At 68.2% G+C, this 434,198-nt stretch carries 467 protein-coding genes, 6 tRNA genes and 1 pseudogene (2 of these 474 running past the window's edge); 217 read left to right on the forward strand and 257 right to left on the reverse strand.

Features of this window, described 5'->3' with window-relative positions:
- Positions 1 to 425, reverse strand: the 5' portion of a protein-coding gene (gene coxB / locus LT965_RS13355; protein WP_232701323.1) for a cytochrome c oxidase subunit II. 343 nt of this gene lie to the left of the window's left edge; the window shows 425 of its 768 coding nt (coding positions 1–425); it begins with the start codon at positions 423 to 425; its stop codon lies off the left edge, out of view.
- Between the two features lie 160 nt (positions 426 to 585).
- On the opposite strand from coxB, the gene cyoE reads away from it, so the two are divergent.
- The 5 genes from cyoE (at position 586) to LT965_RS13380 (ending at position 5,826) form a co-directional block, all read left to right on the forward strand.
- Complete coding sequence (gene cyoE / locus LT965_RS13360; protein WP_232703589.1) at positions 586 to 1,929, forward strand: heme o synthase; 1,344 nt, start codon at positions 586 to 588, stop codon at positions 1,927 to 1,929.
- Position 1,930: 1 nt separating this feature from the next.
- Entirely contained in the window at positions 1,931 to 2,584 is a 654-nt protein-coding gene (locus tag LT965_RS13365; RefSeq protein WP_232701324.1) for a DUF7546 family protein, read from the forward strand.
- Positions 2,585 to 2,737: 153 nt separating this feature from the next.
- Positions 2,738 to 4,105 carry a M14 family metallopeptidase gene (locus tag LT965_RS13370; RefSeq protein ID WP_232701325.1) on the forward strand — a complete coding sequence of 456 codons (1,368 nt, stop codon included), beginning with the start codon at positions 2,738 to 2,740 and terminating at the stop codon, positions 4,103 to 4,105.
- A gap of 69 nt (positions 4,106 to 4,174) precedes the next feature.
- Entirely contained in the window at positions 4,175 to 5,086 is a 912-nt protein-coding gene (locus tag LT965_RS13375) for an ABC transporter ATP-binding protein (protein WP_232701326.1), read from the forward strand.
- Positions 5,083 to 5,826 carry an ABC transporter permease gene (locus tag LT965_RS13380; protein WP_232701327.1) on the forward strand — a complete coding sequence of 248 codons (744 nt, stop codon included), beginning with the start codon at positions 5,083 to 5,085 and terminating at the stop codon, positions 5,824 to 5,826. Before LT965_RS13375 ends, LT965_RS13380 begins: the two co-directional genes overlap by 4 nt.
- An 18-nt stretch (positions 5,827 to 5,844) precedes the next feature.
- Here LT965_RS13380 and LT965_RS13385 read toward each other — a convergent pair whose 3' ends face one another.
- The 3 genes from LT965_RS13385 to LT965_RS13395 all read right to left on the reverse strand — a co-directional run bounded on the left by LT965_RS13385 (position 5,845) and on the right by LT965_RS13395 (position 8,774).
- Positions 5,845 to 7,623 carry a PH domain-containing protein gene (locus LT965_RS13385; protein WP_232701328.1) on the reverse strand — a complete coding sequence of 593 codons (1,779 nt, stop codon included), beginning with the start codon at positions 7,621 to 7,623 and terminating at the stop codon, positions 5,845 to 5,847.
- Between the two features lie 75 nt (positions 7,624 to 7,698).
- Positions 7,699 to 8,118, reverse strand: coding sequence for a hypothetical protein (locus LT965_RS13390; RefSeq protein ID WP_232701329.1), 420 nt, complete (start codon positions 8,116 to 8,118; stop codon positions 7,699 to 7,701).
- 47 nt (positions 8,119 to 8,165) lie between these two features.
- Positions 8,166 to 8,774 (reverse strand): DUF420 domain-containing protein, encoded by a 609-nt coding sequence (locus tag LT965_RS13395; protein ID WP_232701330.1) that lies wholly within the window; start codon positions 8,772 to 8,774, stop codon positions 8,166 to 8,168.
- Between the two features lie 120 nt (positions 8,775 to 8,894).
- Here LT965_RS13395 and LT965_RS13400 point away from each other — a divergent pair, with 120 nt between their 5' ends.
- The 3 genes from LT965_RS13400 (at position 8,895) to LT965_RS13410 (ending at position 11,310) form a co-directional block, all read left to right on the forward strand.
- On the forward strand, positions 8,895 to 9,311 hold the full coding sequence (locus LT965_RS13400) for a cobalamin B12-binding domain-containing protein (protein ID WP_232701331.1): 417 nt from the start codon (positions 8,895 to 8,897) through the stop codon (positions 9,309 to 9,311).
- Position 9,312: 1 nt separating this feature from the next.
- Positions 9,313 to 10,293, forward strand: a complete 981-nt coding sequence (gene meaB / locus LT965_RS13405) for a methylmalonyl Co-A mutase-associated GTPase MeaB (protein ID WP_232703590.1) — start codon at positions 9,313 to 9,315, stop codon at positions 10,291 to 10,293.
- An 81-nt stretch (positions 10,294 to 10,374) separates the two neighbouring features.
- Complete coding sequence (locus tag LT965_RS13410) at positions 10,375 to 11,310, forward strand: alpha/beta fold hydrolase (RefSeq protein WP_232701333.1); 936 nt, start codon at positions 10,375 to 10,377, stop codon at positions 11,308 to 11,310.
- On the opposite strand, the gene LT965_RS13415 is transcribed toward LT965_RS13410, so the two are convergent.
- From LT965_RS13415 to LT965_RS13425, 3 genes are all read right to left on the reverse strand, one after another.
- Positions 11,287 to 11,673 carry a Zn-ribbon domain-containing OB-fold protein gene (locus tag LT965_RS13415; protein WP_232701335.1) on the reverse strand — a complete coding sequence of 129 codons (387 nt, stop codon included), beginning with the start codon at positions 11,671 to 11,673 and terminating at the stop codon, positions 11,287 to 11,289. The genes LT965_RS13410 and LT965_RS13415 overlap by 24 nt on opposite strands.
- Complete coding sequence (locus LT965_RS13420; protein ID WP_232701336.1) at positions 11,670 to 12,836, reverse strand: thiolase domain-containing protein; 1,167 nt, start codon at positions 12,834 to 12,836, stop codon at positions 11,670 to 11,672. Before LT965_RS13420 ends, LT965_RS13415 begins: the two co-directional genes overlap by 4 nt.
- Before the next feature lie 68 nt (positions 12,837 to 12,904).
- Entirely contained in the window at positions 12,905 to 13,180 is a 276-nt protein-coding gene (locus LT965_RS13425; RefSeq protein ID WP_232701337.1) for a DUF7111 family protein, read from the reverse strand.
- Between the two features lie 103 nt (positions 13,181 to 13,283).
- On the opposite strand from LT965_RS13425, the gene LT965_RS13430 reads away from it, so the two are divergent.
- The 4 genes from LT965_RS13430 to LT965_RS13445 all read left to right on the forward strand — a co-directional run bounded on the left by LT965_RS13430 (position 13,284) and on the right by LT965_RS13445 (position 15,027).
- Positions 13,284 to 13,601 carry a winged helix-turn-helix domain-containing protein gene (locus tag LT965_RS13430; protein WP_232701338.1) on the forward strand — a complete coding sequence of 106 codons (318 nt, stop codon included), beginning with the start codon at positions 13,284 to 13,286 and terminating at the stop codon, positions 13,599 to 13,601.
- Between the two features lie 82 nt (positions 13,602 to 13,683).
- Entirely contained in the window at positions 13,684 to 14,418 is a 735-nt protein-coding gene (locus LT965_RS13435; protein WP_232701340.1) for an AzlC family ABC transporter permease, read from the forward strand.
- Positions 14,411 to 14,725, forward strand: coding sequence for an AzlD domain-containing protein (locus LT965_RS13440; RefSeq protein ID WP_232701341.1), 315 nt, complete (start codon positions 14,411 to 14,413; stop codon positions 14,723 to 14,725). Before LT965_RS13435 ends, LT965_RS13440 begins: the two co-directional genes overlap by 8 nt.
- 140 nt (positions 14,726 to 14,865) lie before the next feature.
- Positions 14,866 to 15,027, forward strand: a complete 162-nt coding sequence (locus tag LT965_RS13445) for a hypothetical protein (RefSeq protein ID WP_232701343.1) — start codon at positions 14,866 to 14,868, stop codon at positions 15,025 to 15,027.
- A 33-nt stretch (positions 15,028 to 15,060) separates the two neighbouring features.
- Here the strand turns inward: LT965_RS13445 and LT965_RS13450 are convergent, their stop codons facing one another.
- Positions 15,061 to 16,203 carry an acyl-CoA dehydrogenase gene (locus LT965_RS13450; protein ID WP_232701344.1) on the reverse strand — a complete coding sequence of 381 codons (1,143 nt, stop codon included), beginning with the start codon at positions 16,201 to 16,203 and terminating at the stop codon, positions 15,061 to 15,063.
- A gap of 91 nt (positions 16,204 to 16,294) precedes the next feature.
- Between LT965_RS13450 and LT965_RS13455 the strand changes: the two genes are divergently transcribed.
- A complete protein-coding gene (locus LT965_RS13455) occupies positions 16,295 to 17,338 on the forward strand; it encodes a phytoene/squalene synthase family protein (protein ID WP_232701346.1) in 1,044 nt (347 codons plus the stop codon).
- A 142-nt stretch (positions 17,339 to 17,480) separates the two neighbouring features.
- On the opposite strand, the gene LT965_RS13460 is transcribed toward LT965_RS13455, so the two are convergent.
- Complete coding sequence (locus LT965_RS13460) at positions 17,481 to 18,341, reverse strand: 3-hydroxyacyl-CoA dehydrogenase family protein (RefSeq protein WP_232701348.1); 861 nt, start codon at positions 18,339 to 18,341, stop codon at positions 17,481 to 17,483.
- Positions 18,342 to 18,425: 84 nt separating this feature from the next.
- Between LT965_RS13460 and LT965_RS13465 the strand changes: the two genes are divergently transcribed.
- The 11 genes from LT965_RS13465 (at position 18,426) to LT965_RS13515 (ending at position 29,108) form a co-directional block, all read left to right on the forward strand.
- Positions 18,426 to 19,100 carry a DUF7409 domain-containing protein gene (locus LT965_RS13465; RefSeq protein ID WP_232701349.1) on the forward strand — a complete coding sequence of 225 codons (675 nt, stop codon included), beginning with the start codon at positions 18,426 to 18,428 and terminating at the stop codon, positions 19,098 to 19,100.
- A gap of 74 nt (positions 19,101 to 19,174) precedes the next feature.
- Positions 19,175 to 19,966, forward strand: a complete 792-nt coding sequence (locus LT965_RS13470; RefSeq protein ID WP_232701350.1) for a class I fructose-bisphosphate aldolase — start codon at positions 19,175 to 19,177, stop codon at positions 19,964 to 19,966.
- Positions 19,967 to 20,812, forward strand: a complete 846-nt coding sequence (locus tag LT965_RS13475; protein WP_232701351.1) for a class 1 fructose-bisphosphatase — start codon at positions 19,967 to 19,969, stop codon at positions 20,810 to 20,812.
- A gap of 28 nt (positions 20,813 to 20,840) precedes the next feature.
- Positions 20,841 to 21,530: an SOS response-associated peptidase gene (locus LT965_RS13480; RefSeq protein WP_232701353.1), complete on the forward strand. Its 690-nt coding sequence runs from the start codon at positions 20,841 to 20,843 to the stop codon at positions 21,528 to 21,530.
- A 111-nt stretch (positions 21,531 to 21,641) separates the two neighbouring features.
- The gene (gene rbcL / locus LT965_RS13485; protein ID WP_232701355.1) at positions 21,642 to 22,889 is read left to right on the forward strand and encodes a type III ribulose-bisphosphate carboxylase; all 1,248 of its coding nucleotides are present in this window, start codon (positions 21,642 to 21,644) and stop codon (positions 22,887 to 22,889) included.
- Between the two features lie 214 nt (positions 22,890 to 23,103).
- Positions 23,104 to 23,874: a helix-turn-helix transcriptional regulator gene (locus LT965_RS13490; protein WP_232701357.1), complete on the forward strand. Its 771-nt coding sequence runs from the start codon at positions 23,104 to 23,106 to the stop codon at positions 23,872 to 23,874.
- Between the two features lie 51 nt (positions 23,875 to 23,925).
- Positions 23,926 to 24,789: an ABC transporter ATP-binding protein gene (locus LT965_RS13495; RefSeq protein WP_232701358.1), complete on the forward strand. Its 864-nt coding sequence runs from the start codon at positions 23,926 to 23,928 to the stop codon at positions 24,787 to 24,789.
- Positions 24,786 to 26,585, forward strand: coding sequence for an ABC transporter permease subunit (locus LT965_RS13500; protein WP_232701359.1), 1,800 nt, complete (start codon positions 24,786 to 24,788; stop codon positions 26,583 to 26,585). Before LT965_RS13495 ends, LT965_RS13500 begins: the two co-directional genes overlap by 4 nt.
- Positions 26,578 to 27,618 carry an ABC transporter permease gene (locus tag LT965_RS13505; RefSeq protein ID WP_232701360.1) on the forward strand — a complete coding sequence of 347 codons (1,041 nt, stop codon included), beginning with the start codon at positions 26,578 to 26,580 and terminating at the stop codon, positions 27,616 to 27,618. The genes LT965_RS13500 and LT965_RS13505 overlap by 8 nt, the downstream gene beginning before the upstream one ends.
- 89 nt (positions 27,619 to 27,707) lie before the next feature.
- Positions 27,708 to 28,685 carry an aldo/keto reductase gene (locus tag LT965_RS13510; RefSeq protein WP_232701361.1) on the forward strand — a complete coding sequence of 326 codons (978 nt, stop codon included), beginning with the start codon at positions 27,708 to 27,710 and terminating at the stop codon, positions 28,683 to 28,685.
- Between the two features lie 3 nt (positions 28,686 to 28,688).
- Positions 28,689 to 29,108 carry a GIY-YIG nuclease family protein gene (locus tag LT965_RS13515; protein ID WP_232701362.1) on the forward strand — a complete coding sequence of 140 codons (420 nt, stop codon included), beginning with the start codon at positions 28,689 to 28,691 and terminating at the stop codon, positions 29,106 to 29,108.
- A 3-nt stretch (positions 29,109 to 29,111) separates the two neighbouring features.
- Here LT965_RS13515 and LT965_RS13520 read toward each other — a convergent pair whose 3' ends face one another.
- The 3 genes from LT965_RS13520 to LT965_RS13530 form a co-directional block, all read right to left on the reverse strand.
- The gene (locus LT965_RS13520) at positions 29,112 to 29,462 is read right to left on the reverse strand and encodes a VOC family protein (protein ID WP_232701363.1); all 351 of its coding nucleotides are present in this window, start codon (positions 29,460 to 29,462) and stop codon (positions 29,112 to 29,114) included.
- The gene (locus LT965_RS13525) at positions 29,459 to 30,115 is read right to left on the reverse strand and encodes an RAD55 family ATPase (RefSeq protein WP_232701364.1); all 657 of its coding nucleotides are present in this window, start codon (positions 30,113 to 30,115) and stop codon (positions 29,459 to 29,461) included. The genes LT965_RS13520 and LT965_RS13525 overlap by 4 nt, the downstream gene beginning before the upstream one ends.
- Before the next feature lie 124 nt (positions 30,116 to 30,239).
- A complete protein-coding gene (locus tag LT965_RS13530) occupies positions 30,240 to 31,877 on the reverse strand; it encodes a potassium channel family protein (RefSeq protein WP_232701365.1) in 1,638 nt (545 codons plus the stop codon).
- A 45-nt stretch (positions 31,878 to 31,922) separates the two neighbouring features.
- Between LT965_RS13530 and LT965_RS13535 the strand changes: the two are divergent.
- Positions 31,923 to 32,084: pseudogene (locus tag LT965_RS13535) on the forward strand (HAD family hydrolase); the annotation flags it as partial.
- A gap of 144 nt (positions 32,085 to 32,228) precedes the next feature.
- A complete protein-coding gene (locus tag LT965_RS13540) occupies positions 32,229 to 32,504 on the forward strand; it encodes a MarR family transcriptional regulator (RefSeq protein WP_232701367.1) in 276 nt (91 codons plus the stop codon).
- On the opposite strand, the gene LT965_RS13545 is transcribed toward LT965_RS13540, so the two are convergent.
- Positions 32,501 to 32,872, reverse strand: a complete 372-nt coding sequence (locus LT965_RS13545; protein WP_232701369.1) for a winged helix-turn-helix transcriptional regulator — start codon at positions 32,870 to 32,872, stop codon at positions 32,501 to 32,503. The two genes, LT965_RS13540 and LT965_RS13545, sit on opposite strands and share 4 nt — an antisense overlap.
- 140 nt (positions 32,873 to 33,012) lie before the next feature.
- Between LT965_RS13545 and LT965_RS13550 the strand changes: the two genes are divergently transcribed.
- The 7 genes from LT965_RS13550 to LT965_RS13580 all read left to right on the forward strand — a co-directional run bounded on the left by LT965_RS13550 (position 33,013) and on the right by LT965_RS13580 (position 38,472).
- On the forward strand, positions 33,013 to 33,777 hold the full coding sequence (locus tag LT965_RS13550) for a hypothetical protein (RefSeq protein WP_232701370.1): 765 nt from the start codon (positions 33,013 to 33,015) through the stop codon (positions 33,775 to 33,777).
- Positions 33,778 to 33,802: 25 nt separating this feature from the next.
- Positions 33,803 to 34,420 (forward strand): uracil-DNA glycosylase family protein, encoded by a 618-nt coding sequence (locus LT965_RS13555; RefSeq protein WP_232701371.1) that lies wholly within the window; start codon positions 33,803 to 33,805, stop codon positions 34,418 to 34,420.
- A gap of 31 nt (positions 34,421 to 34,451) precedes the next feature.
- On the forward strand, positions 34,452 to 35,399 hold the full coding sequence (locus LT965_RS13560; protein ID WP_232701372.1) for an MBL fold metallo-hydrolase: 948 nt from the start codon (positions 34,452 to 34,454) through the stop codon (positions 35,397 to 35,399).
- A 62-nt stretch (positions 35,400 to 35,461) separates the two neighbouring features.
- Positions 35,462 to 36,031: a thioredoxin family protein gene (locus LT965_RS13565; protein WP_232701374.1), complete on the forward strand. Its 570-nt coding sequence runs from the start codon at positions 35,462 to 35,464 to the stop codon at positions 36,029 to 36,031.
- A gap of 127 nt (positions 36,032 to 36,158) precedes the next feature.
- A complete protein-coding gene (locus LT965_RS13570; protein ID WP_232701375.1) occupies positions 36,159 to 36,737 on the forward strand; it encodes a hypothetical protein in 579 nt (192 codons plus the stop codon).
- 84 nt (positions 36,738 to 36,821) lie between these two features.
- On the forward strand, positions 36,822 to 37,769 hold the full coding sequence (locus LT965_RS13575; RefSeq protein WP_232701376.1) for a mechanosensitive ion channel family protein: 948 nt from the start codon (positions 36,822 to 36,824) through the stop codon (positions 37,767 to 37,769).
- 40 nt (positions 37,770 to 37,809) lie between these two features.
- Complete coding sequence (locus LT965_RS13580; RefSeq protein ID WP_232701377.1) at positions 37,810 to 38,472, forward strand: O-methyltransferase; 663 nt, start codon at positions 37,810 to 37,812, stop codon at positions 38,470 to 38,472.
- A gap of 3 nt (positions 38,473 to 38,475) precedes the next feature.
- Here the strand turns inward: LT965_RS13580 and LT965_RS13585 are convergent, their stop codons facing one another.
- Positions 38,476 to 38,709, reverse strand: a complete 234-nt coding sequence (locus LT965_RS13585) for a DUF7543 family protein (protein ID WP_232701378.1) — start codon at positions 38,707 to 38,709, stop codon at positions 38,476 to 38,478.
- Between the two features lie 159 nt (positions 38,710 to 38,868).
- Here LT965_RS13585 and LT965_RS13590 point away from each other — a divergent pair, with 159 nt between their 5' ends.
- Together LT965_RS13590 and LT965_RS13595 are read left to right on the forward strand one after the other, a co-directional pair.
- Positions 38,869 to 39,264 (forward strand): DUF5788 family protein, encoded by a 396-nt coding sequence (locus LT965_RS13590; protein WP_232701379.1) that lies wholly within the window; start codon positions 38,869 to 38,871, stop codon positions 39,262 to 39,264.
- Positions 39,265 to 39,384: 120 nt separating this feature from the next.
- A complete protein-coding gene (locus LT965_RS13595; RefSeq protein WP_232701380.1) occupies positions 39,385 to 40,662 on the forward strand; it encodes a cation:proton antiporter in 1,278 nt (425 codons plus the stop codon).
- A 14-nt stretch (positions 40,663 to 40,676) separates the two neighbouring features.
- Here the strand turns inward: LT965_RS13595 and LT965_RS13600 are convergent, their stop codons facing one another.
- From LT965_RS13600 to LT965_RS13615, 4 genes are read right to left on the reverse strand one after another with little or no spacing between them, the layout of a single operon-like run.
- The gene (locus LT965_RS13600) at positions 40,677 to 40,991 is read right to left on the reverse strand and encodes a nucleoside triphosphate pyrophosphohydrolase (RefSeq protein WP_232701381.1); all 315 of its coding nucleotides are present in this window, start codon (positions 40,989 to 40,991) and stop codon (positions 40,677 to 40,679) included.
- Positions 40,992 to 41,028: 37 nt separating this feature from the next.
- Positions 41,029 to 41,484 carry a thioredoxin-dependent thiol peroxidase gene (bcp, locus tag LT965_RS13605; RefSeq protein WP_232701382.1) on the reverse strand — a complete coding sequence of 152 codons (456 nt, stop codon included), beginning with the start codon at positions 41,482 to 41,484 and terminating at the stop codon, positions 41,029 to 41,031.
- Between the two features lie 31 nt (positions 41,485 to 41,515).
- Positions 41,516 to 41,833, reverse strand: a complete 318-nt coding sequence (locus LT965_RS13610) for an AzlD domain-containing protein (protein WP_232701383.1) — start codon at positions 41,831 to 41,833, stop codon at positions 41,516 to 41,518.
- Positions 41,830 to 42,516, reverse strand: coding sequence for an AzlC family ABC transporter permease (locus LT965_RS13615; protein ID WP_232701384.1), 687 nt, complete (start codon positions 42,514 to 42,516; stop codon positions 41,830 to 41,832). The genes LT965_RS13610 and LT965_RS13615 overlap by 4 nt, the downstream gene beginning before the upstream one ends.
- Positions 42,517 to 42,668: 152 nt before the next feature.
- Here LT965_RS13615 and LT965_RS13620 point away from each other — a divergent pair, with 152 nt between their 5' ends.
- From LT965_RS13620 to LT965_RS13645, 6 genes are all read left to right on the forward strand, one after another.
- Entirely contained in the window at positions 42,669 to 43,382 is a 714-nt protein-coding gene (locus tag LT965_RS13620; RefSeq protein ID WP_232701385.1) for a helix-turn-helix domain-containing protein, read from the forward strand.
- A 109-nt stretch (positions 43,383 to 43,491) separates the two neighbouring features.
- Complete coding sequence (locus LT965_RS13625) at positions 43,492 to 44,781, forward strand: ABC transporter substrate-binding protein (protein WP_232701386.1); 1,290 nt, start codon at positions 43,492 to 43,494, stop codon at positions 44,779 to 44,781.
- Between the two features lie 3 nt (positions 44,782 to 44,784).
- A complete protein-coding gene (locus tag LT965_RS13630; RefSeq protein WP_232701388.1) occupies positions 44,785 to 45,693 on the forward strand; it encodes a branched-chain amino acid ABC transporter permease in 909 nt (302 codons plus the stop codon).
- Positions 45,690 to 46,733, forward strand: a complete 1,044-nt coding sequence (locus LT965_RS13635) for a branched-chain amino acid ABC transporter permease (protein ID WP_232701390.1) — start codon at positions 45,690 to 45,692, stop codon at positions 46,731 to 46,733. The genes LT965_RS13630 and LT965_RS13635 overlap by 4 nt, the downstream gene beginning before the upstream one ends.
- Positions 46,730 to 47,485 (forward strand): ABC transporter ATP-binding protein, encoded by a 756-nt coding sequence (locus LT965_RS13640; protein WP_232701391.1) that lies wholly within the window; start codon positions 46,730 to 46,732, stop codon positions 47,483 to 47,485. Before LT965_RS13635 ends, LT965_RS13640 begins: the two co-directional genes overlap by 4 nt.
- Positions 47,486 to 47,567: 82 nt before the next feature.
- Entirely contained in the window at positions 47,568 to 48,272 is a 705-nt protein-coding gene (locus LT965_RS13645) for an ABC transporter ATP-binding protein (RefSeq protein ID WP_232701392.1), read from the forward strand.
- A 30-nt stretch (positions 48,273 to 48,302) separates the two neighbouring features.
- Here LT965_RS13645 and LT965_RS13650 read toward each other — a convergent pair whose 3' ends face one another.
- A complete protein-coding gene (locus LT965_RS13650) occupies positions 48,303 to 49,274 on the reverse strand; it encodes an ornithine cyclodeaminase family protein (protein WP_232701393.1) in 972 nt (323 codons plus the stop codon).
- Positions 49,275 to 49,471: 197 nt separating this feature from the next.
- Here LT965_RS13650 and LT965_RS13655 point away from each other — a divergent pair, with 197 nt between their 5' ends.
- Positions 49,472 to 50,623 (forward strand): NAD(P)/FAD-dependent oxidoreductase, encoded by a 1,152-nt coding sequence (locus LT965_RS13655; protein ID WP_232701394.1) that lies wholly within the window; start codon positions 49,472 to 49,474, stop codon positions 50,621 to 50,623.
- 32 nt (positions 50,624 to 50,655) lie between these two features.
- Here the strand turns inward: LT965_RS13655 and LT965_RS13660 are convergent, their stop codons facing one another.
- Entirely contained in the window at positions 50,656 to 52,029 is a 1,374-nt protein-coding gene (locus LT965_RS13660; protein WP_232701395.1) for an NAD(P)/FAD-dependent oxidoreductase, read from the reverse strand.
- Between the two features lie 85 nt (positions 52,030 to 52,114).
- Here LT965_RS13660 and LT965_RS13665 point away from each other — a divergent pair, with 85 nt between their 5' ends.
- On the forward strand, positions 52,115 to 53,401 hold the full coding sequence (locus tag LT965_RS13665) for an oxidoreductase (RefSeq protein ID WP_232701396.1): 1,287 nt from the start codon (positions 52,115 to 52,117) through the stop codon (positions 53,399 to 53,401).
- Here the strand turns inward: LT965_RS13665 and LT965_RS13670 are convergent.
- From LT965_RS13670 to LT965_RS13710, 9 genes are all read right to left on the reverse strand, one after another.
- Positions 53,386 to 54,045: a class I SAM-dependent methyltransferase gene (locus LT965_RS13670; RefSeq protein ID WP_232701397.1), complete on the reverse strand. Its 660-nt coding sequence runs from the start codon at positions 54,043 to 54,045 to the stop codon at positions 53,386 to 53,388. The genes LT965_RS13665 and LT965_RS13670 overlap by 16 nt on opposite strands.
- 48 nt (positions 54,046 to 54,093) lie before the next feature.
- The gene (locus LT965_RS13675) at positions 54,094 to 54,408 is read right to left on the reverse strand and encodes a hypothetical protein (protein WP_232701399.1); all 315 of its coding nucleotides are present in this window, start codon (positions 54,406 to 54,408) and stop codon (positions 54,094 to 54,096) included.
- Positions 54,408 to 56,774, reverse strand: a complete 2,367-nt coding sequence (locus LT965_RS13680) for a penicillin acylase family protein (RefSeq protein WP_232701400.1) — start codon at positions 56,772 to 56,774, stop codon at positions 54,408 to 54,410. The genes LT965_RS13675 and LT965_RS13680 overlap by 1 nt, the downstream gene beginning before the upstream one ends.
- A gap of 74 nt (positions 56,775 to 56,848) precedes the next feature.
- Positions 56,849 to 57,475, reverse strand: a complete 627-nt coding sequence (locus tag LT965_RS13685) for a ribulose-1-phosphate aldolase (RefSeq protein WP_232701401.1) — start codon at positions 57,473 to 57,475, stop codon at positions 56,849 to 56,851.
- On the reverse strand, positions 57,475 to 58,173 hold the full coding sequence (locus LT965_RS13690) for a ribulose-1,5-bisphosphate 5-phosphatase (protein WP_232701402.1): 699 nt from the start codon (positions 58,171 to 58,173) through the stop codon (positions 57,475 to 57,477). The genes LT965_RS13685 and LT965_RS13690 overlap by 1 nt, the downstream gene beginning before the upstream one ends.
- A gap of 55 nt (positions 58,174 to 58,228) precedes the next feature.
- On the reverse strand, positions 58,229 to 59,479 hold the full coding sequence (locus LT965_RS13695) for a Glu/Leu/Phe/Val family dehydrogenase (protein WP_232701404.1): 1,251 nt from the start codon (positions 59,477 to 59,479) through the stop codon (positions 58,229 to 58,231).
- Between the two features lie 77 nt (positions 59,480 to 59,556).
- Positions 59,557 to 60,672 (reverse strand): helix-turn-helix transcriptional regulator, encoded by a 1,116-nt coding sequence (locus LT965_RS13700; RefSeq protein ID WP_232701405.1) that lies wholly within the window; start codon positions 60,670 to 60,672, stop codon positions 59,557 to 59,559.
- Positions 60,673 to 60,706: 34 nt separating this feature from the next.
- Positions 60,707 to 61,516: an enoyl-CoA hydratase/isomerase family protein gene (locus LT965_RS13705; RefSeq protein ID WP_232701406.1), complete on the reverse strand. Its 810-nt coding sequence runs from the start codon at positions 61,514 to 61,516 to the stop codon at positions 60,707 to 60,709.
- On the reverse strand, positions 61,513 to 62,436 hold the full coding sequence (locus tag LT965_RS13710) for a 3-hydroxyacyl-CoA dehydrogenase family protein (protein WP_232701407.1): 924 nt from the start codon (positions 62,434 to 62,436) through the stop codon (positions 61,513 to 61,515). The genes LT965_RS13705 and LT965_RS13710 overlap by 4 nt, the downstream gene beginning before the upstream one ends.
- Positions 62,437 to 62,597: 161 nt before the next feature.
- Between LT965_RS13710 and LT965_RS13715 the strand changes: the two genes are divergently transcribed.
- Complete coding sequence (locus LT965_RS13715) at positions 62,598 to 62,795, forward strand: hypothetical protein (protein WP_232701408.1); 198 nt, start codon at positions 62,598 to 62,600, stop codon at positions 62,793 to 62,795.
- 2 nt (positions 62,796 to 62,797) lie between these two features.
- Here the strand turns inward: LT965_RS13715 and LT965_RS13720 are convergent, their stop codons facing one another.
- Entirely contained in the window at positions 62,798 to 64,093 is a 1,296-nt protein-coding gene (locus LT965_RS13720; RefSeq protein WP_232701409.1) for a 5'-deoxyadenosine deaminase, read from the reverse strand.
- A gap of 116 nt (positions 64,094 to 64,209) precedes the next feature.
- On the opposite strand from LT965_RS13720, the gene LT965_RS13725 reads away from it, so the two are divergent.
- Both LT965_RS13725 and LT965_RS13730 read left to right on the forward strand, forming a co-directional pair.
- Entirely contained in the window at positions 64,210 to 65,583 is a 1,374-nt protein-coding gene (locus LT965_RS13725) for an FAD-binding oxidoreductase (protein ID WP_232701410.1), read from the forward strand.
- Positions 65,583 to 66,764, forward strand: coding sequence for an MFS transporter (locus LT965_RS13730; RefSeq protein WP_232701411.1), 1,182 nt, complete (start codon positions 65,583 to 65,585; stop codon positions 66,762 to 66,764). The genes LT965_RS13725 and LT965_RS13730 overlap by 1 nt, the downstream gene beginning before the upstream one ends.
- Here LT965_RS13730 and LT965_RS13735 read toward each other — a convergent pair.
- Complete coding sequence (locus tag LT965_RS13735) at positions 66,736 to 68,166, reverse strand: zinc ribbon domain-containing protein (protein ID WP_232701412.1); 1,431 nt, start codon at positions 68,164 to 68,166, stop codon at positions 66,736 to 66,738. The genes LT965_RS13730 and LT965_RS13735 overlap by 29 nt on opposite strands.
- Positions 68,163 to 69,320 carry a thiolase C-terminal domain-containing protein gene (locus LT965_RS13740; RefSeq protein WP_232701414.1) on the reverse strand — a complete coding sequence of 386 codons (1,158 nt, stop codon included), beginning with the start codon at positions 69,318 to 69,320 and terminating at the stop codon, positions 68,163 to 68,165. Before LT965_RS13740 ends, LT965_RS13735 begins: the two co-directional genes overlap by 4 nt.
- An 85-nt stretch (positions 69,321 to 69,405) precedes the next feature.
- Between LT965_RS13740 and LT965_RS13745 the strand changes: the two genes are divergently transcribed.
- The 3 genes from LT965_RS13745 to LT965_RS13755 are packed head-to-tail and all read left to right on the forward strand — an operon-like array spanning position 69,406 to position 71,156.
- Positions 69,406 to 69,792, forward strand: a complete 387-nt coding sequence (locus LT965_RS13745; protein WP_232701415.1) for a hypothetical protein — start codon at positions 69,406 to 69,408, stop codon at positions 69,790 to 69,792.
- A 30-nt stretch (positions 69,793 to 69,822) separates the two neighbouring features.
- Positions 69,823 to 70,284, forward strand: a complete 462-nt coding sequence (locus LT965_RS13750; protein WP_232701417.1) for a MaoC/PaaZ C-terminal domain-containing protein — start codon at positions 69,823 to 69,825, stop codon at positions 70,282 to 70,284.
- The gene (locus LT965_RS13755; RefSeq protein ID WP_232701418.1) at positions 70,281 to 71,156 is read left to right on the forward strand and encodes an amidohydrolase family protein; all 876 of its coding nucleotides are present in this window, start codon (positions 70,281 to 70,283) and stop codon (positions 71,154 to 71,156) included. The genes LT965_RS13750 and LT965_RS13755 overlap by 4 nt, the downstream gene beginning before the upstream one ends.
- A 28-nt stretch (positions 71,157 to 71,184) precedes the next feature.
- Here LT965_RS13755 and LT965_RS13760 read toward each other — a convergent pair whose 3' ends face one another.
- Together LT965_RS13760 and LT965_RS13765 are read right to left on the reverse strand one after the other, a co-directional pair.
- Positions 71,185 to 72,408, reverse strand: coding sequence for an MFS transporter (locus tag LT965_RS13760; RefSeq protein ID WP_232701419.1), 1,224 nt, complete (start codon positions 72,406 to 72,408; stop codon positions 71,185 to 71,187).
- Positions 72,409 to 72,510: 102 nt separating this feature from the next.
- Positions 72,511 to 72,939, reverse strand: coding sequence for a hypothetical protein (locus LT965_RS13765; RefSeq protein WP_232701420.1), 429 nt, complete (start codon positions 72,937 to 72,939; stop codon positions 72,511 to 72,513).
- Between the two features lie 139 nt (positions 72,940 to 73,078).
- Here LT965_RS13765 and LT965_RS13770 point away from each other — a divergent pair, with 139 nt between their 5' ends.
- Both LT965_RS13770 and LT965_RS13775 read left to right on the forward strand, forming a co-directional pair.
- Entirely contained in the window at positions 73,079 to 74,533 is a 1,455-nt protein-coding gene (locus LT965_RS13770) for an ATPase domain-containing protein (protein WP_232701421.1), read from the forward strand.
- Positions 74,530 to 75,576 (forward strand): sensor histidine kinase, encoded by a 1,047-nt coding sequence (locus tag LT965_RS13775; protein WP_232701431.1) that lies wholly within the window; start codon positions 74,530 to 74,532, stop codon positions 75,574 to 75,576. Before LT965_RS13770 ends, LT965_RS13775 begins: the two co-directional genes overlap by 4 nt.
- A gap of 12 nt (positions 75,577 to 75,588) precedes the next feature.
- Here LT965_RS13775 and LT965_RS13780 read toward each other — a convergent pair whose 3' ends face one another.
- Entirely contained in the window at positions 75,589 to 76,218 is a 630-nt protein-coding gene (locus tag LT965_RS13780) for a helix-turn-helix domain-containing protein (protein ID WP_232701432.1), read from the reverse strand.
- 83 nt (positions 76,219 to 76,301) lie between these two features.
- On the opposite strand from LT965_RS13780, the gene hutU reads away from it, so the two are divergent.
- The 7 genes from hutU to LT965_RS13815 all read left to right on the forward strand — a co-directional run bounded on the left by hutU (position 76,302) and on the right by LT965_RS13815 (position 83,597).
- Positions 76,302 to 78,089, forward strand: a complete 1,788-nt coding sequence (gene hutU, locus LT965_RS13785; RefSeq protein ID WP_232701433.1) for a urocanate hydratase — start codon at positions 76,302 to 76,304, stop codon at positions 78,087 to 78,089.
- Entirely contained in the window at positions 78,086 to 78,997 is a 912-nt protein-coding gene (hutG, locus tag LT965_RS13790) for a formimidoylglutamase (RefSeq protein ID WP_232701434.1), read from the forward strand. Before hutU ends, hutG begins: the two co-directional genes overlap by 4 nt.
- Positions 78,990 to 80,228 (forward strand): imidazolonepropionase, encoded by a 1,239-nt coding sequence (gene hutI, locus LT965_RS13795; RefSeq protein WP_232701435.1) that lies wholly within the window; start codon positions 78,990 to 78,992, stop codon positions 80,226 to 80,228. Before hutG ends, hutI begins: the two co-directional genes overlap by 8 nt.
- Positions 80,225 to 81,796 carry a histidine ammonia-lyase gene (gene hutH / locus LT965_RS13800; RefSeq protein ID WP_232701436.1) on the forward strand — a complete coding sequence of 524 codons (1,572 nt, stop codon included), beginning with the start codon at positions 80,225 to 80,227 and terminating at the stop codon, positions 81,794 to 81,796. The genes hutI and hutH overlap by 4 nt, the downstream gene beginning before the upstream one ends.
- Positions 81,797 to 81,856: 60 nt before the next feature.
- Positions 81,857 to 82,423, forward strand: coding sequence for a GNAT family N-acetyltransferase (locus LT965_RS13805; protein ID WP_232701437.1), 567 nt, complete (start codon positions 81,857 to 81,859; stop codon positions 82,421 to 82,423).
- A 125-nt stretch (positions 82,424 to 82,548) separates the two neighbouring features.
- On the forward strand, positions 82,549 to 83,064 hold the full coding sequence (locus LT965_RS13810; RefSeq protein WP_232701438.1) for an Lrp/AsnC family transcriptional regulator: 516 nt from the start codon (positions 82,549 to 82,551) through the stop codon (positions 83,062 to 83,064).
- 176 nt (positions 83,065 to 83,240) lie between these two features.
- Positions 83,241 to 83,597 (forward strand): DUF7344 domain-containing protein, encoded by a 357-nt coding sequence (locus LT965_RS13815; protein WP_232701439.1) that lies wholly within the window; start codon positions 83,241 to 83,243, stop codon positions 83,595 to 83,597.
- 140 nt (positions 83,598 to 83,737) lie between these two features.
- Here LT965_RS13815 and LT965_RS13820 read toward each other — a convergent pair whose 3' ends face one another.
- Positions 83,738 to 84,505, reverse strand: a complete 768-nt coding sequence (locus LT965_RS13820; protein ID WP_232701440.1) for an enoyl-CoA hydratase/isomerase family protein — start codon at positions 84,503 to 84,505, stop codon at positions 83,738 to 83,740.
- A gap of 56 nt (positions 84,506 to 84,561) precedes the next feature.
- Positions 84,562 to 85,218, reverse strand: a complete 657-nt coding sequence (locus LT965_RS13825) for a helix-turn-helix domain-containing protein (protein WP_232701441.1) — start codon at positions 85,216 to 85,218, stop codon at positions 84,562 to 84,564.
- Positions 85,219 to 85,303: 85 nt separating this feature from the next.
- On the opposite strand from LT965_RS13825, the gene LT965_RS13830 reads away from it, so the two are divergent.
- Positions 85,304 to 86,479, forward strand: a complete 1,176-nt coding sequence (locus LT965_RS13830) for an FAD-dependent oxidoreductase (protein WP_232701442.1) — start codon at positions 85,304 to 85,306, stop codon at positions 86,477 to 86,479.
- Positions 86,480 to 86,560: 81 nt separating this feature from the next.
- Here the strand turns inward: LT965_RS13830 and LT965_RS13835 are convergent, their stop codons facing one another.
- Both LT965_RS13835 and LT965_RS13840 read right to left on the reverse strand, forming a co-directional pair.
- A complete protein-coding gene (locus LT965_RS13835) occupies positions 86,561 to 87,289 on the reverse strand; it encodes a flavodoxin domain-containing protein (protein WP_232701443.1) in 729 nt (242 codons plus the stop codon).
- A 106-nt stretch (positions 87,290 to 87,395) separates the two neighbouring features.
- Positions 87,396 to 88,031: a helix-turn-helix domain-containing protein gene (locus tag LT965_RS13840; RefSeq protein ID WP_232701444.1), complete on the reverse strand. Its 636-nt coding sequence runs from the start codon at positions 88,029 to 88,031 to the stop codon at positions 87,396 to 87,398.
- 83 nt (positions 88,032 to 88,114) lie between these two features.
- Here LT965_RS13840 and LT965_RS13845 point away from each other — a divergent pair, with 83 nt between their 5' ends.
- The 6 genes from LT965_RS13845 to LT965_RS16595 all read left to right on the forward strand — a co-directional run bounded on the left by LT965_RS13845 (position 88,115) and on the right by LT965_RS16595 (position 91,604).
- Positions 88,115 to 89,053 (forward strand): Phenylacetic acid catabolic protein, encoded by a 939-nt coding sequence (locus tag LT965_RS13845; RefSeq protein ID WP_232701445.1) that lies wholly within the window; start codon positions 88,115 to 88,117, stop codon positions 89,051 to 89,053.
- Between the two features lie 2 nt (positions 89,054 to 89,055).
- Positions 89,056 to 89,376: a 1,2-phenylacetyl-CoA epoxidase subunit PaaB gene (gene paaB / locus LT965_RS13850; RefSeq protein ID WP_232701446.1), complete on the forward strand. Its 321-nt coding sequence runs from the start codon at positions 89,056 to 89,058 to the stop codon at positions 89,374 to 89,376.
- Positions 89,376 to 90,158, forward strand: a complete 783-nt coding sequence (gene paaC / locus LT965_RS13855; protein ID WP_232701447.1) for a 1,2-phenylacetyl-CoA epoxidase subunit PaaC — start codon at positions 89,376 to 89,378, stop codon at positions 90,156 to 90,158. The genes paaB and paaC overlap by 1 nt, the downstream gene beginning before the upstream one ends.
- A complete protein-coding gene (gene paaD, locus LT965_RS13860; RefSeq protein WP_232701448.1) occupies positions 90,155 to 90,556 on the forward strand; it encodes a 1,2-phenylacetyl-CoA epoxidase subunit PaaD in 402 nt (133 codons plus the stop codon). The genes paaC and paaD overlap by 4 nt, the downstream gene beginning before the upstream one ends.
- A complete protein-coding gene (paaE, locus tag LT965_RS13865) occupies positions 90,553 to 90,717 on the forward strand; it encodes a 1,2-phenylacetyl-CoA epoxidase subunit PaaE (protein WP_232701449.1) in 165 nt (54 codons plus the stop codon). Before paaD ends, paaE begins: the two co-directional genes overlap by 4 nt.
- Before the next feature lie 242 nt (positions 90,718 to 90,959).
- Positions 90,960 to 91,604, forward strand: coding sequence for a helix-turn-helix domain-containing protein (locus LT965_RS16595; protein ID WP_269782693.1), 645 nt, complete (start codon positions 90,960 to 90,962; stop codon positions 91,602 to 91,604).
- On the opposite strand, the gene LT965_RS13880 is transcribed toward LT965_RS16595, so the two are convergent.
- A complete protein-coding gene (locus LT965_RS13880; protein ID WP_232701450.1) occupies positions 91,601 to 91,918 on the reverse strand; it encodes an EthD family reductase in 318 nt (105 codons plus the stop codon). The two genes, LT965_RS16595 and LT965_RS13880, sit on opposite strands and share 4 nt — an antisense overlap.
- Positions 91,919 to 91,998: 80 nt before the next feature.
- Between LT965_RS13880 and LT965_RS13885 the strand changes: the two genes are divergently transcribed.
- On the forward strand, positions 91,999 to 92,745 hold the full coding sequence (locus tag LT965_RS13885) for a ribonuclease H-like domain-containing protein (protein WP_232701451.1): 747 nt from the start codon (positions 91,999 to 92,001) through the stop codon (positions 92,743 to 92,745).
- A 48-nt stretch (positions 92,746 to 92,793) separates the two neighbouring features.
- Here LT965_RS13885 and LT965_RS13890 read toward each other — a convergent pair whose 3' ends face one another.
- A complete protein-coding gene (locus LT965_RS13890) occupies positions 92,794 to 93,999 on the reverse strand; it encodes a plastocyanin/azurin family copper-binding protein (protein ID WP_232701452.1) in 1,206 nt (401 codons plus the stop codon).
- 134 nt (positions 94,000 to 94,133) lie between these two features.
- Between LT965_RS13890 and LT965_RS13895 the strand changes: the two genes are divergently transcribed.
- Positions 94,134 to 94,454 (forward strand): DUF5789 family protein, encoded by a 321-nt coding sequence (locus tag LT965_RS13895; protein WP_232701453.1) that lies wholly within the window; start codon positions 94,134 to 94,136, stop codon positions 94,452 to 94,454.
- 3 nt (positions 94,455 to 94,457) lie between these two features.
- Here the strand turns inward: LT965_RS13895 and LT965_RS13900 are convergent, their stop codons facing one another.
- From LT965_RS13900 to LT965_RS13910, 3 genes are all read right to left on the reverse strand, one after another.
- A complete protein-coding gene (locus LT965_RS13900) occupies positions 94,458 to 95,135 on the reverse strand; it encodes a phosphoglycolate phosphatase (protein WP_232701454.1) in 678 nt (225 codons plus the stop codon).
- Positions 95,136 to 95,208: 73 nt separating this feature from the next.
- Entirely contained in the window at positions 95,209 to 96,588 is a 1,380-nt protein-coding gene (locus LT965_RS13905) for an MATE family efflux transporter (RefSeq protein WP_232703591.1), read from the reverse strand.
- Between the two features lie 175 nt (positions 96,589 to 96,763).
- Positions 96,764 to 97,999 carry an MFS transporter gene (locus LT965_RS13910; RefSeq protein ID WP_232701455.1) on the reverse strand — a complete coding sequence of 412 codons (1,236 nt, stop codon included), beginning with the start codon at positions 97,997 to 97,999 and terminating at the stop codon, positions 96,764 to 96,766.
- A gap of 213 nt (positions 98,000 to 98,212) precedes the next feature.
- Here LT965_RS13910 and LT965_RS13915 point away from each other — a divergent pair, with 213 nt between their 5' ends.
- A complete protein-coding gene (locus LT965_RS13915; protein ID WP_232701456.1) occupies positions 98,213 to 99,640 on the forward strand; it encodes a short-chain fatty acid transporter in 1,428 nt (475 codons plus the stop codon).
- 73 nt (positions 99,641 to 99,713) lie between these two features.
- Positions 99,714 to 101,006, forward strand: a complete 1,293-nt coding sequence (locus tag LT965_RS13920; protein WP_232701457.1) for an amidase — start codon at positions 99,714 to 99,716, stop codon at positions 101,004 to 101,006.
- Between the two features lie 53 nt (positions 101,007 to 101,059).
- Here the strand turns inward: LT965_RS13920 and LT965_RS13925 are convergent, their stop codons facing one another.
- The 3 genes from LT965_RS13925 to LT965_RS13935 all read right to left on the reverse strand — a co-directional run bounded on the left by LT965_RS13925 (position 101,060) and on the right by LT965_RS13935 (position 104,801).
- On the reverse strand, positions 101,060 to 101,785 hold the full coding sequence (locus tag LT965_RS13925) for a zinc ribbon domain-containing protein (protein ID WP_232701458.1): 726 nt from the start codon (positions 101,783 to 101,785) through the stop codon (positions 101,060 to 101,062).
- Between the two features lie 87 nt (positions 101,786 to 101,872).
- Positions 101,873 to 102,979, reverse strand: a complete 1,107-nt coding sequence (locus LT965_RS13930; protein WP_232701459.1) for a M24 family metallopeptidase — start codon at positions 102,977 to 102,979, stop codon at positions 101,873 to 101,875.
- Positions 102,980 to 103,004: 25 nt separating this feature from the next.
- A complete protein-coding gene (locus LT965_RS13935; RefSeq protein WP_232701460.1) occupies positions 103,005 to 104,801 on the reverse strand; it encodes a right-handed parallel beta-helix repeat-containing protein in 1,797 nt (598 codons plus the stop codon).
- 198 nt (positions 104,802 to 104,999) lie between these two features.
- Between LT965_RS13935 and LT965_RS13940 the strand changes: the two genes are divergently transcribed.
- The 3 genes from LT965_RS13940 (at position 105,000) to LT965_RS13950 (ending at position 106,846) form a co-directional block, all read left to right on the forward strand.
- Positions 105,000 to 105,485: a metal-dependent hydrolase gene (locus LT965_RS13940; protein WP_232701461.1), complete on the forward strand. Its 486-nt coding sequence runs from the start codon at positions 105,000 to 105,002 to the stop codon at positions 105,483 to 105,485.
- A gap of 56 nt (positions 105,486 to 105,541) precedes the next feature.
- Positions 105,542 to 106,486, forward strand: coding sequence for a winged helix-turn-helix domain-containing protein (locus tag LT965_RS13945; protein WP_232701462.1), 945 nt, complete (start codon positions 105,542 to 105,544; stop codon positions 106,484 to 106,486).
- 111 nt (positions 106,487 to 106,597) lie between these two features.
- Positions 106,598 to 106,846 (forward strand): hypothetical protein, encoded by a 249-nt coding sequence (locus tag LT965_RS13950; RefSeq protein WP_232701463.1) that lies wholly within the window; start codon positions 106,598 to 106,600, stop codon positions 106,844 to 106,846.
- A 56-nt stretch (positions 106,847 to 106,902) separates the two neighbouring features.
- On the opposite strand, the gene LT965_RS13955 is transcribed toward LT965_RS13950, so the two are convergent.
- A complete protein-coding gene (locus LT965_RS13955; protein WP_232701464.1) occupies positions 106,903 to 107,682 on the reverse strand; it encodes a helix-turn-helix transcriptional regulator in 780 nt (259 codons plus the stop codon).
- Positions 107,683 to 107,841: 159 nt separating this feature from the next.
- On the opposite strand from LT965_RS13955, the gene LT965_RS13960 reads away from it, so the two are divergent.
- Positions 107,842 to 108,792 carry a DMT family transporter gene (locus LT965_RS13960; RefSeq protein ID WP_232701465.1) on the forward strand — a complete coding sequence of 317 codons (951 nt, stop codon included), beginning with the start codon at positions 107,842 to 107,844 and terminating at the stop codon, positions 108,790 to 108,792.
- 95 nt (positions 108,793 to 108,887) lie between these two features.
- Here LT965_RS13960 and lhgO read toward each other — a convergent pair whose 3' ends face one another.
- Positions 108,888 to 110,084, reverse strand: coding sequence for an L-2-hydroxyglutarate oxidase (lhgO, locus tag LT965_RS13965; RefSeq protein WP_232701466.1), 1,197 nt, complete (start codon positions 110,082 to 110,084; stop codon positions 108,888 to 108,890).
- Positions 110,085 to 110,287: 203 nt separating this feature from the next.
- On the opposite strand from lhgO, the gene LT965_RS13970 reads away from it, so the two are divergent.
- A complete protein-coding gene (locus LT965_RS13970) occupies positions 110,288 to 110,896 on the forward strand; it encodes a DUF6663 family protein (protein WP_232701467.1) in 609 nt (202 codons plus the stop codon).
- 3 nt (positions 110,897 to 110,899) lie between these two features.
- Here LT965_RS13970 and LT965_RS13975 read toward each other — a convergent pair whose 3' ends face one another.
- Positions 110,900 to 111,823 carry a ketopantoate reductase family protein gene (locus tag LT965_RS13975; RefSeq protein ID WP_232701468.1) on the reverse strand — a complete coding sequence of 308 codons (924 nt, stop codon included), beginning with the start codon at positions 111,821 to 111,823 and terminating at the stop codon, positions 110,900 to 110,902.
- A gap of 79 nt (positions 111,824 to 111,902) precedes the next feature.
- On the opposite strand from LT965_RS13975, the gene LT965_RS13980 reads away from it, so the two are divergent.
- Genes LT965_RS13980 through LT965_RS14000 form a run of 5 tightly spaced genes read left to right on the forward strand, consistent with a single transcriptional unit; the run spans position 111,903 to position 116,709 of the window.
- Positions 111,903 to 112,781 carry a DMT family transporter gene (locus LT965_RS13980; protein ID WP_232701469.1) on the forward strand — a complete coding sequence of 293 codons (879 nt, stop codon included), beginning with the start codon at positions 111,903 to 111,905 and terminating at the stop codon, positions 112,779 to 112,781.
- 34 nt (positions 112,782 to 112,815) lie between these two features.
- Positions 112,816 to 113,751, forward strand: coding sequence for a DUF7261 family protein (locus tag LT965_RS13985; RefSeq protein WP_232701470.1), 936 nt, complete (start codon positions 112,816 to 112,818; stop codon positions 113,749 to 113,751).
- A gap of 55 nt (positions 113,752 to 113,806) precedes the next feature.
- Positions 113,807 to 114,946, forward strand: coding sequence for a methyltransferase (locus LT965_RS13990; RefSeq protein WP_232701471.1), 1,140 nt, complete (start codon positions 113,807 to 113,809; stop codon positions 114,944 to 114,946).
- A gap of 45 nt (positions 114,947 to 114,991) precedes the next feature.
- Positions 114,992 to 115,948 (forward strand): ABC transporter ATP-binding protein, encoded by a 957-nt coding sequence (locus tag LT965_RS13995; protein WP_232701472.1) that lies wholly within the window; start codon positions 114,992 to 114,994, stop codon positions 115,946 to 115,948.
- Positions 115,945 to 116,709: an ABC transporter permease gene (locus LT965_RS14000; RefSeq protein WP_232701473.1), complete on the forward strand. Its 765-nt coding sequence runs from the start codon at positions 115,945 to 115,947 to the stop codon at positions 116,707 to 116,709. The genes LT965_RS13995 and LT965_RS14000 overlap by 4 nt, the downstream gene beginning before the upstream one ends.
- A gap of 21 nt (positions 116,710 to 116,730) precedes the next feature.
- Here LT965_RS14000 and LT965_RS14005 read toward each other — a convergent pair whose 3' ends face one another.
- Positions 116,731 to 117,117: a hypothetical protein gene (locus tag LT965_RS14005; RefSeq protein WP_232701474.1), complete on the reverse strand. Its 387-nt coding sequence runs from the start codon at positions 117,115 to 117,117 to the stop codon at positions 116,731 to 116,733.
- A gap of 83 nt (positions 117,118 to 117,200) precedes the next feature.
- Here LT965_RS14005 and LT965_RS14010 point away from each other — a divergent pair, with 83 nt between their 5' ends.
- Both LT965_RS14010 and LT965_RS14015 read left to right on the forward strand, forming a co-directional pair.
- Positions 117,201 to 117,677 carry a carotenoid biosynthesis protein gene (locus tag LT965_RS14010; RefSeq protein ID WP_232701475.1) on the forward strand — a complete coding sequence of 159 codons (477 nt, stop codon included), beginning with the start codon at positions 117,201 to 117,203 and terminating at the stop codon, positions 117,675 to 117,677.
- Positions 117,678 to 117,716: 39 nt separating this feature from the next.
- Complete coding sequence (locus tag LT965_RS14015) at positions 117,717 to 118,160, forward strand: NUDIX domain-containing protein (protein WP_232701476.1); 444 nt, start codon at positions 117,717 to 117,719, stop codon at positions 118,158 to 118,160.
- 1 nt (position 118,161) lies between these two features.
- Here the strand turns inward: LT965_RS14015 and rtcA are convergent, their stop codons facing one another.
- A complete protein-coding gene (gene rtcA / locus LT965_RS14020; RefSeq protein ID WP_232701477.1) occupies positions 118,162 to 119,172 on the reverse strand; it encodes an RNA 3'-terminal phosphate cyclase in 1,011 nt (336 codons plus the stop codon).
- A gap of 87 nt (positions 119,173 to 119,259) precedes the next feature.
- Here rtcA and LT965_RS14025 point away from each other — a divergent pair, with 87 nt between their 5' ends.
- Entirely contained in the window at positions 119,260 to 119,805 is a 546-nt protein-coding gene (locus tag LT965_RS14025) for a DUF1684 domain-containing protein (protein ID WP_232701478.1), read from the forward strand.
- Between the two features lie 61 nt (positions 119,806 to 119,866).
- Here LT965_RS14025 and LT965_RS14030 read toward each other — a convergent pair whose 3' ends face one another.
- The gene (locus LT965_RS14030; RefSeq protein WP_232701479.1) at positions 119,867 to 120,844 is read right to left on the reverse strand and encodes a transcription initiation factor IIB; all 978 of its coding nucleotides are present in this window, start codon (positions 120,842 to 120,844) and stop codon (positions 119,867 to 119,869) included.
- Positions 120,845 to 121,171: 327 nt separating this feature from the next.
- Here LT965_RS14030 and LT965_RS14035 point away from each other — a divergent pair, with 327 nt between their 5' ends.
- Together LT965_RS14035 and LT965_RS14040 are read left to right on the forward strand one after the other, a co-directional pair.
- Positions 121,172 to 121,756 carry a HalX domain-containing protein gene (locus tag LT965_RS14035; protein ID WP_232701480.1) on the forward strand — a complete coding sequence of 195 codons (585 nt, stop codon included), beginning with the start codon at positions 121,172 to 121,174 and terminating at the stop codon, positions 121,754 to 121,756.
- Positions 121,757 to 121,786: 30 nt separating this feature from the next.
- The gene (locus LT965_RS14040) at positions 121,787 to 123,634 is read left to right on the forward strand and encodes a PAS domain S-box protein (RefSeq protein WP_232701481.1); all 1,848 of its coding nucleotides are present in this window, start codon (positions 121,787 to 121,789) and stop codon (positions 123,632 to 123,634) included.
- 9 nt (positions 123,635 to 123,643) lie between these two features.
- Here the strand turns inward: LT965_RS14040 and LT965_RS14045 are convergent, their stop codons facing one another.
- Positions 123,644 to 124,078 (reverse strand): DUF7112 family protein, encoded by a 435-nt coding sequence (locus tag LT965_RS14045; RefSeq protein WP_232701482.1) that lies wholly within the window; start codon positions 124,076 to 124,078, stop codon positions 123,644 to 123,646.
- 46 nt (positions 124,079 to 124,124) lie between these two features.
- A complete protein-coding gene (locus LT965_RS14050; RefSeq protein WP_232701483.1) occupies positions 124,125 to 124,418 on the reverse strand; it encodes an FxsA family protein in 294 nt (97 codons plus the stop codon).
- A 198-nt stretch (positions 124,419 to 124,616) separates the two neighbouring features.
- Between LT965_RS14050 and LT965_RS14055 the strand changes: the two genes are divergently transcribed.
- Positions 124,617 to 124,850, forward strand: coding sequence for a DUF8142 family protein (locus LT965_RS14055; RefSeq protein ID WP_232701484.1), 234 nt, complete (start codon positions 124,617 to 124,619; stop codon positions 124,848 to 124,850).
- Between the two features lie 3 nt (positions 124,851 to 124,853).
- Here LT965_RS14055 and LT965_RS14060 read toward each other — a convergent pair whose 3' ends face one another.
- Positions 124,854 to 125,489 carry a cyclase family protein gene (locus LT965_RS14060; RefSeq protein ID WP_232701485.1) on the reverse strand — a complete coding sequence of 212 codons (636 nt, stop codon included), beginning with the start codon at positions 125,487 to 125,489 and terminating at the stop codon, positions 124,854 to 124,856.
- Positions 125,490 to 125,578: 89 nt separating this feature from the next.
- On the opposite strand from LT965_RS14060, the gene LT965_RS14065 reads away from it, so the two are divergent.
- Entirely contained in the window at positions 125,579 to 125,881 is a 303-nt protein-coding gene (locus LT965_RS14065) for a hypothetical protein (protein WP_232701486.1), read from the forward strand.
- Here LT965_RS14065 and LT965_RS14070 read toward each other — a convergent pair whose 3' ends face one another.
- Entirely contained in the window at positions 125,882 to 127,102 is a 1,221-nt protein-coding gene (locus LT965_RS14070; protein ID WP_232701487.1) for a metal-dependent hydrolase family protein, read from the reverse strand.
- Between the two features lie 37 nt (positions 127,103 to 127,139).
- On the reverse strand, positions 127,140 to 127,847 hold the full coding sequence (locus tag LT965_RS14075) for a DICT sensory domain-containing protein (protein ID WP_232701488.1): 708 nt from the start codon (positions 127,845 to 127,847) through the stop codon (positions 127,140 to 127,142).
- Positions 127,848 to 127,954: 107 nt separating this feature from the next.
- On the opposite strand from LT965_RS14075, the gene LT965_RS14080 reads away from it, so the two are divergent.
- Positions 127,955 to 128,401 carry a universal stress protein gene (locus LT965_RS14080; RefSeq protein WP_232701489.1) on the forward strand — a complete coding sequence of 149 codons (447 nt, stop codon included), beginning with the start codon at positions 127,955 to 127,957 and terminating at the stop codon, positions 128,399 to 128,401.
- Between the two features lie 33 nt (positions 128,402 to 128,434).
- On the opposite strand, the gene LT965_RS14085 is transcribed toward LT965_RS14080, so the two are convergent.
- From LT965_RS14085 to LT965_RS14105, 5 genes are all read right to left on the reverse strand, one after another.
- Positions 128,435 to 130,411 (reverse strand): SpoVR family protein, encoded by a 1,977-nt coding sequence (locus LT965_RS14085; protein ID WP_232701490.1) that lies wholly within the window; start codon positions 130,409 to 130,411, stop codon positions 128,435 to 128,437.
- A complete protein-coding gene (locus LT965_RS14090) occupies positions 130,404 to 131,696 on the reverse strand; it encodes a YeaH/YhbH family protein (RefSeq protein WP_232701491.1) in 1,293 nt (430 codons plus the stop codon). The genes LT965_RS14085 and LT965_RS14090 overlap by 8 nt, the downstream gene beginning before the upstream one ends.
- A complete protein-coding gene (locus tag LT965_RS14095) occupies positions 131,687 to 133,897 on the reverse strand; it encodes a PrkA family serine protein kinase (RefSeq protein ID WP_232703592.1) in 2,211 nt (736 codons plus the stop codon). The genes LT965_RS14090 and LT965_RS14095 overlap by 10 nt, the downstream gene beginning before the upstream one ends.
- A 53-nt stretch (positions 133,898 to 133,950) precedes the next feature.
- On the reverse strand, positions 133,951 to 136,008 hold the full coding sequence (locus LT965_RS14100; RefSeq protein WP_232701492.1) for a PrkA family serine protein kinase: 2,058 nt from the start codon (positions 136,006 to 136,008) through the stop codon (positions 133,951 to 133,953).
- A 283-nt stretch (positions 136,009 to 136,291) separates the two neighbouring features.
- Positions 136,292 to 136,567: a DUF7967 family protein gene (locus LT965_RS14105; protein WP_232701493.1), complete on the reverse strand. Its 276-nt coding sequence runs from the start codon at positions 136,565 to 136,567 to the stop codon at positions 136,292 to 136,294.
- A gap of 83 nt (positions 136,568 to 136,650) precedes the next feature.
- Here LT965_RS14105 and LT965_RS14110 point away from each other — a divergent pair, with 83 nt between their 5' ends.
- The 5 genes from LT965_RS14110 to LT965_RS14130 all read left to right on the forward strand — a co-directional run bounded on the left by LT965_RS14110 (position 136,651) and on the right by LT965_RS14130 (position 139,073).
- A complete protein-coding gene (locus LT965_RS14110) occupies positions 136,651 to 137,028 on the forward strand; it encodes a helix-turn-helix domain-containing protein (RefSeq protein WP_232701494.1) in 378 nt (125 codons plus the stop codon).
- A 79-nt stretch (positions 137,029 to 137,107) separates the two neighbouring features.
- Entirely contained in the window at positions 137,108 to 137,362 is a 255-nt protein-coding gene (locus LT965_RS14115) for a DUF2250 domain-containing protein (protein WP_232701495.1), read from the forward strand.
- Between the two features lie 35 nt (positions 137,363 to 137,397).
- Complete coding sequence (locus LT965_RS14120; protein WP_232701496.1) at positions 137,398 to 138,114, forward strand: GAF domain-containing protein; 717 nt, start codon at positions 137,398 to 137,400, stop codon at positions 138,112 to 138,114.
- Between the two features lie 173 nt (positions 138,115 to 138,287).
- Positions 138,288 to 138,593, forward strand: coding sequence for a PadR family transcriptional regulator (locus LT965_RS14125; RefSeq protein ID WP_232701497.1), 306 nt, complete (start codon positions 138,288 to 138,290; stop codon positions 138,591 to 138,593).
- Positions 138,594 to 138,653: 60 nt separating this feature from the next.
- Positions 138,654 to 139,073: a DUF7522 family protein gene (locus LT965_RS14130; protein WP_232701498.1), complete on the forward strand. Its 420-nt coding sequence runs from the start codon at positions 138,654 to 138,656 to the stop codon at positions 139,071 to 139,073.
- On the opposite strand, the gene LT965_RS14135 is transcribed toward LT965_RS14130, so the two are convergent.
- The 5 genes from LT965_RS14135 to LT965_RS14155 all read right to left on the reverse strand — a co-directional run bounded on the left by LT965_RS14135 (position 139,067) and on the right by LT965_RS14155 (position 143,682).
- A complete protein-coding gene (locus LT965_RS14135; RefSeq protein WP_232701499.1) occupies positions 139,067 to 139,708 on the reverse strand; it encodes an RAD55 family ATPase in 642 nt (213 codons plus the stop codon). The two genes, LT965_RS14130 and LT965_RS14135, sit on opposite strands and share 7 nt — an antisense overlap.
- Positions 139,709 to 139,764: 56 nt before the next feature.
- The gene (locus tag LT965_RS14140; protein WP_232701500.1) at positions 139,765 to 140,703 is read right to left on the reverse strand and encodes an NAD-dependent epimerase/dehydratase family protein; all 939 of its coding nucleotides are present in this window, start codon (positions 140,701 to 140,703) and stop codon (positions 139,765 to 139,767) included.
- Between the two features lie 48 nt (positions 140,704 to 140,751).
- Positions 140,752 to 141,639: an SDR family NAD(P)-dependent oxidoreductase gene (locus LT965_RS14145; protein WP_232701501.1), complete on the reverse strand. Its 888-nt coding sequence runs from the start codon at positions 141,637 to 141,639 to the stop codon at positions 140,752 to 140,754.
- A 41-nt stretch (positions 141,640 to 141,680) separates the two neighbouring features.
- Positions 141,681 to 142,859, reverse strand: a complete 1,179-nt coding sequence (locus LT965_RS14150; RefSeq protein WP_232701502.1) for an inorganic phosphate transporter — start codon at positions 142,857 to 142,859, stop codon at positions 141,681 to 141,683.
- 67 nt (positions 142,860 to 142,926) lie between these two features.
- Entirely contained in the window at positions 142,927 to 143,682 is a 756-nt protein-coding gene (locus tag LT965_RS14155) for a hypothetical protein (protein WP_232701503.1), read from the reverse strand.
- 189 nt (positions 143,683 to 143,871) lie between these two features.
- Between LT965_RS14155 and LT965_RS14160 the strand changes: the two genes are divergently transcribed.
- From LT965_RS14160 to LT965_RS14180, 5 genes are all read left to right on the forward strand, one after another.
- Positions 143,872 to 144,408 carry a tRNA (cytidine(56)-2'-O)-methyltransferase gene (locus tag LT965_RS14160; protein WP_232701504.1) on the forward strand — a complete coding sequence of 179 codons (537 nt, stop codon included), beginning with the start codon at positions 143,872 to 143,874 and terminating at the stop codon, positions 144,406 to 144,408.
- A gap of 225 nt (positions 144,409 to 144,633) precedes the next feature.
- Complete coding sequence (locus LT965_RS14165; RefSeq protein WP_232701505.1) at positions 144,634 to 145,152, forward strand: transcription factor; 519 nt, start codon at positions 144,634 to 144,636, stop codon at positions 145,150 to 145,152.
- Positions 145,152 to 145,817, forward strand: a complete 666-nt coding sequence (locus LT965_RS14170; RefSeq protein ID WP_232701506.1) for a DUF2110 family protein — start codon at positions 145,152 to 145,154, stop codon at positions 145,815 to 145,817. Before LT965_RS14165 ends, LT965_RS14170 begins: the two co-directional genes overlap by 1 nt.
- Entirely contained in the window at positions 145,814 to 146,521 is a 708-nt protein-coding gene (locus LT965_RS14175) for a DUF5803 family protein (protein ID WP_232701507.1), read from the forward strand. Before LT965_RS14170 ends, LT965_RS14175 begins: the two co-directional genes overlap by 4 nt.
- A gap of 37 nt (positions 146,522 to 146,558) precedes the next feature.
- Entirely contained in the window at positions 146,559 to 147,242 is a 684-nt protein-coding gene (locus tag LT965_RS14180) for a competence/damage-inducible protein A (RefSeq protein ID WP_232701508.1), read from the forward strand.
- 168 nt (positions 147,243 to 147,410) lie between these two features.
- Here LT965_RS14180 and LT965_RS14185 read toward each other — a convergent pair whose 3' ends face one another.
- Complete coding sequence (locus tag LT965_RS14185) at positions 147,411 to 147,779, reverse strand: DUF7522 family protein (RefSeq protein ID WP_232701509.1); 369 nt, start codon at positions 147,777 to 147,779, stop codon at positions 147,411 to 147,413.
- Positions 147,780 to 147,864: 85 nt separating this feature from the next.
- Here LT965_RS14185 and LT965_RS14190 point away from each other — a divergent pair, with 85 nt between their 5' ends.
- Positions 147,865 to 148,935: an ATP-NAD kinase family protein gene (locus LT965_RS14190; protein WP_232701510.1), complete on the forward strand. Its 1,071-nt coding sequence runs from the start codon at positions 147,865 to 147,867 to the stop codon at positions 148,933 to 148,935.
- On the opposite strand, the gene LT965_RS14195 is transcribed toward LT965_RS14190, so the two are convergent.
- Entirely contained in the window at positions 148,932 to 149,108 is a 177-nt protein-coding gene (locus tag LT965_RS14195; RefSeq protein ID WP_232701511.1) for a DUF5786 family protein, read from the reverse strand. The two genes, LT965_RS14190 and LT965_RS14195, sit on opposite strands and share 4 nt — an antisense overlap.
- A gap of 125 nt (positions 149,109 to 149,233) precedes the next feature.
- Here LT965_RS14195 and LT965_RS14200 point away from each other — a divergent pair, with 125 nt between their 5' ends.
- Positions 149,234 to 150,262, forward strand: coding sequence for a phosphate signaling complex PhoU family protein (locus LT965_RS14200; protein ID WP_232701512.1), 1,029 nt, complete (start codon positions 149,234 to 149,236; stop codon positions 150,260 to 150,262).
- On the opposite strand, the gene LT965_RS14205 is transcribed toward LT965_RS14200, so the two are convergent.
- On the reverse strand, positions 150,255 to 150,656 hold the full coding sequence (locus tag LT965_RS14205) for a DUF7528 family protein (RefSeq protein WP_432419319.1): 402 nt from the start codon (positions 150,654 to 150,656) through the stop codon (positions 150,255 to 150,257). The two genes, LT965_RS14200 and LT965_RS14205, sit on opposite strands and share 8 nt — an antisense overlap.
- An 87-nt stretch (positions 150,657 to 150,743) precedes the next feature.
- A complete protein-coding gene (locus LT965_RS14210) occupies positions 150,744 to 151,916 on the reverse strand; it encodes an LEA/WHy family protein (RefSeq protein WP_232701514.1) in 1,173 nt (390 codons plus the stop codon).
- A 93-nt stretch (positions 151,917 to 152,009) separates the two neighbouring features.
- Here LT965_RS14210 and LT965_RS14215 point away from each other — a divergent pair, with 93 nt between their 5' ends.
- The 4 genes from LT965_RS14215 to LT965_RS14230 are packed head-to-tail and all read left to right on the forward strand — an operon-like array spanning position 152,010 to position 153,727.
- Positions 152,010 to 152,195, forward strand: coding sequence for a DUF7525 family protein (locus tag LT965_RS14215; protein ID WP_232701515.1), 186 nt, complete (start codon positions 152,010 to 152,012; stop codon positions 152,193 to 152,195).
- A 45-nt stretch (positions 152,196 to 152,240) separates the two neighbouring features.
- Complete coding sequence (locus LT965_RS14220) at positions 152,241 to 152,468, forward strand: DUF7123 family protein (protein ID WP_232701516.1); 228 nt, start codon at positions 152,241 to 152,243, stop codon at positions 152,466 to 152,468.
- Between the two features lie 46 nt (positions 152,469 to 152,514).
- A complete protein-coding gene (locus LT965_RS14225) occupies positions 152,515 to 152,928 on the forward strand; it encodes an SRPBCC family protein (RefSeq protein ID WP_232701517.1) in 414 nt (137 codons plus the stop codon).
- A gap of 1 nt (position 152,929) precedes the next feature.
- Entirely contained in the window at positions 152,930 to 153,727 is a 798-nt protein-coding gene (locus LT965_RS14230; protein WP_232701518.1) for a carbon-nitrogen family hydrolase, read from the forward strand.
- A gap of 276 nt (positions 153,728 to 154,003) precedes the next feature.
- Here the strand turns inward: LT965_RS14230 and LT965_RS14235 are convergent, their stop codons facing one another.
- The 5 genes from LT965_RS14235 to LT965_RS14255 all read right to left on the reverse strand — a co-directional run bounded on the left by LT965_RS14235 (position 154,004) and on the right by LT965_RS14255 (position 159,822).
- Complete coding sequence (locus LT965_RS14235) at positions 154,004 to 154,876, reverse strand: EamA family transporter (protein WP_232701519.1); 873 nt, start codon at positions 154,874 to 154,876, stop codon at positions 154,004 to 154,006.
- Positions 154,877 to 154,916: 40 nt separating this feature from the next.
- Positions 154,917 to 155,876: an ROK family protein gene (locus LT965_RS14240; protein WP_232701520.1), complete on the reverse strand. Its 960-nt coding sequence runs from the start codon at positions 155,874 to 155,876 to the stop codon at positions 154,917 to 154,919.
- A 59-nt stretch (positions 155,877 to 155,935) separates the two neighbouring features.
- The gene (locus LT965_RS14245; RefSeq protein ID WP_232701521.1) at positions 155,936 to 157,450 is read right to left on the reverse strand and encodes an aldehyde dehydrogenase family protein; all 1,515 of its coding nucleotides are present in this window, start codon (positions 157,448 to 157,450) and stop codon (positions 155,936 to 155,938) included.
- Between the two features lie 187 nt (positions 157,451 to 157,637).
- Positions 157,638 to 158,555: a DUF4397 domain-containing protein gene (locus LT965_RS14250; RefSeq protein ID WP_232701522.1), complete on the reverse strand. Its 918-nt coding sequence runs from the start codon at positions 158,553 to 158,555 to the stop codon at positions 157,638 to 157,640.
- A 418-nt stretch (positions 158,556 to 158,973) separates the two neighbouring features.
- Entirely contained in the window at positions 158,974 to 159,822 is an 849-nt protein-coding gene (locus tag LT965_RS14255; RefSeq protein ID WP_232701523.1) for an RIO1 family regulatory kinase/ATPase domain-containing protein, read from the reverse strand.
- Between the two features lie 130 nt (positions 159,823 to 159,952).
- Here LT965_RS14255 and LT965_RS14260 point away from each other — a divergent pair, with 130 nt between their 5' ends.
- Entirely contained in the window at positions 159,953 to 161,143 is a 1,191-nt protein-coding gene (locus LT965_RS14260; RefSeq protein WP_232701524.1) for an acyl-CoA dehydrogenase family protein, read from the forward strand.
- Between the two features lie 110 nt (positions 161,144 to 161,253).
- On the opposite strand, the gene LT965_RS14265 is transcribed toward LT965_RS14260, so the two are convergent.
- The 3 genes from LT965_RS14265 to LT965_RS14275 form a co-directional block, all read right to left on the reverse strand.
- The gene (locus LT965_RS14265; protein ID WP_232701525.1) at positions 161,254 to 161,520 is read right to left on the reverse strand and encodes a YgaP family membrane protein; all 267 of its coding nucleotides are present in this window, start codon (positions 161,518 to 161,520) and stop codon (positions 161,254 to 161,256) included.
- A gap of 152 nt (positions 161,521 to 161,672) precedes the next feature.
- Positions 161,673 to 162,101, reverse strand: coding sequence for an FAD synthase family protein (locus LT965_RS14270; protein WP_232701526.1), 429 nt, complete (start codon positions 162,099 to 162,101; stop codon positions 161,673 to 161,675).
- Positions 162,098 to 162,580 (reverse strand): JAB/MPN domain protein-containing protein, encoded by a 483-nt coding sequence (locus LT965_RS14275; protein WP_232701527.1) that lies wholly within the window; start codon positions 162,578 to 162,580, stop codon positions 162,098 to 162,100. Before LT965_RS14275 ends, LT965_RS14270 begins: the two co-directional genes overlap by 4 nt.
- A gap of 99 nt (positions 162,581 to 162,679) precedes the next feature.
- Between LT965_RS14275 and han the strand changes: the two genes are divergently transcribed.
- On the forward strand, positions 162,680 to 164,572 hold the full coding sequence (han, locus tag LT965_RS14280) for a Hef-associated nuclease (RefSeq protein WP_232701528.1): 1,893 nt from the start codon (positions 162,680 to 162,682) through the stop codon (positions 164,570 to 164,572).
- Here han and LT965_RS14285 read toward each other — a convergent pair whose 3' ends face one another.
- The 3 genes from LT965_RS14285 to LT965_RS14295 all read right to left on the reverse strand — a co-directional run bounded on the left by LT965_RS14285 (position 164,573) and on the right by LT965_RS14295 (position 168,204).
- Positions 164,573 to 166,117, reverse strand: a complete 1,545-nt coding sequence (locus LT965_RS14285; RefSeq protein ID WP_232701529.1) for a phospholipase D-like domain-containing protein — start codon at positions 166,115 to 166,117, stop codon at positions 164,573 to 164,575.
- 75 nt (positions 166,118 to 166,192) lie between these two features.
- Positions 166,193 to 167,491 (reverse strand): HEAT repeat domain-containing protein, encoded by a 1,299-nt coding sequence (locus LT965_RS14290; protein ID WP_232701530.1) that lies wholly within the window; start codon positions 167,489 to 167,491, stop codon positions 166,193 to 166,195.
- 23 nt (positions 167,492 to 167,514) lie between these two features.
- Positions 167,515 to 168,204 carry a protein sorting system archaetidylserine synthase gene (locus LT965_RS14295; protein WP_232701531.1) on the reverse strand — a complete coding sequence of 230 codons (690 nt, stop codon included), beginning with the start codon at positions 168,202 to 168,204 and terminating at the stop codon, positions 167,515 to 167,517.
- A 107-nt stretch (positions 168,205 to 168,311) separates the two neighbouring features.
- On the opposite strand from LT965_RS14295, the gene LT965_RS14300 reads away from it, so the two are divergent.
- A complete protein-coding gene (locus LT965_RS14300) occupies positions 168,312 to 168,761 on the forward strand; it encodes a plastocyanin/azurin family copper-binding protein (RefSeq protein WP_232701532.1) in 450 nt (149 codons plus the stop codon).
- Between the two features lie 24 nt (positions 168,762 to 168,785).
- Here the strand turns inward: LT965_RS14300 and LT965_RS14305 are convergent, their stop codons facing one another.
- The 4 genes from LT965_RS14305 to LT965_RS14320 are packed head-to-tail and all read right to left on the reverse strand — an operon-like array spanning position 168,786 to position 171,195.
- Positions 168,786 to 169,418, reverse strand: coding sequence for a 30S ribosomal protein S3ae (locus tag LT965_RS14305; RefSeq protein ID WP_232701533.1), 633 nt, complete (start codon positions 169,416 to 169,418; stop codon positions 168,786 to 168,788).
- Entirely contained in the window at positions 169,415 to 169,669 is a 255-nt protein-coding gene (locus LT965_RS14310) for a KEOPS complex subunit Pcc1 (RefSeq protein WP_232701534.1), read from the reverse strand. The genes LT965_RS14305 and LT965_RS14310 overlap by 4 nt, the downstream gene beginning before the upstream one ends.
- Complete coding sequence (locus LT965_RS14315; RefSeq protein ID WP_232701535.1) at positions 169,666 to 170,730, reverse strand: hypothetical protein; 1,065 nt, start codon at positions 170,728 to 170,730, stop codon at positions 169,666 to 169,668. Before LT965_RS14315 ends, LT965_RS14310 begins: the two co-directional genes overlap by 4 nt.
- Positions 170,731 to 171,195, reverse strand: coding sequence for a 30S ribosomal protein S15 (locus LT965_RS14320; RefSeq protein WP_232701536.1), 465 nt, complete (start codon positions 171,193 to 171,195; stop codon positions 170,731 to 170,733).
- Positions 171,196 to 171,465: 270 nt separating this feature from the next.
- Between LT965_RS14320 and LT965_RS14325 the strand changes: the two genes are divergently transcribed.
- Positions 171,466 to 171,537, forward strand: a tRNA-Ala gene (locus LT965_RS14325).
- A gap of 181 nt (positions 171,538 to 171,718) precedes the next feature.
- On the opposite strand, the gene LT965_RS14330 is transcribed toward LT965_RS14325, so the two are convergent.
- Complete coding sequence (locus tag LT965_RS14330) at positions 171,719 to 172,159, reverse strand: type IV pilin domain-containing protein (protein ID WP_232701537.1); 441 nt, start codon at positions 172,157 to 172,159, stop codon at positions 171,719 to 171,721.
- Positions 172,160 to 172,676: 517 nt separating this feature from the next.
- On the opposite strand from LT965_RS14330, the gene LT965_RS14335 reads away from it, so the two are divergent.
- Both LT965_RS14335 and LT965_RS14340 read left to right on the forward strand, forming a co-directional pair.
- Positions 172,677 to 173,201, forward strand: a complete 525-nt coding sequence (locus tag LT965_RS14335) for a hypothetical protein (protein ID WP_232701538.1) — start codon at positions 172,677 to 172,679, stop codon at positions 173,199 to 173,201.
- A 105-nt stretch (positions 173,202 to 173,306) separates the two neighbouring features.
- Positions 173,307 to 174,629: a DUF7289 family protein gene (locus LT965_RS14340; RefSeq protein WP_232701539.1), complete on the forward strand. Its 1,323-nt coding sequence runs from the start codon at positions 173,307 to 173,309 to the stop codon at positions 174,627 to 174,629.
- On the opposite strand, the gene LT965_RS14345 is transcribed toward LT965_RS14340, so the two are convergent.
- The 12 genes from LT965_RS14345 to LT965_RS14400 form a co-directional block, all read right to left on the reverse strand.
- The gene (locus tag LT965_RS14345; protein WP_232701540.1) at positions 174,622 to 175,347 is read right to left on the reverse strand and encodes a DUF7289 family protein; all 726 of its coding nucleotides are present in this window, start codon (positions 175,345 to 175,347) and stop codon (positions 174,622 to 174,624) included. The genes LT965_RS14340 and LT965_RS14345 overlap by 8 nt on opposite strands.
- Complete coding sequence (locus tag LT965_RS14350; protein WP_232701541.1) at positions 175,340 to 175,777, reverse strand: DUF7266 family protein; 438 nt, start codon at positions 175,775 to 175,777, stop codon at positions 175,340 to 175,342. Before LT965_RS14350 ends, LT965_RS14345 begins: the two co-directional genes overlap by 8 nt.
- Positions 175,774 to 176,343, reverse strand: coding sequence for a DUF7288 family protein (locus tag LT965_RS14355; protein WP_232701542.1), 570 nt, complete (start codon positions 176,341 to 176,343; stop codon positions 175,774 to 175,776). The genes LT965_RS14350 and LT965_RS14355 overlap by 4 nt, the downstream gene beginning before the upstream one ends.
- A 1-nt stretch (position 176,344) precedes the next feature.
- Positions 176,345 to 176,782 (reverse strand): DUF7287 family protein, encoded by a 438-nt coding sequence (locus LT965_RS14360; protein ID WP_232701543.1) that lies wholly within the window; start codon positions 176,780 to 176,782, stop codon positions 176,345 to 176,347.
- A 1-nt stretch (position 176,783) separates the two neighbouring features.
- A complete protein-coding gene (locus tag LT965_RS14365; protein WP_232701544.1) occupies positions 176,784 to 178,796 on the reverse strand; it encodes a type II secretion system F family protein in 2,013 nt (670 codons plus the stop codon).
- On the reverse strand, positions 178,793 to 181,948 hold the full coding sequence (locus tag LT965_RS14370) for an ATPase, T2SS/T4P/T4SS family (RefSeq protein ID WP_349292033.1): 3,156 nt from the start codon (positions 181,946 to 181,948) through the stop codon (positions 178,793 to 178,795). Before LT965_RS14370 ends, LT965_RS14365 begins: the two co-directional genes overlap by 4 nt.
- 69 nt (positions 181,949 to 182,017) lie before the next feature.
- Positions 182,018 to 183,259, reverse strand: coding sequence for an ABC transporter permease (locus tag LT965_RS14375; protein WP_232701545.1), 1,242 nt, complete (start codon positions 183,257 to 183,259; stop codon positions 182,018 to 182,020).
- Positions 183,256 to 183,984 (reverse strand): ABC transporter ATP-binding protein, encoded by a 729-nt coding sequence (locus LT965_RS14380; RefSeq protein ID WP_232701546.1) that lies wholly within the window; start codon positions 183,982 to 183,984, stop codon positions 183,256 to 183,258. Before LT965_RS14380 ends, LT965_RS14375 begins: the two co-directional genes overlap by 4 nt.
- A gap of 123 nt (positions 183,985 to 184,107) precedes the next feature.
- Complete coding sequence (gene hpt / locus LT965_RS14385) at positions 184,108 to 184,674, reverse strand: hypoxanthine/guanine phosphoribosyltransferase (protein ID WP_232701547.1); 567 nt, start codon at positions 184,672 to 184,674, stop codon at positions 184,108 to 184,110.
- A 48-nt stretch (positions 184,675 to 184,722) separates the two neighbouring features.
- On the reverse strand, positions 184,723 to 185,499 hold the full coding sequence (locus tag LT965_RS14390; RefSeq protein WP_232701548.1) for a YihY/virulence factor BrkB family protein: 777 nt from the start codon (positions 185,497 to 185,499) through the stop codon (positions 184,723 to 184,725).
- 144 nt (positions 185,500 to 185,643) lie between these two features.
- Positions 185,644 to 186,702 carry a DUF7350 domain-containing protein gene (locus tag LT965_RS14395; RefSeq protein ID WP_232701549.1) on the reverse strand — a complete coding sequence of 353 codons (1,059 nt, stop codon included), beginning with the start codon at positions 186,700 to 186,702 and terminating at the stop codon, positions 185,644 to 185,646.
- Entirely contained in the window at positions 186,695 to 187,969 is a 1,275-nt protein-coding gene (locus LT965_RS14400; protein ID WP_232701550.1) for a DUF7405 family protein, read from the reverse strand. The genes LT965_RS14395 and LT965_RS14400 overlap by 8 nt, the downstream gene beginning before the upstream one ends.
- Before the next feature lie 102 nt (positions 187,970 to 188,071).
- Here LT965_RS14400 and LT965_RS14405 point away from each other — a divergent pair, with 102 nt between their 5' ends.
- On the forward strand, positions 188,072 to 189,181 hold the full coding sequence (locus tag LT965_RS14405) for a hypothetical protein (protein ID WP_232701551.1): 1,110 nt from the start codon (positions 188,072 to 188,074) through the stop codon (positions 189,179 to 189,181).
- Here the strand turns inward: LT965_RS14405 and LT965_RS14410 are convergent.
- The 3 genes from LT965_RS14410 to LT965_RS14420 are packed head-to-tail and all read right to left on the reverse strand — an operon-like array spanning position 189,170 to position 191,275.
- Positions 189,170 to 189,679: a winged helix-turn-helix transcriptional regulator gene (locus LT965_RS14410; RefSeq protein ID WP_232701552.1), complete on the reverse strand. Its 510-nt coding sequence runs from the start codon at positions 189,677 to 189,679 to the stop codon at positions 189,170 to 189,172. The two genes, LT965_RS14405 and LT965_RS14410, sit on opposite strands and share 12 nt — an antisense overlap.
- Positions 189,676 to 190,008 carry a DUF7471 family protein gene (locus tag LT965_RS14415; RefSeq protein WP_232701553.1) on the reverse strand — a complete coding sequence of 111 codons (333 nt, stop codon included), beginning with the start codon at positions 190,006 to 190,008 and terminating at the stop codon, positions 189,676 to 189,678. Before LT965_RS14415 ends, LT965_RS14410 begins: the two co-directional genes overlap by 4 nt.
- A 49-nt stretch (positions 190,009 to 190,057) precedes the next feature.
- Positions 190,058 to 191,275 (reverse strand): trans-sulfuration enzyme family protein, encoded by a 1,218-nt coding sequence (locus LT965_RS14420; protein ID WP_232701554.1) that lies wholly within the window; start codon positions 191,273 to 191,275, stop codon positions 190,058 to 190,060.
- 154 nt (positions 191,276 to 191,429) lie between these two features.
- Here LT965_RS14420 and LT965_RS14425 point away from each other — a divergent pair, with 154 nt between their 5' ends.
- Positions 191,430 to 191,831 carry a CBS domain-containing protein gene (locus tag LT965_RS14425; RefSeq protein ID WP_232701555.1) on the forward strand — a complete coding sequence of 134 codons (402 nt, stop codon included), beginning with the start codon at positions 191,430 to 191,432 and terminating at the stop codon, positions 191,829 to 191,831.
- Positions 191,832 to 191,891: 60 nt separating this feature from the next.
- Here the strand turns inward: LT965_RS14425 and LT965_RS14430 are convergent, their stop codons facing one another.
- From LT965_RS14430 to tatA, 4 genes are all read right to left on the reverse strand, one after another.
- On the reverse strand, positions 191,892 to 192,191 hold the full coding sequence (locus LT965_RS14430) for a hypothetical protein (protein ID WP_232701556.1): 300 nt from the start codon (positions 192,189 to 192,191) through the stop codon (positions 191,892 to 191,894).
- Positions 192,098 to 193,198 carry an alpha/beta hydrolase gene (locus tag LT965_RS14435; protein ID WP_232701557.1) on the reverse strand — a complete coding sequence of 367 codons (1,101 nt, stop codon included), beginning with the start codon at positions 193,196 to 193,198 and terminating at the stop codon, positions 192,098 to 192,100. Before LT965_RS14435 ends, LT965_RS14430 begins: the two co-directional genes overlap by 94 nt.
- A gap of 287 nt (positions 193,199 to 193,485) precedes the next feature.
- Positions 193,486 to 193,559: transfer RNA gene (locus LT965_RS14440), tRNA-Arg, on the reverse strand.
- Positions 193,560 to 193,598: 39 nt separating this feature from the next.
- Positions 193,599 to 193,880 carry a twin-arginine translocase TatA/TatE family subunit gene (tatA, locus tag LT965_RS14445; protein WP_232701558.1) on the reverse strand — a complete coding sequence of 94 codons (282 nt, stop codon included), beginning with the start codon at positions 193,878 to 193,880 and terminating at the stop codon, positions 193,599 to 193,601.
- Positions 193,881 to 194,070: 190 nt separating this feature from the next.
- Between tatA and LT965_RS14450 the strand changes: the two genes are divergently transcribed.
- A complete protein-coding gene (locus LT965_RS14450) occupies positions 194,071 to 194,883 on the forward strand; it encodes an HD domain-containing protein (RefSeq protein ID WP_232701559.1) in 813 nt (270 codons plus the stop codon).
- A gap of 256 nt (positions 194,884 to 195,139) precedes the next feature.
- Here the strand turns inward: LT965_RS14450 and LT965_RS14455 are convergent, their stop codons facing one another.
- Complete coding sequence (locus tag LT965_RS14455) at positions 195,140 to 196,231, reverse strand: aminopeptidase (RefSeq protein ID WP_232701560.1); 1,092 nt, start codon at positions 196,229 to 196,231, stop codon at positions 195,140 to 195,142.
- Between the two features lie 69 nt (positions 196,232 to 196,300).
- Positions 196,301 to 198,691, reverse strand: a complete 2,391-nt coding sequence (locus LT965_RS14460) for a methyl-accepting chemotaxis protein (RefSeq protein ID WP_232701561.1) — start codon at positions 198,689 to 198,691, stop codon at positions 196,301 to 196,303.
- Between the two features lie 139 nt (positions 198,692 to 198,830).
- Here LT965_RS14460 and LT965_RS14465 point away from each other — a divergent pair, with 139 nt between their 5' ends.
- Positions 198,831 to 199,025, forward strand: coding sequence for a hypothetical protein (locus tag LT965_RS14465; RefSeq protein ID WP_232701562.1), 195 nt, complete (start codon positions 198,831 to 198,833; stop codon positions 199,023 to 199,025).
- A gap of 53 nt (positions 199,026 to 199,078) precedes the next feature.
- Here LT965_RS14465 and LT965_RS14470 read toward each other — a convergent pair.
- From LT965_RS14470 to LT965_RS14490, 5 genes are all read right to left on the reverse strand, one after another.
- Positions 199,079 to 199,149, reverse strand: a tRNA-Gly gene (locus tag LT965_RS14470).
- 25 nt (positions 199,150 to 199,174) lie between these two features.
- Positions 199,175 to 199,813, reverse strand: a complete 639-nt coding sequence (locus LT965_RS14475; protein ID WP_232701563.1) for a class I SAM-dependent methyltransferase — start codon at positions 199,811 to 199,813, stop codon at positions 199,175 to 199,177.
- Positions 199,810 to 201,957, reverse strand: a complete 2,148-nt coding sequence (locus tag LT965_RS14480) for a type II secretion system F family protein (RefSeq protein ID WP_232701564.1) — start codon at positions 201,955 to 201,957, stop codon at positions 199,810 to 199,812. Before LT965_RS14480 ends, LT965_RS14475 begins: the two co-directional genes overlap by 4 nt.
- Position 201,958: 1 nt before the next feature.
- Positions 201,959 to 203,608 (reverse strand): type II/IV secretion system ATPase subunit, encoded by a 1,650-nt coding sequence (locus LT965_RS14485; protein ID WP_349292034.1) that lies wholly within the window; start codon positions 203,606 to 203,608, stop codon positions 201,959 to 201,961.
- A 91-nt stretch (positions 203,609 to 203,699) separates the two neighbouring features.
- Complete coding sequence (locus LT965_RS14490; RefSeq protein ID WP_232701565.1) at positions 203,700 to 204,476, reverse strand: TrmB family transcriptional regulator; 777 nt, start codon at positions 204,474 to 204,476, stop codon at positions 203,700 to 203,702.
- Between the two features lie 132 nt (positions 204,477 to 204,608).
- On the opposite strand from LT965_RS14490, the gene LT965_RS14495 reads away from it, so the two are divergent.
- The 9 genes from LT965_RS14495 to cdd all read left to right on the forward strand — a co-directional run bounded on the left by LT965_RS14495 (position 204,609) and on the right by cdd (position 215,393).
- Positions 204,609 to 207,140: an efflux RND transporter permease subunit gene (locus LT965_RS14495; RefSeq protein ID WP_232701566.1), complete on the forward strand. Its 2,532-nt coding sequence runs from the start codon at positions 204,609 to 204,611 to the stop codon at positions 207,138 to 207,140.
- A gap of 101 nt (positions 207,141 to 207,241) precedes the next feature.
- Positions 207,242 to 207,715: a DUF5793 family protein gene (locus LT965_RS14500; protein ID WP_232701567.1), complete on the forward strand. Its 474-nt coding sequence runs from the start codon at positions 207,242 to 207,244 to the stop codon at positions 207,713 to 207,715.
- Positions 207,716 to 207,779: 64 nt separating this feature from the next.
- Positions 207,780 to 209,141 carry a phosphohexomutase domain-containing protein gene (locus LT965_RS14505; RefSeq protein WP_232701568.1) on the forward strand — a complete coding sequence of 454 codons (1,362 nt, stop codon included), beginning with the start codon at positions 207,780 to 207,782 and terminating at the stop codon, positions 209,139 to 209,141.
- A gap of 78 nt (positions 209,142 to 209,219) precedes the next feature.
- The gene (locus LT965_RS14510; RefSeq protein ID WP_232701569.1) at positions 209,220 to 210,368 is read left to right on the forward strand and encodes a BMP family lipoprotein; all 1,149 of its coding nucleotides are present in this window, start codon (positions 209,220 to 209,222) and stop codon (positions 210,366 to 210,368) included.
- A 35-nt stretch (positions 210,369 to 210,403) separates the two neighbouring features.
- Positions 210,404 to 211,972, forward strand: coding sequence for an ABC transporter ATP-binding protein (locus tag LT965_RS14515; protein ID WP_232701570.1), 1,569 nt, complete (start codon positions 210,404 to 210,406; stop codon positions 211,970 to 211,972).
- A complete protein-coding gene (locus LT965_RS14520; RefSeq protein ID WP_232701571.1) occupies positions 211,969 to 213,246 on the forward strand; it encodes an ABC transporter permease in 1,278 nt (425 codons plus the stop codon). Before LT965_RS14515 ends, LT965_RS14520 begins: the two co-directional genes overlap by 4 nt.
- Positions 213,239 to 214,432 carry an ABC transporter permease gene (locus LT965_RS14525; protein ID WP_232701572.1) on the forward strand — a complete coding sequence of 398 codons (1,194 nt, stop codon included), beginning with the start codon at positions 213,239 to 213,241 and terminating at the stop codon, positions 214,430 to 214,432. Before LT965_RS14520 ends, LT965_RS14525 begins: the two co-directional genes overlap by 8 nt.
- 138 nt (positions 214,433 to 214,570) lie before the next feature.
- Positions 214,571 to 214,909, forward strand: coding sequence for a hypothetical protein (locus tag LT965_RS14530; protein ID WP_232701573.1), 339 nt, complete (start codon positions 214,571 to 214,573; stop codon positions 214,907 to 214,909).
- Positions 214,910 to 214,997: 88 nt separating this feature from the next.
- Complete coding sequence (gene cdd, locus LT965_RS14535; protein WP_232701574.1) at positions 214,998 to 215,393, forward strand: cytidine deaminase; 396 nt, start codon at positions 214,998 to 215,000, stop codon at positions 215,391 to 215,393.
- On the opposite strand, the gene LT965_RS14540 is transcribed toward cdd, so the two are convergent.
- Positions 215,368 to 216,276: a DMT family transporter gene (locus LT965_RS14540; protein WP_232701575.1), complete on the reverse strand. Its 909-nt coding sequence runs from the start codon at positions 216,274 to 216,276 to the stop codon at positions 215,368 to 215,370. The genes cdd and LT965_RS14540 overlap by 26 nt on opposite strands.
- Positions 216,277 to 216,390: 114 nt before the next feature.
- Between LT965_RS14540 and LT965_RS14545 the strand changes: the two genes are divergently transcribed.
- Positions 216,391 to 217,212, forward strand: a complete 822-nt coding sequence (locus tag LT965_RS14545) for a nucleoside phosphorylase (RefSeq protein WP_232701576.1) — start codon at positions 216,391 to 216,393, stop codon at positions 217,210 to 217,212.
- A gap of 25 nt (positions 217,213 to 217,237) precedes the next feature.
- Here LT965_RS14545 and LT965_RS14550 read toward each other — a convergent pair whose 3' ends face one another.
- The gene (locus LT965_RS14550; protein ID WP_232701577.1) at positions 217,238 to 217,399 is read right to left on the reverse strand and encodes a hypothetical protein; all 162 of its coding nucleotides are present in this window, start codon (positions 217,397 to 217,399) and stop codon (positions 217,238 to 217,240) included.
- Positions 217,400 to 217,495: 96 nt separating this feature from the next.
- Here LT965_RS14550 and LT965_RS14555 point away from each other — a divergent pair, with 96 nt between their 5' ends.
- Complete coding sequence (locus tag LT965_RS14555) at positions 217,496 to 217,849, forward strand: hypothetical protein (protein ID WP_232701578.1); 354 nt, start codon at positions 217,496 to 217,498, stop codon at positions 217,847 to 217,849.
- Between the two features lie 24 nt (positions 217,850 to 217,873).
- Here LT965_RS14555 and LT965_RS14560 read toward each other — a convergent pair whose 3' ends face one another.
- Positions 217,874 to 219,043, reverse strand: a complete 1,170-nt coding sequence (locus LT965_RS14560; protein ID WP_232701579.1) for an NAD(P)/FAD-dependent oxidoreductase — start codon at positions 219,041 to 219,043, stop codon at positions 217,874 to 217,876.
- 60 nt (positions 219,044 to 219,103) lie between these two features.
- A complete protein-coding gene (locus LT965_RS14565) occupies positions 219,104 to 219,637 on the reverse strand; it encodes an Rrf2 family transcriptional regulator (protein ID WP_232701580.1) in 534 nt (177 codons plus the stop codon).
- Positions 219,638 to 219,725: 88 nt separating this feature from the next.
- Between LT965_RS14565 and LT965_RS14570 the strand changes: the two genes are divergently transcribed.
- Positions 219,726 to 220,649: an NAD-dependent epimerase/dehydratase family protein gene (locus tag LT965_RS14570; protein ID WP_232701581.1), complete on the forward strand. Its 924-nt coding sequence runs from the start codon at positions 219,726 to 219,728 to the stop codon at positions 220,647 to 220,649.
- Here the strand turns inward: LT965_RS14570 and LT965_RS16600 are convergent.
- The gene (locus LT965_RS16600; RefSeq protein ID WP_269782699.1) at positions 220,631 to 220,762 is read right to left on the reverse strand and encodes a hypothetical protein; all 132 of its coding nucleotides are present in this window, start codon (positions 220,760 to 220,762) and stop codon (positions 220,631 to 220,633) included. The genes LT965_RS14570 and LT965_RS16600 overlap by 19 nt on opposite strands.
- A 259-nt stretch (positions 220,763 to 221,021) precedes the next feature.
- Positions 221,022 to 221,342 (reverse strand): hypothetical protein, encoded by a 321-nt coding sequence (locus LT965_RS14575; RefSeq protein WP_232701582.1) that lies wholly within the window; start codon positions 221,340 to 221,342, stop codon positions 221,022 to 221,024.
- A gap of 89 nt (positions 221,343 to 221,431) precedes the next feature.
- Here LT965_RS14575 and rocF point away from each other — a divergent pair, with 89 nt between their 5' ends.
- Positions 221,432 to 222,382 (forward strand): arginase, encoded by a 951-nt coding sequence (rocF, locus tag LT965_RS14580; RefSeq protein ID WP_269782700.1) that lies wholly within the window; start codon positions 221,432 to 221,434, stop codon positions 222,380 to 222,382.
- A 45-nt stretch (positions 222,383 to 222,427) separates the two neighbouring features.
- On the opposite strand, the gene gyrA is transcribed toward rocF, so the two are convergent.
- The 3 genes from gyrA to LT965_RS14595 form a co-directional block, all read right to left on the reverse strand.
- Positions 222,428 to 224,914 (reverse strand): DNA gyrase subunit A, encoded by a 2,487-nt coding sequence (gyrA, locus tag LT965_RS14585; protein WP_232701583.1) that lies wholly within the window; start codon positions 224,912 to 224,914, stop codon positions 222,428 to 222,430.
- Position 224,915: 1 nt separating this feature from the next.
- On the reverse strand, positions 224,916 to 226,829 hold the full coding sequence (gyrB, locus tag LT965_RS14590; RefSeq protein ID WP_232701584.1) for a DNA topoisomerase (ATP-hydrolyzing) subunit B: 1,914 nt from the start codon (positions 226,827 to 226,829) through the stop codon (positions 224,916 to 224,918).
- Positions 226,830 to 226,969: 140 nt separating this feature from the next.
- Positions 226,970 to 227,512: a DUF7978 family protein gene (locus LT965_RS14595; RefSeq protein ID WP_232701585.1), complete on the reverse strand. Its 543-nt coding sequence runs from the start codon at positions 227,510 to 227,512 to the stop codon at positions 226,970 to 226,972.
- 154 nt (positions 227,513 to 227,666) lie between these two features.
- On the opposite strand from LT965_RS14595, the gene LT965_RS14600 reads away from it, so the two are divergent.
- The 3 genes from LT965_RS14600 (at position 227,667) to LT965_RS14610 (ending at position 232,436) form a co-directional block, all read left to right on the forward strand.
- Positions 227,667 to 230,069, forward strand: a complete 2,403-nt coding sequence (locus LT965_RS14600; protein ID WP_232701586.1) for a DNA topoisomerase VI subunit B — start codon at positions 227,667 to 227,669, stop codon at positions 230,067 to 230,069.
- Positions 230,066 to 231,160: a DNA topoisomerase IV subunit A gene (locus tag LT965_RS14605; protein WP_232701587.1), complete on the forward strand. Its 1,095-nt coding sequence runs from the start codon at positions 230,066 to 230,068 to the stop codon at positions 231,158 to 231,160. Before LT965_RS14600 ends, LT965_RS14605 begins: the two co-directional genes overlap by 4 nt.
- A 91-nt stretch (positions 231,161 to 231,251) precedes the next feature.
- Positions 231,252 to 232,436 carry an MFS transporter gene (locus LT965_RS14610; protein WP_232701588.1) on the forward strand — a complete coding sequence of 395 codons (1,185 nt, stop codon included), beginning with the start codon at positions 231,252 to 231,254 and terminating at the stop codon, positions 232,434 to 232,436.
- Between the two features lie 37 nt (positions 232,437 to 232,473).
- Here LT965_RS14610 and ligA read toward each other — a convergent pair whose 3' ends face one another.
- Positions 232,474 to 234,141: an ATP-dependent DNA ligase LigA gene (gene ligA / locus LT965_RS14615; protein WP_232701589.1), complete on the reverse strand. Its 1,668-nt coding sequence runs from the start codon at positions 234,139 to 234,141 to the stop codon at positions 232,474 to 232,476.
- A gap of 106 nt (positions 234,142 to 234,247) precedes the next feature.
- Here ligA and LT965_RS14620 point away from each other — a divergent pair, with 106 nt between their 5' ends.
- Positions 234,248 to 235,777 carry a glutamate-cysteine ligase family protein gene (locus tag LT965_RS14620; protein ID WP_232701590.1) on the forward strand — a complete coding sequence of 510 codons (1,530 nt, stop codon included), beginning with the start codon at positions 234,248 to 234,250 and terminating at the stop codon, positions 235,775 to 235,777.
- Positions 235,778 to 235,802: 25 nt separating this feature from the next.
- Here the strand turns inward: LT965_RS14620 and psmB are convergent, their stop codons facing one another.
- Entirely contained in the window at positions 235,803 to 236,534 is a 732-nt protein-coding gene (psmB, locus tag LT965_RS14625; RefSeq protein WP_232701591.1) for an archaeal proteasome endopeptidase complex subunit beta, read from the reverse strand.
- Between the two features lie 99 nt (positions 236,535 to 236,633).
- The gene (locus tag LT965_RS14630) at positions 236,634 to 236,801 is read right to left on the reverse strand and encodes a hypothetical protein (RefSeq protein WP_232701592.1); all 168 of its coding nucleotides are present in this window, start codon (positions 236,799 to 236,801) and stop codon (positions 236,634 to 236,636) included.
- Positions 236,802 to 237,051: 250 nt separating this feature from the next.
- Between LT965_RS14630 and LT965_RS14635 the strand changes: the two genes are divergently transcribed.
- Positions 237,052 to 237,414, forward strand: coding sequence for a DUF555 domain-containing protein (locus tag LT965_RS14635; RefSeq protein ID WP_009761595.1), 363 nt, complete (start codon positions 237,052 to 237,054; stop codon positions 237,412 to 237,414).
- 41 nt (positions 237,415 to 237,455) lie between these two features.
- Positions 237,456 to 237,995, forward strand: a complete 540-nt coding sequence (locus LT965_RS14640) for a CBS domain-containing protein (protein WP_232701593.1) — start codon at positions 237,456 to 237,458, stop codon at positions 237,993 to 237,995.
- On the opposite strand, the gene purM is transcribed toward LT965_RS14640, so the two are convergent.
- Genes purM through LT965_RS14655 form a run of 3 tightly spaced genes read right to left on the reverse strand, consistent with a single transcriptional unit; the run spans position 237,996 to position 241,120 of the window.
- The gene (purM, locus tag LT965_RS14645) at positions 237,996 to 238,985 is read right to left on the reverse strand and encodes a phosphoribosylformylglycinamidine cyclo-ligase (protein WP_232701594.1); all 990 of its coding nucleotides are present in this window, start codon (positions 238,983 to 238,985) and stop codon (positions 237,996 to 237,998) included. It abuts the gene before it with no gap.
- A 39-nt stretch (positions 238,986 to 239,024) separates the two neighbouring features.
- Positions 239,025 to 239,618 carry a zinc metalloprotease gene (locus LT965_RS14650; protein WP_232701595.1) on the reverse strand — a complete coding sequence of 198 codons (594 nt, stop codon included), beginning with the start codon at positions 239,616 to 239,618 and terminating at the stop codon, positions 239,025 to 239,027.
- Positions 239,615 to 241,120, reverse strand: a complete 1,506-nt coding sequence (locus tag LT965_RS14655) for a TraB/GumN family protein (RefSeq protein ID WP_232701596.1) — start codon at positions 241,118 to 241,120, stop codon at positions 239,615 to 239,617. Before LT965_RS14655 ends, LT965_RS14650 begins: the two co-directional genes overlap by 4 nt.
- A 139-nt stretch (positions 241,121 to 241,259) precedes the next feature.
- Between LT965_RS14655 and LT965_RS14660 the strand changes: the two genes are divergently transcribed.
- Together LT965_RS14660 and LT965_RS14665 are read left to right on the forward strand one after the other, a co-directional pair.
- Positions 241,260 to 241,724, forward strand: coding sequence for an acyl-CoA thioesterase (locus LT965_RS14660; protein WP_232701597.1), 465 nt, complete (start codon positions 241,260 to 241,262; stop codon positions 241,722 to 241,724).
- Positions 241,725 to 241,755: 31 nt separating this feature from the next.
- Positions 241,756 to 242,205 carry a DUF7992 family protein gene (locus LT965_RS14665; protein WP_232701598.1) on the forward strand — a complete coding sequence of 150 codons (450 nt, stop codon included), beginning with the start codon at positions 241,756 to 241,758 and terminating at the stop codon, positions 242,203 to 242,205.
- 67 nt (positions 242,206 to 242,272) lie between these two features.
- Here LT965_RS14665 and LT965_RS14670 read toward each other — a convergent pair whose 3' ends face one another.
- From LT965_RS14670 to gatC, 3 genes are all read right to left on the reverse strand, one after another.
- Positions 242,273 to 244,267, reverse strand: a complete 1,995-nt coding sequence (locus LT965_RS14670; RefSeq protein WP_232701599.1) for a bifunctional metallophosphatase/5'-nucleotidase — start codon at positions 244,265 to 244,267, stop codon at positions 242,273 to 242,275.
- A gap of 139 nt (positions 244,268 to 244,406) precedes the next feature.
- Entirely contained in the window at positions 244,407 to 245,687 is a 1,281-nt protein-coding gene (gene gatA, locus LT965_RS14675) for an Asp-tRNA(Asn)/Glu-tRNA(Gln) amidotransferase subunit GatA (protein WP_232701600.1), read from the reverse strand.
- The gene (gatC, locus tag LT965_RS14680) at positions 245,688 to 245,963 is read right to left on the reverse strand and encodes an Asp-tRNA(Asn)/Glu-tRNA(Gln) amidotransferase subunit GatC (RefSeq protein WP_232701601.1); all 276 of its coding nucleotides are present in this window, start codon (positions 245,961 to 245,963) and stop codon (positions 245,688 to 245,690) included.
- 220 nt (positions 245,964 to 246,183) lie between these two features.
- Here gatC and LT965_RS14685 point away from each other — a divergent pair, with 220 nt between their 5' ends.
- Complete coding sequence (locus LT965_RS14685; RefSeq protein ID WP_232701602.1) at positions 246,184 to 247,176, forward strand: transcription initiation factor IIB; 993 nt, start codon at positions 246,184 to 246,186, stop codon at positions 247,174 to 247,176.
- 85 nt (positions 247,177 to 247,261) lie between these two features.
- Here LT965_RS14685 and LT965_RS14690 read toward each other — a convergent pair whose 3' ends face one another.
- Positions 247,262 to 247,486, reverse strand: coding sequence for a heavy-metal-associated domain-containing protein (locus tag LT965_RS14690; protein ID WP_232701603.1), 225 nt, complete (start codon positions 247,484 to 247,486; stop codon positions 247,262 to 247,264).
- Between the two features lie 219 nt (positions 247,487 to 247,705).
- On the opposite strand from LT965_RS14690, the gene pdhA reads away from it, so the two are divergent.
- The 3 genes from pdhA to LT965_RS14705 all read left to right on the forward strand — a co-directional run bounded on the left by pdhA (position 247,706) and on the right by LT965_RS14705 (position 250,321).
- Positions 247,706 to 248,797 (forward strand): pyruvate dehydrogenase (acetyl-transferring) E1 component subunit alpha, encoded by a 1,092-nt coding sequence (gene pdhA, locus LT965_RS14695; protein ID WP_232701604.1) that lies wholly within the window; start codon positions 247,706 to 247,708, stop codon positions 248,795 to 248,797.
- The gene (locus LT965_RS14700) at positions 248,790 to 249,755 is read left to right on the forward strand and encodes an alpha-ketoacid dehydrogenase subunit beta (protein ID WP_232701605.1); all 966 of its coding nucleotides are present in this window, start codon (positions 248,790 to 248,792) and stop codon (positions 249,753 to 249,755) included. The genes pdhA and LT965_RS14700 overlap by 8 nt, the downstream gene beginning before the upstream one ends.
- Positions 249,756 to 249,850: 95 nt before the next feature.
- Positions 249,851 to 250,321 (forward strand): NUDIX domain-containing protein, encoded by a 471-nt coding sequence (locus tag LT965_RS14705; RefSeq protein WP_232701606.1) that lies wholly within the window; start codon positions 249,851 to 249,853, stop codon positions 250,319 to 250,321.
- On the opposite strand, the gene LT965_RS14710 is transcribed toward LT965_RS14705, so the two are convergent.
- The 3 genes from LT965_RS14710 to LT965_RS14720 are packed head-to-tail and all read right to left on the reverse strand — an operon-like array spanning position 250,322 to position 252,899.
- On the reverse strand, positions 250,322 to 251,101 hold the full coding sequence (locus tag LT965_RS14710; protein ID WP_232701607.1) for an SDR family oxidoreductase: 780 nt from the start codon (positions 251,099 to 251,101) through the stop codon (positions 250,322 to 250,324).
- 50 nt (positions 251,102 to 251,151) lie between these two features.
- A complete protein-coding gene (locus LT965_RS14715) occupies positions 251,152 to 252,216 on the reverse strand; it encodes an asparagine synthase C-terminal domain-containing protein (protein ID WP_232701608.1) in 1,065 nt (354 codons plus the stop codon).
- A complete protein-coding gene (locus LT965_RS14720) occupies positions 252,216 to 252,899 on the reverse strand; it encodes a PHP domain-containing protein (protein WP_232701609.1) in 684 nt (227 codons plus the stop codon). Before LT965_RS14720 ends, LT965_RS14715 begins: the two co-directional genes overlap by 1 nt.
- Positions 252,900 to 253,027: 128 nt before the next feature.
- On the opposite strand from LT965_RS14720, the gene purL reads away from it, so the two are divergent.
- Complete coding sequence (gene purL / locus LT965_RS14725) at positions 253,028 to 255,127, forward strand: phosphoribosylformylglycinamidine synthase subunit PurL (protein ID WP_232701610.1); 2,100 nt, start codon at positions 253,028 to 253,030, stop codon at positions 255,125 to 255,127.
- Here the strand turns inward: purL and LT965_RS14730 are convergent.
- A complete protein-coding gene (locus LT965_RS14730; RefSeq protein WP_232701611.1) occupies positions 255,124 to 255,324 on the reverse strand; it encodes a DUF7550 family protein in 201 nt (66 codons plus the stop codon). The two genes, purL and LT965_RS14730, sit on opposite strands and share 4 nt — an antisense overlap.
- A gap of 116 nt (positions 255,325 to 255,440) precedes the next feature.
- Between LT965_RS14730 and hisF the strand changes: the two genes are divergently transcribed.
- Together hisF and LT965_RS14740 are read left to right on the forward strand one after the other, a co-directional pair.
- Complete coding sequence (gene hisF / locus LT965_RS14735) at positions 255,441 to 256,250, forward strand: imidazole glycerol phosphate synthase subunit HisF (protein ID WP_232701612.1); 810 nt, start codon at positions 255,441 to 255,443, stop codon at positions 256,248 to 256,250.
- Positions 256,251 to 256,296: 46 nt separating this feature from the next.
- Positions 256,297 to 256,698, forward strand: a complete 402-nt coding sequence (locus LT965_RS14740; RefSeq protein ID WP_232701613.1) for a hypothetical protein — start codon at positions 256,297 to 256,299, stop codon at positions 256,696 to 256,698.
- Here LT965_RS14740 and LT965_RS14745 read toward each other — a convergent pair.
- A complete protein-coding gene (locus LT965_RS14745) occupies positions 256,695 to 256,979 on the reverse strand; it encodes a DNA-directed RNA polymerase subunit L (RefSeq protein ID WP_232701614.1) in 285 nt (94 codons plus the stop codon). The two genes, LT965_RS14740 and LT965_RS14745, sit on opposite strands and share 4 nt — an antisense overlap.
- A 147-nt stretch (positions 256,980 to 257,126) precedes the next feature.
- Here LT965_RS14745 and LT965_RS14750 point away from each other — a divergent pair, with 147 nt between their 5' ends.
- Entirely contained in the window at positions 257,127 to 258,902 is a 1,776-nt protein-coding gene (locus LT965_RS14750; RefSeq protein ID WP_232701615.1) for a rhomboid family intramembrane serine protease, read from the forward strand.
- Here the strand turns inward: LT965_RS14750 and LT965_RS14755 are convergent.
- On the reverse strand, positions 258,880 to 259,509 hold the full coding sequence (locus tag LT965_RS14755) for an METTL5 family protein (RefSeq protein ID WP_232701616.1): 630 nt from the start codon (positions 259,507 to 259,509) through the stop codon (positions 258,880 to 258,882). The two genes, LT965_RS14750 and LT965_RS14755, sit on opposite strands and share 23 nt — an antisense overlap.
- Positions 259,510 to 259,560: 51 nt before the next feature.
- Positions 259,561 to 259,947, reverse strand: a complete 387-nt coding sequence (locus LT965_RS14760; protein WP_232701617.1) for a DUF7961 family protein — start codon at positions 259,945 to 259,947, stop codon at positions 259,561 to 259,563.
- A 107-nt stretch (positions 259,948 to 260,054) separates the two neighbouring features.
- Between LT965_RS14760 and LT965_RS14765 the strand changes: the two genes are divergently transcribed.
- Positions 260,055 to 261,221: a PAS domain-containing response regulator gene (locus tag LT965_RS14765; RefSeq protein WP_232701618.1), complete on the forward strand. Its 1,167-nt coding sequence runs from the start codon at positions 260,055 to 260,057 to the stop codon at positions 261,219 to 261,221.
- 46 nt (positions 261,222 to 261,267) lie between these two features.
- Here the strand turns inward: LT965_RS14765 and dph2 are convergent, their stop codons facing one another.
- Positions 261,268 to 262,305 (reverse strand): diphthamide biosynthesis enzyme Dph2, encoded by a 1,038-nt coding sequence (gene dph2 / locus LT965_RS14770; protein WP_232701619.1) that lies wholly within the window; start codon positions 262,303 to 262,305, stop codon positions 261,268 to 261,270.
- 150 nt (positions 262,306 to 262,455) lie between these two features.
- On the opposite strand from dph2, the gene LT965_RS14775 reads away from it, so the two are divergent.
- Complete coding sequence (locus LT965_RS14775; RefSeq protein ID WP_232701620.1) at positions 262,456 to 262,998, forward strand: nitroreductase family deazaflavin-dependent oxidoreductase; 543 nt, start codon at positions 262,456 to 262,458, stop codon at positions 262,996 to 262,998.
- A 122-nt stretch (positions 262,999 to 263,120) separates the two neighbouring features.
- Entirely contained in the window at positions 263,121 to 263,519 is a 399-nt protein-coding gene (locus LT965_RS14780) for a YlbF/YmcA family competence regulator (RefSeq protein ID WP_232701621.1), read from the forward strand.
- Between the two features lie 4 nt (positions 263,520 to 263,523).
- Here the strand turns inward: LT965_RS14780 and LT965_RS14785 are convergent, their stop codons facing one another.
- Positions 263,524 to 264,171 (reverse strand): helix-turn-helix domain-containing protein, encoded by a 648-nt coding sequence (locus LT965_RS14785; protein ID WP_232701622.1) that lies wholly within the window; start codon positions 264,169 to 264,171, stop codon positions 263,524 to 263,526.
- An 81-nt stretch (positions 264,172 to 264,252) separates the two neighbouring features.
- On the opposite strand from LT965_RS14785, the gene LT965_RS14790 reads away from it, so the two are divergent.
- The 3 genes from LT965_RS14790 to LT965_RS14800 all read left to right on the forward strand — a co-directional run bounded on the left by LT965_RS14790 (position 264,253) and on the right by LT965_RS14800 (position 267,439).
- The gene (locus LT965_RS14790) at positions 264,253 to 265,098 is read left to right on the forward strand and encodes an MBL fold metallo-hydrolase (protein WP_232701623.1); all 846 of its coding nucleotides are present in this window, start codon (positions 264,253 to 264,255) and stop codon (positions 265,096 to 265,098) included.
- Between the two features lie 88 nt (positions 265,099 to 265,186).
- Positions 265,187 to 266,470, forward strand: a complete 1,284-nt coding sequence (locus LT965_RS14795) for a hypothetical protein (protein ID WP_232701624.1) — start codon at positions 265,187 to 265,189, stop codon at positions 266,468 to 266,470.
- Between the two features lie 60 nt (positions 266,471 to 266,530).
- Positions 266,531 to 267,439 (forward strand): phosphoribosyltransferase HisG-related protein, encoded by a 909-nt coding sequence (locus LT965_RS14800; RefSeq protein ID WP_232701625.1) that lies wholly within the window; start codon positions 266,531 to 266,533, stop codon positions 267,437 to 267,439.
- 62 nt (positions 267,440 to 267,501) lie between these two features.
- Here the strand turns inward: LT965_RS14800 and LT965_RS14805 are convergent, their stop codons facing one another.
- Both LT965_RS14805 and LT965_RS14810 read right to left on the reverse strand, forming a co-directional pair.
- Positions 267,502 to 268,668 carry an AI-2E family transporter gene (locus tag LT965_RS14805; RefSeq protein ID WP_232701626.1) on the reverse strand — a complete coding sequence of 389 codons (1,167 nt, stop codon included), beginning with the start codon at positions 268,666 to 268,668 and terminating at the stop codon, positions 267,502 to 267,504.
- 83 nt (positions 268,669 to 268,751) lie between these two features.
- Positions 268,752 to 270,206: an HTTM domain-containing protein gene (locus LT965_RS14810; protein ID WP_232701627.1), complete on the reverse strand. Its 1,455-nt coding sequence runs from the start codon at positions 270,204 to 270,206 to the stop codon at positions 268,752 to 268,754.
- Between the two features lie 103 nt (positions 270,207 to 270,309).
- On the opposite strand from LT965_RS14810, the gene LT965_RS14815 reads away from it, so the two are divergent.
- Positions 270,310 to 271,134, forward strand: a complete 825-nt coding sequence (locus LT965_RS14815; RefSeq protein WP_232701628.1) for a class I SAM-dependent methyltransferase — start codon at positions 270,310 to 270,312, stop codon at positions 271,132 to 271,134.
- A gap of 116 nt (positions 271,135 to 271,250) precedes the next feature.
- Positions 271,251 to 271,676 (forward strand): helix-turn-helix domain-containing protein, encoded by a 426-nt coding sequence (locus LT965_RS14820; RefSeq protein ID WP_232701629.1) that lies wholly within the window; start codon positions 271,251 to 271,253, stop codon positions 271,674 to 271,676.
- 229 nt (positions 271,677 to 271,905) lie between these two features.
- Here LT965_RS14820 and LT965_RS14825 read toward each other — a convergent pair whose 3' ends face one another.
- Positions 271,906 to 273,843, reverse strand: coding sequence for an archaea-specific SMC-related protein (locus LT965_RS14825; protein WP_232701630.1), 1,938 nt, complete (start codon positions 273,841 to 273,843; stop codon positions 271,906 to 271,908).
- A gap of 179 nt (positions 273,844 to 274,022) precedes the next feature.
- Here LT965_RS14825 and rdfA (LT965_RS14830) point away from each other — a divergent pair, with 179 nt between their 5' ends.
- Together rdfA (LT965_RS14830) and LT965_RS14835 are read left to right on the forward strand one after the other, a co-directional pair.
- Complete coding sequence (gene rdfA, locus LT965_RS14830; RefSeq protein ID WP_232701631.1) at positions 274,023 to 274,604, forward strand: rod-determining factor RdfA; 582 nt, start codon at positions 274,023 to 274,025, stop codon at positions 274,602 to 274,604.
- 272 nt (positions 274,605 to 274,876) lie between these two features.
- Positions 274,877 to 275,668: an SDR family oxidoreductase gene (locus LT965_RS14835; protein WP_232701632.1), complete on the forward strand. Its 792-nt coding sequence runs from the start codon at positions 274,877 to 274,879 to the stop codon at positions 275,666 to 275,668.
- A gap of 799 nt (positions 275,669 to 276,467) precedes the next feature.
- Here LT965_RS14835 and LT965_RS14840 read toward each other — a convergent pair.
- Complete coding sequence (locus LT965_RS14840) at positions 276,468 to 277,700, reverse strand: FAD-dependent monooxygenase (protein WP_232701633.1); 1,233 nt, start codon at positions 277,698 to 277,700, stop codon at positions 276,468 to 276,470.
- Between the two features lie 97 nt (positions 277,701 to 277,797).
- On the opposite strand from LT965_RS14840, the gene LT965_RS14845 reads away from it, so the two are divergent.
- Positions 277,798 to 278,307 carry a pyridoxamine 5'-phosphate oxidase family protein gene (locus LT965_RS14845; protein ID WP_232701634.1) on the forward strand — a complete coding sequence of 170 codons (510 nt, stop codon included), beginning with the start codon at positions 277,798 to 277,800 and terminating at the stop codon, positions 278,305 to 278,307.
- Between the two features lie 41 nt (positions 278,308 to 278,348).
- On the opposite strand, the gene LT965_RS14850 is transcribed toward LT965_RS14845, so the two are convergent.
- Positions 278,349 to 279,710, reverse strand: coding sequence for a methyl-accepting chemotaxis protein (locus tag LT965_RS14850; RefSeq protein ID WP_232701635.1), 1,362 nt, complete (start codon positions 279,708 to 279,710; stop codon positions 278,349 to 278,351).
- Positions 279,711 to 279,857: 147 nt separating this feature from the next.
- Here LT965_RS14850 and LT965_RS14855 point away from each other — a divergent pair, with 147 nt between their 5' ends.
- The 3 genes from LT965_RS14855 (at position 279,858) to LT965_RS14865 (ending at position 282,993) form a co-directional block, all read left to right on the forward strand.
- Positions 279,858 to 280,733 carry a fumarylacetoacetate hydrolase family protein gene (locus LT965_RS14855; RefSeq protein WP_232701636.1) on the forward strand — a complete coding sequence of 292 codons (876 nt, stop codon included), beginning with the start codon at positions 279,858 to 279,860 and terminating at the stop codon, positions 280,731 to 280,733.
- A 78-nt stretch (positions 280,734 to 280,811) separates the two neighbouring features.
- Complete coding sequence (locus LT965_RS14860; protein ID WP_232701637.1) at positions 280,812 to 282,209, forward strand: DUF3179 domain-containing (seleno)protein; 1,398 nt, start codon at positions 280,812 to 280,814, stop codon at positions 282,207 to 282,209.
- 85 nt (positions 282,210 to 282,294) lie between these two features.
- Positions 282,295 to 282,993, forward strand: coding sequence for an ABC transporter ATP-binding protein (locus tag LT965_RS14865; RefSeq protein WP_349292076.1), 699 nt, complete (start codon positions 282,295 to 282,297; stop codon positions 282,991 to 282,993).
- A gap of 62 nt (positions 282,994 to 283,055) precedes the next feature.
- On the opposite strand, the gene LT965_RS14870 is transcribed toward LT965_RS14865, so the two are convergent.
- From LT965_RS14870 to LT965_RS14910, 9 genes are all read right to left on the reverse strand, one after another.
- The gene (locus LT965_RS14870; RefSeq protein ID WP_232701639.1) at positions 283,056 to 284,087 is read right to left on the reverse strand and encodes a branched-chain amino acid ABC transporter permease; all 1,032 of its coding nucleotides are present in this window, start codon (positions 284,085 to 284,087) and stop codon (positions 283,056 to 283,058) included.
- Positions 284,087 to 284,968, reverse strand: coding sequence for a branched-chain amino acid ABC transporter permease (locus tag LT965_RS14875; protein WP_232701640.1), 882 nt, complete (start codon positions 284,966 to 284,968; stop codon positions 284,087 to 284,089). Before LT965_RS14875 ends, LT965_RS14870 begins: the two co-directional genes overlap by 1 nt.
- A gap of 42 nt (positions 284,969 to 285,010) precedes the next feature.
- Positions 285,011 to 286,264: an ABC transporter substrate-binding protein gene (locus LT965_RS14880; RefSeq protein WP_232701641.1), complete on the reverse strand. Its 1,254-nt coding sequence runs from the start codon at positions 286,262 to 286,264 to the stop codon at positions 285,011 to 285,013.
- Positions 286,265 to 286,446: 182 nt separating this feature from the next.
- Positions 286,447 to 287,532 (reverse strand): cupin domain-containing protein, encoded by a 1,086-nt coding sequence (locus LT965_RS14885; RefSeq protein WP_232701642.1) that lies wholly within the window; start codon positions 287,530 to 287,532, stop codon positions 286,447 to 286,449.
- Between the two features lie 65 nt (positions 287,533 to 287,597).
- Positions 287,598 to 287,768, reverse strand: coding sequence for a hypothetical protein (locus LT965_RS14890; RefSeq protein WP_232701643.1), 171 nt, complete (start codon positions 287,766 to 287,768; stop codon positions 287,598 to 287,600).
- Between the two features lie 77 nt (positions 287,769 to 287,845).
- Positions 287,846 to 288,253 carry an acyl-CoA thioesterase gene (locus LT965_RS14895; RefSeq protein ID WP_232701644.1) on the reverse strand — a complete coding sequence of 136 codons (408 nt, stop codon included), beginning with the start codon at positions 288,251 to 288,253 and terminating at the stop codon, positions 287,846 to 287,848.
- Positions 288,250 to 288,951 (reverse strand): acetate--CoA ligase family protein, encoded by a 702-nt coding sequence (locus LT965_RS14900; protein ID WP_232701645.1) that lies wholly within the window; start codon positions 288,949 to 288,951, stop codon positions 288,250 to 288,252. Before LT965_RS14900 ends, LT965_RS14895 begins: the two co-directional genes overlap by 4 nt.
- Positions 288,944 to 290,320, reverse strand: a complete 1,377-nt coding sequence (locus LT965_RS14905; protein WP_232701646.1) for a CoA-binding protein — start codon at positions 290,318 to 290,320, stop codon at positions 288,944 to 288,946. The genes LT965_RS14900 and LT965_RS14905 overlap by 8 nt, the downstream gene beginning before the upstream one ends.
- Before the next feature lie 106 nt (positions 290,321 to 290,426).
- Positions 290,427 to 290,948 carry a gamma carbonic anhydrase family protein gene (locus LT965_RS14910; RefSeq protein WP_232701647.1) on the reverse strand — a complete coding sequence of 174 codons (522 nt, stop codon included), beginning with the start codon at positions 290,946 to 290,948 and terminating at the stop codon, positions 290,427 to 290,429.
- A gap of 102 nt (positions 290,949 to 291,050) precedes the next feature.
- Here LT965_RS14910 and LT965_RS14915 point away from each other — a divergent pair, with 102 nt between their 5' ends.
- Positions 291,051 to 291,803, forward strand: coding sequence for an ABC transporter ATP-binding protein (locus tag LT965_RS14915; protein WP_232701648.1), 753 nt, complete (start codon positions 291,051 to 291,053; stop codon positions 291,801 to 291,803).
- A gap of 8 nt (positions 291,804 to 291,811) precedes the next feature.
- Here LT965_RS14915 and LT965_RS14920 read toward each other — a convergent pair whose 3' ends face one another.
- The gene (locus tag LT965_RS14920) at positions 291,812 to 292,438 is read right to left on the reverse strand and encodes an MBL fold metallo-hydrolase (RefSeq protein WP_232701649.1); all 627 of its coding nucleotides are present in this window, start codon (positions 292,436 to 292,438) and stop codon (positions 291,812 to 291,814) included.
- 106 nt (positions 292,439 to 292,544) lie between these two features.
- On the opposite strand from LT965_RS14920, the gene LT965_RS14925 reads away from it, so the two are divergent.
- A complete protein-coding gene (locus LT965_RS14925) occupies positions 292,545 to 293,957 on the forward strand; it encodes an SLC13 family permease (RefSeq protein WP_232701650.1) in 1,413 nt (470 codons plus the stop codon).
- Between the two features lie 45 nt (positions 293,958 to 294,002).
- On the opposite strand, the gene LT965_RS14930 is transcribed toward LT965_RS14925, so the two are convergent.
- A complete protein-coding gene (locus tag LT965_RS14930) occupies positions 294,003 to 295,550 on the reverse strand; it encodes a class I adenylate-forming enzyme family protein (protein WP_232701651.1) in 1,548 nt (515 codons plus the stop codon).
- Positions 295,551 to 295,697: 147 nt separating this feature from the next.
- Between LT965_RS14930 and LT965_RS14935 the strand changes: the two genes are divergently transcribed.
- Positions 295,698 to 296,573: a UbiA family prenyltransferase gene (locus LT965_RS14935; RefSeq protein ID WP_232701652.1), complete on the forward strand. Its 876-nt coding sequence runs from the start codon at positions 295,698 to 295,700 to the stop codon at positions 296,571 to 296,573.
- Positions 296,574 to 296,621: 48 nt separating this feature from the next.
- Here LT965_RS14935 and LT965_RS14940 read toward each other — a convergent pair whose 3' ends face one another.
- From LT965_RS14940 to LT965_RS14950, 3 genes are all read right to left on the reverse strand, one after another.
- A complete protein-coding gene (locus LT965_RS14940) occupies positions 296,622 to 297,389 on the reverse strand; it encodes an IclR family transcriptional regulator (protein ID WP_232701653.1) in 768 nt (255 codons plus the stop codon).
- A 70-nt stretch (positions 297,390 to 297,459) separates the two neighbouring features.
- Positions 297,460 to 298,419: a VOC family protein gene (locus LT965_RS14945; protein WP_232701654.1), complete on the reverse strand. Its 960-nt coding sequence runs from the start codon at positions 298,417 to 298,419 to the stop codon at positions 297,460 to 297,462.
- Between the two features lie 137 nt (positions 298,420 to 298,556).
- Positions 298,557 to 299,522: an amidohydrolase family protein gene (locus LT965_RS14950; protein WP_232701655.1), complete on the reverse strand. Its 966-nt coding sequence runs from the start codon at positions 299,520 to 299,522 to the stop codon at positions 298,557 to 298,559.
- Between the two features lie 156 nt (positions 299,523 to 299,678).
- Between LT965_RS14950 and LT965_RS14955 the strand changes: the two genes are divergently transcribed.
- Positions 299,679 to 302,720 (forward strand): FAD-binding and (Fe-S)-binding domain-containing protein, encoded by a 3,042-nt coding sequence (locus LT965_RS14955; protein ID WP_232701656.1) that lies wholly within the window; start codon positions 299,679 to 299,681, stop codon positions 302,718 to 302,720.
- 14 nt (positions 302,721 to 302,734) lie between these two features.
- Here LT965_RS14955 and LT965_RS14960 read toward each other — a convergent pair whose 3' ends face one another.
- Complete coding sequence (locus LT965_RS14960) at positions 302,735 to 303,289, reverse strand: helix-turn-helix domain-containing protein (protein WP_232701657.1); 555 nt, start codon at positions 303,287 to 303,289, stop codon at positions 302,735 to 302,737.
- 152 nt (positions 303,290 to 303,441) lie between these two features.
- Here LT965_RS14960 and LT965_RS14965 point away from each other — a divergent pair, with 152 nt between their 5' ends.
- Entirely contained in the window at positions 303,442 to 304,575 is a 1,134-nt protein-coding gene (locus LT965_RS14965) for a mandelate racemase/muconate lactonizing enzyme family protein (protein WP_232701658.1), read from the forward strand.
- A gap of 88 nt (positions 304,576 to 304,663) precedes the next feature.
- Here the strand turns inward: LT965_RS14965 and LT965_RS14970 are convergent, their stop codons facing one another.
- The 8 genes from LT965_RS14970 to LT965_RS15005 form a co-directional block, all read right to left on the reverse strand.
- Positions 304,664 to 305,716 carry a tyrosine-type recombinase/integrase gene (locus tag LT965_RS14970; protein ID WP_232701659.1) on the reverse strand — a complete coding sequence of 351 codons (1,053 nt, stop codon included), beginning with the start codon at positions 305,714 to 305,716 and terminating at the stop codon, positions 304,664 to 304,666.
- The gene (locus LT965_RS14975) at positions 305,713 to 306,090 is read right to left on the reverse strand and encodes a DUF5805 domain-containing protein (RefSeq protein WP_232701660.1); all 378 of its coding nucleotides are present in this window, start codon (positions 306,088 to 306,090) and stop codon (positions 305,713 to 305,715) included. Before LT965_RS14975 ends, LT965_RS14970 begins: the two co-directional genes overlap by 4 nt.
- A 104-nt stretch (positions 306,091 to 306,194) precedes the next feature.
- Complete coding sequence (locus tag LT965_RS14980) at positions 306,195 to 306,545, reverse strand: hypothetical protein (protein ID WP_232701661.1); 351 nt, start codon at positions 306,543 to 306,545, stop codon at positions 306,195 to 306,197.
- A gap of 500 nt (positions 306,546 to 307,045) precedes the next feature.
- Positions 307,046 to 308,086 carry an ABC transporter ATP-binding protein gene (locus LT965_RS14985; protein WP_232701662.1) on the reverse strand — a complete coding sequence of 347 codons (1,041 nt, stop codon included), beginning with the start codon at positions 308,084 to 308,086 and terminating at the stop codon, positions 307,046 to 307,048.
- 4 nt (positions 308,087 to 308,090) lie between these two features.
- Complete coding sequence (locus LT965_RS14990) at positions 308,091 to 308,900, reverse strand: ABC transporter permease (protein WP_232701663.1); 810 nt, start codon at positions 308,898 to 308,900, stop codon at positions 308,091 to 308,093.
- A complete protein-coding gene (locus LT965_RS14995) occupies positions 308,875 to 309,777 on the reverse strand; it encodes an extracellular solute-binding protein (protein WP_232701664.1) in 903 nt (300 codons plus the stop codon). Before LT965_RS14995 ends, LT965_RS14990 begins: the two co-directional genes overlap by 26 nt.
- An 83-nt stretch (positions 309,778 to 309,860) precedes the next feature.
- A complete protein-coding gene (locus tag LT965_RS15000) occupies positions 309,861 to 310,739 on the reverse strand; it encodes an ABC transporter permease (protein WP_232701665.1) in 879 nt (292 codons plus the stop codon).
- Complete coding sequence (locus LT965_RS15005) at positions 310,736 to 311,773, reverse strand: ABC transporter ATP-binding protein (protein ID WP_232701666.1); 1,038 nt, start codon at positions 311,771 to 311,773, stop codon at positions 310,736 to 310,738. The genes LT965_RS15000 and LT965_RS15005 overlap by 4 nt, the downstream gene beginning before the upstream one ends.
- A gap of 165 nt (positions 311,774 to 311,938) precedes the next feature.
- On the opposite strand from LT965_RS15005, the gene LT965_RS15010 reads away from it, so the two are divergent.
- On the forward strand, positions 311,939 to 312,613 hold the full coding sequence (locus LT965_RS15010) for a DUF502 domain-containing protein (RefSeq protein WP_232701667.1): 675 nt from the start codon (positions 311,939 to 311,941) through the stop codon (positions 312,611 to 312,613).
- A 24-nt stretch (positions 312,614 to 312,637) separates the two neighbouring features.
- Here LT965_RS15010 and LT965_RS15015 read toward each other — a convergent pair whose 3' ends face one another.
- Complete coding sequence (locus tag LT965_RS15015) at positions 312,638 to 313,567, reverse strand: alpha/beta hydrolase (RefSeq protein WP_232701668.1); 930 nt, start codon at positions 313,565 to 313,567, stop codon at positions 312,638 to 312,640.
- Positions 313,568 to 313,636: 69 nt separating this feature from the next.
- Between LT965_RS15015 and kynU the strand changes: the two genes are divergently transcribed.
- Complete coding sequence (kynU, locus tag LT965_RS15020) at positions 313,637 to 314,908, forward strand: kynureninase (RefSeq protein ID WP_232701669.1); 1,272 nt, start codon at positions 313,637 to 313,639, stop codon at positions 314,906 to 314,908.
- 6 nt (positions 314,909 to 314,914) lie between these two features.
- On the opposite strand, the gene LT965_RS15025 is transcribed toward kynU, so the two are convergent.
- Entirely contained in the window at positions 314,915 to 317,227 is a 2,313-nt protein-coding gene (locus tag LT965_RS15025) for a PAS domain S-box protein (RefSeq protein ID WP_232701670.1), read from the reverse strand.
- Complete coding sequence (locus LT965_RS15030; RefSeq protein WP_232701671.1) at positions 317,220 to 317,822, reverse strand: response regulator transcription factor; 603 nt, start codon at positions 317,820 to 317,822, stop codon at positions 317,220 to 317,222. The genes LT965_RS15025 and LT965_RS15030 overlap by 8 nt, the downstream gene beginning before the upstream one ends.
- Positions 317,823 to 317,936: 114 nt before the next feature.
- Here LT965_RS15030 and LT965_RS15035 point away from each other — a divergent pair, with 114 nt between their 5' ends.
- The gene (locus LT965_RS15035; protein ID WP_232701672.1) at positions 317,937 to 318,632 is read left to right on the forward strand and encodes a dolichyl-phosphate hexose transferase; all 696 of its coding nucleotides are present in this window, start codon (positions 317,937 to 317,939) and stop codon (positions 318,630 to 318,632) included.
- Between the two features lie 52 nt (positions 318,633 to 318,684).
- On the opposite strand, the gene LT965_RS15040 is transcribed toward LT965_RS15035, so the two are convergent.
- From LT965_RS15040 to LT965_RS15050, 3 genes are all read right to left on the reverse strand, one after another.
- Positions 318,685 to 318,897, reverse strand: coding sequence for a hypothetical protein (locus LT965_RS15040; protein WP_232701673.1), 213 nt, complete (start codon positions 318,895 to 318,897; stop codon positions 318,685 to 318,687).
- A 153-nt stretch (positions 318,898 to 319,050) separates the two neighbouring features.
- Positions 319,051 to 319,329, reverse strand: a complete 279-nt coding sequence (locus LT965_RS15045) for a HalOD1 output domain-containing protein (protein ID WP_232701674.1) — start codon at positions 319,327 to 319,329, stop codon at positions 319,051 to 319,053.
- Positions 319,330 to 319,483: 154 nt separating this feature from the next.
- Positions 319,484 to 319,960: an Lrp/AsnC family transcriptional regulator gene (locus tag LT965_RS15050; protein ID WP_232701675.1), complete on the reverse strand. Its 477-nt coding sequence runs from the start codon at positions 319,958 to 319,960 to the stop codon at positions 319,484 to 319,486.
- Positions 319,961 to 320,214: 254 nt separating this feature from the next.
- On the opposite strand from LT965_RS15050, the gene LT965_RS15055 reads away from it, so the two are divergent.
- Complete coding sequence (locus LT965_RS15055; protein WP_232701676.1) at positions 320,215 to 320,532, forward strand: hypothetical protein; 318 nt, start codon at positions 320,215 to 320,217, stop codon at positions 320,530 to 320,532.
- A gap of 19 nt (positions 320,533 to 320,551) precedes the next feature.
- On the opposite strand, the gene LT965_RS15060 is transcribed toward LT965_RS15055, so the two are convergent.
- From LT965_RS15060 to LT965_RS15090, 7 genes are read right to left on the reverse strand one after another with little or no spacing between them, the layout of a single operon-like run.
- A complete protein-coding gene (locus tag LT965_RS15060; RefSeq protein ID WP_232701677.1) occupies positions 320,552 to 322,594 on the reverse strand; it encodes a DUF7846 domain-containing protein in 2,043 nt (680 codons plus the stop codon).
- Entirely contained in the window at positions 322,594 to 323,730 is a 1,137-nt protein-coding gene (locus tag LT965_RS15065) for an ABC transporter ATP-binding protein (RefSeq protein ID WP_232701678.1), read from the reverse strand. Before LT965_RS15065 ends, LT965_RS15060 begins: the two co-directional genes overlap by 1 nt.
- Positions 323,723 to 325,336 (reverse strand): ABC transporter permease, encoded by a 1,614-nt coding sequence (locus LT965_RS15070; protein ID WP_232701679.1) that lies wholly within the window; start codon positions 325,334 to 325,336, stop codon positions 323,723 to 323,725. The genes LT965_RS15065 and LT965_RS15070 overlap by 8 nt, the downstream gene beginning before the upstream one ends.
- Positions 325,337 to 326,482: an extracellular solute-binding protein gene (locus tag LT965_RS15075; protein ID WP_232701680.1), complete on the reverse strand. Its 1,146-nt coding sequence runs from the start codon at positions 326,480 to 326,482 to the stop codon at positions 325,337 to 325,339.
- A 46-nt stretch (positions 326,483 to 326,528) separates the two neighbouring features.
- Positions 326,529 to 327,677, reverse strand: coding sequence for an alpha-1 4-glucan-protein synthase (locus LT965_RS15080; protein WP_232701681.1), 1,149 nt, complete (start codon positions 327,675 to 327,677; stop codon positions 326,529 to 326,531).
- A gap of 50 nt (positions 327,678 to 327,727) precedes the next feature.
- A complete protein-coding gene (locus tag LT965_RS15085) occupies positions 327,728 to 328,438 on the reverse strand; it encodes a hypothetical protein (protein WP_232701682.1) in 711 nt (236 codons plus the stop codon).
- Positions 328,438 to 329,952 (reverse strand): serine/threonine-protein kinase, encoded by a 1,515-nt coding sequence (locus tag LT965_RS15090; protein WP_232701683.1) that lies wholly within the window; start codon positions 329,950 to 329,952, stop codon positions 328,438 to 328,440. The genes LT965_RS15085 and LT965_RS15090 overlap by 1 nt, the downstream gene beginning before the upstream one ends.
- A 105-nt stretch (positions 329,953 to 330,057) precedes the next feature.
- Between LT965_RS15090 and LT965_RS15095 the strand changes: the two genes are divergently transcribed.
- Positions 330,058 to 331,209, forward strand: a complete 1,152-nt coding sequence (locus tag LT965_RS15095) for a thiolase family protein (RefSeq protein WP_232701684.1) — start codon at positions 330,058 to 330,060, stop codon at positions 331,207 to 331,209.
- Complete coding sequence (locus LT965_RS15100) at positions 331,206 to 331,592, forward strand: Zn-ribbon domain-containing OB-fold protein (protein ID WP_232701685.1); 387 nt, start codon at positions 331,206 to 331,208, stop codon at positions 331,590 to 331,592. The genes LT965_RS15095 and LT965_RS15100 overlap by 4 nt, the downstream gene beginning before the upstream one ends.
- Here LT965_RS15100 and LT965_RS15105 read toward each other — a convergent pair.
- The 3 genes from LT965_RS15105 to LT965_RS15115 form a co-directional block, all read right to left on the reverse strand.
- Positions 331,571 to 331,939, reverse strand: a complete 369-nt coding sequence (locus tag LT965_RS15105; RefSeq protein WP_232701686.1) for a hypothetical protein — start codon at positions 331,937 to 331,939, stop codon at positions 331,571 to 331,573. The genes LT965_RS15100 and LT965_RS15105 overlap by 22 nt on opposite strands.
- Positions 331,940 to 331,981: 42 nt before the next feature.
- Complete coding sequence (locus LT965_RS15110) at positions 331,982 to 333,181, reverse strand: GNAT family N-acetyltransferase (RefSeq protein WP_232701687.1); 1,200 nt, start codon at positions 333,179 to 333,181, stop codon at positions 331,982 to 331,984.
- Positions 333,182 to 333,250: 69 nt separating this feature from the next.
- On the reverse strand, positions 333,251 to 334,348 hold the full coding sequence (locus tag LT965_RS15115; protein WP_232701688.1) for an NADH:flavin oxidoreductase/NADH oxidase: 1,098 nt from the start codon (positions 334,346 to 334,348) through the stop codon (positions 333,251 to 333,253).
- Between the two features lie 136 nt (positions 334,349 to 334,484).
- Between LT965_RS15115 and LT965_RS15120 the strand changes: the two genes are divergently transcribed.
- The gene (locus LT965_RS15120; RefSeq protein ID WP_232701689.1) at positions 334,485 to 335,168 is read left to right on the forward strand and encodes a DUF7504 family protein; all 684 of its coding nucleotides are present in this window, start codon (positions 334,485 to 334,487) and stop codon (positions 335,166 to 335,168) included.
- Between the two features lie 4 nt (positions 335,169 to 335,172).
- Here the strand turns inward: LT965_RS15120 and LT965_RS15125 are convergent, their stop codons facing one another.
- Positions 335,173 to 335,406, reverse strand: coding sequence for a hypothetical protein (locus tag LT965_RS15125; RefSeq protein ID WP_232701690.1), 234 nt, complete (start codon positions 335,404 to 335,406; stop codon positions 335,173 to 335,175).
- Positions 335,407 to 335,535: 129 nt separating this feature from the next.
- On the opposite strand from LT965_RS15125, the gene LT965_RS15130 reads away from it, so the two are divergent.
- Positions 335,536 to 336,405, forward strand: a complete 870-nt coding sequence (locus tag LT965_RS15130) for a transcription initiation factor IIB family protein (protein WP_232701691.1) — start codon at positions 335,536 to 335,538, stop codon at positions 336,403 to 336,405.
- Between the two features lie 30 nt (positions 336,406 to 336,435).
- Here the strand turns inward: LT965_RS15130 and LT965_RS15135 are convergent, their stop codons facing one another.
- From LT965_RS15135 to LT965_RS15145, 3 genes are read right to left on the reverse strand one after another with little or no spacing between them, the layout of a single operon-like run.
- A complete protein-coding gene (locus LT965_RS15135; protein ID WP_232701692.1) occupies positions 336,436 to 337,371 on the reverse strand; it encodes a C40 family peptidase in 936 nt (311 codons plus the stop codon).
- Positions 337,372 to 337,394: 23 nt separating this feature from the next.
- Positions 337,395 to 338,171, reverse strand: a complete 777-nt coding sequence (locus LT965_RS15140; RefSeq protein ID WP_232701693.1) for a carbon-nitrogen hydrolase family protein — start codon at positions 338,169 to 338,171, stop codon at positions 337,395 to 337,397.
- Between the two features lie 48 nt (positions 338,172 to 338,219).
- Positions 338,220 to 339,020, reverse strand: coding sequence for a ZIP family metal transporter (locus tag LT965_RS15145; protein WP_232701694.1), 801 nt, complete (start codon positions 339,018 to 339,020; stop codon positions 338,220 to 338,222).
- A 107-nt stretch (positions 339,021 to 339,127) separates the two neighbouring features.
- Between LT965_RS15145 and LT965_RS15150 the strand changes: the two genes are divergently transcribed.
- The 3 genes from LT965_RS15150 (at position 339,128) to LT965_RS15160 (ending at position 342,649) form a co-directional block, all read left to right on the forward strand.
- Positions 339,128 to 339,430 carry a MazG nucleotide pyrophosphohydrolase domain-containing protein gene (locus LT965_RS15150; protein ID WP_232701695.1) on the forward strand — a complete coding sequence of 101 codons (303 nt, stop codon included), beginning with the start codon at positions 339,128 to 339,130 and terminating at the stop codon, positions 339,428 to 339,430.
- A 61-nt stretch (positions 339,431 to 339,491) separates the two neighbouring features.
- A complete protein-coding gene (locus LT965_RS15155) occupies positions 339,492 to 341,594 on the forward strand; it encodes an acetate--CoA ligase family protein (protein WP_232701696.1) in 2,103 nt (700 codons plus the stop codon).
- Entirely contained in the window at positions 341,591 to 342,649 is a 1,059-nt protein-coding gene (locus LT965_RS15160) for a phosphotransacetylase family protein (RefSeq protein ID WP_232701697.1), read from the forward strand. Before LT965_RS15155 ends, LT965_RS15160 begins: the two co-directional genes overlap by 4 nt.
- Here LT965_RS15160 and LT965_RS15165 read toward each other — a convergent pair.
- A complete protein-coding gene (locus LT965_RS15165) occupies positions 342,641 to 343,039 on the reverse strand; it encodes a chemotaxis protein CheW (RefSeq protein WP_232701698.1) in 399 nt (132 codons plus the stop codon). The genes LT965_RS15160 and LT965_RS15165 overlap by 9 nt on opposite strands.
- Before the next feature lie 88 nt (positions 343,040 to 343,127).
- Here LT965_RS15165 and LT965_RS15170 point away from each other — a divergent pair, with 88 nt between their 5' ends.
- A complete protein-coding gene (locus LT965_RS15170; protein WP_232701699.1) occupies positions 343,128 to 343,469 on the forward strand; it encodes an ArsR/SmtB family transcription factor in 342 nt (113 codons plus the stop codon).
- Positions 343,470 to 343,538: 69 nt separating this feature from the next.
- Positions 343,539 to 343,820: a DUF7521 family protein gene (locus LT965_RS15175; protein ID WP_232701700.1), complete on the forward strand. Its 282-nt coding sequence runs from the start codon at positions 343,539 to 343,541 to the stop codon at positions 343,818 to 343,820.
- A gap of 15 nt (positions 343,821 to 343,835) precedes the next feature.
- Here the strand turns inward: LT965_RS15175 and minD are convergent, their stop codons facing one another.
- The 10 genes from minD to LT965_RS15225 all read right to left on the reverse strand — a co-directional run bounded on the left by minD (position 343,836) and on the right by LT965_RS15225 (position 354,184).
- A complete protein-coding gene (gene minD, locus LT965_RS15180; RefSeq protein ID WP_232701701.1) occupies positions 343,836 to 344,774 on the reverse strand; it encodes a MinD/ParA family ATP-binding protein in 939 nt (312 codons plus the stop codon).
- A 45-nt stretch (positions 344,775 to 344,819) separates the two neighbouring features.
- Complete coding sequence (gene arlJ, locus LT965_RS15185; protein ID WP_232701702.1) at positions 344,820 to 346,553, reverse strand: archaellar assembly protein ArlJ/FlaJ; 1,734 nt, start codon at positions 346,551 to 346,553, stop codon at positions 344,820 to 344,822.
- A 1-nt stretch (position 346,554) separates the two neighbouring features.
- A complete protein-coding gene (flaI, locus tag LT965_RS16770; RefSeq protein ID WP_232701703.1) occupies positions 346,555 to 348,444 on the reverse strand; it encodes an archaellum flagellar ATPase motor FlaI in 1,890 nt (629 codons plus the stop codon).
- Between the two features lie 9 nt (positions 348,445 to 348,453).
- The gene (gene arlH, locus LT965_RS15195; RefSeq protein WP_232701704.1) at positions 348,454 to 349,227 is read right to left on the reverse strand and encodes an archaellum protein ArlH; all 774 of its coding nucleotides are present in this window, start codon (positions 349,225 to 349,227) and stop codon (positions 348,454 to 348,456) included.
- The gene (gene arlG / locus LT965_RS15200) at positions 349,224 to 349,676 is read right to left on the reverse strand and encodes an archaellum stator protein ArlG (protein ID WP_232701705.1); all 453 of its coding nucleotides are present in this window, start codon (positions 349,674 to 349,676) and stop codon (positions 349,224 to 349,226) included. Before arlG ends, arlH begins: the two co-directional genes overlap by 4 nt.
- Complete coding sequence (gene arlF / locus LT965_RS15205; protein WP_232701706.1) at positions 349,677 to 350,114, reverse strand: archaellum stator protein ArlF; 438 nt, start codon at positions 350,112 to 350,114, stop codon at positions 349,677 to 349,679. It lies immediately after the preceding gene.
- Positions 350,098 to 351,414, reverse strand: a complete 1,317-nt coding sequence (locus tag LT965_RS15210) for a FlaD/FlaE family flagellar protein (RefSeq protein ID WP_232701707.1) — start codon at positions 351,412 to 351,414, stop codon at positions 350,098 to 350,100. Before LT965_RS15210 ends, arlF begins: the two co-directional genes overlap by 17 nt.
- Before the next feature lie 95 nt (positions 351,415 to 351,509).
- Positions 351,510 to 351,980 (reverse strand): FlaD/FlaE family flagellar protein, encoded by a 471-nt coding sequence (locus LT965_RS15215; RefSeq protein WP_232701708.1) that lies wholly within the window; start codon positions 351,978 to 351,980, stop codon positions 351,510 to 351,512.
- Positions 351,980 to 353,866 carry a methyl-accepting chemotaxis protein gene (locus LT965_RS15220; RefSeq protein WP_232701709.1) on the reverse strand — a complete coding sequence of 629 codons (1,887 nt, stop codon included), beginning with the start codon at positions 353,864 to 353,866 and terminating at the stop codon, positions 351,980 to 351,982. Before LT965_RS15220 ends, LT965_RS15215 begins: the two co-directional genes overlap by 1 nt.
- Before the next feature lie 66 nt (positions 353,867 to 353,932).
- Positions 353,933 to 354,184 carry a DUF7385 family protein gene (locus LT965_RS15225; protein WP_232701710.1) on the reverse strand — a complete coding sequence of 84 codons (252 nt, stop codon included), beginning with the start codon at positions 354,182 to 354,184 and terminating at the stop codon, positions 353,933 to 353,935.
- Positions 354,185 to 354,341: 157 nt separating this feature from the next.
- Here LT965_RS15225 and LT965_RS15230 point away from each other — a divergent pair, with 157 nt between their 5' ends.
- From LT965_RS15230 to cheF1, 5 genes are all read left to right on the forward strand, one after another.
- Entirely contained in the window at positions 354,342 to 354,917 is a 576-nt protein-coding gene (locus LT965_RS15230; protein WP_232701711.1) for a flagellin, read from the forward strand.
- A gap of 2 nt (positions 354,918 to 354,919) precedes the next feature.
- Complete coding sequence (locus LT965_RS15235) at positions 354,920 to 355,510, forward strand: flagellin (protein WP_232701712.1); 591 nt, start codon at positions 354,920 to 354,922, stop codon at positions 355,508 to 355,510.
- Positions 355,511 to 355,512: 2 nt separating this feature from the next.
- Positions 355,513 to 356,169, forward strand: a complete 657-nt coding sequence (locus LT965_RS15240; protein ID WP_232701713.1) for a flagellin — start codon at positions 355,513 to 355,515, stop codon at positions 356,167 to 356,169.
- 70 nt (positions 356,170 to 356,239) lie between these two features.
- The gene (locus LT965_RS15245; protein ID WP_232701714.1) at positions 356,240 to 357,460 is read left to right on the forward strand and encodes a HEAT repeat domain-containing protein; all 1,221 of its coding nucleotides are present in this window, start codon (positions 356,240 to 356,242) and stop codon (positions 357,458 to 357,460) included.
- 173 nt (positions 357,461 to 357,633) lie between these two features.
- Positions 357,634 to 358,503 (forward strand): chemotaxis protein CheF1, encoded by an 870-nt coding sequence (gene cheF1 / locus LT965_RS15250; RefSeq protein ID WP_232701715.1) that lies wholly within the window; start codon positions 357,634 to 357,636, stop codon positions 358,501 to 358,503.
- 33 nt (positions 358,504 to 358,536) lie between these two features.
- On the opposite strand, the gene LT965_RS15255 is transcribed toward cheF1, so the two are convergent.
- The 10 genes from LT965_RS15255 to LT965_RS15300 are packed head-to-tail and all read right to left on the reverse strand — an operon-like array spanning position 358,537 to position 367,101.
- Positions 358,537 to 359,400, reverse strand: a complete 864-nt coding sequence (locus tag LT965_RS15255; RefSeq protein ID WP_232701716.1) for a CheF family chemotaxis protein — start codon at positions 359,398 to 359,400, stop codon at positions 358,537 to 358,539.
- 46 nt (positions 359,401 to 359,446) lie between these two features.
- Positions 359,447 to 360,253: a CheR family methyltransferase gene (locus tag LT965_RS15260; protein ID WP_232701717.1), complete on the reverse strand. Its 807-nt coding sequence runs from the start codon at positions 360,251 to 360,253 to the stop codon at positions 359,447 to 359,449.
- Positions 360,250 to 360,714, reverse strand: coding sequence for a chemotaxis protein CheD (locus LT965_RS15265; RefSeq protein ID WP_232701718.1), 465 nt, complete (start codon positions 360,712 to 360,714; stop codon positions 360,250 to 360,252). The genes LT965_RS15260 and LT965_RS15265 overlap by 4 nt, the downstream gene beginning before the upstream one ends.
- Positions 360,711 to 361,850 (reverse strand): chemotaxis protein CheC, encoded by a 1,140-nt coding sequence (locus LT965_RS15270; protein WP_232701719.1) that lies wholly within the window; start codon positions 361,848 to 361,850, stop codon positions 360,711 to 360,713. Before LT965_RS15270 ends, LT965_RS15265 begins: the two co-directional genes overlap by 4 nt.
- A 1-nt stretch (position 361,851) precedes the next feature.
- Positions 361,852 to 362,439 (reverse strand): chemotaxis protein CheC, encoded by a 588-nt coding sequence (locus LT965_RS15275; RefSeq protein WP_232701720.1) that lies wholly within the window; start codon positions 362,437 to 362,439, stop codon positions 361,852 to 361,854.
- Between the two features lie 3 nt (positions 362,440 to 362,442).
- Positions 362,443 to 364,452: a chemotaxis protein CheA gene (gene cheA / locus LT965_RS15280; RefSeq protein ID WP_232701721.1), complete on the reverse strand. Its 2,010-nt coding sequence runs from the start codon at positions 364,450 to 364,452 to the stop codon at positions 362,443 to 362,445.
- Entirely contained in the window at positions 364,452 to 365,492 is a 1,041-nt protein-coding gene (gene cheB / locus LT965_RS15285) for a chemotaxis-specific protein-glutamate methyltransferase CheB (RefSeq protein WP_232701722.1), read from the reverse strand. The genes cheA and cheB overlap by 1 nt, the downstream gene beginning before the upstream one ends.
- On the reverse strand, positions 365,489 to 365,851 hold the full coding sequence (gene cheY / locus LT965_RS15290) for a chemotaxis protein CheY (RefSeq protein WP_232701723.1): 363 nt from the start codon (positions 365,849 to 365,851) through the stop codon (positions 365,489 to 365,491). Before cheY ends, cheB begins: the two co-directional genes overlap by 4 nt.
- A gap of 47 nt (positions 365,852 to 365,898) precedes the next feature.
- Positions 365,899 to 366,435: a chemotaxis protein CheW gene (locus LT965_RS15295; RefSeq protein WP_232701724.1), complete on the reverse strand. Its 537-nt coding sequence runs from the start codon at positions 366,433 to 366,435 to the stop codon at positions 365,899 to 365,901.
- A gap of 42 nt (positions 366,436 to 366,477) precedes the next feature.
- On the reverse strand, positions 366,478 to 367,101 hold the full coding sequence (locus tag LT965_RS15300) for a DUF7500 family protein (protein WP_232701725.1): 624 nt from the start codon (positions 367,099 to 367,101) through the stop codon (positions 366,478 to 366,480).
- Positions 367,102 to 367,390: 289 nt separating this feature from the next.
- Here LT965_RS15300 and LT965_RS15305 point away from each other — a divergent pair, with 289 nt between their 5' ends.
- On the forward strand, positions 367,391 to 368,293 hold the full coding sequence (locus LT965_RS15305; RefSeq protein ID WP_232701726.1) for a DUF7544 domain-containing protein: 903 nt from the start codon (positions 367,391 to 367,393) through the stop codon (positions 368,291 to 368,293).
- Here the strand turns inward: LT965_RS15305 and LT965_RS15310 are convergent.
- On the reverse strand, positions 368,280 to 370,577 hold the full coding sequence (locus LT965_RS15310) for a DEAD/DEAH box helicase (RefSeq protein ID WP_232701727.1): 2,298 nt from the start codon (positions 370,575 to 370,577) through the stop codon (positions 368,280 to 368,282). The two genes, LT965_RS15305 and LT965_RS15310, sit on opposite strands and share 14 nt — an antisense overlap.
- Positions 370,578 to 370,655: 78 nt before the next feature.
- Here LT965_RS15310 and LT965_RS15315 point away from each other — a divergent pair, with 78 nt between their 5' ends.
- The 6 genes from LT965_RS15315 (at position 370,656) to LT965_RS15340 (ending at position 374,046) form a co-directional block, all read left to right on the forward strand.
- The gene (locus tag LT965_RS15315; RefSeq protein WP_232701728.1) at positions 370,656 to 371,090 is read left to right on the forward strand and encodes a thiol-disulfide oxidoreductase DCC family protein; all 435 of its coding nucleotides are present in this window, start codon (positions 370,656 to 370,658) and stop codon (positions 371,088 to 371,090) included.
- A 90-nt stretch (positions 371,091 to 371,180) separates the two neighbouring features.
- On the forward strand, positions 371,181 to 371,807 hold the full coding sequence (dps, locus tag LT965_RS15320; protein ID WP_232701729.1) for a DNA protection during starvation protein: 627 nt from the start codon (positions 371,181 to 371,183) through the stop codon (positions 371,805 to 371,807).
- Positions 371,808 to 371,850: 43 nt separating this feature from the next.
- Positions 371,851 to 372,210: a 2Fe-2S iron-sulfur cluster-binding protein gene (locus LT965_RS15325; RefSeq protein WP_232701730.1), complete on the forward strand. Its 360-nt coding sequence runs from the start codon at positions 371,851 to 371,853 to the stop codon at positions 372,208 to 372,210.
- Positions 372,211 to 372,241: 31 nt separating this feature from the next.
- Positions 372,242 to 373,345, forward strand: a complete 1,104-nt coding sequence (locus LT965_RS15330; protein WP_232701731.1) for a pyridoxal phosphate-dependent aminotransferase — start codon at positions 372,242 to 372,244, stop codon at positions 373,343 to 373,345.
- Positions 373,346 to 373,443: 98 nt separating this feature from the next.
- A complete protein-coding gene (locus LT965_RS15335; RefSeq protein WP_232701732.1) occupies positions 373,444 to 373,734 on the forward strand; it encodes a PRC-barrel domain-containing protein in 291 nt (96 codons plus the stop codon).
- Between the two features lie 126 nt (positions 373,735 to 373,860).
- Entirely contained in the window at positions 373,861 to 374,046 is a 186-nt protein-coding gene (locus tag LT965_RS15340; RefSeq protein WP_232701733.1) for a hypothetical protein, read from the forward strand.
- A 48-nt stretch (positions 374,047 to 374,094) separates the two neighbouring features.
- Here the strand turns inward: LT965_RS15340 and LT965_RS15345 are convergent, their stop codons facing one another.
- The 3 genes from LT965_RS15345 to LT965_RS15355 all read right to left on the reverse strand — a co-directional run bounded on the left by LT965_RS15345 (position 374,095) and on the right by LT965_RS15355 (position 376,974).
- Positions 374,095 to 374,565 carry a protein-tyrosine phosphatase family protein gene (locus LT965_RS15345; RefSeq protein ID WP_232701734.1) on the reverse strand — a complete coding sequence of 157 codons (471 nt, stop codon included), beginning with the start codon at positions 374,563 to 374,565 and terminating at the stop codon, positions 374,095 to 374,097.
- 40 nt (positions 374,566 to 374,605) lie between these two features.
- Positions 374,606 to 376,057, reverse strand: a complete 1,452-nt coding sequence (locus LT965_RS15350; protein WP_232701735.1) for a DHH family phosphoesterase — start codon at positions 376,055 to 376,057, stop codon at positions 374,606 to 374,608.
- 74 nt (positions 376,058 to 376,131) lie between these two features.
- A complete protein-coding gene (locus LT965_RS15355; RefSeq protein ID WP_232701736.1) occupies positions 376,132 to 376,974 on the reverse strand; it encodes an SDR family NAD(P)-dependent oxidoreductase in 843 nt (280 codons plus the stop codon).
- 98 nt (positions 376,975 to 377,072) lie between these two features.
- Between LT965_RS15355 and LT965_RS15360 the strand changes: the two genes are divergently transcribed.
- The 3 genes from LT965_RS15360 (at position 377,073) to LT965_RS15370 (ending at position 378,550) form a co-directional block, all read left to right on the forward strand.
- Positions 377,073 to 377,146: transfer RNA gene (locus LT965_RS15360), tRNA-Lys, on the forward strand.
- Positions 377,147 to 377,358: 212 nt separating this feature from the next.
- On the forward strand, positions 377,359 to 377,778 hold the full coding sequence (locus LT965_RS15365) for a universal stress protein (RefSeq protein ID WP_232701737.1): 420 nt from the start codon (positions 377,359 to 377,361) through the stop codon (positions 377,776 to 377,778).
- Positions 377,779 to 378,160: 382 nt separating this feature from the next.
- Positions 378,161 to 378,550 (forward strand): DUF5820 family protein, encoded by a 390-nt coding sequence (locus LT965_RS15370; protein ID WP_232701738.1) that lies wholly within the window; start codon positions 378,161 to 378,163, stop codon positions 378,548 to 378,550.
- 70 nt (positions 378,551 to 378,620) lie between these two features.
- On the opposite strand, the gene LT965_RS15375 is transcribed toward LT965_RS15370, so the two are convergent.
- Positions 378,621 to 379,037 carry a hypothetical protein gene (locus tag LT965_RS15375; protein WP_232701739.1) on the reverse strand — a complete coding sequence of 139 codons (417 nt, stop codon included), beginning with the start codon at positions 379,035 to 379,037 and terminating at the stop codon, positions 378,621 to 378,623.
- Between the two features lie 132 nt (positions 379,038 to 379,169).
- Between LT965_RS15375 and LT965_RS15380 the strand changes: the two genes are divergently transcribed.
- The gene (locus tag LT965_RS15380; RefSeq protein WP_232701740.1) at positions 379,170 to 379,616 is read left to right on the forward strand and encodes a UPF0179 family protein; all 447 of its coding nucleotides are present in this window, start codon (positions 379,170 to 379,172) and stop codon (positions 379,614 to 379,616) included.
- On the opposite strand, the gene LT965_RS15385 is transcribed toward LT965_RS15380, so the two are convergent.
- Positions 379,559 to 380,395, reverse strand: coding sequence for a M14 family metallopeptidase (locus LT965_RS15385; RefSeq protein ID WP_232701741.1), 837 nt, complete (start codon positions 380,393 to 380,395; stop codon positions 379,559 to 379,561). The two genes, LT965_RS15380 and LT965_RS15385, sit on opposite strands and share 58 nt — an antisense overlap.
- 101 nt (positions 380,396 to 380,496) lie before the next feature.
- On the opposite strand from LT965_RS15385, the gene LT965_RS15390 reads away from it, so the two are divergent.
- The 5 genes from LT965_RS15390 to LT965_RS15410 all read left to right on the forward strand — a co-directional run bounded on the left by LT965_RS15390 (position 380,497) and on the right by LT965_RS15410 (position 387,011).
- The gene (locus LT965_RS15390) at positions 380,497 to 380,979 is read left to right on the forward strand and encodes a DUF309 domain-containing protein (RefSeq protein WP_232701742.1); all 483 of its coding nucleotides are present in this window, start codon (positions 380,497 to 380,499) and stop codon (positions 380,977 to 380,979) included.
- Positions 380,980 to 381,091: 112 nt separating this feature from the next.
- Positions 381,092 to 384,640, forward strand: a complete 3,549-nt coding sequence (locus tag LT965_RS15395) for an MMPL family transporter (RefSeq protein ID WP_232701743.1) — start codon at positions 381,092 to 381,094, stop codon at positions 384,638 to 384,640.
- Complete coding sequence (locus tag LT965_RS15400; RefSeq protein WP_232701744.1) at positions 384,637 to 385,392, forward strand: TrmB family transcriptional regulator; 756 nt, start codon at positions 384,637 to 384,639, stop codon at positions 385,390 to 385,392. The genes LT965_RS15395 and LT965_RS15400 overlap by 4 nt, the downstream gene beginning before the upstream one ends.
- Positions 385,393 to 385,424: 32 nt before the next feature.
- A complete protein-coding gene (locus LT965_RS15405) occupies positions 385,425 to 385,853 on the forward strand; it encodes a GNAT family N-acetyltransferase (protein WP_232701745.1) in 429 nt (142 codons plus the stop codon).
- A gap of 207 nt (positions 385,854 to 386,060) precedes the next feature.
- Entirely contained in the window at positions 386,061 to 387,011 is a 951-nt protein-coding gene (locus tag LT965_RS15410) for an AAA family ATPase (RefSeq protein ID WP_232701746.1), read from the forward strand.
- A gap of 120 nt (positions 387,012 to 387,131) precedes the next feature.
- Here LT965_RS15410 and LT965_RS15415 read toward each other — a convergent pair whose 3' ends face one another.
- The 8 genes from LT965_RS15415 to LT965_RS15445 all read right to left on the reverse strand — a co-directional run bounded on the left by LT965_RS15415 (position 387,132) and on the right by LT965_RS15445 (position 394,269).
- Entirely contained in the window at positions 387,132 to 387,374 is a 243-nt protein-coding gene (locus LT965_RS15415; RefSeq protein WP_232701747.1) for a glutathione S-transferase N-terminal domain-containing protein, read from the reverse strand.
- A gap of 39 nt (positions 387,375 to 387,413) precedes the next feature.
- Complete coding sequence (locus tag LT965_RS15420) at positions 387,414 to 388,922, reverse strand: DUF7519 family protein (protein WP_232701748.1); 1,509 nt, start codon at positions 388,920 to 388,922, stop codon at positions 387,414 to 387,416.
- Entirely contained in the window at positions 388,919 to 390,310 is a 1,392-nt protein-coding gene (locus tag LT965_RS15425; protein WP_232701749.1) for a DUF58 domain-containing protein, read from the reverse strand. Before LT965_RS15425 ends, LT965_RS15420 begins: the two co-directional genes overlap by 4 nt.
- Positions 390,307 to 390,900, reverse strand: coding sequence for a DUF7269 family protein (locus LT965_RS15430; protein ID WP_232701750.1), 594 nt, complete (start codon positions 390,898 to 390,900; stop codon positions 390,307 to 390,309). Before LT965_RS15430 ends, LT965_RS15425 begins: the two co-directional genes overlap by 4 nt.
- Positions 390,897 to 393,464, reverse strand: coding sequence for a transglutaminase domain-containing protein (locus tag LT965_RS15435; protein ID WP_232701751.1), 2,568 nt, complete (start codon positions 393,462 to 393,464; stop codon positions 390,897 to 390,899). The genes LT965_RS15430 and LT965_RS15435 overlap by 4 nt, the downstream gene beginning before the upstream one ends.
- 67 nt (positions 393,465 to 393,531) lie before the next feature.
- Positions 393,532 to 393,741: a hypothetical protein gene (locus LT965_RS15440; RefSeq protein ID WP_232701752.1), complete on the reverse strand. Its 210-nt coding sequence runs from the start codon at positions 393,739 to 393,741 to the stop codon at positions 393,532 to 393,534.
- A 43-nt stretch (positions 393,742 to 393,784) separates the two neighbouring features.
- Positions 393,785 to 393,940 carry a hypothetical protein gene (locus LT965_RS16735; protein WP_432419299.1) on the reverse strand — a complete coding sequence of 52 codons (156 nt, stop codon included), beginning with the start codon at positions 393,938 to 393,940 and terminating at the stop codon, positions 393,785 to 393,787.
- Positions 393,937 to 394,269, reverse strand: a complete 333-nt coding sequence (locus LT965_RS15445; protein WP_232701753.1) for a DUF7344 domain-containing protein — start codon at positions 394,267 to 394,269, stop codon at positions 393,937 to 393,939. Before LT965_RS15445 ends, LT965_RS16735 begins: the two co-directional genes overlap by 4 nt.
- A gap of 202 nt (positions 394,270 to 394,471) precedes the next feature.
- Between LT965_RS15445 and msrA the strand changes: the two genes are divergently transcribed.
- Both msrA and LT965_RS15455 read left to right on the forward strand, forming a co-directional pair.
- The gene (gene msrA / locus LT965_RS15450; protein ID WP_232701754.1) at positions 394,472 to 395,005 is read left to right on the forward strand and encodes a peptide-methionine (S)-S-oxide reductase MsrA; all 534 of its coding nucleotides are present in this window, start codon (positions 394,472 to 394,474) and stop codon (positions 395,003 to 395,005) included.
- A 138-nt stretch (positions 395,006 to 395,143) separates the two neighbouring features.
- Complete coding sequence (locus tag LT965_RS15455) at positions 395,144 to 395,734, forward strand: flagellin (protein WP_232701755.1); 591 nt, start codon at positions 395,144 to 395,146, stop codon at positions 395,732 to 395,734.
- 94 nt (positions 395,735 to 395,828) lie between these two features.
- Here the strand turns inward: LT965_RS15455 and LT965_RS15460 are convergent, their stop codons facing one another.
- Complete coding sequence (locus tag LT965_RS15460) at positions 395,829 to 398,126, reverse strand: heavy metal translocating P-type ATPase (RefSeq protein WP_232701756.1); 2,298 nt, start codon at positions 398,124 to 398,126, stop codon at positions 395,829 to 395,831.
- 197 nt (positions 398,127 to 398,323) lie between these two features.
- On the opposite strand from LT965_RS15460, the gene LT965_RS15465 reads away from it, so the two are divergent.
- The 3 genes from LT965_RS15465 (at position 398,324) to LT965_RS15475 (ending at position 399,398) form a co-directional block, all read left to right on the forward strand.
- A complete protein-coding gene (locus LT965_RS15465; RefSeq protein WP_232701757.1) occupies positions 398,324 to 398,779 on the forward strand; it encodes a pyridoxamine 5'-phosphate oxidase family protein in 456 nt (151 codons plus the stop codon).
- A 92-nt stretch (positions 398,780 to 398,871) separates the two neighbouring features.
- Positions 398,872 to 399,099: a DUF2249 domain-containing protein gene (locus tag LT965_RS15470; protein WP_232701758.1), complete on the forward strand. Its 228-nt coding sequence runs from the start codon at positions 398,872 to 398,874 to the stop codon at positions 399,097 to 399,099.
- Entirely contained in the window at positions 399,096 to 399,398 is a 303-nt protein-coding gene (locus LT965_RS15475; protein ID WP_232701759.1) for a cupin domain-containing protein, read from the forward strand. Before LT965_RS15470 ends, LT965_RS15475 begins: the two co-directional genes overlap by 4 nt.
- Position 399,399: 1 nt before the next feature.
- Here LT965_RS15475 and LT965_RS15480 read toward each other — a convergent pair whose 3' ends face one another.
- Entirely contained in the window at positions 399,400 to 399,678 is a 279-nt protein-coding gene (locus LT965_RS15480) for a DUF2249 domain-containing protein (protein WP_232701760.1), read from the reverse strand.
- Between the two features lie 109 nt (positions 399,679 to 399,787).
- Here LT965_RS15480 and LT965_RS15485 point away from each other — a divergent pair, with 109 nt between their 5' ends.
- Genes LT965_RS15485 through LT965_RS15495 form a run of 3 tightly spaced genes read left to right on the forward strand, consistent with a single transcriptional unit; the run spans position 399,788 to position 402,061 of the window.
- Positions 399,788 to 400,441: a helix-turn-helix domain-containing protein gene (locus LT965_RS15485; RefSeq protein ID WP_232701761.1), complete on the forward strand. Its 654-nt coding sequence runs from the start codon at positions 399,788 to 399,790 to the stop codon at positions 400,439 to 400,441.
- A gap of 52 nt (positions 400,442 to 400,493) precedes the next feature.
- Positions 400,494 to 401,816, forward strand: coding sequence for a heme-copper oxidase family protein (locus LT965_RS15490; protein ID WP_232701762.1), 1,323 nt, complete (start codon positions 400,494 to 400,496; stop codon positions 401,814 to 401,816).
- A gap of 50 nt (positions 401,817 to 401,866) precedes the next feature.
- Positions 401,867 to 402,061, forward strand: a complete 195-nt coding sequence (locus LT965_RS15495; RefSeq protein ID WP_232701763.1) for a hypothetical protein — start codon at positions 401,867 to 401,869, stop codon at positions 402,059 to 402,061.
- A 15-nt stretch (positions 402,062 to 402,076) separates the two neighbouring features.
- Here LT965_RS15495 and LT965_RS15500 read toward each other — a convergent pair whose 3' ends face one another.
- Positions 402,077 to 402,382, reverse strand: coding sequence for a CGCGG family putative rSAM-modified RiPP protein (locus LT965_RS15500; protein ID WP_232701764.1), 306 nt, complete (start codon positions 402,380 to 402,382; stop codon positions 402,077 to 402,079).
- Positions 402,383 to 402,496: 114 nt separating this feature from the next.
- Between LT965_RS15500 and LT965_RS15505 the strand changes: the two genes are divergently transcribed.
- From LT965_RS15505 to LT965_RS15515, 3 genes are all read left to right on the forward strand, one after another.
- A complete protein-coding gene (locus LT965_RS15505; protein ID WP_232701765.1) occupies positions 402,497 to 403,087 on the forward strand; it encodes an NUDIX domain-containing protein in 591 nt (196 codons plus the stop codon).
- A 144-nt stretch (positions 403,088 to 403,231) separates the two neighbouring features.
- Positions 403,232 to 403,417 carry a hypothetical protein gene (locus tag LT965_RS15510; RefSeq protein WP_232701766.1) on the forward strand — a complete coding sequence of 62 codons (186 nt, stop codon included), beginning with the start codon at positions 403,232 to 403,234 and terminating at the stop codon, positions 403,415 to 403,417.
- A 52-nt stretch (positions 403,418 to 403,469) separates the two neighbouring features.
- Positions 403,470 to 403,700: a DUF2249 domain-containing protein gene (locus tag LT965_RS15515; protein ID WP_232701767.1), complete on the forward strand. Its 231-nt coding sequence runs from the start codon at positions 403,470 to 403,472 to the stop codon at positions 403,698 to 403,700.
- 39 nt (positions 403,701 to 403,739) lie between these two features.
- Here the strand turns inward: LT965_RS15515 and LT965_RS15520 are convergent, their stop codons facing one another.
- The 4 genes from LT965_RS15520 to LT965_RS15535 all read right to left on the reverse strand — a co-directional run bounded on the left by LT965_RS15520 (position 403,740) and on the right by LT965_RS15535 (position 406,510).
- Positions 403,740 to 404,345: a helix-turn-helix domain-containing protein gene (locus tag LT965_RS15520; RefSeq protein WP_232701768.1), complete on the reverse strand. Its 606-nt coding sequence runs from the start codon at positions 404,343 to 404,345 to the stop codon at positions 403,740 to 403,742.
- A 97-nt stretch (positions 404,346 to 404,442) separates the two neighbouring features.
- Entirely contained in the window at positions 404,443 to 404,919 is a 477-nt protein-coding gene (locus LT965_RS15525) for a hypothetical protein (protein ID WP_232701769.1), read from the reverse strand.
- Positions 404,920 to 405,050: 131 nt separating this feature from the next.
- Positions 405,051 to 406,259, reverse strand: coding sequence for a TIGR04347 family pseudo-SAM/SPASM protein (locus LT965_RS15530; RefSeq protein ID WP_232701770.1), 1,209 nt, complete (start codon positions 406,257 to 406,259; stop codon positions 405,051 to 405,053).
- Entirely contained in the window at positions 406,256 to 406,510 is a 255-nt protein-coding gene (locus tag LT965_RS15535) for an Htur_1727 family rSAM-partnered candidate RiPP (RefSeq protein WP_232701771.1), read from the reverse strand. The genes LT965_RS15530 and LT965_RS15535 overlap by 4 nt, the downstream gene beginning before the upstream one ends.
- Positions 406,511 to 406,671: 161 nt before the next feature.
- Here LT965_RS15535 and LT965_RS15540 point away from each other — a divergent pair, with 161 nt between their 5' ends.
- The 3 genes from LT965_RS15540 (at position 406,672) to LT965_RS15550 (ending at position 410,156) form a co-directional block, all read left to right on the forward strand.
- Positions 406,672 to 407,742: a radical SAM protein gene (locus LT965_RS15540; RefSeq protein WP_232701772.1), complete on the forward strand. Its 1,071-nt coding sequence runs from the start codon at positions 406,672 to 406,674 to the stop codon at positions 407,740 to 407,742.
- A 202-nt stretch (positions 407,743 to 407,944) separates the two neighbouring features.
- Entirely contained in the window at positions 407,945 to 409,096 is a 1,152-nt protein-coding gene (locus LT965_RS15545) for a multicopper oxidase domain-containing protein (RefSeq protein WP_232701773.1), read from the forward strand.
- Between the two features lie 22 nt (positions 409,097 to 409,118).
- Positions 409,119 to 410,156 (forward strand): halocyanin domain-containing protein, encoded by a 1,038-nt coding sequence (locus LT965_RS15550; protein ID WP_432419300.1) that lies wholly within the window; start codon positions 409,119 to 409,121, stop codon positions 410,154 to 410,156.
- Between the two features lie 3 nt (positions 410,157 to 410,159).
- Here the strand turns inward: LT965_RS15550 and LT965_RS15555 are convergent, their stop codons facing one another.
- From LT965_RS15555 to LT965_RS15605, 11 genes are all read right to left on the reverse strand, one after another.
- Positions 410,160 to 410,426: a hypothetical protein gene (locus LT965_RS15555; RefSeq protein ID WP_232701775.1), complete on the reverse strand. Its 267-nt coding sequence runs from the start codon at positions 410,424 to 410,426 to the stop codon at positions 410,160 to 410,162.
- Between the two features lie 58 nt (positions 410,427 to 410,484).
- Entirely contained in the window at positions 410,485 to 410,898 is a 414-nt protein-coding gene (locus tag LT965_RS15560) for a hypothetical protein (RefSeq protein WP_232701776.1), read from the reverse strand.
- A gap of 54 nt (positions 410,899 to 410,952) precedes the next feature.
- Positions 410,953 to 411,978 carry an NAD(P)/FAD-dependent oxidoreductase gene (locus tag LT965_RS15565; RefSeq protein ID WP_232701777.1) on the reverse strand — a complete coding sequence of 342 codons (1,026 nt, stop codon included), beginning with the start codon at positions 411,976 to 411,978 and terminating at the stop codon, positions 410,953 to 410,955.
- Complete coding sequence (trxA, locus tag LT965_RS15570; RefSeq protein WP_232701778.1) at positions 411,979 to 412,335, reverse strand: thioredoxin; 357 nt, start codon at positions 412,333 to 412,335, stop codon at positions 411,979 to 411,981.
- A 248-nt stretch (positions 412,336 to 412,583) separates the two neighbouring features.
- Positions 412,584 to 412,985, reverse strand: coding sequence for a helix-turn-helix domain-containing protein (locus LT965_RS15575; protein ID WP_232701779.1), 402 nt, complete (start codon positions 412,983 to 412,985; stop codon positions 412,584 to 412,586).
- A gap of 88 nt (positions 412,986 to 413,073) precedes the next feature.
- Positions 413,074 to 414,117: a sulfite exporter TauE/SafE family protein gene (locus LT965_RS15580; RefSeq protein ID WP_349292035.1), complete on the reverse strand. Its 1,044-nt coding sequence runs from the start codon at positions 414,115 to 414,117 to the stop codon at positions 413,074 to 413,076.
- Entirely contained in the window at positions 414,114 to 414,263 is a 150-nt protein-coding gene (locus LT965_RS15585; protein WP_232701780.1) for a DUF7512 family protein, read from the reverse strand. The genes LT965_RS15580 and LT965_RS15585 overlap by 4 nt, the downstream gene beginning before the upstream one ends.
- 174 nt (positions 414,264 to 414,437) lie before the next feature.
- A complete protein-coding gene (locus LT965_RS15590; protein ID WP_232701781.1) occupies positions 414,438 to 415,616 on the reverse strand; it encodes an inorganic phosphate transporter in 1,179 nt (392 codons plus the stop codon).
- A 27-nt stretch (positions 415,617 to 415,643) separates the two neighbouring features.
- The gene (locus tag LT965_RS15595) at positions 415,644 to 416,102 is read right to left on the reverse strand and encodes a YeeE/YedE family protein (protein ID WP_232701782.1); all 459 of its coding nucleotides are present in this window, start codon (positions 416,100 to 416,102) and stop codon (positions 415,644 to 415,646) included.
- Position 416,103: 1 nt separating this feature from the next.
- Positions 416,104 to 416,595, reverse strand: a complete 492-nt coding sequence (locus LT965_RS15600; protein ID WP_232703597.1) for a YeeE/YedE family protein — start codon at positions 416,593 to 416,595, stop codon at positions 416,104 to 416,106.
- An 8-nt stretch (positions 416,596 to 416,603) separates the two neighbouring features.
- Positions 416,604 to 417,797, reverse strand: coding sequence for an MBL fold metallo-hydrolase (locus LT965_RS15605; protein WP_232701783.1), 1,194 nt, complete (start codon positions 417,795 to 417,797; stop codon positions 416,604 to 416,606).
- 260 nt (positions 417,798 to 418,057) lie between these two features.
- On the opposite strand from LT965_RS15605, the gene LT965_RS15610 reads away from it, so the two are divergent.
- Genes LT965_RS15610 through LT965_RS15620 form a run of 3 tightly spaced genes read left to right on the forward strand, consistent with a single transcriptional unit; the run spans position 418,058 to position 419,131 of the window.
- Complete coding sequence (locus LT965_RS15610; RefSeq protein WP_232701784.1) at positions 418,058 to 418,303, forward strand: sulfurtransferase TusA family protein; 246 nt, start codon at positions 418,058 to 418,060, stop codon at positions 418,301 to 418,303.
- A 1-nt stretch (position 418,304) separates the two neighbouring features.
- On the forward strand, positions 418,305 to 418,886 hold the full coding sequence (locus tag LT965_RS15615; protein WP_232701785.1) for a DsrE/DsrF/DrsH-like family protein: 582 nt from the start codon (positions 418,305 to 418,307) through the stop codon (positions 418,884 to 418,886).
- A 2-nt stretch (positions 418,887 to 418,888) separates the two neighbouring features.
- Positions 418,889 to 419,131, forward strand: coding sequence for a HalOD1 output domain-containing protein (locus LT965_RS15620; RefSeq protein WP_232701786.1), 243 nt, complete (start codon positions 418,889 to 418,891; stop codon positions 419,129 to 419,131).
- Positions 419,132 to 419,181: 50 nt separating this feature from the next.
- On the opposite strand, the gene LT965_RS15625 is transcribed toward LT965_RS15620, so the two are convergent.
- The gene (locus LT965_RS15625; RefSeq protein ID WP_232701787.1) at positions 419,182 to 420,300 is read right to left on the reverse strand and encodes an aminotransferase class V-fold PLP-dependent enzyme; all 1,119 of its coding nucleotides are present in this window, start codon (positions 420,298 to 420,300) and stop codon (positions 419,182 to 419,184) included.
- Between the two features lie 185 nt (positions 420,301 to 420,485).
- Positions 420,486 to 421,733, reverse strand: coding sequence for a M20 family metallopeptidase (locus tag LT965_RS15630; RefSeq protein ID WP_232701788.1), 1,248 nt, complete (start codon positions 421,731 to 421,733; stop codon positions 420,486 to 420,488).
- 444 nt (positions 421,734 to 422,177) lie between these two features.
- Between LT965_RS15630 and LT965_RS15635 the strand changes: the two genes are divergently transcribed.
- Positions 422,178 to 422,618 (forward strand): DUF302 domain-containing protein, encoded by a 441-nt coding sequence (locus LT965_RS15635; protein WP_232701789.1) that lies wholly within the window; start codon positions 422,178 to 422,180, stop codon positions 422,616 to 422,618.
- A gap of 2 nt (positions 422,619 to 422,620) precedes the next feature.
- Positions 422,621 to 423,181 carry a class I SAM-dependent methyltransferase gene (locus LT965_RS15640; protein ID WP_232701790.1) on the forward strand — a complete coding sequence of 187 codons (561 nt, stop codon included), beginning with the start codon at positions 422,621 to 422,623 and terminating at the stop codon, positions 423,179 to 423,181.
- A 13-nt stretch (positions 423,182 to 423,194) separates the two neighbouring features.
- Here the strand turns inward: LT965_RS15640 and LT965_RS15645 are convergent, their stop codons facing one another.
- Complete coding sequence (locus LT965_RS15645; RefSeq protein WP_232701791.1) at positions 423,195 to 423,818, reverse strand: DUF7509 family protein; 624 nt, start codon at positions 423,816 to 423,818, stop codon at positions 423,195 to 423,197.
- Positions 423,819 to 423,916: 98 nt separating this feature from the next.
- Between LT965_RS15645 and LT965_RS15650 the strand changes: the two genes are divergently transcribed.
- Entirely contained in the window at positions 423,917 to 424,312 is a 396-nt protein-coding gene (locus LT965_RS15650; RefSeq protein WP_232701792.1) for a helix-turn-helix domain-containing protein, read from the forward strand.
- Positions 424,313 to 424,333: 21 nt separating this feature from the next.
- Here LT965_RS15650 and sod read toward each other — a convergent pair whose 3' ends face one another.
- Positions 424,334 to 424,936: a superoxide dismutase [Mn] gene (gene sod / locus LT965_RS15655; RefSeq protein WP_232701793.1), complete on the reverse strand. Its 603-nt coding sequence runs from the start codon at positions 424,934 to 424,936 to the stop codon at positions 424,334 to 424,336.
- A gap of 147 nt (positions 424,937 to 425,083) precedes the next feature.
- Between sod and LT965_RS15660 the strand changes: the two genes are divergently transcribed.
- The gene (locus LT965_RS15660) at positions 425,084 to 426,229 is read left to right on the forward strand and encodes an acyl-CoA dehydrogenase family protein (RefSeq protein WP_232701794.1); all 1,146 of its coding nucleotides are present in this window, start codon (positions 425,084 to 425,086) and stop codon (positions 426,227 to 426,229) included.
- Between the two features lie 29 nt (positions 426,230 to 426,258).
- Here LT965_RS15660 and LT965_RS15665 read toward each other — a convergent pair whose 3' ends face one another.
- From LT965_RS15665 to LT965_RS15695, 7 genes are all read right to left on the reverse strand, one after another.
- Positions 426,259 to 428,208 carry an archaea-specific SMC-related protein gene (locus LT965_RS15665; protein WP_232701795.1) on the reverse strand — a complete coding sequence of 650 codons (1,950 nt, stop codon included), beginning with the start codon at positions 428,206 to 428,208 and terminating at the stop codon, positions 426,259 to 426,261.
- 47 nt (positions 428,209 to 428,255) lie between these two features.
- A complete protein-coding gene (gene rdfA / locus LT965_RS15670) occupies positions 428,256 to 428,867 on the reverse strand; it encodes a rod-determining factor RdfA (protein WP_232701796.1) in 612 nt (203 codons plus the stop codon).
- A 153-nt stretch (positions 428,868 to 429,020) separates the two neighbouring features.
- Positions 429,021 to 429,896, reverse strand: coding sequence for a sulfatase-like hydrolase/transferase (locus LT965_RS15675; RefSeq protein WP_232701797.1), 876 nt, complete (start codon positions 429,894 to 429,896; stop codon positions 429,021 to 429,023).
- Positions 429,897 to 430,145: 249 nt separating this feature from the next.
- Positions 430,146 to 430,219: transfer RNA gene (locus LT965_RS15680), tRNA-Thr, on the reverse strand.
- Between the two features lie 11 nt (positions 430,220 to 430,230).
- A complete protein-coding gene (locus tag LT965_RS15685) occupies positions 430,231 to 430,713 on the reverse strand; it encodes a GNAT family N-acetyltransferase (RefSeq protein ID WP_232701798.1) in 483 nt (160 codons plus the stop codon).
- Entirely contained in the window at positions 430,713 to 431,909 is a 1,197-nt protein-coding gene (locus LT965_RS15690; protein ID WP_232701799.1) for a phosphoglycerate kinase, read from the reverse strand. The genes LT965_RS15685 and LT965_RS15690 overlap by 1 nt, the downstream gene beginning before the upstream one ends.
- A 102-nt stretch (positions 431,910 to 432,011) precedes the next feature.
- Positions 432,012 to 432,596 (reverse strand): CBS domain-containing protein, encoded by a 585-nt coding sequence (locus LT965_RS15695; protein ID WP_232701800.1) that lies wholly within the window; start codon positions 432,594 to 432,596, stop codon positions 432,012 to 432,014.
- A gap of 181 nt (positions 432,597 to 432,777) precedes the next feature.
- On the opposite strand from LT965_RS15695, the gene udk reads away from it, so the two are divergent.
- Positions 432,778 to 433,470, forward strand: coding sequence for a uridine kinase (udk, locus tag LT965_RS15700; protein WP_232701801.1), 693 nt, complete (start codon positions 432,778 to 432,780; stop codon positions 433,468 to 433,470).
- Here udk and LT965_RS15705 read toward each other — a convergent pair whose 3' ends face one another.
- From LT965_RS15705 to LT965_RS15715, 3 genes are all read right to left on the reverse strand, one after another.
- Positions 433,471 to 433,794: a DUF5785 family protein gene (locus tag LT965_RS15705; protein ID WP_232701802.1), complete on the reverse strand. Its 324-nt coding sequence runs from the start codon at positions 433,792 to 433,794 to the stop codon at positions 433,471 to 433,473.
- Between the two features lie 243 nt (positions 433,795 to 434,037).
- A tRNA-Ser gene (locus LT965_RS15710) sits at positions 434,038 to 434,119 on the reverse strand.
- A 55-nt stretch (positions 434,120 to 434,174) separates the two neighbouring features.
- Positions 434,175 to 434,198, reverse strand: partial view of a hypothetical protein gene (locus LT965_RS15715; RefSeq protein WP_232701803.1) — the 3' portion only. 741 nt of this gene lie beyond the right edge of the window; only the last 24 of its 765 coding nucleotides appear in the window; its start codon lies off the right edge, out of view; it ends in the stop codon at positions 434,175 to 434,177.

The raw sequence follows: 434,198 nt of genomic DNA on the forward strand, positions 1-434,198 counted from the left end.
GGGTACTCGTAGTTCCAGAACCACTGGACGCCGGTGACGTCGACGACGACCGTGTCGTCCTCGGCTATCGCCGCCTGCGCGTCGGACTGCGTGGCGGTGACGGCGGTCTGTCCCATCACGCCGTAGGCGGCGACGCCGACGAACAGCAAGACGACTGCCGTGGCGACGGTCCAGGTGATCTCGAGTCGGCGGTTCTCCTTCGTCGGCTTCGCCTCCCCCGAGTTGCGGAACTTCCAGACAGTGTAGATGAGGATCCCCTCGACGAGGAGGGTGATCGGGAGCGCGGCCGCGAGCATCATGCTGTTGAGGTCGCGGATGAGTCCCTCGGTCACCGACTGGTACTGCGAGGCGGCAACCGGGTCTACGAAGGCGACGAGGAAGCCGACGGCGGCGACGAGAACGGGTGCGAGCCGCTTTCCTCTCATGCTGTCCGGTAGTTCGGAGTGGGTCCATAAATAGGTGCTGAATCGACCCGTCCGCGAGTCGGACAGGCTAAGTGCACCCAACCGTAACCCACCGAAGAGAGGGACGTTCGTGACTCAGGACACACCAGACCGATTCACCGCGCTGCTCGCCGCGGCCGCGATGGGCGTGTACACGCTGCTCGTCGTCGGTGCGACGACTGCGCTGACGGGTGCGGCGGAGTCGTGCCGCTCGTGGCCCACCTGCGGCGGGCGCTGGTTCGCGCTGGATTCGCTGTCGCTGGCCATCGTCTGGGGCCACCGCACCGCCGCCCTCGTCACCGGCGTGCTCGTCGTCACCGTCGCCGTACTCGCGTGGTACCGCGGCGAATCGCGCCGCGTTCGAGCGGCCGCGACGACGGCCGTCGTCGCGTACCCCGTGCAGGTCGCGGTCGGCGCGTTCACCGCGACGAACGGCGCGTCCGCCGCGCTCGCCGGCGCCCACCTGGCGCTGGGAGTCGGCATCTTCGCCGCGCTCGTGCTCGCACTCGCGTGGACGCTGGAGGCCCAGACCGGCCACCTGCCGTCCGCGGAGTGGGAGGGCGAACCCCGCAACGACGACGAGAGTGCGCCACCGGTCTCCGGACCACTCGCGACGCCGTACGCCTACTTCCGGCTGATGAAGCCGCGGCTGATGTGGCTGCTCTGTCTCGTCGCGTCCGCGGGGATGGCGCTGGCCGCCAGCGCTGCGCCGTCTGCCACCGGTCCCGCGCTCCGGACGACGACGATTCTCGGGACGCTCGGCGGCGGTGTGCTCGCCATCGGCGCGTCGGGGACGTTCAACCACGTCCTCGAACGCGAGAAGGACAAGAAGATGGCGCGCACGGACGACCGCCCCATCGCCACCGACCGCATCCCAATCCGGAACGCGATCGCCTTCGGCCTCCTCCTCGCGGCGGCGTCGCTGGTCGCGTTCTACTCGGTGAACGCGCTCACCGCCGTCCTCGGACTCACCGCCATCGTGTTCTACTCGGTGATCTACACGCTCGTGTTGAAACCGAACACCCGCCAGAGCACGGTCATCGGCGGCGCCGCGGGAGCGCTCCCGGCGCTCATCGGGTGGGCGGCCGTCACCGGGGACGTCGGCGTCGCGGGCCTCGCGCTCGCCGTCGTCATCTTCCTGTGGACGCCCGCGCACTTCTACAACCTCGCGCTCGCGTACAAGGACGACTACGAGCGCGGCGGCTTCCCGCTGATGCCGGTCGTGAGCGGCGAGGCTACCACGCGGAAACACATCGTCTACTACCTCGGCGCGACGCTCGTCTCCGCGGTGGCGCTCGCCGCGCTCACCGACCTGGGCGCGCTGTTCGCCGGGACGACGGTCGCACTCGGCGCGGTGTTCCTCTACTTCGCCGTGCGACTGCACCGCGAGCGCGACCGCTCGGCGGCGATGCGCACGTTCCACGCGTCGAACGCCTACCTCGGCTGCCTGCTCGTCGCAGTCGTCCTCGACGCGATGGTGGTCTGAGATGGCGTCGGCGAACGTCTCCGTCTCCCGGTTCCGCCCCGACCGCAGCACACTGCTGTACGCCGCGCTCCTCCTGAACGGCGAACTCGCGCTCGTCCTGTTGTACTTCGCGCTGTCCAGTTCGGTGCCGACCGACCCCGTGTTCCTGGCGTACCCGTTCGTCTGGGTCAACGCCGCCATCTGGGGCGTCTCGAAGGTCGACCTGCCGGACGCGCCGCGCGACCACCGCCTCGCCGCGCTCGGCGTCGGCGTCGCGTACTTCCTGTTGCTCGCTGGCGTGGGCGGCCTGTTCATGTTCCACGGTGCCGGACTCGGCACGCGCATCGCGTGGCTCTCCCCCGGTTGGGGGCCGACACTGGTCTACAGCGGGACGGCGGTGACGATGAGCCTCTACCCGTTCAAGGTGATCGGCTACGCGGCGCTCGCCTACCTCGTCTCGGCGACAGTGCTCGACGCCGCGCGCACGGGCGTCGCCGGCCTGCTCGGGGTGTTCTCCTGTGTCAGTTGCACGTGGCCCGTCGCCGCGACCGTGTTCACGGGCGCGTTCGGGAGCGCGTCAGCAGTCGCCACCCTCGCGCAGAACGAACCGTACGGCCTCTCGACGGCCGTCTTCGTCTCCTCGGTGCTGCTGCTGGTGTGGCGGCCAACGCGGTAGCTCCGGTGGCTGGCAGGCAGACAATTTTCACGCCCTCCCGACGTAATATCGACTAGTTAGTCGGGTCGTTACAATGTGGGTGGGGTCGGGACCGTCGCCTGGTCGGAGCACGGAGGCGGCGGCAGACGCCGCGGCCTCCCCGACCTGCTACCCATGACCGACGACACGCCTCGACTGAACCGACGCAGCGTCCTCAAGACGACCGGCGCGCTCGGCGTCGCGGGTCTCACCGGAGTCGGCGCGACGAGCGCGGCCGCACGGAACGACCACCCGAAGTACGTCCCGCGGGGGCCGTGGCCCGGCGACCTCCAGGCCATCAACCTCAACGGCCTCCACACCAACGACCAGCTCGCGCGGGAACTCACCAAGATCGACCGCCAGAGCGACCGCCTCGACCTCCGGCAGATCGGGGAGTCGGCGGGCCGCGGCGACCCCATCTGGGAGGCCCAGGTCGGCGACGGCGACACGAGCATCCACCTCATCACGCAGATCCACGGTGACGAACCGGTCGGCACCGAGGTCGCGCTGAAGGTCGTCCGGGAACTCGCACTCGGCGAGTCCCAGCGCGTCGAGCGCCTCCTCGACGAACTCTCGTTCACCATCGTGCCGCGGGTGAACCCCGACGGCGCGATGTTCGAGTACGACATCGACGACGACGGCCGCGAGGAGTGGGTCGCGCGGCGGTACAACACCCAGGAGTGGGAGTCCGGTGACTCCCGTAACGAACCGTGGTACCACTACTACTACCCCGAGGGGTACACGCCGGGCTACGACATGAACCGCGACTTCAACATCCGGCCGCCGAGCGAGTTCGACCCGCGGGAGGACGACGAAGCGGGCTGGTGGACGGAGTCCGACGGCTACTGGTACATGGACATGCCCTACGAGGGGTACACGCTCCCGAACGTCGGCCTCCGGATGACCCCCGAGGTGCGCGCCGTGACGCGGTCGTACCTCGAGGCCGACCCGGACTACGCCATCACGCACCACCACATGGGCGCGAACCTCAAGCCCGGGACGGGCGGCCCTGGCGGCAAGCCGCCGAAACAGACCGTCATGGCGGTGATGGCGCAGTACGGGCCGTCGTACTTCGACCGGTCACCGTTCCAGTTCCCGGGCGCCGAGGAGATCGACCTCACCAACCCGTTCGTCGACGAGGAGACGAGCACGCGCTCCATCCAGTTGAACGCGCTCGTCACGAACGCGCTCGCCGAGCGCGGCGACAGCGTCTTCGACAGCATCACGCGGTACGGCTACTACCCGCTGTGGGGGTCGTACCTCGACGCGCTCACACCGAACACGGACGCGGCGGGGATGCTGTACGAGGTCGCCTACCAGTCGGACATGATCGGCCACATGAAACTCGGGCAGGCGATGCAGGCGACGAAGGTCGGGTTCCTCGAGTCCTTCGACGCAATCGCCGAGGGCACCCTGTCGGACGTCGACGTCGAGGACTACTTCGACGTCCCGCTGACCGGCGAGAGCCTCGACAACCCGCACCTCCAGCAGCCACCGCGCTGACCCCCGCACACGCGGACGCTACCGTCCGCGTTCCACAGTGCTTTATTCGACTCGTCCCAATCCGGGCGCATGGACCCGGTACTCGTCGCCGAGAACGTCGTCAAGCGGTACGGCGACGCCGCGGCGCTCGCGGGCGTCTCCCTCACCGTCGGCGAGGGCGAGGTGTTCGCGCTCGTCGGCCCGAACGGCGCCGGCAAGACGACGCTCGTGCGCTGCCTGACGGGCACGACGACGCCCGACGACGGCGAGGTGCGCCTGCTCGGCACCGACCCGAGAGCCGCGCGCAAGCAGCGCGTCGGCCTCCTGCCGCAGGACTTCTCGCCGCCGGACCGCCTCACCGCGGGCGAACTCGTCGGCTACTACGCGGGCCTCTACGACGACCCCCGCGACCCGGCGGCCGTCCTCCGCGAGGTCGGCCTGGACCCGGAGGACGACACGTGGTACGGCGACCTCTCGGGCGGCCAGAAGCGCCGTGCGTGCGTCGCCGCGGCGCTCGTCAACGACCCGGACGTGCTGTTCCTCGACGAACCGACGACGGCCGTCGACCCTGCGGGCCGGCGCGCGCTCTGGTCCGTGTTCGAGGACCTCGCCGCGGGCGGCACCACCATACTGCTCACTACCCACGACATGGCGGAGGCCGAACGGCTCGCGGACCGCGTCGCCCTGCTCTCGAACGGCGACGTCGCGGCTACCGGTACTCCTGGTGAACTCGTCGCCGCACACGGCGGACCGACGCGGCTGGTCGTCGACACCGACGCCGAGGCCCTGCCCGGGTTCGACCCGGACGTGACCGACGAGGGGCTGGTGTTCGCGGACGTCGCGCCCGAGGACATCGGTGACGTCGTGACCGCCCTCGACGCCGCGGGCGTCGACTTCGAGGCGCTGTCCTGGCGCGAACCGACTCTCGAAGACGCCTACCTCAAACTCGCCGGTGACGTCGAGCACGCGGGCGCAGACGGGACCGTGGAGGTGCGTCGATGAGTCGCGCGCGTCGAATCGCCGCCGAGGCGAAGGGGACGTACCGGACGTTCGTCCGGCGGCGTACTGCCGTGTTCTTCACGTTCTTCTTCCCCGTCCTGCTCATCGTCATCTTCGCTGGCCTCGTCCGCACGCAGTCCGGGAGCGGCGGCCTGTTCTCGGAGCCAACGGGCTACTACGTCCCCGCGTACCTGGCGACGGTGGTGCTGTTCACACCGCTGTCCCGCGTCGGCAGCACCGTCGCGCGCCACCGCGAGGGCAACCGCTTCGAGAAACTCGCGACGACGCCGCTCACGCGGGCGGAGTGGCTGGCCGCGCAGACGCTCGTCAACGTCGCGCTCATCGCCGCGGCGTCGGCGGTCCTCCTGGTCGCACTGAAACTCACCGGCGCCGAGTTCGCGCTCTCGCCGTGGCTCGCGTTCTTCGTCCCCGTCGCCTCGGTCGTGTTCTGTGGCATCGGGGCGGTGCTCGGCAGCATCGCGGACGGCCAGGACGGCGCCATCGCGATGAGCAACGGCGTCGCGCTCCCCCTCCTCTTCCTCTCGGAGACGTTCGTCCAGCCGGAACTGTTCCCGGAGTGGTTCCTGCCGGTCGTCGACTTCTCGCCGCTGACGTACTTCGCCCGGGGTGTCCGCGCCGCGACGTACTCCGGTGGCGACGTGGTGACGAACGCCGCCGTAATCGCGGTTCTCGCCGTCGTGGCGTTCGCAGTCGGCGCCGTACTGATTCCGTGGACGGAGTAGTCCGAGCCGTACGAAGCGCTAAATTTGGTCGAGGAGGTCGGCCTTCTTCTCCTCGAACTCGTCGTCGTCGATGACGCCGTTCTCGTGGAGGTCCTTGAGTTTCTCCAGTTTCTCCATCGGGTCGCTCTCGCTCGCCTCGGCAGGCGGCTGTGACTGCTGAGCGTAGTCGCGGCGGCGCGTCCGGACGAACTCCGCGACCTCGGCCATCTGCTTCGTCTCCTTCGGGTGTACCTCGAAGAAGTACGTCTTCCCGCCGGAGTCGAATTTGAGTCCGGTCTTCAACGTCTTCTTCGTGGTCGAGACGCTGTCGAGGGAGTCGTACGGGATGCTATACGTCTCCGTCCCACTCAGGTACGGCATCAGACCGATGACGCGCTGGTCCGTGACGACAGTGATGTTCCCCCGCTTCTTTCCGACGCCCTGCTTCACGGACTTCAGCAGTCCTCCCGACATCCCCTTCTGTTTCACGTCGTCGCCCTGCTGAACCTCGATCGATGTCTTCGGATACCCCTTCACAATGTAGTGGGGCTGTTCGCCCTCGCGTAACGCGTCCGCGACGACGCCGTCGTACCACTGGAGACGCTCGAGTGTCACTCCGGTCCCCTCGGCCGCTTCGACCAGTTCTTCGCTGACGTCGAGTTGTGACGAGGACTCGACGGCGGCGGCGTCGCCCGGACCGTTACCCGCCACTCCCTCCTCGACTGCCTGCGCGCGGTCCTCGATGTACGCCACGACGGCATCGCACTCTGCCTTGTCGGGTCCGCTGAAGGGCAGCCGGTACGCGCGCTCCCCGCAGTCGACGAACAGCGTGTTCGACATCATGTTCGACTCCCACCTGGCGCCCTCGACGTCGCCGTATCCCACGACGGTCTCTTCGTTCCCGTCGGACTGGCCGACCAGGAACCTGATGCATCGGTCGGTGACTAGGGCGATGCCACTGTACTGCTCGTCGGTCGATATCTCGAACTCTTCGTCTGGCAACTCGATGACTATCCCGTCGCCTCCGTTGTTGAGGATGTAGTGTGGCTGTTCGCCCTCTTCGAGGTAGTCCACTGGGAGCGCACCGTTCAGGTTGTCGATGAACCGACCCCGCTTCTCGGAGAGAAGGGTCTCCTCCGAGACGGACTCACCGAGCGCGTGCGCGATGATTTCGGGGGCCTCTTCACTTGGGTCCTCTCTCGCGTCTGCTTTGGCAACGGGGTCCTCCGACGCATCGCCGGTCTCCTCCGCTGAGTCCTCGTCTGACGCTGCGTCACCGCCTTCGACCGACGGTGGCACGTCGGTGCTCGTGGTGTCCTGCCCGTCCGCGTTCGCCGCGCGCTCCTCGATGTACGTCGTCGCACCGTCGAGTTCGTCCTCGCTGGTGTCGCCGCTGAGCGGGAAGACGTACTCTCGGTCGGCGGTGTCGACGAACAGCTTGTTCTTCATCATTCCCGTCGCGTACCTCGCGCCGTCGACGTCGTCGTAGGCCACGACGACTTCCTCGTTCCCGTCGGACTGGCCGACTAGGAATCGAATGCACCGATCGCTAATAACGGCGAACGCGTGGTACTTCCCCTGCGGTTTCGTCGTGAACTCGTCTTCGGGGCGTTCGATAGTGAGCCCCTTCGACGCGTTGTGGAAAACGTAGTGGGGTTGTTCGCCGTCGTCGAGATAGTCGACCGGCGCGGCGTCCTCGAGGTTCCGCATCATCCGGCCACGCTTCTCTTTCAGGAGGTTCTTCTCGGTGACCTCTTCGCCCCGGGCGGCAGCGATAATCTCGGGTTCCTCCGCGTCGTCGCTTCCGAACAGACCCATGCGACGAACTGACAGCGCCAGGAGGTAAATGTTCGGTTCCGAGACAGTCCGCCGGGTCGACGTCTCTACCGGGCTTCACTCCGTGACGAGGCCGTCGACGCTGTCGGTGACGGTGACGAGCACCGACCCGAGGAGGAACAGCACTGCGAGCACGCCGAAGGAGACGGCGCTGGTGAACGCGGCCGTACTGAGCGGGTTCGACGCCGGGAGCACCTCGTAGGCACCGGCAAGGAGGACGGCGAGCGCGACGGTCGCAGCCGTGGCGCGGTTGACCGCCATCTTGACGCGCTCGGCGCGCGCCGGCGTCAGGCCCTCGTGTGGGCTGGCGGACGGGGACGCGAGGCTCTGTGCCCCGCCCGCGGCGTCGCTCGCACCGTCGCCGGCGACGAACGTGGTGTTCCAGCAGCGCTCGCAGGGCGGGTCGGGGTCGCGCTGGCGCTTCCCACAGGCCTTGCAGCGCCACGTCTGCTCCTCGTCGGCGTCCGCTCTACCCATCGCTACGTAGCTGGGTCCACGGGGACTATCAATCTACCCGCCGACGGCTACCGCGGAACCCACGCGTAGACGTGGTTGAGTAGCCAGTACGTGACAACGCCGAGGAAGAGCGACAGCGACCACGAGGCGACGGCGACGCGGCCGTAGCGCGCGTGACTCGTCTGTCGGAGCTCCTCGGGGGTGTGTGTGAGTCCCAGGACGACGGCGTACAGCACGACGGGGACCGCGAGCACGGACAGCAGGATGTGGACGGCGAGCATCGCGAGGTAGGCGAGTTCGACGACGCCGGCGTAGGCCGCGAGGAACTGCCCCTCGCGTATCTCGATGGCCTTCTCGAAGCCGCCGCCGACCTTCCAGAGGTAGAGCACGAGGAACGCACAGATGAGTGCGAAGGCGACGAGCATCGCGGCGCGGTGTCTGCGGACGTCGTCGCGGCGGATGAACCACCAGCCGACGAGCAGGCTGGTGAGCGCGAGGCTGTTGACGACCGCGATGAGGTCCGAGAACAGGATCACGGTCTCCCGGGAGAGCTCCGGGAACAGCGGTATCAACCCCTCGAAGGCGCCGATGACGAGCGCGTAGCCGACGACGGAGAGCACGGCGGTGACCCGCCGGGGGTGGGCCTTCGCGTAGCCGGGGGCGGTGGCGGATGCCATTGGCGGGGGTTGTGGCCGCCACACCAACCCGCTTTCGCTTCAAGTTCAGTTGCCGTAGTCCAACCGAAGGCGTAATAGTACTCCGTTAGAGTGAAACCGTCATGCGGCGAATCCTCGAACATGAGTCAGGACGCTCAACGGAACATCCGGTGTCTGGTGGCCAAGGTCGGCCTGGACGGCCACGACCGGGGAGCGCACGTCATCACGCGTGCGTTCCGCGACGCCGGCTTCGAGGTCATCTACTCGGGACTCCACAAGGCCCCCGCGGAGATCGTACAGGCGGCGGTCCAGGAGGACGTCGACGTACTGGGCATCTCTATTCTCTCGGGCGCCCACAACACACTCGTCCCGAAAATCGTCGAGGGGCTCGAAGAGTACGACGCCTTCGAGGACACGCTCATCATCGTCGGCGGCATCATCCCGGACGAGGACCGGCCGGGGCTGCGAGAAGATGGCGTCGACGCTATCTTCGGCCCGGGCACGCCGATGGAGGAGACAGTCGAGTTCATCCGGGAGAACGTCAAGCCGCGTGACTGAGATGGCGACCACCGACGAGCCCGAGATCGTCACGGAGCTACTCGCGGGGAAACACCACGCGCTCGCCCGCACCATCACGAAGATCGAGAACCGGTCGCCGGGCTACCGCGACGTCGTCTCCGCGCTCTACCCCCACACCGGCGGCGCCGACGTCGTCGGCATCACCGGTAGTCCAGGCTCCGGGAAGTCGACGCTCGTGGACAAGATGGCGAAGACGTACCGCGACCGCGGGCTGAGCGTCGGCGTCATCGCCGTCGACCCGTCGTCGCCGTTCACGGGCGGCGCGGTGCTGGGCGACCGCATCCGGATGGCGTCGACGGCGACGGACATGGAGGTCTTCTTCCGGTCGATGTCCGCGCGCGGCAGTCTGGGCGGGCTCTCGACGGCCACCGCGGACGCCGTGAAGGCCCTCGACGCGTTCGGCAAGGACAAGATCATCATCGAGACGGTCGGCGCCGGGCAGAACGAGGTCGACGTGGTGAAGACGGCGGACACCGTCGCCGTGCTCGTCCCACCGTCCTCCGGCGACGACGTCCAGATGCTGAAGGCCGGTATCCTCGAGATCGGCGACGTCTTCGTCGTCAACAAGGCCGACCTCCAGGGCGCGAACAAGACGGTCACGGAGCTGAAGAACATGCTCGACCTCCGGGAGAGCGAGCCCGACGACTGGGAACCCGAGGTGGTCGAGACCGTCGCCAAGAGCGGCGAGGGCGTCGAGGACTTTCTCGCCGTCCTGGAGAACCACACCTCGTGGCTCGACGACTCGGGCCGCCGCGAAGAGAAACGCCACACGCGCTACGCCGAGGAACTCCGGAACCTCCTCCGCGAGGACGCCAGCGAACTCCTCGCCGACGAACTCGACGCCCGCGGCGGCATCGAGGAACTGGTCGCGCGCATCGACGACGGCGACACCACGCCGTACGAACTCGCCGACGACATCGTCGACCCCCTCGCCGAGTGCCTCGACGAGCAGCGGGACTGACCCCGGCCGCCGACTGCTCGCGTCCCGACGACGAACTGTTCTGTCACAACGGCTAAGCGACTGGCCACCCACGTTCCGACTATGCGACTCCGCAGACTCCTCGCCGGCGCCGTCGGTGGCCTCGCACTCACGGAAGCCGCGAACCGAGCCCTCCGCACTCGCGCGGGTCCACTGGAGTCCCCCCTCGACGGCGACCAGGGGACCTACCGCTGGCGCGGGTTCGACGTGGCGTACACGGAGGCGGGCGACCCGGAAGACCCGGACCTGGTCTGCCTCCACGGGGTCCACGCCGCCGCCTCCCCGAAGGAGTTCGACGGCATCTTCGGCGCGCTCGCCGAGGACTTCCACGTGCTCGCGCCGGAGCTCCCCGGATTCGGGCGCAGCGACCGGCCGCCGGTCGCGTACACCAGTTCGCTGTACGAGTCGTTCGTCGCGGACTTCCTCTCGGATGCCGCCGACGACCCGGTCATACTCGGGAGTTCGCTGACGGGCGCGTGGGCGACGATGGCGGCGAACGACGCCGACGCGCGCGGCCTGCTACTGGTCTGCCCGACCGCCGAAACCGGGCCGCGGCGGCCGTGGGTCCGCAGCCTCGTCCGTTCGCCCGTCGTGGGTCAGGGACTGTTCAACGGGCTCACGAGCAAGCCGTCGCTGCGCTACTACGACGAGCGCGAAGCGTTCTACCGGCCGGAGCACATCACGAGCGACGTCGTCGACTACCAGTGGCAGACGGCTCACCAGGCGGGCGCGCGGTTCGCACCCGCGTCGTTCGTCGGGGGCTTCCTCGACCCCGCCGTGGACCTCGCCGACGAACTCGCCGCGGTGGACTGCCCGGTGACGCTGTTCTGGGGCCGGGAGGCCACCGTGACGCCGCTCGCCGAGGGCCGGGAACTCGCCGACGAGGCGGACACGCGGCTGGTCGTCCTCGACGACACGAAACTCCTCCCACACGAGGAAGAACCGGGGACGTTCGTCGACGTGATCCGGAGCGAACTACCGCAACTCGAAGGTCAGTAGCCGCTCGCCGGTGGTCTCCGACTTGCCCACGCGGGGTGCGACAGTCAGCCCGGTCTCGACCGCGTCGAGGTCGGACTGTAGCTGTCCGGTGAGCCTGACCGCGCCGAAGTCGGCGACGGCGACGGCGTACGGTACGTCGTCGGCGAACGCCGGCGCGGCGACGTGGACCACCGTGTAGGAGTCGATCGTTCCGGTCTCCGGGAGCGCCGTCTCGACGAGTTCCCGGCTCCCGCAGTGCGGGCAGACCCGCCGCGGCGGGAGGGTCCCGTGGCCGTTCTCGCACTCCAGGTAGTAGCCCTCGCCCTCGGCGAGCGCGTCTACGAAGTCGTCGTAGCCGGCGTCGCGGACACCCGGGGCAGTCATCGCTCCACCTCCAGCACGTGGACGACTGCACTCGCCACGGTGCCACCCGCGTTGTGCGCCACGGCGACGTCCGCGGCCGCCACGTACTCGCTGTTGTGGTGGTCGCCCCGGAGCAGTCGGGTCAACTCGGCGACCTGGCTCGTCCCGGTCGCACCGACCGGGTGGCCCTTCGCCTTCAGGCCACCCGAGAGGTTCACCGGCAGGTCGCCATCTCGGGTCGTGACGCCCCGTCGGGCGGCAGCGACGCCCTCGCCCGTCTCGAAGAAGCCGAGCGACTCGACGGCGAGCACTTCCGCGATGGTGAAGCAGTCGTGGACCTCCGCGAAGTCAACGTCGGCGGCGGTCACGCCGGCCTCGGCGTACGCCTCCGCCGCGGCGTCCGTGGCCGCCGGCGACGTAGCCATGTCGTCGCGGTCCTGCAGCGCCATGTTGTCGCCTCCCTGGCCAGTGCCAGTGACGGCGACGGGCGCCTCGACGTCGTGGTCGTTGGCGTAGTCCTCGCTGACGAGCACGACCGCGCTCGCGCCGTCGGTGACGGGACAGGCGTCGTAGAGGTTCAGCGGTTCGGCGACCGGCGGCGACTCCAGGACGTCCTCGACGGTGATCTCCTTCTGGTACTGCGCGTGCTCGTTGCCGACGGCGTTCTCGTGGTTCTTCACCGCGACGTGTGCGAGGTCCTCGTGGCTGCCGCCGAACTCCTCGAAGTACGCGTTGGCCATCATCGCGTACGCGCCGGGGAACGTCACGCCTGCCCGCACCTCGTACAGTTCGTCGGCGGCGATGGCCAGCGCCTCCGTCGACTCAGCCGTCTCGAGGTTGTTCATCCGCTCGGCGCCGCCGACGACGAGGACGTCCGCCTCGCCGTTGCGCACGTCCTTGACGGCCTGCCGGAGCGCCACGCCGCTGGACGCACACGCGCTCTCGTAGCGCGTCGCGGGGGCGTCGACGCCGAGCGCCTCGGCAGCGAGCGGGCCCTGGTGGCCCTGGTGTTCGGCGAGCGCGCCCATGAAGTTCCCGTAGTAGACGCCTTCCACGTCGTCGCGGTCGACGCCCGCGTCGTCGAGTGCCGCGAGTCCGGCCTCCGCGAACAGGTCGCGGCTCGTCCGCTCGGGGTGGCGACCGAAGTGGGTCAGCCCGACCCCGGCGACTCGCACGTTAGTCATACCTACTGCTTGGCAGACGAGGTTCAAAAGGCGTGCGGAAGCGGGGTCGTTCGACCGACCGGTGACCGCTACATCCCCATGTCGGCGGCGGCCTCGGGCACCGGCAGGTCTGTGGGGTCGACGCCGAGCAGTTCCGCGGCGTGGTCCAGCGCCATGTCGAAGCCGTAGTACCGTTCTAGTTCGTCGCCGTCCGCCGACGGCCGCACCTTCAACATCGCGTACCCCTCGCGGTTCTGCGCGACGGCGGCCGTCCCGCCGTCGCCCGAGAACGCGAGCACGCGCTCTGTCTCGGTCTCGTAGTAGCGAGCGGTGACGCCGCCGGCCTCGACGGTCTCCTCGGTCATCGTCGGGAGTTCGTCCGGGCGCGGCAAAAACGGGCCGGGTTCGCCGCGCACCAGGTTCGCCCGGACTTATGTCCGGGGGCGTCCAACTCGGTGCCGACGAGCCATGGCGATTCCACACTGGACGTGGCCCGACGACGCCCCCGCCTCCGGAACCGACCTTGCGGCCGCGAGCGACGCCTTCGACACGCTCTCGGACCGGACCCGTGCGGCGATTCTCGGAACGCTGTTCGACGCCGACGGCCCGGTGGCGTACACCGACCTCCTGACGGCGACCGGCGTCGAGGACAACGGCCGTCTGAACTACCACCTCCGCCGACTCGACGGACTCGTCGACCGTGGCGACGACGGCTACGTGCTCACCGACCGTGGCCGGGCGATGGTCCGGGACGTGCTGGCGGCCGACGCGCTGGCCGGCGACTGAGGAGAACGCGCGTTCTCCGAACCGTTATTCCCGTGCAGTTCCTCCCCCCGATAGATGCGACTGATCGCGAGGGGGGACAGCGGTGGCTGACGCGGAACCGGCCACTGCGACCGACGAACCGGACGGCGAGCCGTCGCTATCGTTCGGGTGGGCTGGGATCCGCGAGGGGTTCGTCACCGGGTTCCCGGTCGCCGTCGGCGTCGGCGGCTACGGAATCGTCTTCGGCGTGGTGGCCCGCCAGTCGGGCCTCAGCGTCGCGGAGGCCGCGCTGATGAGCGCGACTGTGCTCGCGGGGGCGGCGCAGCTCGTCGCCGTCGGCCTGTGGGCCGACCCGATTCCCGTCGTCGCCGTCGTCACTACGACGGCCGTCGTGAACCTCCGGTACGTGCTGATGGGCGCCGCGCTCCGCCCGTGGTTCCGCCAGTTGTCGCCGCTGGAGACCTACACGAGCCTGTTCTTCTTCGCGGACGAGAACTGGGCGCTGACCATCGGGGAGTTGCGCGCCGGGAGCACGCGGGGTGCGTTCCTCCTCGGCAGTGGCCTGGTCCTCTGGCTGCTGTGGGTCGTGACGACCGTCGTCGGCGCGACCGCGGGCGACCTGGTCGGCGACCCCGCGCGCTTCGGCCTGGACTTCGTCGTGACTGCGCTGTTCCTGACGCTCGCTGCGGGCTTCTGGGACGGCGCCGAGTCGCTGCGTCCGTGGCTCGCGGCGGCCGGCGTTGCGCTCGCCGTGAACGCCGTGATTCCGGGCGAGTGGTACATCCTCGCCGGTGCGCTCTCCGGTGCCACCGTGGAGGTGGTGACCCACGATGGCTGACCCGCTCTCCCTCGACCTGAACGTCGTCGTCGTCGTCCTCGCGATGGCCGCCGTCACGTACGCGACGAAGGCCAGCGGCCTCTGGGCCGTCGGGCGCCTCGACCTCTCGGAGCGCGCCGAGGCCGGCCTCGACGTGTTACCGGGCGCGGTGGTCGTCGCGTTCGTCGCACCCGCCCTCGTCGACGGCGGCCCTGCGGAGTGGCTCGCGGCCGTCGCCACGGTCGCCGTCGCGCGGAAGACCGGCAACCTGCTGGTGTCCCTCGCTGTCGGCGTCGGTGTCGTGCTCGCGGTGAGGAGTGTCGTCTAGGCGGCCGCGCCGCCGTCCGCCCCCGGTGCAAAAGTTTCACTTTCACTCCGGTTGGCGCACCTATTTACGGCCGCCTCCACACCCACCTTCCAACGGACGAAGCCACCACCAGGTGGTTACTAATCCAGTACAACCTGTACATGATCAAGAAGCTACACTGGCTGAAGACGGCGGTCCTCCAGGGCGGTCGACCGCGGACGATCCGCGAGTGCCGCCACTGCGGGACCACCGTCGGCAGCCAGCGGGACGCCTGTCCCGAGTGTGGAACGGACGGCATCGCGTGTTATCGACTCTCCGACTAATCGCCGAGTAGTAGACCCGCGCCGCCTCCGTCGTTACTTCAGCAGTCGGCGAGCGATAGTGTTCCGGAGCACCTCGCTCGTCCCCTCGTAGATCTCGTTGAGCTTCGAGTCCCGGTAGTAGCGCTCGACGTCGAAGTCCTTCGTGTAGCCGTAGCCGCCGTGAATCTGGATGCCCTCGTTGGTGACCTCGCGACTGATCTCGGAGGCGTACAGCTTCGCCTGCGCGGCGTCCTTGATGAAGTCCTCGCCGCGGATCTTCTTGTCCGCGGCGCGGTGCATCAGCAGCTTCGCTGACTGGATCTTCGTGTCCATGTCCGCGAGTTTGTGCTGGATGGTCTGGAACTCGCTGATGGGCTGGTCGAACTGCTCGCGGTCCTGGGCGTACTGGAGGCTGTCCTCCAGGGCTGCCCGCGCGAGGCCGATGGAGCGCGCGGCGATGGTGATGCGGCCGCCGTTCAGCGTCTCCAGTGCGTGCGTGAACCCGTCTCCCTCCTCGCCGAGGATGCGGCTCTCGGGGATGCGCATGTCGTCGAAGCGGAGTTCGGCGGTCGGACAGCCCTTGTCGCCGAGTTTGTCCTCGGTGCCCTCGACGTAGAAGCCGTCGTCCTCCTCGGGCCGGACGACGAACGAGGAGATGCCGCGATGGCCGGCGTCCGGGTCGGTCTTCGCGAACAGCGTCACGGTGTCCGCGACGCTCCCGTTGGAGATCCAGAGTTTGTCGCCGTTGACGACGTACTCGTCGCCGTCCTTTTCCGCGGTCGTCTGCATCGCCGGGACGTCGGAGCCAGCCCCTGCCTCCGAGAGCGCGAACGCGCCGACGTCGTCACCACGGTTGAGCGGCGCGAGGAACGCCGACTTCTGGTCGTCGTCGCCGTACGCATTCAGCATGTTCCCGGCGAGGCTCGTGTGCGCCGCGACGACCGTGCCGAGACCGCCGCTCCCCCGGGAGATCTCCTCGAGGGCGATGGCGTAGGAGTGGTAGTCGAGGCCCGCGCCGTCGTACTCCTCGGGGAACGGCATCCCCATCAGACCGAGGTCGCTCATCTCCTCGACGAGGTCCCACGGGAACTCGTCGGCCGCGTCGATCTCGGCCGCCCGCGGCACCACTTCCTCGTCCACGAACTCCGCGACCATGTCGCGAATCTGCTGTTGCTCGGGCGTGAGACTGAAGTCCATGCGGGAAACGTCGCCACCTCGTTCCTTTACTGTTCTCATCGACGCCCGCCCCAACCCCTTTTTACGCTCGCCACGTATCGGTAGTAGAGTAATGGTCGGAGGCCAGACCCCCCAACCTGCTGCGACGGAGCGCGAGTGGTGTCACGAGACGGTCCAGGACGTCTCGCGCACGTTCGCACTGACTGTGGACGCCCTGGAGGAGCCCATGGCGTCCCGAATCTGTGTCGGCTACCTGCTCTGTCGCGTCGCGGACACGATCGAGGACTCGACGTCGATGACGCCCGAGAGACAGGCCTCCCTCCTGAGGACGTACGACCGCGTGCTCGACCTGGACGACGACACGACGGCGGAGACGTTCCGCGAGGACGTCGCGGACGTGCTCCCCGAGGAACGTGACGCCGACTGGACCGTCGTCGCGGAGACGCCCCGCGTCCTGCGAGCGTTCGAGAGCCTCGACGACGACGCCCAGGACGCGATCCGGCCGACCGTCCGCGAGATGACGACCGGGATGGCGGAGTTCGTAGAGCGGTACGCCGACGAGGGGGGCCTCCGCATCCAGTCGCTGAGCGAACTCGAAGAGTACTGCTGGTACGTCGCGGGCACCGTCGGCGAACTCGTCACGGAACTCCTCGCCGACGACGCCGCCGATGACGACGCCGAGACGATGCGCGAGCACGCTCGCTCGTTCGCCCTCCTCCTCCAGCTCGTCAACGTCGCCAAGGACGTCCGGCCGGACTACCACGAGGAGAACAACGTCTACCTGCCCGCCGAGTGGCTCTCGGAGCAGGACCTCGCCGCCGAAGACGTGGCCGAACCGTCGAACGCCGGCCGTGTGGGTGCAGTCGTCGAACGCGTCACCGAACGGGCACGCAGCTACGCCGACGGCGCACACCGCTGGCTCGACGCGATGCCGACGACGCGAGGCAACACGCTCGCCGCGTGGGCCGTGCCGTTCCTGCTCGCGGTCGGAACTATGCGAGAACTCTCGGAACGCCCCACGGACGTCGTCACGGACGGCGACGTGAAGGTCTCGCGGGCGGAAGTGTACGCGGTCCTCGAACGCGTCTACGGCGACTTCGACCGGGCTGCGCTGGCCGCGCTCCGCGAGAAGATCGCTACGCGACCGCTCGCCTGAGGCCAGGCGCCGCGCTGTTCTCGCGAACGTTCAAGTACGAAGCCGGGACCACCGCCCAGCGTGCGCTGAGAACTGACGCGGGACGACCGAGCGAAACCCGGCGGTGGATCGTTCCGCGTGCCGTCCACGCCGCCTGTTCGCCCTACTCGTAGCTGTAGAAGCCCTCGCCGGTCTTCTTCCCGAGGTCGCCGGCGTCGACCTTCCGCTTGAGGAGGTAGGCCGGCTTGTAGCGGTCGCCGAGTTCCTCGTGGAGCGTCTCGCTGGCGTCCAGACAGATGTCGAGGCCGATGTGGTCGGCGAGTTCGAGGGGGCCCATCGGGACGTTCGTGCCGAGTTTCATCCCCTTGTCGATGTCCTCCTTCGAGGCGACGCCCTCGTCGAACGCGCGGATACCCTCGTTGAGCCACGGCATCAGGATGCGGTTGGTGACGAAGCCCGGCTTGTCGTCGGACTCCCAGGTCTCCTTGTCGAGGTCCTCGGCGAACTCGTGGGCGAAGTCGACGACGCCGCCGTCGGTCTTCTCGCCGACGACGACCTCGACGCCGGTCATCACCGGCACGGGGTTCATGAAGTGGAGGCCCACGACCTGCTCGGGGCGGTCGGTGGCCGACGCGATGGTCGTGATGGAGAGCGTCGACGTGTTCGTCGCGAGGACGACGTCGTCCGGGACCTCCTCGTCGAGGTCCGCGAAGATGTCCTGCTTGACGTCCATGTTCTCGACGGCCGCCTCCACGACGAAATCGCAGTCCGCGAGGTCCGCGAGGTCGGTCGTCCCGGTGATCCCGTCGAGGACGGCCTGTCGCTCGTCGTCGTCGAGGGTCCCCTTGTCGACGAAGCGGTCGAGGGAGTCCTCGATGCTGTCGAAGCCAGCCTCGACGTAGTCGCGCTCGATGTCGCGCATCACGACGTCGTAGCCTGCCATCGAAGTGACTTGGGCGATGCCCGCACCCATCGTGCCGGCGCCGACGACGCCGACCGTCTCTACGTCTTCGAGTGCTCGCATAGTCGTGGCTGTGCGGGGCGCGCACCTAAGGATGCCGAAACGTGGAAACACTGAAGCCCCTAGGGTGGCTTCCCTTCGCCAACCGTGCCAGCCGAGGACTCCCGCGACGCGCTGCTGGACCTGCAGTTCGTCGGCCCGGCGACGGCCGACGTGCTAGCGGAGGCCGACGTGACGGCCGCTGCAGTCGAAGCGAAGTCTGTCTCGCACGCGGAACTCGTCGACGCCGGTGTCAACCCGGGCGTGGCGGCTCGCATCCGCCGCGAGCACTCCCTCCAGTGGTCCTTCGAGGGCGGCCAGGACCTCGACCGGCGCGCCGAGCAGGTGCGCGGCCTCAACGACGACGAGCGGGAGTGGGTCGCCGCGAGCTACGGCGAGGACGAGGCGTCCGCCGACGGGAGCGGCGACTCGTCTGCGGAAGAGGCGGCGTGGCGCGAACAGCCGTCGGACGCGCAGAGGGGTTCGAACCCCGACTCGGAGTCGGTGGACGACGAGGCGGTGTGGCGGGCGAAGTCGTGGCCGAACGGCGACGACTCTGCGGCCGAGCGCGACGAGCAAGCGTGGCGCGAACAGTCCGTGCCGACCCCGGTGACGGAACTCGACGGCATCGACGAGGACGACGCGGCACTGCTCGCTCGCGCGGGCGTCACCTCGGTCCGGAGTCTCGCGACGGCACACGTCGAGCACGTCGCGGACTCGCTGGGAGTGTCCGTCGAGCGCGTGGCAGCCTGGAAGGAGACCGCCGGCGACGCGGAGACGTAGCCACCGGCGAGCGGGGACTGGAGGCCACTTCCCGACAGTTAGACACTTATACGAGGTTGCCGCACGTTTAACTGATGCGCCCCTTCGAGGACTCTCCGATTTCGCGCGACGGGAAAGTACTGATTCTCGCGTACGACCACGGCCTGGAGCACGGCCCGGTCGACTTCGAGGCGGTGCCCGAGACGATGGACCCCGAGGTCGTGTGGGACGTCGCCGCCCACGACGCCGTCTCTGGGTTCGCCGTCCAGAAGGGCGTCGCGGAGGCCTACTACCCCTCCTACGAGGACGACGTGAACCTGCTGGCGAAGCTCAACGGCACGTCGAACCTCTGGATGGGCGAACCCGACTCCGCGGTGAACTGGACGGTCGACTACGCCGCCGAACTCGGCGCGGACGCCATCGGCTTCACGCTCTACGGCGGATCGAACCACGAGATCGAGATGGCCGAGGAGTTCCGGGACGCACAGGAGAAGGCCCGGGAGCACGACCTCCCGGTCGTGATGTGGTCGTACCCCCGCGGCCAGGGCCTGAAGAACGACAAGGACCCACAGACCATCGCGTACGCGGCGCGACAGGCGCTGGAACTCGGCGCGGACGTCGCGAAGGTCAAGTACCCCGGCAGCCCCGAGAAGATGGAGTTCGCGGTGAACGCCGCGGGGCCCACGCAGGTCGTCATGTCCGGCGGGTCGAAGACCAGCGACCGCGACTTCCTCGAGACCGTGAAGGGCGCCATCGACGCCGGCGCCGTCGGGCTCGCAGTCGGCCGGAACGTCTGGCAGCGCGAGAACCCCGCCGAGTTCCTCGACGCCCTCGAGGCCGTCATCTACGAGGAGACGAGCGTCGAGGAGGCGCTCTCCCGCGTCTGAATGACGGTCGACCGGATCTTCGACGTCGTCGCCGACGCTGCACCCGAAATCCGCGCGGGTCTCCCGGAGCGCCGCGCGAAGGCGGAGACGGAGAACGTCTCCGGCGAGACGCAACTGGAGGCCGACCTCTGGGCTGACGACCTGCTGTGCGAGCGTTTCGAGGACGTCGCGGGCGTGACCTGGTACGCCAGCGAGGAGCGTGACGAGGTCGAGCGCGTCGGCGACGACGAGGACGGCTACACGGTCGCCCTCGACCCGCTCGACGGCTCCTCGAACGTCAAGTCGAACAACCCGTGTGGCACCGTCGTCGGCGTCTACGACGAACCGCTCCCCGCGCCCGGCGACAGCCTCGTCGCCGCGGGGTTCGTCCTCTACGGCCCGACGACGACGATGGTCGTGGCCCGCGACGGCGAGGTAAGAGAGTACCTGGTCGAGGCTGACGGCCGGACCGACCTCGGGCCAGTCGAACTCCCCGACGACCCCGTCGTCTACGGGTTCGGCGGACGCGTGCCCGAGTGGACCGACGAGTTCGAGGCGTTCGTCCGCGACGTCGAGGAGGACCTGAAACTCCGCTACGGCGGCGCGATGATCGCCGACGTCAACCAGGTGCTCGTCTACGGTGGCGCGTTCGGCTACCCGGGCCTGCAGTCCCGTCCCGGGGGGAAACTCCGCGTGCACTTCGAGTCAGTGCCGATGGCGTACGTCGTCGAGACGGCTGGCGGGGCCTCCAGCGACGGCTCGAAGTCCCTGCTGGAGTGTGACCCCGACAGCCTCCACGAGCGCACGCCGACGTTCGTCGGGAACGAGTCGGTCATCGAGGCTCTCGAGGACGCGCTCCCGAACTGACTTCTGCGTCCCCCTCGTTCTGTCGGCTATGTGCGGCCGCTACGCGCTGTTCACCGACTCGACCGACCTGGCCGACGAGTTCGACCTGGCCGACGCGACGTACGAGCGGACGTACAACGCCGCACCGAGCGAGGACCTGCCGGTGGTCCTCGACGACGAACCCGAGCGACTGACCGCGGCACGCTGGGGACTCGTGCCGTCGTGGTCAGACGGGCCGGGGGGCGACCCGGACCCCATCAACGCTCGCGCGGAGACACTGTCGGAGAATCGCTACTTTCGGGAGGCGTACCGCGAGCGCCGCTGTCTCGTCCCCGTCGACGGCTTCTACGAGTGGGTGGAGACCGCCGACGGCAAGCAGCCACACTACGTCTCGCGGGCGGACGGTCGTCCGTTCCTGCTGGCGGGGCTCTGGGAGACGTGGACGCCCGAGCAGAAACAGACGGGACTCGGCGAGTTCGATTCGGGCGGACCGAGCAAGGCGGCCGAGACGGTGCGGTCGTTCACCGTCGTGACGACCGAACCCAACGACTTCCTCGCGGAGTACCACCACCGGATGGCGCTACTCCTCGACCGCGAACGGGGCGAGCGCTGGCTGACGGCCGACGACCCGAGTGACCTGCTGGCGCCGAGCGGGATGGAACTCCGGGCGTGGCCGGTGTCGCGGGCCGTCAACGACCCGTCGAACGACCGGCCGGAACTCGTCGAGTCGGTGGCCTGACGAAGCGGGAATCTCGGTCACGGCCCGCACCCGGTCGTTCGGGTCTCGTCGGTAGACACCGTGTCACACTCCCCCAACCTTCTTCAGGTCAGTCGACATAATCAGGGGGGTATGACTGGAATCAAGTACGAGGACTTCGTCGACACCGACTACGAACCGACCGACACCGACCTCGTCTGCGAGTTCGTCCTGGAGCCGGGCGAGGGAATGGACATGATGGACGCGGCGGGCCGCGTCGCCTCCGAGAGTTCGAACGGCACGTGGGCAGCGCTGAACGTCCCGGACCGCGTCACCGAACTCAGCGCCACCACCTTCGAAGTCGGGGACGGCAACATCACGGTCGCCTACCCCGGCGCCCTCTTCGAGGACGGCAACATGGCCCAGGTGCTGTCCTGCATCGCGGGCAACATCCTCGGGATGAAGGCCGTCGAGTCGATCCGGCTGAACGACTGCGAGTGGCCCGAGGAACTCGCCACGTCGTTCCCCGGCCCGCAGTACGGCAGCGACGTGAAGACTGAACTGCTGGACGCACGCGACCGCCCGGCGACGGCGACGGTGCCGAAGCCGAAGGTCGGCCTCTCCACGGAACAGCACGCCCAGGTCGGCTACGACGCCTGGGTCGGCGGCATCGACCTCCTGAAGGACGACGAGAACCTCACCGACCAGTCGTTCAACCGCTTCGAGGACCGCGTGAAGCAGTCCCTCGAGATGCGCGACCGGGCCGAGGACGAGACGGGCGACCGGAAGGACTACCTCGTGAACATCACCGCGGAGACGGAGACGATGCTCGACCGCCTCAAACTGGTGGCCGAGCAGGGCGGCGGGTTCGTGATGGTCGACGTGGTCACCGCCGGCTGGTCGTCGGTCCAGACAGTCCGGGAGCACGCCGAACGCCACGGCCTCGCCATCCACGCCCACCGCGCGATGCACGCGGCCTTCGACCGGATGCCCCACCACGGCGTCTCGATGCGGGTGCTCGCGCAGGTCGCGCGGCTCTGCGGCGTCGACCACATCCACACGGGCACGGCGGGACTCGGGAAACTGGAGAACGAGGACACGGTCGGCATCAACGAGTGGCTGCAGTCGGACCTCTACGGCATGAACGACGTCGTCCCCGTGGCCTCTGGCGGTCTCCACCCGGGCATCGTCGAGCCGCTGCTGGACGCCATCGGGACGGACGTGATGGTGCAGGCCGGCGGCGGTATCCACGGCCACCCGGACGGCACCGCGGCGGGTGCGCGAGCGCTCCGGCAGGCCGTCGACGCCTATCAGGCGGGCATCCCGCTGTCCGACTACGGCCAGGACCACGAGGAACTCGGCGTCGCTCTGGACAAGTGGGGTACGGACACGCCGCGGTAGAACACGCCGCCGTGCTCCGTCGGCCGCCGGTTCTCCGGCGGCGCGGAGCGTGTCAGAGGCACAGCCGGTGTCGAAACACCAGCGCACGAAACACCAACGTCGGGCGGCATTACCTTACTGACTGCGGAACGGCTTACGGCACGACCGATTCTATATAAATCTACTGTCCACTTATGTACGTAGTTTTTTGTGTCGGGGACCGTATGGTGGAACGATGCCCTCCCAGGCCGTCGAAGTGGTCGAGTTACTCGCGCGGCGAGCGACGCTGCTGCGACTCCTCAGGCAGGCACCACGCCTGAAGCGCGACATCGCCGAGGAGCTCTCCGTCTCCCGGTCCACCGTCGACCGTGCGGTCCGGAACCTCGAATCCCACAACTACGTGGTTCGCGAGGAGACCGTCTCGCTCACGCTCGAAGGACGACTGGCGCTCGACGCGTTCGAGCGGTTCACGGGGAGTATCGGTGGTCTCGACGACGCGAGCGAGGTCCTCGGACGCCTCCCGGCGGCCGCCTCCCTCGACGTGGCGATGCTCCGCGACGCGACCGTCGTCACTCCCGACCGCGACGCGCCCCAGCGCCCCATCGCCTCGTTCGTCGAGGAGGCCGAACGGGCGACCGCCGTCCGCGGGTTCGGCTCCGCGGTACTCCCGACGGTCGTGTCGGTGTTCCACGACCGCATCGTCTACCACGACGCGGTGTTCGACCTGACGGTGCCGGACGGCGTCCTCGACGAACTGCTCTCGACGCAGGGCGACGTCGTCGACGAGTGCCTCGACGCCGGGGGGCTGACGCTGCGCACCGCGACGAGTGGCCTCGACTACAGTCTCATGATCGTCGAACAGCGCGACCGGACCGTCGCCTGTGCGCTCGTCTACGGCGACAGCGGCCTCGCCGGCGTCGTGAAGAACGACAACGACGACGCCGTGCGGTCTGCCGACTGCGTCTACGAACGCGTCCGCGAGAACGCCAGCGACCTGCCGATCTGAGCGTGTGCCGCCTCCCCACACCTTAAGCCACCGGGGGTCCACGCTCGCGGTATGATTTCGGTCAGGGGGCTGGAGAAACGCTACGGGGACGTGACCGCCGTCGGCGACGTCTCCTTCGAGGTCGCCGAGGGCGAGGTGTTCGGCCTCGTCGGGCCGAACGGCGCCGGCAAGACCTCCACGCTGAAGATGCTCTGTGGACTCGTCGACCCCACCGCGGGAACCGTCGAGGTGAACGGCTACGACGCCGGCGAGACGGAGATGCGGCGCTCGCTGGGCTTCCTCCCCGAGGAGTCGCCGCTGTACGACGAGATGTCCCCGCGGTCGTACCTCCACTTCTTTGCGGACCTCTACGACGTCGACCGCGAAGACGCCGACGACCGCATCGAGGCCGCCCTCGACCGCCTCGACCTGGACGCCCGTGACCGCCCGGTCGGCGACTTCTCGAAGGGGATGAAGCGGAAGGTCGCCATCGCGCGCTCGCTCGTGAACGACCCCGACGTGCTCGTCTACGACGAACCCGCCAGCGGCCTCGACCCACTCACGACGAACACGGTCGTGGAGTTCACCCGCGAACTCGCCGTGAACGGCAAGACCGTGGTGTTCAGTGCCCACGACCTCCACCACGTCGAGAGCGTCTGCGACCGCGTCGCTATCATGCACGAGGGCGAACTCGCGGCGACCGGGACCCTCGACGACATCCAGCACGAGCACGGCCGGGTCGAGTACCGCGTGTTCACCGACATCGACGTCCCCGGCACCGAACCCGCTGGCGACTCCTTCGTCACTACCGTGGACACGATGGCCGACGTGGAGGCACTCCGGGAGTCCGCCCGGGAAGCCGGCGGCCAGGTCGTGGACATCCGCACCGACGAGTCCACGCTCGAGGACGTGTTCCTCGACGTGGCCGGCGCATGAGGGCGCGCAACGTCCTCCGCATCGCGCGCTGGGAGACGACGCGGAGCGCCGGCGACGTGGACCGCCGGACCGCCGTCGCGTTCGTCGTCGTCCTCGTTCTCCTGGCAGCACTCGTGCCCGCGTTGCTCACGTACGGACCGACGCCAGGGACGGGCATCTACCGGGTCGGCGTCGCCGACGACAGCCAGTACCGCGGAGTCGTCGAGTCGAACCCGACGCTGACCGCGGTCGACCCGACGGCCGACGCAGTCGAGAGCGGGCGCGCGGACGTCCTCGTCACCGACCGGGGCGTCGTCTGGGCCGACTCCGCGAAGGGCCGCGCCGCGCTGGCCGCGCTCCGGTCCGCGACCGTCGACTACAACGAACACCTGATGGCGGAGGAACCCAACGAGTTCGCGGCGTTCCCGGTCCTCGTCTCGCTGGACTACGTCGACCAGTCCATCTCCGTCACCGGCGGTGCAACGGACGGCGACCAGCAGACGGCCGGCGGTGGGTCGGACGGTGTCGACGGCGCGGAGCGCGTCGGCGGCGCGAACGGCGACGGAACGAGCGGAGACGCCGGCGAGGGCGGAACGACTGGGGAGACCGACGGTTCGACCGACGTCGCTGCGGGGCCGACAGGCGGACTCGGCGACCTGTTCGGCGAGCGCCAGAGCGGCACGCCCTCCTCGCTGTCGCCGCCGTTCCCGCTCCGGTCGCTGATACTCGCGTTCGCGTTCCTGCTCCCGCTGAACGTCGTCATCCAGGCGTACGGCTCCAGCGTGCTCGCCGAGCGGATCAACCGCCGGGGGGAACCGATGCTCGTCGCGCCGGTCTCCCGGGGTGACGTCGTCGCCGGGAAGACGCTGCCGTACTTCCTCGGTGCGCTCGCGCTCGTCTCCGTCATCGCCGTCGCCGTCGGCGCGGGGCCGCTGGCCGTGCTGGCGATAGCGCCGCTGGCCGCGCTGTTCCTCGCGGCGACGTTCCTCGGGGCGATGCTCGCGCGGTCGTACAAGGAACTCACCTTCGTCACGGTCACCGTCAGCGTCGCGTTCACCGCGTACGCGTTCGTCCCAGCGGTGTTCGCCGAGGTCCACCCCATCGCCGCCATCTCGCCGCTCACGGTCGTCGTGGACAGCATCACCGGTGCTGGCACGTCCCCGGGCGCGCTCGCACTCTCGACGGTGCCGCCCGCGCTCGCCGCGGCAGTGCTGTTCGGTCTCGGAACTGGCGTCTACCGCGAGGAGGACATGTTCACCCAGCTGCCGATCCCCGCGAAGTTCCTCGACGCGCTCGCAGCGCCGCTGACCGCGCGGTGGCGCGTCGGCCTCTGGACCGCGCTGTTCCTCCCGTTCGTCTTCGTCGCGGAGCTGTTCGCCGTCGCCGTGCTGTTCGTCGCGCCCGTCTCGGTGTCGGTGCCGCTGCTGCTGGCCGTCGTCGCCGTCGTCGAGGAGGTGGCCAAGAGCGTCCACGTCTTCGCCGGGTTCGAGCGCTCGCGCTTGTCCCGCACCACGCGAACCGCGCTCGTCGTCGGCGCGGCCTCCGGCGTCGGCTTCTTCCTCGGGGAGAAGCTCCTGCTGCTCGCCCAACTCGTCGGCCTGCCCGGCGTCGAGGCCGCGCAGTACGCGTTCTCCCCTGCAGCGGTCGGCCTCCCGCCGGGGGTGTTGCTGGTCGCACCGCTCGTGCTCCACGTCGTCACCGCGTGCATATCCGCGCTCGGCGCAGCACGCTCCAGGGTGGCGTACGTCGGCGCGTTCGCGGTGGCCGTCGTCGTCCACGTCGCCTACAACCTCGCGGTGGTGAGCGCCCTTGCGTAAACTCGTCCTCGCGAAGCGCACGCTCGGGTCGCTGCGCTCGGAGAAGACCATCGTGCTCGCGCTCGCCATCCAGCTGTTCATCGCCGCGTTCTCCTCGTTCCTGGTCGTCGGCCTCGTCTCGCTGTACGACCCCGGGTCGACGGAGGGCGCCTACGAGGTTCGGGTCGGCGTCAGCGGCAACGCCACTGGCGACGTCGCACCGGTCGTCGCCGCGGACGGTGCCCGCAGCGTGACGCCGTACGACTCGAGGGCCGACGCCGCGGCCGACTTCCAGCGCGGCCGTCTCGACGCGCTGTTGCACGCGACGGCCCACCCCTCCGGCAGGATCGTCGTGGAAGCGACGGCGCCAGACGGTTCGTTCCGCACCACGCTCGTCGTCGCGCAGCTAAAGGAGGCGCTGTCGGAACTGGAGCGGTTGCGCCGCGCCGACCTGTCGTCGTCCCTGGAGCGTCAGCCGCTCTCCCTGCCGCCCGCCCGGGGCTCGAACCCGTACTTCTCGTTCACCTACACGGTGTTGCTGCCGCTGCTGGCGTTCCTGCCGGCGTTCATCAGCGGGAGCGTGATGGCGGACTCGCTCGCCGAGGAGGCCGAACGCGGTACGCTCGAACTGCTCCGCGTCGCGCCGCTCTCTCTACCCGACATCGTCGACGGGAAGGCGCTCGCGCTGGTCGGCCTCGTCCCCGCGCAGGTGGCGCTGTGGCTCGCACTGCTGGCGTTCAACGGCACCCGAATCGCCGACCCACTCCCGGTGCTGGCGCTCGCCACCGGCGTCGCTGCAGTGCTCGTCGCCGCGGGCGCCGCGCTCGCGCTGGTCATCGGCGCGCGCCGCGAGGCCCAGTTGCTGTACTCGTTCGTCGCGCTCGGCGCGTTCGGCGCGGCCGCCCTGCTCCCGCAGAGCCCCCAGAACCTCGTCGCGCGCTTCGCCGTCGGCAGTCCGACCACCCTGACGTGGCTCTCGCTGGCTGCCGTGCTCGTGGCGGCCGTCGCGGGGTACGCGGCCCTCCGGCACGTCGCTGGACGATCTGCTGCCTAAGGTACTGCCCCTTCACTGCAACCCCGACCTCCTCCGCTCCTCGCTGCCGGCAGGCCAACGCCTTTAGTGGCGCACTGTGACTCGTTCCCATGGAGTACACGACGCTGGGCGACACCGGCACGGAAGTCAGCCGCATCTGCCTGGGCTGTATGAGTTTCGGTTCGTCGGACTGGCGGCCGTGGGTCCTCGACGAGGCGGAGTCCCGGGAGATCATCGAGCGCGCCATCGACCTCGGCGTGAACTTCTTCGACACCGCGAACATGTACTCGAACGGGGAGTCCGAGCGCGTCCTCGGGAACGTGCTCGCGGACTACGACCGCGACGAGCAGGTCGTCGCGACGAAGGGCTACTTCCAGATGGACGAGGAGGACCCGAACTCCGGCGGCCTCTCGCGGAAGGCTCTCGAGCAGGAGCTCGACGCCTCCCTCGACCGCCTCGGGATGGAGACGGTCGACCTCTACCAGACCCACCGCTGGGACTACGACACGCCCATCGAGCAGACGCTCGCGGCGCTCGACGACGCCGTCCGCCGGGGGAAAGTGCGCTACATCGGGACGTCCTCGCAGTGGGCCCGTCAGTTCGCCGAGGCGCTGCACACCAGCGATCTGCTGGGTTACGATCGCTTCGTCACGATGCAGAACCACTACAACCTCGTCTACCGCGAGGAGGAACGCGAGATGTTGCCGCTCTGCCAGCGCGAGGGAATCGGCGTGATGCCGTGGTCGCCGCTCGCCCGCGGCTACCTCACCCGCCCCCACGAGAACGTCGAGGCCACCAAACGCGGAGACACCGAGGAACACCTCCCCCAGCACCCCTACCAGGAGGGTGGCGGTCGGGAGGTCAACGAGCGCGTCGAGGAACTCGCCGCGGAGAGGGACGTGGAGATGGCCCAGATCTCCCTGGCGTGGCTGTTCCACAAGGAGTGGGTGGACGCGCCCATCGTCGGCACCACGAGCGTCGAACACCTCGAGGACGCCGTCGAGGCGCTGGATATCGACCTCTCGGACGCCGACATCGACTACCTCGAAGAACCCTACCAACCGGTTCGCGTCTCCGGCCACGAGTGAGGGATGCAGCCGGGCACGTACACGCTGGTCGTCTCGCTGCCTGCGTCCGACACGGTCGAGTTCGGCGCGAGGGGCGCCTACGACCTCGAGGCAGGCTGGTACGCGTACACTGGGTCGGCGTTCGGCGCGGGTGGGCTCAAACGCGTGCAGCGCCACTGTGACCTCGCGGCCGGCGACCGAGACGCGCGCCACTGGCACGTCGACTACCTCCTCGGGCACCCCGCGTCGAGCGTGGACGCGGTCTACGTCACCGACGACGAGGACGTGGAGTGCGAGGCCGCGCGCAGGCTCGCCGCCGCCGCGTCGCCGGTCGCGGGCCTCGGCGCGTCGGACTGCGACTGCGACACCCATCTCGCGTACGCGCCGAGCCGTGATACGCTAGCGACCGCTGCTGCGGCCGTCCACGACCGCGAACTCCCGTAAGCGTCACTCGGGGAGGTCGTGGAGGAACGTCTGGAACTCCAGGGTGCGCCCCTCCGGGTCCTCCCCGAAGAACTGGTAGATGTCGTACTGGTCGTTCTCGCGCGGGTCGTCTGTCGCGACGTCCGCAAGGGCAGCTCGCTTCTCGTCGACGGCGTCGCGACTGTCGTAGTACAGCGTGACGATGCCGTCGGTCTCCGGGTCGCCGTCGGTGTCACAGAAGCCGAGTTTGAGGTCGTCGTGGGCGAGGATGGTGCAGCCGTCCTGTTCGACCCACGGCTCGAAGCCGAGTCGGGTCCGGTAGAACTCGACGACGCGCTCGCGGTCCGCACTCCGGAAGAAGACGATGCCGCTCACTCGAGGGTCACCCAGTCGGTGGGCGTGTCGGTGATGCCGCGGACGCGCACCTCGCGCTCGCCGCCGTCCGTGATGCGGAGGTCGACGACGCCGTCGAACAGCTGGCTGATGGTGTTCATCGTCTGGTCGTCGTGGCTCTCCGGGTCGACGGAGAAGATTCCGAGCCACCCCTGGGTCTGGATCTGACTCGTGAACACGTGGAGGAACCGGAACAGCCGCTCGATGTCGACGTACATCAGGAGTGGAGACAGCGAGTCGAAGCCGACGCGGAGCCGGTCGACGCCCTGCTGGCTGGCGATGCTCGCCACCTCGGAGAACTCGATACCCATCCCGGTGAGGTCGCCCGGCGACGAGACGTAGCGCACGCGGTCGCCGTCCGTGGCGCTCCCACTCTGCGTGCTGACGCAGTCGACGAGCCGGAGGAACCCGGGGTCGCCGCCGAGGGCGTCCTCGTACTCGGCGAGCACCTCGTCGGCCGGGTCTCGGGAGGTGACCAGCACCGACCCTTCGCCGTCCGCGTCGCCGCGAGCGAGTAGCTCGAGGAGCAGGGCTCGCTTTCCCGACATCGCCGGCCCGCTCAACAGGAGGTTCGTCCCGTCGTCGAACCCCGCCGAGAGCGAGTCCGGCAACACCCCGTTAACGTTGTACGTCATCGTTGCAGAGCAAGCTTACGCCACGCGACGTTGTTCTGGAGAAACTGAACCGGAGACACATAAGTGTGGGCGGGTTGGCAACGATTTCGTCCGTCCGCGCACCACCCGACGCCCCGAAGACGGCTCACTCCGGCGAGACGCCGGCGATCCGGTTGAACTCCGCGATGTCCTCGTCGTCGCCGGCGACGACGAGCGCGTCGCCCTGGTGGATGCGGAACTCCGCGTCGAGCTCCGAGAGCACCTCGCCGTCCCGCTCGACGGCGATGACCGTACAGCCGGTGCGAGCCTGGATGTTCGCCTCCGCGAGGGTCCGTCCCTCGAAGTTCGGAGCGTCGGTGCGCACCAGGTCGACCTGTTTGTCGAGGGCCATCACGTCCTCGTTGAGCAGCGTCTGGGCGAGCATCCGGCCGGCGACGGTCGCCAGCGTGAGCACGTAGTCGGCGCCCGCGGCGTACAGCTTCGAGGCGCTCTCCGGGTTGTTCGCCCGCCCGAGAATCTCCACCTCGTCGCTGGCCTCTCGCGCGACCAGCGTCGAGAAGATTGTGTCCGTGTCGTCGCCGAGCGCGAGGATGAGCGCACTCGCCTCGTCGATGCCCGCGGCCCTGAGCGTCTCCTCCTCGGTCGCGTCGCCGACGACGTCCACCCCGTCGAGTTCCTGGCGGTCCACGACTGTGGTGTCGATGTTCTCGCGTTCGAGCACCTCCCCGACGGTCGAGCCGACTTCGCCGTACCCCGCGAGTACGACACGCTGGGTGTGGCGGGCACGTCCCTCCGCGAGCGTGATCTGTTTGAGCGCCTCGAGCTGGGACTCGCGGCCCGCGACGAGCAGGATGGTGTCCCGGGTGAGCGCGTGGTCCGGGTCCGGGGACGCGAAGAACTCACCGGAGAACCACGCGCCGATGACGTTCACGCCGGTGCGCTCGCGGATCTTCGACGCCGCCAGCGTGACGCCCTCCAGTTCGCTGTCGTGGTGGATGGGCATCTCCACGATCTCGAAGTCCGCGCCCAGCTCGATGGCGTCCCCGAGATTGGTGCTGACGGCGGTCGTCACCTTCTCCGCGAGACTCCTGCCGAGTAGCTGGCGGGGGTTCAGCACGCGGTCGACCCCCGCGTACCGGAGGTACTCCGAGAGCGACTCGTCCTCGACGAAACAGACCATCTGGAGCTCCGGCGCGAGTTCGCGCACCGTGAGCGCGATGGTGGCGTTCACCTCGTCGTCCTCGTCGATGACGATGGCGTCGGCGTGCGTGACGTTCGCGCCGAGCAGCCCGGCAGTCGACTCAGGGTCGCCGTGGACGACTGGGCGGCCGCGTTCCTGGAGTTCGAGTGCGCGCTCGCGGTCCCGTTCGAGGAACACGTAGTCGACGCCCTGCGAGTCGAGCTCCGTCACGAGCGTCTCGCTGCGCGGGCCGAAGCCGCAGACGACGACGTGGTCCTGCAGCGCGACACTCGTCGGCGGTTCGGCCGCGAGTCGCTCCTCGACCCACGGCACGGCGAACAGGGGGATGGTGAGGAAGATGATGAACACCGCGGTGATGTCCATGAAGTCCACGAGAGCGAGCATCGCGTCCGAGGACCACGGCGCGAACTGGCCGTACCCGGTGGTGGTGAACGTCTCCGTGACGAAGTGCAACGACTCCACCCACGTGACGGGCTCGTCCTCGAACGCCGCCATCCCGTACTTGAACGCGGCGGTGTACACCACCCCAACGGCGACGAGGAACGCGACGTATCCGAGTGCGCGCCGGTACTGTCGCAGCATCTGGCGGGGATACCGCTGCCGAGGACTTAAACCCTCGAAGTCGGGGAGCGCACCGCGCGGGCCGTCGCCGAGCGGGTCGGCATCGACCCCGAGAACGTCCGCGTGAGCGTCCTCCCCGACGAGAATGGCGACGCCGTCGACGCCATCCAGTCCGACGGCACGAAGGCGATGATGGTGGGCGACGGCGTCAACGACGCGCCCGCGCTCGTCTGGAGCCGCCATTCGGGGGCTACGATCTGACCGAGCCGGAAGCCAGTTCCGGGGGAACAGCGGGCGCGGTTACCTCCAGGTAACTGGCTCACACGACCGTTACCGAGTGCTAAAGGGGGTGGCGTCCCCAGTGGGTGTTAGATGAGCACGACCGACGAACTCGTCCAGGACCTGCCGCCCAGCGCGAAACTCGTCTGGAAGGTACTGGAGTACAACGGGGGACTCACGCAGAAACAGATCGTCGAGAACTCCCGGCTCTCCCAGCGGACAGTTCGGGACGCGCTCGACCGACTGCAGCAGGCCGACGTCGTCGAGAAGGACATCTACATCCCGGACGCGCGACAGAACCTCTACCGTCTCTCCCTCGACGAGGAGGAGGCCGAGACGGAGTCCGAGGCCGAAGTCGCCCTCGACTAGACGAGCGACGCCGCCTCTTCCTCGACGGGTTCGAGGTACTGTTCTCCCCACTCCGCCAGCGACATCACGACCGGTTCGAGGGACTCCCCCAGGTCGGTCAGCGCGTACTCGACGCGGACGGGTTTCTCGCTGACGATGGTCCGGGAGACGATGCGCTTGTCCGTCAGGTCGTCGAGACTCTCGGAGAGCACCTTGCTCGAGATGCCGTCGACCTCCGACTGGAGGTCGTTGAACCCGAGCGGACCCTCCGCCAGCAGTCGGTGGATGATGACGGGGTGCCACTTCTTCCCCACCAGCGACGCCGTCGCGGTGATCGAACACCAGCCTTCGCCCGGGCACCACGCGGGTAGCCGCTCGTTGTCGTCCATACTCGGCAGTTGGGACGCAGCCAAGTTAAGGCTACCTGAGGATAGCTACTTACCGGTAGGTAAGCCCTCGGTCGCTCCGCGGCCCGGGCGGGGCTCTCGATGGGAAACTGATACGGTCCGGCCGGACGTCCCCTCCGACGATGCCCTCCCTGCTTGCCCGCGCGTCCCGCCTCGCTGGGCGCGTCTCCGAGTACGCAGTCGTCCCCGCCGTCCTGACGCTGTTCGCGTTCGGGAAGGTGGCTGCCGCTATCGACCCGTCGAACGTCGGCGTGAACGTGAAGTTCGCCCTCCCCACGGACGTCGCCACGCTGTGGACCGTCGTCGACCCGCCGGCCCAGGGCGTCACGCTCCACAGTCCGACGCCGCTGCTGTTCGTGCCCATTTTCCTGGTCGTGGAGGCAGCGGTGGTCGCCGGCTACCTCGGCGGCATCCGGGACGCCCACCGCGACCGTGACCCCGACTTCCTGGCGGCCGTCGAGGACCACTGGCTCTCCATCCTCGGCGTCAGGGTCGTCCAGTTCCTCCTGTTCGGCGGCCTCGCGATAGTACTGTTGGCGGGCGGTGCCGGCGTCCTCGTGGTCGTCGGCCTCCCGCTCGTCTTCGTCCTCGGCTACCTGCTCTGGGCGGCACCCTACCTCGTCGTCCTGCGCGGTAGCGACGCCCTGACGGCGCTCGCGGAGAGCGCGACGCTCGCCCTCGACGGCGGCGACTACCTCGCGTTCTCGGCGGCGTACGCGGTCGTGGTGGCGGTCGCCTCCGTCGTGCTCTCGCCGCTGGTCACGAGCGCGGGCGTCGTCGGCGTCCTCGTCGGCACTGTGCTCGTCGCCTACCCGTCGCTCGTCGGGTCCGCGGCCGCCACCATCGTCGTCGACGACGTCGCGAGCGCCGCATCTCGCGGCGCTTAAGGGCGGCTACGGTCTACGGTGGGTCGTGCAGAACGTCACGGACCGGACGAGCAACCCATTCGACATGCGACCGCCGTGCGAAGCGTTCGTCCCGGGGTACGGCGACGCGAACGCGGACTTCCACGTGGTCGGCGACCACCCGGGCGTCCACGGCGGTGCCGAAACGGAGGTCCCGTTCACGGGGACGCCCGCTGCCGACCGCTTCCGGGACGTACTCGCCGCCGTCGCGCTGCTCGACGACGACGGCGAACCGTCGAACCTGTTCCTCTCGTACCTCCACGCCTGCGTCACCGATGGGACGCCCTCCGAGCGCGAGTACGCGGAGCTAGAGCCGTTCTTCGACGCGGAACTACGCGCCATCACCGCCCACGTGCTGCTTCCGGTCGGCGAGCGCGCGACCCGCCACGTGCTCCGGGAGTACACGGCGATCGACCCAGACGACGTGACCCTCGCCGACGTCCACGCCGAGGAACTCCACGGCAGCGGCTGGCTTGTCGTGCCCGCCCTCGACCCCGCGGAGTGGACCGACGAGGACGAGGCGGCGTACGTCGAGGCCCTCCGCGCCGTCCGCGGGTCGAACTACCAGCGGGAGGCCGACCTCGGTCGGTTCCTCGTCGGGTCCGAGCGGTACGTGGTCAGATAGTGATTTATCCGCCCGCCTGTTAGGCCGCGGCGTGCACCAGATCCAGTTGACGAACGCCGCCTTCGAGGGGCACAACAGCGTCTACCTCCTCGGGGCGGAGGACGCCGGCACACCGACGACGCTCGTCGACACTGGCATCGCGACGCCGGCCGTCGCAGCCGAACTCCGGGACGCGCTCGCCGACCACGGCGCGTCGTTCGATGCTGTCGACCAGGTTCTCCTCACGCACTGGCACCCCGACCACGCCGGCCTCGCTGGCGCCATCCAGACAGACGGCGACGCCACGGTTTACGCCCACGAGGCCGACGCGCCGCTGATCGCACACGACGGCGACGCGCTCGCCGCCGTTGAGTCCGCCCGGCTGAACTGCCTCGACCGTTGGGGGATGCCCGCGGAGAAGCAGCGCGAACTCGAGGCGGTCTTCGAGCGGCACGCCGGTCTCTCCGGGGACCCGGTGGACGTGACGCCCCTGAGCGACGGCGACACCGTCTCGCTCGGCGACTTTGACGTCGAGGCCGTCCACCTCCCGGGTCACGCCGCCGGCCTGGTCGCCTACCAGTTCGAGCGCGACGGCCGCCGCGAGGCGTTCGTCGGCGACGCCATCCTCCCGAAGTACACGCCGAACGTCGGCGGCGCGGACGTCCGCGTCGACCGCCCACTCGCGCAGTACCTCGCCAGCCTCGAACGCATCGAGGCCCTCGACTGGGACCGTGCGTGGCCTGGCCACCGCGGCCCCATCTTCGCGCCGAGCGCTCGCGCCCGGGACATCGCGGCCCACCACGACGAGCGAACCGAGCGCGTCCGTTCGGTGGTCACCGAGCAGGGTCCGGTTTCCGCGTGGGACGTGAGTGCGGAACTGTTCGGCTCGCTGTCCTCCATCCACATCCTCCACGGACCGGGCGAGGCGTTCGCCCACCTCGACCACCTCGTCCACGAGGGCGAACTGGCGGAGACCGACGACGGCTACCTGCTCGCTTGAGCGGCGGGTGTCCCGTTCCTCCCATCCAAACTGTCTTTGTTCGCGACCGTGGAGGTACGGACATGGTCGAGACTGAGTCGGACACGGAACTGGAACCGGGAGACGACGCGCCCGACTTCGAACTCCGAGGTACCGATGAGGAGACGTACGCCCTCGCGGACTTCGCGGACGACGAGGCGGTGCTGCTCGCGTTCACCTGCAACCACTGCCCGTACGCGAAGGCGAAGTTCGACGTGCTCAACGACATCGCCGACGACTACGACGACGTGGCCGTCGTCGGCGTCAACCCGAACGACGCCGAGGAGTACCCCGACGACTCCTTCGAACGCATGCAGGAACTCGTCGACGAGGGCACCGTCGACTACGACGCCTACCTCCGCGACGAGTCCCAGGACGTCGCCCGCGCGTACGGTGCGACGTGCACGCCCGACCCGTTCCTCCTCCGGAACGCGGGCGACGGCTTCGAACTCGCGTGGCAGGGGCGCCTCGACGACGCACTCAACCCCGACGACGAACCGACGCGCCCGGGCGGCGACATGCGCGACGCCATCGACAGCGTGCTCGACGGCGACGACGTAAAGAAGGGGTTCCTGCCGTCGCGTGGCTGCTCCATCAAGTGGCGCGAGGAGTGACCCCGGAAGCGGTGGGGGACAGTAGCGCTGAACGTCGGGAGTAGCCGCGGCGCGACAGTCGCACTCGGGTGGTCGAACACTCGACGAACACGGGGGTATTTGTCGCTGGCTCGTGCACCTCGGGCAGATGCACCGCTCCCTCAGGGACATGGCGACGACGGTCGGCAGTGTGGCGGTGTTGCTCGTCGTCGTCCTGCTGGTCTCATCGGACGCGAAGACCGCCGTCGCGCTGGGGGGCTTCTGCGTGGTCGGCTTCGTGCTCCACCGGGCCTACCGGTCGTCCAGGACGGTCGGCGCGATTCGCGCTCGCCTGTCTCCACGTGCGAACCGGGTACTCGGGGTGGCCGTCCTGCTCGCGGTCGTCCTCACTGTCGCTGACGACGCCAGCGCACTGGTCGTTCTGACTGCCGCGGGCCTGTTCGGCTACGTCGGGTACCGGGCCGGCAGCGTCCTCCGCGGAGCGTGGTACGGGACCGTCGGCGGCCTCCTCGGGTCCGTGGCTCTCGTCGTCCTCCTCGGCGTAGCGTTCCTCCTCGCGACCGTCGCGGGCGTAGAGGGAACTCGGACCCTCGCGCTCAAGACGCTGGTCGCACCGCAGGTAGTGGGATTCGTCACCCTCGTCTGGAGCGTCTTCGTGGTCGTCCTGGGCGGCCTCGTCGGCCTCGTCAGCGGGAGCGTCGGCGGAGCGTTCGCACGACTGTTCTGATGGCTCGTCGCCAGATTCGCGTCCCCGGAACTCCCGTGATTCGGACGCCGGTAGCTCTTTGGCCGTCGACCGTCACGGTCCGGCGTGACCCGTCGCGCGACGCTCTACGTGCTCGCCGCGCTCGCCAGCGGCGTCCTCGCCGCCGTGTTGCCGCCAGTTATCGCGACCGTCGTCGAGACGTCGTACCCGGTTCCTCTGGTCGTGGGGCGCGGACTGACGGCGGTCGCTGTCGCGTTCGCCGTCGCCGGTGGCTACCACCTCGTGACGTCCGTCGCGCTGTCGTCGTCGATGGACAGGCCCCGTCGCCACCGCGTCGAGTCCGTCCTCCGTCTCGTCGCCCTCGTCGTGGCCGCCATCGGGGTGCTCGGCGTCGTCACGGACCGCTGGGTGCCCGCGCTCGTCTCCCTCGGCGTCGCTGGCGTGGCCGTCTCGCTGGCGCTCCAGCAGCCACTGTTGAGCCTCCTCGGCTGGGTGTACGTGATGACCAAACAGCCGTTCCAGGTCGGCGACCGCGTGCGCATCGACGAGTCGAAGGGCGACGTCATCGACGTCGACTACCTCGTTACGACGCTGTGGGAGATCAACGGCGAACTCGTCTCCTCGAACCAGCCCTCCGGTCGGCACATCACGGTGCCGAACAGCGTCGTGCTGACGAGCCACGTCGTGAACTTCAGCCGCGAGGAGTTCCCGTTCGTCTGGAACGAACTCCCGGTGCAGGTGTCCTACGAGACGGACCTGGCGTTCACGCAGGAACTGCTCCGCGAGACGGCCGAGGCCCACCTCGGCGAGACGATGCACCGGGAGGTCGCGCGGTTCCGCGAGCAACTCGCGGAGACGCCGGTGGAACTGGAGGTCCAGGACCGCCCGAGCGTCAACATCGCCCAGAAGGAGTCCTGGGTGGAACTTCGCGTGCGGTACCTCGTGAACCCCAAGCGCGCCCAGCGCACCCGCAACGAACTGTACGAGCGCGTCCTCGAGAGACTCGCGGAACACCCCGAGCGCGTGAGCTTCCCGGTCAGTCGGAACCGCTGACGGCACAACCGCTAAGGCCGGGGCTCCCGACGTCTCGGGCATGAGTCTCGTGCTCGACGACACCGCAGCCGCGTTCCTCGCAGCGGCGAACCCCGACCAGTCGCCACTGCTCGCTGAGATGACGGAGTACGGCGAGACACAGGGGTTCCCGACAGTCGGCCCGGACGCCGGCCAGTTCCTCAGGGTCGTCGCGACGCTCGCGAGCGCCCAGCGGATCTTCGAGTTCGGCTCCGGGTTCGGCTACTCGGCGGCCTGGTTCCTCGGCGCGCTCCCGGCCGACGGCGAGATCGTGCTCACGGACTACGACGAGGAGAATCTCGACGAGGCCCGCGAGTTCCTCGGCAGGGCCGACCACGAGACGGACGTCCACTTCGAGGCCGGCGACGCCCTGGAGACCTTCGAGCGCTACGACGGCCCATTCGACGTGATCTTCCTCGACCACGACAAGGAACGCTACGTCGACGCGTTCGAGCAGGCGGTAGCGGACCTCTCCCCGGGTGGCGTCGTCGTCGCGGACAACATGATGGCCGGCCCCGTGGAGACGGGCGACGTGACCGCCACGCTCGACGGCGCGCCGGCGCCCGACGACATGACGGAAGGTATCGCGGCGTACGTCGAACACGTCCGCGACCACCCGGAGTTCGAGACGGCGTTCGTCCCGCTCGGCGAGGGCGTCGCGGTCAGCGTCCACAGGGAGTCCTGACGGTCAGGCGTCGGCTTCCGGGCCGGAGCGCTGCTTGAACGTCTCGACGCGGGAGAGCGCGGCGTCCTCGCTACCGACGGTGACGCGCTGGTAGGCCGACCCTTCGGGCGCCTGTTCGAGGCGGTCGAACGTGACAGCCCACTCGCCGCGCGCAGTCTGGCGCAGGCGAATCACGGCGTAGCCGTCCTCGCGCTCCCACTCGCGACCGTTCTCGCGGTCGAGTTCCTCCCACTCCATGGCTCGGCGTTGGGGCGAACGCGTCATAACGGTACCCAAATTCGACAGTCGAGGCGTTGCCGAGGCGTTCGTCCAGGTGCCCAAAAGTGTCGCCATGCTTAGAGTAATTCGTTACTCGGAATGCCTTTGCTCCCGCCGTTCGAGCATCCACGTGAGGCCATGAACGAACCGCAGCGACGGGAACTCCTCGGAGAGGTCCGGCGCTCGACGGGCACCATCGGCGAGGAGATGCCCGAGGAACTCGACGTACAGGGGACGACCATCGACGTCCGCGAGTTCGTCTTCGAGTGCAAGCGTCTAGACGCCATCCCGGAGGGCGAGCGCGACCGCATCGAGGACGTGAAGTCGAAGCTCCGTCGGGAACGCCTCGAACGCAAACAGCGCCTCGAACGGGAAGCCATCACGCTCGAGGAGGGGGAGGAACTCGTCGAGAGCATCCACGGGCTCGACCGGGCGCTCACCGCGCTCGACGGTCTGGACGAACCGGACATCGGCGAGCAACTCCGGCAGAAGGAACTCGAGGACGCCCGGGAACTGCTGGCGCTGCTGCGGTGAGGACGCGGCCGTCCACGGACTTTCCGTTGCGAGACGTATCGGGGGAGCGCCCCGAGAAGGGCCGCTTCCGCCCACGGCCCGCAACGAGCTTTTACGCGAACGAGCAGTATTTCTTGCCGAATGGCCGTCTACGAGATTGTCCTGGTACTCGTCGGTCTCGCCATCTTCGGGGCGGTGGTCCTGCCGCGGTTGCTCGCGAACAAACCGATGTCGTTCCCGCTGATCTACGTCGCCGCGGGAGTGGTTCTCTTCTCGCTCCCCCTCGGTGTCGAGATCCCCGACCCGGTGGAGCACGCGGACCTCGCCGAGCGGCTCTCCGAGTTCGTCGTGATTATCGCGTTGATGGGCGCGGGCCTGAAACTCGACCGCCCGTTCGAGTGGCAGTCCTGGTCGAACACGTGGCGACTCCTCGTCGTTACGATGCCGCTCACCATCGTCGCTGCCGCACTCCTCGGGACGAGCGTCCTGGGCACGTTACTTCCGACGGCGATCCTCCTCGGCGCCATCGTCGCCCCCACGGACCCGGTGTTGGCCTCGGACGTGCAGGTCACCCCACCGACCGAGGGGCTCGACGAGGACGCCGATCCGACGGAGCAGGAGGGAGAAGTCCGGTTCGCACTGACCTCGGAAGCGGGGCTCAACGACGGCCTGGCGTTCCCCTTCACCCACTTAGCCATCGCGGCGGCCGCCGCGTCGGGGGCGTCGTCGCTCGGCTGGATTGGTGAGTGGTTCCTCGTCCACGTCCTCTACGAAATCACCGTCGGTGTCGTCGTCGGCTACCTCACCGGGCAGGTGATCGCGCGCGTCATCTTCCGCGGGCCCGTCACGACCCAGCTCGGGAAGGTCATGGAGGGCGCCGAGGCCCTGGCGGCGACGCTCCTCACCTACGGCATCGCCGAACTCCTCCACGGCTACGGGTTCATCGCGGTGTTCGTCGCCGCGCTGGTGCTGCGCCACTACGAGTGGGAGCACGACTACTACATGGATCTCCACGACTACGCCGTAATGATCGAACGCATCGTGATGGCGGCGGTGCTGGTGCTGTTCGGCGGGGCCATCGTCGGCGGGCTCTTCGCCCCGCTGACGTGGCTCCACGCAGTCGTCGGACTCACCCTGGTCTTCGTGGTTCGTCCGGTGGCCGGGCTGGTCGGCCTGCTCGGAACCTCGCTGTCCTGGGGCGAGCGGTTCGTCGTCTCCTCGTTCGGTATCCGCGGGATCGGTTCGTTCTACTACCTCGCGTTCGCCCTCAACGAGGCGACGTTCGAGGAGATCGAACTGCTCGTCGCCGCGGAGGAACTGTGGGCACTGATCGGGTTCGTCGTCCTGACGTCGGTCGTCGTCCACGGCGTCACGGCGAACGCAGTGATGGACTGGCTCGACCACGGTCGGGACGGTTGAACCGACGGGATACACTACTCCTCGACGCGTTCGAGGACGACGCCGTCGGTGAAGCCGCCCCGCTCGGCGGCCTTCTCCGCCCGGATCGCTTCGAGTTCCTCGCTGCTCACGTCACGGGCCTCGCGGATGGCCGCCACCACTTCGAGGACGTCTGCGAGTTCCTCGACCGCACGGCTCTCGGCGTACTCGGTGGCCTCCTCGAGCAGTTTGTCGGCGAGGCGGTCGCGGTACGCTTCGCCGTCCACGCGGTGCGTGACCGGCGTCTCGTCGTCCTCGCGGACCACCTCGGGGATGCGGTCGCGTACCAGTTTGTCGTACTCGCGGGTCACGGGCAGCGAGTTGCCGGCCGGCGAGAAGAGCGTGTCGTTACTCGACGACTGCGAGCACTTCGTCGGCGTGTTCCTCGGGGTCGACGCCCTCGAAGACGGCGACGAGGTCGCCGTCCGGGCCGACGACGAACGTGTTCCGGAACGTCCCGACGACCTCGTTCCCGAAGATGGTCTTCTCGCCGTAGGAGTCGTAGGCGGTCGCCACCTCGCCGTCCTCGTCGTTCAGCAGGTCGAACGGGAGGTCGTACTTCTCCTGGAAGTCCGCGAGGTCCTCGACCGGGTCGTCGCTGATGCCGAGTACCGTCACGTCGCGGTCGGCGTAGTCGTCCCAGCGGTCCCGGAAACTGCACGCCTGCGTCGTACAGCCGGGGGTGTCGGCCCGCGGGTAGAAGTAGACGACTGTGTACTGGCCCTCGAAGTCCGAGAGCGCCACCGTCTCGCCGTCCTGGTTCGGGAGTTCGAAGCCGGGCGCCGTGTCGCCTTCTGCGAGCATACCGCGAGTTTGGACGCCCCCACTGAAGCCGTTACGGTACCAGCGAGAGCGCGTACAGGACGCCCATCCCGACGGCGACGGTGGCGAGCATGTCCTCGGTGCGCCACGCGACGCCCGCGGCGACCAGGCCGGCGAGCAGGCGGTCGTTCCCGAGAGACACCGCGAGCGCCCCGTCCTGGAGGAGCAGTTCCGGCGCCACGAGCGCGGCCAGCACCGCGGGGGGCACGAACGCGAGCGTGCGCTTCACGCGTGGCGGTACCTCGTCCATGCGACCGAACAGCGCGACGAACGAGACGCGGAACACGTACGTCCCGGCTGCCGCGGCGAGGATGACCAGCCAGAGTTTCACTGGCCTACCCCCGTCACGTCGACGACGACACCCGCGAGGACGCCGGTTAGCGCGGCGAGCACGATGCCGAGGTTCATCGGCACGCCCACGGCGACGAGCGCGACGAACCCGCCGACGGCGGCCGCGACGTTCGTCGGTTCGTCGGTCATCGACGGGACGAGCAGCGCGAGGAACAGGAGGGGGACCGCGAAGTCCAGCTGGAATCCGTCGGGGAGGCGGTTGCCGGCCACCACGCCCACTGCGGTGCCGCCGACGTACGTCGCGTAGATGGCGGCGGAGACGCCGAGGTAGTACGCCAGCCGGTCGGTGTCCTCGTTCCGCTCGTACTCGGTGACGGCGATGGCGAACGTCGTGTCGACGATGAACTGACAGCAGACGATCCGCCAGCGCTCCGAGAACCGCCGGAAGTAAGGGGCGATGGCGGCGCTGTACATCGTGTAGCGCATGTTCACAACGACTGCCGTGAGCGCGACCACGACGAGGGGCGACCCGCTCTCCAGGAGGTCGATCGCCGCGAGTTGGGCGGCGCCGCCGAAGATCAGTGCGGACATCGCTACCGCCTGGACGTCCGTGAAGCCGGCCTGTACGGCGGCCGCACCCGCGACGAACCCGAACGGGATGTTCGCTGGGAGTGCCGGCAGGGCACCTCGCAGTCCGGACAGGAAGTCCGCGCGCTCGGTCATGGACTCGGAGTAGTCGCCGGTGCGGAGAAGAAGGTTGTCGTTGCGGCAGGCCGAGACTGCGCGTCGGCCTCCCTCGGTCGGGGATTTTTCCACCGCGACTCGACTCGTGGGAACAGGTAACATCAAACCCGTAGGGTCACAACACCACGGCGATGAGTGAGGTGAGTACGGAGGCGGGCACGCGACTCCGGCTGGACCTGTGGCACCCGGACTGCTGGGCCATCCAGGCGACGGAGCGCCACGAGGGCGGGATACTGGCCCACGCCGTCTACGACACGCCGACGAGGGGGGAATCGACGGTCAACGGCCTGTTCACCGCCTACGGTGAGACGGAGGGAGAGGTGGAGACGCTCATCGCGGACATCGAGTCGTCGCCGCTGACGGATACGGTCCGCGAACTCCAGACGCAGTTCGACACGCGTCGCCACCGCATCGCCCCTGGGTCGGTCTCGCGGGAGTTCTTCCTCGAACACGACCCCGGCAACATGATCTGTCCGCTGTTGCTCGAACACGGCTTCGTGCACACGGCGCCCGGGAAGATCGAGGGGGGAAGGGAGAACTGGGACGTCAGATACCTCGGCGAACGGTCCGATATCGAGACGGAGATCGACGAGATCTGCGAGCGGACCGGCGCCGAGATCGACATCGCGCGAATCGGCTCGGTCGGCGGGGAGTCCCGGGAACTCCAGCAGGTCGACCGGCTCACGCGGAGTCAGCGAGAGGTGTACGAACTCGCCCGGGAGAAAGGCTACTACGAGTGGCCCCGGGAGGTCTCCACGCGGGAACTCGCCGACCAACTCGACATCTCGAAGACGACGCTGTTAGAGCACCTCCGGAAGGCAGAGGCGAAGCTCCTCGACCCGTGACGTAGTCGTCCACCCGCTTCGCGGCGGGCGAAAACGCGTCAGTATTTGCCGGCCACCTCCCATGGTCGGCACGCAGTATATGCTGGTCTACGCGAAGAGGTACACTGTCATGCCAGAGGATAGCACAGTCGATCGGCGGACGTTTCTGAAGGTTGCAGGCGGTGGCGGACTGGTCGCCACTGCAGGTTGTATCGGACTCGGGGGAGACGACGGCGGCAGTGGCGAGATCGTGCTCGGTCAGCCGGCCGCACTCACGGGGGACTGGGACTTCCTCCAGCCGGGCGTCTCGCAGGCGACCGACGTCGCCGTCCAGCAGATCAACGACGCGGGCGGCCCGCTCGACCGCGAGATCACGGTCGAGCGCCGGGACACGGCGGTCAACCCGCAGGAGGCTCGCTCGGTTACCACCCAGCTCATCGAGAACGACGAGGCGGTCGCGCTCATCGGCCTGTTCTCGAGCGAGATCAACCCGCTGTGGGACTTCCTCCAGGAGCAGGAGACGCCCATCGTCACGCCGTGGCCAGGGTCCTCGTTCCTCGACACACGTGGCGGCGACATGGGCACGCCGGACGACATCTCCGACGACGAGTGGGTGTGGCGGACCGTCATCGGCGACACCGTCCACACCGCCGGCGCTGCGTTCCGCGCCCTCGAGCAGGGCCACGACACGGTCGGCATCATCAACGGCACGGCGGAGGGCGCCCGTAGCTGGGTCGACGGCTTCCGCACCGCATACGAGGACAACGGCGGGACCGTCGCCGAACAGGTCGAGGTCAACCTCGGCGAGTCGAGCTACCAGTCGGCGCTCGAACGCCTGTTCAGCGCGGACTTCAGCGCCTTCGCGGTCAGCATGCCCCTGGAGAGTGCGACGACGCTCCTCTCGGACTGGTCGGACGGCGGCTACGGCGGGCAGCCGATCCTCTCGGACCCCCTCTCGCAGAACTCCCTCGCAGAACAGGTCGGCAGCGACCTGAACGGCGCGTGGGCGGCCAGTCCCGGCCAGGCCGGCCCCAACTTCGACAGCTTCAAAGAGGTCTACGAGCAGGGCGGCGACGCCGAACTCAACGGCTGGACGCCGCCGTCGTGGGACGCTGTCAACGCCATCGCGCTCGCCATCCACCGCGGTGGCGAGGCGACCCCGGAGGCCATCCAGCAGAACCTCGGCCCCGTCACGCGCGACGGTGGCACGGAAGTCGCCAACTTCGCGGACGGAAAGGAGGCCCTCGACAACGGCGACGAAGTCAACTACCAGGGCGCGGCGACCCCGACGAACTTCACGAACTTCGGGAACGTCATCGGGCCAGTCGTCGTCAGCGAAGCACAGGACGGCGAATTCACCGAGGCCGAGATCATCCCCGCTTCCGACCTCAGTGACTTCGTCGCCGAAGACGAGTACTGAGAGATGGGACTCGCCCAGAACATCATCTTCGGTCTCGTCACCGGTTCGTACATCGCGATCGCGGCGATCGGGTTCACGCTCATCTACGGCATCGTGAACATGATCAACTTCGCCTACGGCGAGTACCTCACGATCGGTGCGTTCATCGGCTTCCTCGCTGCGGGGGTACTCCCACTCCCCGTCGCGGCCGCCGTCGCGATGATCGGCGGCGGCATCGTCAGCCTCGCGCTCGCGCGGCTGTTCTTCACGCCAATCAACGACACCGGCCCGGTACCGATGCTACTGACGTCTATCGGTCTCGGACTCGTCCTGCGGAACGTCATCCGACTGTGGGCCGGCCGGGGCGCTCGCTACATCGACACGCAGACCACCACGTTCCGGACTGAGGGGCTTCCGGACCTCCCCGTCGGCTCCTACGACCTCCTCGGGGACTTCTTCGTGACGTCCGAACACCTCGTCGTCATCGGTGTCACGGTCGGTGTCTTCCTCATCCTGCACGGGCTGTTGACCCGGACCGACGTCGGCATCGCGATGCGTGCGATGGGCGACAACGAGTCGCTCGCCCGCGTCCGCGGCATCGACACCCAGTTCATCCGCAACAGCGTCTGGATTCTCGCGGGCGTGCTCGCCGGTCTCTCCGGCGTGCTCGTCGGCGTCCAGACGAACGTGAGCGTCACGACCGGCTACGCGCACATCCTCCAGATACTCGCCGCCGCGATTCTCGGCGGCGCGGGGAGCCCGTACGGTGCCGTCGCCGGTGCGTACGTCATCGGCCTGGTGATCGCGCTCTCGACGGCGTTCCTGCCGTCGAGCATGACGGGCATCTCATCGGCGATGGCGTTCGTCATCCTGGTCGCCGTGTTGCTGGTGAAACCGAGCGGTATCGCCGGGACGGAGGTGCGTGAGGCGTGAGCGTCACCGACCGCCTCCCGGGCGACATCGCCGACCGCGCCGGCCTGATCGGGCTGGTCCTGGTCGTCGCCGCGATCGCGATCGCCGTCTCGCCGCTCGTCGTCACCGTCCCGAGTGCACTCCTGGTGTTCGTCGAGGTGGGGATCCTCTTCGCACTCTACGGCATCCTCGTGCTGGGGCTGGACCTCCAGTACGGTCACACAGGGCTCGTGAACTTCGGGCACGTCCTGTTCTTCGCCGTCGGCGGGTACACGGTCGCAATCCTCGCCGCCGAAGGGTCGTTCTCGGGGACCAGCCTCGGCTACCCCTGGCCGCTCGCACTCGTTGCCGGCGTCATCGTCGCCGGCGTCGTCGGTGCGATCGTCGGCGCGACCTCGCTCCGGCTGCGCGACGACTTCCTCGCCATCGCAACGCTCGCGGCTGCGGAGATATTCTACAGCCTGACCCGCAACCTCCAGGACCTCCTGGGCGGGACCACGGGCATCCTCAGCATCCCGACGCCGCTCGCGGAACTCGCCGCGGACTACGACACCGCGATGTTCGTGACGCTGCTGGGGATGCTGGGGGCCGCGGCGTTGACGTTCGCCGCACTCACGCGACTCACGGAGGCGCCGTACGGTCGCGTGCTCCGCGCGATCCGCGCCGACGAACTCGTCACGCGCTCGGTCGGCAAGTCCGTGTTCACGTACAAGATGCAGGCGTTCGTCTACGGCGCCGCCCTCGCCGGGCTGGCCGGCGGGCTGTTCGCGCTGTACAACGGCGCGGTCGCGCCGGGCTTCTTCACCATCCAGGTGACGGTGACGATCTGGATCGGGATGCTACTGGGCGGCGCCTCGAACCACCGCGCGGTGCTCGCCGGCCTCGCGATCATCATGGGGCTGCGGCTGTTCTCCCGGTTCGCGAACCAGTCGCTCCCGGTCTCCTCCGGGGAGTTCGCGTCCATCCGCCTCATCGCGGTCGGGATGATCCTCGTCCTCGTCATCCGCTACCGGCCCGCGGGCATCTGGGGTAACGAGAAGGAACTGGGGGTGGACTCGTGACGCTGCTCGACGTCGACGGACTCGTCAAGGAGTTCGGCGGACTCCGCGCACTCGACGGCGTCACCATGTCCGTCGACAGCGGCGAACTCGTCGGCGTGATGGGGCCGAACGGCGCCGGCAAGTCGACGTTCTTCAACTGCGTCAGCGGCGTCGTCAAGCCCGACCGCGGCACGGTCGTCTTCGAGGGCGAGGACGTCACCGGCGACCAGCCGGAGGTGCTCGCACGCAACGGGCTCGTTCGCACGTTCCAGCACACTCGCCAGCTCGACACGATGACCGTCCGTGAGAACGTCAGACTCGCGGCGCTCGACCAGCCGGGCGAGCGCACGCTCCCCGCGCTCCTCCGCAGCGACGAGATGCAGGCTGTCGAGGACGACGTGGCGAAGCGCGCCGACGAACTCATCGAGGCGTTCGAACTCGACCACCTCCGCGACGAGTACGCGAGCAGTCTCTCGGGCGGCCAGCGCAAGCTCCTCGAACTCGCACGCGTGCTGATGCTCGACCCCGACCTGCTGTTGCTCGACGAACCGTTCGCCGGTGTCAACCCGACGCTGACGAACGAAATCGCCGAGCGCATCGAGGCGCTCAACGACGAGGGGATGACGGTCGTCGTCATCGAACACGAACTGGAGACGCTGACCGCGCTCGTCGACCGCCTCGTCGTCCTCGAACAGGGGAGTGTGCTGATCGACGGCGAACCGGAGACTGTGCTGTCGGACGAACGCGTCATCGACGCCTACCTCGGAGAGTAAGTATGTACGAAGGACACACGCACGGCCGGTACGGTGCTCGGTGGAGCGCAGGCAGCGTCGGACGACCGACGGAGGTGAGACAGTGAGTCTGCTGGACGTCGACTCCCTGGACGCCGGCTACGGCGACCTCCAGGTGCTGTTCGACGTCGACCTCGACGTCGACGACGGCGAGTACGTCACTATCGTCGGGCCGAACGGCGCCGGGAAGTCGACCGCGATGAAGGCCATCTTCGGCCTCGCGGACAGACAGGGTGGAACCATCACGTTCGCCGGCGAGGACATCACCCACCTGGACCCGGAGGACGTCATCGGCGTCGGGATGAGCTACGTCCCACAGACGGAGAACGTCTTCCCGTCGCTGACCGTCGAAGAGAACCTCCGGCTCGGCGGGTACATCCTCGACGAGGTGCCCGAGGAGCGCCGGCAGGCGGTCTTCGACCGGTTCCCGGTGCTGGAGAAACGCCTCGACCAGCGCGCCGGCACGCTGTCGGGCGGCCAGCAGCAGATGCTCGCGATGGGCGCGGCGCTGATGCTCGACCCCGACCTGCTGTTGCTCGACGAACCCTCGGCGGGACTGGCTCCGGACCTCGTCGACGAGATGTTCGACCGCATCGACGCTGTCAACGAGGCCGGCACGTCGATTCTGATGGTCGAGCAGAACGCGAAAGAGGCACTTCGGCGCTGCGACCGCGGCTACGTGCTCGCGCAGGGCGAGAACCGCTACGAGGGCGCCGGCAGCGACCTGCTGGACGACGAGGAGGTACGTCAGCAGTTCCTCGGCGGCTGAGCCGCCGTTCTCCCGCCGTTCTCACTCGACTCAGAGCGACTGCTCGGTCCCGACGCCCGCGTCGCGCGCGGCGTCGTACACCGTCGAAGCGGCGGCGACGTCCAGCACTGCGGTGCCGACGCTCTCGACGACCAGTATCTCCTCGTCGCTGTCGCGGCCCGCCGTCCCCGCGAGGACGTCGGCGAACGGTATCAGGTCCCGCTCGCCGATGCTCGACGCCACGATGTCGCCGATGCCCGCCACCTCCTCGGGGACGTCCGCGAACACCCGGGCGGCACGGTCGAACACCGCCGGCTCGAGTTCCTGCATCTCGGCGTTGTACGCGCCGACTGCGACGACGAGTGTCCCGGGCTGGAGCGCCTCGGCAGGGAAGACGGGTTCGGCACTCGTAGTCGCCGTGACGACGACGTTCGCGTCCTCGACGGCGGCCCCCGGCGACTCGACGGCCGTCGCGTCGATGCCGTGGTCCCGGAGGTCCGCCACGCAGTCGTGTCTGGAGTCGCTCGGCGAGTAGACGGCGACCCGTTCGACGTTGGCGAGTGCGGCGATGGCGCGGGTCTGCCAGCGGGCCTGCGCGCCGGCGCCCAGAACCCCGAGTCGGATCGGGTCGACGGCGAGCTCGCGCGCCGCCAGGCCGCCGATACAGCCCGTGCGGGCGTTCGTGATACGGGAGCCGTCCATGAACGACACCGGCTCGCCGGTCCGGGCGTCTGCGAGCACGATCTGGGCGTGTATCGTCGGCAACCCCCGGTCGGGGTTGTCGGCGTGAACGCTGACCAGTTTCGTCGCGAAGTACGACTCGCCGTGGACGTACGCCGGCATCACCAGCCCCTCACCGAGGCTGTCCGCCGAGTCGAGCCCCGTCCCGACCGGGTAGTGTGGTCGGTCTGGCCGTTCGACCTCGCCGGCGCCCTGTTTGACGAGTGCACGTTCGACGACGGGTGCCAGCGATTCGAGGTCGAGGAGGTCGCCGACGTCCGCGTCCGACAGTACCAGTACCATAGACCCGGCGACGCGAGCCACCGAGTTAGGGTTTTCCCGGTTCGGCGGCCGGGCGTACGGGCTCGCCGACGGGCAGTGGGGGCGGCGCCGACCGCCCTCCCTGCTGGTCCAGACCACTCCCCTCGTCCAGTGACGCGCGTCGAGCGTCGGGCCGCGCCCGGCAGATTTATTCTCGTCACGGCGTGAAGGTAGTTCACATGGATGTTGTCGTCGTCGGCGGTGGTATCGTCGGGCTCTCGTCGGCTCACTACCTCGCGGAGCGGGGTGTCGACGTGGTTCTCTGCGAGAAGGGGTCGCTCGGTTCGGCGAGCACGGCGCGCTCGGCCGGTGGAATCCGGAGCCAGTTCTCCACCGCGGTGAACGTCCGACTCTCGGAGGCCAGCCGCGAGGTGTGGGACGACTTCGAGTCGGTGTTCGGGGTCGACATCGAGCACCGTCGCTGTGGGTACCTCTTCCTCGCGCGCACCGAGGAGGCGGCCGCACAGTTCCGGGAGAACGTCGCGATGCAGAACGACCTCGGCGTCGACAGCGAGTTCCTCGACCCGGCTGACGCCGTGGAGTACTGCCCCGGCCTCAAGGCCGAGACGTTCGTCGGTGCGACCTACCACGCGACCGACGGTTTCGCGGACCCGAACCTCGCCGTCCAGGGGTACGCCGCTGCGGCACGCGATGGCGGTGTGGACGTCCGGACGAACACCGCGGTGGCAGACGTGCTCACCGACGGGGCGGCCGTCACTGGCGTCGAACTCGCGGACGGCGAGCGCCTCGACGCCGACTTCGTGGTGAACGCCGCTGGCGCGTGGGCGGCCCCGCTCGCCGCGATGGCGGACGTGGACCTCCCAATCGAACCGCACCGCCGACAGATCGCGGTCGTCGACCCGACGATCCCCGTCCCCGAGAGCGTCCCGCTGACCATCGACCTCGAGACGGGGTCGTACTTCCGGCCGGAACGCGACGGCGCCGCGCTCGTCGGCGGTCACTTCGAGGAGGACGGCGACCCCGTCGACCCGGACCGGTACTCGGAGTCGATGGACATCGAGTGGGCAGCGACGGCGGTCGAACGCGCCGCCGACTACACGACGTACTTCGACGGCGACTCACGCATCAAGCGCGGGTGGGCCGGCCTCTACGCCGTCACGCCGGACCACCACCCCATCGTCGAGGAGACCATCCCCGGGTTCGTGACGGCAGCCGGCTTCTCCGGCCACGGCTTCCAGCACGCGCCAGCCACCGGCCAGCTCGTCGCGGAACTCTGCGTCGACGGCGAACCGTCGCTGACGGACATCTCGGAGCTGACCAGCGACCGCTTCGAGACGGGCGACGACCTGGTCGAGCGGAACGTCGCGTGAGAACGTAGACGGCCGCTGTCGCCCCGCCTCACTCAGAACTGGTAGTCCGACTCCCGGATCTGGGCGTAGTTCTTTTTCCGGTAGCGGAACTTCGCGCGCCGGTACTGCGTGTACAGTTTGAGGCCGCCAGCCGCCGAGCGCGCGTTCGACTTCGAGATGATCTTCCCGCTCTCGCTCGACTCGAACATCTTGCGGGTGATGCGGATGGTCCGGTCCCAGTCGGCTGGCCCGTACTCGCTGACTACGTCGGCCATCGCGACGTTGCGCCGGATCTCCGTGCCGATGGCGTCGTGCCACGCGTCGTTGTAGTCTGTGAGTCGGCCCTCAGCGGCGAGTTCGCCAGCGAGCAGGCCGGTGCGGTGGGCGACGTGGTCGCCGCCCTCGTGGAACGCCGAGGTCGTCCCCATCGCGCCGCCGACGACAGCGATGCCGGCTTCGGTGGGGGACTCGATGGGACGCGTCGAGGAGATTGGGTACGTCTCCGTGCTCTTGGACTTCCCGTGGCCCTCGACGAGCGGGAAGTCCGCCTCGACGTCGTACTCGTCGCCGTACAGTTCCTCCAGCAGGCGACGGACGTAGACGCCGCCGGAGGGGATCTGCTCGTCGTCTTCGCGGAGCAGTCGCCACTCGCTGGCGTCGAACGCCTCGACGTCCATCCCCATCGGCATCGTGAGGCCGACGCGGGCGACGTTGTCGCGGTTCGGGAACACCCAGGGGTAGGCCGTTTCGCCGGGCATCCACCCCCACCAGAACTTCATCGAGTCCGCGTCGAACAGCTCGTCGGGGAACCGCCGGTACTCCTGGTAGGCGATGTGGTTCGCCGTCGGCGGGGAGAGGAGTTCGCTGGCGCGCTTCCCGTCGGGGAGCAGCGGGTCGAGGACGCGCATCGTCACCTGGCGCTGTGGGCCGTCCGCGAGAATCAGGTACTCCGTGGTGACCGACTCGCCGTCACCGAGTCTGAGTGTGTGGCTGTGGGCGCCGTCGAGCTCCGAGTCGACGGACTTCACGGACGTGCCGACGAGGTACTCCGCGCCCGCGTCCTCCGCGCGGGAGCGGAGCCAGTCGTCGAACTTCGCGCGGTGGAACGTGAACCCGAAGCCGTCGTAGTCGGCCTCGATGCCCGTGCGGTCGACCGACACGCGTTCCGTGGGACCGATGAACTCCGCGTCCGCGAGTTCCTGCTCGATGACGTCCTCGGGGATGTCCTCGAACTCCAGGTCGGCGACGTCGAGCCAGTAGTCGAGGAAACCCGCGGCGTCCGTGGAGTCCGGCCCGAGTCGGTCTCGGTCGGCCCGGGGAACGCCCTTCTCGTAGACGACGACGTCCGCACCTCGCTCGGCGGCCGCGTAGGCGGCAGCGGACCCGGCTGGTCCGCCGCCGACGATGGCCACGTCGACGTTGGTCATAGTCGCCAGTCACCGCGCTGTCCTTAAAGTGCTTCGAGTTTTCACGCCCACAGGTCTCAAGCGGGCCGCGCCCGTGACGGTACGTATGCCGCGTCTCGACGACCCCGTCGACGTGGGCGGACTCCGCCTGCGCAACCGTCTCTACCGCGCGCCGCTGCTGGAGTGTGCGGGCACCGACGAGGACACCGCGGAGACGCTCGTCGCGGACCTCGAACCCGCGGCGGCGTCGGGCGCCGGCCTCGTCTGCCAGGGCGCGACCATCGTGCGCAGCGAGAGCGGGTGTGCCGCCCCAAACATGACCCGCGTCCACGACGACGCGTTCGTCGCCACCCTCTCGCCGGTCCCCGAGGCCATCGAGTCCCACGGCGGCCGCGTGTTCGCGCAACTCGCTCACGGCGGCCTGCGCTCGATGGAGGTGTGGCACGCGGGCTACCGCGACGCCCACCCGGACCTCGACCAGCTGGCCGTCTCCCGGCCGCCGCTCCCGATGCGCCTCGCCGACCACGCGGGCTTCCTCGACCTCTCCCCGGACGTCCTCTCTACCGAGGCGGTGTACGAACTCGCTGCCGACTTCGGGCGGGCGGCCGAGCGACTCGCGGACGCCGGCTACCACGGCATCCACGTCGCCGGCGCGAACATGGGCCTCGTCCAGCAGTTCCTCTCGCCGTTCTACAACCGCCGCGACGACGAGTTCGGTGACGGCTTCCGGTTCCTCGAAGCCCTCCACGACGAGGTCCGGGCGCGCACGGACGTCCCGCTCATCGCGAAGATTCCGGCCGAGTCGCGGGCGCCCCGGGTGATCCGTCGTCGCCTCACCGAAGACGACTGCGTCCGCCTCTGCGAGCGCGCCGCAGAGACCGGCTTCGACGCCGTCGTCCCGGTCTCCGGGAGCCCCTTCTGGGACATGCACATCGTCCGCGGGGAGTATCCGGAGCGCGCCTGGCGCGAGGGTCAGTTCCAAGCCGGGTACGCCGAGGCGTTCGGCAGTCAGTGGCGCGCCCGTCTCGTCTCGCTCGCGAACCGTCTCCAGGCCCGCAACGCGACGTTCGAACCCGCGTGGAACGCCGACCTCTGCCGGCGCGTCAGGGAGCGCGTGGACGTCCCGGTGATGCTGGAGGGCGGCGTCCGCGAGCGCGAGCGGATGGACCGCCTGCTCGGCGACGCCTGCGACCTGGTGGGGATGGGCCGGCCGTTCTACGCAGAACCCCGCCTCCCGGCGCGCCTGCTCAACGACGGCGGCGCTGCTGTCTGCGAGAACTGCAACAACTGCACGGTCCCCCAGGTCACCGGTGCCCCCGGCATCTGCCGCACGCCGTCGGTGCTCGCCGAGCGCGGCCGCCTCGAACGCGAGCACGCCTACGACCGCGACTGAGCCGCGAACAGACGGACGAAGCCGCCAGCGCGCCGTTCGTCGAACGTGAGCCGCGCGTACTGGGCCATCGCCCCGCGCGCGTCGTCGATCTGCCTGTCGAGTTCGGCGCCGGGGTCCGACTGGCTCTCACCGGGCGAGCCGGCCGCGACGAACGCGTCGAACAGCCGGTTGAGCCGCCGTGCGAACCGGCGGTCGCTGCGGCCAGCCTCGAGCACGGCGACGTGGCCGCCCGGCGCGAGGCGGTCGACCCACTCCCGGATGCCGTCGACCGGGTCTGCGAGCAGGCCGACGACGAACGACCCGAGTATCCCGTCCACGTCGTCGACCGGCGGGCGTGCAGCGTCGCCGCGGACCAGGTGGACGTTCCGCCAGCCGGCGCGCTCGACGCCCGCCCGGGCCTGTGAGAGCATTCGCGGCGTGAGGTCGACGCCGACGACCGTGCCCTCCGGGCCGACGCGCTCGCGGAGGTAGCCGAGGTTCGCGCCGGTGCCACAGCCGAGATCGACGACCGTGTCGCCCGCCGTCAGCGCGAGCGCGTCGGTGGCCTCGCTCCGCAGGCTACCGAGGCCGGGGAGGAGCCGGCTGAACCAGTCGTACGCGCGGGCCCAGCGGGCGTAGAACGTCTGCGTCTCGGCGACAGTCACACCACTGAGTTCGGTCGGCCGTCACAAAAGTCCGCGGGCACTCCCGGCTCAGTCGGCGCGCTCGATGGGTTTGAGTCCGTAGGCGAGGCTCCCGACGAGTCCGAGCACGACCGGGATTGCGAAACTCACGTACAGCAGTTGCCCCGACCCCCAGTAGGCCGCGAGTCGCCCCGCGTCCGCGAGGACCACGAGGAAGCCGAGCCACGCGAGGAGTCCGAACCCGACGCCCGTGGCGAGTGCCCGGGACCACGAGGGTGCGAGTACACCGACGACGATGCCGCCGACGAGCAGGCCGACCCAGTGTACCCAGGCGAGCGCGAAGGCGGCGACGACGCCGACGGTGCCGACCGCGGCGCGGCGCATCACTCACCACCCCCGAACTCGATGGTCGGTCCCCCGAACGTCCGGTCGAAGGCGTAGTAGTCGCCGGCCGCCCACGCCGCCAACTGGTCGTCGTACTGGCCGCTGAACGGGTCGCCGTCGTTCCCGCCGGGGAGCACGACCGTCGCGTCGCCGTCCATCGGTACGACCATCCGCCAGCTACTCCCCACGTCGCTGTCCCGCCGGAAGTTGTTCACCGTCGCGGGAGAGCCGTCCGTCGGCATCTCGGGGTAGTTGAGGAACGACTGGTCGAACGGGTGGGCGAGCGCGACCACGTTGTAGTCCCCGTACGTCTCCCAGCCCTCGTCGCCGACGCGGTCGGCGGCCGCGTCGAGCGCGGTCTCCATCGCCGCTGGCGCGCTCGCCGGCGTCGCCTCGCGGTCGAACCACGCCGCGTCCGCCGGGAGCGTGACTGTCACCCAGTCGCCCGGCCAGTACTCCTCGCCCAGTTCGACTGCGTCGAACCCCGCGCGGTAGAGTTCCTCGCGGTAGGCGTCGAGGAAGACGGCGAACGCGAGCGCTCCCTCGCTGTCCGCGACCATCCGGTAGTCCCAGTCCGCGAGCGCCTCGAAGGGCGCGCCCGCGCTCTCGACGTCGACGGCGTCGAGCAGTCGCGGAACCAGCCGCCGGGCGCGCGTGTCCAGTGCGTCCCGCTGGAGGTCGCGCATGTCTGCCGGGTTCACGTCGCCGGCGGCCGTCCAGTCGTCGAGCAACTCGTAGATGCGCTCGCCACGGAACGGCGCCGCGAACGACTCCCCGAGGTAGTGCTTGGGGTCGTCGACGATGCGCTGGTTCGCGGTGGCGACGTACCCGGCGTTCAGCGCGCCGGGTTTCTCCTCGAAGGGGACGAAGCCGTCCCAGGAGGACTCGCCGTACGGCGTGAACCCGGCCCACTCGCCCTCGCCCGCGGAGCCGTCGAACACCCACCAGCCCGGCACTTCCTCGCCGTCGACGCGCCGGACGGGGATGCGGCCGGTGACCTTGAAGTACGTGTTCCCGTCGCGGTCCGCGTAGACGACACACTGCGTCGGCAGGTCGAAGTCCCGCGTCGCATCGCGGAAGTCCTCGACGCCCTCGCTGTGGGCGTAGGCGTGGATGGCGTCCGTCGTCGCGGTGGCGGTGAGGCCGGTCCACGCGACGCCGACTCGTTCGCCCTCTCGTTCGATTAGTGGCCCGTGGACTGTCTTGCGCTTCGTGACGGTGACGTCCTCGCCGTCGGCCACCTCGATGGTGTGGTCCTCGGTGTCGAACTCGCGCCACTCCCCCTCGTAGCGGTAGCGATCGCCGTCGACCTCGTACTCGTAGACGTCCAGGACGTCCGCGCCGGCGTTCGTGAACCCCCACGCCCCCGCGCTGTTCTCCCCGATGATCACGAACGGGACGCCGGGGAAGGTCACCCCGCGAACCCAGTCGTCGGGGCCGTCGAGGTGCTGCTGGTACCAGACCGGCGGCGCGAGCAGGGAGAGGTGCGGGTCGTTGGCGACGATCGGCTGGCCGCTCTCGGTGTGCTCGCCACCGACGACCCAGCTGTTCGACCCGACGCCGTCCGGTGACTCGAACGTCGAGAGCCACTCCGTGAGCGCCGCACCGGGGCCGTCGCTGCGCTCGCTGTCGTCGCCCGCGAGCGAGTCGACCGGCCCCGCGTCCGCGTCGCGGAGAATCGGGCTGTCGTGGTCGTAGCGCCGCGGGAACAGCTCCTCGTAGGTGTCGCCGAGCGCCTCGCGGAGCTGCGCGCGTCGGAGCGTCTCGAAGCTCCCCGTGAGCGTCCAAGAGATCTGCAACTGGAGGAGCAGCGTGTCGGCGGGCGTCCACGGCGCGGGCTCGTAGTCCAGCAGTTCGAACTCCGGCGGGAAGCGCTGATCGTCGCGGGCCGCGTTCACGCCCTCGGTGTACGCCTCCAGGATCCCTGCGACCTCCGGGTTCCGTGACTGGAGGGCGGTCCAGTTCGCGTCGGCCGCCCGTGCGAAGTCCATCCGGACGTGGAACTCGTCGGAGTCGAGCGTCGCCTCGCCCACGACGGCCGAAAGCTGGCCGCGCATGAGGCGGCGCTGGAGGTCCATCTGGAACAGTCGGTCGGTGCCGTGCGCGTAGCCGACGGCGTAGTAGAGCGCGCGCTCGTCGTCGGCACTGACCTCGGGTACGCGGTGCCCGTCGTACTGGAGGGTCGCGGGCCCGTACGGGCTCTCCACCTCGCCGGGCGTCCCGTCGGTCGTCGACTGCCAGACGTCCCCCGAGAGCGGCGCGAACCGGTCGAGGTAGCTCGCAGCCGGCGTGAACAGGCCGCCTGCCGTCACCCCGCCGACGACTGCGGTCACGAGGCCGCGGCGGAGGATGTCGACGTCGTCCATGAGTTCCGAGTGACTGCCCGCGACTTATAACTGTACAGGTCGGCTGGCCGACAGGCGCCAGGAGAGGGTGGCTGCTACTGGCCGTAGGACTCAAACTTCCGCTCGACGGTCGCCAGCTGCTCCTCGGAGAGTCGGTTCGGCTCGCCGTGCTGACGGGCCTCGAGGTAGAGCCGACAGAGGTTCTCGACGTGGACCGTGTTCTCGACGGCCGACGGGAGGTCCTCGCCGACGACGACGAGCCCGTGGTTGGCGAGGATGCAGGCCTTCGACTCGGCCGCCTCCATCTCGTCCACGACGAGTTCCGCGAGTTCGTCCGTGCCGTAGGGGGCGTAGCCCGCGACCGGCACCGACCGGCCGACGGCGGTGATCATGTAGTGAATCGGCGGGAGTTCGTCGCCGAGCACGGCGAGCGTCGTCGCCCACGTGGAGTGCGTGTGGACGATGGCGCCCGCGTCGAGGCGCTGGTAGATGCCGGTGTGCATCGGCACCTCGCTCGTGGGTGCCATCTCGCCGGCCACGACGTCGCCGTCCAGGGTGACGACCGGGACGTCACTGGCGTCGAACCCGTCGTAGGGCACGCCGGTCGGGGTGGCCGCGAACTGGTCGTCGCGGCGGACGCTCAGGTTGCCCGTGCGGCCGGGCGTCAGGTCGCTCAACAGCGGTGCGTGGTCGACGACGGCGACGCGTTCGCGGGCGAGCATTACAGTACCAGCCCCGTTAGCTCCCCGAACGCGTCAATCCTGTGGTCCGGGCGCTCGCGGCCCGCGAGGTCGGCCTCGTCGTTGTTGAACAGCACCGTCGTCAGGCCGAGGGCGTTGCCCCCCGCGATGTCCGCGGTGACGGAGTCCCCGACCATCACCACTTCGCTGGGTCTGGTGTCGAGTTGGGCCATCGGGAGCGTGAACATCACGCTGCTGGGTTTCTCCCGGCCCGTCTCCTCGGAAGTGACGACGAGGTCGACGTACTCCTCGATGCCGAGGCGCTCGATCTTCTTCAACTGGATGCGGGTCGTGAGGTTGCTCACGATGGCGACGTCCAGGTCCGACTCGTGGAGCGCTTCGAGGGTCTCCTCGACCCCGTCGAACAGCTCCATCTCGTCGACGTACGTCCCCCAGTAGGCTTCGCCGAGCGCGAGCGCGTCACGGGCGCTGTGGGTGCCGGCGTGTATCTGGATGGCGCGCTTGAAGTAGAGGAACCGCTCGTGGGCGGAGGCCGTGCCCGCGAGTTCCCGTTTGACCTCCCGGCGCCCCGCCTGGTAGAGCGCCTCGAAGTCCTCCCGACCCGACTCGTAACCGAGTTCGCGGGCCGCCTCCCAGGCCGCCTGCTTGCCGGCCTCGTTGCACTCCGGGTAGGAGTACAGCGTGTTGTCGAGGTCGACGAACACCGCCTCGTAGGTCATACCTCACCGTTCCACGGTTCGCGGGTTAACTTCTGGGTCTGTGGTCGGCCGCAGTCTACGGGAACAGGCCGCGGTACTCGTGGGCGGAGGCGGTCCGTTCGAGCGCGATGGTGTACGCGGCCGTGCGCAGCGTCGGGATCTGCTTCTCCTCGTACGCGGCGAGCGTCTCGTCGAAGGCGCTCGTGATCCGGGCCTCCAGGTCCCGGTGGACCTCCTCGAGTTCCCAGGAGTACTGCTGGCTGTTCTGGACCCACTCGAGGTAGGAGACGATGACGCCGCCGGCGTTCGCCAGGATGTCAGGGACGACCGGAATCTCGCGCTCCTCGAGGACGTTCGCGGCGTCGAACGTGGTCGGGCCGTTCGCGGCCTCCACGACCACGTCGGCCTCGAGGCGTTCGGCCACGTCGGCTGTAATGACGTCCTCGATGGCCGCCGGGATGAGGGCGTCGACGTCGAGGGTGAGCAGGTCGTCGTTCGAGATGGAGCCGGCGTCGTAGCCCTCGAGGCGGCCGTCGTTGCCCGCGACGTAGTCGAGGACGTCGTCGACGTCGAGGCCGTCGGGGTCGTAGATGGCGCCCGTGACGTCGGAGACGGCGACGACGTTCGCGCCGCGCTCGTCGAGCAGTCTGGCGGTGACGCTGCCGACGTTCCCGAAGCCCTGGATGGCGACGTCGGCGTTCCGCACGTCGGTGTCGAAGTACTCGAAGGTCTCCTCGGTGATGATTGCGACGCCGCGTCCGGTCGCCTCGACGCGACCGTCGGTGCCACCGATCTCCGTCGGTTTGCCGGTGACGACCTCCGGGACGGCGTACCCCTGGTAGACGGAGTAGGTGTCCATGATCCACGCCATCGTCCGGGGGTCCGTGTTCATGTCCGGCGCGGGGATGTCCGTGTCCGGCCCGATCATCCGACGGATGCCCTCCGTGTAGCGCCGTGTGAGCTGTTCGATCTCGGTATCGGAGAGCTCCTTCGGGTTGCAGACGATGCCGCCCTTCGCGCCGCCGAAGGGGAGGTCGACGAGCGCCGTCTTCCAGGTCATCCAGCCGGCGAGCGCCGACACCTCCTCCTGGGAGACGGTCGGGTGGTAGCGGATCCCGCCCTTGTAGGGCCCGCGTGCACTGTCGAACTGGCAGCGGTACGCCTCGAACACCTCCACGGTCCCGTCGTCCATGCGGACGGGGAGGCTGACACTGAGTGTGCGTTCGGGGGACTGGAGCCGTTCGTAGATGCCGTCGTCGATGTCGACGTACTCCCGTGCGTCCTCCATCTGCGCGAGCATGTTGTCCAGCGGGCCGCTCTCGGTCATACTCTGGCAAAAATTGCGGTCCGTACAAGTGTGTGCCGTATCGAACCCGCCGTGCTACGCGACCACACGACGGAGTGTCACTGGTCGCCGCCTTCGCCCGGAGCGTCGGCCTCCGGGAGCTTCAGGACGTTCTCGCGGCCGATGCGGAACGACTCGAGTTCGTCGTCCTCGCGCATCTGCTTGACCACCTGACTGGTCTTGGCCTCCGTCCAGCCGAGCGCCTCGACGACGGCCTGCTGTTTGGCGCGACCACCCTGGGACTCGAGGAACTGCTGGACGCGCTCCTCGTTGCTCAGTAGCTCCGACGGCGGCTGGTCGGGTCCCGCGTCGCCACCGGGTGTCGCAGCCCCAGTCCCGCCCTCCTCGGCGTCCGAGGGCGCCGGCCCGGCGCCGTCGCGGTCCGCCGTCTCGCGGCGCCAGTAGAGCCAGCCGGCACCGCCGAGCAGGAGGACGGCGACGGCGCCCCCGAGCGCGGGGACGAGCAGCCCACCGCCGCTCTCGTCGTCCTCGCCGCCGTCGGTAGTCGTCGTCGCGTTCGTCGTCTCCGTCGTCGCGGTGGCGCTCGGCACCACGACGACGCTCGGCTGACCGTCACCGAACTCCAGTGGCCCCTGCCACTGAACGGCGTCCTCCTGTGGGGCCGTCCCCTCGGGGTCGATCTCCGCCGTCTCGTAGCCATCCGGCCACGACATCGTCAGCGACGTCTCGTTGTCGAGGTAGAACCCCTCGAGGGCGTCGCCGGCGGCGATGGCGTTCTCCTCGGTGGCCGCGAATCCGTGCCACTCGAACTGGTAGGTGACGACGCCCAGCGACTCCTCGTTGAGGCTGTTCACGCGCGTCGAGACGGTGACGTTCTCGACGGACATCTGCCTGCCCGTGCTGTTCTCCGCCGCGTCCACCGTCGCGGTGATACGGCTCTCGAACTGCCCGACGTAGTCGGAGGTGTTCGTTCGGATGTCGTCCTGCAGCGACTCGAAGGCGGCCGTCTCGTTGTCGTTGGTCAGACGCGTCCGGTAGGTGAACGTCCACTCGGCGTCACCGTCGTCCTGTACCGACGCGGACAGCGAGACGGAGTCCGGGTCGAACTCCTGTGGCATCCCGAGCGCGCCGTCTGGCGTCGTCGCGACGGCCGCTGGCGACAGCACCGTCGCGAGGACGAGCAATCCGGCGACCCAGGCCGCTCCCCGTTCCATGGTTCCCCCTCGGACGGCGTGCTTGAAAGGGTTGTTATCGACCACGCCACTCGGGGTCCCGGTCCTCGAAGAAGGCGTCGATGCCCTCGTCCTTGTCGGCCGTGGAGAACAGCTGTGCGAACAGTTCCGCCTCGTACTCGATGCCCGCCTCCAGGTCCATCCGCGAGGCTGCCTTCACCGCGTCCTTGCCGTACGCCAGGGCGACTGGACTGTGAGCGGCCATCGAGGACGCGAGGTCGGCCACGGCGTCGTCGAACTCCTCGTCGCCGTACACGTCCTCCACGAGGCCGATGTCGCGGGCTTCCGTGGCGTCCACCAGGTCGCCCGAGAGGACGAGTTTCATCGCCTGCCCCTCGCCGACGACGCGCGGGAGGCGCTGGGTCGCGCCGCCGCCCGGGATGATGCCGAGGTTGATCTCGGGGCTGCCCAGTTTCGCGCGCTCGTGGGCGATGCGGACGTCGCAGGCGAGCGCCAGTTCGAGGCCGCCACCGAGCGCGTGGCCGTTCAGCCGCGCGATCACTGGCTGGCGGACGTCCTCGACCGTCTCGTAGACGCGGGGGCGCTCGCTCGCCTGGCGCTGCTCGACGGCGTTCCGCTCCCGGAGTTCACCCACGTCCGCGCCTGCGACGAACGCTCCCGCGTCGTCGCTGCCGGTGAGCACGACCACGCGCGCTTCGCTGTCGTCGACAGCCGCGAACACCGCCTTCAGTTCCTCGCGGAGCGGGCCGTGCAGCGCGTTCCGCGCGTCCGGGCGGTCGATTGTGATGGTCGTGACGTACTCGGGGTCGTTTTCGCGCACGCGGACGAACTCGCAGTCGGCGGCAGTCTCGGTGACGTCGCTCACTCCTGTTCACCCCCTCCGTCGCGCGCGGCTTCTCCGTCGGTCGCCCCCAGATCGCCGCTCGTCCCGACGATCTCGCCGTCCTCCCAGACGTAGAACCCCTCGCCGGTCTTCTTCCCGAGTTTGCCCGCGCGTACCTTCCGCTTGAGCACTTGTGGCGGCCGGAACCGCTCACCGAGCTCCTCGCGGAGGTGTTCGAGGATGTCCAGGCGCACGTCCAGGCCGACCACGTCCCCGAGTTCGATCGGCCCCATCGGGTGGTTGTAGCCGAGTTCCATCGACGCGTCCACGTCCCGGGGGCTGGCGACGCCCTCCTCGACCATCCGCATCGCCTCGACGCCGAGGGAGACGCCGAGGCGGGAGGACGCAAACCCCGGCGAGTCCTGCACCTCGACCACCGTCTTGTCGACGTCTTCGACGAACTCCCGGGCGAACGACAGCGTCTCCTCGCTCGTCTGTTCGGCGACCACCACCTCGACGAGCGTCATGATGTGGACGGGGTTGAAGAAGTGGAGGCCGACGAACTGTGCTGGACGCTGGAGCGCCGACGCGAGTTCCGTCACCGGGAGACTCGACGTGTTCGACGCCAGTACGGCGTCGGCGGGCGCGACGTCCTCCGCCTCGCTCAGAACGGTCTGCTTCAGATCGACGTCCTCGGGGACGGCCTCGACGACGAGGTCGGCGGCCGCCACGGCTTCCTCGAGGTCGGTCGTCCCCGAGAGCCGGTCGAGGGTCGCGTCGCGCTCGTCGGGCGTCACCTTCTCGCGCTCGACCCCGCCCTCGAGATTCGACTCGACGGCGTCCAGTCCCTCGGATACGATGTCCGCGTCCACGTCTCGGAGCGTCACGTCGTGGCCCGCCATCGCGGCGACCTGCGCTATGCCGTGGCCCATCGTGCCCGCGCCGAGTACTGCGACGTTCATGCCACGGAGTTGCTCGGCGCTCGTGAAAAAGCTACCCGGGTCGGCGAGGACAGCGTGGTTCGGAGCGAGCAAGGCGAGCGAGAACCACGGGAACGCGAACGGCGACGGAGGAACCGTGAGGACAGGTTCAAGGCGGCCGCGCGTCGACTCTTGGACGATCGATGGCAGACAGGACGCGTTCGCGGCTCTCCCCGCAGCGCCCACTCGACTGGCTGCGCGCGAGACTAATCCCGCGACTGCGGGCCAGCCGCTGGGTCTCCGAGGAGGCCGCGGAGCTACTCGACGAACTGCTGCGGGCCGACCGCGACCCCGACCGCGCGAACGAGAAACTCGACGACTGGGTCGACAACCACCGGTAGGCTCAGTAGCCGTCGGCGAACTCCCTGGCGCGCTCCCGGACGGCCGCGTCGTCCATCCGGACGTGTTCGCCGTCCCGGTAGAGTACCTCACCGTCCACCATCGTCAGCGACACGTCGTCGCCGTGTGCCGCGAAGACGAGGTGGGAGTACGGGTCGTGTATCGGCGTCGAGCGGGCGTTGTCCGTCGCCAGGCCGACGACATCGGCTCTCCACCCCTCGCGGAGTTTGCCGACGTCGTCGAAGCCAGCAGCCATCGCCCCGTTCCGGGTCGCCATCTCGAAGACGGTGCGCGCGGGCAGGGTCGTCGGGTCGAGGTCCGACACCTTCCCGAGCAGGCTGGCCTGGCGCATCTCCGTGAACGCGTCCAGCGTGTTGTTGCAGGGCGGCCCGTCGTTGCCGAGCGCGACGTTGATGCCGCGGTCGAGGTAGTCCGTGACGGGCGCGACGCCGGAGGCGAGTTTCATGTTCGACGACGGGCAGTGCGTGACGTGTGTTCCCGTCTCGGCGAGCATCTCGCGCTCGCTCTCGTCGGTCCAGACGCAGTGAGCCAGCACCACGTCCTCGCCCGTCAGTCCGACCTCGTCCAGCCAGTGGACGTTGCGCTTGCCGGTGTTCTCCTTGACGGCCTCGATCTCGCCCCGGTTCTCGCTGGCGTGCGTGTGGATGCGGACGCCGTACTCGTCGGCCAACTCGCGGCAGCCCCGCAGGCACGCCTCCGTACAGGAGACCGCGAATCGCGGCGTCACGGCGTACCGGATGCGGCCGTCGTGCGCGCCGTCGAACTCCCGGATGAGTTCCTCGGTCTCAGCGAGTGCCTCCTCGGTGTCCTCCAGGAGGCCCTCTGGGGAGTCCCTGTCCATCAGGACCTTCCCCATGAGCGCGCGCACGCCGCTGTCCCCGGCGGCCTCGAACGCCTGCTCGGCGTGGGAGACCGAGAGGTGGTCGACGGCCGTCGTCGTGCCGGACTCGACGAGTTCGAGGTACGCGAGGTCCGCGGCGGCGCGCATCTCCTCGGGACCCATCGACGCCTCCATCGGCAGGACGTGGTCGAACAGCCAGTCCAGCAGTTCCTCGTCGTCGGCGATGCCGCGTCCGAGGCTCTGCACGGAGTGGACGTGGCCGCCGACAAGTCCCGGCGCCAGCAGGTCGGACTCCACGCGCTCGTGGTCCGGGTACTGCTCTCGGAGGTCCTCGCGGTCCCCGACAGCCGCGATGCGGTCGCCGTCGACCACGACCGCGCCGTCTTCGACGACGGTCTCGGCGTCACAGACGACGGTGTCGGCGCACAGTAGCGTCATTCCCTCACGTTCTACGACGGCCGCGCCCCTAACTCGTTCCGGTATCTCCCGCGGAGTAGCTGGCCATCACCCGGTAACCACGCTTTCCGACTGCCGCGCCGAACAGACAGATAGCCATGACCTCCGACGGCAGTCTCCAGGGCCTGCGTCAACGGTTCGCGGGCGACCTCGTCTCGCCGGACGACGACGACTACCCGGACGCACGACGCGTGTGGAACGGCGCGATCAACCGCTACCCGCGCGTCGTCGCCCGGTGTACCGGCCCCGCGGATGTCGCACACGCCGTCTCGTTCGCCGCCGACGCCGACCTCCCGGTCGCGGTCCGCGGTGGCGGGCACGGTGTCTCGGGCGGCGCCGTCGTCGACGACGGCGTCGTCATCGACCTCGGCTGGATGGACGACGTGCGCGTGGACCCCGACGAGCAGGTCGCCCGCGTCAGTGCCGGGGCGCGGTGGGGTGACGTCGACAGAGAGACCCAGGCGCACGGCCTCGCGACACCGGGCGGGGTGGTCTCCGATACGGGTGTCGCGGGACTCACGCTCGGCGGCGGATTCGGCCACCTCCGGCGGACGTTCGGCCTCTCCTGTGACAACGTCCGTTCGATGGACGTCGTCACCGCGGAGGGGGACCTCGTGGTCGCGAGCGCCGACCGCAACCCGGACCTCTTCTGGGCGCTCCGCGGTGGTGGCGGGAACTTCGGTGTCGTGACGTCCTTCGAGTTCGACCTCCACCCTGTCGGCCCCGAGGTCGCGACGTGTTTCGTCTGGTACGACGGCGACGAGGCCACCGAGGTGCTGCACGCGTTCCGCGAGTGGGCCGACGACGCACCCCGGGAGGCGAACGCCCTCCCGTTCTACGCGTACGTCCCGGCTGTAGAGCTCTTCCCGGAGGACGCCTGGGACGACCCCGCAGTCGCCGTCCTCGGCGCCTGGGCGGGCGACCCGGACGAGGGTGTCGACGAACTGCGAGACCTCCGGACGCTCGCCGACCCGCTCGCCGACTTCAGCGACGTGCTGCCCTACCGGGAGTTCCAGCGACTCCTCGACGAGGACTACCCGGAGGGCCGCCTCTACTACTGGAAGTCGGTTGCACTCGCGGAACTCACGGACGACGTCGTCGACCTGCTCGTCGAGCGCGGGGCGGCCGCCCCGTCGACGCTCTCAACGGTCGACCTCTGGCACCTCGGCGGCGCCATCCGGGAGGGCGACGGCGCGTTCCCGAAGCGGGACGCGGCCTACCTGTTCAACGTGGAGGCGAACTGGGACGACCCCCGGCAGACCGAGGCGAACGTCCAGTGGGTGCGGGACACCGTCGACGCGGTCCGCGAACTCGACGCCGCCGAGGGGATGTACGTCAACTTCGCGGGGTTCGGCGAGGACGCGGCGCGAGTCGCCTACGGCGAGAGCTACGACCGCCTCCGTGAGGTGAACGAGCGCTACGACCCGGAGGGCGTCTTCAGCGGCCACACACCCATCCACTCCCGGGACTGATGTCGGTACCCGACCGGTCGAGTGAGCACGTCCCGTGGGACGCTCCCGTCGTCCGCGCGGTCCTGCTCGCCACCGCGGTCGCGCCGCTTGGCGTGCCGCTCGTCAGCCCCGCGCTCCCCGCGTTCCGCGACCAGTTCCTGCTCTCGGACGCGCAGGCCAGTCTCCTCGTCTCCACGTACTTCCTGGCGGGCATCGTTCTCTCGCCGTTCCTCGGCGCCTTCGCCGACCGTTACGGCCGCCGCCGACTGCTCGTCTCCTCGCTCGTCGTCTTCTCGCTCGCCGGCGCGAGTATCGCCGCCGCGCCACCGTTCTGGGCCGTCATCGCTGTGCGCGTCGTTCAGGGGACGGCCGCGGCGGGCCTGTTCGTCTCCACGGTCACGCTCGTCGGCGACACGTTCGAGGGCGTCCAGCGGAACGCCGTCCTCGGCGTGAACACGGCCGTCCTCTCCGCGGCCGCAGCCCTCTACCCGGTCGTCGGCGGCCTGCTCGTCGGGTTCTCCTGGAACGCGCCGTTCCTCGCGTACCTGCTTGCGCTGCCCGTCGCCGCCGTCGCGTGGCGCGTGCTCCCCGCGGAGGTGAGCTTCGACCAGCGCCCCGGCTACCTCGTCGCGATGGCGCGCGTGGCGACCTCGTCCGGGTCGCTCGGCTTCTACGGCGCCACCTTCGTCACCGAGTTCCTCCTGTTCGGCGCCGTCTTCACCGCGCTCCCGTTCCTGCTCGTCGACCAGTTCGCGCTCTCGGCGGTCGCCGTCGGCCTCGTCATCACCGCCGCGGAGGTCGTCTCCACCGTCGCCGCCGCGCTCAACGGTCGCTTCGCTCGCCGAGCCAGCAACGCCACGATCGTACGTGCGGGTATCGGCGTGTACGCCGTCGGACTGCTCGTCGTCCCGTTCACCACCTCACCGCTCGGGGTCGCTGCGGGCGCGAGCATCGCCGGTGGTGGTGTCGGCCTCGTGCTCCCGTCCGTGGACGCCGGTCTCACCGACCGGGTCCCCGCGGACCTCCGCGCGGGCGCGCTCAGCCTCCGCAACAGCGTCACGTTCCTCGGGCGCGCTAGCGGCCCGATCGCGTTCGCCGCGTTCGCCGGGGCGGTCGGCTACGACGCCCTCTTCACCACGGCCGGGTTCGTCGCGTTCGCGGTCGTCGCACTCGCTACCGCCGTTCTCCGGTTGCGAGGGTGACCTTCGCGCCGTACCGGCGGACGCCCTCCTGCTCGTACAGCAGACGAGGGACAGCCACCACTTCGTCGCCGATCTGGGGCGCGTCGTCGCCGTCGAGGACGACCTGCACCGGGACGCTCACCGACCCACCGTCGTCCCCGTCGAACGCAACGATTGCGCTCGCGTACTCCCCGGCGCGGGCCTGCTGCGGGACGAACTCCGGAGGTGCGCCGCCCTGGGAGATCGTCGTGACCGCCTCGACCGTGCCCCGCTCCGAGAGCTGGGCGTCGTCGTAGCCCTCGTTCGCTCCACACGCCGTACACGCTCCCTCCGGGGGGAAGCTGAGCGCCCCACACGACCGGCAGCGCCCCACGACGAGGCGGTGGCGCTGGGGCAGTGTGCGGCGGTAGGACGGCACGCTGACGTACGCTCCACCGCCCTCCGGGATGCCCGAGTCGAACGCGCCGCGCAGTCGCTGCGCCCCCGCGAAGTCGAGGTCGCGGTCGCCCGCGACTACCGACCGAACCGGGATTCCACCGCTCTCGACGCGGAACGCGTGGGCCGCACCGCCGCTTCCGTACGCCACGAGCAGCGTCTCCTCGCTCTCCCCGGCGACGGCTTCCGCGAAGCCGAGCAGCGCGCTCGCGGCCCCGGCGTCGCCGACGTCCGCGGCGACGGTGCCCGCGGCGACCGTCTCGCTGTCGAGGCCGAGCGCACCGGCAGCGCGGTAGGGGAGGTCGCCGTCCGGCGCCTGCAGCGCGGCGGCGTCCGGGTCGTTCGCCCCACCGAGTTCCTCGACCGCGCCCGCGACGGTCTCGCGGTAGGCCTCCCGGTCGTAGGCGGTCACGCCGAGCCCCGTCGTCTCGTCGCTGCCGCGCTCCCGGAACCGGGTGCCCGGGTACGCGGCGGTGTACGACCCACAGTCCGTGACCGTTCCAGGGCCGTCCGGTGCGCAGACGAACGCGCCGGCGCCCGCACCGGCGGCGTGGCCGAACGACTCGTCCGGGGCGCCGCGCGGGCAGTCCGCGGCGACGACCAGCGTCACGCCGGCACTGTCGAGCGCCGCCCCGAACGCCTCGCCGCCGGCGGCCGTGCTGCCGCCGAACTGGCTCGTTCGCGACGTCTCCGGCACGCCGAGGAGGCTGGCGAGTCTGCCCGTCCCGGCCTCCTCGTCGTACGGGAGCGTCGTGGACGCGAGGAACAGCGCGTCCACGTCTTCAGGGTCGTAGTCCGCCGCTGCGAGCGCGCGCACGCCGGCCTCCGCGGCCATCGTGAGCGCGTCCTCGTCGGCGTCGGGCACGGCGACGGTGTCGACGCCGCGGGCGCGGAACCGCCCGAGTGCGTCCTCCACCGCCGCAGCCGACAGCCTGAATCGGGGCGCGTACGCGCCGATGCCGGCGACGGCGGATTCGTCGCTCGTCATGCTCCACCCTCCAGGAGCGTGACGACAGCCGCACCGCCGCTCCCCCCGACGTTGTGCGCGAGTCCGAGATTCGCGTCCGCGACCTGTCGGTCGCCCGCCCTCCCGGTGAGCTGTTTCCACAGTTCGACTATCTGGCCCGCGCCCGTCGCGCCGATGGGGTGACCCTTCGCCTTCAGGCCGCCCGAGACGTTCACGGGGAGGTCGCCGTCGGCGTCGGTGACGCCCTCGCGGAGGAGTTCCGGGGCCTCGCCGCGCTCGCAGAAGCCGAGGTCCTCGTAGGCGAGCAGTTCCGCGATAGCGAAGCAGTCGTGGACCTCCGCCAGGTCGACGTCTCCCGGTCCCACGCCGGCCATCTCGTAGGCGGTGGCGGCGGCATCCTCGCTCGCGGGAATCGACGTGTAGCTCTCCCGCTCGAAGAGGCCGACGCGGTCGCTGGCGGCGCCGACGCCCGCCACTCTCGCCGTGTCGTCGAACTCCGCGGCGACTTCCTCGCTGGCGACGAGGACGGCCGCCGCACCGTCGCTGGTCGGACAGCAGTGGTAGAGCGTGAGCGGGTCCGCGACCGTCGCGGCGCCGCTCGCATCGTCCAGTGAACACTCGAAGCCGAGGTGCGCGTGCGGGTTCTTCGCGGCGTTCGCGTGGTTCTTCACCGCCGCCCGGGAGAGGTCGTCGACCGTGGCGTCGTACGCCTCGGCGTACGCGCCCGCCATTTGGGCGTACGTCCCGGCGAACGTCGTCCCGGTCAGGCGCTCCCACTCCGTCTCGCCGCTCACACCGAGCCAGTACTTCGCGGCGTCGCCGCTCAGGTCCGTCATCACCTCGTAGCCGCCCGCCAGTACCACGTCGGCCATGCCGGACTTGACGGCCTGCACGGCGTTCCTCACGGCGTAGCCGCTGGCCGCGCAGGCGTTCTCCACGCGCGTCGTCGGCACCGAGAGGCCGGCGTGTTCGGTGACGGCGGGCCCGGACAGTCCGATCTGGCGACCGCCGACCCCCAGCGTTCCGACGACCGCTTCGTCGACGTCTCCCCGGTCGAGTCCGTCCACACTCGCCAGCGCGCGCTCGACGGCGGTGGCGAACAGCGAGCGGTAGGACTCCCGGGGGAAGGCCCCGAAGGCGGTCTGTCCCGCTCCGACGACGTAGGCGTCTCGCATGTCCTCGAGTTCTCCCCCGTCCCTCATAGTTGCTGCCGACGAGACTCGACGGTACTTTCAAGCGACCGCCGGGGGACGTACGACCATGTCGTCGCTCGCCGGTCGGTTCCGCTCGTGGCTCGGAAGCGTGGAGTTCGCGGTGACCGCGACCGCCGTCGTCGTCGGCCTGGCGGCGATGGTTCTCGCGTTCGAGATGGGGGGTGACTCCACCGACGGCTACTTCGTCCTGCTGCTCGCCGGCGTCGCCGCCCCGAGTATCTACGAGACCCAGTGGCCGCGGGCCTACGAGCGCAGGGCCGCGGGCGTCGCGTGGGCGCTCGTCGCGTCGCTCGCGCTCGTGGCCTGCTACGCCCTGGTAGTCACCGGACTCCGGGTGTTCGTCGACGGGCTCGTACCCAGCGCCGCCGCGTTCGTCGTCGCGTGGCTGCTTGGTATCGCCGCAGCGAGATCCGTCGGCGGGGACCCGGCATAGTTATTTGTCGCTCGGGCAACCCCTCTCCGTATGGCGTACAGCTACGAACCCCACTACTTCGAGGATTTCGAGGAGGGGGAGACGTTCGAGAGCGTCGGCCGCACAGTGACGGAAGCTGACTTCACGTTCCACTCGATGTTCACGGGTGACTGGACGGAACTGCACTCCAACGCGGAGTACGCCGCCGACCAGGAGTTCGGCGAGCGCGTCGCCCACGGCCCGATGACGTTCGTGCTCGCGACCGGATTCGTCTACCGCTGTGGCTTCCTCGAGCGCCGGGTCATCGCGTTCCTCGGGATGAACTACATGGACATCCCGGCCCCGGTGGCGATGGGCGACACCATCTCCCTGGACATGGAAGTCACGAAGACGAAGGAGCTCTCCTCCCGTGACGACGCCGGCCTCGTCGTCATCGACACCGAGATGACCAACAGCGAGGGGGAGACCGTCTTCTCGGGGGACATGAAGTTCCTCGTGAAGCGCGACCGATGAGCGCCCTCGACGACCTCCTCGCGGAGACGCGCGCGGTCGATACCCACGCCCACCAGCCGACCCCGGAGTTCCTGGAGGACGCGGGCGGCCAGATGATGGAGGACGCCGCGAGCAAGTTCGGCTCCGAGATGGAGACGTGGGACTACGAGGAGATGGTCTCCGAGTACCACGACGTCGGCGTCGCGCACGCAGTCTTGCTCGGGTGGGACGCCGAGACGAACACCGGCAACCCGCCCGTCCCCAACGACTACGTCGCCGAGGTCCGGGACGAACACCCCGAGTTCTTCGTCGGGTTCGCGAGCGTCGACCCGCTGAAGGACGACTGCGTCGAGGAGGCCATCCGCGCCGTCGAGGACCTCGACCTCTCCGGGTTCAAGTTCCAGCAGATCGCCCAGGGGTTCGACCCGAGCGACCCCGAACACGACGCCCTCTGGAGCACTATCGAGGACCTCGGCGTCCCCTGCGTGTTCCACGGCGGGAACTCCACGCTCGGCGCGGGCGCCCCGGGTGGCCGCGGGCTGAAGGTCAAGCACGGCAACCCGATGCTGCTCGACGACGTGGCAGCCGAACACCCCGAGTTACAGATCCTCATCGCGCACCCCGCGTTCCCGTGGGAGAAAGAGCAACTCGCCATCTGCCAGCAGAAGGGCAACGTCTACATGGACCTCTCCGGCTGGCTCCCGAAGTACATCGACGAGCAGGTGTTGCACTACGCCGGCACCATCCTCCAGGACAAGGTGATGTTCGGCACGGACTACCCGATGATCCGACCCGGGGAGTGGCTCGACTCGCTGGGCGAGCACACCGACTACTCCGAGGACGTCTACCGGAAACTGCTCTGGGAGAACGCCGAGGACTTCCTCGACCTGTAGCAGTCGCCAGCCCATACTTCTGCGGTCCTCAGGACTCCGTGACGACCCACGCGACCGCGACACCGACGACGCCGAGCGCGCCCGCGACCACGAACGCCGTCTCGTAACTCGTCGCCTCAATGAGCGCGCCGCCGGCGATGGGCGCGAGGAAGGCACCGGCGAGACCGAGGCTGGTCTGGAACGCCACGGCCGTGGCGGCGACGCGACTGTCGACCAGTTCTCGGACGTACGCGAACGACAGTCCGAGGGTCAACTGGACGGTGAAGCCGGCCGCGAGCAGCGCGGCGACGAGGACCGCGAGCGACCGGAGCGTCCCCAGGACCAGGAGCGCCGGCACCGTGAGCAGGAACGAGAGCAGGAGGACGGGCCGCCGACGACCCCCGAACAGGCGGTCGGAGAGCAACCCACTGCTGACCCGGGAGACGACACCGACCGCCGGGAACACGGCGACGAGCAGACCACTCAGACCGATGGTGACCCCGATCTCGTCCGTGAGGAACGACGGCGCCCAGCTGTTGACGAACAGGTACAGCGAGTACGCCAGGAAGCCGAGACTGCCGACTAGCCACACGCTACGGTTGCGGAGAACGCTCCCGAACTCCGCCAGACTCGGGGCGGAACCACTCCCTGTCCGGCCGAGGCCCTGGCTCGTCGGCCAGTACATCGCGAGGCCGACGAGCGGGATCGCGTTGAACACGAGGAAGATGGCGGGCCAGCCGAACTGCGCGGCGATGGTCGGCCCGCCGCCCTGACCGAGTGCGAACCCGACGGGGCCACTCGCCGTGAAGATTCCGACCGCCGTCGCGCGGCGGGACGCCTCGACGGCCCGGCTGACCATGTCGATGCTCGCGTTCCAGATGACCACGAAGGCGACGCCGCCACAGACCCGGGAGGCCAGCAGGAGGTAGTAGGCGTCGCGTTCGGCGGCGGCCCACCCCCAGACGCCGACGAGGAGCGAGACGACGATGGCGACCGCGACGGCGACCCGCGAGTTCGTCCGGTCCAGTACGGCACCGAGGGGGAGGCTGGCGAGCATCGCGGCGCCGAACATGCTCCCCACGACGAGGCCGGCCTTCGTCGCGTCGATGTCCATCGACGCCCGCACGAGCGGCGTGACGCTCGCTGGTGCGATCTCGTAGGCGGACAGCGCCATCGATATCAGGCTCAATCCGGCGACGAGCGTCCAGCGCTCCCGTTCGGTGCGAGCAGCGTGGGCTCCCGTCGGGGAGTCGCTGCTCGTCTCGTCCGTCATTGGCAGATGCTGGCGGGTGCCGACCAAGAACCTGTGCTTCTGTGTAGTCCTGTCCGGGTTCTCCAGTGTCGGTCGAGACGACACCCGGGTAGGACTCGGTCGCTAGTGGCGACGACCCAGGACGACGAGACTCCCCAGGAGGCCGCCGACGGCAAACGCCAGGGCGACGAGGAGACTCGCCACCGCCGCGATTACTCTCGGAATCCCGACTACGAACTCGTCGGGTACGCCCGACGTCGCGAGCGCGTAGTGCAGGTGGTGGAAGACACCGACCGTGTCCGCGTAGAAGAGCGCCCACCAGAACACCGTACCGACGCCGACGCCGACGATTGCGCCGGTCGCGACGCCCGCCTGGAGTGGCGCACGGTCGGTCGCCATCGCGGCGACGAAGCCACCGATTCCCCCGATGGCGACGACGCGTAGCGCAGTCGTCGCGGTGGTGGGGTGGTGGGGTGGCATCCCCGAGACGGCGACGAGGAGTGTGGCCTGGGCGAGGACGCCACCGAGGACGGCCAGACCGAATCGAGTCACGTCCGCTCGTCCGGGCGCGACGAACTGAAGCCTTCCGTTCTCGGGGGTCGCGACTTACATCGTTGTATACGTATCCCATGACTACCATATCCTGGGAAGTTAGATTCAGATTTATGTAGGGAGGCGTCCTGCTCGGACCATGAACGACATCTCTCTCTCCCGGTACTCCAGCGGCGTCCCGGGGCTGGACTCTCTTCTCCGCGACGGCTACGTCACCGAGCGCATGTACCTCGTGCTCGGACGGCCGGGGACGGGGAAGACCATCCTCGGCATGTCGTTTCTCGACGCCGGACTGCAGAACGGGGAGGACGCGCTGTACATCCACACCGAGGAGTCCCAGGAGGAGATCCTGATCAACGCGGCACGAGTCGGAATCGACCTCACGGACGTGGAGTTCCTCGACCTGGGACCCGAGTCCGACTTCTTCACCGAGAGTCGCGCCTACGAACTCGTCGACCCCCACGACATCACGGACGACAGGGTCATCGAACGCATCCGCGAGACCGTCGAGGACCTCGACCCGAGTCGCGTCCTCGTCGACCCGATCTCGCAACTGCGGTACTTCGAGCCGACCGACCACCAGTACCGCCAGCGCATCATCTCGTTCATGCGATTCCTCCGCGAGCGCGGCACGACGGTGCTCGCCACGGAGTCCAACGACCCCGGACAGCACACCGAACTCCGGTCGCTCAGCGACGGTGTCATCCGCCTCGAACGCGGCGAGAGCGGGCGACGCATCGAGGTGACGAAACACCGTGGCGTCGACGTCCCACGGGGCTCCCACGGGCTCGAGATCCGCGACGACGGCATCGAGGTGTACCCGGCGCTGCTCCCCAGGTCGAGAGACCGCGACTTCGATCCCGAACAGCTCTCCTCTGGCATCGAAAATCTGGACACGCTGCTCGGCGGCGGCCTCGAACGCGGCACCGTCACCATCCTCAGCGGCCCTACGGGCATCGGGAAGTCGACGACTGCCGCGGAGTTCCTGACGGCCGCCGCGGCCGCCGGGAACGTCGGTCTCATGTACCTCTTCGAGGAGAACACCGAGACGTTCACGCACCGCTCGGAGTCCTTCGACATCCCCATCACGGCGCTCCAGGAACGCGGCGCGCTCGCAGTCGAGGAGATCGAACCTCTCACGCGCTCGCCCGAGGAGTTCGCCCAACTGGTCAGCCGGCAGGTCGAGGAACACGACGCCGAACTCGTCGTCATCGACGGCGTCAGCGGCTACAAGCAGTCCCTCCACGGCGACAGGGCAGACACGACACGGAAGATCCATGCGCTCACGCGCTACCTGAAGAACGCGAACGTCTCCGTCATCCTCCTCGACGAGATCAGCGAGGTGACGGGGCTCCAGCAGCCCACGGGCGAACAGATCAGCTACCTCGCGGACAACATCGTCTTCATGAACTACATCGAGCGCCACGGCCGCATCGAGCGCGTCGTCGGCGTCCTGAAGAAGCGCGTCGGCGGCTTCGAGAGCACGCTCCGCGAGTTCGACATCACCGACGACGGCATCGAGGTCGGCGACCCGTTGAGCGGCGTCCGCGGCATCCTCGAGGGTGCTCCGGAGGTGATCCAGCGTGAGGAGTGAGACGACTGCCCGCGCCCCGCGGGTTCCAGACTGGTAGCGCGATGGCCGACATCCAGCTCCTCATCGACGACGACGCCGAGCGGACCGCCGTCCAGCAACTGCTGGCCCAGGAGGGGTACGAAGCCACCGCCGGCGACGACCTGCAGGCTGCGGACCTCTACCTCGTGGACGACTACTCGTTCCCCGAGTACCGGGAGGCGTTGCGTGCGGAGAAACGCGAACGCCAGCCGTCGTTCTGCCCGGTCTTCCTCATCCACCGCGAGGGGACGCGGATCGACCTCGACGTGGAGCACAGTCGGGACCCCGACGAACCACTCCTCGTCAACGAGACCATCGAGGCGCCAGTGGACAGAGCCGTCTTCTTCCGGCGGTTGACGAACCTCCTCGTGCGTCAGCGCCAGACCGAGGCGCTCGCGGACCGGAACGAGCGCCTCGACGACTTCGCGAGCAAGGCGAGCCACGAACTCCGCAACCCCCTGAACGTCCTCGCGGGCCGCCTCGAACTCGCCCGCGAGACGGGCGACGAGGAGCACCTGGCGGCGATGGAGCAGTCCATCGACCGCATCCACCGACTCGTCGAGGACGTGCTGTCGCTCGCGCGCACTGGCGACGTCGAGGTGGACCCGGAACCCGTCGACCTCGCGGCAGTCGTCGAGGAGTGCTGGTCGAGCGTCGAGACGGCGGCCGGGACGCTCGACGTCGGGACGACGGCGACCGTGCTCGCCGACGAGGACCGGCTCCTCCAGGTGCTCTCGAACCTCCTCCGGAACGCCGTCGAGCACGGCGGCCGGGACGTCACGGTGACCGTCGGGACGACGGCGACCGGTTTCTACGTGGCGGACGACGGGCCGGGCATCCCCCCGGCGGACCGCGGGCGAGTGCTGGAACGCGGCCACGCCGGCGACGGTCACGGCACCGGACTCGGCCTGTCGATCGTCGCGGAGGTCGCGTCGGCGCACGACTGGGACCTGGCCGTGACCGAGAGCGAGGCCGGTGGCGCGCGCTTCGAGTTCCGGGCGGTCGAACTGGTCGACGGTCGGTAGTCCGCCGCTCGCTCATCGAGACGCGACGGCTGCGTCCACCAGTTTGGCCTCCGCGCGTCGCAGGTGTTCTTCGAGCGTCGAGCGTGCGAGTCCGAACCGCTCGGCCAACGCCGCCGTGGTCGTCGTCCGTGGGACCTCGTAGTACCCGTCCTCGACGGCCGCCCGCAGGACGGCGTCCTGTCGCTCGGTCAGGTCGGCCGTGGGTGCGGCGGGCGACGCGGGGTCGGGCGCGCTCACCGAGCGCTTGTCCGCGACTGTGACGTCGTAGCGTTGCCGCAGGTCGTGGTACGTCGACGTGAGTGACTGAGCCGAGAGTGAGAGGACGCGGACCCGCTTCTCGCCGTCGACGTACGACAGTGGCGGGACGAGCAGGCAACCGTGGTCCGCGAGCACGTCCTCGACACCCCCGTCCTCCTCGCGGAGGCAGGCCGCGGTGACCGCGAGCGTGGTGTCGCCCTCCTTGACGCGTTCGCGGACGCCGACGCGCTCGTCGACAGCGGCGAGCACGCTGTCGGCGTCCGCGCCCCGGAGCTGGAGGAGGTCGCAGTGGTCGTTGCACCACAGCGCCATCCGCACGTCTGTCTCAGCCGTCGCGGCGGCGTAGACACCTCGACCCGACAGCCGGAACGTTGCTTGTTGCACGGTCCCACCCACGGACGCCGTGATAAAGAACCCGTCTAGTGACGGTCCACACACCTTTGTCGTTCGTCACCCAACGAGTACGCATGACAGACGCCCCAGACGGCTCCTTCGAGGTGGGTGCCCCGTCCGAACAGTGGCGCGACTACCAGGGTGCGCCGACCGGATCCGAACTCGAGTGTGAGGGATGGCGTCAGGAGGCCGCCCTCAGGATGCTGAACAACAACCTCGACCCCGAGGTCGCGGAGAAACCCGAGGACCTCGTGGTGTACGGCGGGACGGGCCGAGCGGCCCGGTCCTGGGACGCCTACGACGCCATCCTCGACGAACTCCGCGAACTCGGCGACGAGGAGACGCTGCTCGTCCAGTCCGGGAAACCCGTGGGCGTCTTCGAGACGCACGAGCGAGCGCCCCGGGTGCTCATCGCGAACTCGAACCTCGTCGGGAAGTGGGACAACTGGGAGCACTTCCACGAACTCGAGTCGAGGGGGCTCATCATGTACGGCCAGATGACCGCGGGGTCGTGGGCGTACATCGGCACCCAGGGGATCATCCAGGGGACCTACGAGACGCTCGCCGAGGCGGGTCGCCAGCACTTCGGCGTTCCCGCGAGCGAAGCGAACGGGGGCTCGGCAGACGAGCAGAGCGAGTCTTCCGGCGGCGACCTCTCGGGCCGCATCGTCGTCACGGGTGGTCTCGGCGGCATGGGCGGCGCCCAGCCGCTGGCGGTGACGATGAACGAGGGCGTCTGCATCGCCGCGGAGGTGGACGAACGCCGCATCGACCGCCGCATCGAGACGGGTTACTGCATGGAGAAGACCGACGACGTCGGCGAGGCCATCCGGAAGGCCGAGGAAGCCGCCGAGGCCGGCGAACCGTACTCCGTCGGCGTGCACGTCAACGCCGCGGACATGCTCGAGGAGATGCTCGACCGCGGGTTCGTGCCGGACATCGTCACGGACCAGACGAGCGCACACGACGAACTCGAGGGGTACTACCCGAGCGGCTACACGGTCGCGGAGGCCGACGACCTCCGGGAGCGCGACCCCGAGACGTACGTCGAGGAGAGCCTCGACACGATGGAGCGCCACGTCCAGGGCATCCTCGACATGCAGGACGAGGGTGCCATCGCGGTCGAGTACGGCAACAACATCCGCGGCCAGGTCGCGACCCACCGCGACATGGAGACCGCGTTCGACTTCCCGGGGTTCGTCCCGGCGTACATCCGTCCGCAGTTCTGCCGCGGGCGGGGACCGTTCAGGTGGGTCGCGCTCTCCGGTGACCCCGCGGACATCCACCGGACGGACGAGGCCGTCAAGGAACTGTTCCCGGAGAAGGAGTCGCTGCACCGCTGGGTCGACCTCGCGCAGGAACAGGTGCAGTTCCAGGGCCTGCCGAGTCGAGTGTGCTGGCTCGGATACCAATCAGACGGAGAAGACGGCCTCACGGAGCGCGCGACGTTCGCCCTCCGCATCAACGAACTCGTCGCCGAGGGCGAGATCGGAGCGCCGGTCGTCGTGACCCGGGACCACCTCGACGCCGGCAGCGTCGCCAGCCCGAACCGCGAGACGGAGGCGATGAGAGACGGGTCTGACGCGGTCGCGGACTGGCCGATTCTGAACGCGCTGTTGAACACGGCGGCGGGCGCGGACATCGTGAGCGTCCACGACGGCGGCGGCGTCGGCATCGGGAACGCGTTGCACGCGAACAACCACGTCGTCCTCGACGGGACCGACCTCGCCGCCGAGAAGGCCCGCCGCGTGTTCACCACCGACCCAGGGATGGGCGTCGTCCGGCACGCCGACGCGGGCTACGAGGCGGCACTCGCCGAGGCCCGGGAGTCGGGCGTCGACGTGCCCATGGAGGACCGATGAACCTGACCGCGCCGCCGGAGTGGGAGGGGACGTCGTCGGACCCCAACGACGAGCAGTTCGGGGACGTCGTCGAGTCCGTGGCCCCCGAGAGCGCGGCGGACTACGACGCGTTGCTGGTCGGCGAACCGTACGACGGCGCAGTCATCGGCCGGAAGGGCGCGGTCGGCGGCCCGACCGCGATCCGCGAGGCGCTCGCGGGCGTGAAGAGCCACCACTTCGAGACGGGGCCGGTCGCGTCCGTCGGCGACCTCGGCGACGTCCAGGTGCGCGCAGACAGCGTCTCGGAGGCGCAGGCAGCGTTCCAGGACGCCGCTCACAGCGTCCACGACCTGCGTGCGGTCCCCGTCTTCGTCGGCGGGGACAACTCGCTGTCGTACGCGAACGCCAGCCCGCTGCTCGAACGCGGGTCTCTCGGCGTCGTGAGCTTCGACGCCCACCTCGACTGCCGCGAGGTACGGGGCGAACCGTCCAGTGGCACGCCGTACCGACAGCTGTTCGAGGCGGGCCTCGACGCGCTGGCCGTCGTCGGCGCGCGCCACTTCGAGACCAGCACGCGGTACGCCGACTACCTCGACGAGCAGGGTGGGCGTGTCGTCACCGCCGAAACCGTCGGCGCGGACCCCGATGGAGCCCTCGACGCCGCACTCGCCGCGATGGGCGACGTCGACCAGGTGTACGTCAGCGTGGACGTCGACGTCCTCGACGCCGCCTACCCGGGGTCGAGCGCACCGACGCCGGGCGGTCTCCAGCCCAGAGAGCTGTTCCGCCTCGTGCGCCGCATCGCGGGCCGACCACGGGTCGCCGGTTTCGAGGTCGTCGAGACGGCGCCGCCGCTGGACACGGACGGTCGAACGGTCGACGCGGCCGCCCGCTGTATCGCGCACTTCCTCGGGGGGTACCATGACTGACCCCGAAGCCGTCGTCCACGGCGCCGCGGAACTGGTCGTCGGCCCGGACTCGGACCGCGGGCTCCGGAGCTACGAGGACGGCGCGGTGGCGATCGTCGACGGGAGCGTGGCGATGGTCGGCACTACAGAAGACGTGATCGCGGAGTACCCACCGGAGAACGCGGCAACCGCCGTCGACGCCTCCGGCCAGACGGTGATTCCGGGGTTCGTCGACCCCCACACCCACGCGCTGTTCGCGGGGGACCGCTCCGATGAGTTCGCGCAGAAACTCCGCGGGAAGTCCTACCAGGAGATTCTCGCGGCGGGCGGCGGCATCCTCCGCACCGTCGGGGCCGTTCGCGAGGCCACCGACGAGGAACTCGTCGCGAACCTCACTGCCCAGCTCGACGCGATGCTCGTCCACGGCACGACCACCGCCGAGGTCAAGACCGGCTACGGACTCGACACGGAGACCGAACTCCGGATGCTCGACGCCATCGAGCGCGCCACCGCCGACCACCCGGTCGACGTGGTGGTGACCTTCATGGGCGCTCACGCCACGCCCGAGGGGATGGACACGGAGGCGTACGTCGACGAGGTCGTCGAGGAGCAACTCCCCGCGGCCGCCGAGCGCGACGTCGCGGAGTTCTGTGACGTCTTCTGCGAGGAGGGTGTGTTCACCGTCGAGCAGTCCCGCCGAATCCTCGAAGCGGGCCGCGAGCACGGTATGCAACCGAAGCTCCACGCCGAGGAGTTCACGCGCCTCGGGAGCGCCCAGCTGGCCGCGGAACTCGACGCGGTGAGCGCGGACCACCTGCTGCACGCGAACGAGGCGGACGCAGAGGCGCTCGCCGACGCGGGCGTCACGCCCGTGCTCCTCCCCGGCACGGCGTTCTCACTCGGCGAGTCGTACGCAGACCCCGGGCAGTTCCAGGACGCCGGCGCTCCGGTCGCGCTCGCGACCGACCTCAACCCGAACTGCTACAGCCAGAGCATGGGGTTCGCGGTGGCGCTGGCCTGCAACGGGATGCGGATGACGCCCGCGGACGCGCTGCTCGGCGCGACGGCCCACGCCGCCCGCGCTGTCGACCGCTCCGACGGTACGGGGACGCTCCGCGAGGGGGCGCCCGGCGACGTCGCCGTCGTGGACGGTCCGAGCCACGTCCACGTCCCGTACAACTTCGGCGTGAACACCGTCACGACCGTGCTCAAGGACGGAACGCTGGTCGTGGACGGAGGTGAGACGGCGTGACCGAGGTCGTCGTCGACGGCGAGACGCTGACCCCGGAGGACGTCGAGGCGGTCGCCCGCGACGGCGCCACCGTGCGGATCGCCGACGACGCACGCGAGGAGGTGCGGCGTTCCCGCGAGCGCGTCGCGGACGTCCTCGAGTCGGGCGAAGCCGTCTACGGCGTGAACACGGGCTTCGGCCAGCTCGTCGACACCCAGATCCCCCACGGGGACCTCCAGGCGCTCCAGACGAACCTGCTGCGGAGCCACGCCGCGGGCGCGGGCCGCGAACTCGAACGCGAGGAGGTCCGCGCGCTGATGATAACGCGGCTGAACGCGCTCGTGAAGGGGTACTCCGGCATCCGGGAGGTCGTCGTCGACCTGCTCGCCGCGATGCTGAACGAGGGCGTCCACCCGGTCGTCCCTTCACGGGGGAGCCTCGGCGCGAGCGGTGACCTCGCGCCGCTGGCGCACACGAGCCTCGTGCTCATCGGTGAAGGGGCTGCGCTGGTTGGTGGTGAACGCCTGCCCGGTGACGAGGCGCTGGCCCGCGTCGGCCTCGAACCCGTTACGCTGGAGGCCAAGGAGGGGCTCGCGCTCATCAACGGCACGCAGCTCACGGCGGGGCTGGCGGCGCTCGCGCTCCTCGACGCGGAACGCACGCTCCGTGCGGCGGACGCCGCGGGTTCACTCACCACGGAGGTCACGCTGGCGACGACGGCGAACTGCGACCCGCAGATCCAGCGCGTCCGGCCCCACGACGGACAGGCGGCCAGCGCGCGGAACGTCAAACGACTCACCGAGGAGTCGGAGATCGTCGAGAGCCACCGGAACTGCGACCGCGTGCAGGACGCCTACTCCATCCGGTGTCTCCCCCAGGTCCACGGCCCCGTCCGGGACGCACTCGCGCACCTCCGGGAGGCCATCGACGTCGAGTTGAACAGCGCGACGGACAACCCGCTCGTCTTCGACGCAGACGAGGTTGACCCACGGGCAAGCGGCACGGACTCGGCAGCCGTGCTCTCCGGCGGCAACTTCCACGGCGAGGTGCTCGCGCTCCGCCTCGACTACGCGACGAGCGCGCTCACGGAGCTCGCGGCCATCAGCGAACGCCGCGTCGACAGGATGCTCAACCCGAACGTCCAGGAGGACCACCTGCCGCCGTTCCTCACCGAGCACAGCGGCCTCCACTCGGGGCTGATGATCCCCCAGTACACCACCGCGTCGCTCGTCAACGACCTGCGGTCGCTCGGGCGACCGTCGACGGACAACGCGACCGTCTCGGGCAACCAGGAGGACCACGTGAGCATGAGCGCGGGGAGCGCCCTCGGCTTCCGGGAGGCCGCGGCGAAGGCCGGCACGGTGGTCGGCGTCGAACTCCTCGCCGGCGCGCAGGCCAGCGAGTTCCTCGACGACAGCCTCTCGCACGCCGCCGGCACCCGCGCCGTCTACGACCTCGTGCGGGAGGTGTCCCCGCCGCTCCGGGAGGACCGCTCGCTCGCCGACGAGATGGAGGCGGTCGCGGACCTCGTGCGCGAGGGGTTCGTCGACGAGGCCGTCGAGCGCGCGCTCGGCGAACGGCTGGAGTGACGAACGGGTAGCCCCGGAACAGCCCCAAGAGGTTTTGCGCGGGCCGACGCGACGTTCCGCATGGTCGACGTCCGGCGCGCCCCACCTGCAGAGTTCGACGCCCTCTACCAGATGCTCTGCCAGCGAACCGGCGAGCGCGAGGAGGCGGTCGTCCGCGACTGGTACGACACCCACCCTGAGTTGTTCCACGGGGTGTACGCCGACGGCGCGCTCGTCGGGTTCACGGCGGGCCGCGCGCGGTCGGATACCTCGGTCGAACTCGTCGGCATCGCGGTCGACGACGCGTACACCCGACAGGGTGTCGGCTCGCGTCTCCTCGACGCCTTCGAGTCGGCTGCCGCCGAACTCGGCTACGACCGCGTGAGTCTGGGCTCCGCGGGCGGCTACGTCGACGAGTTCTACCTCGCGAACGGCTACGAACCGGAGAGCATCCTCGTCCGTCTCCACCCCGAGGACGTGCCCGAGAACCACGTCGACCTGGGCTTCGAGATTCTCCGCGAGCGCGTCGACGACGGCACGCAGAAGTTCTACGTCGCACCGGGCGGCCACGACCCCGAGCGCGTCCAGGCGGTCCGGGAGGCGTTCGGCGACCCACAGGCAATCTACATCGTGGAGAAGTACGTCTAGCAGTCGTCGCCGATACGGGTTCTTCGTTCGGCATCGAGCTCGAAACGGCCGTTCGACACAGCGGCGGGCCCCGCGCGTTCGGTCTGGACGAACGACTCATCTGACTCGGCGACGAATATACTGACATGAGCGACAATCCGCTCAACAATCTCGACCGTCGTATCCTGCACCTGTTACAGATAGACGCTCGTGGGGCCACCGACACGGCCATCGCCGACGAAACCGACGTCACCGGCACGACCGTCCACAACCGTATCAAGGAACTGGAGGAGAGAGGCGTCATCACCGGCTACAATCCGGAGATTAACTACGAGGAGGCGGGCTATCCGATGCGAGTCCTGTTCATCTGTTCGACCGACCTCTCTCGACGGTCGGAGCTGGCCGAGCAAGCACTCGAGGTCCGGGGTGTCGTCAACGTCCGGGAGATGCTGTCCGGCACGGAGAACCTCCACATCGAGGTCGTCGCCGAATCGACCTCCGAGGTGAAACGGAGCACAGAACAGCTCGACAAACTGGGCCTCAACATCATCAGTAGCAATATCCTGGCCGAAGAGCGGATCCAGCCGTGGAACCACTTCCACCAGGAGTTCGCCGGCGAGGACGCCCAGACGAGTGAGGAAATCGGTTCGTCCGAGGAGTAGCCTCGGCGAAGTGGGAATACTGGTTGGAATGCTGAACTCCTAGTCGCGCTATCCCGTCTACTGAACCCTGGCCTCCTTGGAGAAGTCAAGCAATCACCGGGCTCCGCTCGATATTATCAATTATGTAGAATTATCGCGAAAAAGACGTTAAGGCGGTTCGGCCCGGAACGTAGGCAATGGCCTCATCGAATCAGGGCGAGCTGGGCGAGACGTTCGACCTGTTGACACATCCCCACCGGCGCTACGTGCTGTACTACCTCAGGAAGAACTCCGGGGTAGTCGCCATCGATACCCTCACGACGATGCTCGCCAACGAACTGGCGGGCCCATCCGCGACAGGCGTCAACGACACCCCCAGCGACATCAGGACTGCCCTCCGTCACATGCACCTCCCGAAACTCGCCGATGCCGGCCTCATCACGTTCGACGCGGATACGCACTCAGTCGAACTCGAAGGGATGAACGAGCACGACCAGTTCATCGACGAAGCGGCGCGCATCGACGGCTTTGCACCGCCCGCTACAGACGATTGAACGCAGCCTGCCCAAGTTCACTCCACGAGTCGTACTGACCCGAGATGGAGTGCGCCGATCGGTGCGGATATCTCTTGTGCAGTCCACGTGGTTCGGCTCCGGACATTCACCGAGTGGAGACACCTCGGAACCGACTACTGCTACGACTGGAACGCCGGCTCGCGGCCTTCGAGGAACGCGCTCACGCCCTCTGCGTGTTCGTCGGTGTCGTAGGCCTGGCTCTGGAGGAGGTTCTCGTGGTCGAGCGCGTCGCCCCACTCGCGGCCGAGGTTGTCGTGGAGCGCCTGTCTGATGACGCCGATGGTCCTGGTGGGACGCTCGCGGAGCGTGTCGAGCAGTGCGTCCACGGCCTCGTCGAGTTCCTCGGCGGGCACCGCCTCGTTGACGAGGCCGAGGTCCGCTGCCTCGCTGGCGTCTACGAACTCGGCGGTGAACGCGAGGCGCTTCGCCTCCCGGAGGCCGACGAGGCGGGGCAACAGGAAACTCCCGCCCGTGTCCGGGACGAGGCCGACGCGGACGAACGCACAGGAGAAGGTCGCGTCCGGGACGGCGTAGGCGAAGTCCGAGAGCGCGACCACCGCGAGGCCCGCGCCGACGGCGTCGCCGTTCACGCGAGCGACGATGGGGACGCGGGAGTCCATCGCGGCCTCCGCGAGTCGGCCGAACGTCCCCTCGACGCGCTCGTAGGCGTCCCGGACGTCCTCCTCTCGCGCCGCCATCGACTGGATGTCGCCCCCCGCGGAGAACGCGTCGCCCTCCCCGGTGAGGAGAATCGCGTCGTGGGTCTCTGGGTCGGCGGACTCGATAGTCGACGCGAGTTCGGCGGCGAGGTCGGTCGTGAACGCGTTCTTCACTTCGGGGCGGTCGAACGTGACGCGCAGGACGCCCTCGCTCGTCTCGGTGTGCATGGCGAGTCCTTCTGGACGGACCGTGTTAACTGTCCACCTTCCCGCGTCCTCGCCGGTCACCCGACGAGCGCATCGAACACGCGTTCCTCGACCTTCCGGAGGTGTTCGCCCGCGGTCGCCGGAGCGATACCGACCGCGTCCGCGACGTCGTCGAGGGTCGCCTGGCGCGGCGCGCCGTAGTACCCGACCGTGACCGCGGCCTCGAGCACCTCACGCTGACGGTCCGTCAACAGCCTCGTGAGTCGGCCCTCGTCGGGGTCGTACTCGCCCGTTCCGACCACCTCGATAGTCACCCCGGCGTCCGCGGGGGCGTCACGGAACAGTCGCCGGAGGTCTGCCTCGCTGCCCACGTACGTGACGCGGATCGACCCGTCGTCGTTGACGTGGATGGGCGTCTCGATGACCACGTCGGTGCTGCGCTGTACTTCGAGCATCCTCCTGGTCGCGTCGGTGGACTCGAACTGGCTCACCGCCATCCAGCGCTCGTCTCCCGCCACCATGAAGTCGCGGACGTATGGGGACTCCCGCATGACCGCCTCGTAGCGGTCCGGGTCCCCACTTCCCTCCGCGAACAGCAACACCGCACCGTCGGCGAGGAGTTCGACGTGGTGAATGGCCTCTCGCTCGATGCCCGACTCGGCGGCCAGGTCCTCCCCCAGTGGGTGGAACCGGTCGCCACTGTCGGGCCGAACGAGCGCCGTAAGGTAGCGCATCACCCCAGCCCAGGCGGCGACGAGTAATAAAGAACCGCAGATGAGTCGCAGTCTCCGTTTGCACTCGGAGGGCCTCCCTCGACACATGCGCAGACAGGACTCGACGCGAGTGGACGTGGCAGTCGTCGGCGGCGGCATCTGTGGCCTGACGACCGCGCTGGCGCTGGAGCGACGGGGATTCGACCCGACCGTGTACGAGGCGGCCACCGAGTACCGGCCGGTCGGGGCCGGCATCCTCCTGCAGACCAACGCCATGCTGGTTCTGGACCGACTCGGCCTCGCCGACCGTGTCCGGGAGGCCGGCGTGGCGCTCGGTCGGAGTACGGTTCGCGGACCGAGTGGACGGCCGCTGGCGGAGTTCGACGTCGACCGGGTCGAGCGCGCGGAGTTCGGACACGGGTTCGTCTCCGTCCACCGCGCCAACCTGCAGCGGATCCTCCTCGATTCCCTCGACGCAGACGTCCACACCGCGAAGGAGTGCGTGGCGGTAGCCGACGCGACGTCGCCGACCATCTCGTTCGCAGACGGCACCCGCGCATCACCGGACGTCGTGGTCGGTGCAGACGGCATCGACTCCGTCGTGCGCGAGGCGGTCGCGCCCACCACCCAGCAGCGTCACCTCCCCGGAGTGGTCTACCGGGCCGTCGTGGACGTGTCGCTCCCGCCCGAACACGCCCACAGCGGCGTCGAGGTCTGGACTGGTGGCTGCAACACCGGTGGCGCCCCCATCGAGGACGACCGCTTCTACTGGTTCTGCGTCGCGCCGGAACGAGTCGCGCCGGACGGCGACGACCGGGCGACGCTCCAGCGCCTCGGGGACCGCTTCGGCGACGCTGCTGAACCGGTCAGCAGCGTCATCGCGGCACTCGACCCGGAGCAGGTGTTCACGACCGACCTCCGCGACCTACCAGCACTGCCGCGCTGGCACCGCGGGAACGTCGTGTTGGCGGGCGATGCCGCACACGCGATGCTTCCGTTCGCGGGTCAGGGGACCGCACAGGCGATCGAGGACGGGCCGGTGCTCGCGCACGCACTCGCCACGCACGACGACCCCGGGTCGGCCTTCGAGGAGTACGAGTCGGCACGGCGGTCACGCGCCGACTCGATTCGCGCCGAGTCCTACCGCCTCGGTCGGTTCGGAACGACGCAGTCGGAACTGGTGTCGCGCGCCCGGAACGCCGCACTCGGCCTCGTTCCACAGCGAGTGTTGCGTCGGTTCCGTCGGCAGCGGGCTGCTGGTACGACCCTCCCCCCGACCTGAATACGGTCCGCAAGGCGCTCCGCTGGCCAGTCCGTGCTGTCCGCGCCGGGTCGTTCTGGACCGCCTGCCTCGCCGTGGTGGCTATGGCTCCATCTCGGCGTCGCCTGCCGGGAACTCGCCCGGCGCTCTCTCCTCGACGGTGACGCGGTCCCCGGGGCTGCCGCGTCGCTTGACCGCCCAGTAGGCGGCGCCGACGACAGCGAGGGCGAGCACCGTGAGCGCCGTCCCGCTGACGCTCTCGCCGGGGTCCGCCAGGACCCCGCGCTCGCGCTCTGCCTCGACGTGGTCGCCGAACTCCTCGGCGAACCGTGCGACCTGGTTCCAGTCGGTGTACTCGTAGTCGCGCGAGGAGTCGCTACCGAGACCGAGCACGAACGCCACGACCCTGAACAGCCAGCGCTCCGGCCGGTCGTACTGGGTGTACTTCAGGGCGCCGGCGAACAGGCCGACGACGTCGGGGTTCCAGCCGGTCGTCCGGACGAGGTCGTCGACGTACTGCTGGGCGCCGTTGCGGGCCCACGACGACGTGAACACCGACGCCAGTGAGAGCTGGAAGAACCCGGAGGGCCGCGAGGCGAGTTCCCCGACGTGCTGGTCGACGAACGTCACGACCTCGGGCTGGACGCGACGGTTGTTGATGGACCCGCCGACGAGCACGCCGTCGAACTCCCCGACCTCGACGTCGCCCGCGTCCGAGACGTGCAGCGTCGTCACGTCGAACCCGTGCTGGCTCAGCACGGCGTCGATGTAGTCCGCGACCTTCGCGGTCTGTCCCTCGCCCGTGCCGTACGTGATGAGTATGGCGGTCATCGAGTGGTCCCGGCGGGGAGTACGCCGTGGACGCGGATAAGTTAGCAGCCGGCGGGGGGTCGGCGCTGTCCGGTGAGGCGCTCTGGATGCCGGCGTGGCGGTCGCGTCACAGCGTCTCGCCGAGCAGGCGCGCCAGTCCCCGGCGCAGTCGTTCGAGGAACGCGGACTTCGAGACGCCCAGCGCCGCGGCCACTTCGCTCGCGTCGGCGTCCCGCGGGACCGCGAAGTACCCCATCTCGAAGGCGGTGCGCAGAGCGTCGGCCTGCGCGGGCGTCACCCCCCAGCGGGTTGCGATGGGGCTGTCGCTCCGGTCGCCGATAGGGTAGGTTCGTTCGAGCGTGACGCCGACGGTGTCGCCGGCGGTGTCGAGGACGCCGCGGAGCACCTCTTGGCCGACGACGGCGCCCGTGAATCGGGCCTCGCCGCCGCGGTAGTGGAGGCTGTCCGCGAGGAACCCCGCGCTGACGAGTTCGTGGAGGACACAGGGCTGTTTGGAGAGACAGCGGTACGTGTAGCGGCCGTCGTCGCGCGCGACGTGGAGGTAGCGCACGCGGTCGTCGGCGTCGAGGGCGGCCGCGAGGCCGTCGCCGTTCGTCGAGGAGAACTGGAGGAGCGCGTAGCCGTCGGTGCGCAACTGTGGGGGGCGGGCGTCGACACTCGCACCGGTCGCACGTGTCGCGTCTGCGAGCGGGCAGTCGTCGCCCTCGACGCCGAACTCGACGAACAGACACTCCTCGATCACGGGAACACGTTCGCCCCCGTAGTATTTCAACCCCGCGTATAGACGGGTGAACAGCTACCCCTGCGTGACCCTCACTATCGTACATGGACATCGAGACGGTCAAAGAGCGTGCCGGCCCCCGGGAGTTCAGCCCGGCCGACGACCTGCCGTTGGAGTACCGGAAGGCCGCGACGCGCATGATACAGTTCCACGCCAACAGCGAGGTGATGGGTGGCTACCTCGACAAGGCGTTCACCCGGATGGCGCCCTCGCTCGACCGCAAACTCGCCTGCACCGCGAAGTGCCAGGACGAGATCGGGCACGCCCAGTTGCTCTACCGCGCCGCTGAGACCCTCGGCGTGAAGTCCCGGGAGCAGATGCTCACGGAACTCGAGGAGGGCGACGGGAAGTTCCTCAACTGCTTCCACTACCCCGTCGACTCGTGGTACGAGGCGCCGATGATCGACTTCTTCGTCGACGGCGGCGCGATGCGACGGCAGGCCACGCTGAAGAACACGTCCTGGGAGCCGTACGCCCACGCGATGGACAAGGTCTGCTTCGAGGAGGGGTTCCACGTGAAACACGGCGAGGACATCCTCCGCGAACTGATGCGGTCCTCGAAGGCCAACCAGGAGCGCACGCAGGAGGTGTTCGAGGTGTGGTGGCCCCGTATCCTCCAGTTCTTCGGCCCGACGAACGACGAGTCCCGTCACGACGACTTCGCCCAGCAGGTCGGCCTGAAGACGGTCTCGAACGACGAACTCCGCAACTCGTTCCTCAACATGTACGTGCCGAAGGCCGAGAAGTACGGCCTCGAGATTCCGGAGTACCCCCGCATCTTCGAGCGCGACGACGGCACGATGGCCGTCCGTGAGGACGACCTCGACTGGGACGAGTTCTGGACCATCGCCAAGAACGACTACGAGGGGAGCTACGAACAGATCGGCAGCCGGCGGCGGCGACACGAGGCCGTCGCGTGGGTGCGCGAGTCGATGGACGAGTGGGAGACCGGCACTGCGGGGAGCCCGCAGGCCGCCGACTGACCATGATCTGGGAAGTGTTCCGCCAGGAGAAGACGGGGGGCCGGCACACCCACTGCGGGAACGTCCACGCGCCGGACCGTGAGATGGCGCTCATGTTCGCGCAGATCCAGCACGGCCGTCGCATGCAGACGAACTCGCTGTGGGTCGCACCGAAAGACGAGATCGCGGAGGTGGACGCCGACGAGGCGGCGTTCGGCGGCACGACGGACAAGGCCTACCGGTGGGCGATGACGTACAACAACATCGACGCGAGTTTCGCCGAGGAGGTCGCCGAGAGCGAGGCCGAACAGGAGGAGGCCGCCCAGAAGCGGGGTGACATCTGATGGAGCCAGCCGAGGCCCAACTGCTGCGGCTGGCGGACGACGAGTTCGTGCTCGCCGAGCGGTACACGGAGTGGCAGATCTACGCGCCGACGGTGGAGTCCGACCTCGCGCTCGCGAACATCGCACAGGACGAGTTCGGCCACGCGCGCCTCTGGTACGACCTGCTCCAGGAGGAGTTCGGGTACGAGGAGTCGGAGCTCATCTGGGAGCGCGACCCCGCGGACTTCCGGCACAGCACGCTGGTCGAACTCGAGACGCCCGAGGGCGACTGGGCAGACACGGTCGTCCGGGGGTACCTCTACGACGTCGCCGAGCGCCTGCGACTCGACGCGCTCGCAGACTCCGCCTACGAGCCCATCGCCGACCGCGTGCCGAAGGTCCAGGGCGAAGAGACGTACCACCGCGAGCACGCCCAGTCCTGGCTCGACCGCCTGAGCGGGAGCGGCGAGTCACACGACCGCGTGCAAGCGGCCGTCGACCGACTGTTCCCACACGCGCTGTCGCTGTTCAGCCCTACCGAACACGAGGGCGATATCGTCGACGCTGGCGTCAGAACGCGCTCGCTGTCGGACCTCCGTTCGGACTGGCTGGACGAGGTGGTCCCCTACCTCGAGTCGCTCGACGTGGACGTGCCGGACCCCGAGGAGACGGATCGACCGGAAGCGGTCGGACGGGACGGCACGCACACCGCCGACTGGGACGCGCTCCACGCCGAATTCACGGAGACGTACCACGAACTCGGTTTCGACGAACCGGCGTCGCTGCGGGGTGAGAACGCGTGAGCGCCCCGACCGGCGACGCCTGCGCGTACACCGACTACGAGGACGGCGAGGTCCCGGCGGGCTTCCCGAACACCGGGGAGGGAGCGACCGGGACGGAGGCCGAGATCTGGGCGGCGCTGTACGAGGTCGAGGACCCCGAGATGCCGGTGTCGATCGTCGACCTCGGGCTCATCTACGACGTCAGCGTCGAGGCCGAGACGGCGACCGTCGAGATGACGCTGACGTACACTGGTTGCCCGGCGAAGGACATGCTCACGAACGACGTGCGGTGTGCTGCGCTCACTGCTTCGGGCGTGCGGGACGCGGACGTCGAGATACAGTACTCGCCACCGTGGTCCGTCGAGATGGTCACGGAGACGGGCAGAGAACAGCTTCGAGAGTTCGGGCTGAGTGTATGAGGGGTCTCGACCCGAGCACCACGACGTCGAGTGACGAACCCGCGGCGTGTCCGTACTGTGGCTCGACGGAGACGGAGCGAGAACACCCGAAGGGGCCCGGACTCTGCCGTTCGATCCACTACTGCCACGGCTGCGACCAGCCGTTCGAGCAGTTCGGGTAGGGGTGGTCGCAGGCGGCGCCGCGCGTTCAGTGAGAGTGAATGGGCGGCAGGGCGAGTATATAAACACCTGATTGAGAAAGGGGTACTTTCACTACAGTCTGGGTCGTTTGCACGAGTGTTCACCGCTGACCGTTCGGTCGGCAGGTGGACGTGCCTCTGACACCGGTGCGGCGTCCACTGCCTCTGGACCGCCGCTTTTGACGACCAATCGATATATCAGTGAGCGGTCTAATCGTCGTGTCATGAGTCTCATCGCCGAGTTCACGTTCCAGCACGCTGGACTGCCGCTCATGTCCGCCCTCGAGTCCACGGGCGTACAACTCGACGTCGAGCAGGCGGTCGCGGCGGATCCGGACCGCCCGGTGCTGTTCGTCTGGGCGTTCGGTGGTGACCTCGACGCCTTCGAGACGGCCGCCACGAACGAGGACGACACCGTCGAGACCATCACGCTGGTCGAGGACGCCGGTGACCGTCGACTCTACCGGGTGCAGGTCAGCGGCAGTACCGAGATGCCGCTGTACCCCCTCGACGACCGACTGCAGGCGTCCCGTCTCGGCGTCACGTCCTCGGCGGACGGCATCGAGGCGCGCCTCAGATTCCCCGACCGGGCGAGTCTCTCCGAGTACCAGCCGCTCGTCGAACAGAAGGGCGTGAACGTGACCCTCCGCAGGGTGTACGGCGAGAGCGACGCCGTCTTCGGCGGCGAGTACGGCCTCTCTGCGAAGCAGCGGGAAGCCCTCGAGGCCGCGGTCGCTGCCGGCTACTTCGAGGTCCCCCGCCGTGCGTCGCTGTCGGACCTCGCCGAGGACCTCGGCGTCTCCACGCAGGCGGTCAGCGAGCGCCTGCGTCGGGGCATCACGACGCTCGTCGAGAACGCCCTCGACTAGGCCTCGAACTCCACACGCTCCTCGACGTACAGCGTCTCCCCTGCCTCCACGTCCGCGAACTCGGCGGCGTCGGCCTGGACCGCCCGACCGGTCTCCGAGTCGAACGCCTCACTCAGCGCCGCCATGTCCTCGAAGTACAGTTCGACGACGCCGTCGTGGCTCGACCGCTCCGGGTCGTTGGGCACTGCAGTCGTGTACTTCTGGAGGTTCGGTAGCGACTCGGCGAGGTCGGCGTGCTCGCCCCGCCAGCGCTCGACGAACTCCTCGTGCGTGTAGTCGTCGCGGCGGACGAGCAACTGGACCAGTTTCACCATAGCGGGTGTGGGCGGGCGGGGGCCTTCGCTCTTTGGTCGGACCGCGATACCTTTGTACCAGAGGACTCCCAGAGATGGGTATGCGCGTCGAGAACTCCTTCCTCCCCGCCCCGGGCGTCGGGGAGACGACCGAACGCCGCCTCTGGGAGCACGGCGTCACCCACTGGGACGAGTTCGCGGGTGACGGTCCCGGCGTCGGCGACGCCACCGCCGAGAACATCTACACCTTCATTGAGGAGGCCCGGGCCGCACTCGACACCGGCGACACCCGGTACTTCGCCGATGTCTTCCCGAACAACACCCTGTGGCGCCTCTACGAGAACGTCGCCGGCGACGTCGCCTTCTTCGACATCGAGACCACCGGCCTCGACAAGCGCGCCAGCGACGTCACCACCGTGAGCGTCCACCACGCCGGCGACACGACGACGCTCGTCCAGGGCCACGACCTGACGAGCGAGAACCTCGTCGAGCTCCTGGACGCGTCGCTGCTCGTCTCGTTCAACGGCAAGCGCTTCGACGCGCCGTTCCTCGAGTACAACTTCGACTGCTCGTTCGACGCGCCGCACCTCGACCTCATGTACCTCTGCAAGCGCCTCGACCTCGACGGCGGCCTGAAGCAGGTCGAACGCGACCTGGGCATCGACCGCGGCGGTATGGACGTCGACGGACGCGAGGCCGTGCGCCTCTGGCACCGCTACGAGTCCGGCGACGAGGCCGCCCTCGATCGCCTCGTGGAGTACAACCGCTACGACGCACAGAACCTCGAGACGCTACTCGACACGGTCACCGGACGCCTCCACGAACACGTCTTCGAACCGCACTGCTGACCGGCGAGCAGTTCTCCGACGACCCGATTCTCGACGGCGCAGTCGGTACTACGACTCCACGATGATTTCGCCCACCATCCCGATACTGGCGTGGGGTTCACAGATGTACTCGTAGGCTCCCTCCACCTCGAAGGTGTACTCGTACTCGGTGCCGCTGGTCGCTAACTCGGCGAATCCGTCCCAGTTCGCGCCAGCAGGTTGATCCTCCGGCTTGATGTTGTGGTTGTCTGAATCCCACACCCACCGAACGGTCGTTCCGGGTTCGATGCGTAGCGTCTCGGGTTCGAACCGGTGCTCTCCACCGGGACCGACAACCACCATGGCGTCGTAGTCTGACCCCTCGATGGTCTGGACGGGGGTACTCTCGACGGTTGTCGTCGTCTCGGTGGTTGTCGTCGTCTCGGTGGTTTCGACGGATCCACCGTCTCCGTCGCCGCCGTCCCCGCCTTCGCCACCCCCGTCTGACGTCGTCGTCGTCTCGGGGACGTCTCCGAACCACTCCGGTTCGCTCACCGACGTCTCTCCGATGTTCGTCACCGCCATCTCCAGGTCCGAACGCCGACCGTCGCCGGCGTCCTCGACGAGGTTCTCGATTTCGACCGACTGGACCATCCCGGTCCCCGTGAGCAGGAGGTCTCCGGACCCCACGTCCCGGATGGCTTCCACGGCTTCTGCGTCACGGAGTCCCGTGATGGGGAGCCGATAGCTGGCGTCTCCTTCGCCAGACACGTCCTCGAGCGGCCCGTACTCCAGGGCTTCCAGCAGGTTCCGGACGGTCTCCCGGACGCCGGTATAGCGCTCCTCGACCGTCGACGGCGAGATGGACCGCAGACGAGGTTCGTCGTCGCTGTCATACGTTCGCTCGCCCGCCTCGGAGCCGTCCGTGTACCGCTCGGTTCGTCCACTCCGCTCGCCGTCGGGGTAGCGCCACCACCGCCGGAAGTAGAGGCGGTCCGTGGCAGGGTCGTACTTTGCGCGGAGTTCGAGTGCCTGGAATCCGTCCTCGAACGTGTCGTGGGCGGTCTGCGTGAGCGCGGTCGTGTGTGACGTCTCCCTGGCAGCCGTTCGCTGTGCGTCGACGAACGCGTCGACGTTCTCGATGCCGTCCTCACCGAGACCCGGCAGGTCGCTGCGTTCCCGAGTTGTTCCCCCGTTGCTGCTCTCGTTTCCTCCCGTGGGTCCGTCGCTGACCGTGCTCGAACATCCCGGCAGAACCGCCAGCGCTGCCAGATATCCGAACTCCCGTCGTTCCATGCGCTGGCGTACGAGTGAGACCGTAAATATGTACTGGGGGTCGACACGTTCTCCGGCGTGGAACGCCGCGCCGTCGCGAGCGGCACTGCCGCGAGTACCGTGGATTTTTGACGGTCAGTTCACTACCGCCGACCATGGCAGCGCGCCCACCGGTAGGCGACGACGACCCGCCCGAACCGAACGCGTTCGGCATCGCAGTCGTCGACGACCACCTCCGTGACGCCGACCTCTCCTTCCCGGCGACACCCGAGGAGGTCGTCGTGGCTCTGGGCGACCCGGAGATCCCCTGCGGGCCGAACGGCCACGACGTCTCCCTGTCGGCCGCCGTCGAGCGGACCGCACGCACCCAGTTCTCGTCGCGGCGGGACCTGCTCGACGAACTCCACGACGAGTTCGAGCGCGAGCGCCGGGCCGGCGGCGGGTTCGTCTCGTGGCTCCGCTCGCTCGTCGGCTGACCGCTACGCGGCGCGCTCGCGGATCCGCTCGACTGCCGCCAGGAACCCGTCCGCGTAGGTCTCCTCGACGACGACGTCCGCGGCGGCTTTCGCCGCGTCGACGGCGTTCGCCACGGCGTAGGACCGCCCCGCCGCCTCGAACAGTTCCACGTCGTTCGCGGAGTCGCCGACCGCCACGAAGTCGGTGGGTTCGTAGCCGAGTTCCCCGGCGACCGTCGGGAGCGCGGCGCCCTTGTTCATCTGGGTCTCCTTGACGTGGTAGGCGAACTCGGTGTCGACGACGCTCAGGCCGTGTCGCTCCGCAATCTCCGTGAGCACGTCCAGTGGCTGCTCGCGGCTCACCGCGAGTTCCGTCTCCCGCCAGCGGTTCACGAGGTCCGACTCGCCCCACCCGATGTCGTAGCCCGCGGCGCGGAACTCCCTGGCGACCGCGTCCGCGCCCTCCCGGTCCCCGAAGTAGAACAGTTCGTCGTCCACGTACGCGACGCCGCCGTTCTCCGCGACGACGCACTCCTCGATGCCCACGAACTGGCAGAGCGCGATGGGGTAGGGGAGGGCTTTTCCAGTCGCGATGACGACTGGTGCGTCCCACTCCCGGAGCACGTCCATCACGCGACTGTCGATGGAGCGGTCCTCGCGACTCAGCGTGCCGTCGATGTCGACGGCGAGCGGCGCGACCATGTGCGCGTCGAACGTGTCCGTTCCTAAAGGGCGTAGCGGTTCGCGGAGGCGGCCTGTGCCGGCGTAGCGGACGTCAGTCGTCGGCCGCGGCGTCCGGCCGATAACTCCGGCTGATGGCCTTCCACTTCCCGGTCGCGAAGCGGTAGTAGTTGACCGCCGCGGGCACCCCGGACTCCGCGAAGAACGAGAGGTAGATGCCGAGGATGCCCAGCTGGGTCGTCGCGCCGAGGTAGACCAGCGGGATGGCGAGGCCGAACATGCCGAGGACGCGTCCGTAGAACGGCCACCGCGTGTCGCCCGTGGCGTCCAGCGCCCCAGCCGAGGCAGCGTTGACGCCCTGGGGGATCACCGCCGCGGCCGCCGCGTACACCATCCCGACCGCTATCGGCACGCTCGGGTCACTCGGGGACTCGACGAACAGGACCACGATGTCGCGGGCGAACACCGCGACGACGCCCGCGAACAGCACGTACGTCGCGACCGAGAACAACACGATCTCGCGGCCGTAGGAGGCCGCCGTCGTCTCGTCGTTCTGGCCGAGTTCCTGGCCGACGAGACTGGACGCCGCGAGGCCGAACCCCCAGCCGGGGGTGTTCATGATGCCGAGGATGCGCCGCGTCACGATGTACGCCGCGACGACCGGCGACCCGAACAGGCCGACGAACGCCAGCAGCGGGAACCGCGCGGCCGTCCAGACGGAGTTCCGCCCGACGACCGGGAGCCCGATCTCCACGACGTCGCGGCAGGTCTCCCAGTGCCAGTAGCTCCCGACCGGTGAGACGGTGACCGGGAACGCGCCGACGCCGGGGAGACGGCCCCGGGTCAGGCCGACGGCGAACGCGGCGACGACGACCACGTTGCTCACGACCGTCCCGAGCGCTGCGCCGACGACGCCCATGTCGAGGCCGAAGATGAACACGGCGTTCAGGCCGACGTTCACCACCGCGCCGCTCCCGCGGAGCACCATCGCCGTCCACGAGTCGTCGGCGCCGATGAGCGCCCGACTGCCGATGAGGTTCAGCCCGGCGAACGGCACGCCGAACGCGAGCACGCGGAGGTAGTCCGCGCCGTACCGGACGGCGACGGGGTCGTCGGTCAGCAGCGAGATGAGCGAGACGGGGTAGAGGTAGAAGATCGCGGCGACGGGCACCGTCACCGCGACGACGAGCGCCACGCTCGACCGGATGGCCTGCCCGAGTTCGCCGAACGCCTCGGCGCCGAAGCGCTGGGAGACGAGCGCGATGGTGCCGGCCGCGAGGCCGCCGCCGATACTGAACGCGGCGCCCCAGTACGGCCCGGCGAACCCGACGCCTGCGATGGCGGTGCTCCCGAGCGCGACGCCGACCATCGCCACGTCTGCGGCGCTCTTCGACATCCGGGCGACCCCGGTGACGATGCGCGGCCACGCGAGTTCGGACGTCCGACGCGCCCGGTGCTCGGAGATGAGCCCCATCCTCGCGAGTGCGAGACCGATGGCGCGGAGGAGTCGACTGAACGGGTTCGGGACCACGAGTACCCGTGGCTCGGGCACCGACCGGGAAAGGCGTATGGAATCCGGTCGGTGCTTCGGGGTAGCTAGTCGCCGCCAGAACGACTCCCGATACAGCCGCGAGTCCCCGTCACGGGCCTCAGCCAGCCGTACTCACGCGGTCGGCGGCGGCGACGGCGACCGCGCCCACGACCGCGAGGGCGCCCGCTGCGACGAACACGGGGTCGTAGGTCGCGAAGGCCTCGTACCCGACGCCCGCGAGGTACGGCGCGAGGATCCCACTGAAGGCGAAGGCGACGGAGATCAGCCCGAACACGGCGTTGATGTTCGCGCGGCCGAACAGGTCAGCCGTGAGGGGTGCGAGCAGTGCCCCGTTGCCGCCGTAGGTGAGCCCGTACACCGCGGCGAACGCCCAGAGCTCGAGGGGTGTCCCCACGCCCGCCAGCGCGACGGTGGAGACGCCCATCGCGGCCGAGCACGCGACGAACACGCGGATCCGGCCGAGGCGGTCGCCGAAGAAGCCGATGGCGACGCGGCCGGCCGCGCTCGCCGCGCCGAGCACCGCGAGCGCCGTCGCCCCCGTCTCCCGCGTCATCCCGAGGTCCGTCCCGTAGACGACGAGGTTGACGAGCACGACGTATAGCGTCCCGTAGATGGCTGCCCACCCGACGAACGTGAGCGCGAACGTCGGCGTCCGGGCGACCGCACCGACCTCGGAGAGCTGGTCGCGCCACGCCGAGTCGCCCGCGCGCTCGACGCCGTTCGGGAACTCCGCCGCAGGCGCCTCACCGGCACCTGGTTCCCCCCGGACGAGCGCCGTCGCGGCGGCGAGGACGACGGCGACGCCGGCCGCGAGTGCGACGAGAGCGTCCCGCCAGCCGACACGCGCGACGAGCTCCGTCGCGACTGGCGAGACGACGAGCATCCCGAAGCCGAGGCCGGCCGAGGCGAGTCCGCTGGCGAGGCCGACACGGCGGTCGAACCAGCGAGCGGGCGTCGCGTACGCGACGACGTAGACGACGCTCAGTCCCGCACCGGTGACGACGCCGTACCCCGCGACGAACTGGGGGAGCGTGGACGCACGACTGGTCGCGACCAGCCCGCCACAGAGGACGACGGTGCCGGCGGCGAGCATGCGGCGGGTGCCGTAGCGGTCCACGAGCGCACCGATGCCGACGGCGCCGACGTACAGTGCCACCGTCTGGACGCCGAAGGCGGTGGACGTGGTGCTACGCGGTGCGCCGAACGCTTCGAGGACTGGCTCGAAGAACACGCCGAAGGAGTACGAGAGACCGAAGACGACGAACGACCCGAGGAAGCAGCCGGTGACGACGACCCAGCCAGCGTACACGTCCGGGCGACGGTTCCATCGCATCGGCGCCGGCTACGCGGTGGGGGGATGAAAGAATCTGGGGTCCGGCCCAAAGCATCTGCCGGGGAACGACGGTGCGACGAATCTGGACGAACGTTCAAGTTGGCCGGACGCCTGGTCAGTTTCGCTCTCGTTTCGCCAGCAGGTGTCAGCGAATTACGAGAGTATGTGACTTCTACCCAAGCATTTATCACATATTGGTATAGTGTGCGCCCTATGGCAACATCCCGCAGTCGTGTACAGGCATTCGGAAATCGCATGGCCAACTGGTCCGAGAAGTGGGTACCGAACCCGTTCCTCTTCGCGGTGCTGCTCACTATCATCGCCTACATCGCGGCGAACCTCGCGACCCCCGACGGGCCCGTCGAGAACGTCCGGAACTGGTACGGCGGCTTCTGGACGCTGCTCACGTTCGCGATGCAGATGGTGCTCATCCTCGTGACGGGGTACGCGGTCGCCGACTCCGACTTCGTCAGCAACTACCTCGACCGTCTCGCGTCGTGGCCGGACAACAACGCGCAGGCGGCGGCAGCGACCGGCGTCGTCGGCATGATCGGCGGCTACTTCCACTGGGGCGTCGGCCTCATCGTGGGCGCCATCTTCGCCATCTTCGTGGCTCGCGCAGGCCACAAGCGCGGGAAGACGTTCCACTACCCGCTACTCGCAGCCGCGGGCTACACGAGCCAGGTCATCTGGCACGTCGGCCCGTCCTCGAGCGCCGGGCTGCTGTCCGCGACCGACGACCACCCGTTCATCGACACTATCGGCGTCGTTCCGCTCTCGGAGTCCGTGTTCACCATCTACGCGTTCGGACTCGCAGTCATGGTGCTCATCACGGTGACGATCACGCTGTACTACCTCGCGCCCGACGAGGAGAACGCCACCGGCATCGAGGAGTACGCTCCGAGCCTCATCGACGAGACGGAGGGTGACGCACTCTCCGAGTCGACCGACCCAGAGCCGCAGGCCGACGGTGGCACGACCGAGGTCGACCCCATCGACCAGGTCACCCCCGCGGACCGCATCAACGACAGCCGCATCATCGCGTACCTCATCGGGTTCGGGATGCTCGTCTACATCGTCGACTACCTCGCGCAGGTCGGCACCATCGGCGAGGCGCTCGACCTCAACCTCTTCAACTTCATCTTCATCGCGCTCGGCTTGTTCCTCCACAAGACGCCGTCGGCGTACATGGAAGCAATCCGGGACGCGACCGAGGGAGCCGCCGGGATCATCCTGCAGTTCCCGTTCTACGCCGGCATCCTCGGCATCATCAGTGGCTCCGGTCTCTCCAACCTCATCGCCGAGGCGCTCCTCGACGTGGCGACCCCGGCGACGTTCCCCGTCATCGCGTGGCTGCTCGGCGGCGTGATGAACCTCTTCGTCCCGAGCGGCGGCGGCGAGTGGGGCATCATCGGCGGCATCATCGGCGGCGCTGCCATCGAACTCGGCGTCGCACCCGGGAAGGCCATCATCGCCTACGGCACCGGCGACATGTGGACGAACATGTTCCAGCCGTTCTGGGCGATTCCGCTGCTCGGCCTGACGAAGGTGCGGGCTCGCGACATCCTCGGGTACACCATGGTCATCCTGCTCGTGCTCACGCCCGTGTTCGCGGTCGGCCTGTACTTCCTGCCGTACTGACGGTCCCTCCGTTCCCCGTCCGTGGGTTCACCGACCCACGAACTGAAACTCCTCCGCTGCCTCTCGATACACCATGACAGTCCACACCAACCCGCTCGCAGACGCCATCGCCGACCTGCACGAGGGTCGAACGACGCCGACGGAGTACGCCGAATCGTCGCTCGACCGACTCGAGGCCGCCGAGGACGACGTCCACGCGTTCCTCCCGGAGGAGGGGCGGCGCGACCGCGTCCTCGGTGCGGCGGAGTCGCTCGAAGACGAGTACGTCGACGGCGACCGACCACCGCTGTACGGGGTCCCGGTCGGCGTGAAGGACATCTATCACGTCGACGGCTTCGAGACGCACGCCGGGTCGTCGGTGCCGCCCGAGGCCCTCGCCGGCCCGCAGTCCGACGTCGTCACCGCCCTCTTGGACGCCGGCGCGCTCGTCCTCGGGAAGACGGTCACCGCCGAGTTCGCCTACTTCGAACCCGGGCCGACCCGGAACCCCCACGACCTCGGGCACACGCCGGGCGGGTCGTCCTCGGGGAGCGCGGCCGCCGTCGCCGCGGGCGTGACGCCGCTGGCGGTCGGCACACAGACGTACGGCTCCATCGTCCGGCCGGCTGCGTTCTGCGGCATCGTCGGCGTGAAACCGACCTACGACCGCGTTCCGATGTCCGGCATATTCCCCGTCTCGGAGTCTGCCGACCACGCCGGCTACTTCACGCAGGACGTCGCGGGTGCGCGTCACGCGGCGCCCGTGTTCTACGACGAGTTCGAGGACGTTTCCCCGGACGAGAAGCCAGTACTGGGCGTCCCGGACGACGCGTACCTCTCGCAGGCCGACGACGAGACGCTGGCGCACTTCGAGGCGCGTCTGGAGGACCTGCGAGACGCCGGTTACGAGGTCCGACGGACGGACGCGCTGGCGGACATCGCGTCCGTCAACGAGCGCCACGACGACATGGTCGCCGGGGAGGCAGCCCTCGCACACGACGAACTGTACGCCGACTACGGCGACCAGTACGCCGACAGCACCGCCGGACTACTGGCCGACGGCCGCGACGTCTCCGTCGGACGGCTGGTGGACTGCCGGAACGGCCGCCGGGCGCTCCGGGACCGCCTCGCGGAGGCGATGGACGAGACGGGCGTCGACGCCTGGGTCGCACCGTCGGCGCCGGGGCCGGCCCCGGAGGGAATCGACTCGACTGGCGACCCCGTGATGGACGTGCCGTGGACGCACGCCTGCGTTCCGGTGGTCGGGCTGCCGGCCGGCGAGCTAGACGACCTGCCGGTCGGCATCCAGTTCGCCGGTCGGTTCGGCGACGACGAACGACTGCTGGCGTGGTGTGCGGACCTCGCAGACGTGCTGGGTGACGGCTGAACTCCTGGTCGTCGGTTCGTCCGCAGAGAAGCGCGTCGAGAAATCCGGCTTCGTCAGGACTCGCCGAGAACGCCGCCGATGGCGCCGAGCACGATCGGGTAGCCGACGCCCGCGACGATGACGGACTCGATGAACTTCGGAGCGATGGACATCGAGACTGACTCGCCGAACATCGTCGTGGTCAGCGCCCACTTCGAGAGGAACGCGACGGCGACGGCGCAGACGAGGTAGCCGGCGACGACAGTCGCCCCGGCTCTCGCACCGCTGACGTTCGGGCGCTGGGCTGTCCGCGTCGCTACCCAGTACCCCGCAGCGACCAGCGCCAGGACCGGGACGGCGAGCATCCACTGCTCCTCGAGCGCCCCTGCGGTCAGTGTCTCGGACATGGTCCGCGACCCGGAGGACCCGGTGATCTCGATGGTGACGTGGTGCATCGCCATGAACACCCAGCCGACGGCCTGCCACGGTTCGGGTGCCGACGAGAGCTGCGACGACAGGCTCCCCACGGCGTCGAGCGCCTCTCCCGACTTCCTCACGTACGTGAACAGGTAGCCGACGGCGAAGGCGCCGACGCCGGCGACGAACCCCAGTCGCAACGGGCCGTCCCCGGTCGCCTGACGACCCGGTGGGGCCGTGGTCCGGTGGGTCTGCCCGTTTGGGTCTGCTCCGCTCGCTGTTCCCCTCCCGTCTGTCGCGTCTGCCTCCAGCGAATCACCGCAGGACTGGCAGAACGCGTTGCTCGCGTCGACGTCGGCTCCACAGCTCGAACAGTACGGCATACAGTCACCAACACGACACTACCCGGTTATAAAATTTCGCACAGGTTAGATTGCGTGAACGTTAGTGGCCCCTGTGGAGCCGGTGTCTCACGTCCGCCAGCCGCGGTCCGTCCGGTTCAGGCGCTCGCAGCCGTCCTCCGTGACGACCACCAGGTCCTCGATGCGCACGCCGAACTCGCCGGGGCGGTAGACGCCGGGTTCGACGGAGAACACCATCCCGGTCTCCAGTTCGCGGTCGCTCCCCGCGACGATGTAGGGTTCCTCGTGGACCTCGAGACCGGCGCCGTGCCCGGTGCGGTGGACGAACTCGTCGCCGTAGCCCGCAGCCTCGATGACCTCGCGGGCCGCCGCGTCCACCGCGCCGGCCGTCACGCCCGGTTCCACGGCGTCGACGGCGGCCTGCTGTGCCTCGCGGACGACGTCGTGGACCGACTCGAACTCGGCCGGCGGGTCGCCCGCCGGGACTACCGTCCGCGTCTGGTCGCTGGGGTAGCCGTCGACGCGCGTCCCGAAGTCGAAGACGACGGGGTCGCCTCGCTGGACTTCGCGGTCCGAGTGGCGGTGGTGGGGTTTCGCGCCGTTCGGCCCGCTGCCCGCGATGGTGCCGAACGAGGGGCCGTCTCCGCCGTGGGCGACGAGTCGCTCCTCGACGTACTCGACGAGGTCCGCCTCCGTCATCCCGACCGCGTCATCGCCGAGTTCCCCGACGTCCCGCATCGCCGCGTCGGCTACCTCGCCCGCGCGCCGGAGCGCGTCGAGTTCCGCGTCGTCCTTGCGCACGCGGAGCGGGCCCAGCACCTCGTCGGCGAGCCCCCACTCGGCGTCCGGGAGCGCCGCACGCAGGTCCTGCGTGAACCGTGCCCACATCGTCGGGTCCGCGAGCAGTTCGCCGGACGCCATCCCGAGGTCGGTGGCCGTCTCGGCGACCAGTTCCACCGGGTCGTCGCCGTCCGCCCAGAGCCGCACGTCCTCGACCCAGCTCTCGTCCCGGATCTGGTCGCCGTACAGTTCGGGCGCGACGAACGCCGGGTCACCCTCGCTGGGGACGAACAGGAACAGGTGTCGCTCGGAGGGCTCCTCGTGGAAGCCGCCGAGGTAGTAGAGGTTCGGACTCGGGAACAGCACGACGCCGGCCGCGCCGCGTTCGCGGAGCCGTCGTCGACAGCGTCGAGTGCGGTCCTCGAAGTTCTGCATACGTCCCCGAGGACGGCCGGCGCCCTTAACTCCCCGCCACCGGGACCGTCGCCCCGCCCGCGGCCACGTGCGTGCCGACGAACAGCAGGCGGTACCAGACGTCGTTCGCGGGTATCGCGCCGGTAGCCACACCGTCGCTCTCGGTCTCCTGTCGGTCTGTCGCCGCCAGTTCCCCGGTGACGTCCTCGCCGGCGAACGTGAGTTCGTAGCCGGAGTCGACACCACTGAGGGTGAACTCGACGATCTCGCCGGTGACGAGGAAGGCGTCGCCCGCGGCGTTCCCGGTCTCGCCGGTCACCGTCGCCGTGCCGTCGCCGTTCTCGCTGACGGTGTCCTCGCTGTCGGCCGAGACGCCGGCGGTGGCGTGTGGTTCGACGGTGCCGCCGACGACGAACTCGTACGTGAAGTCGGCGTCGTCGCGCAGCGAGCGGACGACGAACGGCGCGTCGGCTCCGCTCACCCCAGTGTCGTTCCCGGACGACTGGCTCAGGGTCGACTCGGCGGCGACCAGTCGGCCGTCGTCGGTCACGGTCCCGGTGAGGGTGTTCGCCGTCTCGTCGACGGTCACGTCGTGGACGAGGGTCCACTCGGAGCCGTCGTACCGCCACAGTCTCGCGCTCGCCTCCTCGCCGTCGTAGTCGAAGGTCAGGGTGACCTCTCCCCTGACGTTCGAGAGTTCGACCCCGCGGTCGGCGGCCCGGGAGTTGGGCGGTCCCGACGAGAGGTTCGCGGTGTCGAACGGTTCGAGGACGATCTGTTCGTCCCGGAAGGACAGCGAGGCGACCGTGTCGAGTCGCAGTTCGTCGGCACCGACGCCGCCGTCGGTGAGTTCGACCTCGGGACCGCCGTTGTCCCTGAACGTCACGTTCTGGAGGTACTCGCCGCTCGCACGAGCACCGAAGAGGCCGCGGTTAGCGTTCGACTCGACGACCACGTTACGGAGTTCGTTCCGGAAGCTGTCGGAGAACCTGACCCCCGGCCCGTCGTTGTTCGCCACGTAGGCGTCCACGAAGACGTTGTTCACCACGTCGGTCGAGAGGTAGATGCCGGCCGAGGCGTACCCCACCGGTCCGTTCCCGGTCGCGGTCACGTTCCTGAACGTGTTGTTCTCGACGTTCTGGTAGAGCCCGAAGCCGAGCTGGTCGTTGTCGCTGGCGGTGACGTTCCGAGCGGTGACGTCGCTGACCTCCCAGAAGCTGAAGCCGTCCCGGTTCTCGGTCGCGGTGACGTTCTCCACGCTACCACCCTCTGCTTCCGTCATCCTGACGCCGGTCTGGGTGTTGTTGGTCGCGACGACGTCCAGGAGGTGCGCTTCCGTACCTATGCCCGCGATGTCGCCGACGACGACGCCGCGCTCCCAGTCGGTGACCCGGAGGTCCTGGACCGTCACCGAGGAGAGCGTCTGGTTCCGCTCGACCGGGGCGCCGGGCGTCTCGCTGTAGACGAGGACGCCGACGCTGTCGTTCGTCCGGTTCCCGGCGACCGTGTGGTTGTTCCCGTCGAGGACGACGTCGCTCGCCCGGACGTGGATGCAGACCTCCGCCGACTGGCTACTGACGTCACTGCTCAATTCGTAGCGCCCGGGCTCCGTGATGGTCGTACAGGAGTCGATCTGCTTGGACTCCTGTCGCGACTCGTCCCCGGTTTCCGGGGCTGGCGACGGACCGGCCACGGCGCCATCGGTCGCCGTCGCCCGGTTCGCCGGCGTCGTCGGGGTCGCCACGGCGACTGTTACGGGTGAGGTGACGACGATGGCCGCGACGAGCACGACGAGAACTCGGAGCAGTACTCTCCGCACTCCGTCCGGCCGACTGTTCGACATACGACGGGTATCGGCTCGCACGTAAGTCGCAATTGTGGCCGAGTCGTGCCACGAAGCCCCCCAGGAGACCACCGGTAGTGGCCAGCTGGTTACACCCCGGTGGCAGAGTGCCAGCACTAGTCCGGACGAGTGCGGCGATTTCTAGCGATCTCTGGCCGGGGCCGGAACGTTCTACTACCCCGGCCGCCACCGTCGGGTGTGCACCGGAGTGGTCACTACGGCGTCGCGCTGCTCTCCTACGCCCCCGTGCTGTACGTGCTCGCCGCCCAGGGTCACGTCGTGGCCGGCGTGACGGGCGGTGCGCTCGTCCTCGCGTTGACCCTGCTCCCGGACGTCGACCTCTCGATTCCGCTGATGGCCCACCGTGGCGTGACCCACACAGTCGCGTTCGCCGCGTTCGTCGGGGCGGCCGTGTGGGCCGCCGTCTGGTTCGCACCCGTGGCGGTGGCCTCGCGGGAACTGGTGGCGGCCGGTGCGGGCGGCCTGGCGGCGTTCGCCGTCCTCGCGCACCTGCTCGCCGACGCGCTCACGCCGCGGGGCGTCCCGCTGCTCTGGCCACTGACAGGCCGGCGGTTCTCCCTGGACGCGGGACCCTCCGACAGCGTGCTCTGGAACGCTGGACTGCTCGCCGTCGGAGCGTTCGCTACCGTCGCCGCGGTGGCGACGGCCGCTGGTGTCTACTAGCCAACAGAAACTCGTTTGTGGGAACGCTTATCGGACAGTTCACCGTAGCTCCGCGTATGAGCGGCTCCGACACACCCATCGACGCCGCCGGCCTCGACGGCGCGACTGGCTGCCTCGAGGACGGCCTGCCCCCCGCCGAAGCCTTCGCCCTGCTCGGCAACGAGACGCGCATCCAGATCCTCCAGGAGCTGTGGCTCGCCCCCGACCAGCCGGTGGCGTTCTCCGACCTCCGGAAGCGCGTCGGGATGCGGGACAGCGCCCAGTTCAACTACCACCTCTCGAAGCTCACCGACCACTTCGTCCGCCAGGTCGAGGGCGGCTACGAGTTCCAGTACGCCGGCGAGAAGGTGGTCCGGGCTATCCTCGCGGGCACGTTCACCGACCGCGTCTCACTGGAGTTCCCCGTCACGGGCGAGTGCTTCGACTGCGGCGGCAGCCTCGAGGGTCGCTACGCCGACGAGCGCCTCGCCGTCGGCTGCACCGACTGCGACGCGACGTACGGCCGCTACGGCTTCCCGCCGGGCGGCCTCCGGAACCGGACGACCACCGAACTCGAGGCCGCCTTCGACCAGCGCGTGCGCCACCTCCACTGCCTCGCGGCGGACGGCGTCTGCCCGGAGTGCGGCGGCCGGATGGACACCTCGGTGGTCCCCGACGCCGAGGGGAAACTCGGCGGCGACGTACGCGTCGACCACACCTGCGCGCAGTGCCAGCACACCATCTCCTCGCCCGTCGGCCTCTCGCTGCTGGACGAATCGAAGGTGGTCGCCTACCACGCCGACCACGGCGTCGAGTTGAACACCCGCAAGCACTGGACGCTCCGCTGGTGTGTCACCGACGAGTCGACGACGTTCGAGGACGACCCCGTACGCGTGTCGGTGACGATTCCCCTCGACGACGAGGAGCTGACGGTCACGCTCGACGGCGACCTGCAGGTCCTCGACACCGAACGCCGCTGCCGGACCACCGGCGAGGACGGCGCGCGGACCACCGCCAACTGACGACCTCACAGCCCCCAGACAGAACTGGATTTCAGTTTCTCGCCGGACAGAAGTATAATTCTGCGGACACTTATGCTGGTGGTGACCCTCCGTACAGACGAGGAGAGACAGATGACAACCACCACCCACTCCCCCGGACACCACCCGGTATCGCCCGCGCTCCGCGTCCTGCGCGTGCTGCTCGTCGCCCTCGTCGCTGTCGCCGGGTTGGCCGCTACGCTCGCTGCGCTCGCTGTCGTCGCCACCCACCCGCTCGCGCTGGTCCTGTTCGGCCTCCCTGTCGTCGTGACGGTCGGTTTCGGCGTGCTGTTCGGCGTCGGCCGCCTCGGCGCGGCGGTCGCCGAACGGGTCTCCACGTAGTTGCCAATACGGGTGCTTTCTCTAGAGTGCCCCGTAGCTACGCCGCTGTAGACAGTTCAGAGATCGACCGGCTCGGCGTCTTCGAGATACTGCTCGAACAGGGACTCTGCCCACTCACGCAGCGGCGTTGACCCGGATGCCACGACTGCACGGACGACACCCTGGTCATCTCGGAGTATCAGATGGACCTCCCCGTCTACGACCTCGACCGAGCAGGGGACCGCTCCGTCGTACACCGAGATCGTCACTGTGTCGGCATCGAGAATCGATTCCAGCTGGTCACGCCACTCGGGTTCCTCGTACAGCGACCGGATTGCATCGTCGGTATAGACGCCCTCGTACCGTTGCCCGCGCTCCTGAACGGCAGCCACGTTCGCATCGAGGCAGTTCCTGTTGTATGCGTACGAGAGCACTCGAACGTCCCGACCAGTCTGTAATTCGTTCTCGACGCGGTCCATCGGCGCGTTCGGCTCCGTCTGTGTCGGCGTGACCACCTCGGCGTCAGCGAGCCACCTCACGTCGAACCCGTCGACAGTTGTGGGCAACAACGGCGCGACCTCCCGCAAGTCCTCGCCGACACGGACTGCCTCCTGGAGGCCACTAACAGCGTTCGAAATCCACGTACCGAATGCCGTTGCCTCGTAGAGCGCGTCCTCCTTCGACACCCACCCTCGGTCCCGGAAGTCCTCTAACACCCGGCTGAGCGTCGCCTGTGACGCACCAGTTTCGGCCTCCAGTTCGCGGCGCGTGAGTGCGTCGCTCGTGAGCACGTCGAGTACGCGAACCCGATTCTCTGACCGGGACAGATACGCAATCTCGTCCAGCGACCGTTCCATAGCAGTTCAAGACTGCGCGTCGTGATAAACGGCGGTATCACCGAGAGTTCGACCCGTGAAACGTTTTCACCACGCTGCAAGAGTTTCGAGAATCACCTACGTTCGAGCGGGCCAGACCAGTGGTATGTTACAGACCGGACTCCGAGTGGTGTCTAATCGATGAGTGCCACGATTCTCGACCACCGACTCCGGAATGCTGTCCTGTTCGTGACCTTGGCAAGTCTGTGGGGTGGCACGTACCCCGCGGTGAAGGTCGGCCTCGAAGCGTTCCCGCCCATCCTCCTCGCCGCGTTCCGCCTCGACCTCGCCGCAGTGCTGTTACTGCTGTACGCTGCTCGTTCGTACGACTACTGGCGGCCACGGGACGGTCGTGACTGGCTCGCCGTACTCGCGGGCGGTGCGCTCACACTCGCCGGATACAGCGTACTGTTGAACGTCGGCCAGCAGACCGTCCCGAGTGCGATTGCCGCGATTCTCGCCGGCCTGATTCCACTCCTCACGATCGGATTCGCCAAGGTCTTGCTGCCCGAGGAGGCCTTCGGCGTCGTCGAGTTGGTCGGCGTCGGCCTCGGTTTCGTCGGGCTGGCCGTGATCACGCGACCCGACCCGTCGAATCTGCTGGCGGCGGACACGCTCGGCCAGGTGATCCTGGTGTTGGCTGCCGCCTCCTTCGCGCTCGGGGGCGTCCTAACACAGTGGGCGGACGCAGCGATGCCGTTCGCGCCGCGGACCGCGTGGGCGATGCTGGTTGGCGGGGTCGTCGCACACGGTGCCAGTTACTGGAGTGCGAGTGAATCACTCCAGCTAGTTCGGGTGTCTACACAGGGACTCCTCGCACTCCTGTACCTCGGCGTGTTCGTGAGCGCACTCGGGTACCTGATTTACTTCGACCTGTTGCCCCGCCTCGGGTCCGTCGAACTCAACCTCGTCACGTACGGGGCAGCGATGACCGGGACGGTGTTCAGTTGGGCGCTGTTCGCCGAACAGATCACCGGAGTGACCCTCGCCGGGTTCTTCCTGATCGTCTCCGGATTCGTCCTGCTGAAGCGCGAAGCGTTCTACGAGGAGTACGACGGAGTAGTCCGAAGGATCCGGACGGAGTCACCCTGACGTGGCTGACTCGACGGTAGAACGCCGTGGTGGCGGAACACGCGTCGCGGTTCCCGGCCTGGTGTCGAAAACAGAGACGGTGCTAGCAGCTACCGCTAAACGAGCGTCTCGACGCGTTCGGCGAGGTGTTCGCCGAACGGTAGCGAACACGTCAGCCCCGGCGACACCGCGTTCAGGACGTGCACCGCGCGCTCTTCTTCGACGAACAGCGGCTGTTTGACCAGGTCGCCGTCCCGCGAGACGACCTGCGCCCGGACGCCCGCGTAACTCGGCACGAGGTCGTCGTCCCGGAGCGCCGGCAGCAGTTTCCGCGCGGCGGCCGCGAACCGCGGCTTCGAGAACGACTTGCCGAGTTCCACCGCGGCGACGCGGACCATCTTCGGTGACGCGAACAGTCGCCAGAACCCCTCGTAGCCGAGGGCGTCGCGGAGGTCCCCGAGGTTCACGTCCGTGTTCTCGTATGCCTCGCGTCCGAACGCCAGCACCGCGTTCGGCCCGACGATGACCGACCCGTCGGCGCGACGCGTGAAGTGGACGCCGAGGAACGGCAACTCCGGGTCCGGGGTCGGGTAGATCATCGAGTTCACCAGCCCGCGGCGGTCGGGCGTCACCTCGTAGTACTCCCCGCGGAACGGCACCACCCGGTAGTCCTCGCCGACGCCGACGGAGTGTGCGATGCGGTCCGCCTGCAGGCCCGCCGCGTTGACGACGACACCGGCGTCCAGCGGGCCGGAGTCCGTCGCCACCCGGTAACCACCCGCAGTACGTTCGAGGCCCGTCACGCGTGTGTCGAGGTGGACAGTGACGCCCGCCTCGCGGGCCTCCCGGGCGAGGGCGTAGACGTACTGCTGGGCGTCGACGGACGCGGCGGCGGGGCAGTGTAGTGCCGCCCGGCCCGCGGCTTCGGGTTCGAGTTCCCGGAGGCGCTCGCGGCCGACGACGGTCGCCTCCACGCCATTCGCGTCGGCCTGCGCGGCGAGTTCGTCGAGGCGCCGCTCCTCCGTCCGGGTTCGGGCCGCGACCACCACGCCGACCTCTTCGCAGGGGACGTCGTGTTCCGCGCAGAACGCCTTCATCCGGCGCGTGCCCTCGACGGCGAACTCGGCCTTCTGGGTGCCCGGTTCGTAGTTGAACCCCGGGTGGAGGACGCCCGAGTTCCGCCCGCTCTGATGGACGGCGAGGTGGTGTTCCTTCTCCACCACTCCGACGTCGAGGTCCGTCCGCGTCGCGAGGTGGTAGGCCGTAGAGATGCCGACACAGCCACCGCCGACGACGACCACGTCGTGTTCCATGCACCCGGGTTGTGGGCCGGGGGTGAAGTCGTTTCGGACCACCTAGTGGTTCGCCCGGGTCGTACTCTCGGTAACAGGTGCCGACGGGGACTCACTTATGCCGGCACCCCACCAACCACGAGTGCCGTCGCTCAGAGGCACGGCCACGCGAAACGCCAGTCGAGACGGATGCCCTTTTCCCCGCTCGCTGGCAACGTCGACCCATGGAGACCACGACGGAGAGCAGGTTCAGAGTTCTCGGGCCCGCGCCCGACTACCCCGACGACCTGCTGTTGCTCGACCGGGCCGACCACGAGCCCGTGCGTGTCGTCGTCGATGCCGGCGGGGACCTCGCCGAGACGGTCGAGGCGCTCCGTCCGGGCTACCTCGTCGCCGCGACGCTGGCGTGGGACGACGGCGACGCCCGTTTCGTCGACTGCGACATCGAGGAGCGGACGCTGTTCACGTTCAAGAACGGCGTCAGTGGGCTCTTCGAGGCCGCCCTCGAAACGATGGAGGAGGCCCACCAGGAGGGGGTGGGCGTCACCGGCCGTCCCACGTTCAGCACGGACGGCGAGCCGAACGGTGCGGTGTACGCGTTCGCCGAGCAGCCCGGCGAGCGGGACGTCTTCGAGGAGATCCGGACCGGCGCGCTCCCGCTGGAACCGCTGCTCGACCGCCTCGACGAGGCCGAGGACTGCGACCACGAGGTGTTCGTCTTCCACCCGCTCGAACACGACTTCGTCGTCGTCTACCTCGTCCTCCAGAAGCACTCCGTGCTCGCGGATACCGTCCGAGACACCTACGACTGTCCCCGACCGTCGGAAGTCTGAGTCCTAGTTCTCTACGGGTTCACGCGCTGCTGCCAGTCGAACGAGGTCCGCGAGCGTCTCGTTCACCGGTGCGTCCAGGCCGTGCACGTCCGCTCGCCGCACGAGTTCGCCGTTGAGCGACTCGATCTCCGTCTGCGTCCCGCGCTCGACGTCCTGGCGCATCGACGAGCGGTTCGTCGCCGTCCGCCTGGCCACCTGGCGAGCCGTCTCGACGGCGTCGTCGGGGACGTCGACGCCCTCGGCCCGCGCGACCGCCACTCCCTCTTCGACCGCGCGCCGGAGCAGGCGTTCGCCCGACGCCCGCTCGACGAGCGCGCCGTTGGGCACTCGCGCCAGCGCCGTCGCGGCGTTGATGCCGGCGTTGACGAGCACCTTCGACCACACCGCTCGCTCGGGGTCGCCGGCGACGGTGGTCTCGACCCCCGCGTCGGTGAGCAGTGCCGCGATAGCGTCGACGTGGTCGTCGTTCGGCGCGAAGTAGCGCCCGACGGTCGTCTCACCGCCGCCGGCGTGCCGCACCTTCCCAGGGGCTTCGAGGGTGGCACCCTGGGCAGTCGTCCCCGCGACGACGTGCTCCCGGGGGACGTACTCCGCGATGGTCTCGACGTTCCCCAGGCCGTTCTGGAGCGTCAGCACGTCCGCGCCGTCGAGGTGGGCTGCGACGGTGCGCATCGCCTCGTCGGTGTCGTAGCTCTTCACGCAGACGACCAGTAGGTCCGCGCCGCTCGCCACAGCGGGGTCGGTCGCCGTGTCGACGCGGACCGTCTCCGTGCGTCCGTCGGGGTGCGAGAGACGGAGGCCGTCGGCTGCCACCCGGTCGAGGTGGTCGCCGTCGCGGCCCAGCAGCGTCACGTCGGCGCCGGCGGTCGCGAGCAGGCCCCCGAACAGCGACCCGATCGACCCCGCGCCCAGCAGTACGACGCGCATGGCCGGTCGTTGGACGGGTGCCGGTAAAGCGTGCGGGGTTCGCCGGTAGCTTCAGGGCCGGGACCACTCATGGGGACGCATGGGACTCCGGGACGCGGCCCCGCCGCTGGCCGCCGCCGCGCTCTGGGGCGGGATGTACGTCGTGAGCAAGTGGGGGTTCGGCTCCGTCCCGGCCGTCACGCTCGCGTTCCTCCGGGTGCTGGTCGGCGGCGTCGCGCTGTACGTCGCCGTTCGCGCGCTCGACGCCACGCCCTCGCTGTCTACGAAGGACCGCCGCGGGATGCTCCGACTGGGCCTCTGGGTGGCGCTCACGCTCGCCACCCAGTTCGTCGGCACCGACCGCACGACGGCGAGCCAGGGCGCGCTGCTCACGGTGTTGACGCCCGTCTTCACGCTCCTGCTCGGCGTGGCGATGCTCGACGAGGTGCTGACGCCGCGTTCTGCCTCGGGGATGACCGCCGCGGGCGTCGGCACACTGCTCGTGCTCGCCGGGCAGTACGGCCTCGCGCTGGGCGGCGGCGACCTCGTCGGCATTCTGGCGCTGCTCGTTGCGAGCGCGGCGTGGGCGGCGTACACCGTCGACGGTGCGCGACTCGTCCGGAAGCACGGCGCGCTCGTCGCGGCCACGTACAGTTCGCTCGCGGCGGTGCCGATGCTGGCGGTGCCCGCGGCCGCCGAACTCGCCGTGACCGACGTGACGCTCACGTTCACGCCCGGCGTTATCGGGGCCGTCGCGTACCTCGGACTCGGCAGCACGGCCGCCGCGTGGTTCCTCTGGTACCGCGGCGTCGAGCGAACCACCGCCACCGTCGTCGCGGCGTGCTTCTTCGCACAGCCACTGGTCGGTGCCGCGCTCGGCGCGCTCCTGCTCGGGGAGGTGCTCGGCCCCGGATTCGCGGTCGGGGGCGTACTGATGGGCGTCGGCGTCGCGCTGGTCAGCACGGCGCGAGCGCGGTAACCCTTTTGTGCCCCGCCCGCCACGGAGCGAACAGATGAACTCGCGGGACCGACGCGGCCAGTTGCTGCTCGTCGCGGGACTCGGTCTCGCCGTGGCGTTCGTCGCCCTTGCACTCGTGCTCAACGCGGTGGTGTTCACGGAGAACCTCGCTACCCGGAACCACGGCCGCGCGGACGACGCCGTCGGCTTCGAAAACGCCGTCGAGCGTGGCGTCGGCGGCGTCCTCTCGGAAGTGAACCGACTCGACAACGCGGACTACGCGTCGCTGAACGGCTCGCTGGCGGCGGGCGTCGAGACGTGGGACGGGAACGCCTCGCGGCTGGCGGCCGGTGGCGGGGCGGTGACCGAGACGTCGCTCGCCGACGTGAACAACGGCACCCGAGTCTTCCAGTTCGAGGAGCGGAACTTCTCCGACGCGAACGGCGACGCCGACTGGACCGTAGCGACCGACGTGGCCGACGCGCGACGGTTCCACGTCGAGGCGAACCCGACCAGCGACGCCACGCCGTTGACGCTGACCGCGACGGACGGCACCGCGTCCTGGAGCGTCGAGACGGTCGGCAACGGGAGCGGTGGGACGGACGTAGCGGTGCGCGAGAATGGGAGCGTCGTCTGGAGCGAGGCCGACCTCGGCGCGAACGTCACCATCGACGTGACGGAGGGGACCGTCGACGGCAGACCGGTCTCGAACTGGACGTTCGCGGAGAACGTCACGGCACCCTACCGGCTGGAGGTAGCCAACGGCGGGGACGCCACCGGTCGCTACCAGGTGGTCCTCGATAACCAGACTGCGCTCCCCGCGACATCCTACGCTGACGCCGACTCGGGCGACGCCCCGACGTTCACACCCGCCATCTACAGCGCCGACGTGGACGTCACGTTCCGCCGTGCGACGCTCACCTACGAGACGACGGTGGTGCTCGCACCCGAGTCGGCGCCGGCCGAGGAGACGGACGCCGTCGCTGCCTGAGGCGGACTCGCTGCACACCGGGGGTGTTTTTGCACGACCGCCCGGAACTCCGGGTATGACACGGGACGCGAGTGCCCACGAACACCGCCTCCGCTCGCACGCCGACCGCGGCCCCGACGAGTTCGTGTTCTCCGCCGCGGCGGGCGTCGCCTCGCCGGACGGCTTTCGCGCTGCAGACCTCCTGCTGCTGGAACACGTCGACCCCGCGGCGGACGCCGACGTCCTCGTCCCGGCGGCGAACTACGGCGTCGTGGGCACCGTTCTCGGCGCGCTATCGCCATCCGGGCGGACGCTCCTGGCGGAGACGAGCGCGCGTGCGGCAGGCCTCTGCGAGCGCAACCTCGCCGCCAACGACGTTGCCGGTGACGTGGCGCTCGAGGCGACGCTCCCCGACGCGACCGCCGACACCCAGTTCGACGTGGTCGCGTACGCGCCCCGGGACTACGACCCCGTGGACGCCGTGAAACAGCACATCGCGGACGCGCTCGCCGCACTCCGCCCCGGTAGCGACCTCTACCTCGCAGCGCACCCGAGGGAGGGCGGGAAACGCTACCGGGACGCGCTCGCGGACATCGCAGGCGGCGTCGACCGGATCGACAAACGAGCGGGCGTGCGCCTGTTCCGCGCCGAACGCCCCGCGACGCTGCCGCCCACCGAGTACGCCACCTTCGACGAGTTCACCGACTCGGTGGCCGGCGACGAGTTCACCTTCGCCACGTACCCGGGCGTGTTCTCCGGCGGCCACGTCGACCACGGGACACAGCTGCTCGCGGAGACGGTCGACCCCGACCCCGAGGACACGGTCCTGGACCTCTGCTGTGGCTACGGCCCGCTCGGAGCGGTCGTTGCCGACCGCGGCTGCGAGACGTGGTTCACCGACGACAGCGCGGTCGCCACCGCCTGTACGCGTCGCACGCTCGACGCGAACGGCCTCGACGGCCGCGTGGAGACCGCGGACTGCGCCGCCGGCCTCCCCGCCGACACGTTCGACCTCGTGGTGTCGAACCCGCCCACGCACGCCGGGACGAGCGTCCTCCACGAACTGTTCGCGCGGGCGAGCGACGTGCTCCAGTCGGGCGGGGAGTTCCTCGCGGTCCACCACGAGGCCCTCGACCTGCCGCTGGACCGCGCGTTCTCCCGCGTAGAGACGGTGGCTCACGGGGAAGAGCACGCGGTCGTCCGGGCGCGGAACTGACTGGTTTCGCGACGTTTAACCGCGTCACGCGACTCCAATCTACCAATGCCACCGGCGATACGCACCGACGACCTCGTCAAGGAGTACGGGGACGTCCGGGCGCTCGACGGCCTCTCGCTGACCGTGCCCGAGGGTTCGTTCTTCGGGTTGCTCGGGCCGAACGGCGCGGGGAAGACGACGTTCATCGAGACGCTCGTCGGCCTCGTGCGCAAGACCAGCGGGACCGCCGAGGTGTTCGGGCACGACGTCGAGTCCGACTACCGACAGGCCCGCGACGCCATCGGCCTCGCACCACAGGAGTTCAACGTCGACCGGTTCTTCCCCATCCGCGAGGTGCTGATGCACAAGGCCGGCTACCACGGTGTCTCCGAGGGGGTCGCCGAGCAGCGCGCGCTCGAAGCCCTCGAGACGGTCGGTCTGGAGGCCAAGGAGGACACGCGCTTCGACTGGCTCTCCGGCGGGATGAAGCGACGGTTCATGCTCGCCCGCGCGATGGTCACCGACCCCGACCTGCTCATCCTCGACGAACCCACGGCGGGCGTCGACGTGGAACTGCGCCGCGACCTCTGGGACGTCATCCGCCAGCTGAACGACGACGGCACCACAATCCTGCTCACCACCCACTACATCGAAGAGGCCGAACGCCTCTGCGACCAGGTCGCCATCGTCGACTCCGGCCGGAAGGTGACGGTCGCGACGCCCGACGAACTCACCGAGCGCGGCACCGACACCGTGACCCTCTCGCTCGCCGCACCCGCGACGGCGATTCCCGACATCACGGGCGACCGCATCGAGACCGTCGAACTCGACGGCGACACCGTCACGCTACGCGCGACCAGCGGGAGCGAGGCGGTGCCGGTCGCCATCCGCCGACTGGAGGCCGCCGGCCACCGCGTCGTCGACGTCGACATCGCTCGCACGAGCCTCGAAGAGGTGTTCGTGGACATGACACGGACCGGTGAGGAGACGGGGGAGTCCGAGGACGCCGAGGTGGTCGCGTGAGACAGCGCACCCAGCTGAAGAGTCTGATCCGGCGGGAGATCCTCCGGTTCGTCAGACGCCCCTACAACACCTTCCTCCCCCCAATAATCACCAACACGCTGTACTTCGCCGTGTTCGGTGTCATCCTGGGGAGCCGCATCGGGTCCATTGCCGGCGTGAGCTACATCCAGTTCGTGCTCCCGGGGCTGGTCGTCCTCGGCGCCATCTCCGACGCCTTCGAGAACGCGTCGTTCTCCATCTTCCACGGGCGGTGGAACGAGTACATCGACGAGGTCATCACGTCGCCGATGTCTCACGGGAGTGTCGTCGCCTCGTACGTGACCGCGAGCGCCGTGCGCGGCATCGTCACCGCTCTGCTCATCGTCGTCGTCGGTCTGCTGTTCACCACTCCCCAGGTCGCCAACCCGTTCTACCTGGTCAGTTTTCTCGTGGTAATCACCGTGCTGTTCGGTGGCCTCGGTGTCGTCGGTGGGCTGTCGGCCGACGACTTCGACCACCTCACCGTCATGAACCAGTTCATCCTCCGGCCGCTGGTGTTCTTCGGAGCGGTGTTCTACTCACTGGACGTCCTCCCCCCGCTCTGGCGCACCGTCTCGCTGTTCAACCCGATGGTGTACATGGTCAACGGCGTCCGGTACGGGATGGTCGGCGTCACCGAGATCGACCCGAACACGTCGCTGGCTGTCCTCTCCGCCGCGACGGTCGCCGTCCTCTCGGTCGACCTGCTGCTGTTCAAGCGCGGCTACGGGATCTCCGAGTGAGTCACCGACGCTCGTGCGCGGTTACTGCTTCCGGAGCCACTCCCGGAGGCCAACGAGAACGTACACGGGACCGAGCGCCCGGGTGAGCGAGTACACCCACGGCTCCCACTCGCAGGCCGCCGCGTCCTCGTAGCTCAGCCCGGTCGCGACGTCGACGTACTGTCGCGGGAACAGCGTCATCACCACGCCCATCACGCCCATGAACTGCTTGAACGCCGAGTAGGCGGCGTCCGAGCGCCACGCGAGGAAGAGGAAGACGAGGCCCTCGAGACGCGCGATCGACACTACCCAGGGCTTGCGTTCACAGGCGTCTGGATTCCTGCTGGCGACGCGTTCGCCGACGTCGACGAGTGTGCCCGGGAACAGGACCTCCACGACACCGCCGGCTGCGAGGAGCCTCTGGAGCATACCTCCGTGTACGTCAGGTTCGCGCATAAGCGCTACTCCGAACGTCGCCTGGATTTTTCCCGCTGCGGTCGAGTAGCCGACCCATGGCAGCTACCAGTTCCCGCACCTTCGCGGCGACGACGGTCGCACTCGGTGTCGTCGCGCTCGCGCACGCGCTGCTGACGTGGCCGCTCGAAGCCGTCGTGGCGCTGTTCGGTGGCGGCGCCGTCGTCGCGTTCGTCGCGGAGGCCGTCGTCATCAACCTGGGGATGCTCGAACACCACGTCGGCCCGAAACTGCTGGGCGTTCCGCTGTACGTCCTGTTCGGCTGGACGGGGGCCGTCTACGTCGCCTTCCGCGTCGCGCTGCTCGCCTCGGACGGCTGGGCGGCAGTCGCCCTCGGCGCGGTCCTCGCCACCGCCTACGACGTGCTCGTTGACCACCAGGGCGTCGAGAACGGGCACTGGACGTACACCGACGACCTGTCTGGCCCCCGGCGGCGTGGGGTCCCCTGGTGGAACTTCGCCGGCTGGCTGGTCATCAGCGCCGTTACTGCAGGACTCGCCGTACCGTACCTCTGAACCGAAACCGATACGGCAGACCTCGAACAGTTCCGGACGATGCCCTCCCCAGTCAGCGAAGGCAGGGACGTACGCGTCGGCGTCGTCGCCGCTGTGGAGCGCGACGGCGAGGTGCTGTTCGAGCGTCGCACCGCGGCGGAAGAGGACGAGCGGCTCTGGGGGCTACTCGCCGGCGGGAAGACCGCCCGGGAGACCACCGTCGAGGCCGCGAGGCGGGAGGTCCGCGAGGAGACCGGCCTCGACTTCCACCCGGAGCGCGTCGTCGCCCTCTTCGACCACGACAGTCACTACGGCAGCGGAACGTCGTGGACGGTTGTCGGCGTCGCTGGCCCTGCGGACGGCGAACCCGACCTAGAACGGGAACCTGGAAAACGGGACCGGCTCGAGTGGTTCTCCCTCGACGCGCCGCCCGAACCGCTCCACCCGACGACGGATCTGTTCCTCGACGCTTACGAGAGCGACCGGCTCCACCCCGGCCTCTGAGTCAGGCCGAGAGCAGCACCGAGTCGCCGTCCTGCTCGACGCTCACTTCGTAGCCGAACTCGGCGAGCAGGTCGATACACGTCTCGACGTGGGAGGTGACGTCCGGGACGCGGATCTCGCCGCCCGCCAGCGCGAGGAACGGCAGGAGCTGGTCCGCGAGGTGCTCGTCTACGGCTGCGTCGCCGTCCTCGAACGCCACGAACCGGTCTGTGCCCTTCTCGCCGACCGTCTCCGCCTCGACGCCCATCTCGCCGAGTTCGCCGAAGCCCGCACGGGAGTGCTCGTACTCCGCGGCGAGCACGAGCGCCGACCCGGAGCAGTCCGCCTCGCCGTACTCCACGTGCTGTTCGGCGTCCGTCGGCACGGCGTCGAGCTGTCGTTCCGCGACCTCGGCGTCGGCCGACCCGTCGTCGGCCACGGAGTAGGCGGTGAGCGCCTGGCGTTCGCCGCGCTCGGTGACGTCGAGGCTGTCGAGGGTCGACGGCCGGATGGTTAGGGTCGCTTTGCCGCCGCCACGGGGGTAGTACCCGCGGCGGTCGAGTGTCGCCTCGGCGTCGAGTCCGTGGTCGGCGAGTAGGGGCAGTTTCACGTGACGGAAGTAGTCGAACGGCGGCGCCCACTTCGCGTCCGTGCCGCCCTCCAGCCGAGCGGTGAACGACTCGTCGAGTGCGACGGCGACCGGCAGGAGCGCGTCGAAGACGAGTGGCACGCTCCCTGCGGTGCCGACCTCGACGGACGTGCTCCCGCCGAAGACGAGTTCCTCGTCGTCGTCGGCCTCAACGGCGTCCGGTTCGAAGGTGAACGACTCGGAACCGACCTCCACGCCGTCGGTCTCGGCGTTGCAGACCGCCGCGACCGTCTCGATAGCCGCGCAGTGCTGGGCCTGGAGTCCGGGGTTCGCGCGAGCCCGACGGACGTGACGCATGCGGAACGGTTCACCCGTGACTGCCGAGAGCGAGAGGGCGGTCCGGACTAGCTGACCGCCGCCCGAGCTTCCCTCTAGAAGGTTCATACCTGTACCAGACGGGCAGGGGGGAAAAGGTATTCGTCACCCAGTGGAGCCGTCAACGTTACCACACAGAACCCCAAATCCGTACGCATGAGCGCCGACGACTTCGATGCTGGCGCGTGGCAGGATCGGATCCGGAGCCACCGCGCCGAGAAGGACGACTTCTTCGCGACCCACGACCAGTCCCCCATCCCCCCGGAGGACCGCGAGTCGTTCTCGGGGCTGGACTACTTCGACCTCGACACGGACTATCGTGTCACTGCGCGATTCAGTCGCGCGCAGACCCCCGAGACGGTGGAACTGGAGACCACCCGCGGCCCGCCAGCGGAGTACGACCGCGTCGCCGTCTTCGGGGTCGACCTCCACGGGGACCACCACACCCTCGAGGCGTTCCGCGTCGAGGGCGAGGAGACGCTGTTCGTGCCGTTCGCCGACGAGACGAACGGCACGGGGACCTACGACCGCGGCCGGTATCTCGACGTGGACGCCGGGGGCGCCGAGACTGGCGACGACGTCGTCCTCGACTTCAACCTCGCGTACAACCCCTTCTGTGCGTACAGTGAGAACTTCTCGTGTGCGCTCCCACCGGCGGAGAACCGCCTCCCGGTGCGAGTGCAGGCGGGCGAGAAGGTCTGAGCAACGCAGTCGCTATTCGGTGGAATCGCTGGCAAAAACGTGGACGGGGTAAGAGCGTGTTCTACGCGGCGACTTCGGTCGCTTCCAGGAGCTCCTGGTAGCGGTTCCGGATGGTGACCTCGCTGACGTCCGTGACGTCGCTGACCTGGCTCTGGGTCACCTTGTGGTTGGTGAGCAGGCTGGCGGCGTAGATGGCGGCCGCGGCGAGGCCGACGGGGCTCTTCCCGCTGGTGACGCCGTCCTTCTGTGCGTTGTCGAGGAGTTCGCGGGCGCGTCGCTCGACCTCGTCCGGGAGGTCGAGTTCGGAGGCGAACCGAGGGACGTAGCTCGCGGGGTCCGCGGGCGCGACCTCCAGGCCGAGTTCGCGGACGATGTAGCGGTACGTCCGCTTGAACTCCATCGCGTCGATGCGGCTGACGTTGGCCACCTCGTCGATGGACCGCGGCGTCTGCATCTGCCGCGCGGCGGCGTACAGCGCGCTGGTGGCGACGCCCTCGATGGAGCGGCCCGGCAGCAGGTCCTCGCTCAGTGCGCGGCGGTAGATGACCGACGCCGTCTCGCGGACCTCCTTCGGGAGGCCGAGCGCGGAGGCCATCCGTTCGATCTCGCCGAGGGCCTGCTTGAGGTTACGCTCCTTGGAGTTCCGCGTGCGGAAGCGCTCGTTCCACTTGCGCAGGCGCTGCATCTTCTGGCGCTGGTTGCTCGACAGGGAGTTGCCGTAGGCGTCCTTGTTCTGCCAGCCGATGTTCGTCGACAGCCCCTTGTCGTGCATCATGTTCGTGGTGGGGGCGCCGACGCGGCTCTTGCTGTCCTTCTCGCTGGAGTTGAACGCGCGCCACTCCGGCCCGCGGTCGATGCTGTCCTCCTCGACGACGAGGCCACACTCGGTGCAGACGGATTCGCCGTGCTCCTCGTCGTTGACGACCCGCCCGTTACACTCGGGGCAGGTGAACGTCTCGCTGTTCTCGTTCTCTACAGTGGACTCCTCTTCGGTCTGTCGCTGTTCGCTGGAGTACGTTCGGATTTTGGTGTCACTCATTATGGGTTTGAATCGCCGAGCGGGTGTGGATCGGCCGCACGTTGCCGCTCGTATTAACGTACTACTTGATAGTGCCGACACATACTTAAAGCTTTCGCGGTTTTGCGAACAGTTAACACATTCAGAACGGCTATGAGAATCGCTATAGTCTCGAAATATCCGGGTTTTTGGTCCCCCGAAGGATTCGAGTGTGGTAACCTCGGGACAGGGAAAGGAATATAATTGTTTTGCACGGTCGTGCGGGGTTTTTCTCCATCGATTCGTGACGCACAGGAGAAACATTTAACACGACTGGTTGGCCAGGTACTCGGGACGCACAGCAAGCACATGACGGACGAAGAGGCGCGTGTTCTCGTCGTCGACGACGACGAGGCACTCACGGACGTGTACGCCACGTGGCTCTCCAGTCAGTACGACGTCGACACGGCTACCACCGGAGAAGTCGCGCTCGAGACGCTCGACGAGGAGGTCGACGTGGTGTTGCTCGACCGCCGCATGCCGGGCCTCTCGGGCGAGGAGGTACTCGACCGGATCCGCAAGGCAGAGTACAACTGCCGCGTCGCGATGGTCACCGGCGTCAGGCCGAACACGGACGTCGTCGAACTGGGCTTCGACGAGTACCTCATCAAACCCGTCGATCAGGACGACCTACAGACTGTGGTGGACACGCTCGTCCACCGGTCGACGTACGACGACCACCTCCAGGAGCTCTACTCGCTGATGTCCAAGCGCGCGCTCCTGGAGTCGGAAGCCAGGGACGGCGACGTGCAACTCGACGAATCCTACGACCAGCTCGTCGACCGCATCGGGCAGCTTCGCGAGCGGATCGACGACACGGTGAGAGAGTTCGGCACCGACGACTTCCGGGTCGCGTTCCGTGACCTCCCGAACGGCAACACTGGAAGCGACTGAATGGCCCAGCAACGGACTCTGCTCCGCCCCGTGACGCGTGCGATCCACCGGGCGGAGCACGCAACCGACCTCCGCGAGCGCGTCTGTGAGGCCGCCGTCTCGGCGGGCTACGAGACCGCCTGTTACCTCGAAGGAGGCGAGACACTCACGGTGGCCGGTGAGGACGGAGCGCGACCGCCGACCGACGCCGTCGACGCCGAATTCACGACGGTGGACGGCGACAGCCGGCACTGGATTCTCGTCCCCGTCTCGTACGGTGACACTCGCTACGGCACGTTCGCGCTCGCCACCGACCACACCGTCGAGGACGAGACGCGCAGCGAGCGACTCGTCGGCGTCGGCGAGACCATCGGTCACGGCATCGCGAACACCGAGGAGATGCAGGCCCGCCAGCGGATCGCGGGAGAACTGCACGAGGAACGTCGACAGTTCGAGAAACTCCACAGCGTCGCCGCCCAGATGGTCGGCTGCGAGGACGAACAGAGCATCTACCAGCTTGCCATCGACGCCGCGGAGAACATCCTCGACTTCGACATCTGTGGCATCGACGTCGTTGAGGGCGACTGGCTCGTCCCGAAGGCGCTCTCGACGGACATGGAGTCCTCGGACTCCGAACGCATCCCCACGGACGAGGGGGTCGCCGGGGAGACGTTCCAGGAGAGCAAACGTATCATCGTCGCGGACGTCAGCGAGTACGCGGACGCCGACCCCACGAACCCCGACTACCGGTCCATCCTGAGCATCCCCATCGAGGGCGTCGGCGTGTTCCAGGCGGCCTCCGAGCGCCGCGACGCGTTCTCGGACCGCGACGCGGAACTCGCCGAACTGTTGATGGCCCACGTCGCCGAGACCCTCAAGCGACTCCGCTCGGAGGAGGCCCTCCGGGAGAGCGAGGAGAAGTACCGCACGCTCGTCGAACAGAGCCACGACGCGGTCGCCATCTTCCGTGACGGCAGCTACGAGTTCGTGAACGACCGCGCGACCGAACTGTTCGGCCGGGACGAAGAGGCGCTCAGGAACGCCGAGGGCTGGTCACTCATCCACCCCGAGGACCGCGCGGAACTCCGGGCCATCCACGAGGAACTCGTCGTCGAAGCCGGCCGCCAGCGCACGTTCGAGGCGCGCATCAGGCGGCCGAGTGGCGACGTTCGGTACTGCGAGTTCAGCGTCACCAGCATCGACTACGACGGCGACGTGGCGTCGCTGTCCTCGATCCGCGACATCACCGAGCGGAAGGAACGCGAGTGGGAACTCGAACGCCAGAACGAACGTCTCGAGGAGTTCGCGAGCGTCGTCAGCCACGACCTCCGGAGCCCAATCAACGTCGCCCAGGGGAGCGTCGACCTCACCCAGCAGACCGGCGAGGAGGAACACCTCGACCGGGCAGAGGACGCGCTCGAACGGATGGAGGCGCTCGTCGAGGACATCCTCGACCTCGCCAGGCAGGGCAGGCACGTCGACGAGACGGAGCCGGTCGACCTGGCCGAGGTCGGAACCGAGGCGTGGGAGTCCGTCGACGCACCCGACGCGACGCTCGCGACGGACGTCGCGGCGACCGTGGCGGCGGACCGCGGCCGCCTCCGCGAACTGTTCGAGAACCTCTTCCGGAACGCCGTCGAGCACGCCGGCGAGGACGTGACGGTGACGCTGACAGACTGCGAGGATGGATTCGCGGTCGTCGACGACGGACCGGGGATTCCGGACGGCGCCCACGAGGCCGTGTTCGAGCGGGGGTACACGTCCGTGGACGACGGTACAGGGTTCGGTCTCGCCATCGTGGAGAACATCGCGGAGGCCCACGACTGGACCATCGAGGCCGTCCCCACCGACGGACCAGGGGCGCGCTTCGAGATCACCGGCGTGAACCGCGCCGACTGACGGCCCGTTCTACGACTCGTCGAGGGAGCGTGCGATGTCCGCGAGCCCCTCGCTCGGCGGTTCGAAGGCGTCGTAGCTGGCGGACTCGCCGGGCGCTCGGACGCCGTACTTGAAGCCGGCCTCGACGACGTCGACGTGGACCGACCGGCCCGCTTCGAGGTGCTTCGCGTCGACCCACGTCGCGAGGTGGTTGTCCGCGCTGCCCGGGTCGCGAGCGAGCGACGGCGTCTCGTACGCGCCCCGGATCGCCGGTTCGCCGCCCGGGAGACGCGCTAGCTGGGTCCGGTACTCCGTACCGTCGAGGACGAGCCGAACGACGTCGCCTGCGGGGAAGTCGTCGGCCGCGTCCGCTGGCAACTGGATCTCGCGGCGTCGCGTGCCCCCTGCGCGGGCGAGCGTGCCCACGACGGTCGGCACGCTGTCGTCGGTGACGCGGTCGGGCATACCTGCGCTGTCGGTGCCCGCGCGTAAAACGAGGTCGGTTATTCGGTTATCTGCCCCGCTGGCGGTACCGCTTCATGACCTCTAGTCCCTCGATTACGCCACCCAGCAGGGCGGTGAGGACGGCGAAGATGACCGTGAACCAGAACCCGATGGCGGTGAAGGTCTCGGCGTTCGGGCTCTCTACGACCCCGCGCAATAGCACCCACACCCCGAGTGTGACGGCGTAGAACACAGCTACCTTCACTGCCAGGCTGTGTCTCTCGAGGAAGGGTTCGTTCACCGTCTCCGTGCTAGCGTTCGAGTTCGAGCCGCTCTCGTACTCCGAGTCGACCCGGCTCATACTGTCTGAACGTAGGGGCGCCCGACGGAAGGAGGTTGGGTCGAGTTCGCCCACCGCTCGCTCGTTTCGTGGACTCACTCCGTTCGTCCACGTGGCTCACGGCTCGCTGCTCTCGCCGTTCGCTCTGTCTGTGGTCTCGCTCTGTTCGTTCACACGCCTAGCGATTCGCTTTTGCCAGTCCCCCACCAACCCCCGCACATGGACGTACCGATACCGGACGACCCCACCAGCGGCAACCGCAAGCACGCGGCGCTCGCCATCCTCCCGTTCCTGCTGCTCGGGCTTGCCGACGTCGTGTTGCTGCTCTTCTGGGGGCTCAACCCGCTGTGGGGGTTCGTCATCCTCCCGCCGATCCTCTTCATCAGTGTGCTCGGGTGGATCGCGTTCAAGTCCGGGTTCGTCCGCCACGAGGGCGTGACGGACGTCGAGTGAGGACTAGTCGCTGACGGCGACCGCTCGTACCGGCGCACCGTCGGCGTCGACCGGCAGCGGGTAGGCGTGGACGACGACGCGTTCGGGGAGCGGAGCGAGGTTCGTCAGGTTCTCCAGGATCAGGCAGCCGTTGCCGAGGAGTGCACGGTGGGCCGGGAAGTCCGCCGGTTCGTCGCCGCCGGCGTTCTCGGTCGGTGTCGGGTCCACGCTCGGCGCGTTGAGTCCGACGTGACAGTTCTGGTCGGCACACTGCTCGGCCGCCGCTGCCGTCAGGTACGGGTGGTCGAAGTAGCACTCCTCGCCCCACCGGTCGGCGAACCCGGTGTCGAAGACGAGCAGGTCTGCGTCCGTCTCCGGGACGCTGTCGGCACCGATCGCTGCTCTGGCTTCGTAGTCGGTGCAGTCCACGACTCGCGCGTCGAAGCGGAACGTCTCGACGTCGTACGCCCCGAGCGTCGCTCCGTCCTCCTGGAGGTGCGCCGGGGCGTCGACGTGCGTGCCCGAGTGAGTGGTGCACGCGATCTCGGCCACCCGGTAGCCGTCCGCGGCCACGGTGGCGTGCGGAGTCACCGACGCCGCGGGGTCGCCCGGGTACGGCAGTCCCGAACCGAGTTCGTGGGAGAGGTCGTGCAGTGGCATCGGTGGGTCGTCGCCGGCTACCACGCGGACCCGGGTAAAACTTCCCGGACAGTAGCAAGGATTAAGCGCGACGTGGCGCAGTACGCCGTATGGGAATCGTCGTCGCCGCGGTCTACGGCACCCTCGCCGTCGCGCTGCTCGCGGGCGGTCGCTCGCTGTACGCCGCCGAGTCGATGGACCCCGTGCCGCTGTACGACCCGGAGACGACGTCCGACCCTCGCGCCCTGGCTCGCGTTCTCGGTCTCTCGCTGGTGGCGTTCGCGCTCGCCACCCTGGCGTTCGCCGCCTTCGAGGCACTCGACCGGACCACCGGCGTCGTCGTCGCCGGCTACGCCGTCGTCGTCCTCTGTATCGCCCTGCTCACCGCGGCACGCACGCGGAAGTACGAGTGATCAGGCGAGCACTCGTCGGCCGTCCACGTACGTCTGGTGGACGTCGCGAACTGTCGTGATGTCCGCCAGCGGGTCGCCGTCGAGCACAGCGAAGTCCGCGCGGTTGCCCGGTGCCAGCGTACCGACGTCGTCGCGTGGGAGCGTCCGGGCGGCGACCCGCGTGCCGGCCTGCAGCGCCTCCATCTCGCTCATTCCGACCTCGGAGACGAACAGTTCCATCTCCAGGGCGTTCTCGCCGTGGGGGACGAGGTCCGGCCCCATGAAGTCCGTGCCTGCCGCGATGGGAACGTCCGCGTCGTAGGCTCGCCGCACCGACTCGAGGTGGGCCTCGCGGGCATCCTGTGACTTGCGGAGCCCCCACTCGGGCACGCCGAAGTCGTCTCCATTCTCGGTGATGCGGTGCATGATGGCCAGCGTTGGGACGAACGTGGCGTCCCGTGCAGAGAGGAGTTCCAGGCAGCGGTCGTCGAGGGAGAAGCCGTGCTCGATCGTCGAGACACCGTTCTCCAGGGCCGCCACGATGCCCGCCGTGCCCTGGGCGTGGGCCGCCACGTCGACACCGACGCGGTCGGCTTCCCGGGTCATCGCGCGTATCTCATCGTCCGTGAACTGCCGGACGTCCGGGGTGTCCCGCTCGCTCAGGACGCCGCCGGTGGTCATGATCTTCAGGCAGTCGACGCCGGTGCGGATGCGCTTGCGCGCCTCAAGGCGGCAGTCGTCGGCGCCGTCCGCGAGCGTCGACAGCGGCGTCCCGTCCGCCACTCGCTCGTAGGGGGCGCCGTGGACGTCGCCGTGACCGCCGGTCTGGGAGATCGCGCGACCACTCGTGAACACGCGCGGCCCTGGCACCTCGTCCGTGGCGACGGCCTCTCGGAGACCCAGACCGACCGAACTTCCGAGGTCGCGGACGCTAGTGAAGCCGGCGGCCGCGAGCGACCGGAGGTCCGCCGTGGCGCGCGCCGCGGCCAGCGACTCCGGCACCGTCATCCACTGTTCGACGTCCAGCGTGCGTGCGCCCTGCAGGTGGACGTGGGCGTCGACGAACCCCGGGACGATGGTCCGGCCGGGGAACTCTACCCGCTCCGCGCCCGAGGGGACGTCCAGTTCCTCGCGGTCGCCGATTGCCTCGACCGTGCCGTCGTCGGCAACGACGATGCGCCCGTCCTGGACGACGTCGTCCCGCCTGCCGTCGACAACTCGTGGTGCGTCGAACACTCGCATGCCCCGGCGTTCGCGCGCCGGCGTGAAAGCCTTGCCCTCAGACCGACTGCTCGAGCGCGTCGAGGGCGTCGAGCGCCTCCTCGACCAGTGCCGCGTCGTACGTCCAGACGCCGTAGTAGCCGCCGTCGTGGCGCTCTTCGGCGAGCAGCGCCGACGCCTGGTGGTCGTCGCCGCCGCCGTCGAACACGACGAACCACGTTGCCGCGATCTCTAGGCTGTCCTCCCGGTGGACGGTGACGCCGCTCGGCGCCGCGACGTCGACGTCCGGCGTCCCGTAGACGTGCACGTCGAGGCCGCCTCTCGAGAGGTTCGTGTACGTCTCGCGCTGTGGCCGGAACTTCGAGAGGTGCTGGAACCCTGCGTGGAGGCGCCCGTCGTTCGCACGCCACGCCCGGTCCTCTATCTCTCGGGAGGCCTGGACCATCTGGTGGTGGCTGTACGACGTGAACGTCGTGCGGTCGAGGTGTTCCAGCAGCGGACTGTAGGAGACGTCCTCGCCGACCGTTCGCGCGCTCCCGTCGGTGAGCGCACGCAGCGCGTCGATGCCGACGGCCGCGAGGTACTCCTCGCCGTCCGAGAGCACCGCGTACTCCGGTCGGTCGTCCGCGTCTGCCTCCACGACGACGACGTTCTGGGACGCGAAGTACGCCCGCAGGTCCGAGACGATGGCCGTCTCCGGGTCCGTGTAGACAGTGAGCGTCTTCTCGCGCCCACGAACCTGGTCGATGACTCCGCGGAGGCTCATTGTCGGGGCTTTCCCTGCAGGGTACAAATGCGTTGTTGCCGCCGCGAGACCCTCCGCATTCGTCGCGCTCCCCCGACATTTATGGTCGGTGCCCGAGCGCCTGGGGTATGGACCGAGCGATTGCAGTGGTCGAAGCCAGCGACTCCGCGAAAGCCCTCGTCCGCGAAGCCGGCGAACTCGCCGCGGGCGTCGGTGCCGAACTCGTCCTCGTCCACGTCACCACCGACGAGGAGTACTCCGAGCGCCGCGAGGCGATGGCGAGCATCCCCGACCTGGACGTCAACTACACCCTCGACGAGGCCGTCGACGGTGCCCGGAAGTTCGCCCGGGACGTCGGCCGCGACGTACTGGCGGACGTCGACATCGACGCGGAGGCCGTCGGCCGCATGGGCGAGAAGGGTGACGAGGTGCTCGCCCTCGCCGACGAACGGAACGCCGACCACATCTTCATTGCGGGCCGGAAGCGCTCCCCGACCGGGAAGGCGATCTTCGGCGACGTGACCCAGCGCATCATCCTCGAGTTCGACGGCGCCGTCACCGTCGTCACGACGTAACAGTCCGGCCGCCGTCGAGGCCGTCCGCTGCTCCTACAGCCAGTCGTCGGGTTTCGTGTCGTAGTCGAGTTCGTCGGCTGCGAGGTGTTCGACCGCGGCCCACGAGAGCTCCTCGACGGACAGGTCGTCGCCGTCGTACCGGAGTTCGACGCCGACCTCCTCGGGTTCCGGCTCGCGGTCGTTGCGGCGGGCGCGCTTCCGTTCGTTCTCCGGGATGCGCTTCGTGATGGTGTGGAGGACGACCGGGCGGCCCCACAGTTCGAAGACGCGTTCGAGTGTCGCTTCGGCGTTCTTCCGGTCGAGCATCACACCGTTGTACTCGTGACAGAGCAGCAGTTCGCCGCGGTTCTCGTGGTTCGCGTCGTAGACGCCGATGGTCGGCTTCCCCAGGTTCGTGAACCGGAGCAGGAGCTTCTTCTTGACGTCCTCGGCGTCCGTGCTGGTGGCGCGGAGGTCCCCGCGCGTCTGGCTGTACTCGTAGGCGAAGTAGTCGTTGGCGTCGACGAACTCCTGGGTGAGGAACTCGTCGATGAACGTCACGTCGTTGTGGCTCTCGCGCACCCCGAACATCCGCTCCCAGCCGACCGTGAAGTCGACGCTGTCGAGGGCCTGCTCGACGGTCGCGAAGCGCTCGTCCTCGAAGAGGTAGCGGCTGGTGGACTCCAGTTCGCCGCGGGTCACGCGCCGCAGGAACCCGCGGAACTGTGGCTTCGTCAGCGAGTAGTGGCGCCGTGCCAGCCCCTCGTAGGTGAACAGCTTCCAGGGGTAGCGGTCGACGTCGATCTCGCCCTCGCGGGCCGCGGCGAGCGCCTCGGCGTCCACGTACTCCTCGGGGAGCGTGGCCACGTCGTCGAGCGTCTCGCTGGTCACCGAGTCGAGGGCCTCCGGTGGAGCGAGTCGGTCCGCGACCTGCTGGAAGTCGACGGCGTCGTGGAAGTTCCGCCACGAGATGCCCTCGACGCGGAGCAGTCGTTCGAGTACCTCCCGCCGGTTCGCGCGGTTCTCGACGTACTCCCAGAGCTCTTTCCCGAGTTTGTACGGGTTGAAGCCGGGGCTGTTGAGCACCTGGGCCTGGTGGTCCGCGTAGTCGAGGAACTCGTCGGTGCCCGCGAACGCCTCCTCGCCCATCATCATCGACTCCCAGTACGCCGCCCACCCCTCGTTCATTACCTTCGTCGTGCGCTGGGGCGCGAAGTAGTACGCCTCCCGGCGCAGCATCTCGACGACCTCCCGCTGCCAGTCCTCGAACTCCACGGCCTTGCCGGCGTCCTCGTCGTAGGCCTCCCCGTGTTCGCGGAGGAACGCGAGCAGGTCGTACTCCGGTTCCGGCGGGAACTGGACGTCGTCGACGTCCGCTTCGAGGGCCTCCAGCCAGTCGTCGTCGAACACCTCCGCCCGCACCTCGTCGCTGACGCCCAGCGCCTCCAGGGTCTCGTCGACGGCCTCCGGGTCGCCGTCGGCGCTCTTCCGGTCGAACGCGCGGCGGTACTCGATGTTGTCCTCCAGCGTGAGCACCGTGTCGACGAACCGCTCGACGGCCTCGCGGTCGACCTCCGGGTCCGAGAGCACCTCCTCGATGCGCCGGGCGTGGCGTTCGAGCATCGCCGCGGCGTTCGGTCCGTCCTCGCTGCCGAACAGGCCGAACCACCGGTTGTTCGCGAAGAAGTCCGCGTGGGCCTCGACGTGCGTGATGACCGCCTTCTGGTCGGCCAGCGAGTTCGACTGCTGGAGGAACGCGTTCGAGGGGTTGTCGTTGTTCACGATCTCGAAGGCCTTCCCGCCGAGGAACTGGCGCTGCTTGCGCTGCTGTTCGTACTTCATCCCCCACCGCCAGTGGGGGTACCGCGTCTGGAACCCGTCGTAGGCGATGAGTTCGTTCATCTCGTCGTGGTCGACGATCCAGTAGTGGACGTCGTACGGGTCGAGGCCGAGTTTGCGGGCGAGCGCGTTGGCTTCCCGCGTTGGCTCGGTCAGTTCCGCGGCCGTCTGTCGCTTCTCTCTGTCAATCATCGTTCTCGGTGCTGAGTATGGTCTCGATGGCGTCGAGGACGTCCGACTCGTCGCGCACGGTGGTGACGGCGACGGCGTCGTCCTCGTCGAACGCCTCGCGGAGGTCCGCGGCGTGGGTCCCCGTCCGGACGCCGTCGTTCGGCTGTGTCTCGACGTACGCGTGGAGATTCGCGTCGATGCCCTGCATCAGCGGCACGACCTTCTCCGTCGTGTCGTTGCCGCTGTTCTCCCCGTCGCCCGCCGCGAACACGTAGCGGTTCCACTCGTGGAACGGGTACTCCTCGAGGACGTCCTCGGCGAGTTCGTACGCGCTGGAGATGCGGGTCCCCCCGCCCGACCGGATGCCGAAGAAGTCCGTGCGCTCGACGACCCAGGCGTCGGCGTCGTGGGCGATGTAGACGAACTCCGCGCGGTCGTACTTCCCGGTGAGGTACCAGTCGAGGGGCGTGAACGTGCGCTCGACGAGTTCGCGCTTGGCGTTACGCATCGACCCGGAGACGTCCCGGATGTTCACGACGACGACGTTGCGCTCGCGCTCCTCGACGATCTCGGGGTGACGGAAGCGCTCGTCCTCGCGGCGCAGGGGCACCTTCCCGACGCCCTCTCGTCGGAGGCGCGCGTGTGTCTGCTCGCGGTCGACCTCGCTGGTCATCTCCTCGATGGAGCGCCACCGGTCGCGGTCCTCGAGGTCCCGGTCGCGCTCGTCGAGCCACGCCTTCGACACGGGGATGTTCTGCGCTCTCGCCCACTCGAAGACCTCACTCGGCCCCCACCCCTCGACGCGCAGCGCCTCGCCGAGGTACGCCTCGTCGAAGTCCATCGCGACCTTCCGCTTCAGGCCCTGCTTGTAGAGGTGGGCGAAATCCAGCGTCCCGCGGGGCCCGCGCCGCGCGGTGTCGTTGAACGCGCCCTCCGTCTCCGAGACGACGCGCTTGCCCTTCGGTTCGAGGTCGAGGCCGAGGCGCTCGTCGAGTTCCGCGGCGAACTCCTCGGGGTCCATCTCGTAGTACTCGTGGTCCGCGGAGTCCTCGCCGGCCTCGCCGTCGTCGCCCTCGCCCTCCTGTGGCTGGCCGACCTGGTCGCCGGGTTCCGCGTCGCCCTGTCCGACGCCGCCCATGTCGAGCTGGTCGTACTGGAACTCCGGGAGGTCGACGAGTTTGATCGGCACCCGCACCGAGTCCGAGCTGCTGCCCGTGAGGTCGCCGTACTGGATGAACTCCGCGAGGTCCTGCCGGCGCTGTTCGCCGATCTCGCGGAACCGCTCGCGGTCGTCTCTCAGGCCCATCGGTGGGTCACCTCCGAGAGGACGTCCCGGCTCGCGAGTTCGGCGCTCGCCGGCGAGTAGCCCCGCTCCTCGACGAGATACTCGATGGCCTGTTCTTTCAGCTCGGCAGTCGCGGTGCCCTCCGGCGGGTCGCCCCACTGCTCGGGGTCGAAGTCGGGGTGGACCCGATCGACGTCGCTCCAGTCGTTGCCCGCGAGTACGTCACGGAGCACGGGGACCGTCGTCAGGTCGATGTCCCGGGCGCGGAACTCCTCGTCGCGGTGTTCCCACGCGTGGCGGGTCACCGCCGTCATCACGGTGTCCTCGCGGAACGTGCGGACGCCCTCGCGGGGCTGGTTCCCGCGGTAGTCGGCGTCGGCGAACTTCCCGAGCGTCTCCGTCTCGAACAGCTTCATCGCCAGCGCGTCCGGCTGTTCGTCCTCGCCGCGGTCGTTCGTGACCGTGTCGTCGGTCGCCCACGCGTGGACGTGGTCGACGTACCGCTCCACGTCGGCCGGGTCTGCGCCCTCCTCGGAGAGCAGCGCGTCGAGGACGTCGTCCTCCTGCTGGTCGTGGACGTAGTCCTTGACGGCGACGAGGCGGTCCTCGAACTCCGCGCGCTCCGCGTCGGAGAACACTGGCGCGGCCTCGAGCCCCTCGACCATCCCGTCGAGGACGTCCCGGGGCGTGACCACGTGCTCGACGGGGAGCTCCGGGTGCGAGCGGTCTGCGTCGGCGTGCAGGCGGTCGGCGAGCACGTCCCGCGTGTACGTCACGGGGATGCCGTTCCCGCCGTCCGCGTCGCCGTCGAAGTCGAACTCGTCGGCGTCGCGGCGGTCCTCCCCGGAGCCGACGTACCCCCGGTCGTACAGCTGGGCCTTCTCCACGAGGTCGAGGCTCTCGGGGAGGCTGCTCGCGTCGAGGCGCGTGACGACGCTGTACAGCGCCGCCGCCTCGACGGTGTGGGGCGCGAGTTCGCGCTGCTGGACGCCCTCGCGGTCCCGGATCGAGACGGTGACGGGTTCCCGCACGCGCTCGGCGACGACGTCGTGGTCCGTCTCCGTCCATACCGCCGTCTCGCTGGTGAGCTCGCGGCGGAGTAGCTGAGCCTCGAGACTGACGCTCGTGAGGTAGCCGAACTCGTGTTTCGAGAGCCGGCGCTTGAGCGCCTTCAGCGGGTCGAACCCCTGCCGGTCGTCGTGTTTGTTCAGCTGAGCCTCGAGGTCCAGATTCGAGATGACGACCAGCTGCGTGTCGAGGTCCATCCCGATGCCCTTGTCGAGTTTCACGCGGCGCTCGTCGGGGACGTTCAGCAGCTTCTGGAGCAGGTCGGCGTGCTGGCTGGCGTCCTCGACGACCGTCAGGCAGCCGTTGCCCTGCGAGAGCACGCCGTCGTAGCTGAACGCCTGCGGGTTCTTCCGGCCCTTCGAGTCCATCTGGGCGAGCAGCGGCGCCATCCACGACCCTGCGAGGCGTTCCTTCGGGCTGCCGGCGTCCTCGGAGTGGAGCACGCCGATGCCTTTCCCGCGGTCCACGACGTAGTTCTTCACGCGCAGGTGCTTGGGGTCGGTCACCGCCTCGAAGAGGTCGGTGCGCCCCTCCCGCCGGTAGGCCTCCTCGAGGAACTCGTAGGCCTCCCGGCAGAACGGGTCGAGGTCGGCGTCAGCGCGGAGTTTGTCGGTGTCGTCGCGACCCCGGTTCAGTTCCGCGAGCAACTCCTTGCGGACGTCGGGCGGGAACACCGACAGCGGACTCGACTGGACTGGGCTCTCGTACCAGTCGTCCTCGCGGTCCAGGCGCTCGTCGCCGTACGTCAGTCCCGGCGACTCCTCGGCGCCCGCGATGTTCCACTCGATCGTGTAGCGCCGACCCTCGGGTGTCTTCGAGAACTCCCGGAGTCCGTTGACGAGACACCGCTTCAGTTCGGACTTCCCGGTCGCCGTCGGCCCCGCGAACCAGAGGATGGTCTCGGCCTTCCCGCGGCCAGCGGCGACCGCGCGGAGGTCGTCGACGAACGCGTTCAGCGTCGCCGTGTTCCCGAGGACGGCGTGCTCGCCGTCGTTGTGCGGGTCGTCGAAGAAGCGGTAGCGCTGCCGCTGTTCGCCCCCTTCGACGACGGGGCGGGTGCCCTCGGCCTCGATGGCGGCGAGCACGTAGCGGCTGGCGTGGGCGGCGGCGAGCGGGTGCTCGAAGACGTGGTCGACGTACTCCTCGAGGGACATCGGGTCGTCGTAGGTGTCCCTGAGTGCCCGGTTCGCCCGGTCGACGTAGTCGGTCACGACTCTAGTTCCGCCTTGGCGACCTCGGCGCCCGCGAACTCCAGCACTTCGCGCGCACCGGCCTCCGAGTAGCCGCGGTCGACGAGTGCGGCCACCCAGTCGTTGCCGTCGCCGTCGTCGTCGAACTCCGCGTTCGAGACGAGCGCCGAGAAGTTGATGTTGTGTTTCTTGTCCTCCCAGAGCTTGCGCTCGAGTGCGCGGCGCAGGCGGTCGTTGTCCTGCGGGTCGAACGGCTCGCCCTCGCGGGCGCGGCGGCTGACCCAGTTCGAGACCTCCTGGCGGAAGTCGTCCTTGCGGTCCTCGGGGACGCCGAGTTGCTCCTCGACGGCCCGCAGGAACGTCTCGTCGGGCTCCTGCTCGCGGCCCGTGAGTTCGTCGGCGACGGTGTCGTCGTCGATGTACGCCATCACGTGGTCCATGTACTTCTCGCCCTGGCGCTGGATCTCGTCCAGGTCGTAGGCGAGTGCGTGGCGCACGTCCTCGATGGCGCGCTCGCGGTACTCCTCGCGGACGAGTTCGAGGAGGCGCTGGTAGTCCTCGACGACCTCCTCCGGGATGGAGCCGTGCTGGCCGACGTTGTCCTCCAGGCGGTTGAAGACGGTGAGTGGCGAGAGGAACCCGCGCTCGCGGTCCATCGACTGCATGATGGCCGCCGCTATCTCGTCGCCGACGAACCGCGGGCTGACGCCTTTCATGCCCTCGCGCTCGCTGGAGTCGGCGGCCTCCTCGCGGAGCTTCTCGGGGTCGACGTCGTCGACCTCGTCGAGTTCGCCGTTGTACGCCTTCGCCTTCTCGAGGAGGCCCACCCTGTCGTTGTCGGGCTCCTTGACGCGGGTGAGCACGCCGAACAGCCCCGCCATGTCGAGGGTGTGGGGTTCGACGTGGATGTCGGGCACGTCGGCGTTCGACAGGAGTTTGTCGTAGATGAGCGCCTCCTCCTCGTACTCGAGGACGTACGGGAAGTCGACGCGCTTCGTGCGGTCGTTGAACGCCTCCATCTTTTCGTCGGCGCGCTTGTCCCGGTACTCGGGCATGTTCGTTCGGCCGACGATGACCTGGTCGATGTCGATGCGGGGGTTGTTCTTCGGCTTGATCGTCTGCTCCTGTGTGGCGTGCAGGAAGTCGTAGAGGAACTCCCGCTGTAGTTTGAGCAGTTCCTCCCCGGAGAAGATGCCCCGGTTGGCGTTACAGAACGCGCCCGCGTAGTCGAACGCTCGCGGGTCGCTCTCGCCGTACACCGCGAGCTTCGAGTAGTTCACGTCGCCGGTCAGCTCGGTCTCGTCCTGGTTCTTCTTGTCCTTGGGCTCGAAGGTCTCGATGCAGTCCCTGCGGTTCTCGCTGGCGACGAGCCTCACCACCTCGACGTGGTTGTCGAGGACGGCCTCCAGGTCGTCGTCGTAGTGGGCCAGCAGTTCGTCCATGTAGAACTCGCTGGCCGGGTCGAGGGCCTGCTCGTTGCGCAGCGAGTACGGTGCGTCGAGGCGCTCGTTGAGGTCCTCAATGATCTGCTGGCGCTGTTCGTTCGGGAGCAACACCAGCGGGTCCTGGTGCATCGGGGAGGTGACGGTGTCGTCGTTGGGGTCCTGGTCGTCGATGACCGAGCAGAGGTTCGTCCACCGGAAGGTGTACAGCCGTCCCTCCTCCTTGGCGGTGTAGTCCTCGTAGTAGCGTCGCACCTGGCGGTCGACGTCGGACTTCCCGGAGCCGACGGGACCGAGCAGGAGGATGATGCGTTTCTCCGGACCGAGGCCGCGAGCGCCGCTCTTGACCTTGTTGACGAACTCGTGGATGGACTCGTGGACTTCGCGCCCGAAGAAGGTGTTCGCACCCTCGCCGAGTGGGTCCTCGGATGCCAGTTTGTACTCGACGACCCCGTCCTCCGTGTTCGAGCCGTAGTAGTCGAACATGTCTGCTAGCCGCTGGTGGGCGTTCCGCGCGATGGAGGGGTCGTCGTACAGGGTCTCCAGATACCAGTCGTAGCTCCGGGCGTCGCGGAGGTCCGACGGGACTGATTCCTTGTACTGTTCGCTGAGGCGTTCGAGGGTTTCCGTCATGTTGGGTGTGGGTGTGACCTGATGTCGTTACCCGGGGGTGCTACCAAGTCGTCTCGTACGGGGCGACAGGACGGGCGACCGCCGGGCGTAACACCGGCACTACTATTGTATTGGGGTATGCTAACGTATAAGCATGTCGCGGGGTGTCACACTCCTGTTCACGTCGCCGGACGGCCGTCCGGTGGGAGACTCCGGCGACGTGTCCTCGGTCACCTCACCACGGGGTTCGTGGGGGCGTTAACGGTCGAGCGATGGTATGTAGTCGAGGTAAACCTCGCGGCGGCTATATGGTGTCGTCGGGGTCGTAGTTCGCGGCCGTCTCGCTGGCGGCGCTCGCGTACCGCTCGACCTCGGCCGGGTCGGTGACCGCACCGAGTTTCGCCGGTTCGACGTCGATGGCCGCCTTCGTGGGTCTCTCGTCGTCGAAACTCGTGAGCGCGCGCTCCTTCCGGAGGTACCGCTCGCCGTCCGTCGTCGCGTATTCGAGGATGATGAGGTTCTGCTCGTCGTCGGAGTACGTTCGCTCCGCCAGCCAGACGCGCACCGTCCCGTCGCTCATACCCACCCGTTCGTCCTCCACGGGGAAATATCCGGTCGCTCGCCGTCAGAACCCTTTTCCCGGCCTGCAGTCTAGGCCCGTCGATGGCAGACTCACTGGCCGCCCAGCTAGAGCGGGACCTCGCCTGTGAGAACCTCCTCGGCTGCCTCCACGGTCTCTCGGACCTCGACCGCGAGTGTTTCCAGGCGCTCGTCGAGAGCGACGACCCGCTGACTGTCGACGAACTCACCGACAGCGTCGACCGCGAGCGTTCGACGGCCTACCGGTCGGTCCACCGCCTCGTCGACGCCGGCGTCGTCCGCAAGCGCCAGCGTAACTCCGAGGCAGGGGGGTACTACCACGTCTACCGTCCCGCGGACCCCGACGTGGTCGCCGACGACATGCAGCGCCGCCTCAACGACTGGTACGCGAAGATGAGCGGCCTGATCGGGGAGTTCCGCACCGAGTACGGCGAGGAGTGACGACTCGGCGCCCGCGGGGGCGCTGGCCGCGTCTGTCTGGACAGTAGTGTTATGTGGTAGCGTGACCCACGATACTGCCATGAACGGCGCATCGTCCCGCCAGCCAACGTGGAGTCGCCCCGCCGACCGCGACATCATCGAGTTCCTTGCCGAGGTTGGCGCCGAGTACCCGGCCATCGTCGCCAACCGCATCGGCATGCACGCGCCCTACGTCGAGACTCGCTGCGAGGAGCTCACCGAACGCGGGCTCCTCGAAGCGGTCTCCGGCGAGGTGGTCTACCGACTCACCGACGCTGGCGAGCGCGCCTGCGAGAGCGGCGTCCTGCCGGAGTGAACGACACTTTACGTTCCCACCCCAAACACCGACCCATGAACCACGAGTCCTACCTCCGCGCCGTGGGGTTACCGGAGTTCGCGGACGTGCCGTCGGACTCGCCCAAGCGCGGCGCGTCGCTGGTCGCCCGGCCCCCGCACGCCACCGTCACGGCCGACACGGTCGAAGAGCGCTACGTCTACCCCGTCCCGGAACTCGGACCGGACGGGGCCTGCGGCGTCGGCCTCGCCGACGACCCGTACAACCTCGCGCCCGTCTGCGGACTGGAGTACGACCGCGAGCGACTGCGCGACCACCCGAACACCGCACGACTCGTCGCCCTCCAGGACACCGTCGACCGTCTAGCCGAGGAGACTGAGGCGGACTGGCTCGGCGTCTACCGACGCGCCACGAACGCCGACGGCGAGGACGTGCTCGTCAAGGAGGCGTACGTCGGCGACCCCTCGCGCGCGGAGTTCCCGCTCACGGAGTCGTTCGCCGAGCGTTCGAACAACTCGACGGTCGGCCTGACCGGCGAGGCGGTGCTCGTCGACGACGTCGCCGACTACGACGGCCCGTACTACGAGTGCGACGACAGCGTCCGCAGCGAGTTCTGCTGTCCCATCCTCGCCGGCGAGGACGTCGTCGGCATCGTCGACGCCGAAGCACACGAACCCGACTTCTTCACCGAACAGCGCGTGCTCACCATCGCGGGCACCTGCGCCGGACTCGCGGATTCGGACCTCCTCACGCCGCCGCGCGTCGAGGCCTGAGCCGACTGGCCTCCGCAGTTCTGACGAGAGCGACGGGACACGTCCTCGGGCAGGCGACGCGCGCTACCCGAAACCAGAGACGGCGGTCCGAACCATGGCCGTCCCGTCGCTCGCCAGCGACCGAGACTGCCACGAGATTTAATACAGGTGAGTTCGTTCGTGAAAAACGAACCATGGACGACCTCACCGGCTTCCAGCGCGACCTCCTCGTCGTCGCCGCGGGCCTCGAGGAACCGAACGGCCTCGACATCAAGAGCGAACTGGAACAGTACTACACCTCCGAGATCAACCACGGACGCCTCTACCCGAACCTCAATACGCTCGTCGAGAAGGGACTCGTCGAGAAGGGCCAGAAAGACGAGCGGACGAACCAGTACGTCGTCACGGACCGCGGGGAGCGAGAACTCCGCGCCCGCCGGGACTGGGAGCAGGACTACGTCGAGGCCGCCGAGGGCGAAGAGACGCTCGTCGCGGACTGACTGTTCCCTTCGCAGGCGCCGGACGGAAGATTAACCACACTCCTCTCCCAACGAGGGAATATGACCGCCGACTCCCTCGCCCGCTACATCCGTTCGCTGGACGTCGGCACGCTCCGCACCATCGTGCGCTACGACGGTGACGACTACGAAGTCGACTTCAAATCAGCTGCAATCGAGGCGGAGTACACCGACGACGAGTTCGAGGAGGTGGCGAAGAACTTCGTGCTGAAAGGGTTCGACGACGGCCACGAACAGCCCGAGTTCGCCCGCTTCGGCCACCTCGACGCGACGGTGCGGTGGTTCCAGCAGGTGGTCGTCTGCCAGATTCCCTTCGACGACTGGTCGGGCATCTTCGTCTCCTTCGACCGGGAGAGCATCAGCGACACCGGCCACCTCATCGACGATATTCTCGCGTTCGTCGACGAGGAGGTCCACGAGGAGTTCGAGTCGGAGGACGTCGCCGACCAGTTCAATCAGTAGGGGACCCACGCGGTGCGGCCCTGGCCGAGACCCACCACGCGGAGTTCTGTCCCGTCGTCCGTCGCTCGCGTCTGAATCAGCCCGTCGTACAGCGGCGCGAGCACGTCGAAGGCCTCCCTGCTGCTGGTGTCCAGCACGCCGAACCCGAGCCAGTCGAGGCGCTCGACGTGGCCGGCGAACACGTGGAGGAACCGGTAGACGCGTCGCGTGTCCGCGTACATCAGCATCGTCGAGATCGTGGAGACGTTCATCCGGGCCTGCTCGCAGTTCGACTCGAGCGCCTGGAAGATGCCACCGAGGCGGATGCCGATGTCCGTGATGTCGCCGGGCGACCCGACGTACTTCACGAGGTCCTGGTCGCGTGTCGACTCCCCGCGCTGGCGCGTGACACAGTCGACGATGCCGCCACGGTTCTGCTTGACCGCCGTCCAGACGTTCGGCGCGCGCTTGCGGATCGACTTCGTGCTGTCCCGGGTGCCGACCACGATGCCGCCCTCGCCGCGCTCGCAGCCGCCGTCGAGGACTTCGAGCGCCAGCTCGCGTTTCCCCGTCAGTGGAGGACCGGCGACGAGCAGGTTCGTCCCCGCGGCTATCTCGTCGACGGGGAGGTGGTCGGCGACGTCGTACCCAGCCATTAGCTACCCAACGTAGCTCGCGGCCCGCGTAAAGTGTTTGTTGCTCTCGACGGACATTACTGCGCCGCGCGCAGTTCCTCGATCAGTCCGCGGGCGGCCTTCCGGACGGACTCGTCGGATGACAGCGACGGCTCCCAGCCGAGCGCCGAGAGCTTCTCGATGGAGAGTCGCATCTTCGGCACGTCGCCGGTCCACCCGCGGTCGCCGCCCGTGTACTCGTAGTCGGGGTCCAGTCCCATCTCGTCGGCGACGATGTCCGCGATGGTGTTGACGGACGTGGTCGTTCGCGTGCCGAGGTTGTAGACGTTGAGGTCGTCGTCGGCGTGCTCGACCACGTGGACCATCGCGTCGACGCAGTCCTCGACGTGGAGGTAGGACTTCTCCTGGCGGCCGTTCCCGAGGATGGTGAGCGTCTCCGGGTCCGCGAGCAGTTTCTCGATGAAGTCGGGGACGACGTTACCGCGCTGCTTCGGGCCGACGATGTTCGCGAAGCGGTACATCCACGACTGGATGCCGTAGGAGTGGGCGTACGTGGAGACGAGGCCCTCGTCGGCGAGTTTGCTGGCGCCGTAGATGGAGATTGGTTCGAGCGGCGCGTAGTCCTCGGGGGTCGGCATCGGCGCTTCCCCGTACACCGTCGAGGAGGAGGTGAACGCGAGTTTGTCGACGCCCACCTCGTCCATGCGTTCGAGGACGTTGTACGTCATCTCGCCGTTCTCCTCGAACAGTACGCGGGGTTCGCCGTAGTTCGTGTCCGTGTACGCCGCGAAGTGGAAGACGATGTCCACGTCTCCGGTGATGACCTCGGCGACGTCCTCGGCGTCGCACATGTCCGCTTCGACGAACTCGACGCCGTCGGGCACGCGTTCCCGGGTGCCCTTCGAGAGGTTGTCGACCGCGAGCACGTCGTTGTCCGCCGCGAGTTCCGCGGCGAGGTGGGAGCCGACGAGGCCCGCCGCGCCGGTGACGACGACGCGCTGCTCGGAGAGTTGCATACAGATGCGTCCACTGCGCTCGACAAGTGTTTTCCGATGCTCGCCGTCTCAGAGGCTCACGCGCTGGGCGCTCCACTCCCAGAGCCGCTCGGCGAGCGCGTCGTCGCTCGCCTCCGGGGACGGCTCGACGGGCGCGCAGTCCCGGAAGTACGCGCCGTTCTCGCCGTCCTCGCGGTCGGTCGCGGCGAGGAACGTCGGCGTCACCGCGGCCGACGACGGCGTGTCGACGCGGCCGAACGTCAACGACCGCGGGACTGCCGAGAGCACGAGCATCACCGCTCGCACGGGCAGCGGGGCGTTCCGCCAGATGCCGGTCGCTGGCACGAACCCCGGGTGACAGGAGACGGAGGTCAGGTCGTCGGTCCGCCGTGCGAGTTCCCGGGCGAACAGTACGTTCGCGAGTTTCGAGCGGGCGTAGGCGTCGAGGCCCTCGTAGGCGTCGACGGCGGTCAGTTCCTCGAAGTCGAGGGACGCGCGACGGTGGACCTCAGAGGAGACGGTGACGATGCGGCCCCCGGAGGCCAGGACGTCGCGGAGCCGGTTCGTCAGCAGGAACGGCGCGAGGTGGTTGGCGTGGAACGTCCGCTCGACCCCCAGGTCGGTCAGCCGCCCCTCGTCGAAGTGCGCTCCGGCGTTGTTCACCAGCACGTCCAGTTCGTCGACGCGGTCGCGGACGCGCTCTGCGAGGGTCTCGACCTGGTCGAGGTCGGTGTACTCCGCAAGAAAGAACGAGGCGTCCGCGCCCAGTCCGCGGAGGTCGCTGGCCACGCGCTCGCCGCGGTCGGCGTTCCGCCCGTGGACGTGTACGTCCGCTCCGAGTCGCCCGAGCGCGAGCGCGACCTCGCGACCCACGCCGCCCGTCGCGCCGGTCACGAGCGCCGTCGCTCCCTCGAGGTCGCGGTGCTGTACGCTCGCGCCGACTTCCGGTCGCACCATGTCGCCGGCTTCGGACGCCACCGGCATAAAAACCGCTCCGCTCAGAACCCGAAGATGGGGACGTAGCGGAACGTCAGGAACGCGCCGACGGTCCCGACGAGGGGAACGAGATTCTGCATCAGGATGACCCGCGCCGTCGTCCCCGGGTCGAAGAGGTCTCCCGCGCTCGGGATGTCCTCGGGCTCCTCCTCGCCGATCGCGGGCACCTCGTCGCGGTCCTCGTCCGCCGCGAGGCCGCCCACGCTCACGGGCACGTCCTCCTCGCCGCGGACCACGTCCGGCACCGACACCGGTCGGGTGGCCCGCCCCCAGCCGAGACCGACGATGCTCATCGTCGCGATGACGACGAAGCTCGCCGGGATACCGATCGCCGACAGGAAGATGACGAGCGTCGCGCTCACCGTCGCGACCACGATGGCCGCCGTCAGCGGGAGTTCGGTGATGTCGCTGCCCATCGTCTCCAGCGTCCGGCGCGCGATAGTGAACGCGCCGATACCGACCGCGAGACAGCCCAGCAGGATGGCCGGGTTCATCTCGATGACGTCGCTGCCGACGAGCGGCGCGATGGCGTTGGCGATGTTGCTCGTCCCGGAGCTGAACGCCATCAGGCAGCCGATGGCGATGACCGTTACCACGCCGAACAGCTCCTTCCGGTTGGTCGACTCCTCCGGCGTGGGGACCGGCACCGCGCCGGACCGGTCGAGTTCGACCAGCGCCCCGTCGCTGCGCTCCATCGCGATGATGCGGTGGAGGCGCGCGTAGAAGTACCGGCCGATGATGAGCGACACCCAGAAGCCGATGACGGGGGCGACGATCCACCACGTCGCGATCTCGCCCATCACGGCCCAGTTGAGTTCGTTGCGGGCGAACCCGAGGCCGGCGATGGCGCCGACCGCGGTCATCGACGTGGACGCGGGGACGCCGAAGACGTTACCGACGAACAGCGCGAGGCCGATGAAGAACAGCACGCCGATGCTGGCCTCCAGCGTGAAGATGCTCGGGTCGTAGACGAGCTCGCGGCCGAGGGTGTCCACGACGCGACGGCCGAGGGTCCACGCCCCGACGAAGAAGAACGCGGTCATCAGCGCCGCTGCCGACGACTTCGAGAGCGCGTCCGCGCCGACTGCCGGCCCGAACGCAGGCCCGGTCGTCGACCCGCCGACGTTGAACCCGACGAACATCGCCACCAGGATTCCGACGAGGAGGAGGACGCCGATCACGCCACCACCTCCGAGACGTCGGTCTCGGTGGTCTGCCGGCTCACTGCCGGCCGCACGCCGTTCCGGATCACGGTGACGCCTCGTCTTCGTCGTCCGCTTCGCCGCTCGCTTCCCCTTCCTGTTCCTCCAGTTGCTTCTCGACAGTTTCGTCGACCTTCTCCTCGACAGTTTCGTCGACCTTCTCCTCGACGGTCTCTTCCACCGTCTCTTCGACCGTCTCACCCACCGTCTCCTCGACGGTTTCCTCGACAGTTTCGCTGACTTTCTCTTCGACGGTTTCACCGACTTTCTCCTCGACCGTCTCGCCGACCTTCTCTTCGACGGTCTTGTCGACGGTCTCCTCGACGGTTTCGCTGACCGTCTCTTCGACAGTTTCGCTGACCGTCTCTTCGACAGTTTCGCCGACCTTCTCCTCGACAGTTTCGCCGACCTTCTCCTCGACTGTCTTGTCGACGGTCTCCTCCACCGTCTCCTCGACGGTTTCGCTGACAGTCTCCTCGACAGTTTCACCGACCGTCTTCTCGACGGTTTCGCCGACAGTCTCCTCGACCGTCTCGCCGACCGTCTGTTCGACTGTCTGTTCGACGGTCTCGCCGACCTTCTCGTCGACGGTCTCTTCGACGGTTTCGCCGACCACCTGGGTCATCCACTGCGGGTCGAAGCGCGCCATCTTCCAGCCGATGTGGAGGATGTACGACGCCAGCACGCCGAAGCCGAACGCGAGTCCGGTCTCCGTACCGACGACGAGAATCAGACCGACCGACACGAAGATGAGAACTCCGTACGCGAGGTCGGTGAGACTGTCGACGCGACGTGGGTTCACGGGTGGTTCCTCCGTTCTACAGTGTTGACCGCCGGATTGGTCTCTCTGGCGGTGGGAGTGCTCGCAAGCAAGATACTTGTAGTTGTGGGCGCAGTCCTGATATCGGTTCCGGTGTGAGCAGTCCACCGGTAGCCGTCCTCGCGGTCTCTATCCGAAACGCGTACCCCGACGGGGTGACTCCGTGGCGATATGCAGGGCGAACAAGCGGTCACGGTGCTCAGGTACGGCCACCGGCCGGGCCGCGACGACCGCATGACCACCCACGTCGGCCTCACGGCCCGAGCACTCGGCGCCGACCGCGTCGTCCTCCCGGGCAACGCCGGCCAGTCCGAGGAGACGGTCGCGGACATCACCGACCGGTTCGGCGGCCCCTTCGACGTCGAACTCACCGACGAACTCGACGCCACCATCCGCAACTGGACGGGGTCGGTCGTCCACCTCACGATGTACGGCGAACCCGTCCAGGACGTCGAGAGCGAGATCCGCGACGCTCACCGGAGCGACCCGCTGCTCGTCGTCGTCGGTGGCGAGAAGGTCCCCTTCGACGTGTACGAGCACGCCGACTGGAACGTCGGTGTCACGAACCAGCCACACTCGGAGGTGGCCGGCCTCGCGGTGTTCCTCGACCGGCTCTTCGACGGGCGGGAACTCGAACGGACCTACGAGGACGCCGACCGACGCGTGATCCCCCAGGCCTGCGGGAAGCGCGTCGAGGACCTCGATTAGCGCCGCGCGGGTAGCAGCGTCGACCCCGCGCCCGGAACGCCGTCTTCGAGGCCTCCACGAACTCGTCTCGCGGAGCGACGCCCACACCTCGCTCGTGGGCGGTGCGTAACACCGGTGGTCGCTCCGTAGAACCGCCGCGTACACTCTTCCGGGCGCAGTCCAGTGGCGCTCCACACTGGACTGGAGTGACAAGACTTAATGGCGGCGCGAACCCCGTTTCATGCAATGGCTTTTGAGGACCTGCTGGACGAGCCCGTGGTGCAGAAGTACCTCCACGAGCTGGTCGGCCCGAAGGGGATGCCCGTGGCCGCGGCGCCCCCGGACGGCGAAGTGACCGACGAGGAGTTGGCCGAGCGACTCGGCCTGGAGCTGAACGACGTGCGGCGCGCGCTGTTCATCCTCTACGAGAACGACCTGGCGACGTACCGACGGGTGCGCGACGAGGACTCCGGCTGGCTCACCTACCTCTGGACGTTCGAGTACGAGAACGTCCCGGAGAACCTCCGCGAGGAGATGGACCGCCTGCTGGGCGCGCTCGTCGAACGCCGCGAGTACGAGCTACAGAACGAGTTCTACCTCTGTGAGGTCTGTTCGATCCGCTTCGAGTTCGGCGAGGCGATGGACCTCGGCTTCGAGTGTCCCGAGTGCGGGTCGCCCGTCGAGGCGATGGAGAACACGCACCTCGTCGACGCGATGGACGAACGCATCGAGAACCTCCGCTCGGAACTCGGCGTGAAGGCCTGATGGTCGTCCTCGCAACGAAGCTGTACGTCGAGGGCGACGCACGCGAACGAGCGATGGACGGCCTCCGCTCGCTCGTCCAGAACGACGTCGGGGACCTCGACGTGGATGTCGACCTCGGCGTGCGTCACGACGACTTCCCGACGGTCACCCTCGACGGCCCCGACGAGGTGGCCGCGCGCAACGTCCTCGTCGAGACGTGGGGCGAGATCACCGACGAGTTCGAGGCCGGCGAGACGTACGTCGGCACGCTCGAATCCTGGGACGACGAGGGCTTCGTCCTCGACGCGGGCCAGGAGATCCGCATCCCCACCGGGGAGATCGGACTCGGCCCGGGCGCGCCCGCCCAGATACGGGAACGCTTCGGCCTCGTCCAGCACGTCCCGCTCCGGTTCACGTACGGTGAGCCGTCGTCGCTCGCGGAGGCCGAACACGACCGCCTCTTCGAGTGGACGCGTGGCACCGGCCGGTTGAACGTCAACAGCGCGACCCGCGGCGAGGTGCGCGCGACCGTCAACCGCGCAGGCCACGCCCGCGACATAGTCACCGTCGAACGACTCGGGCTGCTCGAACAGAGCGTCGTCTGCAAGGAGGGAACGGACCCACCGGGGCTGCTCGCCGCGGTCGGCGAACACCTGCGTTCGGAACTGCTCTGCGTCGTTCCATGAGGCGACTGCTGGCGGCCGTCGGACTCGCCGTCCTCGTCTTCGGCGCCGGCTGTCTCGGCGGACCGCCGGCCCCAAGCGACGAGGACCTCTCCCAGGAGGCCGAGTACGACTGGGACCGGGACGTCAACGTCACCATCACCGTGAACAACGGCCAGTACCGGATGGTCGCGGACGTCGACGAGAGCGAGGTACGACTCTCCCAGCAGGGCGGGTTCGGCGGCCGGAACCCGGTGTACGTCTCCGCGGTGCAGTTCCAGTACGCGAACGGCACCGTGGTCGGCGCCGACGCGATCGACGTCTCGACCCGGGACTCCCGGACAGTCGTCGAGTTCCCCGCGGCCAACGGGACGTTCGCGTACACGGGTAACGCCGGCGACCGGTCGCTGACCGTGCCCGTCATCGCCGAGGGGTCCCACGAACTCGTGCTCCCGCCGGGGATGCGCGTGTCCTTCCCGGTGTTCGGCGTCGTCGAACCGGCCGGCTACGAGAAGACCATCGAGGACGACCGCGTCCACGTCCACTGGGAGTCCCTGGACGGCGGCACCGTCAACTCGAAGTTCTACCTCCAGCAGGACCTGCTGCTGTTCGGCGGCGTCGTCGGCGTGCTCGCCGCGGTCGCCGTGGCTGGCGTCGTCTACTACCGCATCCGCATCCGTCGCCTCGAGGACGAACGCGAGCAGAGCGGTCTCGAGTTGGACGAGTAGAGTCGGCTTTTTCCGCTGGGGGTGCGTACGCCGAGCCATGCAGGTGGCGCTGATCACCGTCGGTGACGAACTCCTCGCGGGTGACACGGAGAACACGAACGCGACGTGGCTCGCGACGCGACTGACGGAACGCGGTGCGAGCGTCGAACGAGTCGTCGTCGTCCCCGACGATGTGGACGCCATCAGTACGGAGGTCTCGCGGCTCGCGGCGACCTACGACGCCGTCCTCGTCACCGGCGGCGTCGGCCCGACCCACGACGACGTGACGATGGACGCAGTGGCCGCCGCGTTCGACCGGGAACTCGCCGAACACCCGGACGCCATCGCCTACTTCGAGGACCACGGCAGCTACGAGTACGCCGACCTCACCGAGGGCACGACGCACCTCCCGGCCGGCGCGCGACTGCTGGAGAACTCGGTTGGCGTCGCGCCGGGGGCCGTCGTCGAGAACGTCTACGTCCTGCCGGGCGTCCCCGTCGAGATGCAGGCGATGTTCGACGCCGTCGCCGAGGAGTTCAGCGGCCCGGGAACCCACGTCGAGTTCGTCACCGTGGACGCGCCGGAGAGTTCGCTGCTCTCGGCGGTCCAGGACCTGCGCGACCGCTACGACGTCACCGTCGGGAGCTATCCGGGTGACGAGGTGCGGGTGAAGATTCAGCACGAGGACCCCGACATCGCCCACGAGGCGGCGACGTGGTTCGAGGACCGCGTTCAGCGGTAGATGTAGGCCGCCCACACGACCGCCAGCAGCAGGCCGACGATGGTGACCGCCCAGCCGACCTCGTTTATCGGTAACACCGTCTCCTCCGCAGCACTCAGCAGCGTGTACATACCCCTGGATTCCCGGGGGCCCGCCCTTAACGTTTCGCTCGCGTCTGGGCGGCCAGCGTCACGCCTCGACCCGGCGGACGAGTTCGACAAGCTCCCGGCCCCGCACGTCCGCGTCGTCGTCCACCGAGACGAGACAGCCGTCGCGCTGGCCCAGCGGCACGTGGACGACGAAGCCCTGGTCGAACAGTCGGACTGTCGCCCGCATGTCGCCGAGTTCGTACAGCGTCTCCTGTCGCTCGTTGGCGACGACGTTCAACAGCAGGTCGTCCGCGATCTCGTCGACGACGTCCGTCTCGTACGTCCCCTGCAGGTCCTCCCGCACGTAGTCGACCGTCCACGAGTTGCCCCCGTGGTAGCCGACGATGCGTAGACTGTCGTCGACATGCTCGTGGAGCGAGTCCACGAGTGAGCTCCGTGCCTCTGTCATCGTCTACACCGTCCCACGGAGTTCACATCATCGTTGGGGAGTCGGAACCACGCGCCTTTTCGTGCGGGCGCGCCCAACGTCGGCTATGCGAACTGTGGGCGTCGTCGTGAACCCGATCGCGGGGATGGGCGGTCGCGTCGGCCTGAAAGGGACCGACGGGAAGGTCGCTGAGGCCCGCGAGCGGGGCGCGGAGCCACGGGCCCCCGACCGCGCGCGGGAGGCGCTGGCGGTTCTCTACGAGCGCGCGCCCGACACAGAACTGCTCGCGTACGGTGGCGAGATGGGCGAGCACGCGGCCCGTGAAGCAGGCTTCGACCCCGTGGTTGTCGGTCAGGCGAGCGAGGAGGAGACGACGGCCGCGGACACCTGGGCAGCGGTACGGGAGTACGTCGGACGTGGCGCCGACCTGATTCTGTTCGTCGGTGGCGACGGCACTGCGACTGACGTCGCCGAGGCGCTCGCCGAACTCGACGCGGCGGCGGTGCCGGTGCTGGGCGTCCCCGCTGGCGTGAAGGTGTACTCGTCGGTGTTCGCGGTGACGCCGGCGGCCGCCGGTCGGGTCGCGGCGACGTTCGACTCGACGGAGCGCCGGGAGGTCAGCGACATCGACGAGGACGCCTACCGCGGCGGCGAGGTCCGAACGCGCCTCACTGGCGTCGTCGAGGTGCCGGTGGCCGAGGACCTCCAGTCCGCCAAGCAGGTCCACTCCGGGAGCACCGCCGCACTCGCGGAGGGGGCCGCGGCCGACGTCAGACCGGGTGTCACGTACGTTCTGGGTCCGGGCGGGACCGTCGGCACCATCGCCGACGAACTCGGCGTCGACGGGTCGCCCCTCGGCGTGGACGTCTACCGGGACGGCGAACTCGTCGTCCGGGACGGCAGCGAACGGGAGCTCCTGGACGCGCTTGGCGAGGAGAACGTCGTCTTCGTCTCGCCCATCGGCGGTCAGGGGTTCGTCTTCGGGCGCGGCAACCACCAGATCTCGCCCGCCGTCATCCGACGGAGCGAGGTGCGCGTCGTGGCCTCACCCCGGAAACTCGACGAGACGGGCGTGCTCCGCGTGGACACCGGCGACGACGAGGTGGACGAGTCGCTGCGTGGCTGGACGAAGGTGAGAACTGGTCGCTTCGAGGAACGGATGGTGAAGGTCGTCTAGGCGTCCTCGTCGCTCTTCATCGACTGGAGGCGGTCGATGAGTTCGTCGCTGTCGGCACCTGAGTCGAAGTTCACGTCGCCGTCGTGGTCGTTCTCGCGGGTAACTGTGGCGTCTTCGTCGATCTCCGTGTCCTGGCTCCCCTGCTCGGACTCGTCGTAGCTACCAAAACCCATACAGATAGTCCAATGGACTCCGCACGAATAAGGGTCCCGACGGTACCGCCGCTCCGCGCAGCCACCTTAAGGTCAATATAGGTTCGGGAGGTAAGACTAAGGTCGTTCCAGTCGTCGGTCCCGGTATGGAGACCCGGAAAGTCCAGCGACTCGGTCCGTCGACGCTCGCGATGACGTTGCCGGCGGAGTGGGCGCGCAAGCAGAACGTCGAGAAGGGCGACGAGGTGACCGTCCGCGAGAGCGGGAAGGGGTCGCTCACCGTCACGCCCGAGTCCGCCCACGGCGAGGAGACGGAGGCCACCATCCACGCGGAGAACTTCGACGCCGGCGCCGTCGAGCGCGCCATCGTCGGCCAGTACGTCCTCGGCCGTCGCATCATCCACGTCGAGAGCGAGGACGCCCTCGAGTCCGAACACATCAACGCGGTGTACAAGGCCGAGACCCAGTTGATGGGACTCGGCGTCGTCGAGGAGACCCCTACCCGGATCACCATCCGGTGTTCGGTCGACCCGGAGGACTTCGACCTCGACAACCTCCTCGAGCGACTGGAGAACACGGGCTCGACGATGCGCGGCGAGGCCGTGAAGGCGCTCGCCCACGGCAGCCCGGACCTCGCCCAGCGCGCGCTCAACCGCGAGCGCCAGGCGAACAAGATATTCGTCCTCCTGCTCCGGCTCATCTTCACCGCCTACCAGAACCCGAGTCTCGCGCGCGCCGTCGGCCTCGACGACGGCTTCCCGCTCATCGGCTACCGCTCCGTGGCGAAGAACCTCGAACTCGTCGCGGACAACGCCGAGGACATCGCGGAGACAGTGCTCGAGACGGAGGGCAACACGCTCGACGTCGACCAGCAGACGATGCGGCGCATCCGCGAGTTCACCGACCAGGTCGACGAGATCACCGCGGAGGCCGTCGACGCCGTGGTCACGCGGGACTACGACGCGACCGTCGAAGTCCGAAAGCTGTTCGCGGAGATCGGCGACCGCGAAGGCGACATCCTCGCCGACCTCCCCGAGATGGACAACGCGGACCTCCTCGAAGTCCGTGAGGTGCTGGTGAGTCTCCAGCAGTCCGCGCAGTACTCGATGCGGAACGCCGAGATCGCGGCGAACCTGGGGCTGAACGAGCAGTCCAGCCACACCACAATCAGCTAGTTTTCTCCGCCTCCAGTGGGTTCCTCGACGACAGCGTACACGGGAACGACGGGTGCTCGGCGAAGTGCCGCACGAGCATGTGTCGTCGGGACCCCGTGACGCCCGCGCTCGACAGCGCGTCGGCGTCGAAGGTGGGTGGTAATCGTTCGAACAGTCGCCGGACTTCCGCGAAACTGTCGAAGACCGTGGAGTTGCCCGTGGAGTCGGCGCCGCGGCGCTCGACGACGTACGTGCCGTCTTCGCGGTGCTCACAGGCAGTGCGGAAGAACTCCTCGCGGCGCGTCAGTGCGTCACCGACGGCGTCGCGCAGTTCGGCGGCGTGCTCGCGGGAGAGCGCGAGTTCCTCGCCGTCCACGGTGACGCGGATGTCGCCGCCGTCTGGCTCGGCGGCGATGGACTGTTCACAATCCGAGAACTCGATCAGGAGCCTGGGTACTCCGCTGCATACCCGATGGAAGCGACTCCGACCGTAAAAAGATGTCTACTGCGTGGTGGTCGGTGACACGACACTCGAGGTGGCGAACAGCGGGTCCAGCGCGAGGATGCCGTCGTCCTCTGTAGTCGTCGTGTTCTCTTCCGTCGTTGTCGTCGTACTCGTGCTCGTCGTCGTAGTCGTCGTGGACTGTTCGTCGCTGGTCGTCGTGGTGGTCGTGTCCTCGGTGCTGTTCGAGTCGTCCGTGTCATCGGACGCGGTGTCGCCCTTCGTGCCGAAGAAGTCCGTCTCGATGGTCTCCGTGTGGGTCAGTTCGTCGAGCTCCGCGCGGAACGTCTCGTCCGTGCCCGGCGGCTCGATCTCCGCGTAGAAGTCGATGCGGAGCTCCGTCGTCTGGTCGTTCTCGACGTGGCTCACCCACCAGTCGTCGAGTTGCTCGTTGTCGATGACGGTCCGCGTCTCCACGACGCGGTAGGTCTTCCCCGGGATGGTCTCGGTCTCCTCGGTCTCACCGGACCCCATCTGCACGTCGTTCATCGTGATGTCGTAGCCGACGTTCGAGATGGCGACCGGCGTCGCCTTCGGGTTGTAGACGCCGAACTCGATGCGGATGGGCGTCTCGCTGTCGGTGACGGTGCCCCACGAGGCGTTCGTCTGGCGGATGACCACCACCGGGTCGTCGACGAGGGCCATGTTCGAGTTCACCGGGCGGTCCTCGCTGGAGTTGAACTCGCCGACGAGGTCCGTGTCGATGGACTCGGTCGCCGGCTGGAACGTCGCCGACCGGCCGAGTGTTCCGGACTTCACGTTCGCGGAGACGGCGAGGTCCGTGTGTTCGCCGTTCCGGATGTGACTCGTCCACCAGGCGGGGATGCGCTCGTTCTGGAGGTACGTCGTCAGGTTCACCGTCGAGTTGCCGGTGCCGATACCGACGCCCCGCTTGGTCCCCTGGGCCATCGCGACGTCGTTCATCGTCACCGTGTAGTTCACGTCCATGTTACCCAGCCGGACTCCGACCGGGTTCGGGTTGTGCACCACGAGGTCCGTCTCGATGGCGGTGTCCGTCTCGTTGACGTCCCCGAACCGGTTGTCGATGCGCTCGACGCTCGGGACGCCGACGACGCCAGCGAGGAAGGCGCCGCCGACGGTCAGTCCGAGACCGAACACCACAGTCGCGACTATCCGTAGTTTGCTGCCGAACAGCAACGCTCGCGCGTCCATGCTCGACCACGTGCACCGGGGCGGTGAAAACCTGTTGGCCGACGGTTGTCGCGAGTAGAACGAGTTAAGGGACGCCCGGCGCAATCACCGCCCATGACGACTGGGTCCGCTCAGGAGACAGACATGGGCGTCGGCATCGGCCTCGTGTTCGGCCTGTTGGCCGCCGCTGCCGCCATCTACACGTTCGTCGCGCCAGGACAGTTCGAATCGGCACTCGGCTTCGGCGCCGCGGTGGCGCTCGCCTCGCTGTGCGTCGCCGCCATCCACGCCTGGGGGTGACCGAAGCGGAAACCGTTAAACCCAATCGGGTCTAACTTTCCTCCAATGAGCGACGACTACACCGACGAGGAACGCCGCATCCTCGACTACCTCCGGGAGAGCGTCGAGAAGGGTGAGCGCTACTTCCGCTCGAAGAACATCGCGGACCACCTCGGCCTCTCCTCGAAACAGGTCGGTGTGCGGCTGTCGGAACTCGACGAGAAGTCCGAGGACGTCGACATCGAGAAGTGGAGCCGGTCGCGGTCGACGACGTGGCGCGTCGAACCCGCCTGAACCCCGTAATCGGCGGCTTTTTGCGGGCGGCAGTCGAAGTGCAGCTATGACAGTTCGGGTCGAACGGACGTTCGATTTGTCGGCGAGTCCCGAGGACGTGTGGGCGTTCATCTCGGACCCGGAGAAACGTGCGAGCGTGATCAGCGTCGTCGACAGCTACGAGCGCGAGGGGGACACGACGACGTGGCACGTGAGGCTCCCGATTCCCGTCGTCAAGAGCACGATCCCCGTCGAGACCCGCGACGTCGAGACCGAGGCCCCGCGGTACGTGCGGTTCGTCGGGAAGTCCCGCATCTTCAACGTCACCGGCGAACACGAGATCGAGGACCGCGAGGGCGGGTCCCGGCTCGTCAACCGGTTCGTCGTGGACGGGAAGGTGCCGGGCGTCGAACCGTTCTTCAAGCGCAACCTCGACGACGAACTCGACGACCTCCGGATCGCCCTCGAGGCGGAGGGCTGAGATGCGACTGGCACTCGCCCAGCTCCACGTCGAACCCGCGGCCGTCGACGCGAACGTCGAGCGCGCGGTGGACGCCGTCTACGAGGCGGCCGGCGAGGGCGCGGACCTCGTCTGCCTGCCGGAGCTGTTCAACGTCGGCTTCTTCGCGTTCGACAGCTACGAGCGCCGGTCGGAGTCTCTCGACGGTGAGACGCTGAAGACGGTCCGCGACGCCGCCGTGGAGGCCGGCGTCGCCGTCCTCGCAGGGTCGATCGTCGAGGACCTCTCGGCGACGGCTGCCGGCCCCGCCGAGGAGGGGCTGGCGAACACCAGTGTGCTGTTCGACGCCGACGGCGAGCGCCGCCTCGTCTACCGGAAACACCACCTGTTCGGCTACGAGTCCGCGGAGGCGAAACTGCTCACGCCGGGCGAGGACCTCCAGACGGCGGACCTCCTCGGGTTCACGGTGGGCGTCACGACCTGCTACGACCTCCGGTTTCCGGAGCTCTACCGCGAACTCGTCGACGACGGCGTCGACCTCGTGCTGGTGCCGTCGGCGTGGCCGTACCCTCGCGTCGAGCACTGGCAGTTGCTCCCGAAGGCCCGCGCCGTCGAGAACCTGGCGTACGTCGCCGCGGTAAACGGGAGCGGCGACTTCGCGGACGCCAGCCTCGTGGGGCGCTCGACGGTGTACGACCCGTGGGGGACGACGCTGGCGAGCACGGACGACGACCCGGACATCGTCTACGCGGACGTCGATCCGGAGCGTCCCGCGTCGGTCCGCGAGGAGTTCCCGGCGCTCCGCGACCGCCGCTGCTGACGTCGGGGGCAGTCCGGCCGCGATACGTGAATTTAAGTGTGGTCGCGCCCAATCACCGCGTGCCGGTTGACGACGCTTTTCTCGTCGCACCCGGCAAGAAGAAAACTCCGCGCTCGCGTCCACGTCCGCCCGCCACCGTGGCCGCGCTCCGGGACCCGCGGCCACACTCCGTCCACCTCTCGTCGTCTCTGCCTCCCAGTGACGCCGCTGTCAGTACTCCTTCCTGCGTAGCTCTGGCGCTGTCACTGACGCTCGACGCTCGGGGGAAACCGACGGTCAGGGGAGCGAGACGAGTGTGACGCCGCCGACCACGAGCGCGGCCGCGAGGAGGCGCGTGCGGAACCGGGGTTCGTCCAGCAGCACCCCGCCGAGCACCACCGCGACGACGGCCTGCGTGTTCACGAGCGGGGACGCGATGCTCGCGGAGAGCGTCTGGAACGCGACCGCCGTGAGGTGCTGCGCGCCGGCGACGAGTACGCCGACACCCACCCACTTCCGCAGGTCACCACGAGGACTCCCCCTGGGCCACGCCCGGAGGGCGAACGGCACCATCGTGGCGGCCACCGTCGTCAACAGCACCGGGACGTACACCTGAGGTGGCACCGCGAGTTCCTGCATCAGCAGGCGTTTGCTCACGTCCACGAGACCGAAGATGGCCGCGCTCGCGACCGCGAGGCGGGCCGCTGGCGTGGTTACCGCGCGCCGGAACGGGTCGAGGAGCGCTCCCGACTGGTAGTTCGCCACGTAGATGGCGACGGTGAGGACGACGACGCCGCCGACCTGGAGCGGCGTCATGTGTTCGTCCAGCAGGAGTATCTCCAGCGGGAGGACGAAGACGGGGACGATCTTGCTGATGGGCGCGACGTAGGAGACGTCGCCGAGTTTGAGCGCCCGGAAGAACGCGAGCACCGCGAACCCCGTCGCGACTGACGACCCGACGAGGAGCGTGAAGGTCGCCGGGTCGAACTCTCCCAGGGGCGCGGCCGGCATCGTCGCCCACCCGAACGGCGTGTACCACGCCAGCCCCGCGAGGTTCGCCAACAGCACGAACGTCGGCGCGGGGTAGCGCTCGAAGTAGCGCTTCGCTGCGAAGAGGTAGACGCCGAAGAGGAGCGCGGCCGACACGGCGAGGAGGAGACCAGTCTGCACACCTCGCACGTGTCCACCGGGCCACAAGAGTGAGTCGATGTCAGTCGCCGGCTCTCACTGCGCGAACCGCCGCCAGAACGGCGCCAGTGACGACGACGTCGTCGCCGAACTCGGTCAGGTGGATCGCAGGCGCGTCGACCATCAGGTGGTCGCCCACCCGTTCACGGATCGGCTCGACCACGTCGTCGGGGTTGTTGAGCGCGACGCTCCCGCCGACGGCGACCCGGTCGGGTGCGTACGCGTGGACGAGGTTCGCGACGCCGAGCGCGTTCCACCGACCGACGCGGTCGACGACCTCCGTCGCCAGTGGGTCCTCGCCGGCAGCGTCGAAGACGGCGGCCGCCGACAGTTCCTCCCGCGTCGTCGGCAGCGCCGTCTCGAAACCCTCCTCGTCGCGCAGTTCGAGCGCGTAGGCGGGGATGTTCTCGCCGCTCGCGAACGCCTCCCAGTGGCCGGTGCCGCCACAGCCACAGCGGCGCTGGCTGTCGGGGTCGAGGGTGAAGTGTCCCACCTCGGCCGCGTTGCCGCCGCGGCCGCGGAGCAACTGGTCGTCGACGACCACGCCGGCGCCCACGCCGCTGGACAGTGTGAGATAGACCACGTTGGCGTCGTCACCGCCCTCGCGGTGCTCAGCTACGGCCCCCGCGACGGCGTCGTTCAGCATCGCGACGGACGTGTCCCCGGGGAAGTGGCCGGCGACCGTCTCGCGGAGCGGAACGTTCCGCAGGTCCGCGTCTAGGTTCGGCGTCTCCGCGACGACGCCCGCGTCGGCGTTGAGTGGGCCGAACGAGGCGATACCGACGCCGGCGACCTCCCCGGGAGCGACGCCGCTCACCGCGAACGTCTCCTCGACGACCGCGTCGATGCCGGCAGTGAACGCGTCGGCAGTCGGGCCCTGCGCGGTCGGTCGCGAGACGTGAGCGACACGCTCTAGTTCGGGAGTCGTGACGAGACAGCGGGTCGTCGTCGCTCCGACGTCGACACCGAAGTAGTAGGTCATCAGTGCAGTTGGTCGGGTGCGGTTGGTCGGGCGGAGTCCCGCCCGGAGCGGATTCCGCGTTAGTCGTCCTGCATCTTGATGTCCGCGCTGAGCCCCTGGGCCATCTCGATGTCCTTGGAGTTGTTCAGCGTCCACGCGGTGCGCTCGGTGACGGCCTCGATGACCTCGCGGGCGCTCGGGTAGCCGTTACCGGACTTCTTCACGCCGCCGAACGGCAGCTGGACCTCCGCGCCGATGCACGGGAGGTTGCCGTACGCGAGGCCGACCTCCGCGTTGTCGCGGTAGTAGTTGATCTGGCGGTAGTCCTCGCTGATGACCGCGCCGGCGAGGCCGTACGGCGTGTCGTTGTGGATCTCGACGGCGCGCTCGATGTCACCGGAGTACTCGATGAGCGCGACGTGCGGGCCGAACACTTCCTCCTTGATGGAGCGGAGGTCCGGGGAGTAGTCGACCTCGTAGACGAACGGGCCGACCCAGTTGCCGTCCTCGTGGCCGGCGGGGATCTCGTCCTCGTCGAACTCCGTCCGGTCGACGAGCACGTTCTTGGCCTCCTCGCGGGCGAGCTCGTTGTACTTGCTGATCTTCTCGACGTGGCCCGGCTCGATTGCGGGACCCATGAACGTCCCCTCGTCGAGCGGGTCGCCGACGGCGATCTTCTCGGCGATCTCGACGTAGCGCTCCTTGAACTCGTCGTAGACGTCCTCGTGGACGATGAGGCGCTCGCTGGAGACACAGCGCTGCCCGGTCGTCTTGAACGAGGACATCACGGCGGAGTGGACGGCGATGTCGAGGTCCGCGTTCTCCGTGACGACGATGCCGTTCTTCCCGCCCATCTCGCAGGCGGCGAGCTTGCCGGGTTGTTCGGCGACCTTCTGGGCGACCTCCTGGCCGACCTCCGCGGAGCCCGTGAACAGCACGGTGTCCACGCGGTCGTCGTCGACGATGGCCGCACCGGCGTCGCCGAAGCCCTGTACCATGTTGAACACGCCGTCCGGGATGCCGGCGTCCTCGAACATCTCGGCGATGATCTGTCCGCACCACGGCGTCTGCTCGGCGGGCTTCCAGACGACCGTGTTCCCCTCGACGAGCGCGACGGCCATGTGCCAGAACGGGATGGCGACCGGGAAGTTCCACGGCGTGATACAGCCGACGACGCCGCGGGGTTTGCGGCGCATGTAGGCGTCTTTGCTCGGGATCTCGGAGGGTACCACGTCACCGGACGGGTGGCGGGCGTCGCCCGCGGCCCACTCGACCATGTGCCACGCCTCGGCGACGTCGGCCTTCCCCTCGCTGATCTCCTTGCCGCACTCCTTGGTCACCACTTCGCCGAGTTCCTGGTGTCGGTCCTTGAGTTCCTGGTAGATGTCCCAGAGGTACTCGGCGCGGTTGATGCGCGAGAGCGACTGCCACTCCTCCTCGACTGCGTCCGCGGCTGCCGCGGCGTCTGCGACGTCCTCGGGTGTCCCCTGGTGGAACTCGCCGAGCGTCTCGCCGTTGGCTGGGTTGGTGCTCACGAAGGTCTCGTCGCCGTGACCCTCCACCCACTCGCCGTCTATGTAGTGTTGGTACGTCATCGACTGAAGGTGGGGGTGGCACGGTGAAAAAGATACACCTTCTATGGACGGTGTCCGTCCAACTCCGTTCGCCGATCGGTCCCGGCGGTCGGGGGCGGTCCACTCGACTGTGGCGTTGGAACTTCGGACGACGCCGCGCTCGAGTGGGGCCGACGGTTGTGTCGACCCCTCTCACGTACTGACCGTCCTATGGTCCCGCTTCGGTCGTGGTGGTGTTCGACTCTGCCGTGGTAGTGGTGGTGGTGGTGCCCGGCTCTGTCGTTGTAGTGGCGGTAGTGTTCGACTCAGTCGTGGTGGTGCCCGGCTCTGTCGTGGTCTCTGTCGTGGTGGTCGTGGTGTTCGACTCTGTCGTAGTAGTGGTGGTGGTGGTGTCTGATCCGTCCGTTTCGTTCGACTCCGAGGGAAGCTGGATCGTCTTGCTGGCGTCCTCGGCGGGGATCACTTCGAACGGCGTGTCCGCCGGTGCGTCGTCGGGGTTCAAGTACCCCGCCGCGATGGCAGAGTAGGCCGTTCCGCCCTCGAGTGAGACGTCGGCCGTGGTGACGACTTCACCGTCGTTGTCCTCGGACGCAGCGCGGATCTCGACGGTGTAGTCGCCCTCGGGGACGGTCATGTACTCCGAGGCGTTCTGGTAGCTGACGTTCTCGGCGAGCACGACGCTCCCGTTGTCCGTCGTGACGTCGACGGCGGGCGCGTCGGGCGAGAGGTGCACGACGCGGAGCGCCGACTCGTCGTCTGCCGGCGTGATGGCGGTGTCGTTGTAGAGGACGGGCTCGAAGCTCGTCTCCGCGTCCTCACTGATCTCGCCGCTGGCAGCCACGGTCGTCACCGAACCCGGATCGAGCGTGACCTCGCCATCGAACACCACGGTGTCCGGGTCGTCGGCCGCGGCGATGGTGACGTTGTACGTACCCGACTCGAGCGTGAGGTAGTCGCTGACGTTACCGAACGACACGTCAGACAGGACGGTCTCGTTGTCGACCGAGACGTCTACCGCTGGCGCATCGGGTGCGGCGTGGACGACGCGGAGGTACGCACTGTTCTGTTCGTCGTCTGTCTCTTGAGTACTCGATTGCCCGGTCTGCGCGACGGCTCCGATCGCCATCGTGCCTCCGATCAGTGCAACCGAGAGCAGTACGGCGATCAGCTTCTTGGATGTTAGTTCTGACAGCACACCTATCGATTCGGACGACACGCTCTTTGTTATCTGTAACCAGTCGAGAGAAACGCAGGGCAAAATCTGGCATCCCGAGAACGTGTCCGAGTAGTGGCGTTCGACACGGCTGACTGTCCGAGGGCTACTCGCAGGCGTGCTCGGTAACCCGAGCGAACCGCTTCACTCGAGGGGTTCGGCCCGTTTCGAGCCGCCGAGTTGAACCGCCCGACACGACTGGCCTACGGTCGAGTAACACCAGCGTACGGCCCGGAGTTCTCGTGAACGACAGGAGTACGGTCGAGTTGCCTGCGAGTGCACGCTACCGTCTGATGCGTCTCCGCCGGAGTGGGGGCGCGCCCGCGGCCACTCAGCGCGTCGCGTTCTCGTCCGCCGACGCGGCCTTCTCGATCTCCCCGGCCAGCGCCTCCGCGTCGAACGCGTGGTCGGGACGGATCTGGACGAACGAGAGGAAGTCCTGGGCTCGCAGCAGTGCGTCGGCGGTGCCCTCGACGTCGCCGGCGTCCCCGACCGTGTAGTTGTCCAGCGCGACGTTCACGACCGTGCGGGCGCCGATGATCGGTTCGAGCGACGCGAGCGCCGACGCGAGGTCGTACGCCCGGGCGTTCGCGATGCCGTCCGCGGCGACGTTCGTCGCGTCGATGAAGTACAGTTCGTCGCCGGAGACCAGGACGTTCTCGCCGCGGAGGTCGCCGTGGGCGACGTCGTTGTTGTGCATCAGCGCCAGTGCCTCGAAGAGGTCCGCCGCGTACCGCTCGACGTCCTCGGGCGGGAGCCGGTCGAGGGGCGTGAACTCGGGGATGTACTCCAGGACGAGGACGCCGAGGCCGTCGACCTCGAACGCCTCGAGGGGTCTCGGCGCGTTCAACCCGAGGCCGCGGAGCTTCCTGGTGGCGACGAGTTCGTGTTCCGCCATCTCCACCGGGCCGTCGAACGGTTCGAAGAACCCCTCCCGACCGCTGGAGAACGCCCCGAGGTTCCGGGCGCCGGTGAACAGCGCGTGGACGAGCGCGTTCTGCCCCGAGACGACCTTCACGAACCACTGGTCGTTCATCACGCAGGGCGTCGAGAGCCAGTTGTCCGCGTCGAGGAACGACACCCGGACCGTCGGCTCGTCGTAACGGTCGGCCATCTCCCTGGCGACCGCCTCCAGCGAGTCCCACGGGACGGTACCCCTGACGAACCGGCGGATGCTCACAGTCGAGAAACGCACCGGTCGGATAAATGTCCGGCGGCAGTCCGGACGCCCTCCCCGATGGGGTCCCGGGACCCCCAAATCCGACTCGCGGTTCCGGTGTGTTTATGCGGTCGGTGGCAAATTTTGAGACATGAACTTCGACCTTCCCGACGAGCACCGGATGATCCGGGACACCGTTCGGGAGTTCTGCCAGGAGGAGATCGAACCGATCGCGTGGGACATCGAGGAGGAACACCGCTTCCCCGAGGAGGTGTTCGACGAACTCGCCGCCCTCGACATGATGGGCGTCCCCGTCAGCGAGGAGTACGGCGGTCTCGGCGGCGACCAGCTGATGTACGCGCTGGTCACCGAGGAGCTCGGTCGGGTCTCGGGCTCCATCGGCCTCTCGTACGCCGCCCACATCTCGCTGGCCTCCAAGCCCATCGAACTGTTCGGCACCGAGGAGCAGAAAGAGCAGTGGCTCCGCCCGCTCGCGGAGGGCGAGTACCTCGGGTCGTGGGCGCTCACCGAACCCGGCAGCGGGAGCGACGCCAGCGACATGGACACCACTGCCGAGAAACGAGAGGCACAGGGCGCCTTGGAGCGGAGCGGCGTCGCCGCGGAGAAGGACGGCGACGAGTACGTCCTCAACGGCACGAAGCAGTTCATCACGAACGCCTCCGTCGCGGGCAGCGTGCTCGTGAAGGCCGTCACGGAATCCGGCGCGGGCTACGACGGCATCTCGACGTTCATCGTCGACCCGCGCAACGACGACGGCTTCGAGGTCACCACGGAGTGGGACAAGATGGGGCTGAACGCCTCCCCGACCTGCGAGATACAGCTCTCGGACTGCCGCCTCCCGGAGGACCGACTCCTCGGCGAGGAGGGCGAGGGCTGGGACCAGACGAAGAAGACCCTCGACGGCGGCCGCATCTCGATCGCCGCGCTCTCGACGGGACTCGCCCAGGGCGCGTTCACCGCCGCGAGGGAGTACGCCGTCGAACGCGAGCAGTTTGGCCAGCCGATCTCGAAGTTCGACGCCATCCGGAACAAGCTCGTGGACATGCACCGCAAGACCGAGCGCGCCCGCTTGCTGACCCACAAGGCAGCGGCCCGCTACGACGCCGGCCAGTCCGTCACGCAGGAGTCTGCACTCGCGAAACTCGACGCCAGCGAGGCCGCCCGCGAGGTCGCCGAGGACGCCGTCCAGACGCTCGGCGGCTACGGCTACACCACTGACTTCGCCCCCCAGCGGTTCTTCCGCGACGCGAAGCTCATGGAGATCGGCGAGGGCACCAGCGAGATCCAGCACCTCGTCCTCGGTCGCGAACTGGGGCTGTAACGCCAGTCGCTCCGACTCCTCGGCGGTTCCAGCTCGGAGCACTCGGCCGCCGTACCCGCTGGTAGACGGGTTGTCGTGCGGTGAAAAAGCGGGGGCAGGTGAGCGCTCGTTCAGGCGATGCGACCGGGAGACTCCGGCTCCACGTCGACCGGTTCCGTCTCGGTCTCGGTCTTCTCGCGTCTGAAGGTGTTCAGCCCGATGAGCTGGTTCATGGGGCACTTCTGGGTCAGGCCGGTGATGGTCAGGATCGCGCCGACGACGACGCTCGCGGCGAACGCGATGGGTCCGAGGACGATCGCCCCGAGCAACTCGGCCGCCGCAACGACTAGGAGTGCCGGGCCGACGATCAGCCTGAGGAGGCGGTCGACGCCGCCCACGTTCTTGGTCGACGGGTATAGTTTCATAATCCACCTAGTGTAGGCGCTCTGAGGGAATAAACTAGTAGACCCAGATAGTGGCCAGAAACCTGTGCTGTCCCGGTTCGTTCCCTGATCGAATCTGCCTCCCCAGGTCCCGGGCGACGACCGCTCTAGCCGCGCTGTTCGAGGATGCGGTCGACGATGGTGCCCGTGGAGAGCAGTTCACCCTCGTACTGCTGTTCACGGGGTGACGCCCGCCGGACTTCGCAGTCCACCCCACGCTCGGCGAGCTCGGCTTCGATAGCGTCGGCGTCGTGGTGCTGGTCGTAGCCCAGTGCGATGACCGCGGGCTCGATCTCCTCGATGGGTGCGAAGATGTCCGTCGGGTGGCCGACGCGGGCGTGGTCGACGGCGTCGAGGGCGGCGACGACGTCCCGGCGCTGGCGGTTCGGGAGGATCGGCGGGTCCTTGTGCGTGACGTTCTCCCGGCGGGCGACGATGACGTGGAGTTCGTCGCCCATCGCCGCGGCGTCCTCGAGGTAGTGGACGTGGCCCGGGTGGATCAGGTCGAACGTCCCCTGTGCGACGACGCGTCTCATTCGAGTTCCTCGTCGATATCTTCCTGGGTGAAGTCGAAGAACGATTCGGGGTCGGGGAGGTCGACGTCGAGGACGTCGAGGCTGCGGGGTTCGCCCTCGTGGTCGAACGCGCGCCAGCAGTTGCGACCGTACGGCGCGCCGAGGATAACGTGGACCTCGCCCTTGCCGAACATCGCGCGGTCGGCGTCCGATGGCGCGAGCACGCCGTTCGGGTGGGAGTGGACGCTCCCGACGGTGCGCATGTCGTTGGGCACCTGACTCGAGTTGAACGTCGCGCTCACGGGGTTGGTCTTCGTCCCCGGCACCATCATCACGTCCGTGACGACGTAGCCGTCCTCGTCGACGTCGAGCTCCGCGGCCGGCGTCGCGCGTAGCAGCCCGAGGTACTCGTCGGGGTGGGAGTCCTCGGCGGCCTCCATCGCGAACTCCAGGGTGTCCCCGGCGATGCCGAGCACGGACGGGCGCCCACCGAACAACATTGTGCGACGGTGGGTGCCCGCGACTGTTGAGGCTTCCGGAACGCCGCCCGTGCGCACCTGTAAAGAGTTAAAAACGCAGACGCCGAACCTGCTCCCAAGATGAACGACGTTACTCCCGACGACGGGGCCGACGGCCCGGTCGTCGTCCGTCTCCACTCTTCTTGTACGGCCCAGGAGGTATCAACTGGCGAGTACTACCACGCGACTGTCAACGGCGTCGTCGACTACGGCATCTTCGTGGACATCTCCGAGCACGTCTCCGGGCTCGTCCACGAGTCCACGTTCGACGGCGGCGAGTCCTTCGACGTCGGCGACGAGATCGTCGTCCACCTCACCGAAGTCCGCGAGAACGGCGACCTGAGCTTCGAACTCGCCGACCTGGACGACTACGAGACCGTCGAGCGCGCGCACAGCTACGAGCGCACCGCCGCCGCCATCGTCGGCCAGCGCGTCGGCGACACCGTCCACGTCGAGGGCGAAGTCGTCCAGATCAAGCAGACCGGCGGCCCGACCATCTTCCGCGTTCGCGACGACACCAGTGCGGTCCCGTGTACGGCCTTCGAGGAGGCCGGCGTCCGCGCCCACCCCGACGTCGAGGTCGGCGACATCGTTCACGTGAAGGGCGACGTCGAGGAGCGCGAGGGAACCTACCAGATCGAGGTCGGCGAACTCGACGTGCTCACCGACGAGGACGCCACCGACATCGCGCGTCGCCTCGACGCGGCGCTCGCAGACCAGGCCGAACCCGTCGACGTCGACCCGCTCGTCGACTGGCCGGCGCTCGAACAGCTGCTCCCGGACCTCCGCGACGTCGCCCGCACCCTCCGCCGGGCCGTCCTCGAGGGGCGTCCCATCCGGATGCGCCACCACGCCGACGGCGACGGGATGTGCGCCAGCGTCCCCGTCCAGTACGCGCTCACGAAGTTCATCGAGGACGCCCACCAGGACGACGACGCACCCCGCCACCTCCTCCGACGCCTCCCGTCGAAGGCGCCGTACTACGAGATGGAGGACGCCACCCGCGACCTCAACTTCGCACTGGAGGACCGCGCGCGCCACGGCCAGAAGCTCCCGCTCCTGCTGATGCTCGACAACGGTAGCACGGCCGAGGACACGCCCGCGTACAAGACCCTCGACCACTACGACATCCCCATCGTCGTCGTCGACCACCACCACCCCGACCCGGAGGCCGTCGACCCGCTCGTCGACGAGCACGTCAACCCGTACCTCCACGGCGAGGACTACCGCATCACGACGGGGATGCTCTGCGTCGAACTCGCCCGGATGCTCTACCCCGGCCTCACCGACGAACTCGAACACGTCCCCGCGGTCGCCGGACTCTCGGACCGCTCGAAGGCGCGGGCGATGACGGACTACCTCGAACTCGCTCGCGAGGCGGGCTACGACGAGACGTTCCTCCAGCAGATCAGCGAAGCCCTCGACTACGAGGCGTACATGCTGCGCTACGACCCCGGTACGGACCTCATCAACGACGTGTTGAACGTGGGCGGTGACGAGGAACGACACCGCGACCTGGTGCCGTTCCTCGCGGAGCGCGCCGACGAGGACGTCGACGAGCAACTCGACGCCGCGATGCCCCACGTCGAGCACGAACGCGTCGCGAACGGCGCGAACCTCTACCGCATCGACGTGGAGAACCACGCCCACCGGTTCACGTACCCCGCGCCCGGCAAGACGACGGGCGAGATCCACGACCGGAAGGTCGAGGAGACGGGCGAACCCGTCATCACCATCGGCTACGGGCCGGACTTCGCGGTGCTGCGCTCGGACGGCGTGCGCCTCGACATCCCGGTGATGGTCGAGGAACTGAACGAGGAACTGCCCGGCGCCGGCGTCTCCGGCGGCGGTCACCTCGTCGTCGGCTCCATCCGCTTCGTCCCCGGGATGCGCGAGGCGGTCCTCGACGCGCTCATCGAGAAGATGGCCGAGGCCGAACTCGACGAGGAACTCCGCAGCGCGCCGACGCGGTAACTACCCGCCGTCACCCTCGAAGCTGATTCTCCGCGCGCAGTAGCCGGCGAGCAGCGCCGCTCCCGCGACCACACTCCCGAGTCCGACCGGGAGTCGCCAGGCGCCACCCCGCCAGTCCGCGCGGAACGCCCGTTCGTAGCGCCGGGCGACGCGTTCGTCGCGGACGACGACGTTCACCTCGCGGTTCTCGGAGACGGCGTGGTCGTTCCAGTTCAGACTCCCCACGAGGACGCGTTCGCCGTCGACGACGGCGCCCTTGGCGTGGACCTTCTCGAAGCGCGAACGCGGTTCGACGAGGCGAGCGCGCAGGTCGAGGTTCTCGCGGTCGGCGACCCGTTCGAGTCGCCGGGTGACGTTGCGGTTCTCCTCGCGGTTGTACCACGCGCCCGAGAGCAGCACCCGGACGCGGACGCCCCGCCGGGCGGCGTCGACCGTCCAGTTCAGGAACTCGCTGTCCGGGTCGACGCGCACCTGCTCGACGAGCAGCGACTCCTCGGCCGACGCGAGCAGTTCGCGGACGCCCCGCCGGGCGTTGTCGGGCGCGAGCAGGACGCGCACGCTGTCGGCTCGCGTGCGAACCTCGTCGAACCTGGTGGGGTAGGCCGCCGTGGCGGGGTCGCCTTCGACGAGCGTGACGTTCGGCCGGACTTCCTTCCAGGGTTTCGCGTCCGCCCAGGCCGCGTCGGCGCGGAACACGGTGGCGAGGTGGGTGGCCACGCGGTCGTCGCGGAGCGTCACGCCCCACCTACGGCTGCCGTGTCCGCCCGTCCCCGTGGGCTTCCAGTTCTCCGAGAGAACGACCGCCCGGTCGTCGACGACCGCGTACTTCGGGTGGTGGAAGCTGTACCGCGCGCGCTCGCCGTCGAGGACGCGAACCTCGACGTCCGCTGTGCCGAGCGCGTCGAGACGCGTCGCCTGAGTGGCTGGCATCCCGCCCACTGGTCCGCCCTCGACGAGCACGCGAACGTCGACGCCACGCTCGGCTGCGTCGACGAGGGCTGTGGTGACGCGCTCGGAGGTGTGCGTGTAACCGGCGAGGTAGAGCCGCGAGTCCGCGCTCTCGAGGACGGCCTGTGGCGGCCCCGGTGCGTCCGGTAGTACGAACCCGGAGACGGCGACGTTCTCTACTGTGAGCGGCTGGAAGTCGGTCGCACCCAGCGGCGTCCACTCTCCGGCCGCCCAGCGCTCGGCCTCCGGAGCGGCCGGGTAGGTCACCGCGTCGACGATCTGTCCTCCGGCCTGGAGCTCCACACGCTCGCCACCGTTCGACAGCGAGAGCGCCCCCTCCAGACCGACGACGGGGAGGTCAGTCCGGTTCCTCGCCACCGCGGGGTCGGTGGAGAGTGCGACCGTGCCGGACAGCGTCCGGTTCGGTAGTGCCGCGGTGGTCTCGCCGTCGTCGAGGGCCCACCCGGTCGTGTCGGTCTCGTCGGGGAAGCGGACGGCGACGAACTCGCCGGCGTCGCCGCTCGTGGCGGGGTTGGGGGCGACGGCAGTGAGGGTGGCCGACGCGAGTAGCGCGGCGACTGCGACGCGGACGAGCACGGCGGGAGGTGGTCCCGGCTTCGTACTTGAACGTTCGCGTCGCTGGGGGCGAGAGATCCGAGAGGAGAGGGCGGGCTACGCGGTGCGTGCCGCGCCAGCGTCGAGTGCGTCGCCGGCCTTCCGGGCCTCCTGCTGGACGATGTACGAGCGGTCGTCAGTGTACTCCGCGGCGACGTCGAGGGCGTCCTCGGTGCCGATCTGGACGAGCGCCCACGCGGCGGACGTCCGGACGCTGTCGGAGTCGTCGTCGTCGAGCACGTCCGCGAGCGGCTCGATGGCTCGCGTGTCACCGATGAGGCCCAGCGAGCGGGCGGCTTGGCTGCGTACGCCCTCGTCGTCGGCGACGAGCTGGTCGGCGACGTCCTGGGTGACCTCCTCGCTACCGATCTCGCCGAGCGCCTTGATAGCGGTCGTCTGGAGTTTGCGGTTGCTGTCGGAGTCGACGTAGTCGATCACGTGTTCGACGCCGTCCTCGCTGCCGATCTTGCCGATGATCTCGATGGCGCGCAGGTCGCGGCGCGCGGCGAGCTGTCCGACCTCGTCGAGGGCCTCCACGCTGCCGATGTGGAGGAGTGCGTCCATGCAGTACTCCTCCATGAAGTCGGTGTCGCCCATGTGGTCGAGGACGAGCAGGATCATCTCGACGTTCCCGCGCTTCTTCCACTCCTTGAGCGCGCTCAGCTCCGGGGGGAAGTCCTTGTGCTTCTGGTTGATGACGTCGTAGTAGCCCTCGTACTGGAGCTTCTGTCGGACGGAGAGGTCGTCCCACTCCTGGGCGTCCTCGACGCCCTCGGTGAGGCCGTCGGTGGCTCCCACCAGCGCCGCGATGGTCTCCGCGTCGGTGTCCGGGTGCAGGTCGGCGCTCTCGACGGCCGTGACGACCTGGTCGAGGTCGTCGGCGAGTGCGTCCGGGTCGGCGGTGTCGCCGCCGGTGAACGTCTCGCCGAGCACGTCGGCGGCCTCGTCGAGGAACGCGTTCACGGTGGCCTGCAGGTCCTTTTCGCCCTGTTCGGTCCAGCGCGTCTCGCGCATCGTAGACTGGGCCTCCTCGACGTCCGAGACGGCGTCCTCGGCGTACGGACCGCGCTGTGCGTCGAGGTCGTCGCGGAGTGCCGAGAGCCGCGTCTCGAGGGACTCCTGTGGGTCCTCCTCGTCTTCGTCGTCCGGTTCCGGCAGGTCCGTCGCCTCGAGGTCGCTCTCGACTTCGTCGAGTTCCGCCTCGACCTCGTCGAGTTCGGCCTCGGTCTCGGCCGCTTCGAGGTCGGTCTCGGCGCCGTCGAGACGCGTCTCCAGCGTCTCCACGTCGACGTCCGCGACCTCCTCGTCGGGCGTCTCCCCGGGCGTCTCGTCGGGTTCCTCGTCCCCGTCGCTCATACTAACGCGTTCCGCCAGCGCGCCTATGAGCGTTTCCCTTCGGCCCGCCAGTAGAACCGCGGTGCGAGGAGGAGGTAGGCCAGCGCCCACGCCAGCAACGCCCGGGGGAACGACCGCGAGAGCGCCAGCGGCGCGAGTAGCGCGGCCGCCTGGACCACGCCCATCGCCAGCGCGTCGCGAGGGTACAGGTCCGGGTAGGTTATCGTCGTCACCATCAGCACGGTGAGGACCCCGGTGGCAGCGACGACCACCAGCGGGTCGGAGACGCCGGCGAGGACGCCCGCCGCGAGCAGTGTCGCCGCGAGCGTCGTCGGCACGCCCTCGGTGTGCGCGTTCCCGGTGTCGTAGGCCGTGTACATCCCGAGACGGACCACGCCGGCGGCGACGAACAGTGCGCAGATGCCGACCGCGAGCAGCGCCCGGGGCGCCGCGAACCCCCAGGTGTCGCCGACTCGTGCCGCCACGATGAACGCCGGCGCGACGCCGAACGACGCCACGTCGGCGAGCGAGTCGAGGTGTTCCCCGGCCGGCGTCGACCCGTACCGCCGCGCGAGCAGGCCGTCGAGGCCGTCCGCGATGGCCGCGAGCAGCACCAGTCGCGCCGCGAGTTCCACGTCGACGGTCGCCGCGACGACCGCCACGAAGCCGAGCGCCGCGTTCGCCGACGTGACGGCGTCCGCGACGCCCAACCGGCCGACGAACCGGGGGTGCATGATTCGCTCATGACGACAGGCGTCCTTACGTGTTTACATCCGCGCGCCGCCCGAGGCCCCCGACTCGGACCGCGTCGCCTATATGGGTCACGTCCCGACTGTCGAGCATGCAACGCCGGGCGTTTCTCGCCGCCGGTGCGGGCCTCGCGACCACGGCGCTCGCCGGCTGTATCGGTCCCACACTGGGGTCCTCGGACTACGACATCGGCATGCAGTCGAACGCGTTCGTCCCGGACCCCCGCGTCGAGGGCGTGGACCCGCCGACGTTCGAAGCCGCCGTCGGCGAGACGGTCGTCTGGGCGAACAGCGGGTCGCGCAACCACACGGTGACCGGCTACGACGACGGCATCCCGGAGGGCGCGGACTACTTCGCCTCCGGCGGGTTCGAGGACGAGACCACCGCTCGCTCGGCGTGGGAGAACAGCGTCGACGGCGGCGGCATCGTCCGCCCCGGCGAGACGTACGAACACACGTTCGAGGTGCCGGGCGACTACTACTACGTCTGTATCCCCCACGAGGACGCAGGGATGATCGGAAAAGTCGTCGTCAGCGAGTAGTACGCGTCGGTCGAAGCCCGGCGGTCAGGCTTCCGCTTCGTCTTCGTCGACGTCGACCGCGGTCTCCTCCTCCTCGTACACTTCCTCGGGGTGGGCTTCCAGCGTGGCCTTCTGGACCTCGACCCGGCGGAGCGGGTAGATGGTGTTCGCCTCGCCGTAGATGGCCGAGGAGAGTCGACCCTCGATGACGGAGTCGATGAGCGCCTCGAACGTGCGCTCCTCGCCGGCCTCCTCCACGAGGTCGATCATCGTGCGGCGGATGGCCTTCTGCTGGCTCTGGTCGGCCTGCTTGGTCGTGTAGGCGACCGGCTGGACCTTCACGCGGTAGTCGTCGGTCGTGAGGACCGTGATGGTCGCCTCGATCTTCGACGAGCCGCGGCGCACGAGACTGCGCTTGTAGTCCCGCGTGAGTTCGTGCTTGACAAACTCCGTCGACGCGGTGTCGCTGCCGACGTCGCTCACCTGAAAGGTGAGCTTGACGTTGTTCTCGCCGCCGTCGGCGAGTTCGCTCATCGTCGTCTCGATGGTTCGGTCGTAGACCTGTTCTGGCTCCTCTGCGGGGGTCTCGCCGAGCTCCTGCCGGTCGAACTCCTCCGGCGCGAGCACGGTGTACCACCGCTTCTCCTGGTTCTGCTTGGATACGGAACGTTCGCTCATGATTGGGTTGTGGTGTGTCGTTCGGCGTGCTGTGCAACTTCGGTGGCCACCGTGACGTTGACGACGTAGTCGTCGAGGGTCGAGGCGAGGCCGGCGGTGTCGTCGCGCTCGATGCGCGTGACGACCGTGCCGTCGTCCGCACCGTCGCGCTCGACGCGCGTCTCCATCTCGGTGGTGTTGTCCGGGCGGACCGAGCGCGCGACGACCTCTGGGTCCGCGACGTCGGTGCGGACGGTCGCCGTGCGCGTCATAGGTCACCCCGGACGGTCTCTACGAGGTCGGACTCGTCTTCGACGCGGGCGACGGCGAGGGACGGCGAACCGACGCCGTCCGGTAGCACGTCGCGTGCGTCTGCGTCGGTCGTGGCGAGCGCTGCGGTGCCGTCTCCCACGACGAGCGCCGCGGGTTCGGCCGAGCGGTAGTCGCGGACGAGACGTGCGACGGTCGGGTGCGCCGTCTCGGCGTTCGCGACGACGACACCCCTGTGTCTCGCGGGGTCGGCGGCGCGAACTGCCGCGTGTGCGTCCGCTGCGTGCGAGCGCCACGCGTCGAGCGCGGGCGGGCCGTCGACGCTACCGAGTGCGAGAGCGACCCCCAGTCCGGGGGCGTCCCACGCCAGCGCACCGAGCACGTCGGCGTACCCCTCGACCGTCTCGAAGGGGCCGTCCGGCGTCTCGTGCGGGCGGAGCGCGTCGCTCACGCGTTCTGCCGCGCGGGCCTCTCTGCCGTCGGTCGCGTCGAGCGCGACCACGGACGCGAGCCTGCGCCGCGCGTCGTCGTCGAGTTCCGCCGGGAGGGCGAGTTCGGCGAGCGTCGCGCCCGCCGCCTGCTCGTCTCCCGAGAACGACGCGTGGAGTCGGGTCGTGTGCGCCAGTCCCGCCGCGAGGTCCGCGGTCGGGACGCCGACGCCGGGTCGCCGACTCAGGTCGGCAGCTTCGCGCACGTCGCTGGACGGCTCACCGTCGTCGGCGAGCGCGCCCGCGAACGCCAGTACCGGACTCGGCGACGCGCCGAGTTCCCGGGCCGCGTCGAAGGCCTGGTTCGAGGCGTCCGCCGCGAACGCCGCGTCCGCGGCCGGTGTCTCGACGCCGACGGTGACGTGGGTCGCATCGGCGACGTCCGGAGCCGGAGCCGTTCGAGCCACGCGCACCTGGTAGGGCACGTCGCGCTCGTCGCAGGCCCCCGCCAGCGTGGCGGCGGCCGCGAGGCTCCCGCCGGTCGGCGCGGCCGTCACGCGGACGAACTCCGCGTCGGCCAGCGCCGAGACGGCGTCGGGCTCCGTCGTCGCTGTACTGCGTCCCGTCGTCGCCATCTACTCGAGTAGTTCCTTCGCGTTCTCGTGCGAGTACTTGAAGTCCGCGTCGAGTTCGTCGCCCCGGTAGTAGTCGACCAGGCGACGGATCTTCGACTGGGTGTTCTGGAGTGCGCGCTTGTTCTGGTGGTCCTGTCCGTTCTCCTCGACGTGCTCGAAGAGACGGACGGACTTCTCCAGGAGGTTCCGGAGGTCCTCGGGGATCTCGGGGTCCGCGTCATTCTCCTCGAGGATCTCGGTGACCTTCTTCCCGGTCGCCAGCTTCACGTCCGGGACTGGCGTCCCCTGGACGCCCTCGTCGCGCAGCTTCAGGCCGATCTGCGAGGGGTCGTGCCCCTGCTCGGCCAGTTCCACGACGCGGTCCTCGACCGCGTCCTCGTCTACGTCGCTCCACTCCGGCGGTTCGTCTGCCGTCGGGCGGTCCGAACCGGAGGACCCGCGACGGCGTGTGTGCATTCGTGCCATTGTTCGGATTGGAACTACACGAAACGCTGGCGGCACCTGACGGTGCCACGACACTACCGCAGTCCCAAGCCGCTCCGGACGCGTGGCGGAAAACGGTGCCACGCACCCGGCGAGCGGCGAGTCGGATCTACGGCCGTGTGGTTCCCTATCGTCAGCAAAACGCCCGGGCACGTAAAGGGTTTCCATCTCTGTGCTGCCCTCGACACCCCCCGCTTGCGGTCGAATCGCGGGGTTTATCAGGAACCCCGGGCAACGTGGAGATGCGTTCGAGGGCTCGTAGATCAGTGGTAGATCATCCCCCTGGCACGGGGAAGGCCTCGGGTTCAAATCCCGACGAGTCCACTCGACTTTCTTCGCGCCCCTCCGCTCACTCAGTCGATAGACCCGTCGACCCTCGCAAACTCGGGTTTCCTCGGTCCCGACGAGTCCGCGCCTGTTCTCGAATACGAAGCGACAGCGCTGTCGCTTTGCGTCGATTCTGCACTGTGCGTCCGAAGAAAACGCAAAAAGCGGAACTAGACTGCTACGACGTGCTGTTGAGCGTGACTTCCTCCTGGGTGATGACGGTCTCTGTACCGTCTTCACCGACAGCTCTGACGATCACGTTCGTTGTCACGTCGTCCTCACCGGTCACCGGAGAAACGGTAACCGAGTCCCCAACATTATCGAGAACTCCGAACGTGGTGCCGTTTACTTCGGCCAAAGAATTGCTAGCAGTGACGTTCAGTTTGACTGCGTTACCTTCGCTAATCCACGTGACGGTGGCGTTGCCGTCGTTGCTGTTCTGACTGACGTCGGCGCCAGCGTTGACGTTGTTGCTCACCTGATCGGGGAACCCGAGCACGAAGGTGGCAATAACGGCTGCCAGAATCACTGTGATGGCGACCATCAGGATGACCCCGATGACCGGCGATACGCCGCGGTCGTCCTCGTCCGGAACGTCGAATAAGCTGATCTTTTTCATTGGTCTGTGACACGCCGACCGTGTGGTCGGTTCGTGCGTAACACCCCTCTATGAGGTTGGAACCATAATACTACCGCTCCCAACAACCGAGAAACAAACCATTGGCTGACGCGTGTCTGACGGATTTCAGTCAGAACGAGTCACGGGGTGAGCGCGACTCGCCATGAAGATCAGCCTATTCGAGCTGACACCCCGGTGAAACCGAGGTGTTCACACGATTCACGGACCTCTTGTTAAAACATTCCGACTAGTCACAATTATCGAGATAGTGCGCGTCGAGCGCTCCCGAGAGAGATACCGGGCCGTGTCGTCCGGTTCGCCGAACCACCCGGAGCGACGCACTACGGGAGACGAATCCGGGAGCGACCGGTCGGCACTCCCGACGGCCGAAGAAGGAACGGTTTACATTCCGCTGGCCAGTACGGCCGCCAGTGACTCCCCGTTCGACACGACTACTCGGAGTTCGCAGACGGAGTGAACGTCGGCCGCTGTCGGGGCCGGTAGCCGGCCCCCAGTGATGTTCGCGACGATCGAAGCGCTCGTCGCGACGGCCAACGGGCCAGCTGGCCTCCTCTTCATCTTCGTCTACTCCGTCCTGGTCGCGTTCGTCCTCCCACTGCCCGGCGAACTGGTCCTGCTCCCGGCACCCCAGATGGAACTGGGCGTTCCGACCGCGCTCACCATCGGTGTCGTCGTACTCGTGAGTGCGGCCGGGAAGGCCGTCGGCAGCCTCGCGGCGTTCCGGATCGGTCGCGGTGCGGTCAGTGCTGGTCCCTCACAGTGGTTCCTCCAGCGGTTCGCGCCCAAGTCCGGCGCTCCCCGGGGTAGCGGACCGGTGCTGTCGTTCGTCCGCAGGTACGAGTACGTCGGCCTGGCGGTGCTGCTGTCGATTCCACTGATGCCCGACACGGTCGTCATCTACGCCTTCTCCGTCCTCAACACCGACGACGAACGGCGACTGGTTATCGCGGCCTTCGTCGGGACGGTCGGTCGACTCCTGGTGACGCTGGCGGTAGTCACCGGCGCCCTCGCGGTGATCTGAGCGACGCTGGCGGGGTTCGCCGGGCGAGGTCGTCCAGGGGAGCCTGGTTCGTTGGTGACACGTTGCCCGTCAGGTTGATGCGTGGTTGCTGTGAAGGGGTGTGGCATGGACGCGCGCGGCCAGTCGGAGACCATCGGTCTGGTGCTGTTGCTCGCCATCACGGTGGCGAGCGTCGGCGTCGTCGTGACGGTGGCTGGCAGCGCACTCGACAGTGCGGAACACTCCTCGTCCGTCCAGCGCGCCGAGCAGTCGCTGAGCCTCTTCGACGCCCGGGGCGCGCTCGTCGCGCTGGGCCAGACCGACGGCCAGACGGTGTCGCTGTCCGGTTCGGCGGGCGGGAGCTACGACGTGCGCCCGGACTCCGGGCACATCACGGTGATACGACAGGACAGTGACGGCGACCAGGTCGGCGACCCGATCCTGGACACGTCGCTTGGCGCCATCGTCTACGAGAACGGCGACGCGGAGGTCGCCTACCAGGGCGGGGGCGTCTGGCGCTCGCAGGGCGCGGGGTCGCGGATGGTGTCCCCGCCCGAGTTCAACTACCAGGACGCTACGCTGACGCTGCCCCTAGTCCGGGTGACCGGCGGGGAGTCCTCCGTCTCCGGGAGGCCGACGGCGCGGGTGACGCCCAACGATGTGGACGTCTCGAAGTTCCCGACGGAGACCCTCTCGAACCCGCTGTCGAACGGTACGGTGATCGTGACCGTCCAGAGCGACTACTACCGCGGGTGGGCGGCGTTCTTCGAGGACCGGAGCACCGGGAACGTGACCGTCGACGAGGCGAACCAGACCGTCGAACTGGAACTGATCGCGCGCGGGACCGGCGGTGGGTTCTCGCTCCAGGAGACGCCAGTGAAACTCCGCGGTCTCGGCGACGACGAACCGATCGACTCGCTGTCGTTCACACTGGAACCGAACAAGGAATCCAGTTTCAACGACCTCGACTGGTCGCTGGTCGCGGACGACGGTGGCTCCGAGCGCTTCGAGGTGAACGTCGCCGGCGCGAACCCCTGCAAGGGCAAGGAGTCGGAGGTGACCCTCACGTACACGAACGGCGGGACGACCCACGAGTGGCGCAACGACACCGCGTTCACGGCGGACGGCTCGACGTACTCGTACTCCTGTGACGGCGACACGCCGACGCTCCACCTCGACCTGACCGGGCCGACGAACGTCACCTACCAGGACGCCTCGTCGCCGCTGTCGAACAACTCCACGGGGTACCTCGTGAACCACTACCTCTCGGAGCTCGGGCCGAACGTCGACCTCGAAACCGAGTCGAAGGGGAACAACAACGCTCCCGGGAACTCCGAGAGCGTGGACCTGGACGCCTCGACGGGAAACGTGGAGTACTCGTCGTCCAGTTCGCGCGTGGTGACGTTCCTGCACGTCACCGAGAACGCCATCAACGTGACGCTCAGTTGAACGCGGCGTCCACGACGACTGCCTGGACGTAGACGTCGTCGGCGTCCAGCGGGCAGCGCACCTCGTCGACGAAGCCGTCAGCCGGACCGTCGCACTCGGCGTCGAGTTCGTCCTCGAGGTAGCGCTCCCACGCCGCGGCCCGCGGCGAGGTGACGACGAGGTCCGCGTCGACGTCCTCGAACGTCCGGACCTCCCGGTCCGCAACCGTCGTCCGGACGAGCAGGCGGCGGGTGTTGTCCGTACTGACGTCGCTACTCGCCGCGCGCGTGACGACGTACGGGACGAACGTCCGGTTCCCGGTGGCGAACCGCGGTTCGTCGAACAGTACCGCGCGGTCGCCATACTGTCGGAACAGCGCGCCGTTCGAGTAGACGAGTTCGCTGCCGTCGTCCGCGTGGTAGACGAGTGGCCGCACTGTCGTCGCGTAGTAGTCACTGCCCGCCGTGACGTTGAACGTGACGGGGTCGCCGAACTGGAGGGCGCCGTCGGAGAGCATGATCTCCGTGGTTCGACTCGGTGCGCCGCGGACAGCGAGGTCCTCGACGTTCGCGTCGAGCACGTCGAAGGCCCGTTCCGTGTTGGCGAACTGCTGGGCGTCGCGGGCGCCCGTCAGCGCGTCGAAGCCCCCGACGTAGGCGACGGCGACGGTGGAGACGACGATGCCGAAGACGAGCACGAAGCCGAGCGTGTCGCTCACCCCGCGACTCCGTTCAGACACGCTCCACCTCCAGGGCGTCCGCGTCGGCGTCGTAGACGAACGCGAACCGGCCGTCCGAGTAGGTGGCCGCCGGGACGTGCGTCTCGCTGTCGTAGGGGACGCTCACCCGCACGCTGGGTCGCTCGGAGACGAGGACGACGTGGTCGTTCCCGCTCTCGTTGACCCGCACGTCGTAGGTCGTACCGGCGACGCGTTCGGGGACGTCGACGACGTAACGGACTGACCCGCCGTCGCTCGCACGCGCGAGCCGGTCGGTCGCCGAGAGGTCGGCCGCGACGCGCTCGCCGACGACCTCCAGTTCCGTCTCGACGGCCGCCCGGCGCTGGTCGTCGACGAGCGTCCCCGCCGACAGCATCAGCGTGGTGACGAGGATGGCGGCGACGCCGAGGTTCAACACGTACCCCAGCGCCGTGGAGACCCCGCGGCTCACATCCGCCACACGACCACCTCCACCTCGACGACGCCGTACGTCGGCCCCGGGTCGTCGGGACCGAAGTACGACGCGTTCTCCAGCGTCGGCCCGCCGTCGGTACCCGTGACGCGCTGGTCGTCGTAGAGCGTCACTAGTCGTGTGGCGGCGACCGCGTCGGCGCTCGGCTGGCCGTTGTAGACGACGCGCCGCAACTCGCGGTCCCCGTCGGCGTCCACGTAGTAGGCATTGAGGTTGTACGCGACCGCACGTTCCCCGAACGTCGCACCGAGCGCGTCACCGAACGTCGTGTTCGGCGTGCTCCCGAGGTAGTAGCCGCGACGGCTGGCGTTCCAGAACGCGGCGCTCGACTCGTTCCAGTAGCGCAGCGTCGTCGACAGCGACCCGTCCGCGCTCGCCGTCTCCAGCAGCCCCGCGGCCGCCTGCTCGTGCTGAGTCTCGATGTGCTGGCTCGCGGTGCTCGCGGTGAGGGGGGTGACAGCGGTCGCCTGGAGAGTGAACGCCACCGCCACGACGACGACGAGCGCGGCGGCGACCCCCTCCAGCGTGTGTGCCTGTCCCCGCATGCTACCACACCCGCACCACGAGTTCGTGGCGTTGACCGTCGAGCGAGACGGAGCGCCACGCGACGGTGACGTCCGCAGTACTCGGCACCGGACTGCCGGCGGTCGCGGGGTCGCCGTCAACGGTCGCGACGCCGCTGTCGGTTTTCAGTGTCACGTTCACGGACCGGAACTCGGGGACGGAGAGGCGGTCGGCGAGGTCGGTCTCGTCGCCGAAGAACGACGCCACGCGCTCGCTGTCGAGGACGAACGGCGCGTCGGCGTCGGCGAGTCGGTCCGAGGCGAGGCCGTCCGCGAGGCGGTTGGCAGTGACGGGGTCGCCGACGCCCGTCCCCGTGAACGGCGTGATGATACCGGGGACGAACGCGAACGCGAACGCCACGGTGACGAGGAAGATGCTGACGCCCGCGGCGAAATCCATGGTGGTCTGTGCGCGAGTCATGTTACGTGAACGCGAACGCGATCAGCGCGATGGTCGGCAGCACCACCGCGAACTTCACGCCCGAGAGCAGGTCGGCGTCCCGGATGTAGCCCGCGATGAACCCCGAGATGATCCCCTGCATCGTCACGGCGTGGAAGAACATCACGCCGAGCAGTTCGGTGTCGATGTTCCCGCCAAAGCTCATGTCGGCGTTCGCGCCGGCGCCGCCCGCCGTGGACGTCGAGAGCCCCGCCATCGTGCCGAGGAACTTCACCTTCAGGATGATCATCACGGCGAGCAGCGTGAGGTAGGTCATCACGATGATGACGACCTGCATGCGGGCCCGCGAGCGCCGCTCGCGCTCGATGTCGTCCTGGTTCTCACTGGCCTGGGCGGCCGTCGAGAGCACCGCCGTGATCTGACTGGAGGCCTCCTGGGCCTTCGAGATGAGCTTCACCGTCCGCGCCAGCCGCGGGATGTGGTACTTGTTGTTGAACTCGACGAGGGCCTGGCGCAGGTTCGTGCCGTAGTTCACCTTCGCGTACATCACCTCGAACTCCTCGCCGAGTTTCCCGGCCGTCGTGTCCGACACCATGCTGATGGACTCCAGCAGGGTCATCCCGGTGTCGTTGGCCGACGCGAGCTTCCGGAGGTTGTCCGAGAGCTTGTTCGTGATGCGGCGCCGCGAGCGCACGTTCCACTCCCGGAAGAACGCGAGCGGCGTTCCCACGACGTACAGCGGCAGGTAGACGTAGAGGAACGTCCCCCATATCGGGGCCTCGACCATCCCGTCGATGGTCGTCGGTGCGACGTCGCCGACCACCGCCGCCACGACGAACACCACCATCACGGGCACGGTGAACGCCAGCGTGAACAGCGGATTGTCCCGGAAGAACGCCGCGGGGTGGCGGAGGAGCTGTTTGGTCTCGTAGTTCCCCTCGCGGCTCTTCACGCGGTCGAAGATAGCGAAGTCGCCGACGAAGCGCTCGACGAGGCCGAGGTTCACCAGCCCGGGCTCCTTCCGGCCGTCGTCGCCGTCGTCGAGTTCGAGGTAGCCGTCGCCGATCTCGTCCTGTTTCACCGTCGAGACGAGCACGAGGAAGCCGAGGCCGACGATGGGCACGAGCAGGTAGACGGTGGCGTACAGCAGTCGCATCTGGGCCTGCCCGAGCATGCTCATGATGACGAGGATGATGATGAGCAACAGCGGGAACAGCGACAGCGTCATGTACATCTCGCCGAACAGCTCCAGGGTCTCCAGGGTGAGCTCCTGTTGCTGTTTGGCGGTGCGCATGTGCTTGTCCTTCTTGTCCGAGAGGAACTCCGTCATGTCCCCCCCGGAGTTGATGATGGAGAGCATGTCCGTGAGGAACTGGCTGAGTTCGTCGCTCGGCGTCTCCATCGCACGATTCCGCACCGCCGTCCGGTAGTCCGTGTCGAAGTACTCGGTCTCCTGGACGATGCTCCGGAACTCCATGGCCACCTCGCCGTACGTGTCGTCGGCCTTCGCCATCGCCTCCAGGATCTCGAGCTGGTTCATCCCGCCGATGGAGAGCGCGTACATGAACGAGATGGAGTCTGCGAGCAGCATGTTGATCTCCCGCTCGCGGGAACTCGACCGCATGTAGGGGAGCGCGACGAGCGTCCCGAACCCCACCGTGAACCCCATGAAGCCGAAGACGAGGCCGGTGGCGACGACGAGTGCGGGGATCTTGATGGCCTGGACGACGGCCAGCAGCGTCTCGTTGGGGACGGGCAGGCCGATGATGGACTGCGTCCCGATGAACCCCATGTAGAACAGCACGTAGCCGAGCGCGAGGCCGAGCAGCCACAGCAACACGCCGACGAGCACGCCGACGCCGATGGCCCGCGAGACGAACAGCTCCGCGGGGTCGTCCATGCGCGCCTCCGCGAGTTTCGTCTCCACGTCCGCGACGAAGTCGCTCTGCTCGTCGAACGCCCACCGGTAGAGGGGGTAGAACGCGTCGGCGAGCGCGTCCGCCCCCTCGCCGAACGTCCGCGACCCCGTGCTCATTCGGTATCGGCCTCCCCGTCCAACCCGTCGCCGGACGCCGACTGCGAATCCTCACCCACCGGGGCGTCGCTCGCTCCCTCCGGGGGGTCGGTCTGCGTGCCGCCGTCGGCGACCTCGTCGCCCGCGTCCACGTCGTCGTCCGCCCTCGCGCTCGCGGGTTCGAACTCGCCGAAGCCGTCGTCGGCGTCGCCGGCGACGCGCTCGATGGCCGCTTCGAGGGCGTCCGCGTCGAGGCCGCGCCGTTCCGCGACGACGTCCTCGTCGGCGGCGTCCGGGGAGAGCGCTGCCGCCAGCGAGTCCGGCGTCACGCCCTCGTACTCCGTGAGGACGCCGCCCTCCTCGCGGGCTGCCTCGAGGATGGCTTCGGTCTCCTCGAAGACCTGCTCGGAGGGGTCGGGGCGTGGCACCATCTCCTCCTTGTCGGGGTCGACGTCGATGATGACACTCTCCATCCCGCGGAGGTCCTCCAGGGCCTCCTGGAGGCGGTCGTTGGCGACCAGCGCGAGGATGGTCTCCGGGTCGTTGATGTACGCCTGTGCTGTCGCCGCGACCTGTGCGTACTCGTTGAGTCCCTCCTGGATGAGGTACGCGAGCAGCACGCGGCGCTCCTGCAGTTCCGCCTGGAGCTCCTGGTTGGTCCAGCCGCGGTCGAACTTGATCTCGTCGAGCGTCGAGGAGTCCGCGGTCTGCCGGAAGGAGTCGTCCTCGGGCTCCCACTGGAACACGTCGTTGACGTTGATCTCGTCGTTCTCCGGGTCGTAGCGGTTGATCTCCGTGATGGAGCGGTTCCGGCGCACCTTCTGGCCGCGCACCCGCGTCTCCGTCTGCACGGAGACGAGGTCGAGGGCGGTGAACAGCGTCTTCGAGACGTTGATTGGTTCGGTGGTGAACCGCTTGAGCACCTCGCCGACGTTGTCCGCGTGGAACGTGGTGTACGTGGTGTGGCCGGTGCTCATCACCTGGAACAGCGTCCGCCCCTCCTCGCCGCGCACCTCGCCCATCACGATGTAGTCGGGGCGCTGGCGGAGCGCGGCCTCCAGCAGGTCGAACTCGTCGATGTCGCCCGTCTCGTCCTCGCCGAAACTCGGCCTGGTGACGCTCGCGATCCAGTTGCGCTGCGGGAGTTCGACCTCCCGGGTGTCCTCGATGGAGACGATCTTCGAGTTGCTCGGGATGAACAGCGAGACGGCGTTCAGGCTGGTCGTCTTCCCGGAGGCCGTACCGCCGGCGAAGACGACGCTCTTGTGGTTCTCGATGGCGAGCCAGAGGAACGCCATCTCGTCGAGGCTGAACGTCTGCCAGTTGATGAGGTCGACCGGCGTGAACGGGACGTCCTTGAACTGGCGGATGGTGTAGTTCGTGCCGTGGTCGCTGACCTCCTTGCCGAGGGTCAACTGGGCGCGCGACCCGTCCGGGAGCGTCGCGTCGACCTGCGGCTGGCGTTTCGAGATGCCCTTCCCGGAGCGCTGGGCGAGTTTCACGACGAAGTTGTCGAGGTCCTCCTGGCCGTGGTGGACGTTCGTGATGAGGTTCTCGTAGTCCGTGTGGTAGACGAAGACGGGCGAGTTGTACCCGTCGCAGGAGACGTCCTCGACGTTGATGTCGTGTTTGATGCCGTCGATGCGCTCGTAGCCGATGAAGTTGCGCTTGAGGACGTACAGCAGCGTCTCCACCTGGTACTGGGTGAGCGTGTCCGCGTCCTCCTCGAGGACCGCTGGCTCGGGCCGCGCCTGGATCCCGTCGATCTGGTCGGATTCGAGCGCGTCGGGGGCGTCGCGCCGCCCGAGTGCGACGAGCAGGCGGTCGACCAGCGACTGCTCGATGCCCGGCGGCCCCTCGTAGAGGTCGTAGCGGTCGAGCAGCTTCCGGGTCTCGCGCTCGATGACCGACCGGCGCTGGGTCTCGTCGCCCGCCGCCATCACGCCCTCGCTGGCGTACTTGATGGCGGTCCGGAGCTTGTCCGTAAGGAACGACTGGAGGTCGGTCTCGATGGGGTTGCGGTACGGTTCGACGAGGTAGTACTTCTTCTCGTTCTCGCGGTCGGAGTGGAAGACGACGACGAACGCGTAGGGCTTGTTCACCCAGTAGCGCTCCACCTCGCTGAAGTGGGTCTTCTTCTCCATCGACACCGCCTTCTCGAGGTCGTAGCGGTTCGCCATCGTGGTCTGGCCCTCGACCGTCGAGAAGAACGCGTCCTCGTCGACGTCCTCGCGGACGTTGACGGTGCGCTCGTCCTCCAGGTCGAGCATCTCGTCGGCGGCGTCGTCCTTCACGGAGAGCCAGTGGGCGGTGTTCGCCGGGTCGAAGCCGAGGTACTCGACCGGGTCGAAGCGCACGATGTCGCCGTCGTCGTCGCGGGGCCGAGTCCAGTCGTTCTCGCCGACGTAGTAGTACTCGCGCTTGAAGTGCTCCCACATCCACTCCTCGGAGTTCACGGGGGTCGTCTCGGGGTCGGTGAACTCGTCGAAGAACTCGTGGAGGTTCGTCGCGCGACGGGCTGCCGTGCCGACGACCGTGTCCCTCGCTTCGGGCGCGAACCCGAGGTCGTCGGTCGGGTCGGCGTCCACGCGCTTCCAGTTCGGGCGCGGCGGGTCCGCGCCGAACTCCTCGAACGTCGGGTACGGCGGTTCGACCCGGTCCTCCGGGTCTTCGGGGTTCTCGGGGTCCTCTGCGTCGGACTCGGCGACCGCGAGTTCGTGTCTGACGCGCTCGCGGCGCTCCTCGACCCGGTGGGCGGCCGCCGAGTGACCGTACTCCTTGAGGTAGTCCACCCAGGAGTAGTCGCCGACCGTCGCGCCGCCCTCGCCGACGAGTCGCTCGACCGCGGGGTCGAGGTCGGTGTTCAGCGCCGTGTCGCGTCCCGTCCCCGGGACGCGTTCGACGGCGGGTTCGAGTTCGTCGAGGCTACGGCGGTCCGGGTCGGGTTCGTCGAACAGGTCCGCTGCGGCCGCACCGTCGGCCGTCGACTCGTCCGCCGGTTCCGCTTCTCCGATCGTGACGTCGTCGGCGTCGCCGGACGGTGGGTCCGCGCTCCCGCCGGGCCGCCCGGAGTCGCTGTCGCGTCCGTCGGTCGGGTCCGTTGGCTCCTCGCTGCCGTCGCCACCCTCGGCGCCGTCAGGACCCCCGTCGCCCTCGGCGTCGTCCCCTGCCATTGGCGGGTCCTGGCCCCCCAGCGTGAAAAACCCTTGTGCCCGACTACCATACTGTTGAAGGCACGACAGTTACTCGTAGCGGAGCGCGTCGATGGGGTCGGTCCGGGCGGCGTCCCACGCCGGGTACAGCCCCGCGACGGCGCCGACGAGGAGGCCGACGGCGACGGCGATGCCAGCCCACTCGACGGGGAACGTCAACGGGAGGTCGACGTACCGAGTCGCCACGTAGCCACCGACGATGCCGAGGACGGTGCCGGCGACGGCGCCCACGACCCCCAGTACCACCGCCTCCACGAGGAACAGCTGGAGGATGTCGCGGTTCTGCGCGCCGATGGCCTTCATGATCCCGATCTCGCGGGTCCGCTCGGTGACGCTGACGAGCATGATGTTCGCGATGCCGATGGAGCCGACGACGAGCGAGATGACCGCGATGCCCGTGACGAACGCCGTGAACGTGTTCAGGAGCTCCTGGATCTGGTCGACGAGGTCCTGGGGCGTCTGCACGGAGAACGCGTAGCTGTCCGGTTTCAGTTCCCTCGCGTCGGAGTTGGACTCGAGGTACGTCAGCACGCGCCCCTCGACGTCCTCGACGGCGGAGAACTCGGTAGCGACGACCGTCATCGTGGGGTAGGCCCGCTGTTCGACGCCCTGGCTCGGGCTCTCCAGGCGGTTCTCGTAGAATGGGTCGATGGGCACGTACACCTCCGGGAACGACGTGTCCCCGAACGGGCCGCCCTCGGTGTCGAGGACGCCGACGAGCGTGGCGTTCACGCGGGTCCCGTCGGGTCGGAGCACGACGACGCGCTCCCCGATGGAGACGTTACCCTCGAACAGTGCGAGCGCGGGGCTGTTGACGACGACCTCGCGAGCGCCGGGCTCGAACGCCTCGCCCGCGACGAACCCGGCGTCGGTTCGGTAGTCGAAGAACGTGGGCGTGCTCGCCGTGAGCTGGTTGTACCCGATCGTCTGGTTGTCGACGACGAGTCCAGACACCGGCACCGTCCCGGTGGGAATCACGTCGGTCACCCCCGTTAGATTCCGGATCTCGGCGACGTCGTGGTTCGTGAACACGGCCTGTTGCGGGCCGGAGGGGCCCGGAGAGGCCTCGGCTGGCCCGCTCGTGACCGTCATCGACGGCGTCTGTCGACCGGTCACCTGGTCGAGGACGTCCGCCTGCAGGCTCGCACCGAGCGTGACGAACGTGATGACGGCGGCCACGCCGATCGCCACGCCCAGCGTCGTCAGCAGCGACCGGAGCCGGTGGCCGCGGATGGCACGCAGGCTCATCCGCAGGCTCTCGACGGGGTTCACGGGCCACCACCAGCGTGCGGACGGCGGGGCTCGGCCACCCGCTCCTCGCGTTCGACCTCGCCGTCGAGCAGGTGGACGATGCGGTCGGCGTGCTCGGCGATGTGGCGTTCGTGGGTCACCAGCAGCACCGTGTTCCCCTCCGCGTGGAGGGCCGCGAACAGCTCCATGATCTTCCGGCCGGTCTCCGTGTCGAGGTTCCCCGTCGGCTCGTCGGCGAGCAACAGCGCGGGGTCGTTGGCGAGCGCGCGAGCGATGGCGACACGCTGGCGCTGCCCACCGGAGAGCTCGTTCGGCCGGTGGTCCGCGCGGTCCCCGAGGCCGACGCGCTCGAGCAGTTCGCGGGCGCGCTGGTCGCGCTCGGACCCGGGGACACCCTGGAACACCATCGGGAGCGCGACGTTCTCGGCCGCCGTGAGCCGCGGCATCAGGTTGAACGTCTGGAAGACGAAGCCGATCTCCCGGCCGCGGAGTCGGGTCCGCTCGCGTTCGGAGAGCGCGGTGACGTCCTGTCCGTCCACGTCGACGCGTCCCTCCGTCGGCGTGTCGAGGCAGCCGACCAGGTTCATCAGCGTGCTCTTCCCGGAGCCGCTCGGCCCCATCACGGTCGTGTACGACCCCCGCGGCAGCGACAGCGAGACGCCGCCGAGCGCGTGGACCGCCTGCTCGCCGAGGTGGTAGGTCTTCCAGACTCCGTCGAGTTCCACGGCGCGTGAGGCGTCGCTCATCGTCGCCCCCGCTGGACGAGCGGGTGGGTGCCGGTCATGTACGAACGAACGTGCGCCAGCGACGTAACCGTGCTGGGAGGGGGGTTCGAGAGTCGGGCTGCCGACCGGGTGCGGCGCCGACGGCTACCGGTACTCCGCGACGACCTCGACCGCCCCGTCCTCGACCTCGATGTCGACGAGTGCGGACACGTCGTGGGGCGAGTCGGCCATCGCGCTCTCCGAGCCGACCTTCCGGATGACGACGACCACGTCCGCGACCTCCGCACCGACGTCGTCGAGCGCGTCGGTGAGCGCACGCAGCGTGCCGCCGGTCGACAGCAGGTCGTCGAGGACGAGCACGCGGTCGCCCGCCTCGACGTCGTTGAGGTACATCTCGCCCTCGGAGTAGCCGGTCTCCTGGTGGAGAGACACCTCGCCGGGGAGGCCGTACTCGCGCTTTCGCACGACCGTCAACGGGATGTCGGTCTGGAGGCTGACCGCCGTCGAGATGTGGATCCCCATCGCTTCGGGGGTGACGATCTTGTCCATGTCCCCCAGTTCGGCGACCCGGGTCACGCCGACCACGACCTCGCGGAGCAGCGCCGGTTCCAGCATCGGCACGCCGTTGCTGATGGGGAGGACGACGTACTCGTAGCCGCCGTCCTTCTCGATGACCGGCGCGTCCTCGAAGGAGTCGCGGAGTCGCTCCATACTCCACGTTCGAGGACTGCGACTAAACAGTAGTGGCTCGGGACCCAGCTACCGCGTCTCCGTCCGGACGCCCCCTCGGACCGCGTTCACCACCGCACCGAGCAGCACCACGATGCTGGCGAAGTAGAGCCAGGTGACGAACAGGAGGACCGCGCCGATGACGCCGTACGCCGCGTAGCGACCGGCGTTCGACGCGTAGATCCGGAACCCGATTTGGAGGATCACCCACCCGACCGCGGCGACGAACGCGCCAGGGACCACCTCCCCCACCGACACCTCGACCGGCGGGAGTACGTAGTAGATCGGCAGGAGGGCGACAGCCAGCACGACAACCAGCAGGAGCGACCCGAGTACGTTGACGTACGGGAGTTCCAGCGAGAGGACCGAGAGCACGACGCCGACGGCGACGACGAGAGCGACGGCGAGCGCGATACCGACCACGACGACCAGCGCGTCCTTGACCTGGTCGAGTATCGACGACTGGACGTCGTCGGCGTACAGTTCGTCGAACGCCTGGTCGAGGCCCCGGAACAGTTTCAGGGCGCTCCACGTCAGCGTGACCAGCCCGACGACGGACGCCGCCCCGCGACCGGCCGTGGTCGTGAGCGCCTCCGTCACGACGTCCTGCCCGGACGAGGACAGTTGCTGGCTGAGCATGTCCGAGACCTGGTTGGCCAGCGACTCTCCCCCGACGACCGACGCCAACACGACCGCGAGCAACAGCAGCGGGATCACCGACACGAACGCGTAGTAGGCGATCCCCGCCGCCATGAACGTGAGGTTGCGGTCGCGTGCGAGTGCGACGACCGACCCGATAGTCGACATATATTCGCTACGACGTCCACTCGGTTGAATCCGGCGGCAGTGCAAGGTAGAGTCGCTCTACTGCCCAGATGGGGTCTCCTGGTTGCCCGTTGTCGACCAGCCGACGGGTCGCGCATCGAACGCTCCTCGGCGGAAGCCAGCCGCTCAGAGCGTCACCGACTCGAAGCCGAAGAACGCCGTCTCGTACCCCTCGTGGCGGGACACCTGCGGCGGCGCCTGCATCCCAACCGTCACCTCGTCGTCCTCGGCGAGCGACGGGACGGCCGCGCCGTAGTGGAAGCCGAGTTCCGGGTCGAGGGTCGCCGCCAGTGTGCCCTCGTAGCGCGTCTCGCCATCACGAGCGACCTCGGCGACGAGCGTCGCCGCGGGGAGCGGGAACCGGTTGTACTGCGTGCGCAGCGACGCGACGAGGTAGGACTCGTCGTCGCTCGTCGCGAACTGGCCGCGCCGGTCGGCGCTGCCGACGGCGAGTTCCGCGCCCTCCGTCGCGCCGGTCCCCCGGAGTGCCACCGGGAACGAGTCCGCGGCGGGTACTCGCCCGGCCTCCACGGCCTCCATCTCCATCGGGTCGACGGCGCCCTCGCTCCCCTCGCGGTTTGCCGGGATGTCCTCGTAGGGGAGTTCGTTCAGCGCGTCGCGTTCGAACGTGAACGAGAAGGCTAACTGTATCGGGCCGTCGGGGGTCTCGACGTCCTCCGTCCGGCGAGTGCCGCCTGGCGCGACCCGCACCGTCGCCTCGTACTCACCTTCCGGGCCGAGGCCGACGTTGTCGCCGTAGTGGACCCCCATCTGCTGGGAGAGCATCTGCCAGGGGGCCAGTGAACTGGTCTCGCCGTCCGGGCCGGTGAGGGTTATCTCGGGGCTCGTCGTGGGGAGCGCCACGCCCGCCTCGGCGTCCCACACGGACGCCATCAGGTGGACGTCGTCGCCGTCCTCGACGTCCACGCGTTCGGTGCTCTCGCCGTTCACCAGCCAGAACCGGTGGGGGAACGTGTACGACAGCGCGCAGCGGTAGCGGCCGTTCGCGATCATCCCCGCCATCTCCATCCCCTCCGTGTGCGAGGGGAGGTAGGGCGCGTCCGGCCGGTTCTCGGGGACCGGCGGCTCGCGACTCGCGCGCTCCGTCTCGAGGAAGCCAAGGCAACCGGCCGTCGCCGCGAGTCCCGTCGCGCCCGCCGCTGCGAGCACGTCGCGTCTACGCATCGTCACCCTCCGGGGTGGGGAGCGCGCGCGTCTCGCGCGGCGGTAGTAGGTAGTTCCCGCGGTGGGTGACCGAGAGGTACTGCCTGATGCCGTTGTTCGTGCGCCGTCCGACTGCCGACTGTGCTGTGAGGTCTGTCGCGTTCATGGCGTCTCTCGTCTTCACGAACTCCGAGATCTCTCGCTGGAGGGCGAGGAAGTGCGTGCCCGCGCGGCCGAAGTCCGTCGAGTCGAAGTCCCGGCGGAGGATAAGGGGGCGGCCGTCCTTACGTACCGCCTGGAGTTTCTGACCGTGGCCGACGACGCCGCGCTGCTGGGCGTCCTCCAGGGGGTCGGCGCAGTCCTCGAGCTGTGGGCTGTCGCCGAGGTTCTCGCCGGTCCCCTCGACGGCGCCCGAGTCGGCGTGCGCCGGACAGAACATCTTCGCGACGCGCTCCTCGCGGCCGTCCTGTTCGTACCACTGCTGGAGGTTCAGGTCGATGTGAGAGACGTGCTGCGTGGTGCCGCCCGCGAACGGCCCCGACTGGATGGTGACGCGGTCCTCGGTCGCCTGGCTCTTCTCGAAGTCGGACTTGAACCCCATGTACAGCGGGGCGTCCTCCGCGACCGGCTCCGAGTCCGGGACGCCGCCCGTGTCCTGGTGCTCGGCGGGGAGTCCCTCGCCGACGAACCCGGTGCGGCGCTCCGCCACCGAGAACGCGCCGGTCAGCGCGGCGTCGACCGGGTCGTCGTTGAGTGCTTCGCGGTTCCCGCGCATCCCCTCCTCGGCTTCGAGGACGACCTGTGCGTGGTCGCTCGCGAGGTGGAGGATGGCGTCCGGGGTGTCGAACTCGGGGTCCTCGAGGTCCGAGAGCGCCCGGGGCTCCGGCAGGTCGACACCCGCCGGCGACCCGCCCAGCGACTCGAAGTACGCGGGCGAGTAGCCCAGCGTGAACAGCAACCCCTCGTTCGACCACTCGTATGCGCGCTCCAGCGAGCGGAGCGCGTCCTCGACGCGCTGGCGGTCGGCCTCGGTCGGTTCGGACCCGTCGTAGTTCAGGAGGAGGAGGACGTGGTGGCGGGGCGGCAGGACGTTGCCGGCGTCGTCGCGGGCAGCGTAGTCGTTCCAGGCGTGCTGGCGGGCGGGGAGCGACGCGGGGTCGTCCGTGCCTCCGGGGACAGACACCTCGTTCTCGCGCTCCACACAGGCCGCCAGTGCGCTCGCACCACCGATGGCGACCGCCGACTTGAGGAACGCGCGGCGCGGGATACCGCGCTCGTCGGAGTGCATGCCCGACCGTTACGGACGTGACTGAAAAGGGGTTCTGGTGCGGGCGTCGAATTCGACGGGCGAACCAGAATCCGTTAAGGTGCCCGCTTGCTACGACAGACCATGCAGACGATTCGGCGCGCCGCGCGCGCCACAGGGAGCGGCCTCGCGGCCAGCGCGGCCGTCGGCAGCGCGGCCGCCCACTCCGGCACCACCCACGCCGGAACGCCCCACTGGTTGCTGTTCGTACTGGTGTTGCTCGGTGGCGCCGTCACGGCGGGTGCCGTCGCCGCCTACCGCCGCCGCGTGGTCGGCGGGGCGACGAGCGCGATTGTCGCGCTCTCGGCGGCCGTCGTAGGCGCGTTCGGTCTCGTCGGCCTCGTCGAACTCCAGGTCGTCGCCGAGACGCCGCCGACGCTCACCGACGTCTACCCGACGCTGAGCCTCGTCGTCGGCGTCGCGATGGCCGTCGGCAGTCTCGTCGTCGGCCGCCTCCGGTGGCCACAGCGACCGCGGTACGCCGGTCTGGGCCTCCTGCTCGCGGCGTGGGTGGTCTACCCCGTGGCGATGCCCAACGGCGGCGTCTACAACCCGCTCGGCCACGTGCTCGTCGTCGGCGTCGTGCTCGCCGTCGGCTATGTGCTGTGGCGGGACGCACGGGCCGTCGTCCAGAGCCTCCGCCACGACCGCCGCCCGCTGGGCGCTGGACTTCTCGCCGGCCCGTTGTTCTCCGTGTTCTTCCTGTTCTCGGCGGGCACGCTCACGCTGAATCCCGACTCGGGTGTCGGTGCCCCCACGGAATCGCTCGTGGTCTTCCTCCCCGTCTCGGACCCGCTGGTCGCGTGGCCCGCCGTCGAGTTCGTCTTCCCGTCGGTCCCGATGGCGGGCTACTTCTCCGTCGGTACCGTGCTCCTGCTCGCCCTGCTCGGCAGCCTCGTGTCGCTCAACGTCGGCGTGATGGTCCAGCAGTGGCGCGCCGGCACGGCGGACAGCTCCGGCACCTCGGCGCTCGGGATGGCCGCGACCACCGGCGCGACCGCGTGTTGCTGCTGCGCTCCGGCGTTCTACGGCGTCCTCTCGGTCGTCTTCGGCGCGGCGGCGACGCCCGCGTACTGGGCGTTCCTCGACCCCTCCTCGCCGGTCGGCGGCGTCTTCTTCGCGGCGAGCGTGGTGCTGTTACTCGGGAGCGTCGTTCGCGCTGTCGGCGGCGGCCGCGCGCAGTCACTCCAGTAGCCCGTCGACGAGACGCTCGAAGCGGTCGAAGAAGCGCTCCGGGACCGACGGCTCGACCGCGTCGAGCACACGGACGGTCTCCTCGGGCCGAGTCAGCGCGAGCGTCACGCGGTTGCGGGCGTCGCGACGCTTCTCCACGACGCCACACTCCACGAGGTTCGAGACGTGGTGTTCGAGCGTGCTCCGGGCCACGCCGACACGTTCGGCGACGTCGCTCGGCGACGATGGGCCGGCGTCCAGAAGACAGAGGAGGACGTCGCGCGCGGTCTCGCGTCGGGCGAGCGCGAGCGCACCGCGGTCCCACTCGTCCGTCTCGGGCGGGAAGTAGTGGGTCCGGCCGTAGAACCCGTCGGCCGCGAGTGCGCCGTCCTCGCGGAGGCTGCGGACGTGGTGCTGGACCTGGCCTGGGGCGACGTCCAGTTCCCGGACGACCGCGTTGAAGTGGACGCCCGGGTTCGCGACGACGTGGTCGTGGATGCGCTCGCGGACGGCCGTCACCGCGACCCGCCTCCCGCGGAGACCTCCGCCGACCGCGCGTAGTAGACCGCCGCGACGACGAGCGCGGCCATCACCACGTCCAGCGAGTGCTCGACGAGGTGGTGGCGCTCGAGGGCGATCGCGCCCCCGATGCTCGCCGCGGCGACCCCGGTCCGGGCGAGGAGGGCGCCGAGCGCGAGCGCCACGAGCAGGTACGAGCGGGACCGTCGGCGCAGGAAGACGGCGAGCGCCGCGCCCGTGAGCACGGCGGCGGCGAGGCCGGCGACCGTGAGCGCCGCAACGAGCGGGAGGCTCAGGTCTGCCGTCTGGGCGTGCGCGACGGGAATCACGACCGTCTCTTGTGACCCGAGTGTGCTAAGCACTCGGGTTCGGGGCGAGTCACTGACTGACCGACTGGCCGCGCATCGCCGCGAAGCCGCGGTCGAGGTCCGCGACGAGGTCGTCGACGTGTTCGATGCCGACGGACACCCGCACGAGCGAGTCGGTGATCCCCTGGGCCTCGCGTTCGGCCTTCGGGATCGGTTCGTGGGTCATCGCCGCCGGCAGTTCGGCGAGCGACTCGACGCCGCCGACGCTCACCGCGAGCGCGAACTCCTCGAGCGCCTCGAGGAACCGTTTCGCGTCCGCGAGGCCGCCGTCGAGTTCGAACGAGAGGATGCCGCCGTAGCCCGCGGTCTGCTCGCGGGCGAGGTCGTGTTGCGGGTGGCTCTCCAGGCCCGGGTAGTGGACCGCGTCGACGGCGTCGTGGGATTCGAGGTACTCCGCTATGGCGAGCGCGTTCGCCTCGTGGTCGCGCATCCGGGGCGCGAGGGTCTTCGTGCCGCGCAACACGAGGTACGAGTCGAACGGCGAGAGGACGTTACCGAGGCCGACCTGCTGGAGGAACGCCACGTCGTCGGCGAACGACTCGTCGTCGGTGACGAGCGCGCCGCCGACGGAGTCGCTGTGGCCGTTGAGGTACTTCGTCGTGGAGTGAGCGACGACGTCTGCGCCGAGGTCGAGGGGCGTCTGGAAGTAGGGACTAAGGAACGTGTTGTCGACGCCGAGGCGCGCGCCGGCGTCGTGGGCGATGTCGGCGACGGCCTCGATGTCACAGAGCCGCAGCAACGGATTCGTTGGTGTCTCCACCCAGAGGAGCGTCGTCTCGGGCCGGACCGCGTCGGCGACGTTGTCGGGGTCGGTGGCGTCGACGAACGAGACGTCGACGCCGAGTCTGTCCCGGACCATCGTTTCGAGGAGTCGCCGGGTGCCGGCGTAGAGGTCGTCGAACGCGACGACGTGGTCGCCGGGTTCGACGGACGCGAGTACGGCAGTAGCGATGGCCGACGTGCCCGAGGCGAACGCGAAGCCGTGGTCGCCGCCCTCCAGGGAGGCGAGGCGCTGTTCCAGCGCGTGACGTGTCGGATTGTTGAGTCGCGAGTAGAGGAACTGTCCCTCTGCGGGGTCGACCTCCTCGAGGCTGAGGTCCGTGTCCAGCTCCGGGAGCGCGAACGTCGACGCGAGGTGGATCGGGGAGACGACGTCGCCACGGAGCGTCGCTCCGGGGTCCTCACCGTGGCCGACTGCGCGAGTCTCGATGCGGGGACGGTCGTCCATACAGGAGCGTCGGCTGATTCCCCCTAAGATGTTTCGGGTATGTGATAATTTTTCGCCTTCGGAGAATTATTCGGGCTAATATCTCCGCCGTCGTGGGTCGGCCGATCGACCGAATCGGACAACGTTTATCACCCGTCCGGTATCACGTTCGCACATGGACGATATTTTCGTCGGTCAGCTGATGTCGGACGACCTCCACACGGTGTCGAAGGACACGCTCGTCGCGGACGCCGCGGACCTGATGCTCGAACACGGCATCGGCTCGCTCATCGTCGTCGACGAGGACGACCACCTCGAGGGCATCCTCACCACCACCGACTTCGTCGACATCGTCGCGAAGAGCAAGCCGAAGGCCGAGACCACCGTCGAGCGCTACATGACCACGGACGTCATCACCACGAGCGTGCAGGACTCCATCCGCGACGTCGCCGACGCCATGGTCGAACACGGCTTCCACCACATGCCCGTCGTCGACGACGACACCGTCATCGGCATCATCACCACCAAGGACCTCACCTCGTACATCTCCACGGTTCAGACGCCGAGTCCCGCCTAAACCGCTGCGAGTCGAGCAGCCCCTCTGTTCTTTCCAGGCCGCGTCAGGATCCAGGACCCTTCACGTCTCGCTGACTTCGTGGACCCACTCGGCGACGTCCGCGACCACGTAGTCCGCGACGTTGCCGCCGAAGTAGAGGTACTCCATCGTTGTCGCAGGCGCCTTACCCTCCTGGAAGTAGTGACCGATGCCCTCGTAGTGCTCGAAGCGGTCGTCGTCGGTCGACTCGGCGGCTCGCCAGTCCTCGATCTTCTCCCGGGCGGGTTTCACGAGTTCGGGCTGGAGCTCCTGGTCGACGCGCTCCGTCGTGGCGGCGAACAGCGGGACCGGTAGCTCGCTGGCGGTCCCGACGGGGTCCATCGAGACGAAACTCTCGTGCAACGTCGCTGGGTCGCCCAGCACGGTTCGTCCTCGTCGTAGTCACCGTTCGCGGCTCTCTCGAACTCCGCCCTCTGCTCTGCGTACATCTCCTGCTGGGCTTCGGTGAGTTCGCCGTCCGGCGCGATGCTGTACCGAACGTAGTCGAAGTCCACCTCGTCGAGACCAGTGTCCGCCGGCCCGTCGAGGCTCACGATGCCCGCGACGCCACCGTGTCGCTCGGCGATGCTCGGCGCACACATCCCGCCCTGGCTGTGCCCCGCGACGAACACGCTGTCGGCGTCGACCTCCGGCGCGCTCGCGAGTTCGTCGACTGCGTGAACCGCGTCGTCGATGACGACGGTGTCGAGGTCGAACTCGTCGTGGGGAATCTCGTCCTCGTGGTCGAGGAGGCGCTTCTCGTAGCGGAGCACGGCGACGCCCCGCGATGCGAGCCCCCACGCGAAGTCCTTCAGAATCTTGCTCTCGCCGGCCGTCCCGTCGCGGTCGTGGATGCCCGCGCCGTGGACCAGCAGGACCCCCGGAACTGGCGTCTCGTCCGACGGGACCGTCAGCGTCCCGCCGAGCTCGACGTCGCCGGCGTCGACGGTCACCTCGCGCTCGCTGAACGCCGACCGGTCGGCGTACTCGGGTGGTGTGTACGCCGTCGGGAACGACACGTCAGATATCGCGCCGTCGTCGAACGACAGTTCCACTGGCTGACTACCCAGCGCGAACTGGAGGTCCACGGTCACGACGCCGTCCTCGACCGTCACGTCCTTGACGTCCCCGAACGCGCCGTACTGCGCGTACACCCCGTACCAGTACCGGCGGAACGCCGTCTCGGCGTCCTCGATGGGGACCCGCTGGAACTCCTCGGGGAACGACTCGACGACCGCGTTCTGTCCGTCCTCGGAGAGCAGTTCCGCAGCGTCCGCGAACGCCTCGTCGGTGAATCTGGCGACGAACTCGCGCGCCCGCTCGTCGAGAGCGTCGGTGGAGGAAGCCATAGTCGTGTCAGGATTCTCCGAACGGGCAGAAATAGGTTGGTGGTCCCACAGGACGTGAATCGTCGTTATCAGAATTCGTCAATCTCACCGTCTCACTACACGGGCGTGACGGGACTGAGCGAACGCTTCGCGTTCGCGACGGTCGGCACGCCCGCGAACGAGCACTGCGAGTGAGCGGGCGTGACGGGACTCGAACCCGAGGCGAGACGAGCGCAGCGAGTCTCGCGTGCTTCGAGTCCGTCGTGCCGGTTCGCTCGACGGTTCGCTGCGCTCACCGTCTCACTATACGGGCGTGACGGGACTCGAACCCGCGATCTAGAGGTTAGGAACCTCTCGCCGTAGTCCGCTTGGCCACACGCCCTCGGCCGCACTGAGGGTGGGCCGTCGAAAAACCGTTACGTTACTTCTCGGAGTCGGTGTCCGTGCTGGTGTCCGTACTGGTGTCCGCGTCGACGGTCGACTCGGTGTCGGTGTCCGTCGTGTCGCCGCTCTCGCGCATCTCCTCGAGTTCGGTCTCGATCTCTTCGCGCCCCTTCTGGAACTCGCCGATGGCCTGCCCGCTGGATCGTGCGAGTTTCGGGATCTTGTTCGCGCCGAACAGGAGGACGGCGATGAGCAGGAGAACTGCCCACTCCATACCCCCCGGGAGTCCGCCGACGAACAGTGGTGTACTGGTGAACATCGCTACTTGGTGGTAGCCTACTCTCGATTATAGGCTTTATGCTCCTTTCAGGTTCGTGGTAACGGGTCGCTGCGTGCTGGGAACGGCGGTCTCGGGCGCCGTGCCGTCGTCTGGTCGAGAACCCCGTCAGCAACCCGAGCGCGAACCGAGATGCCTACGACTTTTTCCGTCGGCACACGAATAAACGTACATGAGCGACGCCACGCAGTCCGACTCCAGATACAGGTACGACCCGACGGCGGACCACGCGTTCCCCGACGAGCGGGTGAACCGCGTGCTGGAGTTCGTCGAAGACGACGAGGAAATTACCGCCTACCTGGAGGCACAGAACGTCAACCCCGTCATGCGGAAGGGGTACAACGACCACGGGACCAAGCACATCGAGATCGTGCGTAACCGCGCGCTGCGCCTCTACGACCTCCTGAAGCGCGGCGACGTCCGGTTCAACGGCGCGAGCGACCAGGGGCTCGACGAGGCCGACGAGGCGGTCATCGTCGCGCTCGCCGCGACCATCCACGACATCGGCCACGTCGTCCACCGCGACAGCCACGCCTACTACTCGATCCCGCTCGCGGCCGACCTCCTCGACCGCGTCCTCCCCGAGTTCTACGACGTCCCCGACGCGGTCCGGATGAAGTCCGAAATCCTCCACGCCATCCTCTGTCACCACACCGAGGAGGACCCGCTCACGACCGAAGCCGGTGTCATCCGCGTCGCCGACGGCCTCGACATGGAACACGGTCGTTCCCGCCTCCCCTACGAGCGCGGCGGTCGCGGCATCAACACCATCTCGAGTCAGGCTATCGAGCGGGTCACGCTCGACGAGGGGACGGACGTCCCGGTCCTCGTGGAGATCGAGATGCGCAACGCCGCCGGCGTCTACCAGGTGGACAACCTCCTCAAGGAGAAACTCCACCGCTCTGGCATCGAGGACGACGTCCGCATCGTCGCGCTCAACACCGGCGGCGAGGACAACCAGCTCGTCGAGCGAATCGAGCTCTAGGCAGCCACTTTTTCCAGCGGGAGCGCGCCACCGGTGCGCTCCCTCGCAAAAACTTGGTGGAAAAGCACTCCTGCTTCGCTTCGCTTCGCGCTCACGGCTACGCCGTTCGCGCATTCCGAGGCGCGTAGAGCCTCGCGTCGCTCAGTCGTCGGCCCGAGCGCTCACTGCGTTCGCGCTCGGCAAAACTCGGCTCCGCTTCGCTCCGCCGAGTATGCTCATTTACCGCTGACCGCTACAGCGACCGCCGACCGCACTGTTACTCCTCGAACCCGTCCTCGAAGATGAACGTCCCGTCGCGCTGGACGATCTCGCCGTCCACCTCGATGAAGGAGTCCTCGCTCATGTCGGTGATCATGTCGACGTGGATGGCCGAGTCGTTCTGCTCGCGGTCCTCTCCGACGTTCTCGTCGTAGGCGCTGCCGAGCGCGAGGTGGACGGTGTCGCCCATCTTCTCGTCGAACAGCATGTTGTAGGTGAAGCGGTCGATGCCGCGGTTCATCCCGATGCCGAGTTCGCCGATTCGGCGAGCGCCGTCGTCTGTGTTCAGGATCTCCTCGAGGGCGTCCTCCTTCTGGCGGGCGGAGTACTCGACGACTTCGCCGTCCTCGAAGGTCAGGCGGGCGTCGAGGATCTCCTCGCCGCGCCACATCCGGGGCTTGTCGAAGCGGACGGTCCCCTCGACGCTGTCCGGCACGGGCGCGGTGAACGCCTCGCCGCCCGGCATGTTGTTGTCGTCGGCGTCGTTCTCGGCGATCATCCCGTCGACGGACATCGTGAGGTCCGTCTCCTCCCCGGAGACGATGCGCACCTCGCTGGCGTCGTCGAGGATCTCGACCATCTGGGCCTGAAACTCGCGCTGGGCGTCCCAGTCGCGGTCGACGGCGCGGTAGACGAAGTCCTCGTAGGCTTCCGTGCTCATCCCCGCCTTCTGTGCGTCCCCCGGTGCCGGATACTGCGTGCCGACCCAGCGCGTCTCTTTGAGGGCCTCCTGGAGGTCCTTGTTCTCGCGGCGCGCCGCCGTCATGTTCTCCGGTGAGACGTCGCTCGTCTCCGCCAGATTCCGCGCACCGTTGATGCCGATGTAGGCGTCGGTCTCCTCCAGCATCGCCAGCGTGTGGTCCGAGCGGGTGTAGTCCTCGGGGTCCATCGCCCGGTCGAACGCCCTGCTCGCCCGGGAGTTCCGCCAGGCCAGCGTCGGTCGCGCGCCGATCTCGCCGAGTCGCTCGTAGACGGCGACCACCAGGTCCTCGGCGACGGCCGGCGCGTTCACCCGCACCATGTCTCCCCGTTCGACCGCTGCACACTGGTCGACCAGGACCTCCGCGTGTCGACGGATCCGTTCGTCCATACACGGTGCGCCAGTGCACCGACCAAAAGGGTGTGGTTTCCGGGTATCTCGACGCGTACCGCGACAGGACTACTGTTCGCCCTGCCACTCGAAGCCGTCCGCCCGGGTCTCCGTCGGCTCCCGTGTCGCTCCCGGGTCCGCGTCCAGTGAGGTGTCGCTGTCGACTTCGAAACTGTCCACGCGGTCGCGGAGGGCCTCGGCACGGTCCGACAACGAGCGTGCCTGCTCGGTCACCTCCGCGAGCGTGTTCGCCTGCTCCTCGGCGGCGTCCGCTGCGTTCTCGGCCGCCCCGGCCGTCTCCTCCCCGAGGGTCACCACGTCGTCGACGGCGCCGGCGACGTCCGCCACGGACGACGCCTGTTCGTCCATCGCTCGCGTGATCTCCTGCACGCCGGTGTCTGCCTCCTCGACGCTCTCCACGATCGTCTCGAGAGTGTCGTGGGTCTCCTCGACGGTCTCGACGCCGTCGCCGACGCGCTCGCGGATGGACCCCATCGCGGAGACGCTCTCGTCGGTCTGCTCGCGCACGTCGGTGACGAGTGCCTCGATGTCGCCCGCGGACTGCTTGGTCTCCTCGGCGAGTTGCTTCACTTCCTCGGCGACCACCGCGAAGCCGTCGCCCGCTTCGCCGGCGCGAGCGGCCTCGATGGACGCGTTCAGCGCGAGGATGTTCGTCTGCTCCGCGATGTCCGTGATGACGTCCACGATGGACTCGATGTCCGCCATCTGGGACTCCAGTTCTCGGACGGCGGCCGCGGTGCGCTCCGTCTCGGCCTCGATGTCCCGGAGTTCATCGACCGCGTCGGCCGCCGCGTCGCGCCCGTCGTCGCCGAGGTCCGCGGTGGTGCGCGACGTCTCGGCCACCTCGTCGGCCGACGCCGCCACCTCCTCGATGGTCGCGGACATGTCGTCTGTCTTCACGGCGACGGACTCCAGTTCGTCGCGCTGTTCGGCCGTCCGGTCACTGATGCGGTCGACGGACGACGCCACGTCCTGGCCGACGTGCTCGACGGACTCGACGCGGGCGGACACCTCGTCGCTGGCGCCCGCCACCTCGTCGGCGAACGAGACGACGCCCGCGACGGTCTCCTCCATCGCCGCCGCCATCTCGTTGAACGACGCGGCCACGTCCGCCATCGCGTCCTGCTCGACTGACTCGTCGAGTCGCACCGTCAGGTCGCCGTCCGCGTACGCCGCCATCGACGCGGAGAACGACGCGGCCGTCTCCCGGAGTGCCTCTGCGCGGCGCTCGGACTCCTGTTTGGCCGCTTCCGCGCGCTCCGTGGCGTCCTCGGCCTCGGCCCTGGCCTGCTCGGCGGACTCCCGCTCGCGCTCGGCCGCCGTGATGCGTTCCTCGACGGTGTCTCGCAGGCTCGCGAACGAGGCGAACAGGCCACCGATTTCGTCTTCGCGGCCCACCTCGAGGTCCGTGTCGTACTCGCCGCGTTCGAGCGCGTCGGCCTTCCGACCGAGGACGTTCAGCGCGGTGACCGTCCCCCGCCCGAGTGTCAGGCCGATGAACGCGAGGCCGGCGAGCGCCACGCCGACCATCACGAGCAACCGCGTCGTCACGGTAGTGCGCAGTGCGAACGCCTCGTTCGTCGGGACGTGGAGCGCGACCGCCCACTCGGTCCCCTCGACGGGTGCGTAGGAGACGACGTGGGGCTCGTCGAACGACCGTGCAGCCTCGCCGTCACCGAGGAACCCGCTGTCACCGCTGCCCGCCGCCGCGACGACAGTGGAATTGTTGGACTCGGCGTACGGCTCCAGTTTCGCGACGGCCCTGTCGTCCGCGAGGACGTCGCCCGACGCGCTCACGAGTTGCGTGTTGCTGTTCGCAGTGGGCTGCCGGAAGTTCGTCGTCACGTCGCCGAGGTCCGTCGTGAGCACCACCGCAGACCGTAGCCCGAAGTCGGCGTCGATGCGGGCGACGAAGGCCACTCGCGTGGCGCCGTCTTTGACGTACGGCTCCGAGACGTACACGTCGTCGTCGCCATAGGAGATGTCCTGTGTGCTCCACGGCGCGCTGTCAGCGTTCAGGCGCTGCCGGCGCATGTCCGGGTCGGTGCTCGCGATGCTCTCGCGGGACTGGAAGTTGACGTAGTGGACGTTGCGCACGTCGTCGGGCATCCTCGCGAGTTCCTCCGCGAGGAACGACTGGATGCGCGAGTAGTTCCCGCCGACGAGCACGTCGTACTGCGCCAGCATCCGCGCGTTGTTCGTCCGTTCGTCGAGCCACTCCGACACCGACGCGGAGCTCAACTCCGCGGCCGTCGTGTACTCCGAACGGGACTGCTCGTTCAGTTGGTCGGACGTCTCGACGTACGTCGCCGCCCCGACGGCGCCGATGCACAGTACCACGACCAGCAGGGCGGCGCCGAACTTCGCCAGGTAGCTCCGGCGGACGAACCCCGGAGTGAGGCGACGTGCGACCCGGCTCGCCAGCGAGCGAAGCGACATTCGTTGAGAGCCGGAGTGACCACACACATAAAGATACTGACGACGGTTTCACAGTTGAGAACCGTCCTCCGCGCGTTCCACCGAGCGACCAATGTGTTTTGGGCGCAGAACTATGCCGCCGCCCCTGGTAACGTGTGACATGGACGGAATCCTGAACACGACCACGAACACGGTACACAAACACGGGTCCCGAGACTCGCACGGCCGAACCGTCTGTGGCGCCACCAAGTACCTCTCCGACGGCCAACTCGACAGGGTCGACGTCGACCAGGCGGTCACCGACAAGCAGGCGAGCAAGTGCGGTCGCTGCTTCTCCGACGGCGGTGGCTACTGACCTCGACGGTCCTCCAGCCTCGTCGCTCTCTCACGTTCGTTCGCGACAGAAAGTGCACCGGCCGGGATTTGAACCCGGGCCATGAGCTTGGAAGGCTCAGGTCCTGCCACTAGACCACCGGTGCTCGCTCCCAACTTTCCCTCCGTCGTTTATGGGCGTTTCCCTTCGCCGCGGACGACAGCGTAGCAGTTCCCGCTGGAGACGAAGGCGTCGTCGACGGCGAGCGCGCTCGCGTCGAGGTCCGCGCGGAACTCCGCTGGGTCGTAGACGTGGTAGAACCGTGGGACGGTCTTGCCGCCGGGGAGCGTCCAGTCGACGGTCGTGTCGAAGCCCTCGTCGGCGTCGAATCGGTCGTGTTCCGTGCTCCACGCGCTCACGAGGGCGGCGCCGCTGGCCGAGAGAACGCGCGCGAGTTCGTCGAGGCTGTCGACGCGCAGGGCTCTGCTCGGGAGGTGGTGGAGGGTCGCGACGTACACCGCAAGGTCCACGCTGGCAGCGCGGAGGGGGAGTCGGGCCGCGTCCCCCGCGACGAGGGCGACCTGGAAGCCGCGGTCCGCGGCGCGCTCCTGGGCAGCGTCCAGCAGGCCGCGACTGGCGTCGAGTGCGAGGACGCGGTCCGCGCGCGCTGCGAGCAGTTCCGCGTGCCGGCCGTTGCCACAGCCGATGTCCAGGGCCGTCTCCGCGGTGCGGTCGTCGAGGAACGACTCGACCTCCGGCCAGGGGTACTCGCGGGTCTGCGCGAAGTGGTCGGCGATGCGGTCGTACGTGTGGTGGACGTCCCGGGTCATCCGATGAGGACGAACAGCGCGTACGCGATCGTCAGCATCACGGCGGCGTGTTTCACGCCCGCCTTCACGGTCCCCTCACCCATCTGTCCGGCGACGAGTCCCGAGCAGACCGCCTGGACGAGTCCCGTGTGGAAGAAGACGATGCTGTAGCGGTCCTTGTCGGCCTGGGTGAGCTGCGTCGACTCGGAGAACGGCCCGGTCGACACCGCCTCGTCGGCCGCGGCCCCGGCACCGTTGGCCGCGGCGTCGGTCGGGGCGGCGGCCGCCTCGGCCACGGGGATGTTCGGGATGAAGATGGTGTCGAGGGCGATGACGATCGCGAGGAACACGAAGAAGGAGATGTAGATGACGACGACGTACGTGAGCAGCTCGTTCCGCCGGTCGCGTTCCAGCCGTCGCGTCGCCTTCGCCTCGTTGGCGGCGATGCGGAGCACTGGACCGAGGTCGCCGCTGGCGTTCATCGCGTTCGTCGTGAGTGTGACGACCCGGGAGATGGCGGGCGTGTTCGCCCGGTTCCGGAACCGCTGGAGAGCGTGTTCGACGCGTGCGCCCCACTGGACGTCGGCCCAGGTGCGCTCCAGTTCGCGCGTGAGTGCACCGAGCTTGCTGCCGACGGTCCGCCCGAAGCTCTCGACGACGGACATCCCGGCCTCGTTCGTGCTGGCGAACCGGTCGAGGAAGTCGGGGACCCCCGCCTCCACGGCCTTCAGCCGACGGCGGTGAACCTCGTAGGCGACCGCGAACGACCCGAGCACGAACAGCGCCGCGTGCACGAGTGGGTCGTCGTACGCCGTGATCTCGGTGGAGCCAGCCAGCAACTGCGGCCACCACTGGACGAGGAGGTAGCACGCCGCGACAGGGGTGGTCACCCAGAACAGCACCGTCGGCGTCTCCAGAACGACCGCGAGCGGGTGTCTGAGGCGGTAGAGGACGGGACGGAGCAGTTCGTGCACCTCGAGGCGTTCGCGGTTCGTCGTACTCCCCGCGGTCACCGGCGGGTCCGACGCCACCGTGCCGCCGTCGCTACGGACTGGGCCAGCCGCCCGGGGGATGGACTTGAAGCGCGCGCCCGACTCGATTCCCCTCTCCTCGTCGTCGGGCCTGCCGGTCGCCGTCTCCGTGATGCTGTCGAGGTAGACCACGAACCCGGCGGTCGCCAGCGGGACGAGCAGGTAGGCAGTCACGCGGAGGAAGTCGAGTGTCCCGCCCATCGTCAGGCCGATGACGACGAGGATGGTGATGAGGAACAGCGGGCCAGCGACGAAGACGGTGACGTACGCCTCCGCGAGCGTCGCGAGCAGTTCGAGGAACTGCTCCTGTTTTGACTCGGCCTCGTCGGCGTAGTACTCGTACTCCTGTTTGAGGAACGTCGGGAGTTTCTGGCCGCTCTTCAGGACGCTCGTGAGGTTCTCGGAGAACTCCGAGAGTTCGTCGCTGGGTGTACGGTCGCCGAGACGTTCGAGCGCACGCAGGATGTCCGAGCCGTACATGTCGACGTCCTTGACGACGACGGACATCTCGCGGGCGCTCTCCCCGTACACCGCCTGGTTCCGCGCGAGGATGCGCAGGACCTCCGGGAGCGCCATCCCGCTCCGGGAGAGTGCGTACATGAACGCGACGGTGCGCTCCATCGACGCGTCGATACGCCGCGCTCGCTCGCCGGCCTGGTAGCTCGGGAGCAGCCACCGAACCTGGTAGGTGAGCACCGCGGCGACCAGGCCGACCGTGGCGCCCGACGCGACGAAGATGGCGAACAGTTCGGCGACGGAGAACTCGCCGACGCCGGTGGCGAACAGCCCCTGGACGGCGGCCGGGAACTGCTGCTGGAAGCTCTCCGGTGCGGTCCCGACGAAGACGAGGACGCCCGCGACGAGGTAGACGCCGAGGATTGCACCGGCGAGCGCCGCCGTCGACGCGAAGAGGTAGGTCCGGGCGGCGTACAGCCGGTAGGTCTGGGGGACGTGAGCACCCCGGAGGGCGTCGACCTTCTCCTGGTTCGCGTCCTGCTGGCCGCGGGCGAACCTGCCGAACGCAGCGAGCGCGACGCGCGAGACCATTCGGTCGAGCGCTGGAACGAACTGGGCGACGGCGAACAGCATCAGTGCCGCGAAGACGACGGCGAGAGGCAGGTAGACGAGCGCCATACTACTCGGCGACACCCGGCGCGTCCACGACCACGTCTTCGTCCAGTTCCGCTTTCACGCGTTCGACGACGCGCTCCGGCTGGGCGTAGTACTCGTTGACGAGTGCGGTGAACTGCCGGTAGTCCTCGACGTTCTGCCGGGTGAGGTACTGGAGGACGAGCTTCCGGTTGCGGAGCTCCCGGAGCAGTTCCCCGCGCGACCAGCCGCGTTCCTCGCGGATCTCGTCGAGGACGACGGAGTCCCGCTGGGAGAAGGAGTCGTCGGTCGCGTTCCATTCGAACGCCGTCGAGTAGTCGAGGTCGCCGGTCCGCTGGTCGATCCCCTCGATCTCGGCGATGACGCGGTTGCGCCGCACCCGTTTGGTGCCGACGTGCGTGAGCGTCTGCACACAGAGGATGTCGAGGCTCTGGATCATCGCGCGGGGGACGTTGATGGGGTCGTTCTCCAGGCGGTTGATGACCGTCTGCACGCTGTCGGCGTGCATCGTCGAGTACGTCGTGTGGCCGGTGTTCATCGCCTGGAACAGCGTCATCGCCTCGTCGCCGCGCACCTCGCCGACGACGATGTACTCGGGGCGGTGGCGGAGCGCCGAGCGAAGGAGGTCGTACATCGTGATGTCCTCGCCCTCGCCGATGGACTCCCGCGTGACCGAGGAGAGCCAGTTCTCGTGGTACAGCGACAGCTCCCGCGTGTCCTCGATGGTGAGCACCTTCGAGCGTGGCGGGATGAACATCGAGATGGCGTTCATCGAGGTGGTCTTCCCGGAGGCCGTGCCGCCCGCGAACAGGAGGCTCTTGTTCGACTCGATGGCGAGCCAGAGGTACGCCATCTGGTCGAGGTCGAACGTGTTGAGGTCGACGAGTCGCGCGGGCGTGAACGGGTCCTCGGAGTACTTCCGGATGGTGAACGCCGACCCGCGGGGCGTGACCTCCTCACCGAGTGCGAGTTCCGCCCGCGAGCCGTCCGGCAGCGTCGTCTCGGTGACGGGGTCGCCGATGGAGATGTGCCGCCCCGACTGCTGGGCGAGGCGCACGACGAAGCCGTCGAGTTCCTCCTGCTGGTAGCTGACGTTCGTCTCGATGTCCGTGTACTCGGAGTGGTAGACGAACAGCGGCACCTCGTAGCCGTCGCAGGAGACGTCCTCGATGTAGGGGTCTTTCATCAGCGGGTCGAGCTTCTCGAACCCCTCGAAGGCGCGGTGGAGGTAGTAGAAGAGGCGGTAGAACGCGTTCATGTCGACCTCCACGCCGTACTCCTCCAGCAACTGCTTCATCTGCTGTTTGAGCACCGACTCGGGGTCCTCGGGTTCGTAGACGGCGTCGTAGATGAGCGCGTCGCGGATGTCGTCGTACAGCGTCTCGAGGAGGTCCTGTTCGAAGTCGTCGAGGCCGGGTTCGACGACGTGGTAGCGGTGTTCGTCGTTCGCCGCGTCGAAGCCGATGTATACGAACGCGTACGGCGCGTTCACCCAGTACCGGTCGACCTCCTCGTACCCGTCGAGGCCGTCGAAGGAGACGAGCGGCCCGTGGGCCCTGGGGTCGTACTCTGTGACCTCCACGGCGGACCCGCGGAGCACCTCGGCGGCGCGCCTCGCACGGTGTCGGAGGCGGTCCATCTGCCGGTCGAGGTCCGCGAGGAAGTCCTTCGACATCGATAGCTACCCCCATCTTCTCCCCCGTGAACTTAAAGACTGTCCGACAACGCGCCGGGCGGCGACGAGGCCGACAGGTCGACGACCGACGCTACTCGTCGGTGTCCACGTCCTCGTCCATGCCCGCTTCCATGCCGGCCTGGACGAACCGCGCGAGGATGTGGCCGATGCTCGTGTTCGCCGTCCACATCGCCACCTCGTCGACGGGCCCAGTGTAGTCGTCGTCCGCGGGGACGGACAAGAGGACCGTCGCGTCGTCCACGAGGAGCGTCTGGCCGGCGTAGCCGTCGTCCCCACTGGCCGGCGAACAGACGACGCGCACGTCCGCGCCCAATCGCTGCCGGACTGCTGGGTCGTCGGTGACGACTGCGACGTCCACGCCCGCCGCGGTGCGGTCTTCGAGCGCAGCGACGAGGTCGTCGCGAAGGTCGTCGTCGCGTGGCCCGACGAGGAGCACGTGGTCGTCCGCGTTCGTGACGAGCGCCGCGGCCCGGTCCTGGATCGGGTCGTGGCCGCGGAGCGTCGCCACGTCGCTCTCGTCGGTGTGGTCAGCGCGCTCCTCGTGGACCGCCTCGAGGTTGTCGAAGGCACGCTCGTGCTGGCGTTCGACGCTGGCCCGGAGCTGCTCGCGCGCCCGCTGGAGGCTCACCGGCCGGTAGGTCTTCGGCGAGGACTCGACGACTTCGACGAGTCCGCGCGCCGCGAGGTCCTCGGCGGCGCCGTACACCTGCGACCGGGGCACCTCCGACGCCCGCGCGACGTCCTGTGCGGTCCCGCCGCCGAGTCGCTGGAGCGCGACGAACACCCGGGCCTCGTAGTTCGACAGCCCGAGTTCCCGGAGCGCGGCCACAGCCTCGTGTGCACTCATCGCTCGTAGTCACCCCTGTACGCTACACGGGCAAGACGTTTCGCGTCCCCGGCCGACTGCGATGTCCCGCTCGACATACGTGTTGTACTATTCTACAAACTATTATATCGGTCGGGGCGCTCTGTCGGGGCAATGGCCGACATCGCCGACCGGTACGCCGACCTGCTCGCACGGTACAGTCGGTACGTCCTCGCCGTGTTGCTCGTGGCGACCGTCGTCATGGGTGTCGGTGCCGCCAACGTGGACGCCGGGCTCTCCATCTCCAGTTTCGGCGGCGACTCCACTGAGGCCGAGAAACTGACGTACGTCCGCGAGAACTTCTCGCCGGACGACCAGGACGTCACCTCGATGCAGGTGGTCGTGCGCGGCGACGACGTCCTCTCGAAGGAGTCGCTGCTCGAGACGCTGCGGTTCCAGCGGGCCGTCCGCGGCAGCGGAACCGTCGGGCCGACGCTGCGCGACGGTCAGCCCACCGTCGGCATCGGTAACCTCGTCGCCACCGCCGCCATCCACGCCGAGTCCCAGGGACCGCCCGTCGCTCAGCCGACGCTCAACGAACAGATCGCCCAGATCGAGTCGATGTCCGCGGCCGAGGTCGAAGACGCCGTCCGGACTGCCCTTGACCCCGAGGCGGCGCGCGGCGGCACCGTGGACCCCTACACCTTGCTGGCGACCGACTACGAACCCGGGAGTACGACGGCCTCGGCGCGCGTCCTCTTCGTCTTCCAGCAGACCGACGGCGGCGACTCGCTGTCGACCGACGTCGTCGACGCTCAGCTCGCGACCCGCGGTCTCGCCGCAGACGAGATCCGCTCCGGGGACGCGTTCGTCTTCGGCGCCGGTATCGTCGACGAGGAAGCCGGGAAGGCCACCGGGGAGAGCTTCGCGCTCATCACACCCGTCGCGCTCGTGTTGATCCTCCTCGTGCTCGGAATCGCGTACCGCGACCCGGTGGACGTCGTCCTCGCGCTCGCCGGGACGGTGCTCACGCTCGTCTGGATGGGTGGGTTCATGGGCTGGATGGACATCGGCGTCACCCAGATACTCATCGCGGTCCCGTTCCTCGTCGTCGGCCTCTCCATCGACTACGCGCTCCACGTCGTGATGCGGTACCGGGAGGCGCGACTCGCCGACGAGACGCTGTCGCCCCGGGGCGGGATGCGAGTCGGCCTCGCGGGCGTCACCGTCGCGCTCGCGGCGACGACGTTCACGACCGCCGTCGGGTTCCTCTCGAACACGGTGAGCCCAATCCAGCCCATCGCGGAGTTTGGCCTCGTGAGCGCCGCGGGCATCGTCTCCGCGTTCGTCGTCTTCGCGGTGCTGTTGCCGACGGTCAAACTCGAGGTAGACGCCGTCCTCGAACGGTTCGGCTTCGACCACCGCAAGCGCGCGTTCGGGACGGTGGGCGTCGCGAACCGCGTCGTCGGCGTCGGGACGACCGTCGCCCGTCGCGCACCCATCGCCATCGTGGCACTGGCGCTGGTCACGAGCGCGGCCGGCGGCTACGCCGCGACCGACATCGACACGTCGATCGACCAGGTCGACTTCCTCCCCCGGGAATCGCCGGAGTGGATGGACTCGCTGCCCGGTCCGTTCGCGCCCAGCGACTACCAGCTCCGCGAGAACGTTGTCTTCCTTAACGATAACTTCGTGCAGTCGCGCGACAGGACGACGGCGTACGTCCTCGTCGAGGGGTCTGTCACGGACCCCGACACGCTCGAACGGGTCGCAGCGGGCGAGTCCGCTGTCGCCGACACCACCTCGGCGGTCCAGCTAGCGAACGGCCGTCCGGACCTCGACAGTCCGCTCGCGCTCGTCCGCGAGACGGCCGCCGAGAACGAGACGTTCGCCGCGCTCGTCGAGCGCAACGACGACGACGGTGACGGTGTCCCCGACCAGAACCTCGCGGTGATCTACGACGCGCTGTTCGCCAACGACCCGGCCGCGGCGAGTACGGTCCTCCACCGCGTCGACGGCGACTACCGTGCGCTGAACGTGCGGGTCGGGGTCTCCGCGAGCGCGCCGACGGCCACCATAACCACCGAGATGCGTTCGGTCGCCGAGACGGTGGCCGGAGACTCCGAGCTGACCGCCACGGCGACCGGTCCACCGGTCGTCGACGAACTCGTCCAGCGGGACCTGCTCCGGACGCTCGTCGAGACGTTCCTGCTGACGCTCGGTGTCATCCTCGCGTTCCTCACCGTCCTGTTCTACCGGCGGTACGACGCGCCGTTGCTCGGCGCCGTGACGCTGGTCCCTGTCGTCGGTGCACTCGGCTGGATCCTCGGGACGATGTACCTCTTCGACATCCCGTTCACGACGGAGACGGCGGTCATCGCGAGCATCGCGATCGGGCTCGGCGTCGACTACGCCATCCACGTCAGCGAGCGGTTCGTCCACGAACTCGACGGGACGACCGACGTCTCCGACGCACTCGACGCGACCGTCAGCGGGACGGGCGGCGCACTGCTCGCCAGCGCCGTCTCGACGGCGGCCGGGTTCGGGGTACTCGTGTTCGCGCTCGTCCCCTCGCTCCGGCGATTCGGCGCGGTGACGAGTGCGACCATCGTCTTCGCTTTCGTCGCGAGCGTCGTCGTCCTGCCGAGCCTGCTGACACTCTGGCACCGCTACCGGGGCGCTGAGGCGGACGCGGTTCACTCCTGACGCCCGCCCCGACGCGACGACGGGACGGTCAGCCGGACCGGTCCGCTGGCTAACACGGGCGTTACGTTCATTTCCCCGTCGCCCCAACTGTCCCGTAGGGAATGCGCCGGGATTACTTCGAACTGGACGTGACGGGCGTCGACTGGGTCGACGAGGGCGGCGAGCCGAGCAAGCCGAACGTCGTCATCGAGTTCACAGGCGACGTCGACGACCTCCGGGACCACCTCACAGACAACGACGGTGAACTGCTCGACGCCGGCGAAACTGACGCCACGTTCCGCCTCACGGACGACGTCGAAGAACGGGGCGCGTCTGGCGTCGTCGCGGTGACCAACCGCATCACGGGGGACTTCGTCCTCGAACTGAACGAGGACGCCGAGGACGTCTTCACGTTCATCCGCGCGGCGCGCCGCTACGGCGAGGCGACGGACGACGACGAGGGCCGCTACCGCGTAGAGATACGCGTCGACGGCGAGGAGCTGGTCGTCTACGACAAGTCGACGTTCCTCGTCTACAGCCGGGACGGCGACCTCCTCCGGGGGGACAGCCTCATCCCGAGCGGCATCGAACTGTAGGGACCACGCTCTTTCGACGGCCGTATCACCGGGAGCTAAGTGCGAGCGTCCGCTCCCTCCGGACATGGAACTGTTCGGTACGGCAGGTATCCGAGGAGACGCCGTCGAGCGCGTGCACCCGGAACTCGCGCTCGCTGTCGGGACCGCGGCGGGCGGTGAGGCACGGGGGGACGGCGACCGCGAGTTCGTGGTCGCTCGCGACGGCCGCGAGACGGGACCGGCGCTCGTCGCGGCGATGACCGCCGGGCTCGAAGCCGCAGGGGCGCGCGTGCACCGAGCTGGCGTATTGCCGACGCCCGCGCTCGCCTACGCCTCCCGGAACCGCCGAGGGGTGCAGGTGACCGCCAGCCACAACCCACCGGAGGACAACGGCATCAAACTGTTCGTGGACGGCTCGGAGTACGACCGCGAGCGCGAGCGAGCCGTCGCGGACCGCGTCGACGGGGCCGCGACGTACGCCGACTGGGACGAGTGGGGCGGCTCCGAGTCCGTCGAGGTGCTCACGGACTACCGCGACGCCGTCGCTACGTACGCCAGCGAGTTCGGCGCGCCTCTCGACGGCCAGACCGTCGTCGTCGACTGCGGGAACGGCGTCGCGAGCCTCGCCACACCACAGGTGCTCCGGCGACTCGGCGCCCACGTCGTGACGCTGAACGCGAACGTGGACGGCCACTTCCCCGGCCGACCGAGCAAGCCGACGCCGGAGACGATCACCGACCTGCGCGCGTTCGTCGCCGATAGCGACGCGGTGTTCGGTATCGCCCACGACGGCGACGCCGACCGCATCGTCGTCGTCGACGGCGACGGGGACGTCGTCCACGAGGACACCGTCCTCGCGATTCTCGCCGAACACTACACCCGGGAGAGCGACGCCGCGGAGCCGGTGGTCGTGACGACGCCGAACGCGTCCGCGCGCATCGACGAGCGCGTCGCGGAGGCCGGCGGTCGCGTCGAGCGCGTCCGACTCGGTGCGCTCCACGAGGGCATCGCGGCCGCCGAGGCCCGGGGCGACGACGTGGTGTTCGCCGCGGAGCCGTGGAAACACGTCCACACCGGGTTCGGCGGCTGGATAGACGGCATCGCGTCCGCCGCGGTGCTCTCGCGACTCGTGGCCTACGAAGGCGGACTCGCACCGCTCCGCGAACCGGTCACCGAGCGTCCGTACCGGAAGGTCAGCGTCGACTGCGCCGACGACCGGAAGGTCCCCGCGATGGACGAACTCGCGCAAGCACTGCCCGCAGCCTACCCCGACGCCGAGGTCGACACCGAGTACGGCGTCCGCCTCGAGTTCCCGGACGCGTCGTGGACGCTCGTGCGTCCGAGCGGGACGGAGCCGTACGTCCGCGTGTACGCCGAGAGCGACGACGTCGACGCACTGGTAGACGACGTCGCCGCCGTCGTCGAGGACGCCGTGCGTTCGGCCTGAGCCGGACGACGATTTCTGGCCGGTCGCCCCCTGAAACGACGCTTTTATCAGGGTACGTACTACTCGTTAGAGCCAACTATGTCCGACTTCGATCGGCGCGAGTTCATCAAGGCAACGGCGGGACTTGGAGCGGTCGGTCTCGGCGGCATCGCTGGCTGTACCGGCGGCCCCTCGGACGGCGACGAGGACACGACGACCTCGACGACCACGACCTCGGACGACTCCGGGACGGACACCGAGACGACGACCGAGCAGTCCGACCCGACACAGATCGGGATGGTGTACGCGACGGGCGGACTCGGCGACGGGTCGTTCAACGACCAGGCCCAGCAGGGCATCCAGCAGGCTGCCGAGGACTTCAACGTCGAGTACGACGAGACCCAGCCCGACGACGTCCCGCAGTTCAGTAACTACCAGCAGCAGCTCGCGAGCTCCACCGACCCGGACTACGACCTGGTCTCCTGTATCGGGTTCCTGCAGGCGGACGCGCTCAGTGAGACGTCCGAGAGCTACCCCGACCAGAACTTCCAGATTGTCGACTCCGTCGTCGAGGCGAACAACGTCGGAAACTACGTCTTCCAGGAGCACGAGGGCTCGTACCTCGTCGGCGTGCTCGCTGCGATGCTGACGTCCCAGAGCTTCGAAGCGGGTGCCGGCTCCACGAACCCGGAGGCCTCGACCGTCGGCTTCGTCGGCGGCGTCGAGGGCGCGCTCATCGGGAAGTTCGAGGCAGGGTTCAAGGCGGGCGTTCAGGCCGTCGACGAGAACATCGAGGTCCAGACGTCCTACGTGGGTAGCTTCAACGACCCGAGCGGCGGGCAGGAGGCCGCCCTCGCGATGTACAACGACGGCGCGGACGTCGTCTACCACGCCTCCGGCAACACCGGCACCGGTGTGTTCCAGGCGGCCCAGGAGCAGGGTCGGTTCGCCATCGGCGTCGACCGCGACCAGTCCGTGACGAAGGACAGCTACCAGGACGTCATCCTGGCGAGCATGGTCAAGCGCGTCGACACGGCAGTGTACAACGCCGTCGAAGCGACGGTCAACGACGAGTTCGAGGGTGGCAGTACCACGACGCTCGGCCTGGAGCAGGACGGTGTGGCCTGCGTCTACGGTCAGCAGCTCGGCTCGGAGATCCCCGAGGACTCGAAGACCGCCGTCAGCGACGCTCGCGACGGCATCATCGCCGGAGACATCTCGGTCCCGCAGGACCCGTCGAACGTCTAAGCGCGTCGACTCCACTTCACTGGTAACTGTACGAAATGAGCCAAACGGACGCGGCTGTCCGACTCGAATCGATCACGAAGCGCTTCCCTGGCGTCGTCGCCAACGACGAGGTAAACCTCTCCGTCGAACGCGGCACGGTGCACGCGCTGCTCGGCGAGAACGGCGCAGGGAAGACGACCCTGATGAACGTCCTCTACGGGCTGTACCAGCCCACAGACGGCCGCATCGTCGTGAACGGCGAACCCCGTGACTTCGACTCCCCGCGGGACGCCATCGACGCTGGTATCGGGATGATCCACCAGCACTTCATGCTCGTGGACCCGATGACCATCGCCGAGAACATCGCGCTCGGCAACGAACCCCGGAAGTGGGGTGGCCTCGCCGTCGACCAGGAGGCTACCCGCCGGGAGGTCGTCGAACTGAGCGAACGCTACGGGTTCGACGTCGACCCCGACCAGACCGTCGCCGAGGCGAGCGTCGGCGTCCAGCAGCGCGTCGAGATTCTGAAGGCGCTCTACCGTGGCGCGGACATCCTCATCCTCGACGAGCCGACGGCGGTGCTCACGCCCCAGGAGGTCGAGGACCTCTTCGGCGTGCTCGACGAACTCACCGAACAGGGGAAGACGGTTATCTTCATCACGCACAAACTCGGTGAGGCGATGCACGCTGCCGACGACGTCACCGTCCTCCGGGACGGGAAGCACGTCGGCTCGGTCGACGCCGGCGAGACGTCCCGGGAGGAACTCGCCGAACTGATGGTCGGCCGCGAGGTCATCCTGGAGGTCCAGAAGCAGCCAGCCGACGTCGGCGAGCGGGTACTCGGCGTCGACTCCCTCTCGGTGCGCGACGACCGGGACGTCCCGGCGGTCCGCGACGTCTCGTTCAGCGTCCGCGAGGGCGAGGTGTTCGGCATCGCGGGCGTCGACGGGAACGGGCAGTCCGAACTGATCGAGGCGATCACCGGCCTGCGCGAACCGGAGTCCGGCACCGTCACGTTCGAGGGCCGAGACCTCTCGGAGGACTCGCGGCGCGAACGGATCGACAACGGGATGGCCTACATCCCCGAGGACCGCCAGGAGCGCGGCCTCGTGATGGAGTTCGACCTCGTCGAGAACGGCATCCTCGGCAGCCAGCACAGCGCGCCGTTCGCCGGGAGCGGCCGCATCGACTGGGAGCAATCGCGGGACCACGCCGAACACGTCGTCGAGGCGTACGACGTGCGCCCGCCGAACGCCGACAACGACGCCGCGTCGCTGTCTGGCGGCAACCAGCAGAAGTTCATCGTCGGCCGCGAGTTCGAACGCGACCCGCGACTCGTCGTCGCCACACACCCGACGCGCGGGGTCGACATCGGCTCCCAGGAGTTCATCCACGACCGCCTGCTGGGGCTGCGCGAGGACGACCGTGCGGTGTTGCTCGTCTCCTCGAAACTCGACGAGGTCCAGGGGCTCTCCGATCGCCTCGCGGTGATGCACGACGGCGACCTGATGGCCGTCGTCGACCCCGAGGCGATCAGCGAGGAGAACCTCGGCCTGCTGATGGCCGGTGAGTACCCGGAGGACTATCCGAGCGCGGAGACGGCAACGCCGGAGGTGGAGTCGTGAACCTGCGCGACCGGGCGCAGGCCGCGATGACCCGGCTCGTACACGCCTCGGGCGTCGAGCGACTGTTCATCAGCCTCTCCGCACTGCTCCTCTCGATCCTCATCGGCGCCGTCATCATCCTCGCCGCCGGTCGCATGACCGACTGCGGGACCGCAGTGTACACGCTTGCGTTCCCGGGCAGTCTGATCACCGGACTGGTTGGCGGGGACGCGATCTTCTCGATGGGGTTCTGTTACGACCCGATCTCCGTCTACGACAAACTGTTCCTCGGCGCACTCGGGGACGTCGTCAACAACCCGACGAACGGCCAGTTCGCCACGACGCTCGCGGAGACGACCATCCTCATCTTCACGGGCGTCGCGGTCGCGATCGCGTTCCGCGCGGGCATCTTCAACATCGGGGCACAGGGCCAGCTCGTCGTGGGCGCACTGCTCACCGCGGTCGTCCTCGTCTACGTCGCACCGACGTTCTCGGGCCTCGGCGTCGTCGGGACGCTCCTCTTGCTGCCGTTCGGCATCCTGCTCGGTGCGCTCGGCGGTGGCGCCTACGGGGCGCTCCCGGGCGCGCTGAAGGCGTACGCGGACGCAAACGAGGTCATCACGACGATCATGTTGAACTTCGTCGCCACGTCGGTCGCCCTCTACCTGGTGTCCGACCACTTCAAGGACCCGGAGAGTTTCGCCGACCAGACAGTCGCGCTCCCCGACTTCTCGCTGTTCCCGTCGCTGCTGTTCCGGGCACGCGACGACTTCTCGCTCGTCGCGCTCGGGCTCGGCGTGCTCACGCTCCTCGGCATCTGGTACGTGCTCACGCGAACCTCGTTCGGCTACGACGTGCGCACGAGCGGTCTCCAGCCGGACGCCGCCGAGTACGGCGGCGTGGACGCCGACCGCACTATCGTCTCCAGCATGGCACTGTCGGGCGCGCTCGCCGGCGTCGGCGGCGCCGTCTACGTGCTGATGGTGCTCGGCAACTTCCAGACCGGCGTCCCGTCGTACGGCTTCGACGGCATCACGGTCTCCATCCTGGCGGGCAACAACCCGCTCGGCGTCGGCTTCGCGGCGTTCCTCTTCGGCGTGCTGAAGAGCGGCTCCATCGTCGTGCAGGTCGGCTCCGACGTGCCACCGGAGCTCGTCGGCGTGCTCCGCGGACTCATCATCCTGTTCGTCGCCATGCCGGAGTTCTTCCGGATGGCCGGCCGCAAGTTCTACTCGGTCCAGCCGACCGGGACACAGCCCGTCGCCGCGGACGGCGGAGGTGGGTCCGATGAGTGACGCGTCCATCCGCGGGCGCACCGAGGCTGCCGTCCGGGGCGCTCACGGCCGGCTGTTCGAGGGGCGCAGTCTCCTCCAGCAGATCGTCATCGGCGTCTCGCTGCTCGCGGCGCTCGGACTGCTCGCGACGGGCATCTTCGCGCCCGACTCGACGGCGAGAGACCTCCTCGCCATCGTGTTCGCCGACTCGACACTCGGCGCCACGCTGCGGCTGTCGGTTCCCATCGCGTTCGCCGCGCTCGGTGGCATCTTCGCGGAGAAGAGCGGGGTCATCAACATCGGTCTTGAGGGGCTGCTCATCATCTCCGCGTTCACCGGCATCTGGGCGACGGACCTGACGGGCAGCGTCTGGATGGGGCTGCTCGGCGGCGTCGTCGCCAGCACGCTGCTCGCCGGCCTGTTCGCGGTGGTCTGCATCGAGTTCCGCGCCGACCAGATCATCGCGGGGCTGGCCGTCTGGCTCATCGCACTCGGCCTCGCGCCGTTCGCGTCCTCCGTCATCTACGGGGGGACGACCTCCGACAGCGTCCCCACGTTCCAGTCGCTCCCGAACATGACGGTGCCCTTCGTGTCGGAGTTCGTCACGACGCCGCTGGGCTTCGTCGTCGAACTCCCGGTCGTCGGCGTCCTCGACCTCCAGTCGTCGCTCGTCGGCATCCCGTTCTTCGGGGCACTGTTCAAGGCCAACCCCACGGTCTACCTGATGTTCGCGGCCGTCGCGCTGTCGTGGTACACGCTCAACCGCACCGCGTTCGGGCGGTGGGTGGTCGCCAGCGGCGAGAACCCGAAGGCCCTCGACACCGCCGGCGTGAACGTCCACCGCGTGCGCTACGTCGCGGTCTTGCTGTCGGGTGTGCTGGCTGGTGTCGGCGGCGCGGCGCTCGCGCTCGGCATCGGTCAGTTCACCGGGAACGGTCCGACGATGGTCAACGGCAAGGGGTTCATCGCCATCGTCGCCTACCTGTTCGGGAACTACAACCCCATCGGGGCGTTCCTCTCGACGATGCTGTTCGCGGGCCTCGACGCCGTCCAGTTGACCCTGCAGGCGCGGGACGTCTTCCAGGTGCCGCGACCGCTCGTGCGCACCGTCCCGTACGTCACCGTCATCGTCGTGCTCGCGCTGTTCGGTCGCACCCGCCTCCCGGAGGCGGCCGGCGACCACTACGAGTCCGGCGAGGGCGAGTGAGGCGGTAGTTCGGCCCCACGAACACCCGCCTTCGAAACGGATTAACGCCACCCTCTGGGTCCATAGCGGCCCCATAACCGGACTCTGGAGGGGCGGAGTCGCCCAACGACTAACCGTCTCGGAGGCGTACCTGTGGGCATGTTCGACCGTGGCAATTCACGCACCGAGACCACCGACAGCGACCCGACAGAGACGAACTCGTACGAGACCGAACGGGACTCCCCGGCGTCTCCCTCCTCGTGGGCACCCTGGGGTGGCCGAGGGTTGCGGTCGACCCTCGGCTACGGGAGCGCGCCGGACGGTGACGAACTCGACGAGCAGGAAGACGACGATAGCCGGTGGATCGAGGGGCTCTACGACGTGCTCATCGTCGTCGGCGTGGTGCTGTTCTTCTTCCCGGAGCCCGCGACGTCGATGGTGGGTGTCTTCCTGATCCTGCTCGGTGCGGGCGGCTGGCTGGTCGACGCGCTGCGGTGACGGCGCTCCAGGGACCGCCAGTGTATCCCACGCTGTCGCCGACCGCACACCACCTACTGTTTTGTCCGCGCCGGGTGAACACGTGGCCATGGACGAAGCCGACCTGCTGTCTGCCGCCCGCGACACCCTCGACGACGCCTACGTCCCGTACTCGGAGTACCCCGTCGGCGCCGCCATCGAGACCGCATCCGGCGAGGTGTACGTCGGCTGCAACATCGAGAACGCGAACTACTCCAACAGCCTCCACGCCGAGGAGGTCGCCATCGGCGAGGCCATCAAGGAGGGCCACCGGGAGTTCGAGCGCCTCGTCGTCACGTCCGCCGAACGCGACGCGGTTACCCCCTGCGGGATGTGCCGGCAGACACTCGCGGAGTTCTGCGACGACGAGATGCCGGTGCTCTGTGACACGGGTGACGACTTCGAGCGGTACACGCTCGGGGAGTTAATCCCGGACACGATCACGCCCGAGATGCTCGGGAAGTGAGGAGGTCGGCGAACGCGGTCCGGTTCAGGAGCACGAACCCGGCCGCGACCACGCCGAACCCGACCACGGTGACCGGACCGACGCGCTGGCCGAGCACCGCCCACCCGGTGACTGCAGTCACCACGGGCACCGCGTAGGAGACGAGGTTAGCGCGGACGGGACCCACGCTGTCGACGAGTTCGAAGTAGAACGGGTAGGCCAGCGCTGTCGCGACCACGCCGACGTAGCCGATTGCGAGAACGAGCGTCGACGAGTTCGGGAGCACCTGGGGTTCGCCGACGAGCAAACTGAGGGCGTGCACGACGACGGCGCCGACGACGAGTCCCCACGCCGTCTCCGCGAGCGCGTCTAGCTCTGAGTCCAGCCGGCCGACGAGGACGCTGCCGAGCGCGAGGTTCGCGGCGCCGACGAGCACCAGGAGTTTGCCCAGCGTCCCGCTCGCGAGCGCCGCGACCGACGGCCGGACGACGATGCCGACTCCAAGCAGGCCGAGCAGGAGGCCGACGAACTCGACGCCGTCGAGTCGCTCGGAGGGGAGGAGGCCGCGCGCGAACCCCGTCGCGATCACCGGGTTCGTGCTGAACAGTATCGACGCGACCGCCCCGGTCGTGTACTGCTGGCCGGCGAAGAGGAACGCGTTCATCAACGCCGCGACGAGCACCCCGTTCACGGCGACGCCCAGCAGGGCGGTCCGCGTCCGAGGAATCACGCGCTCGGACAGGACGAACGCGAGTGGGAGGGCGACCACCGCCGCGACGTCGAGGCGGAAGGCCGCGAACAGGAGCGCCGGGAGCCCGTCCAGCCCGACCTCGATAGCGACGAACGACCCGCCCCAGGTGAGCGCGACCACGGCGAACAGGACGACGACACGAGTCCGTGACACGCCGACGGCAACGAGCGCCACGACGAAGTGTGTTCGGCTCCCGGCACGCGGCCGGCACCGGACCTGCGGACCGAACGGCAAGACACTTTGTGTGGGGCGGTCGAATCCAGTGGCATGCCCGGCGACAGCGAGGACCCGAACGACGAGGTCCAGTACCACATCGAACTCGCGGAGGGAGACGTCGCGAACGCAGTGCTCCTCCCCGGCAACCCGGAGCGCCTCGACAAGATCACGCCGTTCTGGGACGACCACGAGGAGATGGCCTACCACCGCGAGTACCGCACCGCGACCGGCAGCTACGAGGAGACCCCTATCTCGGTCACGTCCACCGGTATCGGGTCACCATCCGCTGCCATCGCCGTCGAGGAACTCGCACGCGTCGGTGCGGACACGTTCATCCGCGTCGGGTCCTGCGGCGCCCTGCAAGCGGACATGGACCCCGGCGACCTCGTCATCACGCGCGGCGCCGTCCGGCAGGAGGGGACCAGCGACGAGTACGTCCGGGAGGACTACCCGGCGGTCGCCGACCACGAGGTCGTCGCCGCGCTCGTCGCCGCCGCCGAACGTCTCGGCCACGACTACCACGTCGGCCTCACGATGAGTTCGGACTCGTTCTACGCGGGCCAGGGCCGGGCCGGATTCGACGGCTTCGAGGCCGCGGGCAGCGACGACCTCGTCGACGAACTCAAGAACGCGAACGTCGCCAACGTCGAGATGGAGGCCGCCGCTATCCTCACGATCGCGAACATCTACGGCCTGCGCGCCGGTGCGGTCTGCTCGGTGTTCGCCAACCGGGAGACCGGCGAGTTCCTCACCGAGGGCGAGACGACGGCAGCCGAGACGGCGAGCCTCGCGGTCCACCTGCTCGCGAGGATGGACCAGAAGAAGGCCGAAGCCGGCGTCGACCAGTGGCACGCTGGCCTGAGCCTCGACTGACTGTGCGAACGTACCCGCGTCGCTGTCACCCCTCCCGCTCGGGGCCGCCGTCTTCGGAGAGGAAGATGCTGTCCTCCCCCGAGTAGAAGGTGTCCAGTGCGCGCAGCGCGCCGATGTACGAGCCGATGGCGACCAGGGTGATTGTGAGGAAGAAACCGAACGCGATGCCGATGAGTTCGGAGACCATACGAAAGCTGCACCGCGCTCGGACTTGAATCGACGGGGTCGACGCCGCCGTCGCCGCACTCCCAAACCCTAAATCGGATGCTGGAGTGCTTCCGGTATGACCGACATCTGGGAGGGCGGCGCCATCTCCGAGGCGTTCGCCGAGGCGTTCGAGAACTGGGCGACGCGGAACGGCGGCGAGATGGAGGCGTCGACGGAGGGACAGCTGTTCTGCGAGTTCCCGCCGACGGACTACCAGATCCGGATGCGCGTCTGCCTCTACGAGGCCAACGGCCGCCACCTGCTCCGGTTCGACACGGTCCGCGAGGAGGTGGAGCTGAAGCTCCTGACGAAGTTCGAGACGACCGATAGCAAACTCATCCTGCAGTCCGACAAGGCCAGTCGGACGTTCTACCTCGACGTGCAGGCGGGAGAGTGGCGCATCGAGAAGCGGCCCGTCGCTCAGTCCTGACTCGCGGCGGTCACTCGGGTCGCGTTACAGCGCGTCCCAGGCCTGCATCGCCCGCGGCCACGACGTGATCTTCGCGATCCATCGCGCGGCCGCACCCTTCTTCAGCATCTTCGCAGGGGTGGAGTTGAACGTCCGGACGGGCGCGGAGACGCCGCCGACCTCCACCTCGTGGGCGAGGGCCGTCTCGCCGACCGAGATGAGCGTCCCCTGGTCGTCGTACGTCCACGTCTTCAGCGGGCGGTCGTCGATCGCTCGCGCGACGTTCTCGGCGGCGACGTCGGCGGCCTGCCAGGCGGCCTGGGCGGTCGGCGGCGCGACCTCGTCGTCGCCCTGGTCGACGAGTGAACAGTCGCCGACCGCGAACACGCGCTCGTCCTCGGTCTGTAGGTTCGACGACGCGCTCAGGCGGTTGTGTTCGGCGTCGAGGTCCACCTCGCCGAGTTCCGCCGGGCCGGTGACACCGCCCGTCCAGAGGAAGACGTCGTAGTCGAGGTCCTCGCGCTCGTCGAACTGGAGGCAGTCAGCGTCGCAGGACGTGATTGGGTCGTCGGTCAGGATCTCGATGTCGCGGGCCTCCAGCCGGTGGCGGAGCGCGCCCTGGATCTCGCTGTCGCCTGGCGGGAAGATCTCGGGCAGCGCCTCGACGAGCGTGATGTCGATGGGCGCGTTGCGGCGGTCGCGGAACTCCGCGAGTTCACCGGTGCTCTGGATGCCCGAGAGGCCCGCGCCGCCGACGACGATCTGGGCGGGATTCTCGCGGGTCGCCTCCCGAGCGGCTTCCTTCACCTGCTCGTGAATCTCGAGGGCGTCGTCGAGGCTCTTCAGCGTGAGGGGGTGTTCGTCCATCCCCTCGATGCCGTAGGTCGCCGTGTCGGAGCCGATGCCGACGAGGAGGTAGTCGTAGTCGACGTCGTCGCCCTCGGCGAGTTCGACGACGCGGTCGTCGGTGTCGACGTCGGTGACGGCGTCGTGGACGAACTGCGTTCCGGTGGACTTGATGTCCTCGACGGGGATCGTAATCTTCTCTCTCACGCCGGGGTCGCGGATGACGCGGTGCGCCTCGTGGAGAACCAGGTGGTAGTCAGTGTCGGAGATCCAGACGAGTTCGGTGCCGGGTCCGAGTTCGGACTCCAGTTTCGAGACGGCACCTGCACCAGCGTACCCTGCACCGAGAACGACGACTCTCGTGGCCATGACAGATTGTCGGTCCGCCTCCGATACAAAGGCTTTGAAACGCAGTCGGGCGGGGAGTTGTCAGTGTGCGGGCTCTTCGGCGGGCGCCTCCATCGACTCGATCTTCAACACGAGGATGTTGCTCGTGTCGTCTTTCCCGTCGAGGGTTCCGGTGATGACGAGCTTCGACAGCGGCGTCGGGCCGACGCGGAGTTTGTCGCCCTCGTGGAACTCCCGGACGGAACCCCGGAGGTGGATCTCAGCGCGGCAGAGCTCCGGGTGGTGGACGCTAGTCAGGTCGATCTCCTGAACGTTCGCGTTCTCGACCTCCTCGCCCTCGCAGAAGACGGGAATCTCGGCGGTGGTGTCGAGTTGCTGGATCTCCAGTGCCTCGTAGGCGTTCGCGGTCGGCTTGTAGCCGCCCTTCGGTCCGGGGACGCCCTCGACGAGCTGGAGGGCTTTCAGGCTCTGCATCTGGTTCCGGATGGTGCCCGCGTTCCGGTCTACCTCCCCCGCGATGTCCTCCCCCTTGATGGCCTCCTCGCGTTGCGTGTAGAGATCTACGAGCGCCCGGAGGATCGTCTTCTGGCTAGAAGTCAGTTCGATCGATGACATGCTGTAGCATTCTCCGCTGAATTTGATAAAACCCCCGATGGCGACGGTAGAACGGTAGGCTTTACGGCACGTCCGACGACCGTAGCGTATGAACGGTGCCCGTGTGCTCGTCACGGGTGGTGCGGGGTTCATCGGTTCGAACCTCGCGAACCACCTGGCCGAGGACAACGACGTTGTAGCAGTGGACAACGGTTACCTCGGAACCCCCGAGAATCTGGACGAGGCAGTCGAGTTCGTCGAGGCGGACGTCCTCGACGACGACCTCCCGACCGACGTCGACGTGGTGTTCCACCTCGCCGCACTGTCCAGCCGGCAGATGCTCGAAGAGAACCCGCGGCAGGGCGCCCGGGTCAACGTCGAGGGGTTCGTGAACGTCGTCGAGCAGGCGCACGCGGACGGCTGCAGTACGGTCGTCTACGCGTCGACCTCCTCGGCCTACGGGAGTCGCACGGAGCCGAGCCCCGAGGACATGGACCTCGAGGCGGCCACGGGGTACGACGCCTCGATGCTCGGCCGCGAGCGCTACGGCGAGTACTACAACAGCTTCTACGACGACCTGACCTGTGCCGGGATGCGGTTCTTCTCGGTCTACCAGGGTTACGGCGGCAACGAGTCCCACAAGGGCGAGTACGCGAACACCGTCAGCCAGTTCGCGGACGAGATCGCGAACGGCGAGTCGCCGGTACTGTGGGGTGACGGCTCCCAGACGCGTGACTTCACGCACGTCGACGACATCGTCCGGGGACTCGTCACCACGGCCGCCCACGACCTCGCGGGCGTGTACAACCTCGGGACGGGAGATGCGTACTCGTTCAACGAGATGGTCGAACTCATCAACGACGTCCTCGGGACGGACGTCGAGCCGGCGTACGAACCCATCCCCCTCGAGAACTACGTACACGACACCTGTGCGGACATCACGAAGATCGCCGAGGCGACCGGCTGGGAGCCGGAAATCAGCTTCGAGGAGGGCGTCAAGCAGGTGTGTGCGCCCTACCTGGACAGCGAGTAGTCGACGTACCACGTGATGGCGAAGTAGCCACCGACGACGAGGCAGCCGAACCCGCCGGCGAGAATCAACCCCCAGCCGACCCACATCGCAGCACCAGGGGGGATGTTGGTCACGACGTAGCCGAGGACGGCGAACGTCAGACCGACCAGTGCTACCTGTTTGCCGGCTTATGCGGCCGTGACGCGCTTCAACTCACCGTACGACCTGCCGTGGGTCAGGTGGCCAGTGAGAACCACCCAGGCGAACCAGACGCCGAGGCTGTGTGCTGTCCGTCGGGCGGACTGGAGGGACCAATCGGGCATCGACTACCACGGTGGTAGCCACACATATCAAACTACGTACTGGTTTCGGCGGGGCAGGGACAGAAATCAACTACGCACGGGCGAGTTGCCAGTCGATGACTCTCGTGAGGCCAGTCGTGAAGGCGATGAGGGACCCACCGAGGAGTACCCCGACACCCCAGACGGAGCCCGTCCACACGTACAGTTCCACCGGGAAGAACAGGTAGAGCCAGGTAGCGACGCCCGCGTAGCACGCGAGCGGAACCAGTAGCACGACGACTTCGCGGGGTCGAAGCCGCTTCAGTTCGCCCCACGTTCGGCCGTGGCGGAGGTTACCGGTGAACGGGAGCCACGCCACCCAGGCCAGCACGCGGAGCCCCAGGTAGTGGAGCTGTTTGACCGTAGAGGGCATACAGCGAACTGTCGCAATTACTTTACATAAATCTTCGCCCGCGACGCGATACCCGGACGTACAAAGGGCTACTCGTCGTATCGACGAGCGTGACCAGGACTGTCCAACTCATCGGCGCACCGATGGACTACGGTGCGGACCGACGTGGCGTCGACATGGGCCCGTCGGCGATTCGCTACGCCGACCTCGCGACCGAACTGGCGGACGCGGGCGTCGAAGCGGTAGACGCAGGCGACCTCCTCGTCCCGCGCGCCGAGGAGCGAGACCCCGGCGACGCCGACGCGAAGTTCCTCCCCGAGATCGAGGACGTCTGCCGACGTCTCGCGGACGAGGTCGCTGACGCACTCGCGGAGGACCGCGTCCCGCTCGTCCTCGGCGGCGACCACGCCGTCGCCATCGGTTCGATGGCGGGGAGCGCTCGCGACGCCGACATCGGCGCCGTCTGGTTCGACGCGCACGGCGACTTCAACACGCCCGAGACCTCCCCGAGCGGTAACGTCCACGGGATGCCACTCGCCGCCGCGCTCGGCGAAGGCACCTTCGCCGACCACCCGTGGGCCAACGCCGCCGGACTGCGGGAGGAGAACGTCGCCTACGTCGGCCTCCGCACCCTCGACGACCACGAGCGGGAGGCCATCCGCGACAGCGACATGACCGCGTTCACGATGAGCGAGATCGACGAACGCGGCATCACCGACGTCACCGAGGAGGCACTAGACGTCGCGAGTGCGGGCGTCGACGGCGTCCACGTCTCCTTCGATATGGACTGGCTCGACCCCGAGACGGCCCCGGGCGTCGGGACGCCGGTCCGCGGCGGCGCGACCTACCGTGAGGCCCACACCGCCCTCGAGACCGTCGCCGAGCGTGACGCGGACGAGGAGATCCTGCGCTCGATGGAGATCGTCGAGGTGAACCCGATCCTCGACCAGTCGAACCGCACCGCGGACATCGCGGCGGAGCTCGCGGCGAGCGCGCTCGGAAAACGAGTGTTGTACAACGCGGGTCGCGCGAGCCACCGTCGACGACGCGGCGGGCGCTGAACTGACGGGACGTCTTCGGCGGTCTGCGTCGAAGGTGAGTGGCGTCTACGTCTCTTCGTCCGCTTCGTCGTCGCTCTCGCTCGGACGGTAGACGGAGACAGCCGCGACCTCGTCGCCCTCCTCGACGTCCATCACTTTCACGCCCTTCGTGTTGCGGCCGTAGGTCGAGATCTCGTCGACCGGGAGGCGGATGATCTGGCCGCGCTCGCTCATCGCGACGAGGTTGTCGTCGTCGGCGACGGTGTCCAGCGAGACCACGTCGCCGTTGCGCTCGTCGGTCTTGATGTCGACGAGCCCCTTCCCGTTGCGGGTCTGCTTGCGGTACTCCGAGAGCTTCGTCCGCTTCCCGTAGCCGAACTCGGTGACCGTCAGCAACGTGCGCTCGTCGTCGGAGTCGGCCGCGGCGACGCCGGCGACCCGGTCGTCGCCCTCGAGGTCCATGCCGTGGACGCCTCGAGCGTTCCGACCCATCGGCCGGACGTCGTTCTCGTCGAAGCGGATGGCCATCCCCTGCTCGCTACCGAGGATGACGTCGTCGTCGCCGCTGGTCACCTCGACGTCGGCGAGTTCGTCGCCGTCCTCCAGGGAGATGGCGATGATACCCGTCGTGAGGATGTTCCCGAATTCGCCGACGCTCGTCCGCTTCACGTAGCCGTGACGGGTGGCCATCGTGAGGTACTCGTCGTCGGCCTCGAAGTCGAGGTCGTCGGCGGTGACGACCGCGGAGATCTCCTCGCCGTCGTCGAGGTCGAGGATGTTCACCGCCGAGGTCCCGCGGGCAGTGCGGGACATCTCCGGCACCTGGTAGACCTTCAGGCGGTACACCTGGCCCTGGTTCGTGAAGCATAGCAAGTAGTCGTGCGTGCTCGCCGTGAACACCGTCGAGACGCGGTCGTCGTCCTTGAGGTCGGTGCCGATGATGCCTTTCCCGCCGCGGTGCTGTGAGTCGAAGGTGTCCGCGGGGACGCGCTTGATGTAGTCGCCCTCGCTGAGCACGACCACGACGTCCTCCTCGGGGATGAGGTCCTCGTCGGTGACGGTGCCGGCGTCCTCGATGAACGAGGTGCGGCGCTCGTCGTCGTACTCGTCCTTGATCTCGCGGAGTTCGTCCTTGATGACCGAGAGGAGTTCCTCCTCGCTGCCGAGGATCTCCTCGAGGCGCTCGATGGTCTCGGTGACCTCCTCGTACTCGGTCTCGATCTCGGCGGCCTCCATCGACGTGAGGCTGCCGAGCTGCATCCGGACGATGTGGTCGGCCTGGGCCTGCGTGAAGTCGAAGACCTCCTTCAGGGCCTCTTTGGCCTCCTCGCGGTCCTCGGCGTTCTGGATGGTGTCGACCACGTCGTCGACCTGATCGAGGGCCTTCAGGCGGCCCTCAAGGATGTGAGCGCGGTCTTCGGCCTCGGCGAGGTCGTGCTCGGAGCGCCGCCGAACCACCTCGCGGCGGTGGGAGACGTACTCCGCGAGCATCTCCTTCAGCGTGAGGACCTTCGGCTGGCCGTCGACGAGCGCGAGGTTGATGATGCCGAACGTGCGCTCGAGGTGGGACTCCAGCAGCCGGTTCTCGACGACGTCCGTGTTCGCGTTCTGCTTCAGTTCGACGACGACGCGGACGCCGTTCCGGTCGGACTCGTCGCGAAGGTCGCGGATGCCCTCGAGTTTGCCGTCGTTGACGTCGTCGGCGATGCGCTCGACGAGCTTCGACTTGTTCTGCTGGTAGGGCAGTTCCGTGATGACGATGGTGTCGCTGCGGTCGCCCTCCTCGACGTGGTACTCGGCGCGCATCCGGACGCGGCCGCGCCCGGTCTGGTAGGCCTGCTTCACGTCCGAGCGCCCGACGATGTTCCCCGCCGTGGGGAAGTCGGGGCCCTTGACGTACTCCATCAGGTCGACGACCGTGCACTCGGGGTTGTCGATGAGGTGGATGGTCGCGTCGATCACCTCGCCGAGGTTGTGCGGCGGGATGTTCGTCGACATCCCGACGGCGATGCCGGAACTGCCGTTGACCAGTAGGTTCGGGAGCGCCGCCGGCAGGACGGTCGGCTCCTGCAGGCGGTCGTCGTAGTTCGCCTGGAAGTCGACTGTGTCCTTCTCGATGTCCTCGAGGAGTTCTTCGGCGATGGGTGCCATGCGGGCCTCGGTGTACCGCATCGCCGCGGCCGGGTCGCCATCGACACTCCCGAAGTTCCCCTGCCCGTCGACGAGGGGGTACCGCATCGAGAAGTCCTGTGCCATGCGCACGAGGGCGTCGTAGATGGCGGAGTCGCCGTGCGGGTGATAGTCACCCATCGTGTCCCCGACGATGTTCGAGGACTTGCGGTGGCTGGAGCCACTCGTGATGTTCGCCTCGTGCATCGCGTAGAGGATGCGCCGGTGGACGGGCTTGAGGCCGTCCCGGACGTCGGGCAGCGCGCGACCCGCGATGACGCTCATCGCGTAGTCGATGTACGACTGCTCCATCTCCTCGTCGACGCGCACGTTCTTCACTCGGTCCGCCACGCCGTCGGGTACGTCTGGTGATTCGGAACTCATCTCAGATGTCCACCCACTCTGCGTCAGTCGCGTTCTCCTGGATGAACCGCTTGCGAGGTTCGACGGCGTCGCCCATCAGCACGGAGAACATCTTGTCCGCCGCGGCCGCGTCCTCGACGGTGATGCGCTTGAGGATGCGGTTCTCCGGGTCCATCGTGGTGTCCCAGAGCTGCTGGGGGTTCATCTCCCCGAGGCCCTTGAACCGCTGGACCTGCGTCGGGTTGCCGTCGCACTTCTCCTCGACGATGCGTTCGCGGTCAGCCTCGGTCATCGCGTCGTACGTCTCGCCGCGGTACCGGATGCGGTACAGCGGCGGCTGGGCGGCGTAGACGAAGCCTCCCTCCAGCAGCGGCTTCATGTGCCGGTAGAAGAACGTCAACAGCAGCGTGCGGATGTGCGCGCCGTCGACGTCGGCGTCCGTCATCATCACGATGTTCTTGTATCGGAGGTTCTCGATGTCGAACTCGTCGCCGATGCCGGTGCCGAGCGCGGTGATGATGTGGCGCAGTTCCTCGTGTTCGAGGATGCGGTCGAGGCGGTGTTTTTCGACGTTCAGGATCTTCCCGCCGAGCGGGAGGATGGCCTGGAACTCGGGGTTGCGGCCCTGCTTCGCGGAACCGCCCGCGGAGTCACCCTCCACGATGAACAGTTCCGCGTCGTCGGGGTCTTTCGTCTGGCAGTCTGCCAGCTTCCCCGGGAGACTCGTCGATGAGAGCGCGCTCTTCCGGCGCGTCAGTTCCTCGGCCTTCTTCGCGGCCTTCCTTGCCTTCGCGGCCTCGACGGCCTTCCGGACGACCGCTCGCGCGGTGTCGGGGTTCTCCTCGAAGTACGTGCCCACGCCCTCGTGGACGACGCCCTCGACGATGCCCCGGACTTCGCTGTTGCCGAGTTTCGTCTTCGTCTGCCCCTCGAACTGGGGGTCGGGGTGCTTGACGGAGATGACGGCGGTGAGGCCCTCGCGGATGTCCTCGCCCTTGAGGTTCTCGCCGTCGAGTTCTCCGAGCAGGTCGTTCCCGTTCGCGTAGTCGTTGACGACGCGGGTGAGCGCCGTCTTGAAGCCCGTGAGGTGGGTGCCGCCCTCGCGGGTGTTGATGTTGTTGGCAAACGCGTGCGTCGAGGACTGGAGGTCGTCGGAGGCCTGCATCGCGATCTCGACCTGGATGCCGTCGTCCTCGTCCTCGAAGTAGATGACGTCGTCGTGGAGCGCGTCGCGGGACTCGTTGAGGTACTCGACGAACTCCCGGATGCCGCCGTCGTACTTGAACGTCGAGGACTGGGCCTCGTCGCCACGCTCGTCGGTGAGCGTGATTTCGACGCCGGAGTTGAGGAAGGCGAGTTCGCGCAGCCTCGTCTCCAGGGTGGAGTAGTCGAAGTCCAGCGTCTCGAAGATCTCGCTGTCCGGTCGGAACCGGATGAGCGTCCCGGTGTCGTCGCTGTCGCCGAGTCGCTCGAGGTCGGTGACGGGTTCGCCGCGCTCGAACTTCTCGCGGTACTTCCCGCCGTCGCGCTCGACCTCGACGGCGAGGCGCTCGGAGAGCGCGTTCACCACGGAGACGCCGACGCCGTGGAGCCCGCCGGACACCTGGTAGGACTTGGCGTCGAACTTCCCACCCGCGTGGAGGACGGTGAGGATGACCTCGACCGCGGGGCGGTCGTACTCCTCGTGGGTGTCGACCGGGATGCCCCGACCGTCGTCTTCGACGCTGACGGAGCCGTCCTCGTGCAGCGTCACCTCGATGTGGTCACAGTAGCCTGCCAGTGCTTCGTCGATGGAGTTGTCCACGACCTCGTACACCAGGTGGTGGAGGCCTCGAGAGTCAGTGGATCCAATGTACATCGCCGGCCGCTTCTGCACCGCTTCCAGTCCTTCGAGGACCTGGATTTGGCCAGCGCTGTACTCTGATTGTTCGGACATGAACGTTGTAGCGCCGTAGTCGCCGCATAGGTAAAAAAGCCCCGCACGCGTGCGCGCGAAACCGGGCCGAGTGCGGGTAGGGTGACCCTATCCGCGGGTGAACTGCCCTGATTCCCGGTCGACGGACCGGTTCCGCTCCGTCACGTCGACTGCGACGCCACGTACCCGCCGACTGCGCCCAGGCAGACGGGGAAGAGGACGCCCGAGAGAACCACGACGTGTGGGAACGACAGCGACAGCGCCACCCCGTCGGTCGTCCCGGTGAAGTAGAACCCGCCGAAGACGACGAGCGGGAGGTAGCCAGCGGCGAGCGACGCCCCGGCGAGGACCTTCGTTCGCGTGTCCGCCGGAACGGCGTCCGCCGCGGCGAGGCTGTAGCCCGTGCCGACGAGCAACACGACGACGAGCAGGACGAACAGTTCCCCCGAGTTCGCCGCCTGCGTCGCGTAGTTCAGCGTCGCGGAACCGTTGGTGATGGGGACCAGGTGGGCGCCGTAGAAGACGAAGCCGAACTCGGCGCCCGGCGACAGTCCCGAGAACGTCCACCGCGTGAAGACACTCGTTCCGACGACGGCGTACAGTGCAACCGACGCGACGAACCCCGTGACGTACGCCAGCACTCCGTTGAGGAACCCGGAGAGAACGGGGACGCCGCCGACGGTCACGGACTCGATGTCGACCATTCAGCAAACGTCGAGAAGCGGCGAGCATATTCGTTGCGGTCGCCCTCGGGGACGACCGAATTCGGCGGGGAGGGGCGCCAGGGAGACCACTTTCACTTTCACCACGGTGTACCACGGTGGTTTTATCCCCCGGACGGGAAAACAGAGGCACCGAATGACGTCCTTCCAGTCGACGCTTGCCGAGGGAGAGGGCATCGCGGAGGAACTAGCCGCGAGCCAGCGAGAGATCTCCATCGCCGAGTTCTTCGAGAAGAACAAGCACATGCTCGGCTTCGACAGCGGAGCCCGGGGGCTCGTCACGGCCGTCAAGGAGGCCGTCGACAACGCCCTCGACGCCACCGAGGAAGCCGGCATCCTGCCAGACCTCCTGGTCGAGATCGAGGACGCCGGGGACTACTACACGCTCGTCGTCGAGGACAACGGCCCCGGCATCACGAAAGAACAGATCCCGAAGATCTTCGGGAAACTACTGTACGGCTCGCGGTTCCACGCCCGCGAGCAGAGCCGCGGTCAGCAGGGTATCGGTATCTCCGCTGCCGTGCTCTACTCTCAGCTCACCTCCGGCAAACCGGTCCGTATCGAGAGCCGCACGCAGGACAGCAACGTCTCGCACTACTACGAGCTCATCATCGACACGGACACCAACGAACCCGAGATCGACGTGGAGAAGGAGCTCTCCGCGGCGGAGAGCAACCTCCGCGGGACCCACGGCACGCGCATCGAGATGGACATGGAGGCGAACATGCGCGCCCGCGGCCAGCTCCACGACTACATCAAGCACACCGCGGTCGTCAACCCGCACGCCCGCATCGAGCTCCAGGAGCCGAAGGGCGAGATCAAGGCCGAGCGCGCCGAGGGCGCGGGCCTGCCCGAGGAGACCGAGGAGATCCGCCCCCACCCCCACGGCGTGGAACTCGGGACGCTCATCAAGATGCTCGACGACACCGACTCCCACTCGGTCTCCGGATTCCTCCAGGGGGAGTTCACGCGCGTCGGGAAGAAGACCGCCGACAACATCGTCCAGGCGTTCCTCGACCGGCACTACGGCCGCGAGATGCGTTGGCGGCCGCCTGGAGTGGAGTCCGAGGTGGACCTCGAGTCGGTCGTCGTCGACGCCGTCTCGAACAAGGGCGCCGCCGACACCGAGGTGTTCGCCGAGCGCGTCGTCGACGCGATCGAGGACGCCGGCCGCGTCGGCTACTCGGAACTCCGGACGCTCGTCGAGGAGGCCGCCGACTACACCCAGAAGGAGACGGGGAAGACGTTCGGCGAAACCGTCCAGGAGAACGTCGTCGAGTCGGTCTGGAGCGAACTCACCGTCGACCGTGCCGACGACATCTTCGTCGCGGTCGACGCCGCGACGACCTCCCAGAAGGACGACGCCACCGTGCGTGGCCTCGCCGAGCGCATCGCCGACAAGTTCGGCGACGACACGCCCCGGGACCGCGTCACCCGCGACCGCCTCTCGGAGTTCGTCGAGCGTGCTGCGGAGATGACCGAGGACATCGAGGACGCGACCATCGGCGACACAGCCCGCGAGAACGTCGTGCGCGAGATCTGGACGGAGATGGCGTCGGTGCCCGACGACCCGCCGCTCACCCGGGAGGTCGGTGCCGACCGCGACGTCGCCAGCGACCTGCTCGCAGCGATGGAGAGCGTGCAGGTGATGGCGCCGCCGACGTCCTGTCTCTCCCCCATCAACGCTGACCTCGTGGAGGCCGGCCTCCGCAAGGAGTTCGACGCGGAGTTCTACGCCGCCTCGACCCGCGACGCCGACGTCCACGGCGGCGACCCGTTCATCGTCGAGGCCGGCATCGCCTACGGCGGCGAACTCGAAGCCGAGGGCGGCGTCGACCTGATGCGGTTCGCCAACCGCGTGCCCCTGGTCTACCAGCGCGGCGCGTGTGCGACCACGGAGGTCGTCAAGGACATCGGCTGGCGGAACTACAACCTCGACCAGCCGGGGAGTTCGGGGCTCCCCCAGGGTCCGGCGGTCATCATGGTGCACGTCGCGTCGACGAACGTGCCGTTCACCAGCGAGTCGAAGGACGCCGTCGCCCACGTGCCCGCCATCGAGGACGAGATCGAACTCGCGGTGCGGGAGGCCGCCCGCGAGCTGAAGTCGTTCCTGAAGAAGAAGCGCTCGATGCGCAAGCGCCAGCAGAAGCAGAACGTCATCATGGACATCCTCCCGAAGATGGCGACGAAGGTCTCGGAGATGACCGGTCGCGAGCAGGTGAACGTCGACGACTCGCTGGCCCGCATCATGAACAACGTCCTCGTCGAGCGGGAGGTCGAGGACGGCACGGTCACGCTCCGCGTCGAGAACCACGGGAGTTCCGCCGCGGACGTCGACCTCACAGACATCGTCTCCGCCGAACCCGAGGACCCGACGGACGGAAACGTCGTCGAGATGGACGGCGAGTGGTTCGTGAAGTGGTCGCTGTCGGTCTCAGGCGGCGACACCGAGACGCTCTCCTACGAGGTCGACGACGACGCGACGTTCGACCTGACCGTGGACGGAATCGAGGACGCCCGACTCACCCTCAACCAATGAGCTACGCAGACAAAGACGACGACGCCCGAGAACGCCTCATCGCGATGGCCGAAGAGTTCTACGACCAGTTCGAGGACGGGGAGATCCCCCGGATGACGCTCCCGACGCGCTCGAAGTCCAACATCGAGTACGACGAGGACTCCAACGTCTGGGTGTACGGCGACCGCACGAGCACGCGCTCGGCGAACTCCGTGCGCGGCGCCCGGAAGCTGCTGAAGTCCGTCTACACCGTCGACTTCCTCGCGCACCAGCTCGACGACGACCGCTCCTCGACGCTCCGGGAGCTGTACTACCTCTCGGAGTCCTGGGACGAGAAGGAGGCCCAGTTCAACGACCAGAGCGAGTCCGACAAGCTCGTCGAGGACCTCGAGATCGTCTCCGGCGTGAAACGCGAGGACTTCCACATGCGCCCCGAGGAGTCCGGCGCGAAGGTCATGGGGCCGCTGCTCCTCCGCGAACAGACCAACCGCGGCGACCGCGAGATCCACTGCCAGGACGACGTCGGCCAGGGCGGCTACCAGATTCCGAACAATCCCGACACCATCGAGTTCCTCGAGTCGGACGCCGACTTCATCCTCGCGGTGGAGACCGGTGGGATGCGCGACCGTCTCGTCGAGAACGGCTTCGACGACGAGTACAACTGCCTCGTCGTCCACCTCGGCGGTCAGCCCGCCCGCGCCACCCGCCGACTCACCAAGCGCCTCCACGACGAAGTCGGCCTCCCGGTCACGGTGTTCACTGACAGTGACCCGTGGTCCTACCGCATCTACGGCTCCGTCGCCTACGGCTCCATCAAGTCCGCACACCTCTCGGAGTACCTCGCCACGCCGGAGGCCCAGTTCATCGGCATCCGCCCGGAGGACATCGTCGACTACGAACTGCCGACCGACCCCCTCAGCGACTCCGACGTCAACGCCCTCGAGTCCGAACTCGAGGACCCCCGGTTCCAGAGCGACTTCTGGACCGAACAGATCGAGCTCCAGCTCGACATCGACAAGAAGGCAGAGCAGCAGGCACTCGCCTCTCGCGGCCTCGACTTCGTGACCGACACCTACCTGCCCGAACGGCTGGACGACATGGGCGTCATCTAGCCGGTCCGTCGCGTTCTCGCCCACCGTCGCTCCTGCGTCCTCGGTTGCCGCCTGGGACAGATGCAAGACCGTGGGGTTGCACGTCGGGACTATGGACCACCGTCCGGCGCTCCGCGACCACCCGGTCGTGGTCGTGAGCATCTTCGGGACGATCGTCGCGTCCGGTGCCTTCGAGATCGTCCCGGCGAGCACGACGCCCGTGATGGCCGACCAGCTCGGCGCGAGCGCCACGGAGGTGAACTGGCTCGTGAGCGTCATGCTCGGCGTCGCCGTCGTCGCGAGCCTCCCCTCGGGGGCGCTCGTCGACCGGTTCGGCGCCCCGCGCAGTTTCGTGCTCGCGACGGCGACGCTGCTCGTCGGTGGCGTGGTGAGCTGGCAGTTCACCCGACAGGGCGCCTACTGGCCGGTGTTCTGGTCGCGGCTTCTCGCGGGAGTGGGCTTCGTCCTCGTCTGGAACACCGGCCTCACCGTCGTCGGACAGTTCCGCAACGCCGCGACCGCGACCGGTCTGTTCACCGCGGGCGGCCCGATCGGGTTCGCGGTGGGCCACCTCACCGGGCCGACCATCGTCGCGGAGTACGGCGCTGCGTCCGTCTTCCTCGCCTACCCGCTGTTCATGCTCCCCGCACTCGCGGGGGTCCTCCTCGCCTGGGACGAAGAGTTAGCCGGCGGCGGCACCGGCGAACTGCCGTCGCTGGCCGACGTGGGAGGCGTCGCCCGGAACCACTCCGTGCTGCTGGTCTGTACGCTCGGGTTCGTCGCCTACTCGCTGTACCTGTTCATCAACAGCTGGGTGCCGACGTACCTCACCGAGGAGCTGTCGCTGTCGCTCGCCCAGAGCGGCGCTCTCACGGCGATGTTCCCGCTGCTGGGGGCCGCCTCCCGCGCCAGCGGTGGCGTCGTCACCGACCGGCTGTTCGACGGCCGCACCCGCCCCGTCGTGCTCGCTTCGCTGTTCGTCTCCGGCGTCGCGGTCGCCGGCATCGCGCTGTCCTCGACGTACCTCGTAGTGGCAGCGTTCCTCTTCGTCGGCGGCTACTTCGTCCAGTTGAGCCTCGGCCTCTTCTACAGCGTCGTCCCGACCGTCGTCGCCGACGCAGACGTCACCACGGCGGTCGCACTGCTCTCGAGTGTCGGCCTGTTCGGCGCGTTCAGCGCGCCGCTGGTCGCCGGCGAGGTGATCCGGGCGACCGGTTCGTACGCGGCCGCGTTCGGGTACGCGCTCGCGCTCACGGTCGCCGGCTTCGTACTCGCCGTCCCGTACTTCCACGACTGACTGTCCGGTCTGGGCAGCCACCACCGGAGAACCGCCCTCACCCCTGTTGCGCTGCGAGGCGCTCGACGCGTTCGATGGTGTCCGCGTCCGCCGGGGGTTTGTCCTCGCGGACGGTGACGAACCGCGGGAACCGCAGGGCGTACCCCGACTCGTAGGTCGGCGAGGTCTGTATCTCCTCGTAGCCCACCTCGAAGACGACGGCCGGTTCGATGTCGACCTCCTGGCCGTCCTCGGACCGGATCTGTGGCTCCAGCAGGTCCGTGAGGTCCGCGAGTTCCTCGTCGGTGATGCCCGTGGCGACCTTCCCGATGGTCTCGAAGCTGTCGTCGTCCTCGTCGCGGGCCGAGAGCAGGAAGGTACCGAGGAACGAGGCGCGCCGTCCCTCGCCCCACTCCGCGCCCGTGACCACCAGGTCCAGGGTCTCCACGTCGGGCTTGCGCTTCAGCCAGTGCTTCCCCCGGTCGCCCGGCGTGTACGCGGCGTCCGGGTCCTTCAGCATGATACCCTCGTGGCCGCTTTCGAGCGCGCGCTCCTCGAAGGTCGCGATCTCCTCGGGGTCGTCCGTGACGAGCAACTCGGAGACCGCGGACTCGTCGTCGACCACCGCCTCGAGGCGCTCGTAGCGCTCGACGAACGGGGCCTCCAGCAGGTCGTCTCCCCCTGCGTGCAGGCAGTCGAAGGCGTTCAGCTCGACGCGGATCTCCTCGCGCATCGCCGCGACGTCGTGCTTCCGCCGGAAGCGCTTCAGTATCTCCTGGAACGGGAGCGGCTCGCCGGCGGCCGAGACGGCCACCGCCTCGCCGTCGAGGATGACCGGCGGTTCGACGTGCTCCTCGACGAACTCGACGATCTCCGGGAGCGCCGCGGTCACGTCCTCCATGTTCCGGGAGTACAGCGAGACGTCCTCGCCGTCCCAGTGGACCTGGACGCGGGCGCCGTCGAACTTCGTCTCCACGGCCGCTCTTTCCCACTCGTCGAGGGCGTCCGTGACCGTGCCGGCCTGCGCGAGCATCGCCTGGACGGGTCGGCCGACCTCTAGGTGCATCTCGTCGAGTCCGGCCTCCCCTTCGTCGCGGGCCGTCTCGGCGACGAGGCCGTAGTCATTGGACACCTGGAGCGCGCGCTTCACCGTGTCGACGGGTACGTCGAAGGCGTCCGCGATGGCGTCCCTGACGGTACCCTCGCCGACGCCGATGCGCATCTCGCCGAGCACGAGCCGCGCGAGGTAGCGCGCTTCCTCGCTCGAACAGCGGTTGAACAGGCCGAACAACAGGGTGACCTTCTCGTCCTGACTACCGTTCCCCTCGGCCGCCGCGAGCGCCTCGAGTTCCGCGAACACCGCCGAGACGGTGAGGTCGTCACCGCCACTGTCGGCGCCGAACGCGCCCAGGCCGGCCTGGCCACCCAGCTCCAGGTTCGCGGCGACCTCGCCGATGTCGCCCGCTTCCGCGAGGCGGTCCTCCACGTCGCTCGCCGTGACGTTCGTCCCCGCCGCCCGGGCGAGCGCCTCGTAGCAGAGCCGCGGCCCGATGTCGAGTTTCGTCTCGGAGTGCGCCGGGAAGACGCGGCCCTGTACGAACCGCGCGACGACGCGGAGGTCCTCGCCCGCGTCGGCGAACAGGTCGGTGACGAGCGCGACCACTTCGAGGTCGGCGGGTTCGGCCTCGACGTCGGCGGCGCGCGCGGCGAACGAACCGAAATCCATCGAGTGGAGCTACCCACCTCTGGAAGATAAAACGAGCGGACCGCGGCCACCGTCGGGCAGTGTCGTCGCCATCGCTTATTAGGCCCGTGACGGCAAAGGTCACCCCATGCCAGGATCGGACCTCGTGGACCGGGTACGAGATGTACTCGACGTCGACGCCGAGACGTTCCAGCAGCGGGTTCGCGAGGACGCCGAGACGATCAAGGGGGAGATCGCCGCGGGGACGTTCGACAACCCGCAGGCCATCGTCGGTCTTGAGTACGAGTTCTACGCGGTCACGGACGAGTGCTCGCTCGCCAGAGTGCCGCGTCGCGTCCTCTCGTTCGTCGGGTTCGAGAAGGAACTCGGCCTCCACAACGCCGAGATGACGCTGAGCCCCCAGCCACTCAACCAGTACGGCCTCGCCGCCCAGGAGGCCGAGGTGAAGGCGAACCTCGACGCCGCGCGGGAACCGATGGCGGCCGAGGGGCTCACCCTCGTCAGCGACGGGATGTGGACGATTCCACCCGAGGGGGAGACCGCCGAGGAGTACCTCACGGACAGCGTCGAGCGCGACGGGATGGCTGTCGCGACGAACATGAGTGCGTCGGCGCGCTACCACGCGATGGCGAACACCGACCAGCCCGCGGGGATGAGACTGGACGCTCCACACGTCAGCCTGGAGGCGGACACCGTGATGCCGGAGTCGCTCATCACGTCCATCCAGCCCCACTACCAGGTCCCGCAGGCCGTCGACCTGCCGACGTACTTCAACTACGCGCTGCGGTTCGCCGCGCCACTGCTCGCGCTCACCGTGAACTCGCCGCTGTTCCCGCCGGACCTCTACGACGACGACGCCACTCCCGAGGAGATTCTCGCCAACGGCTGGGCCGAATCACGCATCGACGTCTTCGAGACGGTGCTGAACGTCCCGGGCGAACTGGAGAAGGTCCAGTTCCCCGGGGACCTCGCGGACGTCTCGGCGGCCATCGACCGGGTGGCGAACGACGAGACAATCGTCCCGATGTCGGTGTCCAAGAGCGGGCGGTTCGACGACTCGTTCGCGCACTGGCGGCGCAAACACGGCACGTACTGGCGGTGGGTGCGGCCCGTGTTCGGCGGGTCCTCGAAGGAGAACGCGAACGCCCGCATCGAGTTCCGCCCCATCGCGAGTCAGCCGACGGTCCGGGACACTATCGCGGTGCACGCCGCGTTCGCGGGCCTCCTCGAGAACCTCCCGCGGACCGACCACCCGCTGGTGGGACTCGACTGGGAGACCGCCCGCGAGAACTTCTACGACGTCGCTCGCGACGGCCTCGACGCAGACATCGAGTGGATTACCGCCGACGGCGACCGCGTCACCGACAGGAAGGCGCTGTACGCGGACTTCTTCGACCAGGCGGAGGCCGGGCTGAAGCGCCGCGGCCTCTCCGAGGAGGAGGCCGCGAAGTACCTCTTCCCCCTGCGCCAACGCGCTCGCCACGCCGTCACGCCGGCCCGCTGGAAGCGCGACCGCGTCCGGGAGGCCCTCGACGACGGCAACGACTTCGAGAACGCGGTGTACGCGATGCAGTGCGAGTATATCGAGAACCAGCGGGAGACGCTGCTCTCCGGGAGTTTCGCGGACTGGGTGGGCCGGGGCGACGAACTCGAGTAGGCTGCAGAACAGCGACGCTGGCCGACTACAGGATGTCGTCGAACGTCTTGTGGCCGACGATCTCGATCCCGTCGGTGGTGATGCGCGTGATGTGGATGCCGTTACCGGACGCCGTGTCGCGCTCGCTGGCGGACTGGACGGCTTGGGCGCCGACGCGCTCTGCCTCCTCCATCGTCAGGTCGTCGGTGTACTCCTGTTCGAGGACACCGAGGGCGTACGGCATGCCGGAGCCCTGCGCGGTGTACTTGTCGGACATCGAGGAGCCGCCGGGGTCGAGGCTGAAGACGTGTGCACCCTCCTCGTCGACGCCGCCCAGGATGGGGACGACGAGGAAGAACGGACCGCCGCGCAGCAGGTTCGACGCCATCGTGGAGAGCGCGTTGATGGACATGTACTCGCCGCGGCGGGCCTCGTAGAGGTTCGCTTCGGCGCGCAGCGATCGGATGAACGACTGGGAGCCGCCGACGGAGCCGGAGATGGAGAGAGCGGCGTTCGGCTGGATCTCCTCGACCTTCTGGACGTTCTTGTTGGAGATGACGCGGCCGCCGAGGCTCGCGCGCATGTCGGAGGCCATCACGACGCCGTCATCGGTGGTGATACCGACGATGGTGGTGCCGGTCTTGTTGACGTTCTCCATGTCCTGCGTCGAGAAGTCGTGGTCCGGAAGGGAGCCGACCTCGGGTTCGTACGGATTCGGCGTGTCCTGGAGCCGAGCCCGGTTCCGGGCGAAGTCGGAGCCTTCGTTGGAGTTGAACATTACTGGAGGTTACCAGTCCGGGACGGATAAAACCATCTTTTCCGGGGATCGGCGCCGTGGCGAGAAATCGGTCGAGCGAGCCTCTGCGTGCCTGTCGGGTCAGTTCACCGACTGGTACGCACGCTCGGTCTGCTCGACGAGGCGGCCGAACGGGAGCGTGATGCCTGCCTGACGGAACAGCAGGGCGACGGGCAGCAGCAGGATGCCGAGTGCGAGTGTGGACTGGTACAGCGCGAACAGCCCGAGTTGGGTGATGCGGTCGAACATCGGATACAACCGCCCAGACGAGGCCAGTATAAATGCATTCCGGCCCACCGGTCCCGCCCACCCCGACGCAGTCTTGCGATTAAATCGAGCTTGTCCCTGGCCCAAGCTACGGTGCCGAAAATCGTAGCGAGCCGTATGGCCGCTGTTGCTGTGCGAGTGGCACTCTGTAAGTTATGAGGATAGTTCGGGTCACGTCCGCCGCCGACCGGCGAACCACAAAGCACGACTTTCCCCGCGCCGATGGGAGTGTATGAGCAACTACGTCGTTGCGATGGAAGCCGCCTGGTTGGTCCGTGACGTCGAGAACTCCGACGACGCCATCGGCGTCGCCGTCAGCGAAGCCGGCAAACGACTGAACGACAAGGACCTCGACTACGTGGAGGTCGAGGCCGGGGTCACCGGCTGCCCCGCCTGCGGCGAACCCCTGGACGCCGCGTTCCTCGCGGCGAAGACCGCGCTGGTCGGTCTCGTCCTCGAACTCACCGTCTTCAACGCCGACAGCGAGGAGCACGCCAAGCGCATCGCGAAGAGCGAGGTCGGCGGCGCGCTCCGCGACGTCCCCCTGGAGGTCATCGAGGTCATCCAGGAGGACGGTGACGAGGAGGACGCGTAGTCGCCCGAACATTTATCAATAACTGCTGGTAATCGGGTGGTATGTACCTGCCGACGCCGAACGACTTGCGCGAGCGTCGGACCTCGCTCGAGCTGACCCAGAGCGAGCTCGCCGACCGTGCAGGCGTCTCACAGCCGCTCATCGCGCGTATCGAGGGAGGCGACGTCGACCCGCGGCTCTCGACGCTGCGACGGATCGTCGAAGCACTCGACGAGGCCGAGGGCGACATCGTCCGCGCGGGCACGCTGATGCACGAGGAGGTCATCTGCGTCGCCCCCGACGACGCCGTCAAGGACGCCGTCGAGAAGATGCAGGAGGCCGGCTACTCCCAGCTCCCCGTCATCACGAACGGCGTCCCCGTCGGCTCCATCAGCGACAGTGACGTCGTCAGCGCCGGGGGCGACGTCGGCGACCACCCGGTCCGCGAGGTGATGAGCGAGAGCTTCCCTACCGTCTCCCAGGACGCCAGCGAGGACGAGATCTCGAGCCTCCTCGACCACTACAAGGCCGTGATGGTGACCGACGACGGCGAGACGGTCGGCATCATCACGCAGGCCGACGTGGCCGCCAGAATCAGCTAGCTACAGCGACAGCCCGCGGATCGCTACGCTGTCTCCCTTCTCGACCGTCCCGATTCGTTCGCCGTCGGTCGCTTCAACCAGCGACTCGGCCTCGTCCTTCGGGAGCGCGACCACGAACCCGGTGCCCATGTTGAACGTCCGGTGCATCTCCTCGTCGCTCACGTTGCCCGCGTCCTGCACGAACGCGAAGACGTCCTGCGCCGGGAACGGGTCGGTGACGTCGTAGCGGAACTCGCCCATCCGATCGAGGTTCGTCCACCCGCCGCCCGTGACGTGGGCCGCGGCGTGGACGTCGTGCTCCCGGAGGTGTTCCAGCAGGTAGGCGTAGATGCGCGTCGGTTCGATGAGGGCGTCGCCCACCGTATCGTAGCCGTCGCCTGGGAACGGTTCGTCGTAGCCGCCCGCGCGCTGGGCGGCCTCGCGGGCGAGCGTGAGCCCGTTCGAGTGAATGCCCGAGGACGGGAACCCGACGAGTGCGTCGCCGACCTCCGCCTCTCCGGGGAACAGTTCGTCCTCGGTGGCGAGGCCAGCGACCGTGCCCGCGAGGTCGAATCCCTTCACAACCTCCGGCATCACGGCCGTCTCGCCGCCGACGAGCGCCATGCCAGCTTCCTCCGCTCCTGCGGCTAGCCCTTCCCCGAGTTCCGCCGCCCGCTGCTCGTCGGGTTCGTCGACGGCGAGGTAGTCGACGAACGCCGCCGGCGCGACGCCCGCCGCGACGAGGTCGTTGACGTTCATCGCGACGCAGTCGACGCCCACGGTGGAGTAGTCCTCGACCGCCTCGGCGACGAGCAGTTTCGTCCCGACGCCGTCCGTCGCGAGCGCGAGGTAGCGGTCACCGAGTTCCACGAGGCCCGCGTACTCGGTGCTGTCCGCGACGCCCGAGACGGCGCCGACGAGCGCCGCCGTCGCGGCCTCGCTCTCCTCGATGTCTACGCCCGCCTCGGCGTAGGTCAGCTCCTCGCTTGAGTCCTCGTCGCTGTCGGTCATACACGGACGTGTGCATTTCGCGGCGAAAAACGTGCCGGTCTATACGCCGAAGAACAACAACAGCGCCGGGCCGATCGTCGGGACTGCGGCCGCTGCGTACGCCACTGGACTCCAGTCGAGCACCGTCGCGCCGTCGAGCGGCCCGAACGGGATCATGTTGAAGCCCGCGAGCAACACGTTGATGAACAGCCCGCGCTGCCCGATGTCGGGCGCGAACGGGATGACAGCCAGCGAGACGCCGGCGAGCACGACGTTGGTCAGCGGGCCCGCCAGCGCGATCAGGCCGTGCTCCTTCGGCGTGATGTAGCCGCGGTGGTGGACCGCGCCGGGCGCCGCGAACAGGAACCCCGCGAGGCCGCCCGCGACGGCGAGCGCGAGCATCCCGTAGTCCGCGCGGAACTCGGCGTGCTGCCCGAAGTTCACCGCGACCACCTTGTGCGCGAGTTCGTGGAGGAGGAAGGCGACCCCGACCGTCGCGAGACTGAGTGCGAACTCCGCGACGAACAGGTCGCTGACGAGCACGTCGGTCATGTTCGTCGGTGTGATACCCCGGACGTACAGCAGGCTGAACGCGAATCCGAGCGCGAGCCACGCGATCAGGAGGTCCCGTCCCTCCCGGGCGCTCACCTTCATCGGAGCAGCCCCCAGAGGGCGTCGGCGCTGTTCTCGACGCCCGTCAGCATCGCGTCGGTGACGGCGCCCACGCTGTCGAAGGGGCCGCCGATGAGCGGCAGCACGACGAACGGGAACAGCGCGCTGGCGACGAAGCTCCCGACGTTCGTCAGTGCCACGACGGAGATGAGCCGGAACAGCGGCACCTTCAGCATGTCGGAGAGGAGGGTCCGGATGGGCGTCTCCTCGTCGCTCATCAGTTCGTTCAGCGTGGAGATGTCAGAGACGTTCACGTCCAGGTAGCGGAGTTCGACGTAGCCGGCGAACCAGCCAGGCGCGAGCAGCGGGTTGACGCTCGTCAGCCACGCCACCGCGCCGCCGACGCCCGCGCTCGTCCAGTGGGCGCCCCCCAGCTTCGCCGCGGCCGCGGAGATGATGCCGTTGAAGAGGAACCACGCGCCGAACACCTGCAGCAGGACGGTGTTGCCGACGCCCGCCATCACGAGCAGCCCGAAGAAGACGAGGAACCCGAGCGTGAACAGCAGACCTAGCATTTTGAACACGGAGAACCGGCTCTTCTGGACGCCGGTGAGCGACGACATCGGCGGCAGCGTCCCGGGGTTCTCGAGGTAGCCCTCGATGCCCTCCCGGTGACCCGCGCCGACGACCGCGACGACGTGTTTGCCCTGCTCCCGGAGTGCGACGAGGTTGTGCGCGATGTAGGCGTCCCGCTCGTCGATGAGCGCCTCGGCACCCTCCGGGCTGAACCGGCGGAACTCCTCCATCATCGCCGAGACGACGTCGGCGTCGGTGAGGTCCTCCATCGAGAACTCCTCGACGTCCTCGGGCTCCGTGCGCACGAACACGAGCGCGAAGACGACGCCGAGGACGAGTGCGCCGCCCGCGGCGAACAGCACCGCCTCCGCGAGCAGCGACAGCAGGCCGATGACGTTCCCCAGCAGCCCGCTCACGCCCGGCGGCGGCGGGACGAAGAACGGCCCGGCGACGACGCCCGCGGCGACGCCGACGAGGAACCCGACGAACCCGCCGACCGCGAGCCCGAGCGTCCGGCTGTCAGTGACGCCGAGCGCGAGTTCGGCGACCAGCCTGAGTTTCTCGAAGCCCGTCATGCGCGCCCAGAACCGCTGGATGGTCACCTGGATGTCCCGGTCGACGAGCGCCACGTCCGCGCCCGAGCGCTCCGCGGCGTCGATGGCGGCCTTCATGTCCGCACCGGGTTCGATGCCGAACTTGTCGCCGAGTCGCTTCTGGACGTACGAGAGCAGCCAGTATGCGAGGAACTGGAACGCCATGCTCCCCTTCAGGAGGTCGGTGGCGTCGAGGTCCTCGGGCGCCTCGCCCTGCATCTGGCGGAAGCGCCCCTCGTCGAGTTCGACCGCGACGACGTCGGGGTCGTCCTCCGCGACGACGCGCTCGACCTCATCGACGCTGTCCGCGGAGACGTGGGCGGTCCCGACGACCCGTACAGAGCCCTCCTGGGTCGCCGCGGCTTCCTCACTCATTGCTACGAACGTTTGGCGGGCCGACCTTACGCTTGTCGGATACCCCCGAGCGCGTCCGCCTGCTGGCGTGCGTCGTCCGTGAAACGGGGTCGGAGCCGGGTCGGAAGGTTTCAATGCGGGGGCCTGCGAAAGCCAACGCATGACCGACTCGGCGCGCCTGATGGACTCGTACACGGAGATGACGGAGATGTTGCTACCCAACGACACGAACAACCTCGGCCGTGCGCTCGGGGGTGCGGTGCTCCACTGGATGGACATCTGCGCGGCCATCGCGTCGATGCGCTTCGCGGGCAACCAGTGTGTCACCGCGTCGATGGACCACGTCGACTTCATCAGCCCCATCGAGATGGGGGAGGTCGCCGTCGTCGAGGCGTACGTCTTCGACACCGGGCGCACGAGCATCGAGGTGAAAGTCGACGTCCGCGCGGAGGACCCCCGCGAGGGCACCAAGCGAAAGACCACCTCGTCGTTCTTCACGTTCGTCGCCCTCGACGAGGACGGCAAGCCGACGGACGTCCCGGACCTGCGCTGTGACTCCGAGGCCGAGGAGGGACTGCGAACCGCCGCCTTCGACGCGAAGGCAGCACAGCGCGGCGACGCCTAAGCTTTTCCCGGCCCGCACCCTACCACCACGCGTGTCTCTCGACGCCCCGGCCCCCGACCCGCCAGAACTCGATGGCGACCCGGACGAGTACGACGAGGTGACCGTGGAGGGGACCGACTACCACCGCGACGACCTCCAGGCGTTCCTCGAGGACGGCGCGTGGGCGGAGGCGTTCGAGACGTGGGCGGCCGAGACGGACCTCGACCGCGAGGCGTTCGACGCCGCCGTCGACCTCGGCCTCTTCGAGGAGTTCGACTTCTTCTGGGACGACTTCGCCGACCGCGTGGGCTACCACGCACCCGGCCTCCCGGAGAACTGGCGCGAGCGCGACATCCACCCGGACCTGGATTCCTGGGGGACCGTCTCCGCCATCAACGCCTCGCTGGCGGAATTCGGTGCCGAGGTGTCCCGGCACCTCAAGGCGGAGTACGTCGACTGGGAGGCCGAGTACGACGCGCCCGACGACCTCCCGGACTTCTGAGGAGTGGCGGTGGCTGTCGAGGTCGGGCGTCGAAATAAAACGGAGCAGCGTAGTCGGCTAGGGGCCTTCAGGCTCCAGCGGCCGCAAGCGGACCCTGGGTCGTCGCCACCTGCGAGTGGCCGTGACCCTGACCGTTCGAACTGCCGCTGTCGGCCGCCTGCCCGAAGACGCCGCGTTCGAGGTCCGCGTTCACGACCGAGTGCTCGAAGTAGACCAGGTCGTAGGCCGTCGAGTCGTACTCGCCGTACAGTTCGAGGTCGCCGTTCCGACCGAGGTGTGGCGCGAGGTCGGACATCGCGAAGCTGACCTCGAGGGTGCCGTCGCCAAGTTCGACCGACTCCGCGTGGATGCGCTCGGTCGAGTCGGCGTGCGTGACGTAGAAGCTGTCCGCGACGGTGGCGTTGGCGCCCGCCGGCGCGTCGAGCACGACGGTCGCCGAGCCCTCTTGGACGGAGACGGAGCGCACCTCGGCGAAGTCGTCGACGCGCCGGATGCGGTTCGTGTCCTCGGGCGACACCCGCGAGTTGTTCTGGACGTACTCCAGAAGCGCCGTCCCGTAGAGCGTGTTCGTCGTGCTGACGCGGGGCGCGTCCTCGAGCACGGAGCCGTCCCACCCGGCCATGTAGGAGTTGACGGTGACGTTGTACGTCTCGTCGTCGGCGACCGGTTCACCGTTCACCCACGCCTCGCGGATGGCGGGTTCCTGGCCCTCGTGGCTCGCCCACTCGTAGGTCACACCGCTGACCTGCAACTGGGCCTCCGCGCCGTACAGCTGTCCGGTCTCGCTCTCCAGAGTGACGACCTGGCTCGCGAGCAACTGCTTCAGTTCCGCGCCCGTGAGTTCGACCGTCACGAGCGTGTTCTGGAACGGGAGGATGTTGTAGACGTCGCCCACGGTGACGTTACCCGGGCCGTAGATACTGTTCGACCGGATGCCACCGGCGTTCGTGATGGCGACCTCCGCCCCGGTCTCCGCACGGAACGCGTCCGTGATCATGTTCCCGAGTGCGGTCTCGTCGTGGTAGTTCCGCGAGAACCGCGCGTCGAGTTCCACTTCCGTCTCGCCCGCGACGGCGTTCAGTTCGTTCTCGCGGGCGGTCGAGATGATGACCGAGGCCGTCTCGTTCTTCGGCACGTCCCCGGTCACGTCGAGGAGGCGGCCGTTCCAGGCGGTGACCTCGCCGTTCTCGACCGTGAGGTTGAGTTCCGCGACGTGCTCGGCGCGAGCCTCCGCCTCCATGATGACCGTCCCGGAGGTCTCCTGTGGCGGGTACTCGAGTTCGTCGTCGCCCACGACGACCACGTCGACGTTGTCAGTCGTGTTGGCGAGGGTCTTCGACTCGGGCACACCGATGTGCGCCGCGGCCACGACGACGTCGACGTTCTGTTCCTCTTTCAGCATCGTCGCGTACTCGCTGGCGACCGCCGAGTAGTTCCGGAGTTCGTAGCCCGCCTCATCGAAGTCGACCGCGGTCTTGGACTTGATGGCCTCGTCGGCGAGACCGACCACGCCGACTCTCACGCCCTGCTTCTCGACGACCGTGTACGGTTCGGTGCCGGGAATCGGCTCGCCCGTCTCCGAGTCCACGATGTTCGCCATCAGCCACGGGAACTCCGAGGCCGCCGAGAAGTTGTCGACCGCCTCGAAGCCGTAGTCGAGGTCGTGGTTCCCGACTACTTCCGCGTCTGGCTGGAGGACGTTCAACACGTCTACTGGGACCGCCCACTGGCTGAGCGGCGAGAGCGCGTGCGGACTCACCTCGTCGCCGCCGCCGACCGTCACTGTCGGGTTGTCGATGGCCGCGCGGCGTTCGTTGACCAGCGTCACCATCCGCGGCAGCGTCGTGTCCTCCGCGGCGGCGGTCTGGACGTCGTTGTAGGAGAGCAGCGTCAGCGTGGTCGAGTTGTTCGTCGCGGTAGCAGCCACCGAGGCGGTGGATCCGTCGCTCGTTCGGACGTCCTGTACGCCTGCACCGTCAGTCGACTGGCTCGCGCCCACGGGGCCGACCGCCCCCGCGAGGACGAGAGCCACCACGACCAGGAGTGTACCAACTCTGGACATGCGGGTTTTCGTAACGTGGGACTACCACAAATATAATTGGCTCCTAACGTGCCACAATGTGGCCTAGAACTGGGGTCCGGCGGCTAGCGTACGTGCGCTCCACGGGAACTCCTCGAAGAAGAACTTCGGCGTCCGAACGTCAGTCGGCGCGCTGCTCGACCGCTGCGGCCGCGTTCACGATGGTCTCCTCGCCGAACGCCGGCCCGACCAGCTGGAGGCCGACCGGGAGGCCGTCGACGTCGCCCGCGGGGACCGAGATGGCGGGGAGGTTCGCGAGGTTCGCGGGCGTCGTGTTGGCGTCCGCGAGGTACATCTGAACCGGGTCGTCGAGGCTCTCCCCGAGTTTCGGCGGGAGGACGGGCATCGTCGGCGAGGCGAGCACGTCGACGTCCTCGAACGCCTCGTCGAAGTCCCGCTTCACCCACGAGCGGGCCTCCTGGGCCTGCTTGTAGTACTTGTCGTGGTAGCCCGCCGAGAGCGCGTACGTGCCCATGAGGATGCGGCGCTTGACCTCGTCGCCGAACCCCTCCGAGCGCGCCTCCGAGAACGACTCGTTCCAGTCGCCGTCGAAGCCGCCGGAGTGACCGTAACGCACGCCGTCGAAGCGCGCGAGGTTCGAGGACGCCTCGGACATCGCGATGACGTAGTAGGCGGCGACGGCGTACTCGCAGGACGGCAGGTCGACGTCCTCGACGGTCGCGCCCTGGTCGCGGAGGTCGTCGAGGGCGTCCTCGAACCTCGCGACGACGTCCTCGTCCGCGCCCTCCACGAGTTCCGTCGGGACACCGACCGTGAGGCCGTCGACGTCGCCCTCGGCAGCACTCGCGTAGTCCGAGTCCGCGCCTTCCGCTCGCGTGGTGCCGTCGTTCTCGTCGGGGCCGGCGACGACGTCGAGCAGCGCGGCGGCCTCCTCGACGGTTGGCGCGATCGGGCCGATCTGTTCGAGGGAGTTCGCGTACGCGACCAGGCCGTAGCGGGAGACGAGGCCGTAGGTCGGTTTGATGCCGACGACGCCGCAGTACGCGGCGGGACAGCGGATGGAGCCGCCGGTGTCGGAGCCAAGCGCGAGGTCCGCCTCGCCAGCGGCGACGGCCGCCGCAGAGCCGCCCGAGGAGCCGCCGGGCACGCGGTCCTCGTCCACGGGGTTCTTCGTCGGCCCGAAGTACGACGTCTCGGTGGTCGTCCCCATCCCGAACTCGTCCATGTTCGCCTTCCCGTTGATCGTCGCGCCGGCCGCCTTCAGCCGTTCGACGACCGTCGCGTCGTACGGCGGGACGTACTCCTCGAGCATCCGCGACCCGCAGGTCGTGCGGACGCCTTCGGTCGAGATGTTGTCCTTGACGGCGACGGTGGCGTCGGCCAGCGGTCCGTCGTCGTCGCCCTCGATGGTCTCCTCGGTGATGAACGCGTTCAGCCCCATCTACGACACCTTCGGCCCCTTGAAGCGGCCGTCCTCGGTCTCCTCGGCGTTCGCGAGTGCCTCCGCCTGGCTCAGGCAGTCGTGGACCTCGTCGGAGCGCATCACGTTGACGAGTTCCGGTTCGGAGTCGACCTCCGGCACCTCCTCGAGGGCCTCGAACTGCGCCAGGATCTTCCCGAACTGGTCGACGAACTCGTCGACCGCGTCGTCGTCGAGGTCGACGCGCGCGAGGTCCGCGACGTGCCGCACTTCCTCGGCGTCCACGGAATCGGTCATGTTCCAGCGATTGCGCGTGCCGGCGGTAAGCGTTTCGATGGCTGCACCGCCGACCCGAATCGAGGCGTTCGGGACGCGCTCGACACACGGCCGGTAACTACCTGGCCATCACCGTGCCGTCCCGTGGTACGTGCTGCCAAAGCCCTTTTGTGCTCTCGCAACCTCGTTCCATCCGTATTCGACGTTCTCTCGGCCACAGAAACAACGGTCAGCCCTCACAATGAGTGATAGCACACGGACCCGCGAGGAGGAACGCGAGGCGGATGAACGACGCACCAGAGCGGAGTCCGAAGCGCAGGACGCCATCGAGGACGTCGAGTGTCCCGAGTGCGGCGGGGACCTCGTCGTCGACGAGGAACGCGGCGAGACGGTCTGCGGCGAGTGCGGCCTCGTGGTCGAGGAGGACAGCATCGACCGCGGGCCGGAGTGGCGCGCGTTCAACGCCACCGAGAACGACCAGAAGTCCCGCGTCGGCGCGCCAACGACGAACATGATGCACGACAAGGGGCTGTCGACGAACATCGGCTGGCAGAACAAGGACGCTTATGGCAACTCCCTGTCGGGGCGGCAGCGACGGAAGATGCAGCGGCTGCGCAAGTGGAACGAGCGCTTCCGCACGCGGAACAGCAAGGAGCGCAACCTCAAGCAGGCTCTCGGCGAGATCGAACGGATGGCCTCCGCGCTCGGCCTACCCGACAACGTCCGGCAGACCGCCTCCGTCATCTACCGCCGCGCGCTGAACGAGGACCTGTTGCCGGGACGCTCCATCGAGGGCGTCGCCACCAGCGCGCTGTACGCCGCTGCCCGCCAGGCGAACACCCCACGAAGTCTCGACGAGGTGGCCAACGTCAGCCGGGTCGAGCGCGACGAGATCGCGCGCACCTACCGATACGTCGTCCGCGAACTCGGCCTGGAAGTCGCCCCGACGGACCCCGCGAGCTACGTCCCTCGTTTCTGCTCGGAACTCGAACTCCCCGACGAGGTCGAGCGCCGCGCCCGGGAACTCCTCACGGCTGCAGAAGACGCCGGCATCACCTCCGGGAAGTCCCCGGTCGGCCTCGCCGCAGCCGCCGTCTACGCCGCCAGCCTGCTCACCAACGAGCGCATCACGCAGAGTGAGGTCAGCGACGTGGCGAACATCAGCGAGGTCACCATCCGCAACCGCTACCACGAGATTCTCGAGGCCGGCGGCGAGGAGTCCATCGAGGCGTAGTGCAGACCGGCTGCGCTCGGCACCTCTGGTCGACACCGTCGCCGGCCCGATTACTTCTCCCGGCCTGCTCGCGATGCAGAACTGCCTACGTGTCTTCTGCTTCCTCGACCTCGTAGCCCGCTTCGCGCACGATGGACTTGATCTCCACCTCGGAGATCAGCTCCTCGCCGAAGCGAACCGACACCTCGCCACCCTCGCGGTCGGTGTCCACGAGCTGGACGCCCTCTCGCTCCTGCAGTGCCTCCGTTATCTCCTCGCCGTCTCCGGGCTCCATGTCTCTCACGACGAACGTCGTGCGGCTATTCGCCATGGTACACCACGGTCGGCGACTCGTCTCTCGTGCTCCCCCGGGCGTCGCGTTCCGCGGGGACGCGACGGACTCCCTCGACTGGTCGACGGTCACCTGTGTACATGGCAGAAGATTCGGCGATCAGCGTGTTAGTCCTTGTGCCGGGGGCGTCGTCGGGGGCTGGGCAGCCCCGTGGGCGCCCGGGAAGCGGGTTAAACCGCTGGGACGAGTAACGGTAACATGCCCCGCGAGGAGATCGCGCAGTTCGCCATCGACTCGGTACAAGTACTCTCGGCGGACGAGACCGTCGACGAGGAGCTGGTCCCCGCGCTGTCCGACGACGAACTGCTGGCGATGTACGAGGAGATGAAGCGCTCGCGGCGTCTCGACGAGCGCGCCATCGCGTTGCAGCGCCGCGGCGAGATTGGGACGTACGCTCCCGCAATCGGTCAGGAGGCCGCGCAGGTCGGGAGTGCGTTCGCCACGGCCGACGAGGACTGGATCGTCCCGTCGTTCCGCGAGGGGCCCGCGCTCCTCGTCCACGGCGTCGAGCCACACCAGATTCTCTGGTACGCGATGGGCATGGAGGAGGGCGCGGAGATTCCGGGCGGCGAGGGAGCACTCCCGCCCGCGATTCCCGTCGGCAGCCAGCCACTGCACGCCGTCGGCGTCGGCTGGGGGGAGTCGATACAGGGGACCTCGAACGTCGCGGTGACCTACTTCGGCGACGGCGCGACCAGCGAGGGCGACGTCTACGAGGCGCTCAACTTCGCCGGCGTCTACGACGCCCAGACCGTCTTCGTCTGCCAGAACAACCGCTACGCCATCTCCACGCGACTCGCGGACCAGACCGCCGCCGAGACGCTCGCCCAGAAGGCCATCGCGGCGGGCATCGAGGGCATCCGCGTCGACGGCAACGACGTCCTCGGCGTCTACCGTGTCGCGAAGGAGGCCATCGAGAAGGCCAGAGACGGCGACCCGGTGTTGATCGAGGCGCTCACCTACCGGCGCTCGATGCACACGACCTCCGACGACCCCTCGGTCTACCGCGAGACCGCGGAGGAAGACGAGTGGGAGGCCCGCGACCCCATCGTCCGCTTCCAGGTGTACCTCCGCGACCGGGGTATCCTCGACGACGAGACGGTCGCAGCGATCGACGAGCGCATCGAGGCCGATCTCGCCGCGGAGATAGATAAGGCGAGGGAGGGCGCCGAGGACGTCGACCCTGCGGACATGTTCCGGTTCGCGTACGACGAGATGCCGCCGTCGCTGGAACGCCAGATGGCGGCGTTCGAGTCCGGCGGCGCGCCCGGGGGTGAGACGGATGGCTGAACAGCTCCGGATGGTCGAGGCCGTCCGCGAGACGCTCCGTGCGGAACTGGACCGCGACGACAGCGTCGTCGTCTACGGCCAGGACGTCGCCCGCGCGGGCGGCGTGTTCCGCGCGACGGAGGGGTTGCTCGACGACTACCCCGACCGCGTGTTCGACGCGCCGGTCGCGGAGGCGGGCATCGTCGGGACCGGCGTGGGCCTCGCCGCTACGGGGCTCCGCCCAGTCCCGGAGATCCAGTTCCAGAGCTTCCTCTACCAGGGGTTCCAACAGCTGGCCCAGCACGTCGCCCGCATCCGGAGCCGCACTCGTGGAACCGTCACCTGCCCGATGACGATCCGGACGCCGTACGGCGGCGGCATCCACGCGCTGGAACTCCACTCCGAGAGCTTCGAGGCGGGGTTCGCTCACGTCCCCGGGCTGAAGGTCGTCGTCCCTTCTTCCCCGGCGGAGACGACGGGGCTGCTCACGACTGCCATCCGACACCCCGACCCCGTAGTCTTCATGGAACCCACGCGGCTCTACCGCGCGTTCCGCGAGGAGGTCCCCGACGACCACGAGATCCCCCTCGGCGAGGCCCGCCTGGCGACCGAGGGCGACGACGTGACGGTCGTCGCCTGGGGGTCGATGCTGCGCGAGACCCTCGACGCCGTCGAGGACGTCGACGCCAGCGTCGAGGTCGTCGACCCCCGGACCGTCTACCCACTGGACACCGCGACGATCGTCGACTCCGTGCAGAAGACCGGTCGGTGCGTCGTCGTCCACGAGGCGCCCCGGACCGGCGGGATGGCCGGCGAGATCACCGCCCGCGTCAACGAGGAGGCGTTCCTCCACCTCGAAGCGCCCGTCGAGCGAGTGACCGGGTACGACGTGCCAGTGCCGATGTTCGCCCGCGAGGACGACTACGTTCCGGACACCGACCGCATCGCGGCGGGCGTTCGCCGTGCCCTCGAGTTCTAGGGCGCTGCCGACTCGTCGCCGGCGAGCGCTCGGGTCAGTTTCACGTTCACCCGGGATTCCGAACGGATTAGGGGCGGCCGTCCCTCCTGGCGAGTATGGAGACGACTCGACACTTCACCGCGACCGTCTACGTCGTCAACGACGGCGCGACCGCCCTCCACGAACACGACCGCCTCGGCATCCGCATCCCGCCCGGCGGTCACGTCGACCGCGACGAACTCCCCCACGAGGCCGGCCTCCGCGAGGTGTACGAGGAGATCGGCCTGGAGGCGACGCTGCTGGGGAGCGCGCCCGACGTCCCCGCGCCCGACGGTCGAGCACTCCCCTCGCCGCGCTACCAGATGCTGTACGACATCGACGTCCACGAGGACGGGCGGGTCGCCCACCAGCACGTAGACCACCTCTACTTCGCCACGGTGCCGTCGCGGGACATCGACCCCGCTCCCGGAGAGGAACCACCGGCCGCCTGGACGTGGTACGACGCCGAAGCGCTCCGCGAGAGCGACCTCGACGCCGACACCGTCCAGCTCGGTATCGAAGCCATCGAGGCCGCCGACGGGGCGTAGTCAGGTCGTGTTCGTCATCCCGCCGTCGACGGTGAGGCTCTCGCCGTTCACGTAGTCGCCGGCGTCGCTCGCGAGGTAGACGGCAGCGTCCGCGACATCCCCGGGGTCGCCCCAGCGCCGGGACGGCACCGCCTGCATGTACTCGTCTCCCGCGTCCGTACCAATGATCGGAACGTCCTCGGTGGTCATCGCCGTGTCGATGATGCCCGGGTGGATGGCGTTCACGCGGACGCCCTGTGGGCCCAGCTCGGCAGCCAGGGAGTAGGTCAACAGCCGAACGCCCCCCTTCGACGCGCAGTACGTCGCGTAGCCCGCGGACCCCCGGAGGCCGGCGACGCTGGAGAGGTTGATGATGGTGCCACCGTCGCCGTCGATCATCGCGCTCGCGGCGGCCTGCGCGCCGAAGAACGTCCCCTTGAGGTTCACGTCGATCAGCGTCTGGAACTGGTCCTCGGTGACCTCGGTGAACTCCTCGCCGTGGAAGATACCGGCGTTGTTCACCATGCAGGTGACGCCGCCGAACGCCTCGGCGGCCTCCACCGCCGCGCGCGTCTGGTCCGGGTCGCTCACGTCGCACTTCACGAACCGCGCGGACTGGTCGGTCTCCTCCGCGACGACCGCGGCCGTCGTCCGGTGCTCGTCGGGGTCCCGGGACTCCTCCTGGAGGTCGGCGACGACGACGTCGGCGCCCTCCGCCGCGAACGCGACGGAGATGGCGCGCCCGATCCCGGAACTACCGCCCGTCACTACGGCCGTCTGGTCTTCGAGAGCGAGTGACATACCGACACAGTACGGCTACAATTATCTTCAACCCACAGGCCGGTCGCCACCTACCTGCGACTCTCGACGTACTTCGTCACGTGGTCGTCCATCCGGCGCTTGAATCCCGCTTGCCGGGCCAGCCGGTCCACCTCGCGGGCGACCAGGCTCCCGTACTGGACCGCCTTCTTCTCGCGGTCCGCCACGGCGTTCGGGAGCCACGCCCGGGCCGCCTCCCGGAGCGCGCGCTTCCTGACGTCCCCCGACACGAGCCACTCGCCCGACCGCGCGAGCGCCGCCCGGACGACGTCGTCGTGGAGCAGTGGCGTCACCGGTTCGACCCCCGCGGCCCGCAGCGCTCGAACGTCCCGCTCTAGCTGGTCGGGGAGCGTCGCTAGCACCTCCCGTCGCGCGCCGCGGACGGTGTCCGCCGCCACCCGGGGGTCCTCGGGTGCCTTCGCCACCTTCGCGTAGCCGCCGAACAGTTCGTCGGCGCCTTGGCCCAGCGCGAGGCGGTCGAAGCCGTCTGCGGCGGCCCGCCGTGCGACCAGGTACAGCGGGAGCGCGATCTGGACGTCCATCGCGTTCGTCCGTCCGATGGCGCGGGACACCTCGGGCACCGCGTCCTCGATCTCCGAGAGCGTCACCTCGTGGACGTGCAGGTCGTCCTCGCGCCCCATCGCGGCGGCGGATTCCCGGGCCGCGTCGATGTCCGCGCTCCCATCGAAGCCGACGACGTACAGCGGTGCGTCGAGGTGCGCGGCGACGAGCGCGGAGTCGACGCCGCCGGAGAACGCGACTGCCAGCCCGTCGTCGTCCACGTCGTCGAGTGCGTTCCCGATCGCCTCGCGGACGCGCTCGACGGGTCGCTCGTCGTCCACCGCCGGGTCGGGGAGCGTCCAGACCCGCCGGGTCTCGCCGGACTCGTAGACGTGTCCCGCCGGGAGGAGTGTCGGATTCCGGAGGGGCTCCGGGTCGTGGCTCCACTCCCCGTCGTCGTAGTAACAGAGTTCGCGCCCCAGCACGTCCCGGACGAGTCGGCCGTCCGGCAGTCGACCGGCGAACCCCGCGGTTCCCGGGAGTGGGTCGCCGGATTCGAGCGCCGACGCGACGGACTCCGGGGCCGCCCCGCGCATCAGAAGAACTCCGCGAACCGGTTGCGCACGCGGCGTTTCGCGCCGCCGGCGGCCTGCCGGAAGCTGATGTGCCACGGGGTGCGCTTGCCCTCCACGCTCGTCTCGCCGCGGCGAATCGCGTCCAGGATCGCGGACAGCGACCGTTCGTCGGCGCCGACGCGCGTGACCGCCTGCCCTACCATCTCCGCGATGTGGGCGTCGCTCCCCGCGGTCATCGGGACGCGGCGGTCGAGTGCGAACTCTTCGGCCTGCCGGTTCGCGCGCCCGGTGAGCAGCCGCGAGTTGTACACCTCGATGGCGTCCGCCGACGCGAGTTCGTCCCGCGAGATGTTCCCCGCGACGCCGCTCCGGGAGGACTGGAAGGGGTGGGGGACGACGGCGATGCCGCCGCGGTCCCGGATCTCGTCGAGTGTCTCCACGAACGGGAGTCCGGACGGGACTGCCTCGTGGACCCCGATCGCAAGCACGTGGCCGTCCGCGCTCGTCACCTCCATCCCGGGGATGCCGACGAGGTCGTACTTCGGTGCGAGGTCGGCGGCCCGCAGACTCGCCGCGATCTCGTCGTGGTCCGTGACCGCGAGCGCGTCCATACCCACCGCCTGCGCCTGCTCCAGCAGCATCTCGACGGGGTCCCGGCCGTCGTGGGAGAGCTCGGAGTGGGTGTGCAGTTCGACGGACAGCACGGGACGCAGTTGTCGGGGGGTCGGCAAAAGCGCCCCGGTCCGCACCGCCATCGCCGGACCGCCGACCGGCGTTACACGAGCGTGCACATAGAAACGACTAAACTCGCGCAGAAGAATCAAGAAGGTGAATGCCACTCGCCGACTCGGACCGCCGTCTGGTCGAAGCCGAACTCGGCCGCGACCCCACGCCCGCGGAGGTCGCGCTCTTCGAGAACCTCTGGAGCGAACACTGCGCATACCGCTCCTCGCGCCCGCTGTTGTCCGCCTTCGACAGCGAGAGCGAGGACGTCGTCGTCGGCCCCGGCGACGACGCCGCGGTCGTCTCGGTGACCGACGACCTGTTCCTCACGTTCGGCGTCGAGAGCCACAACCACCCCTCCTACGTCGACCCGTACGACGGCGCCGCCACCGGCGTCGGCGGCATCGTCCGGGACACGCTGTCGATGGGCGCCTACCCCATTGCGCTCGCGGACTCCCTCTACTTCGGCGGCTTCGACCGCGAGCACTCCCGGTACCTCCTGGAGGGCGTCGTCGAGGGGATCAGCGACTACGGCAACGCCATCGGCGTGCCGACGGTCGCCGGGTCCACGCAGTTCCACGACGGCTACGAGGGGAACCCGCTCGTCAACGTCGCGTGCGTCGGACTGCTGCACGCGGACCGTCTCGTGACCGCTGCCGCGAAAGAACCGGGGAACAAACTCGTGCTCGTCGGGAACGCCACCGGCCGCGACGGCCTCGGCGGCGCGAGTTTCGCCAGCGAAGACCTCGCGGAGGACGCCGAGACCGAAGACCGGCCCGCGGTCCAGGTCGGCGACCCCTACACGGAGAAACTCCTCATCGAGGCGAACGAGACGCTGCTCGACCGCGACCTCGTGGTCGCCGCCCGCGACCTCGGCGCGGCGGGCCTCGGCGGCGCGTCCTCGGAGATGGTCGCGCAGGGTGACCTCGGCGCGCGCATCGACCTGGAGGCCGTCCACCAGCGCGAACTGAACATGAACGCCCTCGAGATCCTGCTCGCTGAGTCCCAGGAGCGGATGTGCTACGAGGTCCGCCCCGAGGACGTCGAGGCGGTCCAGGCGGTCGCCGAGCGCTACGACCTCGGCTGCTCGGTCATCGGCGACGTGACGGAGGGCAACTACGTCTGCGAGTTCGACGGGGAGGTCGTGGTCGACGCCCCCGCGGAGTTCCTCGCGGACGGCGCACCGATGAACGACCTCGCTCGCGAGGATCCGCCCGAACCAGAGACGGACCTCCCGGACGTCCCGCTCGACGAGGCGTTCGACGCCGTGCTCTCCAGTCCAAACACCGCGAGCAAGCGCTGGGTGTACCGCCAGTACGACCACGAGGTCGGCAACCGGACGCTCCGGCGACCCGGCGAGGACGGCGCGCTACTCGCCCTCCACGAAGTCGAGGAAGACACCGCTGTCGCGCTCTCCGCTGGCGCGAACCCGAACTGGACGGACACCGACCCCTACCGGGGCGCCTACGCCACCGCCGTCGAGAACGCCACGAACCTCGCCGCGGCGGGCGCACGACCGCTCGCGGCAGTCGACTGCCTGAACGGCGGCAACCCCGAGAAACCGGACGTCTACGGCGGGTTCGCGGCGGCGGTAGACGGTCTCGCGGACGGCTGCCGGGACCTCTCAGTCCCGGTGGTCGGCGGCAACGTCAGCCTCTACAACGACTCGGTCGCCGGCCCCGTGCCGCCGACGCCGACGCTGGCGATGGTCGGCGTCCGCGAGGGGTACGACGCGCCGGGGAGCGCCGTCACCGGCGACGGCGAACTCGTACTGGTCGGCGGCCACGACGACTCGCTCGGCGGCTCCGAGTACCTCGCGCGCTTCGACGGGAGCGACGCCTTCCCCGACGTGGACGACGCGGGCGTCGCGGCGGTCCGCGCGGCGGCCACCCACGACGCGACTCTCGCCGTCCACGACGTGAGCGACGGCGGCCTCGCCGTCACCCTCGCCGAGATGGTCACCGGGGACGCCGGCGTCGACGCCGAAGTACCGGACCTCACCGCACTGTTCTCGGAGGCGCCCGGGCGCGCCGTCGTCGAGACGACGGACGTCGACGGGCTGGCAGACGCGGTGGACGCGCCGGTCGTGTCGCTCGGCACCGCGACCGACCGGGGAGCGCTGTCGCTGACCGTCGGCGACGCTGTCGTCGAGTACGACACCGAGGAGATAGTGGCTGCTCGCGACGTGCTCGCCCGCGAACTGGACTAGACCAGCGTCGGGAGGACGTAGGCCACCGCGAGGCCGACGAGCAGGACGAGGAAGCCGACGCCCGCCTTCCCCATCGAGTACTGCTGCATCGGTGACGTGACGCGCTGGTCGGCCTCGCCACCCTCGTGCGCGTCGGGGTCGTGGGCCGTCCCCGGGGCGTCGCCGTGCGTCGTTCCGTCGTCGTGGTCTGCGGTCATGCGCGACGCTTCGAACGGGGCATACTTGGCAGTACCGAACCCGGGCGAGCGGTCGTGCTGTCGGCAGGTGTCCGCACAGACGAAACCCCTATTCGCGGCTCGCGCCAAGCGGAGGTATGCTCACCAAGCGCGTCGTGCCCTGCATCGACGTGGACATCGACGACGACGGGAACGCTGCCGTCTACACGGGGGTCAACTTCGAGGACCTCGAGTACACCGGCGACCCCGTCGAGATGGCCAAGCGGTACAACGAGTCGGGCGCCGACGAGTTCGTCTTCCTCGACATCACGGCGAGTTCGGAGGGCCGCGAGACGATGCTGGACACCGTCTCGCGGGTCGCCGACGAGGTGTTCATCCCGCTCACCGTCGGTGGCGGTATCCGGGACACGGAGGACATCAAGGAGACGCTGCGCGCGGGTGCGGACAAGGTCTCGATCAACACCGGAGCGCTCGACCGCCCGGAGCTCATCACGGAGGGCGCGACGGCGTTCGGGAGCCAGTGTATCGTCATCAGCGTCGACGCGAAGCGCCGCTTCGACGAGCGCGGCGAGCAGTACGTGCAGGTGGACGGCGAGTCCTGCTGGTTCGAGTGCATGGTGAAGGGCGGCCAGGAGGGGACCGGCGTCGACGCGCTCGAGTGGGCCGCGGAGGCCGAGGAACGTGGCGCGGGCGAACTGTTCGTCAACTCCATCGACGCGGACGGCACGAAGGAGGGGTACGACCTGCCGCTGACCGGCGCTATCTGCGACACCGTCTCGACGCCGGTCATCGCCTCCTCGGGCTGTGGGACGCCACAGCACATGGCCGACGCGTTCGACGCAGGCGCGGACGCCGCGCTCGCGGCATCCATCTTCCACTTCGGGGAGTACACCGTCGAGGAGACGAAACAGTACCTCGACGACCACGGGGTCCCGGTTCGCCACTGAACGTCGCGGCGAACCACTTATGTTTTTGGTGGTAAATAATGACGGTATGTCTCACTTCCGCACGTCGGGGCCGAGTGACGCCGGCCCCGGCGACTGCCCGGCCGACGGTCCGGTAGAACCGGGCCGGTCGGTCGTCTCGGCCGTCGAGTGCAACACGGCCCGGTTCGTCGACCTCACGGGGAAGTCGGGGGGTATCGACCCGACGTACCTCGTGTTGACGACCGCAGAGGAGGCCGACACGTCGTTGTCGCGGACGGACGTCTACGCGTTACCGGAACTGCAGAACGCGCTCGCGTACTTGGGCCCGGGGACGAACAGCGTCCGCGTCCAGACGTGCGCAGACCGGCGGAAACTGCTCGGAGAACACGTCGCGTCGCTGGCCGACGGTGGGGGGCCGACCTTCGAGTTCGCTGACCGCCAGTTCGACCTGGACGTCCTCCTCGGCTAGACCGCGGCCTCGAACGTCTCCGCGAACTCGCGGAGTTCGTCGCCCGTCCGGTTGGCCGCCGACTGCAGCGCGTCCAGCGGGTCCGTCTCCTCGTCGGTCTTGATCGTGAGCAGCGGCTCCGTCTGGCCGCCGGACTGCTCGGGGTTGACGTCGTAGGAGGCGGCGGCCACGCCCTCCGTCTCCAGCAGCGCCCCCTTCAGCACGTTCATGAACGTGTGGTTCTCCCCGGCGATCTCGATAGTGAGTTCCGCGTCGCCCTTCTCGATGACCCGCAGATCCATACCCCGTGATTCGGAACTGTGGCGTTTCAACGTTTCGAAGCCCCGATTAGACGAGCCCCGCTCCGGGTGACCGACCGGTCGGCAGCGACTGCCGGCGGAACTCGCGGACGCCACTGCTTTATTGTCCCGCGCCAAGGCACCACCTGTATGAACGTCTCCCCGCTGGCGGTGGTCGCCGGGACGGCGCTGCTCACGTTCGCCGTGCTGGCCGTCGCCGCCCGGTTCTACCAGTTCTCGCTGTTCACTCACGGGCTGCCGGTCGCCGTGTTGGCGGGCGTCGTCGCGGCAGCGGCCAGCGGCACCGTGAGTGTCTGGCGTGGGGCCGCGTGGGTCGGCGTCGTCGTCTTCTTCGGCTCTGGAGTCGCGGTGCTGTCAAGAGGTGAGGGCCGCGAGTTCTGGCGGGCTGTGCGCTCCCGGCTCCTGTTTGGCGTCCCGTGGGGGACGCTGGTCGTCGTCGCCACCATCGTCGCCTTCTACCTCTTCGTGCAGTTCGGCGTGCGCGGCACGGGGTCACCCCTCGTCGTCCCGTTCGTCTCCTGGTCGTACTTCTACCCGCTGGGCGTAGTGACCGCACCGTTCGCCCATGCCAGCCTCGGCCACGTCACCGGCAACCTGGTGGCGACGCTGGTGCTCGCACCGATCGTCGAGTACGCGATCTCGCACTTCCCGACCGAACGGGGGGCCAGTTCGTTCGGGTCGTGGCGGACGAACCCGTACGTCCGGGCGTTCGTCCTCGTCCCGCTCGGTATCGCGTTCGTCTCGCTGCTCACCGGGCTGTTCTCGTGGGGGGCGACCATCGGTTTCTCGGGCGTCGTCTTCGCCTTCGCGGGGTTCGCACTCGTCCGCTACCCGCTCGCGACGGTGGTCGCCGTCGTCGCCCAGGACGTGCTGGCGCTGCTGTGGTCAGTGCTCCGGGACCCCATCACGTTCGCGTCGGTGTCGCCGTCGTTCTCCCCGCCGTGGTGGGCGGGTATCTCCGTCCAGGGACACCTGTTCGGGTTCCTCGTCGGTGCGGTGCTGGCGGCGCTCCTGCTGGCTCGCCGCGACGAGCGACCGTCGGCGGCCCGCGTCTGGTTCGGGTCGGTCGTCATCGCGACGTCGCTGTCGCTGTGGGCGGTGTGGTGGTACGGACGGAGCGTGGACTACGTGCTCTACCGCTCGCTCGGCGTGTTGCTCGTCGTGGCGCTCGCACTCGTGCTCACCGCCGCCGTGCGCGCCGACGAGACGACGATCGCTCGCGACCTCACCGGACGCAAGGCCGCGGTGGTGCTGTTGCTACTGCCCGTCGTGACGATGTCGATGGTGGCGGTGCCGATCAACCTCACGACCGTCGAGGACGCAGAACTGGCCGGCGACCCGGTCGAGATCCGCGGCTACGAGGTGACGTACGCCGAGGACGTCCAGAACGAGCGGGTGGCCGCTGTCCAGTTGCCGCTGTTCGCGCAAGCGACGAACGTCTCGGCGAGCGGCGTCATCGTCGCCAGCGACAGTCGCACCATCTGGACGGAGCGCGTGAGCGCCGGCGAACTCGCGTTCTTCGGCGACAGTGCAGTGACGGTCGGCGGCGTTGGCTGGGAGGAGACCGTCTGGGCGCACCGTCGCGGCTGGGTTCCTCGCGGTGGTAACCCCGTCTACAACGTCTACCTCCAACCGCCGGGGAGCGACTGGCGGCCCGTGTTCGCATCCAACAGTTCGACCGCCGACCCCGTCGTCACCGGTCGGCAGGTGCGGATCGACGCGATGGACGGCCGGTTCGCCGTGGAGGTAGTGCGCAACGACTCAGTCCTCGGAACCGCGCGGATTCCGGCGGTCAACGAGTCGACGACCGCGGGCGGACTCACGTTCGTCCGCCAGGAGCAGAAATTGCTCGCCGAGCGCGGGAACACGACGGTGACGGTCGCTACCCGGGAGACCTACGAGTAGCCCACTCGACCCTGAACGCCTCGACGTCGAGGGTCTCCCGCTCGCTCGTGTGGAACTCGAACTGACGGTCGACGTCGAACTCGGCGGCGAACGCGTGGGTCAGTTCGCCACCCCGGTCGGCCGCGAACGACTCGACGAACGCCTTGCTGCCGGCGTTGTGTATCGAGTAGGAGACGTCGGCGAGTTCCGCTGCCGCCGCCAGGAACGCTCGGTCGGCGTGCCGCTGGCCTCGCTGAGCGCCGAACGGCGGGTTCATCACGACGGTGTCGACGCGCGACAGTGGCGGCCGCGTCGCGTCGCCGAGTAGCCAGTCAACGCGCACGCCTGGGTCGACGCGCGTCTCGTTCTCCCGGGCGACGGCCAGTGCATCCGGGTCCCGCTCGACAGCGAGGACGCGCTCTGGGTTCCGCGTGGCGGCGCCGAGCGCCAGCATCCCCGTGCCCGTACCGAGGTCCGCGACGGTGCGGCCGGCGACGTCACCGTGGAGGTCTGCGAGGTGGAGGAGGTGAGCGGCGATGTCCGCCGGCGTCGGGTACTGTTCGAGCGCAGCGCTCGGGTCCCGGAACCCTTCGACCGCGGAGAGTCGCTGTTCGAGCGCGCGCTTCACGGCGGAGGAGAGGAGACGGTGGGCGAAGAAACCTGCGTTAGCGCGGGACAGTCAGTGCAGCGCGAGGCCGTCGACGTCGAGGGTGATGCCGTCGCGGTGGGCGCGTTCGGCGACGGCGGAGAGCGCGGGTCGGGCCTTCTCGGGACACTCGACGGTTTCGACGTCGACGGTGAGCCGGTTCGCGCCGAGGAAAGCGGCGGCGTCTACGAGGTCGCGGAGGCGGTCTGCTTCGCGCTGGGTGGCCAGCGAGCAGTCCTCCTCGAAGCGTGCGTCCGCGGTGACTTCGGCGGGGACGTAGCCCTCGCGCGTGAGTTCGGCCACCAGCGTCCGGAGGTCGTCGCGAGCGGTGCCTGCAATGGTATCCGCATCGACGGCGACGGGGGTCTGTTCGGTCGGTCGACAGCCTGCGACGGCGTCGGAACGGGACGTGGTGCTCATGCTACCTGCACATACATAGCGGAAATACAAAAACCTTTGTAGATGTCTAGTAGTAATACCGCATTGCACAACGTTATCTGTTCACACGTCTCTTTGCTGCTACAACGATGCCACCTCCCGACCCAGGTGGGGCGGCAGACGAGTCAGTGCTCGTGTTGCACGTCGACGACGAACCAGATTTCGCCGACCTCGCCGCGTCGTTCCTCGTTCGGGAGGACGACAGCTTCGAGGTAGTCACGGCGACGAACGCCCAGGAGGGTCTCGACGTGCTGGGGGCGCGTGCCATCGACTGCGTCGTCTCGGACTACGAGATGCCGAAGATGGACGGCATCGAGTTCCTCGAGGTCGTCCGCGAGGAGTACCCGGACCTCCCGTTCGTGCTGTTCACCGGGAAGGGTAGCGAGGAGGTCGCCAGTGACGCCATCCAGGCGGGCGTCACCGACTACCTCCAGAAGCGCGGCGGGACCGAGCAGTACGCGCTCCTCGCGAACCGCGTGCGCAACGCCGTCGAGAAGCGTCGCTCCCAGCACGCACTCGCCGAGCGCAACCGCCGACTCGGCACGCTCGTCAGCAACCTGCCGGGCGTCGTGTACCGGTGTGTGAACGAGCCCGAGTGGCCGATGGAGTTCGTCGGCGGCGAGTGCGAGGAACTCACCGGCTACTCGGCCGAGACCATCGAGTCCGGCGAGGTCGTCTGGGGAGCAGACATCATCGTCCCCGACGACGTCGACACCACGTGGGAACAGGTACAGGTGGCCCTGGAGACCCGCGACCCGTTCGAGCTCACGTACCGGATCCGCACCGCAGACGGGGAGCGACGGATCGTGTGGGAGCGGGGACGCGGCATCTACGAGGACAACGAACTCGTCGCGCTCGAGGGGTTCATCACCGACATCACCGAGCGGCAGCACCGCAAACACGAACTGGAGCGCAAGAACGCCCGCCTGGAGGTGCTCTTCGAGAACTCTCCGGACCTGATCAACGTCCACGACGAGTCCGGCACTATCGTCGAGGCGAACCGGCGGTTCTGCGACGAACTCGGGTACACCGAGGAGGAGGTCGTCGGCATGGCAGTGTGGGACGTCGCCGTGCGCGCGACCGAGGCGGACGTCCAGGCGATGAAGCGGGAGACGGAGTCGGGGGACCTCAGACGGATCGAGTCCACCTACGAACGCAGCGACGGGAGTCACTTCTCCGTCGTCAACCACCTGACCCAACTCGACCTCAATGGCCAGGAGCGCTACGTCGTCATCGGTCGCGTCGCGGACGACTGAGGTGGTCGTCCGCCGTGCCGAACGATCCTGCGGGGGCCGCCCCGACCTACCAGGTGCCGTGGAACGTGTCGAAGGAGAGTTCGTCGAGTGGTTTGTTGCCCACGGCAATCTCGTACTCGCCGGGCGTGAGCATCGGCTTCTTGAACTGCGGGCCGTCGTCGGTGGTGATGCGCGGACAGCCGGTGTTGACGTAGGCGTCCATCCCGAAGTTCGTGAGGCGGTCCGGCGTGACCTCGTCCATCGTGATGAGGTAGGCGTTCTCGTTGTTCTCGACGATCTCGTTGGCCTGGTCCCAGCGACCCTGCCCGATCTTCGTGCAGAAGATGACGCCCCACGTCTCGGCGTCCATCGCCTTGTGGACGGAGGCGTAGCGCTGTTTCAGGAACTGCTCGGTGTCCGCGACGGAGATGGCGTTGTTCACGGGGTCCGCGATGACGACTTTCTTGTCGGGGTGTTCCATCGCCAGGCCGAGGGGGTGGAACTTCCCGCCGCCGACGTACAGCACCTGGTCGGCGTCGATGTCGGCGCTCGCGTAGTTGCAGCCCAGGACCTGCCCCTCGTTGGTGAGGCGGTCGTCGCCGCGGCGCGTGTGGACGTCGAAGTCCCGTTCCTCGAGGTACTCCCGCATCTCCTCGAAGCGGTTCATGTGCTGGGCCGTCGTGACGAGGCCGACGTCCCCGACCTCGAGTTCGTCGAGGGCCTGCTCCATGATGGGTTCGACCTCGACGTTCGAGAACAGCGGCACGTAGATGATCTTCTCTGACTCCTTCATCGGGGAGTGCCCGAAGTGGACGAAGACGTCCGTCCGCCGCATCATGTAGGTGTCGAGGTCGCAGGCGCCGTAACACGGCTGCCCCGAGATGAGGATGCGCACGTCGTCGGGGAGCAACTGCCTGAGGTCGTCCGCGACGGCCGGCCCGCGCCGCTTCAGCCCCTCGGGGAACTGGAGCCCCACCTTCTCCGCGCCGCGCTCCTCGACCTCCTCGACGATGCGGTCGAGTTCGTAGTCCCACGTCCGGTCGTGTTTCAGGGAGAGGCCCGTGTTCCGGAGGTCTCCCGCCGAACGCGTCTCTTCGTGGCTCATTGCTCACCGGTACAGGCTTCGCTCGTTTAACCCCGGCGGTTCCCCGAGGCGCCACGAGCGGGTGCGCGAACCGTTCGCAGGCACGTTCGGCGTTCGACACACCAGCGCTCTCCTCTGCCCTTATACTCCACCAGCACGTAGGTTGTTAGCATGCCACGAACTGCTCCGCCGTGGTGGCTGGTGTTGTCGCTGCGGTTCGCGGCCACACGAGTCGGCACGTGGGTGCTGTCGCAGACACTCCCACGTATCGACAGAGCGCTGCAGAGCGTCTCTGGCGGTCGACTCTCCATCTCCAGGGTGCTGTCGACCACAGGTGTCCCCATCGTCGAGCTGACGACCGTCGGCGCGAAGAGTGGGAAACGGCGTAGCGTCCCAGTGCTCGGGTACCGAGACGGCAGGGAGTGGGTCGTCGTCGCCTCCAACTGGGGCCGGGAGGCGCACCCCGCCTGGTACCACAACCTGAGAGCCAATCCGGAGGTCGAACTGGCCTTCCGGGGCGAGACGGACCAGTACGTCGCTCGGGAGGTGACCGGGGCGGAACGGGCCGCGTACTGGCGACGGCTGCGTGAGCTCAACCCGGAACTCGAACCATACCAGGAGCGGTCGGGCGACCGAGACCTGCCCGTCGTCGTCCTCACTCCCAAACCGATGGCGCAGGCGAGAACGGCCCCAGGGAGCCTACACAACGTCTAACGGTCTTGCCCGTAGCGATGGTGCGAGGGCCGACTCCAAACTGAGCGGTGGCGACCGACGCGGTCCAGTCGGCCACCCCCGGTTCCGGCAGGTTGAAAGACCGGCAGTCCCAACGCAGAACTATGAGTGTCGATTCCGACGCCGCGGCCGCGACCGAGACCACAGACGCAGAGGCGCTCGCGCGCCAGCTCGGCGAAGCGATCACGGAACTCCCGGAGTACCAGGCCTTCGAGGAGGCGAAACGGAACGTCGAGACGAGCGAGGAGGTCCAGGAACGGATCGGCGAGTTCGAGGAGATCCGCCAGGAGTTCATGCTCGCCCGCCAGACGGGTGACGCGACCCAGGAGGACGTCGAGCGCGTCCAGGAGGCACAGGCCCACCTCCACGATCACCCCGCGATGGCGGAGTACCTCGACGCCCAGGACGCCGTCCAGGAGACCTTCGAGTCGCTCAACGACGTCATCTCCGAGCCGCTCGAGGTCGACTTCGTCGGCGAGTCCGGCGCCTGCTGCCAGGACTGAGCTGTCAGGACTGACTGTCGACGGCGTCACGCGCGAGGTTCCGCGTCGCGCGGCGCAACCGTTCGGATACCGACTGTTCTGAGACGCCGAGTTCGTCCGCGACGTCCGACAGCGACGCCTCCCGCGGCACCTCGAGGTAGCCGGTCTCGAGGGCGAGTTCGAGGGCTTCCGCCTGAGCCTCTGTCAGGTAGGCCTCGTCCGGAGCAGCCGGCTCATCGTAGATGCTGTGCACCGTGAACTGGACGTCCTCCTCGCTGGCCCGCGCCTGGAACTCCCGGAGCGCGTCGCGGTCGGGGAACCGTACCCTGTTGTACCACTCGCCGTCGTTGGCGCCGATGTGGAGCTGTGCGGCACCTACCTCGATCCAGCTGCTGTACATCTGGACCTCCACCTCGTCGGCGACCCGGTACCGGTAGAGCCGTCGCCCTTCGAAGGCGTCGAGCAACGCGACGTCCGTGACCGTCGGGTCCGCACGGATGGCGTCGTCGAAGGCCTCCAGGTCGCCGCCGGTGGCCCACAGCATCGTCACGACGTCCTCCGGTGGGACGCCGTCGACGGACTCGACGCGAATGGAGACTTCCGGTGCGCTCGTCATCGCCTCCGTCAGCACGAGGCGCGGCGAACTGAGCGTGAACTCTACGATGATGCTCATGGACTGACAGAACGGGTGCCCCCCTGATAACGGTCCGGCTTCCCCCGGAACGCTTAGGGACGCGCCGACTGACCGACCGGTATGGTACACTCCGACTGGGGCGACTGGCTGCCCGAGGCCGTCGCCGACGCAGAACCCGAGGGCGTGGCGGTCTGGTATCTGGGCTGCAACGGATTCGTGCTCAAGGGCAGCGAGGGGACGACCCTGTTCGTCGACCCCTACTTCGGCACCGGCGACCCGCCACGTACGATCCGGATGGTCCCCGTCCCGATGAACCCGCGCGACGTCACCGAGGCCGACGCCGTGTTCGCGACCCACGAGCACTCCGACCACGTCCACGGGCCGAGCCAGGCGCCGATTCTCGCGGAGACTGGCGCGGGGTTCTACGGACCGGACGACTCGGTGGCGATCGCTCGCGACGAGGAGGAGTGGCACGACCGCTACGCCGTGCAGGCAGACCAGTACAACGTCGTCGAGGAGGGCGACACCCTCGAGGTCGGCGAATTCACCGTCCACGTGGAGGTTGCCCACGACCCGGACGCGACCCACCCCGTGTCCTACGTCTTCGAGCACGACGCCGGCACCGTCTTCCACGGTGGCGACACCAAGCCCAGCGAGGAACTCGAACGCGTCGGCGAGGACTACGACGTCGACCTGGGCATCCTCGCGTTCGGCTCCGTCGGGCAGATTCCCGACAAGCAGACGCGCGAACCGAAGCGCACGCGCTGGTACAGCGACGAGAACCAGATCGTCGAGGCGGCCAGCGCGCTCCAGTTCGACCGCCTGCTCCCCTCCCACTGGGACATGTGGAAGGGACTGACCGCGGACCCGGAGGCGCTGCACCACCACGTCCGGAGTTTCGAGCACCCGCGACGCCTCGAGATCGCCGAGATCGGGGACCGGGTGGACGTCGGTGACAGCTCGTGACAGAGAAACTTGCCTTCGAGTCGGCGGGCAATTTAAGTCCTGCCTTGCGTAGGTGGGGGTATGCACGACCAGCGAACGGGTGGTTGCAGTGAGTGACGAGACGGTCGTCGAGAGCGACGGCGTCACCGTGAGCAAGTTCTTCAACGCCGAGGACTTCCCGGTGCCCGCGGTCGCCTTCGACGTCTCCTCCTCGCGAGACAGCTCCGTCGAACTGCGCATCGTCGACGAAATCCCCGACGAGTTCGGCATCGACCAGATCGGCTTCCACCCCGAGTACGGGAGCGAACACTGGACCGCCAGCGGCGAGGGCGTCGTCCGCTTCGAGCGGGAGATCGAGGCCGGCGAGACGTTCACCACCGTCTACGGCGTCCGCATGGAGGACGGACAGGACGAGACGCCGTTCCTCTCCGCGCCGACCGTCGAGATCGACGGCGACGACATCGACGACGTCGTCCCACCGGAGTCCACCGACGTCGTCCGCGAACTCGCGGGCGGCGAGCGAGACACCGTACCGGGCCTCGAGGACGACGAAGAGCTGGAGGCCGAGGTCGGTGCCAGCGCCAGCGGGGGCGGCATCGACGCTCCCGAGGACGACGCCGAGATCCTGGAGGGCGACATCGACCTCGGCTCCGACGACGGGACCGAAGCGGACGCGGACTCCGACGCTGGTGAGGACTTCCTCGACTCCGGCGACGAGGACTCCGCAGTCGAGACGGAGGCGGACGACGCCGGGATTCCCGAACCGGACGCGCCGAGCGAGACGGCCCTCGGCACCGACGCCGACTCGGTGACCGACACGCCGGACTTCGACGACGAACCCGCCGCCATCGGCTTCGACGCCGGTGACGTCGCCGGTGCGCTCGCCGAGGCCATCCGCCAGGGCGACGTGAGCGACGAGGACATGGAGACCCTCGACGAGGCGTTCGGCGGCATCTCCGGGAGCACGGAGGTCGAGATCGAGCACGTCCAGAGTCGCGTCTCCGAACTGGAGGCGTACACCGACGCCCTCGAGGCGTTTCTCGACGACAACGGTCCGGCACAGGACCTGCTCTCGGAACTCGAGGCCGACGTCGCGAGCCTCTCCGACGACCTCGGCGAGCTCGAAGCCAGCGTGGAGAACGCGGCCGACGAGCGGGAGACCCTCCGCGAGCGCGTCGCGGACGTCGAGGCGGACTTCGACGCCGTCGACGACCTCTCGGAAGACCTCGAACGCCTCCGTGGCGACGTCGAAGCGCTCGACGAGCGCGTCGCGGACACCGAGGACGCCGTCTTCGAGATCGAGGACGTAGAGGACGACCTCGAGGACCTCGAGGACCACGTCGACGAGATCGAGCAGTGGCGCAGTCAGCTGTCGGACGTCTTCGGGACGTAGTCGGCCCGGGATATCCCCGGAAGCGGAACCGTTTTTGACGCGCGTGGGCTTCTCTCGACAATGACTACGCCGGTTCGCGTCGCCGTCCCACGCAAGGGACGGCCGCTGGAAGCCGTTCTCGACCGCCTCGCGGGGTGCGCCGACGCGACGAGCGTGGCGGACGACGTCGTCTCGACGCTGCGCTACGAGAAGGCCCTCGCGAAGGACGAGCAGACGGACGACCGCGGCGTCTACGAACGACTCGCCGCGTACAGCACCCCCGAGGACCCACAGCGGCCCGACTACACGCTGCTCCGCGACGCGCGCGCCGGCAAGCCCCGGCGCATCGTCTTCGACTCGCTGTCACTCGACCTGGACGGGACGCCGGTCCAGTTGATCGGGCGCGAGGAGCCGTTCCGCGCGCTGCGTACCCACGAGTTCGCGCTCGGGTTCGACAGCGCCGACCTCGTTCTCGAGGAGGTCGTCCAGTTGCGGCCGGAGCCGCTGTCGACCATCGCGGACCTGAACGCTCGCATCGACCCTCACGACACGGACGTCCGGGTCGTCTCGGGGCTCGGCGACACGGTCTACCACACACTGCTGGCGACGCCCGCCGCCAGCCATTCGGTCGACGCCGATGGGCTCGACCGCGGGTTCCTCACCGAGTACGAGGGGGAGGTCTGCATCAGCCCGCGCTACGAACGCCTCGTCGAGGCCGTGCTCGGGACTGACGCCACCGAGGGCGTCTCGTTCGTCTACCCCGACGCGGGCCGCGAGGAGGAGGCAGCCATCGCGGACGCGGGCGTCGGCGTCTACCTCACCGTGACGGGGTCGACCGCCCGCGACAACGGCCTCGACGTGGGCGAACGCCTGTTCCCCAGCGAGACGGTGCTGATGGAGAATCGCTCGGAGGCCACGGGCGACGACGTCGAGGCGGTCCAACGTGCGCTCACCACCGAACAGTCCGAGACCGCGATTCCGCCGCAGTAGCGACGACCAGGACTGGAGGAGCGGCACCGCCCCAGCGGTGGTATCCGGGTGGCCCCTGCCGGTCAGCCCTCCGATTCCTCCTCGCTGTCGACCCCGGGAGATTCGCCGTTCTCCGGCGTGCTGCCGGCTACGTCGCTGGCGTCCCGAAGTTCGTCCTCGGTTCCAGTCTCGGGGGGTTCGGGTCGCGCGAGTCGTGGGAGGATGTGGATCGTGAACTCTGCGACGACCACCATCACGAGCGGCCCGAGGAAGATACCGTACCACCCGAACAGCGCGGGGCCGAGGAGGTACGCGAACATGACCAGTCCCATGTGGTACCGTTCGCCCGAGAGGGACGGTCGGATGTACGTCCGGACGACGTTGTCGAACACCACGGCCATGAAGAGGTAGAACGCGACGGGGATCCAGAGGAGCGAGGGGTCGGCGTCGTAGGACCGCAGCGCCAGGAACGCGACGATGAACGCGTACACGACAGAGCGACCGACGAGCGGCACGAGGGTGAACAGACCGGTGACGACGGCCAGCAGCAACGCCGTCGGAATCTGGAGGGGGGCCGGTGCGACGAGATTGAAGACGGTGTAGATGACTGCCGCCAGGACGATGACGGCGAATATCGTGAGGGAGTACCCGAAGTAGACCGACGTCAGGCCCCGGTCGACGCCACGGAGGTAGCCGACGCTCGGCGATTCCGACCCGAAGACGTTGGTCTCGAACCACTCCGCCAGCCGCCGGTCTTCGGTGAGCAGGAAGAACGCCAGGATGAGCACGAGGGAGACGTTGAACAGCGTCGTCGCGACCACGCCGACCGCGACACCGAACTGGTCGAGCACCGGCGTGACAGCGGGGTCCTGGAGTATCACGACGACGGTCTCGACGGGGTCCGAGGGGAGATCCGCGACCGAGAACGGGAGGTCCCTGACGACGGCTTCGACGGTCTCCGAGGAGAGGAACCTGAGTATCTGTCCCAGCGCGATGGCGAGGAACGCCGTGACGAACACGAGGATGGGGACGACGATGAGGCCCAGTGTGAGCACGGCCGCCAGCGACCGGGAGGGGAGGTGGCGCTGGAGTCGGCGCGAGATGGGGCGCGCGACGTAGTAGGTGAACAACCCGAACACGATCCAGCCGACGTTCTGGAGTCCGATCCAGACGAGCACCCCGAAGATCGCGAGGCCGAGAATCCACCAGCCGATCCCCGGCTGCTGTGACCGGGTCCTCGCTTCGACCATGTGACTACTACTCCGTCGCGGCAGTTAACGGTTCATTGCAGTGTCGGGACTACCACACAGGCTGACAGGCGAGCGGCGCGCGGTCAGCCACTACAGTTCCGTTCGGCGAGTTCGACGCGTCGGGTCGGCTCCGGTCCGTCGAGGCGCGTCGGCTGGAGGACGGCGTAGACGCTGACGTTCCGGAGCGCGCTGTCGTGGCGGGCGTCCCAGCGCTCACAGAGGTACCCGGCGAACTGCGAGGACAGTTCCGGGGAGTTCGAGCGGTGCACGTTCGTGAGGTACTTCCGCCAGCGCGCGCTCGGGTAGGTGGCCGAGACGTCCGGCGGCTTCTCCCACTCGAACGTGCCACCCTGGAACGCGTCGACGCGCTCCCCGGAGTCCAGCGTCGCGGGTGCAGTGAACCACGCGTCGGTCCCGAGCGGCGCGGGCGCGAACATGTTCCACCGAGGCGACGGGTCGCTGTTCACCGGCGCGTCCTGGGGGATCGCCACGAAGCCGACGGTAGCCGCGTTCCAGACGAGCACGACCACCAGGACGACTGCGAGTCCGCCAGAGAGCGAACGGCGCCACCACAGCCGAACTCGCTCCGGTGGCGTCGGGAGTGCGAACGGCGGGAGCGTCTCCCCTAACCGGTGCTCCCAGCGGGAGACCGGCACGTCGCGAAGCACCGGGACGGCCCCGCGAGCGGGAAGTCGGTCCCAGAATACGGACGGGAGGAACGGCAGCAGTGCCGCGACGGAGATGAGCGGGAACAGGCCGAGCTGCATCGACGTGGCCATCCCGATGTGCATCGCCGCGAACAGTCCGACGAGCGCGGCACGCAGCCAGCCCGTCAGCACGAGCAGCAGGAACGAACCAGCGACCAGCGATATCCACAGGCGGTCGAACGCCGCGAGGAGTTCGGGGTACTGGGCGAGTGTGTCGCCCATCCCGACGACGAACATGTCGAGGCTGAAGACGTACTCGATGGCCTCGCCGCTCTTCCACACGTCGCTCCGGAGCTTCAGCGCCGCGTTCACGGAGTAGACGACCACGACCTGCAGGAGGACGCCGGCGGTCGCGACAGACAACGCCCGACGTCGGTGGCCGTCGCTGCGGACGGCGTCGACGGACCAGCGTTCGCCGAGCGGGAGGAAGATGGCCCACAGGAACAGCATCCGGAAGAGGATGTCGCCGCCGTTCAACACCATCGGGTTCCGGTAGTGGAGGGAGACGAGCAGTAGACCGGTGACCGCCGTCGCGAGCGTCGTCCGGTAGCCGACGAGCATGGCGAGCGCCACGACCGCGGCGAGCACGAACAGCGCTCCCTGCACCCACGCCGCGCCAGACAGCGCGTGGACGGAGAACTGACTGACCTCCGGGTACCGCTCGAACAGCAACTGCCGCGGCATCACGCCGGCGTCCGTGTAGAACGCGACGAGGCTCCGCGAGCGGAGTGCGAGGTCGGCGAGGACGAGACCGGCGAGCGCGACGCGGAACGCAGCCAGCGCTCGCGTGTCCGCGCCGAATCGCCGCCCGACTACGTCCCGAAGCTTCACAGTTCGACCTTCCGGGCGCCTCGAATAAGCTTTCTGTGCTCGCTGCCGGCACGGCCGACCCCGAGTCGGTAGTTTATGCGCGTGGACGGCGTGGGTTCGACGGATGACAGACGCCGACAGCGAGGGGCGAGAGCGGTCGACGTACACGTGGTCCGCGGGCCGGTACCCGTCGCTCGCGCCGAACTTCCTGCCCGCCATCGCCCGGGTCGTGAGCGCCGCGGGCATCGACCCCGGCAACAGGGTACTCGATGTCGGCTGTGGGACGGGCAACGCCGCGCTGACCGCGCGCCGTGCTGGCGCGGAGGTAGTCGGCGTCGACGTCACGCTGCCGATGCTCGACCTCGCTCGCGAGGGCGCCGCGCTCGCGGACTTCGAGGACATCGAGTGGGTCGCCGGGGACGCCGAGGCGCTCCCGTTCCCCGAGGACAGCTTCGACGCGGTGCTGTCGAACTTCGGGCACGTCTTCTCCCCGCAGGCGAGTGTCGCTGGCAGCGAGATGGTCCGGGTCGCGCGGGACGGCGGTCGGGTCGCGTTCACCGCGTGGTCGCCGAACGGCCTCGTCGGGGCACTCACCGACGTCCTCGACGACCACGTCGCCCACGAGAACCACGACCCGTGGGCCCACCTCCGGTGGGGGGACCCAGAGTTCGTCCGGGAGCAACTGGGCGAACACTGCGAACTCTCCTTCCAGCGACGCATCGCGCGATTCCGGTACGTCTCCCCGCAGCACTTCTGGCGGGAGTTCGCCGAGGAGTCCGGTCCACTCTCCCCGGCGCTCCGACAGCTCGACGAACCGGACGCCCGAGAAGCGCTCCGCTCGGACGCGCTCGCGACGCTCGACGAGTGGTTCGCCGACAACGCGGTCCGCGTCGAGTACCTGCAGGTCCGGGGTATCGTCGGGAGCGACGCGTCGGCAGCCGTCGAGTAGCACCGACTCGCTGGCGAGCGCGGAGTCCCGAACCCCGTACGAATCCCATATCGGACATAAGTCCTTGGAGTCGATTGGCGATAGAGTTTTCACCCCGGAACCCGACAGTCCGGGCGATGAGCAAGCTCGAGGGGGTATCGGCGACGGACCTCCGGGACGCCCTCGCCGACGCCGACGACGCGAAAGCCGCGAAACGCCTGCTGGTCGCGCTCGCGTACCAGGACGGCGTTCCAGTCGCCACGCTGAGCGACAGGTACGGCGTCCCCGAGTCGACGATCTACTACTGGCTCGACCGGTTCGACACGAACTCGTTGGAGGACGCTGCCAGGGACGACCCGCGACCCGGACGGCCCCCGAGACTCTCGGACTCCCAGCGAGATTCCGTCGCGAAGTGGCTCGAAGACCCGCCGACGGCGTACGGCCTGGAGACAGACGAGTGGACTCCCGAACTGCTCAGGAATCGGATCTCGGACGCGTTCGGCGTCGACTACTCACTGGGCCACGTGCGGCGCCTCTGCCGGACGCTGGGACCCAGTGAGTAGTGGTCCAGTGAGCTAGTAACTGTCGCGTGCGGTCGCCTCTCTCAGTCGTGTTTGGTGTCTTTTAATTGAGTCGGGAACGCACCGATTGTCTCTAATTACTTCTGTTCGTTCTGTATTACGGCACGGCGTCGTACTGACTCGTGCTCTCCAGAGATGCGACGTATCCCAGTCGAACGTCGGGTCCGGACCCACGATTCCACGAACTCGGAGGGGTTGTGGTCGGGACCGCTCAGATCTCCGTGATCCGACGGTGCTGCGAGTCGACGGCCGCGGCGTCCTCGGTGAGGAGGGCGACGACGAGGTAGTCCGCGTAGTCGCTGACGTAGTCGACGAGCGCCGCGATGCGGTCGGAGTCGATGGCCTCCAGGGAGTCCAGCAGGATGAACGGGACGTCCTCGTACACCTCGTGGGCGAGGTAGCCGGCGAGCGCCAGGACGAGCCCGGTGATCTCGCGCTCGCTCTCCGAGAGGTGGTCGACGGTGTCTTCGTAGACGGTGCCGGACTCCGTCGTCCGAACGACGTGCAGGTCGAACGCCGTCTTCGTCACGGTCCGACGACCTTCGGTCACCTCGCGCTCGCGGCGCTCCAGCCAGATGCGGTCGAGGTTGTCGTAGTCGAGCATCTCGAGGACCGTCTCCATGTGGTCGTTGAACTCCTCGACGGCGTCCCGCTCGACGCGTTCGATCTTCGTCCGCAGGTCGGTGATCGCGGCCTCGACCTCCCCGTGCTGGGCGTTCAGATCGTCCTCCTCGCGGAGGCGGGCTTCGATGGCCGCGATCTCGTCCTCGACGGCCTCGAGGTCCTGTTCCAGTCGGCCGAGTTCGTACTCTAGCTGGTTGGCATCACGGTGGTGTTCGAGCACCTCGCTGTACTCCGTGGCCTCGAGTTCCTCGACGTCGGCCTCCACGGACTCGACGTCCGCCACGAGCGAGTCGCGGCGGTCCGCCAGGCGGTCGATGGTCGACTCGCAGCGCTCGATTTCGTCGTCCAGTTCACCGAGACGCCGGTCGGCGCGCTTGCGCTCCTGCTCGGCCGCTCTCAGTTCGCGCTGGCGGGCCTGCTTCTCCTTGATCTCGGCCTCGACCTCGGTAACCTCGTCGAGCTTCTCCGAGCTGACAGACTGTAACTGGTCTATCGTGCCCTCGACCTGCGCGCGGTCGACGGTGCTGCCACACGTCCAGCAGGCGACGTCGTCTCCGTCGAGGAGCTGCTCCGTGACGTCGTCGCTGGACTCAGCGAGCGCCGACAGTGCCTCGGGCCCGGTGTCGGCGAGGACGTCCTCGTTGAAGTTGATGACGCTCCGGAGCTCCGACGCCTCGGACTCCAGTCGCTGTTTCCGCTCGCGCAGCGTCTTGATCTCCGACTCGATGGTCTCCAGTTCGCCGTCCGGCGTCTCCGGGAGTTCCTCGCGCTCTCGCCGTACCTCGGCGCGCTCGGTCTCCAGGCCGGACAGTCGCTCGCGCTCGGTCTCAAGTTCGTACCGGACGTCCTGTAACTCCGAGCGCAGGGAACTCAACTCGTCGAGTTTCGACTGCAGTTCCGCCTTCTGCTGCTGGCGCTGTTCGACGTCGTCGACGGCCGCCAGTTCGGCCTCCTTCGCCTCGAGTTCCGCGGTCGTCTCCGCGATCTCGTCCTCGAGTTCCTCGCGGCGCCGTTCCTTCTGCGGGAGTTCGGCCTTGCGCTGATCGATCTCCTCGAGTTCGTCCTCGATCCGGTCGCGCTCCGCGACGAGTCGGTCGATCTCCGCTTCGATCTCGTCGGTGTCCATCGGCCGGAGGATGATGTCGTGGAGTTCGTCCCCACGCTCGACGGCACGGCGAACCTCGTTCGACTCGAGCAGGAACGCAAAGAGGTCCCCGAGCTCCGGGTCGTCGAGGTACGGTTCGCCGTCCGCGGCGACGGCCCCAGACCGGCGGTGCAGACGTCGCGTGTAGGTCTCGCCGTCGAACATGAGTTCGACGACGGCGTCGTCCGCGTCACCTTTGACGGTAACGTTGTCGCTGCCGATGGCCGCCATGAACGCTTGCAACAGTGACGTCCGGTTCGTCGCGTTCCGGCCGACGAGGAGGTTCACACCCGTCGTGAACTCGACGTCTGTCGCCTCGATTCCGCCGACGTTCTCGACCCGAATGCGCCCGTCAGACAGTTTCGTCTCTCCGACACCCATGGATTGACGTGAACGCATCAGCGCCATAAATCTTGTCGCCTTCGATTGCGGCGCGCCAGTCTTCCCGTCGGGTCGGTCCCAGCCCTCCCCCGATAGAGGAGAACAACTATAACTCCCCGCGACCAGTTGGCGGGGGTATGGCCGATGGAAATCGCGACGGGCGGGGGCGACGGTCGAAGGTGGCACGGGTCATTGACGAGTACGGTCTCGACGACCTCGGCGACGAACTGGAGGGGCGGTGGACGGCGACCGGCGACGACCACTGGAGCCTGCGGGACCTCGCGACACACCTCAACGAGGAACTGGTGAGAGAACGGCTGCACGACGCCGGAACGAATCCGTCCACCGCCGACGTCGAGAGCGCGTTACGGGCACTGACGGACGACGAGACCGGGGCCGCCGAACAGACCCAGCTCCGCCGTCGCCTCCAGCGAGCGGGCGTCGACGTCGAATCACTCGCCGGCGACCTGGTCACCTACCAGGCGGTTCGGAGCTACCTGCAGGACTACCGGGACGCGTCGTACGAACCAGACGCGACCGACCCCGTAGACGCCGCCACGGCCACCATCCAGAAACTCCGCGGGCGCCTCGTCTCAGTCACCGAGTCGAAACTGGAGGGACTCCGGAAGACGTCCCGCCTCACGCTCGGCGAGTTCCGCGTCATCGTCGACCTCCACGTCCTCTGCACGGAGTGCAACAGCCAGCAGAACGTCACCTCGCTGCTCGCGGCAGGAGGCTGTGAGTGCGAGGAGACGGACTGAACTCCCTTCTTCTCGGATCACCCGCCGGTGGCCTTCCCTCTTTTCGGATCACCCGCGTCTCGTGTCCGTACTCTGGTTCGTGGGGTCAGCAGGAGAAGCGGGACGAACCCCCCGGAATAACACTGGTACTGCTGTTATCTATGGGATGGTCTCCCCCGACTTTCTATTCCCTTCGAGCCCCCAACATCGGACGCCACCTCGGGGTGTGCTGTTTCCCGGAAACACTTGTTAATTGACAACGTTATTAGTGGTAGCCTAGCGACGGCACCGACATGGACCTGGAAATCGACGGCAACGCGGCGCTGGTCGCTGCATCGAGTAGCGGACTGGGGAAGGCGGCGGCGACGACACTCGCCCGCGAAGGGGCGAACGTCGTCGTGAACGGCCGCGACGAGCAACGACTGGAGGCGACCGTCGAGGAGATCCGCTCGGTGGCCGATGGTGACGTGGTCGGTCAACCGGCCGATCTGACGGACCCGGACGACGTATCGAAACTCGTCCAGCGCGCCGTCGACGAGTTCGGTGGCCTCGACCACCTCGTGACGAACGCGGGTGGACCGCCGAGCAAACCGTTCCGCGAGACGACCGACGAGGAGTGGTACGACGCCTACGACCTGCTCGTCATGAGCGTGGTTCGACTCGTCCGGGAGGCCGTCGACCACCTCGAAGCCGGCGACGGCGGGAGCATCGTCCACTCCACGTCCCACACGGTCAAGGAGGGAATCGACGGACTCGTGCTCTCGAACTCCGTGCGGATGAGCGTCATCGGCCTCGAGAAGACGCTCTCGAGGGAACTCGCGCCCGACGTCCGCGTCAACTCGGTGATGCCCGGCGCCCACCAGACCGACCGCATGGAGTACCTCATCGAGAACGCGGTCGAACGCGGCGAGTTCGACAGCTACGACGCGAGCTACGAGTCCTGGACCGAGGACATCCCGATGGGTGACCTCGGCTCTCCGGAGGAGTTCGGCAACGTCGTCGCGTTCCTCCTGTCCGACCGCGCGAGTTTCATCAACGGGGAGGCGGTGATGATCGACGGCGGCGACGCGCGCTCGAATCTGTAACTCCAGCGGGTTACATCCCCCCTGTTTTCGCCGACAATAGCGGTAACTGTGCGATAGATGCGCCCGCACGAGTTACAGTTCACTCCGTTCGCTGTGGGGGAACAGTATATTATCCGTCCGGTCGATACGTTCCGTCCCGTTGTGGTAGAAAGAATATCTCATTCCCGGGCGGGCGACGGTTCGACCGAAGGGAGTGGTTTCTGTTGCGCGGCGGCCGACTCCCGAGAGCCGACTTCGACCGGGGCAATTGGGCGTTTCTGGCAGAAGGCCCCGGGTGAGCACTGATGATCCGGGCGGAGCGCAGCGTCCTTGCCCTGCCAGATCGTTCGAGACACATTCGACTCCACGACACCACCTCAATCGACCAAAATGTACTGCAGTCTTGCGATTAGCTCGGTTCGTTCTGTGCTGTCGAACGAGTTCGCGGCACCGTATAAACGAGAGGGCGGCACGGTCGATCCCGCTGACGACGCTCCGCACCACGATTCGCTATCCCGGGATGTGAGGCGCTAACGACCAGAATCGCGGAGAACGCGGTGCTCTCCCCATCGAGCAACGCGTAGTTGATAAGGACGTGTTCGGTGACGGCGAATACCGGCTTTCAGGGCCTCTTTATCCACTTTGCGTCGAGTAGAGGGGTTCGGTTCCTGAGAGAGATTCACCGCGAGGTCGGGTTTGGGTAGACCGGGAGGTCCAGGGCGCCAGAACCAACTGTCGCGTGGTGAGGTGACGCCAGAACGTGGACGGTCTGTAGTTCTCGAACGAACGGAGAAGACGGGGTCGCGCCGCGGTCGGTCGCTCAGTACTGGCCGATGGTCACCGGCGGCCCACCGTGCGGGCCGTACGGCGCGTCGTCGAGCCACTCGCCCGCGGGTTCGTAGTAGGGCGCGACTTTCGACGCGAGGAGTTTCTTCGTCTTCGTGACGGGGCTGTCGCCCTGCAGGTACTCCAGGGCCTGTCCGGCGGCGCGCCTGTTGTACTGTGCGGCCTTCAGGCGCTGGACGCCGTAGTACTTGATCTCGGCGTCCGCTGTCTTCTCGAACCTGGCGTTCAGCGCGGCCGTGATGCGGGTCGCGGCCTCGTCGGCGTCGGCGACGCCGGAGTTCATGCCGCGTGCACCGAACGGCGCGAAGAGGTGGCCCGCCTCGCCGGCGAGGAGGACGCGGTTGTGCTCGTCGATCATGCGGTCTGCGATGACCTGTTTGAACTTGTACTGGGAGACCCAGTCGACGCGGTCACGGTAGCGTTCGCCGAGCGTGTTCGCGACGAGCTCGCCGATCTGGTCGTCCTGACAGAGGTACTCGGGATCGTCGGACTCCTTGCACTGGATGTCCACCCGCCAGCCACCCTGGAACGGCACCAGCAGGACGTTCCGGCCGTCGGCGTTCGGGTGGTCGTAGTGGAAGATGCGCTCCTGTTTCAGCGGGTCCTCCTCGAACTCCGCGATGTCCGCGATGATGAACGAGTTCGCGGACTCGGTGCCGTCGAACTGCGCGCCGATCTCCTTGCGGACGGTCGACCCGGCGCCGTCCGCGCCGACGACGTACTCCGCCTGCCAGCCCTCGCCGCTCTCGGTCTCCACGTAGACGCCGTCCTCGCTGGACTCGACGATCTCGACCCCGTCGTCCCAGTGGACGTCGATACCGGCGTCCTCCACGGCGTCGAGCATGTACTCCTCGGTCCACACCTGTGGGAGACTCGTGAAGTGCGGGAGGTCGCCGTCGCCGCCCGCGTCCGGGTACGTGCGTTCGAACACCTCTGTGCCCCGGAACAGCGTCCGGCGCGTCGACCAGATGATGCCGTTGTCGACGAGTCGGTGGCCGAGCCCCGGTGAGGAGTCCTCCAGTGTCCGGAGCGTGTCCTTGTGGACGTAGATCGCCCGACTGCCGGGACGCTCCCGGTCCTCGGGTTCGGCTTCGATGATCGTCACGTCGACCCCCCGGGCGTGCAACGCGAGTGCTGCCGTCATCCCGACGGGACCCGCCCCGGCGACGACGACTGGTACGTCAGCTTGAACGTCTGAGCCGCTCATCGTATTACGCAGTAACGTAGATTCCGGTATAGATGTTTCCATGCTCGACAACTGGGGGCTATAGTGACCAAAGCACGACGCCACCCGGTATTCGAACATGTTCGCGAGTGGAGCCATCGGGCGCCTCGTCGAACGTGCTCACATGGAGCGACCCGACGAGGCCGACCGAACCCTCCGTGGCGTCCCGATGACCGAACACGAACGCGAGGCGTTCCTCCGCGAGCGTGGCCAGGGTGTGCTCTCGCTCGCGAGGGACGGTGACGCGTACGGCGTCCCCGTCTCCTTCGGCTACGACGACGGCACGCTCTACTTCGTCCTCCTCCAGTTCGGCGAGGACAGCGAGAAACTGGACTTCGCGGAGGCGACCGGGACGGCGACGTTCTCGACGTTCGAATTCGAGGACGAACACCACTGGCAGAGCCTCGTCGCGCGCGGCCCACTCGAACTGGTGCCCGAGGCCGACAGGGAAGCCGTCGACGACGTCATGTTCGACAACGCCCGGTTCGCCAGTCTGTTCCCGCACGGCGAACCGATAACCGACCACCCCCGCTACCGACTGGTCCCCGAGGAGACGACCGGACAGAAGGGCCAGGGCCACGACTACTGAACGCTGGCCCCCGAGAACTGACGTCCCCGTCCTGCCGTCGTTTACGCGTCGAGCGAGTCTTCGAGGTCGGCCTCTACTGCGTGGATGCGTTCGCGGACGTCCCGCGCGGCCGTCGCCTGCTCGTCGTTCTCCGCGGCGAGGTCGCCTATCTCCGCGACGACCTCCTCGAGGCTGTCCAGGGCGTCGTTGAGCATAGTCGTCACCTCCTCGGCGCTGACCGCCTGCTCGTCGGTGGCCTCCGCGATCTCCGTCATCCCGACGGCGGTCTCCTCGGCGGCCTCTCGGATGGCCTCCTGGCGGTCGCCAATGGTGTCGATGCGGTCGGCGACTGCCGCGATGCCGCTCGTCGTCCGGTCGACGCTGTCGGTGGTCTCCTCGACGATGTCGGTGACGCGGCCGATGGTCTCCTCGATGGCGTCGACCTCCTGCTGGGACTGGTTCGCGAGCGCCTTGATCTCGTCCGCGACGACCGCGAACCCGTCGTTGTTGCCGTCCGTTCGCGCGGCCTCGATGTTCGCGTTCAGCGCGAGGATGTTGATCTGGGAGACGATGTCGCCGATGACGTCCACGACGTCGTCGATCTCCGCGACCTCGTCGTCGAGTTCCGCGGCGGTCCGGTCGAGCTCACGCCCGGCGTCTTCGACGTCCGCCAGCAACGTCTTCGCCTCCTCGGTCGCCCCCACGGACGCGGCGGCGTCGTCGGCCACGTCGCTCGCGCGGTCGTCCACCTCGTCGGTCTGTGACGCGATCTCCTCGACGGTCGCGCTCAGCGACTCCACCTCGTTCCGGACCGACGCGAGCGACTCGACCTGGGTGCTGGCCGTCTCCTCGATGAACTGGCTGTTCTCTGCGACCCGCTCGGAGGACGCCAGGAGGTCGCCGACGGTCTCGTCGACCTCGGTGGTGATCTGCTCCTGGGCGTCCTTCACGGCGCTGCGCTGCTCGACGAGGTCGGTCACCCGGGACACCATCTCGAAGGAGCCGACGACGTCGCCCTCGGGGTCGTACAGCGGGAGCGCGGCGGCGCTCACGTGCCACTGTTCGCCGTTCTCGTTGACGCCGGAGCGGACCCGGTCCTCGTTGACGGTCTCCTCGGTCCGGACGACCTCCTCGGCGAGCGTCTCGGTCACGTCGTCCGTGCCGACGACGTCGTGGGCCACCTCGCCGACGACTGCCTCGGCGGGCGTGTTCTGGATGTCCGCCTGCTCGTTGTTCCAGTGCGTGACGTGGCCCTCGTCGTCCACCACCAGGACGGGTTCCGGGAACCGCTCGGTGAGGTCCTCGAAGAGGTGTTTCCAGAAGTCGCGTTCGTCGCGGAGCCGTTCGGTCTCGGTGGCACCGTCTGGCGGATCGTACAGCGCGACACCGCCACCGGAGTCCCTGGACTGGCGCTGCGATGACATGACTACCCCCACCGTGTGAGATACTGTCTAATAAGCGTTCACCGCGATTATCGGGCGTGAAACCGCCGGCGGTGAGGACCGGCCCGTTCGTGGCGAACTGTGGCGGGAACGATGCCTTTTATGGGGATGCTAGCCGCAGACTCTGTCATGCGATTCGTACGCTTCAACGAGGACCACCTTGGGCTGCTGACCGAGGACGACGCCATCGTCGACCTCACCGACCGACTCGGCATCGACGCCGCCGACCCGCTCGTCGAGTACATCGAGGGCGACTACGACGCTAGCGAGTACGCCGACGCCGACCCCGACTACGACCGCAGCGAGGTCGAACTCGGCTCCCCCGTCGAGCGTCCTGGGAAGGTCATCGCCGCGCCGCTGAACTACGAGAACCACATCGAGGAGGCCATCGCCGACATGGACATCACCACCGACGAGTGGTTCTCCATCGAGGACAAGGGCTACTTCCTGAAGGCGCCCTCGAGTGTCGTCGGCCCCGACCACGGCGTCGAACTGCCGTTCTCGGACCGCCGCGTCGACCACGAGATCGAACTCGCGTTCGTGATGGGCGAGGACGTTAAGGACGTCGACGCCGAGGACGCCTGGGACGCCATCTTCGGCTACACCATCCTGCTGGACATCTCCGTTCGCGGCGACCAGGACCGCTCGAACCGGAAGTCCTACGACACGTTCACTGTCATCGGCCCGGCCGTCGTCACCGCCGACGAGATCGAGGACCCCCAGGACCTCGACATGGAGCTCCAGCTCAACGGCGAGACCCAGCAGGACGACAACACCAGCGACATGGTCTACACCTGCGCCGACGTCGTCGAGTACGCCTCCCTCGGCGCCACCATCGAGGCTGGCGACGTCATCACCACTGGGACGCCCGAGGGCGTCAGCGCGCTCTCGGACGGCGACACCATCGACGCCCAAATCGAGGACGTCGGGCAGATGAGCGTCGACGTCACCGAGCGCGACGTCTCCTTCGAGGACGTCCACGTCCAGAAGGGCGGCCAGAACTGAGGTCTCAGCAGTTCGTCACGGCCGAACTGTCTCCGAGCCCACACGCACACTTTTACTCGTCGCACGCAGAGTGAGACCATGGCGACTGAGACAGCCCAGAACCTCCACGAACACGTCGAGCAGTTGCTCGTGCGGGACGCCGACGCTCACGCCGACGCCGTCGAAGCGCTCGCAGAACACGGCGACGAACGCGTCGTCCCTCACCTGCTGGAAGTGCTCGTCGTCGACGCCATCGGCAACGACTGGGCGAAGTTCGGCTTCCCGGAGGTGCTCCGTGACCGCGACCCACCGCGCTACCTCGACCTCCCGGAGGTCCGGTGGCCCGGCGTCCGCGACGCCCTCGCCGAACTCGCGGAGCCGAACTTCGACTCCGCGCACGCCTGGGTGGAGTGGGAGTCGTGGTACTCCCAGCAGGACATCGAGCCACTGAGTGGGTTCGACGAGTGGAAGCTACGGCTCTACAAGTCGTACCTGCCACCCGTCGGCGGCCTGCTGGACGCCGAACCGCGGACGTTCGACCTCCAGGACGTCCGCTGGGGGAACTGCGACCGGTCGTTCCTCGCGGCGCTCAACGCCCCCGACTTCCTCCCCGGCGACGACGCCAGCTACGTGGACGACGGGGACACCGTCTTCGGCTTCGAGATCGAGGGCACCCAGTACGCCGTCCCGCGCTGGGTGCTGTTCCCGCACGAACTGCTGAACGTCACACTCGACGGCGTCCCGGTCAGCCTCACGTACTGCACGCTCTGCAACGCGCCCATCCTCTACGACAGGCGCGTCGGCGAACAGACCGACGGCCCCCACGACGTGCTCACGTTCGGGAGTTCCGGGATGCTCGCGTCCGGGAACAAGGTGATGTACGACGAGGAGACGGAGACCCTGTGGGACCAGCACGCCGGCGTCCCGACCGCCGGCCATTACCTCGAAACCAGTCCCGACCTCCTGCTCGACCAGTTCGCGGTCACGCAGACTACGTGGGGCGAGTGGCGGGCCGAGTACCCGGATACCCTCGCACTGGACATCGACACGGGCTACGACTACGACTACGAACACTACGAGGACCACATCGGCTTCTTCCGCCACTACTGGAACGACGAGGAAGCCATCCAGCCGGGCGTCCACAGAGAGGAGGGCGAACTCCCCGAGAAGGCCGACGTCTACGGCATCGTCGGCGAGGACGGCAGCGAGGTCTGGGTGGTGCCCGAGGACGCAGTCGACGAACCACTCGTCGGTACCGTGGACGGCCGCGAGGTACTCGCGGTGCGAGACGCGACCGGCGACGTCGCCGTCTACGAGGCACCGCCCGCTCCCGTCGAGTGGGACGGCGACGCGCTCGTCGACGCCGAGGGGACCAGGTGGACGGTCGCGCGCAACGAACTCCGAGCGGACGGCGCGACGCGCGAACGGATCCCCGGTCGCCACGGCCTCTGGTTCGCCTTCCGCACGCACTACGACGACGCGCACGTCCTGCAGTAGTTTCTGTCGTCTCCGGGCCGACACGCGGCCCCTGTCGGCGGAGGTAGTCTTTTATCCCAGTCTCGTGTAGGGTGGCGCAATGAGTCTGCTCGAAGTGGACGGCATCGACGTCGCCTACGGCGACGTGCAGGTCATCTGGGACGTGAGCTTCTCGGTCACCGAGGGCGAGACGGTCGCCCTGCTGGGCGCGAACGGCGCCGGCAAGACCACGGTGTTGAAGACGATCTGTGGCCCGCTCGTCCCCCAGACTGGCGACATCAGCTTCCAGGGCGAGTCCATCGGTCACCTCGAACAGGACCGCGTCGTCCCGAAGGGGATCACGCACATCCCCGAGGGCCGCGAGATATTCGTCGACAGTACCGTCAAGGAGAACCTCCGCCTCGGCGCGTACACGAACCGTGGCGGGATGGACGAACAGCTCGAACGCGTCTACGACGTGTTTCCGCGCCTCGAGGAGCGCAAGGGCCAGACGGCCGGCACGCTGTCGGGCGGCGAACAGCAGATGCTCGCCATCGGTCGCGGCCTGATGAGCGACCCCGAACTCATCCTCCTCGACGAAGCCAGCCTCGGCCTCGCCCCGGTGCTCGTCGAGGACGTCTTCGAGGCCATCGAACGCATCAACGAGGAGGGGACGACCGTCCTCCTCGTCGAACAGGACGTGAACAACGCGCTCCGCATCGCCGACCGCGGCTACGTCCTCGAGTCCGGGCGCATCACGCTGTCGGGTGACGCCGCGGACCTCGCGGAGGACGAGCGCGTCGCGGCCTCGTACCTCGGCGGCTGAGGGCCAGGAGCGACGTTTGGAAGGGAACGCTCGAAAAAACTACCGAAGCCGACTGTTCTCGACTACTGTTCGTTCGGCGGTGGCGACTCCGCGGTGCCGTCGACGTCCGCGTCGGCGGACTGCTCGTCGCGCCCGTACCGGTCCGAGAGGAGTGTGTAGAGGCCGCCGGGGATGAAGACGATGAACGCGATAATCAGGCCGCCCTCGATGACGGTGGCGAACTCGCCCGCGAACGAGCGGAGCCCGTTGTCGAGCAGGAGGAACAGGCCCGCGCCGATGAGCGGGCCGCCCATCGTCCCCATGCCCCCGAGGATGACGACGACCAGCGTGTCGACCATCCACACGACGCTGAGCGTCGACTCTGGGTTGACGTACAGGGTGAACTGCGCGTAGAGACCGCCGGCGAGCCCCGCCATCACCGAGGAGACGACGAACGCGTACATCTTGTACTTCAGCGGGTTGACGCCGAGGCTGCTGGCAGCGGACTCGTCGTCGTGGATCGCGCGCATCCCGAGGCCGGCGCGGCTGTTCACGATGGCGTACGTGACGAGCACGACGAGCACCGTGGCCGCGAGCATCAGGAGGAACATCGTGTCCTCGGTCATGTTGTTGTTGATGTAGTAGCCCGTCGACCCCCCGGAGAACCGGCGCTGGTCGAGCAACACGAGCTGGACGATAGACGCCATCGCGAGCGTACCGATGGCGAAGTAGTGGCCCGTCAGCCGGAACAACACCGGGCCGAGCACGGCAGCGAGCAGACCCGCCCCGAGCGCGCCGCCGATGGCCGCGACGATGACCGGTGACTGGATGGCCTCCGGCAGGCCCGCGCGTGCCGGCGTCGTCAGCCACGCCGAGACGAACGCACCGGTGCCGAAGAACGCGGCGTGACCGAGCGAGATCTGTCCCGCGTACCCCGCGATGAGGTTCCAGGAGACACCCAGCACGACGAAGACGAGCCCCGTGAACACGATGTCCGTGATGTACGACGTCGTCGAGAACGGGACGGCGGCGAGTGCGAGGACGACGGCGACGAACGCCGCGATGCGTCGTCGCGTGTCGAAGAGGCCGGCGAAGGAGTCGGTCATCGACGCCATCACTCACCACCTCCGGAGCTCCCGAACAGGCCGTGCGGCCGGACGAGCAACACCAGCAGGAAGATAGTGAAGCTGATGATGTCCCGGAAGCCGCCGCCGAGGTAGAGCACACCGACGTTCTCGGAGACGCCGAGGATGAGGCCGCCGACGAGCGTGCCCGCGACGCTCCCGACGCCGCCGAGCACGACGACCGCGAACGCCTTCAGCAGGTACGACCAGCCGACGAACGGGTCGATAGGGAACAGCATCGACAGGAGCGCGCCGGCTGCGCCGGCCAGTCCCGTCCCGAGACCGAGCGTGATGACGTAGATGTTGTCCGTGTCGATGCCCATGTACTGCGCGGCGGAGCTGTTCTGTGCGGTCGCCCGGATGGCCAGGCCCGTGGTCGTGTACTTCAGGAACGCCCACGTGCCGAGGATGAGCACGACGGAGATGACGAACGTCACGACGCGCGGGAACGAGAGGGTCGCCGTTCCGACGGCGATCGCCTCGCCGGGGATGCCGATCTCCGTGGCCTGGGACTCGCTGCCGACGAGGATGCGACCGATGCTCTGGAGCATGAGTGCGAGGCCGAAGAGGACGATGATCGGCTGTTCGAGTCCCTCGCCGACGACGCGTTCGAGGAGGAAGCGCTGGAGCGCCATCCCGAGGACGAACAACACGAGGAACGCGACCACCATCCCGATGATGGGTGTCACGCCGAGCACCCCGAAGAGGAGGATGGCGACGTAGGCACCGACCATGAGCATGTGGCCGTGGGCGAGATTCACGATGTCCATGATGCCGAACACGAGCGACAGCCCGAGCGCGGCGACGGCGTAGATCCCCCCGAGGAGGATTCCGTTGAGCAGCGACTGGAACACGAGGTCAGATGCTACCATGTGTGAGGCTGTGTATACAGGTAAAACCCGGCGGATAAGAAGTTACCGCTCGCTCCAGTCCGGGATGGGGTACTGGAAGTCGATGGCACCGGGGCCGTCGACGTCGGGGTAGACGGTGTGCTGGTTACCCTCCCACCACTGGCCGGTCGGGGCGGTCAGTTCGCCCTCCGCGGGCAGACCGTTGTCCTCGAAGCTGAACGTCCCGATGACCGTCTCGAACTCCTCCGAGCGGAGTGCGCTCTGGACGTCTCCGGGGTCCGTCGAGTCCGCGCCCTGCAGCGCCTGCATCGCGGTCTGCGCGACGTTGTACGCGCCGCCGACCGGCGAACGGATGAGCTGCCCCTCCTCGAGGCCGTACTCCTCTTCGTACATCGTCCGGAGCGTATCGTTGCCGCCGCCCGTGAGGCCAGGCACCCAGCCGGGGCACATGCACGCGTACGCGCCCTTCTCGCCGAGCGCCGACCACCAGGCGGTCGGGTCCGCCGCGCGCACGAACTTCACGATGTCCGGCGACCAGTTGTTCGACTGCATCTGGTTGATGGCCGTGATGCCGCCGGGTGGCGTCGGCGTCGACAGCAGCACCTCGACGTTCGCGCTCTCGGACTGCGAGATGAGCGACGAGAAGTCCTGGGAGCCCAGGGAGAACGTCTCGCGCATGACCACGTCGTAGCCCGCACTCGACAGCGTGTCCTCCCAGTACTGCGCCTGCTCGTTGCCCCAGCCGCTGTTCGGCTCCCAGAGACCGACGTTGGTCGGGCGTTCCTCCTCGGGGATGAGTTCGAGGAGGCCGCGGGTCGACCGCGCGACGTCCCGGGACTTCGGGAACGGGGAGTACGTCCACTCGTACCCCTCGTTCCGGTGGGGGCCCTCGAACGCGAAGAACGCCCCGATGAACGGCAGCCCCTGGTTCTCCGCGAACGCACTGCCCGCGGTGACCAGCAGACTGGAGAAGCTCCCCCAGATCATGTCGACCTGGTTGTCGCTGGTGATCTGGTTGAGGTTCTGCCGGACGACCTCCGCGTCGCTCTCGTCGTCCTGCATGATGAGTTCGACGTCCTGGTCGAGTTCCTCGTTCATCGTCTGGACGCCGAGTTCGTACCCCTGTTTGACGGCGTTCCCGAGCGAAGAGAACTGGCCGGTCTCCGGCACCGTCGCGGCGATCGTCACGGTCCCCTCGCCACCGCCGCTTCCGCCGATCAGCGTACAGCCAGCGAGTCCGGAGGTGCCGACGGCACCGACTGCGCCAAGTGTTTTGAGATACCTACGCCTGCTCTGTGGCACGTCACTGTCCACCATGGTGTGTCCACACCTTTATCACGTACAGTATAAAACATGTGGTTTTAGTCAGGTAGCTAACAATTCCAGCGGGCGTATCGTGCTACTCGCCCAGTGTTCTCGCCGACGTCGGAGCGACACGGTCCGACAGTTGCGGTCCAGAGCGAGTAGAGTGCCCAGGGAACAGGTGATCGAAGGCGTCTCTAGGTGGAGTTCGACGGTTCGGCCTCCGCGTAGAAGTTGAACGCCTCGAGCACCGGCCGGTCGGTCATGCCGAACAGGATCGCCTCCTCACCGTCGGGTTCGTGGTGGTGGATCTCGTCCGGCGGCACCACGAAGATGTCCCGTTCGCCCCACTCGAGGGCCTCGTCGCCGACGTGGGTCGCGCCTTCGCCCTCGACGACGAAGTAGACCTCCGTGGAGTTGTGGAAGTGCGGGTCCGTCGACCCCTGGAGCAGCTGCGCGCGGAAGGACATCGTCGGCGTCACCGGCGGTTCGCCGTTGGCCGGGTTGACGTACGCGAGACTGTGTCCGTCGTGTGGGTCCGGGTCGTCGTTGTCCGCGTGCTGGCGCAGAGCCTCCAGCATCTCCGCCCAGCCGAAGCGGTACGGCGGCGTCGGCTCCTGGTTCCCCTCGAACGGACCGGGGATGGAGTCGTCGTCGTCCTCGTTCGTCGGCCGACCGCGGCCGTACTGGGAGTCCCAGTAGCCCTGCGTCTTCGTCACCGGCTGGCGCTCCAGCTCGTGGTTCTCGAAGACGTGGGTGTTGTTGAGGGTGTCCAGGAACAGCGGCAGGTCGAGGATGTCGAGCCACGCCGCGGTCTCGTCGGAGTCGTTGACGTGGTCGTGCCACTCCCACTGGGGGGTGGTGATGAGGTCGTTGTCCAGCATCGGGAACTCCTCGCCGGCGACGACGGTCTTCATCTCCTCGTGGCCGTCGATGGTGAACCGGAGCGCGCTGGAGGCGTGGCGGTGGGCGGGCGCGGTCTCACCGGGGGAGACGGTCTGGACCCCGACGTAGATGGTGTTCGAGATGGCGTGCGGTGCGTTGATCGGGACGGCGACACGTCGCTGGAAGCCCGGTGGCAGGTCCGCAATCGGGACGTCGGCCTCGATGCCGTCGATGGCGGCCTGGATGTCCTCCCACTTCCAGATGTTCGCACCGATGTCGTCGATGAGGTCTCCCATGTCGTCCTCCACTTCCCACAGTGGCCGGAGGTTGTTCTGTTCGAGGATGCTCCTCGTCTCCGCACTCATCTCTAGGAGATCCTCTGGGTCTTGCTGGGCCATAGTGACTCATTGGCACAGAATTCTCATAAGTGTACTGGACACGGCCAGCGGGGCCACCGACGGGTTCAGACCTGGTCCGCGTAGACGTCCGCCGAGCGGAAGACCGAGCGACAGTCCTCGCAGACCATCCGCCGCTGGATGGCGTACTCCCACAGTTTCCCGCCACAGTTCAGACAGTCGAAGTGTGCTTCCACGAACGGGTCAGCCTCCGCGTACGGGTTCGCGAACTCGGCCATGTGCGTACATCGCCCGGGGAAGCCAAAAGGATACCGTCCACGGGACTCCCGCGGGCGTCCACCCTTCGAGGACGCGGTCAGTCCGCCGTGTACGCCCGCATCGCGTCGCGAAGGTCGTCGGGGAGTTCCATCGACCCGCCGCCACCGATTGTGGCGCAGACGCGCTGTTCGTAGCCGGAGAACGCCACCTCGCCGTCACTGTGGGCCTCGTACTCGAAGCGCACGCTCCGCGTCCCGAGGTCCGGCGTCAACTGGATGGTGACGTCGTCGCCGGCCTCCACGGGGTTCTCGAACTCGAAGTTCATCTCCACGAGCGGGAGCCCGAAGCCGTGTTCCTGGGAGAGCTCCCAGAACGGGAACCCGATCTCCTGCATGAACATGTCCGAGGTCTCGTGGAGAGCGTCCACGATGCGGGGGTAGTGGGCGATGCCGAACGGGTCCGTGTCCGAGAACCGCACCGTCCAGACGCGGTCGTACACGCTCACTCACCCCCGAGAACCACGAGTGCGTCCAGGGCGACCGCGCCGTCGCCGGTCGCCAGCACCGGGTTCACGTCGACCTCCGAGATCTCCTCGTGGGCCGCCACCAGGTCGCCGACGGCCGCCACGACCTCGGCGAGCGCGTCCACGTCCGCCGGTTCACGACCGCGGTAGCCGGCCAGCAGCTCCGCCGCGGTCAGCTCCTCGATGGCCTCGCGGGCCTCCGCCTCGTCGATGGGCGCGATGCGGTGGCTCGTGTCCTCGTACACCTCCGTGAAGATGCCGCCGAGCCCCGTGAGCACGACCGGACCGAACGACGGGTCGCGAAGGCCGCCGACGATGACCTCGGTTCCGGCGTCCACGTCGGCGGCCTCCTCGACGAGCACGTCCGCGTCGATGTCGAGGTCGTCGGCCGCCGCGAAGATGGCGTCTGTGGCCTCCCGGACCGCCTCCGCGGAGTCGAGGCCCACCGCGACGCCAGCGCCGTCGGCCCACTCGCTCTTGTGGGTGACCGCCGGCGAGGAGACCTTCACAACCACCGGGAAGCCGATGTCGCTGGCGGCCTCGACTGCGGCGTCGGTGTCCGACGCGACGGCGAACGCCGGCGTCTCGATGCCCGCGGCCGCGAGCAGCGACTTCGATTCGGCCTCCGTGAGCGTCGTCCGTCCCTCGGCCTGCGCGGCCGCGATCGGGTTCTCAGACATCGGCGCTCACCTCCTCGTCCGCTCCCGTCTCGTCCAACTCGGCGTAGCGAGCGAGCAGCGCCGCGGCCTCGGCGCCGCGCTCGGGCGACGTGAACACCGGCACCCCCGCGTCCCTGAGCGCCGCGAGGTCGTCGGCCATCGACTCCGCGGGCCCCTCCGTCGCGAACAGCACGGGTTTCTCGACGCGCTCGGCGAGTCCGTCCAGCGTCTCCTGGGGGAAGCCGAGGGCCTCCTCGTACAGTTCGTATACGAGGACGACGTCGACGTTCTCGTCCTCGGCGACGGCCTCGACGACGTCGCCGAACGCGGGCATCGGCCGTCCCGTGTCCACCGGGTTCTCCGCGTACGTGATGCCCGGGAGGATCTCGCCGACGCGGTCCTGGGTCTCCGCCTCGAGGTCCGGTAGCCTCGCGCCGGCGCGCTGGAGGCGGTCCGCGACGATGATGCCGGGTCCGGCCTGCGCGGTGACGACGCCGACGTTCGCCCCGTCCGGTTCCGGGGACGCGGCGAGCGCCTGGCCGCCGTCGAACAGTGCCGTCGTCGACTCTACCGTCGGGACGCCGTACTGCTGGAAGCCCGCGGTGTACAGCGCGTGGTCGCCAGTGAGCGCGCCGGTGTGGGACTCCGCGAAGTCGCCGACGTCGGACTGCCCGACCTTGTACGCGACCACCGGGGTGTCTGACTCGCGGCACGCCTCGAGGAGTGCCCGGCCGTCGTCCGTCCCCTCGACGTGGAGCACGATGGCGTCCGTCTCCGGGTCCGAGTCGAAGTACGGGATGGCCTCCTCGAAGCCGACGTTCGCGCGGTTCCCCAGCCCGACCATCGTCGCGATACCCCGGCCCTCCCGGTGGGCGTGGAACGCTAGCTGGTGGGCGACGCCGCCGCTCTGTGCGAGGATCGTCACGCCCCCGGGCTGGAGTCGTTCTACGCCGCCCGCGAACGACGCGAGCAGGTTCGAGGCGGGTGCGACGAAGCCGCTCGTGTTCGGGCCGAGCAGGGCGACGTCGTGTTCCTCGGCGGCCGCGACGACGTCCGCCTGTAGCTGTTCGCCGTCGTCGCCGGCCTCGGCGAAGCCGCCGGCGTAGATGACGGCGCCGCCGACCCCGGCCTCGCCGCACTCCGCGACGACGTCAGGGACGACGTGGGCCGGCACCGCGAGCAACGCGAGGTCCACGCGCTCGTCGATGTCCGTGACGGAGTCCACGAACGGTTCGTCGAAGACGGAGCCCTCGCCGGAGGGATTCACCGGGTAGACGCGACCGTCGAACTCGACGGCGTTCGCCATCGCCTCGTAACCGAGTTTTCCTTCGGTCGCGGAGGCGCCGACGACTGCGATACGGTCGGGCCGGAACAGGCGCTGCAGGTTCACGACTCACTGTACACTGAATGCCACCAAAACGGTTTTCCCCGCGTCAATCGGTCCCCCGGGCGGTGGACGCGTTGCTCCTCCCCGGTCAGTGAGCGCGCTGGAGGGGCTACTCGGGCAGCACTGGCCCGTCCTCGACGACGTGGGAGGTGGCCGCGTGCTCCCTGGCGAGTTCCGCGTACCGGTCACCGGTGCTCGCCCAGCGGGAGTCCTCCAGTTCCCTGACGACCTCCGCCGGAGTGCCGACCGCGAGCACGCTATCCGGGATCTCCGTTCCTTCCGTGACCGTGCTGTTCGCGGCGACGACGCTCTCCGCCCCGACCTCGACGCCGTCGAGGACCACGGCACCGATGCCGACGACGCTGCGCTCGCCGACGGTGGCGTCGTGGACGACGGCGTTGTGGCCGACGGTGGCACCGGCTTCGAGCACCGCTGCCTCGTGGAGCGTCGCGTTGTCCTGGACGTTCGCGCGTTCGCCGACGACGATTCGTCCGTGGTCGCCGCGCAACACCGCTCCCGGCCAGACGCTCGCTTCCGGACCGATGCGGACGTCGCCCACGACCGTCGCGGCTTCGTCGACGTACGCCGTGTCGTCGATGTCGGGAACCGTCCCGTCGAAACTTCTGATCATCCCACCCGCCTCGACGGGGCCGGCGGACACAACCTTTGGGGAGCCGACGGCCGCCGCGTGGAGGGCTACATTTAATTGGGAGGGTAGGTAACTCCTCACACGATGGCGTTACTCGAAGGCGAGCACCTCACGAAGAAGTTCGGCGGCATCGTCGCCGTCGACGACGTCTCCTTCTCCATCGACAGCGGGGAGACCGTCGGCCTCATCGGACCGAACGGCGCGGGCAAGTCGACGCTGTTCCGCCTCATCTCCGGCGTCCAGCAGCCCAACGAGGGTCGCGTCGTCCTCGACGGCGAGGAGATAACGGGGCAGAGCCCGCACGAGATCTGCCAGCGCGGCCTCGTCCGCACCCACCAGATCGTCCACCCGTTCGAGAACCTCACGCTCCTGGAGAACGCCGCCGTCGGCGCCCAGTTCGGGAGCCGCGGCTCGAAGGCCAGCGAGGAGCGCGCCCACGAGGTCCTCGAGTTCGTGGGTCTCGAGGATATGGCCTACACGACGCCGGACGAACTCAGCGTCGGCGCACTGAAACGCCTCGAGATCGCTCGCGCGCTCGCGACCGACCCAGAGGTGCTGCTGTTCGACGAAGTCGCGGGTGGTCTCGACACCGACGAGACGGAGGCCATCGTCGACCTCATCGGCGACATCGCGGACCGCGGGAAGACCGTCTTCCTCATCGACCACGTGATGCGCGCGCTGATGTCCGTCAGCGACCGCGTGCTCGTCCTCGACAACGCCAGCCTCATCGCCACCGGGACGCCCGAGGAGATCCAGAACAACCAGCGCGTCATCGAGGCGTACCTCGGCGAGAACGCCGGGGACGCCGCGGGGGCCGCGGGCGCCGCCGGCGACTGAGTTCCGCTCTACGCCGGCTTCCCGCTGAAGTTCACGAAGCGGTCGAGTTTCTCGCTGGCGTCGCTGGTGACGCTCTCGCCGTGGAACACCAGGCCGACGTCGAAGTCGTACGCGAGCAGGTTGGCCAGCGACGCGTCCGCCTGCCCGAGGTCCTCCGAGAAGTACGCGGGCGGGAGCACGAAGTAGCCCTCCGGGAGCCCCCGCGCGTCGGCGCCGAAGACGGCGTCACCCATCACCGCGACGCCGCGGTTCCCGTCGACCAGCGAGTGGTGGTGTGGCGTGTGTCCGGGCGTGTGGACGGCAGTGAACTGTCCCACCGCGTCGCCGTCGCCGAACCGGTTGTCCGGGTCGTGGCCGTCGACCGGGACGCCGTCGGGGACCCACGTCTCAAGGTCGTAGTGGTCCGCGAGCGTGGCGACGCCGCCGGCGTGGTCGGGGTCGCCGTGGGTCACCACCAGCCGTTCGGGTTCGACGCCGAGTTCGTCTAGGTGTTCGACTACAGCGTCCGTCGTGTCTTCCAGGCCGGCGTCCACGAGCGTCGGCGTCTCGTCGTCGAAGAGGAATACCCGGTAGCGGCCACCGTTCACCTCCGCGAGCGTCAGGTCGTAGACGTCCGTCGTGATCTCTGTGCGCATCGTCCACACGTGGACACCGGAGCACCAAATTCGTTGCCGGGACTACCCGGGTTCCGGAAGACACATGTGAGCCGTTTGCGTGGAATCAGCCGAACGGTGACCACACGTGTCGGCTGACTCGACGCTCTCTGGCGTGTTCGACGGGGACATCGACGCCGCGTGGCTCTCGGTACCGGTCGGCGTCGCCGCCGCTGGCGCCGTCCTCGTGTACGCCCCCGTCGCCGCAGAGATGGCGACCATGCTGGCCATCACCGTGTTCTGCATCAGCCTCTGGGTCGGGTCGCCGGTCGCGCCGTGGTTCACGGGCCTCCTGGGTGTCGGCCTCATCGGCGTCGCGTTCTCCTCGGACCTCGCGCTCACGGGGTTCCAGTCGGCCGCCACGTGGCTGGTCGTGCTGGGCATCTTCCTCGGGGAGGCCACCCGCCAGAGCGGCCTGGCGGCGGCCGTCGAACGCGTCTCGCTGCGCGTCCTGCCCGAAGACGCGACGGCGGACGCTGGCGTCGCGTACCGCCACCTCCTCGTCGTGCTGTCCGCGGCGGCGCTCGGGTTCGTCGTGCTGGTCCCCTCGTCGCTCGTGCGCGTGCTCATCCTCGGTCCCATCCTCGTCTCGGTCGGAGGGCTGTTCACCGACCGTCGACCCCGCGTCGGCCTGTTCCTCGGCCCGCTGTTCGTCACCTACTACGCCGGGACGGGCATCCTCACGGGGTCGCTGGCGAACATCATCATCACCGGCCTCGTGGAGGCGAACTCCGGGCTCGCCATCGGCTGGGTGGAGTGGGCGGTGTGGCTCGGTCCCGTGATGTGGGTGGGGCGCGCGGCCGTCATCACCGCCATCGCCTACTACCTCTACCGGCCGCGAACGGCGGACGCCATCGACGCCGCCAGCGCCACCGACCTCGACGTGGCGTCCACGGCGGAGGCCCGGCGCATGATGGCGTTCCTGCTCGTCGGGGTCGCCATCTGGGCGACGGACACCCTCCACGGCCTCCACCCGCTGTACGGCGCGCTGGTCGTCACGCTCCTGGCGTTCGCGCCACGCGTCGGCGTCGTTGGGGCCGACGCTATCGCGGAGACCGACGTCTCGATCGTGTTCTTCCTCGGCGCCATCTTCGCCATCGCCGCCGGACTCCAGCAGACCGGGTTCACGGACGTCGCCGCCGACGCCATCCTCTCTGGGTTCCCCGAGGGCGGGTCGCTGTCGGTCGCGCTCGCGTTCTCCGTCGTCGCGTCGATCGCGCTCACGTTCGTCATGGAGGGCCTCGCCGTCGCGAGCGTGCTGACGCCCGTCCTCGTGGCGTTCAGCGAGAGCGCCGGCCTGCCGCTCGCGCCCGTGGCGATGATCGAGGCCGTCGCGCTCAACACGTACTTCTTCCCCTACCAGTCGGCCGTCCTCGTCGCCATCCTTGGCCTGGACGTCGTCGACTCCCGGGAACTGATCCGGATGGCCGCGCTCTGCTCGGTGGCGACGCTCGTGGTCCTGTTACCGATCCAGATCGCCATCTTCGCGCTCGCGTTCTGAGCGACCGACCTGAGAACCCGGACAGCCGGAGAATCGGACCGCGAGTCAGTCGAAGTGGCGGTCGACGACGTTCTCGCGCTCGACGGTGCCGGTGTCGGTGCGGGGGAGTGACTCCTCGCGGACGACGTACTCGCGGGGCCGCTTGTAGTTCGCCAGCGAGTCGTGTTCGCGACAGAACGCGTCGAGTTCCTCGGCGGTCACCTCGGCCTCCGCGACGACGACGGCGGTGACCTTGTTCCCCCACTCGGGGTCGTCCTGGCCGAACACCATCGTCTCCGCGACGTGGGGGTGGCCGTCGATGGCGCGCTCGACTTCCGCGGGGTAGATGTTCTCGCCGCCGCTGATGAACATGTTGTCGACGCGGTCGGTGACGTAGAGGAAGCCGTCCTCGTCGACCTCTGCGACGTCGCGGGTGCGGAGCCACTCGCCGAAGAAGGTCTTCTCCTCGGCGTCCGGGTTGTCGATGTAGCCGTCGGGGACGCCGGGCCCGCGGGCGATGATCTCGCCCTGGCCGCCCGGTTCGACGACGGCCTCGGGGTCCGGGTGTTCGTCGATAGGCACCGTCTCGACGACGCGGAGTTCCCACGAGAACGACTCCTTCCCGACGGTTCCCGGGTGTTCGTCCTGGACCGAGGGGTGGGCGAACGTCAGGTTCGGTCCGCCCTCCGTCATCCCGTACGTGTTGTAGAGGTGTTCGGAGAGGTACTCGCTCGTGCGCTCGACGAGTTCCTCGGTGACGACGGAGCCACCGGTCCGGATGTACGACAGGGAGGACGTGTCGTAGCGCTCCGCGGCGTTCTCCTGGGTCTCGTTCAGGATGGACAGCTGCGTTGGGACGGCGAGCAGGCCGGTCGCCGCCTGCTCTTCGACGAACTCCAGCACCTCCACCGGGTCGAACTGGCTGTGCAGGAACGTCGTCGCGCCGGCGAGCCAGTGCGGGTAGAGCCAGGCGTCCGAGGTAACCATGTGGTACCACGGCGACGTCACGATGGCGATGTCGGTCTGGTCGATACCGTGCTCCATGACGCCCTGGTAGGCGCCGATCCACATCTGCTCGCCGTCGAATGCGACGGCTTTCGGCACCGACGTGGTGCCGCTCGTGTAGAAGACGTGGGTCTTCCCGTCCGCCGGCAGGTGTTCGGGGAGCACCGAACCCGCGTCGTCGCGAGCGGCGTCGTAGGCGACGACGTCGGGGTGGTCGATCTCGCGGTCGCCCGCGTGGAACCCGACCGAGAGGTCACTGGCGTCGAGGAGTTCGAGGGCAGTGTCGGCGTTGGCGTCGTCGAACAGGAGTGCCCGTGCGCTCGCGGTCGACGCCATCTCCGAGAGCTCTCCCGGCTTCCCGCGGAACGGTAGCTGGACGGTGGGCGTGCCTCGCTTGTGGCCGGCGATCATCGCCTCGGCGGCGGCGGGGCTGTTCAGCGCGAGGACGGCGAGCGGCGCGTCGCCGACGTGGTCGACGACAGCGTTCGACAGTTCTGTGCTCCGACGGTCGAACTCGCGGTACGTGAACGACCTGCCGTCGTCGGTGACGATGGCCGTGTCGTCGCCGTGGACGCGGACGGTCCGCTCGAAGGCTTCCAAGTAGTGCATGCGTTACTGTGCTGTGTGAGATACACTCTCACCCAGTATTAACGATGTCGGTCAGCACTGACGAACTGCGCCGCCCGCCTCCGGTCGAGCGGTTCGCGAGCACCCGAGACTGGGTACCCTTTTGGGGGACGAGGCGAACTGGACCGCATGCACACGGGCGTCGGTCGCCGGGAACTCGTCGGCCTCCTGTCGGCGGTGAAGCCCACGTTCATGCTGCCTGCAGTCGCCCTCGCAATGGCCGGGGGCGCGCTCGCGCCCGTGGTCGACCTCACAGTACTGTTCGTCCACGCGGGCGCCGTCGCCGCCGCGCTCTACACCGCGCACGTCGTCGACGAGTACGTCGACGCCCACGTTCGCGGGGAGGACGACGCCGTCCTCTCGGCGAGTTACTGTGCTTACGCGGCGGCCGGGTCGTCGGTCGCGTTCTTCGCACTGCTCGCCGTTCTCTGGGTGGTCGGCGCTCGCGCCGCCGCCGTCGCCTCGCTCCCGCTGTGGTTGCTCGCCGTCCTCCACGCACCCGCACTCGACAGACACCCACTGACGGTCACCGTCGACTATCCGGTCGGTGTCGCGCTCGCGTTCGTGGCGGGTTCGCTGGCCCAGACCGGCGTCCTCACAACCGGCGTCCTCGCAGTCGCCGTCTCGCTCGTCGTCTCGCTGTCCGGGCTGAAGGTCGCCATCGACCGCCTCGACCGAACCTTCGACGCCACGATCGGGAAGCGGACGCTCCCGGTGTTGCTCGGCGACCGCCGTGGCGCTCGCGTCGCGGCGGCCGTCCACGTTCTGGCAGCCGTCCTCGTCGGTGGGCTGGTCGTGGCGTCGACGCTGGCCCCGGTCGCGCTGCTCGCCGCACTCGTCTCGCTCGTCGCCGCGGCGGTCGCCCGCAGTCTCCCCCCGCTGCGGTCGGTGCGCGTGCAGATGGCCCTCGCGTACCCCTTCACGGCGGCACTGCTCGCGGCGCAGTGTGTGGCGACCGACTGTGCCGCTCGGCAGCTGGTGACGGCGGCTAGTCTCGGCGTCTGAGGCCCGGAGGATTCGGAACGCAGCGGAGACCGCGGGAGCGGTACGCCCTCAGGCGTACGCGAGGTTCAGTTCCACGTCGTTCGTGGACGCGAACAGCTGGTCGATGATCTCGGTCTCGCAGCGCTCGCGGCTGACGCGGTGTGCCGGGCCGGCGACGGCGATCGACCCCCGGATCTCGTCCTCGTACAGCAGCGGCACCGAGATGGCGTGGATACCCTCGAGGTCCTCGCCGAGGTTCAGCGCGTACCCCTGCTCGCGGACGGTCTCCAGTTCCGCGGCGAGGTCCGCGCGGTCCGTGATGGTGTTCGCGGTGCGAGCCGGCAGGCCGTGGCGTTCCACGACGGCGTCGACCTCGGCGTCGTCGTAGTACGCGAGGATCGCCTTCCCGCCGGACGTGCAGTGCATGTACTCCCAGGTGCCGAGCAGCGCGTCGACGTTCACGTCGGTGCGGCCCGCGTGCCCGTAGAGGTACATCACGCGACCCTGCTCGGGCGCCAGCAACCACACCATCTCGCCGGTGATCTCCACCAGGTCGTCGACGACGGGGCGGGCCGCGCGGTAGACGTCGGCGCCGTTGCGGACCTCCTGGCCGTAGCTGAAGAACTCTAGCCCGAGGTGGTAGGTCCCGTCTCGTTTCACGACGAACCCGTGGTCGCGCATCGACGCGAGGTGGTTGTGGACGGTGCTCTTCGCCAGGTCGAGCTCCTCGGCGAGTTCCGTCACGCCCGCCCCGTCGGCGGCGCGCACGGCTCCGAGCACCGCGAACAGCGTCTCGTCCGACTTCACCCCCGTTCGCTTCCCGGGTCCGTTCGGCATACGTCGGTGTTCGGGCGGAACTACAAAACGTTTGACTACCGGAGCCGACAGCGGGGGTGCCCGTGGGTTCTCACTCCCAGCCAGTGTAAGGGGTGCCGGTCCACTCCGGCCCGCGACCGATCCACTGGTGGTCGGTCGCGCCGCCGATCTCGTCGGCGGTCCACTCGATGGTCTCCCAGTCCGGTTCGAAGTTGAGGTAGCCGGGACCGGCGAAGAACTCCACGCGGACGCCGCTGGCCGGGTCGGAGACGTAGAGGAAGTCGGCCTGCGTGATGGCGTGTCGGCCCGGACCGCCGTCGGGTGCGATGCCGTGTTCGGCGAGGATGTCGGCGGCCACCCAGAGATCCTGGAAGCTGTCGAGGTGGTAGGAGACGTGGTGGAACTCGGGGTCCGAGCCCGCCGGCTCCCGGTGGATGGCGATGTCGTGGGGGAGCGCGGTGACCGACAGCCACCACCCCCAGAGTTCGTCGTCCTCGCCGCGGAACTGCTCGTTCACCTGGAAGCCGAGGACGTCTCCGAGCCACGCGGCGTGCTCGGGCGAGACGTCGTCCTGGACGTGGCAGTGGTCGATGCGCCGGGGCGCGATGCGGTTGCACTCCCCCTCGCTATAGTTCCGGTTGTGGAGCTTCGAACGCTTCTCTGGCGGTGCCTGGGGTTTCTCGACGTCGTAGTAGAACTCGTACTGGTGGCCGAACTGTTCGACCCGGACAGCCTCGCCCTGACCGCGTTCCTCCCCGGCCGCGACCCTCGTGACGTCCAGGCCGTCGGCCTCGAAGCGCTCGCCGAGTTCGTCTACTGCCTCGGGACTCCTGGTGCGGAACGCGACGTGGTCGATGCCGGTTTCGCCCTCGGTCAGACTGAGGGTGTGGTGCTCCCAGTCCTGTGACCCCCGGAGGTAGGCGGTGTCGCCGACGCGCTCGGTCAGCTTGAAGCCCAGCACCTCCTCGAAGAACCACCGCGACTCGGCCAGGTCGGGCGTGTAGGCGGCGACGTGACCGAGTTTCGCGATCGGCGACTCCGGGGCGGTCATCGTCTCCCGCCCGCCGATACCGGTGGTGGCGTGCTCGCGATTCGCCCGCTCGTGGCGTGGACAGTGACGACCATGAGTACTGTGTACACCCCACAGAGTGTCCTGTCGGAACTTAAACTGTACCCCGAACCTGCGGCTTAGTCGAGGAGCCGCTGGAGGTTCCCGCCGAGGATGTCCTCGCGAGTAGCGTCGTCGACGCGCATCTCGTCGACGGCGTCGAGGCCAGACTCGATCCAGGCCTTCCCGCGGCCTGGACCGAACGGGTAGTCCGTCCCGAACACGACGTGGTCGCCGCCGAAGAAACTGTGCGCGCACTCGTGTGCGGGGACCGACCCGCTCACCGCGGTGTCGACGTGGAACTGACGGAAGTAGTCGCTCACCGGCTGGTCGAGCTCGGGCAGGTCGGTGTCCGCGTAGTTCTCCGGGTAGTCGAGTCGCGTCTGGTAGAACGAGTCGATGCGTCCGCCGTAGAACGGCACCATACCGCCGCCGTGGTGGGCGAGCAACTCGAAGTCGTACTCCGCGACGACGCCGCCGAACACCAGCCGCGAGAGCGCGAGCGTGGTGTCGAACGGCCACCCGAACAGACGGTGTTCCATGTACTCGCTCGCCCAATCGTACCACTCGAACAGCTGGGGGTGCATCCACAGCGGGACGTCGTGGGACTCCGCGCGCTCGAACAGCCCGTGGAACTGCGGCCGGTCGAGTGGCTCGCCCTCGACGTTCGAGAATATCTGGACGCCGGCCATGTCGAGGTCCTCGACACAGCGGTCGAACTCTTCGAGGAACGACTCGGAGGCCTTCGGGACTGTCCCGACGGGGACGAACCGGTCGGGGTGTCGGTCGGCCACGCGCCGGAGTTCGTCGTTTGCCAGCCGCGTCAACTCGAGGGCGGTGTCGTCGTCCATGCCGCGCCACAGCGGCGGGAGCGCGAGCGTCAACACCTGCTTGTCGACGCCGAACTCGTCCATGTGGTCGAGGCGGCGCTCGACGTTCCAGAGGAACGACGGGTCGCCGCTCAGCCCCTGGAAGTCGTACTCCGCGAGCAGCGTCTCGTAGAAGTCCTCCGTGAGGACGTGGGTGTACGCGTCGACGACGGTCATCGGTACGCAGGTCGCGGAGACGGCGTAAAAAAGTTGACCCGTACACTCCTCAGTCCCGCCGTTCGTCGGTGTGAGCGCTCGAAGGCTGGACACCGGCGAACGTTCGGCGCATCCGAAAGGCCAAGGAGCCTCCCCCACCTACCCCGGAACAAGCAGATGGCTTCTAACGAGTACGGTGGGCCCCGGGACGCAGACCGCCCGGCGGCGGACGACCGGTCGGACTACGACTACGTCGGCGAAGACGTCGAGCGACCGGAACTGGTCGCCGACCTGAGCGAGCGCGTGGACGGCGACGTCCGCTTCGACACGTACACGCGCGAGATGTACGCGACGGACGCGTCGGCCTACGAGGTGACACCCATCGGGGTGGTCTTCCCGACGGGCACCGACGACGTGGCGTCGGTCGTCTCCTACTGCGCCGAGCGAGAGATTCCCGTCCTGCCGCGCGGCGGCGGGACGAGTCTCGCCGGGCAGGCCGTCAACGAGGCCGTCGTCCTCGACTTCATGCGGTACATGAACGACGTCCTGGACGTCCGCCCCGACGACCAGCGGGCTCACGCGGAGGCGGGCGCCGTCCTCGAGGAACTCAACCAGTTGCTCGCGCCCCACGACCTGAAGTTCGCGCCGGACCCGGCCGCCGGCAACCGGAGCGCCGTCGGCGGCGCCATCGGGAACAACTCCACGGGCGCCCACTCCCTGAAGTACGGGAAGACCGACGCCTACGTCGAGGAGTGCGAGGTCGTGCTCGCGGACGGCACCGTGACGACGTTCGGGGAAATCGAGATCGAGACCCTCCGCGAGGAAGCGAACGCGGACGCCGAGGACCTCCTCCCGCGGATCTACGCGGGCGTCCTCGACATACTCGACGAGCACGCCGACGAGGTCGACGCCCGGTTCCCCGACCTGAAGCGCAACGTCTCCGGCTACAACCTGGACCGACTCGTCGAGGAGGCCGAGAGTGGCACCGTCAACCTCGCGCGGCTGCTCGCGGGCAGCGAGGGGACCCTCGCCATCGTCACGGAGGCCACCGTCTCGCTGGAACCCGTCCCGGAGACGAAGTCGGTGACGCTGCTGACCTACGAGAGCGTCGTCGACGCGGTCACGGACGTCCAGCACGTCCTCGAACACGAGCCCGCCGCGGTCGAACTCATCGACGACACGCTCATCGACCTCGCCAGCCAGACTGCCGAGTTCTCCAACGTCGTCGCCCTCCTCCCAGAGGAGACGCGGGCCGCGCTGCTCGTGGAGTTCTACGCCGCGGACGACGACGAGGGCCGCGAGAAGACCACCGACCTCGTCGCCGACCGCGTCCGCGACGACAGTGCCCAGGAGGACCGCTACGCGTTCGACGCACTGGAGGCCCACGACGACGCGGAGCGCGCGACCTACTGGAAACTCCGGAAGTCCGGACTCCCTATCCTGCTCGGCCGGACGAGCGACGCGAAGCACTTCTCGTTCATCGAGGACTGCGCCATCCCGCCGGAGCACCTCCCCGAGTTCGTCACACGATTCCACGAGATCCTTGACGACAACGACACGTTCGCGTCGTTCTACGCGCACGCCGGCCCCGGCGTCCTCCACGTGCGCCCGCTCGTGAACACGAAGACCGAACCCGGGCTCGCGGCGATGGAGGACATCGCCGACCGCGTCACCGACCTGGTCGTGGAGTTCGGCGGGAGCGTCTCCGGCGAGCACGGCGACGGCCGCGCGCGCACCCAGTGGAACCGAAAGCTGTACGGCGACGACCTCTGGCAGGCGTTCCGCGACCTCAAGACAGCCTTCGACCCGGAATGGCTGCTGAACCCGGGCCAGGTCTGTGGTGACGTCTCGATGACGGAGAACCTCCGCTTCGACCCCGAGTACGAGTTCGACCCGCACCTCGACCCGGACCTCAACTGGCAGAACGAGAACGGCTTCCAGGGGATGGTCGAACTCTGCCACGGCTGTGGCGGCTGTCGCACCAGCCAGGACACCGGCGGCGGCGTCATGTGCCCGACGTACCGGGCCTCCGAGGAGGAGATTACGTCCACGCGGGGGCGCGCGAACATGCTCCGCCAGTCGATGAGCGGCGACCTGCCCGACGACCCGACGGACGACGAGTTCGTCGACGAGGTGCTCGACCTCTGCATCGGCTGCAAGGGCTGTGCGCGAGACTGCCCGAGCGAGGTGGACATGGCGAAGCTGAAGGCCGAGGTCGTCCACGAGCACCACCAGCGCGAGGGCGCGAGCCTCCGCGACCGGCTGTTCGCAAACGTCGACACGCTCGCGAAACTCGGGAGCGCAACGGCACCGGTCGCGAACCGCCTCCCCGACCTCCCGGGCGCGCGTGCGGTCATGGAGAAGACGGTCGGCATCGCCCGCGAACGGTCGCTGCCGTCGTTCGAGCGCGAGACGCTCCAGGACTGGTTCGACGCACGTGGCGGCGCTCGCGTCCCAGCCAGCGAAGCGGAGCGCCGGGCGGTCCTCTTCCCGGACACGTACACGAACTACAGCCACCCCGAAATCGGAAAAGCAGCCGTCCAGGTGCTCGAGGCAGCCGGCGTCCACGTCGCGCTCGCGGACCGGACGGACAGCGGTCGTCCCGCCCACTCGAAGGGATTCCTCGACAAGGCGCGTAACACTGCCGCGGCGAACGTCGCTGACCTCGCCCCGGAGGTGCGCGAGGGCTGGGACGTGGTGCTCGTCGAGCCGTCCGACGCCGTGATGTTCCAGTCCGACTACCTCGACCTCCTCTCGGGCGACGCCACCGAGACGGTCGCAGCGAACACGTACGGCGTCTGCGAGTACCTCGATGCGTTCGCCCTGGACGGAGCCGTGACGTGGGACGCCCAGGAGGTGGCGCTGTCGTACCACGGTCACTGCCACCAGAAGGCGACGAAGAAGGACCACCACGCGGTCGGCGTGCTGCGCCGGGCGGGGTACGCCGTCGACCCCGTAGACTCGACGTGCTGCGGGATGGCCGGGAGCTTCGGCTACGAGGCCGAACACCACGCGATGAGCACGGCCATCGGCGACATCCTCGTCGACCAGCTCGACGACAGTCCCGGCGAACTCGCGGTCGCGCCGGGCGCGTCCTGTCGCACGCAACTAGAGGACATGCTCGACGAGGAGGCGCGGGACGCCAGCGGGCTCGTTCCGAGCGACAGAGAAAGTCCGCCGACGCCCGTCGAACTGCTCGCGGCCGCGCTCGCCGACTGACCGAGGAACTCGCGTCAGGCCGCGTCGCTCGCTTCGAGGTACGCCCGCCCCTCCGGCGTCTCGCGGAGCATCTCGTCGAACACCTCGGCGTCCGTCTGGAACTTGTGGACCTGGTGGAGGACGGTGTTGTGGAACCCGGAGATGAACTCGCCGAACTCCTTGAAGAACTCGTGGATCCAGCGCTGCATCCGGTCGTTGGTGCGGAACTGGGTGATGAACTGCCAGTGGTACTCCGAGTCGGCGTTGAAGAACATCAACACGTGGGGGTCGTCCCGGAGCGCCCAGTAGCAGTCCTCCCACTGGTCGGCGAAGTTCGGGTAATAGAATGAGACCCGGAAGAGGAAGTGGTTGAAGATGCTTTGGTCGGGGATGACGGTCTCGCGGTAGAGGCCGTCCTCGGCCATCTCGCGGAGGATCTCGCTGATGCGGTTGTGGGAGAGTTCGATGCCGTACTCGGCGTCGAGTACCTCGCTCAGTTCCCGCGTGGACGCGGTCGGGTTCGCGACGCGAGCCTTCAGGATGACGATGTTCCTGGGGGAGACGACGTCGTCGGGCCCGTACGATGACATGGCTGAGAGTCCGTGGAGAACCGCTAAATTCCTACTGGTTGTGACAGCGAGCTCCGTGCGGGCCAGCGCTCGACAAGTCCGGGGACGCCACAATCCACCCCCGCCGTCTCTCTGGGAGCAATCTTCATCACGCCATCTCCCGGACGTACACCATGGAGATATCGAACGTAGAGACGTTCGCGCTACGCCGGGAGCTCGACGACCGGTTCGCCAACGCCCAGAAGTGGCGCGACAGCCGGGAGTACTGTCTCGTCCGACTCACGACCGCCGACGGCACGGAGGGGTGGGGCGAGTGCTGGGGGCCAGTCGCCGGCAACCGCGAGATCGTCGAGGAGTTCGTCGCACCGTGGCTCGAGGGCCGGGACGCCCGGAACGTCGAGCAGATCCACGACAACCTCCGGTGGAAGCTCCGTACCAGCTTCCACACGTTCGCGCCGGTTGGCGTCGTCAGCGCCGTCGACATGGCGCTGTGGGACATCCGCGGGAAGGCTCGGGGCGAGTCCATTGCTCAGCTCCTCGGCGGCCGCCGCCGCGAGGACGTCCGGGCGTACGCGACGGGGCACTTCTTCCGGGACGTCGACGACTTCGACCGACAGTGCGACCTGCTCGCGGCGGAGGCTCGCGGCCACGTGGAGGCCGGCTTCGACGCGCTCAAGATGAAAGTCGGCCTGGCCCACCAGTTCCCGTGGGGGCCGGACGAGGACGTCGAACTCGTTCGTACGGTGCGGGAGGCCGTCGGGGACGAGGTGACGGTGATGGTCGACGCCAACTGGGCGTACGACGTCGCGACCGCCCGTCGAGTGGGGAGAGCGCTCGAGGAACTGGACGTCTACTTCTTCGAGGAGCCAGTCCAGCCACAGCAACTCGACGCCTACTCGCGTCTCAACGACGCGCTCGACCTGGCGGTCGCGGGTGGAGAGTGCTGGGCGTTCGCCGACGAGTTCGAACGCGTACTCGACGCTGGCGCGGTGGACTACGTGCAACCCGACGTGACGAGTGCCGGCGGTGTCACCTCGATGCGCCGAATCGCCAGCTCCGCCTGGGATGCTGGCCTCCAGTGTCACCCACACGTGTTCGGGACTGGTGTCGCAATCGCCGCGAGCCTGCAGGTTCTCGCGACGATTCCCGGCCGACCGCTCCTCGAGTTCGACCGGACGCCGAACCCGATTCGCGACGAGCTAATCACCGAACAGATCACGAACGACGAGGACACGGTACCGATCCCGGACCGGCCGGGCCTGGGCATCACGATCGACGAGGCCGTCCTCGACAGGTTCAGCGCCTGAACCACGGGTTATCAAGATTGATTCTCGGCCAATCAGCAATGGCCAGATTGGTATAGCAGGATATGGTTTACGAGTTCGTCAGGCGACGCTACGACAGGGAGTAAATATTGGCGAGATATACTTTCCGGACTCTGTCGCCCCAGTTGTGAGTGTACGTGTCGATGATGTCGTCGGCGACGTCCCCCCGGAGGTACTTCACGACCCCACGGTCGCCGGTTCTGTCCCGGAGGTGCGTGGTGAAGAAGTGCCGAAAGTAGTGGGGCGTGACGTTCTCCGCGGCGTCGCCACCCGTACGGTACCAGCCCGCTGCCTCGGCGTGTCGACGTACCATCGAGCGCACCATCTCGGGCGTCAGGCGCTCTCCCCAGGCGTCTCGCGTGCTCACGAACAGCGGCTCAGCCTCGGACGGGGAATCGGGTCGGATCGCCAGCCAACGGACGAGAACGGTCTTCAGCTCCCCGTCGACGGGCACGAGCGTCGCTCGCTTGCGCTTGTTCGACGCCGTCCGTTCTTCGCCGTTGACCGTCTCTCCGCGGCTCATCCTCGGATCGACGAACAGCGTGTCGGGCCGGCCGTCGAGTTGGCCCCGGGTTCCGAGGTCGTAGGCGTCCTCGACCGCTGGCGCGGCGAGCGAGACGTCCCGAACGTCGAGATTGCAGAGTTCGCCCACCCGGAGCCCGGTCTTCAGCAGCGCCACCACGACGGCGCGCTCCAGCGGGTGGGTGACGTCGCCGACGAACTCCCGCATTCGCTCGACGGAGACCTCGCGACGGGTCGGGTCGGTGTCGATGGCTTCGTCCATCTCCTGCATCACGAGCGCCATCGGATTGGCGTCGAAGGTCCCGACCTGGGTCATGTAGCTGTAGAAGCGGTTGAGGTACGAGGCGTACGTCGCGACGGTGCTCTCGGCGTGCTGGCCGCGGAGTTCGTGCACCCAGGCGAGGCAGTCCCGGCGGTCCGCGTCCGCGGCTGTCGTCTCGAACTCCGCGAGGAACGTCTCGAACGCCCGGAGGACGCGTCCGTAGGCTTCACGCGTCCGTTCGGACTTCCCGTGGTAGGCCATGTCCTCGAGGAAATACTCGATCGGGTCGTCGGTGTCGGGTTCGCCACGGTCGGCGACTGCAGTCGCGTCGCCGCTCATCTGTCACCCTGGAGGACGAAGCCGTCGCGGCGCGGGTCGAAGCGGATCTCGCCCGCGTCCGACAGCGACTGCACCGCCTCGTCCAGTCGATCCTCGAAATCTCCGGAGAGCTCCTCGACGAGTTGGCCCCACGACACGACACCCTCCGCCGAGAGTGTCGAGAGGACCCTGTCTTCGAGGCCCTGGCCCCCAGGGGTAGCGTCCTCAGAACCACCTTCCTCGCGGTCGGCCAGGAACCCTCTTCTCCCGGCCTGCACCATCGACCGCAGGAACTCGCTCTGGGACATGTCTAGCTGTTCTGCGTGCTCGGCCCACGCCTCCTTCTGGTCGGGCGGCACGTAGGTCTTCACTACTGCTCGGTCGTCACCGGCCATGCACCACCGATTCGAGGCCGACTCCTTCAATGTTCCCCTCAGCGTGGATAAAGACCCTTATCCAGAAACGAAGCACGAGTATGTCGGGAAACCAGGAGCTAGATTCAATGATAATAAGGCTTCGAGGGGCTCCCAAGGATGATAAAATACCACCCACGGCAGTACTGCAGCCATTGATAACTATCCTCGGCAAGTTCCTCAGTTCGAGAGGGTGCACCTCGGTCGATTTGGAAACACCAGTAGAACGCCCCCTCACTCTGCGCCCCGAGAAGACCGCTGCCATTTCCGCGACCTGGGGAGAACACCGCCTCTGATTCATCGGCGGTAATCGGCCAGGGAATCGTGAGGGCTGAACTCACGCTCACGTGGTACGAGTGACTGGCGTTGCTCTCCCGGCCCGAGTTGTGTTCCTCGGCCCTCTCCTTGTTCAGCAGAACGAGGAGCTGCTCGAACACCGATCAGTCTGAGTGTCGTTTCACCAGGAGTGATCTCCGGAATTTCCTCGAGAACACCGACGTATCTCCCCAAGCCGGAGTCCAGTCGCCGTTCGAGGGCTCGTAGTGGGCTGGCCGACATTCAACCAGCGGAAGGGGGCGGCCCTCCTCGCCGCCCCCCCAGGGTGAGCGACTTCAGCGGCGGTGGATCGAGGCCATGTACTGCGCCGGGTGATACCGAATGGATGCTGTCCATCGACTGGCTCGTTCCACTCACCTCGCTGTGGCTGTCGGGGCTGTCGAATTGCTCTCGTCGACCGACTCGAAATACGGGATTTCCGTGATTCTCGAAATCTGAAATCGCGACTTCGAGGAGACTCCCTGTTCGAACACCGACTCGTAAACCATATACTGCAATACAAAGCGACGGGGGTGGATTCCCCCTCGTTCGAGTGGGAACCCAGCACTCGACTCGCTCCGAGAACCGAATCCTCGAAACCCAGCGTGCGGGTAGCCAGCCGTTACTCGTTCAGCACGTGAATCGCGTCCGGGGGAATCGAGACGTGTACTGGCGAACCAGGGTCGACGGGCAACTGTTCGACAGTCGCGGGCTGGACCTTCGCGACGACCGAGAGATCCGTCCCGTCGACGTCCACGAGGACTCGGTGTTCGTCTCCCTCGTTCAGGTGACGGCGAACTGTTCCCGTAAGTGCGGATTCATCCGCAGCGTCGATGGAGCTGCCGCTGAGTTGGACACGTGACGGGCGGACGCAGACTGTGACGGAGTTCCCGACGGAACGGTCGGCGCGCGCCCGGAGGATCTGGTCGCCGACGCCGAGGGTGATCGAATCGCCGTCCTGCTCGACGACGGTGGCGTCGAAGACGTTCTCGCTCCCCGTGAACCGGGCGACGAACTCGGTGTCCGGTCGGTCGAGGACGGTCTGCGGTGGGCCGACCTGCTCGACGGTCCCGTCCCGGAGCACTGCGATTCGGTCGCCGAGCACCGTGGCCGCGCGCTGATCGTGGGTCACGTAGATCGTCGGGATCTCCAGCGACCCGAAGAGGTCGTGCAGTTCGTCGCGGAGGCGACGTCGGATCGGCGTGTCGAGGCTGGACAGCGGTTCGTCGAGTAACAGCAGGTCGGGGTCCGCTGCGAGCGTCCGGGCCAGTGCGACGCGCCGGCGTTCGCCACCCGAGAGAGCGGACGGACGCCGGTCGAGCACGTTGTCGATCTCGAGAGTCGCGGCGAGGTCGGCCACGCGGTCAGGGCTCGTCGCCGCGTACGCGACGTTCTCCCGGGCGGTCATGTGCGGGAACAGCGCGCCGTCCTGGAACACCAGTCCGACCCGGCGTGCCTCCAGCGGCCGCCCGACGAGCGACCGGCCGTCCAGCGAGATGTCGCCCGCGTCCGGGGCGACGATGCCGGCAATCGTCGAGAGCAGCGTCGTCTTCCCACTCCCCGATGGACCCAGCACCGAGAGTACCTCCGCGCCGACCGAGAGGTCGACGGGGCCGAAGTCGAAGTCGCCGTAGGTTTTCGTGAGTCCAGTCAGGTCGAGCATCGGGTCACTCCAGGGGGTTGGTTCCGAGGCGGTCGAGGACGACGAGCGTTCCGACGGCGATGCCGACGAGAATCACCGCGACGGGGAACGCGTTCTCCAGGCCGAGCGTCGTGAACGACACCCAGATCTGGACCGGCATCGTCCGCGGGTAGTACGCGAGCATGATGGTCGCGCCGAACTCGCCCAACGCCCGGGCGAACGCCAGGGTGACGCCGGCGAGAATCCCCGGCCACGCGAGCGGGAGCGTGACGCGACGGAACGTGGTGAGCCTGTGCTTGCCGAGCGAGCGCGAGGCGTGTTCGAGGCTGCGGTCGACGCTCTCGATAGCTGCCTTCGCGGTGACGACGACGAACGGTGACGCGACGAACGTCTGGGCGAGGACGACGCCGGCTAGTGAGCGAGTCAGCGGGAACCCGCTGGCGGAGACTGCGCCACCGAGCAGCGTGTTCGGTCCGACGACGGTCAACAGCACCATGCCGCTGACGACCGGTGGTAACACCAGCGGGAGGACGACGACGGCGGTGACGACCGTCGGTAACCGACCGTCCGTGCGGGCGAGCCAGTAGGCCAGCGGCAGTCCGAACACCGTCGAGAGCACCGTACTCACGGTGGCGCCGAGCAGCGACGTCCGGGCTGCGGAGAGCACCTCGGGGCTGCCCACACGAGCGAGCACTGTGCCGGGTGGTTGACTCGCGACCAGCGCCAGCAGCGGGAGGAGGTAGAAGCAGAGCAACACCGCTCCCAGGAGGAACGCGACCGACAGCCAGTCGAGTCGCCCGGCGACGGACTCAGTGCGTGACTCGCTCGGGAACATTGCCTGTGTAGCGTGGGTAGTCCGTGGGCACCACGAAGCCGTACTCTCTGAGGTACTGTCCTGTCGTCTGCTCTGCGAAGACGTCGAGTACCGCGGGCGACTCGTCGCGAACGGTCGACGCGTAACTGATGGGTGCGCCGGAGACGACGTTCCCGCCCGGCAGTTCGTACGACACAGACGCGTACCGGTCGGCGAACTCGGGCGTGCTCAGGTCGATCTCCGGGGGCAACTCGACGTAGTCGTAGCCCCGGTCGACGGCCATGCTCCGGTAGGTGACGGCCGCGTCGACGGACCCCGTCTCGAACTGGCTGACGAGTTGCGTCTCCGGGTACACCTGCTCGCGTCGGGGGATCTCCGCGCGGAGCTCCGCCGTCGTCCCGTAGTACTCCGCGGCGAGTTCGAGCACGAACAGTGTGCGGTAGCCGAGCGGGTCGAGGTCCGGGTCGGTCCGACCGAGCGAGACGTCGCCGTCGAGCAGCGGCCGGTACCAGCCGTCGACGCCCGCGTCGGCGATGTGCTGCCCGCCGTCGGTGTCCTGGTTGTACGCGACGACGACGGAGTTCGTCGCGAACTCGGCGTACCACTCAGGGTCCATCGGTGAGTCGAACAGCGCGACGTCGGCCACCGACACGACGTCGGGGTCCTTCTGCGCCTCGGCGACGAGGCGAGCGACCTCCGCGGAGCCCCGCGCCTCGACCTGCAGGGTCGCGTCGACGGCCGGCCGGAGCCCGTTCTCGAGGGCGTTGTTGAGGCTCCCGGCAGCGAGCAGCGACACTGTCGGACTGCGGTCACCGGCGAGCGCCGAACAGCCACCGAGCGAACCGACTCCGGCAGCGAGTCCAGCGAGGAACGTTCGCCGGCCGGGGGTTCGCGTCATGGTAGTAGACACAGACGGTTTACGTATAGGCGTAACGCAAGCAGATCTGGTTACACGGAACGCCCGGGCGCGAGCGCAAACCGTCAGCGGACGTCGGAACTCGACGCCCGCGACAACAACACGACGGCGATCGCCCCCAGAACGAGGTCGAGTGCCACCAGTACGGCTACGCCTGGAATCACACCGTCGAGCGTACCACCGAAGGCCGTGACCTCGACGACCGTCATCACGTCCTGGTCGAGCATCAGCGACCGCGCGGCGTCGACGCCGTAGGTGACGGGGTTGACGCTGGCGAACGTCTGAACCCACCCCGGGAGCGAGTCCAGGGGGAGGAACGCACTCGAGAGGAACAGGAGCGGGAACTGCAGGAGGTTCGCCCCGATGATCGTCGACTCCTGGTCGCGGGTGAGGACGGCCAGGGAGTTCGACAGCGCGAGGAACCACAGGGAGAAGAGGATGCCGACGGCGACGATGGCGACGGCGCCGACCGCTCCGGTGACGATCTCCGCGCCGAGGAGGACGCCGAGGCCGAGGATGATCGCGATCTGGACGGCGATGCGGAACACCTCCGCGGCCGTCTTCCCGACGAAGACGGCGGTGCGGTTCATCGGCGAGACGAGCACCTTCTCGAACATCCCGTTCTCGATGTCGTTGACGAGACCGATGCCCGAGGTGATGGCTGCCGCGAGCGCGACCTGGATCGTGATCGCGGGGACGAGGTACGTCTCGTAGTTGATGCCGGGGATGCCGCGGTTGACGGCCGCGCCCGCGACGTTGCCGAACACCTCGGTGAACAGCACGAGGAAGATGATGGGCTGGACGAGCGACACCACGAGGACGAACGGGTTGCGGACGGCCTTGAGGTTCCAGCGCTTGAAGTTCACCCAGACGTCCCCGAAGAAGGAGTTCCCGGAGCGGACGACGTCGTGGTCGGCGCCCTCCTCGCGGGTCGGCGTGTTCATCGGCTCTCCTCCTCCGTCTCGACGTCCAGTTCCTCGCCCGTGATGGCCAGGAAGACGTCGTCGAGGGTTGGCGCGCGGATGTTGAACCCGGTCACGGTCAGCCCCGCGTCGCGGAGCGCGACGAGCAGGTCAGTCCCGTGTTGCCGTGCGGTCTCGGCGGTGACGCTGATGCCGTCCTCGCTCTCCGAGACGGACGCGTCGTCGAACGCGTCGAACTCGCGGGCGATGGCCGCGGCACGGTGGCGGGCGTCGCCGTCACCCTCCAGTTCGACGTCCAGCACCTCGCCGCCCACCTCGCGCTTGAGGTCGGCGGGACTCCCCTCCGCGACGATGTTGCCGTCGAGGATGACCGAGAGACGGTCACAGAGCTGGTCGGCCTCCTCGAGGTACTGGGTGGTGAGGAAGATGGTGGTGCCGCGGTCGTTGATGCGGCGGAAGTACTCCCAGAGACGGTTCCGGGCCTTCGGGTCGAGGCCGGTGGTCGGTTCGTCGAGGAACACGAGCGGTGGCCGGTGGACGAGCGCGGTGGCCGCGTCGAGGCGTTTCTTCATCCCGCCGGAGAACTCCTCGGCGCGCTTGTCGGCGACGTCCGCGAGACCGACCAGTTCGAGGAGTTCGTCGATGCGCGTCTGGCGGTCGCCCCGGGGGACCCCGTAGGCCTCGCACGCGAACCGGATGTTCTCCTCGGCCGTGAGTTCGGGGTCGATGCTCGTCTCCTGGGCCATGTAGCCGATGGACTGCCGGACCTTCCGCGGGTCGGTGCGGACGTCGAAGCCGTTGACGCGGACGTCGCCGGCAGTCGGAGAGAGCAGCGTCGCGAGCACCTTGATGGTCGTCGTCTTGCCCGCGCCGTTCGGCCCCAGGAAGCCGAAGAACTCCCCCTCCGGGACGGTCATGTCGACGTTGCGGACGGCTTCCGTGCCGTCGGCGTACGTCAGCTGCAACCCCTCGACGTCGACGGCGGAGACTCTCGGGCGGGTGTCGGTGTTCGCCGATCCGTGTTCGGCCACCGACTCGGACTCTGACGTGGGCATACTGCTACTACAGGAGCGGGCTGTAAAGACGTTCAGCTCCGAACGGTCGAGCAGCCGCTGGACGCTGGAGACCCAGTCCGCCCTCGGTGGACCTGTCAACGAACACCGGAGATTGGGGGTTCGAGCTTCCCTAGGCTTATTCGCCTTCCCCTCCCCGTGAACCGTATGCGAATCAAGACATCGCTGAAGAGCAACTTCACCGCGGGCCTCGTGCTGGTGGGGCCACTCGTGGTGACGCTCGTCATCCTGCGAACTCTAATGGGGTGGCTCGGCGGCCTACTCGACCCCATCGTCGACGGGACACGGCTCGCCACACAGACCGGTGACAGCACGATACTCGCCCAGTTGCTCGCGCTCGCCATCATCGCCGCGCTGGTGACGGTGCTCGGCTTCCTCGCCCAGCAGTCTGTCGGCAAACACATCTTCGGGCGGACCGGCCGCCTCGTCGCCTTCCTCCCGGTTTTCCGGACCATCTACGGGAGCGTCCGCGGGATGGCCTCTTCGGTCGTGAACAGGAGTTCGGACTTCGAGTCCGTGGTGTACGTCGAGTACCCCCGTGACGGCGTCTACCGGCTCGGGCTGAAGACCGGCGACAGCCCCGACGACCTGGCGGAACTCGCGGGCGAGGACGCGCACAACGTCTTCTTCCCGGGGAGCCCGAACCCGACGCAGGGCTCGCTGATACTGGTGCCGGACAGCCGCGTCCACGACTCCGAGTTGAGCGTCAGGGCCGCCATCCGCCTGCTGATGACCACGGGGATGGACCAGTCCGACTCCGTCATCGAACTCGACGACGACGAAGTGGTGCTGCCGGGCGACCGCCCGGAGTCCGCGGACTGAGACGGCCCTCTACGTTCTCTGCTGTCACTGCAGTTCGTTCCGGAGTCGCGCCGCGAGCCGGTCCAGCGCGTCGTCCGCAGTCGCGACGTCGTCGGTGAGGCTGAGGAACCCGTGGGCCATGGACGGGTAGTGCCAGTGCTCGACGGGCGTGCCGTCGGCGTCGAGGGCGTCAGCGTACGCGCGGCCTTCGTCGCGGAGCGGGTCGTGGCCCGCCGTGACGACGGTGACGGGCGGGAGATCGCCGTGGTCGGCCGCGCGCAGGACGCTGGCGTACGGGTTCGCGGCGGTGACCGGACTCCGACAGTACTGCCCCCAGAACCACTCGACGTCCGCCCGGGTGAGCAGCGGCCCGTCGCCGTGCTCGCGGTACGACACGCGGTTCGTGGTCCGGTCGGTCATGGGGTAGAGCAGCGCCTGGTGGGCGAGACCGGGGCCGCCGAACTCGCGGGCGCGCAGGGTGACAGCGGCCGCGAGGTTCCCGCCCGCGCTCGTCCCGGCGACTGCGACGCGGTCGGGGTCGGCGCCGAACGCGCTCGCGTTCTCGACGGTCCACTCGAGTGCGGCGTAGGCGTCGTCGAGGCCCGCGGGGAACGGGTGTTCCGGCGCGAGGCGGTAGTCGACGCTCACGACGACGCAGTCCGCGCGGGCCGCGACTTCCCGACAGACGCCACCGATGGAGTCCAGCGTCCCGAGCGTCCACCCGCCGCCGTGGTAGAAGACGACGACGGGCGCGGGTCGTTCGGGGTCGTCGTGGTAGACGCGGACGGGCACCGCTCCTGCGGGACCGTCGAACGCCAGGTCGCGGACGAACGCGACCTCTCGCGGGTCGTCGGCCGTGAACACCTCGTCCTCTACGCGCCGGGCTGCCGGGACGGAGAGTTCGGACCACTCCGGGACGCCGGCGGCCCGGACGCGGTCGACGACGGCGGCGAGTTCCGGGTCGAGTTCGGTCACGGACGTCCATCTCGCTCCGGGGACGTGAACGTTCGGAACGTTCTCGGCGCTGGCGTCACACGTGGGGGTATGGACGAGTTCGACGCGTCGCAGTCCGCCGCCCGGATGCGGGACGCCGAATCCTCGCTGACGGGACTCCGCGAGCGGTTCTCCACGCCAGCAGACGCAGTGTACATGGACGGGAACAGTCTCGGCGTCCACGGCGAGGACGCCGCGGCGGCCCTCGAACGCGCCGTCGAGCAGTGGCGCGAACTCGGCATCGAGGCGTGGACGGCGGCCGACCCGCCGTGGTTCGACTACGGCGAGCGACTCGGCGACCGACTCGCGGACGTCGTCGGTGCAAAACCCGCCGAGTGCGTCGCGGCGAACTCCACGACCGTGAACATCCACACACTCGTCGGGACGTTCCTTGACGCCGCCGACGGCGAACGCGTCGTCGTCAACGAACTCGACTTCCCAACCGACCACTACGCCATCCGCGCCCAGTTGCGCGCACGCGGCATTGACCCCGCGGAGGGCCTCGTGGTCGTCGAGAGCGAGGACGGGCATACGATCGAGACGGACGCGATCGCGGCGGCCGTCGACGACGACACCGCCGTCGTGTTCATGCCCTCCGTGCTCTACCGGAGCGGACAGCTGTTCGACCTCGAAGCCATCACCGAAATCGCCCACGAGCACGACGCGTTCGCGGGGTTCGACCTCGCGCACTCCGTCGGCGTCGTCCCCCACGACCTCCACTTCGACGAAGTGGACTTCGCGGTGTGGTGTAGCTACAAGTACCTCAACGCCGGCCCGGGAGCAATCGGCGGCCTCTACGTCCACGAGAACCACTTCGACCTCGACCCCGCGCTCCCCGGCTGGTGGGGTCACGACTCGGCGACGCAGTTCGAGTTGCGCCCCGAGTTCACGCCAGCGGCGGACGCCAGCGCCTACCAGATCGGCACCGTCCCGGTGTTCTCGGCGGCGCCGCTGTTCGGCACGCTCGACGTCGTCGAGGCCGCGGGCATCGACGAACTCCGCCGGCACTCGGTGGCGCTCACGCGGTACCTGATCAGCCTCGTCGACGAACGCCTCCCCGAGTGCACCGTGGGCACGCCCCGGGAGGCCGAGCGACGCGGCGGCCACGTCGCGATCGAACACCCCGAGGCGGGGGCGCTCAGCCGCGCGCTCCGGGACCGCGGTGTGGTCGTCGACTACCGCCCGCCGGACGTCGTCCGGGTCGCGCCGTCGCCGTACTACGTCGGGTACGAGGACGTCTGGCGAGCGGTCGAGGGACTCCGAGTGGTGCTCGACGAGGACGCCCACCTCGACTACGCAGACGAGTCCGAGTCGGTCACGTGACCCCGGTCAGGTCGACGTCGAATCGGTGCCCGCGAACTCGAAGCGCGCACCGCCATCGGCGCCCTCGGTGACCGACACCGACCAGCCGTGGGCCTCGGCGATGCCCTTCACGATTGCGAGTCCGAAGCCGGTGCCGTCCTCGCTGTGTGTCTCCCCGGACCTGAAGACCGCGTCGCGGTGTTCCGGCGGGATGCCGGGACCGTCGTCCTCGACGAAGAACTCGTCCCCGTTCGAGCCGACCGTCACCGTGACCCCCGGACCGCCGTGCTCAACTGCGTTCCCGAAGAGGTTCTCCAGCAGCGACCCGAACCGCGAGGGGTCCGCGAGGAGCGTCGCGTCGTCGCTCACCGCCAGCGTGGCACCGTCGGTCTCCACGTTCCGCCACGCCTGCTCGGCAGCGTCTGACAGCGACACCTCGACCGTCTCGTCGAGGCTACGGCCCTGTCTGGCGAGCGTGAGGACGCTCTCGATGATGTCGTGCATCCGTTCGAGCGCCGTGTCCGCGCGCTCGAAGTGTTCATCGTCGCCGGTCTCCTCGGCGAGTTCGACGTAGCCGCGCGCGACGTTCAGCGGGTTCCGGAGGTCGTGGCTCACGATGCCTGCGAACTCCTCCAGGCGGTCGTTCTGGCGTTTCAGTTCGCGCTCCCGTTCCTTGCGGTCGGTGATGTCGGTGTACATCGCGTAGCCGTGGACGTTCGGCTTGTCCAGACGGAACGGCACCACGTCGAGGAGGAAGTCCCGCAGGCCGTCCGCGGCGATGCGACGGACCTCGGCGTTCACGTTCTGTCCCTCCTTGAGCTTCTGGTTGTACACCTCGGCCTCGGTGCGAGACTCCGGCGGGACGATGTAGTCGTCGATCTTCTCGTCGGCGAGTTCGGCCTCGCCGTAGCCGAACACGCGCTCGAAGGCGGGGTTGATCGACTGGATGATCGGTTCCCCGTCCTCGACGACGAAGCTCGCGGTCGGACTCGGGATGTTCTCGAACAGCGCCGCGAGTCGGTTGCGCTCGCGGCGGAGTTCCGCCTCGCGGTCGTGGAGCATCTGCACGCGGTCCGCGCGGTCGAGTGCGGCCTCGCCGTTCGCCGCCAGCACGCGCAGCAGGTCGCAGTCGGTGCGGTTCAGCGTCTCTCGCTCGCTCGCGCCTACGAGCACCACGCCGTACTCACCGAGCGGGTGGATTATCTCCTCCTCAATGAGCGTCGACGGGTTGTGGACGTCCGGGTGGTCGGGGACGTTGTCGAACTTCTCGGGCTCGCCGTCCTCGTACACCCGCCACGCGAGGCTCTTCCCGGCCTCGAGCACCGGCGGTTCGTCGGCGCCGACAGTCCCCGAGACCGCTGCTGGCTGCAGTGCGTCGCGGTCCGCCGAGCGGAAGAACACGCCGACGTACGGCAGTCCGAGCAGTTCCTTCGCGGCCTCGACGATTACCGACGCGATCTCCTCGGGCGTCTCCCCCACGAGCATCCGCCTGGTGGCGTCGTGGAGGCCCGTCAGCGTCTGTTCCCGGTGATGCTGGTCGGTCACGTCGCTGACCACCGCGAACGCGTCGGCGCCCGTCCGCTGGTCGAAGGGTTTGACTCTGACCTCGAGAATCCGGTCGTCGTCGGCGTCGGCGAGCGTCGTCTCGACGGTCACGTCCTCCTCCGAGGGGACGAGTCGGGCGTCGTCCGCGGCGAGCAGGTCGGCCAGGGACCGTTCGCGGAGCTCCGCCTCGCTCGCGCCGAAGATAGTCTCTGCGGACTCGTTGGCGTGCTCGATGGTGGCCGGTTCGTCGTGGTGGGTGTCGTAGAGGACGAGTGCGTCGTCGGCCTGCTCGAACAGCGTCCGGAAGCGTTCCTCGCTGTCGCGGACGTCCCGCTGGGAGCGGATCCGCTGGACCGCCTGGAACGCGTGGGACGCCAGTAACTCGGCGAGTTCGAGGTCGTCCTCGTCCAGGCTGTCGGGTTCGTCCATGCCCGCCTGGAAGATGCCGACGTCGCCGATCGGAACGGTGACGACCGACCGTGGGGAGTCCTCGGGGGCGTCCTCGACGCGCGGGTCGTCCTCGACGTCCGGGACGACTTCGGCCTCCCCGGTCTGGAAGGTCTGGCCCGCGAGCCCCTCGTCGGCGGCGATTCCGGTCACGCTCGGCCGGCGACCGCTCCACGTGCGGACAGAGAGCACGCCGTCCCGCTCGGTCTCCACGACGGCCGACGAGAAGTCGAAGATGGCCGCTGCGGCGTCCGCCATCGCCTCGTACACCGTCTCGACGCTGTCTGCGCCGGCGACCTCGGTGGCGTACGCGAGGAGTTCGCTGCGGTGGTCGCTGGGCTCAGTCATCGTCAGTCTCGTCCGAGAGGCGCCTGAACAGGACCTCGTAGTCCTCGCTGTCGAAGTCCGCGACCACGTCGTCGAGTTCGTCGCGCAGCGCGTCGAGCCTGGACCGTAGCTCCCGGAACTCCTCGGACTCCGTGACGCTGGGGTCCTCGGAGTCCACCAGTAGCGCGTGCTTGCGGGCGGTCGAGAAGTAGCGCTGGACGGTGCCGTTGTACGTCGAGCGGCGGAGCAGACGGACCACCGTCGCGCGGAGGGTTTCGCGGTCGACGGGCTTGCGGAGGTAGTCGTCGAACCCGAGGTCGATGATGTCGAGTTCGGGTTCGACGGCGGTGACCATCGCGACCCGGCAGTCGAGGTCGCGCTCGCGGATGGTCTCGAGGACGTGGTCACCCGAGAAGTCGGGCATCTGCCGGTCGAGCAACACGGCGTCGACGCCTTCGTCGAGGGCCTCGACGGCTTCCTCGCCGTTGTACGCCGTTCTGACGGTGTAACTGTCGCGGAGCCAGATCGCATAGAGGTCGGCGAGCCCCTCCTCGTCGTCGACGACGAGAACGGTGGCGTCCTCGTCGTCCGTGTTCCGCGTGTCAGCGTCGCTCATATTTGCGGTGTCCCGCGGTCTGACCAACAATTGGTGCCGACGTATTTATCACTTGTTGCGCACGCAGGGTCGTTTTGGCAAGCCTAAAATAACCGCGTGGCGTAGCCTCCGACGATGAGCGACACGGACGCCCCCTACACGCTCGACGACGTCACCGTCGTGATGGGGACGTACAACGAGGAGGCAGCCATCGACGCCGTCCTCTCGGACATCGAGACGGTCACGGACGGCCGGGCGAGCGTCGTCTGCGTGGACGGGTCGAGCGACCGGACGCCGGCAATCGCCAGGGAACACGGCGCCCACGTCGTCGAACAGGAACCCCGGGGGTACGGTGTCGCCGTCCGCGCCGCACTGCTCGCGGCGGACACCCCCGTCGTCGTCACCACCGACTGCGACGACACCTACCCGATGGAGCGCATCCCGGCGTTCCTCGACTACGTCAACGAGGGGTACGACGTGGTCAGCGGCGACCGACTCTACTGGGGTGCCGAGGAGATGCCGCCGTTCAACCGCCTCGGGAACGCCGCGTTCGCCGCACTCGCGTCGCTGCTCGTCGGCGAGCGCGTCCACGACACGACGACGGGAATGCGCGCGTACCGCCGCGAGGTGATCGAGACCATCGAGTGGACGCAGAACACGGGGCTCTCGGCGGAACTGCTGCTCCGCCCCCTCTGTCGCGGCTACGACGTACTGGAGGTCCCCATCGAGTACGACGAGCGGCTCGGCGAGACGAAACTCGACCCGCTGGAGGGCGGCGCGGAGATCCTCGGCTCCATCCTGAAAGTCTGCGCCGAAGAACGTCTGTTCTGAGTGGCTGCCTGGACGTGCGCGCCGGCCGAGCGTCGGTGTCGTGGAGGACTCGCTACTCGTCGGGCGCTCCCAGAGCGATTCCGCACCTGAGGGCGGGTTCGCACTCCCGGTGGACCGTCTCCCTGCCGGTCACCCCGTTGAGTGGCTCCCCACACACCACGCAGGTGGCGTCTGGCTCCGTCTCCCCCTCGGAGTTCGTCTGTTCGTCGCTGTGTACGGTACCACCCGCTCGTTCCCCGTCGACAGGGTCAGTCTGTGATGACATCGGAGCTCTCCCGCCCTGTTAACCACTACTTACCAGACGTCCCTTCGTTATATCCCGGATAACACCCCGAGTCGAAAGTGCGGCTGCTCCGCCCCATCCGTCGATTCCGGGCGACTGGCCTCGATGTCGACTACGCGTGGAGCGTCCGGACGCTCACTGCTCTCCGGCGTCGACCGCACGGCGAGAACGAGACTGTTCGTCGGCTACGGTCACGTTGCCGTCGCTGTCGACGGTCACGTGGTAGTCACAGTACGCGAACTTCACGGTGAGGCTGTCGCCGGGAGCGTCGAGGAGTGCGGTCAGTGCGTCCGGGTCCAGTACGTCGTACAGCGGCGGGAGTCTGGTCGGTTCGACGTGTTCGCGTTTCGCGACTTCTAGGACGATTTCGTGGACAGGGTGGGAAGTAGTCTGCTCGATGCTACTGCGTTCCATTACTAGAGAGAGGGGTTGCGTCGTAGATAAGCTTGACAGAAAGTTGCTTGCCGACTGTTCAGGATTCAAAGTGGAACTGCGGAATCCCGCAACCCCCGGGTTGCGCGAACCCGCAAACGACCCGGTCGTCTTGAGGTCCGGCCGTCGCTCACGGTCACTCCTCGGACACGTCGCTCCCGAAGTGGTCGAACGGCTGGACGTGCACGTTCTTGACGAACCGCTGGGTCTGGACGGCGAGGCCGAGCGCCTCGAGGTTGGCGGCGATCCGCGTGATGTCGTCGCCGTCGCCGGCCACGGCCTCGACGACCAGGTTTTCCGTCCCGGCGTGGATCTCCTCGACCTCCACGACGCCGTCGATTCCGAGGGCCTCCTCGACGAGTCCCGCTCGATCGCCGATTGACACGGTGCAGACCAACTGGACCCGGAGCTGGAAACCCGCCGCGTCGTAGTCGATGTCGGGCTGGTAGCCGTTGATGACGCCGTCGTCCTCCAGTCGCTCGATCCGGTTGCGGACGGTGTTCGGCGCGACGCCGACCGCCTCCGCGATGACGGAGGCAGTGTTGTTCCTGGCGTCGGCCTGGAGCATGTGGAGGATCCCCCTGTCGACGTCGTCGAGTTCGGGCGGCTCCATACGCCGACTACCGGGACGCGACGGAAGGTCGTTGTTACCAGTCTGCTCGGTCTGGTCGTCGGTAAATCGCACCTATCGCGGCTGTGTCCGGAGCACCCACGTCGTCTTCCAGTCGACGCCCCGCCCAGGCGACGCTCCAGAAGTCGGGCGCCATTGGAGGAGCCGACGAGATACAGCGGTTAGACCCACGATTCGGGGTGTGACGTCACCGATTTCACCAGATAGTACTTGGGTACTGACCGCGTAGCGTATCCATGATAAAGACTACCGAAGAGCACGACGCGCAGGAGGGCCGCGAACTCGGCGTGGAGCAGGCCCTCGTCGTGGTCGACAGAGTCCTCGGCGACGCGACGCCCCTCGTGTGGAAGGCAGCGATCTTCTACACGCTGTGGATCGGGCTGGCGTACACGGCGATGACGAACGCGGCGGGCACCGCAGCTGTCCAGCTCTCGGCGATCGCGTACTGGTTCGGCTGGCTGTTCCTCGCGATGACCATCGTCGTCGGGGTGTTCGTCGCGGTCACCAGCTGGCTCGACCGGCGGCGGATCGTCGGTCACCAAAACACGTACTGACTCGCCTGAAGCCCTCCGGTCAGTCGACCGTTCGCACAGAGGCGTTCAGGACGGTTCCGTCGGGACCGGCGCCCGGAACGTACGCTGCTTCTCCACCGCAGTTGCGGAGGTCGGTGCAGAGCTCCCGGTACGGCGTGAGCGCCCGGTAGCCCTCGGGTGTCGCCTCGACTGGGAGTCGGACGCGGTACGTGAGTCCGGCGCCGTAGCCGCCGTCCACGAGTGCGTCGACTGTCACGCTCCCGTTCAGCGGCACGCTCGCGTTTCCGGCACCTGGACCCGCTCCGTCGAGGCGAACGCGGCCGTCTCTGACGACCACGTCGAAGTCGGTGTGTCCACCTGCTGGCGCCTCGTCGATGGCGTAGTAGACGCGCTCGTCGCCTGAGGAGAGCGTCACCGTCACGCTCTCTGTCCACTCCGGGAGGCCGAGTCGCACGTCGACGGCGAGCGCGTCCCCGGAGACCATCTGGACGGGTCTGAGTTCGGGCGTGACCGGGCGCGTGGAGTACGGCGACCACGACCCCCGGTAGACGTAGCGGTAGTGGTCGCGGTCCGGGTAGGCGTCGACGACGGCGAACGGGCGCTCCTCGAGCGCGTAGACGGTCTGGCCGTCGAACCCCGGGTCGTTGCGGAGGGGCTGGAATGGGTGGTTGAGCCAGTCCCCGTACGGGCCGGGGAGGAACACCACCGCGTCAGCCGGGGGCGAGGGCTCGAACGGCTCGTAGGCGGCCTCGTAGTGGTCGGTTAGCTCGGCGTTCTCCCGGACTGGTGGTGCCGCCGCGGACGCCGTCGCGACCCCGAGGACCGCTGCGGTCACCACGAGCACGGAGAGTGCGACGGGACGGGCGCGGCCGTCGGACACCCAATCACGCAGTGAGCGACGGGCCGCGTCGACGACGGCGAGCGTGCCGACGGCCGTGAACACGCTCGCCGGGACGAGCAGGTCGAAGTGGTAGTACGGGCCGAGTGTCGCGACCAGGCCGTCGGTCGGGTCACCGAGCGAGCCCAGGACGTTGCGGTTCCCCCAGAAGAAGAGGTTGCCCGCGACGACGCTGACTGCGACGCCGGCGAGCACTGCCTGGACCCAGTCCCAGCCACGTCTGTGGGTCGCGTAGCCACCGACGGCGGCGAGTACGCTGCCGAGCGCGCCGAAGGGCCCCCAGGTCGTGAGGAACTGTCCGACAACCTCGGCGTTCGAGCGCACGGCGAGTCCGGGGGTGTACGCCAGTTCGTAGTCGAGAATCGCGCGCCGACCGAACCCGAGGCCGTCGAGGGGTGCGAACGCCTCGTATGGGAACAGAAGTGGTGACCCGGTGACGACGGCGTTGTACCCTAGCGTAATGGCGACGCCGACGAGTCCGGTGGCCGCGGTGGCGCTGCGGCGGCGGACGACTGGGCCGATGGAACGCTCATGGAGCGCGGCGAGCAGCGTCCAGAGCGCGTGGACGACGAACGGTGCGGCGAACAGGACGGCCGTGTACGGTCGCGAGAAGAACGCGAGGCCGGTCGCCGCGCCAGCCACCGCCGCCCACCGCGTGCTCCCGGTGCGCTCCGCGCGGACGTACGCGAGCGCGAACGCGAGGTTCAGCATCGTCGTCGGCGCGTACGGGAGGAAGAGGCCGGACTGCACGAGGAACAGCGGCGAGCAGAGCAGGGCGACGGCCGCGACGACGCCCGTCCGGTGGTCGAAGGCCTCGCGGACCACGCCGTACAGCAGGGCGACGTTCGCTGCGGCGACGGCGGGTAGTGCGTAGCTGAACGACCCCGCGAGTTCACCGAGTGCGAAGAGGGCGGCCGTCGGCGGCGCGTACTTCGGGTAGAGTCCGCTGGCGGACTCGACGAAGAACCACGGGCGGAACGCCTCGGCGACGGGTGGCCGGAGGAACAGCTGGCCGTCGAGCAGCATCGCGGCCTGCTGGAGGTAGACCGCCTCGTCGTGGTTCGTGGAGTGGTACGGGAAGAGGAGGGTCGACACCGCGAACGCGAGGACGGCGGCGACGACAGCGAGCGCGAGGGGTGCGACGGGGAGGCGGGCGAGCGCGTCGCGGACGCGCTGGGCGACCATTATCGGGTCGGATACCACGCCAGCGAGTGGTCGGAGACGAGGTCGACCGTCACCGGTTCGCCGACGTCCATGTCCTCGGCGTGGTTGTGGAGACAGCGGACCACGTCGCCGTTGTCGAGTTCGACGTGGTAGATGAACGAGGGGCCGGTGTACTGGCGCTGGACGATGACGCCGTTGGCGTTCGCCTCGTTGGCGGGGACGGCGCGCAGGTCGTCCGGGCGCACGAGTACGTCGACCATCGCGCCGGTGTAGCCGTCGGAGAGACCCTTCAGGAGCGAGCGGTCGTATGAGCCGATGCGGGTGTCGACGGTCTGTTCGCCGACCCGTCCCGAGAGGAAGCCGGCCTGCCCGAGGAAGGAGGCGACGAACCGGGACTCGGGGTGTTCGAAGACGGACTCCGGGTCGCCGACCTGTTCGAGGCGGCCGTCGTGGAGCACCGCGACGCGGTCGGAGATGGAGAGCGCCTCCTCCTGGTCGTGGGTGACGGAGACGGCGGTGACGCCGGCCTCCTTGAGGATGCGGCGGACTTCCTCGCGCATCTCTACGCGGAGGCGCACGTCGAGGTTCGAGAACGGCTCGTCGAGCAGGAGGATGTCCGGCTCCGGCGCGAGGCTCCGGGCGAGCGCCACGCGCTGCCGTTGCCCGCCGGAGAGCTGGTCGGGCGAGCGCTCACCCATCCCGGGCATGTCGACGAGTTCGAGCAGTTCGTCGACCCGCTCCTCGGTGGCCGCGTCGTCGAGGCCGGTGAGCCCGAACGCGACGTTCTCGCGGACCGAGAGGTGGGGGAACAGCGCGAAGTCCTGGAAGACGATGCCGACCCCACGGGTCTCGGCGTCCTCGAACGTCCCGGGACCGGCGACGACGTCTCCGGCCAGCGAGATGGTGCCCTCCGTCGGGCGTTCGAGGCCGGCGAGCAGCCGCAGCGTCGTCGTCTTCCCGCACCCGGAGGGACCGAGCAACGTCAACAGTTCGCCGTCGCGCACGGTGAGCGAGAGGTCGGCGACCGCGGTCTCGGTGCCGTACTCCTTAGTGACGCCGTCGAGTTCCAGCACTCGGGGTGGGGAGTCAGCCGCGTCCGTCGCGTCGCTGTCTTCGGGCACGGTCGCCGACTCCGTCGTGACGTCTGGTTCAGCCATTGTATCGTTCCTGTGCGAGGATCACGACCATCGAGAGCGCGGAGACGCCCACGAGGACGAGTGCGGGGACGGCGGCCGCGCCGTACGAGCCCGCTCCTCTAACGAGCCAGATGTAGGAGACCAGGGTTTCAAAGCCTAACGGACTGAGCATGAGCGTCGCCGGGAGCTCCTTCATCGTCGTGAGGAAGACGAGCGCCGCGCCGGCGGCGACTCCGGGCGCGATGAGCGGCAGCGTCACCTCCCGGAACGCGCCCGTCGGCGACCGGCCGAGCGTCCGGGCGGCCTCCGTGAGTTTCGGGTCCACCTGCAGCACAGACGAGCGGACCGTCCCGACGGCCTGCGGGAGGAAGCGCACGACGTACGCGAAGACGAGCAGGGGCACGGTCTGGTACAGCGACGTGACGAACTCCGTGGAGAAGAAGATGAGCGCGAGCCCGATGACGACTCCCGGGACGGCGTACCCGACGTAGGTGAGCCGGTCGGCGACGGTCGCGACGACGGAGTTTGAGCGCGCCGAGTAGCCCGCGACGGGGAGCGCGAGCAGCGTCGCGGCGAGGGCGGCGGCGACGGCGACCTTCACGGAGTTCCACGCCACCTCGGGTTCAAACGTGAAGATGGTCTCGCCGGCCTGGTCGAGCCAGAGGACGAGCACGCCGAGCGGGACGGCCAGGGCGAGCCCCGCGACAGCCGCACAGAACGCGAGGGCCGGCCACTTCCAGGTGCCGAGTTCGATGCGGCCCGGCTGGCGGGACCCGCGAGAGATGTACGCCGCGGTGTCGCCGCCGACGTGGGATTCGAGGGCGAGCACGACCGCGACGACGCCGAGCAACTGGAGGGAGAGCAACGCGGGGAACCCCTCGGGGACCCCGAGACTCCGCTGGGCGACGTAGATCTGCTGGGTGAACACCTGGTAGCGCATGATGGAGGGCGTGCCGAAGTCCGAGAGGGCGTACAGCGCGGCGAGCAGCGCGCCCGCGGTCACGCCCGGAAGGATCTGTGGGACGGTGACGCGTTTGAACGCTTCCCAGCGCGAGTGGTTGAGGGTGCGGGCGGCCTCGACGAGCGTGCCGTCGAAGGAGAGCAGTGCGGCCCGCGTCGTGAGGAAGACGTAGGGGTAGGTGAACAGGATCAGGACGAGGGCGGTGCCGTGGAGTCCGTAGATTGCGGGGATGCGCTCGATGCCGAGCGGCGCGAGCGCATCCGCGAGGTCGCCGCGCGGACCGAACGCGCTGACGAACGTGAACGCGCCGATGTAACTCGGGACGACCAGCGGGAGCGCGGCGACGATGGTCCAGACCCGTCGACCCGGGAGGTCGGTCTGGACGGTCAACACCGCCAGGGGCACGCCGACGAGCACACAGCCAAGTGTCACCCAGAAGACGAGAACGAGGCTGTTGACGAGCGTCGTGACGCTGCCCGAGTACGTGAACAACTCGAGCAGGTGACCGAGCCCGTAGTTCGACGCGCGGACGAACAGGACGACGAGTGGCAGTGAGACGAGCGCAGCGACGGCAGCGGCGACGAGCGCGAGGCCGAGGCCGGCGGCACCGTCGCCGTCGCCGACCGCGGCGGCCTTCAGCCGTTCGAGGCGCTCGCTGGTAGCCATCTACGAGAGGATGCCGACGTCCCGGAGCATCTCGAGTGTCGGCTGTACGTTCGAGAGCTCCTGGAGGTCGATCTCTGGCGGTTCGAGTTCGTCGATGGTGGGGAGCGGGCCGACCGGTTCGACCTCCGAGATCATCGGGTAGGCGAAGCCGCGCGTGGCGATGAACTCCTGGGCCTCCGCGGACAGCAGGTGGCGGACGAACAGGTCCGCGAGGTCCTGGCGGTCCGACCCGCCGAGGACGGACGCGCCGGAGACGTTGACGAGTGCGCCCGCGTCGTTCTTCGTGAACGCGAGCTCGATGGGTGCGTCGTCGCGGCGCGCGAGCACACGGATGGCGTAGTAGTGGTTCGCGAACCCGGCGCCGATCTCGCCGTTGGCGACGGACTCGGAGACGAGGAACTCGTTGTCGTAGCGGGCGACTCCCTGGGTGACCATGTCCTCGAGCCACTGGCGGGTCGTCTCCTCCCCGCGCTGGAGGCGCATCGCGGTGACGAACGAGTGGAACGCGCCGTACGTCGGCGCCCACCCCATCGCGCCGGAGAACCGGTCGTCGGTGGCGAAGGTGGCGACGTCGTCGGGGACGTCCGACTCCGCGAACTGCTCGGTGTTGTACGGAATCGCGCGGGCGCGACCCGCGACGCCGACCCACTGGTCGGTCTTGAACGCGTCGGGGACCGGCGAGCGGGCCTCCGAGGAGAGTTGCGTCGTGGCGCCGACGTCCGCGACGTAGGCCAGCGACCCGGCGTCGACGGACCAGAACACGTCCGCCGCCCGGACGGTGTCGTTGGCGTTCTCCTGTTCGATCTGTTTGGCCAGCTGGGAGGAGGGCTGGACGCTCCAGGTCGCCTCGAAGCCGTCGTAGTAGCGGTTGAACAGTTCGAGGAGGTTCTCGTAGCGGCCGCCCTCGCCGCCGCCGAGGTAGACGTTGAGTTCGCCCTCGAGGTCCGGGAGGTCCTCGATGGAGGTGCCCCCGGGTGCGGGCCGATCGGAGACGAGCGGCCCCGAGCCCCGGAAGTCGGCGAGGGCCGGTTTCTCGCCGCCACCGTTCCCGCCCAGGAGACCAGTACAGCCCGCGAGACCACTCGCAGTCACGGCACCGGTCGCCGCGAGGAAGCGGCGACGCGTCCGTCCGAATCCATCGCTCATACGATGAATTAGGTCGGCCTAAAAGGTTTATAGCTACCGGTTCCAGTCAGTCGGTGGCCGCCGGGACGGCGCGCTGTTCGGCCAGCGCGTCCAGGCAGTGGACCCAGTCGAGGAGGTACTCGCCGCACTCGTTCAGGAAGGCGCCGTTGTTGTACTCGTCGTAGTCGCCCTCGGCGAGACGTCCGCCGACGGCGCGCGCGACGGCCGCGTACGACTCCGCGTCGGGTTCCGCGGCGGCGACCTCCTTCCAGAAGTGCTCGTTCAGTTCGAGGCCCGCCACCTCGTTCGCCAGGTCGTCGAACGTCGAGCGCGGCGCCTTGTTGTGCTCGCAGAGGGGCGCACCGTTGTAGACGTCGCCGCCCACCACGTCGGCGGCGCGCTTCAACAGGACGCCGCTCCAGATGTCGTCGAAGCGACCGACGTCCCACGCGTTGTCGTCCATCGGGAACTGGTAGAACGCCGGAATCACCTCGCGGCGGAACGCGAGGTTCATCGAGCAGACCGTGAGGTAGTTCCCCTCGCGCGCGACGAAGTCGCGCTCGAAGTCCTCGAAGTCCGTGCGCGTCTGGGCCTGGCCCCGCAGGTCGCCGTCCATCAGGATGCGGACCGCGTCGAGGTCCGGTACGTTCGTCCAGAGGCCCTGGGACGCGACGACGTGGTCGACGTCCGTCGTCCCCGTATCGACGTCCTCGTCCATCGCCGCGTACGGGTAGCCACGGGGGTAGAGGTCGGTGTCGGACTGGTAGAGGACGTTCACCCACTGCTCGTCGGAGGAGACGGCCTCGACTTCGCCCTGGTAGTGGAGGTTCTCGAGGTGCGTGCCGAAGAAGTCCCACTCGTCGTGGGGGAGCGTGTCGTCGTCGACGAACACGCCGTACTCGAAGTCGTTGGCCCACATGTACAGCAGGCCGAACGAGGTCTGTGCGTGGCTGGCGGCGGGGACGAGGTGGCTGTACTCGGCGACGCCGTGCTCGTCGAACCACGCTTCGCGGTCCGATTCGTCGAAGACGGCACCGGCGATGCCCTCGTCGTCGAGCAGCTCGCGCATCCCCGCGGTGTCACAGAAGTCCTCGGTGACCAGCACGACGAACAGACGGTCGAGGTCGAAGCCGTGGTCGCGTGCGTTCTGGAAGTACGACCGCATGCACTCGTACTCTCGTATCGTGGGGACGACGACGCAGACGTCTCGGCTCATCGGTTACCTTCCACTATTTAGGCCGGCCTAAAGTGTGTGTCGTTGTCGGCTCACGAGATGCTCGCCACGGACTGCTGGAGCCTGATCGTCGGCGGCACCAGCAGTCCCCCCAGGAGCACGAGGAAGACGTAGGACATGCTGTCCGCGACCGCAGCGGGCGCGACGAGCGCCACCAGCCCCGCCACCGCGACGCCCGTCGCGCAGACGAGCACGATGAGGAGGTGGCGGCGGAGCGTGTCCATCGTCGTGCCGTGGGCCAGCGCCTCCAGTCGTTCGCTGAACGCCACGCCGTACGTCGCGAACGCGAGCGCGCCGACCCCCTTGATGAGGGCCGTGGCGGTCGTGTCGCCGAGGACGACGACCACGACCCACTCGACGGCGATGACCAGCACGAACGCGAACTCGATGGTCCGCAACTGTTCGAGGGAGAGGTCCCGTTCCTCGGGTGGCGGCGCGAGCGCGCTGTTGTAGTACACTTCCCGCATCGCGAACGCGACGAACGCGATGCCGAACAGCAGGGACAGGTCGCCGAACGCGCGGACGACGTTCCCGCCGCCCGCGACCAGCGCCAGGCCGCAGACCGCGAACGCCGACAGCGCGATGCCGAGGTACGCGAGGTAGCTCCAGAAGTCCTCGTGGCCCTCCATGCGGTCGAGCGCGAAGTTCTGGAGCGCGTAGTACGTGAACGCCACGCCGGAGACGAGGACGATGCCGTAGCCGGTGAACTCGACCGCCGAGAGGACGTTCGTGGCGGCCGCCATCAGGCCACCCCCTCCCCGGCGAGCGTCACCGCCAGTTCGTCGAGCGAGCGCTGGTAGTCCAGCACCGTGTCGTAGCGCGCGGTCTTCTCGGCCGCCAGCGACAGCGCGAACAGGTCCTCGACCCCCTCGGGGAGCGCGGGGTTCCACTCCCTCGCCGGCACGAGGTCGTCGGTCGCGTTCGGCGGTTCGCCCGTGAACAGGTAGTAGGTCATCGCGCCGACGCCGAACACGTCCGTCGACTGGTCGAAGCGCCCGTACGTCTCTGGTTCGTGGTGTTCGGGCGCCGCGAACCCGGACGGGACCGGCGGGACCTGCACGCCGCTGGCGGCGTGCGCGAACCCCCAGTCGCCGACCACTGGTGCGTCCCACGTCCTCCTGCCGGTGGCCACGAACCGCACGGCGGCCGGGTGGAGGCCACCGTGAACTACCCCGCGAGCGTGCGCGTAGCTGATCGCCTTCGTGATGCTCATCGCGTCGTAGACGGCCTCGGCGAGCGTCTTCGGGGCGCCCCGGCGCTCGAACGTCTCGCCGTCGTCGTAGCGGGTCGCCAGCCAGCGGTCGCCCTGGCCGAGTATCGACACGACGTGGTCGTGCTCGTCGACGGCCGCCCACCGCTCGACGGCCTCGTGGAACGCCTTCAGCACGGCCGACTCGTCGCGGTGGAACCGGCGGTACGTGACGAGGCCGTGTTCCAGTTTCTCCTCGTCGACGTCCGCGCGGAAGTCCGTCGTCAGTACTCCCTGTCGGAGTTTCAGGTTCGGCGCGAGGTCGTCGTCCTCGAGGACGACGTTCGGCGGGTCCGGCACCTCGTCGGGTGGCCCCATCTTCGGGCGCTCGTCGCCGTCGTCCTCGGCGACCGCCGGCGCGTCCTGTCCGAAGGAGACGTGGACCGGGCGGGAGCGGTCGTCGTCCGCGTTCACCGTGACCACGGAGACTCCCTCCGGGAAGAGGTCGGCGAACTCGGGGTGGGCGCGGACCAGCATCGGGTAACCGGCGTCCTCGGCGCGGTCCGCGATAGCTGCCGTCACCTCGCGGACCGCCTGCTTCGCGTACCGCCGGAGCAGCGGATCCTCCGAGCGCGTCAGCGGCGCGATGCTCGAGAGACCGGCGCTCGCGCGAGCGGGGTAGGACTTCGTCACGCCCGCGACGGCCACCACGCCGTTCTGCCGGACCAGCGGGTCCGCCGCCCGCGTGAGGTCGACGAGCGCTTCGAACTTCACGGAGAGAGCGTCCGGCTGTCGTTCTGCGAGTTCCGCGAGCACCCAGGTCGCACCGCGTTGCACCCAGACGTCGTCGTCGTCGACGCAGTCGAGGACGCTGTCGAGGTGTGCCCGGACCGCCGTCGGCTCCGAGGAGGCGGCCTCCACGAGTCGCCACGCCGCCCCAGCGCGTTCGTCGGGGTCCTCGCTCCCGAGTTCGTCGACGAGCGCGTCCACCGAGTCCGCCTCGACCTGCTGCTGGAGCGCTGCGATGTGTTCGCTGTCCACGTCGCGGTCGCCTGTGTCGGGTTCCATGCGGGACTGTCGGCGCTTACTCGCTCGCGACAGCACATGGACCTTTGGGTGTGCTGACGACTCCGGAGTGAAAACCTAAAAGACGCCCTCGGGTGACGGGAGGGTATGAACCGTGTAGCGATCGTCGGTGCGTCGATGACGACGTTCGGAGAGCGCGACGCCTGGGTGCGCGAGTTGCTGGCGGAGGCCGGCGACGCGTGTCTGGCGGACGCGGGTATCGGCGGCGACGAACTCGACCACCTCTACGTCTCGAACATGGCCAGCGGCGAGTTCGAGGGACAGACGGGCGTTCCGAACGCCCTCGCCCACGACCTGAACGCGCTGGGGGCCTACACTGCGCGCATCGACCAGACTAGTTCCTCGGGCGGTGCGGGCATCTACGCCGCCTGGCAGTCCGTCGCCTCGGGCGCCAGCGACCTCACCATGCTCGTCGGCGGCGAGAAGATGACCCACCGGACGACCGGCGAGGCGACCGACGTCATAGCCAGCCTCACCCACCCCGTCGAGTACAAACACGGCGTCACGCTCCCGAGTTTCGCGGGGCTCACCGCGCGCAAGTACCTCGACGAGTACGACGCGCCCCGCGAGAGTCTCGGCAAGGTCGCGGTGAAGAACCACCAGAACGGCGTGGACAACCCCCACGCGCAGTTCCGCAAGGAGGTCGATCTGGAGACGGTTCTCGACTCCCCCGTCGTCGCGGACCCGCTGCGCCTCTACGACTTCTGCCCCATCACGGACGGCAGCGCCGCGCTGCTGTTCTGTCCGGAGGAGGTCGCCAGCGAGTACACCGACGACTACGTCGTCGTCTCGGGCATCGGCGGCGCGACGGACACCCACGTCGTCCACGAGCGCGCGGACCCGACGACGATGGGCGGCGTCGTCGACTCCTCGGAGATCGCCTACGAGATGTCGGACCTGGGTCCCGAGGACGTCGACGTCGCGGAACTCCACGACATGTTCACCATCCTCGAGTTCCTCCAGAGCGAGGACCTCGGCTTCTTCAAGAAGGGCGAGGGCTGGAAGGCCGTCGAGGAGGGCGTGACGGACCGCGACGGCGACCTCCCCATCAACACGTCGGGCGGCCTCAAATCCAAGGGACACCCGCTCGGCGCGAGCGGCGTCGCACAGGCATACGAACTCTACCAGCAGTTGCTCGGCGAAGCCGGCCCAAGACAGGTCGACTGCGAGGTCGGCCTCGCGTGCAACGTGGGCGGCTTCGGCAACTGCGTGACCACCACCATCCTCGAACGACCATGACCGACGACCAGACAGCCACGAGTTTCGACGCACACCGCTGCCCGAACGGCCACGTCTCGTACCCCGGACACACGCGCTGCCCGGACTGCGGCGAGAAGCAGACCGAGACCGTCGACCTCGCGGACCGCACCGCGACGGTCGTCACCTGGACCACCTCGAACGCAACGCCGCCGGGCGTCCGTGAACCGAACCACCTCGCCATCGTCGAATTCGCAGTCGACGGCGAGGCTGTCCGCGCGCTCGGCCAGCTGACCACCGCGGAAGGCGTCGACATCGGCGACGAGGTCGAACCCGTCTACACCGAGGAACTCCGCGAACCGGGCGCAGGCATCCGCGAACCCGACAGTCAGGAGTGGGACGGCTACCGCTTCGAACCGGTCTGACCGCTCGTCAACGCGCCGACGAACGCGCCGGCCACCGTCGACTCCACCAGGGCGACCACACCGAGCAGCGAGAGGAACGCCATCGAGAGCCCGAAGCCAGGGGCGACCTCCGCTGGCCGGAACGCCGTCACGAGCAGTGCGACGACGCCGAGGACGACGAGCAGTTCCCCGACGCCCGCGAGCAGGCCGTGCCAGAGGCCGCTCCACAGTCCACCCCCGGACACGAGTGCGGCGACGCCACCGAGGAAGCCGGTGACGAACACGTACGGCGGCACGGTGAAGACGGCGACGGCGCTCGTGGCGACGAACGCACCCACACCCACGGCGACCGCGCGCCAGTCCGGCATCGACGCGACCGAGACGGCGCGAAACCGTAACTCTAGGGGTGCTCAGAACCCCTCTCGCAGCAGCGTCTTCCGGGTCGGGAACGCCTCGCCGAGGAGTTCGACGGCCGACGCCTCACCAGCCAGGTCGCCGACCGTCGCGAGTTCGTCGGCGCCGCGGTAGCCGACGTACAGCTGGGAGAGCGCGCCGACGCCGAGTTCGACGTCCACGTCCTCGTCGGTGGGTTTGACGCTGGCCGCTCCGTCCTCGACGACGAGACGGAACGTGTCGTCGTTCCACGCCGCAAGCGGGTCGTCGACGGCGAGTACGAGCGACCCGGCGACGTCGTCGGGGAACGAGAGGGCTTCGAGGGCGTCCGGGACGTCCACGAGCCTGACCATCGGGCCGACGTGGAGCGTCGCGTCCAGGTCGTCGGCGTTCGGAACCACGTCCATGAGGTCGGCATCGGCGGGCGTCCAGAACTGGACCGAGTCGACTTGCGAGTCGTGGTCCGCGAAGAACCGCAGGAGTGCGAGTAGCGCGTCGTGGTCGACGTACGCCACGTCGCGGACGTTCAATGACCTGCCGTCGTCGCCGCTCTCGACGGAGTACACGACGTACGCCGCCAGCTCTCCGTCGCGCTCCCACCCGTAGACGAACGGGTCGTCGTCGTAGCCCGTGAACACGCGGTGGCGCCACCACTCCTCGGTGCGGTCCATCGTGAGTTCGTAGCGTGCGCCGTGGGCGTCGTGGACGACGTCGAGTCGCTCCCACTCGTCCGCGTCCACCTCGACGAACGTTCCGTGGCGGTGATCGCGCGTGAACGACAGCAGGTCCGGGTCGATATCGTGTTCGACGCCCCGGCTGCACGTCGCCCAGCCGTACTGGCCGTAGAACGTCCGCTTGAACGGCCAGAGGGCGGAGAGGTAGGTGCCACGTTCGCGGGACTCCTCGAGCGTGGCGGCGAGCATCTCGCCGACGAGGCCCTGGCGTCGGGACTCGGGTGGGCTCGCGACCGCCGAGAGGCCGTCCATCGGGTGATAGTCTCCCCGCACGCGCGTCCTGAAGTCGATGAGTTTGCAGACCGTCAGCAGGTCGTCGCCGTCGTAGAGCGCTCGGCGGCGGCCGATCTTCCACTCCTCGGGGATGTCCTCCGGGTCGACGTCGTCGGGGTCCGTCGGGCCTTCCTGCGGTCGGAACGCGTAACTGACCAGCGACCGAAACGCTGGGACGTCGCTGTCGGGGACAGAGCGAAAGTCGGGCATACTGAGTTCCGAAACGCCGGACTGCTTGAAGGTACCGGGAGCGTGCGAATGGTTCGCGCGGTAGTCGGTTTAGAACCCGTGGCGGTACTGGACGGGTACGTCGACTGCGTCCTCGCGGTCGAGTTCGTGGGCGGCGTGGATCGGGAAGTAGGGGTCGCGGAGGAACTTCCGGCCGACGATTGCGAGGTCGGCGCGACCGTTCCGCACGAGCGCCTGGGCCTGCTCGCCGGTCTGGATGCCGCCGACTGCACCGACCTTGATGGGCGTCTCTCGCTCGTCTCGGATGCGCTCGGCGAACCGCACCTGGTAGTTCGGGCCGACCCACGCTACCTCCTGGTCCGGGTGGATGCCGCCAGTGGAGACGTCGACGAGGTCCGCGCCCGCCTCGTAGAGCTGATCTGCGAGCCGGACGGACTGCTCGAGGTCCCAGGATTCGCGGTCGTCGAGCCAGTCGGTCGCGGAGATGCGGACGAACACCGGTGCGTCGTCGTCCCACTCCGCGCGGACGGCCTCCGTGACTTCCCGCACGAGGCGCGTCCGATTCTCGAAGCTGCCGCCGTACTCGTCCTCGCGGTGGTTCGCGACCGGGGAGAGGAACTCGTGGAGGAGGTAGCCGTGGGCCGCGTGGATCTCCGCGATCTCGAATCCGGCGTCCCTGGCGCGTCGCGCGCCCGCACGGAACGACTCGACGACGGCGTCGATTCCCGCCCTGTCGAGTCGCCTGGTGGTCCGCCGGTCGTCGTCGTACGGGTAGGGGACGTCGCTGGGTGCGACGACGTCCCAGCCACCCTCGTCGGGACCGAGCGGCCCGCGGTCGTCCCAGGGTCGGGCAGTCGACCCCTTCCGGCCCGCGTGTGCGAGCTGGATCGCCGGCGTGGCGCCCTGCGACCGGACGAACGCCGCGATGGGCGCGAGCGCGTCGGCGTGCTCGTCGCTCCAGATACCGAGGTCCTCCGGGGAGATGCGGCCGCGAGGTTCGACGGCCGTCGCTTCCGTCATCACGATACCTGCCCCGCCAACGGCGCGGGACCCGAGGTGAGTGCGGTGCCACTCGGTCGCCAGTCCGTCGCGGTCCTCACAGGAGTACTGGCACATCGGCGACACCATCAACCGGTTGCGGACCGTCGTCCCGCGGAGCTCTAGCGGCGAGAACACGTCGGCTGTCATCACTGGTCGTACCGGCGGGGCGGGTTTATCCGTGGTGGAGTGCGGCGCGCTTGCCGGCTTCGCCCGCGACTGTACTTTATCTAACTGTTTCTACACCAAATATTTATCAAAGTGGTTGCCGTGGGCACATGTAGTGATGGCAGACGCTGCCTCCGGCCACAGGTGGACCGACTCTCCTGTCGCGTTCGGCGACGCGCTCGACGAACTGAAGACCGCGGGCTGTATGCTGCTCGTGGTCCAGCCACCGGACGGCGACGGGGGCCACGCCGGGTGCGGGCGGATGCTGGGGTCGGATGTCTCCGGCGACCGGCGACGACTGTTCGTCCAGACGGACGCCGCTCGCGCAGCGGGCCACGGTCACGCAGACCACCACGCAGGGGAGAGTCGGACCGTCGTGTTCGACACGACGGCACGTGCTGCGACGGCCACTGCGCCGACAGACACGCCGGCGGACCAGCCGACCACAGTCACCGACAGCCTGGCAGCACTCGCGGACGCGGCGGAGACCGAACTCGACGCACTCGCACCCGCGAGCGGCTTCGAACCGGGGGCGCTCAGAGTCTGCGTCGACTCCTTCGGCGGCCTGCTCTCGGCCGAGGACCTCGCCGCGGCCGCCGACTGCGTAGAACGACTCCAGCGCGCCGTCACGGCGAGAAATGGAATGGGGCACCTCCACGTCAGCCGCCAGGTCCCGGCGAACGCCGTCGAGGCACTGCTGCCGATGTTCGACGCGGTCGTCGAGGTCGCCGACGCCGACGAGCCCCGTCAGCGCTGGCACCTCCTCGACGAGTCGCTGTCGACGGCGTGGCTCGAACTGTGAGCTACTACTCCCGGTCGTCGTCGTCGTCGGTCGCCATCTCGTAGTTCTGCTCGCCACTCGTCTCCTCGTCGTCGGGGTCTTTTCCGGACTCCTCGACCGATATCTCGGCCGTCACTTCGATCTCGATTCCCGGTTGCTCAAGCGTGGCCTCGAAGGTCTCTGTGTCCTCGACTTCGACCTCCAGTTCCGCCGAGTCGACCTCGATCTCTACCTCGGTGTCGACGTAGGTGTCGCTCATCACCCGTCACTACGCGGTCGACGTGGAAAACGTCTGGCTGCGGGTTCGGCGTTCGCCTCCGCCGTCGCGACTGGACCCCCAACCACCCCGAGTTATATGTCGCCGCACCACACAGTGGTGGACGATTCGATGACGACCGAGGAGACGGGTCTGGACTCCCGCACCGTCGACGAGGCACTCGACACAATCGAGGACGGTGCTGACGCCCTGAGCGTTCCCACGGAGACCGAGGAGACGGCTTCGGCGGTGTTCCGCCGCCACAGAGAACAGCACGACGCCCACCCATACTCAGTCGTGACGACGGCTGCGGCCTGCCTCTACGTGGCCTGCAAGGTCGAGGGCGTCCCCCGGACCGTCGACGAGGTCGTCGACGCGACCGGCGCGGACCGGACGCACCTGCTGCGGCGCGCGAAGGACGTGACGAGCGAACTCGCCATCGACCTCTCCGGGTTCGCGGACGCCACGCGGTACGTCGAGCGATACGCCGACGAACTCGACCTCCCCGAGGCGGTCGCGGCCCGCGCGAGCGACATCGTGGACCGCTGTGAGGAGGCGGGCATCGCGGGCGGGAAGTCCCCGAGCGGCTGGGCAGCCGCGGCCATCTACAACGCCAGCGTGGAGGCCGACATGAAGGTCCGTCAGGACACGCTGACGGAACTCGCGGACGTGACCCACGTCACCATCCGGAACCGCTACCAGGAGCAGCGGGAACTGCTGCGCGAACGGAATCCGCCGCCGGAGACGGCGACCGAGGCGGTCGCGTGGTACTGCGAACACCTGCCGGTCTCCGACTACGTCGCGTCGGCCGCCCGCGACCTGCTCGCGGCCGTCGCGGAGCGCCGGGACGTCGACGACGCGCCGGCCGAGTGGGCTGCTGCGGCACTCCGAGTGGCGGGCGAGCGCGCCGGCACACCCGTCGGGATGAAGGCACTGAAGACGCCGCCCGGCTGTCAGTCGGAAGCGATCCACGAACGCGAGCAGGCGTTCGAGGACTGCTGACTGCCGCTGTTCTCGGGGGATCGGCGGTGTTCAGAGGAGGCGTCGGGCGCACGCGAACGACTCGTCGAGGTCCGCGACGTAGTCGTCGGCGGTCGGGTCGAAGCTGTTCTCGACGACCGCTTCCGGCGGACCGTACGCGTGGACGAACGACTGTGGACCGGTAGCGATGGCGACGTGACCCGGGAAGAACAGGAGGTCGCCGGCCACGAGTTCGTCCCGGGAGACGGGGTCACCGACGCCGCGCTGCTGGTCGGCGTCGCGGGGGAGCGTCACGCCGTGGCGGTGGTAGACGACCCACGAGAGGCCGGAGCAGTCGATACCGTCGTCGGTCACGCCACCCCAGCGGTACCGCGTCCCGAGGTACTCGAGGGCGGTCGACACGACGGACTCACGGGTGGGTTCGGCTGGTGGCACGACGCCGTCGGTGCGCTCCACCTCCACGCCGGTACGGAAGCGAACGAGGCCGTCACCGGTTCGCTCGCACTCCGTTCCGTGGGGGACGGCGACTCCGTATACAGCGAGGTCGTCGGTGGTCTGGACGTCGGGGTCGACTGCCACCGCGTCGCCGAGTGCGTCCTCGTCGACCCAGCCGACGTAGCCGTCCGGCACGCGAACGCGGTGCCAGCCGTCGGCCGTGTCGAACCCGACGGCGTCGGCGCCGTACCGGAGTTCGGTGACGCGTTCGGCACCCGGGTCGGGGTCGGCGCGGACGGCCGCGGTGCGGACTGTAGCGGTGACTGGTCGTGCGTACGAATCCAGCACGCGTACCTCGCAGTCGACGGGTTCCCGAGCGGCGTCGCGGGCCGCGGAGAGCGCGCGCTCGCGGAGTGCTGGAGTCGAGACGGTGCCGACGAGTGCGAGCGGGTCGCGCTCGACGTGGAGGTCGAAGACGGCGACGCGGTCGTCGGGCGCCCAGCGACTGCGGCAGCGCTGGAGAGCGAGTGTCGCGCGGCGGGCAGCGTCCATGGGCCGGCCGACGTGTCGGGTGGCTATGAATCCCCGGCAAACACGGGGATGAACTCGCGCTGCTCGGCCAGGAGGTCGGGGTCGAGGTCGGCGACGAGCGTGCGGTCGTCGCGGTTCAGCGACGCGCTGACGGCGCCGTCTGGGCGCACGACCGCCGACCGCCCCGCGTACTCGACGACCGGTGAGTCCGGGAGTTCGCGGCGGCCCGTGCGCCCACAGCCGACCACCCAGCGCACGCCGTCGAGTGCACGAGCGCGGAGGAGGAGTCGCCAGTTCTCGCTGTACGACCCCGGCCACGCGCCGACGACGAACAGCGCGTCGACTCGCTCGCGGGCGAACGCGGCGCTCACCTCGACGAAGTTGAGGTCGTAGCACGTGACGATGCCGGCCTCGCCGACGGGGGTCTGGACGGTGACAGCCTCGTCGCCGGCCGCGAGCACCGCTCGCTCGCCCGCCCAGCGGTTGCGCTTCCGGTAGAACGTCCGGTTGCCGTCGGGCGTGACGTAGACGGCGGTGTTGTACAGTTCCCCCTCGGCGTCCTCGACGAACCCGGCGAGCACCGCGACGTCGTAGTCGCTGGCGTACGCTGCGAGACGGTCGAGTTCGTCGCCATCCCGGTGGAGCGCGGCGTCGGAGACGCGGTCGTCGGCGACGAAGCCGGTGAGCGCGTACTCCGGGAACAACGCGACGTCCACGCCGCTGTCGAGCGCGGCGAGGCGTTCGCCGACCGTGGCGAGGTTGGCCGCCGGGTGGAGGTCCGCGACGTCGGTCTGGCAGGCGGCGACGGTGGGAGTCGGCACACCTCCGCATCGACCGGCAGCGTGCAAAAGTCCGGCGCTCCGGTTCGTCTACGCGACGAACAGCATCGGCACCATCCCGACGATTCCGACGACCAGTCCGGCCGCGAGTTCCCGGTTGGCACCGCCCGGGATGCGCTCGCCGATCTCGAGGGCCTCCGGGATGAACTCGTGGATCACGAGGAACACCATGGCGCCGCCCGCGAAGCCGAAGCCGACGGGGAGCAGCGTCCGTGCGACCTGGACGAACGCGAACGCGAGCACCGCGCCGATGGGCTGGGGGACGCTGGTGAACACGGCGACAGCGACGAGTTTCCACCGGCGCGCGCCGTGTTCGTGGAGGGGGATGGAGACGGCCAACCCCTCCGGGATGTTGTGGATCGAGATGGCGATGGTCATGAAGATGGCGAGCAGCGGCACGGTGAACCCGAGAATCGGGTAGCCGCCCTCCAGCCCCATGTCCGCGAAGGAGACACCGACGGCGACGCCCTCGGGGAACGAGTGGACGGTGAGTACGCCCGCGATGAGGACGAGTTTCTTGAAGTCCGCCTCGGCGATCTCGCGGGGCGCGAACTCGTAGCTGTGGATGACGTAGTCGGCGACGAGGACGAGCGCGACGCCGACGGCCGCGCCCGCGGCGACCTCCAGGGGGGTGCCGTAGTTGAGTCCCTCGCGGAACAGCCCGAACCCGGATGCCGAGAGCATGATGCCCGAAGCCAGCCCCCAGAGGCCGACGCGCCACCGGTCGTTCACGTCGTCGACGAAGAAGAACGGGAGCGCTCCGAGTCCCGTCGCGAGGTCCGTCAGCAGTCCGGCGACGAAGACGAACGCCAGCGCACCCGTCAGTTCCATGTCTGCCCCTACGGGGAACCGCCGAATATTACTTTCCCTTTCGGAAAAATATATTTGGCAAGCCTAAAACCCAGTGAGTGAAGGCGGACGGACACGTTCGGACGACCATGGACGACCAGGACCTAGTCGCCGACTTCCTCGACGACAACGACCTCCACGCACCCCCCGCGAACCGTGTGCTCGACCTCGCCAGTGAGGTCGGGGAACTCGCGAAGAACGTCAACGAGAGCACCGACTACGGCGCCAGCGACGGTGCTGTCGTGGAGCGCGACGAACTCGGCGACGCCCTGTTCTGCCTGCTCGCACTGGCCGACGAACTCGACTACGACGCCGGTGCGGCCCTCAACGAGGCGCTCGCGAAGTACGCCGACCGCATCGAGGAGACCGGCGGCGCTGGGTCCGGCGAGTAGAGGTCTCGGACGGTGGGGACGCTGACCCGGTTTTATACCCGTTCCTGTCGATAGTCAGGGCGTGAAGACAGCAGACGAAGCGGGCGGGCTGTTCGCCCCAGAGCGCGTCGCCGTCGTCGGTGCGACGGACCGCGAGGGGTCGATCGGCCGCGCCATCGTGGAGAACCTCGCGGACTTCGAGGGGGAGGTGGTCGCCGTCAACCCCGGGCGCGACACCGTGCTCGGCTACGACTGCTACCCGGACCTGGCGTCGGCGCCGGACGTCGACCTCGCTGTGGTCGTGGTGCCACCGGGCATCGCGGTCGACGTGGTCCGGGGCGCGGGCGAAGCCGGCGTCCGGAACGTCGTGGTCATCACCGCGGGGTTCAGCGAGACCGGCGGCGAGGGCGCCCAGCGGGAGCGCGAACTCGCGACGGTCGCCGACGAGTACGGCATCAACCTCGTCGGGCCGAACAGCCTCGGCGTGCTCTCGACGCCGACCGGTCTGAACGCGACGTTCGGCCCGTCGAACGCGCTGCCCGGCAACCTCTCGTTCATGAGCCAGTCGGGGGCGTTCATCACCGCGGTCCTCGACTGGGCGAACGACCAGGAGATCGGCTTCAAGGACGTCGTGAGCCTCGGGAACAAGGCCGTCCTCGACGAGACGGACTTCATGCGTCAGTGGCGCGACGACCCGGAGACGGACGTCATCCTCGGCTACCTCGAGGGCATCGAGGACGGCCGCGAGTTCGTCGACACCGCCCGCGACGTGACCCAGGACACGCCAGCCGTCGTCGTCAAGTCCGGTCGCACGGAGGCGGGCGCACAGGCCGCGTCCTCCCACACGGGTACCATCGCAGGGAGCGAGTCGGCTTACGAGGCGGGCCTCGAACAGGCCGGCGTGGTGCGCGCGGACAACGTCCAGGAGCTGTTCGACTTCGCGCGCGTCCTCGACGGCCTCCCGCTGCCGGACTCCGAGCGCGTCGCCGTCGTCACGAACGCCGGCGGCCCGGGCGTCATGGCGACAGACGCCGTCGGTGACTCGCGGCTCTCGATGGCGTCGTTCACCGACGACACGCTTGACACACTCACCGACTCACTGCCCGAGGAGGCGAACGTCTACAACCCGGTCGACGTCATCGGGGACGCGGACATCGACCGCTTCGAGACGGCCATCGACGCCGTGCTCGCGGACGAGAACGTCGGGTGCGCGATCGTCGTCTCCGCGCCGACGGCTATCGTCGACTACGAGGAACTCGCGGGCGTCGTCGTCGAGCGGCAGGCCGAGCACGACAAACCGGTGTGTGCGTGTCTGATGGGGGGCGAACGGACCGCTGGTGCGTCGGCGGTGCTCGGCGAGGCCGGCATCCCGAACTACTTCGACCCCGCGCGGGCCGTCAGCAGCCTCGACGCGCTCGCCGTCCAGCGCGAGGTACAGGCCCGCGAGTACGAACCCCCACGCGAGTTCGACGTCGACCGCGAGCGCGCCCGAGAGATCCTCGAGAGCGCCGCCGAGCGCGGGTCCACCAGACTCGGCGTCGAAGCGATGGACCTGCTGGCTGCCTACGGCATCCCCATCCCGGCGGGAGAGGTGGTCGACGACCCCTCGGAGGCGCTGTGGACGGCCAACGACATCGACGGCCCCGTCGTGATGAAGATCGTCAGCCCGGACATCCTCCACAAGTCCGACATCGGCGGCGTCAAGGTCGGCGTCCCGGACGAGGAGGTCACCGACGCCTACGAGGACCTCGTCACGCGCGCGAAAAACTACCAGCCGAACGCCACCGTCCTCGGCGTACAGGTCCAGGAGATGGTCGACGTCGACGGCGGCACGGAGACCATCCTCGGGGCCAACCGCGACCCGCAGTTCGGACCGCTGTTGCTGTTCGGCCTCGGCGGCATCTTCGTGGAGATACTGGAGGACACGAGCGTCCGCGTCGCGCCGGTCTCCGGCCGGGAGGCCAGTGGGATGATCGACGACCTGGACTCGGCGCCGCTGCTACGGGGCGCCCGCGGCCGGGACGCCGTCGACGAGGACGCCATCGTGGAGAGCGTCCAGCGGCTCAGCCAGCTCGTGACCGACTTCCCGGCCATCCTCGAACTCGACGTGAACCCGCTGCTCGCCACCGCCGAGGGCGTGCAGGCACTGGACGTCCGACTGACCATCGACCCCGACGAACTATGAACACGCTACTCGTCACCTCGACCGAAGCAGGCACCGGCAAGACCGCCGTCTCGCTCGCCCTCGCGCGTCTCGCGCAGGAGCGCGGCACCGACGTCGGCTACATGAAACCGAAGGGCACCCGACTCCAGAGCAACGTCGGGAAGACCCTCGACGCGGACCCGATGCTCGCCAGAGAGCTCCTCGGCCTCGACGCCGAGATGCACGACCTCGAACCCGTCGTCTACTCGCCGACGTTCGTGCAGGGCGCCATCCGTGGCCGTGAGGACCCCCCGGAGCTCCGCGAGCGCGTCCGGGAGGCCTTCGAGGGGCTCTCCGCCGACCGCGAGTTGATGGTCGTGGAGGGTGCCGACGACCTCGCCACGGGCGGCATCGTCGACCTCACTGACCCCGACATCGCGGACCTGCTCGACGCGCGCGCTATCGTCGTGACGCGGTACGAGGAACCCGGCGACGTCGACGACGTGCTGGCGGCCGCCGACGCGCTCGGCGACCGCTGTGCGGGCGTCGTCTTCAACGCCGTCGCGGACGCCACCTACGACGACGTCGAGACCGAGGTCGCGCCGTTCCTCGACGGCCGTGACGTCCCCGTGGTCGGCGTCCTCCCGAACGACCAGCGACTCGCCGGCGTCACCGTCGCCGACCTCGCGGACGAACTCGGCGGTGACGTGCTCACGACGGGCGGTGGCGAGGATGCGCTCGTCGAGCGGTTCCTCGTCGGCGCGATGAGCGGGGAGAGCGCGCTCCGACACTTCCGCCGCACGAAGGACGCGGCGGTCATCACGGGTGGGGACCGCGCCGACGTGCAGACCGCAGCGCTCGACGCGCCCGGCGTGCGCTGTCTCGTGCTCACGGGCGGCCACAGGCCATCGGGTGCCGTACTCGGCAAAGCCACAGAACAGGACGTCCCCGTCATCGCCGTCCGGTCGGACACGCTGACCACGATCGAACGCGCGGAGGAACTCGTCCGCGGCGGCCGGGTGCGGGACGCCGAGACCGTGGACGTGATGCAGGGACTGCTCCACGACCACGCGGACGTCGACGCGCTCCTACACTAGGGCGGCTGGGTCGACCCAGACGACGAAGCGGTCCTCGCGACGGATGACACCGCGGGTCGTCTCCGAGGCGGCCGAGTCGTCGAGGGCGTCCTCGCTGACCGACTCGACCTCGTGGACGTTGTCGACCAGCAGTCCGGTCGCGTCCTGGTCGGAGAGCACGACGATGCGCTGGCCGTCCGGTTCGCCGTCGACCTCGAGGTTGACTCGGGGGTCGACGACGGTCGTGGTCTCGCCGCGGAGGTCGACGACCCCCACGACGTTCGCGTCGGCGTTCGGGATGGTGGTCACGTCCTCCGTCGCGTCCACGATCTCGTCGACGTGGCCGATGTCGATACAGTACCGGCCGTCGTCCAGCGAGAACTCCAGCACGTCCGTCTCTTCGTCAGCCATAGGGGCGACTCTGCAACGGACCGGATTAAGCGTTTGGTCTACGCGAGCCCCGACAGTCTTTTTTCCCCCCGCTCCCATCCTTCGCTCGATGGACCCGGTGGACGTGTTGCGGGTACTCGGTAACAAGTACAACGCCGAGATACTCGAAGCCACACACGCCCCGAAGTCCGCCCAGGAGCTCAGCGAAGAGCTCGACATCCCGATCGCGACGAGCTACCGGCGCATCGAGGAACTCAGCGAGCACGACCTCCTCAAACTCGAGGGGAAGGAGCTCTCCGACGAGGGCCGTCGCACGAAGGTGTACCGGCGGCAGATAGACGAGATCTCCGTCCAGTTCGGCGTCGACGAGACGCGCGTCGACACCACCGAACGCACCGAGGCCAAGAACGCGCTCGTCGACGTGTGGAGCGACCTTCGTTCCGAGCGCTGATTCTCCTAGCTAATAACCGGGGGGACAAGTTTATACGGCGCGTGGAGTACCACCGTACAACACCGCGATATGCGCCTCATCGAAGCACTCTACCTCGTATTCAGCGGGACGCTGGCCGCGGCCGGTCTCAGTATGGTCTGGTTCGCGGTACGGGCCTACCGGAACACGGGCCGTTCCGCCATGTTGTACCTCTCCGTGGGGTTCGGACTCGTCGTCGCCGCCGCACTCGGTACGACGGTACTCGCGTTCCTCACGGGGTTCGAACAGACGCGAACGCTGCTCACGGCGAACTACCTCCTGACCACCACCGGGTACATCTTCGTGATGTACAGCATCGTCATCCGTAACTGACCGCCGGGCGCGGCGTCAGGAGAACCGGGACTTCACGCGGTCGAACAGTTTCACCCGTCGGTCGGTCGCGTCCGGACTCTCGTCGAGACCCGCTTCCTCGATGAGTTCCTCCAGGGAGATCTCGTAGACGGGGCCGTCGGCGTCCGGTGGCTCCGCCGGTTCCTCGACCTCTCCAGTGTCGGGGTCCACCCACTCGAAGCCCGCGTCTGGCGCCGTGCTCGGTTCCATCCCGACGCTGTCGGCGAGTTTCGCGGCGAGCCGGTCGTAGGCGCGCGCCGCGGGACTCTCCGGTTGCAGGTCGACGACCGGTCGGCTCTTCCTGACGGCCAGTTTCACCGCGTCGTCGTGGGGGACGCTGGCTGTCACCGCCTCCGTCGTTCCCAGTGCGGCAGCGATCCCCTCGACGTCGTCGAAGCCGCCGTCTCCGGTCCGGGTGAACACCGCGCCGACCACGGGTTTCTCCAGTTTCGTCACCAGTTTCCCGGTCTTCGTCGCGTCCGTCAGGGAGGCCAGTTCGGCCGTGGTCACCAGCAGGACGCCGTCCGCGACGCTCATCGCCATCGCGATGTCGTAGCTCAGTCCCGCCCCGGCGTCCAGCAACACGACGTCGTTGCGGTCCCGGAGGTACTCGACGACGCGGTGCAGCGACTTGGCGTCCGCCTCCGCGAACTGTTCGAGGTCCGTGGAGCCGGGGACGAGTGTGAGGCCGTTCGTCTCGTAGGTGGCTTCGGCCGGCGACGCGTCGCCCGCGAGCACGTCGTGGAGCGTCGTGTCGGGCTTCACGCCGAGCAGGCCAGCGAGGTTCGCCATCCCGAGGTCGACGTCGACCAGCGCCACGTCGAACCCGTCGTCGGCGAGTGCAACCCCGAGATTCGCGGTCGTCGTCGACTTCCCGACGCCACCCTTCCCACTGGCGACGGCGAACACGTACCCGTCGCCTCCGACCTCGTTCATCGTTCGCCACGTAGCGGGGTACAGTACATAAGTGTGGCTCCGTCGTCAGACCGACAGCAGCGAACCGACGAGGTCCAGGGTCAGCGAGGCGATGACCGCCGAGATCCACGTCAGCGCCACGAAGTGGACGTACGCGTTCACCTTGTGCCCGCCGTCGATGACCCGGATCATCAGCGAGGAGAGCAATGCGTTGACCAGGATGGTCAACACCAGCAGGTACTCGATGAGCTGGATGTCGTACACCTGGGTGTTGATGATGCTGCCGACGTTGAACGCGGGGTTCGAGAAGTCGAGTCCGAGTCCGGAAATGACGTCGACGATACCGAGGCCGATGAAGAACGCGAACGTCGCGGCCGCGGTGATGCCGTAGAGGACGCCGATCATCGTCGAGACGGACTGTGCACGACGCTGGCGCAACTGCAGCACCTCGCTCATATTCCGCGAGATGAGCTCCCCGAGGTGTTTGGGCTCCCCACCCATCTGGCGACCGATGAGGTACATCTCGCTGAACTTCTGGATGAGGTAGGAGTGGGCGTCCGCGGTGAAGTGCCGCCACGCGAGCGAGGCGTCCAGCCGGAGGTTCAGTCGCTTGTAGAGGTCGTCGACCAGTCCAGTGAGCGCCCCGAAGTTCTTGTCGCGCAGCGACTCCAGCACGCGCGTGGTCGTCGTCTGGCGGGCCGTCTCGCTGGAGCCCAGCCCACGGATGAAGCTCGTGAACGAGTCGTCGCGGTCCTTCACGCGCTCCTCCTCGACGTGTGCGAGGATACCCGGGACGAGCAGCGGCGTCGTCGGCACGGCCGCGTACATGGGGAGCGGCACCGAACCAGGGTCGATACCCGTCCAGCCGAGCAGGACGGCCAGCACCCCCACGACCGCTCCCAGAGAGAGCAACCCTCCCACCGCCGTCGCCCCGCGGAGTTTCCACTCCGTCCACGTCGTTCGGTTCTCCGGGAAGTACCAGAGGGGGTCGCTCGGCGCGAGCGTGAAGATGGCGTAGAGGAACCCGATCTGGATGAACGAGTACATCACCACGACGGCGGACACCGTCATCGTCGGGTTCGTCCCGGAGAGGATGGGGAGGACGGTCGCGAACACGAGCGCGAACGTCACAGAGAGGATCATCGACAGGTAGAGGTCCTTCATCACTTGGAGGTTGTCCAGTTGCCCCTCGTAGGCCGTCACGTAGTTCCGGATGATGGCGTCCTGTTCGGTGGTCAGGTACGACTCCAGGCTCTCACCGGAGTTGATGGTGTACGCCAGACGGTCGAGGAAGTCCGCCAGCAGGTCGCTGGGGACCTTGTTCGCGCGCATCCGGCAGGCGTCGTCGAGGCTCTGGTTCCACGCGTCGATGAGCTGGACGACCCGACGGGCCTCCTCGGCGAGCGGCCCGTACTCCTCCTCGGCGCCGATGCGGCGGAACACCTCCACGCGGTCGATGTTCGTCGTGGACAGCACTGTCATGTGCGTCACGAACAGGTGGAAGCGATTCTCCATGCGCGTGCGGCGCTGGTCCAGTCGGATCTTCGGGTAGAGCACCGCCGTGACGAGGCCGAGCAGGCCGAGCATCGGGATCGGCAGCGTCAGGAATATCGGCAGGTCGAAGACCAGCACCGCTACCACCGAGAAGACGAAGAACAGCACCGACGGGGCGACGATGAACAGCGCGTACTTGAACGTCGGCATCGGCATCTGCCGGTAGGACTCCAGGACGGAGTCCACGATGTCGCCGAAGTCGAGGTTCTCGAGCGTGCCAGTCGCTTCGACTTCCTCGGTGGACATGTTAGAACCCGCGGGAGATCGTGAACGGCAGTCCTTCGACGCCGTCGCGCTGGAACGCCGCCACGGTGTCGTTGAAGTCGTGGTAGCCGACCAGGTCCTCCTGGATGATGCGCTCGATGATCTCCGCACGGAAGTCCATCTCCTCGTAGATCTCGCGGGTGTCGGCGTAGCCCAGCAGCGTCGCGATCTGCTCTTCGAGCACGTAGGAGTTGTTCCGACCCTGGAAGACGATCTCGTCCTCGACGGGGTCCCAGTAGAACGCCTGCCGAGTGACGACACCGCCCATCTCCTTGGAGTACCCCTCGATCTCCTGGACGGAGGTGACCCGACGCAGGACGTCGTCGCCCTGCTTGACGCGGTTCTGGAACAGCGCAACGTCGGCGTTGTCCATGAACGTCTCCGGGACGTTGATGGGTTCCCCGGTGAACCGCTGGATCATCGAGACGATGTCGCTGGCGTGGAACGTCAGCATCACGGGGTGGCCGGTCTGGGCCGCCTGGAACGCCATCCGACCCTCCTCACCACGCACCTCACCGACGATGATGTAGTCGGGGCGGGAACGCAGCGCCGCCGCGACCAGGTCGAACATGTCCACGTCCGCGGAGTTCTCCCCCTGTCCCTCGCGGGTCAGGAGTTGCTGCCACGTGTCGTGGGGCGGGATGACCTCCGCGGTGTCCTCCGCGGTGTAGATCTTCGAGTCCCGCGGGATGAACGACATGATGGAGTTCAGCGTCGTGGTCTTCCCGGACGCCGTCTCCCCGACGACGAACACCGTCTGCTCGTTCTCCAGGCAGAGCCAGAGGTACGCCGCCAGCTCCGGCGACAGCGTCCCCCACTTCGTGATCTGCCCGACGGACAGCGGCACGTCGTCGCCCTGACGGATGGTGAGCGAGGGTCCCTTCAGGGAGACGTCGTCGCTGTAGATGATGTTGATACGGGAGCCGTCCGGGAGCGTCGAGTCGACGATGGGGTCGGAGTCGGACACCGGGTCACCCATCCGTTCGCCGATGTTGCGCAGCCAGCTGTCGAACTCCTGCTGGGTGCCGAAGTCCACGGTGGTCTCGAGCATCCCGTAGGTCCCGTGGTCGACGTAGCAGCCGCTGGGGCCGATGACGTGAACGTCCTCGTTGTACGGGTCGCGCATCACCGGTTCGAGCGGCCCGAGGCCGACGATGTCCCGGTTCAACTGGTAGCGGATGTTCTCGTAGGTCGTCTGGTTGACGGGGATGCGTCCGAACCCGAACGCCTCCTCGAGGGCCTCCCGCATGATCGGTACTGCCGAGCGGAACTGGTTCGCGAAGTTGCTCGGGGCCGACGCCACCCGGCGCGCTCCAGCCTTCACCTGCTGGGTGGAGAGGTCGCCGGAGTCCATGGACATCTGCCCGCGTTCGTCGCTGACCATCGTGTCCGCGACCGACGACGCGTCGAGGTCCTTCACGAGGGACCCGAGGTTGTTCGGGAGCTGGCGGACGCGGTGGAACACGCCGAGTTCGTCGTCGTCGTTGACCCGGACCGTCTCCTCTAACAGTTCCTCGATGCGGTCGTCGTACTCGGCTTCGGCCTCCGGGGCGGGCTTCTGGACGGACTTCTCGAGGATGCGCTCCTGGACGTTCGCGAACACCGCTGCTTCCGGCCCGGAGAGCTCGGGTTCGATGGTGTAGTACTTGGTGTCCTTCCCCAGGTCGCCGTAGACGTGGCAGTAGATGGGACCGCCCACGGGGTAGAGCACGTTCGGCTTGTCGGCCTCCCAGTCGTCGGACGGTTCGTCGATGAGTTCCGGGAACTCGCCCGTGAACTGCTTGAACCGCTGGAGGTACTCGCGCAGATGGGTGTAGCGACTCGCGGTCTCCCGGAGTTCGTGCCCAATCTGTCTACTCCCGTGGTCTGCCATGGTGATCTCCTACGCCACACTGCGACTCTCGATGACGATTCCGGTCCCGGACCGAACCGAGTACCCAATCGTGTCCCCGACCTGTTCGCCCATGCCGGCGAAACGGCGTACGGCGATCGAGCGGCGGACGTCGTTGCCGACCTCCACCATCTGTAACTCGAGGTACACGTCGGCGATGGACCGGAACGGTCCGATTGCCTCTTCGTCCACCGTACTCGGGTCCACCGTCAAAACGATGACCTTTCCCTGCGAGACGACGTCCCTGAAGAACGAGATGATCTCGAGGGCCGCCTGCCGCTCGTCGTTCTGACGGACCAGCGCCTCGAACTGCGGGTCGTTCCGGAGGATGGCGTCGAACGTGTCGATGATGACGGCGTCGGCCTGCCACATCTTCTCCGCCTCCATCAGCCGTTTCAACAGCTGTTTGCGGTTCCCGTCCTCCTCGTCGTCCACACCGCCGGTGGTGCGGAGCGCGCTCTGGCCCGTGTCCACGTCCGCGTGGAAGAAAAGCAGGTCCTCGTTCAGGAGGTGTTCCTCCACGTCGTAGCTCAGCGAGTGCATCTGGTCGATGAACCCGCGGACCGTCAACTCCGTCGAGACGAGCGTGACGGAGTGGTTCTCCTCGCAGAACCCGTGGGTGAACCGCTGGCTCATCGCGGACTTCCCGGCGCCGTAGTCGCCCTCAATGAGGACGATGCTGCCGCCCGGAATCCCACCGCCGAGTTCGTTGTTCAGTCGGTCGTGCGCGTCCAGGCCGAGCGAGTAGAGATTTCTCGTACTCATGTTCTGAACTCCAACACCTCCTCGTCACCGTGGACGATGACGACGACCCGATGGTCGCCGGGGTCCAGGTTCACGTTCGTCGCGTTCACGCGAGCGACGTTGCCCGGGGTCCAGCTGTCGCCGTTGACGACATCGACGGTCAGCTCCGAATGGTACTGACCGTCGACGATGAACTCGACGACGTCAGGGTCGGCCCCCAGGCTGTTCGACCCCGTGTTCTTCAGGAGCACCGTCAGGTTGTCGTCGACGCTGTCGTAGATCGAGTCCGGACTCCCGGGGTCGCTGATGATCTCTATGTCGGTCTGTATCTCCGTGCTCACGTCCATGCTCCTGTCGCCGAGGGCGTCGCTCAACCGCTGGACGCCGTTCGTCATCGTCCCCGCGACTGACGCTGCCACGAGGATGCTCGCGATGAAGATGATGAGCGTCGACGAGGAGACGCTGGCCACTCAGACCACCCCCGTCGCCGTGACACCCGGCGACGTGACGACCTTCACGCGGTTCGGTTCGGAAGGCGCGGTCAGCGTGACGCTGTACGTCTCGCCCGGGAGCCACAGCGTCGTGTCCGACTGGCCGTCGACGTTCCAGCTGTCGTAGCCAGCCTGACCGTAGAACTCGCCATCGACGAGTAGGTCCGTTTCGTTGATCGACAGCGACGTCGCACCTTCGTTAGTCACGTTCACCGTCAGTTTGTCGTCACCTGAGTTGTACGTTACGTTCGTGACGTTCACTGCGGTGTTGCGCTGTTCGAGGACGCGCTCTCCGTGACCGTCGTCGGCGTCCTGCACGCGCTCGTACCCGTTGTACGCCGCCGAGTAGAGGATGCCGACGCTGACGAAAGCGGCGATGAACAGGATCGCCGCCGAGCCACTAACGCTGAATCCCATTCCTGTGGAGGTCCTCGCAGCGGTCGACGATGGCACGCTCGATGTCCTCGCTGGCCAGCTCCTCGATGTAGTCGAGGCTCTTCAGGTGGTCGTCCATCGTCAGTTCTGTCGTCCCGAACTCCTCCCGGTAGAGGTAGTCCGAGTCCGTGAGCCCCTCCAGGTAGTCGAACAGCTGGTCCCGCACCGGCTCGCCGATCCAGCCGATGCGCTCGTAGTAGTTCAGCGTGCGCACCGTGTTCTTCGGCCCGAACTCCGAGAGCAGGTAGTCCAGCCACTCCAGGCAGATCACGTCCCCGAGGTAGCCCTTCGGAGGCTCGACGAGGTGTGGTCCGTCACCGCGCGTGCGCAGGCCCAGCGCGGGCGGCGTTCCGCTCGCCTCATCCGGTCCTGGGTCCGGCTCGGACGCTCCGAACTCGAAGGCCTCCTCGGTGTCCGCCTCTTCCTCTGCTTCGGCTTCGAGGTCGGAGTCGTCGAACCCGAGGTCGGGCTTCTCGTCGGCCTCGATACCCGCGTCGTCGGGTGCTTCGCCCTCGGCCCAGTCGGCGTCCCCCGACTCGTACTCCTCTTTCAGCTCGTCGAAGGACGTCCCACCGCCGCCGCCGTCGGATTCCTCGTCTTCGTCGTCGAAGTCGTCGAAACCGTCCATCCCCTCGTCCCCCTCCTCGTCGGCATCCTCGAACTCCCCGAACTCGTCCATCTCCTCGCCCTCTTCGAGGTCGTCCATCCCGTCGTCGAATGCGTCGTCCTCGAAGAAGTCGTCCGCGTCCGCGTCCGCGATGTCGGAGTCGAGGTCGTCGCCACCGGCGTCCTCTGCTTCCTCTTCGTCGTCGAACAGGCCGAAACTCTGGCCAGCGGCGTCACCGCCACCCATCGCGTCCGGGTTCACGTCGTCGACGAACGGGTTGACGCCGCGAGTGACCATCTCGTAGATCTCGAGGAGTTTGCGGACGTTCTCCTCGACGTCCTCGACGCTCTCGCTGATCTGTTCGTTCTCGCTGCGGACGGTGTTCGCCTTCGAGGCGACGTTCGACACTTCCGTCTCGAGTTCCTCGATGCGGTGTTCGAGTTCGTTGACCGAGGAGTCCTGCATCCCCCCACCGCCTCCGCCGTCGTCCATGTCGTCGAACGACCCGAACTCGTCGTCGAAATCGTCGTCGAAGTCGTCGTCCATTCCGAACTCCTCGTCACCCTCGGAGTCCCCCGACCCCTCGTCGTCATCGAGCCAACTGGCCATACCGACGGCCAGCGCCCCGAACTGCACGAAGACAAGGGCAGTCGGGGTGAGGTGGATAAACTTCATCGGGATAATACACGAGAGTCCCGCGTAATTAATGTTCTCCCCCAGTTCTCAATTTGATGAATCGGGTAGGGGATGCTTACACCGGGGTCAGCGAGCTACTCCATCGAGGCGAGTCGAGCGATGAACACGAGGCTCAGCACGTGATCGGCCATCTCGAGGTCGGCGTGGTCCTCCTCGTCGGCCGGACCGGCGAACCCGCGGACGTGGTTGCGCAGTTTCTCGCTGGCCTCCTCGCCGATCCAGCCGATGTTCTCGTAGTAGTCCAGGGCCTGCAGCGAGCGCTTAACACCGCCGCGCTCCAAGAGGAACTCCAGCCACTCGAACAGCGTGATCTCCGCGGCGTACTTCCCCGGCATCGACTGCAGGTACGGCCGTTCCAGGCGCTCCTCGCTCGCACTGGAGTGCATGAACAGGAGCTGTTTCAACTGGCCGGACCGCACGGCCTCCTCGGACTCCTGCTCCTGCTCGGCGAGCCGTTTCTTCAGCTCGCGGATGTTCACGTCGTCGCCCTGCTGGGCGGCGGTGCGCAGTTCCTCCGGGTCGTACTCGCGTGGGTTGAGCGTCATTAGTTACTCTCCTCCGTGTTGGTCAGCTGGTCGACGCGCTCGTCCAGTTCGCGAACCGCTCGGGACTGTTGCTGCGTCGCGTCGACGATCCGTTCGGACGCGTCGGCGGCGTCCGCTGCCTGGTCCTGGACCGACTCGATGGTGACGATGACCTCCTCGACCGTCGAGGCCTGTTCGTCGTTCGCGCGCGCCACCTCCGTGATTCCGGTCGCGGCCTCGTCGACCGCGTCGGCGATCTCCTCGAGCGCGGTGAGCGCGTCGTCGATCTCGTCGCCCGCGCGGTGGATCTGCTGGTGGGACTCCTCGACGGCGACCACCGTCTCGTTCGCCTGCTGCTGGACCTCCTCGATGCTCCCCGCGATGCGCTCGGTGTGCGAACGCGTCTCGTTGGCGAGCTCTTTCACCTCGTCGGCGACGACCTCGAACCCGCTCCCGGCTTCGCCCGCGCGGGCAGCCTCGATGTTCGCGTTGAGCGCCAGCAGGTTCGTCTGGTCGGCGACCTCGGCGATGACCTCGACGACGTCCTCGATCTCGTCCATCTTCTCCTCGAGTTCGGAGACGCTGTCCACGAGGTCGTCGCTGATGTCGATGACCTCGTTGGTCGCCGTACTCGCGCCCTCGCTCGCGTCGAGCCCGCTCTCGGCGGCCGTTTGTGCCTGCTCCGCGGCGGCGGCCACCTGGTCGGAGCTGGCGGCGACCTCCTGCATGCTCGCCGAGAAGTTCTGCATCTCGCTCGCGGCCTCCGACAGCATCTCGTTCTGGTCGCCGACGACCGTCGCGATCTCGTTCGCCTCGGCCGTCGCCTCCTGGATGGAGGACGCCAGCTCCTGGGTCTTCCCGTCGACCTGCCCGACGAGCCGCTCGAACTGGTCGGCCATCGAGTTCAGGTCGTCGACGACCTGGACGAGTCTGTCGTCGATGTGGCCGCGCTGCTCGAACGACGCCCGGGATTCCAGGTGACCGTCCTGCAGTTCCTGCATCGTCGAACGGAGTTCGGTCACGAGGTCCTCCGTCGCGTCCGCACGTTCGACGTCCTCGGTCCGGTCGTTGACGGTCTGGACCACGGCGATCAGCTCCCCGTCGTCGAAGATCGGGCGTGCACTAAACTCGATCTCGTGTTTGTCGCCCGCCCGCGTCACCATCGTCCCGGAATCCTCGTAGAGGACGTACTCGCGGTCGGCGCGGGAGACATCGAACTCCATCTCGGCGCTGTTGGGTGCTTCCAGCACCTGCTCGGCCAGTGTCATCGAGCGGCTCCCGTCGGCGTAGATAGCGTCGCACGCATCGGTCGTGCCGACCGCCTCCGATGCCGAACAGCCCGTCAGCTCCTCAAGCGCGTTGTTCCATGCGACGACCTCGCCGTCGGCGTCCAGCATGAACACCGGCATCCCGATGCCGTCGAGCAGTTCGTCGTCCTCTACGTTCAGTTCGTCTGCGTCCGCTCCGTCCTCACCGAACTCGGCGACACCTTCGGCGGCGTCTCGAACGACGGCGTCCAACCCCGCCCGGAGTTCGGCCTCCGCCCGGTCCAGGGGCTGCTCGTCGAGTCCTTCCTCGTTGAGCCGGTCGAACACGGCGTCCACGACGGCGTCGACCGACGCCTCGTGGGCCGAGACGAATCCGGCTGCACCGATACCCGCAGCCTCGTAGGCCGGGACGTAAGCTCCGGGGCCGGCCGAGTTCTCCTCGAGGAGTGCGTCGAGGTGGTCGGCCGCCTCGGACGGGAGCGACGGGTCGAGCCGAGTCGTGTCGAGCTCGTACCGCTTCCGAACAGCGGCCCCGTGTCTGTCGTGCTCGCCGAAGGAGATCTGGCCGGCGTCTGTACCGCCGTCAGTCGCCGTCCGCTCGGACCCTCGACCGAGCAGCTTCCGAAGGGTACCCAGCATTCGTGGCTAATGCGGGCAAAGTAGCTATAAAAGATTTCCCCCTCGATTACCAGCGCTTAGAATCGCTCACGGAAGACCTCCTACGCGCGCGTGCGTGAATAGAAGTACTTTATCGCGTTCTCGGAGGAGACAGAGATGGATGTCCTCGTCAGCGGAGAGCGTCCGCGTCCGTTCGCGAGTCTCCAGTACCTCGTCGAACGGTTCGTCACAGACGGGGCACTCGACACCGTCCCGGTTCTCCAACAGCGTCGTCTCACCGGTGTCCCGGAGCAGTTTTAGCCGGTGTCTAAGCGCCTCGAGGTCGATGCTCGCGGCCATACGTGCCCGGATTCGCCTGTCGTCTTAGCTCTTTTGTCGGCCCGCTTAACGGAGTTTTTCATGGCTGATAACCACGCCCATAGACTTTAGTACAGTTGTCGGAATTTTCGGACTAAGCCCCAAGCAGCCCGTTTGGGTGGGGGCGAACCAGAAAACAATGTTCGAGTTCATCACCGACGAGGAAGAGCGTGGTCAGGTGGGTATCGGGACACTCATCGTGTTCATCGCGATGGTCCTGGTCGCCGCGATCGCCGCCGGCGTCCTCATCAACACCGCAGGCTTCCTGCAGACGAAAAGTGAAGCGACTGGCGAAGAAGCGACCGCACAGGTCTCCAACCGTGTGACGGTCGTCTCCGCAGCCGGTAACGTCACAGACAACCAGGATATCGACTACGTGAACGTCACGGTCATGCGTGCGGCCGGCGCCGAGAACATCAACCTCTCGGAGGCCACCGTCCAGTGGATCGGCCCGAACACGGCCACGACACTGACGCACGCGGACGCTCCCAGCGCGAGTGAGTTCTCCACCGACGACGTGAAGGGTGGGAACGATCCGGTGCTGGCGACCCAGGACAGCCGCATCAACATCGTCATCAACTCGACGAAGGTCGGCAGTGGTCTGGGTGGCGGGCAGCAGGCCCAGCTGACGATCACGACGCAGTTCGGTTCCCAGACCGAGTACTGGGTCAGTGTGCCGGAATCACTGCAGGGTAAGAACGTGGTGAAGCTGTAACGATGTTCGAGTTCATCACCGACGAGGAAGAGCGTGGTCAGGTGGGTATCGGGACACTCATCGTGTTCATCGCGATGGTCCTGGTCGCCGCGATCGCCGCCGGCGTCCTCATCAACACCGCAGGCTTCCTGCAGACGAAAAGTGAAGCGACTGGCGAAGAAGCGACCGCACAGGTCTCCAACCGTGTGACGGTCGTCTCCGCGGCAGGTAACGTGACGGACAGTCAATCGATCGACTACGTGAACGTCACGGTCATGCGTGCGGCCGGCGCCGAGAACATCAACCTCTCGGAGGCCACCGTCCAGTGGATCGGCCCGAACCAGGCTACGACGCTCACGCACAACGGTACTGACACCTACAGTGAGCTGACCGGCAGCGAGTTCGGTACCGACGACGTCAAGGGCGACAACGATCCGGTGCTGGCGACCCAGGACAGCCGCATCAACATCGTCATCGACTCGACGAAGGTCGGCAGTGGTCTGGGTGGCGGGCAGCAGGCCCAGCTGACGATCACGACGCAGTTCGGTTCCCAGACCGAGTACTGGGTCAGTGTGCCGGAATCACTGCAGGGTAAGAACGTGGTGAAGCTGTAACGATGTTCGAGTTCATCACCGACGAGGAAGAGCGTGGTCAGGTGGGTATCGGGACACTCATCGTGTTCATCGCGATGGTCCTGGTCGCCGCGATCGCCGCTGGCGTCCTCATCAACACCGCAGGCTTCCTGCAGACGAAAAGTGAAGCGACTGGCGAAGAAGCGACCGCACAGGTCTCCAACCGTGTGACGGTCGTCGGTGCGACAGGAAACGTCAACACTGTCGACCAGGACGACGCCGTCGATAACGAGACTATCCAGTACGTGAACGTTACGGTCATGCGTGCGTCTGGTGCCGAGAACATCAACCTCTCGGAGGCCACGGTCCAGTGGATCGGCCCGGACAACGCCGAGACGCTCACGAACGGTCCCGAAAGTGCAACGGGGACGAACGCGACCAAGTTCGCGACCGTGAACGTCAACGGTGACAGTACGGACGTCCTCGCGAGTCAGGAGACGCGCATCAAGCTCGTCCTGAACGCGACGGCCATCCGGAACCCGGGAGCCAACTGGCAGGCTGCCGACGGTAACAACAACATCACTGGTCTCGCCGAGGGCGAGAGCGCCCAGATCGAGATCACCACCCAGTACGGTTCGACGACCCCGTACTGGCTGTCCGCACCGGAGTCCCTGCAGGGCAAGCAGGCCGTCAAGCTGTAGCGGCTCCACTCTTCCCGTCGTATCGCCTCCTGAACGTCACGATTTTGTAGTCGTACTCTAATCGGTAGGTGTGCCATCGCTGTACGGACTGGAGCGCTCCGGCGACGTCGAGAAGCTAGTGGAGCTGCTCCGGGAGAGCGAAAAACCGACGGTCCGACGCCGAGCAGCCGAAATTCTGGGGAATCTCGACGACCCCGAGTCGGAGGGTATCGACGCGCTTGTCGGTGCGATGAGCGACGACGACGAGACGGTGCGCGCGGAGGCCATCGACGCGCTCACTCAGCAGGAAGCGGTCGACGCGCTGATGAAGGGCCTCGGACAGGAGATCCCCGATTCCGGTGCGACGTGGGCGCAGGCGGAGGCGTTCGTCGAGAACCTCACGTCCGGGACGACCGAACTCCGGATGGCGGCGGCGAACGTCCTCGGTCTCCTCGGGGTGGAGGACTCGGCTCGACCGCTCGCCAAACGGCTGCAGTCCGAACCACACCCCGAGGTCCGGGCGCGCATCGCGCGAGCACTCGGTCGGGTGGGCGAGCCCGCCGTGACGAGCGTCCTGGTCGAGTGCCTCCACGACCAGCCGCTGAAGGTGCGCCGGGAGGTCGCGGAGTCGCTCGGACGACTCACCACGAAGGACGCGCTCGGTGGGCTCCTGTCGGTCGTCGACGACGACAGTGAGGCGATGCGAAGGACTGCAGTGAGTTCGCTCGGGCAGTTCGAAAACGCCAAACCCGTCGACGCGCTCGTCGAACGCCTCGGGGACCAGAGCGACCTGGTGCGACGCGCGGCCGTCTTCTCCCTCATCGAGATCCTCTCGAACGTCCCCCCGGACCGGAGCCACGAACTCCGGGAGACGATCGTCGACCGGATGGCCGAGCGCAGCGACCCGAGCGTCGTCGCGTCGCTGATCGAGATCATCGAGGAGGGGACCCAGACCCACCAGCGGCGGAACGCGACGTGGATGCTGGGTCGCGTCGCAGGAGGGCAGTCGACGAAGCTGGACGCAGTGGAGGCGCTCCGAGCGGTGCTCGGCGAGGACGACGACCTGATCTCGCAGTTCGCCGCGACCGGTCTCTCCGAGATCGGCGGTCGGTCCGTGGAGACGTCGCTACTGGAGGTCATCGAGACCGACGAGTACGGCGACGACGCCGTCGCGATGGCGGCGTTCGCGCTCGGGAAGGTCGGCGGTGACCGATCGCGCCAGCGTCTGGAGCGACTCGTCGAGGAGACCGAGAACGACGAGGTTCGGCGGCGGGCGTTCTCTGCGATCTCGAAACTGGGCGGCCACTCCTAGCGGGTGGTGGATAGTCGCGAGGGGGTTTCGGGTGGCGATTTCAGACGCGAGAATCGCACGCAAAGCATTAAATACGCCTCCTGAATAGTGTCGTCCGACATGAGTACGGAGGCGTGGCGTCGGTGCGAGAACGGCGTTGCCGCTACGCGCACAGCCATGCTCGCAGGTGAGGAATGAGCGAGTCCGAGTACAAAATCGCCGACGGTGCGGGGAAGTTCCTGCAGGCCGTCAAGGACGGCCGGCGGATGAAGGACGCGGCCTGGACGAACGGCCGCATCCTGCTGTCGAACAAACGCATCGTACTGGCGGGCAACGACGGCAAACGGAACCTCCCGCTGTCGGAGGTCGCCAGCCTGAGCGGTCGCTACGACGTGAACCAGACGGTCGCACAGGTCAGCGACTACGTGAGCATCCAGATGAACAGCGAGAGCGTGCTGTTGCTCTCGATGGGGGAGAACACCGAGGAGTTCGAGGGGAAGCTGTACGGCGCGCTCCTCGACCAGACGGAGATGCTCGTGAAACACCCCGCAGTGAAAGGAGGCGTCGTGCAGGACGAGTCCTTCGAGCGCGCGCGCATCAAAGTAGACGAGGACCAGTTGAGTGTCGCGATGTCCAACGGCTCGTTCGTTTCCGTGGACCTCGACGACGTGGGATCGGCCGAAGCGGCCTCCCTCGACGTTGACGGCGAGAAGAGCCCCGTGCTGAAGGTCGAACACACCGTCGACGAGGCGAGCGTGCAGACGTACTTCTCGAGTGACTCCCACACGTGTTCGATCCTGGAGTCCCTGCTGAGCAAGGAGGCACGGAAGAGCCAGGGGTCGGTCGAACTCTCGGAGACGGAGAAGCGCGTGCTGATGGCGCTGTACTCGGGGGTGTCGTCGTTCGAGATCCCGGACTTCCTCGGGATGGACGTCGACGAGGTCGAGGGGATCTTCGAGCGACTCGTCGAGGTGGACGTGCTCGAGGAAGTGCGCAAGCGCCGAGAGGTCTCGATGAAGACTCGCGGCCGGAACATCGCCAGCGAAGCTATCAACGAGGAGTGACGGTCGTCTCTGCGGCGTAGACGCGATTCCCGCTCAGAAGTTCACGTCCTCGATGTGTTCGCTGACCGCGGCCCGCCCGAGATCCGTGAGTGTGACGCCGTCGCTGTCCTGGACGAGGTCCTTCTCGACGAGGTCGTTGAGGAGCATCGTCACTCGACTGGCGCCGACCCCGAGGACCGCCGCGAGGCTCGCGTCGGGGCCACTGGAGTAGATTGCGACCAGCGTCTCCACCTCGTCGGTGGAGAGGGTGACGTCCTTGAGGTCCTGTTTCAGGTGCGTGTAGCGCAGCCGGATGAACCGTCCGAGGAGGTTCATCTTCCGGCCGGAGTCGAGGGCGAGTTCCGTGGTGACCGCGCCAGCGTCGCTCATGTGCCGGACGGACAGGAGCGGTCTGCTGGACCCGTTCAGGTCGCGTTCGACGCGCTCGAAGTGCGTGACCGTCGAGAGGTCGATGGCCGTACCGACGTCGTCACGCAGCGCGAGCGACCCCGGAGACACGTACAGTTCTCCGGACTCGAAGGACTGGTCGGTGACGCGGCCCCCACGCCGTGCCGGGTGTTTGGCGTAGACCGTGGTGCCGTTGAGCAGTCCCTTGAAGACGAGCGTGACGAACTTGTCGACGGTGTCGCCGGCACCCTCGATGACGGCGACGTGTTTCTCGTCGTCGCGTTCGTACGCCACGGTGACGGTGTCGTCGAAGAACTCGGCGAGGTCGCGGGGCGCACTGTCGTGCTGGACGTCGAAGACGCCGGGGAGGGGGATGGTCACACTGGTGTCCTCGGTGGCGAGGACGATGCGGCGCTTGCTCATCACGACGCGGCCGCGAACGGGTTCGACGTGCGTGGCCGTGTCCGGGATGAACGACGTGACGAAGTCCGCGATTGCTGATTCCGGCATGCTCCCCCAGTCTCGAAACCGAATCGTCGCGGGGGCCGAATAAGCGTTACTCTCCGTCTGGGAGTCGGCGATAGATCCGGATCCGGGGGTCTGCGGCCTCGAAGCGCTCCTTGACCTCACCGGGGAGCGTCTCCGTCTGCCCGAGGACGAGGTGGCCGCCCCCGTCGAGAGACTGGCTGACGGTGTCGAGGATCGGGAGTTTGTACTGCTTGTCGATGTAGATGCAGACGTTCCGGCAGGCAACGAGGTCGAAGCCCGACTTCGGGTCGCCCGTGATGAGGTCGTGGCGCTCGAAGCTGACGAGGTCCTTGACATGGTCGGCGACCACGAACCCGCGTTCGCCCTCGCGTTCGACGTACTGCATCGGCTCGTCGAGGAAGCTCAACTGGTCCTGGATGTCCGCGGTGCGCGTGCTGTCGTATCGGCCGCGCCGCGCGCGTTCGAGTGCGTCCTCGTCGATGTCGGTGGCCAGGATCCGGACTTTCCGTGGGTCCAGGCCTGCGTCGAGGGCGAGCATCGCGATGGAGTACGGCTCGCGGCCGTCGGCGCAGGCGGCGCTCCAGATGGATAGCGTGGTGCCGTCGGCGGACTCGAGGAGGACGTCGCGGAGCGCGGCCCACACTTTCCGGTCGCGGAAGAACTGAGTGACGTTGACGCTGAGCGTGTCGAGCAATTCCGCACGTTCGTCGTGTTCGTCGGTCCGGAGCATCTCGAGGTACTCGTCGTAGCTGTCGGTGTTCCGTCGCCGCATGCGGGCGGAGATGCGCCGGTCGAGGTAGGCGTCGTCGTAGTAGCTCGTGGCGAACTCCGTCTCGCGCTCGACGAACGACAGCAGGTCCTCGAAGTCGGTCAAATCACTTCCACCTCTGAGTCGACACGGTTGATCGTTACGTCGCCACTGGCCGGACTAAAGGACACCGACCGACCGTCGTTGCCGCCGGTCTCCGCGGCGACCAGCTTGACGTCGGCCGCGTCGAGGACGTCGTGGGCGGCGTCGACGTTCCGCTGGCCGACGGCGTCACCGACGGAGATGTCCAGCATCGAGCTTCCTCCGGCGAGTTTCGCGGCGAGGTTCTGGCGAGACGCGCCCTGCTGGACCAGCTCGTCGACCATCTCCTCGATTCCGGAGTCGACGTACTTCGCGGGCTTGTCCACCGGCTCCGGCGCCTCCGGGAGCATCGCGTGGAGGAGCCCGCCGACACCCTCCGCGGGGTCGTAGACGGCGACCGCGACACAGGAGCCGAGGCCGCTGGTGACGAGCGTCGAATCGCTTGACGCGACGCGCCAGTCGGCCACGCCGACTCGCACCGTCACTGGTGCTCACCCGCCGTGTCGGTGAGCTGTTCGGCTATCTGCCCGACGGTGTCCGCGTCCTCCGGGCTGGGGAACGCACACACCCGGCAGGTCAGCTCCGTCCCCAGGGAGACCGTCGTGTTCACCACGGCGATGGTGTCCGCGTACTGCCCGTAGGCCGCCGCGACCGTGTCGAGGACGGCGCGCCCGTCGTCGCGGACGTGTGACGGCGTCGAGACGTCGATGGTCGTCTCCAGCGTGTTCGCCCACTTGTCGAGGAACCCGCTGGCGGTGACGTTGCCGAGCTCGGCGACGGCGCTCTCCGCGAGTTCCGGATCCGGGTCCGACTCGTCGAGCATGGTGTCCGCGACGGAGCCGGGTTCGACCTCCTCGAACAGGATGGCGATGACGCTGTCGACGGGCCCTTCGCTCTCGAACACCGCGCCCTCGTAGGCGGCGTCGTCGAGCAGCGACGGGACCCGTTCGACGGGGACGAAGTCGATGTGGGATTCGACGGTGTCGGCGTCGACGCCCGTCATCGCGGCGAGGTGGGACTCCACGGTCGCCGCACTCTCGGTGGTCATCCGGAGGTACGCCGAAAGATTCCCGACGGAGAACGCGTCCTCGTCGGTCGCCAGGTAGTCGGCGAACGACTCGACGTCCGGGATCACCGCGAACCGACAGCTTCCGCCCGACCCGGAGAGCACGACCTGACTCTCGAAGACGAACGCGCAGTCGTCGACGACTGCAGCGTCGTGGACCACCGCGTCCTCGTCGGTGACCTCCGAGGGCGGTTCGATGTCGATGGTCGTGTCGGCTCCTTCGGCCCACACGTCCACGAACCCGCTGGTGAGGATGTTCGACACCTCCGGGAGCGCCGCGTCGCCCATGCTGAGTTCCTCGGCGACCCCTGTGGCGAACGCGTCGTCGAACGAGAGCACCGCCCGTCCGGACAGCGCGCCGTCGAACCCGACGGTGAACCGGGACGGCGACTCGCCGAGGAACGTCGACAGTTCGTCGGCGTCGACGAGCGCGGTGCGCGTGAGCGAGCAGTGGGCGGTGATGCCAGTCAGCGTCTCCAGGGAGTCGGCTGCACACTCGCCACCCTGGTCGCCGGTCCTGCTGAACGACGCGACGGCGTCGAGGTCCACCCGCATCTCAGATGGCGTTGATCATCGAGACGAACGCCTCGATGTCCGGGAAGGAGTAGATCTTCGCCTCGACGTCGGCGTCCGGGGCGTGGAGCGTGGCGTCGAACACCATCGCGATCTCGTGTTCGCCCGGGTCGACGCAGTGGTTGGCGATCTCGTGGCCCGAGGCCCGGATGAGCTGCGGGGTGGAGATGTCGATGGTGCGGCCGAGGACGTTCGCCCAGCCGTCGATGAAGCCGCTGGTCATGATGTTGCCAACCTCGCGGATTGCCGAGCGCTCCATGTCGCTGTAGGCGCCGCCGTCGCTCTCGATGCCGCCCATCATCGTGCCCGCGACGCGGCGTGCGCTCTCGTCGTCGAACAGCACGAGGACGGAGCCGTAGGGCTGTTCTTTCAGGGGGACGTTGACGCCGACCTGTTTGTCCGCTCCCAGGTGGGCGCCCAGGTCCTCGACGTCGATGACGTTGATCTTCGTGATCTGCATCTCCGTCTCGACCCCGGTCAGCTGGCTCATGTTGTCGGCCACCGTCGTCGCGCCGGCGCGAGCCAGTTCGTTCACCGTCTGTAACCGCCGAATGTCGATCATCGTACTCATAGTTCAGAGAGTCGCAACGTCCAGAATCGTCACCACGTCGCCCTCACCGAGCACGGCTGCCCCAGAGAGTCCGGGGATGCCCGAGAGGATTCCCTCGAAGGGTTTGACGACGACCTCCTCCTGACCCCGGACGTCGTCGCAGTGGATCGCTACCTGCCGCTCGGTGTCCCGGATGCGCACGAGCATCCCGTCGCCGTTCCGTGTCTCGCCGGGGACCTCCAGCGCGGAGCCGAGTCGGACGAGCGGGTAGACGGTCTCGTCGTAGGTGATGACCTCCTCGCCGTCGACGGACTTCACGGGTTTCATCCGGGAGATCTCGTCGACGGTCTTGATCGGGATGCCGTACTCCTCGCCGCCGCTCTCCACGAACAGCACCTTCACGATGGCGACGGTCACCGGCAGCGTCATCGTGAACGTCGTCCCCTCGCCGGGGACACTGTTCACGGAGACGGAGCCATCAAGTCGAGTGACGGTGTCGCGGACGACGTCCATCCCGACGCCGCGGCCGGAGACGTCCGTCACCTCCTCGTTCGTTGAGAACCCGGGGTGGAAGACGAGGTCCTCGACCTCCTCGTCGGTGAGCTCCTCGACCTCCTTGCGGGTCTTGATGCCCTTCTCGACGGCCTTCTCCCGCACGCGCTCGCGGTCGATGCCGCCGCCGTCGTCTTTCACCTGGATGAGCACGCGGTCGCGGTCGCGTTCCGCCGACAGCGTGATGGTGCCCTCGGGGGCCTTCCCGTCCTCTTCGCGGACCGCTGGGGGTTCGATGCCGTGGTCGACGGCGTTGCGCAGCAGGTGCATCAGCGGGTCGCTGATCTCCGTCAGGATGGTGCGGTCGAGTTCCACGTCGTCGCCCTCGACCACGAAGTCGATGTCCTTGCCCTGTTCGCGGGCGAGGTCCCGGACGAGTCGCGGGAACTTCCCGACGATCTTCTTCATCGGGACCAGCCGCATGTCCATCACAGTGTCCTGGAGACTCGAGGTGATCTTGTCGAGTTCGTCCAGTTCGTCGAGCACCGCGCGGTCGCTGTCCTCGACGCCGCGCCGGAGTTTGATGCGCGTGGTCACGAGCTGCTCGACGAGCCCGTGGAGTTCGTCTAGCTGGTCGACGTCCACGCGTACGGACTGGATCTCAGTGTCCGTGGACTGGACCGCGGACGCCTCCGCTTCGTCGGCACCCTCGTCGCTCGTCTCCGCCGGAGACTCCTCGCTGGTGTCGGTAGCGTCACCGCCCCCAACACCCGTATCGTCGTCACCCGTGACGTCCTCGTCGCCGGTTGCACCGAGGTCACCGGTGAGTTCGGAGACGGTCGCGTCGGTGAGTTTCGGGAACGACCGGACGGTGTCGGCGACGTCCGACATCTCGGTGGCGACGACGAGGTCGAAACCGTCGTCGAACTCGCCGTCGTTGATCGCGTCCGGTTCCGGAACCGCACCGAGGAGGTCGAACGCCTCGGTCGCGGCCTCCATGACGAACATGCCGTCGACGCCCTTCATCTGGGAGCCGGACATGTCCACGTGGACGTGGAAGACGCCGCCGTCGGCGTCCTCCAGCGTCGCGGCGTCGACGACCGAGAGCGGGTCGAAGTCGGCCTCGACCGCTCCCTCGTCGTCGGCTGGCTCGGCTTCGGCCGCCGCAGCCTCGTCGAGAACTGCGCGCACGGACTCGCTGGTCTCCGAGACGTCCCGCTGGACCTCGCCGTGGGCCTCGATGTCGTCGAGACACGCCTCGATGTCGTCGACACCCTCGAACACCCGGTCCATGCGGCCCGAGGTCACCTCGAGTTCGCCCTGGCGCATCTCGTCGAGGAGGTCCTCGACGGCGTGCGCCAGGTCGCTGGCGCCCTCGAACCCCATCGCGCCGAAGTTCCCCTTCAGCGTGTGGGCAGTCCGGAAGATGGCGTCCATCGCCTCCTCGTTGCCCGGGTCGGACTCCAGTTCGAGCAGTGCGTTGTTCAGGTTCGTTACGTGTTCTTCGCCCTCGCGAACGAATGCTTCGAGATAGTCGTCCATCAGGAACTCCTCCGTATTGAATCGGTGATCGCCTCGGTCAGCCGGTCGGCCGGTCGCACCTCGTCCACGCAGCCGGTCTCGATGGCGCGCTGCGGGATGCCGAACACGGCGCTGGTCTCCTCGTCCTGTGCGAACGTCCGCCCACCGGCCTCCTTGACCGAACAGACGCCGTCCGCGCCGTCCGTCCCCATACCGGTGAGGACGACTGCGACGAGCGGGTCCGTGACCCGCTCGGCGGCCGTCTCCATCGTCACGTCGATGGCCGGCCGGACGCTGTGCTGGCGCTCGCTCTGGTCGAGACGGACGCGCAGGCGTCCGTTCGAGTAGCCCGACACCCGCATGTGGTAGTCACCGCGGGCGACGAGCCCTTCGCCGCCGCTGATTCGAGCGCCGTCCTCGGCCTCCTTGATGTCGTACTCGCTGGTGTCGTCCAGCCGGTTCGCGAACCGCGTCGTGAACTGGGCCGGCATGTGCTGGACCACCAGCACGCGGAAGTCAGCCTCCCGCGGCAGCGAACCGAGGATCGACTCCACGACGTTCGGACCGCCGGTCGACGCGCCGACGAGCAGCGTCGGGTGGTCGACGTACTCGTCTGCGCTCGTGGACTCGGCCGGCGCCGTCTGCTCGACGCCGTGGCCGGCCGTCGGGTCCGCCGTGGCGACGCGTTCGACGGTCGCGACGAGTTCGTCGCTGTGGCCCGAGAGCTCCGTCGAGATGGTGCCACCGGGCTTCGCGAACGCGTCCACTGCACCGCGCTCCATCGCTTCGAGCGTGGCGTCGGCGTCCTCCGTCGTCAGCGCCGACAGCATCAGGATCGGCGTCGGCGCTCGCGACATGACGGCCTCGACGGCCTCGATGCCGTTCATCTTCGGCATCTCGACGTCCATCGTCACCACGTCGGGTTCGACGGCCTCGACCTTCTTGACGGCCTGCTTGCCGTTCGCGGCCGTGTCCACGACGTCGATACCCCCGTCCTCCAGGATGTCGCTGATGACCGTCCGCATGAAGTGGGAGTCGTCGACCACCAGCGCACGCGTCATGCCGTGAGCACGTCGGAGATCGCGTCCATCACGCTGGGCTTCTGGAACGGCTTCGTGATGTAGCCGTCCGCGCCAGCCTTGACGGCCTTCTTCATCTTCTCCTCCTGGCCGATGCTCGTGCACATGATGACGTGTGCGCCGGCGTCGAACTCCTTGATCTCGGAGGTCGCCTCGATGCCGTCGCGGATGGGCATCACGATGTCCATCATCACGAGGTCGGGGTCGTACTCCTTGTACATCTCCACTGCCTCGACCCCGTTCTCGGCCTCGTCCGCGATCTCGAACTCCTCTTCGAGAATCTCGCGGAGTAGGTTCCGCATAAACTCTGAGTCGTCCACAAGTAGGACCTGCTTCGCCATGGTTCACCCCTTTGGAGAAGGGGCTAATAAAGCCTCGTCACCGATTATCAGTGCTGATTGTCCTCGCTCTCGTCGTCCGACACCGCGGCGATGAGCCGGTCGATGTCGAGCCACAGCACCAGTTCGACGTCGACGTCCGCTTCTTCCTCGTCCTCCCCGGCCACACCCTTCCGGATGACCCCCTTGACGAGTTCCTGTTCGACGGCCGAGGTGCCGATGCGGGACACGCGCTCGCCGGTGTCGATCTGGGCCTCCGGGTAGCCGGAGACCTCCGTCACTTCGGCGACGCGGAGACCGATCTTCTGCTTGTCGTCGGCGCGGTCGAGGACGAGGATGTTGTCCGAGGCGAGGTCGCCCTCGATGGCGAGGAACTCCCGCGGGTCGACGATAGCGGTCGTCTCACCCCGGAGGTCCATCACACCTTCGACGGCGTCGGGGGCCCGCGGGACGCGAGTCACCTGCTTGGACTCGACGATGCTGTCCACCGCGTCGATGTCGATGGCGCAGACCTCGTCGCCGAGGCGGAACTCGACGACGTGAGCGTCGTTGGTCACTACCCGGTCGGCCTCCTCGAGGTTCATCATACCCCGAACCACGAGAGACCACGACCAAAACTGTTTCGCGGACTACCGTCGCGGGAACACGAGTCCGTCCTCCTCCGAGACCGTCGAGACGAGGTCACCGATCGTGTCGTCGGGCCCGAGCTCCTGGTCTTCCAGGTACGCCACGAGCCGCGCTGTCGGGTACCGGACGTTGACGGTCGACTCCGAGAGCAGGATGCCCAGCGCTTCGTCGACGGACGTGTCGCCCGCGACCTGTCGCGCGTACCAGACGAGCAGGCCGTCGAACGCGGAGCCGATGTCGTCGGTGGCGAGCTGCTGGTGGTTGACGTCGCTCCCGGTCTTCGCGGAGATGTGGTAGGCGTAGGTGCTGTCGTGGTCGGACAGTTCGTCGCCGAGCCACCGCTTGACGTCCCCGCCAGATATCTGGTCGACGGGGTCGACGTCGGGCCGTGGCTCCGGTTCTGGCTCGGCTTCTGGTTCAGCTTCTGGCTCGGCCCCGGGGTCGCCTCGTCCTCCGGTCGTCTCCGGGTCAGCCGCAGCGTCGGTGTTGGTCGGCGGGCCGTCGGCCCCGATGACGTAGCGCCCCTCGTCCAGTTTCGCCACGTCCTCCTGGGCCTCGATGTCGAGTTCCTCCGGGGAGAGCACCTCTCCCTCGGCGTCCTGTTGCCCGTCGCCACCTGAGACCATGCGCTCAGTTGAGAGCGACCACTCTAAAGTCTATCGCGGCCCCGTCCCCAGGCGCCGAGTCGGCCGGCGGCCCGGCGCCGCCGGTTGGCACCGGATACCCCCAGTAGGCTGTCAGTAGTTATTGGCGTGTCTCTTGACAGTCACGCCACCGTGGCAGCACACAGCAGCGGGCAGGACCCCACGCCAGGCGTCGCCGCCATCCGGGGAGTCGTCGCCGCGGCGGACGGTTCGTGTCCGGAGTAGCGACCAACTACAGGCAGCTTATCACACAACCGATTCACTCTCACTCATGGCATGGTACGCGGTCCGCGCCCTTGACGACGCCATCTCGGAGACGCAGTCACTCCTCCTCCCGTTCGACCTCGGCACGTGGGTTCGGCTCGCCGTCATCACCGTCTTCGCGGGGCTGTCGGCCCCCCAGACGCCGACGTTCTCCTGGGAGGTGCCGCCGCAGGCGGCCGTCGAGACGACGACCGAACTGTCGCCGCCCGACCTCCCGGCTATCGTCCTCGGCGTCGTACTGGCCGTCGTCACGCTCGGTCTCCTGTTCGCGCTCGTCGGAGCGGTCATGGAGTTCGTGCTCGTCGACGCGGTGCGGTCGAAGTCCCCCCGAATCGTCGCTCCGTTCCGTCGCCGTCTCGGCGCGGGACTGCGACTGTTCGGCTTCCGGCTCGTCGTCATGCTCGCGGTGTTCGTCGCCGTGCTCGGCGTCGTCGTCCCGGTCGGACTCGCCGTGGTCTTCGAGGCCCCGGCGTGGCTACTGGCCCTCCTCGCGACCGTCCCCCTGCTCGTCGCCGCCGCCCTCGTCTCCGCGTTCGTCCTCGAGTTCACGACGGCGTTCGTGGTCCCCATAATGGCCGACGACGGGATCGGCGTCGCGGCCGGGTGGCGACGGCTCTGGCCGGCGGTGCGCGCCGACTGGCAGCAGTTCGCGGTCTACGCGCTGGTGAAGGTCGTCCTGCTCGTCGGGGCCGGGTTCCTGCTCGGTCTCGCGGGCGCCATCGTCGCCGTGCCGGCCGGGCTGGTCGTGCTCTCTGGCGCGCTCACCGGGCTGGCCCTGGTCGCCGTCGCCATCACGCTGGTCGTCGCGCTGGTCGTCATCGCCGGCGTGACCGTCCCGCTGGTGACCTTCCTGCGCTACCACTCGCTGTGTACGATGGACGCCTCCGAGTTGCCGTTCACGCTCCGGTGAGTGCGGCGAGTAACGTGATGGCGAGGTCCTTATCGAGTGGGTCGTTAGCGTTCCCGCACTGGGGAGACTGCACGCACGCCGGGCAGCCGTCCTCGCAGTCGCAGGAGCGCAGCATCGACAGCGTGCGCTCGGCGAGATCATAGACGCTGTCGAAGCCGGCGCGCGTCAGTCCCACGCCTCCGGGGTAGCCGTCGTAGACGAAGATCGTGGGTCGCCCGGTCCGTGGGTGCAGCGGCGTCGAGAGGCCGCCGATGTCGCCGCGGTCGCAGAGCAGTTCGGTCGGGAACATCGAGATCATCGCGTGTTCGGCGGCATGAATCGCCCCCGGCAGGTCGCCGCCGGCGCGCAGTTCCGCCTCCACGTCTCTGGGAACGGTGAAGTAGAGCGCCCGGGTTTCGAGGGTCTGTTCGGGGAGGTCCAGGGACAGCGTGTCGATGGTCTCGCCGCGCTTCGGGTCGCGGCGCTCGTAGCCCGTGACGGCCGTCGTGAGCGTGATGTCCGCGAACCGCACCGGGACGTCGTGGGCGAACGGGTAGCGCTCCTCGCGGTCCTCTCGCACCTCGATGGTCTTGTCCGTGAGGACGCGGGTGTAGTGGTCGGCCCACGTCGGCTGGAGGCGGGCGACACAGCGGTCGAGGTCCAGGTCCGCCACCTCGTAGCGCTGGCCCTGGTGGTGGTAGATGGCGCCAGGGTGGGCGTCCCTGATCGCGTCCGAGAACTGGAGCGTCGCGAGCGTGTCGTTCGAGCCGTCGAGCAGTCTGACCTCCCGGTCGTCGATCGTCCGGAGGCTCATCTCGTGCTGGGGGCTGCCCTCCCCAGCGTACGTCCAGCGAGTACCGTACTCCGTGTCGCGGCGCTCCAGCTCGCCCCCCTCTTCGAGCACCGAGACGCGCTCCTCGAACCGTGGGAAGTAGTGGTCGTCGTCGGGTTTCAGCCAGTTCTCGCGGGCCGCAGACCGCAGGTGGTCGTCGAGCAGGTGTTCGTTCGCCGGGTCGACGACGGCCCGCTCCGGGTCTCCTTCGAACAGTTCCTCCGGGTGCGCCATCACGTACTGGTCGAGCTGGTCCTCCCCGGCGACGAGTACGACCGCGGCGTCCTCGGTGCCCCGGCCCGCACGCCCCGCGCGCTGGAACGTGTTCATCTTCGTCCCCGGGTAGCCGTCGAGGAGGACGGCGTCGAGGCCGCCGACGTCGACGCCGAGTTCGAGTGCGTTGGTGCTCCAGACGCCGCGCAGGTCGCCGTCGTGCAGTCGCGTCTCGAGGTCGCGTCGGCGGTCGTCCGTCAGCGACCCCTGGTACGCCGCGACGGCGTCCGCGAGGTCTCCGCTGCCGCGTTCTTGGAGGTCGTCGGTGGTCGCGGTGGCGTTGCGCTCGGCGCCCTGTCTGGAGCGCGTGAACGCGAGCGTCTGGTGGCCCCGCGTGACCAGGTCGGCCATCAGGTGTCGAGTCTCGACGTGCGAGGAGCGGCGGCGGCCCTCGCCGCCGTCCTGCTCGGGCGGGTTCCACAGCAGCCAGTGAGTCGGTCCCGTCTCGCTGGTGTCCTCGTCGACGAGTGCGAACCCGTCCCCCGGCTTCCCGGTCACTCTGGCGGCGTGCTCGACGGGGTTGCCGATGGTCGCCGAACAACAGACGAACTGAGGGGAGGCATCAAATCTTTCGCAGACGCGCCGCAGGCGCCGCAGGACCAGGGAGACGTGGCCGCCGAAGACGCCGCGGTACTCGTGGACCTCGTCGAGGACGACGGTCTCCAGCCCGGAGAAGAACCACTCCCAGAGCCGGTGAGCGTGGGGGAGCAGTGCGTAGTGGAGCATGTCCGGATTCGTCAGCAGGACGGTCGGCATGCGGTCGCGCACCGCCTCCTTCTCGGACTTCGAGAGGCGTCCGGTGTAGGTGTCGACCTGTACGCGACTGCCGAAGCCGAGGTCGGCGGCGAGCGAGGAGAGGGTGTCCTCCTGGTCCGCGACGAGGGCGTTCTGCGGCCCGATGTAGAGGGTTCGCCCCCCGTGGTCCATCGCGCGTTCGAACGCCGGGACGGTGTACGCGAGGCTCTTCCCGCTCGCCGTCGGCGTCGCCACGACCACGTCGTCGCCGTCGCGTACTGCTTCGATGGCGTCCGCCTGGTGGTCGTACAGCTGGTCGATGCCGCGGTCAGCGAGCGCGGAGGCCAGCCGCGGTTCGAGAGCGACGTCTCTGGTTCTGGCCTCGCGTGCGGGGAGGGTCTGCTCGTGGGTCAACTGTCCGCTGTAGTGGTGGCGGGCGCGGAGCCAGTCGGCGAGGTCGTCCACGCGCCTACGTGGGGGTTCGGTGCTCTAACGGTTTCCGGTGGCCGACGGTTTTTGGACGAGGCACCCCTACTCGTGGGTGTGACCGATTCGCAGTTCGACGGCGTGCTCGTCTACGACGGTGACTGTCCGTTCTGCTCCGCGGCGGCGTCGGCGCTCCGCCGCGTCGACGGCGTCGGAGCGGTCGCACACGGAGACGACGCGGCGCGAGCGTTCCTCGAGGCCCAGTTCGACGACGCGCCGTTCGCGCTCGTGCTCGCGGACCGCCGGACTGACCGCGTCTACGTGGATCGGGACGCCGCCCGTGAACTCTGCGAGCGTGCGGGCGTCCCGGTACTGGTCCAGGACGTCGTGGGAGAGAACTACGAGTCCATCGCTGACGCGGTGCGGACCGTGGTCGGCGCCGACCGCGACCCCGACCCGTACCACGGCACCTACGAGTTCTCCGCGCCCGCTGCCGCTGCGTACGCGGACCTCGAAGCCGCCGCTGGTAGCATGCCACTCCGCATGGAGTAGTTGTCCGCTCCGGAACGGAACTTCGCGCGGCGTAAAGCAATGTTACCCTGCGGTAAACACTAAGTGACGAGTCGACGAAGGTACTGTCGTATGTCCGACGACAAAAGACACGCCAGCGGCAGCGTCAAGCCCGGTGACACCTCGAAGCGCGTCGGGGCGGAGGTCGTCCGCGAGCGCGGCGGTGACCCCGAGGAGATCCGAGAGAAACTCGTCGACGCCATCGGGGCGGAGTTCACGACGTACTACTACTACACGAACCTCCGGTGTTTCCTGGCCGGCGAGGAGGACCTCAAGGAGATCACGGAGGACGCCCGCCTCGAAGACCGCGCGCACTTCGAACTCGTGATGCCACGGGTGTTCGAACTCGGCGGCCAGCTCCCGACCGACATGCGAGAGTTCGCGGACCGCGCGTCCTGTCCGGACGCCTACCTGCCGGAGGACCCGACTCCCGTGAACATCCTCGAGACGCTGCTCGAAGCCGAGCGGTGTGCCATCCGGACGTGGGCCGAAGTGTGTGACATGACCCGCGACTGCGACCCGCGCACCTACGACATGGCCCAGCGCATCTACAACGAGGAGGTCGACCACGAGGCGTGGTTCATCGAGTTGCTCAGCCGCGAGCGCGACGGCGTGAGCAACCCGGCGGGTCACTTCGTCCGCGGCGAACCCGGCGACGCCCCGTACTCCACGAACAACCGGTTCAACGACTCCGCGTGAGCGGGGCCGACGACCCTATTTCTCTCGCGCGAGAAGATACCGTGTGAGCTACTCCGTCGAACTCGTCGTGCCCGAGGACTGTGAACTTCCGCAGGCCGGCGAGACCGTCGACGTCGAGGTTCCCGAGGACGAGTACGTGCTGTGGGCCGCCCGTGAGGCCGGCGTCTGGCTGCCTGCCGACTGCCAGCAGGGGTGGTGCTGTCGCTGCGCGGGCGAACTGCTCTCCGGCGAACTCGACCAGTCGGACTCCCGGCGGTACTTCGACACGGACCGGGAGGCCGCCCTCCACCTCCTGTGTACGGCTATCCCCCGGTCGGACTGCCGGATTCGGGTCTGCCAGTACGAGGAGATGCTCGACGAGCGAGCGAGACAGGAACTCCCACCTGGTAACTCGAAGCGGTAACTACTAGCCGCCGGCTGCCGCACGAGGAGACATGTTCCCGCGGCTCGCGTATCTCGAGTGGATAACCGGACGGCCGGACGTCGCGCTCTACGACCTCGCCACGAGCGACATGCGCGGCGACCGCGACCACGAACCCGAGATCGTCCCGGAGCCACTGGAGGGGCTCGACGACCCGCCGACGGGCGCCACCCTCGAGACGCAGATCGCCGGCGAGTACGGGGTCCACCCCGAGCAGGTGCTCGTCACCGCGGGCGCGTCGGTCGCCAACTTCGTCGCTATCGCCGCCGCACTCTACCCGGACGTCGACGCGGCCGACGCCGACGCGACGCCGCCGACAGCGCTCGTCGAAAAACCCACCTACGAACCCCTGTTGAAGACGCCGCGAGCCGTCGGCGGCGACGTCGACCGGTTCATCCGCCAGGACGAGTTCCGCCTCGACGCGGACCGCGTGGCGAAGGCGATGGCCGAGGACACCCACCTGGTCACGGTGACCAACCGCCACAACCCGAGTGGACGACTCGCCGACCGGGAGACCCTCTCCGAGGTCGCTGCCGTCGCCGACGACCACGACGCCAAACTGCTGGTCGACGAGGTGTACGCGGCGTACACCGCAGACCCACTCGACGGGCCGTTCGGCGGGCCGACTGCAGCCGACCTCGACGGCGCCGTAGTCACCAACTCCTTCACGAAGTTCCACGGACTCTCCGACGTCCGGATCGGCTGGATCGTCGCCGACCGCACGTTCGTCCAGCGGGCGCGCTCTATCGCCTACCACATCCCCGGGGTCTCCGGTCCTGGACGCGCGCTCGGGAAGCGCGTCTTCCATAACAGCGACGAACTCGACGAGCGCTCCCGGCAACTCGTCTCGACGAACGCCGACCTCCTCTCGGCGTTCGTCGAGAGTCGCGACGACGTCGAGGGAGTTCTCGCCCCGGACAGCACGTTCGCGTTCCTCGACCCCGTCAACGTGGACGGCGATGAACTCGCGGAATCCGCCTGGGAGGAGGGCGTTCTCGTCGTCCCCGGCCGGTTCTTCGGCGACGACGAGCGAATTCGCGTGAGCCTCGGGCGGTCGCCGGACCACGTCGCAACGGCCCTCGACGCACTCGGTGCTGTCCTCGACGGTTTCCAGTAACTGTCTCGGTGCTATCTTCGACGATTTCCAGCACCGGCCCCAGTTCTGCTCGACGCGTGGCTTGAACACTTATGGTCCCCCGCTCCATTCACGGGCACATGGAATCCGAAGCAGACGAGATCACCTCGCTTGTCGGCCGCGAGGTATACTCGAACAACGGCGTCTTCGTCGGCGAGATCGAGGACGTCCGGCTGAACCTGGACGCGGAGATGGTGAACGGACTCGCGCTCAGCGAGCTCAACCCCCAGCTCTTCTCGGCGGCGGCGACCGGCGAGAAGGGCGTCATCGTCCCCTACCGCTGGGTACGCGCGGTCGGCGACGTCGTCCTCATCAACGAGGTCGTCGAGCGCTACGAGAGCCCCGAACCCGAAGAGGAAGTCGCGGTCTGAAGGCAGTCGACGCGGGTCGTTCTTCTGGTAGTCGACTGACGCTGGCGAGCGCCTGCTGGAGTCAGCCGTGTAACCGGCTGCCGAGCAACAACTAAGTGCAGACGGTGTTCCACTGTACGTACTCCCGTGAATCGGAACCCCCTCCTGAAACGGACCGCCTCCCAGCTGTTCGCTACCGGGTTCGGCTTCGTCATCGTCGCGGTGCTACTCACCGGCGAAGCGACGGTAGTTGCGAACGCGATGTGGAAGGCGGCGGTCGCGCTCGCCGTCTTCGCGGTCGTCGCGTTCCAGATCAGTAACAGAGCTCCGTGACCGACGCCAGAGTTGCGTCGGCGACTCTCACTGCTCTGCTGGAGCGCACTATCGTCGAGCAGCGAGGTAGACGACGGCGAGTTCGTGGAGCGCCGGGTGTGGCACAGCGTGTGGCCGAGCGTCCTGTACGCTGTGCAGCGCGTCGACGAAGGTCCTGTCCTCCTCGGCGGCGATCGCCGTCGCAGCGAGCGTGCTGCTCCGAGAGATTCCCGCCTCGCAGTGTATCAGTGTCGACCCGTCCCGCCCGTGGAGGTCGCACGCCGCGTCGGCGGCCGCCTCGAACGCGGCCCAGTCGTTCCCGGGACCGTCCGCCAGGGGGCAGTGGTGGGTCGTGAGTGGGTGTTCGTCCCCGGTCGCCGACAGCACGACGTCGAACGACCGGTCGTGGCACGCCGGGTCCGCGGCGAGCGCGTTCCCGAGGAACAGGTCGCGGTCACCGATGCGCCGGAGTACGGGACGCTTTGCGGTGTAGCCGAACGGTCGGACGAACAGGTTCGAACTGGTTGAGTCGTGGCTCATTCGACCCGCAAGCGGGCGGACTGCCGACGGACGCGTGCGTCTAACTCCCGTTGCTCCCGCTCTCGGACTCGACGCCCATCGCGTCGAACAGTTTGCGCGTCACCGCCTCCTCCGTCAGGGCGAGCAGCGTGTTCCGGTTGTCCTCGGTGGTCTCGATACCCGTGAAGATGCCCAGCGGAATCTCCGCGGACGCCTGCGTCGAGTGCCCGGCGGCCTCGCCGATGTCGACGAACGCGTCGGCGAGCACGCGCCCGATGTTCAGGCGGATGTCCTTCGAGCGCGCGGCGAGGTAGATGGTGTCGTCGACGATGCCGAACACTGCGGTGGTGGTGATGCCCTCCAGGTTGAGGAGCTGGGAGGCGGCCTGCGCGAGCGCGTCCCGGTCCCGGATGAACCCCGCGTTCGAGACGAGGTGGCTCCCCTGGACCTCGCGGCTGGTGATGGCCTCCGCGAGCACGTCCAGGGTCTCCGGGCTCATGTTCGGGGACTCCACCTGTTCGAGGGTGTCGTGGTCGGCGAACGGGTAGAGGTACGCTGCCGCGGTGAGGTCCGCTGGCGTTGTGTCGCGGCGGAAGTCCAGCGTCTCCGCGCGGATCCCGTAGAGGAGCGCTGTGGCGACCTCCTGGCTGACGGAGAGGTCGAACTCCTGGATGTACTTCGTGAGGATGGTCGACGTCGCGGAGACGTTCGGGCGCACGTCGGCAAACTCCGAGTCGAACGGGTCGTCGACCTCGTAGTGGTCGATGAATATGTCGACGTCGTGGTCGATGCTCACTTCGCCGGCCTTCGCCGGGTCGATGAGTGCGACCGTCTCGTAGCCCCCGATGTCGACGTCGTCGTACGGCGTCAGTTCGATGTCGAGGAGGTTGACGAACGCGCGGTTCTCCTGGTGGCCGATGTCCCCGAAGTAGAGGATGTCGGCGTCCACGCCGAGGTGGGTCGCGATGGCCTGCAGCGCGGCCGCCGCGGCGATGGAGTCCGGGTCCGGGTTGTCGTGCGTGACGATGGCGAGTCTGCCGCCGGTCCGCTCGATGACATCGGCGAGTTGGCGGGCCTTGTACTCGAGTTCGCCGGACTCGAGCGCGCGGAGTGCGGCGTCGGCGATGACCGAGGACGGGTTGATGACGACGTCCGCGCCGAGTTCCGTGAGTTCGTCGCTCGTCACGGGGTCGCTGGCGCGCACGACCACGAACTGGTCTTCGTTGCGCCCGCGGATGTTCGCGACGGCGGCCTCGTTGGCGTCCACGTCGGAGGCCATGATGAGCACGACGTCGCGGTCGGCGACCAGCCCGGCCACCTCCTCGTCGCGGATGTCCGCGACCTGTGCGTTCAGGTCCTGATCGCGGAGCGCCTCCACGCGGGACTCGTCTCTGTCCACGATGAGGACGTCCTTCCCCCGCTCGACCAGTTCCTCGGCGACGGCGTGGCCGACGCTCCCACAGCCCAGAATGGCGTACGTGGACATCGAGGAGATGGTTGCCCGGCTACTCATGATGTACCCGGATAGCGGAGGCCGTCACTTAACGTTCCCGACCTCTTCCCGCCAGCCCGCCCCGCTGGCGGTGCTCACTCGTAGGTCAGCGTCATGCCGTCGTCGAAACGGAGGTCCCCGCCGTTGAGGTGGCTGCCCAGTTCCGAGAACCCCAGGACGAAGAGGTTCGCGACGTCCACCGGTTCCATCATCTCCGTCGCACGGGACTGCCCGAGCATCACGTCCTCGACGACCTCGCGCTCGGAGATTCCCCGCTCGGCGGCCGTGTCCGGGATCTGGTCGACGACGAGCGGCGTCTTCACGTACCCCGTCGAGACGGAGAACGAGCGCACGTCACCGTCGCCCTCCGCGGCGATGGACTGCGTCAGCCCCCGAATGCCGAACTTCGCGACGTTGTACGCGACCTTGTCCGCGGTGACGTAGTGGCCGTGGACAGAGGCCATGTTGCCGACGGCGCCGCTCCCCGCCTCGCGAATGTGTGGGAGCGCGTGCTTCGCGATGAGCGTCGGCGCGCGCACCATCACCGCCTGCATCGTGTCGTAGACGTCCATCGGGAACTCCTCGATGGGAGCGACGTGCTGGAGTCCGGCGACGTTCGCGACGTACCGCAGGTCACCCAGCTCCGCCGCCGCCTCGACGGCCGCGATAACCGCCTCGTCGTCGGTCAGGTCGGCTTCAACGGGGTGGATATCGCCCGGTGCGCCCATCTCCTCGGCGACCGCAGCGGTCTCCGCCAACCCCTCCCGGTCGACGTCCAGCGCCGCGACGGTGAGTCCATTGACTGCGAGCGCGACTGCGGTCGCTCGCCCGATGCCCGAGGCCGCGCCGGTGACGAGCGCGACCGACTCCGGACCGAAGCGCTCGTCGTCGACCACGTGGACGTCGTCCCGAACAAGGGTCGGTGACTCGACTGACATGACCGGGAGTTTCGACCGCGAGAACTTAAAGCCGCACCGTGGTCTGCGTGCCGAATCAGAACGTATTTTAGTAGCACCGCGCAATCATTGACTGCGCTGGGCCGGTAGCTCAGTTCGGCAGAGCGACGGACTCTTAATCCGTCGGTCGCGTGTTCAAATCGCGCCCGGCCCGCTACTCTCTGACCACGACCCCGAGCGAACGCCGTGTCGCTCGCGTCGTTTCGTGGACGTGTCGCGCCCGGCCCGCTTCTGCGAAGAACGAACGTGACTAGCGAAACGAGCAGCGACGCATCCGGGTCCCCGCTCGACTCGCGACTGGCACGGTGTTCCCGAGGTACTGGACCGTACCGTAGTTTTATGCGGTGGACGGGCGTTGCACCGCGTATGTATCGCGTACTGGTGCCGGTTGACGAGGACGTGGACCGAGCGGTTTCGCAGGCGAGCTACGTGACGGACCTGCCCGAGGCTGCGGAGAACGTGGAAGTGATCCTGCTGTTCGTGTTCACGGGGGACGACGACGAACTGCCCTCGGAGATGCAGCAGTTCAAGACTGCCGACCGAATCCAGTCGGTGCGGCGCGCCCGCGACCACCTCCAGGACCACGGCGTCGAGACGATCGTCCGGGACGACTCCGGGGACACGACCGACGACATCATCCAGGAGGCCGAGGAGTACGACGTCGACGCGATCGTCCTCGGCGGTCGGAAGCGCTCGCCCGCGGGGAAGGCGATCTTCGGCAGCGTCACGCAGTCGGTCATCCTGAACACCGACCGGCCCGTCGTCGTCACTGGAAAGAACTCGTAGACCGCCCGCTCACCGACGACCGTTGGGCATCCATTCTCGCCGGATCTGACCACGTACGTACCGTTCGAAATGCAGGAGTGCCGACAGTGCGGTGGATCGTCCACCACGTTCGAGTCGTCGAACGTGGTGCAGACGCGCTAACTGTTGACCGAACTGCGAGGTAGCGGGACCAGTCTGTTGGGAGCTCCTTCGAGTGAACACCCGTCGCTCGTTCCGAAGAGGACTGCGGAGTGAAAGTGAAACGACCGGAGGGGGTCACCGTGGCTGCCCACGTGGCCGCTCTACTGGCCGCTCACGTCATACGGCCTGTTACCGGAACCGGGCTTCACTTTCACCGTCTGGAACCAGCAGGCCTTATGCGGCCGCTGGACAACTTCGGGGCATGACCGCGTTCGGCGACCTGCCCGAGAGCTGGCGGGTGTGGAACGAGGACGACGCGGGGGACGCGATTCTCGTCTACCGTCCGGACGTCTTCGACAGCCAGCAGTTCCCCGCCCCCTGCCTCCCGACCATCCGCGTCAGCCAGCGACCCCCGACACAGCGCAGGCGCCGCGCCGGGTCGACCAACGAGGGCTGGTTCGTCTGGCTCGGTCTCGAACCGGAGGTCCGGGTGAAGGCGGTTGACGCCGCCTTCGATACGCGAGCGGAGGCCGTCGCGGGCGCCGTCGACCTCGCCGCACGCTTCGACGACGGAGCGGTGGATTACCGCGGCGCCTACCAGATCCCCCGCGACGACTACCTCGACGAACTCGACGACCTCACGGGCGAGTAACCGCCAGTCGCCGGGCCACTCGGCCAGTGTCGTTTTTCGGCGGCGGGAGGGACGAGCCCCAGGCGTTCCGTTAGCGGTGTACGTACCGTTCGAGGCCACCGAACACCGCGTAGAGGAGGAAGTAGACGGGTGCGAGGTACATCGCGTACACCGCGAGACCGAACACCGTCTGACTCGTCAGGACGCCGGTCGCCGCACCGTAGCCGAGCCAGCCGAGGACGACCGTCACGAGCACGACCAGCGGTGAGACGAGGCGGTACCGCAGGTACGCGGCCACCGGGACTGCGAAACACGCGACCGCGACTCCGCCCACGAGAACGAGCACGCCGAGGACCTCGCCGTCGAGGTTCGCCAGGAAGTCCTCGACGCTCCAGTTCGCGACGACCAGTCCTGCGGCGACGTAGATACCCAGCACGCCCAGGCCGACCCCGACACCGACGAGCGAGGCGACACCGAGCGGCTGTTCCTGTTGTCGGGCGGACACCATCGTTGGACAGTACGTTTCGCCGTCAGAAAAGCTCTTCCGGCCGCTCGGCCGACAGTCGGCGTCGCCCAGGCCGAGGACAGCAGAACGTGCGTGAGCGGGAGGCTTAACCACGCTCGCCCCGAACCCCCGGCCATGTCTATCACGCTCCTCGGCGCGCGGCTCGCCGAGCCGGGCACGGAGTTCGTCTACCGGGGCGAGTCCTCGGCCTGCGAGGGGTGTCCCTACCGACAGCAGTGTCTCAACCTCCAGACGGGCGTCCGCTACGAGGTGACCGAGCGCCGCGAGGGCGGCCAGGTTCTGGACTGCGCCGTCCACGACGAGGGCGTCGTGGCCGTGGACGTCGAGCCTGCGTCGGTGACGGCGAACGTCCCGTCGAAGGGAGCGTACGCGGGCAGCAAGGGGAAGCTAGCGGGTCCGTGCCCGCACACGGAGTGCCCGAGCCACGAGTTCTGTGAGCCGTCGGGCGCGGAGTTCGACGCGGAGTACCAGATTGCGGACATCCTCGGGGACCCGCCCCACGACTACTGCGCGCTCGACCGGGAACTGACGCTCGTGGAGTTCGCACCCTCCGAAGACTGACCAAGCACGCCCGTGCGCTGGCCACGGTAGCCGAACTGGTCGCGGTAGCCGTACGGTGAGACAAGGACGGGCCAGAACGGTTCGTCGGCGATTAGGTCCGTGCCGTCCGCGGCGGCGAACCGCTCGCCGGCGTCGACGCGCTCGAAGTTCTCCACGAACACGTCGTAGTCGTCGGCAGCCGGCTTGGGGATCGCCTCCCCGATCTCGAACAGTGGAAGGTCGTGTTCGACGGTGTCGCCGGGGAGCGCGCCGGTCGCCGTCAGGAACTCCCGAGCGAGGCTGTAGGCGTTCTCGTCGGCCGTCTCCGTCCCCTGCAGCCCGGCCTCCACTTCGATGATGGTGGCGTCGGCCGCGAACAGTCGCCCGTTCTCGAGTGCCGTCGCGTCGACGAGGGCCTTCACGGAGAGGTGGGGGACGATGGCCTCTACGGTGCTGTTCAGTCCGGACGTGATCGCGAACGGCTCGGCGTGTGACTGCGTCGAGTGGATTGAGAGCACCGTACAGCCCTCGACCTCGTCGTCGAGTTCCTGGGCTAGCTCTCGCTCGTAGACGTCTTCGGGCACGCTGTCGGTGAACGCACGGTTGAGGTCGGTGTTCACGTAGCGCACGCCAGCGTCGAGGGCACGTTCGTTGGCCACGACGAGTTTCACTGGCCGCAGTACCTCCGGGTCGTCCTCGATGAGTCGTTCGATCGCCCGGACGCCACACGCCTCGTCGCCGTGGACACCGCCGACGATGGCGAGTTCCGGGGTCCCTTCACCGAGCTGCTCGACTCGCATTACCCACACTAACCGTTCCGCAGTGAAAGGGGTTGGTGTTACGGCCCACCCGGGAGCGAGTCGGCCGAGAGGATTACGTGGCCGCGGGCGGAACTACCGCCATGGACGACCACACCCGGGACCCGAGTGTCGCGCCACCGCTGGGCGACCCGACGGGCTGGCGGACCGACGAGCGGGTGTGGGAGCACGCGACGCTGCGCCGGGCCTGCGAGCACGGCATCCGCCTCTACAACGCCGGGGCGTTCCACGAGTCCCACGACTGCTTCGAGGACGAGTGGTACAACTACGGGAGCGGCACCACGGAGAGCGCATTCCTCCACGGGATGGTCCAGGTGGCCGCGGGCGCGTACAAGCACTTCGACTTCGAGAACGACGACGGGATGCGCTCGCTGTTCGACACCGCACTCCAGTACCTCTCCGACGTCCCCGCGGACTTCTACGGCGTGGACGTCGCTGACGTCCGGGCGACGCTGCGGGAGGCGCTGGTCGACCCGTCCGTCCTCGAGGACTGGCGGATACCCATCGACGGCGCGGAGCCGACGGCCTACCCGGTCGACTACGAGTACGCCGAGCAGCTTGAGTAGTCCGCGCCGACTGTTTCCTATCGGTGCCCTTATGTAAGCGACAGCTGTCAGTACGACCCGAGAACCACACTGTCAGTATGATTCTACCAACAGTACTTCCGGGGGGTCGGGCGTGAGTCGCGTCGACGACCTCGTCGCACTGGTCACGGGGCACAGCAAGGCCGCTATCGCCGTCATGCTGGTGTTGACCATCGCCATCGGCGCCGGCGCACCGATGGTCGACCAGTCCTCGTCGCTCGACCAGTTCCAGTCCGAGAGCGACGCCTCCCAGAAACTCGACTACATCGAGGCGAACTTCCAGACGGACAGCGAGAACTCGACGACCGCGCAGATAATCGTCCGCGGCGACGACGTGCTCTCGAAGGACGCGCTCGTACGCACACTGGAGTACGAGCGCACCCTCTACCAGAACGAGACGATCGGCCCGACGCTCGCCGACGACGACGCCATCACGGGCGTCGCCAACGTCGTCGCGCTCGCGTCAATCCAGACCGAACAGGGCCGCGAGGTCCAGCGCGTCGCGACGGAGCTACAGGAACGCCAGTCGGCCCTCGAGGAGCGCTCGACCGCGCTCAACGACACCGCCGACCTGCTGCAGGCCGAACTCACGTACCTCCGGCAGAACCCGGACGCGAGCGCCGCGGCGTCCTTCGAGTCGGTGCGAGCGAACAGCTCCGTCGAACTGAATCAGACCGACGCCGCCATCTTCCAGCAGGCGACCGACGCGCTCCGCAACGCGACGTCGGAGTCCGAGGCCCAGGAGGCCTACCGGGTCGGCACGCAGGGCGTGCTCGCCGACGACTACCGCGAGCTACAGAGCCAGGCGGCCGAACTGGAGTCGCTGGCGGAGACGCTCGAGACGGAACGTGCGGAACTGGAGGACGCCCGGAACGCGTCCATCGACGAGCAGATCGAACAGCTCGAGTCGATGAACGAGTCGGCTGTCGACTCCATCGTCGCGACGGTGCTCGCCGAGGGACAGAACGGGAACGGCGGCTTCTCCGTCTTCGCGCTGATGCCCTCGGACTACGAACCGGGGTCGACGAGCGCCGACGCGACGATGCTCGTCGTCCAGCAGAGCGCCCAGGGAGCCGCCCCGACCGGTCAGGTGACCGACGACGCCATCATCGACGCCCAGCTCGCGATGCAGACGCTCGGTGCGGCCGACGGCCAGGACTACCTCGTCTTCGGCGCGGGCATCATCTCCGAGGAGATCAACACCTCGATGACCGACAGCCTGCTCATCGTCGGGCCGCTGGCGGTCGTCTTCGTGTTGCTCGCGCTCGCCATCGCCTACCGCGACGTCCTCGACATCCTGCTCGGCCTCTTCGGCATCGCGGCCGTGCTGACGTGGACGTTCGGCTTCATGGGGTGGACCGACATCGCGTTCAACCAGATCTTCATCGCGGTGCCCGTCCTCCTCATCGGGCTCTCCATCGACTACGCCATCCACATCTTCATGCGACACCGGGAGGAGCGACAGAACTCGCCGGGCGAAGGCGTCCGCGGGTCGATGAAGATCGCCCTCGGCGGCGTCGGCGTCGCGCTCGTCTGGGTGACCGCCACCACGGTCATCGGCTTCCTCTCGAATCTCACCAGCCCCGTCCCGCCCATCCAGGAGTTCGGCGTCGTCTCCTCGTGGGGGATCTTCGCGGCGCTGCTCGTCTTCGGCGTGCTGATTCCCGCGCTGAAGGTGGAGATCGATGGCTTCCTCGAGTCCCGTGGCTGGGACCGCCAGAAGCGCGCGTTCGGCACCGGCGGCGGGCGCTTCAGCAGCGTGCTCGCGGTCGGGTCGACGGCCGCGCGGAAGGCGCCGGCCGTCGTGCTCGTGCTCACGCTGCTCGTGACCGCCGCGGGCGCGTACGGCGCGACGCAGGTCGACACCTCCTTCGACCAGGAGGACTTCCTCGCGGAGGAACCGGCGGACTGGATGAAAGACCTCCCGGAGCCGTTCGCGCCGGGCGAGTACTCCGCGAAGCAGAACCTCCGGTACGTCAACGAGCGGTTCGTCCGCGAGGACTCCCAGGCCCAGATACTGCTCGAGAACGACGTCACCGGGAACAGGGCGCTCCAGCGGGTGCAGGCCGCCTGCGACGCGGCGGCCGAGAAGGACGTCACGCAGACGCTCTCGAACGGCCAGCCCGCGATACAGGGGCCGCTGTCCACGATGCAGTCCGTCGCGGCCCAGAACGAGTCGTTCGCCGAGACGTTCCGGGCGGCGGACACTGACGGCGACGGCGTCCCCGACCAGAACGTCGCCGGAGTGTACGACGCGTTCTTCGACGCGGCACCCGACCAGGCCAGCGCCTACGTCTACCAGAACGAGAACGGGGAGTACGAAGCGCTCCGCCTCGTGGTGTCCGTGCAGGGCGGTGCCTCCGGTGAGGACATCACTACACAGATGCGCGACGTCGCGGACGCGGCCACCGGCGACGGCGTCGAGGCGACCGCGACCGGGAGCGCCATCCTCAACAAGATCGTCCAGGACCAGCTCCTCGAGACGGTCGTCCAGAGCCTGCTCATCACGCTCGTCGCGGTGTTCGCGTTCCTGATGGTGACCTACCGTGTCACCGACGGGAGTGCGACCCTCGGTGCGGTCACGCTGCTCCCGGTCGTACTGAGCGTGGCGTGGATCCTCGGGACGATGTACCTCGCTGGTATCCCGTTCAACGTGCTCACGGGGATGATCACGAGCCTCACCGTGGGGCTCGGGGTCGCCTACAGCATCCACCTCAGCGAGCGGTACACCCAGGAACTCGAACGCAGTGGCTCCGTCTGGGAGTCGATGCGCACTGCTGTCACCGGTACCGGTGGCGCGCTCCTCGGGAGCGCGGCGACCACCGTCGGTGGCTTCGGCGTGCTGGCGTTCGCCATCCTGCCGCCGCTCCAGCAGTTCGGCATCATCACCGGCCTCACCATCATCTACGCGTTCCTGGCGGCCGTGCTCGTCCTGCCGACGCTGCTCGTCATTTGGACGAAGTACCTCGGCCCCGACTGGGCGAAGACGGACTTCGAGGAGGGTGGCGGTAACGCGGGCAGCGACCACGACGATTCGGACGACGACCCGTCGTCGGGCGACGGTGCGACGCCCAGCACCCCGGCGGACGCGGCCGCGAACGGCGGTGCAGTCGCCGCGTCGACGGCTGCGGGAACAGCATCGACCCCGTCCAGCGCTGCGGTCCGGGAGCTCGACCGCGACGTCGTCCAGCCCGGCGGCACCGTCCGTGCGACGGTCGAGATTCCCGACCAGGACGGGCGCGTGGCGCTCTCGGAGTCCGTCCGCGGCGGTGCGGTGACGGCCGTGGACGCCGACAGCGACCCGGTCGAGGCAGTCGTCGGCGGCGACGGCGTCCACGTCACGTGGCACCGGGCTGCCTACGCGTCGGCGACTTACGAGGTGACCGTCCCCGAGACGGCCCCCGACGGCTCCGAAGTGACGTTCGTCGGCCACGTGCTCGCCAGCGGCGAGGAGCGCGACGTCGCGGGCGACGCCAGCGTGACGGTCGTCGCCGACATCTTCGAGCGCGTGTTCGCGCAGGCGGCCGTGACCGACGACGACCTCGCGGCCGCCAGCGCGGCGTTCCGCGAGGGCGGCCTCACGGCCGACGAGTACGACCGGGTCGTCAGGGAGTGGGTGCGAGAGCGCCCGGTCAGTGAATGAACGACGGCGACGCAATCGGCGCTCTCAAGCGCCTCGGCCTGACGACCTACGAGGCCCGCGTCTTCGTCGCGCTCCAGAAGCTCGGCTCGGGGTCGGCCAGCGAGGTCGCCGAGATCGCCGAGGTACCTCGGTCGCAGGTGTACGGCGCCGCCGAGGACCTGGAGGGCCGCGGCCTCGTGGACGTCGAGCAGTCCAACCCGACGCGGTACCGGCCAGTCGACGTCGAGGAGGCCCGCGAACGGCTCTACCGACAGCTCCGCTCGCAGAGTGACGCGGCCTTCGACTACCTGGACTCGGTCCGCGAGGAGTACGGCACCGACGAGGAGGAGAGCGAGTCCATCTGGACCGTCAGGGGCCGGGCGAACGTCGTCTCGCGGACCGCCCGACTGCTCGGGTCCGCCACCGACCACGTGGTGTACGGCACGGACGACACCGCCGAACTCGAACCGGCAGTGCGGGAGGCGCTCGGTGCAGCCGTCGACGCCGGTGTCGACGTGACCCTCGTCAGCGAGTCCGAGGACGTCCTCGCCGTGGCCCGGGACCTCGGCGCGCGCACCGTCTCGGTCGCCCACCAGCCCACGCCGGACATGGGCGCCGAGCGCGTCGTGATGGCGGACAACGACGCCGTGCTCATCAGCGTCGAAGGCGACGACGGCACGGAGACCGCGTTCTGGAGCCGCGACACCGCCTTCGCGGGGATGCTCTCCTCGCTGCTCGGCGAGTTCGTCGCCGACGTCGCCGGCGAGCAGTAGGGGTTATCCCGTTCGCTCTCTCACTCGCGTGTATGCCTGTCGTTCGTGCAGACACTGACGCACGCTACGAGGACGCGCTCGGCGTCAGGTACGCCGTCTTCGTCGACGAACAGGGCGTTCCCGAGGGCCTGGAGGTCGACGATTACGAGGACGAGTCGTTGCACTTCGTCGCGTACGACGCGACGAGCGACCCTGTCGGCGCCGCCCGCCTCCGTGAGTACGAACCGAGGGTCGGGAAAGTCGAGCGCGTCGCGGTGCTCGAGTCCCGCCGCGGCGAGGGGTGGGGTGACGCCCTGATGGACGCCGTCGAGGACGCCGCCCGCGAGCGCTTCGACGAACTCTACCTCCACGCTCAGCTCCCAGCCGCAGGCTTCTACGACCGCCGGAACTACGAGCGCGAGGGCGACCAGTTTGAGGAGGCCGACATCGCGCACGTCGCAATGCGGAAACGCTTCGAGTAGGAGAGAAACCGGGACGAGAGGGGAGGGCAGATACTGACAATCGAGGGAGTGGCCTGAGCCGGGGGACCACTCCGACTCGGACTACCGGCGGGCCCCCAGTTAACTGTAATCAGCAGACCATTTAAGTAAGGTACGTTACACGATTGCTGGCGAGTGGGTTCGCCTAGACGACAGCTACAAGGAACGCCGCGGCGACTGCACAGTCGAATGGACGTCGACTCCGCCGCCCAGACGTGCACCGACGTGATCGACGCGGTGAGCGAGGCGGTCGTCACCGAGCGCGAGTTCCTGGAGACCGTGCTCTCCGGTGCGCTCGCCCGCGGCCACGTCCTCCTCGAGGACGTCCCCGGCACCGGGAAGACCCTGACGGCCCGCAGCCTCGCGAACGCCCTCGGTCTCGAGTTCACCCGCATCCAGTTTACCCCGGACCTCCTCCCCGCGGACATCACCGGCTCGCACGTCTACGACGCCGCCACCGAATCGTTCACGTTCAACCGCGGTCCCGTCTTCGCGAACGTGGTGCTCGCGGACGAGATCAACCGCGCGCCGCCGAAGACCCAGGCCGCGCTCCTCGAGGCGATGGAGGAGGGGCAGGTCAGCGTCGACGGCGAGACCCGCCAGCTCCCGGACCCCTTCTTCGTCATCGCGACGCAGAACCCCGTCGAGCAGGAGGGGACGTTCCGACTGCCCGAGGCCCAGCGCGACCGCTTCGCCGTGAAAGCGGGCATCGGCTACCCGGACCGTACCGGCGAGCGCGAACTCATCGACCGTCGCGCCGACCGCACCACGACGACGCCCGGCGTCTCCCAGGTCGTCCCCGACGACGCGCTCGCCGACCTCCAGTCGGTGCCGGAGACGGTCGCCGTCGCCGACGGCGTGCGCGACTACGTCGTGGACGTCGGCCGCGCCACTCGCGAGGACGACCGCGTCGAGGTCGGCGTGAGTCCGCGCGGTATCCAGCGCCTCTTCGAGGTCGCCCGCGCTCGCGCCGTCATCCACGGCCGCGAGTTCGTGACCCCCGACGACGTGAAACGCGTCGCCCGTCCGGTGCTCGTCCACCGCCTCGTCCTCACCGGCGCGGCGACCGTCGAGAACACGGATTCCGCCGACGTCGTCCGGGACGTCCTCGACCGCGTCGAGGTCCCCACCGTCTCGTAACTCCCAGACCAGACGCTACGACCCGTACGTTTCCCGCAGGTACGCCACGATGTCAGGTCGCCCACCTTTTTCCCACTCGGCGCGCTCCGCGCGCCTCGCGGCAAAAACCTGGACCAAAAACTACGACTCGTACGTCTCCCGCAGGTACGCCACGATGTCGTCGCTCTCGTTCATCCCCTCGACGCCGTGGTCCGTGTCGACGAGCACGGGCACCTGTGACTGGCCGCTCAGTTCTCGCACCTCGTCGCGACGGAACTTGAAGAAGGAGACGCGGTGGGTCGTGTACTCCAACCCGAGTTCGTCCAGGACGCGCTTGACCTTCCGGCAGTACGGACAGAGCGGCTGTACGTACAGTTCGAGCATACCAGGGGTTGGCAGCGACCCGACATAACTCCTCCTCTGTCAGTCCGCGAGCGCGGCGACGAGTGCCGCGAGGCCGACACCCGCGGCGACGAGGGCTGCCAGCGCCGCTGGCGTCGTCGGGACGCTGGAGCCTGCCGTGGCACCGTAGAGCGCGTTCGCGCCGTGGTAGGCCAGCACGCCGACGACGACGCTGGCCGCGACGTGGACGAGTTCGACGCGCGCCGTGGGCGCCCGACGGTCGAGTTCCGCGGCGAGACCGACGCCGTACTCGCCGGTGTCCCAGGCGACCATGCCGGCGGCGACGAGGCCGAAGACGAACCCCGGGCTGGCGTTCTGGACCCCCGCGACGGCGCCCGCGAGGACGAGTCCAGCGGCGGCGACGGCCGCGGGCGTGCCGCGCTGTGGGACCGCGCGGAGGCGACCGAGTGCGGCGAACGCGAGCAGGAGGCCCGCGAGGCCCACCAGCGGCAGGACGAGCGCGGCGAGCGCGAGCGCCGGTTCACCGAACACGCGGACGGCGTTCTCGAGCAACGGCAGCGCCTGTTCGGGGGTGGACTCTCGCGCCGCGTCGACGAGCTGGGCGGCGTACACGACGCCGACTGCGACCGCGAGCACGCCGCCGCCGACAGTGGGTGCGACCCGCCGCAGACTCTCCCGGTGGTCGCCGGTCGCGAGTCGCGCGAGTCGGAGGCCGGCGTAGGAGAGCAGCGAGACGGCGATGGTCGCGAACATGAGCGGGCGTAGCGGTTCGGCCGAGGCCAGGGTCCCGACGACAGAGACGATGGTGGACGGCACCTGGGCGACCATCGACTGGCCGGCGCCGGTGACGAGTGCGACGAAGGCCGCCACCCACGCCACCGCGAAAAGTCGCCAGATTGAGAGACAGACCACGACGAGCCACCGGGTCGTGCGCGCGACAGCGTCCCGGCGGTGCCGTGGCGCGAGTTCGACCAGCGGTGCGGCGTCCGCGGCCGCAGCCAGCGCCCGCGCTGTCACCGCGAGCAGGACGAAGAAGACGACCACGTCGATGGGGCGGCCCGTGGGCGTCACGGCGATGTCGGCGATACCGCCCGCGAGTCCGGCGATGAACCCGGTCTGAGCGTCCAGTTCGAGGAAGATGGCGCCGACCGCCGCGAGTCCGGGGAGCGCGGTGGTGGCGACGACGACAGAGAACGCGCGGCCGACTGCACCCCCGCCGACGCCGCTCGTGAACGCCGCGACCGCGCCGAAGCCAGCGGCGGCCAGCGCGAGCAGCACGAACGGGTCGAGGAGCCCGTCCAGCAGCGGGAGGTCGGACAGCGAGAGCGCCATCGCCGCGAGGACGGCGACGCCACCGACCGGCGCGAGCACGGACGCGCCGAACACCGCGAGCGGTTCCTCGCGGCTAGCCAGCCCCGTCGAGACGGCGAGCACGGCGCCGCCGACAGCGGCGACCACCGCCAGGTTCCCGTACGTGAAGCTGGCGTCGTCGACGGCGTACGCGACGACTGCAAGCACTGCGAGACCCGCGACCAGCGTCGGCCGCCGGACGGTGGTGCTCGTCGTCATCGCGACCCCCGTTCGACCGCGGCAGCGGCGCGCGAGACAGCACTCGACAGCGATTCGTCTGGCGACCAGTCGACCACCTGGGCGCCCGTCGCACGGAGCGCGTCCATTGCCAGGGTGCGGTCGGCGGCGGCGAGCGTGCGTCCGGGAGTGTCGGTCGTGGTCACGTCCGGACAGACCGCGGTGACCCGGTGGTCGTCGGCCACGAGGCGGCGGGCGAGCATCGCCGGGAACTCGTCGAGCGACGGCGAATAGACGACCACCTGCGTGCGCGGCGAGACGCGACCGGCGAACCGCTTCACGCGGGCGTCCTCGCCGTCGGCCGCGCCCGCCCAGGGTCTCCCACCGTCGGCCGTCGCGGGTTCTGTGGTGGGCGCTGGTTCGGCTTCCCCGTCGGAGCCAGCGGTCGCAGGGGTATCTTCGTCGTCGATCGGCCCCTCCCCGTCGAGGGCGGCGTCCAGTACCGAGGAGAGGCGTGCGTGGTGGGCGTCCCCGGACCCAGGCGGCACCCACGCGGGGTCGGTCGCGCCCGTCAGGGGATCGTCGAGGCCGAACACCGCGAGTCCGACCTGGTGGCCGCCGGACTCCAGTGGTTCGACGGCCTGCGCCGCGGCGTACGCCGACAGTGCGGCGCCCGAGGGCGTCCCACTGTGGGCCGACACGTCACTCGACTCGCGGGCGTCCACGGCGAGCACGACCGCCGCTGCACGCCGCTCGCGGTAGTTGACCGTGGAGAGTTCGCCCGTCTTGGCGTACCGCCGCCAGTTGATGCGGCTGACGGGGTCGCCGTGCTGGTAGTCCCGCGTGGAGTGGAACTCGATGCCGGGTCCGCCCGAGTCCGTCGGGAGCGTGCCCGCGTGGGCGGTGGTCTGGCGACGAAGCGGGATGTCCGCGACGGTCACGCGGCAGTCCAGTGTCTCGACACCCGTCGCCTCGACGTGCGCGGTCCGGGTGGCCGCCGCGCCCATCCCCCGGAGCCGGACCGTCGGCGGGTCGAACGGGAACTGTCCGCGGTCGGCGACGACGGTGTACTCGACGGTGGCCGTCTCCCCCGCGGGAACGGCGAACGCCCCCTCGCTCTGTCCCTCGACGACGCGGAGTCCGTCCGGGACACCGTCGGCAACGCGCACGTCCGGGAGGACGCTGTCGCCGACGTTCTCGACGGTCAGCGTGACCCGGACCCGGTCGCCGGGGAGCGGCGACTCCTTCGAGAGTGTCCGGGTGACCCGCAGGTTCTCGACGCTCGCTGGCGTCGAGATCGCTCCGTAGACGACGAACGCGAGCGGGATCGCGGCGGCGACGAACAGGGTTCGCTGCCCGCTGAGCGCGCCCGCGGCGGCGAGCGTCAGCGTCGCCAGGAGCGCGCCGGCGAACCGCGACTGGGTGGTCACTGCGACACCTCCGTGGCGAGGGCGTGGACCGCGTTCGCCGCGCGTTCGGCGCGACTCCTGTAGGCCCGCTCCGGGTGGAGCCACCCTCTGAGACGTTCCCGCAGTGGGAACGGCGGTGCGCGCTCGTCGCCGACGAACGCCGCCGCGACGACGTCGCTGGTCCACTCGCCGGCGGCGACGGCCTCGGCCGCGACCGTCTCGTCGACCGAGTGCCGACGAGCGTACGCGCGGACGGCGGTCACCCGCACCTTCTCTCTCACGCTCGCGCGGGCCTCCTGCGTGAGCGGCGCGTTCGCGTCCCCCGTCGCCAGTTTGAGCGCGTCGTCGACCGACTCGCCGGGGTCACCCGGTTCCGTCGCCGAGCGCTCCCTGGAGAGCGGGACGGGGCCGTCGCGAGCGTCGTTGCTGCGGCGCTGCACGAGCGCGTAGCCGACCAGCAGCGAGCCGAGAACCCCAGTCGCGAGCGTCGCGTCGAGGCCGGACACCGGGCCAGTGAGGGCGGCCGGCGCCAGGCCGACGGCGATGCCGGCTGCGACAGCGATGCTCGCTACGCCGAGCGCGCCGAGCAGTGTCTGGCGGGCGTTCGTCACTGTTCTCCCTCCTCCTCGTCGTCGCGCAGCGAGGCGAGCGCGGACCGGGCCCGGTCGAGACGCGACTCCGCCGACCGGCCGCCGTAGGCCGCGTCGCGGAACGCGTTCGTCAGTGCGTACACTGGCCCCCGCGGGAACCCCGCGCGGACCGCTCGTCGGGCGACTTCGCCGGGCGTCTTCGTCTGCCAGCGCTCGACCCCGACGAGCGTCACGAACCGCCGCCACACCGACTGCAGGTGGCCGGCCGCGGCACGGTCGCCGTCCGCACCGTTCGTCCCATTCGCTCTCCCCTCCTCGTCGGGTCGGCTCCTGGCGGCCGCGACGACGCCCGCGAGCCACGCGCCCACGTCGGGAACGGTGAGGCGTCCGGGGAGCGACGCGAGCCACGCCAGCACGCCGCGCCAGCCGTCCTCCGCGGCGTCCCGGAACTCCGCCGTCAGCTCTTCGACGGCGTCTACCACGCTCACGAGCGCCCCGACCATCGCGGACACCGCCTCCCCGACGACGCGCACGAGCGCGTCGAGCACCGAGTCGAGCGAGACGCCGGTCCGCCGGGCGGCGACCACGACGCCGCCGAGCGCGGCGAGCACCGCGAGCACGGCTACTGCGAGCGTCGGGAGGACGCCGTCGACGTACGTCTTCGCGCGGTCGCCGCCCACGGACGCCGTCACGGCGGGCACCCGGGAGAGCGGTATCTCGAACTGCACGCGACCCTCGGCGTCGGTGGTGCCGATAGTCTCGCCGTTCAACTGGACGGGGACGTCGCTGACCGCCTCGCCGCCGGACGTGACGTGTGCGGTGGCGGTCGTGGTCGGGAACGGCGCCACCAGCGACGGCGACACGGCGACCGAGAGGTCCTCGACGGGGTACGTCCTCGTCTTCGTGAGGTCGCCCCGACTGACCGTCAGTTCGACGACACCGCTGGCGTCGTCGGGTATCTCGACGGTCACGCGGCCGTCCGCGTCCGTCTGCCCCTGTTGCACCCCCGCGACGCCGACCGTGGCGTTCTCGAACTGTTTGCCCCCGAGCGTCACCAGGAGCGAGCGCTCCGCACCGGGTTCGACCTCGCCGTCGAACTGGAACCGTACGTTCGTGTTCACGTCGAACTCCTGTGTCGTGCCGTTCGAGCCGTCGCCGTCGTCCTGCTGTGCGAACGCCGCCGTTCCGAGTCCACCGGCGTAGCTGCTGCCGGACTCGGCTCCGCTCGGCTCGGTCGTGTCGTTCTCCCTGGGTTCGACCGTGACCTCCAGCGTCTCAGCGTACGGGACCGTGAACGTCACCTCGCCGTCCGCGTCCGTGTAGCCGACGCGGTCGCCGTTGACGGACACCGCGACGTTGTACGCCGGGACGCCGGCGGTAGTGACCGAGGCGGTCACCGTCTCGCCCGGGATCGCGGACTGGTTCAACTGCACGCGGAAGGACGGCGAGTTCTCCCCGAGGCGCTCGTCTGCGGCCTGCCGGGGCGCACTCGGCGTCGGGTCGAAACGGACCCAGCCCAGTTGCTCGAAGTACACTTCCACCCACGCGTGGGCGTCCGCACCGCGAACGAGGTAGCGGTCCTCGCCGACGCGCTCGCCGGGCGCGTAGCCGGCGACGTAGCGCGCGGGGACGTCCTGAGAGCGCAGCATGACCACCATCGCGGTGGCGTAGTACTCGCAGTACCCCTGCTCCTGCTCGAAGAGGAACTGGTCGGCGATCTGGTCGCCCGGCTCGGGGACGTCGCTCAGCGAGTAGTTCTTCTCGTTCTCCAGGTACGTCTCGACGGTTCTCGCGGCCTCGTACCGGTTGTCGGCGTCGCCGACGAGGCGTTCGGAGAGCTGTTCGACCCGGTCGGTCGTCTCGACGGTCGTGTACTTCGTGGAGGCGATGCTCCCCCGGACGCGGATGTCCCGCAGGTCGCTCTCGTCGCTCACCGGGTCGAGGGTCTCCACGCTGTACTCCTCGCCGGCGTCGAGTCCCGGGCGAGCACGAACGCCGCCCGTGTCCGTCTGTGAGAACTCCTGCCCACAGGATTCGGCGCCGGTACAGGTGTACTCGAGGTCGAAGGGGCGCCACGGCGACGGGAGCGCCGTCGCGGCCTGGCGCAGCGTGACCGTGTGTCGGGACTCCGACCGTCGCTCGACCGACGGTGAGGCCTCGATCCGATTGACGCTGTCGCGCTCCCACCCCGACCCAGTGTACGCCACGTACGCGCCGGTCCGCCAGTACTGTGGCTCGTCGGTTTCGGCGACGAAGTGGGGCGTCGCGGCCTGGGTTCGCTGGGACTGCGATATCGGCCCGCCGACGCTCGTCGAGTCGCCCAGCGAGAGGGCGCCGAACACACCGCTGCTCCCCTCGACGTCGAGTTCGGCCTGGTTCTGCTCGAAGGCGTCCCGGAGCCCGTCGAACTGGCGGAGGAACTCGGGCGCGTCGCTCGGCGCCTGCGGGGAGTCCAGACCCCCGAGCGGTGTCTGTCCGGCGAGGACGGGGGCGGCCGTAGAGGCGGCGACGAGCCCGAGAACCGCGACGACTGCGAGGAGAGCACGGCGGCTGTCGGGCCCGTCGGACGCGGCGTCGTCACTCATCGTCTTTCGTTTGGCCGCGGCGACACGTATATGATTCGGACGCTACAGTCGCCGCTGAACCCCACGCTCAGTCGAACTCGCGGAGCCCGACTGCGACGAGGAGGGCCTGGACGAGTACGACGAGCGTGAGCGCGACGGCGAGCACGAGGGTCGGTGCGGCCAGTAGCCGGGCGACGCGGTAGGGGAGGACGAGCCTGCTGAACCCCAGGATGACGAAGCTGACCAGCACGAGCGTGAGTGCCGTCAGCGAACGGACGACGAACTGGTGCCGGCGCACGCCCGTACTCGGTGGGCCCGGGGCTTAGCGGTTTCCGTCCTCGCTACGCGTCGGCGTCCAGTCGCTCGTATCGCTCTTCGTAGCGGGCCTGGCACGACGCACAGCAGAAGCGGTGTCGTTCCCCGCCCACCCTGGGGAACTCGTCTCGGCCGTCGAGGACGCCGGTTACGAGGCCGAGGCGTAGAGACCGCCCAGTCACCCTCGTTCTTCGAGGAAGTCCAGGAGCGCCTCGAGGCGCTCGTTCGGGTGGTAGCGGACGCAGTGGCGGTCCTCCTCGTACTCGATGACGCCGGCAGCCGCGAGTTTCGGGAGGTGGCGGTGGTGGAGTCGCGTCCGAACCGTCTCGTGGCCGGTCGGGTGTTCTCCGACTGTCGGCCCCGTCTCCGCACAGACGGTGCTCACTAGCTCCTCGACCTGGACCCTGGACTCGCCCTCCTCGATGAGCTGCGAGAGGACGATTCGCCGGGTCTGGTCCGCGGCGATCTCGAGCAGTTCGTCCGTCGACAGTGACCGGCTGTGGTTCTCCATTGGTGGATTTGGGGCCGAGTCGTGACGCTGATTTATACGAACACTAGTACTAACGAAGCCCTGACTGAAAGGTACTGTGCTACTCAGACCCACGGGGTCTGGTAACCGCTACGTTCCGGAGTCGATGTCGTGCCGCGGAGGCGCTCTTGGAGACCGTTCCCCTCCCGGTGCCGTTAACCGGTCCGGTCGCTTATGCCCGGCTATGACGACGAACACGGCGACGTTCGGCGGTGGATGTTTCTGGTGCGTCGAGGCCGCGTTCGAGGAACTCACCGGCGTCACGGACGTGACCTCCGGCTACGCAGGCGGGGACGTCGCGGACCCGTCCTACCGCGAGGTCTGCAACGGCACGACGGGCCACGCGGAGGTGGTGCAGGTGACCTACGACAGTGACGTACTCGACTACGAGGACCTCCTCGAGGTGTTCTTCACCGTCCACGACCCGACCACGTTGAACCAGGAAGGCCCGGACGTCGGCTCCCAGTACCGTTCGATCGTGCTCTACCATGACGACGACCAGCGCGAACGGGTGGCGGCGTTCGTCGACGAACTCGAATCCAGGGGCGCCTTCGACGACGACGTGGTCACCGAGATCGAACCGCTGGAGGAGTTCTACCGCGCCGAGGAGAACCACCAGAACTACTTCGAGAAGCACCCGAACCAGGCGTACTGCACGGTGAACGTCGCGCCGAAGGTATCGAAGGTCCGCGAGCAGTTCGCCGACAAGGTCCAGTAGCAGTGATCACCGGGGTGGACCCCCTCGTCGACGAGCGGACTGTTCACTCGACTGAAGGGTTCGCCGTCGTGCGATTATCACGTCTGATGACTGCGCTCAACGTTTATATACACCCGTGGGCCAAGAGCGAGTCGCGTAATGTTCGAGTTCATCACCGACGAAGACGAGCGCGGTCAGGTGGGTATCGGGACACTCATCGTGTTCATCGCGATGGTCCTGGTCGCCGCGATCGCCGCTGGCGTCCTCATCAACACCGCAGGCTTCCTGCAGACCAAGAGCGAAGCCACTGGTGAGGAGGCATCTGCTCAGGTCTCCAATCGCGTCACCGTGGTCTCGGCCTACGGTAACGTCACGGAGAGCGAAAACATCGACTACGTGAACGTCACGGTCATGCGTGCGGCGGGCGCCGAGAACATCAACCTCTCGGAGGCCACCGTCCAGTGGATCGGCCCGGACGAGGCGAAGACCCTCACGTACAACCAGACCCTCGACGCCAGTTCCGAGGCGGGGAACTTCACCACCGAGGCGGTGAAGGGCGACGAGGAGAAAGTGCTGATCAGCCAGGACACCCGCATCAACATCGTCATGGACTCGTCGGCGATCGACGGTGACGCACTCGCCGAGGGCGAGCAGGCGCAGCTGACGATCACGACGCAGTTCGGTTCCCAGACCGAGTACTGGGTCAGCGTGCCAGAGTCGCTGGCCAACAAGAACGTCGTCAAGCTGTAGTCGGCGACGTCACTGCGGCTATCCTACATCCTGCTGCTCTTCTATCCAACGTCTGAGTGGCGACCAGAAGTGTCGACAGCGGACTCTCGCCCGGTCAGTCTCCGGACGCCTCTAGCTCCGGGGTCACCCGGGAGAGCCGCATCGCGTTGCCGGTGACGGCAGTGGTCATCCCCGCGTCGCCGACCAGAACCGCGACCCAAATCGGGACGAGACCGAGCGGGACGCCCGCGGCGAGGACGGCCTTCGCGCCCAGACTGGTCCAGACGTTCTGCCGGATGACGCGGTTCGCCCGCCCCGAGAGGTCGTAGAGGTAGGGCAGTCGCGTGAGGTCGTCGCCCATCAACGCGATGTCGGCGGTCTCCAGGGCCGTGTCCGTCCCCGCCGCACCCATCGCCACACCGACCGTCGCGGTGGCGAGCGCGGGCGCGTCGTTGACTCCGTCGCCGACCATCGCCACCGCCTCGAACTCCGCCGTGAGCTGTTCGACCGCTTCGACCTTCTCCTCGGGCAGCAGTTCCGCGCGGAACTCGTCGACGCCCACCGCCTCCGCGATGGCCCGCGCCGTACGCTCGTTGTCGCCGGTGAGCATCACGGTGCGCTCGACGCCGAGGTCCCGCAGGCGCTGGACGGACGCCGCGGCCTCCGGACGGACTTCGTCGGCGACCGCGACGACACCCTCCAGTTCGTCCTCGGTGCCGACGAGGACGACGGTCTTGCCCTCGGACTGCAGGCGCGGCACGAGGTCCTCGAGCAGGTCGAGACAGCCGTTGCGGTCGCAGAGGTTCCGGCTCTTCGCAGTGACGACGCCGCCGTCGGTCGCCGCGTGGACGTGCGAGAGGTCGAAACCGAGTTCCTCGAAGAGTCCCGGTTTCCCCGCGTAGTGCGTCCGACCTCCGAGGTCCGCGGTGACACCTTTCCCGGTGATGCTCTCGAACGCCGCGACCTCGCGAGCCTCGACGTCGTGCCCCTCGGCCGCCTCGACGATGGCGTCGCCGATGGGGTGTTCGCTGCGGATCTCGAGTCCTCGTGCGCACCGCAGAACCTCCTCCTCGGTGTGGCCGTTCAGCGGGACCACGTCGGTGACGGCGAGTTCGCCCTTCGTTAGCGTGCCCGTCTTGTCGAGCGCGACCGCTTCGACGGCGCCCATCGCCTCGAGGTGGTTGCCACCTTTCACGAGCACGCCGTTCTTCGCCGCGCTCGTGATACCCGAGACGACCGAGACCGGCGTCGAGATGACGAACGCACACGGGCAGGCGAGCACGAACAGCGTGAGTCCGCGGAGAATCCACGTCGCCCACGCGCCACCCAGCAGGAGCGGTGGGACGACCCCGACGAGGATGCCCGCACCGACGACCACTGGCGTGTAGTACGAGGAGAACCGCTCGACGAACTGCTCGCGTTCGGTCCTGTTCGACTGCGCGTCCTCGACCAGTTCGACGATGCGGGCGAGCGTGTTGTCCGCCGACTCGGCGGTCACCTCGACCTCCAGGTACCCCTCCTCGTTGATGGTGCCCGCGTACACCTCGTCGCCCGAAATCTTGTCGACGGGGACGCTCTCTCCGGTGATCGGCGCTTGGTTGACCGCGCTCTCGCCGCCGACGACGACGCCGTCCATTGGGATCTTCTCGCCTGGGCGGACGACCACGCTGTCGCCTACGCGGACCGCCTCGACGGGCATTGTGACCTCCTCACCGTCGCGCCGGACGGTCGCCTCGTCCGGGGACAGTTCCATCAGCTCCTCCAGAGAGTTGCGCGCGCGGTCCATCGAGTACCGCTCCAGCAGTTCGGAGACGCTGAAGAGGAACGCGAGCGTCGCCGCCTCGAAGTAGAGGCGTTCGCCGAACGCCAGGCTGGCGGCGATGGCGCCGAGGATGGCGACGCTCATCAGGAGGTCGATGTCGAGGCTGACGTTGCGCAGCGAGTAGTAGCCGTTCCGCACGATGGCCTGGCCACCGACGACGATGCCCGCGAGGAAGAGCGCGTCGGAGACGAGCAGTTCGGTGCCGAGCACCTCCGCGATACCGACGTTGCTCCCGGTCAGCAGGAACTCGAGGAGGAAGCCGAGGGCCACGAAGACGCCGCTGGTCCACGTCTTCAGCGCGCGAGAACTCTTCCAGACGGAGGTGGCTGCCTCGTCGGCGTCGGCTCCCGGCCGGTCGGTCACCTCGTACCCTGCGGCCTCGACGGCCGCCACGAGGGCGTCCTCGTCCGTGCGCTCCGGGTCGTAGGTGACCGTGAGCTTACCGGTGGTAATCTGGGTGTCGACGTCCTCGATACCGTCGAGTCCCTGCACGCTGTTCTCGACTTTGCCCGCACAGGAGGGGCAGTCCATGTCCGGGACGGAGAACGCCACCACTGTCGCGTCGTCGCGGGTGGCGTCAGGTTGGGTCATTGGATGAACCTAACCGCCACGGGGTTATTAATTCGGCTGTTAGCCGAGCCGTTCAGAGTAGGTGTCATTGATAAAGCACCGAGAGCGAGTTGTTAAACCACTCGTGGGAACCGCGGGAGCGGCGGCTCGTGAGTTCCCAGGTCTCTGGAAGCGGCCGCCCGTTGATAGCCCAGAGAGTCGAAGCAGTACTGCCGAACATGTCCGATCTACGCTCGTCCGACACGACTCCCGGCGTCGAGATGACCGACGCCGCTGTCGCGACGTTCCTCGAGAACGCTGGTGACGGTGTCCTCACGCTCCACACCGACGCGCCCTACTCCTTCCCCGTCTCCGTCGCCTACGACACCGTCGGCGACCGGTGTCTCTTCCAGTTCTTGTCGACGCCCGGCAGCGCGAAGCGACGTCACCTCGCCGGTGGCGTTGGAGCGACGTTCGTCGCCTACGAGTGGACCGACCCCGACGACTGGTGCAGCGTCGTCGTCGAGGGAGAACTCGTCGACGTCCCGGACGGCGACGACACCGCAGTCGAGGTGTACGCCGAGCAGGCCACGCCGGTCGGCCTGGCGATCTTCGACGCACTGGCGGCAGACCTCACCAGTCGGTGGTCCCGGCTTCGGCCCGACGCGTGGTCCGGTCGCCAGAGCCCGATTTGAGCGCGCGCAGCGGACGGACGACCCCTCCCGCGAGTGGAACCGAACGTGTTCGGGGAAAGGCGGGATACGTGGGCACGTCTACTCCGAGTCGTATGCCGACACTCGACGTCCGCGACGTGCCGCCGAAGGACCGCCACCCGCAGATCAAGACGACGTTCCACGACATGGAGAGCGGCGAAGTGATGGAGATCATCAACGACCACGACCCGAAGCCGCTGTTCTACGAGATGCAGGCAGAGGAGGACGACTTCGACGCGGAGGGGTACGACGTCGAACAGCGAGGCCCGGAGGAGTTCGTCGCCAAGTTCCCGAAGGAATGAGTGACGTCGTCGACCTCGGCGCGTTAACAGAGTCGCCGCACGCCCACGTCTTCCCCGGGAGAGAACCGCACACGGTGCGCCTCTCCCTGGACGCGGGCGACTCAGTTCCCGCCCACCAGCACCCGGAGCGACAGGTCGTCTGTCACGTGCTGGAGGGGGAACTCGACCTCTCGCTGGGCGAGGAGACGGTGTCCGTGACCGCGGGCGAGGTCGCCCGCTTCGACGGTGCGCAGGACATCTCCCCGCACGCCGTCGAGGACAGCACCGCGTTGCTGGTGCTGGCGAGGCGGACGGACTGAGTCAGGGTATCGGCCGCCAGATGGCAGTGACGACGTCGTTCTCGCGTTCCACGGAGGCGAACTCGTAGCCGCGGTCGTCCAGTTTCGGGTAGAGGTGCTGGGGCGCGCGGTCGTTGACCTGCACGAGCACTGTCTCCTCGGGGAGGTCCGGGAGCAACTCGAGAGTCCTGACCAGCGGGTTCGGCGGCCCGAGGTCCCGGACGTCGAGGAGTTCGTGGTCGCGGTCCAGTGGTGCGCCGGTCCCGTCGAAGTGGGTCTCCCAGTCGGTGGTCGCGGCCATAGGGCTACGTAGGGCGGGAGAGGACTGACCGGTTCCCCCGAACGCGTTCGAGCGAACATGTTCGGGAAGCATTCATGGGGCTCCGGTGGGTACGTCCGAACATCTTCGCATGGCCCGCGCCCAACTCACCATCGACCTGCCCGACTCGGTCTGGATCTCGCAGATCTCCGCCGCCCACCCGGACACGCTGTTCCGCGTGCTCGCGGCGTTCTCCCACGAGAACGAGGGCGTCGCGCTCCTCGAACTGAGCGGCCCGGACGTCGTCGAGGTGCTCCAGGCGATGCAGGCCGAGGAGTCCGTCCTCAGCCTCGAACCGCTCGAACGCGACGACGACTCCGTGCTCGTCCAGTTCGAGACCGACGAACCACTGCTGCTGTTCACGCTCCGGGAGGCCGGCCTCCCACTCGAACCGCCGCTGGAGTTGACCGGCGGGAAGGCCAGCCTCGAGGTGGTCGCCCCGCACGCGAAGCTCTCGGCGCTGCGGGAACAGCTCGACGCCTTCGGCATGGAGTTCGACGTCGGCTACCTCTACGAGTCCGGGGACTCCGAGCGACTGCTGACGCCGCGCCAGCAGGAACTGCTCGTCGCCGCCATCGAGGCCGGCTACTACGACACCCCGCGGGAGTGCACGCTCACCGAACTCGCGGAGGAAGTGGACACGGCCAAGTCGACGCTCAGCGAGACGCTCCACCGCGCCGAGGAGACGGCCATCAAGCAGTTCGCCACCAACCTCCCGCAGTTCGCCGACGAGACCCTCGCCTGAGGCGAACACGTTCGGCGGAACCGACAGCCGCGGGGCCGCCCTCGGTTCCACTATGAGCGCCGTCCCCGGCGGACTCTCAACCGACCAGCAGCCCCCGATGACGGTGCCACTGCGCTACTTCCTCGTCGGCTTCGCCTTCCTCCTCGCGGGCGGTGGCGTCGGCCTCGCTGGCCTGCTGGACAGCGCGCCGGGCCTCGCTGCGCTCGCACACGTCCACCTCCTCCTCGTCGGCTGGGTCTGTCTCACCATCATGGGCGCGATGACCCAGTTCGTCCCCGTCTGGTCGAACGTCCCGCTGCACTCCCGGCGGCTCGCAAACGTCACCCTCGCGCTCGTCACCGTCGGCGTCGCCGGTCTGGCGTGGTCGTTCCTCGCCGCCCGGCCACACTGGATCCACGGCTTCGGTGGCATCCTCCTGACCGGCATCTGGACGTTCGCGTACAACCTCGGGCGGACGCTCGCGCGGGTCGAGCGGTTCGACGCCACCGAGGCCCACTTCGCGTTCGCGCTCGGCAGTTTCGCCGTCGTCGGGACGCTGGGCTTCCTGCTCGCGCTCGACTTCACGATGCCAGTCTTCCCGGCAGCAGGCGTCACGCGTCCGCAGGTCGTCGGCGCACACGCCACGCTCGCGGTGTTCGGCGCCGTCCTCGCCACCGTGTTCGGCGCCCTCTACCAGCTCGCGACGATGTTCACGCAGACGGAGCTCCACGGAGTAGACGGCCACCTCGCGCGAGTCGAGTACACCTACCCCGCCGGAGTCGTCGCACTGGCGACCGGGCGGCTGCTCGCGGTCCGGTGGCTCGCGCTCGTCGGCGCCGCGCTGGTCGTCGCTGGCGTGGTCGCGTTCGCGGTCGTTCTCGCGCGGAAGCTCGCGGAGACGCAGGTCGAACGCACGCCGATGCTCACGCGGTACGCCGTCGTCGCCGTCGCTCTCGTCGCCTGGAGCGTCTCTACAGCGACCGCCTGGGTGCGCGACCCTCTCTCGCGGGCGACCCTGTTCGGCCCCGAGGTCGGGGTGCACCTGCTGTTCGTCGGTGTCGTCGGCTTCGTCGTGGCGGGGTCGCTGTATCACGTCGTCCCGTTCGTCGTGTGGGTCCACCAGTACAGCGACCGCCTCGGCTTCGAGCCCGTGCCGATGATCGACGACCTCTACGACGACAGGCTGGCGGCCGTCGACTGGACGCTGCTCGTCGTCGGCGCACTCGCACTGGTACTCTCGCGAGCGGGCGTGCTCCCGGAGGTGGTCGCAGTAGTCGGGGGCGTCCTCCTGCTCGTCGGGTTCGTCTTGTTCGCGGCGAACCTCCTCGGCGTCGTCTGGCGACACGGTCGCGTCCGCTCAGGGTGGCTCGGCGGTCGACCCGAGGACGCCGACTGACGGGGCAACCGTTTTGGTCGCGAGTGGCAAACGTTCACACGGGACCGACAATGGCTGAACACCGCCGATACTACCAGTACCAGTGCGAGGACTGCGGGTTCCGAACGCGCTCTCCCGACCGGGCGGAGGCCATCGACGTCGTCCAGCGACACGAGCGCGAGCAACACGACGCGGACCGCGACGAGGACGCCATCACGTCGGAGCTGCGAGAGCTCGAACTGGAGGGGCTGCCGGAGAACTCCTGACGGGCGGCGTCGCCGCTACTCGACGTGGACTCGCGTGACGTGACCGCCACAGCCACACTGCTCGACGTACTCCCAGTCGACGCCGTCGTCGAGGGCGTCCGCGAGCGCGCCGAAGAGGTACGTCTCCGGGTGGCCGTGGTCGCCGTGGGTGACGAGGTTGACGTGGTAGCCCGGGGCGGTGTGTTCGACCGCGTCGACGGCCTCCTCGACGACGAGGGCCGGGTCCTCGGCGTGGCGGGGCTTCTCGAGGTTCGCGGACCAGGAGTTCTCGTGGACGCCGTCGGTCACGCTCTCGACGTCGTCGTGGGATACTGATGTCATGGTGGTTCGTAGGTCAGCTACCAGGGAGTAGAGCGTGCCGAACACGTTCGGGCGAGAACTGTCACGAACGATTCGACGGCAGAACTAAATGCTGGCGTGTTGTCAGGTGTGCCGATGACTGTCGAGGACTGGCCCCGGGTCCGCGCGCAGGTCGCCGAACGGACGGATCGCGTTCTCGCCGACCTGCGGGCCGACTGGGGGACGACACGGACCGTCGACACCCTCGAGTTCGGGCCGCGCTCGTTCGACCCCGACGAACCGCCGGCGACCGTCGAGGACCAACTGGAGCGTATCGGCGGCATCGCGTCCGTGATCGTGTTCTACACGGCCACCCGCGAGGAGACGGTGCTCGTCTACAACCCCGGCGGCTTCTGGGAACCGCCGGGCGGCGTCGTCGAACGCGACCAGACGCCGGCAGACGCGGCGCGCGCCGAGGCTCGCGAGGAGACAGGACTCGACGTCGAACTCACGGACCTGCTGTACACCGGCCGCATCGAGTTCCAGTACGCGAACGGCGCGAGCGTCCCGCTCCCCCTCGCACAGTTCGTCGGTCACCGCGTCGACGGCTCCCTCGAGATCGAGCGCGAGGGCTCGGACCACCCCGGCGTGACCCGGGCGACGGGGCTGTTCGACGCGGCGACGTTGCCCGAGGACGCCCGAGAGCACGACGAGATTCGGCGATTGCTCGCGGACACTACGGACTGACGGCCTGGCATCGGCCACCCGAACGTGTCCGGGTCGATAGCCGCCCGCCGAGAATCGCGAACCCGGAGAGATTCGACCCGGACCCCGCGTAGCGCGAACGTGTTCGGGGTCACACACTCCGGCCGGCCGCTCTTCTCGCTGGGTGTGACTAGTTCGACCCACTCCGTACTCACCCAGGTGCTCGTGGCGCGACGCCTCGAACTCGCCCTCGTCGCGCTCGCCGCCACCCTGGCGTTCGTCCTCGACGGCCCGGGCGCAGTCGCCATCGCGGCCGTCGTCGGGTTCTTTGTCGCGAAGTCCGTCGACAGTCTCCGCCGTACCCTCGCGTAGCTGAACATCTTCGGGGCAACCGCCTCACGCCCGCCCCGAGTACGTGCAGTCGATGCCCGCCGACTACGACGTGCGCCTCGACGCGCGGGAGATCGACGGCGAACCGTTCAGCGACATCGTCGCCGAGCTGGAGACGCTCGGAGATCGAGAGACGCTGCTGCTGGTGAACAGCTTCGAGCCGGAACCCCTCTACAGCGTACTGGCGGACCGAGGCTTCGAACACGATACGGAGCGGGCCGGTGACGACGAGTGGCGTGTCTACATCACGACGGCGGCCGAGTAGACGGACGGAGCGAACTCGGCCCGGTGGTCGACACGTCGGTCAGCGCCGACCGACCAGGAACTGCTCGACGATGCGAGCCGTCCCACGGCGAACCGTCTCGCTCGCGGTCGACTTGTCCACGTCGAGCGAGTCCGCCAGCTCTGCGAGGGTACAGTCCCTGGGCACCTCGAAGTACCCCTCCCGGAGTGCCGCGGCGACGCACTCTCGCTGCCGCTCGGTCAACAGTGCGTCCCCCTCCTCCACCTGGACGACCGTGAGGAGCTCGTACTGACGGTCGCTGGCGTCGAGCGCGTCGCCGAACGCCTCGAACTGGTCTCTCGTCGCGGTCACGTCGAACTCCATCTCCCCGTCCTCGACGACCAGCGGGAACTCCGGCGGCAGCGACGACTCCCGGAGGAACTCGTACAGTCCCTGCTCGCCGACCTCGTACTGGCTGATAGCACGGTGAGCGTCCGAGTGCAGACGTTCGAGCGTCCGGACGTCGGGGTGGTCCTCGATTGCGGTGGTGACCTCGTCGGGGTCGGCGGCCAGCACCTCGCCGAGTTCCAGCGAGCGGTCGCCCTTTGGGACGCCCGTGAGGAGTCGGAACGTCGCGTCCGAGAACGACGTCGAGAGCTCCGCGACCCAGACGTCCGCGGGCAGCACCACCCGGAACCGGGCGCGAATCAGCGTCCCTCCCCCCGTCCGTGTTCGGAAGCCATCATCCCGCTCCACTTGCGCGTGATACGGTAAAAACGTCGGGTCACTCGGGGCCGTCTACCGTCGCTTCGCTCCGCCGCCAGAGGACGGCGGCGTAGGCGGACCCGACGACGACCGACGCGATGAGCGCGAGCAGCGTGGCGAACGCGAGGTAGCCGACGACCGGGCTGGCGTAGGGAGCCACCACGTCCCGTGGCGGCTCGACCGCCCACGGACTGAGGTGAAGGTACGCGAGCATGGCAGCGCTGAACGCGAAGAAGCCGGCCCAGTATCTGGCGTCGACGCGTCTGGTCCCCGAGAGGTAGAGGCTGATGGCGATGAGCGCGTAGATGGCGAGGCTGTACGTGAACGGGTTCACTTCCGGTGTGAGTGGCCAGCCGACGTGGTTGCCACGGACGACGTGGTCGACGTGGTGGGCCGCCCCGAGGAGCGTCGGGGCCGCGACGAACACGTAGAACAGCGGTTCGAGGCTCCGGTCGTTCGCCGTCTCGTCGTCGGGCAGTCGGCCGTCGAACACCATATCGGGTCGTCGGCCGGTGCCCCGTTCAGTGTTCCCCCAACATGTTGGTGGCGACGTCGCTGGTCGCTCGAACGACGGCGAGACGACTGACGGCGCGAGAGTAGTGGCCGACGAGGAGAGCGTGACCGACGTCAGTCTGCGGTCGCGTCGCCGCGACTGTGCCCCGGTCGACGCTCGTCCTCCGTCAGGTAGCACTTCGGGTCGGGGGCAAACGGGCCGCCCGCGCTCAGCGCGCGAAGCCGCGACCCGCCGCGGCAGACGGGCTGGTACTGGCAGTTCTGGCAGCGCCTACCGAGGCGGTGCTCGCGCTCCCGGAGGCCCGCTAGCAGTGGGTTCGTCTCGTCGGTCCAGATGTCGCCGAACGAGCGGTCGCGGACGTTCCCGAGGCTGTACCCCTGCCAGAACTGCGTCAGGTGAACGTTGCCTTGGTAGTCGACGTCCGCGATGCGCTCGCCCGTCGGGTCGCCGCCGTTGGCCTCCAGGTAGCGGTGGATGTCCCGGGCCCGCTCGCTTCCGAGTTCCGACTCGGCGTACTCCACGAGGAAGCCTGCGTCGGCGTAGTTCCCCACGAGCAGCGTCTCGATCTCCTCGCCCTGGGCGTGGTACTCGCGGGTGAGGTCACAGACGGTGCGGACGGCCTCCCGGGTGTCCGCAGGCGAGAGGTCGACGTCCGCGATCTCCGCGCCACGGCCGCCGTAGTCGAGGTGGTAGAAGCAGAAGCGGTCGACGCCCACGTCGTGGAGCAGGTCGACGACGTCCGGCAGGTCCGGGGCGTTCGCCTCCGTGATGGTGTAGCGCAGGCCGGTCTTCAGGCCGGCGTCGAGGCTGTTCTCGATGCCGCGGACGGCCCGGTCGAAGGCACCCTCCTGGCCCCGGAAGGCGTCGTTGCGCTCGGGGAGGCCGTCTACGGAGACGCCCGCGTACTGCAGGCCGGCGTCCCGGAGGCTGGCGGCGCGCTCCTCGGTGAGCAGCGTCCCGTTGGTCGACAGCACCGGCCGGATGCCCCGGTCGGCGGCGTAGGCGACGAGTTCCTCGACGTCGTCGCGGACGAGCGGTTCACCACCCGAGAACAGCACCACCGGGACGCCGAAGTCGGCAAGGTCGTCGAGCAGCGCCTTCCCCTCGGCGGTGGAGAGCTCACCCGGTGCGGTCTCCGTGTCGGCGGCCGCGTAGCAGTGCGAGCAGTAGAGGTTGCACTGCTTCGTGAGGTTCCAGACGACGACAGGCCGGCGCTGGAGGTCCTCGGTGATCTGCTCCTCGCTGGACTCGTCGGCGGCGTCGTACCGCAGACCGTCGCTCTCGGCGTCCAGCCCGCAGAGCAGTTTGCTGACCGAGATCACTGCGACTCACCTCCCGCGAGCCGGTGGGTGGTGTACCGCCGCGTCTCCTCGGCGGGACAGAGCCAGACGTCCGTCGCCGTCCAGTCGAACAGCGTCGCGGCGCGCTCGTGGGCGTCGTCTGCGTCCGCCGCGGTGACGCTCCCGACGTGTTTCAGCGGGCCACGCGCGTCGGCCCGGACGAACACCTCCCACTCGCGGCCCGTCGCGCTCCGTGGGGTCTCGAGCACTCGCGTTCGGTCGTCGTCGTCCATGCGCTCGGCTACGCAGGACCCCGGGAAGGACGCCCCGGACGTTCCCGGAGACTGGGAACGGGCACGCGCACCAAAGACCCAGGAACGTCACGCTCCAAACGAGGCGGCGCCGGTGTGTGATCCACCAACTCGCCTGCCAGGCAGCCGCCTCACGACCACAGATGACGCCAGTGAACACGAGTGAACGACCGTTCGTGCTGATCTGGGAGGTGACGCAGGCCTGCGAACTCGCCTGCGAGCACTGTCGGGCGGACGCGACCCCCGACCGCCACCCGGACGAACTCTCCACCGCGGAGGCGAAGGACCTGCTCGACGACGCGCGCCGGTTCGGCGAGAACCAGCTCGTCGTGCTCTCCGGCGGCGACCCGCTCGCCCGGGACGACACCGTCGAGCTGGTGGAGTACGGCACGGACGTCGGCCTCCGTATGACTGTCACACCGAGTGGCACGCGGTCTCTCTCGACGGAGGCCGTGCACGCGCTCGCCGACGCTGGTGTGCGGCGGCTCGCGGTGAGCATCGACGGCGCGGGCTCAGAGGCACACGACTCGTTCCGTGGGGAAGACGGTAGCTTCGTGCAGACCGTCCGCGCCGCCCGAGCGGCCCGCGAGGCGGACGTACCGCTGCAGGTCAACACGACGGTCTGTGCCCAGACCGTCGCGGACCTGCCGGCCGTCCGTGACCTCGTGCGGGAGCTCGGCGCGGTGCTATGGAGCGTCTTCTTCCTCGTCCCCGTCGGCCGCGGCCGCGTCCTCGACCCGATCGCTCCCGAGCGCACGGAGTCGGTGATGGAGTGGCTCGACGACGTCGCGAACACGGAGGAGTTCGGCGTGAAGACCACCGAGGCTCCACACTACCGCCGCGTGCGCGCCCAGCAGGCCGCGTCCAGCGGCGGAGCAGGAGGGAGTCGTCGCCGCGGCGGCATCACGGCGGGCGACGGGTTCGCCTTCGTCAGCCACACGGGCGACGTCTACCCCTCCGGGTTCCTCCCAAGGAGCGCGGGCAACGTTGGGAACGAATCAGTGGTCGACATCTACCGGAACAGCGACCTGTTCCAGCAGCTCCGCCGGAAGGACGACCTGCGCGGGAAGTGCGGGGCGTGTTCGTTCCGCCACGTCTGCGGCGGGAGTCGGTCGCGTGCGTACGCGGCTACCGGTGACCCGATGGGGAGCGACCCGCTCTGTCCACACGTCCCGGACAGCTACGACGGCCCGCTCCCCGAGACGCTGCGCTGACGCCGCTGTTCTGCACCCGCTGTTGGGTCCCTGTAGCCCGTAGTTCGCTCTCCGTGCTGGTCCCGGCCCGGAAGCACCAGCTGGCGACCCCCGAATCTACCGAACATGTTCGGCCACCGTTCCCGGGTGGTGGGAACAGTTTCCGGGGGGCGGGAATCACCGACCCGGGCTTTACCAGGGGAGTGCCAACGTCGAGATGTCTATGAGAGACCGTATTGGCGCACCCGGCACCGGAATTTCGCGGCGCGAATTCGTCGCAGCGACGGGCGGCCTGGGCACGGCCGCACTGGCTGGCTGTACCGCACCGGTCCAGTCGAACCGGAACCAGACCAGTTCGACGACCACGAGCGCACAGAACCGGGACCAGGACCTCCCGACGACGAGTCCGCCGGAGATCGTCGACGTCCACGAACAGGGTAACCAAGTCACGCTGAAGAGCATGCCCGCCGTCCACGAGGCCCACCCCCTCGACACGATGGGCGGCCCGGTGGAACTCCCGCGCGTCTGGGCGTTCCAGGCAGACGACGGCGAGCCGAGCGTTCCCGGTCCCATCATCCGGACGGTGGAGGGCGAGGACATCGAGGTCACCCTCGACAACACGGACGGGATGCGTCCGCACACGCTGCACTTCCACGGCGCGCAGAAGGCCTGGATGGACGACGGCGTGCCGACGACGACCGGTATCCGGGTGGACGCCGGCGAGAAGCACACGTACACCATCCCCGCCAACGTGCCGGGGACGCACGTCTACCACTGTCACTACCAGACCCACCGGCACATCGACATGGGGATGTACGGCATCTTCCGCGTCGACCCCGAGGGGTACGAGCCCGCGGACAAGGAGTACTTCATGACGGTGAAGGACTGGGACTCCCGGCTCAACCGGAAGATGGCGGGCGAGAACGTGGAGTACAGCCCCCGCACGCGCAGCCCGGACATCTTCACCATCAACGGGAAGGCGGCGCCGCGGACGCTCCACCCCGAGGACGGCTCCCCGATCATCGTCGAGCAGGGCGACACCGTGCGCATCCACTACGTGAACGGCGGCTACATGAACCACCCGCTGCACCTCCACAACCACCGGTTCCAGCGCGTGGAGAAGGACGGCGGCGTCATCCCGGAGGCCGCCCGCCACGACATGGACATCACGAACATCGCGCCCGCCGAGCGCCACACCATCGAGTTCGAGGCGGACTCCGAGCCCGGCATCTACCTGATGCACTGTCACAAGGTCAACCACGTGATGAACGGGAGCTACTACCCCGGCGGGATGCTGACGGGCATCGTCTACAAGGAGGCGATGGACACCGACATCTTCCGCCAGCTGATGGAGTACGCCGGCTACGAGGCCTGATCACACCCCAACACCCACACACATGTCTCCGAACGACACGACGATGGTCGACAGACGAACCGTACTCCGAGCGACTGCAGCGGCTGGCGCGGTCGCGGTCGGGGGGAACGCACTCCCCGGGACTGCCAGCGCCCAGGAAGACGACTTCGAGGCCTGGTTCGACAACGTCGACAACTACGACGGCGTGGTCGACGAGACCGGCTCCAGCGAGGTCACCGTGGAGGTCGGTGCCGAGGCCAACGGTGGTCAATTAGGCTTCGGCCCCGCAGCGGTGCGGGTCGACCCCGGGACGACGGTGACCTGGGAGTGGGTCGGCGGCACCCACAACGTGGTCGCCGACGACGGCAGCTACGAGAGCGAGATGACCGACGAGAACGGGTTCACGTTCACGCAGACGTTCGACGAAAAGGGTGTCTCGAAGTACTACTGCATGCCCCACGAACAGATGGGCATGAAGGGCGCCATCGTCGTCGGTGACGTCGACGTCGGGAGCGCCTCGGGCAGTAGTGACACCCAGGGCGACGGCGAGAGCGAACCGGCCTCCGTGGACTTCGACGGCTGGTTCGACAACGTCGGCAACTTCGACGGCGTGGTCGACGAGACTGGCTCCAGCGAGGTCACCGTCGAGGTCGGTGCCGAGGCCAACGGCGGCCAGTTCGGCTTCGGTCCGGCGGCAGTTCGCGTCGACCCTGGAACCACCGTGACCTGGGAGTGGGTCGGTGGCAGCCACAACGTGGTCGCCGACGACGGCAGCTACGAGAGTGAACTCACCGACGAGGATGGATTCACGTTCACGCAGACGTTCGAGGAGGAGGGCGTCTCGAAGTACTACTGCATGCCCCACGAACAGATGGGAATGAAGGGCGCCGTCGTCGTCGGCAGCGGCGGTGGCGGCGGTGGCGGCGGGAGCGGAGGCGGAGTCCTCTCCACCACCGACATCGGCGTGCTCGCGTTCGCCGGGGCGCTGGTCGGTGGTCTGCTGTCGCCGTTCGCGCTGAAGGCGTCGCGCAGTTCGTCCGGGCGCACTGGCCGGACCCGCGACTCGCCGCGTCGGCGCTGACGCTCAGGACGAACAGTTCTTCTCGCAGGACCCGGAGCCGGACCGGAGGCGGAGGACAACGCCGATGACGCCGACGGTCAGTGCTGCCACGAGGACTCGAATCAGTCCGCCGCCGAGTGCGGCCGTCGCCCCGCCGGCAGCGGTCCCCCCGGCGACGCCCGTCGCGGCCGGAGCAGCGAACAGACAGCAGAGACTCAGCGCGCCGCCGACGCCGAGCAACGTCCATCTGTCGCCCGAGTCCGCGTCGGCGTCTTCCTCCGATGTAGTCACTGTACGTCGCCGTACGGTGGTGGCTTCTATGGTTCTTTGGGCTCGACAGCCGGCACGGTCAGCACGTCGCGCAGGTCCGCTGGCGCTGGTAGTAGAGGACCGCGCCGAACAGCGCGACGGCCACCACACCGAGCACGGGCCGGAGTGGCTCGAAGTACGTCATGAGTGCCGACGAGCCGAACAGTGACACGAGGAGGACGTTGCAGACCGGACAGCCGAACGCGAGCAGCCCGACGACGCCACCGCCGGTCGCGAACCGGTCGCTGGTCGCGTCCCCGGTCGACCCTCGCTGGACGACGAACGCCACGGCGAACGCGGCCGTGGCTGTCAGGAAGAGGTAGTCCGCTGGCCGCCGTGGTACCATCCGAACGTAGAGTGGGTTCGGGACGAGACCGGTGACGGTACCGAGGAGCAGGAACACGGCGGCGCCGACACCGATGCCCTTCAGAAGTCGAGTCCTGGAAGCAGCCATCTGTTAGTCTGGTTCGGTTCTCGGGACGAAAAACGTGGCGAGAGGTGGCTGTCGTTACGGGGTCGCTTCGACGGGGTTCCGTTCGGAGCGCTCGACGGCCTCGACGAACGCCTCGGCGTCGAGTGCAGCACGGCTTCCGGTTCCGGCGGCCGTGACGGCCTGCTGGTATCGCGGGTCGGCCACGTCGCCAGCGACGAAGACGCCGTCCACGCCGGTCTCGGTCGTCGGTCGACCGTCTTCGTCGGTCTCCGTCAGGACGTAGCCGTCTTCGTCGAGTTCGACGTCGGTTCCCTCCAGGAACGTCGTGTTCGGCGTGTGGCCGATGCCGTAGAACACGCCGCCGACGTCGACGGTCTCGGAGTGCAGGTCCTCGCCCTCGTCGGCTCGCTCGCTGGGGTAGCCGTCGGGGTGAGAGACGAGCGTGGCGCCGGTGACGCCGTCCTCACGGGAGCCGTGGATCGCCTGGAGTTCCGTGTTCCAGCGGAACTCGATGGCGTCGTGCTCGCGGGCGCGTTCGGCCATGATCTCGGAGGCCCGGAGTTCCTCGCGGCGGTGGACGACGGTCACGGAGTCGGCGAACTTCGCGAGGAAGAGCGCCTCCTCCATCGCGCTGTCGCCGCCGCCGATGACGAGGACGTCGTCGCCGCGGTGGAACGCGCCGTCGCAGGTCGCACACGTCGAGAGGCCGTACCCCATCAGTTCGTCCTCGCCGTCGGCACCGACCCACCTCGCGCTCGCGCCGGTCGCGACGACGAGCGCGCGGGTACGCAGGGTCTCGCCGTTCGAGAGCTCGAGCTCGATAGGGTGGCCCTCGACGTCTGCCGTCTCGATGAGGCCGCGTTCGAACTCTGCGCCGAACGTCTCGGCCTGCTCCTTACCGCGCTGGATCAGTTCCATGCCGCCGACGCCCTCGGGGAAGCCGAGGTAGTTCTCCACGTCCGTCGTGAGCGTCAGCTGACCGCCCGGCTCGTCCCCCTCGAGGACGAGCGGGTCGAGGTCCGCGCGGGCGGCGTAGACGGCCGCGGAGAGTCCCGCGACGCCCGAGCCTGCGACGACGATGTCGCGAGTGTCCCCGCTCATCTACTCGGTGTACCCCTCGATCAGCGAGCGCAGTCGTGCTTCGTCCTGGAGACCGACGAGTTCCTCGACCTGCTCGCCGTTGGCGAACAGGACGAGCGTGGGGACGCCCCGGACGCCGTACGCGGCGGCGAGTTCCTGGTTCGCGTCGACGTCGACCTTGGCGACGGTCGCGTCCGTCTCGGCGGCGAGGGTCTCGACGACCGGCGCGATCATCTGACAGGGACCACACCAGTCGGCGTAGAAGTCCGCGAGGACGACGCCGTCCCCGACGAGCTCGTCGAGTTCCGCCTCTCCGTCGACCGCGACGGGTTCGGTGGGCGTCGCCGTACTCGATTCGGTGGTGGAATCAGTTGTCATCACTACCTGGTAGGGGCCGCACCGATTTAAGGTTTTGGGAATACCGCACAATACTGTTTCTGGGCGGGGCGATTGCTCCGTCGGCAGAGGACACAGCCTGCTGCGTGGGCACTAGAAGCGTACCGGATACGGACAGACCGCAGCGGCCACGGACGGAGCGAAAGTGGGGTGGTGAGACGAGAGAGGGACGTGTGGAGGAGAGGGACGTGTGAAGGAGACGAACTGGGTGTGGAGCGTTGGTGTAGTCGCTAGCTCTCGGCCGGCGTCGCGGCTTCGCCCTGCTCGTACTTGGTCTCGAACTCCTGGATGAGCTGTCCCATCTTGGCGTACCAGTCGTTGAGCAGGCGCTGCATGTCGTTCGCGATCTTCGACGGGTCCGTCGGGGAGTAGACGTGGTAGTAGCCGCCCTGGTCGTAGTTCACCTGCTCCTTCTGGATGAACCCCGTCTGGAGCAACCGCTGGATGGCCCGGTAGGCCGTCGAACGCTCTCGGTCGACCGCTTCCGCTATCTCGTCGACCGTCAGTGGCTCCTCGACGTTCACGAGCGCCTGGAAGCACTCCTTGTCTAGCTGCTTGAGGCCGTGGAAACACTCGAGGAGTCCCTCACACTCCATGTCGCTCTGTAGTTGCTCGGCCATCGAGTCTGGCATTGGTATCGAGTGGACGTAGCAGGTGTGGCGATAAAAGACTTGTGTACAAACTGTACAATGACACGCACGCGACCGACGGATGGCCGCGTCAGTCGGCGGTGGACGTCGACGTCTGGGATTCCGCACGCATCTCCCTGACGGAACTGACGACGACCGCACCGGCGACCAGCGTCGCCGCGCCGATGATGATGGCCAGCGAGACCGAGTCGAGGACGGGCATCTCGATGACGTCACCGACTTTCCGGACGGCGACCGCGATGGCCCCCAGCAGCAACATCACGCCGAAGTAGACCTTGATGTCGTCCTCCTCGACGAGGCTGGTTGCCGCGGCGCCCATACGGGCACCGAGCGCGCTACCGGCCAGCAGCGGGACGACGATTGACAGGTTCACCGCACCGTCGATAGCGTACAGGAAGCTACCGATACCCCCCGAGAAGACGATCTCGAAGAGGTCGGTCCCGACGGCGATGGGGACCGGAACGCCGATGAGGTAGAACAACGCGGGCATCCGGATGAACCCGCCGCCGACCCCGAGGAAGCCCGAGAGCAGCCCCGTGGCGAACGCGACGACCAGGATCATCCACAGCGACACCTTCACGCCGCCCCGTAGCTCCATCATCGGCGGAACCCGGTAGGACTGGATCGTCTTCGCGATGTCGGGGATGTCGTCGGCGTCGACCTCGGCGTGGGCAGCGTCGGCGTCGTGGCTGATGCCGCCGCCCCCGTCGCCCTTCGTCGCGTTGTACGTGATGAAGACGCCGATACCGCCGAGCAGCCCCACGTAGATGATGCTGACGACGGTGTCGGCGACTCCCATCGCCTGTAACGCGTGGAGGCCGATCTTCCCGACCTCGATGCCCACGGTGGTGCCGGCGATCATCAGCACGCCGAGTTTGTAGTCCACCTGGCCGAGGTCGCGGTGTTTCAGCGTCGCGATGACCGCGGTCGCGAAGACGAACGCGAGACCGGAGGCGACTGCGACGTCCGTCTTGTACCCCATCACCATCAGCGCGGGGGTGACGAGGAACGACCCACCCATCCCGAAGAAACCGAACAGGAGGCCGATGAGCACCCCGAAGCCCGCGAACATCGCGAGCAGGGGTGCGGCTACCCCCAGGATCTCCAGCGTCATTCGCCCCTCAGTGCGTCGACGAGAGTCGGTCCGAGGAGCCGCTCTAGCGCGCCGTAGCTGACGTACAGCAGTATTGCTTCGAGTAGAACGACGCCGACGACGAGTGCTGCGCCGCCGACACCGGATGCGTTCTCAAGCCCGAACATCGGTACTCACCTCGTTCGATATTGTGCAGTTCATGGAATTCTGCTCACGTCCGAGTAACCGGCAGCACCACTTAACAGTTTTGGGTGCATTGTACAATACAATCAATCGTGGTTCACTGTATGTTATAGCCAACGCACGCCGAGCCGCCGTCCTACCGACGAGCGACCGGCGGGTTACGGCTGGAAGACGGCGCCGAACCCGTAGGCCAGCGAGAACGCGAGCACGAACGACGCCACCCACGCCCCGGCCGTCATGAGGAGCTTGCGAGCGCTGATCGCCTCGCGGCCGCCCACCGCCACACCGCTCCCGATGATGGCGCTGACCACGATCTCGTTGAACGAGACCGGGACGCCGAGCAGGACGGCTAGCTGGGCGATAAGGAACGACGGGACGAGCGCGGCGATCGAGCGCCGCGGCCCCAGCGAGGAGTAGTCTTGTGCGAGCGACTTGATCATCCGGGGGGCGCCCGTCCACGAGCCGACGAGGATGCCGACACCCCCACCCACGAGGACGGAGAACGTGGAGGCCACGCCGACCTCGTCGAGCAGCGGGAGCAGCGGACCGACCGCGAGACCTACCTGGCTAGCGCCCGCGGAGAACGCGACGAGCGACCCCAGCGCGAGCAGCATCCGTCTGAGCGCACCCGTCTCGTCCCGGCGGACGTCCAGGTGAACGAGCAGCCCGACGGCGACCGCGACGACCAGGGAGAGTCCGACCGCAGCGGCAGCTCCCTCGACGCTCAGCAGTCGCCGGCCGAGGTCGACCAGCGAGCCCGCGGACCCGCCGGGTCCGAGAGACGTGAACTCGACGTTGGCGAGCACCGCGCCGACGAGCCCCGCGAGGGCCGCGATACTGAACCGTTCGGGGACGTCGCGCCGGGGGAGGAGGCTGGCGATGACGTACGCGATGCCGCCACCGACGAACGGCGTCAGCACCCAGACGGCACCGATCTGGCGGTACTTCGGCCAGACGGGCGTGCCGCCGAGTGCGAGGCCGACGCCGATGACCGCCCCGGTGACGGTGAACGCCGTCGCTATCGGGTAGCCCGTCCGGATACCGACGGCCATCAGTCCGGCGCCGATAACCAGCGCGACGATGACGCCGCTGGCTGGCAGACTGACGCCGCCGACGAGACCGCTACCGACGGCCTCCGAGACGTTCGCACCCTGGGTGACAGCGCCCAGGAACCCGAAGATGCCCACGACGAAGGCCGCGCGCATCGTCGGGATGGCGTTGGCGCCAACCGCCGGCGCGAACGGGGTCGCACCGCTGGACCCGGCACCGATCACCCAGGACATGAACAGGCTCGCGAGGGCGGCGACAGCGAACAGTGTGAGGAGGGCTACGTCCATCGGAGGGTGGGGACCAAGATGTGGTGGTCAGTCCGCCTCCGCCGTCGCGGAGGGCGAGGCAGTGCTTCGGCTCCGCCACCGGCCCTGTGCGTACGCGCCGAGGAACATCCCGGCGAGCGCCCAGAGGATGGTGACGTTGCCGACGCCGAGGCTGGCGTACGCCGCGCCCGGACAGATGCCAGAGAGCCCCCAGCCGACGCCGAAGATGGCGCCGCCCACGAGGACGTTCCTGTCGAAGGGTTTCAGACGCCGCTCGTAGCGGTCGCCCGTGAGGGGCGCGCGGTCGAGCAGCTTCGGCCCGACGAAGAAGCCGAGCCCGCTGACGACGGCGCCGCCGAACATCACGAACAGGAGCCCGAAGTCCTCGAACTGGAGGAAGTCCAGGACGACCTCGGGGCGGGCCATGTGGCTGTAGCCGAGGCCGAACCCGAAGATGAGGCCGCCGACGAGGATCAGCGGGATGAACAGCGGGTGTCGGTCCGCCATGTCAGGGACTCACCCCGAGTGCGGACACCAGCTGTGCGGTGACGATGGCGACGGCGAGGAACGTCACGACGCCCACGATGGACGTCTTCGACGCGGAGCCGACGCCACAGACGCCGTGACCGGACGTGCAGCCCTTGCCGATGCGCGTCCCGACACCGACGAAGACGCCGCCGACGAGCAGCCGCCACGGCTGGACGTCGGTCGTCCACGCACCGCCCTGAAAGAGGATCGCGTACACGGCCCCACCCAGGACGATGCCGAGCGTGAACACGACTCGCCAGTCGCGTGACCCGACGTACCGCTGGAAGCGGGACTGCCCGGAGACGTACGAGAGCGTCGACTCCAGGAACGTGCTCGCGCCCGCGGCGATGCCGGTCCCGAGGTAGACGACGACCGCTCCGAGGCCGACGAGTAGGCCACCGACGGCGTAGCGACTGATCCCGTTGGGGAACAGGTCGGCGGCCAGCTGGAGTGGAACTGGGTCAGTCACGATCAGTGGCTTCAGTCACCCGCGAGCGACTCCTGGCTCGCGGCGCAGTTGTTCGGGCCGAGTTCGAGCGTGAACGCCTCCTCGTCGTCGACCTCGTTCTGGCCGAGGTTCGTCGCGATGATGTCCTCGTAGTTCGCTGGCCGCGGTGGCATGTCCGAGAGGACGAGGTCGACGAACTCGTCTTCGTCCATCGTGAGTGCGGCCATGTCCTCGACGAGGTCCCCGATGGGTGCCGTGTAGGTGCCGTCGTCCGCGGGGACGGCGGCGTCGCTGAAGTGAGCGCCACCGACGAGCGTGTCGTCGGGGAGCGCGAGGACGCTCTCTTGGAGGGACTCGTAGAGCATGCGTGCGGCGTCCGGTGCGCCCTCGTCGCCTTCCTCGAGGTCGGGGCGGGCGACGCTCTCGACGAACAGCCCGTCGCCGGTCGCGAGCAGGCTGTCACCGATGAGGTAGGAGGTCATGCCCGTCGTGTGGCCGGGCGTGAAGACCGTCTCGATGGTGGCGTCGCCGACCTCGAAGGTGTCGCCGTCCTCGGCCGTGGTGAGCTCGTCCGCGTAGGTGACGCCGCGGTCGACGGCGGCATCGGGGATGACGCCTTCGACGCCCTCGCTGTCGAGGTTGCGGACGCCCGAGATGTGGTCGGCGTGGACGTGCGTGTCGATCGCGTACTTCAGGTCGACACCGAGGTCGTCGGCGTCGGCGAGGTAGCGGTCGGTGAACGCGCGCAGCGGGTCGACGATGGCGGCCTCGCCGTCGTCGTAGAGGAGGTAGCCCAGGCAGCCCGAGGACGGGCGCTGGTACTGGACCAGGGTGCCGGGGCCGTCGTAGTCGGTGACCTCGACGGCCTCGTAGATGCTCGCCCAGCCGTTCATCCCGTCCTCGAGGTGGTTGACGTCGTAGCCGTGTTCCACGAGCGTGCCGGCGACGAACTCGCTGGCACCGCCCTTCGCGCAGAGCACCGTGACCTCGCGGTCGTCGGGGATCTGGTCGAGGACGTCCTCGTCGACGTCGTCCTCGAGGAACTCGAAGTACGGGACGTTGATCGACTCGACGTTCTCGCCGTCGATCTTCCACTCCTCGTAGTCGGCGGTCATGCGCGCGTCGAGGAGCGTGACGTTCTCGCCGTCGTCGAGGCGGCTCTTCAGCGTCTCCGGTTCGACTGTCTCGACGTCTGCGTCGGGAGTCGGGAAGTCTTCAGGATTCATGTCGTACACCTCCATCTACTGGGCTCAGCCACATAAGGATTTGCATAGTAGTTCGTCAACTGTGCAATACAATTTGCCAGATGTCGACTGGGTGGCTCGCCGATACAGGCTGTTACTGTGCTCGTGCGTAGCGCATACGGGATATTAACAAGACAGTGCCGGGCCAGTGTAGTTCACGGTGCCCACAAGAACCGACATTCTTTTACCTTCGAAGTTAGTATTGTGCACCAACTCCAATACAGAACACGGAGTGACTCAACATGAGCCAGGAATACGACATCGCGGAGACGCTCGACGTGAAAGGAGCATCGTGCCCCATGCCGGTCGTGAAGACGAAGTCCGCCGCTGACGACCTCGCAGAGGGCGAGGTACTCGAAGTGCTCGCAACGGACTCCGGCAGCATGAGCGACATCGAAGGCTGGGCCAAGGGAACCGACGGCGTCGAACTGCTCGACCAGGTCGAGGACGGCGACCTCTACAAGCACTACGTGCAGAAGACGGCATAACATGAGCACGGACACACCTACCGAAGCGACCGACGGAGAACCGACCACCGAGGCGGAGCTCCGGGCTCGCGTCGAGGAGCTAGAGGACACGGTAGCCACCCTCGAGTCCGAGGTCGGCGACGACCAGCAGAAGATGACCATCGTCTCCACCCAGGGCTCGTTCGACATGGCCTACCCGCCGCTCATCCTCGCGAGCACGGCAGCCGCCTTCGGCTGGGACGTCGTGGTCTTCCACACGTTCTGGGGTCTGGACATCCTCCACGAGGAGAAGTCCCAGAACCTCCAGCTGTCGGCCGTCGGCAACCCCAACATGCCGATGCCGAACGCGCTCGCCGCGCTCCCCGGGATGGACCGCATGGCGACGAAGATGATGGAGAAGAAGATCGACGACAACGGCACCGCGACCATCGAGGAGCTCATCGACCTCTCCCTCGACCAGGGCGTCGACCTCCAGGCCTGCCAGATGACCATCGAGCTGATGGACTACGACGAGGACGACTTCTACGACGGCGTCACCACGGGCGTCGGCGCGGCCACCGCCATCCAGCACATGGCGGAGTCGGACGTCCAGCTACTCGTCTAACAGTGCTCGGAACTGCCCTGAATCGACGAACGGTCGACACCACGGACCGCATCGTCGCTGCGGTCGCCGACAAGGAGGGCGTCGACCCGGTCGACCTGAACCCGCCGCTCGGAACCGTCGTCGACCTCGACGCGGTCGAACGGCTCTTCGCCCGGAGCACCGCAGCGGCCGACCTCGAACTCCGGTTCCAGTACCGCGGCCACGACGTCCTGGTTCGCGAGGACGGCGCGGTCACCGTCGAATAACCGATCTCTTCTCGACGGACTGCGGCCGACAGCGAGCCACTGCAGCCGATTCACTCCCACTCGGGTTCGAGCGCCTCGAGCAGGCGGTCTACCTCTTCCTCGGTGTTCACCGCGTGCACGGACGCCCGAACGACGTCGGGGAATGGGAGCGGACGGACGACCACCCCCGCAGCCGACAGCCGCTCGACCGTGGCCTCCGGTTCCGCAACGTCCATCGTCACGAGCCCGGACTCCGGCGACGCGGGGCTCAGCAGACGGTCGTCCGGCACGCCTGCCGCGAGCCGCCCTGCGAGCCACTCGATCCTGTCCTCAATGCGTTCGACACCGACGTCGTCGATAGCGTCGATGGCGGCCCGCAGCGCCACATGGGGCGCTGGATTCGCGGACCCCACCTCGAAGCGGCGTGCGCCAGCCGCGTACTCGAACGCCGCCGCCGTCGGTACCTCGACGCTCCGGTAGCCGACGGTGGTCGGTGACAGTGACTCCGCGACCTCGCGGTCTACGTGGAGGAATCCACCGCCCCAGAGGCCGAGCAGCCACTTGTGGCCCGCTGCGGCGGTGAAGTCTGCACCCCACTCGGCGACGTCCATCGGCGCCTGACCGGGCACCTGGACGGCGTCGACCAGCGCGAGAGCGTCGGCGTCGTGGGCGACGTCGACAAGTTCGGAGACCGGGAGCCGCGTGCCGTGCGTCCACGTCAGTGCGCTGAAACTCGCCAGTTTCGCGTCCTCCACGGCCTCCGAGAACGCGTCGACGTCGACCCGCCCGTCCTCAGTCTCCACCACGCGGACCTCGACGCCGTCGCGTTCGAGTCGCTGCCACGGGAGGATTCCCGCCGGGTGTTCGACGTCGGTGCGCACGACGACGTCGCCCGGCTCCCACGAGATGGCGTTCGCGACCACGTTCATGCCGGCCGTCGTACTCTCCGTGAGCGCTATCTCGTCGGGGTCGGCGCCGACGAAGGACGCGACCCGCTCCCGCGTGCGGTCGTACTCGGCGAACGCCGTCTCGTAGGGGTCGCCCCGGACGGGCACCTCGTACTCGAACGACTGCGTGAACTCGGTGGCCGCGTCGAGGACGAACTCCGGGCTCGGACCGTGCGCCCCGAAGTTCATGTAGATGCCCTCCCGGAGCGCCGGAACCGCGGCGCGGAGGTCCTCGGGCGTCACGGGCGTCCCCTCGACGGGTCGACGGCGATGCGCGCACTGACGGCGTGCGTCTCGCTACTAATCACCGCTAGATGTTGCGCCCGAACGCCCAAAGAGCTACGCACGGCTACCACACCGATTCGGGCTGCTCGCGCGCGAGTACTCCCGCCACGGCGAGCAGGTAACCGGTACCGCGCGGACGAGAACTACCGGAACTCGGCGAGCCACGCCGTCGGGAGGCGCGCGTAGACGACGGCGTTGTCCACGATTGCGTCGACGTCCACGTACTCGTCGACGGCGTGGACGGTGTCGGAGCCCAGCGCGAACTCGACGGTCGGGATGCCCGCGTTCCGGAGCTTCTTAGCGTCGCCACCGCCCGTCGCGCTCCGGCGGTAGACGCGCTCTCCGACGACGTCCTCGGCGGTGGTGGAGACTGCCTCCACGAGCGGGCTGTCGACCGGTTCGACGGTGCCGACGCTCCAGGAGACGTCGGCTATCGTGACGCCCTCGCAGCCGGCGACACACTCGCGGATCCCCGCCACTACCTCCGGGGTCTGGACGCCCGCGACCACTCTGACGTCGAGTTCCGCGGTGGCCGACTGCGGGACGCTGTTGATGGCCTCGCCGCCGTGCAGCGTGCCGAGGTTGATCGACGGGTGCTCGAAGAGCCCGCGGGCCGTGTCCGCGCCCAGCTTCGGCGCGTAGTAATCGATCGACTCCTCGACGATGGGCTGCATTGTCTCGTCGACCTCTAGCGTCCGTGAGCCGAAGCGGGACCGTACGACCGTCACTGCGTCGTAGAGGCGGTCGATGGCGTTCACGCCCACCATCGGCCGGGACCCGTGGGCGGCCTCGCCCGTGGCTTCCAGAGTGAGCCAGATGCTCCCCCGGTCCGCGACGGTCACCGAGTGCTGGCCGGATTCGCAGGTCGGCTCCCCGATGACGCAGCCGTCGGCAACGAGGCGGTCCGCGTCGAGGAGGGCGGGGAGGCCGGCGTCCCCGCTCACCTCCTCGTCGCTCACGAACGCGAACGTCAGGGTCACTGGCGGCCTCGTGTCGGTCTCGACGAACGCGCGGATCGCGAACAGCATCGCGGCGACCGCGCCCTTCATATCCGTCGTCCCCCGGCCGTAGAGCCGGTCGTCCACCACCTCCCCGAGCGGGTCGTACGTCCACGCCTCCTCGTCGAACGGGACCGTGTCGAAGTGGCCGTTGAACAGGAGCGTCTCCGGGCGCGCTCCGGGCACGGTCGCGAGGAGGTTCGGCTTCGCCGGGTCGACCTCGAAGCGCTCGGCGTCGACGCCGAGCGACGCCAGGTACTCGCCGACGTACTCGACGATCTCCGCCGTGTTCCCGGGCGGGTTCGCCGTATCCATCGCCACGAGGTCCTCGGTGAGGGCGAGCAGTTCCCCGCGGTGGGCCTCGACGTACTCGGGTGGCGTGCTGGCGGTCACGTCAGTCGAGGTTCCAGCCGAGCGCGTTCTCCGCGGTCGACACCGGGTTCCGGGCGGGGCTGAACGGCGGGGCGTCTGCCGGGTCCGCGTACTCGAGTTCCCGCACGGACGTGCCCGCGTGCAGGGTCGTCGCGACGGTGGCGGTGCGCTCCCCCCGGCGCGACGACGAATGTGTCTGTCACGCGGAAGAATTGCCCGGCCAGCGCCTAAAGTATTTCCTGGAGTACCCAATATTGTCGGCGCGTCCACGGCTCCCACTGATACCCGGTACGCGGTCATCGTCGCGTATGTCTTCCAGATACCTGCACGTTGTCGTTCCCGTACGTTCGCCGCCCTGGTGCGGCGGCGTCACGAGTTCCCCGGGCGATAGCGGAGGCGTCCGGTGCAGTCGCTGCGGTCCGGTACCCGAAAGAGTTTGTCGGTGAAGGTGCAATACTGCCTACGATGGCACTACCCTTCGATCCGGCGGCAGTAGACCCCGGCGACATCGGCGAGGAACAGACCACCCTCGAGATGGACCACGAGGAAGCCGTCGAACACGTCCGTGAGGTGTTCGAGGACGCGGGCTTCGGTGTCCTCGCAGAGTTCTCCCCATCAGAGGTACTCAACGAGAAGGTCGACGCGGACCGGGACCCCTACTACGTGCTGGGTGCGTGCAACCCCCAGATGGCGGACCGTGCGCTAGACGTCTCCGAGAATCGCATCGGCGCGCTGTTCCCGTGTAACGTCGTCGTCTGGCAGGAGGAACCCGGCGTCCAGCGCGTCTACCACGTCTCCATCATGCGCATCGCGCGACTGCTCGGGATGGCACCCGACGACGACGAGATGGCCGACATCGTCGCCGAAACCGGAACACTAGTCGACGAGGCGTTCGAGAACCTCTAGCGATGGGACACCACACCTTCGACGCCTCGCGAGCGGACAAACTGGAACAACCAGCGGAGCGCTACCGGTTCCTCTCCGCCGAGGAACTGCTGTGGGCGCTCGACCTCTCCCCGACGGACACCGTCGTCGACCTCGGCAGCGGCACCGGGTTCTACACTGACGACGTCGCGCCACACGCCGGCGACGTGTACGCCGTCGACGTCCAGTCGGCGATGCACGACTACTACCGCGAGAAGGGCGTTCCGGAGAACGTCGAACTCGTCACGACGGAGGTGAGCGACCTCCCACTAGAGAGCGAGACCGTCGACGCCGCGTTCTCGACGATGACGTACCACGAGTTCGCGAGCGACGACGCTGTCGCCGAGATTCACCGCGTGCTCGACGACGGCGGTCGGTTCGTCGTCGTCGACTGGGCGGCGACCGGCACGGGCGACGACGGCCCGCCTGTCGACGAACGATACACCGCGGACGAGGCCGTCGAGGCCTTGCGGGACGGCGGGTTCACTGTCGAACACAGGGCCGTCCGGCCGGAAACGTTCCTGCTGGTCGCGACCGTAGCGTAGTCGCCGGGGGACGCTAGTCGAGGCCGTCGAGGTCGCCGTGTAACTCCCGGTTCATCACGTCGGCGCTGAACACGCGGACGCGCTTGACCAGTTCCGCCTCGTTCTCGTACGTATCGACGCGGAGGTCCCAGCGCGCGTTCGCAGCCCGGATCATCTCGCTGGTCACGTCCGCGTCGTGGAGGAACACCATCCGCTCGCGGTGGGTGTCCGCAAGTCGTTCGAGCACCATCCCGGCCTCCTCGCCCACGCCGAAGTTGTGGCCGAGTCGCGGGACGACGAAGACGGAGACGTTGCTCTCCCTGGCGAACGCGACGGACTGCGTCGCGGCGTCCACGTCGGCCGTGTCGACGCCGACGTCCACCGCGAGGAACGCGTTCAGTCCGGGGTCCGCGCGCAACTGTCCCTGCACCCGTCGCAGCGTCGCCTGCGCCTCGTCGATTCGGTCGCTGTTCCGGAAGAGGCGCCGAAGTGGCCCCGGCAACTCCGCGACGTCGACGTCATCGCGTTCGGCATCGCCGAGGACGTACTCCAGGTTGAACGACTTGTACGGCCCCATCAGGTAGACGAGGAAGCCGTCGTAGGGGACCGACCCGAGCGCCGAGCGAATGTGCGAGCGCGAGATGTCGTCGTCGGCCATCGTCCGATTCACGTCCGGAACCAACATAAAAACGGGTGTTTTCAGCGACTGTCGACTCGAGAACTGTTAAGTCGAGCTGGTCCGTACGTCCAACCGAGATGGCGACTAACGAGGCGGGCGGACGGGACGCCCCGCAGAACCCCGAGGAGCTGCTCCCCGCGACGAGCGTGCTCTCCCTCCAGGAGTACCTCGACATGCAGGCCGCTCTGGGGGACGAGACGCGGTTCCGGGTCGTCTACACGCTCTCGCACTTCGGCGACCACAGCCCCAAAGAACTTCAGGAGACGCTCGAACTGGAAGCGAACACGCTCCACTACCACCTCCAGAAGCTCGTCGACGTTGGACTCGTGGAGAAACGCAAGCAGACGACGGCCGACGGCGACGGCCTGTTCGCGTACTACCGCACGACGTCGCTCGGCGACGCCATCCTCGAACACGGCGTCGAGGAGCTCATCCGTCGCGAGCGAGAGTACCGCGACGCGTACCGCGGGTAGCGCGGCGACGCCCGCGGAGCGTTACTCGAAGCGTTCGACGGCCTGCTCGAAGCGAGTCGACGGCTCCGCCCAGTCGACGACCTCGAAGAAGGCGTCGACGAAGTCGCCGCGCGACGGGCCGTAGTCGTAGTAGTAGGAGTGCTCCCAGACGTCGAGCGCCAGGATGGGATGGGAGCCCCACAGCGCGCCCTGGTCGTGCTTGTCGACGACGACGTTCCGGAGTTGCTCAGAGTGGCTGTCGTAGACGAGGAGCGCCCAGCCGCCGGCAGCGGAGGCTGCGGCCTCGAACTCGCCCTTCCAGCCCTCGTAGGAGCCGAAGTCCGCCTCGATGCGGTCGCGGAGGGAGCCGGTGGGTTCGTCGCCGCCTTCGGGACTCATCGACTGCCAGAACAGCGTGTGGAGGACGTGCCCGGAGCCGTTGTGGGTGACGTTCCGGATGGCGCCCGCGGAGTCCGAGAAGTCGCCGGACTCCCGGTTGGCTTCGAGCGTCTCTTCGGCGCTGTTCCAGCCGTCGACGTAGCCCTGGTGGTGGGTGTCGTGGTGCCACGTGAGCACCTGTTCGCTGACGTGCGGTTCGAGCGCGTCGTAGTCGTAGGGAAGCGGCGGCAGTTCGTAGTTCGACATGCAGGTGTCCCGTCACCCCGTCGCCTCTTGGTGGTTTCCGGAAACGGCCTTCAGTTGGCACGGCGACAGTTCGGCGGTGGCTGCAACTGCCCGGACATTGTCGGCTGTTTACGAGTACTTTTGACCCGCTGTACGGTACATCGACACATGGACTTCGGACTCACCGACGAGCAACGAGCCATCCAGGACGAGGTGCGACGATTCGCCGAGAACGAGATCGTCCCCGTCGCCAGCGAGTACGACGAGGCCGAGAAGTACCCTTGGGAGGTCATGGAGAAGGCAGCGGAGGCCGGACTCACGGGGCCGGGCATCCCGATGGAGTACGGCGGCGCCGGCTACTCGCCGGTCGAGACCGCCATCATCGTCGAGGAACTGTTCGCCGCCGACGCCGGCATCGGCCTCTCCGTCTCCAGTGCCGGGTTCGGCGCGGAAGCCATCATCGCGTTCGGCACCGAGGACCAGAAGGAGCGCTTCCTCGAACCTATCGCCACTGGCGACGCCATCATGGGGTCGGCCATCAGCGAACCCGACGTCGGCTCCGACGTCTCCAGCGTCTCGACGCGCGCGGAGAAGGACGGCGACGAGTGGGTCATCAACGGCAACAAGATGTGGATCACGAACGGTTCCGTCGGCGACTTCTTCGTCGTGCTCTGCCAGACCGACCCCGACGCCAGCGGCCGCTACAACGGCTTCAGCCAGATCGTCGTCGAGTCCGACCGCGACGGCTTCGAGGCCGACAAGATCACGGGGAAACTCGGCATCCGCGCCTCCGACACCGCGGAACTCATCCTCGACGACGTCCGCGTCCCCGAGGAGAACCTCATCGGCACGGAGGGCGGCGGGTTCCTCCAGCAGATGCAGTTCTTCGACGAGACCCGGACGATGGTCGCGGCGCAGGGTGTCGGCATCGCCCGCGGCGCCACCGAGCGCGCCCTCGAGTACGCGAAGGAGCGCGAGCAGTTCGGCCGCCCCATCTCGGACTTCCAGGCCATCAAGCACAAGCTCGCCGAGATGCGCACGCAGACGGAAGCAGCCCGCACGATCACCCAGAAGTCCGCCTGGAGCGTCGAGAACCGCGACGGCCAGCTGACCGCGCTCGCGTCGATGGCCAAGGAGTTCGCCTCCCGCATCGCCGTCGAGGTGGCCGACGAGGCCGTCCAGATCCACGGCGGCGCCGGCTACGTCAACGACTTCGACGTCGAGCGGTTCTACCGCGACGCGAAGATCACCCAGATATACGAGGGGACGACGGAGATCCAGAAGAACATCATCGCCCGCGAGATGCTGGAGTAGACCGGCCCGCGAACCGTTCTCGTTCTCGCTCAGATTTCGGTGACGCGGTTGTCCACGTTCTCGACGGTCGCGGCGTCCTCAGGGAGGAGCGCCGCCACGAGGAACTCTGTGTACTCCGCGACGTAGTCGACGAGCGCCGCGATGCGCTCGGCGTCGATGGCCTCCAGGGAGTCCAGCAGGAGGAAGGGGACAGTCTCGTAGACGTCGTGGACGAGGTAGCCCGCGAGCGCGAACACCAGCCCCGTCACCTCCCGCTCGCTCTCGCTGAGGTGGTCGACAGTGTCCTCGTAGGCAGTGCCGTCGTTCGAACGGACGACGTGGAGGTCGAACACCGTCTCCTCGACGTTGCGCCGACCGTCGCGGCCGCGCTTCGTCGTGCGCTCGATCCAGATGCGTTCGACGTTGTCGTAGTCGAGCATTTCGAGGACGGTCGCCATGTGGTCGTTGAACGCCTCGACCGCCTCGCTCTCGACGCGGTCGACGCGGTCCCGGAGGTCGGCCAGTTCCGAGACGATCTCTGCGCGGCGTTCCTCCAGGGCCTCGCGGTCGGCGAGACGGTCCTCGAGGTCGGCGACGGTCTCCCGGGCGTCGGCGAGGTCCGCCTCCACGCGGTCGAGTTCGGCCTCCATTTCGTTCACCTGCTTCGCGCGGTCGACAGCCATCTCGTGGCCGCCCGCGTCCTCGACAGCCGCCTCCAGGTCCTCGACGTCGGCCGCGAGTTCGTCGCGCTCGGCCTCGAGGTCCGTCACGCGCGACTGGCGCTCTTCGATCTCCGCTTCGACGGCGTCGAGTCGCCCCTCGAGGTCCGCGCGGCGCTCACGGACGTCGGCCACCTCGCGTTTGCGCTCGGTGAGCGACTCGAGTTCCGCTGTCAGGTCGTCCTTCCGCGCTCGCTTCCGGTCGCGGAGGTCCTGCAGGCGCTCGACGGTCTCCTCGATGCGCGAGCGCTCCACGTTCGTCCCGCACGTCCAGCAGACGTCCGTCTCCTCGTCCGTGAGCAGGGCGTCCGTCAGCGTCCCGCCGTCCGACCGCCGGCTCGGGTCGCCATCACTGCCTGCGCCGACCTCGTCGGCGATCTCCTCGTGGACGCCGCCCGCGTCCTCCAGCATCTCCTCGTTGAACCGGACGATAGCCTGCAGGTCCCCGACCTCCGCCTCCAGTTCCTCACGGCGCCCGCGCAGTTCGCCGATGCGAGCGTCGAGGTCCTCGCCGTCGACGTCCGACGCAGGCAGCGACTGCCGTTCTTCGCGGAGTTCCTCTCGTTGCTCCCGCAGCGATTCGAGGCTCTCGCGCTCCGTCCGGAGTTTGAACCGGACGTCCTCCAGGTCCGACCGCGCGGCCTTCAGCGCCGCCAGCGCGTCTGACTCCTCGCCCTCGGGCGCCTCCACGTCGGCGAGCGCCTCGCGGGCCGCCGACAGTTCTTCGCGACGGTCCTCGCGCTCGGTCTCGAGGTCGGCTACGCGCAGCCGGCGGTTCTCCAGGCGTGCCGAGACGTCGTCCAGGGTCGCGAGTTCCTCGTCGATCTCGCGTTTCTCGGTCTCCAGTCGGTCGATCTCCCGGTGGAGTGCCGCGGTGTCGACGGGTCGAACGACGATCTCGCGGAGGTCGTCCCCGCGTTCGACGGCGCGCCGCGCCTCGTTGTCCTCGAGGAGGAACGCGAACAGGTCCGCGAGTTCCGGATCGTCCAGCAGTGGGTCGCCACCGAAGGCGACGCTGCCACCGACGCGAGTGAGCGTCCGCTCGTACTGTTCGTCGCCCAGTTCGAGGGTCACGCCGCCCTCCTCGGCGTCCCCCTTGAGGGTGGCGCGATCGCTGCCGACGACGGCCATCACGGCCTGGAGGAAGGAGGTCCGGTTGGTCGCGTTCCGGCCCGCGAGCACGTTCACGCCGGGGTCGAGTTCGACGTCCGTGTCGTCTATGCCGCCGACGTTACGCGCGTGCAGGTGTGCCGCGGGCTGGTTCGCGGCCGACTCGTCCATGGCTACCCGTTGACGACCGGCGAATATAGTTCTTCATCTTGGGGCACTCACGGTTCGCAGTCGCAGCCGCCCCGGGTTAGCAACTCGACGGCGTCGTAGTCCGCCCCGCAGTCCTGACAGAACACGCGGACGTTCACCAGCACGTCGTGGGCGCCGACGTCGATGCGTCCGGTGGTCGCCGACCGCTCGACGGCGTCCGCCGTGACCGACGCCACGCGCGCCTGCAGGCGCCGGAGAGTCTCGACGTCTCGCTCGATCTGGTCGGCGTCGTCCTCCCGCCGAGCGCCACGGTACTCCCGGAGGTAGGTGTGGACCGCTTGGTGGGAAACGAAGTCCTCTAGGAGCGCCTCGACGTCCACGCCGTCCCGGGACAGTTCGAGGCGCTTCTGGGTACGCACCCCCTCGCTGACGTCGTCGCCGGTCAACACCTCGTAGGTCGCCGTGACGTCCTGCGCTACGGGGTTGCGCCCCACCTCGTCGAGTGCCACCGCGAGCAGGCGGCGGTTGAACTCGTCGGCGAGCACCCGGAGGCTCGCGCGCTCGTCGCCCGTCCCCGTCCACCGGCGTTCGAGTTCCTCGCCCATGTCCTCGAGGTCGTACTCGGCGATGAGACGGCCGACTTTGCAGCGCGTCGGGTCGCGGGTCTCCGGGCCTGACATCGTCTGGAGAGTCGATGTACCGGCAGAAAAGTCCCGCGGTGAGAAGTGAAATAATTCGGCAATGTATACCGCGATTGCTTAACTGCTCGTTCGCCAAATTACCATTCTGAAATTTGAGAAGAGAGCGTGTGATTGCCCCTGTTCGCGACGCGGCTATGATAAGTAACCCAACTTCTCCAACTGTTCTTCGAGATCTGCGTCGCCAACTTGGTCGTGGCCAACTGGTGATTCTGCTACGATTCGTTTGCGATTCTCCGATTGATGAACTAGCCAGGGGACTTTGACGAGTTCTTCTACGTGAAGTTTTGGCGGGTGATCGTAATCCTTCACTGGCAAAGGAAAGCATCTCTCCCCCAATAGTTCACCATGATCAGCCGTTATCACACTCTTACCTTCCATAGCTTCTAAGATTTCCTCAACGTGATCTAAGATGTAATTCAGGTTCTCTCTGTAAGCTGCTCTAAGGCGGTCGTCCGGGAAGGAGACTGTGCGGTGTTGTATCTTTTCGAACACTTCTGGTTGGCTGTATCCTTCGAACAGCTTTTCAGCAGTTGGGCCTACGTAGGGTGCGTGGGGGTGCATATAGTGCACAATCAGTCGCTTGTTCGGGAACTCAGCTATGGCCTCAATCGCCTTCTCAGTAATTGGTTTCGCATCCCAGCCTTCGTGGTCGACGCTTATGGCGGCGTGTAGTTCGACATCTAGCTCGTCTAAAAGCTTGAAAAACCATCCATTCCCAGAGACGTAAACTACGTCGTGGAGTTGTTTTCCCCCAAAGTTCCCCCGGATGAACTCGGGAGACGTTGAACCTCGAGATATACGGCTTTCCAGGTTTCCTGGCATAGTCGATACTTCCGCGAACTCGTCGAAGCGGCACGCATCTAGTATTACCAAGTTGTCCCAGTCCTCGGCGAAGATGTCTGTCCCGGAGTGATTGTACGAGTGCTGGAGAAATCGACTGTGATAAAGCTGATTCACTGCTCGAAGGGCCAAGAACGGATGGCGAATCAGTTCTGTAACGTTTACCATGCTTTGTAGCTACGTTTTGACGGTAAAGGCATTTGCCGATTCACGAAGTAGTAGTCTTGCATGACGTACATCATTTACCTCTATTGGTGATAGAGGGCCGACCTTGCAGCGCGTCGGGTCGCGGGTCTCCGGGCCTGACATCGACTAGTGGGTCGCAACGACGGATGAAAAACGTCGCGGTGCAGCGCTCACGGCTCCAGTGTTAGCCGTTCGATTATCCGGGGACTCTCCCCGTGGTCGAGTCCCCTAAGCCAAGGGTGCGATTCGAACGCACGGATTCTCGATTACAAATCGAGTGCTTGAGCCACCCAAGCTCCCTTGGCGCAGTTCGGGGTTAGTCGGGGTCCTTTGTGTGCGTATCGCTTTCGGCCGGCCGTTCGAACGTGACCCGGTGGCGGTCGTACCCCCGCCGTTCGTACAGGCGACGCGCGCCCTCGTTGTCCCACAGCGCCTCGACGGCGAGCACGCCGGCACCCCGTTCGCGCAGTTCTGCCTCCGCGTGGTCGAGCAGGGCCGACCCGACGCCGTCGTCGCGCGCCCCGGGAACGACGTAGAGGTTGTCGACGACGCCGCGCTTCGTGTCCGTCTCGTACAGCCCGGTCTCGACGTGGAACATCACGAAGCCGACGCGTCGACCGTGCTGGCGCGCCACCGCGACGCCGCCGGTGTGGACGTACTGCGCGATGAGTTCCTGTGCCTGCTGGTGGTTCTCCGCGGCGAGGAGGTGCGAGCCGTGGTCGCGCTGTTCGGCGGCGAGCGCCTCCCACAGGTCGGCGACGGCCGGGACGTCCTCGCCCGTCGCGGCCGTCAGCTCCATCAGCGCAGCGCCTCCACGGCGGCCAGCGGTTCGCCGGTGAGCATGCGGAGCGCGGCGCCGCCACCGGTGCTGATGTGGTCGAATCCCGAGAGGCCGAACTTCCGGATGGCGGCCGCGGTGTCGCCGCCGCCGACGATGGTGTACTCCGCTCGCGTGGCGGCCTCGTAGAGGCCGCGAGTGCCGTCGGCGAACAGTTCGTCCTCGAAGACGCCCGCGGGACCGTTCAGGATGGCGGTGCCGGTCTCCGCGAGGACGTCCGCGTACGCCTCGACGGTGTCGCTCCCGAGGTCCATCACGGCCTCGTCGTCACGGGGCGGGAGCTCCGAGACCGGAAGTTCGCATCGTTCGCCGTCGCGCGCGACGGCTACGTCGACGGGGAGGAGGATGCTGTCGCCGTGTGACTCGAGCAGGGCCTCTGCGGTCTCGATCTCCGCCTCGTACCCGTTATCGTGGATGAGTTCCGTGCTCCGGCGACCGACGTCGACGCCGTCGGCCGCGAGGAAGATGTTCGCGACGACGCCAGTGCAGAGGACGGTCTCCGCGAGGCCGTTCTCGAGTGCGTGTTCCGCGACGGCCACCGAATCCGGGACCTTCGCGCCGCCGACGACGTACGTCCGCGGGGTCGGCGTCTCCTCGATGGCGCCGAGGACGTCGAGTTCTTCCTCCATCACGCGCCCCGCGTACGAGTCGAGGAGTTCGGGGAAGCCGACGAGCGAGGGCTGCGATCGGTGGGACGCCGCGAACGCGTCGTTGACGTACGCGTCGAGGGCGGGGGAGAGCCGGGAGACGAGGAACGTCTCCGCGGCGCGCGCCGGGTCGAACTCCATGTACTCCTCGCTGTAGAAGCGAGTGTTCTCGAGGAGCACCGCTTCGCCCGAGTCGAGGGCGTCGATGGCGTCCCGGGCGTCCGCGCTGAACGTGGCGTCGCAGTAGTCGACGTCGTGGTCGAGTAGTTCGTCGAGGCGGTCGGCGTGCGATTCGAGGCGCGCGAACTCGTCGCCGCCGGGTCGACCCTGGTGGGCGAGCACCGCGACGCGCGCGCCAGCGTCGAGCAACTCGGACAGCGTGTCGACGTGAGCCCGCAGGCGAGCGTCGTCGGCCAGCGAGTCGTCGTCCGCGAGCGGACTGTTGATGTCGACCCGAACACCGACCGCAGCGTCGGCCGCCGGGAGGTCGTCGAGGGTCCGTATCGCCATGTACGAGAAGGGAGCCTAGCGGCCTGTATATGCGTTACTGTCTCCGGAACGGTGAGGGCAGAACTAACGCACGGTAGCGGTCGGCTAAAGCCGTCGGTCGGCTCAGACGGAGCGACACTCGATGCAGAGCAGTTGCCCGTTGACGGAGACCAGTTCCCCCGTGAGTCCGCCACAGCTCTCGCAGACGCCCTGTTCGGCGTAGTCGGTCTGGGTTCCGGTGAAGTCGTCGCGTGACGACCCGTCGCCGAACTCGCTGCCGGAGTGCTGGCTCGCGCCCGCACTCACCGCCTCCGGAGACTGCTCGCGCGCGGGCCCGGTGACCGTGGGAGCGATGTCCCGGGCCTCGACGATGCCACGGACGCCGTTCCCGTCGGTCACGAGAACTCGCGGGTCGCCGGTTCGCCCCATCGCGTTCGCCGCGTCCGAGACCACGGCGTCCGGTGGTAGCATCTCCGGCGTCTCCCGCATGACGTCCGAGACGGTCGTGTCGGCGAAGCGCGCGTCGTCGAGGAGCAGGTCGAGGACCCCCTCCGTGGTGACCAGGCCGACGGGTTGGTTGCCCCGGAGTACAACCGCGCTGGTGGTGTTCTCCGCGCGCATCAACTCGACCGCGTCGAGCAACGGGTCGGACTCGCTCACACCGACGAACTCGTGGGACATGACGTCCCTGAGGGGTAATTGAGGCATGTGAACAGCTAACACGCAATCGGGCTAAAGTGTGTTCCCGTAACGTGTATGACCTGTTCGCCCGTAGTTCACTGTCGACGATTCTCGACGAGTGCCAATTGGGACAGACACTCGCGCGGACCGACACGTGGCCCGAGTGGAAACGCTGCATTCAACACCACGCACCCCCGTGCCTGTAGCAATGACCATCCCGTCGTTCGTCGTCGGCATCGCGGGGGGAACCGGGGCCGGGAAGACGACGGTCGCACACGAGGTGACGGAGAACGTCGGGGAGGCGGTCACACTCATCCCGCTCGACAACTACTACGCCGACCTCGGCCACATGGACTTCGAGGAGCGCGCCGAGGTCAACTACGACCACCCGTCGGCGTTCGAGTGGGAGTTGCTCCGCGACCACCTCGACAGCCTCCTCTCCGGGCAGCCCGTCGAGATGCCCCAGTACAACTTCGAGGAACACCTCCGGGAGGACGAACGCGTCACCGTCGAACCGACCGACGTCATCGTCCTGGAGGGCATCCTCGCGCTGTACGACGAGCGGGTCAACGAGATGCTCGACCTCCACATCTACGTCGAGACGGACGCCGACGTCCGCATCCTCCGCCGTATCGAGCGCGACGTCGTCGACCGCGGCCGCGACCTCGAGGGCGTCATGGAGCAGTACCTCTCGACGGTGAAGCCGATGCACGAGCAGTTCATCGAACCGACGAAGAAGGACGCCGACATCATCATCCCGGAGGGCGCGAACTCCGTCGCGGTGAACCTCCTCGAGGAGAAGGTGGCGGCCGAGAGTCGCGAGATGGCCGCGTGGGCCGCTCGCGAAGAGGACGGCGAGCGCTACACCGACAGCGGGCGACCCGTCGGCGACACGAAGTAGCTACGCGGTCGGGTGGTACTCCAGGTAGTTGCCCCGGCGAAGCGCCGCCCCGACCTTCTTGTGGAAGTCGACTTTCGTCTCGAACTCGTCGACCTCGACGTGCTCGAAGATGTCCGCGACCGAGACGACACGTCGGTGGTTCAATCGAATCGGCCAGTCGCCGTACTCCTCGACGAACGCCGCCGCGTCCAGCGGGAAGTCCCCGTGCTCGTCGGTCATCTTCGAGAGCACTGCGAGCCCGTAGTTGCGGCCGCCCTCGCTACCCTTCTCCCCGTCCGGGTCGTGAATCCAGTTCCGCCCCGAAGGGTCTTCCATCTCTGCCATACACGGACGGTTCCGCGCTGGCCCCAAAACCGTTTCTCAATTGCGCTGACTGGACAGCCGAAGTTGCTAGCGTTCGCGGGCCGAACGATTCGGAGAACCCGAGGCCCGGGATTCACCGAGCGCGAAGTGCTCGGACCGAGGAACCCTCGAAGCCGCGCGAAGCGCGGCTGAGGGGGTGACGCTGTGTTTTTGGCGTAGCTTTTGCAAGCGCGGGCCGCTGGCTCGCGCGCTGGAAAAGGTACACGGTGAGGATGGGATTCGAACCCATGAGGCTGACGCCACCGGTTTTCAAGACCGGCGCATTAGGCCGCTCTGCCACCTCACCACGCGAACTGGCGTAGGGACGGGTGACGGTTGAAACTGTCGTTGTCCGGTGGTGATCAGTCGCGGACGAGTGTCGCCTG

This window comes from Halobacterium wangiae, assembly GCF_021249345.1.
GTDB lineage: Archaea > Halobacteriota > Halobacteria > Halobacteriales > Halobacteriaceae > Halobacterium > Halobacterium wangiae.

What these genes read in the sequence shown, in the direction of transcription:
- cyoE (WP_232703589.1), top strand. Translation starts at nt 586, where the DNA reads ATGGGCGTGTACACGCTGCTCGTCGTCGGTGCGACGACTGCGCTGACG.
- LT965_RS13365 (WP_232701324.1), top strand. Translation starts at nt 1,931, where the DNA reads ATGGCGTCGGCGAACGTCTCCGTCTCCCGGTTCCGCCCCGACCGCAGC.
- LT965_RS13370 (WP_232701325.1), top strand. Translation starts at nt 2,738, where the DNA reads ATGACCGACGACACGCCTCGACTGAACCGACGCAGCGTCCTCAAGACG.
- LT965_RS13375 (WP_232701326.1), top strand. Translation starts at nt 4,175, where the DNA reads ATGGACCCGGTACTCGTCGCCGAGAACGTCGTCAAGCGGTACGGCGAC.
- LT965_RS13380 (WP_232701327.1), top strand. Translation starts at nt 5,083, where the DNA reads ATGAGTCGCGCGCGTCGAATCGCCGCCGAGGCGAAGGGGACGTACCGG.
- LT965_RS13385 (WP_232701328.1), bottom strand. Translation starts at nt 7,623, where the DNA reads ATGGGTCTGTTCGGAAGCGACGACGCGGAGGAACCCGAGATTATCGCT.
- LT965_RS13390 (WP_232701329.1), bottom strand. Translation starts at nt 8,118, where the DNA reads ATGGGTAGAGCGGACGCCGACGAGGAGCAGACGTGGCGCTGCAAGGCC.
- LT965_RS13395 (WP_232701330.1), bottom strand. Translation starts at nt 8,774, where the DNA reads ATGGCATCCGCCACCGCCCCCGGCTACGCGAAGGCCCACCCCCGGCGG.
- LT965_RS13400 (WP_232701331.1), top strand. Translation starts at nt 8,895, where the DNA reads ATGAGTCAGGACGCTCAACGGAACATCCGGTGTCTGGTGGCCAAGGTC.
- meaB (WP_232703590.1), top strand. Translation starts at nt 9,313, where the DNA reads ATGGCGACCACCGACGAGCCCGAGATCGTCACGGAGCTACTCGCGGGG.
- LT965_RS13410 (WP_232701333.1), top strand. Translation starts at nt 10,375, where the DNA reads ATGCGACTCCGCAGACTCCTCGCCGGCGCCGTCGGTGGCCTCGCACTC.
- LT965_RS13415 (WP_232701335.1), bottom strand. Translation starts at nt 11,673, where the DNA reads ATGACTGCCCCGGGTGTCCGCGACGCCGGCTACGACGACTTCGTAGAC.
- LT965_RS13420 (WP_232701336.1), bottom strand. Translation starts at nt 12,836, where the DNA reads ATGACTAACGTGCGAGTCGCCGGGGTCGGGCTGACCCACTTCGGTCGC.
- LT965_RS13425 (WP_232701337.1), bottom strand. Translation starts at nt 13,180, where the DNA reads ATGACCGAGGAGACCGTCGAGGCCGGCGGCGTCACCGCTCGCTACTAC.
- LT965_RS13430 (WP_232701338.1), top strand. Translation starts at nt 13,284, where the DNA reads ATGGCGATTCCACACTGGACGTGGCCCGACGACGCCCCCGCCTCCGGA.
- LT965_RS13440 (WP_232701341.1), top strand. Translation starts at nt 14,411, where the DNA reads ATGGCTGACCCGCTCTCCCTCGACCTGAACGTCGTCGTCGTCGTCCTC.
- LT965_RS13445 (WP_232701343.1), top strand. Translation starts at nt 14,866, where the DNA reads ATGATCAAGAAGCTACACTGGCTGAAGACGGCGGTCCTCCAGGGCGGT.
- LT965_RS13450 (WP_232701344.1), bottom strand. Translation starts at nt 16,203, where the DNA reads ATGGACTTCAGTCTCACGCCCGAGCAACAGCAGATTCGCGACATGGTC.
- LT965_RS13455 (WP_232701346.1), top strand. Translation starts at nt 16,295, where the DNA reads ATGGTCGGAGGCCAGACCCCCCAACCTGCTGCGACGGAGCGCGAGTGG.
- LT965_RS13460 (WP_232701348.1), bottom strand. Translation starts at nt 18,341, where the DNA reads ATGCGAGCACTCGAAGACGTAGAGACGGTCGGCGTCGTCGGCGCCGGC.
- LT965_RS13470 (WP_232701350.1), top strand. Translation starts at nt 19,175, where the DNA reads ATGCGCCCCTTCGAGGACTCTCCGATTTCGCGCGACGGGAAAGTACTG.
- LT965_RS13475 (WP_232701351.1), top strand. Translation starts at nt 19,967, where the DNA reads ATGACGGTCGACCGGATCTTCGACGTCGTCGCCGACGCTGCACCCGAA.
- LT965_RS13480 (WP_232701353.1), top strand. Translation starts at nt 20,841, where the DNA reads ATGTGCGGCCGCTACGCGCTGTTCACCGACTCGACCGACCTGGCCGAC.
- rbcL (WP_232701355.1), top strand. Translation starts at nt 21,642, where the DNA reads ATGACTGGAATCAAGTACGAGGACTTCGTCGACACCGACTACGAACCG.
- LT965_RS13490 (WP_232701357.1), top strand. Translation starts at nt 23,104, where the DNA reads ATGCCCTCCCAGGCCGTCGAAGTGGTCGAGTTACTCGCGCGGCGAGCG.
- LT965_RS13495 (WP_232701358.1), top strand. Translation starts at nt 23,926, where the DNA reads ATGATTTCGGTCAGGGGGCTGGAGAAACGCTACGGGGACGTGACCGCC.
- LT965_RS13500 (WP_232701359.1), top strand. Translation starts at nt 24,786, where the DNA reads ATGAGGGCGCGCAACGTCCTCCGCATCGCGCGCTGGGAGACGACGCGG.
- LT965_RS13510 (WP_232701361.1), top strand. Translation starts at nt 27,708, where the DNA reads ATGGAGTACACGACGCTGGGCGACACCGGCACGGAAGTCAGCCGCATC.
- LT965_RS13515 (WP_232701362.1), top strand. Translation starts at nt 28,689, where the DNA reads ATGCAGCCGGGCACGTACACGCTGGTCGTCTCGCTGCCTGCGTCCGAC.
- LT965_RS13525 (WP_232701364.1), bottom strand. Translation starts at nt 30,115, where the DNA reads ATGACGTACAACGTTAACGGGGTGTTGCCGGACTCGCTCTCGGCGGGG.
- LT965_RS13530 (WP_232701365.1), bottom strand. Translation starts at nt 31,877, where the DNA reads ATGCTGCGACAGTACCGGCGCGCACTCGGATACGTCGCGTTCCTCGTC.
- LT965_RS13540 (WP_232701367.1), top strand. Translation starts at nt 32,229, where the DNA reads ATGAGCACGACCGACGAACTCGTCCAGGACCTGCCGCCCAGCGCGAAA.
- LT965_RS13545 (WP_232701369.1), bottom strand. Translation starts at nt 32,872, where the DNA reads ATGGACGACAACGAGCGGCTACCCGCGTGGTGCCCGGGCGAAGGCTGG.
- LT965_RS13550 (WP_232701370.1), top strand. Translation starts at nt 33,013, where the DNA reads ATGCCCTCCCTGCTTGCCCGCGCGTCCCGCCTCGCTGGGCGCGTCTCC.
- LT965_RS13565 (WP_232701374.1), top strand. Translation starts at nt 35,462, where the DNA reads ATGGTCGAGACTGAGTCGGACACGGAACTGGAACCGGGAGACGACGCG.
- LT965_RS13570 (WP_232701375.1), top strand. Translation starts at nt 36,159, where the DNA reads ATGCACCGCTCCCTCAGGGACATGGCGACGACGGTCGGCAGTGTGGCG.
- LT965_RS13580 (WP_232701377.1), top strand. Translation starts at nt 37,810, where the DNA reads ATGAGTCTCGTGCTCGACGACACCGCAGCCGCGTTCCTCGCAGCGGCG.
- LT965_RS13585 (WP_232701378.1), bottom strand. Translation starts at nt 38,709, where the DNA reads ATGGAGTGGGAGGAACTCGACCGCGAGAACGGTCGCGAGTGGGAGCGC.
- LT965_RS13590 (WP_232701379.1), top strand. Translation starts at nt 38,869, where the DNA reads ATGAACGAACCGCAGCGACGGGAACTCCTCGGAGAGGTCCGGCGCTCG.
- LT965_RS13595 (WP_232701380.1), top strand. Translation starts at nt 39,385, where the DNA reads ATGGCCGTCTACGAGATTGTCCTGGTACTCGTCGGTCTCGCCATCTTC.
- bcp (WP_232701382.1), bottom strand. Translation starts at nt 41,484, where the DNA reads ATGCTCGCAGAAGGCGACACGGCGCCCGGCTTCGAACTCCCGAACCAG.
- LT965_RS13615 (WP_232701384.1), bottom strand. Translation starts at nt 42,516, where the DNA reads ATGACCGAGCGCGCGGACTTCCTGTCCGGACTGCGAGGTGCCCTGCCG.
- LT965_RS13620 (WP_232701385.1), top strand. Translation starts at nt 42,669, where the DNA reads ATGAGTGAGGTGAGTACGGAGGCGGGCACGCGACTCCGGCTGGACCTG.
- LT965_RS13625 (WP_232701386.1), top strand. Translation starts at nt 43,492, where the DNA reads ATGCCAGAGGATAGCACAGTCGATCGGCGGACGTTTCTGAAGGTTGCA.
- LT965_RS13630 (WP_232701388.1), top strand. Translation starts at nt 44,785, where the DNA reads ATGGGACTCGCCCAGAACATCATCTTCGGTCTCGTCACCGGTTCGTAC.
- LT965_RS13650 (WP_232701393.1), bottom strand. Translation starts at nt 49,274, where the DNA reads ATGGTACTGGTACTGTCGGACGCGGACGTCGGCGACCTCCTCGACCTC.
- LT965_RS13655 (WP_232701394.1), top strand. Translation starts at nt 49,472, where the DNA reads ATGGATGTTGTCGTCGTCGGCGGTGGTATCGTCGGGCTCTCGTCGGCT.
- LT965_RS13660 (WP_232701395.1), bottom strand. Translation starts at nt 52,029, where the DNA reads ATGACCAACGTCGACGTGGCCATCGTCGGCGGCGGACCAGCCGGGTCC.
- LT965_RS13665 (WP_232701396.1), top strand. Translation starts at nt 52,115, where the DNA reads ATGCCGCGTCTCGACGACCCCGTCGACGTGGGCGGACTCCGCCTGCGC.
- LT965_RS13675 (WP_232701399.1), bottom strand. Translation starts at nt 54,408, where the DNA reads ATGCGCCGCGCCGCGGTCGGCACCGTCGGCGTCGTCGCCGCCTTCGCG.
- LT965_RS13680 (WP_232701400.1), bottom strand. Translation starts at nt 56,774, where the DNA reads ATGGACGACGTCGACATCCTCCGCCGCGGCCTCGTGACCGCAGTCGTC.
- LT965_RS13685 (WP_232701401.1), bottom strand. Translation starts at nt 57,475, where the DNA reads ATGCTCGCCCGCGAACGCGTCGCCGTCGTCGACCACGCACCGCTGTTG.
- LT965_RS13690 (WP_232701402.1), bottom strand. Translation starts at nt 58,173, where the DNA reads ATGACCTACGAGGCGGTGTTCGTCGACCTCGACAACACGCTGTACTCC.
- LT965_RS13695 (WP_232701404.1), bottom strand. Translation starts at nt 59,479, where the DNA reads ATGACCGAGAGCGGCCCGCTGGACAACATGCTCGCGCAGATGGAGGAC.
- LT965_RS13700 (WP_232701405.1), bottom strand. Translation starts at nt 60,672, where the DNA reads ATGGAACGGGGAGCGGCCTGGGTCGCCGGATTGCTCGTCCTCGCGACG.
- LT965_RS13710 (WP_232701407.1), bottom strand. Translation starts at nt 62,436, where the DNA reads ATGAACGTCGCAGTACTCGGCGCGGGCACGATGGGCCACGGCATAGCG.
- LT965_RS13715 (WP_232701408.1), top strand. Translation starts at nt 62,598, where the DNA reads ATGGCAGACAGGACGCGTTCGCGGCTCTCCCCGCAGCGCCCACTCGAC.
- LT965_RS13720 (WP_232701409.1), bottom strand. Translation starts at nt 64,093, where the DNA reads ATGACGCTACTGTGCGCCGACACCGTCGTCTGTGACGCCGAGACCGTC.
- LT965_RS13725 (WP_232701410.1), top strand. Translation starts at nt 64,210, where the DNA reads ATGACCTCCGACGGCAGTCTCCAGGGCCTGCGTCAACGGTTCGCGGGC.
- LT965_RS13730 (WP_232701411.1), top strand. Translation starts at nt 65,583, where the DNA reads ATGTCGGTACCCGACCGGTCGAGTGAGCACGTCCCGTGGGACGCTCCC.
- LT965_RS13735 (WP_232701412.1), bottom strand. Translation starts at nt 68,166, where the DNA reads ATGACGAGCGACGAATCCGCCGTCGCCGGCATCGGCGCGTACGCGCCC.
- LT965_RS13740 (WP_232701414.1), bottom strand. Translation starts at nt 69,320, where the DNA reads ATGCGAGACGCCTACGTCGTCGGAGCGGGACAGACCGCCTTCGGGGCC.
- LT965_RS13745 (WP_232701415.1), top strand. Translation starts at nt 69,406, where the DNA reads ATGTCGTCGCTCGCCGGTCGGTTCCGCTCGTGGCTCGGAAGCGTGGAG.
- LT965_RS13750 (WP_232701417.1), top strand. Translation starts at nt 69,823, where the DNA reads ATGGCGTACAGCTACGAACCCCACTACTTCGAGGATTTCGAGGAGGGG.
- LT965_RS13755 (WP_232701418.1), top strand. Translation starts at nt 70,281, where the DNA reads ATGAGCGCCCTCGACGACCTCCTCGCGGAGACGCGCGCGGTCGATACC.
- LT965_RS13760 (WP_232701419.1), bottom strand. Translation starts at nt 72,408, where the DNA reads ATGACGGACGAGACGAGCAGCGACTCCCCGACGGGAGCCCACGCTGCT.
- LT965_RS13770 (WP_232701421.1), top strand. Translation starts at nt 73,079, where the DNA reads ATGAACGACATCTCTCTCTCCCGGTACTCCAGCGGCGTCCCGGGGCTG.
- hutU (WP_232701433.1), top strand. Translation starts at nt 76,302, where the DNA reads ATGACAGACGCCCCAGACGGCTCCTTCGAGGTGGGTGCCCCGTCCGAA.
- hutG (WP_232701434.1), top strand. Translation starts at nt 78,086, where the DNA reads ATGAACCTGACCGCGCCGCCGGAGTGGGAGGGGACGTCGTCGGACCCC.
- hutI (WP_232701435.1), top strand. Translation starts at nt 78,990, where the DNA reads ATGACTGACCCCGAAGCCGTCGTCCACGGCGCCGCGGAACTGGTCGTC.
- LT965_RS13805 (WP_232701437.1), top strand. Translation starts at nt 81,857, where the DNA reads ATGGTCGACGTCCGGCGCGCCCCACCTGCAGAGTTCGACGCCCTCTAC.
- LT965_RS13810 (WP_232701438.1), top strand. Translation starts at nt 82,549, where the DNA reads ATGAGCGACAATCCGCTCAACAATCTCGACCGTCGTATCCTGCACCTG.
- LT965_RS13815 (WP_232701439.1), top strand. Translation starts at nt 83,241, where the DNA reads ATGGCCTCATCGAATCAGGGCGAGCTGGGCGAGACGTTCGACCTGTTG.
- LT965_RS13820 (WP_232701440.1), bottom strand. Translation starts at nt 84,505, where the DNA reads ATGCACACCGAGACGAGCGAGGGCGTCCTGCGCGTCACGTTCGACCGC.
- LT965_RS13825 (WP_232701441.1), bottom strand. Translation starts at nt 85,218, where the DNA reads ATGCGCTACCTTACGGCGCTCGTTCGGCCCGACAGTGGCGACCGGTTC.
- LT965_RS13830 (WP_232701442.1), top strand. Translation starts at nt 85,304, where the DNA reads ATGCGCAGACAGGACTCGACGCGAGTGGACGTGGCAGTCGTCGGCGGC.
- LT965_RS13835 (WP_232701443.1), bottom strand. Translation starts at nt 87,289, where the DNA reads ATGACCGCCATACTCATCACGTACGGCACGGGCGAGGGACAGACCGCG.
- LT965_RS13845 (WP_232701445.1), top strand. Translation starts at nt 88,115, where the DNA reads ATGGACATCGAGACGGTCAAAGAGCGTGCCGGCCCCCGGGAGTTCAGC.
- paaB (WP_232701446.1), top strand. Translation starts at nt 89,056, where the DNA reads ATGATCTGGGAAGTGTTCCGCCAGGAGAAGACGGGGGGCCGGCACACC.
- paaC (WP_232701447.1), top strand. Translation starts at nt 89,376, where the DNA reads ATGGAGCCAGCCGAGGCCCAACTGCTGCGGCTGGCGGACGACGAGTTC.
- paaE (WP_232701449.1), top strand. Translation starts at nt 90,553, where the DNA reads ATGAGGGGTCTCGACCCGAGCACCACGACGTCGAGTGACGAACCCGCG.
- LT965_RS16595 (WP_269782693.1), top strand. Translation starts at nt 90,960, where the DNA reads ATGAGTCTCATCGCCGAGTTCACGTTCCAGCACGCTGGACTGCCGCTC.
- LT965_RS13880 (WP_232701450.1), bottom strand. Translation starts at nt 91,918, where the DNA reads ATGGTGAAACTGGTCCAGTTGCTCGTCCGCCGCGACGACTACACGCAC.
- LT965_RS13885 (WP_232701451.1), top strand. Translation starts at nt 91,999, where the DNA reads ATGCGCGTCGAGAACTCCTTCCTCCCCGCCCCGGGCGTCGGGGAGACG.
- LT965_RS13890 (WP_232701452.1), bottom strand. Translation starts at nt 93,999, where the DNA reads ATGGAACGACGGGAGTTCGGATATCTGGCAGCGCTGGCGGTTCTGCCG.
- LT965_RS13895 (WP_232701453.1), top strand. Translation starts at nt 94,134, where the DNA reads ATGGCAGCGCGCCCACCGGTAGGCGACGACGACCCGCCCGAACCGAAC.
- LT965_RS13900 (WP_232701454.1), bottom strand. Translation starts at nt 95,135, where the DNA reads ATGGTCGCGCCGCTCGCCGTCGACATCGACGGCACGCTGAGTCGCGAG.
- LT965_RS13905 (WP_232703591.1), bottom strand. Translation starts at nt 96,588, where the DNA reads ATGGGGCTCATCTCCGAGCACCGGGCGCGTCGGACGTCCGAACTCGCG.
- LT965_RS13910 (WP_232701455.1), bottom strand. Translation starts at nt 97,999, where the DNA reads ATGCGATGGAACCGTCGCCCGGACGTGTACGCTGGCTGGGTCGTCGTC.
- LT965_RS13915 (WP_232701456.1), top strand. Translation starts at nt 98,213, where the DNA reads ATGGCAACATCCCGCAGTCGTGTACAGGCATTCGGAAATCGCATGGCC.
- LT965_RS13920 (WP_232701457.1), top strand. Translation starts at nt 99,714, where the DNA reads ATGACAGTCCACACCAACCCGCTCGCAGACGCCATCGCCGACCTGCAC.
- LT965_RS13925 (WP_232701458.1), bottom strand. Translation starts at nt 101,785, where the DNA reads ATGCCGTACTGTTCGAGCTGTGGAGCCGACGTCGACGCGAGCAACGCG.
- LT965_RS13930 (WP_232701459.1), bottom strand. Translation starts at nt 102,979, where the DNA reads ATGCAGAACTTCGAGGACCGCACTCGACGCTGTCGACGACGGCTCCGC.
- LT965_RS13935 (WP_232701460.1), bottom strand. Translation starts at nt 104,801, where the DNA reads ATGTCGAACAGTCGGCCGGACGGAGTGCGGAGAGTACTGCTCCGAGTT.
- LT965_RS13945 (WP_232701462.1), top strand. Translation starts at nt 105,542, where the DNA reads ATGAGCGGCTCCGACACACCCATCGACGCCGCCGGCCTCGACGGCGCG.
- LT965_RS13950 (WP_232701463.1), top strand. Translation starts at nt 106,598, where the DNA reads ATGACAACCACCACCCACTCCCCCGGACACCACCCGGTATCGCCCGCG.
- LT965_RS13955 (WP_232701464.1), bottom strand. Translation starts at nt 107,682, where the DNA reads ATGGAACGGTCGCTGGACGAGATTGCGTATCTGTCCCGGTCAGAGAAT.
- LT965_RS13960 (WP_232701465.1), top strand. Translation starts at nt 107,842, where the DNA reads ATGAGTGCCACGATTCTCGACCACCGACTCCGGAATGCTGTCCTGTTC.
- lhgO (WP_232701466.1), bottom strand. Translation starts at nt 110,084, where the DNA reads ATGGAACACGACGTGGTCGTCGTCGGCGGTGGCTGTGTCGGCATCTCT.
- LT965_RS13970 (WP_232701467.1), top strand. Translation starts at nt 110,288, where the DNA reads ATGGAGACCACGACGGAGAGCAGGTTCAGAGTTCTCGGGCCCGCGCCC.
- LT965_RS13975 (WP_232701468.1), bottom strand. Translation starts at nt 111,823, where the DNA reads ATGCGCGTCGTACTGCTGGGCGCGGGGTCGATCGGGTCGCTGTTCGGG.
- LT965_RS13980 (WP_232701469.1), top strand. Translation starts at nt 111,903, where the DNA reads ATGGGACTCCGGGACGCGGCCCCGCCGCTGGCCGCCGCCGCGCTCTGG.
- LT965_RS13985 (WP_232701470.1), top strand. Translation starts at nt 112,816, where the DNA reads ATGAACTCGCGGGACCGACGCGGCCAGTTGCTGCTCGTCGCGGGACTC.
- LT965_RS13990 (WP_232701471.1), top strand. Translation starts at nt 113,807, where the DNA reads ATGACACGGGACGCGAGTGCCCACGAACACCGCCTCCGCTCGCACGCC.
- LT965_RS13995 (WP_232701472.1), top strand. Translation starts at nt 114,992, where the DNA reads ATGCCACCGGCGATACGCACCGACGACCTCGTCAAGGAGTACGGGGAC.
- LT965_RS14005 (WP_232701474.1), bottom strand. Translation starts at nt 117,117, where the DNA reads ATGCTCCAGAGGCTCCTCGCAGCCGGCGGTGTCGTGGAGGTCCTGTTC.
- LT965_RS14010 (WP_232701475.1), top strand. Translation starts at nt 117,201, where the DNA reads ATGGCAGCTACCAGTTCCCGCACCTTCGCGGCGACGACGGTCGCACTC.
- LT965_RS14015 (WP_232701476.1), top strand. Translation starts at nt 117,717, where the DNA reads ATGCCCTCCCCAGTCAGCGAAGGCAGGGACGTACGCGTCGGCGTCGTC.
- rtcA (WP_232701477.1), bottom strand. Translation starts at nt 119,172, where the DNA reads ATGAACCTTCTAGAGGGAAGCTCGGGCGGCGGTCAGCTAGTCCGGACC.
- LT965_RS14025 (WP_232701478.1), top strand. Translation starts at nt 119,260, where the DNA reads ATGAGCGCCGACGACTTCGATGCTGGCGCGTGGCAGGATCGGATCCGG.
- LT965_RS14030 (WP_232701479.1), bottom strand. Translation starts at nt 120,844, where the DNA reads ATGAGTGACACCAAAATCCGAACGTACTCCAGCGAACAGCGACAGACC.
- LT965_RS14035 (WP_232701480.1), top strand. Translation starts at nt 121,172, where the DNA reads ATGACGGACGAAGAGGCGCGTGTTCTCGTCGTCGACGACGACGAGGCA.
- LT965_RS14045 (WP_232701482.1), bottom strand. Translation starts at nt 124,078, where the DNA reads ATGCCCGACCGCGTCACCGACGACAGCGTGCCGACCGTCGTGGGCACG.
- LT965_RS14050 (WP_232701483.1), bottom strand. Translation starts at nt 124,418, where the DNA reads ATGAGCCGGGTCGACTCGGAGTACGAGAGCGGCTCGAACTCGAACGCT.
- LT965_RS14055 (WP_232701484.1), top strand. Translation starts at nt 124,617, where the DNA reads ATGGACGTACCGATACCGGACGACCCCACCAGCGGCAACCGCAAGCAC.
- LT965_RS14060 (WP_232701485.1), bottom strand. Translation starts at nt 125,489, where the DNA reads ATGCCACTGCACGACCTCTCCCACGAACTCGGTTCGGGACTGCCGTAC.
- LT965_RS14065 (WP_232701486.1), top strand. Translation starts at nt 125,579, where the DNA reads ATGGGAATCGTCGTCGCCGCGGTCTACGGCACCCTCGCCGTCGCGCTG.
- LT965_RS14070 (WP_232701487.1), bottom strand. Translation starts at nt 127,102, where the DNA reads ATGCGAGTGTTCGACGCACCACGAGTTGTCGACGGCAGGCGGGACGAC.
- LT965_RS14075 (WP_232701488.1), bottom strand. Translation starts at nt 127,847, where the DNA reads ATGAGCCTCCGCGGAGTCATCGACCAGGTTCGTGGGCGCGAGAAGACG.
- LT965_RS14080 (WP_232701489.1), top strand. Translation starts at nt 127,955, where the DNA reads ATGGACCGAGCGATTGCAGTGGTCGAAGCCAGCGACTCCGCGAAAGCC.
- LT965_RS14085 (WP_232701490.1), bottom strand. Translation starts at nt 130,411, where the DNA reads ATGATTGACAGAGAGAAGCGACAGACGGCCGCGGAACTGACCGAGCCA.
- LT965_RS14090 (WP_232701491.1), bottom strand. Translation starts at nt 131,696, where the DNA reads ATGGGCCTGAGAGACGACCGCGAGCGGTTCCGCGAGATCGGCGAACAG.
- LT965_RS14095 (WP_232703592.1), bottom strand. Translation starts at nt 133,897, where the DNA reads ATGTCCCTCGAGGAGTACGTCGACCACGTCTTCGAGCACCCGCTCGCC.
- LT965_RS14100 (WP_232701492.1), bottom strand. Translation starts at nt 136,008, where the DNA reads ATGACGGAAACCCTCGAACGCCTCAGCGAACAGTACAAGGAATCAGTC.
- LT965_RS14105 (WP_232701493.1), bottom strand. Translation starts at nt 136,567, where the DNA reads ATGAGCGACGGGACGGTGCGCGTCTGGCTGGCGGAGCGAACGTACTCC.
- LT965_RS14110 (WP_232701494.1), top strand. Translation starts at nt 136,651, where the DNA reads ATGGCAGACTCACTGGCCGCCCAGCTAGAGCGGGACCTCGCCTGTGAG.
- LT965_RS14115 (WP_232701495.1), top strand. Translation starts at nt 137,108, where the DNA reads ATGAACGGCGCATCGTCCCGCCAGCCAACGTGGAGTCGCCCCGCCGAC.
- LT965_RS14120 (WP_232701496.1), top strand. Translation starts at nt 137,398, where the DNA reads ATGAACCACGAGTCCTACCTCCGCGCCGTGGGGTTACCGGAGTTCGCG.
- LT965_RS14125 (WP_232701497.1), top strand. Translation starts at nt 138,288, where the DNA reads ATGGACGACCTCACCGGCTTCCAGCGCGACCTCCTCGTCGTCGCCGCG.
- LT965_RS14130 (WP_232701498.1), top strand. Translation starts at nt 138,654, where the DNA reads ATGACCGCCGACTCCCTCGCCCGCTACATCCGTTCGCTGGACGTCGGC.
- LT965_RS14135 (WP_232701499.1), bottom strand. Translation starts at nt 139,708, where the DNA reads ATGGCTGGGTACGACGTCGCCGACCACCTCCCCGTCGACGAGATAGCC.
- LT965_RS14140 (WP_232701500.1), bottom strand. Translation starts at nt 140,703, where the DNA reads ATGCAACTCTCCGAGCAGCGCGTCGTCGTCACCGGCGCGGCGGGCCTC.
- LT965_RS14145 (WP_232701501.1), bottom strand. Translation starts at nt 141,639, where the DNA reads ATGGTGCGACCGGAAGTCGGCGCGAGCGTACAGCACCGCGACCTCGAG.
- LT965_RS14160 (WP_232701504.1), top strand. Translation starts at nt 143,872, where the DNA reads ATGCAGGGCGAACAAGCGGTCACGGTGCTCAGGTACGGCCACCGGCCG.
- LT965_RS14165 (WP_232701505.1), top strand. Translation starts at nt 144,634, where the DNA reads ATGGCTTTTGAGGACCTGCTGGACGAGCCCGTGGTGCAGAAGTACCTC.
- LT965_RS14170 (WP_232701506.1), top strand. Translation starts at nt 145,152, where the DNA reads ATGGTCGTCCTCGCAACGAAGCTGTACGTCGAGGGCGACGCACGCGAA.
- LT965_RS14175 (WP_232701507.1), top strand. Translation starts at nt 145,814, where the DNA reads ATGAGGCGACTGCTGGCGGCCGTCGGACTCGCCGTCCTCGTCTTCGGC.
- LT965_RS14180 (WP_232701508.1), top strand. Translation starts at nt 146,559, where the DNA reads ATGCAGGTGGCGCTGATCACCGTCGGTGACGAACTCCTCGCGGGTGAC.
- LT965_RS14185 (WP_232701509.1), bottom strand. Translation starts at nt 147,779, where the DNA reads ATGACAGAGGCACGGAGCTCACTCGTGGACTCGCTCCACGAGCATGTC.
- LT965_RS14190 (WP_232701510.1), top strand. Translation starts at nt 147,865, where the DNA reads ATGCGAACTGTGGGCGTCGTCGTGAACCCGATCGCGGGGATGGGCGGT.
- LT965_RS14195 (WP_232701511.1), bottom strand. Translation starts at nt 149,108, where the DNA reads ATGGGTTTTGGTAGCTACGACGAGTCCGAGCAGGGGAGCCAGGACACG.
- LT965_RS14200 (WP_232701512.1), top strand. Translation starts at nt 149,234, where the DNA reads ATGGAGACCCGGAAAGTCCAGCGACTCGGTCCGTCGACGCTCGCGATG.
- LT965_RS14210 (WP_232701514.1), bottom strand. Translation starts at nt 151,916, where the DNA reads ATGGACGCGCGAGCGTTGCTGTTCGGCAGCAAACTACGGATAGTCGCG.
- LT965_RS14215 (WP_232701515.1), top strand. Translation starts at nt 152,010, where the DNA reads ATGACGACTGGGTCCGCTCAGGAGACAGACATGGGCGTCGGCATCGGC.
- LT965_RS14220 (WP_232701516.1), top strand. Translation starts at nt 152,241, where the DNA reads ATGAGCGACGACTACACCGACGAGGAACGCCGCATCCTCGACTACCTC.
- LT965_RS14225 (WP_232701517.1), top strand. Translation starts at nt 152,515, where the DNA reads ATGACAGTTCGGGTCGAACGGACGTTCGATTTGTCGGCGAGTCCCGAG.
- LT965_RS14230 (WP_232701518.1), top strand. Translation starts at nt 152,930, where the DNA reads ATGCGACTGGCACTCGCCCAGCTCCACGTCGAACCCGCGGCCGTCGAC.
- LT965_RS14240 (WP_232701520.1), bottom strand. Translation starts at nt 155,876, where the DNA reads ATGACCTACTACTTCGGTGTCGACGTCGGAGCGACGACGACCCGCTGT.
- LT965_RS14245 (WP_232701521.1), bottom strand. Translation starts at nt 157,450, where the DNA reads ATGACGTACCAACACTACATAGACGGCGAGTGGGTGGAGGGTCACGGC.
- LT965_RS14250 (WP_232701522.1), bottom strand. Translation starts at nt 158,555, where the DNA reads ATGGCGATCGGAGCCGTCGCGCAGACCGGGCAATCGAGTACTCAAGAG.
- LT965_RS14260 (WP_232701524.1), top strand. Translation starts at nt 159,953, where the DNA reads ATGAACTTCGACCTTCCCGACGAGCACCGGATGATCCGGGACACCGTT.
- LT965_RS14270 (WP_232701526.1), bottom strand. Translation starts at nt 162,101, where the DNA reads ATGAGACGCGTCGTCGCACAGGGGACGTTCGACCTGATCCACCCGGGC.
- LT965_RS14275 (WP_232701527.1), bottom strand. Translation starts at nt 162,580, where the DNA reads ATGTTGTTCGGTGGGCGCCCGTCCGTGCTCGGCATCGCCGGGGACACC.
- han (WP_232701528.1), top strand. Translation starts at nt 162,680, where the DNA reads ATGAACGACGTTACTCCCGACGACGGGGCCGACGGCCCGGTCGTCGTC.
- LT965_RS14290 (WP_232701530.1), bottom strand. Translation starts at nt 167,491, where the DNA reads ATGAGCGACGGGGACGAGGAACCCGACGAGACGCCCGGGGAGACGCCC.
- LT965_RS14295 (WP_232701531.1), bottom strand. Translation starts at nt 168,204, where the DNA reads ATGCACCCCCGGTTCGTCGGCCGGTTGGGCGTCGCGGACGCCGTCACG.
- LT965_RS14300 (WP_232701532.1), top strand. Translation starts at nt 168,312, where the DNA reads ATGCAACGCCGGGCGTTTCTCGCCGCCGGTGCGGGCCTCGCGACCACG.
- LT965_RS14305 (WP_232701533.1), bottom strand. Translation starts at nt 169,418, where the DNA reads ATGAGCGAACGTTCCGTATCCAAGCAGAACCAGGAGAAGCGGTGGTAC.
- LT965_RS14310 (WP_232701534.1), bottom strand. Translation starts at nt 169,669, where the DNA reads ATGACGCGCACGGCGACCGTCCGCACCGACGTCGCGGACCCAGAGGTC.
- LT965_RS14315 (WP_232701535.1), bottom strand. Translation starts at nt 170,730, where the DNA reads ATGGCGACGACGGGACGCAGTACAGCGACGACGGAGCCCGACGCCGTC.
- LT965_RS14320 (WP_232701536.1), bottom strand. Translation starts at nt 171,195, where the DNA reads ATGGCACGAATGCACACACGCCGTCGCGGGTCCTCCGGTTCGGACCGC.
- LT965_RS14330 (WP_232701537.1), bottom strand. Translation starts at nt 172,159, where the DNA reads ATGAAAAAGATCAGCTTATTCGACGTTCCGGACGAGGACGACCGCGGC.
- LT965_RS14335 (WP_232701538.1), top strand. Translation starts at nt 172,677, where the DNA reads ATGTTCGCGACGATCGAAGCGCTCGTCGCGACGGCCAACGGGCCAGCT.
- LT965_RS14340 (WP_232701539.1), top strand. Translation starts at nt 173,307, where the DNA reads ATGGACGCGCGCGGCCAGTCGGAGACCATCGGTCTGGTGCTGTTGCTC.
- LT965_RS14355 (WP_232701542.1), bottom strand. Translation starts at nt 176,343, where the DNA reads ATGCGGGGACAGGCACACACGCTGGAGGGGGTCGCCGCCGCGCTCGTC.
- LT965_RS14360 (WP_232701543.1), bottom strand. Translation starts at nt 176,782, where the DNA reads ATGACTCGCGCACAGACCACCATGGATTTCGCCGCGGGCGTCAGCATC.
- LT965_RS14365 (WP_232701544.1), bottom strand. Translation starts at nt 178,796, where the DNA reads ATGAGCACGGGGTCGCGGACGTTCGGCGAGGGGGCGGACGCGCTCGCC.
- LT965_RS14370 (WP_349292033.1), bottom strand. Translation starts at nt 181,948, where the DNA reads ATGGCAGGGGACGACGCCGAGGGCGACGGGGGTCCTGACGGCGCCGAG.
- LT965_RS14380 (WP_232701546.1), bottom strand. Translation starts at nt 183,984, where the DNA reads ATGAGCGACGCCTCACGCGCCGTGGAACTCGACGGAGTCTGGAAGACC.
- hpt (WP_232701547.1), bottom strand. Translation starts at nt 184,674, where the DNA reads ATGGAGCGACTCCGCGACTCCTTCGAGGACGCGCCGGTCATCGAGAAG.
- LT965_RS14390 (WP_232701548.1), bottom strand. Translation starts at nt 185,499, where the DNA reads ATGTCGACTATCGGGTCGGTCGTCGCACTCGCACGCGACCGCAACCTC.
- LT965_RS14395 (WP_232701549.1), bottom strand. Translation starts at nt 186,702, where the DNA reads ATGCGTAGACGCGACGTGCTCGCAGCGGCGGGCGCGACGGGACTCGCG.
- LT965_RS14400 (WP_232701550.1), bottom strand. Translation starts at nt 187,969, where the DNA reads ATGCACTCCGACGAGCGCGGTATCCCGCGCCGCGCGTTCCTCAAGTCG.
- LT965_RS14405 (WP_232701551.1), top strand. Translation starts at nt 188,072, where the DNA reads ATGCAGACGATTCGGCGCGCCGCGCGCGCCACAGGGAGCGGCCTCGCG.
- LT965_RS14420 (WP_232701554.1), bottom strand. Translation starts at nt 191,275, where the DNA reads ATGGACGACCGTCCCCGCATCGAGACTCGCGCAGTCGGCCACGGTGAG.
- LT965_RS14425 (WP_232701555.1), top strand. Translation starts at nt 191,430, where the DNA reads ATGGACGATATTTTCGTCGGTCAGCTGATGTCGGACGACCTCCACACG.
- LT965_RS14430 (WP_232701556.1), bottom strand. Translation starts at nt 192,191, where the DNA reads ATGGACCCCGTCGGGACCGCCAGCGAGCTACCGGTCCCGCTGTTCGCC.
- LT965_RS14435 (WP_232701557.1), bottom strand. Translation starts at nt 193,198, where the DNA reads ATGGCTTCCTCCACCGACGCTCTCGACGAGCGGGCGCGCGAGTTCGTC.
- tatA (WP_232701558.1), bottom strand. Translation starts at nt 193,880, where the DNA reads ATGTTCACCAGTACACCACTGTTCGTCGGCGGACTCCCGGGGGGTATG.
- LT965_RS14450 (WP_232701559.1), top strand. Translation starts at nt 194,071, where the DNA reads ATGAGCGACGCCACGCAGTCCGACTCCAGATACAGGTACGACCCGACG.
- LT965_RS14455 (WP_232701560.1), bottom strand. Translation starts at nt 196,231, where the DNA reads ATGGACGAACGGATCCGTCGACACGCGGAGGTCCTGGTCGACCAGTGT.
- LT965_RS14460 (WP_232701561.1), bottom strand. Translation starts at nt 198,691, where the DNA reads ATGTCGCTTCGCTCGCTGGCGAGCCGGGTCGCACGTCGCCTCACTCCG.
- LT965_RS14465 (WP_232701562.1), top strand. Translation starts at nt 198,831, where the DNA reads ATGGACGGAATCCTGAACACGACCACGAACACGGTACACAAACACGGG.
- LT965_RS14475 (WP_232701563.1), bottom strand. Translation starts at nt 199,813, where the DNA reads ATGACCCGGGACGTCCACCACACGTACGACCGCATCGCCGACCACTTC.
- LT965_RS14480 (WP_232701564.1), bottom strand. Translation starts at nt 201,957, where the DNA reads ATGGCGCTCGTCTACCTGCCTCTCGCCGTCGTCTTCGCGGCACTGATG.
- LT965_RS14485 (WP_349292034.1), bottom strand. Translation starts at nt 203,608, where the DNA reads ATGTCGAAGGACTTCCTCGCGGACCTCGACCGGCAGATGGACCGCCTC.
- LT965_RS14490 (WP_232701565.1), bottom strand. Translation starts at nt 204,476, where the DNA reads ATGAGTGCACACGAGGCTGTGGCCGCGCTCCGGGAACTCGGGCTGTCG.
- LT965_RS14495 (WP_232701566.1), top strand. Translation starts at nt 204,609, where the DNA reads ATGGCCGACATCGCCGACCGGTACGCCGACCTGCTCGCACGGTACAGT.
- LT965_RS14500 (WP_232701567.1), top strand. Translation starts at nt 207,242, where the DNA reads ATGCGCCGGGATTACTTCGAACTGGACGTGACGGGCGTCGACTGGGTC.
- LT965_RS14505 (WP_232701568.1), top strand. Translation starts at nt 207,780, where the DNA reads ATGGAACTGTTCGGTACGGCAGGTATCCGAGGAGACGCCGTCGAGCGC.
- LT965_RS14510 (WP_232701569.1), top strand. Translation starts at nt 209,220, where the DNA reads ATGTCCGACTTCGATCGGCGCGAGTTCATCAAGGCAACGGCGGGACTT.
- LT965_RS14515 (WP_232701570.1), top strand. Translation starts at nt 210,404, where the DNA reads ATGAGCCAAACGGACGCGGCTGTCCGACTCGAATCGATCACGAAGCGC.
- LT965_RS14525 (WP_232701572.1), top strand. Translation starts at nt 213,239, where the DNA reads ATGAGTGACGCGTCCATCCGCGGGCGCACCGAGGCTGCCGTCCGGGGC.
- LT965_RS14530 (WP_232701573.1), top strand. Translation starts at nt 214,571, where the DNA reads ATGTTCGACCGTGGCAATTCACGCACCGAGACCACCGACAGCGACCCG.
- cdd (WP_232701574.1), top strand. Translation starts at nt 214,998, where the DNA reads ATGGACGAAGCCGACCTGCTGTCTGCCGCCCGCGACACCCTCGACGAC.
- LT965_RS14545 (WP_232701576.1), top strand. Translation starts at nt 216,391, where the DNA reads ATGCCCGGCGACAGCGAGGACCCGAACGACGAGGTCCAGTACCACATC.
- LT965_RS14550 (WP_232701577.1), bottom strand. Translation starts at nt 217,399, where the DNA reads ATGGTCTCCGAACTCATCGGCATCGCGTTCGGTTTCTTCCTCACAATC.
- LT965_RS14555 (WP_232701578.1), top strand. Translation starts at nt 217,496, where the DNA reads ATGACCGACATCTGGGAGGGCGGCGCCATCTCCGAGGCGTTCGCCGAG.
- LT965_RS14560 (WP_232701579.1), bottom strand. Translation starts at nt 219,043, where the DNA reads ATGGCCACGAGAGTCGTCGTTCTCGGTGCAGGGTACGCTGGTGCAGGT.
- LT965_RS14565 (WP_232701580.1), bottom strand. Translation starts at nt 219,637, where the DNA reads ATGTCATCGATCGAACTGACTTCTAGCCAGAAGACGATCCTCCGGGCG.
- LT965_RS14570 (WP_232701581.1), top strand. Translation starts at nt 219,726, where the DNA reads ATGAACGGTGCCCGTGTGCTCGTCACGGGTGGTGCGGGGTTCATCGGT.
- LT965_RS14575 (WP_232701582.1), bottom strand. Translation starts at nt 221,342, where the DNA reads ATGCCCTCTACGGTCAAACAGCTCCACTACCTGGGGCTCCGCGTGCTG.
- gyrA (WP_232701583.1), bottom strand. Translation starts at nt 224,914, where the DNA reads ATGAGTTCCGAATCACCAGACGTACCCGACGGCGTGGCGGACCGAGTG.
- gyrB (WP_232701584.1), bottom strand. Translation starts at nt 226,829, where the DNA reads ATGTCCGAACAATCAGAGTACAGCGCTGGCCAAATCCAGGTCCTCGAA.
- LT965_RS14595 (WP_232701585.1), bottom strand. Translation starts at nt 227,512, where the DNA reads ATGGTCGACATCGAGTCCGTGACCGTCGGCGGCGTCCCCGTTCTCTCC.
- LT965_RS14600 (WP_232701586.1), top strand. Translation starts at nt 227,667, where the DNA reads ATGACGTCCTTCCAGTCGACGCTTGCCGAGGGAGAGGGCATCGCGGAG.
- LT965_RS14605 (WP_232701587.1), top strand. Translation starts at nt 230,066, where the DNA reads ATGAGCTACGCAGACAAAGACGACGACGCCCGAGAACGCCTCATCGCG.
- LT965_RS14610 (WP_232701588.1), top strand. Translation starts at nt 231,252, where the DNA reads ATGGACCACCGTCCGGCGCTCCGCGACCACCCGGTCGTGGTCGTGAGC.
- ligA (WP_232701589.1), bottom strand. Translation starts at nt 234,141, where the DNA reads ATGGATTTCGGTTCGTTCGCCGCGCGCGCCGCCGACGTCGAGGCCGAA.
- LT965_RS14620 (WP_232701590.1), top strand. Translation starts at nt 234,248, where the DNA reads ATGCCAGGATCGGACCTCGTGGACCGGGTACGAGATGTACTCGACGTC.
- psmB (WP_232701591.1), bottom strand. Translation starts at nt 236,534, where the DNA reads ATGTTCAACTCCAACGAAGGCTCCGACTTCGCCCGGAACCGGGCTCGG.
- LT965_RS14630 (WP_232701592.1), bottom strand. Translation starts at nt 236,801, where the DNA reads ATGTTCGACCGCATCACCCAACTCGGGCTGTTCGCGCTGTACCAGTCC.
- LT965_RS14635 (WP_009761595.1), top strand. Translation starts at nt 237,052, where the DNA reads ATGAGCAACTACGTCGTTGCGATGGAAGCCGCCTGGTTGGTCCGTGAC.
- LT965_RS14640 (WP_232701593.1), top strand. Translation starts at nt 237,456, where the DNA reads ATGTACCTGCCGACGCCGAACGACTTGCGCGAGCGTCGGACCTCGCTC.
- purM (WP_232701594.1), bottom strand. Translation starts at nt 238,985, where the DNA reads ATGACCGACAGCGACGAGGACTCAAGCGAGGAGCTGACCTACGCCGAG.
- LT965_RS14650 (WP_232701595.1), bottom strand. Translation starts at nt 239,618, where the DNA reads ATGAAGGTGAGCGCCCGGGAGGGACGGGACCTCCTGATCGCGTGGCTC.
- LT965_RS14655 (WP_232701596.1), bottom strand. Translation starts at nt 241,120, where the DNA reads ATGAGTGAGGAAGCCGCGGCGACCCAGGAGGGCTCTGTACGGGTCGTC.
- LT965_RS14660 (WP_232701597.1), top strand. Translation starts at nt 241,260, where the DNA reads ATGACCGACTCGGCGCGCCTGATGGACTCGTACACGGAGATGACGGAG.
- LT965_RS14670 (WP_232701599.1), bottom strand. Translation starts at nt 244,267, where the DNA reads ATGTCCAGAGTTGGTACACTCCTGGTCGTGGTGGCTCTCGTCCTCGCG.
- gatA (WP_232701600.1), bottom strand. Translation starts at nt 245,687, where the DNA reads ATGGGGCTGAACGCGTTCATCACCGAGGAGACCATCGAGGGCGACGAC.
- gatC (WP_232701601.1), bottom strand. Translation starts at nt 245,963, where the DNA reads ATGACCGATTCCGTGGACGCCGAGGAAGTGCGGCACGTCGCGGACCTC.
- LT965_RS14685 (WP_232701602.1), top strand. Translation starts at nt 246,184, where the DNA reads ATGAGTGATAGCACACGGACCCGCGAGGAGGAACGCGAGGCGGATGAA.
- LT965_RS14690 (WP_232701603.1), bottom strand. Translation starts at nt 247,486, where the DNA reads ATGGCGAATAGCCGCACGACGTTCGTCGTGAGAGACATGGAGCCCGGA.
- pdhA (WP_232701604.1), top strand. Translation starts at nt 247,706, where the DNA reads ATGCCCCGCGAGGAGATCGCGCAGTTCGCCATCGACTCGGTACAAGTA.
- LT965_RS14700 (WP_232701605.1), top strand. Translation starts at nt 248,790, where the DNA reads ATGGCTGAACAGCTCCGGATGGTCGAGGCCGTCCGCGAGACGCTCCGT.
- LT965_RS14705 (WP_232701606.1), top strand. Translation starts at nt 249,851, where the DNA reads ATGGAGACGACTCGACACTTCACCGCGACCGTCTACGTCGTCAACGAC.
- LT965_RS14710 (WP_232701607.1), bottom strand. Translation starts at nt 251,101, where the DNA reads ATGTCACTCGCTCTCGAAGACCAGACGGCCGTAGTGACGGGCGGTAGT.
- LT965_RS14715 (WP_232701608.1), bottom strand. Translation starts at nt 252,216, where the DNA reads ATGCGCGGGGCGGCCCCGGAGTCCGTCGCGTCGGCGCTCGAATCCGGC.
- purL (WP_232701610.1), top strand. Translation starts at nt 253,028, where the DNA reads ATGCCACTCGCCGACTCGGACCGCCGTCTGGTCGAAGCCGAACTCGGC.
- LT965_RS14730 (WP_232701611.1), bottom strand. Translation starts at nt 255,324, where the DNA reads ATGACCGCAGACCACGACGACGGAACGACGCACGGCGACGCCCCGGGG.
- hisF (WP_232701612.1), top strand. Translation starts at nt 255,441, where the DNA reads ATGCTCACCAAGCGCGTCGTGCCCTGCATCGACGTGGACATCGACGAC.
- LT965_RS14740 (WP_232701613.1), top strand. Translation starts at nt 256,297, where the DNA reads ATGTCTCACTTCCGCACGTCGGGGCCGAGTGACGCCGGCCCCGGCGAC.
- LT965_RS14745 (WP_232701614.1), bottom strand. Translation starts at nt 256,979, where the DNA reads ATGGATCTGCGGGTCATCGAGAAGGGCGACGCGGAACTCACTATCGAG.
- LT965_RS14750 (WP_232701615.1), top strand. Translation starts at nt 257,127, where the DNA reads ATGAACGTCTCCCCGCTGGCGGTGGTCGCCGGGACGGCGCTGCTCACG.
- LT965_RS14760 (WP_232701617.1), bottom strand. Translation starts at nt 259,947, where the DNA reads ATGAGCACCACGTCCCGTTCCGACGCCGTCGCAGGCTGTCGACCGACC.
- LT965_RS14765 (WP_232701618.1), top strand. Translation starts at nt 260,055, where the DNA reads ATGCCACCTCCCGACCCAGGTGGGGCGGCAGACGAGTCAGTGCTCGTG.
- dph2 (WP_232701619.1), bottom strand. Translation starts at nt 262,305, where the DNA reads ATGAGCCACGAAGAGACGCGTTCGGCGGGAGACCTCCGGAACACGGGC.
- LT965_RS14775 (WP_232701620.1), top strand. Translation starts at nt 262,456, where the DNA reads ATGCCACGAACTGCTCCGCCGTGGTGGCTGGTGTTGTCGCTGCGGTTC.
- LT965_RS14780 (WP_232701621.1), top strand. Translation starts at nt 263,121, where the DNA reads ATGAGTGTCGATTCCGACGCCGCGGCCGCGACCGAGACCACAGACGCA.
- LT965_RS14785 (WP_232701622.1), bottom strand. Translation starts at nt 264,171, where the DNA reads ATGAGCATCATCGTAGAGTTCACGCTCAGTTCGCCGCGCCTCGTGCTG.
- LT965_RS14790 (WP_232701623.1), top strand. Translation starts at nt 264,253, where the DNA reads ATGGTACACTCCGACTGGGGCGACTGGCTGCCCGAGGCCGTCGCCGAC.
- LT965_RS14800 (WP_232701625.1), top strand. Translation starts at nt 266,531, where the DNA reads ATGACTACGCCGGTTCGCGTCGCCGTCCCACGCAAGGGACGGCCGCTG.
- LT965_RS14805 (WP_232701626.1), bottom strand. Translation starts at nt 268,668, where the DNA reads ATGGTCGAAGCGAGGACCCGGTCACAGCAGCCGGGGATCGGCTGGTGG.
- LT965_RS14815 (WP_232701628.1), top strand. Translation starts at nt 270,310, where the DNA reads ATGACAGACGCCGACAGCGAGGGGCGAGAGCGGTCGACGTACACGTGG.
- LT965_RS14820 (WP_232701629.1), top strand. Translation starts at nt 271,251, where the DNA reads ATGAGCAAGCTCGAGGGGGTATCGGCGACGGACCTCCGGGACGCCCTC.
- LT965_RS14825 (WP_232701630.1), bottom strand. Translation starts at nt 273,843, where the DNA reads ATGGGTGTCGGAGAGACGAAACTGTCTGACGGGCGCATTCGGGTCGAG.
- LT965_RS14835 (WP_232701632.1), top strand. Translation starts at nt 274,877, where the DNA reads ATGGACCTGGAAATCGACGGCAACGCGGCGCTGGTCGCTGCATCGAGT.
- LT965_RS14840 (WP_232701633.1), bottom strand. Translation starts at nt 277,700, where the DNA reads ATGAGCGGCTCAGACGTTCAAGCTGACGTACCAGTCGTCGTCGCCGGG.
- LT965_RS14845 (WP_232701634.1), top strand. Translation starts at nt 277,798, where the DNA reads ATGTTCGCGAGTGGAGCCATCGGGCGCCTCGTCGAACGTGCTCACATG.
- LT965_RS14850 (WP_232701635.1), bottom strand. Translation starts at nt 279,710, where the DNA reads ATGTCATCGCAGCGCCAGTCCAGGGACTCCGGTGGCGGTGTCGCGCTG.
- LT965_RS14855 (WP_232701636.1), top strand. Translation starts at nt 279,858, where the DNA reads ATGCGATTCGTACGCTTCAACGAGGACCACCTTGGGCTGCTGACCGAG.
- LT965_RS14860 (WP_232701637.1), top strand. Translation starts at nt 280,812, where the DNA reads ATGGCGACTGAGACAGCCCAGAACCTCCACGAACACGTCGAGCAGTTG.
- LT965_RS14870 (WP_232701639.1), bottom strand. Translation starts at nt 284,087, where the DNA reads ATGGCGTCGATGACCGACTCCTTCGCCGGCCTCTTCGACACGCGACGA.
- LT965_RS14875 (WP_232701640.1), bottom strand. Translation starts at nt 284,968, where the DNA reads ATGGTAGCATCTGACCTCGTGTTCCAGTCGCTGCTCAACGGAATCCTC.
- LT965_RS14880 (WP_232701641.1), bottom strand. Translation starts at nt 286,264, where the DNA reads ATGGTGGACAGTGACGTGCCACAGAGCAGGCGTAGGTATCTCAAAACA.
- LT965_RS14885 (WP_232701642.1), bottom strand. Translation starts at nt 287,532, where the DNA reads ATGGCCCAGCAAGACCCAGAGGATCTCCTAGAGATGAGTGCGGAGACG.
- LT965_RS14890 (WP_232701643.1), bottom strand. Translation starts at nt 287,768, where the DNA reads ATGGCCGAGTTCGCGAACCCGTACGCGGAGGCTGACCCGTTCGTGGAA.
- LT965_RS14900 (WP_232701645.1), bottom strand. Translation starts at nt 288,951, where the DNA reads ATGTCTGAGAACCCGATCGCGGCCGCGCAGGCCGAGGGACGGACGACG.
- LT965_RS14910 (WP_232701647.1), bottom strand. Translation starts at nt 290,948, where the DNA reads ATGATCAGAAGTTTCGACGGGACGGTTCCCGACATCGACGACACGGCG.
- LT965_RS14915 (WP_232701648.1), top strand. Translation starts at nt 291,051, where the DNA reads ATGGCGTTACTCGAAGGCGAGCACCTCACGAAGAAGTTCGGCGGCATC.
- LT965_RS14920 (WP_232701649.1), bottom strand. Translation starts at nt 292,438, where the DNA reads ATGCGCACAGAGATCACGACGGACGTCTACGACCTGACGCTCGCGGAG.
- LT965_RS14930 (WP_232701651.1), bottom strand. Translation starts at nt 295,550, where the DNA reads ATGCACTACTTGGAAGCCTTCGAGCGGACCGTCCGCGTCCACGGCGAC.
- LT965_RS14935 (WP_232701652.1), top strand. Translation starts at nt 295,698, where the DNA reads ATGCACACGGGCGTCGGTCGCCGGGAACTCGTCGGCCTCCTGTCGGCG.
- LT965_RS14940 (WP_232701653.1), bottom strand. Translation starts at nt 297,389, where the DNA reads ATGCCGAACGGACCCGGGAAGCGAACGGGGGTGAAGTCGGACGAGACG.
- LT965_RS14945 (WP_232701654.1), bottom strand. Translation starts at nt 298,419, where the DNA reads ATGACCGCCCCGGAGTCGCCGATCGCGAAACTCGGTCACGTCGCCGCC.
- LT965_RS14950 (WP_232701655.1), bottom strand. Translation starts at nt 299,522, where the DNA reads ATGACCGTCGTCGACGCGTACACCCACGTCCTCACGGAGGACTTCTAC.
- LT965_RS14955 (WP_232701656.1), top strand. Translation starts at nt 299,679, where the DNA reads ATGGCTTCTAACGAGTACGGTGGGCCCCGGGACGCAGACCGCCCGGCG.
- LT965_RS14960 (WP_232701657.1), bottom strand. Translation starts at nt 303,289, where the DNA reads ATGTCATCGTACGGGCCCGACGACGTCGTCTCCCCCAGGAACATCGTC.
- LT965_RS14965 (WP_232701658.1), top strand. Translation starts at nt 303,442, where the DNA reads ATGGAGATATCGAACGTAGAGACGTTCGCGCTACGCCGGGAGCTCGAC.
- LT965_RS14970 (WP_232701659.1), bottom strand. Translation starts at nt 305,716, where the DNA reads ATGAGCGGCGACGCGACTGCAGTCGCCGACCGTGGCGAACCCGACACC.
- LT965_RS14975 (WP_232701660.1), bottom strand. Translation starts at nt 306,090, where the DNA reads ATGGCCGGTGACGACCGAGCAGTAGTGAAGACCTACGTGCCGCCCGAC.
- LT965_RS14985 (WP_232701662.1), bottom strand. Translation starts at nt 308,086, where the DNA reads ATGCTCGACCTGACTGGACTCACGAAAACCTACGGCGACTTCGACTTC.
- LT965_RS14990 (WP_232701663.1), bottom strand. Translation starts at nt 308,900, where the DNA reads ATGTTCCCGAGCGAGTCACGCACTGAGTCCGTCGCCGGGCGACTCGAC.
- LT965_RS14995 (WP_232701664.1), bottom strand. Translation starts at nt 309,777, where the DNA reads ATGACGCGAACCCCCGGCCGGCGAACGTTCCTCGCTGGACTCGCTGCC.
- LT965_RS15000 (WP_232701665.1), bottom strand. Translation starts at nt 310,739, where the DNA reads ATGAACACGCCGACCCGCGAGGAGGGCGCCGACCACGACGTCGTCCGC.
- LT965_RS15005 (WP_232701666.1), bottom strand. Translation starts at nt 311,773, where the DNA reads ATGCCCACGTCAGAGTCCGAGTCGGTGGCCGAACACGGATCGGCGAAC.
- LT965_RS15010 (WP_232701667.1), top strand. Translation starts at nt 311,939, where the DNA reads ATGCGAATCAAGACATCGCTGAAGAGCAACTTCACCGCGGGCCTCGTG.
- kynU (WP_232701669.1), top strand. Translation starts at nt 313,637, where the DNA reads ATGGACGAGTTCGACGCGTCGCAGTCCGCCGCCCGGATGCGGGACGCC.
- LT965_RS15025 (WP_232701670.1), bottom strand. Translation starts at nt 317,227, where the DNA reads ATGACTGAGCCCAGCGACCACCGCAGCGAACTCCTCGCGTACGCCACC.
- LT965_RS15030 (WP_232701671.1), bottom strand. Translation starts at nt 317,822, where the DNA reads ATGAGCGACGCTGACACGCGGAACACGGACGACGAGGACGCCACCGTT.
- LT965_RS15035 (WP_232701672.1), top strand. Translation starts at nt 317,937, where the DNA reads ATGAGCGACACGGACGCCCCCTACACGCTCGACGACGTCACCGTCGTG.
- LT965_RS15040 (WP_232701673.1), bottom strand. Translation starts at nt 318,897, where the DNA reads ATGTCATCACAGACTGACCCTGTCGACGGGGAACGAGCGGGTGGTACC.
- LT965_RS15045 (WP_232701674.1), bottom strand. Translation starts at nt 319,329, where the DNA reads ATGGAACGCAGTAGCATCGAGCAGACTACTTCCCACCCTGTCCACGAA.
- LT965_RS15050 (WP_232701675.1), bottom strand. Translation starts at nt 319,960, where the DNA reads ATGGAGCCGCCCGAACTCGACGACGTCGACAGGGGGATCCTCCACATG.
- LT965_RS15055 (WP_232701676.1), top strand. Translation starts at nt 320,215, where the DNA reads ATGATAAAGACTACCGAAGAGCACGACGCGCAGGAGGGCCGCGAACTC.
- LT965_RS15060 (WP_232701677.1), bottom strand. Translation starts at nt 322,594, where the DNA reads ATGGTCGCCCAGCGCGTCCGCGACGCGCTCGCCCGCCTCCCCGTCGCA.
- LT965_RS15065 (WP_232701678.1), bottom strand. Translation starts at nt 323,730, where the DNA reads ATGGCTGAACCAGACGTCACGACGGAGTCGGCGACCGTGCCCGAAGAC.
- LT965_RS15070 (WP_232701679.1), bottom strand. Translation starts at nt 325,336, where the DNA reads ATGGCTACCAGCGAGCGCCTCGAACGGCTGAAGGCCGCCGCGGTCGGC.
- LT965_RS15075 (WP_232701680.1), bottom strand. Translation starts at nt 326,482, where the DNA reads ATGAGCGATGGATTCGGACGGACGCGTCGCCGCTTCCTCGCGGCGACC.
- LT965_RS15080 (WP_232701681.1), bottom strand. Translation starts at nt 327,677, where the DNA reads ATGAGCCGAGACGTCTGCGTCGTCGTCCCCACGATACGAGAGTACGAG.
- LT965_RS15085 (WP_232701682.1), bottom strand. Translation starts at nt 328,438, where the DNA reads ATGGCGGCCGCCACGAACGTCCTCTCGGCGGTCGAGTTCACCGGCTAC.
- LT965_RS15090 (WP_232701683.1), bottom strand. Translation starts at nt 329,952, where the DNA reads ATGGAACCCGACACAGGCGACCGCGACGTGGACAGCGAACACATCGCA.
- LT965_RS15095 (WP_232701684.1), top strand. Translation starts at nt 330,058, where the DNA reads ATGAACCGTGTAGCGATCGTCGGTGCGTCGATGACGACGTTCGGAGAG.
- LT965_RS15100 (WP_232701685.1), top strand. Translation starts at nt 331,206, where the DNA reads ATGACCGACGACCAGACAGCCACGAGTTTCGACGCACACCGCTGCCCG.
- LT965_RS15105 (WP_232701686.1), bottom strand. Translation starts at nt 331,939, where the DNA reads ATGCCGGACTGGCGCGCGGTCGCCGTGGGTGTGGGTGCGTTCGTCGCC.
- LT965_RS15110 (WP_232701687.1), bottom strand. Translation starts at nt 333,181, where the DNA reads ATGCCCGACTTTCGCTCTGTCCCCGACAGCGACGTCCCAGCGTTTCGG.
- LT965_RS15115 (WP_232701688.1), bottom strand. Translation starts at nt 334,348, where the DNA reads ATGACAGCCGACGTGTTCTCGCCGCTAGAGCTCCGCGGGACGACGGTC.
- LT965_RS15120 (WP_232701689.1), top strand. Translation starts at nt 334,485, where the DNA reads ATGGCAGACGCTGCCTCCGGCCACAGGTGGACCGACTCTCCTGTCGCG.
- LT965_RS15125 (WP_232701690.1), bottom strand. Translation starts at nt 335,406, where the DNA reads ATGAGCGACACCTACGTCGACACCGAGGTAGAGATCGAGGTCGACTCG.
- LT965_RS15130 (WP_232701691.1), top strand. Translation starts at nt 335,536, where the DNA reads ATGACGACCGAGGAGACGGGTCTGGACTCCCGCACCGTCGACGAGGCA.
- LT965_RS15135 (WP_232701692.1), bottom strand. Translation starts at nt 337,371, where the DNA reads ATGGACGCTGCCCGCCGCGCGACACTCGCTCTCCAGCGCTGCCGCAGT.
- LT965_RS15145 (WP_232701694.1), bottom strand. Translation starts at nt 339,020, where the DNA reads ATGGAACTGACGGGTGCGCTGGCGTTCGTCTTCGTCGCCGGACTGCTG.
- LT965_RS15150 (WP_232701695.1), top strand. Translation starts at nt 339,128, where the DNA reads ATGGACGACCAGGACCTAGTCGCCGACTTCCTCGACGACAACGACCTC.
- LT965_RS15160 (WP_232701697.1), top strand. Translation starts at nt 341,591, where the DNA reads ATGAACACGCTACTCGTCACCTCGACCGAAGCAGGCACCGGCAAGACC.
- LT965_RS15165 (WP_232701698.1), bottom strand. Translation starts at nt 343,039, where the DNA reads ATGGCTGACGAAGAGACGGACGTGCTGGAGTTCTCGCTGGACGACGGC.
- LT965_RS15170 (WP_232701699.1), top strand. Translation starts at nt 343,128, where the DNA reads ATGGACCCGGTGGACGTGTTGCGGGTACTCGGTAACAAGTACAACGCC.
- LT965_RS15175 (WP_232701700.1), top strand. Translation starts at nt 343,539, where the DNA reads ATGCGCCTCATCGAAGCACTCTACCTCGTATTCAGCGGGACGCTGGCC.
- minD (WP_232701701.1), bottom strand. Translation starts at nt 344,774, where the DNA reads ATGAACGAGGTCGGAGGCGACGGGTACGTGTTCGCCGTCGCCAGTGGG.
- arlJ (WP_232701702.1), bottom strand. Translation starts at nt 346,553, where the DNA reads ATGTCCACCGAGGAAGTCGAAGCGACTGGCACGCTCGAGAACCTCGAC.
- flaI (WP_232701703.1), bottom strand. Translation starts at nt 348,444, where the DNA reads ATGGCAGACCACGGGAGTAGACAGATTGGGCACGAACTCCGGGAGACC.
- arlH (WP_232701704.1), bottom strand. Translation starts at nt 349,227, where the DNA reads ATGAGTACGAGAAATCTCTACTCGCTCGGCCTGGACGCGCACGACCGA.
- arlF (WP_232701706.1), bottom strand. Translation starts at nt 350,114, where the DNA reads ATGGGATTCAGCGTTAGTGGCTCGGCGGCGATCCTGTTCATCGCCGCT.
- LT965_RS15210 (WP_232701707.1), bottom strand. Translation starts at nt 351,414, where the DNA reads ATGAAGTTTATCCACCTCACCCCGACTGCCCTTGTCTTCGTGCAGTTC.
- LT965_RS15215 (WP_232701708.1), bottom strand. Translation starts at nt 351,980, where the DNA reads ATGACGCTCAACCCACGCGAGTACGACCCGGAGGAACTGCGCACCGCC.
- LT965_RS15220 (WP_232701709.1), bottom strand. Translation starts at nt 353,866, where the DNA reads ATGCTGGGTACCCTTCGGAAGCTGCTCGGTCGAGGGTCCGAGCGGACG.
- LT965_RS15225 (WP_232701710.1), bottom strand. Translation starts at nt 354,184, where the DNA reads ATGGCCGCGAGCATCGACCTCGAGGCGCTTAGACACCGGCTAAAACTG.
- LT965_RS15230 (WP_232701711.1), top strand. Translation starts at nt 354,342, where the DNA reads ATGTTCGAGTTCATCACCGACGAGGAAGAGCGTGGTCAGGTGGGTATC.
- LT965_RS15235 (WP_232701712.1), top strand. Translation starts at nt 354,920, where the DNA reads ATGTTCGAGTTCATCACCGACGAGGAAGAGCGTGGTCAGGTGGGTATC.
- LT965_RS15240 (WP_232701713.1), top strand. Translation starts at nt 355,513, where the DNA reads ATGTTCGAGTTCATCACCGACGAGGAAGAGCGTGGTCAGGTGGGTATC.
- cheF1 (WP_232701715.1), top strand. Translation starts at nt 357,634, where the DNA reads ATGAGCGAGTCCGAGTACAAAATCGCCGACGGTGCGGGGAAGTTCCTG.
- LT965_RS15255 (WP_232701716.1), bottom strand. Translation starts at nt 359,400, where the DNA reads ATGCCGGAATCAGCAATCGCGGACTTCGTCACGTCGTTCATCCCGGAC.
- LT965_RS15270 (WP_232701719.1), bottom strand. Translation starts at nt 361,850, where the DNA reads ATGCGGGTGGACCTCGACGCCGTCGCGTCGTTCAGCAGGACCGGCGAC.
- LT965_RS15275 (WP_232701720.1), bottom strand. Translation starts at nt 362,439, where the DNA reads ATGAGTACGATGATCGACATTCGGCGGTTACAGACGGTGAACGAACTG.
- cheA (WP_232701721.1), bottom strand. Translation starts at nt 364,452, where the DNA reads ATGGACGACTATCTCGAAGCATTCGTTCGCGAGGGCGAAGAACACGTA.
- cheB (WP_232701722.1), bottom strand. Translation starts at nt 365,492, where the DNA reads ATGACGCGTGCGCTGGTGGTCGACGACTCCCACTTCATGCGGACGGTC.
- cheY (WP_232701723.1), bottom strand. Translation starts at nt 365,851, where the DNA reads ATGGCGAAGCAGGTCCTACTTGTGGACGACTCAGAGTTTATGCGGAAC.
- LT965_RS15295 (WP_232701724.1), bottom strand. Translation starts at nt 366,435, where the DNA reads ATGATGAACCTCGAGGAGGCCGACCGGGTAGTGACCAACGACGCTCAC.
- LT965_RS15300 (WP_232701725.1), bottom strand. Translation starts at nt 367,101, where the DNA reads ATGGTCTCAGGTGGCGACGGGCAACAGGACGCCGAGGGAGAGGTGCTC.
- LT965_RS15305 (WP_232701726.1), top strand. Translation starts at nt 367,391, where the DNA reads ATGGCATGGTACGCGGTCCGCGCCCTTGACGACGCCATCTCGGAGACG.
- dps (WP_232701729.1), top strand. Translation starts at nt 371,181, where the DNA reads ATGTCCGACGACAAAAGACACGCCAGCGGCAGCGTCAAGCCCGGTGAC.
- LT965_RS15330 (WP_232701731.1), top strand. Translation starts at nt 372,242, where the DNA reads ATGTTCCCGCGGCTCGCGTATCTCGAGTGGATAACCGGACGGCCGGAC.
- LT965_RS15335 (WP_232701732.1), top strand. Translation starts at nt 373,444, where the DNA reads ATGGAATCCGAAGCAGACGAGATCACCTCGCTTGTCGGCCGCGAGGTA.
- LT965_RS15345 (WP_232701734.1), bottom strand. Translation starts at nt 374,565, where the DNA reads ATGAGCCACGACTCAACCAGTTCGAACCTGTTCGTCCGACCGTTCGGC.
- LT965_RS15350 (WP_232701735.1), bottom strand. Translation starts at nt 376,057, where the DNA reads ATGAGTAGCCGGGCAACCATCTCCTCGATGTCCACGTACGCCATTCTG.
- LT965_RS15355 (WP_232701736.1), bottom strand. Translation starts at nt 376,974, where the DNA reads ATGTCAGTCGAGTCACCGACCCTTGTTCGGGACGACGTCCACGTGGTC.
- LT965_RS15365 (WP_232701737.1), top strand. Translation starts at nt 377,359, where the DNA reads ATGTATCGCGTACTGGTGCCGGTTGACGAGGACGTGGACCGAGCGGTT.
- LT965_RS15370 (WP_232701738.1), top strand. Translation starts at nt 378,161, where the DNA reads ATGACCGCGTTCGGCGACCTGCCCGAGAGCTGGCGGGTGTGGAACGAG.
- LT965_RS15375 (WP_232701739.1), bottom strand. Translation starts at nt 379,037, where the DNA reads ATGGTGTCCGCCCGACAACAGGAACAGCCGCTCGGTGTCGCCTCGCTC.
- LT965_RS15380 (WP_232701740.1), top strand. Translation starts at nt 379,170, where the DNA reads ATGTCTATCACGCTCCTCGGCGCGCGGCTCGCCGAGCCGGGCACGGAG.
- LT965_RS15385 (WP_232701741.1), bottom strand. Translation starts at nt 380,395, where the DNA reads ATGCGAGTCGAGCAGCTCGGTGAAGGGACCCCGGAACTCGCCATCGTC.
- LT965_RS15390 (WP_232701742.1), top strand. Translation starts at nt 380,497, where the DNA reads ATGGACGACCACACCCGGGACCCGAGTGTCGCGCCACCGCTGGGCGAC.
- LT965_RS15400 (WP_232701744.1), top strand. Translation starts at nt 384,637, where the DNA reads ATGAACGACGGCGACGCAATCGGCGCTCTCAAGCGCCTCGGCCTGACG.
- LT965_RS15405 (WP_232701745.1), top strand. Translation starts at nt 385,425, where the DNA reads ATGCCTGTCGTTCGTGCAGACACTGACGCACGCTACGAGGACGCGCTC.
- LT965_RS15410 (WP_232701746.1), top strand. Translation starts at nt 386,061, where the DNA reads ATGGACGTCGACTCCGCCGCCCAGACGTGCACCGACGTGATCGACGCG.
- LT965_RS15415 (WP_232701747.1), bottom strand. Translation starts at nt 387,374, where the DNA reads ATGCTCGAACTGTACGTACAGCCGCTCTGTCCGTACTGCCGGAAGGTC.
- LT965_RS15420 (WP_232701748.1), bottom strand. Translation starts at nt 388,922, where the DNA reads ATGACGACGAGCACCACCGTCCGGCGGCCGACGCTGGTCGCGGGTCTC.
- LT965_RS15435 (WP_232701751.1), bottom strand. Translation starts at nt 393,464, where the DNA reads ATGAGTGACGACGCCGCGTCCGACGGGCCCGACAGCCGCCGTGCTCTC.
- LT965_RS15445 (WP_232701753.1), bottom strand. Translation starts at nt 394,269, where the DNA reads ATGGAGAACCACAGCCGGTCACTGTCGACGGACGAACTGCTCGAGATC.
- msrA (WP_232701754.1), top strand. Translation starts at nt 394,472, where the DNA reads ATGACGACGAACACGGCGACGTTCGGCGGTGGATGTTTCTGGTGCGTC.
- LT965_RS15455 (WP_232701755.1), top strand. Translation starts at nt 395,144, where the DNA reads ATGTTCGAGTTCATCACCGACGAAGACGAGCGCGGTCAGGTGGGTATC.
- LT965_RS15460 (WP_232701756.1), bottom strand. Translation starts at nt 398,126, where the DNA reads ATGACCCAACCTGACGCCACCCGCGACGACGCGACAGTGGTGGCGTTC.
- LT965_RS15465 (WP_232701757.1), top strand. Translation starts at nt 398,324, where the DNA reads ATGTCCGATCTACGCTCGTCCGACACGACTCCCGGCGTCGAGATGACC.
- LT965_RS15470 (WP_232701758.1), top strand. Translation starts at nt 398,872, where the DNA reads ATGCCGACACTCGACGTCCGCGACGTGCCGCCGAAGGACCGCCACCCG.
- LT965_RS15475 (WP_232701759.1), top strand. Translation starts at nt 399,096, where the DNA reads ATGAGTGACGTCGTCGACCTCGGCGCGTTAACAGAGTCGCCGCACGCC.
- LT965_RS15480 (WP_232701760.1), bottom strand. Translation starts at nt 399,678, where the DNA reads ATGGCCGCGACCACCGACTGGGAGACCCACTTCGACGGGACCGGCGCA.
- LT965_RS15485 (WP_232701761.1), top strand. Translation starts at nt 399,788, where the DNA reads ATGGCCCGCGCCCAACTCACCATCGACCTGCCCGACTCGGTCTGGATC.
- LT965_RS15490 (WP_232701762.1), top strand. Translation starts at nt 400,494, where the DNA reads ATGAGCGCCGTCCCCGGCGGACTCTCAACCGACCAGCAGCCCCCGATG.
- LT965_RS15495 (WP_232701763.1), top strand. Translation starts at nt 401,867, where the DNA reads ATGGCTGAACACCGCCGATACTACCAGTACCAGTGCGAGGACTGCGGG.
- LT965_RS15500 (WP_232701764.1), bottom strand. Translation starts at nt 402,382, where the DNA reads ATGACATCAGTATCCCACGACGACGTCGAGAGCGTGACCGACGGCGTC.
- LT965_RS15505 (WP_232701765.1), top strand. Translation starts at nt 402,497, where the DNA reads ATGACTGTCGAGGACTGGCCCCGGGTCCGCGCGCAGGTCGCCGAACGG.
- LT965_RS15515 (WP_232701767.1), top strand. Translation starts at nt 403,470, where the DNA reads ATGCCCGCCGACTACGACGTGCGCCTCGACGCGCGGGAGATCGACGGC.
- LT965_RS15525 (WP_232701769.1), bottom strand. Translation starts at nt 404,919, where the DNA reads ATGGTGTTCGACGGCCGACTGCCCGACGACGAGACGGCGAACGACCGG.
- LT965_RS15535 (WP_232701771.1), bottom strand. Translation starts at nt 406,510, where the DNA reads ATGGACGACGACGACCGAACGCGAGTGCTCGAGACCCCACGGAGCGCG.
- LT965_RS15540 (WP_232701772.1), top strand. Translation starts at nt 406,672, where the DNA reads ATGACGCCAGTGAACACGAGTGAACGACCGTTCGTGCTGATCTGGGAG.
- LT965_RS15545 (WP_232701773.1), top strand. Translation starts at nt 407,945, where the DNA reads ATGAGAGACCGTATTGGCGCACCCGGCACCGGAATTTCGCGGCGCGAA.
- LT965_RS15550 (WP_432419300.1), top strand. Translation starts at nt 409,119, where the DNA reads ATGTCTCCGAACGACACGACGATGGTCGACAGACGAACCGTACTCCGA.
- LT965_RS15560 (WP_232701776.1), bottom strand. Translation starts at nt 410,898, where the DNA reads ATGGCTGCTTCCAGGACTCGACTTCTGAAGGGCATCGGTGTCGGCGCC.
- LT965_RS15565 (WP_232701777.1), bottom strand. Translation starts at nt 411,978, where the DNA reads ATGAGCGGGGACACTCGCGACATCGTCGTCGCAGGCTCGGGCGTCGCG.
- trxA (WP_232701778.1), bottom strand. Translation starts at nt 412,335, where the DNA reads ATGACAACTGATTCCACCACCGAATCGAGTACGGCGACGCCCACCGAA.
- LT965_RS15575 (WP_232701779.1), bottom strand. Translation starts at nt 412,985, where the DNA reads ATGCCAGACTCGATGGCCGAGCAACTACAGAGCGACATGGAGTGTGAG.
- LT965_RS15580 (WP_349292035.1), bottom strand. Translation starts at nt 414,117, where the DNA reads ATGACGCTGGAGATCCTGGGGGTAGCCGCACCCCTGCTCGCGATGTTC.
- LT965_RS15585 (WP_232701780.1), bottom strand. Translation starts at nt 414,263, where the DNA reads ATGTTCGGGCTTGAGAACGCATCCGGTGTCGGCGGCGCAGCACTCGTC.
- LT965_RS15590 (WP_232701781.1), bottom strand. Translation starts at nt 415,616, where the DNA reads ATGGACGTAGCCCTCCTCACACTGTTCGCTGTCGCCGCCCTCGCGAGC.
- LT965_RS15595 (WP_232701782.1), bottom strand. Translation starts at nt 416,102, where the DNA reads ATGGCGGACCGACACCCGCTGTTCATCCCGCTGATCCTCGTCGGCGGC.
- LT965_RS15605 (WP_232701783.1), bottom strand. Translation starts at nt 417,797, where the DNA reads ATGAATCCTGAAGACTTCCCGACTCCCGACGCAGACGTCGAGACAGTC.
- LT965_RS15610 (WP_232701784.1), top strand. Translation starts at nt 418,058, where the DNA reads ATGAGCCAGGAATACGACATCGCGGAGACGCTCGACGTGAAAGGAGCA.
- LT965_RS15615 (WP_232701785.1), top strand. Translation starts at nt 418,305, where the DNA reads ATGAGCACGGACACACCTACCGAAGCGACCGACGGAGAACCGACCACC.
- LT965_RS15635 (WP_232701789.1), top strand. Translation starts at nt 422,178, where the DNA reads ATGGCACTACCCTTCGATCCGGCGGCAGTAGACCCCGGCGACATCGGC.
- LT965_RS15640 (WP_232701790.1), top strand. Translation starts at nt 422,621, where the DNA reads ATGGGACACCACACCTTCGACGCCTCGCGAGCGGACAAACTGGAACAA.
- LT965_RS15645 (WP_232701791.1), bottom strand. Translation starts at nt 423,818, where the DNA reads ATGGCCGACGACGACATCTCGCGCTCGCACATTCGCTCGGCGCTCGGG.
- LT965_RS15650 (WP_232701792.1), top strand. Translation starts at nt 423,917, where the DNA reads ATGGCGACTAACGAGGCGGGCGGACGGGACGCCCCGCAGAACCCCGAG.
- sod (WP_232701793.1), bottom strand. Translation starts at nt 424,936, where the DNA reads ATGTCGAACTACGAACTGCCGCCGCTTCCCTACGACTACGACGCGCTC.
- LT965_RS15660 (WP_232701794.1), top strand. Translation starts at nt 425,084, where the DNA reads ATGGACTTCGGACTCACCGACGAGCAACGAGCCATCCAGGACGAGGTG.
- LT965_RS15665 (WP_232701795.1), bottom strand. Translation starts at nt 428,208, where the DNA reads ATGGACGAGTCGGCCGCGAACCAGCCCGCGGCACACCTGCACGCGCGT.
- rdfA (WP_232701796.1), bottom strand. Translation starts at nt 428,867, where the DNA reads ATGTCAGGCCCGGAGACCCGCGACCCGACGCGCTGCAAAGTCGGCCGT.
- LT965_RS15675 (WP_232701797.1), bottom strand. Translation starts at nt 429,896, where the DNA reads ATGGTAAACGTTACAGAACTGATTCGCCATCCGTTCTTGGCCCTTCGA.
- LT965_RS15685 (WP_232701798.1), bottom strand. Translation starts at nt 430,713, where the DNA reads ATGGAGCTGACGGCCGCGACGGGCGAGGACGTCCCGGCCGTCGCCGAC.
- LT965_RS15690 (WP_232701799.1), bottom strand. Translation starts at nt 431,909, where the DNA reads ATGGCGATACGGACCCTCGACGACCTCCCGGCGGCCGACGCTGCGGTC.
- LT965_RS15695 (WP_232701800.1), bottom strand. Translation starts at nt 432,596, where the DNA reads ATGCCTCAATTACCCCTCAGGGACGTCATGTCCCACGAGTTCGTCGGT.
- udk (WP_232701801.1), top strand. Translation starts at nt 432,778, where the DNA reads ATGACCATCCCGTCGTTCGTCGTCGGCATCGCGGGGGGAACCGGGGCC.
- LT965_RS15705 (WP_232701802.1), bottom strand. Translation starts at nt 433,794, where the DNA reads ATGGCAGAGATGGAAGACCCTTCGGGGCGGAACTGGATTCACGACCCG.